This is a genomic window from Streptomyces sp. NPDC055400 (assembly GCF_053644375.1).
In genome coordinates, this window is the sequence record NZ_JBSHLM010000002.1 from 57672 (window position 1) to 508108 (window position 450437).

The 450437-nt window shown below is 70.2% G+C and carries 421 protein-coding genes, 1 tRNA gene and 11 pseudogenes (2 of these 433 cut by a window edge); 227 read left to right on the forward strand and 206 right to left on the reverse strand.

Going from position 1 to position 450437, the window contains the following annotated elements; all coding sequences use genetic code 11:
• Positions 1-434, forward strand: partial view of a LutC/YkgG family protein gene (locus ACWIGU_RS04580; RefSeq protein ID WP_454397387.1) — the 3' portion only. It extends 229 nt beyond the left edge of the window; the window shows 434 of its 663 coding nt (coding positions 230-663); its start codon lies beyond the left edge, outside the window; it ends in the stop codon at positions 432-434.
• Positions 435-515: 81 nt separating this feature from the next.
• Here ACWIGU_RS04580 and ACWIGU_RS04585 read toward each other — a convergent pair whose 3' ends face one another.
• The 5 genes from ACWIGU_RS04585 to ACWIGU_RS04605 form a co-directional block, all read right to left on the reverse strand.
• Positions 516-1472, reverse strand: a complete 957-nt coding sequence (locus tag ACWIGU_RS04585; RefSeq protein WP_454397389.1) for an endo-beta-N-acetylglucosaminidase H — start codon at positions 1470-1472, stop codon at positions 516-518.
• A gap of 169 nt (positions 1473-1641) precedes the next feature.
• Complete coding sequence (locus tag ACWIGU_RS04590; protein ID WP_454397391.1) at positions 1642-2352, reverse strand: TetR/AcrR family transcriptional regulator; 711 nt, start codon at positions 2350-2352, stop codon at positions 1642-1644.
• A gap of 41 nt (positions 2353-2393) precedes the next feature.
• The gene (locus tag ACWIGU_RS04595) at positions 2394-3641 is read right to left on the reverse strand and encodes an alkyl sulfatase dimerization domain-containing protein (protein ID WP_454397393.1); all 1248 of its coding nucleotides are present in this window, start codon (positions 3639-3641) and stop codon (positions 2394-2396) included.
• Positions 3638-5035, reverse strand: a complete 1398-nt coding sequence (locus ACWIGU_RS04600; protein WP_454397395.1) for an MFS transporter — start codon at positions 5033-5035, stop codon at positions 3638-3640. Before ACWIGU_RS04600 ends, ACWIGU_RS04595 begins: the two co-directional genes overlap by 4 nt.
• 439 nt (positions 5036-5474) lie before the next feature.
• Complete coding sequence (locus ACWIGU_RS04605; RefSeq protein WP_454397396.1) at positions 5475-5672, reverse strand: hypothetical protein; 198 nt, start codon at positions 5670-5672, stop codon at positions 5475-5477.
• A gap of 299 nt (positions 5673-5971) precedes the next feature.
• Here ACWIGU_RS04605 and ACWIGU_RS04610 point away from each other — a divergent pair.
• A pseudogene (locus ACWIGU_RS04610) lies at positions 5972-6642 on the forward strand (Pr6Pr family membrane protein).
• Between the two features lie 153 nt (positions 6643-6795).
• Here the strand turns inward: ACWIGU_RS04610 and ACWIGU_RS04615 are convergent.
• Positions 6796-7053 carry a hypothetical protein gene (locus ACWIGU_RS04615; protein WP_454397398.1) on the reverse strand — a complete coding sequence of 86 codons (258 nt, stop codon included), beginning with the start codon at positions 7051-7053 and terminating at the stop codon, positions 6796-6798.
• A gap of 174 nt (positions 7054-7227) precedes the next feature.
• On the opposite strand from ACWIGU_RS04615, the gene ACWIGU_RS04620 reads away from it, so the two are divergent.
• The 5 genes from ACWIGU_RS04620 to ACWIGU_RS04640 all read left to right on the forward strand — a co-directional run bounded on the left by ACWIGU_RS04620 (position 7228) and on the right by ACWIGU_RS04640 (position 14084).
• Complete coding sequence (locus tag ACWIGU_RS04620; protein WP_454397400.1) at positions 7228-8595, forward strand: hypothetical protein; 1368 nt, start codon at positions 7228-7230, stop codon at positions 8593-8595.
• A 245-nt stretch (positions 8596-8840) separates the two neighbouring features.
• On the forward strand, positions 8841-9956 hold the full coding sequence (locus tag ACWIGU_RS04625; protein WP_454397402.1) for a substrate-binding domain-containing protein: 1116 nt from the start codon (positions 8841-8843) through the stop codon (positions 9954-9956).
• A 119-nt stretch (positions 9957-10075) separates the two neighbouring features.
• On the forward strand, positions 10076-12505 hold the full coding sequence (locus tag ACWIGU_RS04630) for a polysaccharide lyase 8 family protein (protein ID WP_454397404.1): 2430 nt from the start codon (positions 10076-10078) through the stop codon (positions 12503-12505).
• An 84-nt stretch (positions 12506-12589) separates the two neighbouring features.
• On the forward strand, positions 12590-13330 hold the full coding sequence (locus ACWIGU_RS04635; RefSeq protein WP_454397406.1) for a heparin lyase I family protein: 741 nt from the start codon (positions 12590-12592) through the stop codon (positions 13328-13330).
• Between the two features lie 244 nt (positions 13331-13574).
• Positions 13575-14084: a hypothetical protein gene (locus ACWIGU_RS04640; RefSeq protein ID WP_454397408.1), complete on the forward strand. Its 510-nt coding sequence runs from the start codon at positions 13575-13577 to the stop codon at positions 14082-14084.
• Between the two features lie 225 nt (positions 14085-14309).
• On the opposite strand, the pseudogene ACWIGU_RS04645 reads toward ACWIGU_RS04640, so the two are convergent.
• From ACWIGU_RS04645 to ACWIGU_RS04670, 6 genes and pseudogenes are all read right to left on the reverse strand, one after another.
• Positions 14310-14444 (reverse strand): annotated as a pseudogene (locus ACWIGU_RS04645) (response regulator transcription factor); the annotation flags it as partial.
• 415 nt (positions 14445-14859) lie between these two features.
• A complete protein-coding gene (locus ACWIGU_RS04650) occupies positions 14860-17463 on the reverse strand; it encodes a PEP/pyruvate-binding domain-containing protein (protein WP_454397409.1) in 2604 nt (867 codons plus the stop codon).
• Positions 17464-17700: 237 nt separating this feature from the next.
• The gene (locus ACWIGU_RS04655) at positions 17701-18042 is read right to left on the reverse strand and encodes a hypothetical protein (RefSeq protein WP_454397411.1); all 342 of its coding nucleotides are present in this window, start codon (positions 18040-18042) and stop codon (positions 17701-17703) included.
• Positions 18043-18087: 45 nt separating this feature from the next.
• Positions 18088-18564, reverse strand: a complete 477-nt coding sequence (locus ACWIGU_RS04660) for a hypothetical protein (RefSeq protein WP_454397413.1) — start codon at positions 18562-18564, stop codon at positions 18088-18090.
• A gap of 237 nt (positions 18565-18801) precedes the next feature.
• Complete coding sequence (locus tag ACWIGU_RS04665; protein ID WP_454397415.1) at positions 18802-21597, reverse strand: TIR domain-containing protein; 2796 nt, start codon at positions 21595-21597, stop codon at positions 18802-18804.
• Between the two features lie 24 nt (positions 21598-21621).
• Positions 21622-22269, reverse strand: coding sequence for a hypothetical protein (locus tag ACWIGU_RS04670; RefSeq protein WP_454397416.1), 648 nt, complete (start codon positions 22267-22269; stop codon positions 21622-21624).
• A gap of 771 nt (positions 22270-23040) precedes the next feature.
• On the opposite strand from ACWIGU_RS04670, the gene ACWIGU_RS04675 reads away from it, so the two are divergent.
• The 3 genes from ACWIGU_RS04675 to ACWIGU_RS04685 all read left to right on the forward strand — a co-directional run bounded on the left by ACWIGU_RS04675 (position 23041) and on the right by ACWIGU_RS04685 (position 25110).
• Positions 23041-23646 (forward strand): hypothetical protein, encoded by a 606-nt coding sequence (locus ACWIGU_RS04675; protein WP_454397418.1) that lies wholly within the window; start codon positions 23041-23043, stop codon positions 23644-23646.
• A gap of 137 nt (positions 23647-23783) precedes the next feature.
• A complete protein-coding gene (locus tag ACWIGU_RS04680; protein ID WP_454397420.1) occupies positions 23784-24134 on the forward strand; it encodes a hypothetical protein in 351 nt (116 codons plus the stop codon).
• Between the two features lie 319 nt (positions 24135-24453).
• Positions 24454-25110, forward strand: a complete 657-nt coding sequence (locus tag ACWIGU_RS04685; protein ID WP_454397422.1) for a YceI family protein — start codon at positions 24454-24456, stop codon at positions 25108-25110.
• Positions 25111-25283: 173 nt separating this feature from the next.
• On the opposite strand, the gene ACWIGU_RS04690 is transcribed toward ACWIGU_RS04685, so the two are convergent.
• Positions 25284-27083 (reverse strand): SpoIIE family protein phosphatase, encoded by a 1800-nt coding sequence (locus tag ACWIGU_RS04690; RefSeq protein WP_454397424.1) that lies wholly within the window; start codon positions 27081-27083, stop codon positions 25284-25286.
• A 484-nt stretch (positions 27084-27567) separates the two neighbouring features.
• On the opposite strand from ACWIGU_RS04690, the gene ACWIGU_RS04695 reads away from it, so the two are divergent.
• Entirely contained in the window at positions 27568-28344 is a 777-nt protein-coding gene (locus ACWIGU_RS04695) for an SDR family oxidoreductase (protein WP_454397426.1), read from the forward strand.
• Positions 28345-28413: 69 nt separating this feature from the next.
• Here ACWIGU_RS04695 and ACWIGU_RS04700 read toward each other — a convergent pair whose 3' ends face one another.
• The 4 genes from ACWIGU_RS04700 to ACWIGU_RS04715 form a co-directional block, all read right to left on the reverse strand.
• Positions 28414-29310, reverse strand: coding sequence for a LysR family transcriptional regulator (locus ACWIGU_RS04700; RefSeq protein WP_454397428.1), 897 nt, complete (start codon positions 29308-29310; stop codon positions 28414-28416).
• A gap of 271 nt (positions 29311-29581) precedes the next feature.
• A complete protein-coding gene (locus ACWIGU_RS04705) occupies positions 29582-31216 on the reverse strand; it encodes a thiamine pyrophosphate-binding protein (RefSeq protein WP_454397429.1) in 1635 nt (544 codons plus the stop codon).
• Entirely contained in the window at positions 31213-31998 is a 786-nt protein-coding gene (locus tag ACWIGU_RS04710) for a cyclase family protein (protein WP_454397431.1), read from the reverse strand. The genes ACWIGU_RS04705 and ACWIGU_RS04710 overlap by 4 nt, the downstream gene beginning before the upstream one ends.
• Before the next feature lie 204 nt (positions 31999-32202).
• Entirely contained in the window at positions 32203-32892 is a 690-nt protein-coding gene (locus ACWIGU_RS04715; RefSeq protein WP_454397433.1) for a FadR/GntR family transcriptional regulator, read from the reverse strand.
• A gap of 201 nt (positions 32893-33093) precedes the next feature.
• Here ACWIGU_RS04715 and ACWIGU_RS04720 point away from each other — a divergent pair, with 201 nt between their 5' ends.
• From ACWIGU_RS04720 to ACWIGU_RS04750, 7 genes and pseudogenes are all read left to right on the forward strand, one after another.
• The gene (locus ACWIGU_RS04720) at positions 33094-34260 is read left to right on the forward strand and encodes an aminotransferase class V-fold PLP-dependent enzyme (RefSeq protein WP_454397435.1); all 1167 of its coding nucleotides are present in this window, start codon (positions 33094-33096) and stop codon (positions 34258-34260) included.
• 50 nt (positions 34261-34310) lie between these two features.
• Positions 34311-35810, forward strand: a complete 1500-nt coding sequence (locus tag ACWIGU_RS04725) for an APC family permease (RefSeq protein WP_454397437.1) — start codon at positions 34311-34313, stop codon at positions 35808-35810.
• A gap of 97 nt (positions 35811-35907) precedes the next feature.
• A complete protein-coding gene (locus tag ACWIGU_RS04730) occupies positions 35908-36420 on the forward strand; it encodes a DinB family protein (RefSeq protein ID WP_454397438.1) in 513 nt (170 codons plus the stop codon).
• Between the two features lie 286 nt (positions 36421-36706).
• A pseudogene (locus ACWIGU_RS04735) lies at positions 36707-36814 on the forward strand (IMP dehydrogenase); the annotation flags it as partial.
• Between the two features lie 9 nt (positions 36815-36823).
• Positions 36824-36985, forward strand: a pseudogene (locus tag ACWIGU_RS04740) (IMP dehydrogenase); the annotation flags it as partial.
• 67 nt (positions 36986-37052) lie between these two features.
• A complete protein-coding gene (locus ACWIGU_RS04745; protein WP_454397440.1) occupies positions 37053-37718 on the forward strand; it encodes an SDR family NAD(P)-dependent oxidoreductase in 666 nt (221 codons plus the stop codon).
• Between the two features lie 192 nt (positions 37719-37910).
• Positions 37911-38378 (forward strand): SRPBCC family protein, encoded by a 468-nt coding sequence (locus ACWIGU_RS04750; protein WP_454397442.1) that lies wholly within the window; start codon positions 37911-37913, stop codon positions 38376-38378.
• 134 nt (positions 38379-38512) lie between these two features.
• On the opposite strand, the gene ACWIGU_RS04755 is transcribed toward ACWIGU_RS04750, so the two are convergent.
• Positions 38513-38794: a hypothetical protein gene (locus tag ACWIGU_RS04755; protein WP_454397443.1), complete on the reverse strand. Its 282-nt coding sequence runs from the start codon at positions 38792-38794 to the stop codon at positions 38513-38515.
• 310 nt (positions 38795-39104) lie between these two features.
• On the opposite strand from ACWIGU_RS04755, the gene ACWIGU_RS04760 reads away from it, so the two are divergent.
• From ACWIGU_RS04760 to ACWIGU_RS04770, 3 genes are all read left to right on the forward strand, one after another.
• Positions 39105-39791 carry a class I SAM-dependent methyltransferase gene (locus tag ACWIGU_RS04760; protein WP_454397445.1) on the forward strand — a complete coding sequence of 229 codons (687 nt, stop codon included), beginning with the start codon at positions 39105-39107 and terminating at the stop codon, positions 39789-39791.
• The gene (locus tag ACWIGU_RS04765) at positions 39788-39979 is read left to right on the forward strand and encodes a hypothetical protein (RefSeq protein ID WP_454397447.1); all 192 of its coding nucleotides are present in this window, start codon (positions 39788-39790) and stop codon (positions 39977-39979) included. Before ACWIGU_RS04760 ends, ACWIGU_RS04765 begins: the two co-directional genes overlap by 4 nt.
• Positions 39980-40187: 208 nt before the next feature.
• Positions 40188-43199 carry a family 16 glycoside hydrolase gene (locus tag ACWIGU_RS04770; protein WP_454398579.1) on the forward strand — a complete coding sequence of 1004 codons (3012 nt, stop codon included), beginning with the start codon at positions 40188-40190 and terminating at the stop codon, positions 43197-43199.
• A 105-nt stretch (positions 43200-43304) separates the two neighbouring features.
• Here the strand turns inward: ACWIGU_RS04770 and ACWIGU_RS04775 are convergent, their stop codons facing one another.
• The 6 genes from ACWIGU_RS04775 to ACWIGU_RS04800 are packed head-to-tail and all read right to left on the reverse strand — an operon-like array spanning position 43305 to position 49779.
• On the reverse strand, positions 43305-44132 hold the full coding sequence (locus ACWIGU_RS04775; protein WP_454397449.1) for an ABC transporter ATP-binding protein: 828 nt from the start codon (positions 44130-44132) through the stop codon (positions 43305-43307).
• Positions 44129-45118, reverse strand: coding sequence for an ABC transporter ATP-binding protein (locus ACWIGU_RS04780; protein WP_454397451.1), 990 nt, complete (start codon positions 45116-45118; stop codon positions 44129-44131). Before ACWIGU_RS04780 ends, ACWIGU_RS04775 begins: the two co-directional genes overlap by 4 nt.
• A gap of 2 nt (positions 45119-45120) precedes the next feature.
• On the reverse strand, positions 45121-45972 hold the full coding sequence (locus ACWIGU_RS04785) for an ABC transporter permease (RefSeq protein WP_454397453.1): 852 nt from the start codon (positions 45970-45972) through the stop codon (positions 45121-45123).
• Complete coding sequence (locus ACWIGU_RS04790) at positions 45969-46916, reverse strand: ABC transporter permease (protein ID WP_454397455.1); 948 nt, start codon at positions 46914-46916, stop codon at positions 45969-45971. The genes ACWIGU_RS04785 and ACWIGU_RS04790 overlap by 4 nt, the downstream gene beginning before the upstream one ends.
• Before the next feature lie 6 nt (positions 46917-46922).
• Positions 46923-48581 (reverse strand): ABC transporter substrate-binding protein, encoded by a 1659-nt coding sequence (locus ACWIGU_RS04795; protein WP_454397457.1) that lies wholly within the window; start codon positions 48579-48581, stop codon positions 46923-46925.
• Positions 48582-48594: 13 nt separating this feature from the next.
• A complete protein-coding gene (locus tag ACWIGU_RS04800; protein WP_454397459.1) occupies positions 48595-49779 on the reverse strand; it encodes a C45 family autoproteolytic acyltransferase/hydolase in 1185 nt (394 codons plus the stop codon).
• A 137-nt stretch (positions 49780-49916) separates the two neighbouring features.
• Between ACWIGU_RS04800 and ACWIGU_RS04805 the strand changes: the two genes are divergently transcribed.
• Entirely contained in the window at positions 49917-50807 is an 891-nt protein-coding gene (locus tag ACWIGU_RS04805) for a MurR/RpiR family transcriptional regulator (protein ID WP_454397461.1), read from the forward strand.
• A 207-nt stretch (positions 50808-51014) separates the two neighbouring features.
• On the opposite strand, the gene ACWIGU_RS04810 is transcribed toward ACWIGU_RS04805, so the two are convergent.
• Positions 51015-51353, reverse strand: coding sequence for a cupin domain-containing protein (locus ACWIGU_RS04810; protein WP_454397463.1), 339 nt, complete (start codon positions 51351-51353; stop codon positions 51015-51017).
• 139 nt (positions 51354-51492) lie between these two features.
• Here ACWIGU_RS04810 and ACWIGU_RS04815 point away from each other — a divergent pair, with 139 nt between their 5' ends.
• Positions 51493-51882, forward strand: coding sequence for a nuclear transport factor 2 family protein (locus tag ACWIGU_RS04815; protein ID WP_454397465.1), 390 nt, complete (start codon positions 51493-51495; stop codon positions 51880-51882).
• 24 nt (positions 51883-51906) lie between these two features.
• Here ACWIGU_RS04815 and ACWIGU_RS04820 read toward each other — a convergent pair whose 3' ends face one another.
• Entirely contained in the window at positions 51907-52287 is a 381-nt protein-coding gene (locus tag ACWIGU_RS04820; protein ID WP_454397467.1) for a hypothetical protein, read from the reverse strand.
• A 102-nt stretch (positions 52288-52389) separates the two neighbouring features.
• On the opposite strand from ACWIGU_RS04820, the gene sigJ reads away from it, so the two are divergent.
• The gene (sigJ, locus tag ACWIGU_RS04825) at positions 52390-53307 is read left to right on the forward strand and encodes an RNA polymerase sigma factor SigJ (protein ID WP_454397468.1); all 918 of its coding nucleotides are present in this window, start codon (positions 52390-52392) and stop codon (positions 53305-53307) included.
• 444 nt (positions 53308-53751) lie between these two features.
• Here the strand turns inward: sigJ and ACWIGU_RS04830 are convergent, their stop codons facing one another.
• The 19 genes from ACWIGU_RS04830 to ACWIGU_RS04920 all read right to left on the reverse strand — a co-directional run bounded on the left by ACWIGU_RS04830 (position 53752) and on the right by ACWIGU_RS04920 (position 72072).
• Positions 53752-53925 (reverse strand): hypothetical protein, encoded by a 174-nt coding sequence (locus ACWIGU_RS04830; protein ID WP_454397470.1) that lies wholly within the window; start codon positions 53923-53925, stop codon positions 53752-53754.
• A 286-nt stretch (positions 53926-54211) separates the two neighbouring features.
• Positions 54212-54646, reverse strand: a complete 435-nt coding sequence (locus ACWIGU_RS04835; RefSeq protein ID WP_454397472.1) for a VOC family protein — start codon at positions 54644-54646, stop codon at positions 54212-54214.
• A 170-nt stretch (positions 54647-54816) separates the two neighbouring features.
• A complete protein-coding gene (gene hypE / locus ACWIGU_RS04840; protein ID WP_454397474.1) occupies positions 54817-55806 on the reverse strand; it encodes a hydrogenase expression/formation protein HypE in 990 nt (329 codons plus the stop codon).
• Between the two features lie 76 nt (positions 55807-55882).
• Entirely contained in the window at positions 55883-57007 is a 1125-nt protein-coding gene (hypD, locus tag ACWIGU_RS04845; protein WP_454397476.1) for a hydrogenase formation protein HypD, read from the reverse strand.
• A complete protein-coding gene (locus ACWIGU_RS04850; RefSeq protein ID WP_356280668.1) occupies positions 57004-57324 on the reverse strand; it encodes a HypC/HybG/HupF family hydrogenase formation chaperone in 321 nt (106 codons plus the stop codon). The genes hypD and ACWIGU_RS04850 overlap by 4 nt, the downstream gene beginning before the upstream one ends.
• A gap of 51 nt (positions 57325-57375) precedes the next feature.
• A complete protein-coding gene (hypF, locus tag ACWIGU_RS04855) occupies positions 57376-59733 on the reverse strand; it encodes a carbamoyltransferase HypF (RefSeq protein WP_454397477.1) in 2358 nt (785 codons plus the stop codon).
• Positions 59730-60479 carry a hydrogenase nickel incorporation protein HypB gene (hypB, locus tag ACWIGU_RS04860; protein WP_454397479.1) on the reverse strand — a complete coding sequence of 250 codons (750 nt, stop codon included), beginning with the start codon at positions 60477-60479 and terminating at the stop codon, positions 59730-59732. Before hypB ends, hypF begins: the two co-directional genes overlap by 4 nt.
• Before the next feature lie 3 nt (positions 60480-60482).
• Positions 60483-60881 carry a hydrogenase maturation nickel metallochaperone HypA/HybF gene (locus ACWIGU_RS04865; protein ID WP_454397481.1) on the reverse strand — a complete coding sequence of 133 codons (399 nt, stop codon included), beginning with the start codon at positions 60879-60881 and terminating at the stop codon, positions 60483-60485.
• Positions 60882-61015: 134 nt separating this feature from the next.
• On the reverse strand, positions 61016-61120 hold the full coding sequence (locus ACWIGU_RS04870) for a DUF6893 family small protein (protein WP_454397483.1): 105 nt from the start codon (positions 61118-61120) through the stop codon (positions 61016-61018).
• A 10-nt stretch (positions 61121-61130) separates the two neighbouring features.
• A complete protein-coding gene (locus tag ACWIGU_RS04875; protein WP_454397485.1) occupies positions 61131-61673 on the reverse strand; it encodes a hydrogenase maturation protease in 543 nt (180 codons plus the stop codon).
• Positions 61670-63115: a hypothetical protein gene (locus ACWIGU_RS04880; protein WP_454397487.1), complete on the reverse strand. Its 1446-nt coding sequence runs from the start codon at positions 63113-63115 to the stop codon at positions 61670-61672. Before ACWIGU_RS04880 ends, ACWIGU_RS04875 begins: the two co-directional genes overlap by 4 nt.
• Positions 63112-63777: a DUF6084 family protein gene (locus tag ACWIGU_RS04885; RefSeq protein ID WP_454397489.1), complete on the reverse strand. Its 666-nt coding sequence runs from the start codon at positions 63775-63777 to the stop codon at positions 63112-63114. Before ACWIGU_RS04885 ends, ACWIGU_RS04880 begins: the two co-directional genes overlap by 4 nt.
• Positions 63774-64427 carry a DUF5947 family protein gene (locus ACWIGU_RS04890; protein ID WP_454397491.1) on the reverse strand — a complete coding sequence of 218 codons (654 nt, stop codon included), beginning with the start codon at positions 64425-64427 and terminating at the stop codon, positions 63774-63776. Before ACWIGU_RS04890 ends, ACWIGU_RS04885 begins: the two co-directional genes overlap by 4 nt.
• Positions 64424-65020, reverse strand: coding sequence for a hypothetical protein (locus ACWIGU_RS04895; RefSeq protein WP_454397493.1), 597 nt, complete (start codon positions 65018-65020; stop codon positions 64424-64426). The genes ACWIGU_RS04890 and ACWIGU_RS04895 overlap by 4 nt, the downstream gene beginning before the upstream one ends.
• A complete protein-coding gene (locus ACWIGU_RS04900; protein ID WP_454398581.1) occupies positions 65017-66795 on the reverse strand; it encodes a nickel-dependent hydrogenase large subunit in 1779 nt (592 codons plus the stop codon). Before ACWIGU_RS04900 ends, ACWIGU_RS04895 begins: the two co-directional genes overlap by 4 nt.
• Positions 66796-66884: 89 nt before the next feature.
• Entirely contained in the window at positions 66885-67973 is a 1089-nt protein-coding gene (locus ACWIGU_RS04905; RefSeq protein ID WP_454397494.1) for an NADH-quinone oxidoreductase subunit B family protein, read from the reverse strand.
• A gap of 128 nt (positions 67974-68101) precedes the next feature.
• On the reverse strand, positions 68102-69811 hold the full coding sequence (locus ACWIGU_RS04910; protein ID WP_454397496.1) for a hydrogenase maturation protein: 1710 nt from the start codon (positions 69809-69811) through the stop codon (positions 68102-68104).
• A 265-nt stretch (positions 69812-70076) separates the two neighbouring features.
• On the reverse strand, positions 70077-71267 hold the full coding sequence (locus tag ACWIGU_RS04915) for a winged helix DNA-binding domain-containing protein (RefSeq protein ID WP_454397498.1): 1191 nt from the start codon (positions 71265-71267) through the stop codon (positions 70077-70079).
• A gap of 283 nt (positions 71268-71550) precedes the next feature.
• The gene (locus ACWIGU_RS04920) at positions 71551-72072 is read right to left on the reverse strand and encodes an N-acetyltransferase family protein (RefSeq protein WP_454397500.1); all 522 of its coding nucleotides are present in this window, start codon (positions 72070-72072) and stop codon (positions 71551-71553) included.
• Between ACWIGU_RS04920 and ACWIGU_RS04925 the strand changes: the two genes are divergently transcribed.
• Positions 72071-72688: a helix-turn-helix domain-containing protein gene (locus tag ACWIGU_RS04925; RefSeq protein ID WP_454397502.1), complete on the forward strand. Its 618-nt coding sequence runs from the start codon at positions 72071-72073 to the stop codon at positions 72686-72688. The genes ACWIGU_RS04920 and ACWIGU_RS04925 overlap by 2 nt on opposite strands.
• A 154-nt stretch (positions 72689-72842) precedes the next feature.
• On the opposite strand, the gene ACWIGU_RS04930 is transcribed toward ACWIGU_RS04925, so the two are convergent.
• From ACWIGU_RS04930 to ACWIGU_RS04940, 3 genes are all read right to left on the reverse strand, one after another.
• Positions 72843-74183 carry an MFS transporter gene (locus tag ACWIGU_RS04930; protein ID WP_454397504.1) on the reverse strand — a complete coding sequence of 447 codons (1341 nt, stop codon included), beginning with the start codon at positions 74181-74183 and terminating at the stop codon, positions 72843-72845.
• 40 nt (positions 74184-74223) lie between these two features.
• Complete coding sequence (locus ACWIGU_RS04935; protein WP_454397506.1) at positions 74224-75729, reverse strand: NAD-dependent succinate-semialdehyde dehydrogenase; 1506 nt, start codon at positions 75727-75729, stop codon at positions 74224-74226.
• Between the two features lie 260 nt (positions 75730-75989).
• Complete coding sequence (locus ACWIGU_RS04940; RefSeq protein WP_454397508.1) at positions 75990-76763, reverse strand: IclR family transcriptional regulator; 774 nt, start codon at positions 76761-76763, stop codon at positions 75990-75992.
• A gap of 327 nt (positions 76764-77090) precedes the next feature.
• Between ACWIGU_RS04940 and fae the strand changes: the two genes are divergently transcribed.
• Both fae and ACWIGU_RS04950 read left to right on the forward strand, forming a co-directional pair.
• Positions 77091-77639 (forward strand): formaldehyde-activating enzyme, encoded by a 549-nt coding sequence (gene fae / locus ACWIGU_RS04945; RefSeq protein ID WP_454397510.1) that lies wholly within the window; start codon positions 77091-77093, stop codon positions 77637-77639.
• Positions 77640-77722: 83 nt separating this feature from the next.
• Positions 77723-78658, forward strand: coding sequence for an NAD(P)-dependent oxidoreductase (locus ACWIGU_RS04950; RefSeq protein ID WP_454397511.1), 936 nt, complete (start codon positions 77723-77725; stop codon positions 78656-78658).
• 184 nt (positions 78659-78842) lie between these two features.
• On the opposite strand, the gene ACWIGU_RS04955 is transcribed toward ACWIGU_RS04950, so the two are convergent.
• The 3 genes and pseudogenes from ACWIGU_RS04955 to ACWIGU_RS04965 all read right to left on the reverse strand — a co-directional run bounded on the left by ACWIGU_RS04955 (position 78843) and on the right by ACWIGU_RS04965 (position 82329).
• Complete coding sequence (locus ACWIGU_RS04955; RefSeq protein ID WP_454397513.1) at positions 78843-79283, reverse strand: universal stress protein; 441 nt, start codon at positions 79281-79283, stop codon at positions 78843-78845.
• A 213-nt stretch (positions 79284-79496) separates the two neighbouring features.
• A pseudogene (locus ACWIGU_RS04960) lies at positions 79497-81039 on the reverse strand (carotenoid oxygenase family protein).
• Positions 81040-81174: 135 nt separating this feature from the next.
• Positions 81175-82329 carry a hypothetical protein gene (locus tag ACWIGU_RS04965; RefSeq protein ID WP_454397514.1) on the reverse strand — a complete coding sequence of 385 codons (1155 nt, stop codon included), beginning with the start codon at positions 82327-82329 and terminating at the stop codon, positions 81175-81177.
• Between the two features lie 84 nt (positions 82330-82413).
• Between ACWIGU_RS04965 and ACWIGU_RS04970 the strand changes: the two genes are divergently transcribed.
• A complete protein-coding gene (locus ACWIGU_RS04970; protein WP_454397516.1) occupies positions 82414-82920 on the forward strand; it encodes a thiolase family protein in 507 nt (168 codons plus the stop codon).
• Positions 82896-83225, forward strand: a complete 330-nt coding sequence (locus tag ACWIGU_RS04975) for a hypothetical protein (protein ID WP_454397518.1) — start codon at positions 82896-82898, stop codon at positions 83223-83225. Before ACWIGU_RS04970 ends, ACWIGU_RS04975 begins: the two co-directional genes overlap by 25 nt.
• A gap of 96 nt (positions 83226-83321) precedes the next feature.
• Here the strand turns inward: ACWIGU_RS04975 and ACWIGU_RS04980 are convergent, their stop codons facing one another.
• The 5 genes from ACWIGU_RS04980 to ACWIGU_RS05000 all read right to left on the reverse strand — a co-directional run bounded on the left by ACWIGU_RS04980 (position 83322) and on the right by ACWIGU_RS05000 (position 88267).
• Complete coding sequence (locus tag ACWIGU_RS04980; RefSeq protein WP_454397520.1) at positions 83322-83639, reverse strand: putative quinol monooxygenase; 318 nt, start codon at positions 83637-83639, stop codon at positions 83322-83324.
• Between the two features lie 51 nt (positions 83640-83690).
• Positions 83691-84788 carry a phosphotransferase family protein gene (locus tag ACWIGU_RS04985; protein WP_454397522.1) on the reverse strand — a complete coding sequence of 366 codons (1098 nt, stop codon included), beginning with the start codon at positions 84786-84788 and terminating at the stop codon, positions 83691-83693.
• Positions 84789-84881: 93 nt separating this feature from the next.
• Positions 84882-85694 (reverse strand): SDR family oxidoreductase, encoded by an 813-nt coding sequence (locus ACWIGU_RS04990; RefSeq protein WP_454397524.1) that lies wholly within the window; start codon positions 85692-85694, stop codon positions 84882-84884.
• A gap of 193 nt (positions 85695-85887) precedes the next feature.
• Positions 85888-87429 carry a long-chain-fatty-acid--CoA ligase gene (locus tag ACWIGU_RS04995; protein ID WP_454397526.1) on the reverse strand — a complete coding sequence of 514 codons (1542 nt, stop codon included), beginning with the start codon at positions 87427-87429 and terminating at the stop codon, positions 85888-85890.
• Positions 87430-87448: 19 nt separating this feature from the next.
• Entirely contained in the window at positions 87449-88267 is an 819-nt protein-coding gene (locus tag ACWIGU_RS05000; protein ID WP_454397528.1) for an enoyl-CoA hydratase-related protein, read from the reverse strand.
• A gap of 149 nt (positions 88268-88416) precedes the next feature.
• Here ACWIGU_RS05000 and ACWIGU_RS05005 point away from each other — a divergent pair, with 149 nt between their 5' ends.
• Positions 88417-89355 carry an alpha/beta fold hydrolase gene (locus ACWIGU_RS05005; RefSeq protein WP_454397529.1) on the forward strand — a complete coding sequence of 313 codons (939 nt, stop codon included), beginning with the start codon at positions 88417-88419 and terminating at the stop codon, positions 89353-89355.
• Between the two features lie 55 nt (positions 89356-89410).
• Positions 89411-90067, forward strand: coding sequence for a TetR/AcrR family transcriptional regulator (locus ACWIGU_RS05010; RefSeq protein ID WP_454397531.1), 657 nt, complete (start codon positions 89411-89413; stop codon positions 90065-90067).
• A 64-nt stretch (positions 90068-90131) separates the two neighbouring features.
• On the opposite strand, the gene ACWIGU_RS05015 is transcribed toward ACWIGU_RS05010, so the two are convergent.
• Positions 90132-90968: an alpha/beta fold hydrolase gene (locus ACWIGU_RS05015; RefSeq protein ID WP_454397533.1), complete on the reverse strand. Its 837-nt coding sequence runs from the start codon at positions 90966-90968 to the stop codon at positions 90132-90134.
• Positions 90969-91033: 65 nt separating this feature from the next.
• Here ACWIGU_RS05015 and ACWIGU_RS05020 point away from each other — a divergent pair, with 65 nt between their 5' ends.
• Positions 91034-91648, forward strand: a complete 615-nt coding sequence (locus tag ACWIGU_RS05020; RefSeq protein ID WP_454397535.1) for a CGNR zinc finger domain-containing protein — start codon at positions 91034-91036, stop codon at positions 91646-91648.
• A gap of 72 nt (positions 91649-91720) precedes the next feature.
• Here the strand turns inward: ACWIGU_RS05020 and ACWIGU_RS05025 are convergent, their stop codons facing one another.
• Positions 91721-92920, reverse strand: coding sequence for a cysteine desulfurase-like protein (locus tag ACWIGU_RS05025; RefSeq protein WP_454397537.1), 1200 nt, complete (start codon positions 92918-92920; stop codon positions 91721-91723).
• Between the two features lie 87 nt (positions 92921-93007).
• Between ACWIGU_RS05025 and ACWIGU_RS05030 the strand changes: the two are divergent.
• The 7 genes and pseudogenes from ACWIGU_RS05030 to ACWIGU_RS05060 all read left to right on the forward strand — a co-directional run.
• A pseudogene (locus tag ACWIGU_RS05030) lies at positions 93008-93448 on the forward strand (MarR family winged helix-turn-helix transcriptional regulator); the annotation flags it as partial.
• 116 nt (positions 93449-93564) lie between these two features.
• Positions 93565-94410 (forward strand): ABC transporter ATP-binding protein, encoded by an 846-nt coding sequence (locus tag ACWIGU_RS05035; RefSeq protein ID WP_454397539.1) that lies wholly within the window; start codon positions 93565-93567, stop codon positions 94408-94410.
• Positions 94370-95221 (forward strand): ABC transporter permease, encoded by an 852-nt coding sequence (locus ACWIGU_RS05040; RefSeq protein WP_454397541.1) that lies wholly within the window; start codon positions 94370-94372, stop codon positions 95219-95221. The genes ACWIGU_RS05035 and ACWIGU_RS05040 overlap by 41 nt, the downstream gene beginning before the upstream one ends.
• A gap of 73 nt (positions 95222-95294) precedes the next feature.
• Complete coding sequence (locus ACWIGU_RS05045; protein WP_454397543.1) at positions 95295-95516, forward strand: hypothetical protein; 222 nt, start codon at positions 95295-95297, stop codon at positions 95514-95516.
• 161 nt (positions 95517-95677) lie between these two features.
• On the forward strand, positions 95678-96595 hold the full coding sequence (locus ACWIGU_RS05050; protein WP_454397545.1) for an LLM class F420-dependent oxidoreductase: 918 nt from the start codon (positions 95678-95680) through the stop codon (positions 96593-96595).
• Positions 96592-96924: an NIPSNAP family protein gene (locus ACWIGU_RS05055; protein WP_454397547.1), complete on the forward strand. Its 333-nt coding sequence runs from the start codon at positions 96592-96594 to the stop codon at positions 96922-96924. Before ACWIGU_RS05050 ends, ACWIGU_RS05055 begins: the two co-directional genes overlap by 4 nt.
• The gene (locus ACWIGU_RS05060) at positions 96921-97520 is read left to right on the forward strand and encodes a Dabb family protein (RefSeq protein WP_454397549.1); all 600 of its coding nucleotides are present in this window, start codon (positions 96921-96923) and stop codon (positions 97518-97520) included. Before ACWIGU_RS05055 ends, ACWIGU_RS05060 begins: the two co-directional genes overlap by 4 nt.
• A gap of 25 nt (positions 97521-97545) precedes the next feature.
• On the opposite strand, the gene ACWIGU_RS05065 is transcribed toward ACWIGU_RS05060, so the two are convergent.
• On the reverse strand, positions 97546-97809 hold the full coding sequence (locus tag ACWIGU_RS05065) for a hypothetical protein (protein WP_454397551.1): 264 nt from the start codon (positions 97807-97809) through the stop codon (positions 97546-97548).
• Between the two features lie 388 nt (positions 97810-98197).
• On the opposite strand from ACWIGU_RS05065, the gene ACWIGU_RS05070 reads away from it, so the two are divergent.
• From ACWIGU_RS05070 to yicI, 6 genes are all read left to right on the forward strand, one after another.
• Positions 98198-99244, forward strand: a complete 1047-nt coding sequence (locus tag ACWIGU_RS05070) for a LacI family DNA-binding transcriptional regulator (RefSeq protein WP_454397553.1) — start codon at positions 98198-98200, stop codon at positions 99242-99244.
• 146 nt (positions 99245-99390) lie between these two features.
• Positions 99391-100629 carry an ABC transporter substrate-binding protein gene (locus ACWIGU_RS05075; RefSeq protein ID WP_454397555.1) on the forward strand — a complete coding sequence of 413 codons (1239 nt, stop codon included), beginning with the start codon at positions 99391-99393 and terminating at the stop codon, positions 100627-100629.
• A 10-nt stretch (positions 100630-100639) separates the two neighbouring features.
• Complete coding sequence (locus ACWIGU_RS05080; RefSeq protein ID WP_454397557.1) at positions 100640-101605, forward strand: carbohydrate ABC transporter permease; 966 nt, start codon at positions 100640-100642, stop codon at positions 101603-101605.
• 6 nt (positions 101606-101611) lie between these two features.
• Entirely contained in the window at positions 101612-102439 is an 828-nt protein-coding gene (locus ACWIGU_RS05085) for a carbohydrate ABC transporter permease (RefSeq protein ID WP_454397559.1), read from the forward strand.
• A 32-nt stretch (positions 102440-102471) separates the two neighbouring features.
• Positions 102472-103956 (forward strand): family 1 glycosylhydrolase, encoded by a 1485-nt coding sequence (locus ACWIGU_RS05090; RefSeq protein WP_454397561.1) that lies wholly within the window; start codon positions 102472-102474, stop codon positions 103954-103956.
• The gene (gene yicI, locus ACWIGU_RS05095) at positions 103953-106289 is read left to right on the forward strand and encodes an alpha-xylosidase (RefSeq protein ID WP_454397563.1); all 2337 of its coding nucleotides are present in this window, start codon (positions 103953-103955) and stop codon (positions 106287-106289) included. The genes ACWIGU_RS05090 and yicI overlap by 4 nt, the downstream gene beginning before the upstream one ends.
• Positions 106290-106348: 59 nt before the next feature.
• Here yicI and ACWIGU_RS05100 read toward each other — a convergent pair whose 3' ends face one another.
• Positions 106349-107545, reverse strand: a complete 1197-nt coding sequence (locus ACWIGU_RS05100) for a Rieske 2Fe-2S domain-containing protein (protein WP_454397565.1) — start codon at positions 107543-107545, stop codon at positions 106349-106351.
• 466 nt (positions 107546-108011) lie between these two features.
• Between ACWIGU_RS05100 and ACWIGU_RS05105 the strand changes: the two genes are divergently transcribed.
• The 6 genes from ACWIGU_RS05105 to ACWIGU_RS05130 all read left to right on the forward strand — a co-directional run bounded on the left by ACWIGU_RS05105 (position 108012) and on the right by ACWIGU_RS05130 (position 112705).
• Positions 108012-108821 (forward strand): ferritin-like domain-containing protein, encoded by an 810-nt coding sequence (locus ACWIGU_RS05105; protein ID WP_454397567.1) that lies wholly within the window; start codon positions 108012-108014, stop codon positions 108819-108821.
• Entirely contained in the window at positions 108818-109396 is a 579-nt protein-coding gene (locus tag ACWIGU_RS05110; RefSeq protein WP_454397569.1) for a hypothetical protein, read from the forward strand. The genes ACWIGU_RS05105 and ACWIGU_RS05110 overlap by 4 nt, the downstream gene beginning before the upstream one ends.
• 118 nt (positions 109397-109514) lie before the next feature.
• Positions 109515-110765 carry a sensor histidine kinase gene (locus ACWIGU_RS05115; protein ID WP_454397571.1) on the forward strand — a complete coding sequence of 417 codons (1251 nt, stop codon included), beginning with the start codon at positions 109515-109517 and terminating at the stop codon, positions 110763-110765.
• A complete protein-coding gene (locus ACWIGU_RS05120) occupies positions 110762-111451 on the forward strand; it encodes a response regulator (protein ID WP_454397573.1) in 690 nt (229 codons plus the stop codon). Before ACWIGU_RS05115 ends, ACWIGU_RS05120 begins: the two co-directional genes overlap by 4 nt.
• 250 nt (positions 111452-111701) lie before the next feature.
• Entirely contained in the window at positions 111702-111995 is a 294-nt protein-coding gene (locus ACWIGU_RS05125; protein WP_454397575.1) for a zf-HC2 domain-containing protein, read from the forward strand.
• 260 nt (positions 111996-112255) lie between these two features.
• Positions 112256-112705 carry a spore-associated protein gene (locus ACWIGU_RS05130; RefSeq protein WP_454397577.1) on the forward strand — a complete coding sequence of 150 codons (450 nt, stop codon included), beginning with the start codon at positions 112256-112258 and terminating at the stop codon, positions 112703-112705.
• 133 nt (positions 112706-112838) lie between these two features.
• On the opposite strand, the gene ACWIGU_RS05135 is transcribed toward ACWIGU_RS05130, so the two are convergent.
• Together ACWIGU_RS05135 and ACWIGU_RS05140 are read right to left on the reverse strand one after the other, a co-directional pair.
• Positions 112839-113729, reverse strand: a complete 891-nt coding sequence (locus ACWIGU_RS05135; protein WP_454397579.1) for an MBL fold metallo-hydrolase — start codon at positions 113727-113729, stop codon at positions 112839-112841.
• Between the two features lie 133 nt (positions 113730-113862).
• On the reverse strand, positions 113863-115341 hold the full coding sequence (locus ACWIGU_RS05140) for an FGGY-family carbohydrate kinase (RefSeq protein ID WP_454397581.1): 1479 nt from the start codon (positions 115339-115341) through the stop codon (positions 113863-113865).
• 23 nt (positions 115342-115364) lie between these two features.
• Between ACWIGU_RS05140 and ACWIGU_RS05145 the strand changes: the two genes are divergently transcribed.
• Complete coding sequence (locus ACWIGU_RS05145; protein ID WP_454397583.1) at positions 115365-115787, forward strand: carboxymuconolactone decarboxylase family protein; 423 nt, start codon at positions 115365-115367, stop codon at positions 115785-115787.
• 65 nt (positions 115788-115852) lie between these two features.
• Here the strand turns inward: ACWIGU_RS05145 and ACWIGU_RS05150 are convergent, their stop codons facing one another.
• Positions 115853-116572: an SDR family oxidoreductase gene (locus ACWIGU_RS05150; protein ID WP_454397585.1), complete on the reverse strand. Its 720-nt coding sequence runs from the start codon at positions 116570-116572 to the stop codon at positions 115853-115855.
• Positions 116573-116626: 54 nt separating this feature from the next.
• Between ACWIGU_RS05150 and ACWIGU_RS05155 the strand changes: the two genes are divergently transcribed.
• Both ACWIGU_RS05155 and ACWIGU_RS05160 read left to right on the forward strand, forming a co-directional pair.
• Positions 116627-117259 carry a TetR/AcrR family transcriptional regulator gene (locus tag ACWIGU_RS05155; RefSeq protein ID WP_454397587.1) on the forward strand — a complete coding sequence of 211 codons (633 nt, stop codon included), beginning with the start codon at positions 116627-116629 and terminating at the stop codon, positions 117257-117259.
• Entirely contained in the window at positions 117256-118089 is an 834-nt protein-coding gene (locus ACWIGU_RS05160; protein WP_454397589.1) for an SDR family NAD(P)-dependent oxidoreductase, read from the forward strand. The genes ACWIGU_RS05155 and ACWIGU_RS05160 overlap by 4 nt, the downstream gene beginning before the upstream one ends.
• A 410-nt stretch (positions 118090-118499) precedes the next feature.
• On the opposite strand, the gene ACWIGU_RS05165 is transcribed toward ACWIGU_RS05160, so the two are convergent.
• Together ACWIGU_RS05165 and ACWIGU_RS05170 are read right to left on the reverse strand one after the other, a co-directional pair.
• The gene (locus tag ACWIGU_RS05165) at positions 118500-119144 is read right to left on the reverse strand and encodes a cyclase family protein (RefSeq protein ID WP_454397591.1); all 645 of its coding nucleotides are present in this window, start codon (positions 119142-119144) and stop codon (positions 118500-118502) included.
• Positions 119145-119149: 5 nt separating this feature from the next.
• Positions 119150-120691 carry a purine-cytosine permease family protein gene (locus ACWIGU_RS05170; protein ID WP_454397593.1) on the reverse strand — a complete coding sequence of 514 codons (1542 nt, stop codon included), beginning with the start codon at positions 120689-120691 and terminating at the stop codon, positions 119150-119152.
• Between the two features lie 207 nt (positions 120692-120898).
• Between ACWIGU_RS05170 and ACWIGU_RS05175 the strand changes: the two genes are divergently transcribed.
• The 7 genes from ACWIGU_RS05175 to ACWIGU_RS05205 all read left to right on the forward strand — a co-directional run bounded on the left by ACWIGU_RS05175 (position 120899) and on the right by ACWIGU_RS05205 (position 128774).
• Entirely contained in the window at positions 120899-121474 is a 576-nt protein-coding gene (locus ACWIGU_RS05175; protein WP_454397595.1) for a PucR family transcriptional regulator ligand-binding domain-containing protein, read from the forward strand.
• A complete protein-coding gene (locus ACWIGU_RS05180) occupies positions 121402-122565 on the forward strand; it encodes a substrate-binding domain-containing protein (protein ID WP_454397597.1) in 1164 nt (387 codons plus the stop codon). Before ACWIGU_RS05175 ends, ACWIGU_RS05180 begins: the two co-directional genes overlap by 73 nt.
• Before the next feature lie 106 nt (positions 122566-122671).
• Positions 122672-124015: an ABC transporter substrate-binding protein gene (locus ACWIGU_RS05185; protein WP_454397599.1), complete on the forward strand. Its 1344-nt coding sequence runs from the start codon at positions 122672-122674 to the stop codon at positions 124013-124015.
• Between the two features lie 31 nt (positions 124016-124046).
• Entirely contained in the window at positions 124047-125030 is a 984-nt protein-coding gene (locus tag ACWIGU_RS05190) for a carbohydrate ABC transporter permease (RefSeq protein WP_454397601.1), read from the forward strand.
• Positions 125027-125899: a carbohydrate ABC transporter permease gene (locus ACWIGU_RS05195; RefSeq protein WP_454397603.1), complete on the forward strand. Its 873-nt coding sequence runs from the start codon at positions 125027-125029 to the stop codon at positions 125897-125899. Before ACWIGU_RS05190 ends, ACWIGU_RS05195 begins: the two co-directional genes overlap by 4 nt.
• A gap of 23 nt (positions 125900-125922) precedes the next feature.
• Positions 125923-126903: a hydroxyacid dehydrogenase gene (locus ACWIGU_RS05200; RefSeq protein WP_454398583.1), complete on the forward strand. Its 981-nt coding sequence runs from the start codon at positions 125923-125925 to the stop codon at positions 126901-126903.
• Entirely contained in the window at positions 126900-128774 is a 1875-nt protein-coding gene (locus ACWIGU_RS05205; RefSeq protein WP_454397605.1) for a DUF2264 domain-containing protein, read from the forward strand. The genes ACWIGU_RS05200 and ACWIGU_RS05205 overlap by 4 nt, the downstream gene beginning before the upstream one ends.
• A gap of 79 nt (positions 128775-128853) precedes the next feature.
• On the opposite strand, the gene ACWIGU_RS05210 is transcribed toward ACWIGU_RS05205, so the two are convergent.
• On the reverse strand, positions 128854-129900 hold the full coding sequence (locus ACWIGU_RS05210; RefSeq protein ID WP_454397607.1) for a LacI family DNA-binding transcriptional regulator: 1047 nt from the start codon (positions 129898-129900) through the stop codon (positions 128854-128856).
• A 180-nt stretch (positions 129901-130080) separates the two neighbouring features.
• On the opposite strand from ACWIGU_RS05210, the gene ACWIGU_RS05215 reads away from it, so the two are divergent.
• The 10 genes from ACWIGU_RS05215 to ACWIGU_RS05260 all read left to right on the forward strand — a co-directional run bounded on the left by ACWIGU_RS05215 (position 130081) and on the right by ACWIGU_RS05260 (position 140597).
• Positions 130081-131229, forward strand: a complete 1149-nt coding sequence (locus tag ACWIGU_RS05215; RefSeq protein WP_454397609.1) for a Gfo/Idh/MocA family protein — start codon at positions 130081-130083, stop codon at positions 131227-131229.
• Positions 131226-132149, forward strand: a complete 924-nt coding sequence (locus tag ACWIGU_RS05220; RefSeq protein WP_454397611.1) for a DUF6807 domain-containing protein — start codon at positions 131226-131228, stop codon at positions 132147-132149. The genes ACWIGU_RS05215 and ACWIGU_RS05220 overlap by 4 nt, the downstream gene beginning before the upstream one ends.
• Complete coding sequence (locus ACWIGU_RS05225) at positions 132143-132871, forward strand: cupin domain-containing protein (protein ID WP_454397613.1); 729 nt, start codon at positions 132143-132145, stop codon at positions 132869-132871. The genes ACWIGU_RS05220 and ACWIGU_RS05225 overlap by 7 nt, the downstream gene beginning before the upstream one ends.
• A 301-nt stretch (positions 132872-133172) precedes the next feature.
• The gene (locus ACWIGU_RS05230; protein ID WP_454397615.1) at positions 133173-134507 is read left to right on the forward strand and encodes an ABC transporter substrate-binding protein; all 1335 of its coding nucleotides are present in this window, start codon (positions 133173-133175) and stop codon (positions 134505-134507) included.
• Positions 134504-135472 carry a carbohydrate ABC transporter permease gene (locus ACWIGU_RS05235; RefSeq protein WP_454397617.1) on the forward strand — a complete coding sequence of 323 codons (969 nt, stop codon included), beginning with the start codon at positions 134504-134506 and terminating at the stop codon, positions 135470-135472. The genes ACWIGU_RS05230 and ACWIGU_RS05235 overlap by 4 nt, the downstream gene beginning before the upstream one ends.
• A complete protein-coding gene (locus tag ACWIGU_RS05240; RefSeq protein ID WP_454397619.1) occupies positions 135469-136305 on the forward strand; it encodes a carbohydrate ABC transporter permease in 837 nt (278 codons plus the stop codon). Before ACWIGU_RS05235 ends, ACWIGU_RS05240 begins: the two co-directional genes overlap by 4 nt.
• A gap of 6 nt (positions 136306-136311) precedes the next feature.
• On the forward strand, positions 136312-136941 hold the full coding sequence (locus tag ACWIGU_RS05245; protein ID WP_454397621.1) for a hypothetical protein: 630 nt from the start codon (positions 136312-136314) through the stop codon (positions 136939-136941).
• 54 nt (positions 136942-136995) lie between these two features.
• Positions 136996-138810: a glycoside hydrolase family 2 protein gene (locus tag ACWIGU_RS05250; RefSeq protein ID WP_454397623.1), complete on the forward strand. Its 1815-nt coding sequence runs from the start codon at positions 136996-136998 to the stop codon at positions 138808-138810.
• A 34-nt stretch (positions 138811-138844) separates the two neighbouring features.
• A complete protein-coding gene (locus ACWIGU_RS05255) occupies positions 138845-139180 on the forward strand; it encodes an MFS transporter (RefSeq protein ID WP_454397625.1) in 336 nt (111 codons plus the stop codon).
• A gap of 163 nt (positions 139181-139343) precedes the next feature.
• The gene (locus ACWIGU_RS05260; protein WP_454397627.1) at positions 139344-140597 is read left to right on the forward strand and encodes an amidohydrolase; all 1254 of its coding nucleotides are present in this window, start codon (positions 139344-139346) and stop codon (positions 140595-140597) included.
• Between the two features lie 20 nt (positions 140598-140617).
• Here ACWIGU_RS05260 and ACWIGU_RS05265 read toward each other — a convergent pair whose 3' ends face one another.
• From ACWIGU_RS05265 to ACWIGU_RS05280, 4 genes are all read right to left on the reverse strand, one after another.
• Positions 140618-141193, reverse strand: a complete 576-nt coding sequence (locus ACWIGU_RS05265) for a TetR/AcrR family transcriptional regulator (protein ID WP_454397629.1) — start codon at positions 141191-141193, stop codon at positions 140618-140620.
• Positions 141190-142620, reverse strand: a complete 1431-nt coding sequence (locus ACWIGU_RS05270) for an MFS transporter (RefSeq protein ID WP_454397631.1) — start codon at positions 142618-142620, stop codon at positions 141190-141192. The genes ACWIGU_RS05265 and ACWIGU_RS05270 overlap by 4 nt, the downstream gene beginning before the upstream one ends.
• Positions 142621-142804: 184 nt before the next feature.
• Positions 142805-143794: an alpha/beta hydrolase gene (locus ACWIGU_RS05275; RefSeq protein WP_454397633.1), complete on the reverse strand. Its 990-nt coding sequence runs from the start codon at positions 143792-143794 to the stop codon at positions 142805-142807.
• 20 nt (positions 143795-143814) lie between these two features.
• Positions 143815-145431, reverse strand: a complete 1617-nt coding sequence (locus ACWIGU_RS05280; protein ID WP_454397635.1) for a phosphodiester glycosidase family protein — start codon at positions 145429-145431, stop codon at positions 143815-143817.
• Positions 145432-145809: 378 nt separating this feature from the next.
• Here ACWIGU_RS05280 and ACWIGU_RS05285 point away from each other — a divergent pair, with 378 nt between their 5' ends.
• The 12 genes from ACWIGU_RS05285 to ACWIGU_RS05340 all read left to right on the forward strand — a co-directional run bounded on the left by ACWIGU_RS05285 (position 145810) and on the right by ACWIGU_RS05340 (position 161664).
• Positions 145810-146640, forward strand: coding sequence for an ABC transporter substrate-binding protein (locus ACWIGU_RS05285; protein WP_454397637.1), 831 nt, complete (start codon positions 145810-145812; stop codon positions 146638-146640).
• Positions 146641-146723: 83 nt separating this feature from the next.
• Positions 146724-147488 (forward strand): amino acid ABC transporter permease, encoded by a 765-nt coding sequence (locus tag ACWIGU_RS05290; protein WP_454398585.1) that lies wholly within the window; start codon positions 146724-146726, stop codon positions 147486-147488.
• A gap of 54 nt (positions 147489-147542) precedes the next feature.
• Positions 147543-148340 (forward strand): amino acid ABC transporter ATP-binding protein, encoded by a 798-nt coding sequence (locus tag ACWIGU_RS05295; RefSeq protein WP_454397639.1) that lies wholly within the window; start codon positions 147543-147545, stop codon positions 148338-148340.
• A 128-nt stretch (positions 148341-148468) separates the two neighbouring features.
• On the forward strand, positions 148469-149332 hold the full coding sequence (locus ACWIGU_RS05300; RefSeq protein WP_454397641.1) for an LLM class flavin-dependent oxidoreductase: 864 nt from the start codon (positions 148469-148471) through the stop codon (positions 149330-149332).
• 344 nt (positions 149333-149676) lie between these two features.
• Positions 149677-152823 carry a discoidin domain-containing protein gene (locus ACWIGU_RS05305; RefSeq protein ID WP_454398587.1) on the forward strand — a complete coding sequence of 1049 codons (3147 nt, stop codon included), beginning with the start codon at positions 149677-149679 and terminating at the stop codon, positions 152821-152823.
• Between the two features lie 263 nt (positions 152824-153086).
• Positions 153087-154196 carry a LacI family DNA-binding transcriptional regulator gene (locus ACWIGU_RS05310; RefSeq protein ID WP_454397643.1) on the forward strand — a complete coding sequence of 370 codons (1110 nt, stop codon included), beginning with the start codon at positions 153087-153089 and terminating at the stop codon, positions 154194-154196.
• A 47-nt stretch (positions 154197-154243) separates the two neighbouring features.
• The gene (locus ACWIGU_RS05315; RefSeq protein ID WP_454397645.1) at positions 154244-155842 is read left to right on the forward strand and encodes an FAD-dependent oxidoreductase; all 1599 of its coding nucleotides are present in this window, start codon (positions 154244-154246) and stop codon (positions 155840-155842) included.
• An 89-nt stretch (positions 155843-155931) separates the two neighbouring features.
• Positions 155932-158073 carry a hydantoinase/oxoprolinase family protein gene (locus tag ACWIGU_RS05320; RefSeq protein WP_454397647.1) on the forward strand — a complete coding sequence of 714 codons (2142 nt, stop codon included), beginning with the start codon at positions 155932-155934 and terminating at the stop codon, positions 158071-158073.
• The gene (locus ACWIGU_RS05325; RefSeq protein ID WP_454397649.1) at positions 158070-158627 is read left to right on the forward strand and encodes a hypothetical protein; all 558 of its coding nucleotides are present in this window, start codon (positions 158070-158072) and stop codon (positions 158625-158627) included. Before ACWIGU_RS05320 ends, ACWIGU_RS05325 begins: the two co-directional genes overlap by 4 nt.
• A gap of 3 nt (positions 158628-158630) precedes the next feature.
• Positions 158631-159923, forward strand: a complete 1293-nt coding sequence (locus ACWIGU_RS05330) for a transporter (protein ID WP_454397651.1) — start codon at positions 158631-158633, stop codon at positions 159921-159923.
• Positions 159924-159959: 36 nt separating this feature from the next.
• Positions 159960-160964 (forward strand): hypothetical protein, encoded by a 1005-nt coding sequence (locus ACWIGU_RS05335; RefSeq protein ID WP_454397653.1) that lies wholly within the window; start codon positions 159960-159962, stop codon positions 160962-160964.
• A gap of 118 nt (positions 160965-161082) precedes the next feature.
• Positions 161083-161664: a TMEM165/GDT1 family protein gene (locus ACWIGU_RS05340; protein ID WP_454397655.1), complete on the forward strand. Its 582-nt coding sequence runs from the start codon at positions 161083-161085 to the stop codon at positions 161662-161664.
• Positions 161665-161939: 275 nt separating this feature from the next.
• On the opposite strand, the gene ACWIGU_RS05345 is transcribed toward ACWIGU_RS05340, so the two are convergent.
• The 3 genes from ACWIGU_RS05345 to ACWIGU_RS05355 all read right to left on the reverse strand — a co-directional run bounded on the left by ACWIGU_RS05345 (position 161940) and on the right by ACWIGU_RS05355 (position 165866).
• Positions 161940-162632, reverse strand: a complete 693-nt coding sequence (locus ACWIGU_RS05345; protein ID WP_454397657.1) for a DUF899 family protein — start codon at positions 162630-162632, stop codon at positions 161940-161942.
• Between the two features lie 85 nt (positions 162633-162717).
• Complete coding sequence (locus ACWIGU_RS05350) at positions 162718-163869, reverse strand: hypothetical protein (RefSeq protein ID WP_454397659.1); 1152 nt, start codon at positions 163867-163869, stop codon at positions 162718-162720.
• A gap of 116 nt (positions 163870-163985) precedes the next feature.
• The gene (locus ACWIGU_RS05355) at positions 163986-165866 is read right to left on the reverse strand and encodes a SpoIIE family protein phosphatase (protein ID WP_454397661.1); all 1881 of its coding nucleotides are present in this window, start codon (positions 165864-165866) and stop codon (positions 163986-163988) included.
• 120 nt (positions 165867-165986) lie between these two features.
• On the opposite strand from ACWIGU_RS05355, the gene ACWIGU_RS05360 reads away from it, so the two are divergent.
• Together ACWIGU_RS05360 and ACWIGU_RS05365 are read left to right on the forward strand one after the other, a co-directional pair.
• Positions 165987-170216, forward strand: a complete 4230-nt coding sequence (locus ACWIGU_RS05360) for a HAMP domain-containing protein (protein WP_454397663.1) — start codon at positions 165987-165989, stop codon at positions 170214-170216.
• On the forward strand, positions 170213-170851 hold the full coding sequence (locus tag ACWIGU_RS05365; protein ID WP_454397665.1) for a response regulator: 639 nt from the start codon (positions 170213-170215) through the stop codon (positions 170849-170851). The genes ACWIGU_RS05360 and ACWIGU_RS05365 overlap by 4 nt, the downstream gene beginning before the upstream one ends.
• A gap of 35 nt (positions 170852-170886) precedes the next feature.
• On the opposite strand, the gene ACWIGU_RS05370 is transcribed toward ACWIGU_RS05365, so the two are convergent.
• The 3 genes from ACWIGU_RS05370 to ACWIGU_RS05380 form a co-directional block, all read right to left on the reverse strand.
• Complete coding sequence (locus tag ACWIGU_RS05370) at positions 170887-171225, reverse strand: hypothetical protein (protein ID WP_454397667.1); 339 nt, start codon at positions 171223-171225, stop codon at positions 170887-170889.
• A 97-nt stretch (positions 171226-171322) separates the two neighbouring features.
• Positions 171323-171961: a dihydrofolate reductase family protein gene (locus tag ACWIGU_RS05375; protein WP_454397669.1), complete on the reverse strand. Its 639-nt coding sequence runs from the start codon at positions 171959-171961 to the stop codon at positions 171323-171325.
• Between the two features lie 171 nt (positions 171962-172132).
• Complete coding sequence (locus ACWIGU_RS05380; protein ID WP_454397671.1) at positions 172133-172732, reverse strand: phosphoribosylanthranilate isomerase; 600 nt, start codon at positions 172730-172732, stop codon at positions 172133-172135.
• Positions 172733-172936: 204 nt separating this feature from the next.
• Between ACWIGU_RS05380 and ACWIGU_RS05385 the strand changes: the two genes are divergently transcribed.
• Positions 172937-173377, forward strand: coding sequence for a GNAT family N-acetyltransferase (locus tag ACWIGU_RS05385; protein WP_454397672.1), 441 nt, complete (start codon positions 172937-172939; stop codon positions 173375-173377).
• A 173-nt stretch (positions 173378-173550) separates the two neighbouring features.
• The gene (locus tag ACWIGU_RS05390) at positions 173551-174615 is read left to right on the forward strand and encodes a PP2C family protein-serine/threonine phosphatase (protein WP_454397674.1); all 1065 of its coding nucleotides are present in this window, start codon (positions 173551-173553) and stop codon (positions 174613-174615) included.
• 21 nt (positions 174616-174636) lie between these two features.
• Here the strand turns inward: ACWIGU_RS05390 and ACWIGU_RS05395 are convergent, their stop codons facing one another.
• Together ACWIGU_RS05395 and ACWIGU_RS05400 are read right to left on the reverse strand one after the other, a co-directional pair.
• The gene (locus ACWIGU_RS05395; RefSeq protein ID WP_454397676.1) at positions 174637-175119 is read right to left on the reverse strand and encodes a MarR family winged helix-turn-helix transcriptional regulator; all 483 of its coding nucleotides are present in this window, start codon (positions 175117-175119) and stop codon (positions 174637-174639) included.
• Positions 175119-176807 carry an MFS transporter gene (locus ACWIGU_RS05400; RefSeq protein ID WP_454397678.1) on the reverse strand — a complete coding sequence of 563 codons (1689 nt, stop codon included), beginning with the start codon at positions 176805-176807 and terminating at the stop codon, positions 175119-175121. Before ACWIGU_RS05400 ends, ACWIGU_RS05395 begins: the two co-directional genes overlap by 1 nt.
• A gap of 366 nt (positions 176808-177173) precedes the next feature.
• Here ACWIGU_RS05400 and ACWIGU_RS05405 point away from each other — a divergent pair, with 366 nt between their 5' ends.
• Positions 177174-177632 (forward strand): nuclear transport factor 2 family protein, encoded by a 459-nt coding sequence (locus ACWIGU_RS05405; RefSeq protein WP_454397680.1) that lies wholly within the window; start codon positions 177174-177176, stop codon positions 177630-177632.
• A 93-nt stretch (positions 177633-177725) separates the two neighbouring features.
• Here the strand turns inward: ACWIGU_RS05405 and ACWIGU_RS05410 are convergent, their stop codons facing one another.
• Positions 177726-179336 (reverse strand): APC family permease, encoded by a 1611-nt coding sequence (locus ACWIGU_RS05410; protein WP_454397682.1) that lies wholly within the window; start codon positions 179334-179336, stop codon positions 177726-177728.
• 86 nt (positions 179337-179422) lie between these two features.
• Positions 179423-179683: a DUF5302 domain-containing protein gene (locus tag ACWIGU_RS05415; RefSeq protein WP_454397683.1), complete on the reverse strand. Its 261-nt coding sequence runs from the start codon at positions 179681-179683 to the stop codon at positions 179423-179425.
• 416 nt (positions 179684-180099) lie between these two features.
• Here ACWIGU_RS05415 and ACWIGU_RS05420 point away from each other — a divergent pair, with 416 nt between their 5' ends.
• The 3 genes from ACWIGU_RS05420 to ACWIGU_RS05430 are packed head-to-tail and all read left to right on the forward strand — an operon-like array spanning position 180100 to position 185160.
• Complete coding sequence (locus ACWIGU_RS05420) at positions 180100-181041, forward strand: ABC transporter ATP-binding protein (protein ID WP_454397684.1); 942 nt, start codon at positions 180100-180102, stop codon at positions 181039-181041.
• Positions 181038-182399, forward strand: a complete 1362-nt coding sequence (locus tag ACWIGU_RS05425) for an ABC transporter permease (RefSeq protein ID WP_454397686.1) — start codon at positions 181038-181040, stop codon at positions 182397-182399. Before ACWIGU_RS05420 ends, ACWIGU_RS05425 begins: the two co-directional genes overlap by 4 nt.
• A gap of 4 nt (positions 182400-182403) precedes the next feature.
• Positions 182404-185160, forward strand: a complete 2757-nt coding sequence (locus ACWIGU_RS05430; protein WP_454397688.1) for an alkaline phosphatase family protein — start codon at positions 182404-182406, stop codon at positions 185158-185160.
• 102 nt (positions 185161-185262) lie between these two features.
• Here ACWIGU_RS05430 and ACWIGU_RS05435 read toward each other — a convergent pair whose 3' ends face one another.
• Entirely contained in the window at positions 185263-186702 is a 1440-nt protein-coding gene (locus tag ACWIGU_RS05435; RefSeq protein WP_454397690.1) for a purine-cytosine permease family protein, read from the reverse strand.
• A 227-nt stretch (positions 186703-186929) separates the two neighbouring features.
• Here ACWIGU_RS05435 and ACWIGU_RS05440 point away from each other — a divergent pair.
• A pseudogene (locus tag ACWIGU_RS05440) lies at positions 186930-187336 on the forward strand (VOC family protein).
• Between the two features lie 12 nt (positions 187337-187348).
• Here the strand turns inward: ACWIGU_RS05440 and ACWIGU_RS05445 are convergent.
• Both ACWIGU_RS05445 and ACWIGU_RS05450 read right to left on the reverse strand, forming a co-directional pair.
• The gene (locus ACWIGU_RS05445; RefSeq protein WP_454397692.1) at positions 187349-188794 is read right to left on the reverse strand and encodes a GntP family permease; all 1446 of its coding nucleotides are present in this window, start codon (positions 188792-188794) and stop codon (positions 187349-187351) included.
• A 182-nt stretch (positions 188795-188976) separates the two neighbouring features.
• Positions 188977-189966: a Bug family tripartite tricarboxylate transporter substrate binding protein gene (locus tag ACWIGU_RS05450; protein ID WP_454397694.1), complete on the reverse strand. Its 990-nt coding sequence runs from the start codon at positions 189964-189966 to the stop codon at positions 188977-188979.
• A gap of 136 nt (positions 189967-190102) precedes the next feature.
• Here ACWIGU_RS05450 and ACWIGU_RS05455 point away from each other — a divergent pair, with 136 nt between their 5' ends.
• Positions 190103-191710 carry an ATP-binding protein gene (locus ACWIGU_RS05455; protein WP_454398589.1) on the forward strand — a complete coding sequence of 536 codons (1608 nt, stop codon included), beginning with the start codon at positions 190103-190105 and terminating at the stop codon, positions 191708-191710.
• On the forward strand, positions 191707-192417 hold the full coding sequence (locus tag ACWIGU_RS05460; protein ID WP_454397696.1) for a response regulator: 711 nt from the start codon (positions 191707-191709) through the stop codon (positions 192415-192417). Before ACWIGU_RS05455 ends, ACWIGU_RS05460 begins: the two co-directional genes overlap by 4 nt.
• 132 nt (positions 192418-192549) lie before the next feature.
• Here the strand turns inward: ACWIGU_RS05460 and ACWIGU_RS05465 are convergent, their stop codons facing one another.
• Entirely contained in the window at positions 192550-193143 is a 594-nt protein-coding gene (locus ACWIGU_RS05465; protein ID WP_454397698.1) for a lamin tail domain-containing protein, read from the reverse strand.
• Positions 193144-193562: 419 nt separating this feature from the next.
• On the opposite strand from ACWIGU_RS05465, the gene ACWIGU_RS05470 reads away from it, so the two are divergent.
• Positions 193563-194357 carry an SDR family NAD(P)-dependent oxidoreductase gene (locus ACWIGU_RS05470; protein ID WP_454397700.1) on the forward strand — a complete coding sequence of 265 codons (795 nt, stop codon included), beginning with the start codon at positions 193563-193565 and terminating at the stop codon, positions 194355-194357.
• 210 nt (positions 194358-194567) lie between these two features.
• Complete coding sequence (locus ACWIGU_RS05475; RefSeq protein WP_454397702.1) at positions 194568-195524, forward strand: DUF5996 family protein; 957 nt, start codon at positions 194568-194570, stop codon at positions 195522-195524.
• Positions 195525-195615: 91 nt separating this feature from the next.
• On the opposite strand, the gene ACWIGU_RS05480 is transcribed toward ACWIGU_RS05475, so the two are convergent.
• The gene (locus ACWIGU_RS05480) at positions 195616-196158 is read right to left on the reverse strand and encodes a DUF1707 SHOCT-like domain-containing protein (RefSeq protein WP_454397704.1); all 543 of its coding nucleotides are present in this window, start codon (positions 196156-196158) and stop codon (positions 195616-195618) included.
• Between the two features lie 152 nt (positions 196159-196310).
• Between ACWIGU_RS05480 and ACWIGU_RS05485 the strand changes: the two genes are divergently transcribed.
• On the forward strand, positions 196311-196727 hold the full coding sequence (locus tag ACWIGU_RS05485) for a VOC family protein (protein WP_454397706.1): 417 nt from the start codon (positions 196311-196313) through the stop codon (positions 196725-196727).
• A 42-nt stretch (positions 196728-196769) separates the two neighbouring features.
• Here ACWIGU_RS05485 and ACWIGU_RS05490 read toward each other — a convergent pair whose 3' ends face one another.
• Both ACWIGU_RS05490 and ACWIGU_RS05495 read right to left on the reverse strand, forming a co-directional pair.
• Complete coding sequence (locus ACWIGU_RS05490) at positions 196770-197411, reverse strand: class I SAM-dependent methyltransferase (protein ID WP_454397708.1); 642 nt, start codon at positions 197409-197411, stop codon at positions 196770-196772.
• 151 nt (positions 197412-197562) lie between these two features.
• On the reverse strand, positions 197563-197952 hold the full coding sequence (locus ACWIGU_RS05495) for a hypothetical protein (RefSeq protein WP_454397710.1): 390 nt from the start codon (positions 197950-197952) through the stop codon (positions 197563-197565).
• A 202-nt stretch (positions 197953-198154) separates the two neighbouring features.
• Between ACWIGU_RS05495 and ACWIGU_RS05500 the strand changes: the two genes are divergently transcribed.
• Positions 198155-198280 (forward strand): hypothetical protein, encoded by a 126-nt coding sequence (locus tag ACWIGU_RS05500; protein WP_454397712.1) that lies wholly within the window; start codon positions 198155-198157, stop codon positions 198278-198280.
• A gap of 27 nt (positions 198281-198307) precedes the next feature.
• Here ACWIGU_RS05500 and ACWIGU_RS05505 read toward each other — a convergent pair whose 3' ends face one another.
• The gene (locus ACWIGU_RS05505) at positions 198308-198718 is read right to left on the reverse strand and encodes a hypothetical protein (RefSeq protein WP_454397714.1); all 411 of its coding nucleotides are present in this window, start codon (positions 198716-198718) and stop codon (positions 198308-198310) included.
• A 189-nt stretch (positions 198719-198907) separates the two neighbouring features.
• Between ACWIGU_RS05505 and ACWIGU_RS05510 the strand changes: the two genes are divergently transcribed.
• From ACWIGU_RS05510 to ACWIGU_RS05525, 4 genes are all read left to right on the forward strand, one after another.
• The gene (locus ACWIGU_RS05510) at positions 198908-199942 is read left to right on the forward strand and encodes an alpha/beta hydrolase (RefSeq protein ID WP_454397716.1); all 1035 of its coding nucleotides are present in this window, start codon (positions 198908-198910) and stop codon (positions 199940-199942) included.
• Positions 199943-200188: 246 nt separating this feature from the next.
• On the forward strand, positions 200189-201115 hold the full coding sequence (locus tag ACWIGU_RS05515) for an alpha/beta fold hydrolase (RefSeq protein WP_454398591.1): 927 nt from the start codon (positions 200189-200191) through the stop codon (positions 201113-201115).
• A 154-nt stretch (positions 201116-201269) separates the two neighbouring features.
• Positions 201270-202556: a glycosyltransferase gene (locus ACWIGU_RS05520; protein WP_454397718.1), complete on the forward strand. Its 1287-nt coding sequence runs from the start codon at positions 201270-201272 to the stop codon at positions 202554-202556.
• A 95-nt stretch (positions 202557-202651) separates the two neighbouring features.
• A complete protein-coding gene (locus tag ACWIGU_RS05525; RefSeq protein WP_454397720.1) occupies positions 202652-203986 on the forward strand; it encodes a wax ester/triacylglycerol synthase domain-containing protein in 1335 nt (444 codons plus the stop codon).
• A gap of 117 nt (positions 203987-204103) precedes the next feature.
• Here the strand turns inward: ACWIGU_RS05525 and ACWIGU_RS05530 are convergent, their stop codons facing one another.
• The gene (locus ACWIGU_RS05530) at positions 204104-205027 is read right to left on the reverse strand and encodes an SDR family oxidoreductase (protein ID WP_454398593.1); all 924 of its coding nucleotides are present in this window, start codon (positions 205025-205027) and stop codon (positions 204104-204106) included.
• A 104-nt stretch (positions 205028-205131) separates the two neighbouring features.
• On the opposite strand from ACWIGU_RS05530, the gene ACWIGU_RS05535 reads away from it, so the two are divergent.
• On the forward strand, positions 205132-205698 hold the full coding sequence (locus ACWIGU_RS05535; RefSeq protein WP_454397722.1) for a TetR family transcriptional regulator: 567 nt from the start codon (positions 205132-205134) through the stop codon (positions 205696-205698).
• A gap of 16 nt (positions 205699-205714) precedes the next feature.
• On the opposite strand, the gene ACWIGU_RS05540 is transcribed toward ACWIGU_RS05535, so the two are convergent.
• Entirely contained in the window at positions 205715-206971 is a 1257-nt protein-coding gene (locus ACWIGU_RS05540) for an FUSC family protein (RefSeq protein WP_454397724.1), read from the reverse strand.
• Between the two features lie 231 nt (positions 206972-207202).
• Here ACWIGU_RS05540 and ACWIGU_RS05545 point away from each other — a divergent pair, with 231 nt between their 5' ends.
• Positions 207203-207475: an HPr family phosphocarrier protein gene (locus ACWIGU_RS05545; protein WP_326708646.1), complete on the forward strand. Its 273-nt coding sequence runs from the start codon at positions 207203-207205 to the stop codon at positions 207473-207475.
• Positions 207476-207606: 131 nt separating this feature from the next.
• Here the strand turns inward: ACWIGU_RS05545 and ACWIGU_RS05550 are convergent, their stop codons facing one another.
• Complete coding sequence (locus tag ACWIGU_RS05550) at positions 207607-207822, reverse strand: hypothetical protein (protein WP_454397727.1); 216 nt, start codon at positions 207820-207822, stop codon at positions 207607-207609.
• A 51-nt stretch (positions 207823-207873) separates the two neighbouring features.
• Between ACWIGU_RS05550 and ACWIGU_RS05555 the strand changes: the two genes are divergently transcribed.
• Positions 207874-208164, forward strand: a complete 291-nt coding sequence (locus ACWIGU_RS05555; RefSeq protein ID WP_454397729.1) for a hypothetical protein — start codon at positions 207874-207876, stop codon at positions 208162-208164.
• 66 nt (positions 208165-208230) lie between these two features.
• Here the strand turns inward: ACWIGU_RS05555 and ACWIGU_RS05560 are convergent, their stop codons facing one another.
• The 3 genes from ACWIGU_RS05560 to ACWIGU_RS05570 all read right to left on the reverse strand — a co-directional run bounded on the left by ACWIGU_RS05560 (position 208231) and on the right by ACWIGU_RS05570 (position 210847).
• Positions 208231-208971, reverse strand: coding sequence for a carbonic anhydrase (locus ACWIGU_RS05560; protein WP_454397731.1), 741 nt, complete (start codon positions 208969-208971; stop codon positions 208231-208233).
• Positions 208972-209175: 204 nt separating this feature from the next.
• The gene (locus tag ACWIGU_RS05565; RefSeq protein WP_454397733.1) at positions 209176-209928 is read right to left on the reverse strand and encodes a class I SAM-dependent methyltransferase; all 753 of its coding nucleotides are present in this window, start codon (positions 209926-209928) and stop codon (positions 209176-209178) included.
• Positions 209929-210241: 313 nt separating this feature from the next.
• Positions 210242-210847, reverse strand: coding sequence for a TetR/AcrR family transcriptional regulator (locus tag ACWIGU_RS05570; RefSeq protein WP_454397735.1), 606 nt, complete (start codon positions 210845-210847; stop codon positions 210242-210244).
• A 170-nt stretch (positions 210848-211017) separates the two neighbouring features.
• Here ACWIGU_RS05570 and ACWIGU_RS05575 point away from each other — a divergent pair, with 170 nt between their 5' ends.
• The 4 genes from ACWIGU_RS05575 to ACWIGU_RS05590 all read left to right on the forward strand — a co-directional run bounded on the left by ACWIGU_RS05575 (position 211018) and on the right by ACWIGU_RS05590 (position 213632).
• Positions 211018-211416 carry an HGxxPAAW family protein gene (locus tag ACWIGU_RS05575; RefSeq protein WP_454398595.1) on the forward strand — a complete coding sequence of 133 codons (399 nt, stop codon included), beginning with the start codon at positions 211018-211020 and terminating at the stop codon, positions 211414-211416.
• A gap of 112 nt (positions 211417-211528) precedes the next feature.
• Entirely contained in the window at positions 211529-212317 is a 789-nt protein-coding gene (locus ACWIGU_RS05580; RefSeq protein ID WP_454398597.1) for an ArsR/SmtB family transcription factor, read from the forward strand.
• A gap of 61 nt (positions 212318-212378) precedes the next feature.
• On the forward strand, positions 212379-212879 hold the full coding sequence (locus ACWIGU_RS05585; RefSeq protein WP_454397737.1) for a hypothetical protein: 501 nt from the start codon (positions 212379-212381) through the stop codon (positions 212877-212879).
• A 180-nt stretch (positions 212880-213059) separates the two neighbouring features.
• Entirely contained in the window at positions 213060-213632 is a 573-nt protein-coding gene (locus ACWIGU_RS05590) for a dihydrofolate reductase family protein (protein WP_454397739.1), read from the forward strand.
• A 140-nt stretch (positions 213633-213772) separates the two neighbouring features.
• Here ACWIGU_RS05590 and ACWIGU_RS05595 read toward each other — a convergent pair whose 3' ends face one another.
• Together ACWIGU_RS05595 and ACWIGU_RS05600 are read right to left on the reverse strand one after the other, a co-directional pair.
• Entirely contained in the window at positions 213773-214498 is a 726-nt protein-coding gene (locus ACWIGU_RS05595; protein ID WP_454397741.1) for an aspartate/glutamate racemase family protein, read from the reverse strand.
• A 76-nt stretch (positions 214499-214574) separates the two neighbouring features.
• Positions 214575-216065 (reverse strand): NCS1 family nucleobase:cation symporter-1, encoded by a 1491-nt coding sequence (locus tag ACWIGU_RS05600; RefSeq protein ID WP_454397743.1) that lies wholly within the window; start codon positions 216063-216065, stop codon positions 214575-214577.
• Positions 216066-216379: 314 nt separating this feature from the next.
• Here ACWIGU_RS05600 and ACWIGU_RS05605 point away from each other — a divergent pair, with 314 nt between their 5' ends.
• Complete coding sequence (locus ACWIGU_RS05605; protein WP_454397745.1) at positions 216380-217888, forward strand: MFS transporter; 1509 nt, start codon at positions 216380-216382, stop codon at positions 217886-217888.
• Between the two features lie 100 nt (positions 217889-217988).
• Here the strand turns inward: ACWIGU_RS05605 and arcC are convergent, their stop codons facing one another.
• Positions 217989-218918, reverse strand: coding sequence for a carbamate kinase (gene arcC, locus ACWIGU_RS05610; protein WP_356273539.1), 930 nt, complete (start codon positions 218916-218918; stop codon positions 217989-217991).
• A gap of 113 nt (positions 218919-219031) precedes the next feature.
• Between arcC and ACWIGU_RS05615 the strand changes: the two genes are divergently transcribed.
• From ACWIGU_RS05615 to ACWIGU_RS05630, 4 genes are read left to right on the forward strand one after another with little or no spacing between them, the layout of a single operon-like run.
• Positions 219032-219970 carry an oxamate carbamoyltransferase subunit AllH family protein gene (locus ACWIGU_RS05615; protein ID WP_454397747.1) on the forward strand — a complete coding sequence of 313 codons (939 nt, stop codon included), beginning with the start codon at positions 219032-219034 and terminating at the stop codon, positions 219968-219970.
• Positions 219967-221517 (forward strand): acyl-CoA synthetase FdrA, encoded by a 1551-nt coding sequence (gene fdrA, locus ACWIGU_RS05620; protein ID WP_454397749.1) that lies wholly within the window; start codon positions 219967-219969, stop codon positions 221515-221517. Before ACWIGU_RS05615 ends, fdrA begins: the two co-directional genes overlap by 4 nt.
• Positions 221514-222947 carry an oxamate carbamoyltransferase subunit AllG family protein gene (locus ACWIGU_RS05625; protein ID WP_454397750.1) on the forward strand — a complete coding sequence of 478 codons (1434 nt, stop codon included), beginning with the start codon at positions 221514-221516 and terminating at the stop codon, positions 222945-222947. The genes fdrA and ACWIGU_RS05625 overlap by 4 nt, the downstream gene beginning before the upstream one ends.
• Positions 222948-222977: 30 nt before the next feature.
• On the forward strand, positions 222978-224294 hold the full coding sequence (locus ACWIGU_RS05630; protein ID WP_454397752.1) for a cytosine permease: 1317 nt from the start codon (positions 222978-222980) through the stop codon (positions 224292-224294).
• Positions 224295-224344: 50 nt separating this feature from the next.
• On the opposite strand, the gene ACWIGU_RS05635 is transcribed toward ACWIGU_RS05630, so the two are convergent.
• Both ACWIGU_RS05635 and ACWIGU_RS05640 read right to left on the reverse strand, forming a co-directional pair.
• A complete protein-coding gene (locus tag ACWIGU_RS05635) occupies positions 224345-224998 on the reverse strand; it encodes a GntR family transcriptional regulator (RefSeq protein ID WP_454397754.1) in 654 nt (217 codons plus the stop codon).
• A gap of 72 nt (positions 224999-225070) precedes the next feature.
• Positions 225071-225763 carry a FadR/GntR family transcriptional regulator gene (locus ACWIGU_RS05640; RefSeq protein WP_454397755.1) on the reverse strand — a complete coding sequence of 231 codons (693 nt, stop codon included), beginning with the start codon at positions 225761-225763 and terminating at the stop codon, positions 225071-225073.
• Between the two features lie 78 nt (positions 225764-225841).
• Here ACWIGU_RS05640 and ACWIGU_RS05645 point away from each other — a divergent pair, with 78 nt between their 5' ends.
• From ACWIGU_RS05645 to ACWIGU_RS05675, 7 genes are all read left to right on the forward strand, one after another.
• Positions 225842-227068 carry an amidohydrolase family protein gene (locus tag ACWIGU_RS05645; RefSeq protein ID WP_454397757.1) on the forward strand — a complete coding sequence of 409 codons (1227 nt, stop codon included), beginning with the start codon at positions 225842-225844 and terminating at the stop codon, positions 227066-227068.
• The gene (locus tag ACWIGU_RS05650) at positions 227065-228681 is read left to right on the forward strand and encodes an ABC transporter substrate-binding protein (RefSeq protein ID WP_454397759.1); all 1617 of its coding nucleotides are present in this window, start codon (positions 227065-227067) and stop codon (positions 228679-228681) included. The genes ACWIGU_RS05645 and ACWIGU_RS05650 overlap by 4 nt, the downstream gene beginning before the upstream one ends.
• On the forward strand, positions 228678-229610 hold the full coding sequence (locus ACWIGU_RS05655; protein WP_454397761.1) for an ABC transporter permease: 933 nt from the start codon (positions 228678-228680) through the stop codon (positions 229608-229610). The genes ACWIGU_RS05650 and ACWIGU_RS05655 overlap by 4 nt, the downstream gene beginning before the upstream one ends.
• Entirely contained in the window at positions 229607-230476 is an 870-nt protein-coding gene (locus ACWIGU_RS05660; RefSeq protein WP_454397763.1) for an ABC transporter permease, read from the forward strand. The genes ACWIGU_RS05655 and ACWIGU_RS05660 overlap by 4 nt, the downstream gene beginning before the upstream one ends.
• Positions 230473-231516 carry an ABC transporter ATP-binding protein gene (locus ACWIGU_RS05665; protein WP_454397765.1) on the forward strand — a complete coding sequence of 348 codons (1044 nt, stop codon included), beginning with the start codon at positions 230473-230475 and terminating at the stop codon, positions 231514-231516. Before ACWIGU_RS05660 ends, ACWIGU_RS05665 begins: the two co-directional genes overlap by 4 nt.
• The gene (locus tag ACWIGU_RS05670) at positions 231513-232304 is read left to right on the forward strand and encodes an ATP-binding cassette domain-containing protein (RefSeq protein WP_454397767.1); all 792 of its coding nucleotides are present in this window, start codon (positions 231513-231515) and stop codon (positions 232302-232304) included. The genes ACWIGU_RS05665 and ACWIGU_RS05670 overlap by 4 nt, the downstream gene beginning before the upstream one ends.
• Before the next feature lie 322 nt (positions 232305-232626).
• Positions 232627-232749 carry a hypothetical protein gene (locus ACWIGU_RS05675; protein WP_454397769.1) on the forward strand — a complete coding sequence of 41 codons (123 nt, stop codon included), beginning with the start codon at positions 232627-232629 and terminating at the stop codon, positions 232747-232749.
• 15 nt (positions 232750-232764) lie between these two features.
• Here ACWIGU_RS05675 and ACWIGU_RS05680 read toward each other — a convergent pair whose 3' ends face one another.
• Positions 232765-233355 carry a TetR/AcrR family transcriptional regulator gene (locus tag ACWIGU_RS05680; RefSeq protein WP_454397770.1) on the reverse strand — a complete coding sequence of 197 codons (591 nt, stop codon included), beginning with the start codon at positions 233353-233355 and terminating at the stop codon, positions 232765-232767.
• A gap of 48 nt (positions 233356-233403) precedes the next feature.
• Between ACWIGU_RS05680 and ACWIGU_RS05685 the strand changes: the two genes are divergently transcribed.
• The 5 genes from ACWIGU_RS05685 (at position 233404) to ACWIGU_RS05705 (ending at position 238222) form a co-directional block, all read left to right on the forward strand.
• Positions 233404-233949 (forward strand): GNAT family N-acetyltransferase, encoded by a 546-nt coding sequence (locus ACWIGU_RS05685; RefSeq protein WP_454397772.1) that lies wholly within the window; start codon positions 233404-233406, stop codon positions 233947-233949.
• A 288-nt stretch (positions 233950-234237) separates the two neighbouring features.
• On the forward strand, positions 234238-235683 hold the full coding sequence (locus ACWIGU_RS05690) for a family 2B encapsulin nanocompartment shell protein (RefSeq protein ID WP_454397774.1): 1446 nt from the start codon (positions 234238-234240) through the stop codon (positions 235681-235683).
• Between the two features lie 25 nt (positions 235684-235708).
• The gene (locus ACWIGU_RS05695; RefSeq protein WP_454397776.1) at positions 235709-236758 is read left to right on the forward strand and encodes a family 2 encapsulin nanocompartment cargo protein terpene cyclase; all 1050 of its coding nucleotides are present in this window, start codon (positions 235709-235711) and stop codon (positions 236756-236758) included.
• 83 nt (positions 236759-236841) lie between these two features.
• Positions 236842-237717, forward strand: a complete 876-nt coding sequence (locus ACWIGU_RS05700) for a geranyl diphosphate 2-C-methyltransferase (RefSeq protein ID WP_454397778.1) — start codon at positions 236842-236844, stop codon at positions 237715-237717.
• 124 nt (positions 237718-237841) lie between these two features.
• On the forward strand, positions 237842-238222 hold the full coding sequence (locus tag ACWIGU_RS05705) for an NUDIX hydrolase (RefSeq protein ID WP_454397780.1): 381 nt from the start codon (positions 237842-237844) through the stop codon (positions 238220-238222).
• Between the two features lie 28 nt (positions 238223-238250).
• On the opposite strand, the gene ACWIGU_RS05710 is transcribed toward ACWIGU_RS05705, so the two are convergent.
• Positions 238251-238430: a hypothetical protein gene (locus tag ACWIGU_RS05710; RefSeq protein ID WP_100593497.1), complete on the reverse strand. Its 180-nt coding sequence runs from the start codon at positions 238428-238430 to the stop codon at positions 238251-238253.
• Positions 238431-238643: 213 nt separating this feature from the next.
• Here ACWIGU_RS05710 and ACWIGU_RS05715 point away from each other — a divergent pair, with 213 nt between their 5' ends.
• On the forward strand, positions 238644-239828 hold the full coding sequence (locus tag ACWIGU_RS05715; RefSeq protein WP_454397782.1) for a baeRF3 domain-containing protein: 1185 nt from the start codon (positions 238644-238646) through the stop codon (positions 239826-239828).
• Positions 239829-239921: 93 nt separating this feature from the next.
• On the opposite strand, the gene ACWIGU_RS05720 is transcribed toward ACWIGU_RS05715, so the two are convergent.
• Positions 239922-240140, reverse strand: coding sequence for a DUF1918 domain-containing protein (locus ACWIGU_RS05720; protein WP_453775577.1), 219 nt, complete (start codon positions 240138-240140; stop codon positions 239922-239924).
• Between the two features lie 200 nt (positions 240141-240340).
• Between ACWIGU_RS05720 and ACWIGU_RS05725 the strand changes: the two genes are divergently transcribed.
• From ACWIGU_RS05725 to ACWIGU_RS05735, 3 genes are all read left to right on the forward strand, one after another.
• Positions 240341-241879, forward strand: a complete 1539-nt coding sequence (locus ACWIGU_RS05725) for a cytochrome ubiquinol oxidase subunit I (RefSeq protein ID WP_454397784.1) — start codon at positions 240341-240343, stop codon at positions 241877-241879.
• 12 nt (positions 241880-241891) lie between these two features.
• Positions 241892-242893: a cytochrome d ubiquinol oxidase subunit II gene (gene cydB / locus ACWIGU_RS05730; RefSeq protein WP_454397786.1), complete on the forward strand. Its 1002-nt coding sequence runs from the start codon at positions 241892-241894 to the stop codon at positions 242891-242893.
• A gap of 493 nt (positions 242894-243386) precedes the next feature.
• The gene (locus ACWIGU_RS05735) at positions 243387-245699 is read left to right on the forward strand and encodes an FdhF/YdeP family oxidoreductase (RefSeq protein ID WP_454397788.1); all 2313 of its coding nucleotides are present in this window, start codon (positions 243387-243389) and stop codon (positions 245697-245699) included.
• 98 nt (positions 245700-245797) lie between these two features.
• Here the strand turns inward: ACWIGU_RS05735 and ACWIGU_RS05740 are convergent, their stop codons facing one another.
• A complete protein-coding gene (locus ACWIGU_RS05740) occupies positions 245798-247225 on the reverse strand; it encodes a phytoene desaturase family protein (RefSeq protein WP_454397790.1) in 1428 nt (475 codons plus the stop codon).
• Entirely contained in the window at positions 247222-247392 is a 171-nt protein-coding gene (locus tag ACWIGU_RS05745) for a hypothetical protein (protein ID WP_454398599.1), read from the reverse strand. The genes ACWIGU_RS05740 and ACWIGU_RS05745 overlap by 4 nt, the downstream gene beginning before the upstream one ends.
• On the opposite strand from ACWIGU_RS05745, the gene ACWIGU_RS05750 reads away from it, so the two are divergent.
• On the forward strand, positions 247363-247548 hold the full coding sequence (locus tag ACWIGU_RS05750; RefSeq protein WP_454398648.1) for a hypothetical protein: 186 nt from the start codon (positions 247363-247365) through the stop codon (positions 247546-247548). The two genes, ACWIGU_RS05745 and ACWIGU_RS05750, sit on opposite strands and share 30 nt — an antisense overlap.
• Positions 247549-247598: 50 nt before the next feature.
• Here ACWIGU_RS05750 and ACWIGU_RS05755 read toward each other — a convergent pair whose 3' ends face one another.
• The 3 genes from ACWIGU_RS05755 to ACWIGU_RS05765 all read right to left on the reverse strand — a co-directional run bounded on the left by ACWIGU_RS05755 (position 247599) and on the right by ACWIGU_RS05765 (position 249869).
• Positions 247599-248240 (reverse strand): DUF4232 domain-containing protein, encoded by a 642-nt coding sequence (locus ACWIGU_RS05755; protein WP_454397792.1) that lies wholly within the window; start codon positions 248238-248240, stop codon positions 247599-247601.
• Positions 248241-248512: 272 nt separating this feature from the next.
• Positions 248513-248860, reverse strand: a complete 348-nt coding sequence (locus ACWIGU_RS05760; protein WP_454397794.1) for a GNAT family N-acetyltransferase — start codon at positions 248858-248860, stop codon at positions 248513-248515.
• A 19-nt stretch (positions 248861-248879) separates the two neighbouring features.
• Positions 248880-249869 carry a pirin family protein gene (locus tag ACWIGU_RS05765; RefSeq protein ID WP_454397796.1) on the reverse strand — a complete coding sequence of 330 codons (990 nt, stop codon included), beginning with the start codon at positions 249867-249869 and terminating at the stop codon, positions 248880-248882.
• 122 nt (positions 249870-249991) lie between these two features.
• Here ACWIGU_RS05765 and ACWIGU_RS05770 point away from each other — a divergent pair, with 122 nt between their 5' ends.
• From ACWIGU_RS05770 to ACWIGU_RS05780, 3 genes are all read left to right on the forward strand, one after another.
• Positions 249992-250474 (forward strand): carboxymuconolactone decarboxylase family protein, encoded by a 483-nt coding sequence (locus ACWIGU_RS05770; RefSeq protein WP_454397798.1) that lies wholly within the window; start codon positions 249992-249994, stop codon positions 250472-250474.
• 89 nt (positions 250475-250563) lie between these two features.
• Positions 250564-251097 (forward strand): chloramphenicol phosphotransferase CPT, encoded by a 534-nt coding sequence (gene cpt, locus ACWIGU_RS05775; protein WP_454397800.1) that lies wholly within the window; start codon positions 250564-250566, stop codon positions 251095-251097.
• Between the two features lie 57 nt (positions 251098-251154).
• Entirely contained in the window at positions 251155-251934 is a 780-nt protein-coding gene (locus tag ACWIGU_RS05780; protein WP_454397802.1) for an SDR family NAD(P)-dependent oxidoreductase, read from the forward strand.
• 106 nt (positions 251935-252040) lie between these two features.
• Here ACWIGU_RS05780 and ACWIGU_RS05785 read toward each other — a convergent pair whose 3' ends face one another.
• Positions 252041-252634, reverse strand: coding sequence for a DinB family protein (locus ACWIGU_RS05785; RefSeq protein ID WP_454397804.1), 594 nt, complete (start codon positions 252632-252634; stop codon positions 252041-252043).
• Positions 252635-252793: 159 nt separating this feature from the next.
• Here ACWIGU_RS05785 and ACWIGU_RS05790 point away from each other — a divergent pair, with 159 nt between their 5' ends.
• Entirely contained in the window at positions 252794-254278 is a 1485-nt protein-coding gene (locus ACWIGU_RS05790) for a hypothetical protein (RefSeq protein ID WP_454398601.1), read from the forward strand.
• A 63-nt stretch (positions 254279-254341) separates the two neighbouring features.
• On the opposite strand, the gene ACWIGU_RS05795 is transcribed toward ACWIGU_RS05790, so the two are convergent.
• Entirely contained in the window at positions 254342-255130 is a 789-nt protein-coding gene (locus tag ACWIGU_RS05795; RefSeq protein WP_454397806.1) for an oxidoreductase, read from the reverse strand.
• A gap of 324 nt (positions 255131-255454) precedes the next feature.
• A complete protein-coding gene (locus ACWIGU_RS05800) occupies positions 255455-256180 on the reverse strand; it encodes a class I SAM-dependent methyltransferase (RefSeq protein ID WP_454397808.1) in 726 nt (241 codons plus the stop codon).
• Positions 256181-256321: 141 nt separating this feature from the next.
• On the opposite strand from ACWIGU_RS05800, the gene ACWIGU_RS05805 reads away from it, so the two are divergent.
• Positions 256322-256747, forward strand: coding sequence for a hypothetical protein (locus ACWIGU_RS05805; RefSeq protein ID WP_454397810.1), 426 nt, complete (start codon positions 256322-256324; stop codon positions 256745-256747).
• Between the two features lie 134 nt (positions 256748-256881).
• Here the strand turns inward: ACWIGU_RS05805 and ACWIGU_RS05810 are convergent, their stop codons facing one another.
• Positions 256882-257247 (reverse strand): hypothetical protein, encoded by a 366-nt coding sequence (locus ACWIGU_RS05810; protein ID WP_454397812.1) that lies wholly within the window; start codon positions 257245-257247, stop codon positions 256882-256884.
• Here ACWIGU_RS05810 and ACWIGU_RS05815 point away from each other — a divergent pair.
• From ACWIGU_RS05815 to ACWIGU_RS05830, 4 genes are all read left to right on the forward strand, one after another.
• A complete protein-coding gene (locus tag ACWIGU_RS05815; RefSeq protein ID WP_454397814.1) occupies positions 257194-257493 on the forward strand; it encodes an acetate--CoA ligase family protein in 300 nt (99 codons plus the stop codon). The genes ACWIGU_RS05810 and ACWIGU_RS05815 overlap by 54 nt on opposite strands.
• A 138-nt stretch (positions 257494-257631) precedes the next feature.
• A complete protein-coding gene (locus ACWIGU_RS05820; RefSeq protein WP_454397816.1) occupies positions 257632-259644 on the forward strand; it encodes a phosphocholine-specific phospholipase C in 2013 nt (670 codons plus the stop codon).
• A 310-nt stretch (positions 259645-259954) separates the two neighbouring features.
• Positions 259955-261991: an amino acid permease gene (locus ACWIGU_RS05825; protein ID WP_454398603.1), complete on the forward strand. Its 2037-nt coding sequence runs from the start codon at positions 259955-259957 to the stop codon at positions 261989-261991.
• A gap of 111 nt (positions 261992-262102) precedes the next feature.
• Complete coding sequence (locus tag ACWIGU_RS05830) at positions 262103-262579, forward strand: F0F1 ATP synthase subunit B family protein (protein WP_454397818.1); 477 nt, start codon at positions 262103-262105, stop codon at positions 262577-262579.
• Between the two features lie 82 nt (positions 262580-262661).
• Here the strand turns inward: ACWIGU_RS05830 and ACWIGU_RS05835 are convergent.
• Positions 262662-262735 (reverse strand) — tRNA-Met (locus ACWIGU_RS05835).
• A gap of 83 nt (positions 262736-262818) precedes the next feature.
• Complete coding sequence (locus ACWIGU_RS05840) at positions 262819-264183, reverse strand: FAD-dependent oxidoreductase (protein ID WP_454397820.1); 1365 nt, start codon at positions 264181-264183, stop codon at positions 262819-262821.
• 125 nt (positions 264184-264308) lie between these two features.
• Between ACWIGU_RS05840 and ACWIGU_RS05845 the strand changes: the two genes are divergently transcribed.
• Positions 264309-264539 (forward strand): alpha/beta fold hydrolase, encoded by a 231-nt coding sequence (locus tag ACWIGU_RS05845; RefSeq protein ID WP_454397822.1) that lies wholly within the window; start codon positions 264309-264311, stop codon positions 264537-264539.
• 46 nt (positions 264540-264585) lie between these two features.
• Here the strand turns inward: ACWIGU_RS05845 and ACWIGU_RS05850 are convergent, their stop codons facing one another.
• A complete protein-coding gene (locus tag ACWIGU_RS05850; protein WP_454397824.1) occupies positions 264586-264975 on the reverse strand; it encodes a hypothetical protein in 390 nt (129 codons plus the stop codon).
• 141 nt (positions 264976-265116) lie between these two features.
• The gene (locus ACWIGU_RS05855) at positions 265117-265572 is read right to left on the reverse strand and encodes a MarR family winged helix-turn-helix transcriptional regulator (protein ID WP_454397826.1); all 456 of its coding nucleotides are present in this window, start codon (positions 265570-265572) and stop codon (positions 265117-265119) included.
• 205 nt (positions 265573-265777) lie between these two features.
• Here ACWIGU_RS05855 and ACWIGU_RS05860 point away from each other — a divergent pair, with 205 nt between their 5' ends.
• From ACWIGU_RS05860 to ACWIGU_RS05885, 6 genes are all read left to right on the forward strand, one after another.
• Entirely contained in the window at positions 265778-267226 is a 1449-nt protein-coding gene (locus ACWIGU_RS05860; RefSeq protein WP_454397828.1) for an MFS transporter, read from the forward strand.
• Between the two features lie 156 nt (positions 267227-267382).
• Complete coding sequence (locus ACWIGU_RS05865) at positions 267383-268153, forward strand: SDR family NAD(P)-dependent oxidoreductase (RefSeq protein WP_454397830.1); 771 nt, start codon at positions 267383-267385, stop codon at positions 268151-268153.
• 197 nt (positions 268154-268350) lie between these two features.
• Complete coding sequence (locus tag ACWIGU_RS05870) at positions 268351-268911, forward strand: pyridoxamine 5'-phosphate oxidase family protein (RefSeq protein WP_454397832.1); 561 nt, start codon at positions 268351-268353, stop codon at positions 268909-268911.
• A 101-nt stretch (positions 268912-269012) separates the two neighbouring features.
• Positions 269013-269906, forward strand: coding sequence for an RNA polymerase sigma factor SigF (locus ACWIGU_RS05875; RefSeq protein ID WP_454397834.1), 894 nt, complete (start codon positions 269013-269015; stop codon positions 269904-269906).
• Positions 269907-270176: 270 nt separating this feature from the next.
• Positions 270177-270797, forward strand: a complete 621-nt coding sequence (locus tag ACWIGU_RS05880) for an alpha/beta fold hydrolase (protein ID WP_454398605.1) — start codon at positions 270177-270179, stop codon at positions 270795-270797.
• A gap of 145 nt (positions 270798-270942) precedes the next feature.
• On the forward strand, positions 270943-271302 hold the full coding sequence (locus ACWIGU_RS05885) for a hypothetical protein (RefSeq protein ID WP_454397836.1): 360 nt from the start codon (positions 270943-270945) through the stop codon (positions 271300-271302).
• Between the two features lie 47 nt (positions 271303-271349).
• Here ACWIGU_RS05885 and ACWIGU_RS05890 read toward each other — a convergent pair.
• Positions 271350-271581 (reverse strand): annotated as a pseudogene (locus ACWIGU_RS05890) (substrate-binding domain-containing protein); the annotation flags it as partial.
• 237 nt (positions 271582-271818) lie between these two features.
• On the opposite strand from ACWIGU_RS05890, the gene ACWIGU_RS05895 reads away from it, so the two are divergent.
• Positions 271819-273627, forward strand: a complete 1809-nt coding sequence (locus tag ACWIGU_RS05895) for a coagulation factor 5/8 type domain-containing protein (protein ID WP_454397838.1) — start codon at positions 271819-271821, stop codon at positions 273625-273627.
• 49 nt (positions 273628-273676) lie between these two features.
• On the opposite strand, the gene ACWIGU_RS05900 is transcribed toward ACWIGU_RS05895, so the two are convergent.
• The 5 genes from ACWIGU_RS05900 to ACWIGU_RS05920 form a co-directional block, all read right to left on the reverse strand.
• Positions 273677-275284, reverse strand: a complete 1608-nt coding sequence (locus tag ACWIGU_RS05900) for a molybdopterin-dependent oxidoreductase (RefSeq protein WP_454398606.1) — start codon at positions 275282-275284, stop codon at positions 273677-273679.
• A gap of 129 nt (positions 275285-275413) precedes the next feature.
• Positions 275414-276787, reverse strand: coding sequence for a GH1 family beta-glucosidase (locus ACWIGU_RS05905; protein ID WP_454397840.1), 1374 nt, complete (start codon positions 276785-276787; stop codon positions 275414-275416).
• Between the two features lie 47 nt (positions 276788-276834).
• Positions 276835-277674, reverse strand: a complete 840-nt coding sequence (locus ACWIGU_RS05910) for a carbohydrate ABC transporter permease (RefSeq protein ID WP_405485349.1) — start codon at positions 277672-277674, stop codon at positions 276835-276837.
• A 34-nt stretch (positions 277675-277708) separates the two neighbouring features.
• Entirely contained in the window at positions 277709-278704 is a 996-nt protein-coding gene (locus ACWIGU_RS05915) for a carbohydrate ABC transporter permease (RefSeq protein WP_454397842.1), read from the reverse strand.
• Positions 278705-278715: 11 nt separating this feature from the next.
• A complete protein-coding gene (locus tag ACWIGU_RS05920; protein ID WP_454397844.1) occupies positions 278716-280029 on the reverse strand; it encodes an ABC transporter substrate-binding protein in 1314 nt (437 codons plus the stop codon).
• A gap of 189 nt (positions 280030-280218) precedes the next feature.
• Between ACWIGU_RS05920 and ACWIGU_RS05925 the strand changes: the two genes are divergently transcribed.
• Both ACWIGU_RS05925 and ACWIGU_RS05930 read left to right on the forward strand, forming a co-directional pair.
• A complete protein-coding gene (locus tag ACWIGU_RS05925; protein ID WP_454397846.1) occupies positions 280219-281502 on the forward strand; it encodes an ROK family transcriptional regulator in 1284 nt (427 codons plus the stop codon).
• Positions 281503-281760: 258 nt separating this feature from the next.
• Positions 281761-282462 (forward strand): alpha/beta hydrolase, encoded by a 702-nt coding sequence (locus ACWIGU_RS05930; RefSeq protein WP_454397848.1) that lies wholly within the window; start codon positions 281761-281763, stop codon positions 282460-282462.
• Positions 282463-282516: 54 nt separating this feature from the next.
• Here ACWIGU_RS05930 and lysA read toward each other — a convergent pair whose 3' ends face one another.
• Positions 282517-283800 carry a diaminopimelate decarboxylase gene (gene lysA / locus ACWIGU_RS05935; protein WP_454397850.1) on the reverse strand — a complete coding sequence of 428 codons (1284 nt, stop codon included), beginning with the start codon at positions 283798-283800 and terminating at the stop codon, positions 282517-282519.
• Positions 283801-283893: 93 nt separating this feature from the next.
• Between lysA and ACWIGU_RS05940 the strand changes: the two genes are divergently transcribed.
• Complete coding sequence (locus tag ACWIGU_RS05940) at positions 283894-285477, forward strand: PucR family transcriptional regulator (RefSeq protein WP_454397852.1); 1584 nt, start codon at positions 283894-283896, stop codon at positions 285475-285477.
• Here ACWIGU_RS05940 and ACWIGU_RS05945 read toward each other — a convergent pair.
• Positions 285458-286933: an APC family permease gene (locus tag ACWIGU_RS05945; protein ID WP_454397854.1), complete on the reverse strand. Its 1476-nt coding sequence runs from the start codon at positions 286931-286933 to the stop codon at positions 285458-285460. The genes ACWIGU_RS05940 and ACWIGU_RS05945 overlap by 20 nt on opposite strands.
• A gap of 344 nt (positions 286934-287277) precedes the next feature.
• Between ACWIGU_RS05945 and ACWIGU_RS05950 the strand changes: the two genes are divergently transcribed.
• A complete protein-coding gene (locus ACWIGU_RS05950) occupies positions 287278-287568 on the forward strand; it encodes a hypothetical protein (RefSeq protein WP_454397856.1) in 291 nt (96 codons plus the stop codon).
• Positions 287569-287602: 34 nt separating this feature from the next.
• Here the strand turns inward: ACWIGU_RS05950 and ACWIGU_RS05955 are convergent, their stop codons facing one another.
• The 3 genes from ACWIGU_RS05955 to ACWIGU_RS05965 all read right to left on the reverse strand — a co-directional run bounded on the left by ACWIGU_RS05955 (position 287603) and on the right by ACWIGU_RS05965 (position 289479).
• Positions 287603-288079 carry an N-acetyltransferase family protein gene (locus tag ACWIGU_RS05955; RefSeq protein WP_454397858.1) on the reverse strand — a complete coding sequence of 159 codons (477 nt, stop codon included), beginning with the start codon at positions 288077-288079 and terminating at the stop codon, positions 287603-287605.
• Between the two features lie 130 nt (positions 288080-288209).
• Complete coding sequence (locus ACWIGU_RS05960; protein WP_454397860.1) at positions 288210-288392, reverse strand: hypothetical protein; 183 nt, start codon at positions 288390-288392, stop codon at positions 288210-288212.
• A gap of 130 nt (positions 288393-288522) precedes the next feature.
• Positions 288523-289479 (reverse strand): class I SAM-dependent methyltransferase, encoded by a 957-nt coding sequence (locus ACWIGU_RS05965; protein WP_454397862.1) that lies wholly within the window; start codon positions 289477-289479, stop codon positions 288523-288525.
• 77 nt (positions 289480-289556) lie between these two features.
• Here ACWIGU_RS05965 and ACWIGU_RS05970 point away from each other — a divergent pair, with 77 nt between their 5' ends.
• Together ACWIGU_RS05970 and ACWIGU_RS05975 are read left to right on the forward strand one after the other, a co-directional pair.
• Positions 289557-290177, forward strand: coding sequence for a helix-turn-helix domain-containing protein (locus ACWIGU_RS05970; protein ID WP_454397864.1), 621 nt, complete (start codon positions 289557-289559; stop codon positions 290175-290177).
• Positions 290178-290854: 677 nt separating this feature from the next.
• Positions 290855-292054 (forward strand): acyl-CoA dehydrogenase family protein, encoded by a 1200-nt coding sequence (locus ACWIGU_RS05975; protein WP_454397866.1) that lies wholly within the window; start codon positions 290855-290857, stop codon positions 292052-292054.
• A 4-nt stretch (positions 292055-292058) separates the two neighbouring features.
• Here the strand turns inward: ACWIGU_RS05975 and ACWIGU_RS05980 are convergent, their stop codons facing one another.
• From ACWIGU_RS05980 to ACWIGU_RS06015, 8 genes are all read right to left on the reverse strand, one after another.
• Entirely contained in the window at positions 292059-292634 is a 576-nt protein-coding gene (locus ACWIGU_RS05980; RefSeq protein ID WP_356275305.1) for a GAF domain-containing protein, read from the reverse strand.
• Positions 292624-293298, reverse strand: coding sequence for a GTP-binding protein (locus ACWIGU_RS05985; protein ID WP_454397868.1), 675 nt, complete (start codon positions 293296-293298; stop codon positions 292624-292626). The genes ACWIGU_RS05980 and ACWIGU_RS05985 overlap by 11 nt, the downstream gene beginning before the upstream one ends.
• Complete coding sequence (locus ACWIGU_RS05990) at positions 293276-293653, reverse strand: DUF742 domain-containing protein (protein ID WP_454397870.1); 378 nt, start codon at positions 293651-293653, stop codon at positions 293276-293278. Before ACWIGU_RS05990 ends, ACWIGU_RS05985 begins: the two co-directional genes overlap by 23 nt.
• A gap of 2 nt (positions 293654-293655) precedes the next feature.
• Positions 293656-294081 (reverse strand): roadblock/LC7 domain-containing protein, encoded by a 426-nt coding sequence (locus ACWIGU_RS05995; protein ID WP_383884237.1) that lies wholly within the window; start codon positions 294079-294081, stop codon positions 293656-293658.
• Complete coding sequence (locus ACWIGU_RS06000) at positions 294078-295757, reverse strand: sensor histidine kinase (RefSeq protein WP_454397873.1); 1680 nt, start codon at positions 295755-295757, stop codon at positions 294078-294080. Before ACWIGU_RS06000 ends, ACWIGU_RS05995 begins: the two co-directional genes overlap by 4 nt.
• A 404-nt stretch (positions 295758-296161) precedes the next feature.
• Positions 296162-297640: a hypothetical protein gene (locus ACWIGU_RS06005; RefSeq protein ID WP_454397875.1), complete on the reverse strand. Its 1479-nt coding sequence runs from the start codon at positions 297638-297640 to the stop codon at positions 296162-296164.
• A 352-nt stretch (positions 297641-297992) separates the two neighbouring features.
• Positions 297993-299186 (reverse strand): GDSL-type esterase/lipase family protein, encoded by a 1194-nt coding sequence (locus tag ACWIGU_RS06010; RefSeq protein WP_454397876.1) that lies wholly within the window; start codon positions 299184-299186, stop codon positions 297993-297995.
• 72 nt (positions 299187-299258) lie between these two features.
• Positions 299259-299828, reverse strand: coding sequence for a TetR/AcrR family transcriptional regulator (locus ACWIGU_RS06015; RefSeq protein ID WP_454397878.1), 570 nt, complete (start codon positions 299826-299828; stop codon positions 299259-299261).
• A 487-nt stretch (positions 299829-300315) separates the two neighbouring features.
• Between ACWIGU_RS06015 and ACWIGU_RS06020 the strand changes: the two genes are divergently transcribed.
• Positions 300316-300588: a hypothetical protein gene (locus tag ACWIGU_RS06020; RefSeq protein WP_454397880.1), complete on the forward strand. Its 273-nt coding sequence runs from the start codon at positions 300316-300318 to the stop codon at positions 300586-300588.
• Positions 300589-300593: 5 nt separating this feature from the next.
• Here ACWIGU_RS06020 and ACWIGU_RS06025 read toward each other — a convergent pair whose 3' ends face one another.
• Together ACWIGU_RS06025 and ACWIGU_RS06030 are read right to left on the reverse strand one after the other, a co-directional pair.
• A complete protein-coding gene (locus ACWIGU_RS06025; RefSeq protein ID WP_454397882.1) occupies positions 300594-301025 on the reverse strand; it encodes a VOC family protein in 432 nt (143 codons plus the stop codon).
• Between the two features lie 120 nt (positions 301026-301145).
• Complete coding sequence (locus ACWIGU_RS06030) at positions 301146-302375, reverse strand: MFS transporter (RefSeq protein ID WP_454397884.1); 1230 nt, start codon at positions 302373-302375, stop codon at positions 301146-301148.
• A gap of 113 nt (positions 302376-302488) precedes the next feature.
• Here ACWIGU_RS06030 and ACWIGU_RS06035 point away from each other — a divergent pair, with 113 nt between their 5' ends.
• Together ACWIGU_RS06035 and ACWIGU_RS06040 are read left to right on the forward strand one after the other, a co-directional pair.
• Positions 302489-302821: a DUF6233 domain-containing protein gene (locus ACWIGU_RS06035; protein ID WP_454397886.1), complete on the forward strand. Its 333-nt coding sequence runs from the start codon at positions 302489-302491 to the stop codon at positions 302819-302821.
• 544 nt (positions 302822-303365) lie between these two features.
• Positions 303366-303578 (forward strand): hypothetical protein, encoded by a 213-nt coding sequence (locus tag ACWIGU_RS06040; RefSeq protein WP_454397888.1) that lies wholly within the window; start codon positions 303366-303368, stop codon positions 303576-303578.
• 428 nt (positions 303579-304006) lie between these two features.
• Here the strand turns inward: ACWIGU_RS06040 and ACWIGU_RS06045 are convergent, their stop codons facing one another.
• Entirely contained in the window at positions 304007-304471 is a 465-nt protein-coding gene (locus tag ACWIGU_RS06045) for a hypothetical protein (RefSeq protein WP_454397890.1), read from the reverse strand.
• Between the two features lie 315 nt (positions 304472-304786).
• On the opposite strand from ACWIGU_RS06045, the gene ACWIGU_RS06050 reads away from it, so the two are divergent.
• The 8 genes from ACWIGU_RS06050 to ACWIGU_RS06085 all read left to right on the forward strand — a co-directional run bounded on the left by ACWIGU_RS06050 (position 304787) and on the right by ACWIGU_RS06085 (position 317630).
• Complete coding sequence (locus ACWIGU_RS06050) at positions 304787-307390, forward strand: PA14 domain-containing protein (RefSeq protein WP_454397892.1); 2604 nt, start codon at positions 304787-304789, stop codon at positions 307388-307390.
• Between the two features lie 141 nt (positions 307391-307531).
• Positions 307532-309931, forward strand: a complete 2400-nt coding sequence (locus ACWIGU_RS06055; protein WP_454397894.1) for a beta-L-arabinofuranosidase domain-containing protein — start codon at positions 307532-307534, stop codon at positions 309929-309931.
• A gap of 346 nt (positions 309932-310277) precedes the next feature.
• The gene (locus tag ACWIGU_RS06060; RefSeq protein ID WP_454397896.1) at positions 310278-311288 is read left to right on the forward strand and encodes a LacI family DNA-binding transcriptional regulator; all 1011 of its coding nucleotides are present in this window, start codon (positions 310278-310280) and stop codon (positions 311286-311288) included.
• 274 nt (positions 311289-311562) lie between these two features.
• Positions 311563-312678 carry an aldose epimerase family protein gene (locus tag ACWIGU_RS06065; protein WP_454397898.1) on the forward strand — a complete coding sequence of 372 codons (1116 nt, stop codon included), beginning with the start codon at positions 311563-311565 and terminating at the stop codon, positions 312676-312678.
• A gap of 191 nt (positions 312679-312869) precedes the next feature.
• The gene (locus ACWIGU_RS06070) at positions 312870-313967 is read left to right on the forward strand and encodes an ABC transporter substrate-binding protein (protein ID WP_454397900.1); all 1098 of its coding nucleotides are present in this window, start codon (positions 312870-312872) and stop codon (positions 313965-313967) included.
• A 111-nt stretch (positions 313968-314078) separates the two neighbouring features.
• Complete coding sequence (locus tag ACWIGU_RS06075; RefSeq protein ID WP_454397902.1) at positions 314079-315638, forward strand: sugar ABC transporter ATP-binding protein; 1560 nt, start codon at positions 314079-314081, stop codon at positions 315636-315638.
• A complete protein-coding gene (locus ACWIGU_RS06080) occupies positions 315631-316593 on the forward strand; it encodes an ABC transporter permease (RefSeq protein WP_454397904.1) in 963 nt (320 codons plus the stop codon). The genes ACWIGU_RS06075 and ACWIGU_RS06080 overlap by 8 nt, the downstream gene beginning before the upstream one ends.
• The gene (locus ACWIGU_RS06085; RefSeq protein ID WP_454397906.1) at positions 316590-317630 is read left to right on the forward strand and encodes an ABC transporter permease; all 1041 of its coding nucleotides are present in this window, start codon (positions 316590-316592) and stop codon (positions 317628-317630) included. Before ACWIGU_RS06080 ends, ACWIGU_RS06085 begins: the two co-directional genes overlap by 4 nt.
• Positions 317631-317652: 22 nt before the next feature.
• On the opposite strand, the gene ACWIGU_RS06090 is transcribed toward ACWIGU_RS06085, so the two are convergent.
• Positions 317653-319740, reverse strand: coding sequence for a SpoIIE family protein phosphatase (locus ACWIGU_RS06090; protein WP_454397908.1), 2088 nt, complete (start codon positions 319738-319740; stop codon positions 317653-317655).
• A 244-nt stretch (positions 319741-319984) separates the two neighbouring features.
• Positions 319985-320401: an NUDIX domain-containing protein gene (locus tag ACWIGU_RS06095; RefSeq protein ID WP_454397910.1), complete on the reverse strand. Its 417-nt coding sequence runs from the start codon at positions 320399-320401 to the stop codon at positions 319985-319987.
• Between the two features lie 541 nt (positions 320402-320942).
• On the opposite strand from ACWIGU_RS06095, the gene ACWIGU_RS06100 reads away from it, so the two are divergent.
• Positions 320943-321539 carry an ankyrin repeat domain-containing protein gene (locus tag ACWIGU_RS06100; RefSeq protein WP_454397912.1) on the forward strand — a complete coding sequence of 199 codons (597 nt, stop codon included), beginning with the start codon at positions 320943-320945 and terminating at the stop codon, positions 321537-321539.
• A gap of 167 nt (positions 321540-321706) precedes the next feature.
• A pseudogene (locus tag ACWIGU_RS06105) lies at positions 321707-322243 on the forward strand (YncE family protein); the annotation flags it as partial.
• 34 nt (positions 322244-322277) lie between these two features.
• Here ACWIGU_RS06105 and ACWIGU_RS06110 read toward each other — a convergent pair.
• The 3 genes from ACWIGU_RS06110 to ACWIGU_RS06120 all read right to left on the reverse strand — a co-directional run bounded on the left by ACWIGU_RS06110 (position 322278) and on the right by ACWIGU_RS06120 (position 325963).
• Positions 322278-323510 (reverse strand): cytochrome P450, encoded by a 1233-nt coding sequence (locus ACWIGU_RS06110; protein ID WP_454397914.1) that lies wholly within the window; start codon positions 323508-323510, stop codon positions 322278-322280.
• Positions 323511-323630: 120 nt separating this feature from the next.
• Positions 323631-324509: a hypothetical protein gene (locus ACWIGU_RS06115; RefSeq protein WP_454397916.1), complete on the reverse strand. Its 879-nt coding sequence runs from the start codon at positions 324507-324509 to the stop codon at positions 323631-323633.
• Between the two features lie 464 nt (positions 324510-324973).
• Positions 324974-325963, reverse strand: coding sequence for a helix-turn-helix domain-containing protein (locus ACWIGU_RS06120; RefSeq protein WP_454397918.1), 990 nt, complete (start codon positions 325961-325963; stop codon positions 324974-324976).
• 58 nt (positions 325964-326021) lie between these two features.
• Here ACWIGU_RS06120 and ACWIGU_RS06125 point away from each other — a divergent pair, with 58 nt between their 5' ends.
• Positions 326022-327290: an MFS transporter gene (locus ACWIGU_RS06125; RefSeq protein ID WP_454397920.1), complete on the forward strand. Its 1269-nt coding sequence runs from the start codon at positions 326022-326024 to the stop codon at positions 327288-327290.
• A gap of 17 nt (positions 327291-327307) precedes the next feature.
• On the opposite strand, the gene ACWIGU_RS06130 is transcribed toward ACWIGU_RS06125, so the two are convergent.
• Positions 327308-328513, reverse strand: coding sequence for a PP2C family protein-serine/threonine phosphatase (locus ACWIGU_RS06130; RefSeq protein WP_454397922.1), 1206 nt, complete (start codon positions 328511-328513; stop codon positions 327308-327310).
• A 445-nt stretch (positions 328514-328958) separates the two neighbouring features.
• Between ACWIGU_RS06130 and ACWIGU_RS06135 the strand changes: the two genes are divergently transcribed.
• The gene (locus ACWIGU_RS06135; RefSeq protein ID WP_454398608.1) at positions 328959-330296 is read left to right on the forward strand and encodes an MFS transporter; all 1338 of its coding nucleotides are present in this window, start codon (positions 328959-328961) and stop codon (positions 330294-330296) included.
• A 31-nt stretch (positions 330297-330327) separates the two neighbouring features.
• Positions 330328-330816 (forward strand): MaoC family dehydratase, encoded by a 489-nt coding sequence (locus ACWIGU_RS06140; RefSeq protein ID WP_454397924.1) that lies wholly within the window; start codon positions 330328-330330, stop codon positions 330814-330816.
• A 57-nt stretch (positions 330817-330873) separates the two neighbouring features.
• Here the strand turns inward: ACWIGU_RS06140 and ACWIGU_RS06145 are convergent, their stop codons facing one another.
• Positions 330874-331707 carry a VOC family protein gene (locus tag ACWIGU_RS06145; RefSeq protein WP_454397926.1) on the reverse strand — a complete coding sequence of 278 codons (834 nt, stop codon included), beginning with the start codon at positions 331705-331707 and terminating at the stop codon, positions 330874-330876.
• A gap of 281 nt (positions 331708-331988) precedes the next feature.
• Here ACWIGU_RS06145 and ACWIGU_RS06150 point away from each other — a divergent pair, with 281 nt between their 5' ends.
• From ACWIGU_RS06150 to ACWIGU_RS06160, 3 genes are all read left to right on the forward strand, one after another.
• Positions 331989-332831: a SigB/SigF/SigG family RNA polymerase sigma factor gene (locus tag ACWIGU_RS06150; protein ID WP_454397928.1), complete on the forward strand. Its 843-nt coding sequence runs from the start codon at positions 331989-331991 to the stop codon at positions 332829-332831.
• Between the two features lie 358 nt (positions 332832-333189).
• A complete protein-coding gene (locus tag ACWIGU_RS06155; RefSeq protein ID WP_454398610.1) occupies positions 333190-334731 on the forward strand; it encodes an FAD-dependent oxidoreductase in 1542 nt (513 codons plus the stop codon).
• Positions 334732-334815: 84 nt separating this feature from the next.
• Positions 334816-335166: a hypothetical protein gene (locus tag ACWIGU_RS06160; protein WP_454397930.1), complete on the forward strand. Its 351-nt coding sequence runs from the start codon at positions 334816-334818 to the stop codon at positions 335164-335166.
• A gap of 282 nt (positions 335167-335448) precedes the next feature.
• Here the strand turns inward: ACWIGU_RS06160 and ACWIGU_RS06165 are convergent, their stop codons facing one another.
• On the reverse strand, positions 335449-336096 hold the full coding sequence (locus ACWIGU_RS06165; protein ID WP_454397932.1) for a TetR family transcriptional regulator C-terminal domain-containing protein: 648 nt from the start codon (positions 336094-336096) through the stop codon (positions 335449-335451).
• A 97-nt stretch (positions 336097-336193) separates the two neighbouring features.
• Here ACWIGU_RS06165 and ACWIGU_RS06170 point away from each other — a divergent pair, with 97 nt between their 5' ends.
• Positions 336194-337642, forward strand: a complete 1449-nt coding sequence (locus ACWIGU_RS06170; protein ID WP_454397934.1) for a purine-cytosine permease family protein — start codon at positions 336194-336196, stop codon at positions 337640-337642.
• 47 nt (positions 337643-337689) lie between these two features.
• Here the strand turns inward: ACWIGU_RS06170 and ACWIGU_RS06175 are convergent, their stop codons facing one another.
• From ACWIGU_RS06175 to cynR, 3 genes are all read right to left on the reverse strand, one after another.
• Positions 337690-339345, reverse strand: coding sequence for an FAD-dependent oxidoreductase (locus ACWIGU_RS06175; protein ID WP_454397936.1), 1656 nt, complete (start codon positions 339343-339345; stop codon positions 337690-337692).
• Positions 339346-339364: 19 nt separating this feature from the next.
• On the reverse strand, positions 339365-340279 hold the full coding sequence (locus tag ACWIGU_RS06180) for an AurF N-oxygenase family protein (protein WP_454397938.1): 915 nt from the start codon (positions 340277-340279) through the stop codon (positions 339365-339367).
• 424 nt (positions 340280-340703) lie between these two features.
• Positions 340704-341612, reverse strand: a complete 909-nt coding sequence (gene cynR, locus ACWIGU_RS06185; protein WP_454397940.1) for a transcriptional regulator CynR — start codon at positions 341610-341612, stop codon at positions 340704-340706.
• A 135-nt stretch (positions 341613-341747) separates the two neighbouring features.
• On the opposite strand from cynR, the gene ACWIGU_RS06190 reads away from it, so the two are divergent.
• The 3 genes from ACWIGU_RS06190 to ACWIGU_RS06200 all read left to right on the forward strand — a co-directional run bounded on the left by ACWIGU_RS06190 (position 341748) and on the right by ACWIGU_RS06200 (position 343492).
• Positions 341748-342347, forward strand: coding sequence for a carbonic anhydrase (locus tag ACWIGU_RS06190; protein WP_454397942.1), 600 nt, complete (start codon positions 341748-341750; stop codon positions 342345-342347).
• 124 nt (positions 342348-342471) lie between these two features.
• The gene (gene cynS / locus ACWIGU_RS06195; RefSeq protein ID WP_454397944.1) at positions 342472-342942 is read left to right on the forward strand and encodes a cyanase; all 471 of its coding nucleotides are present in this window, start codon (positions 342472-342474) and stop codon (positions 342940-342942) included.
• A 52-nt stretch (positions 342943-342994) separates the two neighbouring features.
• Positions 342995-343492, forward strand: a complete 498-nt coding sequence (locus tag ACWIGU_RS06200; protein WP_454397946.1) for a nucleoside deaminase — start codon at positions 342995-342997, stop codon at positions 343490-343492.
• 18 nt (positions 343493-343510) lie between these two features.
• Here the strand turns inward: ACWIGU_RS06200 and ACWIGU_RS06205 are convergent, their stop codons facing one another.
• The gene (locus ACWIGU_RS06205; protein WP_454397948.1) at positions 343511-345679 is read right to left on the reverse strand and encodes a hypothetical protein; all 2169 of its coding nucleotides are present in this window, start codon (positions 345677-345679) and stop codon (positions 343511-343513) included.
• A 342-nt stretch (positions 345680-346021) separates the two neighbouring features.
• On the opposite strand from ACWIGU_RS06205, the gene ACWIGU_RS06210 reads away from it, so the two are divergent.
• Positions 346022-346372, forward strand: coding sequence for a VOC family protein (locus ACWIGU_RS06210; RefSeq protein ID WP_454397950.1), 351 nt, complete (start codon positions 346022-346024; stop codon positions 346370-346372).
• A 154-nt stretch (positions 346373-346526) separates the two neighbouring features.
• Positions 346527-348917: an ATP-binding cassette domain-containing protein gene (locus tag ACWIGU_RS06215; RefSeq protein ID WP_454397952.1), complete on the forward strand. Its 2391-nt coding sequence runs from the start codon at positions 346527-346529 to the stop codon at positions 348915-348917.
• Positions 348918-349114: 197 nt separating this feature from the next.
• On the opposite strand, the gene ACWIGU_RS06220 is transcribed toward ACWIGU_RS06215, so the two are convergent.
• Positions 349115-349930 (reverse strand): alpha/beta fold hydrolase, encoded by an 816-nt coding sequence (locus tag ACWIGU_RS06220; RefSeq protein WP_454397954.1) that lies wholly within the window; start codon positions 349928-349930, stop codon positions 349115-349117.
• A gap of 170 nt (positions 349931-350100) precedes the next feature.
• On the opposite strand from ACWIGU_RS06220, the gene ACWIGU_RS06225 reads away from it, so the two are divergent.
• Positions 350101-350292: a CsbD family protein gene (locus tag ACWIGU_RS06225; RefSeq protein ID WP_356275167.1), complete on the forward strand. Its 192-nt coding sequence runs from the start codon at positions 350101-350103 to the stop codon at positions 350290-350292.
• A 53-nt stretch (positions 350293-350345) separates the two neighbouring features.
• Here ACWIGU_RS06225 and ACWIGU_RS06230 read toward each other — a convergent pair whose 3' ends face one another.
• Together ACWIGU_RS06230 and ACWIGU_RS06235 are read right to left on the reverse strand one after the other, a co-directional pair.
• Entirely contained in the window at positions 350346-350990 is a 645-nt protein-coding gene (locus tag ACWIGU_RS06230; protein ID WP_454398612.1) for a formylglycine-generating enzyme family protein, read from the reverse strand.
• A gap of 68 nt (positions 350991-351058) precedes the next feature.
• On the reverse strand, positions 351059-352024 hold the full coding sequence (locus tag ACWIGU_RS06235; protein ID WP_454397957.1) for an aldo/keto reductase: 966 nt from the start codon (positions 352022-352024) through the stop codon (positions 351059-351061).
• 207 nt (positions 352025-352231) lie between these two features.
• Here ACWIGU_RS06235 and ACWIGU_RS06240 point away from each other — a divergent pair, with 207 nt between their 5' ends.
• The 3 genes from ACWIGU_RS06240 to ACWIGU_RS06250 all read left to right on the forward strand — a co-directional run bounded on the left by ACWIGU_RS06240 (position 352232) and on the right by ACWIGU_RS06250 (position 354844).
• Complete coding sequence (locus tag ACWIGU_RS06240; protein ID WP_326777580.1) at positions 352232-352432, forward strand: hypothetical protein; 201 nt, start codon at positions 352232-352234, stop codon at positions 352430-352432.
• 283 nt (positions 352433-352715) lie between these two features.
• The gene (locus ACWIGU_RS06245; protein WP_454397959.1) at positions 352716-353606 is read left to right on the forward strand and encodes a glycoside hydrolase family 19 protein; all 891 of its coding nucleotides are present in this window, start codon (positions 352716-352718) and stop codon (positions 353604-353606) included.
• A 464-nt stretch (positions 353607-354070) separates the two neighbouring features.
• Positions 354071-354844 (forward strand): hypothetical protein, encoded by a 774-nt coding sequence (locus ACWIGU_RS06250; RefSeq protein WP_454397961.1) that lies wholly within the window; start codon positions 354071-354073, stop codon positions 354842-354844.
• Positions 354845-354905: 61 nt separating this feature from the next.
• Here ACWIGU_RS06250 and ACWIGU_RS06255 read toward each other — a convergent pair whose 3' ends face one another.
• A complete protein-coding gene (locus ACWIGU_RS06255) occupies positions 354906-355832 on the reverse strand; it encodes an aminoglycoside phosphotransferase family protein (RefSeq protein ID WP_454397963.1) in 927 nt (308 codons plus the stop codon).
• 86 nt (positions 355833-355918) lie between these two features.
• Positions 355919-356740 (reverse strand): LysR family substrate-binding domain-containing protein, encoded by an 822-nt coding sequence (locus ACWIGU_RS06260; RefSeq protein WP_454397965.1) that lies wholly within the window; start codon positions 356738-356740, stop codon positions 355919-355921.
• Between the two features lie 58 nt (positions 356741-356798).
• Here ACWIGU_RS06260 and ACWIGU_RS06265 point away from each other — a divergent pair, with 58 nt between their 5' ends.
• Entirely contained in the window at positions 356799-357203 is a 405-nt protein-coding gene (locus tag ACWIGU_RS06265; RefSeq protein ID WP_454397967.1) for a DUF5997 family protein, read from the forward strand.
• A gap of 182 nt (positions 357204-357385) precedes the next feature.
• On the opposite strand, the gene glsA is transcribed toward ACWIGU_RS06265, so the two are convergent.
• The 5 genes from glsA to ACWIGU_RS06290 all read right to left on the reverse strand — a co-directional run bounded on the left by glsA (position 357386) and on the right by ACWIGU_RS06290 (position 363389).
• Entirely contained in the window at positions 357386-359170 is a 1785-nt protein-coding gene (glsA, locus tag ACWIGU_RS06270) for a glutaminase A (protein WP_454397969.1), read from the reverse strand.
• A gap of 70 nt (positions 359171-359240) precedes the next feature.
• The gene (locus ACWIGU_RS06275; RefSeq protein ID WP_454397971.1) at positions 359241-360056 is read right to left on the reverse strand and encodes an ABC transporter permease; all 816 of its coding nucleotides are present in this window, start codon (positions 360054-360056) and stop codon (positions 359241-359243) included.
• Positions 360057-360152: 96 nt separating this feature from the next.
• Complete coding sequence (locus ACWIGU_RS06280) at positions 360153-361037, reverse strand: ABC transporter permease (RefSeq protein ID WP_454397973.1); 885 nt, start codon at positions 361035-361037, stop codon at positions 360153-360155.
• Positions 361038-361049: 12 nt separating this feature from the next.
• Positions 361050-362252: an ABC transporter substrate-binding protein gene (locus tag ACWIGU_RS06285; RefSeq protein WP_454397975.1), complete on the reverse strand. Its 1203-nt coding sequence runs from the start codon at positions 362250-362252 to the stop codon at positions 361050-361052.
• A gap of 102 nt (positions 362253-362354) precedes the next feature.
• Positions 362355-363389, reverse strand: coding sequence for an ABC transporter ATP-binding protein (locus ACWIGU_RS06290; protein ID WP_454397977.1), 1035 nt, complete (start codon positions 363387-363389; stop codon positions 362355-362357).
• 113 nt (positions 363390-363502) lie between these two features.
• Between ACWIGU_RS06290 and ACWIGU_RS06295 the strand changes: the two genes are divergently transcribed.
• Both ACWIGU_RS06295 and ACWIGU_RS06300 read left to right on the forward strand, forming a co-directional pair.
• Complete coding sequence (locus ACWIGU_RS06295; RefSeq protein WP_454397979.1) at positions 363503-364321, forward strand: FadR/GntR family transcriptional regulator; 819 nt, start codon at positions 363503-363505, stop codon at positions 364319-364321.
• A complete protein-coding gene (locus ACWIGU_RS06300; protein ID WP_454397981.1) occupies positions 364275-365075 on the forward strand; it encodes a cache domain-containing protein in 801 nt (266 codons plus the stop codon). Before ACWIGU_RS06295 ends, ACWIGU_RS06300 begins: the two co-directional genes overlap by 47 nt.
• A gap of 17 nt (positions 365076-365092) precedes the next feature.
• On the opposite strand, the gene ACWIGU_RS06305 is transcribed toward ACWIGU_RS06300, so the two are convergent.
• From ACWIGU_RS06305 to ACWIGU_RS06335, 7 genes are all read right to left on the reverse strand, one after another.
• Positions 365093-365659 (reverse strand): GNAT family N-acetyltransferase, encoded by a 567-nt coding sequence (locus ACWIGU_RS06305; RefSeq protein ID WP_454397983.1) that lies wholly within the window; start codon positions 365657-365659, stop codon positions 365093-365095.
• 88 nt (positions 365660-365747) lie between these two features.
• The gene (locus ACWIGU_RS06310; protein ID WP_454397985.1) at positions 365748-366587 is read right to left on the reverse strand and encodes an alpha/beta fold hydrolase; all 840 of its coding nucleotides are present in this window, start codon (positions 366585-366587) and stop codon (positions 365748-365750) included.
• Between the two features lie 71 nt (positions 366588-366658).
• Positions 366659-367597, reverse strand: coding sequence for an alpha/beta fold hydrolase (locus ACWIGU_RS06315; RefSeq protein ID WP_454397987.1), 939 nt, complete (start codon positions 367595-367597; stop codon positions 366659-366661).
• On the reverse strand, positions 367533-368468 hold the full coding sequence (locus ACWIGU_RS06320; protein WP_454397989.1) for an alpha/beta hydrolase: 936 nt from the start codon (positions 368466-368468) through the stop codon (positions 367533-367535). Before ACWIGU_RS06320 ends, ACWIGU_RS06315 begins: the two co-directional genes overlap by 65 nt.
• A 164-nt stretch (positions 368469-368632) precedes the next feature.
• Entirely contained in the window at positions 368633-369277 is a 645-nt protein-coding gene (locus tag ACWIGU_RS06325; RefSeq protein WP_454397991.1) for a TetR/AcrR family transcriptional regulator, read from the reverse strand.
• An 87-nt stretch (positions 369278-369364) separates the two neighbouring features.
• Complete coding sequence (locus ACWIGU_RS06330; RefSeq protein ID WP_454397993.1) at positions 369365-370012, reverse strand: DUF1707 SHOCT-like domain-containing protein; 648 nt, start codon at positions 370010-370012, stop codon at positions 369365-369367.
• Positions 370013-370084: 72 nt separating this feature from the next.
• Positions 370085-370495: a RidA family protein gene (locus ACWIGU_RS06335; protein WP_100594553.1), complete on the reverse strand. Its 411-nt coding sequence runs from the start codon at positions 370493-370495 to the stop codon at positions 370085-370087.
• A 174-nt stretch (positions 370496-370669) separates the two neighbouring features.
• Between ACWIGU_RS06335 and ACWIGU_RS06340 the strand changes: the two genes are divergently transcribed.
• The 3 genes from ACWIGU_RS06340 to ACWIGU_RS06350 all read left to right on the forward strand — a co-directional run bounded on the left by ACWIGU_RS06340 (position 370670) and on the right by ACWIGU_RS06350 (position 374162).
• The gene (locus ACWIGU_RS06340) at positions 370670-373168 is read left to right on the forward strand and encodes a SpoIIE family protein phosphatase (RefSeq protein ID WP_454397995.1); all 2499 of its coding nucleotides are present in this window, start codon (positions 370670-370672) and stop codon (positions 373166-373168) included.
• 123 nt (positions 373169-373291) lie between these two features.
• Complete coding sequence (locus ACWIGU_RS06345) at positions 373292-373747, forward strand: GNAT family N-acetyltransferase (protein ID WP_454397997.1); 456 nt, start codon at positions 373292-373294, stop codon at positions 373745-373747.
• Positions 373748-373769: 22 nt separating this feature from the next.
• Positions 373770-374162, forward strand: a complete 393-nt coding sequence (locus ACWIGU_RS06350) for a TOBE domain-containing protein (protein ID WP_454397999.1) — start codon at positions 373770-373772, stop codon at positions 374160-374162.
• Positions 374163-374347: 185 nt separating this feature from the next.
• Here the strand turns inward: ACWIGU_RS06350 and ACWIGU_RS06355 are convergent, their stop codons facing one another.
• Positions 374348-374818 carry a molybdopterin-dependent oxidoreductase gene (locus ACWIGU_RS06355; RefSeq protein WP_454398001.1) on the reverse strand — a complete coding sequence of 157 codons (471 nt, stop codon included), beginning with the start codon at positions 374816-374818 and terminating at the stop codon, positions 374348-374350.
• Between the two features lie 148 nt (positions 374819-374966).
• On the opposite strand from ACWIGU_RS06355, the gene ACWIGU_RS06360 reads away from it, so the two are divergent.
• The 5 genes from ACWIGU_RS06360 (at position 374967) to ACWIGU_RS06380 (ending at position 378881) form a co-directional block, all read left to right on the forward strand.
• Positions 374967-375353, forward strand: coding sequence for a TOBE domain-containing protein (locus ACWIGU_RS06360; protein WP_454398003.1), 387 nt, complete (start codon positions 374967-374969; stop codon positions 375351-375353).
• 71 nt (positions 375354-375424) lie between these two features.
• Positions 375425-376264, forward strand: coding sequence for a molybdate ABC transporter substrate-binding protein (gene modA, locus ACWIGU_RS06365; protein ID WP_454398005.1), 840 nt, complete (start codon positions 375425-375427; stop codon positions 376262-376264).
• The gene (gene modB, locus ACWIGU_RS06370) at positions 376261-377142 is read left to right on the forward strand and encodes a molybdate ABC transporter permease subunit (RefSeq protein ID WP_454398007.1); all 882 of its coding nucleotides are present in this window, start codon (positions 376261-376263) and stop codon (positions 377140-377142) included. The genes modA and modB overlap by 4 nt, the downstream gene beginning before the upstream one ends.
• A gap of 61 nt (positions 377143-377203) precedes the next feature.
• Positions 377204-378280 (forward strand): ABC transporter ATP-binding protein, encoded by a 1077-nt coding sequence (locus ACWIGU_RS06375; RefSeq protein ID WP_454398009.1) that lies wholly within the window; start codon positions 377204-377206, stop codon positions 378278-378280.
• A gap of 181 nt (positions 378281-378461) precedes the next feature.
• A complete protein-coding gene (locus tag ACWIGU_RS06380; RefSeq protein WP_356275073.1) occupies positions 378462-378881 on the forward strand; it encodes a TOBE domain-containing protein in 420 nt (139 codons plus the stop codon).
• Between the two features lie 72 nt (positions 378882-378953).
• Here ACWIGU_RS06380 and lpdA read toward each other — a convergent pair whose 3' ends face one another.
• Positions 378954-380363, reverse strand: a complete 1410-nt coding sequence (lpdA, locus tag ACWIGU_RS06385) for a dihydrolipoyl dehydrogenase (RefSeq protein ID WP_454398011.1) — start codon at positions 380361-380363, stop codon at positions 378954-378956.
• A gap of 193 nt (positions 380364-380556) precedes the next feature.
• Between lpdA and ACWIGU_RS06390 the strand changes: the two are divergent.
• Positions 380557-380703 (forward strand): annotated as a pseudogene (locus ACWIGU_RS06390) (DUF4291 family protein); the annotation flags it as partial.
• 191 nt (positions 380704-380894) lie between these two features.
• On the opposite strand, the gene ACWIGU_RS06395 reads toward ACWIGU_RS06390, so the two are convergent.
• Together ACWIGU_RS06395 and ACWIGU_RS06400 are read right to left on the reverse strand one after the other, a co-directional pair.
• A complete protein-coding gene (locus tag ACWIGU_RS06395) occupies positions 380895-381362 on the reverse strand; it encodes a hypothetical protein (RefSeq protein ID WP_454398013.1) in 468 nt (155 codons plus the stop codon).
• The gene (locus ACWIGU_RS06400) at positions 381363-383081 is read right to left on the reverse strand and encodes a sialidase family protein (protein WP_454398015.1); all 1719 of its coding nucleotides are present in this window, start codon (positions 383079-383081) and stop codon (positions 381363-381365) included. It abuts the gene before it with no gap.
• Positions 383082-383355: 274 nt separating this feature from the next.
• On the opposite strand from ACWIGU_RS06400, the pseudogene ACWIGU_RS06405 reads away from it, so the two are divergent.
• The 4 genes and pseudogenes from ACWIGU_RS06405 to ACWIGU_RS06420 all read left to right on the forward strand — a co-directional run.
• A pseudogene (locus ACWIGU_RS06405) lies at positions 383356-383835 on the forward strand (DUF4291 domain-containing protein); the annotation flags it as partial.
• 43 nt (positions 383836-383878) lie between these two features.
• Entirely contained in the window at positions 383879-384715 is an 837-nt protein-coding gene (locus ACWIGU_RS06410; protein WP_454398017.1) for a peptidoglycan-binding protein, read from the forward strand.
• A gap of 51 nt (positions 384716-384766) precedes the next feature.
• Positions 384767-385414 carry a CatB-related O-acetyltransferase gene (locus ACWIGU_RS06415; protein ID WP_454398019.1) on the forward strand — a complete coding sequence of 216 codons (648 nt, stop codon included), beginning with the start codon at positions 384767-384769 and terminating at the stop codon, positions 385412-385414.
• A gap of 235 nt (positions 385415-385649) precedes the next feature.
• On the forward strand, positions 385650-386525 hold the full coding sequence (locus ACWIGU_RS06420; protein WP_454398021.1) for a glycoside hydrolase family 16 protein: 876 nt from the start codon (positions 385650-385652) through the stop codon (positions 386523-386525).
• A 68-nt stretch (positions 386526-386593) separates the two neighbouring features.
• On the opposite strand, the gene ACWIGU_RS06425 is transcribed toward ACWIGU_RS06420, so the two are convergent.
• Positions 386594-387424 carry an SDR family NAD(P)-dependent oxidoreductase gene (locus ACWIGU_RS06425; RefSeq protein WP_454398023.1) on the reverse strand — a complete coding sequence of 277 codons (831 nt, stop codon included), beginning with the start codon at positions 387422-387424 and terminating at the stop codon, positions 386594-386596.
• A gap of 143 nt (positions 387425-387567) precedes the next feature.
• On the reverse strand, positions 387568-388230 hold the full coding sequence (locus ACWIGU_RS06430) for a peptide deformylase (protein ID WP_454398025.1): 663 nt from the start codon (positions 388228-388230) through the stop codon (positions 387568-387570).
• Positions 388231-388347: 117 nt separating this feature from the next.
• Between ACWIGU_RS06430 and ACWIGU_RS06435 the strand changes: the two genes are divergently transcribed.
• Positions 388348-389010 carry an ArsR/SmtB family transcription factor gene (locus tag ACWIGU_RS06435; protein ID WP_454398027.1) on the forward strand — a complete coding sequence of 221 codons (663 nt, stop codon included), beginning with the start codon at positions 388348-388350 and terminating at the stop codon, positions 389008-389010.
• Between the two features lie 63 nt (positions 389011-389073).
• Here ACWIGU_RS06435 and ACWIGU_RS06440 read toward each other — a convergent pair whose 3' ends face one another.
• A complete protein-coding gene (locus ACWIGU_RS06440) occupies positions 389074-389349 on the reverse strand; it encodes a hypothetical protein (RefSeq protein WP_454398029.1) in 276 nt (91 codons plus the stop codon).
• Positions 389350-389700: 351 nt separating this feature from the next.
• Here ACWIGU_RS06440 and ACWIGU_RS06445 point away from each other — a divergent pair, with 351 nt between their 5' ends.
• Positions 389701-390468, forward strand: a complete 768-nt coding sequence (locus ACWIGU_RS06445) for an MBL fold metallo-hydrolase (protein ID WP_454398031.1) — start codon at positions 389701-389703, stop codon at positions 390466-390468.
• A 10-nt stretch (positions 390469-390478) separates the two neighbouring features.
• Here the strand turns inward: ACWIGU_RS06445 and ACWIGU_RS06450 are convergent, their stop codons facing one another.
• Positions 390479-390859: a hypothetical protein gene (locus tag ACWIGU_RS06450; protein ID WP_454398033.1), complete on the reverse strand. Its 381-nt coding sequence runs from the start codon at positions 390857-390859 to the stop codon at positions 390479-390481.
• Positions 390860-391552: 693 nt separating this feature from the next.
• Positions 391553-392827 (reverse strand): D-arabinono-1,4-lactone oxidase, encoded by a 1275-nt coding sequence (locus tag ACWIGU_RS06455; RefSeq protein ID WP_454398035.1) that lies wholly within the window; start codon positions 392825-392827, stop codon positions 391553-391555.
• A gap of 171 nt (positions 392828-392998) precedes the next feature.
• Here ACWIGU_RS06455 and ACWIGU_RS06460 point away from each other — a divergent pair, with 171 nt between their 5' ends.
• The 5 genes from ACWIGU_RS06460 (at position 392999) to ACWIGU_RS06480 (ending at position 399773) form a co-directional block, all read left to right on the forward strand.
• The gene (locus ACWIGU_RS06460; protein ID WP_454398614.1) at positions 392999-394045 is read left to right on the forward strand and encodes a LacI family DNA-binding transcriptional regulator; all 1047 of its coding nucleotides are present in this window, start codon (positions 392999-393001) and stop codon (positions 394043-394045) included.
• A 280-nt stretch (positions 394046-394325) separates the two neighbouring features.
• Positions 394326-395636, forward strand: a complete 1311-nt coding sequence (locus ACWIGU_RS06465) for an ABC transporter substrate-binding protein (RefSeq protein ID WP_454398037.1) — start codon at positions 394326-394328, stop codon at positions 395634-395636.
• A 14-nt stretch (positions 395637-395650) separates the two neighbouring features.
• Complete coding sequence (locus tag ACWIGU_RS06470) at positions 395651-396586, forward strand: carbohydrate ABC transporter permease (protein WP_454398039.1); 936 nt, start codon at positions 395651-395653, stop codon at positions 396584-396586.
• The gene (locus ACWIGU_RS06475) at positions 396583-397404 is read left to right on the forward strand and encodes a carbohydrate ABC transporter permease (protein WP_454398041.1); all 822 of its coding nucleotides are present in this window, start codon (positions 396583-396585) and stop codon (positions 397402-397404) included. Before ACWIGU_RS06470 ends, ACWIGU_RS06475 begins: the two co-directional genes overlap by 4 nt.
• The gene (locus ACWIGU_RS06480; RefSeq protein ID WP_454398043.1) at positions 397401-399773 is read left to right on the forward strand and encodes a beta-xylosidase/alpha-l-arabinosidase; all 2373 of its coding nucleotides are present in this window, start codon (positions 397401-397403) and stop codon (positions 399771-399773) included. The genes ACWIGU_RS06475 and ACWIGU_RS06480 overlap by 4 nt, the downstream gene beginning before the upstream one ends.
• Before the next feature lie 67 nt (positions 399774-399840).
• Here ACWIGU_RS06480 and ACWIGU_RS06485 read toward each other — a convergent pair whose 3' ends face one another.
• Positions 399841-401805 carry a M13 family metallopeptidase gene (locus tag ACWIGU_RS06485; protein WP_454398045.1) on the reverse strand — a complete coding sequence of 655 codons (1965 nt, stop codon included), beginning with the start codon at positions 401803-401805 and terminating at the stop codon, positions 399841-399843.
• A gap of 181 nt (positions 401806-401986) precedes the next feature.
• On the opposite strand from ACWIGU_RS06485, the gene ACWIGU_RS06490 reads away from it, so the two are divergent.
• Together ACWIGU_RS06490 and ACWIGU_RS06495 are read left to right on the forward strand one after the other, a co-directional pair.
• Positions 401987-403162, forward strand: a complete 1176-nt coding sequence (locus ACWIGU_RS06490) for an FAD-dependent oxidoreductase (protein ID WP_454398047.1) — start codon at positions 401987-401989, stop codon at positions 403160-403162.
• A gap of 41 nt (positions 403163-403203) precedes the next feature.
• Positions 403204-403908 carry a TetR/AcrR family transcriptional regulator gene (locus ACWIGU_RS06495; RefSeq protein WP_454398049.1) on the forward strand — a complete coding sequence of 235 codons (705 nt, stop codon included), beginning with the start codon at positions 403204-403206 and terminating at the stop codon, positions 403906-403908.
• Between the two features lie 24 nt (positions 403909-403932).
• On the opposite strand, the gene ACWIGU_RS06500 is transcribed toward ACWIGU_RS06495, so the two are convergent.
• Entirely contained in the window at positions 403933-404442 is a 510-nt protein-coding gene (locus ACWIGU_RS06500) for a YceI family protein (RefSeq protein ID WP_454398051.1), read from the reverse strand.
• A 362-nt stretch (positions 404443-404804) separates the two neighbouring features.
• On the opposite strand from ACWIGU_RS06500, the gene ACWIGU_RS06505 reads away from it, so the two are divergent.
• The gene (locus ACWIGU_RS06505) at positions 404805-405434 is read left to right on the forward strand and encodes a hypothetical protein (RefSeq protein ID WP_454398053.1); all 630 of its coding nucleotides are present in this window, start codon (positions 404805-404807) and stop codon (positions 405432-405434) included.
• Positions 405435-405518: 84 nt separating this feature from the next.
• Positions 405519-406118 (forward strand): uridine kinase family protein, encoded by a 600-nt coding sequence (locus ACWIGU_RS06510; RefSeq protein ID WP_454398054.1) that lies wholly within the window; start codon positions 405519-405521, stop codon positions 406116-406118.
• A gap of 21 nt (positions 406119-406139) precedes the next feature.
• Here ACWIGU_RS06510 and ACWIGU_RS06515 read toward each other — a convergent pair whose 3' ends face one another.
• Positions 406140-406709, reverse strand: a complete 570-nt coding sequence (locus ACWIGU_RS06515) for a PadR family transcriptional regulator (RefSeq protein WP_454398056.1) — start codon at positions 406707-406709, stop codon at positions 406140-406142.
• Positions 406710-406780: 71 nt separating this feature from the next.
• Here ACWIGU_RS06515 and ACWIGU_RS06520 point away from each other — a divergent pair, with 71 nt between their 5' ends.
• On the forward strand, positions 406781-407173 hold the full coding sequence (locus ACWIGU_RS06520) for a nuclear transport factor 2 family protein (protein ID WP_356275002.1): 393 nt from the start codon (positions 406781-406783) through the stop codon (positions 407171-407173).
• Between the two features lie 29 nt (positions 407174-407202).
• On the opposite strand, the gene ACWIGU_RS06525 is transcribed toward ACWIGU_RS06520, so the two are convergent.
• Positions 407203-408162: a LysR family transcriptional regulator gene (locus ACWIGU_RS06525; protein ID WP_454398058.1), complete on the reverse strand. Its 960-nt coding sequence runs from the start codon at positions 408160-408162 to the stop codon at positions 407203-407205.
• A 149-nt stretch (positions 408163-408311) separates the two neighbouring features.
• On the opposite strand from ACWIGU_RS06525, the gene ACWIGU_RS06530 reads away from it, so the two are divergent.
• The 5 genes from ACWIGU_RS06530 (at position 408312) to ACWIGU_RS06550 (ending at position 414054) form a co-directional block, all read left to right on the forward strand.
• Entirely contained in the window at positions 408312-409007 is a 696-nt protein-coding gene (locus ACWIGU_RS06530; protein ID WP_454398060.1) for a type 1 glutamine amidotransferase domain-containing protein, read from the forward strand.
• Positions 409008-409009: 2 nt separating this feature from the next.
• Positions 409010-409627 (forward strand): TetR/AcrR family transcriptional regulator, encoded by a 618-nt coding sequence (locus ACWIGU_RS06535; protein ID WP_454398062.1) that lies wholly within the window; start codon positions 409010-409012, stop codon positions 409625-409627.
• Positions 409628-409725: 98 nt separating this feature from the next.
• Positions 409726-411039, forward strand: coding sequence for an aldehyde dehydrogenase family protein (locus tag ACWIGU_RS06540; protein ID WP_454398064.1), 1314 nt, complete (start codon positions 409726-409728; stop codon positions 411037-411039).
• Positions 411040-411229: 190 nt separating this feature from the next.
• Positions 411230-413566 (forward strand): molybdopterin cofactor-binding domain-containing protein, encoded by a 2337-nt coding sequence (locus tag ACWIGU_RS06545; protein WP_454398066.1) that lies wholly within the window; start codon positions 411230-411232, stop codon positions 413564-413566.
• Positions 413567-413577: 11 nt separating this feature from the next.
• Positions 413578-414054, forward strand: a complete 477-nt coding sequence (locus ACWIGU_RS06550; protein ID WP_100594586.1) for a (2Fe-2S)-binding protein — start codon at positions 413578-413580, stop codon at positions 414052-414054.
• Between the two features lie 33 nt (positions 414055-414087).
• Here the strand turns inward: ACWIGU_RS06550 and ACWIGU_RS06555 are convergent, their stop codons facing one another.
• Positions 414088-414876, reverse strand: coding sequence for a hypothetical protein (locus ACWIGU_RS06555; protein ID WP_454398067.1), 789 nt, complete (start codon positions 414874-414876; stop codon positions 414088-414090).
• Between the two features lie 372 nt (positions 414877-415248).
• Between ACWIGU_RS06555 and ACWIGU_RS06560 the strand changes: the two genes are divergently transcribed.
• Complete coding sequence (locus ACWIGU_RS06560) at positions 415249-416400, forward strand: serine hydrolase domain-containing protein (RefSeq protein ID WP_454398069.1); 1152 nt, start codon at positions 415249-415251, stop codon at positions 416398-416400.
• A 123-nt stretch (positions 416401-416523) separates the two neighbouring features.
• Here ACWIGU_RS06560 and hemC read toward each other — a convergent pair whose 3' ends face one another.
• Both hemC and ACWIGU_RS06570 read right to left on the reverse strand, forming a co-directional pair.
• On the reverse strand, positions 416524-417459 hold the full coding sequence (gene hemC / locus ACWIGU_RS06565; protein WP_454398071.1) for a hydroxymethylbilane synthase: 936 nt from the start codon (positions 417457-417459) through the stop codon (positions 416524-416526).
• A 43-nt stretch (positions 417460-417502) separates the two neighbouring features.
• A complete protein-coding gene (locus tag ACWIGU_RS06570; RefSeq protein WP_454398073.1) occupies positions 417503-418255 on the reverse strand; it encodes a hypothetical protein in 753 nt (250 codons plus the stop codon).
• A 187-nt stretch (positions 418256-418442) separates the two neighbouring features.
• Here ACWIGU_RS06570 and ACWIGU_RS06575 point away from each other — a divergent pair, with 187 nt between their 5' ends.
• Positions 418443-418976 (forward strand): N-acetyltransferase family protein, encoded by a 534-nt coding sequence (locus ACWIGU_RS06575; protein ID WP_454398075.1) that lies wholly within the window; start codon positions 418443-418445, stop codon positions 418974-418976.
• Between the two features lie 4 nt (positions 418977-418980).
• On the opposite strand, the gene ACWIGU_RS06580 is transcribed toward ACWIGU_RS06575, so the two are convergent.
• A complete protein-coding gene (locus tag ACWIGU_RS06580; RefSeq protein ID WP_454398077.1) occupies positions 418981-419574 on the reverse strand; it encodes a helix-turn-helix domain-containing protein in 594 nt (197 codons plus the stop codon).
• A gap of 147 nt (positions 419575-419721) precedes the next feature.
• Between ACWIGU_RS06580 and ACWIGU_RS06585 the strand changes: the two genes are divergently transcribed.
• Complete coding sequence (locus ACWIGU_RS06585; RefSeq protein WP_454398616.1) at positions 419722-420771, forward strand: NAD(P)/FAD-dependent oxidoreductase; 1050 nt, start codon at positions 419722-419724, stop codon at positions 420769-420771.
• Between the two features lie 76 nt (positions 420772-420847).
• Here the strand turns inward: ACWIGU_RS06585 and ACWIGU_RS06590 are convergent, their stop codons facing one another.
• From ACWIGU_RS06590 to ACWIGU_RS06615, 6 genes are all read right to left on the reverse strand, one after another.
• The gene (locus ACWIGU_RS06590; RefSeq protein WP_454398079.1) at positions 420848-421807 is read right to left on the reverse strand and encodes a nucleoside hydrolase; all 960 of its coding nucleotides are present in this window, start codon (positions 421805-421807) and stop codon (positions 420848-420850) included.
• Positions 421808-422068: 261 nt separating this feature from the next.
• On the reverse strand, positions 422069-422713 hold the full coding sequence (locus tag ACWIGU_RS06595) for a GOLPH3/VPS74 family protein (protein ID WP_454398081.1): 645 nt from the start codon (positions 422711-422713) through the stop codon (positions 422069-422071).
• Positions 422714-422845: 132 nt separating this feature from the next.
• Positions 422846-423535 (reverse strand): alpha/beta fold hydrolase, encoded by a 690-nt coding sequence (locus tag ACWIGU_RS06600; RefSeq protein ID WP_454398083.1) that lies wholly within the window; start codon positions 423533-423535, stop codon positions 422846-422848.
• An 89-nt stretch (positions 423536-423624) separates the two neighbouring features.
• Positions 423625-424527, reverse strand: coding sequence for a polysaccharide deacetylase family protein (locus ACWIGU_RS06605; RefSeq protein WP_454398085.1), 903 nt, complete (start codon positions 424525-424527; stop codon positions 423625-423627).
• Positions 424528-424542: 15 nt separating this feature from the next.
• A complete protein-coding gene (locus ACWIGU_RS06610) occupies positions 424543-425697 on the reverse strand; it encodes a maleate cis-trans isomerase family protein (RefSeq protein ID WP_454398087.1) in 1155 nt (384 codons plus the stop codon).
• Positions 425694-426989 carry an MFS transporter gene (locus ACWIGU_RS06615; protein WP_454398089.1) on the reverse strand — a complete coding sequence of 432 codons (1296 nt, stop codon included), beginning with the start codon at positions 426987-426989 and terminating at the stop codon, positions 425694-425696. Before ACWIGU_RS06615 ends, ACWIGU_RS06610 begins: the two co-directional genes overlap by 4 nt.
• Before the next feature lie 181 nt (positions 426990-427170).
• On the opposite strand from ACWIGU_RS06615, the gene ACWIGU_RS06620 reads away from it, so the two are divergent.
• Complete coding sequence (locus tag ACWIGU_RS06620; protein WP_454398091.1) at positions 427171-427851, forward strand: GntR family transcriptional regulator; 681 nt, start codon at positions 427171-427173, stop codon at positions 427849-427851.
• A gap of 134 nt (positions 427852-427985) precedes the next feature.
• On the opposite strand, the gene ACWIGU_RS06625 is transcribed toward ACWIGU_RS06620, so the two are convergent.
• The 3 genes from ACWIGU_RS06625 to ACWIGU_RS06635 all read right to left on the reverse strand — a co-directional run bounded on the left by ACWIGU_RS06625 (position 427986) and on the right by ACWIGU_RS06635 (position 430866).
• Positions 427986-428498 (reverse strand): hypothetical protein, encoded by a 513-nt coding sequence (locus ACWIGU_RS06625; protein ID WP_454398093.1) that lies wholly within the window; start codon positions 428496-428498, stop codon positions 427986-427988.
• Between the two features lie 76 nt (positions 428499-428574).
• Positions 428575-429363: an SAM-dependent methyltransferase gene (locus ACWIGU_RS06630; protein ID WP_454398095.1), complete on the reverse strand. Its 789-nt coding sequence runs from the start codon at positions 429361-429363 to the stop codon at positions 428575-428577.
• Positions 429364-429429: 66 nt separating this feature from the next.
• Positions 429430-430866, reverse strand: coding sequence for a hydrolase (locus ACWIGU_RS06635; protein ID WP_454398097.1), 1437 nt, complete (start codon positions 430864-430866; stop codon positions 429430-429432).
• A 287-nt stretch (positions 430867-431153) separates the two neighbouring features.
• Between ACWIGU_RS06635 and ACWIGU_RS06640 the strand changes: the two genes are divergently transcribed.
• Together ACWIGU_RS06640 and ACWIGU_RS06645 are read left to right on the forward strand one after the other, a co-directional pair.
• Positions 431154-432041, forward strand: coding sequence for a TIGR03619 family F420-dependent LLM class oxidoreductase (locus ACWIGU_RS06640; protein WP_454398099.1), 888 nt, complete (start codon positions 431154-431156; stop codon positions 432039-432041).
• 97 nt (positions 432042-432138) lie between these two features.
• Positions 432139-432447 carry a zinc-ribbon domain-containing protein gene (locus tag ACWIGU_RS06645; protein WP_454398101.1) on the forward strand — a complete coding sequence of 103 codons (309 nt, stop codon included), beginning with the start codon at positions 432139-432141 and terminating at the stop codon, positions 432445-432447.
• Between the two features lie 4 nt (positions 432448-432451).
• Here ACWIGU_RS06645 and ACWIGU_RS06650 read toward each other — a convergent pair whose 3' ends face one another.
• From ACWIGU_RS06650 to ACWIGU_RS06675, 6 genes are all read right to left on the reverse strand, one after another.
• Positions 432452-433018, reverse strand: a complete 567-nt coding sequence (locus tag ACWIGU_RS06650) for a 2'-5' RNA ligase family protein (protein WP_454398103.1) — start codon at positions 433016-433018, stop codon at positions 432452-432454.
• Between the two features lie 44 nt (positions 433019-433062).
• Positions 433063-433734, reverse strand: coding sequence for an LAETG motif-containing sortase-dependent surface protein (locus ACWIGU_RS06655; RefSeq protein ID WP_454398618.1), 672 nt, complete (start codon positions 433732-433734; stop codon positions 433063-433065).
• 68 nt (positions 433735-433802) lie between these two features.
• Positions 433803-435008 carry a Gfo/Idh/MocA family protein gene (locus ACWIGU_RS06660; RefSeq protein ID WP_454398105.1) on the reverse strand — a complete coding sequence of 402 codons (1206 nt, stop codon included), beginning with the start codon at positions 435006-435008 and terminating at the stop codon, positions 433803-433805.
• A 104-nt stretch (positions 435009-435112) separates the two neighbouring features.
• Positions 435113-436456 carry an ABC transporter substrate-binding protein gene (locus ACWIGU_RS06665; RefSeq protein WP_454398107.1) on the reverse strand — a complete coding sequence of 448 codons (1344 nt, stop codon included), beginning with the start codon at positions 436454-436456 and terminating at the stop codon, positions 435113-435115.
• A gap of 15 nt (positions 436457-436471) precedes the next feature.
• Positions 436472-437389 (reverse strand): carbohydrate ABC transporter permease, encoded by a 918-nt coding sequence (locus ACWIGU_RS06670; protein WP_454398109.1) that lies wholly within the window; start codon positions 437387-437389, stop codon positions 436472-436474.
• Between the two features lie 28 nt (positions 437390-437417).
• Positions 437418-438389, reverse strand: coding sequence for a carbohydrate ABC transporter permease (locus ACWIGU_RS06675; protein WP_454398111.1), 972 nt, complete (start codon positions 438387-438389; stop codon positions 437418-437420).
• Positions 438390-438601: 212 nt separating this feature from the next.
• Here ACWIGU_RS06675 and ACWIGU_RS06680 point away from each other — a divergent pair, with 212 nt between their 5' ends.
• From ACWIGU_RS06680 to pspAB, 3 genes are all read left to right on the forward strand, one after another.
• Positions 438602-439768 carry an ROK family protein gene (locus ACWIGU_RS06680; RefSeq protein WP_454398113.1) on the forward strand — a complete coding sequence of 389 codons (1167 nt, stop codon included), beginning with the start codon at positions 438602-438604 and terminating at the stop codon, positions 439766-439768.
• Between the two features lie 230 nt (positions 439769-439998).
• Entirely contained in the window at positions 439999-440925 is a 927-nt protein-coding gene (htpX, locus tag ACWIGU_RS06685; RefSeq protein WP_454398115.1) for a zinc metalloprotease HtpX, read from the forward strand.
• Positions 440926-440943: 18 nt separating this feature from the next.
• On the forward strand, positions 440944-441534 hold the full coding sequence (gene pspAB / locus ACWIGU_RS06690) for a PspA-associated protein PspAB (RefSeq protein ID WP_454398117.1): 591 nt from the start codon (positions 440944-440946) through the stop codon (positions 441532-441534).
• Positions 441535-441562: 28 nt separating this feature from the next.
• Here pspAB and ACWIGU_RS06695 read toward each other — a convergent pair whose 3' ends face one another.
• The 5 genes from ACWIGU_RS06695 to ACWIGU_RS06715 form a co-directional block, all read right to left on the reverse strand.
• A complete protein-coding gene (locus tag ACWIGU_RS06695; protein ID WP_454398119.1) occupies positions 441563-441757 on the reverse strand; it encodes an HAD hydrolase-like protein in 195 nt (64 codons plus the stop codon).
• A gap of 213 nt (positions 441758-441970) precedes the next feature.
• On the reverse strand, positions 441971-442768 hold the full coding sequence (locus ACWIGU_RS06700) for a family 1 encapsulin nanocompartment shell protein (protein WP_453776150.1): 798 nt from the start codon (positions 442766-442768) through the stop codon (positions 441971-441973).
• Entirely contained in the window at positions 442765-443805 is a 1041-nt protein-coding gene (locus ACWIGU_RS06705) for a Dyp-type peroxidase (RefSeq protein WP_454398122.1), read from the reverse strand. The genes ACWIGU_RS06700 and ACWIGU_RS06705 overlap by 4 nt, the downstream gene beginning before the upstream one ends.
• Before the next feature lie 76 nt (positions 443806-443881).
• Positions 443882-444409 (reverse strand): DUF5709 domain-containing protein, encoded by a 528-nt coding sequence (locus ACWIGU_RS06710; protein WP_454398124.1) that lies wholly within the window; start codon positions 444407-444409, stop codon positions 443882-443884.
• A gap of 400 nt (positions 444410-444809) precedes the next feature.
• The gene (locus ACWIGU_RS06715; protein ID WP_454398126.1) at positions 444810-445949 is read right to left on the reverse strand and encodes a hypothetical protein; all 1140 of its coding nucleotides are present in this window, start codon (positions 445947-445949) and stop codon (positions 444810-444812) included.
• Positions 445950-446194: 245 nt separating this feature from the next.
• Between ACWIGU_RS06715 and ACWIGU_RS06720 the strand changes: the two genes are divergently transcribed.
• Positions 446195-446413, forward strand: a complete 219-nt coding sequence (locus tag ACWIGU_RS06720) for a hypothetical protein (protein ID WP_116500627.1) — start codon at positions 446195-446197, stop codon at positions 446411-446413.
• A gap of 37 nt (positions 446414-446450) precedes the next feature.
• On the opposite strand, the gene ACWIGU_RS06725 is transcribed toward ACWIGU_RS06720, so the two are convergent.
• Entirely contained in the window at positions 446451-447386 is a 936-nt protein-coding gene (locus ACWIGU_RS06725; RefSeq protein WP_453776154.1) for an SDR family oxidoreductase, read from the reverse strand.
• Between the two features lie 220 nt (positions 447387-447606).
• On the opposite strand from ACWIGU_RS06725, the gene ACWIGU_RS06730 reads away from it, so the two are divergent.
• On the forward strand, positions 447607-448071 hold the full coding sequence (locus ACWIGU_RS06730; protein ID WP_454398129.1) for a pyridoxamine 5'-phosphate oxidase family protein: 465 nt from the start codon (positions 447607-447609) through the stop codon (positions 448069-448071).
• Positions 448072-448228: 157 nt separating this feature from the next.
• Here the strand turns inward: ACWIGU_RS06730 and ACWIGU_RS06735 are convergent, their stop codons facing one another.
• Both ACWIGU_RS06735 and ACWIGU_RS06740 read right to left on the reverse strand, forming a co-directional pair.
• Complete coding sequence (locus ACWIGU_RS06735) at positions 448229-449836, reverse strand: MDR family MFS transporter (protein WP_454398131.1); 1608 nt, start codon at positions 449834-449836, stop codon at positions 448229-448231.
• 173 nt (positions 449837-450009) lie between these two features.
• A protein-coding gene (locus ACWIGU_RS06740) for a TetR/AcrR family transcriptional regulator (protein ID WP_454398133.1) crosses the window boundary here: on the reverse strand, positions 450010-450437 show its 3' portion. Its footprint extends 250 nt past the window's final position; 428 of the gene's 678 nt are visible here — the last part of the coding sequence; its start codon lies beyond the right edge, outside the window — the gene reads right to left on this strand; its stop codon occupies positions 450010-450012.

Sequence of the window (450437 nt, forward strand, 5' to 3'; positions counted from 1 at the left end):
TCGCCGAGCAAGGGGTTCGCACTCTCGCGGTGCCACCGGGCCTGTCGGCCAGATGGCTGTCCGGCACCAAGGTCGAGCAACTGCTGGACAAGGGCACGCCGGGCGGCACCGGCCTCACGCCGTACGACCTCGACGCCATCGACGCCGTGGTCACCAGTTGCGCCCTGGCCATCGCGGAGACCGGCACGATCGTCCTGGACGGCGGCCCGGGGCAGGGCCGTCGTGCGCTCACCCTCGTCCCCGATCTGCACATCTGCGTCGTGCGCGCCAGGGATCAGGTCGTCGCCTCGGTCCCGCAGTCGCTCCCCCGCCTGGACCCCGGCCGCCCGCTCACGTGGATCTCTGGCCCCTCTGCCACCAGCGACATCGAGCTCGACCGTGTCGAAGGAGTGCACGGGCCGCGCGCCCTACATGTAGTGCTGCTCACCACCTGAGCCGCACGGCCTGCATGTCGCGCTACCGAAAAAGCTGCGGGCCGCGAACTGGTCGACCCGGCCGCGCGCGGTGATCGACTCTTACGGCGTGTAAACGGCGTCACTGCCGTACAGCTGCCCGGTGAATGCGGAAACGTCGGCGCTGCGATCAGCGCCGTCGAGGTTGTACGTCAGATAGACGCCGTACCCCTCGCTGACGGTGCGGCGAGCGAGGTCGGCGACCGTGCTCTGCGGGGTCCCGCCGATCTCGACAGCCGCCGGCGACAGCTTCGTCTTGGGCAGCGCGATGCCGGGGACCTGCCAGGTGCCGTAGTACGGGTTCCAGGCGTAGTCGAACTTGGACGAGACGTCGACGCCGCCATAGGAGAGGCGCGACGCGGCCGGGCCGATGTTGTAGAGACTGATGATCTTGTCCGGCATGTTCGCGCGCAGCGCCGTCACCAGGTACACGAACGAGCTGTCGTTGGGCTGGCCGGTGCCGTTGTTGCCGTACTCGGCGTACTCGTCGTCGAAGTCGACGCCGTCGAGGCCGTACTCAGCCACGGTGTCCGACAGTTGTTTCGCGAACGCCGAAGCCGCTTGCTGGGAGGGGAAGTTGGCGAAGCCAGCGCCATGGTGGTTGCCGAGTACCGAGAGGACCACCTTGATGCCCTTCTGCTGCAACGGCCGTATCTCCGTGGCGGCGTTGTCGAGGACGCGCTGCACGTTCTCGTTGAAGTACAAGGTCCCCGTCTTCGTGCCCGTGTCGTAGTTGATGTTCGCCGCGAAGATCACGGCGACGTCGAAGACGTTGCCGCCGCCGTTGGCGAGGGTGTACTTGCCGACGTTGAGCATGCTGTTGTTGTTCACCTCGACGTACGCCACCGAGGTCGGTCCCTCTTTCGCGGGAGCGGGTGCGGGAGCGGGTGCCGCTGCCGCCCCGGTCGTTGCGGTCATGGCGGTCGAACCGAAAGCGAGGGCCGCGACGGCCGAGAGCGCGAGCGCGGCCGTGCGCACCCTGCTCCGTACCAGAGTGAACCTCGTTGATCGGTCTCCCATCGCATGGGGCGGCGCCCGGCCTGTCCGAAAGCGCCGAGTGAGCCTTCCGAGTTTTCCGCTCCCATGACCGAATCCCGAGAATCATGCGCGCACTCTTCACGACTCCCACGCACCCTGCGCAACCGCCTGCCCGGCCTGCGCCGAGCCTGATGCCCCGTGCACCGGCGCGTCATGGTGTCAGGTTCGGCGGCTCGGACTGGTCGGTCGCACCAGAGGATTGACGGTCGTTACCGTGGTGCCTGACAGACGGCACAGGGCCGTCCGCCTCCGCCTCCTTGTTCGGCCCGGGGCCGTCGACACCGGCGCACAGCTGCTCCAGCAGGGTGCCGAACCGCTGGTCCAGGTCGCGTACGCCGATGCCGAACTCCTTGGCCATCTGCTTGCGCGTGAGGACGTAGCCGTAGTTCACCGACTTCAGGAACGTGTGCAGGGCGACCGGGTCCGCGTCGGCGGCGACGTATCCCTGGTCGATGTCCGACTGGAGGCGCTCCTGTGTGGTCTCCCGCAGCGGCATGAGTTTGAGCTGCGGGTCGCGGTCCAGGAGAAGGAGGAAGACGAGGCGGAACGCCGAGGCGTGATGCAGGCAGCCGCGCCAGGAGCGGAGCATCCGCTCGCTGAAGCGGGAGGGCTTCTCCTCGATGAGGAGCTGCTCCCTGCGTGTCTCAGCGGTGCGGCGCAGGGCGGCGCGCAGCAGGTCGTGGCGCGATCCGAAGTAGTGGTAGACGAGTCCGCGGTTCACACCGGCGACGTCGGCGACCTCACGGAGGTTGAGGCCGTTGAGTACGCCGTCCCGGTCCAGGAGCTGCAGGGCGGCGCGCTCCAGCATCTGCCCGGTGGCCTCGCTGTCCATCGCCGCCTTGCTCTGCCTAGCCTGCTTCATCGTGTGACCGCACCTGCTTCCGCCTCCTGCCGTGCCCGTCCTCAGCGGGCAGTCGCCTCACGGTACGCGATGGGTTCGGCGTCCCCGCGCGGGTCCTCCAGAGCGCCGGCCACAGACAGGTACAGGCTGCGGGACACATAGCTGGTGGCTTCTGTTGCGCGCAGACGGCACAGCGAGGCCTTCAGGGCGCGGGCCTCCACCACTTCCGGTTCGATGCCGGGGGCCGATGCCAGTAGGTCCACCACGTGCAGGGCGTCCTGCACCCGGCCCGCGTCACGGAGTGTCCGCGCCCTCTGCAGGACCGCTTCCTTGTCCGTGATCGCGCCGGCCCGCAGCGCCTCGGCCTCGTCCGGCCGCGACGGATGCAGTCCGGTGGGGTTGCCGTCCCACCAGCCGGTCTCCGACCGCACGATGTCGCGGACCACGAAGTCGGGGTGTCCGTACCCGGCGGCCATCCACGGCACGTCGAAGAGGTGGGCGGGGAGCTCGAGGTCGTGCACGATCTCGTCGGCGGTCATGCCCGCGTTGAGCCGCTCGACGGTGGCCCGGCGCAGCCAGCGCAGGGCGGCCGACGTCGCGGTGAGCGTCTCCACGTCGGGGCCGGTGCGGACGGCGCCGAACTCGGGTACGACGACGCGCGGTTCGAGGGCGGCGAGCCGGTCGAGGGTGTCGGCCCAGCGCACCGGGTCGCGCAGGGTGCGCAGCGGGGTTCCCACGTTCGGGATGCCGGAGATCACGGCCGCGGAGCCGTACAGGATGCGCTTCTCGGGCAGCCAGACAGCCGTCACGTCGTCCGTCTCGGACGGCGCGTGCAGCAGGCGTACGCCGTTGACGAGGGTGAGGGATCCGTCGTAGGTCTGGTCGGGCATCGTGAGGCGGGGCCGGGCGGGGAAGGTGGCCGGATCGCGCCGGAACTGCAGGGAGTTGAGCCGGTTCTGCAGGCCCGCGGTCTCCAGGTAGCGGCGGTAGCGGCGTACGACGTTGTCGTGGGCGACGATCGTCGGCCGGGGGTCGCCGCGCCGCGCGGCGTCCGCGAGCCAGCCGGACAGTCCGGTGTTGTAGCCCTGGTGGCCGTGGCTGTAGACGATCCAGCGCACAGGTGCGTCGGTGTGGGCGCGCAACGTTGCCAGGATCTCGGGCACGAGGTCCGGCTCGGGGCCGGTGTCGACGACGAGCAGCCCCTCGTCGGTCTCGACGGCGAAGCCGTTGCCCTGGTGGACGAGCAGATACACGCCGTCGGCGATCCGTTCCGTCCGGGGCTTGCTGCGCAGCGGGTTGGGCTCGGTCACGAGGTCTCCTTTTGTGAGGCGGTGGCCGGGGCGGGGGGCACGAGGCCGAAGCGTCGCGCTTCTCGACCCGGGTCGACGAGCAGCGCGCCCAGCACGGCCGCGACGAACAGCAGGGCGGCGGCGAGCGTCAGCGCGTCGCCGAATCCCGCACGCACACTCGCGCCGGCGTCGACGAGATCGCCGGTCACACTCGGGGCGAGGACACCCGTGAGCGATGCCAGGGCCGTGCCGACGGCGAGGACGACCGGGCGGCGCGAGACCGGGCAGATCTCGGCGGTGTTGAGGAAGCCGAGGGGGAATACGACGTTCGGCAGGCCGAACCCGACGATGAGGCACCACAGCGCGTTCGTGCCGTCCGTGGCATGGGCGGCACCGAGCAGCGCGAGGCCCGAGACGGCGCAGGCCGCCGCCGCGACCAGGCCGCGGCAGACCCGGCTCGAGGCTCCGCGCCGCCGCCACCGGCCCGACAGCCAGGGAAGCGTCACCAAAGCGAACGCGCTGAGCAGGGCGGGCAGAGTGACGAGCCGTCCGGTCGCGGCGGCATCGTGGTGCCACACACCTTCCAGGTAGCGGGGCAGCCAGGCCACGCTGAGGGCAAGTGTCCAGTACGCCGCGGCGCCCATGGCGATGTTGCCGATCCAGGTGCCGTTGAGGAAGAGCCGACTGTACGAGAGCTCGGGCTCACCGCAGCCGGCCATGGCGGTCATCGCCGCATCGTGGGCGTCTCGGCTCGGCGCAGTCGCGCGCAGTTCCTGGTCGGACAGGTCGGGACGGTAGTGGTACAGCGGCCCCTCCCGGCCGATGGCCAGCCAGCCCGCAAGCCACACAAGGCCCGCCACGGCGACGGCGACGAATGCCGACCGCCAGCCGTGATGCTGAATCAGCCAGCCCAGAGGCGGCGAGACGACCACGATGCCGAGAGCGCCCCCCAGTTGCGTGAGCGCGACCGGGACGGGCCGGTCACGGGGCACGAACCACTTCTGCACCGCGTGCACCACCAGGGGCGCGGTCGGCCCCTCGGCAGCACCGAGCACGACCCGACTCGCGTACAGCGCGGGAAGGCTGGCGAAGACGAGCACCGGCGTGACGGACAGCGACCAGAAGACGGCGAGCACGCCGAGGATCACCGTCGTGCGCCAGCGCGTCGCGAGCAGTCCCGTCACCACGGCGGAAACGCTGAACAGCAGATAGAAGGCGCTGGCGACTCTCCCGTACTGGGCGGCCGTCAGGCCGAGGTCGCGGGAGAGCGGTCCCGCGGCCAGACCGAGCACCGTCTTGTCCGCGAAGTTGATCATCATGAGGACCACCACCATGGCGGTGACGGCCCAGGCTCTGCGACGGTGCGGGGGCACGGACACCACGCCCGTCGCCGTCTCGGCGGTGACACTGGTCATCCGCTCACTCCTCGGTCTCGACGGACGACTTGAGGTTCGGATTTAGCATTTCGCTAAACTGGCTTCCATGGTTGGCGAAACGCCGGAGCTCGTCAATGCTTCGGTCACGGTTCGCTCCGCGCACCACGACGGACCGGCCCCCCGATCGGGTGGCCGTCGCCCCCGTCGGGGGTGCGCACCACCGGGCAGTGGGACATGCGGAACGAGAGGTCCGCGCCCAACCTGGGCGCCCCGCGTACAGCGGTCCGCCGTACGACCAGGGCGGCCTCCCTCCCCGACAGGCCATCCCCCCAGGAGCTGCCATGTCCCGCATGCGTTCCCTCGCCGCGGTCACCGCGCTACTCACCGGCACTACCCTCGGCGCCATCGTGACACCGACCGCGGCAGCGGCCCCCGAGAGCCTCGACACCCTCAACTGCACGGGGACCTCGCGCACCGTCTACGATCCGCCCATCTCCTCGACACCCGCCGACACGACCCGCACGATCGACCGGAAGTACGGACCGTGCCTGGGCACCGGTGCCGCGGCAGGCGTCATCAGCGGCACGCACCACTCCAGCAACGTCACGAACCGCTCATGTCTGCAGCTCCTGTCGACCGCCACGGTCAGCTGGGAGATCACCTGGAACAACGGCAAGAAGAGCACCATGCAGGCGAACCGGGTGTCCAAACCTGGCCGGCGCGGTCTTCACCAACACCTTCACCGGCACCGTCACCAAGGGACTGCTTGCCGGGCATTCCTTCGTGGAGACCATGACGTCACCCTCGACCCAGATCATGAGGTGCACCCTGGGCCTGGGCACGGTCTCGGAGCTGAACAGCGTCCATACGCTCACGATCCTCTGAGCACAGCCGCCGCCCCAGGACGCCTGAGTCGGCCGTCCTGGGGCGGCGGCGGTGTGCGGTGCGAGGTGTCCGACTTGCTACCGTTCGGCGATGTCACCCCGCTCGCAGTCGCCGTGGCTCCAGCCGTCCAGGCTCTGGCACGGTCCTCTGTTCCTCGTGGTCCTCGCCGCCCTCGCCATCCAGCTCACACTGATCTTCACCGGCGGCGCCGACGCCAACTCCGCAACCGTGGACACCCAGGCGAGCACCCTGACGCGGCTGGTGCGGCTCTTCAGCTACTTCACCGTCCAGAGCAACCTGTTCGTGCTCGTGTGCTCGCTGTCTCTGGTGATCCGCCCCGACCGCGACGGGCCGCTGTGGCGCGTGCTCCGTCTTGACACGCTGCTCGGCATCGGTATCACCGGCATCGTCTTCCTCACGGTCCTGGCGTCCCAAGTGCATCTGAGCGGCGCGGCCCTGTGGGCCACGATCGGATTCCACTACATCGCACCGCCCGCAACGCTGGTCGGCTGGCTGCTCTTCGGGCCTCGCCACGCATCGACAAGGCCACCTTTCGCCGCGCCTTCGTCTGGCCCGTGCTGTGGATCGCGTACACCCTGGCGCACGGAGCGATCACCCACTGGTACCCGTATCCCTTCCTGGACGTCGACCACGTGGGATACGCCAAAGCCGTACGGAACATCGCCGCGGTCCTGGCCGTGGCCCTTGCGGCGGCGTGGGTGCTGACGCGCCTGGATCGCGTGCTCCCGCAAAGGCGCTGAGCCGGCACAGCGCAGGACCGCGTTCTGCACCCCGGCCGGGGGCGCAGAACGCGGTCACCGAAATCGAGCTCCTGCCGTACCCGGGCGCGGGCGCGATCCGCCGCGTCGGCCACCTGCCGGCCCCAGGTGCGTTCGCGGCGCTGCGACGGTCACTTACATGACGAGCACGGTGTCCCCGCCCTCGCGCAGCCGTCGGACCACCGAGAAACCGTCCTCCTCGGGCAGATCGACCGCGGTGAGGACCAGGTCGGGCTGCTCACGGCGCGCGAGATCGGCGAGCTGGGGGCCTGTGGTGGCGATCAGAGGCGCGGCCCGCAGCACGGCGACGCTCAGCTCGCGCGCACGCTCGGGTGACACGGCCTCACTGCAGCCGATCAGGATGCGGGCTGCGTGACCTTCGGTACTGGTCATGCGAGCACCTCAGGCGGGCATGACCTGCGCAGCCGCGAGCACTTCGGCGGGTCGCGCGCGTGTCGAGGTTATTGACGAAACGCTAAACCCTTTCTAGATTCACGCCACGGTCGACGACGCAGATCCTCGCCCGCCCCCGGCCGGACCTCTCAACGTGGATGAGAACGGAACACCATGCCCACACCTTCGACACGCCCCGGCGTCCGTCGCGTCACGCTCGCCGCGGCGACGGTGCTCGCCGCCGCCCTCGCCCCGCTGCATGCTTCGGCGGACACGGAGGCGCACACCCGCCCCGGTTCCCAGGCCGACTCCTCCTGCTTCTGGACCGGCCCGTTCACCGCGGACAGCGACAAGCTCAACTTCGCGTACCTGGACACCAACGCCCTGTACTGGTCCAGCAACTACACACTCCCCCAGGGCGCGAAGCTAACCCTCAACGGCGCCTACGCACACGCCCGTTACCAGTCGCTCAACTCCTACGACGCGACGACCGCGGCGCCTCTCACTGCGCTCAACGACCAGCAGATCCAGCCCGACCCAGGATCACGCAACCCGTATCTCGCGGGGGCGAAGCGCACCTACCCCAAGCGATCCTGGACGGTCCAGGTGTCGCCCGACACACCCCCCAAGGACCCGACCGAGCAGGTCCCCAACACCCTGTACGCCGGACAGCCGAGCAGCACCGCGCAGGCCGTCATGTACCGCGTCTACGTTCCGGACCACGGCCGCGACGCGACCGGCGGCGTGGGACTGCCCACCCCCACCGTGACCATGGCCGACGGCACACGCCTCACCGGACAGGCCCTGTGCGACGCCCTGAAGCCCGACCCGGACGCGCTCGGTCCCCGCGTCACGCCGCTCAACGACTACCTGAAGGTGCGCGACCAGCCCGGCAAGCCCGTCGGCTTCCCCGCCGAGGACCCGGTCGAGTGGCACGCCTCGTACACACCTGCGTGGATCCGGCAGTGCGAGTACGAGGACAAGTGCACCCCGGCACCCGCCCGCTCGGTCGGCCAGTACTCCAACCTCGACAACGCCTATGTCTCCACCCGGATCAACCGCGAGCTCGGCCCCGTCGTCGTCCTGCACGGCAAGGTGCCCACCACTCCCCGCACCGGTGGCCGCGAACCCCGCATGGGGTCGGGCCAGTTGCGCTACTGGTCCCTCTGCGCGTACGAGGCCTGGAGCACGCGCGTCGACGGACCGCAGAGCTGCCTCTACGACGAGCAGCTGCACCCCGACGCGCACGGCAACTACACCGTTGTCGTCAGCCGCCCCGGCGACCGTCCGAAGAACGCCACGGCCGCATGCGGTGTCGACTGGATCGCCTGGCCGAAGAACGGCGACGGCGCCGGCGACCTGGACGACGCCATGCTCCTGCTGCGCAACATGCTCCCGGCCAAGGGCTTCACCCAGGCCCCCCAGAACACCCGCACCGGCGACGACGAGGCCCAGGTGATGGGCCCGTACCTGCCCACGGGCCACAACACGACGACCACCGCCTTCGACCAACAGGACTGCTCGACCCGCCACGCGCATTGAACAGTCGTGGTGAGGTAGTTGGCGTGGCTGGGTGATCCCCCAGCGCCCGCCCACGAGCGGGCGTGGTTCAGGGCGTCCAGGTGGAGCGCGCCACCGTACGAACGACCTTTACGCCAGGGGCCGCGCCTGCTCTGCGGATCCTCCCACCTCCGCATGCAACGCTCACCTATTCGGTCATTAACCGGTCACACAATCCACGTTCTCCGGTCTATGCTCCTCGCACCTGCCGTGAGCGAGGGGGAGAGATGCGGGAGAGCGTCGAGGAGCGGCACAAGCGGCTGCTGCGGATCGTGCGGGAGCGCGAGAGCGTCCGGGTGGCCGAACTCGCCGCGGAGCTGGGCACATCGGTGGAAACGGTGCGGCGGGATGTGACAGCGCTGGCCGACATCGGCCGCGTCCGCAGGCTCCACGGCTCCGTGGCCTGGCCGACCGCGCCGCTCAACGCGCGCGATTCGCGGCTCGCCCGGAAGGCTCCCGCCCCGTCCCCCAGCGGGCTCCTGCTGGGAATGGTGGTCCCTACGGCCAACTACTTCTACCAGTCGGTCATCCGCGGCGCCCGCGAGGCCGTCACCGCCGCCGGCGCGCGCCTGCTGGTCGGCATCACGGACTACCACCGGGACCGGGATGCCACACAGATCAGGAACATGCTCGAGTCCGGCGTGAACGGCATGCTCCTCACCCCCAGTTGGAGCATCCACGGCCCCACCGAGACGGACGCCCTCCAACTGGCGGAGCTGCCGGTGCCGACCGTACTCGTGGAACGCCGGATCCCGCTGGGACTGCCCGGGGCGAACCTCGACAGGGCGGCCTCGGACCACGCGGGCGGCGCCTCGATGGCCGTACGGCACCTGGCCGGCCTCGGGCACCGGCGCATCGCTCTGCTCTCCAGGAACACGCACACCTGGCCCCACATCCGCCGCGGCTACCAGGCAGCGATCGACACGCTCGGCCTCCCCGACGACGACATCTCCTCGACGACCGACCTCCACGGGCACTACGGCGAGTTCGACAACCACGCCGAGCGGCTGACCGCCCTGATCACCTCGGGGGCGATACGGGCCGCCCTCGTCCACGACGACACCGACGCGGCCAACCTGCTCCAGTGGCTACTGGCCCAAGGGGTCCGCGTGCCCGAGGACTTCGCGCTCGTCTGCTACAACGACGAGATCGCGGCTCTCACCGACACACCCATGACCTCGGTCTCCCCCGCGAACCACGCGCTCGGCGAGACCGCGGTGAAGCTGTTGCTGCGCCGCATCGAGGATCCCGGCGTGGAGCACTCCGCCGTCGAATGGCTCCCGCGGCTCCGGGTGAGGAAATCCTGCGGCGCTCCGGAGTCCGCCCAAGTGCCCAGCCACTGACCGATTATTGGCCGTTTCGCCTTCCAGTCTTGACGCCGGTCAGAGCCGGAACCCAAGCTGCGCAACGACATGCCGCACTCGAGTCGGCGAGATTCCCGTCTTGCACAGATTGGTTCCCCATGGCTTCTTCCGTGCGTCGCCGCGCCTTCCTCCACGCTGCCGGGGGCACCGCTCTGGCCCTCGGGCTCTCGGGTACGGCCGCGGCCGCCCCCTCGTTCACCGCCTCCGCCGCCGAACCCGCCGCCGGCAGCGAGGAGTTCGCCGCGCTGCGGGCCAAGTGGCGAGATCTCGTGCTCGGGACCGGTTTCAGTCCCACGGCCGAACCGTTCAAGACCCTGCTCGCCAATCTCGGTACGACCGCGCAGAAGCACCTCTCCACCATGGCCCCGGCGAGCGGCTCGCTGTGGCCCGACGCGGTGTGGGCGGACCCGGACCCGAACACCGACGCAGCGTCGTACGCCTTCTCGGCAAAGATGAACGACAGTTACAGCAGGCTGGGCGCCATGGCCCAGGCGTGGGCGCAGCCCGGCACCGGGCTGACGGGGGACGTCGGGGTGCTGGACGCGGTCCTGACAGGCCTCGACCACGTCAACTCCGAGGTCTTCAACACGGCCACCCAGCAGTACGGCAACTGGTGGAACTTCCAGATAGGCGCGCCTCAGGCCCTCATGGACACCTGCGTCCTGGTCCATGACCATCTCACCACCGAGCAGATCACGAAGTTCTGCGCCGCCGTCGACCACTTCGTCCCGGACTCGGTCTTCGACAAATACTCCGGCACCAGCACCGGTGCCAACCGCGTCGACCTGTGCCGCAGCGTCATCCTGCGCGGCATCGTGGGCGAGGACAGGGCGAAGGTCGAACTCGCCGCCGGGTCCCTCGCCCCGGTCTTCCCTTACGTCACCACCGGGGACGGCTTCTACGCCGACGGATCGTTCATCCAGCACCGTAACGTCCCCTACATCGGCGGCTACGGCGCCGTGCTCCACGATGGCGTCGGCCGCCTGCTGGCCCTGCTGCGCGGCTCCGCCTGGGAGCTGAACGACCCCAACACCCAGCTCTTCCTCGACACCGTCGACAAGGCCATCGCCCCGTTCATCCACAACGGCCTGATCATGGACAACGTGTCCTCCCGCGGCATCAGCCGCTTCGGAACCTCCGAGCACACCCGCGCCATCGGCCTCCTCGGCACCCTCGTGCTGATAGGCCAGGGGGCCGCTCCGGAGGAGAACGCCCGGTGGCGAGCCATGGTCAAGGGCTGGATGCAGCGGGACTACTACGCCCCGCCGCTGAAGAGCCCCGGTCTGAGCCTGAACCGGGCGGCGCAGCTCCAGGACGTGCTGGACGACACCACGGTCAAGCCCGCTCCCGAGCCCGTCGAGCACCGGCTCTTCCACAACATGGACCGCGTCACGCACCGCCGCCGCGACTGGGCCGCCTCGGTCTCCATGGCCTCCAGGCGGATCGCCCACTACGAGTTCGGCAACGGCGAGCACGCCCGCGGCTACCACACCGGTGCCGGCTGGCTTTCCTGGTGGGGCTCCGACTTCGGCCTGGAGCAGTACTCCGACGCCTTCTGGCCCACCGTCGACCCGTACCGCCTCCCCGGCATCACCGCCTCCCGCAAGCCGCTCGCCGACGGCCAAGGCGGCAACTGGGGCCAGCCGTGTCCGGACGTCGACTGGGTCGGCGGCACCACCGACGGCGAGTTCGGCGCCACCGGCCAGCACCTCAAGGGCCTCGAGTCCACCATGAACGCGAAGAAGTCCTGGTTCTGGCTGGACGACTCCGTCGTCTGCCTCGGCGCGGGCATCACCTCCACCGACGGGTACGCGGTGGAGACCACGGTCGACAACCGCGCCCTCGGCGCCGCCGGTGCCCCCGCGCTGACGGTCGACGGCAGGTCCCAGCCGGGGCAACAGGGCTGGAGCCGCACCTTCGAGGACGCCGAGTGGGCACACGTCGCGGGCCACGCCGGGTACGTCTTCCCGCTCGGGGCCCGGCTGAGCGCGGTCCGCGAGGAGCGCACCGGCGCCTGGAAGGACATCAACACCGGCGGCCCCGCCGACCCGATCACCCGCCGCTACCTCACCCTCTACACCGACCACGGCAGCGACCCCACGGATGCCACGTACGCCTACGTTCTCCTGCCCGGCGCCAGTGCAAGGACCACGGCCCAACGCGCCGGAGACCGGGGCTGGTTGAGGATCCTGGCCAACACCGGCGACCAGCAGGGCGTACACGTCGCCGGACTCGGCCTGACCGCGGTCAACTTCTGGGCCGCGGGCACGGTGGACAAGGTCACCGCGAGCGCCCCCGCCTCCGTCCTGATCCGCGAGCACCGCGACGGCACCGCCACGGTGGTCGTCTCCGACCCGGCCCGCCGGGCCGTGTCCCTCCAGGTCACCTGGCACAAGCGGGTGTCGAAGGTGCTCTCCAGGCCGGCCGCGGTCACCGCCGCCACCACGGGCGCCTCTCTCAAGCTCACCTTCGGTGACCTCACCGGCGCCTTCGGCGCGCCCCAGAAGATCAAGGTCAAGCTCGGCTGACCTCCCCACGCCCGGGCCCGCCGACGGGGGCGGGCCCGGGCACGACTCTCCCCTCACCAATCTCCCCCCACCAAGGAGAAGACTGTGCAACGACGCAACGTCCGTTCCGCCCTTGGCGCCGCGCGCGCCAAGACCGGCAAGCTCCTGCTCGCCCCGGCGGCGATCGGCGCCGCGATGACACTCCTGACGGCGTCGCCCGCCAACGCGGCCGTCCTCTGGACAGCCAACCCCGCCTCCGGCGCCGCCGCCTTCGACTACACCGCCTGCGACGGCGGACAGATCTCGACGACGAACTGGAACGACGGCCACGGCGACATCTTCAGCCTCAACAAGCCGGCGGGGATCGACCGCTGTGAGGCGGCGGGCGCCGCGGGCCGCACGTGGAGCAACAACTCCACCTACTGGTGGGGCTGGTACTTCGACACGAACTCGGACAACGCCCAGACCGTGTTCCAGTGGAAGTCCTGGGGCACCGGTGACCAGCAGCAGCAGAACTACCCGGTCCTCATGAAGGTCGAGGGCGGCCAGCTGAAGGTCTGGTACGTCGCGCCGGGCGAGACGTGGCAGTCGGTCGGTACCAAAGCGTGGACGGCCGGCAGCTGGCACAAGCTCGAGCTGGGCATCACCACCCGCTCGGACAGCACAGGCTCGTTCGAGGTGTGGATGGACGGCACCAAGGTCGCCGGCAAGAGCGGCGTCCGCACCTGGGACGACATGGGCAACAACCCCCGGTGGGGCACGTACGGCACCGGCATCAACGGCGTCAACTCCCACGTCTGGATCGACGACCTGAAGCTGGGCCAGTCCCGCGCGGACGTCGACTAGACGAGCACCCTTGCCAGGGGCTCCCGTCAGGCGCCCCTGGCACGTCCGGTCACCTGGCGGACACGACGTCGAGTGCGCAAAGGGGCGTGCCCGCGGCTCGTGCAGCAGCCAGCGGCTCCGCCGCCTCTCTCCGTGACGGCGGAGCCGGCCTCCGTCCCCTGCAGCCGGTTCACCGCCGGCAACCGCCAACCGTCGAGCATGGCATTCACCTGACAGGCGTCCCGAAGAGGCTTACGGTGAACTCATGGACGGGACACAGTGGTTGACCGCGTGTCACCCCGATCCCGCACTGGTGTATGAGCAGTGGGAGAAGCCGCCACACCTGGCCTCGATACCGGCCGGCGTCCGGTTCGATGTGCTACGGCTGTTCCAGCCGCTCGCCCTCACCGTTCTGTGGGAACTCGGTGATCTGGCCCAGCAGGTCCCGGTCCTCGAGGAACACCTCCAGCGCCGCCCGGCCTTCTACTTCCTCGCCGAGCCCGGCACCGCCAAGAACTGGCAGCCCGACCGCCACAGCGTGCTGCTCACCACCGGCGACGACCTGGTCCTCCCCTCCCCCGGCGCAGACGGGATCGCGGGCGTTCAGCGCCACGCCTTCCTGTGGCGTACCCCGCCGGACGGCAGCGGCCGCCTCGCCGACCTCGAGACCCTGGCCACCGCGTACGCCCATGCCCGCGATCCCGAGCGCCAAGCAGCCCGCATCCGGGCCGCCCGTTCCGTGTTCTGGGGCGCACAGCACACCCGCCGCGGCTGACCTCCCCGTTAACCATGCAGGCGCCTGCCGCACTCCGCCCGTAACGGTGCCTCGCGGAATGGCCCGTTGGCGGTCGTTGACGATCTTTCGGTCTGGACGGTGCGATCCCTTCACGACGTCGACGGGCACCAGGATGTGGCCACAGCGAGCGAAGGTCTCGCGACGACGAGTGGGGGGACTGAGTGCCGGCGGGCCGCCGCGTCGTGGTACGCCTGGCTGGTCGGCCAGCCAGCCAGGGCTGACCATTCCACACTCGTACGCCAGGACCACGACTTGTGACCTGTCCCGCGCTCCGAGCTTTGCCATGATGCGGCTGACGTGGGTCTTCGCCGTCAACGGTGACACCACCAGGCGCGCTGCTGACGCTCAAGCAAGCGGCCAAGGAGACGGCCAAGGGCAAGACCGAAGGCGGCCGCTGGCGGGCCATGGCCCGGGCCGTGCAGCGCCGCCCGATTCCGACCCTGCTGGTCGGCGTCATCGCCCTGCTGGCCCTGTCCGCACCGGCACTGAGCATGCGCCTGGGCTTCGCCGACTCCGGCAACGACCCAGAGGCGACCACATCCCGGCAGGCATACGACCTGCTCGCCGAGGGCTTCGGCCCCGGTTTCAACGGCCCGCTGATCGTCCTGGTCAAGGGCGACAAGGACGCCGGCTCACCGGTGCGCAGGGTGGACGGGGCGGCGAACGGCAAGCTGTCATGCTCACTGAGCTGCGGGAACGTGAACCCGTCAGCCGCTGAACCATTGGGCCCTTCGCAACCCCCATCCGCGCTCCCCTACCGCCCCCGCTCCTCCGCAGTCTCCCCGTGCGCCCTCACCACGCCCATGCTCCCGTCCACCGTGATGACGTCGCCGGTCCGGATCCGCACCACCGCGTCCCGTACGCCGACCACCGCCGGGATGCCGTATTCGCGGGCCACGACCGCACCATGGGAGTTGGCGCCGCCCATCTCCATCACGAGCCCTCCCGCCGTCAGGAACAGCGGGGTCCAGCCCGGATCGGTGGACGGGGCAACCAGGATCTCGCCCGGCTCCAAGTGCGCTCCGACCGGATCGGTCACCACGCGCGCGTGGCCGGTGATCTCGCCCGCCGACGCCGCGGTGCCGACCAGGTCACCGGGCGCGTGGGGCGTGGCCTGCGCGTGCTGTGTCACCTCGGGTTCCGTGCCGTCGGAGAGGAGGACGCGCGGGATGCGCCTGCGGCGCATCTCCCGCTCGTACTCCGCTTTCCGCTCGGCGACCCTCTGGCGCAGGTCGGCATGCGCCCCGCGCATCTCCTCGAAGTCCAGGAAGAAGACGTCCTGTGCGGCGCCGATGCGTCCCTGTGCGTGCAGTTCGGCTCCCCGCTCGGCGATGCGCTCGCGGAGGGCGCCGAAGAGCGTGATCGCCAGATACTTCGGGTACTCGCGCAGGCCGGCCAGCATCCGGGTGCGGTGCAACGCGAACCGGACCAGGCGGCCGCGCCCCTTCGCACGCCGCGCGAGCCGGTCGATCATCGCCTCCGCCTCGGCCGCTCCGCGCGCGAACACCGCGTCCGGCTGGGCCTGTTCGTCGTCCAGGCGCAGGTAGTTGCGGACGACGCCGATGACATAGGTGGGGTCGTCGGACCAGCGCGGCAGACCGAGGTCGATCTCGGCGACGGCGCGGTGACCCCACTGGTCCAAAAAGGCGAGGATGCCGTGCTGTGCGGCCTCGGGCAACTCACCGTCGCGATAGCGGGCCACCAGCTCCTCGACGTCGTCGTCCTGGAACACCCGTACCACGTCTGGGTCCTCACGGATCTTACGCGCCAGGTGCCACAGGTCGAGGTCCATCTCTGTGGTGACGTTGTTCGGCAGGCCGCGCAGAAGCGTCTGCAGCTCGCCGGGTTCCGCACGGACGAGCTTGCTGGTGAGCGCCAGCATCGCGAAGCCCACCAGGGCGGTCGGGGCGACCGTGGGCAGCACAGGGACCACGCAGTCGCGCAGGGCTTCCTCGATGGACTTCTTCTCGGCCGTCTGGAGGAGTTTCACCTCCGTGCTCCGTGCGCGCCGCACCGCCGCCTCGGGGTCGGCGAGGGCACGCAGCGCCGTGGAGACTGCGTGGAACCTGCGGGCGAGGCGCGCCACTCGCTTGACCGCGGGCCATGGTGACGTATGCGTCAGGGACAGGCGCGGATCGTCGTACAGGCCGCGCAGGACCTCTGCCGACCGTGCCTCCATGACGTCGAGTACGCGCGGGAAGAAGGCCCTTCCCGTCCTGCTGCGCAGGACGTTGGTGACGTCGATGAAGACGCGGCCCGCGGACTCGGCGTAGCCGTCCGGCCTCGGGTCACCGATGACGATCCGGCCGACGGCCCCGGCGATCTCCCGGAGCGCGGCGCGCCCGGCCGGGGTGATCGGCCGCTCCAGGCCCTGCGCGAGGCTGAAGCAGAAGTACACGTGGAAGCCGTCGTGGTCGTCGGCGCGTTCGGGCACCGGGAACAGCGTGGTGATGGGCCGTGACTGGGTGAGGTGCAGCTCGCCCCACGCGTCGATCGCCCACTCGGTGTCCTGCGGACTTCCGTACAGTGCCTGCACCTTGGCGCCGAGTTCGGCGAGTTCGAGGATCTGGCGGTCCGTGAGGCAGGGCGCGTGATTCTCACCGATGTCGACCTTCTCCGTGCCACCACCCGCCAGCGGACAGATGAGGAAGCGCTTGTCGCCCAAACGCCGTTCGACGATCTCGCCGCCGACCGCTCCGTCTGCGCCGCCCGCCCCGCCCGCTGCGTCTACGACGAAGTGGTCAGGGTTGACCGCCCCGGAGACGACGGCCTCCCCGAGGCCGGGGCTGGCGTCGATGACCACTTGATCGCGCTTGCCGGTGACGGGGTTCGCGGTGAACATCACGCCGGACACCGCCGATGCCACCATCCGCTGCACGACGACGGCCAGGTGGACCGAGCCGTGGTCGATGCCGTTGGTCTCGCGGTAGCTCACCGCGCGGTCGGTCCACAGCGATGCCCAGCAGTGGCGCACCGCGTCGACGACGGCGTCCGCGCCGACGACGTTCAGATATGTGTCCTGCTGCCCGGCGAAGCTCGCGAACGGCAGGTCTTCGGCCGTGGCACTGGAACGCACCGCGACGGGCACGTCGTCGCCGAATTCCGCATACGCGGCGAGAATCGCCTCTCTCAACTCCCCCGGCACCACCGTCTCGAGGATCCGCTGCCTCGCCTTGTCGGGCCGCAGGCCCGCGAGACCGTCCGTGGCCGAGATCATCCGGTACGCGTCAGTGGTGACACAGAAGCCCTGCGGCACGGGCAGCCCGGCCCTGGTCAGTTCGCCGAGGTTCGCGGCCTTGCCGCCCACGGTGTCCAGCATCGTGGCGTCAATGGAACCGAAGTCGAGGACGAGCGGCATGGCGTTCCCTCCTGCCTGTGGTGAACGTCCAGTGACGCTGGACCGTACCCTTATTCAGCATGCGATGAATAAAGGGTGTACGTCAATCCGCCGGGCCTCACCTTCACCGACAGCCACAGACCCGACCTCAGATACCAGCAGCGTGTGGCCCACCGCCCGCGAGGGCAGCGGACCACCCCCTCCCTCATCTCGCCCAAGCACCCTGGTAGCGAAACCGGACATTTGCGGGAGAGGGCGTCAGGCAAGCCGGTGCCCCATCTTCGCCGATCGCCGGTTGTGCGCCTTCGTGTCCCACCACTCCTCCAGATGGGCATGCACGAGGTGTACGAGCTGCCGCAGTCGGTCGGGGGGAGGCGCGGGCGAGGTGAGCACATCCGTCCAGGACTTGTCGTCCCAGGGCAGTGCGACTTCCCAACCCTCATCAGGGCGGCCTCGGGGGCCCACAGTGAGCAGGTACGTGAACGTCGCGCTGCGGTCCTGATGGTGCTCGACCGACAACTTGACGACGTAGAAACGGAGTCCGTCAGCGGTGACGTACGAGCGGCTCAGGGCCTGCTCGGCAGGTGTCTGTTCCTCCATGGAGCCAATTTCCCATTCCCTTGCCTCGGCGTGACGGTGGAAAAGTCACGAGGTGATACGGGGGTCACCCGGTGTCAGCCGGTTTCCCTCACGGGTCCAGATGGTGGTGGCGTTGCCACTGGGGCAGCAGTGAGCGTCGGTGGAGCGCCACCACTTCTCGTGCGCGACGATCCGGCCAGGCGCGAAATCGAGCTGCGTGAGAGCCGTGGGGTATGGGCCCGGCGGATTCTGCTGTGGGGTGACCGAACCGAGGACGGCGAGGCTGTCTCCCGTGTGGGTGAACACCAGGTAGGCGGCGGTGAATTGCTCATTCCCACCACGGTCGTCCCCGCAGCCGACGTAGACGGCAGCCTCGTCCCGGTTGTCGGTGTCGATGTCGCCGTAGATGACGTTCTTCCCGAGAACGAGGCGTGCCGGCCCCCACTTCTTCGAATTGGCTCTGGCTTCGCCGTTGGCGTCGAACCGCACGAGTCCCGGCACGGCGCAGAACTCACCCGGGATGGGCGTGTTCGTCCAGTCCACATCGTGCAGGTCCGCCGGCGCCGGTCCGAGCGCCTCAAGGCGAGGTGCCGAGGAACCCGTGCGAGTCGGGAGCGGGGATGCAGGGTCCGAGACAGCCGGATCATCAGTCGCGGGTTTGACGGGATCGGACGGATGTGGCCCGGTGCATGCGCCGGACATCATCAGGAGAGCCAGCAGTGTGGCGAGCGGGGCGATGCGATTCAGGACGGTTGCCACGATGCCTCCTTTGTCGTGCGCTCAGGCGCAGGGCGGGTCGTAGGAGCGGTCTGGGAGGTACTGCGTCCACTGGTCGCGGGTGATGCGGCGGGACTCTGCGCACAGCCGCTGGAGGATGGTTGTCCGGTCTACGGTCCATAGCCGCATGCCCCGGTCACCGCTGACCGCCAGAAGGCGCCCGTCCGGGCTGAACGCCACGGTTGCGGCGGGGTAGAGGCCGCCGCCGCTGAGCGCGGTGACCGCGCGTGGGTGGGCCAGGTCGGTGACGTCCCACAGCTCGATACGACCGTCCAGCCCGGCGCTGGCCGCGAGTGCGCCGTCGGGGTGGAAGGCGAGTCCCCGGACCTCTCCGGTGTGCTGAGCGGAGGTGCCCCTCTGCACCGGGCTCCCCGGACGAGCGACATTCCACGTGGTGATCGACCCTGCGTCGTCACCGACGAGCAGGCTGCGGCCGACCGGGCTGAAGGCCAGAGCGGTGGCCTTTCCTCCGGCCGGGGTGAGGTCCCCCGCGGGCGTGGGCCGAGCGTGCGGGGCGACGTGCCAGAGCCGTACGCTGCCCTGTTCGGTGGCCGCCGCGAGCAGCTCGCCATCCGGGCTGAAGGCGAGTGCCTGGGGCATGACACCGTCGCTGAGTGTGTCGAGCAGTTCGGGCTGTTTCCTGCTGCTCACGTCCCACAGCTGTACCGACCCGCCAGGCCGGTCCCGTGCGGCCAACAAGGGGAGTACGGGGTTGAGGCTGACGCTTCCGGCAATGCCCGGTCGGGACGCATCGGGGGTCAGGCGACGTGGACCGGCCGGGTCCGTCATGTCCCATGCGGCCAACGGCAATCCGGAGAACAGGGTCCGCCCGTCAGAACCGAAGGCGGCCTGGCCGCCTTTGAATGTGTCCAGGGTGGCCACGAGACGCGGTGTTCTCCGGCCGTCCGTCCGCCACACGGTGGCCGGCTCGCCGCCGGCGGCCAGCAGATGACTGTCCGGGCTGAAGGACGGCGGATACGTCCCTGCGACCGGCAGGGTTGTGAAGGCAGAGGTCCGCTCGCTCCCGGAGAGGGACCACAGCCGAACCGTGCCGTCGAGTTGGCTGGAGTCGCTTTCCGAGGCGGGCCCGTCTGTGCTGACGGATGCGAGGGTATGTCCGTCCGGGCTGAAGGAGAGGCCGTACACCCACTCCGTGTGGCCGGTCAGGCGGGCACCGGAGCGGGGGCGAAGAGGGTCGGACACGTCCCACAGAGTGACCGAGCCGTCACTGTCCCCGGTGGCCAGGGTGGTTCCGTCAGGGGAGAGCGCCACGGTGTTGAGGCCCATGAGGGCCTTTGCGTAGAGATCAGGTCGCGCGGCCGGATGAGCGGGATCCGAGACGTCCCACAGGCGCACCCAGTCTTCGCCGCCTCCGGCAGCAAGGGTCTTGCCGTCCGAGCTGAACGTCACGCGGAGCACCGAGTTCAGGACGCCGCTGTGCGGTGCAGCGACGCCGGCAGCCCGGGTCAGCCGAGCGGAACCGGACAGGTTCCACAGCTGTAGGCGGCCTCCTGCATCGTCTGTGACGATCAGATTGCCCTGGGGACTCGCCCCGATCGTGGCGGCCGGCAGCGGTCCGAGAGATCTCGGGTGTGCGGGGTCCTTGACGTCGACGACGGCGCCGCCCTTCTCTGCGATGACGATCAGCTTCCCGCCGGAGGTGAAGACGAGGGCTTCCGTGCGGCCGACCGCGGCGGACAACACGCCCATAAACTTTGGCCGACTGCTGGACGTCACATCAAAAAGCCGCACGTCACCGGTCGCTCCCCCGACCGCCAACACCCTTCCGTCCGCATTGAAGGCGACCGTGGCCGAGCCGCTGTCCGGAACGTCCACAGAGGCCACGAGGGTCTTGGTGGCGGGATCGAACAGCCGGACACCGTCGTCGGCCACGGCAAGCACCCCCCGCCTGCTGAACGCGGCTGCACGCATGGTGCCGCGCGCGTGGATGACGCGGGGGATCTCATAGCTCTGGACGAGCGCCCCCATCGCCTCGGCGGTCGGCGAGAGCCGGTAGGCCTGCGCCAGCAGTTGGCGTGCCAGGTCGGGCTGGGCGTCCTGGATCGATGAGGCTGACGCCACGAGTTGCCGGGACTGGGCGACCATCGTCTGGGCGCGGGCGCTGTTGCGCTGGTTGTATGCGGTGACGCCGCCGGCCACGGCGACGAGGAGCAAGGTGGTCAGCACGGCGACCGTGGCCTGCACCCAGCGGACCGTCCGGCGCCGCTGCCGCACGTGGTCGCCGATCAGTTCGTCCTTGGACTTGCCGGTGAGGGGGGCGGCGAACTCCGCCACGCATTCGATCAGCCGCGGGTCGGCGGAACTGACCTGCTCCGGGCCGCGTAACCACCGTAAGTCCACCCAACGAGGCTCCTGGTCGAACGCCTCGGCCATCTCCTCCCGCGGGAGCGCATCGGTCTGCGACCAGTCGAACGACGCTCCCTCGCCGTCCCAGACGAGCGTGCCGTCCGTCCAGGCGATGAGCAGGGTGTCCGGCGACCGGTGGGTGAGCCACCAGCGGATCTCGTCCCGGACCCAGCGGGATGCGGCAGCCGACGGGCTCGCCATCAGCACCAGCCACCGGGACCGGGTCAGCGCGCGTTCAATTTCCGTCCACAGATGGGGACTTGCCGCCAGATTCGTCTCGTCTCGGAACAGCCTGAGATTTCTCGGCCGGTACCACGGCCGGTCGAAGGCCTGTAACTGGCTGTGGAAGGCCTTCGCGACGTCTTTGTCCCAGGCATGGCTGTAGGAAATGAACGCGTCGTGCTCGATGTCGCCGCTGTTCCTACGGTCCACTGGCCCGCCCCGTAGTTCGGATGTTCACCGCGCGCTCTGGGCATCGCCCGTCTCCGGCCTGCCGCTCCCCCCGGTCCGGCCCTCGGGGATGCGGGGGGCGGGGACCGGCCCGATCAATGACTCGGCCTCACGTACACCGGCGAGGCGGGCGAAGCCGACCGCGTAGTCGTAGATGTCGCGCTGCACCCGCTGCAGATCCGCCCGGCAAGCGGCATTGTCCGGCCAGTCGGATTCCGCACTGTCGGGGTGAGCCTGTTCGAACTCCCGTAGCCGTGGGTGCCATTGGGAGAGGAACGGCCTCAGCTCGCGGTTGAGCAGGGTGATCGCCAGGGACTCGACCGTCCGGCCACCGGGGACCGCCGCGGACGGGCGCGTGGCCTTCAGCGTCTCGCGTGTCGTGGCGAACAGTCCGTACATCGAGGTGAGCGCCTCGCGGATGACTCCCTCATCGCCGGCCAGGGGCTGGGTGGAGACCCGGGTCACCGTTTCGACGAACATCTTCCAGGCGACCTGGCGGGCGTCGTTGTTGACCGCGAAGGTGAGCTCGCTCAGCTGCGGGATACTGACCCTCACCTCCGTGAGGCGGGCGGTGCGCTGGTACCACTGTAGTACGAGGACGGTCACCACGCCCGCGACACCACCCGTGATGACGAACAGAATACGGCTGGTCACTTGGGTCAGGCTGAAGACTGTCAACCCGGTGAGCGCGCCGATGACGGCAGCTCCGATCAGCCGGATCGCCACACCGGACCCGATCCGCCGCGCACGGCTCGGTCGGCCACCGCGCCACGCCAACTGGTCTCTCATCCGCTCCCCACCGATCCTTCGCGCCGCATGGGCGCCGGCCACGCCCTTGGAAGCGTCGCGCCGACATCCATGAAGCCTTCCCAGCTCGCCTGCTGCCTGATCACTCTGCACTAGATCAACTCATTGCGCACGGCGCTTGGACGTTGTCGATCGGCGACCACTCCGAGAAGCCGCCTTGGACAGGAACTCCCGCATGTCATACGGCAGTTCAGGGCTCACGATCGGCGGGCCGTCGTGACGTCCGTACTGTGAACCGGCGTCCTGCACGAGGTGGGGTCTCCAGTGCTACTCGCCGGGATCGAAGGGGGCACCCGGTCGCCCCCTTCAGCGCCGTACGCCTGGGCCAACCCTGAGACACGCAAGTGGTCGCGGTGACAGGGACCGGGGCGCGGTGCGGCGCCCACGCCGTGGAAGTCGTGAGCGGTCTGGCTCACCGAGAGCCCACATGGACCATATGAGGCTCGCGAACGGGTGCGGATGACGGCGCCGTCCGCCTTCACGCGGAAATGCAGCAGGGCCTGGTCTATGCCTGAAGGCCCATGGGCCGACGTAGGCACGGCGTCCCGCCCTCCCGATCGGGGTAACCGCACGGACAGCGGCCGACCGCCGATGCCCTGACGGAAAAGGAGCACGCCCATGCGCCTCTACGCCCAGACCACGGCACGCCGGAGCCGCCAGGTCCTCGCAGACCTGATCGCGGTCGCCCTGATCTGCGCCGCGGTGAAGCTGGCCTTGGCCGTGCACGACGCGATCAGTCGACTGGCCGATCCGGGCCGCAAAGCGGAAAGCGCCGGCAAAAGCCTCTCCGACGGACTCATCGACGCGGGCGACGCCGCCTCGAAGGTGCCGTTCGTGGGAGGGCAGTTGAAGAAGCCGCTCACCTCCGCCGCCGAGGCCGGCACCGGGCTGGCCGACGCAGGTCGTTCGCTTCAGGACACGGTGGGCCACGTGGCGACGCTGTCCACGGTGGCCCTGATCGTCATCCCGGTGGTGTTCGTGCTGCTGCTGTGGCTGCCCCCGCGCGTGCGCTGGATCCGCCGCAGCGCCGTCACCCGGCGGATCGCCGACAATCCGGGCGGCGCCGACATCCTCGCGCTGCGCGTCCTCGCCGGCTCGAAGCGCGAACTCTCAGCGCTGCCCACGCCACCCGGCGGCCTGGCAGACGCTTGGCGGCGCGGCGACGAACAGGTCATCGCCGACCTGGCGGCGATCGGCCTGCGGCAAGCGGGCCTACGCGCCTGACGGGTGAGCAGCTGGCGGGCCGGGTCACCAAGGCCTGAACGCCGGTCAGGAACGGCAAGAGTGCACAAGCAGCTGACACGAGCGGTACCTGCGGCCACACTGTTGATCAGTTCAGCGTCATCACCCGAGGAGACCGGATGACCGCGAAGGACGACGTACCAAGCCGCCCGTTCCTGATACCCAAGGCGCGGCTCGCGATCGGCTCGGTCACGGCTGTACTCGTAGTCTTCGCGGCCGGCTACGGCGTCGGCACGGCCACAGCGAGCAGCGGTCCCAGCAAGGGCACCCAGCGCGAGAGCCGGGCCGACGTCTACCGGGACGGATATTTGGCGGGGCAGAAAATTTCGGGCGCCGGCGAGGAGATCACGGCCGATGTCGCCCGGGAAGACTGCGGTGAACTCTTTTACCAAGCCCCGTACCTGGACGAATGGCAGAGTGGTTGCCTCGCGGGAGCACAGCACCTGGCACCGTATCCGCCCTCGAAGTGAACTGCGCAAGCGCCCCGTCGGAGGAGGGCTGGTCCCTGCACGTTGGGGACAGCCTCTTGTTCACGAGTTCGGGCTGCGCGGGGCGGTCGCCGAGTTCGCCGCGAACGCCGACCTGGCCACTCCACCGAACCGTGCGGCGACTCAACGTGAAGACGTACCGCCGGACAGTGCATTCACACTCATGACGATCCTGGGTCGATCCTGTGCATCTTTGCAGGCCGCGACAGAGATATCGGACGAGGCCACCCATCTCCCCGACCGCCCCCTCCCCACACCGTGATAACACGGAGTAATCAAAAACGAGGAGGGCAACGACCGCATGGGTATCTTCAGCCGTCGCCAGAGCGCGACCACCGAGCCGACACCCGCCGTCGGCCCCCGCACACCCTTCCCCGACGACACCACCGGCCCCGCGCTCGACCCCGCCCTTCGCGCACTGACCGGGCAATGGACCATCGACCGCCCCCACAGCCGCATCGGCTTCTCCGTACGCCACGCCATGGTCACCACCGTCCGCGGCGCCTTCACCGACTACGACAGCACCCTGTACTTCGACGGAACCCGCCCCTCCCAGTCCCGCGCCGACATCACCATCCGCGTCGCCAGCGTCGACACCGGCGTCGAACAACGCGACGCCCACCTCATCGGCACCGACTTCTTCGACGCCCGCCGCCACCCGGAGATGACCTTCCGCAGCACCTCCACCACCCACGAAGGCGCAGAAACCTTCCGCATGACGGGCGACCTCACCATCCGCGCCGTCACCCGGCCCGTCGAACTCCAACTCGACTACCTCGGCTCCGTCCTCGACCCCTTCGGCTACGAACGAGCCGGCTTCGACGCCACCACCACCATCGACCGCACCCAATGGGGCCTCGTCTACAACCAACGCCTCGAAGCAGGCGGCACCATGGTCAGCGAAAAAGTCCGGCTCCAGTTCGACATCTCCGCCATCCGCTCCACACCCATCACATAGCCGCACCACCCCGCACGAAGGCTTTGGCGCTCGGCTGCGGCGCGTGATTCCAAGCGGCGTATGTACAAGTCACCCCACCAAGGCGCCATTCGGGTGAAGAGGGCGCGGCTCCGGGCTGCATCGGCTGACGGGCGCGGCGGAGAGAACAGCGCAGACGCTCGGTCGGCCACGGGTCAGGGTTCTTCCGGGCCCTCCTCGTCGAGTTCGAACCAGACCGTCTTCCCCTCCGGTTCGGGGCGGATGTTCCACTGGTGGGCCAGCAGGTCGAGGAGGACGAGGCCGCGTCCGGAGGAGGAGAGTTCGCCGGGGGCGCGCCGGTGCGGGACCTCGTCGCTGCGGTCGGTGACCTCCACGCGCAGTCGTCGCCGCCCTTGGGCGGCGCCGCTGATTTCGGCCCGAAGGACAGCGGCGTGATCCGTGTGGATCAGCACGTTCCCGAGGAGTTCGGAAATGAGCAGGAGGACCGTGTCGACCTGCTCCGGCCGCACCCAGTCGTGGAGCAGGCCCTGGAATTCGATCCGTGCGTCGGCGAGTCCCTGGGCCTGATCCTGTTCGAGGGTGAAGCGCAGGTGCCGCCCGGCCCGGTTCGCATGCACATCCGACGGGTCTCGGCGCAGGAGGAGCAGCGCGATGTCGTCCTCCGTGAAGGAGGCGCCGGGTTGATCGCCCGCCTGTGAGGGGGACGGGGCCACGACCGCGTTCAGAAGCCGGTCCGCCAGGCCGTCCAGGTCTTCAGGACCGCCCGGAGTCAGCGCACTGCGCACACGGAGCCAACCGGAGTACATGTCGTGTCCGCCGGACTCGATCAGACCGTCGGTGCAGAGCATGAGGATCTCGTTCTCGCGCAGGGAGACGACGCTGACCGGGTAGTCGTCCTCCCCCAGGTCGAGCCCGAGGGGCAGGCCACCCCGCACGTGTTTGAGCAGACAGGTTCCGTCCGGCAGACGCAGCACGGGATGCGGGTGCCCGGCCCGGGCGATGCGCAGGATACCGGTGGCGGGATCGGCCTCCAGGTAGATACAGGTGGCGAAGCGGCCTTCGCCCAGTGACGTCAGGAAGCGGGACGCGCGCACGAGGACGGCGTCGGGGCCGTGGCCTTCGGCGGCGTAGGCGTGGATGGCGGTGCGCAGTTGCGACATCAGTCCGGCGGCCTGCACATCGTGGCCCTGGACATCGCCGATCACCACACCGAGGCGCCCGCTGGGCAGGAGGATGCTGTCGAACCAGTCACCGCCGACCATGAGACCCCCGCCGGTGGGCACGTACCGGCCGGCGACGGTGAGGCCGTCGACACCGGGGTTGATCCGGCTCATGCTGCTGCGCAGGCCCTGGGAGAGTACGCGGTCCGCCTGGCCGTCGTACGACTGCTCGATGCTCTGGCCGAGCAGGCGGGCCATGGTCAACAGGAACGTGCCCAGACCGCCGGTCATCGGTACCGGGGCGTCGAAGGCCGCCATCCATACGCTGGTGAGCTGGCTGTACGTCGTCAGGGGCAGGAAGGCCCAGGCCTCGTGCCCGTTCTGCCCTGCTAGTTGCCAGGCGGACGGGAAGCGGTCGCGGTACTCCTGCGGGGAGGCCAGGAAGACGGGGCGCCCGGTCCGGGCCACCTGCGCGGCCGGATGAATCGTGCCGAGAGGCAGTCGAAGCGCGTCGACCTCTCCGTCTCGGAAGCCGACCTGGCCCACGCACCTCAGGACTTCGCGGTCGGACCGGAACACCGCCTGGCCGCTCAACGGCAGGGTGGCGTCGGCCAGCTGGGAGATCAGGGTGAGAGCCTCTCCGAGCGACGCGGCCCGCGCCAGGGCGTGCCCCGTCACGAGCAGTTCGGCTCCGCGGTGGCGCGTCCGCTCGGACGCCTCGCCGGATCCGGCGGCGGTCGGTCCCGCCAAACGGTTGAGAGTCGCGAGCTGGCGCACCTCGGCGTCGTACTCCTCGGAATCGCCGCGCTCGCGCCCGCCACCCACCTGCGGCACTCCCGTCTACTCGGCGCACTCTGCCTTTCCCGCCCCTCCCATGTTCCGTCGATCCGCCCTACCTCGCCTGCTCACTCACGCCCCAGCGGCCTCGACCTCCCGATCCGGATCGAACGCGTTGACGGATGCGGACCGGCGGGACGCAGATCGACATGCGCCGCTTTGATGGCGTTGCTGGGGTTCAGTCGCAGCTGAGGCGAGTCGGCCCTCGAATGCGATCCAGGATGCCGGGAGGGCGAGGCGCTGGGGACATCGCCCTTGGCCGCTGCCCACCGGCGGCCTCACCGCGTTGGCCGTCCGGGGTGCCATAGGGATTCCCTATGGCACCTGCTGACATTCCGTCTTTGCCTCTCACCATTTTCCGTACGTACCGTGAAACAGCTCGACGAGATACTCACCGCGATTTCTCCGAGGAATCGCGCTGTGCGCATGTCGCTCCTTTTTCGTCGAGCGGACTCACACGCGAATTGAGAGGACCGGTGGCATGACCACGATCGAGAACGGATCGGGAACGCGGGAACTCGCGGGAAAGCGGGCCCTGGTCACGGGTGGTTCTCGCGGAATCGGAGCGGCTGTCGTGCGCCAACTCCTGGACGCGGGTGCCGAGGTGCTCACGACTGCCAGGTCGGCGACAAGCACCGTGCCGGAAGGGGCCACCTTCGTGAAGGCCGATGTGCGGACACTGGCTGGAGCACAGGCGCTCGCTGCGGCCGCACAGGAGGTGCTCGGCGGGGTCGACGTCCTGATCCACAACGCGGGTGGGGCGCGACCGTACACGGGCGCTTCGGCCATTCCCGACGAGGAGTGGCAGGAGGCACTGGACCTGAACTACCTGGCGTCGGTGCGGCTGGACTCGCTGCTGGCACCGGGGATGCGGGAGCGGCGTTCGGGGGTGATCGTGCACGTCTCCTCGGCCGCGGTCCTCACCCCGATGGGGCCGTTCCTGCACTACACGGCGGCGAAGGCGGCGCTGGAGAACTACAGCCGGGGACTGGCCTCGGAGCTGGCCCCGCTCGGAATCCGGGTCAACACCGTGACTCCCGGCCGAGTCGCCACCCCCGGCGGTGAAGAGACGCGGGAGCAGTGGGCGCAGCTGAACGCGGGGCCGGCCCAGATCAATGCCGACGACACCACCCCGCTGGGGCGCGACGGTCAGCCCGACGACATCGCCCACGCAGTGCTGTTCCTCGTTTCCGACCGGGCGAGCTGGCTGACCGGAAGCAATCTCGTCGTGGACGGCGGCGAATTCCCCAGGGGCTGACGCCGACGGAATTCCGGAACGCCGATTTCGACAAGAAGAGTTCAGCGGCGCCGGCTTTCTTCCCGGCCGTCAGGTCACCGGCGAGAAGGAAGCGGGCTCGGACCAGGTCTCCTTACGCAGGAGTTCGAGCAGGGTCGGCTCCGCCGGGCCCGCGCCCTGCCGGACCACGGCGATGACAGGCTGGGACACGCCCGGGAACACCGGGCGCACGAGGTGCTCGTAACCGTGGGGCACCGCGGAGGCAGGGACGAGCGTCACCCCGAGGCCGTGGGCGGCCCAGCGCACGGCCGTCGCCGTCTGGGACACACGGGCGGCCGTGGTCGGGGTCAGGTCGTTGTCCCGCAGCACGTTCATCAGCACACCGTCGAGCGCGCTGTCGCGGTCGAACCTCACCCACGGCTCCCCCTCCAGTTCGCGCAGCCCGACCCGGTCCGCGGCGAGCTGCCGGTGGCCGGCGCCCAGCACCACCACGAACTCCTCGTCGCCCAGGTGGTGGGCGTCGGCAGGGCTCCGCTCGCACGCCGCCATCAGGGCGAGGTTCAGCACGCCCCGGCGGCACAGCCGCTCAAGTTCGGCGGAGCTCGGCTCCTCGAAGACGGTGACCTCAAGGCGTGGGAAGCGTCGACGCAGCGCGCCCAGTGCACCCGGCAACTGCCGTGCGCCAAAGCCCATTTGCACCGCTACCACCAGCTCGCCGACCAGCTCGTCGGCGCCGGCCCGTGCTGTAGCCCTTGCCCGCCGCGCCGCGCTCACCGCGGCCTCCGCCTCCCGCAGGAACGCGCGGCCGACCACGGTGGGCACCAGTCCGGTCGGCGTGCGGGCGAACAGTTCCACGCCGAGTTCCCGCTCCAGGCCGCGGATCTGCTGGGACACCGACGGTTGAGCGACGTGCAGCCGCTCCGCGGCCGCCGTCACCGAGCCCTCCTCGGCAATGGCCAGGGCGTACTCGAACTGACGAAGGCTCATCGGCTCCCGTTCCCTCACTGCGGCGGACCGAGGGCCCACCCTTTGTCATCGTCGTAACAGTAGGCGTGGCATGTGCGCCACGCGGGTTGGAGGTTTTGTCGGCGGGTGGAGCGACGTCCAGCGGAATGCCCCTCACCTGCACCTGGCGGCCTTGAGGCGGCCAGTAGAACGTGAGTGCCGCAGGCGGCCGGGAAGCCGGTTGACGGCCCTGGGGACGGCCGGCGTGTACGGCGAACTGCCGGCCCGTCTCGTCCATGTCCGTCGCCGTGTCTCAGTGGCCGAGGAAGGCCTCCTCCAGCCACCAGGCCCCGTGCTCGGCGGTGACCTTGGCATCGATGAGCAGGGGTGTGGCGCGGGGCCCGGCGACCCAGTCCCGGACGGGTTCGAGGTCGGCGCGGGTGCGGACGGTGACCGCTTCGAAGCCGTAGCCCCGGGCGATGGCGGCGATGTCGGTGGGCGGGAACTCGACCGTGCCCAGGGGGAATTGGCCGGGGGCGAAGTGATGGACCTCTGCGCCATACGCGTCGTCGTTGTAGACGACGACCACCATCGGCAGTCCCAGGCGGCGGACGGTGTCCAGTTCGACGGCGCTCATCAGCGCGCCGCCGTCGCCCAGGGCGGCGACGGGCAGCCGGTCGGGCCGGGCCAGCGCCGCGCCGATCGCCGTCGAAAGGCCCAGGCCGATGGACTGGAAGGCCTGGGTGAAGCACAGGCTGTTGTGGTCGGGCACCGACAGGAACATGGAGGGGTAGCCCATGAAGTTCCCGGAGTCCACGCCGATTACGCGCTCGGCGGGCAGCAGGTCGTCCAGTGTGATGCTCAGGGTGCGGGGGTCGATGCGCTCATGGCTGCTCTCGTCCTCGTAGGGCACGTCGCGCCAGCGCACGTGTGCGGCAATGGACTCTCTGATGGCGGGGGTGCGGTAGCCGGTTCGACGTCCTCCGCTCGCTTCGAGGGCGCGCCGTGCCGTGCGTTCGACGTCGCCGATGATGCCGAGGTGGACACTGCGGTGCCGGCCGAGGGCGGACGGGTCGTCGTCGACCTGAACGACGGTGGCCTCCGGGCCGATCAGCCGGCCCTGCCGCATCGTCCACATGTTCAGTGCGCAGCCCCAGCCCACGATCGCATCCGCGCCCTTGACCAGTTCCGCGGTCAGGGGCGAGGAGAATCCGCCGGACACGTCGAGCGACCACGGGTTGTCGTGGAACAGCCCGCGGGCGACGGCAGAGGTGGCCAGGAGCGCGCCGTGCTGCTCGGCGAGCGCGGCCAGGGCGTCGCGGCCGTTCGGCGTCCGCGCTCCCCGTCCGGCGACGAAGACCGGGCGCTGCGCGCGTTCGAGGGTCTGCACCAGTTGGGCGACGGCGTCCGACTCCGGCTCGACCGGGGTCCGTTCGGGAGGCGGCGTGATCGATGTGCCCTCGGGGGCGTCCAGGGCCTGGATCTCCAGCGGCAGATTGAGCAGTACGGTACGACGCTCGTGCAGGGCCCGCCGCACGGCGGCGCACGCCTGCTCGACCGCGTCCTCGGCCGAGGTCACCCGGGCGGTGACGGCACCCACCGAGTGGGCCAGCGCGTCCTGGTCGACGTAGAAGTTCGAGGTGGTCTCGGTGGTCTCGGCCGCCAGAACGAGCAGCGGGGTGCGGCTCTTGGCCGCCTCGCCGATGCCGGTGAGGGCGTTGGTCAGCCCGCACCCCTGGTGCACCGACAGCGCCGCCACCTTGCCGCTCATACGGGCATAGGCGTCGGCCATGGTGGCCGCCCCGCCTTCATGGCGGGCCGCGACGTACCGGGAGCCGGCCGCGACCAGGGCGTTGGTCAGGTGGAAGTTCCCCGAACCGACCACACCGAAGACGTGGTCGACGCCGGCCGCGGCCAGGGCCCGGCCGACCGCTTCCGCGACCTTCACGCGCGCTCCACCAGTGCGAGCACGCGGGCGGGCGCGCCGGAACCGGTGACGATGGGCAGCGGTCCGGCCAGGACAACGGCGCCGGTCGGCGGCAGCGCGGAGAGGTTCTGCAGCTGGGTCAGGCCGTACTTGCCGCTGCCCATCAGGAAGGAGTGGCACGGGAAGGCCGGATCGAAGCCCGGTGCCTGGCCGGCGTCGGTGCCCACCGTCTCGACCCCGAGACCGATCACGGGCGCCTTTTCGGCGACCCAGCGGGCGCACTCCGCCGAAAGGCCTGGGGTGTGCGGGCCGTTCTCGTCAGCGTTGAGGAACTCCTGCTGGGCATGCGAGCGGTCGTCCCATCCTGTGCGCAGCAGCAGCCAGCCCCCGTCGGGCAGCGGCCCGTGCTGAGCTTCCCACGCCTTGATGTGCTCGACCTCGACGAGGAAGTCCGGGTTCGCGGCCGCCTCGACGGAGAAGTCCAACACGGCTGCCGGGGCGATCAGTTGCTGCGCGGGCACGGATGCCACGTCGGCGAGGGCCTGCCCGGTGATCCAGTGGTTGGGCGCGTCGAAGTGCGTGCCGGTGTGCTCGCCGCTGCGGAAGTTGTTCCAGTACCAGGCGGGTCCCCGGTCGTCGTAGCGGCTGATCTCCTCGAGTTCGAAGACCGCGGTCTGGCCGAACTGGGCGGGCAGTTGGAGCACCGGTGTGGACGACGACAACGGCGCCGTGAGGTCGACGACTTCGATCGCGCCACTGCTCAGGGCGGACGTCAGCGCGGCGAGGACGGAGGGTTGGGACATCGTGGCCTCCTGCGGATGGGGGCTGATCCGCGACGATCATAGTGCTGGCGCAGGCATTGCAGAGGGCGACACCAGAGGTACGACAGGTCTCAAGTGCAGCCATCTGTCCTTGGCGCCAGTTTCGTCCGGGCCCGCGCCGGGGCCCGGGGTCGTCAGCCCCTGCCTGGAGGAAATGCGTGCGACGCTTCGGTGTCCAGCGACGCGTCAGTGCGACTCCGGTGACGGTCTCAGGCGTCGCAGCCATGCCTCGGTCTGTGACAGATGGGCGGAGGCCGCGGCCGCCGCGGCCGTGGGGTCACCGGCCGCCAGGGCGGTGGTGAGCGCCTCGTGGCCGAGGTCGCTGGCGAGTCGCACGGTCGCCGCTTCCCGGGTGCCGTAGACGCTGTAATGGGCCCCGCGGGCACGCAGCAGGCCGGCGAGCGCAGCGAGCGTCTCATTCCCCGCCGCCGCGCAGACGGTGGCGTGGAACTCATGGTCCAGCGACTGGAGTTGCTCCTGGTCCTGCGTGCGGGACATGCGCTCCTGCAGGTCGCGCAGATGCGCCACGACCGTCTCGTCCGCGCGCGCCGCGGCGAGTGCGGCGGCGTGCGACTCGATGGCCCGGCGTACGTCGAAGAGTTCGAGGAGGCCGTCCAACGGGAGGACGTCGACGGTCGCACTGAAACCGGCCAGCATGTGCGCCGGGTTCAGGGCGGAGACGAACGTGCCCGCGCCGTGCCGGGACTCCAGCATGCCGAGGGCCGCAAGCGACCGGACCGCCTCGCGCAGTGAACCGCGGGAGACGCCGAAGCGGGCGCACAGATCTGGTTCGGGCGGGAGCCTGCTGCCCGGCCCGAGCTCGCCGCTCGCGATCATCGCGCGCAGGCCCGCAGCCGCGGTCTCGGTGGCCGCCATCCTCGTACCCCCTCCAGTTGCCGCGGGACTCCCCCGCCATCGTGTCCGCAACGATGCCACGACACGACCATCCCTCGAGTCATCTAATGACTCAGCTCGTGACTGGTCGTGAAGATTCTCTTCACACCTCTGTTCAGCGCGTGGGTTACCGCCTACGGTCCTCCGGGAGACGAAAGTCATCGGATGACTCAGAGAGTTGATATGCCTTCGCACCGCCTGGACCACTGGGTACTCGACCCGGAGGTACGCCACCTCAACCACGGTTCGTTCGGTGCTGTACCACGTACCGTCATCGAGGAACTGCACGCCCTGCGCGCGGAGATGGAGACCAATCCGGACCGCTGGTTCCGCGAGCTCCCCGAGCGGGTGGCGCAGGCCCGCACCGACATCGCCGGATATCTGCGCACCGCTGCGCAGACCCTCGCCCTCGTCCCGAACGCAAGCGCCGGCGTCAGCACCGTCCTCGCCTCGATCGAACTCCCGCGCGGCAGCGAGGTAGTGATCACCGACCACGCCTACGGCGCCGTCGCCATGGGCGTGGAGCGCGCCGCCGCACGTGCGGGGGCGAGCGTACGGACCCTGCACGTACCGCTCGACGCGACACCTGAACAGATCACCGCCCGGTTCGCCGACGCCCTCACCGACCCGCAGACCCTGACGTCACTCGTCGTCGTCGACCAGATCACCTCGGCGACGGCCCGTCTCTTCCCCGTCGCCGACATCACCCGGCTCGCCCACGCAGCCGGCGCGCTCGTCCTCGTCGACGGAGCTCACGCACCGGGCATGCTCGCAGACCCTCTCGCGCAGGCCGGCGACGCCGACTTCTGGGTCGGCAACCTGCACAAGTGGCCCTGCACACCGCGCGGTACCGCCGCCCTGGTGGCGCGCGGAGACAGAGCACAGGTGCTGTATCCGCTGACCGACTCATGGGGTGCGCCGGACCCGTTCCCCCTGCGTTTCGACCGGCAGGGCACGGTGGACCTCGCACCCTGGCTCGCGGCGCCGCGTTCCCTGGAGTTCGTGGAGAAGCAGTTCGGCTGGGAGGCCGCGCGCGGCCACATCACCGACCTGGCGGGCGAGGCGCAGCGCATGCTCGCCGACGCGCTCGGCGCGGACACCGGCGCGGTCGGCGGCAGCGAGGCACCGGCGATGCGCCTCGTGCCGCTGCCCGACGGCTCGGCCACCGACCAGACGGCCGCTCACGCCCTGCAACGCCACCTCGCCGTCACCATCGGCTGCGAGACGGCCGTGACCACCTGGCACGGACGCGGCTACCTCAGGCTGTCCACGCACCTCTACAACGACCGGGCCGACTATGCGCACTTGGCCGACCACCTTCCCGCAGCACTGACCGAGGCGGCCGCGTAGCGGGCACGGTCGACGGCCTGGCATCCACCGCTCCCAGAAAGGCAGTAAGCGTGCGCACCAAATCCATCGAGGCGACCCTGCGGGACGCCGAACGCCCCACGACCCGGCTCGCCCGCTCGCTCGGGCCGCTCCAGCTCACGATGATGGGCATCGGCGTCACCATCGGTGGCGGCATATTCGTCCTCACCGGCACGGCCGCCGCGCATTACGCGGGCCCCGCCATCGCCCTCTCCTTCGCGCTCGGTGCGCTCGCCTCGGGCCTGGTGGCCTTGTGCTACATGGAGTTCGCGTCGACGGTGCCGGTCGCGGGCAGCGCGTACACCTTCGCGTACGTCTCGCTCGGTGAACTGGCCGCGTGGCTCATCGGCTGGGACCTGATCCTCGACATGACGATGGGCGCCGGGGCCGTGGCCAGCGGCTGGTCGCAGTACGTGGCCGACTTCCTCGCCACGTTCGGTCTGGACCTGCCCTCCACCATCGCGGGGCCGGACTCCGTGGTGAACGTACCCGCCGTGCTGGTCATCCTCGTCCTGACGGCTGTCCTGGCCGCGGGCGTCCGCACGACCGCACGCATCAACACAATCATGACGCTGGTGAAGCTCGCCGCCATCGTCGTCTTCCTGTGCGTCGGCGTCTTGCACATCGACCCTGCCAACTGGACCCCGTTCATCCCCGATTCGCGTCCGCCGGGCGGCGACGGCGACGTGTGGCAGCAGCCGCTCCTGGGCTGGGCGGGCATCAGCACGAACGCCACCTTCGGTCTCGCGGGCATCCTCACCGGCGGCGCCATCGTCTTCGGCGCCTTCTCCGGCTTCGACATCATGGCCAGTAACGCCGAGGAGGCCAAGCGCCCCCAACGCACCCTGCCCATCGCCCTGATGGCGACCGTGGTCGTCTGCGCCGTTCTCTACGTCGGCGTGTCGCTCGTCATCACCGGAATGCGTCCGTACACACAACTGGACACCGCGGCGCCGGTGACCGGCGCGCTGGCCGCTGTCGGCTCGGACTGGGCGGTACGTATCGTCGGCCTCGGCGCGATCTGCGGGCTCACCACCGTCGTCATGATCATGCTGCTCGGACAGAGCCGCGTCTTCCTCGCCATGAGCCGCGACCGCCTGCTGCCCGAGTGGTTCTCCCACGTGCACCCGACCACACGCAGCCCACGCCGAATCACCTGGACGCTGGGACTCGCGGTGGCGTTCATGACGGCCGTCCTGCCGATCCAGGATCTCGCCGAACTGGGCAACATCGGCATGTTGACATCATTCGTCGTCGTCTGCGCCGGAGTGATGTACCTGCGCCGCACCCGTCCCGACCTGCCCCGTGGTTTCCGTACGCCGTGGGTGCCGTTCGTGCCTGTCGTGGCGCTGCTCCTGTGCCTGCTCCTGGTGGGAAGCCTGCCTCTGATCACCTGGGTCCGCTTCTTCATCTGGATGGCGGCCGGTCTGGTGATCTACGCGTTGTGGGGGCGCCGCAACAGCCGCGTCGCCACGGGCGAGCTGGCCGGCGAGGCGCTCGACGCGGACCCGGTACCGTCGGGTCGCCGGTGAGAGGTCGGCCGAGGACCCGCCCCACCGGAAGTCCGCCGGCCGCAGGACCAAGGCCCCCCTCCTGTCTGCCGTTTCGATTGCCGGTGATAATCGACCGGTGAACGCCATCGAACGCCCTATGCCGCCCCTGAACGCCGACGAGCGCATCACGCTGGAAAGCTGGCTCGACTTTCACCGCACCACACTCGCGATGAAGTGTGAGGGCCTGGACGATGAGCAGGCTGCTGTCGCGTCTGTGCCACCGTCCGGTTTCACATTGGCCGGCCTCGTCCAGCACATGGCGGAGGTGGAACGGAACTGGTTCCGCCGAGTGTTCGCCGGGGAAGCGGCCCCGCCCATCTACGATCCGCAGGCCGACCCGTCCGCCCCCGACGGTGGCTTCACACTGGCTGAGGGCGCAACCCTGGGTGACGCACTCGCCACCTGGCACACGGAGATCGCCCGGGCCCGCGAACTCTGCGCCGACCGTGCCCTGACCGACACGGGTTCCTTCATGGAGCAGGACGTCAGCCTCCGCTGGATCTACGTCCACATGATCGAGGAGTACGCCCGGCACAACGGCCACGCCGACCTGGTGCGGGAGCGCATCGACGGCACCACCGGCGTTTAGCGCGCGGCCGGGTGAGCGCGCCGGAGCCGTCGGCGGCTCGCCCCGGGCAGCAGACGGGAGCGCTCTGCGTCGTCGAGCCGGAGCGCGGCCCACGGTTTCGAGGACGGCCGGGGAGACGTCGGCGAGACTGCCGCGTTCTGGTTCGGCGTAGTACTCAACGATGACAAGGAGGACCGGCCCCGGGAACACAGGCGACGCGTCTGTGCTCCCGGGCACGTAACGGCACTCGTCGGTGATCGGCCGGCATCTCCCCCTGTCGGCCGCTCCGACACGTAAGGAACGCCTCATGCGCGGAGCAGTGTTCCACTCCCCCGGCGATGTACGTTTCGAGACCGTCGACGACCCGAAGATCCTCTGGCCGACCGATGCCGTCATCCGCACGGCCGTCGCTTGTGCGCGGCGGCCCCGCCCCGTACGCCACTGCCTGCCCCACCTCATCGACCAGGTCCTGACCGGCCGCATCGACCCGGGCGAGGTCTTCGACCCCACCCTGCCCCTGGCCCAGGTCTCTGAGGGCTACCAGGCCATGGACGAGCGCCGCGCCATCAACGCCCTCCTCACGCCCTGCCCCCGCACACACCCTGGCCGGACGCCTACGGCCCGGCCCCGAAACGCCCCGCGAAGGACTCACCGTGACCACATTCGCTCTCGTCGGAGCCGGCCCCGGTCTGGGACTGGCCACCGCCCGCCGCTTCGGAATCGCAAGCCACAGCGTCGCGCTCATCTCCCGCAACGTCGAGCACCTGGACGCTCTGACGGCCGAACTGAGCCGTGACGGCGTACCCGCACGCGGTTTCGCCGCCGACGTCCTCGACCCCGCCTCCCTCACGACGGCCCTCGAGGCCGCTTCCGAAACTCTCGGGCCGATCGAGATCCTGCAGTACAGCCCGGTGCCCCGCGCCGACTTCATGAAGCCGGTCCTCGACACCCGTGCATCGGATCTCGACGCCCCGCTGGCCTTTTCCGTGAAGGGACCGGTCACCTGTGTCGACGCGGTCCTGCCCGGCATGCGGGCCCTGGGCCGCGGCACCCTGCTGTTCGTCAACGGCGGCAGCGCCGTGCGCCCGCACCCCGAGCGTGCCGGCACCTCGATCGCGTTCGCGGCCGAGAGCGCCTACGCGCGCATGCTGCACGACGCGCTCGCACCGGAGAACATCCACGCGGCCCAGCTGATCATCCCCGGCGCGATCCGCCCCGAAGCAGAACACACCAGCCCCGACGTCCTGGCCGAGCGCCTGTACGCCCTCCACACCGAGCGGACCGGGTTCCGGCATTACGCCGAACCCCTGCCCGAGTGACCCGCCTGCACGCCCACGAACTCGGCGCTCCGTCTCCTGGCCCGCGCCGTCCCGGCAGCCGTTCTGCTCAACGTCGCTGCCCGCACCGGCTCTCCGGCGGCCTCCCCGTCCCCGGCATCCACCACTGGGCGCCAGGACTTTGCTTCGAGGAGGACGGGCTTGACCGAACCTCTTCGGTTCTAGACTCGCGCCATGGGCAGAACTGACCGCGTCAGCCGCGTCATCGCGGCACCACCGGGCACCGTCTACGCCGCCCTCCTCGACCGGGAGTCCCTGGAGGCCTGGCTGCCGCCTGTCGGCATGCGCGGGCGGGTGGAGCGGTGGGACCCCAGACCTGGTGGCGGGTTCCGGATGGTGCTCACCTACCTCGACCCCGCCGACAGCCCCGGCAAGACCTCGGATGCGACGGATGTCGTCGACGTCGGGTTCACCGACCTGGTGCCGTCGGAACGCGTGGTGCAGCAGGCGGTGTTCGAGTCGGACGACCCGTCGTACGCGGGCATCATGACGATGACCTGGCACTTCGCTGCCACCAGTGACGGGACCGCGGTGACCGTCACGGCCACGGATGTGCCACCCGGCATCGACCAGGCAGCCCACGAGAGCGGCATCGCCTCATCGCTGGCCAACCTGGCGTCGTACGTCGAACCAGCTCGCTGACACGGGCAGGCGCGGCCCCAGCCTGCACGGCACCGTGGAAGGAGAGTCGAATGGGGGCCGTCCAGAGCCTCGACGATGCGACGGGCCCGGCGCGGGCACGTGACCGGCGAACGCAGATCAGTGGACGGGCGGGATCAGGAACGTGTCGGCGACGGCTTCTGAAGCCCCTCGTACCCGGCAAGGCAGAGTCTGAGGCGGCAGTGGTCTTCGGCTTCGACGAACACCTGCCGGCCCCAGTAGGAGGTCAGACGATGCGCGACATCGACCAGCCGACGGCGGTCTTCAGGCGTGTACGCCGGGAAATGTGCCCAGCCTTGGTCGGCGATCTTGTTGCCGAGTTCGCTGAACAACACAGACCGGAACCGCTGCTCTTCCTCATCGGTCAGCGGAGTGACACAGCCCTCCGCGCCCTCCACAGGCCGCAATCGGACGTTGTAAAGGTCTCGTATCAACGTGCGGCTCTCACTGTGCGGCTCGCAATCTGGCTCAAATCTTCACGAGAGCCTACCGACTCGCGTTTGACGACAACTCCCGGGAGTCCTTCGGCTCGACCTGGCCGTCCCCGGACGCCAAACACCTCCGTGCACCCGGACATCAGGACGGCTCCGACCGATTCGACGGCAGTCCCCGACGGCGGGAGCGAGGAGGCTGATCTCGCACACGACGGTGCGCGCCTACCGTGCGAAGCAGGCCAGGGCACGGCGTCTCCTTCGCATACTGAGAGACATGGCCATCTACGACACCCTCGGCGCGACGTACGGGCGGACCCGGCGGCCCGATCCGCGGATCGCCACACAGATCCACGCCGCGCTCGGGAACGCCGCGGACGTGATCAACGTAGGAGCGGGCACCGGATCCTACGAGCCACCGCAGACGGTTCTCGCCGTGGAGCCCAGCCACGTCATGCTCGCCCAGCGTCCGCCCCAGTCCGCGCCCGCTGTGGGGGCGGTAGCCGAGCGTCTTCCGCTGCGCGACAACGCAGCCGACGCCGTCATGGCTGTGCTGACTGTCCATCACTGGACTGACCTTCCTGCCGGCATCGCTGAACTCCGCCGGGTCGCACGCCGCCGCATCGTCATCCTGACCTGGGACCAGGAGGTCTTCCGTAGGCAGTTCTGGCTCGTGCGCGACTACCTCCCACAGGCCGCCGCCTTCGACGACACCCGCGCCGTCCCGACCGACCTGCTGGTCACTCTGCTCGGCGGGGCGCATCAGAAGCCCGTCCACGTCCCGCACGACTGCACGGACGGGTTCGGCGCAGCGTACTGGCGCCGCCCCCACGCCTACCTCGACCCACAAGTGCGCGCAGGAATCTCCCTGTTCACCCAGACCGGAGAGGACGTCCTCGCGCCTGGCCTAAGGGTCTGTTCCTCGAGGGCAATTGGTACCTGGCCGGCGAGGACGCATGCGTGAAGATCAAGCGCCACCGCCTCCCCCTGTCCAGCGGCGCCCGCAAGGGTTCGAACCAGTCCCTTTGGCTTGAGGAGATCCACCGGGTGCCGGGCACCGACGAATGGCTGGGTGCCGGGCACGTCCAGGTCAACCAGTCCGGCGACCCCTTCGGGGCCCCCGTCGTCGTACGCCTCAAGCGCGGCGGCTGACTTCGCCGACCACCCGGTGCCAACCGGTATTTGGGGCTTCTTTCACTGAGGAAGCACTCCATCACTCACGTTCAGTTTTTCTTTTCTGTGGACAAAGTGTGGACGCTCCGCGACCCCGTCCCTACGCTGAGCGTCGCTCGGCCACAGAAGTCTGCGTTACCCACAGCGGAACCACGCAGGAGGAAGAGTGACGCCACGCCCCGTGCACATGTCCCGCTCCAGACGTCGCGGCGCCCGAAGAGCCACCGGGCTGCTGCTCACCGCTCTCCTCGGTGCCGGCCTGGCCGCCCCGACGCCGGGCGCGGCCGATGACGGTCCGCGGCCGTTCGCGGATCTGCCCCCGCAGGAGCCGGGGGTGACCCTGCGCGTCTTCGACGTCCGGTCGCCGCTGAGCAAGCTCTGCGACCTCAAGCCCGCGCAGACCCCGAACGTCGACAAGCTGATCCCCACCGCCGACTGGACCTCCACCGACGGGTTCGGGTTCGAGAACAACTTCGTGTCGCAGATCATCGGCAATCTGCATGTGCCGGAGGCCGGCTCGTACGGCTTCCGGCTGATCAGCGACGACGGTTCGCGGCTCTTCCTCGGCGAACAGCAGGTCATCGATCACGACGGGCTGCACGGAGCCGAGCCCAAGGACGGCGAGATCTCGCTGAACGCCGGTTACCAGTCGCTGCGCATCGACCACTTCGACGCGGGTGGCGGCCAGCAGGTCACTCTGCAGTGGAAGCCGCCGGGAGCAGACGAGTTCACCACGGTGCCGAACTCCGTGCTGAGCACGGACGCCGGTGTCGTACGAGTGACGGCGCCCGGTCGCAAGGAGTGCGAGGGGACGTACGACACCCCCGGAGACGGGCTGCCGCTGACCGAGGTCAACCCGGGCTACAAACTGACCGATCTGCGGCCCAAGGGCTTCGAGCCGCAGGTCTCCGCGATGGACTGGCTGCCCGACGACCGCCTTGCGATCACCACCTGGGGCGGCAGCACCGAGACGAAGGGCGAGGTGTACCTCCTCGACCACGTCACCGGGGACACCGGGCCCGACAAGGTCACGTACAAGAAGATCGCCGACGGGCTCAAGGAGCCGATGGGGATCAAGTACGTGGACGGGAAGCTGTACGTCTCCGAGAAGCATCAGCTGACCGAGCTGAACGACACCGACGGCGACGACGTGGTCGACGAGAAGCGGAAGATCGCCGAGTGGCCGTACGGCGGGAACTTCCACGAGTTCGCCTTCGGGCTGCTCTACGACAAGGGTGACTTCTATCTGAATCTTTCGGTCGCGATCAACTACGGCGGAGCGAGCACGGATCCGCAGCCCGCACCGAACCGCGGGACGACCATCAAGGTCAACAAGGCGACGGGCAAGGTCAGTTATCTCGCCGGCGGCCTGCGTACCCCGAACGGGATCGGGCGTGGCCCGGGCGACGATCTGTTCGTCGCGGACAACCAGGGCGGCTGGCTGCCCGCGTCCAAGCTGGTGCACATCAAGCAGGACCGGTTCTTCAACCACTACATGAACCCGGACGGTCCGTTCGACGACCAGCCCGTCACCAAGCCGGCGCTCTGGCTGCCGCAGAACGAGATCGCCAACTCGCCCAGTACGCCGATGCAGTTGAAGAAGGGGCCGTTCGCCGGGCAGATGGTCTTCGGTGACGTCACCTACGGAGGACTCCAGCGGGCCGACCTGGAGAAGGTCGCCGGCGAGTACCAGGGTGCGGTGTTCCGGCACACGCAGGGCCTCGAGTCCGGCATCACCCGGATCAGCACCGGGCCCGACGGCGCGATCTACACCGGCGGGCTCGGCGCCGACGGCAACTGGGGCCAGGAGGGCAAGCTCCGCTTCGGACTGCAGAAGCTGACGCCGACCGGGAAGACCGCCTTCGACATCAAGACGATGCGCGCCACCCGTGACGGCTTCGAACTCACCTACACCAAGCCCCTGTCCGAGGAGACCGCGACCAAGCTGACCGAGGGCGCGTACTCCGTCGAGCAGTGGCGCTATGTGCCGACACCCGCGTACGGCGGACCGAAGGTCGACGAGGAGTCGCTACCGGTCGCGTCGGCGAGGCTCTCCGACGACCGTCGCACGGTCCGGCTCACCATCCCGGGCCTGAAGCCGGACCGCGTGGTGCATGTGCGCTCGCCCCGCCCGTTCTCGTCGTCCCAGGGCGAGCAGCTGTGGTCGACCGAGGCTTGGTACACGCTCAACGCCAAGCCTGGCCCCAAGGAACCGGTCACCACCTACGACGCCGAGGCCGCGAAGCTCTCCGGCAGTGCCGGCATCGACACCGAGCACGCCGGCTACACCGGCGGGGGCTTCGTCGACGGCTTCGGCGAGCAGGGGGCGAAGGCGAGCTTCGACGTCGTCGTCGACAAGAAGGGCACGTACGACGTGGGCCTGCGGTACGCGAACGGCCCGCACCCCGCACCGGGCACCAAGACGATCGGTGTCACTGTCAACGGCGGCGATCCGAAGCAGACGAGCCTGCCGTCCACGGGCGAGTGGAACCGCTGGTCCACCAAGACCGAGCGGCTCGAACTGCGCAAGGGCCGCAACACGATCACGTACGCGGTCGGGGCCGGTGACACCGGTCATGTGAATCTCGACGCGCTCGACGTGCGGCGGCCCGGCGCCCGGATCGACCTCTTCTCCGGCGGGAGCATCTCCACCGCCTGGCAGCACTCCGACGGCCGCAGCGCCGAATGGCCGCACACCGCCGAGAAGTCCATGGAGGTCTGCTGCGGCGACCTGCGCACGAAGCAGCACTTCCAGGACTTCAAGCTGCATGTCGAGTTCCGGGTGCCGAAGCTGCCGGACGACGTGACCGGACAGAACCGGGGCAACAGCGGGGTCTATCTCCAGGAGCGTTACGAGGTGCAGATCCTCGACTCGTTCGGCGTGGAGAAGCTCGCGGACAACGAGGCAGGGGCGATCTACCAGAAGAAGGCCGCCGACCTCAACGCGTCCACCGCGCCGGAGACTTGGCAGACGTACGACATCACGTTCCGCGCGGCCCGCTTCGGCGCGGACGGCAAGAAGACGTCCGACGCCCGGATCACGGTGGTGTGGAACGGCAAGAAGGTCCACGACAACGTGGCGGTCGACGGCCCGACGGGCGCGGGCGCCCCTGAGTCCGCGGCGGCCGGCGCCATCCGGCTCCAGGACCACGGGAACAAGGTGCGGTTCCGGGATGTGTGGGTGGAGCCGCTGTCCTGACGCGGTTGTTTCCCCATGGCACCCTGCCGGCGGGCCGGTTCACCAGGCCGCCGGCAGGGTGCCACCCACCGGTCCGCCCCGGACGGGCTCAGCCGATCACGACGTTCACACCGTGGCCGCTCGCGCCCTGACCGCGTCCGCCGGGTCCCAGCCCGCGCGTGGCACCGAGGCGAGCAGCAGCCGCGTGTACGGGTCCTGCGGGCCGGCCAGGACATCGGCCGTCGGGCCCTGTTCGACCACGGTGCCCCCGCGCATGACCACGACCTCGTCCGTGATGTGCTGGACGACTGCCAGGTCGTGGCTGACGAAGACGAGAGCGACCGCGGTGTCGCGGCGGATCTCTTCGAGCAGGTGCAGGATCTGTGCCTGGATCGACACGTCGAGCGCGGCCACCGCCTCGTCGAGGACCAGCACCTTGGGGTCGACCGCCAGCGCCCGCGCGATGGCGAGCCGCTGGCGCTGACCGCCGGACAGGCCGTGCGGCCGGGCCCCCGACTCGCGTGCGCCGAGGCCTACTTGTTCCAGGAGTCCGTCGGCGAGAGACTCCTCCCGGCCGTGCAGGCGCAGGGCCGTGGTCAGGCACTGGCGGGACGTGAGCCGCGGGTCCAGGGACACGTACGGGTTCTGGAAGACCATCTGGATCTCGCGGGCCCGCGCGAGGCGCGCCCGGCTGCCGCGCGGGGTGCGTGGTGTGCGGGTCCGCCCGGCGACGGAGACGGTGCCGGCGTCGGGCCGTACGAGGCCCACGAGCATGCGCGCGACGGTCGTCTTGCCGGATCCGGACTCGCCGACGATGCCGAGCGAGCCGCCCGCCGGGACGGTGAAGGTGACGCTGTCGGCTGCGGTGAGACGCCCTCCGCCGGGCAGGCCGTACGTCTTGTGCAGTCCTTCCACAGCCAACAGCAGTGCGTCCTGCGGTACTTCGGCGGTCATCGGACGCTCCTCTTCAGCGGGGCCGGGGCCGGGCCGGCGAGTTCGGGCAGTCGGCGGCAGGTCGCGCTGCCCCCGCCGGACAGGGGCGACGGCTCGGGCGTCCAGGTCGAGCACGCCGGTTCCGCGTCGGCACAGCGGTCGGCGAACTCGCAGCCGCCGAACGTGTCCGCGAGGGACGGCGGGCGCCCGGGGATCGGGCGCAGCTCGCGCCGCCCCTCCCCCAGCGTCGGCGAGCAGGCCAGCAGTCCCTTCGTGTAGGGGTGCTGTGGCCGGTCGAAGAGCTGGGTGGCCGGCTGTTGCTCGACAACACGGCCCGCGTACATGACGTACACGCGGTCGCAGTACGCGGCGGCCAGGTGGAGGTCGTGCGTGATGAACAACAGGCCCAGGCTCCGGTCGGCGCGCAGGGTGCGCAGGAGCGAGAGGATTTCCGCCTGGGTGGTGACGTCCAGGGCGCTGGTCGCCTCGTCGGCGAGCAGGAGCCGGGGTTCGGCGGCGAGGGCGCCCGCGATGACGACGCGCTGGAGCATGCCTCCGGACAGTTCGTGCGGGCGCTGGCGGGCCCGGCGTTCGGGGTCGGGGAGGCCGACGGTGTCGAGGAGTTCGACGGCTCGGGTGCGGGCCGTCTTCTTGTCGAGGCCGGTTCCCGTCAGCCGTTCGACGAGGAAGTCGCTCACGCGGCGGACCGGGTTGAGGGCGGAGCGCGGGTCCTGGTGGACCATGGCGACCGTGCGGGACCGGTGACGGCGCAGGTCGTCGCCGGTCAGGGCGAGGACATCCGTACCGTCGACGCGCACGGATCCGGATATGGCTGTTCCGTCGGGCAGCGTGCGCAGGGCCGCCTTGGCGGTGGTCGACTTGCCTGACCCGGACTCGCCGACCAGGCCGACCACTTCGCCGCTCGCCACCTGGAGGGAGACGCCGCTGAGGACGGGCCGGGCGGTGCCGGGCAGTTGGAGAGTGAGGGTGTCGATGTCGAGAAGCATGGCTACTTCCTGCTGCCGAGTCGGTCGGCGGCCCAGACCCCGACGACGTTGAAGGACACGACGACGAGGGCGATGGCGAAGCCCGGGACGAGTGCGGGCAGGAGCGCGCCCTGGACGACGGCTGCCTGCCCTTCCTGGACCATCAGTCCCCAGTCGGAGCTGGGTGGCTGGGCGCCGAAGCCCAGGTAGGAGAGCGTGGCCAGGGACATCAGGGCCTCGCCGAAGAGGACCACGAGATAGCCGACGACGGACCGGCCGAGGTTGGGGACGAGGAAGCGGGCGCAGATCCGTGCGCCGCCCATGCCCAGGACCCGGTAGGCGTCGATGTACGGCTTGCGGCGCTCGGCGAGCGCCACGGAGCGGGTGTACTTGGCGACGGTCGGGGTGTACGCGAGGCCGAGCGCCAGCACGGACGTCGTCATGCCGGAGCCGAAGACAGCAATGATCAGGACGGTGAACAGGAGCCCGGGGAACGCGTACATGACGTCGGTGAGGCGGGAGACGAGGGTGTCCACCCAGCCGCCCCGCCAGGCGGCGAGCGTCCCGAGGGTGACGCCGAGGAGGGCCGCGACGGCCAGCAGCAGGATCGGGGCGATGAGGCTGGTGCGCGCTCCGTACAGCACTCGGGAGAGCAGGTCCTGCCCGGAGGAGTCGGTGCCGAGAAGATGGTCGCCGCTCGTGCCGACGAGGGACGCCGAGAGGTCGATGGAGTCGGGTGCGTACGGGGCGAGCAGGGGTGCGAGGACTGCGGCTACTGCGACGACGGTCATCACGCCGCCCGCGACGACGACGCCGAAGGGGCGCCGTTCCTTTGCGGGTTGCAGGCCGATGGGTGCGAGCGTCTGGGTGCTCATGCGGCGGCCTCCTTCACTCGCGGGTCGAGCAGCGGGTGGACCAGGTCGACGAGGGTGGTGACCACGATGTAGCCGGTGACCATGAGGAGGAGTACGGCCTGTGCGACCGGGAAGTCGTGGGTGTTGATCGCGCCGACGAGCAGTGATCCGACGCCGCTGATCCCGAACGCCGTCTCGACGACGACGGTGCCGGCGAGCATGCCCGCCATGACGAGGCCGCACATGGTGACGATCGGGCCGAGTGCGTTGCGCAGGATGTGCCGGCGCACGATCTCGCTCTCGGGGATGCCGGAGGCGCGGGCGGCCTCCACGTGGTCGGCGGCGCCCGCGTCGGCCATGGACTGCCGGGTGACGCGGCTGATCAGGGCGAGCGCGCCCAGCGCGAGCGAGAGGGCGGGCAGGGTCAGATGGTGCAGGCCGCCGGCGATGCCCTCGCCGCTGCCCGACACCGGGAACCAGCCCAGTTGGACGCCGAACAGCGCGACCAGCGCGATGGCCGAGACGAACGAGGGCACCGACGCGGCGAGTGTCGTGCCGCCGACGACCGCCGAGTCGATCCAGGTGCCGCGGCGCACGGCGGCGAGGATGCCCGCGCCGACGCCGAGGACGACGAAGAGCACGGTCGCGTTGGCGACGAGGGCCAGTGTCGTCGGGAAGCGGGCGCTCACCAGGTCGGAGACCTGGTCGCCGTACTTGAAGGAGCGGCCGAGATCGAAGTGGAGACAGTCGCCGAGCCAGCGCCCGTACTGCACGACGAGCGGCTCGTCGAGGTGGTACTGCGCGCGCACCAGGTCGAGCTTTTCGGGGGTGAGTTTGTCGCGGCCTCCGGCCAGGAAGACGGCGGGATCGCCGGGTGCCGCGTACACGGCGGCGAAGATGACGAAGGAGGCGGCCACGAGGGTGGCGAGCAGTCCGGCCAGGCGCCGGGAGATCCGGGCAAGCATCGGTGGTCAGCCCTTCTTCGCGCCGAGTTCGGCGGCCCACGGGTAGTAGAGGTACGCCATGGAGGCGGGCGGTCCGGTGAGCTTCGCGTTGAGGACGAGGACGGAGGGGACCTGGGCGACGGAGATCCACACGGCGGCGTCGGTGAACTTCTTCTGGACATCGACGGCGAGCTTGGCCCGCTCGGCGTCGTCGAGGGTGCCGAGCGCCTTCTTCACCTCGGTGTCGTACGCAGCGTCCTTGAAGCCGACCCAGTTGTTCGAGGAGCCGGACAGGGCGTTGTCGTAGAAGCCCATCGGGTCGGCCTTGGAGATGTACCAGTCGCCGACCAGGACGTCGATGTCGGCGCGGGCCTGAGGGTCGCTGTAGAACTGCTCGAACTGCGAGGTCGCGACCGTCTTGATCTGCCCCTTGAGGCCGATCCGCTGGAGGGCCGCGCGCACGGCGTTGGCGACGACAGTGCGGCCCTGGCCGGCGTCCGTACCGATCACGATCGGGGTGGCGGCATCGGTCCCGGACTCCTTCACCAGTTGCCTGGCGGTGGCGAGATCGTCGGCCGAGGGGCTGGCGGGGGCGTAGTCGACGGCCTTCTGGGCGGCTTCGAATACGGGCTTCTCGTAACCCCACGCGCCGGAGCCGACCGGGGTGCCCCAGGGCTGGACCATGCCGCCGTAGCCGGACGCGGCGATGCCCTTGCGGTCGAGCGCGAGGGACAGCGCCCGGCGGACCTTGGCGTCCTTCAGTCCGCCGCGCTCGGTGGGGATGAGGACGAGCGACGCGGTGGAGGGGCCGTAGTGCTGCTCGATGCCCTTCTTCCCCTGGAGGGCAGCGGCGGTGTTGGGCGATTCGGCGTACGCGCCGTCGGCCGCGCCGGTCGTCAGGGCGTTGACGAGGGCGCTGTCGGCGGCCCAGCGGAAGGTGACCTGCTTCGTCAGCGGCTTCTTGCCCCAGTAGGAGTCGTAACGGCGGATGGTGAGGGAGTCGCCGGACTTCCAACTGCTCAGCGTGTAGGGCCCGGTGCAGGCGTCTGGCTGTCCGGGTGTGCCGAAGTCCTTGCCGGCCTTCTCGACCTGCTCCTTGTTCCACACGATGCCCGCGTCGCCCGCGAGTGCCTTGAAGAACATGGCGTCGGGCGCCTTGAAGGTGATGGTGATCTGCCGGGCGCCGGACTTCTTCATCGCTGCGATGTTGCCGAACTCGTCGCCCTGTTCCATGTCGGGGTCGGCGTGCCGCTTCAGGCTCCACAGCACGTCGTCGGCGGTCATCGGGGTGCCGTCGTGGAAGGTGACGCCGGAGCGCAGAGTGAGGACGAGCGTCCTGTCGTCCGGTGTCTCGGCCTTCTCGGCGAGAAGGGGCTTCGTCGACATGTCCGGCTGCAGTTGGTAGAGCCGTTCGCAGACGTTGGTGAGGACGACGCGGCCCGCGCTGGTGCCCTGGGTGTCCAGGTCGAGTGAGTCCGGCTCGTCCTCCAGTAGCCAGTCGGCGTTGGCCAGTTCACCCTTGGCGGCGGTGGTCGTGGGGGTGAGGGTGAGCTTGGCGGCGTCGGCGGTCGCGGAGCCGCCCGCGGTGTTCCGGGTGGCTCCGCTACAGCCCGCGGCCGCGGCCATCGTCGCGACGACGAGGCCTGCGGCCACGGCCGCCCTTCTTCTGGAACTGGTGTGGGTCATCGCTGTCTTCCTGTCAGTTCTGGCCGTACGGGCCGTCGTAGAGGTTCCAGGGGAGGTGCTGGTACTCGCGGTCGCAGGGCGTTCCGGCGGTCACGTGGTAGTCGCCGGTGGTCAGGTCGGCCAGGGAGGAGACGAGCGTCATCCAGTGCTTGACGGCCGGCTGCCGGGGGTCCGGGTGGGTGCACAGGGACTCGGGGAGGCCGAGGTGGTCCGACATGGCGTGGCGGATGATCTTGCGGGATTCGTCGGGCCCCGCAGAGCCGCGCAACGCCCTGAGCCCCTGCTCGGCGCGCGGCACGCGGACCAGGGAATCGGACGACATGGGCCGGTAGCCGGCGGCGGCCAACTGGGCGGGTACGCCTGCCTGGTAGTGGTTGCCGTGCACCAGAAGGCCATCGGTCGGATACATCCAGCCGTGTCCCGCCGGCGTGGTCTCCAGGTCGATGGCGAAGCCCTCGCGGCAGGTCAGGAGGGCGTTGCTGGCGATGTGGGCGCGGGTGCGGCAGAGCACGTCGAGGGCGTCGGTGATGTTGCTCTGGTCCAGGACGCTGCGGCGCACGACGGTCTGGGGCAGGCCGATCGCGTCGTCGAAACGGCCGCCGAGCCCGTTTGCATTGAAGGCGATCCCGGCGGAGTTGGCGCCCTGGCGGCCGATCTGGCCGGCCTCGACCTGCATGATCAGGGTCGGCTTGGGGGGCTGGACGATCCGGATCATGACGACGGTGTCCGCGACCCCGGCGCGCCAGTCCCAGTTCTGCCCGGCGTAGACGTGCCCGTCGCCGCTGGCCTCTCCGTAGGCGGCGAAGGAGGTGCAGCCCTCGGCGGGCTCCTCCTCGGGTGTCCTGCCGTCGGCCTCCATCTGCGCGAAGGACTTGTCGTAGATGACCTCGCCCCGCGCGTTCAGGGCGAGGACGTCGAGCAGGCCGACTCCCGCGCCGTCCGCGACGCCCCGCATCTCGTCGACGAGGTGGGGCGCGTAGTCGCGTACGGGTTCCAGCCAGCGGGCGGCGCGGGCGGTGACGCGGTCCCAGGTCAGTCCGGCGGACTGGCCGAAGGCCTCCTCGTAGTAGCCGAGGGCGGCGTGCAGTTGGGGCCGCACGGCCTCGCCGTACTGCCGGCCCCGGTCGAGCGGGCTGCCGGAGATCTCGATGACCGGAAGGACCCGGGTGGGGGCGGTTTCCGCGGGACGGGGTGTCATTGTTCTCCTCGCGACGGAGCGCTCCCGAACGACGGCGGAGGACCGAAGGATCCTGTAACGTCTATTTCAGAAAGAGCTCCACTTGGAACGTTCTGCCCAGGACAGTAACGTCGATCACACGGAAGTCAATGGCTGTAATGGAAATTCCAGAGGACGGGACCGGCGTGACGCGGCTCCGGGCAGCAATTCGCGACCACTGGGACGAATTGTCCACATCCGAGCGGGCCGTGGCCCAGCACCTAGCCAGCGCGCAAGTCGAGCAGCTGCTCTTCGCCAGCGCGCAGGAGCTGGGCACGGCGAGCTCCACCAGTAACGCCACCGTCGTACGGGCACTCCAACGCCTCGGCTACGCGGGCCTGCCCGCCCTCAAGCGCGAACTGGCCAGCGACTTCACCTCTGCCGTCGCCCCCGAAGTCCGCCTCAAGCAGCGCATCGCGCACGTGGGCCGGGACTTCGCCTCCATCTGGACCGACGTCTTCGACGAGGCCCGCGAGCGCATCGACCAGACCCAGCGCCTCACCGAACCGGACGCCCTCAAGCGCGCCGTGACCGCACTCGCCGAAGCGCACGAAGTGTTCTGCTACGGAATCGCCGCCTCGGAACCGGGCGCCCGCCACCTGGCCCTCGCACTCGGCCGCATCGGCCGCCGGGCCCGATTCGTCTCCGAGACCGGGTTCGCCCTTGCCGACCAGCTCCTCGCCCTCGGGCAGGGCGACGCGGTGGTCATCTTCCAGCCCGGCCGCCAACTCGTCGAACTGACCGTGCTGATGGAGCGGGCCCGCGCGGTCGGCGCCAAGGTCGTCCTCGTGACGGACGAACTGGGCGAAGCCTACGAGGACCTCGTCGAGGCGGTCCTGACCGCGCCGCACACCCCGACCGGCATCACGGCGGAGTCACTGACCGGCCTCCTCGTCGCCGACGCACTCCTGCTCGCACTCGCCACACTGGACGAGTCACGGGCGGTGGACTCCTCTCACCAGCTCACGGCACTACGGGAACAACTGCTGCGACCGAAACGGCGGGGCTGACTGAGGGGGAACGGCCCGGGACCTCCCGGGTGTTCGAGGCCTGCGTTGATCCGGACACCGCCGAGCAGGCCGGACGCGGCGCTCCCCCGCCGCATCTGGCTCGCTGTCGAACATGGTCTTCCGATCTGGCGGCCGTCAGTCCCCCGTCGTGTACGCCGCAACGCAGGGTGGGCCGTTCGACCGCAGCATCCTCATCCCGGTCGCGGATCAGGCGCGGTAACGGATTTCGAGCATGGTGCAGCCGGCCGGAGTGCGGTAGGGGCCGTGGCGCATGCCGGGCCGGCGACTCGCATAGTGGCCTGGCCCGAACGTCTGCCCGAGAGTGAGGTCGACCAGGTCGCCTTCCAGCAGGTACACCTCCTCGACATAGTCGTGGGTGATCACCCCGGCGGCACTGGTGTCCAGGCCCGGCAGCCAGCGCACGAGCCGGGTCAGCACAGCGGGGTCATCCGGATCCCGCGACAGCACCTTCTCCTCAGTGCCCGGCTGCGCGGCTTCCCGCCACGGCACAGCGTCTCCCGCAAAGAACTCGAGTTCCTGTTTCATGACACCTCTCCCTGATCCCGGACGGCCGCCCGCCACGGGGATGCGATCGCTCCGGTTGAAGTTTCGACGGTGTTTGTGACGCCTCGCCACCCGGTGACCACCGCCGGATGACATGGAAGGAATTCCGACGATGCCAAAGATGCCCAGCCCGGCCCTTCAGACCGCGCTCGCCTATCACCGGGCCTGGACCGGAGGCGACTTCGAGCAGGCCATGACGTACATCGCCGAAGACATCGTCTGCCAGGCGCCGACCGGACGCTCGGAAGTCGCGGAAGCCTTCCGGAACTTCATGGGCCCCTTCGTTCAGATCCTCACCGGCTCGGATCTGATCGCATCCTTCGGTGATGAGACGACCGCCCTGCTGATGTACGACACCATCACCAATCCGGTCGCCAGCGCACCGGCCGCCGAGTGCCTGACGGTCCGGGCCGGCACGATCACCCACTTGCGGATCATCTTCGACCGGACGCCGTTCGACGCCGCGAGGAAGGCAGCAACGGCAGCGCGAGTGCGGCGGCCGGCTGGTTGATCCCGGCGGGCCTCGCACCGGACCTCAGCGGCGGGCCAGCGCCAGCACACTCAGACCGAACATCAAGACGCCCAAGGGGAGATGGACCGACGGGACATGTGCGATGCCGAGCACGACCTGGACCGAGGCGAGTACGAGGAAACCTGACGCATGCCAGACAGGCCGGAGCGAGCCGCCGACCCGCTTCCACGCCAGCACTGCGGCGAGCACGTACAGCATCGACGCCCCGTACATCACACGGGCTCCGACGCTGTGCAGCGTCTCTCCGTAGGACGAGGTCAGCAGCAGGCCGGCGGAGACCGCCTGAAGAAAAATGGTCAGGGTCTGCAGGGCGATCGCGATCTGCAGGAACGAGGAGCTGCGCTGTGCTTTCGCGGTCGCTGTCGCCGTTACCTGAGTGGTCATGTCACAGTCCCCTTGTCCGCCGGTGGGCAGTAGATCGATAAGGTCTCACCAGCCCGACGACGCGGGGCTGCGAAAGGTAAGGCGAGGGGGGCGGCCACAAGCATGGGGACTTTCGGGACCAGCACCGATGAGGTAGCCGGCGAGCGGCGCCAACTGATCAATGTCGCTTACCGGTTGCTCGGCTCGGTGACCGAGGCCGAGGACGTCGTACAGGATGCCTACACACGCTGGTACGGGCTGACACCGAGCCGACAGGAGGAGATCCTGTCCCCCGGTGCCTGGCTGACGACGGTGACCGGCCGCATCTGCCTGGACCTGCTCGGCTCGGCGCGGGCCCGCCGGGAGCGCTATGTCGGCGCGTGGCTGCCCGAGCCGCTGCCCGACCGCACCGAGTGGGACCCCGCGGGTGGCGCCGAACCCGCCGGCTCTCAAGACCCCGCCGACCAGATCGTCCTGGACGAGTCGGTGGCGATGGCCTTCCTCGTGGTCCTGGAGTCGATGACGCCCGCGGAGCGGGTGGCGTTCGTCCTGCACGACGTCTTCCGGTACCCGTTCGCCGAGATCGCCGACGTTCTCGGCCGGACCCCCGCGGCCTGCAAGCAGTTGGCCGCCTCTGCCCGACGACGGGTGAGCGTCGCGCGCGTTCCGGTGACGGCGGCCGGCCAGGCCGACGTGGTGAGGCACGTCAAAGAGGCGTGGGAGACCAAGGACATCGCAGCCCTCGTCGGCCTCCTCAACCCCGCCGCCGTGATGACCGCCGACGGCGGCGGCATGGTCGGCACCGTCCTGCGCCCCGTCGAGGGCGGTGCGCGTATCGCCCAGTACATGGTCGCCATTGCCGACAAGGCTCCGGGTCTTGAACTCCTGGAGCGGTCGGTCAACGGCGTGCCGGGCCTGGTGGCCCACCGTGCCGGCGTCGTCATGACCGTAGCCTCGTTCGACGTCACCGACGGGCGCGTCACCCGGATCTGGGCGGTCCGCAACCCGGAGAAGCTACGGCCGTGGGCGCGGGAGGGCTGACCCGCCCTCGCTCGGCAGCGCGTGCAGTCTCAGCCGGCAGATGAATGCGCATCCGAGGCTGAGGAATGCATCGGCGACGTCGTTGCACGTCCCAACGGATCCACAGGCGGCAAAACCATTCAGACGGCCGAACGTGCGCTCCACCCACCGCAGTTGAGCCCGTGCCGAGCCGTGGGCCTATGTTCCGCTATTACGAACGGGCCCGTAATAGCGAACGGAGTACTTCATGGTCAGATAGCGAACGGCGACCATCGCGTTGACAGCTCTCGTGACCGTGCTCGCCGGCACCGGCGCGGCGCAGCCGGACCGCGATTCGGCGGCGACCCCCGAGTGGTTCAACCGCGGCACGATCCCGCTGTAGTCCACGACCGCGGCCGGCGGCGAGACCGCCCGCAAGCCTGACGGCACCGTGCGGACATACCTCGCGGTCAGCGGCAAGCCCGCCTACCTCGCCGAGATCGACACCGTTACCGGCAAGGTGCGGCGCATGATCCCGCTGTACGTACCCGACTCCTCGTCGACCGAACAACCGCCGGACACGGGAGCCCAGGGCGCACGGGGCGTATCCGTCGACAAGCGCGGCACGGTCTTCGTCAGCTCGTACGGCTTCTCGGTCACGTCTACCGCCTGCCCTGCCGCGCGCAGGCGATCGAGGACCTGGGGCGGCTGTCCCCGCGGACCAGTTGCGGGTCACCGGACAAGTATCCCAGGCCGTCTCCGAGCGCCGGGGCTTGCCGATCGAACCGTCGCCACGCCTCCTGAGGCGCCGTCATGCGACGACCTGGCACCCGGCGACTGGGGTGTGGCCGTGCACCACATGTTCAACCCGTCCCGCGGCGACTTCGACGACTTCGACCGCCGCGAACAGGAGGACGCCTCTCCACCTTGCCGTCTCGGACGATGCTCAGTCGAGGCAGAACTCGTTGCCCTCGATGTCCTGCATCAAGAGGCACGACTCGTTGTACTCATCGGCAATCAGCAGTCGCCCACGTACCGCGCCGAGCGGGACCAGACGTGCGCACTCGGCCTCGAGTGCGGCGAGGCGCTCCTCACCCACGAGCCCGGTGCCGACCCGCACGTCAAGGTGCACCCGATTCTTGACAACTTTGCCTTCGGGTACGCGCTGGAAGTACATGCGCGGGCCCACACCTGAGGGGTCCATGCAGACAAACCCTGAGCCCTGACGCTCGGGCGGCAGCGAGCGATTATATTCGTCCCAGGTAGCAAACCCCTCCGGCGCCGGCGGTACGACGTACCCCAGCACCTCGCACCAAAAACGAGCGACGCGCTCAGGATCCGCGCAGTCGAAGGTGACTTGGAACTTCTTGATCGATGACATCGGCGCACCATAGCAGGGGGATCTGTTCCTCATCTCCCGGTAGACACACGCACGTTGACGGGGGAATGGTCTGGGATGGTCCTTGAGAGCCGTTGCCGTCCGGCGCCCGGACCAGGAAACGACGCACGCGACGGGCCGTCGCACCCCCTCTGTCCGAACTGCTCCGATCCTCAGCAGATCCGAGGGAGTTGTTCGCCGATCGGCAGGTCGACGACGCGTGTGCCGCCCAGGCCCGTGCGGGCGACCACCATGCCCGGATGCTCCGCGACGGCCTCGCCGATCACTCGCGCGTTCGCACCCAGTGGATGTGCGCGCATCGCATCAAGGACGGCGTCCGCGTGTTCGCGCGGAACGAATGCCACGAGTTTGCCCTCATTGGCGACGTAGAGGGGGTCGAGACCCAGGATCGCGCACGCGTTGGCCACGGCCGGCGGGACAGGCACGTCACCTTCCCGGATGACGACGCCGGCGCCGGAGGCGACCGCGATCTCGTTGAGCGCGGCGGCCAGTCCGCCCCGGGTGGGGTCGCGCAGCACGTGGAGGTCCGGTGTCACGGCAAGCATGCAGTCCACCAGGCCGCCCAGCGCCGCGCAGTCACTCTCGATCTCGACACCGAATTCCAGACCCTCACGGACGCTCATGATCGCCACTCCGTGAACGCCGATGTCACCGCTGACGATGACCACGTCGCCGGGGACGACACGCTGGGGGCGGATGTCCACGCCTGACGGGATGAGTCCGATCCCGGCGGTGTTGATGAAGACACCGTCTCCGTGACCGCTTTCGACGACCTTCGTGTCACCGGTCACCACCTCGACTCCCGCGCGCCGTGCGGCCGTGCCGAGGGTCTCGGCGACCCGAGCCACGACGGACATCTCGACACCCTCTTCCAGGATGAAGCCGCAGGACAGGTAGGCGGCCCGAGCGCCGCTCATGGCGAGGTCGTTGACGGTGCCGTTGACCGCGAGGTCGCCGATGCTGCCGCCCGGGAAGAACAGGGGCCGCACCACGTAGGAATCGGTGGAGAACGCCATCCGGACGCCGCCGAGGGAGACGGCGGCGGAGTCGCCGAGCTGCGACAGCGTCTCGCCGCCGAAGGCGGGCGCGAAGATGTGCTGCACCAGTTCGGCGGACAGGGCACCTCCCCCGCCGTGCCCCATCACCACCCTCGGGTGATCGCGCAACGCTACGGGGCAGGTCCATGCGGTCGGGTCCACGGCTGTGCGTCGGGTGGTCTCAGGCAACGGGGCTCGCCTCCAGCGGTGCGGTGGTGATGTCGAGGCGTCGGTACAGGTAGTAGGCGGCACACGCACCCTCACTCGAGACCATCGTGGCTCCGAGTGGATTGCGCGGCGTGCAGGTGGTGCCGAACGCGGCGCACTCGTTCGGCTTCAGCAGGCCCTGCAGGACCTCGCCACTGCGGCACTCCGCGGGTTCGCGGGTGTCGATGTCATCGACCGAGAACCGGTGCTCGGCGTCGAAGTCCCGGTATCGGGAGGAGAGCCGCCAGCCGCTGTCCGGGATGACACCGATGCCGCGCCAGGCCCGGTCGGTGCCCTCGAAGACGTCCGCCAGCATGGCCTGGGCCGCGGGATTTCCCTCGGGCCGGACCGCGCGCGGATAGGCGTTGTCGACCGTGTGTTCGCCCCGCTCCAGTTGCAGCACGGTCCGGCGCACGCCTTCCAGAATGTCCAGCGGTTCGAAGCCGGTGACCACGATCGGAACGCGATAGCGGTCCGCGAGTTCGGGGTACTCGCCGATGCCCATCACGCTGCAGACATGTCCGGCGGCGAGGAATCCCTGGACCCGGCAGTTCGGAGACTCCATGATCGCCTCGATCGCCGGCGGGACACGCACGTGGGACACCAGGAGACTGAAGTTCCTGATGCCCAGCTTGCGTGCCTGATGGACCGTCATGGCATTGGGCGGGGCGGTCGTTTCGAAGCCGATGCCGAAGAACACCACTTCCCGGTCGGGGTTCTGCCGGGCGATGTGCAGAGCGTCCAGCGGCGAGTACACGACGCGCACGTCGCCGCCCTCACCGCGCACCTGGAAGAGGTCACGGCCGGTGCCCGGCACCCGGAGCATGTCACCGAAGGAGCAGAAGATCACTCCCGGCCGGGAGGCGATCTCGAGGGCTTTGTCGATGACCTCGAGCGGGGTGACACACACGGGACACCCCGGACCGTGGATCAACTCCACCTGGTCCGGAAGGAGTTGATCGATCCCGTGCCGGATGATCGTGTGCGTCTGTCCGCCGCACACCTCCATGAGGGCCCATGGCCTGGTCACCACGGAGTGGATGTCGTCGAGCAGACGCCGCGCCAGGTCCGGGTCCTGGAACTCGTCGAGGTACTTCACTGCTGGGCCTCCTGCGGAACGTCCTTGTCGTCGGCCCACCGAGGTCCGCTTGCTTCGGCCGCAAGCTCCCACGGGTCGCCGAACTCCTCCTGGAGCATGCCGAGACTCTCGAAGAGCTCCAGCGTCTGCCTGGCCGATTCCTCGTCCAGTTTCTGGAGCGCGAATCCCACATGGACGATGGCGTATTCGCCCACCTGGAGGTCCGGCAGGTACTCCAGGCACACCTCCTTGACCACGCCGCCGAAGTCGACGGTGGCCATGCGGGTGCCGTCTCGATCCTCGATTTCCGTCACTCTCCCGGGTACCGCCAGGCACATGGGGGGCTCTCCTCACTGTGGTGGGGTCCGATCCGGCTTGCCGACTGCGCGTCATCCGGCGGTTGCACGCCCCGCGATCATCAACTGACCGAGGGCCAGCCCTCCGTCGTTCGGCGGGACTTCGCCGGCGCGCAGCACTGTGAATCCGTCCTCCCCGAGCCCCCGGGCGCAGGCCGAGGAGAGCAGGAGGTTGGCGAACACGCCGCCGGTCAGGACGACGGTGGTCGTGCCATGCTGTTCGCGCGCCACCGCACACATCCGCCGCACGAGATCTGCGACTGCGCCGTGGAAGCGGGCCGCGATGACCTCCGGCTCCGTGCCTGCGCGAACGTCCTCGACCACGGCTCGCACCACAGGTCCGGGATCTGCAGTCATCGGCTCCGACGTTTTTGGACTCAGCGCGAATCGGTAGCCGGCGTCATCTCCGTCCACGGCCGCCCGCAGTGCGGCCGCCTCCAGCTCGATGGCGGCCTGTGCCTCGTATCCCACCAGGTGGCACACGCCTGCCAGGGAAGAGACGGCGTCGAAGAGCCGGCCCATGCTCGATGTCGGCACACAGTTCAGACTCCGTCCCAGCTGCCGTGCCAGTACCAGCCGTTCGTCATGCGGGCAGGCGATCACACTGGGCAGGTCGTCCGTCCATGCGATGCCCGCTTCCCGCAGATGCGCGAGTGCCATCCGGTACGGGCGGCTCACGGCGGCGTCGCCGCCCGGCAGGGGGACGTACGCCAGATGCCCAAGACGCCGGGACGTGTCGTATTCCGCGAGCAGGATCTCGCCGCCCCACACCGCCCCGTCGTCGCCGTATCCCGTGCCGTCGAATGCGATGCCGATGACAGGCCCGGTGCCGTCGAGGCCGTGCTCGGCCATGACCGCGGCGACATGAGCGTGATGGTGCTGCACGCGTACGACCCGGCGGGTGTTCGCGTGCCGTTCGGCCCACTGCCCGGATCGGTAGCCGGGGTGCCGGTCCGCCGCCAGCAGTCCGGGCTCCACTCCTGTGATCGTCTCCAACTGCCGTTCTGCGCGCGCGAAGGCGTGCTGGGTCTGGAGGTCGTCCATGTCTCCGATGTGCGCGGACAGCCAGGCCCTCCTGCCTTCGCCGAGGCAGAAGGTGTTCTTGAGGTCTCCCCCCACGGCGAGCGAGGGCCTGACGGGCACCGGCAGGGTGACCGGGAGCGGTGCATAGCCACGAGCGCGGCGTACCGTCATCCGTTCCCCGTCGCACACGCGCACCACGGAGTCGTCGCAGGGCACGTGGATGGGGCGGTCGTGGGTGAGCCAGGCGTCGGCCAGGGGCGCCAGCCGCTCCAATGCCTCGGCGTCGTCGGTGACGATGGGCTCACCGGCCACGTTGCCGCTGGTCATCACCAGCACTCGCGGACCGTCCGGGTCCCCGGGCAGGCCGAGCAGCAGGTGGTGCACGGGCGTGTACGGAAGCATGACCCCCAGATCGGGACTGCCCGGCGCCACCGCGTCCGAGAGTCGAGACTCCCCTGACGGAACATCAATGCGCTGTCTCAGCAGGACAATCGGCCGGACAGCACCGGTGAGAAGGGTCCGCTCGGCGGGGCTGATGTGCACCAGGTGCCCGATGTCGTCGAGGCTCTTCACCATCACCGCGAACGGCTTGTCGCCCCGTCCCTTGCGGCTGCGGAGCGCGGACACGGCCTGGGAGTTCTCGGCGTCGCAAGCGAGGTGGTAGCCGCCGATGCCCTTGATGGCGAGGATCGCGCCGGCGGCCAGGAGGGCGCGTGCCTCGTGGATCGGGTCGACGTCGGTATCGGGTCGGGGCGACGCGTACACAAGGCTCAGGCGCGGGCCGCAGGAACGGCAGGAGACGGGCTGGGCGTGGAATCGGCGGTCTGCCGGGTCCGTGTACTCGCGTGTGCAGTCGGCACACATCGGGAAGCCGGCCATGGTGGTGTGCGGACGGTCGTAAGGGAGTCCGGTGACGATCGTGAAGCGCGGCCCGCAGTGGGTGCACGTGATGAACGGGTGACGGTGCCGACGGTCGCCGGGGTCGGCCATTTCGGCGAGGCACGCGGCACAGGTGGCCGTGTCCGGGGAGACGAGTGTGCGTGATGGCCCTCGCGACCGCGAGGCGACGATGGCGAATCCGCTGCCGCCCGTGAGGGGGACCTGCTCGTGTTCCACGGACTCCACCAGGGCCAGTGGCGGGGCCTGTTGAGCGATCCGGTCGCAGAACCGGGCAACGGCGGAGTGATCGCCCTCGACCTCGGCGACGACACCGTCCTCGGTGTTCGTCACATGCCCTGCCAGCTCCAGCGACGTGGCCAGGGTGTACAGGAACGGACGGAACCCCACACCCTGTACGACACCTCGTACGGTGACGCGACGGCGCTGAACCGCCTGGGCGGCGGCCGGGCCGGGCTGAAGTGTGCTCACGGCAGGGGCCGCGTCATGACGACTTCGTCCACGTGATCGTGGTGATGGTGCTCGTGCGGCTGTGCGGCCATGACCGGTTCGTGGACGGCCCCGCCGTCCGCAACCGCGAGGGCACGGTCGAGCAACTCCCCCACGCCGCTGCCCCGTCGGGCCGAGGTCAGGACCACCTCCACTCCGGGATTGACCTGCTCGACGTGCGCGCGGAAGGCCTCCTCGTCGAACTCGACGGCCTCGGCGATGTCGGCCTTGGTGACCACGACCAGCTGCGCGAGGCCGAAGGCAGTGGGGTACTTCAGAGGCTTGTCCTCGCCTTCGGTGACTGACGCGAGGACGACCCGAAGCCCCTCTCCGAGGTCGTAGGAGGCCGGACAGACCAGGTTCCCGACGTTCTCCACGAACAGCAGGCGAGTGGCTTCCGGCAGCCAGCCTTCCAGGTGCCGCCCGAGCATCGAGGCTTCGAGGTGGCACAGCCCGTCGGTGAGCACCTGCTTGACCGGCACGCCGGACCGGGCCAGTCGTCTGGCGTCGTTCTCGGTGGCGAGGTCGGCGGTCAGCGCGGCGGACGCGATTCCGCGCTCACGCGCGCGCAGGAGTTCGCGTTCCAGCAGGGCCGTCTTCCCGCTTCCGGGGCTCGACAGCAGATTGACCATCGTGGTGCCGCGGCCCGCGAGTTCGGCGCGCAGAGCGTGGGCGGTCGCGTCGTTCTTGGCGAGCACCGCCTGGTGCAGGTCCACGGTTCGGCACATGACTCAGCGCTCCTCGGAGATCGGTTCGCGGGTTCGTTGGCGGGCGGTCGGCTCTTCCTCCCAGCGCACGCTGACAATCTGCAGCTCTCGGCCCGCCAGCAGTTCGGGCGTCGGCTCACCGCAGCGCGGACAGCACAGTCGCGGCGGCATGCCCACCGCCCATTCGTCGGCACAAGGTGAGCAGCGTGCCCGGCCGGGCACGGACTCGGTGACCAGCTCAGCTCCCTCGAGGAGGGTTTCGGCGCAGGCGAGTTCGAAGCAGAAGGACAGCGCGTCCGGGACAACGCCGGCGAGCTCGCCGACCTGCAGTCGCACCGAACTGACCGCGGTGACCGTGCCGTTCAGTTCCGCCGCCTCTTGCACCTGGCCGACGACAGCCATGGCGATGGACATCTCGTGCATCGGTCTCCGTCCTGGCAGGGGCCGATCGTGGGGCGGCCAGTGCGCTCGGCTCCATTACAGTGGGCCCGCTGCCGAGCGCCCCCGGGGCTCGCCGACTCCCCTGCACGGGTGCACCGTTCGGCGCAAGCAGGCCGTTACATGTTTCTCATGCGCAGGTAGCGCTGGACGTCGGGCGCGAACTGCCGTGCCAGCGCGGCGAGCGCGAGGACGGCGATGACCCCGATCACGGACTTCTTCATGAACATCTCCTCACTTACGGGCCTCATGGACAGCGGCCCCGACCACAGGCTCCTCGCCCTCACCCACGATCGTCTGGATCAGACGCACGGCTTCCGGAACCGCGGCGGCCACCGGAGCACTCAGACCGATGCCTTCCTCCAGCCAGGCGGGCTCGCAGCCGACCACAACGATGCGGCCGGGAGGTGTCCCGCCGGTCCCGGAGCAGAGGGTCTCCAGCAGGGCCAGGACCGCGTCCGGTGACATGTGGTGGCCGTCGAGCACGGGTCCTTGCGGCGCGATGTCACCAGGCGAGTCGACTTCGATGCGGTAGAGCGTTCCAGGGTCACCGCCGCGGGCGGTGGCGTCGACGAGCACGAAGGTGTCGTATCCGTCGAGCAGTTGGTACGCGAGGTGCACGCCCCGTACACCGACGTCCATGACCTCAACGTGCCCGGGAAGAGGGTGTGTTGCGAGTACGCGCACGGTCTCGACGCCGAATCCGTCGTCGCCGAGAAAGATGTTCCCCACGCCGGCGACGAGCGTTCGTGCGCCGGTCTTGTAGTCCCCGGTCACTCGTCCTCCAGTAGGGCGATTTCGTCGGGCTGGAAGTACAGAAAGCGGCCCTGCTCCCGGCGGATGTCGGCGCCGGGGTCGCCTTCGACGGTCACCGCCAGATGCACGCCCCCGTCGACGTCGTGCAACACGGCCTCGACCAGCGCGGCGCGTCCGTGCAGGAACAGGTCCTGGGCGTCGGTGCGGCGCCGTCCCGGGCGCAGGATCACCCGGCTTCCGGCACTCACCGGCCGGCCGTCGACCGAGATCTCGTCGCGGGCCGGGTCCAGGCCGGCGTCGCCCTCCGGATTCCACCAGGGGGTCTCGGGCATGACGACATGCGGCTGACCCGGCTCGGCGAGAAGGTCCGCTTCGATCTCGTCGCCGGGCTCTTTCGAGGCGGAGCCTGTCACTTCCCGCAGTGAGCGAACCGCGCCGTGCAGGCGTTCCAGCACCTCGGGCGGCATGGATTCGGCCAGGTCGATCACGGCGGCGGCCTTCGCGTCCGTACCGCGGGCCTCACGCTTCTCCTGATCCGTGAGGGCCGCGGTCCGCAGGGCCAGGATCTCGTCGATCTCGGTGGCGTCGTACAGCGCTCCGGGACTTTCGGGGGCTACGGCCGGATGGTCCTCCAGGATGATCGGCGAGGAGAGCATCAGGTCCGCTTGGCCCGGCTCGCCGGCGAGGACCGGCCAGGTGTGCAGGTTGCGGCACGAGGCGACAGCGTCTTTGGCCCATTCCGGAGGATCGGTCATGGAGAGAAACGAGCCTGCGCCGAGACACAGCAACAGGTGCGCGGCGACGAGCGAGTGCGGGAGCGCGGCGTCACGGCCGGCTCCCTCGTCGTCCGGGGACCAGGTGCTGGTGTTCTCCACCACGGCGGTCAGCCGGGAGACCCGGTAGGGGCCGTCGACTTCGCACGTGGACAGACGTACGACTCCGCTGACCTCTTCGCACCGGCGGACCAGTCGTCCCATCAGCCGGCCCTCGGCGTCATGTACGAGTTCGGTCTCCTCGCGCGCGGGGCGGCTGAAGGGGACGGTGATTCCGTCTCCGGCGAGCTCGGCCACGGTGACGGTCACTTCGACGCGTTCCTCCGCGCCCTCGTCCCATGGAACCAGCACCCGGTCCGGGAGCGACAGTTCGGACGTGTCCTCGAACGAGCCGTCCTGGCAGGCCCGTTGCACCGTGCGGCGCTGCGCATGCAAGAAGCGCACCTCGGCCGACAGGGTGGCGCCCGTCCTGGGCTCCATCAGACACTCGGTGTGCTGGAAGTCGTGCTCGTCGCAGTCCGCACCCCAGGCGGGCGGGACCAGCACTCCGAACTGCCAGCGCAGCCGGTTCTTGGCCGCCGACGCCCGATACGGATAGAGCACGTAGCCCTCGAACAGCACCGCGTCGGCCACCGCGCGGGCGGCGGCGAACCGTGACTCCGTCTCCTGGCTGAACACGGCTGTCGTCACGGCGCCGGCCTCTCGGTGGTCTGGGACAGAGCGTCCGCGTCAGAGGATTCAAGGAGGGTGCGCACCGTCGCTTCCCAGGAGGACAGTGCCCGCCGCGAACGGAACGCCAGCAGGTCGTCCATGGTGTCGCGGGGCAGCCTTACCCAGCCGGTGCCCGGGAAGTGCTGGTCGATCATCTCCTGCCACACCTTGACCGGCATGAGGTACGCGGCCTCGCGGTCCCAGGGCACGGGCTCGACGTGGAACCCTCCGGCCCCGGTGAACGCGGTCCCGGAAAAGAGCATGAGGAGCGGCACGTCGCCACTCGACAGAGCGTGGAAGTAGCGGGTGGAGGCGACGTCCATGTCGTACGTGCAGGGCACGACCAGGTCGACTTCCGTCTGCCCGGTGAAACCGGGGACCATGAGGGAGATCTGTGCGAACTGCAGCGGCTGGAGGGTGCTGCCCCAGCGGGCCCGGCGGCCGAAGAGGTCATGCAGTCCTTCGGCCTCGTCGGCGTCGTAGCCGCGCCTGGCCGGTTCGATGCGCAGCTGGCAGCGCAGGGCGAGCGCGTGCACGCGCGCCTGCTCGGACGCGTCGATGCGCAGCCGGAAGACCAGGGTGGGGCCGGCCGCGTACTGGTCCGCGCGCACGCCGACGCAGGAGAACGAGAACTCCGTCATCGACGGTGCGCCTCCTCCGGTGTCCCGGCCCGCTGCGCGATGTGATCGAAGAACGCGGTCAGATCGGCACGGGCCTGTGCCCCGCCGTCGAAGCCCTGCCACAACATGCGCATCCGTCCCACGAGTTCGTAGCAGATGTCGACCGGCACGAGATAGCACTCGGTCCTCTCCTCCACCCGTCGCAGGAGCAACGCCTCCACGTCGGGTTCGAGCAATGCAGCCAGACGGCTCTTGCCGAGTGCGGTCTGCCAGGTGGACGGGTCGAGTTCGCTCTCGGTGGCGCCCGCCGGGCTGGGGTAGAGCGCGACCAGTCTGTCGAGCGAGGCATTGCGGAAGAAGAACGCGACACTGACCGGGATCTGCAGGAGCTCCCAGGCGCCGGGGTCGAGTTGGTGGTCCGGGTCTGCCAGGTAGCGGTCGGGGACGGTGCGGAACCTGCCGCCGCCCGCGCCGCTCTGCTCGAAGAGCGTGGCGCACGGCGTGCAGGCGCAGGCCAGGGCGCGGTTCTCGGTGTCGACCATGTGCCGGTGGTTGCCCTCGTCGATCGGCGCTCCGCACAGTTCGCACGTCTCGGGCCGAGACGTGCGCGGCGTCACGAACCGCCGCAGCCCGGATGCAGGCGGACGAGTCCGCTTGTGCGGCGTGCTCATGGTGTCTTCGGCGAGGCGGGCGCGCTGCCGGCAGCAGTTGAGGGCCGCCGCGAGATCTGCAGCAGAGTGGGTTCCTGCGAGGATTGCGCCCCCTGAATCTCGACCGTCGTCACTTCCGGCGCGAAACAGGCGAGGGCGTCCTCCACCGCCTGACGGCCGGCCGCCGCGGTGCTCGCGCAGCCGCAGCCCGAGCTCTCCGCGGAGCGCAGGTGCAACGTGCCGGTGGCGTCGTCGAAGCTCACCAGCTCGACGGGATAGCCGCGCACGCGGCCCAGGGCACGGGAGATGCGCGTGGCGGTGTCCTCGGGGTGCAGGTCGTGCAGGACGAGCAGGCTGGTGACCAGTTCGTCGTCGAGCAGTGCGGCGAGCGGTTCGCCCCTGGACTCGGGCGCGTCGAGCAGCGTGACCACGCGGGCCAGGCCGGTGCCGTAGAAGTCCATCAGTGCGCGCACCAGTTCCTCGGCCGCACGGGCGGCTTCGGAGTCGCCGTCGGAGGCCAGGTGGTCGATGATTTCCTCGACCCGCCGGCCGGCCTCCTCCGCGTTCACCGCCGTCTTGCCCGACGGCCGGGCCGTGGTGGTGGACCCGCTCATCCGGCCAGCCCGCTCAGTCCGGTGGGCACGTGCATCTTCTGCACGGTCTTGCCGCCTCCTACGTACATGTGGACGCCGCAGGGCAGACAGGGGTCGAAGCTGCGCACGGTCCGCATGATGTCGATGCCCTTGAAGTTCTCCGGGGTGTTCTCCTCGAAGATCGGCGTGTTCTGCACGGCGTCCTCGTACGGGCCGGGCGTCCCGTAGGTGTCCCGCACGCTGGCGTTCCACGGAGTCGGCGGATAGGGATGGTAGTTGGCGATCTTGCCGTCGCGGATCACCATGTGGTGGGACAGGACTCCGCGTACCGCCTCGGTGAAGCCGACGCCCAGGCCCTCGTCCGGCACCTCGAATTTCTCCCAGGTCTGGGTGCGTCCGGCGCGGACTTCCGCCAGGCCCTTCTCGGCGCAGTGCAGGGCGATGGCGGCGGCGTAGGCCTGGAAGTAGGTGCGGGCCCTGTTCCGCTCCAGCGCGTTGCTCCACTTCGGGATCTTCCACTCGAAGCGGGTCTCGGGCTTGGTCATCGTGCGGGGCAGGGTGATGACGACGCTGTTGCCCGTGGCCTTGACGTAGCCGATGTCGACGAGTCCGGACAGTGCGGTCGACCACAGGCGGGCGATGGGGCCCCCGCCGGTGTCGAGCGCCAGGTGGTTCTTGCCGTCGAACCAGCGAGGGGACATCACCCAGCTGTAGTTGCCCTCGAAGTCGCGCTTCTGGGGGGCGGGGATCGTGTGCTGGTTCCAGGGGTGGCGCGGGTCGACCGGATTGCCGAGCGGGTCGTGGGTGACGAACTGTTCCTGGCCCTGCCAGTCCTCGTAGTACGAGCTGCCGAGCAGGATCCGGATGCCGAGGTTGATCTCGGTGAGGTCGTTCGTGACGAGTTTGCCGTCCACAATGATGCCCGGGGTGACGAACATCTTCCGTCCCCAGTTGCTCATGTTGGCGTACGTGAAGTCGCAGTACTCGGGGTCGTTGAGCGCGCCCCAGCAGCCGAGCAGCACGCGGCGGCGTCCGACTTCCTCGTACCCGGGCAGGGCCTCGTAGAAGAAGTCGAACAGGTCGTCGTGCAGGGGGACGACGCGCTTCATGAACTCCACGTACCGCATGAGGCGGCTCATGTAGTCGGTGAAGAGCTGGACCGACGCGATCGTGCCCACGCCGCCCGGGTAGAGCGTGGAGGGGTGCACATGGCGGCCCTCCATCAGGCAGAACATCTCCCGCGTGTAGCGGCTGACCTGGAGGGCCTCGCGGTAGAACTCGCCCTCGAGCGGGTTGAGCGAGCGCATGATGTCGGCGATCGTGCGGTAGCCGTGCTCTGCGGCGTGCGGTGCCTCGGTGCGCTCGGCGAGTTCCAGCACGCCGGGGTTGGTCTCGCGGACCATCTTCTCGCAGTAGTCGACCCCGACCAGGTTCTCCTGGAAGATGTTGTGGTCGAACATGTACTCAGCGGACTCGCCGAGGTTGATGATCCACTCGGCCAGGTGCGGCGGTTTCACTCCGTACGCCATGTTCTGCGCGTACACGGAGCAGGTGGCGTGGTTGTCGCCGCAGATGCCGCAGATTCGGCTGGTGATGAAGTGCGCGTCGCGGGGGTCCTTTCCCCGCATGAAGACGCTGTAGCCGCGGAAGACCGACGACGTGCTGTAGCACTCCGCCACCCGCTTCTGCTTGAAGTCGATCTTGGTGTGGATGCCGAGGCTTCCCACGATCCGGGTGATCGGATCCCAGGACATCTCCACGAGGCCGTTGCTGTCGGTCTTCGTCTTTGGTGCCATCTTCTGTGCAGCGCCCTTCATCAAGTCTTCGTACGGGAGGTCGAATCACCTGGGACGGCCACCCCGAGGGCGCCGTGCGGGACACTCCTTCACCACGGCGGCCGGTATCCGGTCGTCAACTCCTTGCCGCGGTGGCGCCACCTGGGCTCCTTGTCCACGGTCCTGGCCGTGATGGAGCGGAGCTTTCGGATCGCCGACCCGTACGCGCCGCTCGTCCCGCTGGACAGCTTGCTGCCGGGCGGCTCGTCCATGAACGGCATGAACTTGTCGGGGAAGCCGGGCATGGTGCAGGCGATGCAGATGCCACCGACATTCGGACAGCCGCCGATGCCGTTCATCCAGCCGCGCTTGGGCACGTTGCACTTGACGACGGGACCCCAGCAGCCCAGTTTGACCAGGCACTTGGGCGAGTCGTAGGTGGCGGCGAACTGGCCCTGCTCGTAGTAGCCGGCCCGGTCGCAGCCCTCGTGGACGGTGGCCCCGAACAGCCAGGTCGGACGCAGCTTGTCGTCCAGCGGAATCATCGGGGCCGACCCTGCCGCCTGGTAGAGCAGATAGGTCAGAGTCTCGGAGAAGTTGTCCGGCTGGATGGGGCATCCCGGTACGCACACGATCGGGATGCCTGCCTGGGACTTCCAGTCCCAGCCGAGATAGTCGGGCACTCCCATGGCACCGGTCGGGTTTCCCGCCATCGCGTGGATGCCGCCGTAGGTGGCACAGGTCCCGATGGCCACGACGGCCAGCGCTTTGGGCGCGAGCCGGTCGATCCACTCGCTCGTCGTGATCGGCTGCCCCGTCTCCGGATCGTCACCGAACCCGCACCAGTAACCCTCCGGCTTGATGGCCTCGTTGGGGATCGATCCCTCGACGACCAGCACGAAGGGGTCGATCTCGCCGCGCTCCCCCTTGAAGAACCACTCGATGAAGGTGTCCGCGCCGCCTACTGGCCCGCATTCGAAGTCGATCAGCGGCCAGTGGACGGCGATCTTCGGCAGGCCGGGCAGCACGCCGAGCACGATCTCCTCGATGCTCGGCTGCATGGCCGCTGTCAGGGCCACGGAGTCGCCGTCGCAGCTCAGTCCCGCGTTGATCCAGAGGATGTGAATCGTCGGGGATTCTTCCTCCGTCGGCAGACCGGGCACGTCGGAGTCGGCCACGGTCGGCGTTGCTGCATCCATAGGGATGACTCCTAAGGGGGAGGAGTACAACAAAAGGGCATATATCGCCCCTCGTATTCCTTGATAGCAGGCACCCGGTCAGTGCGCGACGTGGCCGTGCGCGTGCGCGCGCAGACCACCCGGACAGGTCACCGACCCGCCGCACCGGCGCGGATCAGGTGGGACGGCGCCTCGGTGGAGGGCTGCTTACGAACGAATGCACGCCGCAACGCGTGGTAGGGGGCATGGGGATCCGAGAAGGTGCGGAGCATGCTGGAGAGCTCCGCTTCCCGGTAGCGGGACAGCGGCTTGACCGATTCGTCCCGCTCCCGTGTCTGCTTCTTCGCCGCGATGCGCTCCTGCATCCCGGAGGAATGGGCGAGCCGGACGGCCAAACGGGTCACCTCGCCGGAAAAGTCCTGGGGGCAGCACTCGACGAGGCGGTCCACCAGACCCGGCCGCAGCCCCGCCGACGCGCTCACCGGCAGCGCCTCCCGCATCAGTCGGTCGGCCACGTCAGCGCCTACGCGGCGCGGCAGCGTGTAGGTCCAGTACTCGGACCCGTACAGCCCCATCAGACGGTAGTGCGGGTTGAGCACCACGCCCGCACGGCACCACACTTCGTCCGCGGCGAGGGCCAGCATGGCCCCGCCCGCGGCCGCGTTGCCGCCCAGGGCGCTGACAACCAGCCGGTCAGTGGTGGTCAGGACGGCCTCGACCAGGTCGTTCATCGCGTTGATGTTGGCCCAGGACTCGGCGCCCGGATCATCGGACGCCTCAATCACGTTCAGGTGGATCCCGTTGGAGAAGAAGTCCCGGGTGCCACCGAGGACGAGCACGGCAGTGGGTCGCGAGCAGGCGGCCCAGTAGGCGTCGAGCAGGCGCCGGCAGTGCGACGTGCTCATGGCGCCGCCCGGGAAGGAGAAGGACAGGAACCCGACCGCCCCCTCCTCGCGATAGCTGATGTCGGACCACGTACGCCGGCCATGGTCCGCGTCGGGCGCGAAGACGCTCTCCGGAAGCTCGGGGAGCCGTTCGGCGAGGGCCTGAACGGCCGGCAGCTTGAACGGCCTGGGCTCCCCCGGCCTGCGGCGGGGCCTCAGTTCGGGAATCCATACGGCGCCGTCCACGGTCGCCCGGCAGATCGCCCCGGCCCTGGTGGCGAGCAACTCCCCTGGGCGCCCCTTCAGTTCGTCCTCCGGGTGGCCCCCGTGCAAATGCCACTCGCTGCCCAGGAGTTCGTCCAGCACGCCCGGGGACGAGTCGGCAGCGCGCAGCTTGCGCACCACGGTCTCGGTGCTGTCCCGCGCCCAGCGGATGCGCCGCAGGCTCTGGGGGTAGGAGGGGCGGGTCCCTGCCGCCGCCCTGTTCCTCACCTGAGCCTGGGGCAGGGGCGAGTAAGTGCCCGAGGCGAATCGGTCGACGGCCAGGAGCACCGCGTCCGTCGCGGCGTCCGACACCTCGTTCCGGTACAGGTCGCTCTTGCCGACCGGAGACACCAGGAAGCCGGCCCATGCCCACACGTCGCCGGCGTCCATCTCGCCATTGGCCTGGAGCACGGTGACCCCCCAGCGGTCCACGCCCGCGCTGATCGCCCAGTCGAGCGAGGAGGGGCCCCGGTCACCGACGGGGCCGGGGTGAACGATGAGGCAGGTGTGCTCCCGCCACACATCCTCGGGGATGGCCCTCTTCAGCATGGGCGCGATGACCAGCTCCGGCTTACAGGCGCCGAGTGCGGCGCGCAGCGCATCGTCTGTGGATGCGAGATGCACGTCCAGACTGTGGCCTCGGTCCCGCAATTCGGCGTGGACGCGCTGAGTGAGACTGTTGAACGCGCTCGCCACCAGCAGAATGTGCACGGCAACCTCCCGTAGCCCCGCGGCTGCAAGACCGGAGCGGGGGTCCGGTCGCCCGACAGCCTCGGACACGGGGCAGGAGGCACACCGGAGGCGGGCCGCACCGTCACTCCAAAGCGCCGAGATTGACGACCACTCGGCGCACGTGCGAGTCGTCGACAGCGACGTCAGGACAGGTCCCTCGCCAGACGACATCGCACGCCGGCAGCGCCGGACCATCGGACGGCAAACCCATCAGAGTCTGTAGCGGTCGGAGTGCCTGCCGGGGTCAGCGTGCTGGGTTGCCGAACTCGACCTCAACCGTGGACGCGCCGCGCAGCTGGGCAACGCATTCGGCCTCATCGCCCAGTTGTCCGCGGAGCCTGGCGCTCGATGGCTGAAACGTCTCGACCGACAGTGCGAGCTTGCGACCGCTCTTGCGGGGCCGCCAGATTCCGGCGATTCTTCCGTCGGCCAGTACCGCGCCGGGCGCGCCGACGGTCTTCCATACGTCCCGCTGGTGTTTCTGGTCGACGATGGTGTCCCGGTCACGTAGTTGGGTGTACGGGTCGCTCGGTGGCAGCAGCCGCACCCCGCGCGCCTCCGTCCGCGGCGACCGCAGGGTGTCCAGGTCCTCGGCGAGAATCCACGCCCGGCCGCCGTTGAATTCGACCGGGGTGAGTTCGTCCTCCAGTGTGGTCCACCACAGGTCTGCGTCGCCGGCCTGGACACCGAGCCAGGCGGCGAAATCCTTGCGGGTGGACGGGCCGTAGCACTGCAGGTAGCGACGCAGCAGTGCGGCGCGGGCTTGCTCGGGGCCGACCTGCCGCAGCGGTTCGCCCAGCCATTCCCGTACCAGGACGAACGGCGCCTTGTTCCCGCTGCGGGGTGCGAAGCAGACGATGCCGCGAAGCGTCAGCATCCGGATGCTGAAGTGCACGACCGCCTCGCCGAGCGGGAGATTCCGACCGTAAGGGCCTTCCGCCTGCCAGATCTTGCGCCGGGCGGCCGGCAGTCTTCCCACGATGCGTTCTGCCAGCTCTCGACCGAGTTCGTTGATCGCCAACTGCCGCCCGGACAGCACGGGCCCGATCTCGTCGGCGGTGAGATCGACAGCCTCGTCCACACCCATCCCGAGCGTGCGCAACCCACCCTCGACGCCGCTGATCAAATGCAGTCGCGCCGTCTCGGTGGCCGGCAGGACGCCGGTGGTGAAAACCGGTGCGTCGACGGTCGGGAAGAAGAACGGGGACCCCCGCATGCACCAGGTCTGCAGCAGGCTCTTCTCCTCGCCCACGAGGTGGTCGACGCGGCCCTGCGTCACGTCCTCGACGCGGGCATGCAGGGCGAGCAGCGCCGAACCCGGCGGAGTGTTCTGGATTCCGCACGCCCCTGCCACCTCGTGCAGGCCATCGGCCGGTTGCCGCATCGCGAGGTGGTGCGCGTGCAGCCGAAACGCGATGACGGCGCCGGCTTGCACCTTGGCGGCGGTGCCGCCGGCGCACTTACGAGATGTCAGGACCCGCCTCCCGCAATTCCAGTGGTACGCGATCGCCGTCGCCCACGACCCCTCACATCAACGGCCGCCACACCAACGTCCCGATTCAACGGCTCAACAGGAGCCGATCTTAGGCAGGCTCGGTGTTGTCCGAGGCGCGGCAGAGATCACGGAGTGTCGCACGAGGCGCTGCCGGCACATGTGCGGAACGTCGTAGTGACGGCCGCGCGGCCCGGCGCGCATGTCTCCGGGCCTCGTCGGCACGTCACGACAGGGGAAGCCGCATGAGCGTCAGGTCCAGCCACCGGCCGAACTTCGTTCCGACCTCGCGCACCGTGCCGGCATGCTGGAAACCGAAGCCTTCATGCAGCCGGATGGAGGCCGTGTTGCCGGCTTCGATCCCCGCGATCATCACGTGGTGGCCGGCCTTGCGCGCGCCGGAGATGAGAACGGTCAGCAGCCCGGAGCCGATGCCGAGTCCCTGGAGTCCCTCGCGGACGTAGACGGAATTCTCCACCGTGTGACAGAAGCCGTCGAAGTCCTTCCAGGGGCCGTAGACCGCGAACCCGGCGACCTCGCCCTCGACCTCGGCGACGAATGCCGAGCCACGGTTCAGGTGCGTGGTGAGCCAGGCCGCCGCTTCGGCGGAGGTCTGGGTGCGGGTCGTCCAGAGAGCCGTGGAGTGCTCGATCGCGTGATTGCGGATGCCTCGCACAGCCTCGGCGTCGCCGGGGTGTGCCGTGCGGACGCTGACCGCAACCCCCGACTTCTCGTATATTAGATTCATGTCCAACATGGTAGACCCACTGGTGGCGCAGATCGCGGCTCGCATTCGCGTCGAGCGAGAGCGGCGCCGGTGGACGCTGGCGCAGCTCGCCGACGCGTCCGGGGTGTCCCGCGCCATGATCCACCGGATCGAGCGCGGTGAAAGCAGCCCCACCGCCGCGATCCTGGGCAAACTGTCCGCCGCCTTCCAGCTCAGCGTCTCCTCCTTGTTCGCCCTCGCGGAGGGCGCGGCCGAAGCGCCGGCCGACGACGCGGTTCCCGACGGCGAGAGCGGTTCCGCGGGGGTGCGCCGCCAGGGCGAGGCAGTGGAGTGGACCGATCCCGCCACCGGGTACCGCCGCCGCCAGATCACCGGCCTGAAATTCCCCACTGAGGTCGCCGAGATCCGCCTGCCCGCCGGTGCCCGCGTGCCGTATCCCGCCGCCGCCTTCGCGTTCCTGCGACAGGTGGTCTGGGTGCTCGACGGGCATCTGACCTTCCACGAGGGCGATGCGGTGCATGAACTCGACGCGGGGGACACGATCGAACTGGGCGAACCCTCCCCGCGCGTCTTCGCCAACACCAGCACGGCCGAATGCCGCTACGCCGTCATTCTGGCCCGGGGGACGAGGCCGTGAGCCCAGCCCCGAGCTGACTTGCGCGTTGCGTCACGTCCACCGGCTCATTCGGAGCCACACGAGCCAGGCCCCCGGCCTCGGCCCCGGCCCATGCCCCGGGGAGGTCGGAGCACAGAGGCAGAGCGAGAGCCGGGGGCCGGGCCAGGGTCCCGTGTCAGCGCCCCGCGCGCGCCGTGTGGGCGAGGTCCATGTCCGTCGTCTCCGGGGCCAGGAAGTGGGAGACCAGACCGCCGAGCGCGAGCACCGCCGCGCCGACCAGCAGGACGAATCGCGGGCCCACGTGTTCCAGTCCCATCGGCAGCAGGAACGTACCGATCGCGGCGCCCACCCGGCTGATGGCCGCCGCGAATCCGACGCCCGTGGTGCGCAGCGCGGTGGGGAAGACCTCCAGCGGATACACCGCCGTCAGCGCGCTGGACGCCGCGTTGAGGAAGATGAAGAACAGGAAGCCGCCCACCACCACAGGTGTGACGTCCGGCCACATGGCCACGAGGGCGAGGCAGACCGCGGTGATCCAGAACGGGGGGATCAGGAGCTTGCGGCGGCCGATGCGTTCGACCACGAGGCAGCCGAGCGTCACACCGGCGACGGCGGTGAACGCGTAGACGAGGAGTGCGGCGACCGCGTTGTCGCCCATGTTCAGGGCCTCGAACACCTCGCTCCAGAAGGCGCCGATCGCGAAGTACGGCAGGACGAGCGCCGCCCAGAACGTGCCGGCGAAGACGGTCGCCCGCAGGTGCTTGCGGCTGAACAGGGCCCGGAATCCCGCCTGTTCACCGGTCTCGGCGAGTTCGGCGTCCGCGTCGAGCTCGATGCCGTACCGCTCGATGAGCGTCTGGGCCTCCTCGGTGCGCCCCTTGCTGAGGAGCCAGCGCGCCGACTCCGGCACGCCCCCGCGCAGTGCCAGACAGGCGACGGCGATGACCGCGCCGCTGGACAGGGACCAGCGCCAGCCGCCGTCCATCTCGGCGAACAGGGCGCCGACCACGGTGGCCAGGGCGTATCCCACGTACCAGCTGATCTCCAGGCTGCCGAGCAGCCGGCCGCGGCCCTTGCTGGGCGCGTACTCGGACAGCAGGGGTGCGCCCACCGCGTACTCGCCGCCGATCGCCAGGCCCATCACCAAGCGGATCAGGAAGAGTTGGGTGCCGTCCGCCACGAAGAACTGGGCCACCGAGCTGATCAGGAAGATCAGCATGTCGACCATGAAGACGGGGCGGCGGCCGAACCGGTCGGCGAGCCAGCCGAAGACCGGTCCGCCGAAGAAGATGCCGATCAGCGGTGAGGCTCCGACCAGGCCCTGGGCGACGGTGCCCAGGTGCAGGTCCGCGGTGAGCGCGGCCATCGCCATGCCGATGCCGCCGATGACGTAGCCGTCCAGGCCCTGGCCCAACTGGGTCGCGGTCTTCAGGCGGAAGTGCAGCCGGGCCCGGTCGCGGGGGCTGCCCGCCGCGGGCGAGCCGTGAGGGCGTTGGGAGACAGGCGTCATTGCCATGGGGACTCCGTAGGTAGTGAGGGCAGGGGCGAGCCGGGATTCAGGGGGTGGGCCAGTCCAGGGCGACGTACTTGGTCTCCAGGAACGCCTCGATTCCTTCGCGGCCTCCCTCGCGGCCGATGCCGGACTGCTTGACGCCGCCGAAGGGGGCGGCCGTGTCGGAGATCAGGCCGCGGTTGAGGCCGACCATGCCGGCCTCCAGGCGCTCGGCGATCCGCAGGCCGCGGGCCAGGTCACGGGTGTAGACGTACGAGGCGAGGCCGTACGCGGTGTCGTTGGCGGCGGCGAGCATCTCCTCCTCGTCGGCGAAGGTGACGAGGAGGGCGACCGGGCCGAAGACCTCGGTGTGCAGGATGTCGGCGTCGGCGGGGACGTCGGTGAGGACGGTGGCCGGGTGGTACCAGCCGCCGTCGGCGGGGACCTCGCCCTGCGCGGCGATCCGGGCGCCGCGGTTCACGGCGTCGGCGACGAGGCCGGAGATCCGTTCCACCGCCGCCGGGTTGATCACCGGGCCGAGGGTGACACCCTCGGCGAGGCCGGGCCCGGCCTTGACCTCACGCATCGCGGCGCCGAACTTCTCGGTGAACTCCGCTGCCACGTCGCAGTGCACGTAGAACCGGTTGGCGGCGATGCACACCTCTCCCCCGCCACGCATCTTGGCGTCCATCGCACCGCGTACGGCGGCGTCGATGTCGGCGTCGGCGAGGACCACGAACGGGGCGTTGCCGCCGAGTTCCATCGTCACGTTGACGACGTGGTCGGCGCACTGGCGCAGCAGGACGCGGCCGGTCGCGGTGGAGCCGGTGAAGGAGAACTTGCGAACGCGGTCGTCGTCCAGCCAGGCGGAGACGGTCTCGGGGGCGCGGTCGGTCGGAGTGACGTTGAGCAGGCCGGCCGGCAGGCCGGCCTCGGCCAGCAGCGCGGCGACGGCCAGCGCGGTCAGGGGCGTCTCGGGCGCCGGCTTGAGCACCACGGGGCAGCCGGCCGCGAGCGCCGGGGCGATCTTGCGGGTGGCCATCGCCGCGGGGAAGTTCCACGGCGTCACGAACGCGGTGACGCCGACGGGTGCCTTGAGGATCGCGTGCCGGAAGCCGCCCGCCGGCGCCTCGCCGAAGCCGGAACCGATGCGCACGGCCTCCTCGGCGAACCAGCGGAAGAACTCGGCGGCGTAGCCCACCTCGGCCTTGGCGTCGCGGTACGCCTTGCCGTTCTCCAAGGTGATGAGCCGGGCGAGGGCGTCGCTGTGCTCGTGCATCAGGCGGAAGGCGCCGGTGAGGATCTCGGAGCGGCGGCGGGCCGGGGTGCGCCGCCACTCCTCGGCCGCGGCCGACGCGGCATCGACGGCGTCCGCCGCGTCCTTCGCCGAGGCGGCGCCGACCTCACGGACGACCTCGCCGGTGGCCGGGTCGTACACCGGGTACGTACGGCCGTCGGACGCGGCGCGCCACTGCCCGCCGATCCACAAGTCTCCTTCTCCATAAGGCGACTTGACGATGCCCTCGATAGCGGTGGCGAGATCGGTTTCGACGGCGAGGTCGATGTCCATGGACTGCTCCTTGTACCGGGTCACGGGTGCTCAGGGCGCACGGAACCGGCAGGTGGAAGAAAGTGTTGCCAAGCAGACCGGCCAAGAAGGGCGTGCCGAAGGGCAGGCCCGGTGCGGGGCGGGGACGTCTCTGGGGTCTCTGTCCGTCGCGCTGGGGCCGGGATGCGAGGAATTTACGGGCCGTTAACCGCCGGGAACAAGACGTCTGTGGCGATCGAGACGTGAGTTGCGCTCAGCGCAACCGCTCCCCGTACCTCCGCCTACTGCCGCGGCTCCCAGCCGAGCTGGGCCGACACCTTCGCCGCGGCGGCCGCGGCGGCCCGTCCCGCGTGGTCGAGGCGCGCCGCGAAACGCTCGGCGGGCGCGGTGACGTTCAGGGCGGCCACGACCCGGCCGCGGAAGTCGCGCACCGGGGCGGAGACGCCGACGAGCCCGGCCTCGAACTCCTCGACCTCCCGGGCGAATCCCTCCGCCTCGGCCCGCCGGATGCGGGACCAGAGGTCGGGCACCGACACCTCTTCGGTGGTCCCGAACCGCACGTACAGCTCGTCGGGGCTGGCGCCCTCCAGAAGCACCGGCCCCGCGGAGGTGATCCAGGCGGAGCAGCCGCGGCCCTCCCATTCGCGCAGCCGGTAGGAGTGCCCGGACACCGAGAGCAGGGTGCGCACCTCCCTGTCGTGCAGCACGCACAGGTGGGTGGTCTCCTCCAGGTCCGCGGCCAGCCGGTGCATGACCGGCCCCGCCACGCGTACGACCCTGCTCTCCGAGGTCCGCGCGACCAGCGAGAACAGTCGCCAGCCGAGCCGGTACTCGAGGCTGTCGGGGTCCCGCTCGACGATGCCCTCGTCGGCGAGCGCCTTCAGCGCCCGGGACACCTGGCTCTTGTCGCGCCCCACCAGCTGGGCTATGCGTACGACGCCGAGGCCGCCCGTGCGGTGGGCCTCGGGCGAGCCGAGGGCTTCGAGGAGGTCGACGTCGCGGCGCAGGCCGTGGCCTTGGCTGCGGACGGACCGGGGGACGTTCGCTTCGTTCACGCTCGCATCGTAAAGGCGTCGCCCCGCCGGCGAAGTGCCAGGTCAGAGTGTGGTCACGCGCGGGGCCGGCGCCGGTGGGAGCGTGGGGGTTGCGCGCATCGCAACCCCGGTTTCGATTTCCGGTGCGGGCTTGCACGCCGGTCGCGCGGCGGCCTAGTTTCGCCGAGCAGCCGGCCGAAGGCGGGTACGTACCGCCGGTGCGGCTGCGTCTCGTGCCGCGAGTCGGCACACCCTTCAACTCGTCCGGCGAGCCCGCCTGTTGGGCCTTCCGCGCCCCTGGCCCGATCGCACCCTGTCCCGCCCTGATCCTCGTACGGGAGCACCACCATGTCCTTTGCCACCACCGCCCTCATCGGTGAAGCCTTCGTCGGCGACGGCGCCAACGCCGCGCACACCAACATCGTCCTCGGCCGCAAGGGCGGTCCGGTGGAGACCGCGTGGGCCACCGCCCTGGCCACGCCGAGCGCGGGGCACGTGCCGTTCATGACGGTCGTGCGCCCTTCGGTGCCGGTGAAGCCGCTGACACTGTTCGTCAACAAGGCGGCTGCCGACGGGGAGCTGCACGAGCGCGCCACCTGGGGCTCGGCCCAGGCGGGCCTCGCGCAGGGGGTCGCCGACGCCGTACTCGACGGGACCGTCCCCGCCGACGAGGCGGACGACTTGCTGATCATCGCCGCGATCTGGGTCAATCCGCGCGTCGACGACCTCGACGAGTCCTTCCGTAACCAGCGCGTCGCCGCCCACCAGGCGCTGCGCGCCGCCGTCGAGGGCCGGCCGGCAGCCGGGGACGTGATCGACGCGGTCAAGTCCGGTGTCACCAACCCGTTCTACACGCCGTCGCCGCAGCAGCTCGCGGACTCGGCACCCAAGGCCTGACCATCCGCTCAACTCCCCATCCCCGCACCAGACTTACGGCATTCCCCTTACACCCTCGTACGCCGCTGCAGTAAGGAAAGATCATGAGGATCGGATTCATCGGTCTCGGCAACATGGGCGGCCACATGGCCCGTCACCTCATCCAGGCCGGGCACCAGGTGACGGTGCACGACACCCGCCCCGAGGCCGCCGCCGAGCACGTGGCACTCGGTGCCGCGTGGGCGGAGACCGCCGCTCTGTGCGCGAGCGACGCCGAGGTCCTGGTGACGATGCTGCCCAACCCGCGCATCGTCGAGGACGTGCTGCTGCGCGGCGCGGTCGCCGAGGCGCTGCCCGCCGGGTCCCTCTGGATCGACATGTCGACGTCCACGCCGGCCGCCGCCGACCGGGTCGCCGCCGAGGTGCTCGACAAGCGCGGTGTGCGCCGGCTCGACGCACCGGTGAGCGGTATGGCGCACGGCGCCAAGGCCGGGATGCTGCAGATCTTCGTCGGTGGCTCCGACGCCGACTTCGCGGCGGCGCTGCCCGTGCTCGAGGTGATGGGTGACCCCGGCCGCATCCTCCACGTGGGGCCGCTGGGCGCCGGTTACACGGTCAAACTCATGATCAACCTGCTCTGGTTCACCCACCTCACGGCCTCCGCCGAGGTCCTGGCGATGGGCGTGAAGGCCGGCGTCGGCCTGGACACCCTGCGCAACGCGCTCCTGGCCAGCCCGGCCGCCTCGAACTTCCTCGAGAACGACATCATGTCCATCCTGACCGACGGGGACTACGACGACTCCTTCGCCATGGCACTCGCCTGCAAGGACCTCGGGCTCGCCGTGGACCTGGGCCGCGACATCGGTGTCTCCACCGAACTGTCGGCCCTGGTCGAGCAGATCTACCGCCGCTCCAAGGCCCAGCACGGCGACCTGGCGGGCGAGATGAGCCCGGTCCGTCTCTACGAGTCCCTGGCGGGCCAGGAATTCCGGCTCCCGGCGACGCAGGCACCGGAGGCGGGCACGCCGGCGGCCGTGTGACCGGAGAGGGCCGGGTGGCATGAGGTAGCGCTTGGGCCCGGTGCCAATGTGGCACGGGGCCCAGGTGGTGTGCTCCCCCGCACCTCCGTACCCGCCTCCGTATGGCTCCGTGCACGCGCGGGTGCGAACGGGCGCGGCTTCCGAGTCCTCACCGCCCGCCCCGCTGTCCACTGGGAACAGGAGGTCACTCGACAGGCACGTCCGGCCGGATGATCGTCACCGCGCACGGAGCGTGCTGCGCCACCCGCTGGCTGACCGAACCGAGCAGCGCCCGTCGGAAGCCGCCGTGGCCGCGGCCGCCCACGACCAGCATCTCGGCGCCCTCGGCGGCATCCACCAGAACGTCGGCCGCATTGCCGCGCACCAGGCGTTCGTGCACCAGGGAGCCGCCGTTCTCGCCGAGGACGGCGCGGACCTCCTGGACCAGACCCTGCTCGGCCTGCTCCAAGTCGAAGTCGGCGTCCACCGCCGGGGCCGACCACGACGCCATACCAGGTACCTCCCACGCCGACACGGCCTCTACCGTCCCGCCCACCAGGTCCGCGTACCGGACCGCCCAGCGCAGCGCGGCCTGCGACGAGGGCGAACCGTCGATGCCCACCACGATCCTCGGCAGCCTGTCCATCGCGTTCACCCTTCCGACGCCTTTACCTCCACAGTGTCCGAAACCCGTACACGCCGCCACGCGAGGCGGCCGGCAGTCGGCGACGGGCCGTAGTCGGCCTGTGCGAGCAGGGCACCTCCGGGGCCCACAGCGTGGAGCGGCCACGCCCCGTCCACCCGCCGGCCGGACCGACAGGGCCGGCCACCACGACGTACAAGGTCGAAGCTCGCGGCCTCACGCGTCCGGGACCCAGCTCCCGTGGAAGCCGAGCGGTATCCGTCCCGGCAGGTGGATGCGGGCCAGAGGGCGGGCGGTGAAGTCCTGGGCGGAGAGGATGACCAGGTCACTCGCTCCGCGGTCGGGATTGTGCACGTAGGACAGGAGGTAGCCGTCGTCCTCGTCCCGTGCTCCGCGGCGGGGTACGAACACCGGCTCTCCGGCCGCCGCGCCGTGCGGGAAGCGGTGTACCTGCCGGCTGTCTCGCAGCATGTCGTGCTTGACCAGGCAGTTGGTGAACTTGTCGTCCGGGGGCACCCCGTCGACCGTTTCGTAGGCGCGCCACATCTCCGCGGCGCTCGCCGTGTACGCGAAGCGGTGCCGCCGCGACACCAGGGACTCGTTGACGCGCGGGAACTCCTGCGGCAGGTCGTCGAGCCGGGTGCTGGTCACGCGTCCGGCCCGCAGGTCGATCGTCCAGCGGTCGAGCGCGGGTGTGCCGGTCGCTGAGGGCCCGCCGTTGCCCCGGCCCGCGGCGTAGAACGGCGCGGGCATCGTGGTGAGTTCCACGACGATGGTGTCGCCCTGGTCGTACGCGTTGAGCGTGTGCGAGTAGTACACCGGATCGATCGCGAACCAGCGGGTGGCGCCGCCGGTCCGCGGCATCACGCCCACCCGCATCGGGTGCTTCGGGTTCCACACGTAGGGCACGAGTGCGCCCGCCTCGGCGGCTGCCATAGGGCACGAGTGCGCCCGCCTCGGCGGCTGCCATGTCGAAGGTGATCGGCACGTCGACGATCACCACGTACTTCCCGGTCAGGGCGAAGTCGTGCATCATCGGCGCGTCCGCGACCGGGATCCTGGTGGTCCGTGCCACCCGGCCGGTCCCGTCGATCACGAGGTGCCGCACGTGGTCCCAGGCCGGGTAGTACGTCACCGCGTGCAGTTCGTCCGCCGCCGCGTCGTACTTGGTGTGCGCGGTGAACGCGCCCTCCAGCGTGGAGCGGAAGTCGTAGGGCCGCACCGTGTTGAGTTCGCCGTCCAGTTCGTACGGCAGCGGGCCGCTCTCCTGGAGGGCCAGGATGCGCCCCTTGTACGGGATGACGTGGGTGTTGCAGGCGAAGTCGTCCGGCGGCACCTCGCCCGGGTACGGCTCGCCCAGTTTCCGTGCCACCTGCGACGAACGCACCCAGCGGTTGCGGTACCACTCGGCGCGCCCACCGCGCAGCCGCACCCCGTGCACCATGCCGTCGCCGAGCATCCAGTGGTGCGCCCGGGGGTCCTCAACGCCCAATGCGTTAGGGCCTGTTCGCAGATAGCGACCGTCCAGGTCACGCGGAACCCGGCCCGTCACCTCGAGGCCGAACGCGGTGAGTTCCTCGGTGACCGGCGCGAACGCGCCCTCCAGGAACGGAGTTGACCCACCTCCCCCGGCCCCCGCGGCACGAGTCGCGGCCTGCGCCTCGGTGGCTTGGTGACCGGGACCGTAACCCCCGACGACGCTTCCGGCTGCCGCGATGGCCGCTCCCTGGAGGATCCTTCGGCGTGTGTGACCGCTCATCGCTCTTCCCCGTCCTTGGCCGGTGCCCCGGCGGGTCCTCGCCGGTGCTGGGAAAAGCCTGCCGCGCGGCCGACGGCGAGTCAGTCGGTCTGAGGCCCGGGTGGGGGTGGTGCCGGCAACACCCCATCCGGGTCGCTAACCGGGAACGTCAGCCGTGTCTCGGCCGGCGGGAACGTCAGCCGCGTCAGAACCCCCGGCCAGCCGCAGTGCCGCGACGGCCGCCAGGCCCGCCGCGATGCCAAAGGTGAGTGCGGCCGGGACGCCGATGCCGAGCGCCGAGAACCGGTGCACAGGCCCGTACACGCCGGCCGTGTCGTCGATCGCCATGTGCAGCACTTGGCTCGCCAGCAGCCCCAGTACGGTTGCGCAGACCGCGCCCACCGCCATCGCCGGCACCGTGGCGCGCGTGAGCAGGCCGGGCAGCAGTCGCAGCGCCCACCACACCACGGCCAGCATGAGCACGTCGACGGCGCGGTACAGCAGCCAGTCCCCGAGCCCAGTGCCTCCAGGGCCCGTCCAGCCGCCGAGCAGCAGCCACTGGCGCAGCAGGTCGCCGGGCTCGGACAGCATTCCCGCGCCGCCGAACGAGGTCTGGATCCAGGCCGCCACCGATTGGTACGAGAGGACCACCAGCGACAACGCGACCACCACTGTCCCCACGCTCGCGGCCAGGCGGGCAGCGCGCGGCGGCACGCTGCGCCGGGGCAGCGGCTCCTCACCCTTGGCGGTGACACGCGCCACGATCACCGTGACCACGGCGGTCAGCAGTCCTGCGAACACCGCGACCGGGCCGCTCGACGCGACCGCACTCGCCAGTGCCGGCAGGACCCGGTAACTGCCGTGCCCCCTCGACGCGATCAGCCACGGCGCCGAGACGGTCACGGCCAGCGTTCCGGCCACCGGGGCCCAGGCCCACAGCGCGAGCAGGGTGGCCGGCGTGCGGCCCTGCGTCGGCGGGAGCCTGCGGACCAGAAGCATGGCGCCGGCCAGGAAGAACACGAAGACCGCCACGAATCTGATCTGCATCGCGGTGCTGTACAGATCGGCGTACTGGGTGCTTCCGCCCATCGCTGTGCTTCCGCCCACAGGCCCGCCTGACATCAGCTCCGCCGGGACGTCGTACGACCACGGTGCGAGCCATCGCACGAGTTCGCTCACGGACTGTGGGTCGAACACGCTCGTGGTGCCGCGCAGTTGCAGTGCCTGCGTGCTCGCCCCCGCCCACCACAGCAACAGCGTGATCAGCAACCCTCCGACCAGTGCCGGTGTCACCGCGCGCCGGTATGTCATGTGTCGTCCCCCGCCTTGGCTCTGCAGCCGTGTGTGCTGCGATGGGCGGAAGAATAAGGGGTGGCGATCTCGCAGGGGCGCGACGTGGGAACTTCCCGTCCCCATCACGCGTTACGGCGGACGACCTGCGCCGCGGCCGCCGACCCCTCCACATGCCGACCGGCGCGTCAGGACGCGTTCGCGCTGCTGTCCCAGACGCGGTCGGCCGCCGCGCAGGAGGCGGGCCGGTTCGACGCGGAGATCGTGCCACTGGACACGACCAAGCTCGTACAGGACAAGGCGACCGGCGAGGTGCGCCGGGAGCAGTTCACGCTCACCGCCGACGAGGGCAATCGGCCCGGTACGACCCTTGACGGTCTCGGCACGTTGAAGGCGGTACTGCCGGACGGCACCGCGGGAGCCGTCTCGACGGTGACGGCCGGCAATTCGTCCCAGCTCTCGGACGGGGCGTCGGCGTCGGCCCTGATGGAGGCCGCGGAGGCCGAGCGGCGCGGGCTCGAGCCGCTCGGGGCGTACCGTGGCATGGCCGTGGCCGGGTGCGGGCCCGACGAGATGGGCATCGGTCGGTGTTCGCGATCCCCGAGCTCCTGAAGGAACACGGGCTCTCGGCCGACGACATCGGCCTGTGGGAGCTCAACGAGGCGTTCGCTTCCCAGGCGGTGCACTGCCGGGACGCGCTCGGCATCGATCCCGACCGGTGCAATGTCGACAGTGGCGCGATCGCGGTCGGCCATCCGTACGCCATGACCGGGGCTCGCCTCGTCGGCCATGCGCTCGTGGAAGGACGGAGGCGCGGTGTCCGCCATGTGGTGATCACCATGTGCATCGGCGGCGGGATGGGGCCGCCGGGCTCTTCGAGGTGCTGTGACGGGTCCGAGGGGTCCGAGGGATTCTGAGAGGTTCTGAACGGCTCGGTGCCCGTGCCGCCCGCCACGGGCACCGGAGCCATCAGCGCGTACGGACTACTGCGCGGCCGACGTGGTCGCGCGTGTCTACAGCGCGCCCTTCTCGGCGTCTCCCGCCGGAAGGCCGTCGAAGACGGCGACATCCGCCGGTCCCTCCAGCGCGTCCTTCAGCGCGCGTCCGATCCCGGCGAGCGCGGCGCCCTTGCCGTGGGTGTGGAGCGCTTCCTTGGACTCCCATTTCTCGACCATGACGAAGTGGCCGGTGGTGCCGGTCTTGCGGTGCAGGGCCCAGCGGGCGCACCCCGGCTCCGCGTGCACATCGGCCGCGGCTTCCCGCAGCGTCTTCTCTACGAGTTCCTCCTGGCCGGGCTTGGCGATCATGGTGGCGATGACGACGTACGACATGGGGTGCTTCTCCTTCAGTGGGGCGATGGGCCGGCGAGGCAGGGCGCGGTGTCAGAGGCCGTAGTGGGTGGCCAGTGCCCAGGCCTGGTCGACCATCTGGTCGATGTATGCGGTGCTGGGCGGGCCGCCCTCCGCGGCGTTGCGTGGCTCGTCGAGAGCGCGTCGCAGGACTCCCTCGCCGATGACCGCCACCTTCCACACGGCGAGTACGTGCCAGAAGGCGAGCTCCGGCCCGATGTCACGGCCGCTCGACCGGGCGTAGCTGTCGACGAGTTCGTCGCGCCGGGCGAAGCCGTCCAGCGCCGTGACACCGAGGGCGGGGCGGTCGGGCGGGACTTCGCCGGGCTCGGGCCAGTAGGCGAGCAGGGTGCCCAGGTCGGCCATCGGGTCGCCGAGCGTCGACAGCTCCCAGTCGAGCGCCGCGTGCACGGCGCCGGTGTCCGGCGAGCAGATCACGTTGCGGACGTGCAGGTCGCCGTGGACCAGGGCGAGACTCTGTCGCTCGGGTACGCGGCGGCGCAGCAACTCGGTGAGGCGGTGGAGGGCGGGCTGGTCGCGGGTGCGGCTCTGTTCCCACTGCCGGGACCACCGTTTCAACTGCCGTTCGGCGTACGGCCGGTGGCTGGCGAGGTCGTGCAGGCCCGTCGTCTCCAGGTTCACTGCGTGGATGGCCGCGAGGGTGCGTGTCAGTGACGGCCCTACGCCTGCCCGTACCCGGGTGGGCAGAGCCTTGGCCACGTCCAGGCCGTCGAGCACGATCCCGTCGACGTGCTCCATCACCAGGTGGTGCACGCCGTCGTCGTCGCACAGGCCGACCACGGCGGGTACGGGGACCTGGGTGCCGGCGAGGGCCGCCATGACGCGGTGTTCGCGCCCGATGTCGTGGGCGGTGGGCAGCAGGGGGCCGTGCGGGGGACGGCGCACCACCCAGCAGTGGCCGTCGGCGTCGTCGACGCGGTAGGTGAGGTTGCTCTGGCCGAGGCCGATGCGCCGGGCGGTGAGCGGCCCGGTGACCTGCTCGCCCCGCTCCCCCAGCCATCGGGCGAGCGCGCCGAGGCCGGTGCCTGTCGGCGCCCCGGCGGCGACGACTTCCGCCTCGCGCTCGTCCCCCCGGTCGGACAGCTCGGCCACGCATCCTCCAACGGTCATGTCTCTTACGGTTTCACCGAGAGCTGCCCGGCGCGAGGTCCGCCGGCATCAGGCCTGGGCTGGCAGTGCGCGGCAGCGATGTGCTGCTTCAGGTCACTTCACAGACGTCTGATAGCGCCGCATGCCGCGCAGCCACCGGTCGTAGTCGCTGCCCTTGTGGCGGTAGAAGTCGAGTACCTGCGGGTGCGGAAGGACGAGGAACCGTTCGTCCCCGACCGCCTCCATCACACGGTCGGCGACGTCGAGCGGACGCAGCAGCTCCCCCGAGTCCAACACGGCGCGGGCGGCGGCGCGTTCGACCGGATCGTCCGACCGGGTGCCGGCCATGAGGAGTTCGGTCTCGACACCCTGCGGGCACAGGCAGCTCACCCGCACCCCGCTGTCCCCGTACGTCACCGAGAGCCATTCGGCGAAGGCCACCGCGCCGTGCTTGCTGACGGAGTACGTCGCGGAGCCGATCTGTGTGAGCAGCCCGGCAGCCGACGCCGTACTGAAGAAGTAGCCGGCGCCGCGCTCCGTCCAGCGTGGCACCAGCAGCTTGGCAGCACGCACGTGGGCCATCACGTTGACGTCGAGCGCGCGGCTCCACTCCTCCTCGCTCGCGTCGAGCCCCGCGCCACCGCCGACACCGGCGTTGGCGAAGTACAGGTCGACCGGTCCGAACCGCTCCTCGGCCGCGTCGACGATCCGCTCCAGGTCGGCCGTCGACGCGGCATTGCCCGCCACTCCCTGGACCCGCTCGCCGTGCGAACCGGCCAGCTGCTTGACCGTCGCGTCGAGGCGGCCGGCGTCGAGGTCCGTCAGCAGGACGCCTTGAGCGTCGTGTTCGAGGAGGCGCTGCGCGATGGCGGCGCCGATGCCGCCCGCTGCTCCCGTGACGATCGCGATTTTCCCGTTGATCTGCACGAACTCTCCCGTTCAGTTGCTCGACCGTCTCTCCTGCGGCCCCTGCACCGTAATTGAATCCGGTGTCACCTTCAATGCCGCGCCGTGATAGGGCTCGAGCGTCTGCCAGGTCCGGCGGGCGTAGGCAGGTGGGTGTGTCGTCGTCATGCGTGTGTCCCGTCCTGGTTCGAGGAGTTCCAGGAAGCGCAGTTGCTCAGTCCCGCAGTATCGTCCCCGGCGCGTCGGCCGTGCTGGTGTCCGCCTTCAGCAGGGCGGGATCGATCGCGCGCTTGAGGATCTTCCCGGTCGCTCCTTTCGGCAACTCGTCCACGACGGCGAGGAGATGGGGCACCTTGTAGGCGGAGAGACGTTCCCTGGCCCAGGCGCGCAGTTCGGCCACACCGAGGCGGGCGCCGGGCCGTACCGCGATGACGGCCGCGACCTCTTCGCCGTAGAACTCGTCGGGGACTCCTATGACGGCCGCTTCGACGATGTCGGGGTGTTCGTACAGGACCTCCTCGACCTCGCGCGGGTAGACGTTGTAGCCACCGCGGATGACAAGGTCCTTCTTGCGGTCGACGATGCGCAGGTCTCCGTCGTCGTCCGTGGCGCCGAGATCGCCGGTGCGCAGCCACCCGTCGCGCAGGGCCTCGGCGGTGGCATCGGGTCGGTTCCAGTAGCCCTTCATCACCACGGGGCCCTTGATGTGGACCTCGCCGACCTGGCCGGGCGGCAGTTCGTGACCGTCGTCGTCCCGTACGGAGAGGGCGCAGCCCGGCAGGGCCTGTCCCACGTGTCCCGGCTTCGCCGGCCGGCCCGCGAGATGACAGGTCGCTGCACCGGTGGTCTCCGTCAGGCCGTACCCCTCGACGAGGTTGCAGCCGAACCGCTTCTCGAAGGCGCGCATCACCTCCACCGGCAGTGAGGCGCCGCCGGAGGACGCGAGGCGCAGACCGGCGAAGTCGGCACCGGTTTCGTCGGCGGCGCGCAGGATCGCGTTCCACATGGTGGGTACGCCCGCGATGAAGGTGGGGTGGTCGCGGCGGATCATGGCCAGCACGGTCGACGGGTGGAAGCGTTCGAGGAGGGTGAGGCTGCCGCCGGCGCGCATCGTGGTCCCCATCACGCACGCCTGCCCGAAGACGTGGAACAGGGGCAGGCCGGTCACGGCGCGGTCCTCGGCGGTGATGGCGTGCACGTCGCAGAAGACCGCCGCGCAGGCGTTGAGATTGCCGTGGGTGAGCTGGGCGCCCTTGGGCCGTCCGGTGGTGCCGGAGGTGTAGAGGAGAGCGGCTGTGTCGTCGTCCCCGCTCGGGTGCACGTCAAGGATCGAGGAGGACCCCGTCGGACCCGTTTCGGTGAGACCGGGCTGCAACTCCCAGTAGGGGATGGACAGTTCGTCCGCGGCCTGCTCGGGTGCCGGAGTGATCGCATGCCAGCCCAGGACGAGCGACACCTCCGCATCGCCCGCTATGAACGCCAACTCCCTGTGCGGGGCCATGGTGTTGGCGGTGACGGCGATCGCGCCGGCGGCGAGGATCCCGTAGTAGGCGAAGGCGAACTCGGGCACGGAAGGCGCGACGAGCAGGACTCGGTCGCCGGGCCGTACGCCGTGCTCCGCCAGGCGGCCCGCGACGGCGGCGGCGCGCTCACGGAGGCGGCCGTAGGTCCACTCCTCGCCACCCTCCCCGCGAAGGGCGATGCGGTCGGGTGTCGACGAGGCGTGAATCCAGACTGGTGCGGCGGCGTTGGTCATGCGGGGCGACCTTCCGTGCTCACTTGGGGTCGAGGGGGCGGAACGCGGGCGCGCGGCCCTCCAGATAGCTGGCGACGCCCTCGGCGGCGTCGGGTCGGCGGAAGGCTTCCGGCATGAGCGTGTCCGCCGCGTCGGCGGCCGTGACGAAGTCGGTGTCGAGAGCCTGGAGCACCTGGCGCTTCATGACGGCCATCGACGCGGGCGAGGACCAGGTGGCCAGTTCGGTGGCGTACTCGACTGCGACGTCGAGGAGCTGGTCCGCGTCGACGACCCTGTTGACCAGCCCCATCTCGTACGCCTCCCTACCGCGCACCACCCGCCCGGACAGCAGCAGGTCCATGGCCCGGCTCTGGCCGATGAGGCGCGGCAGCAGCCAGGCGATGCCGTACTCGGCGATCAGGCCGCGGCGCGCGAACGCCGTCGTGAACTTGGCGTCGGGTGTACTGAAGCGGATGTCGCAGTAAAGGGCTTCGACGAGGCCGAGCCCGGCGGCGGCCCCGTTGACGGCCGCGACGAGGGGCTTGCGCAGCGTCAGCGGGAACCACCGCGGGCGCTCCCTCCTCGGCATCGCGCCCTCCAGCAACTGCACTGTCGCACCGGCCTGTTGGAGGTCGTCCATGTCGGCTCCCGCGCAGAAGCCGCGGCCCGCTCCGGTCAGGACGATCGCCCGCACCTCAGGATCCGCCTCGGCTTGATCAAGGAGGCCGAAGTAGCGTTCTTCCAGCTCGTCGGTCCAGGCGTTGAGACAGTCCGGTCGGTTGAGCGTCAGCACGAGCACGGAACCTCGTCGTTCGGCCAGAACCGTCGTCGACTGGGCTGCTTGGATGCTTCCGGTCACCGTCGTCCCTCCTCTTCAGCGGTCCGAGCCTGTGGGGCCCGCCTCATGTATATTTGAACCCAACGTCAAGTTCAACACCTACAACACGCCCCTTACCGGCGTGGGTTCCTTGCGCCGGCCGGCATGCGAACGACAGGAGTTCCGGGCACATGACGACACATATGCCGATCACCGACTGGGAGCGCGTCGCGGCGCGGGATGTCACGACCAACGGCATCACCCTCCGCGTCTTCGAACACGGCGAGGGGCGGCCGGACAGGCCTCCCGTGGTCCTGTGCCACGGCTTTCCCGAGCTGGCCTTCTCCTGGCGGCATCAGGTTTTCGCGCTCGCCGGGGCGGGGTACCGCGTCCTGGTTCCCGACATGCGCGGGTACGGCGGCAGCACACGCCCCGACGATGTCGACGCCTACGACATCCTGACGCTCTGCGCCGACCTGGCCGGGCTCCTCGACGACGTCGGCGCGGACGACGCCGTCTTCGTCGGGCACGACTGGGGTGCCTCCGTGGTGTGGAACATGGCGTTGCTCCATCCCGAGCGGGTACGCGCGGTGGCCGGGATGAGCGTGCCGGTGACGCCGCGCGCCCCGGCCCCACCGCTGCCCATCCTGCGCTCACGCAACGGCGACGACTTCTACATCGTGTGGTTCCAGGAGCCGGGTGTCGCCGACCGGGCGCTGAGCCAGAACGTGCGCAGGACCCTCGTCACGAGGGAGATCTACTCCGCCCAGTGGGCCGCCAAGGCCGACGAGCAGTTGCCGCCTCCGCGATGGATGGGCGACGAGGAACTCACCTACTACGTCAAGACGTTCGAGGAGACCGGTTTCACCGGTGGCCTCAACTACTACCGCAACCTCGACCGCAACTGGGCGCTGACCGAGCACCTGGACGGCCGCCTCATCAACCAGCCGTCACTCTTCATCACAGGGTCGAAGGACCCGGTGGGGAAGTTCATGCCCGCGCACCTCGACCGGATGCTCACCGACCTCCGTGGACACGTCGTCCTCGACGGCGCCGGGCACTGGATCCAACAGGAGCGAGCGGAGGATGTGAACGCCGCGCTCCTGGAGTTCCTCTCCACCCTCGGCTGATAATATCCGCCGCTACCGGTGATGTACGTGATCGATCAAGAGTGGATGGACCCCAGTGGCTGCCCAGGCCCCGGCCGCAGACGACGGCCAGAAACAACCGATCACGCCACGCAGCCCGCGCGGTGTCCGGACACGTAACGCACTGATCACCGCCGCCCGGGAGGTCTTCGAACGCGACGGGTATCTGGACGCCCGGATCACGGACATCTCCAAGGCGGCGCATGTCGCCTCCGGGTCCTTCTACACGTACTTCAACAGCAAGGAAGAGATCTTCCAGGCGCTCGTCGAGCAGGTGCAGGAGGAGATGCTCCACCCGCACCTGCGCGAGCGCACCGGGATCACCGACACCCGGCAGCTCATCGACGCGTCGAACCGTGAGTACTTGCGCGCGTACAAGAAGAACGCCCGCCTGATGGCACTGTTCGAGCAAGTGGCCCAGGTCGACGAGAAGTTCATGGCGCTGCGCATCGAGCGCGGCAACGCGTTCGCGCGCCGCAACGCCAAGCTGATCCAGACACTGCAGGAGAGCGGTGAAGCCGACACGAGCCTGGATCCGCTGGTCACGGCACACGCCCTGTCCGTGATGGTGAGCCGCATGGCCTACATGGTGTTCGTGCTGGGCCAGCGCATCCCCTTCGAGCGGCTCGTCACGACGCTCAACAAGATCTGGGAGAACGGCCTCCAGCTGACGGCCTCCGAGCCGGAGCGCTGACCGCTCAGGGCCGGGCCGCGGCGGACCGGCCCGGCACCGGCGAACGGCTCTTCGACGGTGACCGTCAGGCCAGAAAACGCATCAGCGCCCGGGCGGTGTCGTAGGGGTTGTCCTCCGCGGCGAAGTGTCCCGCCCCGGGCACGGTGACCTGGGTGGCGCCGGGAATTGCCGCGGCGAGGCGCGTGCCGGTGGCGGGATCGATCCACCGGTCCTGGTCGCCCCAGAGCACCAGGGTCGGGGCGGTGATCTCGCCCAGGCGTTCCATCACTTCGAGGGTGTCCTCGAAGCTGACGGCCGTGACCTGGTCCATCCAGCGCTGCTGCCCATCGGAGCCGGCCCAGGGCGCGAGGTAGGCGTTCGCCGTTTCCGGGGACATCGGACGGTGGGTGGCGGTGCGGAAGCGGGCGAAGATGAGCTCGCCGAAGACGTCGGCGGGCATGGTGCGGTAGGCGTCCGCGTGGCGCTGCTGGTGTTCGGTGAAGGGGGTGTTCCAGGGGCCGAGCACGGCGGCATCGACGAGGGCGAGGCGACGGACCGGCACCTGCTCGATCAGGTGCGCCCTCGCCACGACGGCTCCGCCGATGTCGTGCCCGACCAGGCTGGGCGAGACCAGGCCCCAGTGCTCGGCGAGTTCGGCCAGCGTCCGGGCCTGGCGGGCGATCGAGGGCTCGACGCCGGGCGCAGTGCGGGAGTCGCCGTATCCCAGCAAATCCCATACGTGGACGGTATGTTCGCGGGCCAGCAGCAGCACGACATCGCGCCACAGGTAGGACCATGCCGGTGACCCGTGGACCAGCATCACAGGGGGCCCTTGGCCGAACACGCCGGTGGCGACCTCGCCGCCTGACACACGGACCCGCTGATCCAACTTCCAGGCCGGGGACGTCGTACGCACAGTCATGACGATCACTCCCAAGCTAAGGGGTAAACTTGAGTTTCTCCGGTTACCCTAGCACGGAGTAAGGTGTGAAACTTCTTTTTTCTCATTACGCGACCGGGGCGGGACTGGCGACGGACCTGGTCAACACCTCGCCGGCCGTACGCGGCGCGGGAGAAGTCCTGACCGACGCGTCCGCCCTGATGGAGTTCGTCTCCGGGCACGACCTGCATCCGGATGCCCTGGCGCAGGGCATCCGAGCGACGGAGACCGACGTCGAGGACATGCGCACCCTCCGGCGCGAGGTGCGCACCATCCTTGAGGCCACGACCGAGGAGGCCATCGTCGAGGCCGCGACAGCACTGGTCGCCCGGGCCGGCGTCGGCCCGTCGCTGTTCCGGGACCCCGAGGGCGCATGGCAGTGGTACGTCGCGACCTCGCCGGAAGCTTCCCTCGTCGACGAACTCGCCGTACTCATGGGGACCGGACTGCTGGGCGTCGTACGGGCCTTGAGCCGTGAGCGGTTTCGCCATTGCGCCGCGGCCGGATGCAACGGAATGTTCGTGGACACCAGCAAGGCGGGCCGACGCCGCTACTGCACGCCCGAGGTATGCGGCAACCGTCGCAACGTGGCGAACTACCGCGCCCGTCGGCTGGCCGGTGGGGACGGGCAGCCCTCTCGGACCGCGGGGCCCAAGGGCTGACAGGGCAGGCCCTCAGACCCGGCTGATGACCGGTCGATCGAGGCCCTGCCGGTCACACACAGGAACAGCGGGTCAGAGGAAGGACGCGAGCCCGTCGAGGAACCTGTCCACGTCTTCGGCGGAGTTGTACGGCGCCAGTCCCACGCGAAGGGCGGGGTTCTCCAGCTTCAGGGCGGTGAAGGTCTCGTAGGCGTAGAACGACCCGGCGGGGGCCACGACGTCGCGTGCGGCGAGATGGACCTGGGCCTCGCGGGCGTCGCGGCCTTCGATCGTCATCAGGAGGGTCGGGGTGCGGTCGGCCGCCTTCGAGTGCAGGGTGACGGCGTCGCCCAGGGCGCGTAGCCCCTCTTCGAGCCTCGTACGCAGCACCTGCTCGTGCTCGTGCAGGGAGCCCAGCGCATGGGCGAGCCGCTCCCTGCGTGCGGCCCCCGTGCCCGGGTCGATCGCGGCGAGGAAGTCCACGGCCGCGGTGGCTCCCGCCAGGGTTTCGTACGGCAGGGTGCCGAACTCGAAGCGCTCCGGCACGGTGTCGGGGGAAGGCGCGAGCTTGTCGGGGTGGACGGTGTCGAGGAGTCCGGGCGCCGCCGCGAGCACGCCGCAGTGCGGTCCGAGGAATTTGTACGGGGAGCAGACGAAGAGGTCCGCGCCCAGCGCGGGCACGTCGACCAGGTGGTGGGCGGCGTAGTGCACCCCGTCCACGTAGACCAGGGCGCCGACCTCGTGCGCCCGGTCGGCGATGCGGCGCAGGGGCGGCTTGGTGCCCAGCACGTTCGAGGCCGCCGTGACCGCGACCAGGCGCGTCCGGGGCGACAGCGCCCGCTCGAACGAATCGAGGTCGAGCTCCATGCTCTCGCTGTCGATTTCGATCCAGCGGACCCTCACTCCGGCACGCTCGGCCGCTTGTACCCAGGGGCGGACGTTGGAGTCGTGGTCCAGGCGGCTGAGGACGATCTCGTCACCCGCGCTCCAGCCCTTGGCCAGGTGACGGGAGAAGCCATACGTCAGCTGGGTCGCGCTGCGCCCGTGGACGACACCGTCGGCGGGCACATGGAGCAGGTCCGCGTAGGCGGCGCGGAAGTCCGTGACGGCGCGCTCGGCGTTGAGCTCGGAAGGGCTCACAACCCCCCGGTTGGACAGAGGGCCCGTCAGCGTCGCGACCATCGCGTCGGCGACCGGGCGCGGGGTCTGCGTCCCGCCCGGACCGTCGAAGAAGGCAAACCCGTGGTCCAGGGAGGGGAAGTGGGCCCGGAGAGCGTTCACGTCGATGGCCATGGCCTCAGCTTTCTGGAGAAGGGAAAGGCTCCGTGCGCCCACCGTAGGGGTCTGGGAATAGCTCGTACACAGAGCTAAACTTATTTCATGGCCACGGACGAGCTGGCAGATGCCTTCGCCGACGCGCTCGCCGCCGTGCAACGCCTCACCCGTCGCAGGCTCCGGCACGGCCCGACCGCGCCCCCGTTGCGCGGCGCCCAGGTAGAGCTGCTGCGCCTGGTGGTCGACCGGCCGGGAATCGGGGTGTCGGCCGCCGCCCGGGAGCTGCGTCTCGCCGGGAACTCCGTGTCCACACTCGTCAACCAGCTGGTCAAGGCCGCTTTTCTGCGCCGCGAGACCGATCCTTCGGACCGCAGGTCGGCGCTGCTGTACGCGACCCCGGCCGCCACGGCCCGGTTGCGCGACTGGCAGGTCAGGCGGGGCGCGTTGATGCGGGAGCAACTGGCGGCGCTCGACCCGGCGGACCGGGCCGCGCTCGCCACCGCGCTGCCGGCCCTGCGCAAGCTCGCCGACAACCTGCACGAGGACCGCACGCCCGCGGTCCGCACACCCACCGTCCGCACAGAAGCCATCCGCACGGAATCGATCCGCACAGAAGGTGAAACACCCCACGCAGTGCAGGGAGAGCCGGGAGGTGCACAGGCATGAGCGAGGACCCCGCGGTCCGCTGCCGCGGACTGGAGTACGCGTTCGGTGAGACCCGGGCCGTGGACGGCCTCGATCTCACGGTCGGGCCGGGCGAGGTCTTCGGACTGCTCGGACCCAACGGCGCCGGCAAGACGACCGCGATCCGCTGCATCACCACGCTTCTGCCGGTGCCGCGCGGCCGCGTATCCGTGTTCGGGCACGACGCGGCGACCGAGCGGATGGCGGTCCGCCGGGTCCTCGGGTACGTGCCGCAGCAACTGTCCGCCGATTCCGGCCTGACGGGGCGGGAGAACGTGACGCTGTTCGCCCGCGTCTTCGACGTCTCCCGGCGCGAACGGGCCCGCCGGGTGGCCCAGGCACTCGCCGCGGTGGACCTCACGGACGCCGCGGACCGGCTCGCCAAGACCTACTCGGGCGGCATGGTGCGCCGGCTGGAACTCGCCCAGGCACTGGTGAGCGCCCCGCGCCTGCTGATCCTCGACGAACCCACCATCGGGCTCGACCCCATCGCCCGGACCAGCGTGTGGGACCGCATCAACGCGGTCCGCGCCGCCACCGGCATGACCGTCCTGGTCACCACCCACTACATGGACGAGGCCGACCAGTACTGCGGCCGGGTCGCGCTGATGCACCGAGGGCGCGTGCACGCTCTCGGTACCCCCGACGGACTCCGCCGCGACCTGCACGAGCGGCGCGGGACCGCCGGATCCCAGGAGCCCTTGCCGACCTTGGAGGACGTCTTCCGTGACGTCGCCGGCCGCGGGCTCGACAGCGACGGTGGCGAAGGTGGTGACTTCCGCGATGTCCGCAGCACCCGCCGCACCGCGTCAAGGCTCGGCTGAACCGGCCGAGTTCGATCTGCTCCTCACCCCGCCCACGGCCCGTACCGGATGGCGCGTTGCGCCCGCCCGGGTGGTCGCCCTGTGCGCCGTGGAACTGCAGAAGCTCCGGCACGACCGTTCGGAGTTGTACACCCGAGCCGTCCAACCCGCCCTCTGGCTGCTGGTGTTCGGCGAGACCTTCACCCGGATCAAGGCGATCCCGACCCACGGCATCCCCTACATCGACTATCTCGCGCCCGGCATCATCGCCCAGTCCGCGATGTTCATCGCCATTTTCTACGGCATCATGATCATCTGGGAGCGGGACGCCGGCATCCTGACCAAGCTCCTGGTCACGCCCACCCCGCGCGCGGCGCTCATCACGGGCAAGGCCTTCGCCGCCGGAGTCAAGGCACTGATCCAGGCCGTCGTCGTGATCGTCATCGCAGCGCTCCTCGGCGTCGCCCTGACCTGGAACCCACTGCGCCTGCTCGGCGTTGCCGTCGCGGTGGTGCTGGGCTCGGCGTTCTTCTCCTGTCTGTCGATGACCATCGCCGGCATCGTCCTCACCCGGGACCGGCTGATGGGCATCGGCCAGGCCATCACCATGCCGCTCTTCTTCGCGTCCAACGCCCTCTACCCGGTCTCGCTCATGCCGGGCTGGCTGCAGGCGATCAGCCGGATCAATCCGCTCAGCTACCAAGTCGACGCGCTGCGCGGCCTGTTGCTGGGCACACCGGCGCATCTGCCTCTGGACTACGCGGTACTCGCGGTGGCCGCCGCACTCGGCATCGTCGCCGCGTCCTCGCTGCTGCCCCGACTGGCCAGGTAACCCCCACGCGGCGCCGCTCCACCCGCCCCGCATCCGGCGGGCGAAATCGATGCTCCCGCCGTAACGTCGAATTATGTCCGTAAATATCGTAGTGCTTGGCAAAGAGGGGCAGACCTCGGAGAACCAAGGCGAGGTGCTGCACTTCGTCGATGGCAAGGAAGGCAAGTTCTCGTACTCGATCGACGCCGGTGCGCTGCTCGTATGGAAGGCAGACCCCCGCGCCGAGACGAGGGTAGAGGTGGCCTACGCCCCCCACGCGTGGATCAAGGCCAGCGGGGCCCGCAAGGACAGTTGACCGGCGGGCGACACCGGATCTGCACTGCCCTGAGCCCCGACAGCGCCAGAGCGGGCGCGGGCGCCCGCTCCGTGTTCACTCTCTTCCGCGCTCCTGCTATTCCTGATAGGAACACTTCTAACAGGCATAGTGGTGACGCGCTGAAGTGAGGGAACCCTGGCATGCTCCGACTTGGAATGATGGCGCCGTTCACCCACGGTCTGATCACCTCGGGTGGATTCCTCCGCGACCTCGCGGGCACGCTCGAGGAGTGCGGCGTCGAGTCGCTGTGGACGGTCGAGCACGTCGCCGTCGCCGAACGATACGAACCGCTCTATCCGTACTCCGACGACGGCCGGATACCTGGCAGTTCGGGCGCCGTGCCCATGCCCGACCCGCTGGAGACCATCGCCTTCCTCGCCGGAGCTTCGACCTCCCTGCGGTTCGGTACGGCGATGATCGTCGCCCCGCTGCACAGCCCGGTGGTCCTGGCCAAGCGCGCCGCGACGATCGACCGGCACTCCGACGGGCGGCTGATGCTGGGACTCGGCATCGGCTGGCAGAAGGAGGAGTACGCCGCCGTCGGCGTGCCCTACAAGGACCGGGGGCGGCGGCTCGAGGAGTGTGTGGGCGCCATGCGTGCACTGTGGGGCAGTGGCCCCGCCTCGTACCTGGGGCGGCACGTCTCCTTCGACGGTCTGCACTCGCTGCCGCGCCCTGCGAGCGGCGCCGTGCCCGTGGTGCTGGGCGGGAACAGCGATCCCGCCGTCCGCCGCGCGGGCCGTATCGGCGACGGATGGTTCCCCTACACGATCACTCCCGAGGAGTTCGCCCGCCAGGCCGATCTGCTGCGCGAGGCCGCGCATGGGGCGGGCAGGGCCAAGGACGCCGTGGAGATCACGGTGTGGCCGGGCTCCTGTGACCGTGAGCGCGCCGGGGATCCCTCATGGGTACAGGGCTTCGTCGACGCGGGCGCGACGCGCCTCGTCATCGCCCCGCACATCCGGGGCGCCGACGGCCTCTCGGGCCCACTGGGTCTCGGCGCGTTGCGTGAACAGATCGACCGGTACCGGACCGAGGTACTGGAGAAGCTGTCGTGAGCGGGGTCCAGGTGCTCGACGCCGTCGTCCTCGCCGGCGATGACGTCGAGGAGTGGCTGCGACGCTGGCGAGCCGAGTATCTGCCCGGTGCCGTGCGCCGGGGCATGGCCGAGGAGCGTGTCTGGCGCGCCTGGACCGGCCCGGACACCGTGATGGTCCGGATCCTGTGGTCGCTGCCGGACAGCGGCGCGTTCTTCGCCGCGCGTGCCGCGGCCGGCGCCGATCCTCGGGTCGCGGCGTTCTGGGCGCACACGGACGAGATCGCGCTCGACCGCGACCGTCAGGTGCTGGAACCGGTCGCACGTGTTCACGAGGAGGTGGCGACGTGACCCGCTGGGTGGCACTGCTCCCGGACGGCAACACCGAGGCGTACAGCAGGACGGCCATGGCAGGGCCCGGCGTCCTGGGCGGCTCCGCGGCGGCCGATCTGCCGGGCGGTTTCGGCGGCACCGGCGCCACATGGGACGTGACGGCGGACCGGACTCCCGCCGCCATCGCCGCGGAGGCCGGTCTGCCGGAGCCTGTCGACACGGTCGCTCTCGCGCAGGTACGCGCGCGGTACGTTCCCCTGCGCGGCCCGCGCGTGAAACGCACACTGCTCCTCGCGGTCCGCCCCGGCACATCCAGCACTCTCGTCGAGCGGCTGGAAGCGGACCTCATGGCGATGCCCGACCACATCTCCGCCATCCGCTCATGGTCCCTGAGCAGAGTGGACCGGACGCTCTCGGCCTCCCACTGGACCCATGTCTGGGAGCAGGAGTACGCGGACGTCCAGGGGTTGACCGGCGAGTATCTGGGCCACCCCTTCCACTGGACCTGTGTGGACCGGTGGTTCGACGGCGAGATTCCGACCGCTGGAATCGTGGAGCCGCGCCTGGTCCACGTCTTCCGCTGGAGCCGTGAGCCGGTCCTGGCCTCCCCCTGAGGCCAGGACCTTGACGGCGGAGGGCTCAGTCGGCGACGTAGGCGATGAGCTTCGCCATGTTGCCGGTGTAGGCGGAGGTCGTGATGCCCTCGGCACTGCCGTGCGGCTGGTACGGCTCCGCGGGCGGTGTGGCCGGGTCGTACGGCGAGGTGTCTGCGCGGCGGACCGAGGCGCGGCCGACGCGATGCCGGGCTGCAGCCCGACCAGCGCTCCTACGGCGGGCGCCGCGGCGAGTCGGGCGAAGGCGCGTCTGGGCATGGGCGTTCTCAACGGTGTCGCCTCCAGGCATGACGGATGCCCGTCGCGGGGACGCGCCAGTGGCACGGCGGCGACCCACAACTCGGGTGTCAGGGAAGGGAAATGCCGTCGGGGCATAGGCCTATCACCCGCCGTTCAGGGCCCTCAAGATTTCGTACCAGTGAAAGGTGTTCACGTACTCGATCAACCTGCCCACCAAACCGAACAATTGACATGTTTCGCACTCCAAGGCCTCGCGTTCATTCACGTATATAAATTCAAACGATCTGTCGCAGGGGTATTGCCCTCGCGGCCCAGAGCCTCCTAAAGTCACGCACGCCGTCAGTCGAATCGATTCGACGCCACGGCGGACAGCGCCGCGGGAGCGGCCAGATCCAGAACGGCCAGGACCACCAGGACCGGACCGCAAAGGAGCGGGAATGGCCACGATCAAAGACGTCGCCGAACGGGCGGGCGTCGCGCCCAGCACGGTCAGCTATGTCCTCAGCGGCTCCCGCAAGATTTCCGAGGACACCCGGCGCGCGGTACAGGCCGCCATCGCCGAGCTCGGCTACCACCCCCGGGCCAGCGCCCGCACGCTGCGCAGTGCCCGTAGCGACGTTCTCGCCCTGGCCGTCCCCCGCGTGCCCGGCGAATACCGGGCGGTGGACGGCCGGTTCGCCATCGACATCAGCGACGCCGCCCGCAGCCACGGCTACGACCTACTGCTGATGACCGACCTGGACGGGGTCGGCGGGCTGCGCCGGGTGGCCGGCAGCGGACTGGCGGACGCGGCAGTCCTGATGGCGGTGGAGGAGCAGGACCCCCGCGTCGGCGCCATGCGCGAACTGGGCTTCCCCACCGCGCTACTGGGCCGCGGCGACGACGACTCGGCGCTGCCATGGGTCGACCTCGACTGGGAGGCCGCCGTCGCCCTCGCCCTGCGCGAGACCGCCGCGGCCGGCCACCGGCACATCGTCCTCCTCGCCTCGGCCGACCACGAGATCGCGGCCCGCCGCGGCTACGCCGTCCACGGACTCGACGGCGCCCGGCGTGCCGCGAAGGAGACGGGCGCGGACATCCGGGTCCACCCCTCGAACAGCGACCCCGACGTGCTGCGGCGCCGAGTGCGTGACGTGCTGGGCGCGCGGCCCGCCCCGACCGCCTTGGTCGTCCAGCACCTGCACCGCCTCCCCCACGTCCTTGCCGAAGTGGCCGCGGCAGGCCTACGGGTCCCCGAGGACCTCGCCGTCGTGCCCGTCGGCACCCTCCCCGACGACCTGGGCGGACGGCTCCTGCCGCGTATCGAACTGCCCGTCGCGGAGATGTCCCTGGCAGTCGTCGAACTCGCGGTCAAGGCGATTGCCGCCGCGCCCCCCGGCAGTGACACCCAGACCCGTCCAGCCCCTGGCCTCCCCCCTCACCGCCTGATCGCGCCGCAGATGGCACCCGCGGTGACCATCGCGCCGCCGAAACGGCATCCCTGAGCGTTGTCCCGGCGATGCGGCGTCCGCGAGCCGCGCACCACGGACAAAGAACCGCTCACGAGACCCCCAACTGGCGTGCACCATCCCCGAACCGCACGCCAAGACCCTCACCTCCCCGAGCCGCAGCCCCGATTGGAGACCCGCTCGTGCACTCCCGCGCAGAGCGCAGACTGTCACCCCCCATCGCCGCAAGCCTCGCGCTGGCCACGGCCGCGTCGCTGGGCCTCACCGGATGCGCCGCCACGCCGGCCGCCGACACCGTCACCGTGCTCAACTCGGCCACGGACACCGCCGAGCACACCGCCAACCAGAAATTCTTCGACCGCTGCGCGGGGCCCCTCGGGCTGAAGGTCGAGCAGATCAGCGTGCCCGCGGACCAGGTCGCGTCCAAGGCGCTCCGGATGGCCTCGTCCAAGTCGCTCACCGACATCCTGGAGCTCGACGGATCCGAGCTGCCGCAGTTCGCCGGGACCGAGGGACTGCGCCCGCTGAAGGAAGCCGGCGTCGACACCTCCGGGTTCTCCGGCAGCGCCACCTCCCTCGGCTCGTACGACGGCACCCAGTACGGCATCGCGCGCTCAGTCAACTCCCTGGCCCTGATCTACAACACCAGGCTCCTCAAGAAGGCCGGGGTCGAGCCGCCCACCACCTGGGCCGAGCTGAAGACCGCTGCGAAGAAGCTGACTCACGGCACCACCTATGGAATGGCGTTCAGCGCGAGCCCCAACGCCGACGGGGTGTACCAGTTCCTGCCGTTCTTCTGGTCCGGCGGCGGTGACGAGGCGAAGCTCGACAACGGCAAGGGCGAAGCCGCACTCCGGCTGTGGAAGGACCTGGTCTCGGACGGATCCGCCTCGAAGTCCGTCGTCAACTGGAACCAGCAGGATGTCAACGACCAGTTCGTGGCCGGCCGCGCCGCCATGATGATCAACGGGCCGTGGCAGGTGCCGGTGCTCGACGCCCAGAAAAAGGTGGACTGGGCGGTCGCCCGCATCCCGGTGCCCGAGGCCGGACAGGACGCGATCCCGCCGATCGGCGGCACCGTGATGGCCGTGCCGAAGAACGAGGACAGAACCCGCGAGAAGAACGCGGGGAAGATCCTCAACTGCCTCAACTCCCAGAAGAACCAGCTCCAGTGGGGCGAGTCCGTCAACAACGTACCCACCCGGGCCGCCGCCGCACGGGCCTATGCCGAGCAGAACCCCAAGCTCGCCGCCTTCGCCGACCTGGTCACCACCGCCCGCTCCCGGACCGCCGAGGTCGGCACCCGCTGGCCGGTGGTCGGGGACGCGCTCGCGGGCGCCTTCCAGTCGGTACTGACCGGCAGGACGAGCCCCGAACAGGCCCTGCACCGCGCCCAGCAACAGGCCTCCACGGGGAAGTGAGGAACCAAACATGAGCACCTTCGCCTCCACCGCCCAGGCCACCAAGACCTCCGGCTCCTCGGCCGCCCCCGCGAGGGCCGGCTCCGGCACCCGCCGCCGCGGGCTGCTCCGGTGGCTCTTCGTCGCCCCCGCGCTCGCCTACATGGCCCTCTTCTTCGGCTACCCTCTCGTCCGCAACATCGTGATGAGCTTCCAGCACTACACGCCCAAGACGTACTTCACCGGCGAGGCCCCGTTCAACGGCCTGGACAACTGGCGGGCTGTCTTCGCCAACGAGCTGTTCGCCGGCTCCCTGTGGCACACGGCGCTCTTCACGGCCGGCTCCCTGCTCGGTCAGTTCACCGTCGGACTGGCCCTCGCCGTCTTCTTCTCCCGCCGCTTCCGGCTCTCCGGCTTCGTCCGGGCGATCCTGCTGCTGCCCTGGCTGGTGCCCATGGTCGTGTCCGCCGTCGTCTGGCGGCGCATCCTCGACCAGGACCACGGCATGCTCAACAGCGCCCTGCACGCCGTCGGTCTGACCGAGGGCGGCGTGCCGTGGCTCAACAGCCCCGGGGTAGCGCTGCTGTCGGCGATCCTGGTCAACATCTGGATCGGCATCCCGTTCAACATGGTGATCCTCTACGGCGGCCTCCAGGAGATCCCGCGCGAGCTCTACGAGGCTTCGTCACTGGACGGGGCGAGCCCCTGGCGGACCTTCCGCAGCGTCACCCTGCCGATGCTGCGCCCGGTCGTCACCGTCGTCCTCGTTCTGGGCTTCATGTCCACGGTGAAGATTCTCGACCTGATCCTCGCGCTGACCTCGGGCGGGCCCGCGGACTCCACACAGACCCTGGGCACGGTCACGTACCAACTGTCGTTCCTCCAGCTCGACTTCGGCCAGGGCGCCGTCGTGGGCAACGTCCTCATCCTCATCAGCGCGGTCTTCGCCGTGCTGTACCTGCGGGCCAACCGCGCCGACTTCGGCAAGGGGAAGTGACCGACCGTGAACCCGAACTCGAACCGTCGCCGCCTGCGGGCCGCCTGGAACACCACCGCCGCGCTGCTGATCCTCGCCGTCCTGCTCTTCCCGGTCTACTGGATGCTCAACACCGCACTCCAGCCCCAGTCGAGCGTCGCCGCGACCGAGTGGTTCCCGGCCTCGCCCAGCCTGGAGAACTTCGACACGGCGTTCTCCAGTCAGGGCGGCTCGCTGCTGACCAGCTTCGTCGTCGCCCTCGGCGCGGTCGCCGTATGCCTCGCGCTCGCCGCGCCCGCCGCCTATGGGCTCGCCCAGTTCGGACTGCGCGGCGGCCAGGGCATCGTGTTCACCACGCTGATCACGCAGATGGTGCCGGGCATCGTCATCGCCAACGCCCTCTACAGCGCGTACGCGGAACTGGGCCTGGTCAACTCCTACCTGGGGCTGATCCTCGCCGACGCGTCGCTCGGTCTGCCGTTCGCGATCGTGCTGCTGCGGGCCTTCATGGTGTCCATACCGAACGAGGTCGTCGAGGCGGCGATGGTCGACGGCGCCAACCGCTTCACCGCGTTCGTCCGCATCGTGCTGCCGATGAGCCGCAACGCCCTGATCACGGCCGGGCTCTTCACCTTCCTGTTCGCCTGGTCGGACTTCATGTTCGCGCTGACCCTCAACACCACTGACGACGTCAAGCCGATCACGCTGGGCATCTACCAGTTCGTCGGCGCGCATGTCAGCGACTGGGGCGCGGTCATGGCCACCGCGGTGCTGTCCGCGGTACCCGCGGCGATCCTGCTGGTCGTGGCCCAGAAGTACATCTCCGCCGGGATCACCGGCGGGTCCATCAAGTAATGCCATCACGTAGCGATAAGGGCTTCAGCCGTATGAGCACCCGCGCATTCCCGGAATTCCCCGACGGCTTCTTCTTCGGCGCCGCCACGGCGAGCTACCAGATCGAGGGGGCGTACGACGAGGGCGGCAGAGGGCCGTCCATCTGGGACACCTTCTGCCGCGAGCCCGGACGGGTGGCCGGCGGCGCCACCGGCGACATCGCCTGCGACCACTACCACCGCTACCGCGAGGATGTGGCACTGCTGCGCGGCCTCGGCGTCGACAGCTACCGCTTCTCCGTCGCCTGGCCGCGCATCCAGCCCGACGGCACAGGGCCGGCCAACGCGGCCGGACTGGACTTCTACGACCGGCTGGTCGACGAGTTGCTGGCCTCCGGGATCTCCCCCGCCGCCACCCTCTACCACTGGGACCTCCCTCAGGCGCTGGAAGACCGTGGCGGCTGGCGGGTACGGGAAACCGCGGAGCGCTTCGCGGACTACGCCGGCCTTGTCGTGGAGCGGCTCGGCGACCGGGTGGGCCGCTGGATCACCCTCAACGAGCCGTTCTGCAGCGCCTTCGTCGGCTACGCCGCGGGCGCCCACGCCCCCGGCGCACGGGAGGGCCGCGGCGCCCTGGCCGCCGCCCACCATCTCCTCCTCGGCCACGGCCTCGCCGTCCGCGCCCTGCGCGAGGCCGGCGCCCAGGAGGTCGGGATCACGCTCAACCCGGACCGGCTGCTCGCCGCCACCCCCGGTTCGCCGGCCGACCTCGCCGCCGTGCGCCGGGCCGAGACCCTGCACAACGAGGTGTGGCTTGACCCGCTGTTCGCCGGGCGCTATCCGCAGCATGAAGCCGAGACCTGGGGCGAGCCGGCCAACGGCTCGAGCCGCCCGGACAGTTCAGACGGTCTCGACAGTTCAGACGGTCTCGACGATTCGTTCCGGCTCGACACTTCGTACCGTCTCGACGGCGACCTCGAACTCATCGCCGCACCACTCGACTTCGCCGGCATCAACTACTACCGGCCGATCACCATCGCCGACGCCCCGCACCGCGACCCGGACCCGGCGACCCGTACGGCCGTCGACATCCGGGTCACCGAGACCTGGCGCGACGACGTACGGCACACCACCATGGGCTGGCCGGTCGTCCCGCACACCTTCACGGACCTGCTGGTCGACCTGACCAAGCGCTACCCCGAGCTGCCCCCGCTGGTCATCACCGAGAACGGGTCGGCCGAGGCCGACACGGTCACGGACGACCGCCGGGTCCACGACACCGACCGGATCGAGTACCTCCGTAGCCACCTGGAAGCCCTCTCCGCCGCCCTTCGCGCCGGCGTCGACGTGCGCGGCTACTACGTGTGGTCGCTGCTCGACAACTTCGAGTGGGCCCGCGGCTACGGCCAGCGGTTCGGCATCGTCCGGGTCGACTACGACACCCAGGAGCGCATCCCCAAGGACAGCTACCACTGGTTCCGGGACCTGATCGCCACCCACCGCGCGCGAACCGCCACCGCTGACAAGGACCACCGATGAAGTTCACCGACGGCTACTGGCTGATGCGCGAGGGCGTCCGGGCGTCGTACGCCGCCGAGATCGCCGAGGCGCGCGTCGACGACGGCCGGCTCACCCTGTACGCCCCGGTGCGGCGGGTGGAGGAACGCGGCCACACCCTCAACAGCCCGCTCCTGACCGTCGAATGCTGGTCGCCCGCCGAGGGCGTGATCGGCGTCCGCTCCACCCACCACGCGGGCGCCGCCGCACATGGCCCCGACTTCGCCCTGCGCACCGACCCCGGCCACACCGCGAAGATCACCCGGGACGGGTCCCTGCTGGAGCTGACCAGCGGCGAGCTGTCCCTGCGGGTGGACACCGCCGCACCCTGGCGCCTGGACTTCACCGCCGAGGGCCGTGTCCTCACCTCCGCCGGGTCCCGCGGCACGGGCTTCGCCCTCACCGACGACGGCGGCCACCACTCACTGGCCCAACTGTCCCTGGGTGTCGGTGAATTGGTCTACGGGCTCGGCGAGCGCTTCACTCCGTTCACCAGGAACGGCCAGAGTGTGGACATCTGGCAGGCCGACGGCGGTACGGCCAGCGAGCAGGCGTACAAGAACATCCCCTTCCACCTCACCAACCGGGGCTACGGCGTCTTCGTCAACCACCCCGGCCACGTCTCGTACGAGATCGGGTCCGAGGCGGTGGGGCAGGTGCAGTTCAGCGTCGAGGACCAGTCGCTGGAGTACTACGTCATCCACGGCCCGACGCCCAAGGACATCCTGGACCGCTACACCGCCCTCACCGGCCGCCCGGCGCTGCCGCCCGCCTGGTCGTTCGGGCTGTGGCTGTCCACCTCCTTCACCACCTCCTACGACGAGGAGACGGTCAACCGGTTCGTCCGCGGCATGTCGGAGCGCGGCATCCCGCTCGGCGTCTTCCACTTCGACTGCTTCTGGATGCGCGAGTACCAGTGGTGCGACTTCACCTGGGACCCCGGCGTCTTCCCGGACCCGGAGGGCATGCTGCGCCGCCTCAAGGACGACCAGGGGCTGCGCATCTCGCTGTGGATCAACCCGTACATCGGCCAGAAGTCCCCGCTCTTCACCGAAGCCATGCGCCAGGGCTACCTGGTGCGCAGGGCCAACGGCGACGTGTGGCAGTGGGACTTGTGGCAGGCGGGCATGGCGCTGGTCGACTTCACCAACCCTGAGGCGCGGGAGTGGTACGCGGGCAAGTTGCGCGGTCTTGTCGCGCAGGGCGTGGACTGCTTCAAGACCGACTTCGGCGAGCGCATTCCGACGGACGTGGTGTGGCACGACGGTTCCGACCCGGAGCGCATGCACAACTACTACACCCAGCTCTACAACGAAACCGTCTTCGAAGTGCTGAGCGAGGCGCGCGGCACCGACGAGGCTGTGCTCTTCGCGCGGTCGGCGACCGCGGGCGGGCAGCAGTTCCCGGTCCACTGGGGCGGCGACTGCGAGTCCCACTTCGGGGCGATGGCCGAATCGCTGCGCGGCGGCCTCTCGCTCGGCCTGTCCGGCTTCGGCTTCTGGAGCCACGACATCGGCGGCTTCGAGGGCACACCGACGCCCGAAGTCTTCAAGCGGTGGGTGCAGTTCGGCCTGCTGTCCTCGCACAGCAGGCTGCACGGCAGCAGGTCGTACCGCGTGCCGTGGGACTTCGACGAGGAGTCCGTGACGGTCACCCGCGACTTCACGCGGCTCAAGCACCGCCTCATGCCGTATCTCTTCCGCGCGGCCCAGCAGGCGCGGGAGCGGGGCACGCCGATGATGCGCGCCATGCTGCTCGAATTCCCCGAGGACCCGGCGTGCCACACCCTCGACCGGCAGTACATGCTCGGCGACGACCTGCTCGTCGCGCCGGTGTTCTCGGCGGACGGTACGGTCGAGTACTACGTGCCTGACGGGACGTGGACCCATCTGCTGTCGGGCGAGCGGGTCCGGGGGCCGGGCTGGCGACGCGAGCGGTACGGGTTCGACAGCCTGCCGTTGCTGGCCCGCCCCGGCTCGGTGATCCCGTTCGGGGAGAGTGACGACAGCGCGGTGTACGACTGGGCGCACGGGGTGACGCTGCGTGTCCACGGCCCGTCGGACGGCACGATGACGGTCACTCGGATCCCTGCCGCGGACGGTTCCACGGCGGCCACCTTCCGCACGCGGCGGGAGGGCGACGTCATCACGGTCGAGGCCGAGGGCGGGGGCGCCCAAGTGCCGTGGCGGGTCCTGCTCGTCGGCGTCGAAGCCGCCGGCGAGCGCTCCGAGCAGACCGCCCTCGGCACGCTGCTCACGGCCGCGCCCGGCGTCACGACGGTCTCGGCGCTTCTCATGGAGGAGGACTCGGCGTAGCGACCTGGAGGGGAGCGGCTGGAGGGAGGGTCACTCCCCTCCGGCCGCTCCCGTGCCGGTCAGTTCGTGTGCCCGGGATCCTTCTCGTGGTCGTCGGCACCTCGCGGAGCGCCCTGCTGCCCGCCCTCGCCGACGGACTCGGCGTCGAGCGGTACGCCGTTCGTCCGCAGCATGTGTCTCACGTCCAGGATCAGTGGGAACACTTCGTGGTTCTGGTCCTCACCCTGTTCGTCCCAGGCTCGCTGCTCGGCCTCGACCGCCATCCGGTCCTGGGCGAACACCCGTTCAGTGAAGCGGCGGATGAGCGGCCATGCCAGGTGGAGCACGCCGGGGACCGGCGGCTTCGCGATCATCAGCAGGCCGTAGGCGTGGTTGATGCGCTGTTCGGCGTCCTCCGGCACGTAGGCCGCCCAGAGGGAGAACGACGGGAGTTCGGCGCCGTCGGGGACAGCTTGCAGGGTCTGGTACGGGTACTGGGTGCGGATGGTGATCTCGTCGGGTGTCTGCTGTCCACCGAGCCCCTCGGCGGACAGCAGTCCGGCGCCGCGGTCCTTCTTGCCCCCGGCGGGGACGAAGAGGTAGCGGGCCTCGACGAACTGCGGGCCGGTCTCGTACCCCAGCAGCTCGGGCTGAATTCTGCCCAGCACGCTGCGGTGCAGGAACTGGTGGTTCATGTCGAGCAAGTTCTCGTGCATGAACGAGTAGTGGCAGCGCACGGTGCGCGAGAAGGTCATGGTCCGGTGCGTGGCCGCGCCGAACTCCGGCAGCGCCGGGAACGGCGCCGACTCGGCCTTCTCGGGGTCGCCGGGGAAGACGAATACCAGGCCGAACGCCTCGCGGACCGGGTACGACCGCACTCCGCGCGGCGGCCGCTCGCACCCCTTGGGCAGATACGGGATCTGCGAGATGCGGCCGTTCCCGCGGTAGGACCAGGCGTGGTAGCAGCAGCGCAGCGCGTCCCCCTCGACGACTCCGAGACTCAGCGGCACCTGGCGGTGCGCACACCGGTCCTCCAGGGCGTAGACACTGCCGCTCCGGCCGCGGTAGAGCGCGATCCGTTGTCCGGCGAAGACGGCGGCGAAGGTGCGCTCCTTGCGCACAGCCCGCGACCGGGCCACGGGATACCAGTAATCCGGGTCGATCCCGATGCGCCGCAGGTCGGCGACGGCTTCTCCGCGTTCGTCCACCGGACGTCGGGGGAAACGTGCCGGTCCGTCGGCGCTGTTCCCGTCCGTTCGGGGAAGGGCCTCGGTCATGTACTGCTCCCTTGCGCTGGAGCCGGCAGGACAGGTCAGGGAAGCACCAGGCTCCCGGGGGTGGACGCGCGTCGCGCGGCCGGCCTGTCCCAGGCCGATCCTTTGGGTTCCGGTGGCTGCCGGTCAGCGGGCACGCCGCCGACGGCATCGGTTCGGTCCGACCCACCGGAGGCCGAGGGCGCTCCGCCTGCCGCAGCAGGACTCCATTTCTCCACGGTGGTAGCGGGCGGCCCGAACGGCAACTGCGACCGCGTGCATCGCCGGTCCGTCCGTGCGCGGCCGGCCCGAGCACGAGGAGGTGCGTCCACTGCTGGACCGGACGCACCCGCAGGCGAGGAGTCGGCCCCTCGTTACTCCATTTGCCTGTCCGGCTCCCCTGGGCGCGGTACTGAGCTTCGCCGTTCCCCGTCCACGCGTTGACGCCGTGCGATCGTGCAGCGTCAGCGCGACGCGACCAAAGGAACGCATGAACGAGACCGTCACAATTCCTGCCAGAACGGCCGAGGCCGGGGATGACCACGGCTGCCCCCGGGTGATCGCGACGGCGCACGACCGGGCAGAGCTGGACTTGGCCCTGAGATCAGCTCTCGCCCTCGAACACGCCACCATTCCCCCATACCTTTGCGCGATGTTCTCACTCAAGGACGGAAAGAACCGAGAGGTCGAACACATCATCCGCAGCGTCGTCATGCAGGAGATGCTGCACCTGGCACTGATCGGAAACATCATGAACTCGATCGGTACCACCCCCAGGTTCGACGACCCGGACCTGGTTCCCGTCTACCCGGGGCGGCTGCCCGGCGGGGTGATGCCCGACCTGGAGGTCTCGCTCGGCGCCTGCTCGATCGAACAGGTACGCAAGGTCTTCATGGGCATCGAGCTGCCCGAGGACCCGCTCGCCCCGGCCGGCCAAAGAGCTCTCAAGACCATCTCTGATTACAACCCTCAGCTGGACGACTACGGGAACATCCAGAACCTCGACGAAGAGGCCCTCGACGCCCCTCGAAAGTTCTTCGCCCTGGCCGACTACGACGCCACCACCGTCGGCGGGTTCTACCAGCACATCGCACGGATGCTGACCGATCTCGACGAGAGTGACGAGAATCTGTTCAGCGGCGATCCACGCAGACAGGTCAGCTGGCCGCACGCCCCCGGACGGCTGTACCGGGTGACCAATCTGCAGACAGCGCTCTGGGCCATCCTCGAGATCATCGACCAGGGCGAGGGCCACGCCCAGGACCCGACCGTGGGCCCGCTACCGGGAAGGGCGTCATGACCAGCACCGAACAGGACGGGGCCGCCGGGCCCGACCGACGTACCGCTCTGCAACTGGCGGCCACTGCCGCTGTGTCGGGGGTGCTCGCCACCGGCGCAGGGGCGCCTGCCTCGGCCGCCACCGAACCATCGGCCGTCACCGAACCGCCGGCGGCCGGCGGACCGCTGCCGGCCGTCCAGGCCGAGCCGGCCGCGGATGAGCTGGCGCACTACTACCGGTTCTGGGAGATCGTGCAAGGGCGGCAGCTGGTCAAGACGCACGGCTACTGGGCGTTCGACGGGCCGCGGATCCCGTTCGATCCGAGCGGTGTGTATCGCCTGGTCGAGAATCCCGACACCAAGCGGCTGGAGAAGGGCTCGGCAGCGCGCAAGGCGTCCGAACGGTGCGACCGCGCCTACACCGAGATGCTCAGGACGCTCAACCGCGTGTTCGACGGCCACCCGGAAGAGCTCCGCCGGGCCGAGCAGCAGATGGAAGCCCTCGGTCAGCAGGCCCGTGCGCTGATGCGGATGCCGAGCGCCCCCGGAGCGAAGACCTTCCTGGCCCCCGCCTTCCAACTGGCCGAGGACCGCTGAGGACGAAGAGTCCGCGGTTCTGACCACGAGGCGTCCGTGGATCCACTGCGGATGCGTCCGCGGTGACGGCGCCTGCGCTCGCGGTGCCCGGTCCGGTCACCAGCCCTACGTTGGTGACATGGCAGTGATGACCGCTAAACGTCCGGGAGCGCAGGCTCGGATCCGCGTCAAGGACGTCTTGTTGGCGGCCTTGGTCTTTCTGCTGTCGATGGTGGCGGTCTCCATCATTCATGAGGAGCACCGGATCTCCATCCGGTGGCAGGCCGTGGTGCTCGTCGGAACCAGCTGCGTCGCTCTGGTGTGGCGGCGCCGCCACCCCTTCGGCGTACTCGTCGTGGCCGTCGGCTGCGCGGTGGTGCTTCAGTCGCTCGGGTTCCGGGAGGGTCCGCTGGGGACGAGCTCGGTCATCCTGTCCGTGTACACCGTCGCGGCGTGCACCGACCGGCGCACCACCTGGACGACAGCGTGCGTGTCGGCGTCCGTGCTGGTGGGAGCGGCCATTGTGACCGAACGGACGTGGCTTTCCCCGGACAACGCGGCGATGCTGGCATGGACGGCTCTGCCGGCGGCGGTCGGGGACGGAGTGCGATCGCGCAGGGCCTATGTGGCAGCCGTGGAAGAGCGGGCGGAGCACGCGGAACGCACCCGCGAGCAGGAGGCCCGTCAGCGGGTGGCGGCCGAACGGATGCGGATCGCACGTGAGCTGCACGACGTCGTGGCCCACCACATCGCCCTGATCAACGCCCAGGCGGGCGTCGCCGTCCATCTTGTGGAGCAGCGGCCCGAACACGTACTCACGGCCCTGGAGGGGATCCGCGACGTGAGTCAGTCCGCGCTCGACGAACTGCGGGTGACCGTGAGCCTGCTGCGGCAGCCGGACGAGACAGCCGCGCCCCGTGATCCGACGCCGGGCATGGGTCACGTGCCCGACCTTCTGGCGTCGTTCGAACGTGCTGGGCTTGCTGTCAAACAGACGCTGAGCGGCGACCCCAAACCCCTGCCACCGGCGGCCGACCTGGCGGCGTACCGCATCATTCAGGAGGCCCTGACCAACGTGCGCAAGCACTCGGGTGTGGACCAGGCCCGACTGGACTTGTTCTACCTGCCGAACCTGCTGACGATCACCGTGCAGGACGACGGACCCTCGAAGCCCGCCCGTTCCGACTCGGGAAAGGGCCACGGGCTGATCGGGATGCGCGAGCGGGCCGGCACAGTCGGAGGCAGGGTGCACGCGGGACCGCGCGCCGAAGGCGGTTTCACCGTGACTGCCGAGCTGCCTCTGCTGTCCGGCACGGCCGAAGGCGAACCGGCGTCGGCGGATACCGACGAGAGGGCTTCGGGGGACACCGCTGAGGAGGGACGAGCGTGACGATCCGTGTCCTTCTCGCCGATGACCAGGCTCTGCTGCGGGGCACCTTCAAGATGCTGTTCGATTCCGCGGACGACATGGAAACCGTGGGGGAAGCCGAGAACGGCAGGGAGGCCGTGGACCTCTGCGAAGAGCTCCGTCCGGACGTGGTCCTGATGGATATCCGCATGCCGGAGATGGACGGCCTCGACGCCACGCGTCTGATCAGTGAGTCCGAGGACCTCGCCGGGGTGAAAGTCCTGATCCTCACCACCTTCGAGGACGACGAGCACGTCGCCGAGGCGCTGCGTGCGGGGGCGAGCGGCTTTCTCGGCAAGGGTGTGCGGCCTGAGGTCCTGCTCGAGGCCGTCCGCACGGTGGCCGCCGGTGAGGCTCTGCTCTCGCCCGTGGCGACCCGCGCGCTGATTTCCCGCTTTCTGGCGCAGCCCGAGCTGTATCCGGCCGTCGTCCAGGAACGTCTGCAGTACCTGACGCCGCGGGAGCGCGATGTGATGTGCCTGGTGGCGCTGGGTCTATCGAACGAAGATATTGCCGAACGTTTGTTCGTAAGCCCGCTGACCGCGAAGACGCACGTCAACCGCGCCATGACCAAGCTGGCGGCGCGTGACCGGGCCCAGCTCGTGGTCATGGCCTACCAGTGCGGCCTGGTCAGCCCCGCGGTCGAGCCGACCGCCCCACAGGCCTGAGGCCCGCCCGGAGCAGGCGGGACGGCGTCCGCCGTACGCCCGGGCCTCGGATACCACGGATGCAGTAGGCGCGATTCGCTTCAGGGGGACGACGCGTGACCGCCCCGCGTCGGCCACATTGAACGTATGAACGGAAGCAGGTCCTCGAGCCCCAGTGCCCCGCGGCACGACCGGCCCTCGGCGCCTGCCCGCCTCATGTGCCGCAGCTGCGCGATCCCGCGCTTGTGCGGTGGCCAGGAGAGGACTCGACATGTTCAGTAACTCCCAGGAATGCCACACCACCCGTGAACGGCTGGCCGGCTACACGCTCGACGCACTCGCCGAGGAAGAGGCCCGCGCCGTCACCGCCCACTTGGCGACCTGTTCCGCGTGCCGGGACGAGCACTACTGCCTGGCGGCGGTGGCTGCTCACCTGATTCCTCTCCGAGAGGCACTGGCCGACGAGTCGCGCCGCAGCCTGCCCCGTCGGCGCCGCCCGGAGCGGACCGCGTCGCTGACTCTCGCCCACTGGGCGAACTGCAAGGTGCTGGCAGCGACCGGCTGAATCGCGGTGTACGGGGGGGAGGGTGTCGCCCGTCCCCCGACAGACGCCCTCCCCCGTACCACTGCCGTCTCCGCATCCAGAAGTCGTGACGACGCCAAGTGACGACGCCAACAGGCCGTCACGGCAAGGGCGTTGGGCATCCGTCAGCAGGCCCGAAGACCCGGATCCGACTTCTCTCGCGGAGAGGCACAACCATCCCGATGTGTCGCGAGTCACATGATGTAAGAGCAACAAACTCGCAAAGATCACAAGGGGGAAATATGCGATTCAGCCGGCCTGTCCTGACTGGTGCAGCTCTGGCAGCCCTGGCGATCGGGGGCACGACCGCGCTGGCGGGTCCCGCCAGCGCCGCGCCCAACACCACACCGCAGAAGGTCTGCGGAAGCAGCTACAAGACCGTCAACTCGGCGCCGATCGGCTCACTGGGCACGGTCTACCTCACGTACAACGCGTCGAACGGCAAGAACTGCGTCGCGACCATCCGCAACAACCCCGGCACCCGGCTGGACATGTCCGCGTGGATCTACGTCCCCGACACCGACCAGGGTGACCAGGACTACGGGCAGTACACCTCGTACGCGGGACCGACCTACGTCTACGGCAAGGCCCACTGCGTCGACTGGGGCGGCAACATCAGCAACGTGTACGTCCAGGTGACCGGGTCCAACTGTGCCGCGCTCAGGGAACAGCGGGTCACCACGACGCGCTGATCGCTCACCGCGCGACAACGCACAGCTGACCGACGCACCACCGACCGGCCAACGGGAAGCACCACGCACCGTTGGCCGGTCTCCGCGCGAAGTGCCCACAGGATCAGGCCTGTTGCAGCGGACGCCCACGCGCCTATGTCGCCCGGAACCGTCCCCGCTCCACCTCGGCGACCAGCCCTCCGCCCACCATCACGTCCAGGTGCTGCACCGCCGTCCTCCGCTCGACCGGCCTCACATGCGGCCCTTCGACGTGGGGCCGGTAGACGAGCCTGTGCTCGACGATCTCCTCGACGGTCCGCGGTTCTCCGAGGAACGTGAGCAGCGCCGCCTCGCGCTTGGCCACCACGCCGGCAAAGGCGTCGAGCCTGCGCCGGAATTCCCCGGCACCCTCGATCACGCCCTTCTGGTGGGACGTGCCGTACCAGCGGGCGTCGATCTCCCGGCACCGGCGCATCGACGCCTCGAAGTCCACGAGACTGCTGCCGAGGTCCCCGTAGAACGGACCGAACGACGTCAGGTCGATGTCCCCCACGAACAGGAAGCCGTCCGGCTCGATCAGGAAGCCGCTGTGCCCCGCGGTGTGCCCGGGCAGATGCACGACGGTCACGGTGCGGCCGCCGAGGTCGAACACGGTGCCGTCCTCGAACCCCTTCGCGTCCGGTCGCCCCCGCACATGGAACTCGTCCCGCATCATCTTGTCGACGGCGTCGACCTCTCCGGGCGGAAGGCCGATTCCGGCGACGAGAGCTTCGCGGGATCGCAGCGCGCCGAGGTCACCTTCGTGGGTGTGGACCGGTACCTCGTAACTGCCGAGACCGGCGATGTGGTCCTCGTGCGCATGGCTCACGAGGACCAGGTCCGCGGGCGGCGCGCCTTCGACGAGCGACAACGACGGGTCGACGACCAGCGATTCGGCCGTGCCGCGCACCAACAGCGTGTTGCCGTACGGGTAGGCACCTTGCTGGGCGCCTACGAGCACGCTGACGTCGCCGTATTCTGCCGCCGTGTATTCCGTGGTACGCATTTTCAGGACTCTCTCACTTTCCGGTCCGATCTCCGGCCGAACGCCCACATCGCATGCGGCACCGGAGCGTTGAGGACGAGCGCGGGGGAACCGCGGCCGGGAGCGCCATACGTTGGTGAGGTCGTCGTGGTGTTCAGCGGGACTGGAAGTCGGCCAGTGCGTGGACGACGTGGGACGACGCCGGGTAGAGCTCGCGGTACAGCGCGTACAGCTCGTCGTAGCGGGACGTCATCTCCGGGCGGGGGGTGACGATTTCCTGGACCGGGTTCCACGCCTCGATGCGGGCGTCGGCCACGAGTTGGGCGGCGAGGAGCGCCCCTCCGTAGGAGGCGCCGATCGAGGTCGTGCGCACCTCTTGGGCCCTGCCGGTGACGTCGGAGACGATCTGGGTCCACAGGCGTCCCTGGGTTCCGCCGCCGACAGCGACGACGCGGCGGATGTCACCTCCGGCCGCTTCGATGGCCTCGATGTTGTGCCGCACTCCGTACGCCGTGCCTTCCAGGGCTGCCCGGTACAGGTCTCCGCGGGTGTGGGACAGCGTGAGGCCCGCGATGACGCCGCGCGCCCGTGGGTCGGTGATCGGGGTGCGCTCCCCGGCGAAGTACGGAAGCATCAGCAGGCCGCCCGCCCCTGGGCCCGACTCCTCGGCCAGGCACAGCAGTTGCCGGTAGTCGTCGCTGCCGAACAGCTCGCGCAGCCAACTCGTGACGGCGCCGGACGTTGCCATTCCGCCGGCGAGGTTGCGGGTGTCGGGGAGGGCGCCGACGGTGCTCCACAGCGAGGGGTCGCGCAGCAGCCCCGGCACGGTGTGGACGAGGAACATCGTCGTGCCGTACATGAGCATGAGGTCACCGATCCCGTGCGCGCCGACGCTCAGCGCCTCGGCCCAGGCGTCGATGGTTCCGGTGGTGACCGGGATACCGGTCGGCAGGCCGGTCAGGCGCGCGGCCTCGGCGGTCACCGTGCCCGCCGCCTCGCCGGACCAGCGCAGTTCGGGGAGTTCGATGCCGGGGGCGATCCGGTCGCTCCACGGGGCGTACCAGTCGCGGGTCAGGGTGTCGTAGAGCGGGGTGCTCTGGCTGGCCGAGTGGTGGTCGAGGACGTAGGCGCCGGTGAGTTTGCGTACGAGCCAGGAGCTGGGCATGTAGAGCCTGCGGGCGCGGCCGTAGGGCTCCGGTTCCCGTTCGGCGATCCACGCCACCTTGGCCCCCGCCGCCTGGGTCGTGAGCCGCGAGCCACAGCGGTGGGCGATCTCTTCGGCGCCCAGCTCGCTTTCGAGCCGCTCGATCTGGAGGGCGGAGCGGGTGTCCACGCCGTAGAGGATCGCGGGGCGTACAGGTGTGTCGTTCTCGTCGGCGAGCAGCACGCAGGGTCCCATGCCGCTGACCCCGACCGCGACGGTCTCCGCGTCGTGAACGGTGGTCAACTCCCGGGCCAGGGAGACGAATTCGCCCCACCAGAGGTCCGCGTCCATCTCTACGTGCCCGGGGGCCGGGCGGTCGACGGCGTGTTCACGGACGGCCGAGTGCAGCACGGTGCCGTCGAGGCCGACGAGCACGCCCTTGCTGCTGGACGTTCCGATGTCCACACCGATGACTGCTGACTGAGGCATACGAACACCGTATTTCCCGGTTCGTGCCGGAGCGTTGCACGGGGTCATTTCAGGCCGGAAGTCTTGATGGACTCGACCATCTGGCGCTGGAAGACGAGGAAGAGGGCGAGCATGGGTATCACCGCGACCACGGCGGCGGCAGGACTTGGTGGTCGGCGCTCGAAATCCTTCGGGGGTTGATCATTCGGTCGTGCGGCTGGTACGGGTCGCCGCGCCACCGGCAGCCGATCCCCCGGCTCGCCGCGCTCGGCGGCTGTGAGATCGAACTCGAAGTACGCATCAACGCCACGCTCAAACGGCGGCCTGCCATGTGCGAGATCTTCGAAGTGCTGCTGCACTCGGCCGCCTACTGCGCTACGCCACCGTCCATCAACGCCAGCATCGTCGCCAAGAAGGTCTTCGCCGAGCGTGAACTGCTCCCGGAGCCACCCGGTGTTGGGCTTTGAGTGTCGGTGTCCTGCCCTGCGGCGGTGAGGCGGCAGGGCAGGACACCGAAGGCGAGGTGAGCGGGTCAGCCGAGCGAGACCAGACGCGCGCCCCCGTCTGTCTCGATGACGGTGCCGGTGAGGTTGGCATTGCTGACGGTCAGGGCCACCACCTCGGCAATCTCCTGCGCCGAGGCGATGTGGCGGACCGGCAGAGTGGCGGCCGTTTGTGCGAAGTACTCGCGCTTGGCGTCTTCCGGCAGGCCGTTCCACCAGGGAGTGTCGACGAGCCCGGGAGAGACGGCGTTCACCCGTATCGGAGCGAGTTCCGCGGCCAGCGGCCTGACCAGGGCCTCGACGGCGCCGTTGAGGGCGGCGATGCCAGCGGTTCCTGGCATGCCGGTCCGCGCGGTGACGGCGCTGAGCAGGGTGATCGACCCGTCCGGTGTGAGGTGCGGCAGGACCGCCTGGATCGTGGTGATGTGCGGCCAGAACTTGGCCTCGAACGCGCGTCGCAGCATCGTCAGATCGAGATCGGCTACCGGCCCCGGCCCTTCGCTTCCGCCGGCCGCCAGGACCAGCCAGTCGATGCTGCCGGTCGCCTCGGCAAGTGCGCTCATCTCGTCAGGGCTTCCGGCGTCGGCCCGGTGCCCGACCAGTTCGGCGTCGGTGACGGCAAGGGCGTCGAGGCGATCCTTGCTGCGGCCGGCGATGTGCACCGTGGCACCACGTGTCTGGAGCAGGCGGGCCGTTGCGAGCCCGATGCCGGACGTTCCCCCGACCACAAGGGCAGTGCGCTGGGACATGACGTCTCCCTATTTCGAACCGCTGCGTCTCGCATTAAGCTAGCCTCCATGGTCATGGACAAGCAACCCCCCTCGGAGTCACGCCCGGGACGCAAGCGCAGCGAGGAGAGCCGGATGGCGATCCTGGTCGCGGCATTCGAACTGGTCGGCGAGGTCGGCTACGCGGGCCTGACGATCGAAGGAATCGCCAACCGAGCCGGATGCGGCAAACAGACGATCTACCGCTGGTGGCCCTCCAAGGCCCACGTCCTCCTCGAAGCACTCGCAGTGAAAGCCGATCTGTACGTCACGAATGCCGACCACGGCTCCTACACCGACGACGTACGGGCCTTCCTGATGGACACGTTCCGGCTCAGCCGCCAGCAGCGTGTCGTCGACATTCTGCGCGTCCTGATGGCGGAGGCCCAGATCAACGAGGAGTTCGGCGAACTCTTCCGCAGTGCCTTTCTGCAACGTCGGCGCGACGCGCTCCAGGTGGTCCTCGATCGGGCCCGGACACGGGGCGACCTGCCGCCCCGTCCTGCTGCGTCCACCGTCCTGGACATCGTGTTCGGCACCTTGTGGTACCGCCTCCTGGCCACGCGCCAGCCCATGGGCGACGACCTCGTCGAGGACCTCGCGGCCACCCTCACGCAGGCTGCGCAACCCCCGACCAGCACAGCGATCGACCTGGGAGACCAGCAATGACCCTTCCCCGCACCATCCTCATCACCGGTGCCACCGACGGCCTCGGCCTGGCCCTGGCCGAACGCCTGGCAGCCGACGGCACCGACCTGATCCTGCACGGCCGCAACCCGGCCAAACTCAACCGCCTCGCAGAGCAGTTCGCGGCCCGCGGCTCATCCAGACCCCGGACCATGACCGCGGACCTCGCCGACCTCGACCAGGTCCGCCGCATGGCCGCTGAGATTCGCGCATCGGTGGACCGACTCGACGTCCTGGTGAACAACGCCGGCATCGGCGGCGGGCAACCGGACGGCCGCACCCGCCGCACCAGCGCCGACGGCCACGAGCTGCGATTCGCCGTCAACTACCTCGCCGGCTTCCTGCTCACCCTCGAACTTCTGCCGCTGCTGCGCGCGTCAGCGCCGACCCGCATCGTCAACGTCGCCTCCATCGGCCAGCACCCGCTCGACTTCGAGAATCTGATGCTGGAGCACGACTACGACGGCATCCGAGCCTACGGCCAGAGCAAACTCGCCCAGATCATGTCCGGTTTCGAGCTCGCCGCACGCCTGCCCGCCGACGAGGTCACGGTCAACAGCCTGCACCCCGCCACCTATATGCCGACCAAGATCGTCCTCGCCGAGATCGGACACAGCATCGACACGCTGGAAGAAGGAGTGACCGCCACCCGCCAGCTCGTCACCGATCCGGCGCTCGCCGGTATCACCGGACGCTTCTTCGACCGCACCCGCGACGCACGCGCTCATTCCCAGGCATACGACAGCGCAGCCCGACTGCGCCTGTGGCAGGCGAGTCTGCAACTCACCGAAGCCGAGAGTCCTCTGTCATGAGTGCCGCTGGCGCGGAGGCCGTGGGCAGGGCCGTCATCCCGCCCGAGCCTCGCAGGGCCAAGGGCCGCAGGCTACGGCCCCCCGTGATCCACTTCTCGTGATCGGCCTGTCCGTATGCCCGTTGCCGCTGCCCGTCCAATCGTCCTGACCGCCTCAGAGCGGCACCGACTCAAGACGGCGGCTACGGTCACAAGACCGAGTACCAGGCCCGGCAACGTGCCACCGTCGTGCTGCATGCGGCCCGCGGGCGGTCCAACGCGCGCATCGCCCGCGAGACCGGGCTGCACACGTGAACGCGCCGAAGTAGGCGTCGAGGCGGCCTTCGCCGCACGCGGACACCAGGGCGCCGGCGGCCTTCAAGACGCCGCCGGTCATCGGTCGTACTCCTTCTGGCAGGGGTGCGGGGCGGTTCAGCCGATGCGGGCGACGGCGCGTACGGGTGCGCCGTCGGCGGCGGGCAGTTTCAGCGGCAGCAGCGAGACCTCGATGGGCTCGCCCGCCGTCTGTGCGTCGAGCAGCGGGCCGAGTCGGGTCAGGTTCTCGGCGATCACGGCGTGGGCCCCGCACAGGATCCGGTGGGCGGGGAACTCGTCGGCGGGGGTGGGATCCACACTCAAGGCGTCGATGCCGACCGTACGCACTCCCGCGGCGACCAGGAGTTCGGCCGCCTCCCGGGTCAGGTACGGGTGGGTGAGGTAGTCGTCGGTGCCCCAGTGCGCCGACCAGCCCGTTGCCACCAGGACGATCGCCCCGGCCCGGATCCGGCCCTCGAAGAGGTCCGGCCCGAGCGGCGAACGCGGCTGCGCATCGCGGGCGTCGACGACGACGGCCTCTCCCACGAAGCGGTCCAGTGGGAGCTGGTCGAGGGTGGGCAGCGAGTCGTCGATGTGGAACGGCGCGTCGACATGCGTACCGGACTGGGACCCCATGTCCAGGTGCAGGACGTTCACGCCGTCCGCCGCGACGCTCAGGGCCGGGGTGAGCGTGACGCGCGGGTCGCCGGGGTAGACCGGCATGCCGGTCGCGAGCTCGACGGACAGGTCTACGAGGCGCATGGCCGTCACGCCCCTTCCGCGGCGGCAGCCACGGGCGCGGGAACATCGTCGGTGATCGGCCGGACGGGCGTGTCCGAGGCGCGGACCAGGCGCGGCCCCTGGGGCCCGTAGACCTCGCGCGGCTCGGGGAAGAGCCACAGCAGGGCCAGGTAGAGGAGGGCGGCGAGGCCCAGGCCCACCAGGAGCGAGAGGTCCACTCCGCCGGCCAGGTCACCGAGGGGGCCGACGAACTGGCCGGGCAGGTTCACGAACATCAGGGCGAGGATCGCGGAGGTCAGCCACGCGCCCATGCCGCGCCAGTTCCAGCCGTGGGTGAACCAGTAACGGCCGCCCTTTTGGCGCCGGTTGAAGACCTGGAGCGAGTCGGGGTCGTACCAGCCGCGGCGGGTCAGCCAGCCGAGCATCATGATCACCATCCAGGGGGCGGTGCAGGTGATGATCAGCGTCGCGAACGTCGAGATGGACTGCGCCAGGTTGGCCGCGAAGCGTCCGACGAAGATGAACCCGATCGACAGCACTCCGACGAACAGCGTCGCCTGCACGCGGCTGAACCGGGTGAACACGCTGGAGAAGTCGAGCCCGGTGCCGTAGAGCGAGGTGGTGCCGGTGGACATGCCGCCGATCAGCGCGAGCAGACACACGGGCAGGAAGTACCAGCCGGGGGCGATCGCGAGGAGCCCTCCGACGTAGTTCGACGCGCTCGGGTCCATGTACGTGGCCGCCTTCTCCGCGATGATCGAAGCGGTGGCGAGTCCGAAGAAGAAGGGCAGGATCGTGGCGATCTGCGAGGCGAACGCGGCCGTGACGACCCGGCGGTTCGAGGCCTGCGCCGGGATGTAGCGGGCCCAGTCGCCGAGGAAGGCGCCGAAGGACACCGGGTTGGACAGCACGATCAGGGCGGAGCCGATGAAGGCGGGCCAGAACCCGGCGGACGAGGCGGACGAGAACGACCCCTGGTAGCCCGGGTCGAAGTCCCCGGCGAAGGCGAAGAAGCCGAGGACGAACAGCGTGGACGCCGCCACCACCGCGATCTTGTTCACGAACAGCATGAACCGGAAGCCGTACACGCACACCGTCAGCACGAGCAGAGCGAACACCCCGTACGCCAGCGCGAACACGCCGTCGTTCTGCGGCACGCCCATCAGCCGGTGCGCGCCGCCGACCAGGGCGTCGCCGGAGGACCACACGGAGATCGAGAAGAACGCGACGGCGGTGAGCAGCGAGAGGAACGAGCCGACGATCCGGCCGTGCACACCCAGGTGGGCCGAGGACGATACGGCGTTGTTGGTGCCGTTGCGCGGGCCGAACACCGCGAGCGGCGCCAGGATCAGCGCACCGGCCACGAGGCCGAGCACGGTCGCCGCGAGACCCTGCCAGAACGAGAGGCCGAACAGGATGGGGAAGGCGCCCAGCACGCAGGTGGCGAAGGTGTTGGCGCCACCGAACGCGACCCGGAACAGGTCCAGGGGCTTGGCGGAGCGGTCCGCGTCAGGGATGCGTTCGACGCCGTACTGCTCCACCTCCGTCAGAGCCGGGGAATCACTCATTCGTCCTCCTTGGGAGCGAGCGGGTTGATCAGGCCGTCCGCGGACGCGGCGGGCAGTTTCCTGCACGGCAGCGAGACATGTGCAGGTGGTCGGGTGAGTGTGCACGGCAAGGGATTGCCACGGCAATCGGTGCGGGCACGAAGAGACAGCCTCACTCTGTGGCTGAGCACAAAGAACGCCGCACCGACGGGGTGGCCCGCCAGCGGGGTGACCGTCGCGGATCTGTTGTCCTACCCCGCATTGCAGTTGCGCCCGGTCGCGGGCACGGCGGGCCTGAACCGCTCGGTGTCGTGGGCGTATGTCAGCGAACTGGACGACCCCACGCCCTGGCTCCTGGGCGCCGAAATGATCACGACGACGGGTCTCGCGATGCCGCCCTCGGCCGCCGGGCAGCGGGCCTACCTGGAACGGCTCGACGACGCCGGGGGCCCTGGCCGTCTCCGCCCAGCTGCCCATGCCTGCGCTGCGCCAGGCGTTCCACGCCGCGGCCGAGGAACGCGGGATGCCGGTTCTGGACTGACGGTCCCGGCCTGGTGCGCACGACCGTGCGGCCCGGCTCCGGCCGGCGGATCCGCGCACAGGGCAGCCCCGCACCGCACCGAGGTCCCTGCCGTCGAAGGGCTGACCTTCCCGCACCCGCTGGTTATGCTGCCGCCGAAGCGTTCACGGAAGCGCTCAAACGAACAGCGGGTGTCGAGGGGGCCATCAGCATGCGTGAACCGGTCGATCTCAGGCGGCAGCGGATTCTCGCCGTGGTGCAGTCGCGCGGGGCGACACGGGTGAGCGATCTCGCCGCGGAGCTCGCCGTGTCGGTGGTGACGCTGCGCCGCGATGTCGAGGAACTCGCCAGGGAGGGCAAGCTGCGCCGTGGTCACGGCGTCGCCCGCCCGGTGCTGCCCGAGACGGAACGCGCCGCTGCCCCCGTCGAACCGATGGCCGACGGCGGTCCGGTCGCGGTCGTCGTTCCCGAACGCCACTCGTATCTCTACGAGGCGCTGCACGGCGCCCGGACCGCGTTCGAAGAGGCGGGGATACGGATCGCGCTGCACATCGCGCCGGCTGTCGCGGGAGCCGAACAGCCCATCGTGGAACAGGCGTTGGCGGCCGGCGCGCGTGGCCTGCTCATCGCCCCGCGCTGGCGCAGCAGGGCCACGGAGGAGGCCGACTACACGTGGCTCGCCTCCCTGCCGGTGCCCGCGGTCGTGATGGAGCGCAGGCCCCGGCGCGGCAGCGCGCTGCATGCCGTGGACACGGTCTGTACCGATCACTGGTACGGCATCCATCTCGCCGTCGAACACCTCACCGGCCTCGGCCACCGGCGTATCGTGCTCGCCGCGAGGGACGACAGCCCCACCGCCCGCGCCCTGCGCGCGGCGTTCGTCGAGATCGCCGCGGACCATCCCGACGTCGACAAGTGGGCAGTGGCGCTCAGCTCGCCCGGGGCGGCTCCCGACCCCGCGGCGGAGGCGGCGGAGAAGCCCATTGAACTCCCCCGACTGCTGGCCGAGTTGGGTGCGACGGCAGCCGTGCTGCACGGTGATGTGGACGCGCTCATGCTGGTGCAGTCGCTGCGCGACGGCGGGGTGCGGGTCCCGGAGGACTGTTCCGTGATCGCGTACGACGACGTGGTCGCGGGTCTCGGCAGCACGCCGCTCTCGGCCGTCTCGCCGCCGAAGGCCGAGGTGGGCCGGGCGGCGGCGGAGTTGCTGCTGCGCCGGCTCGGCGGGCAGACGTCGGCCTCGGGGGCGGGACCGGCGCGACGCCTGGAGCTGCTCCCCACTCTGCAGGTGCGCGGTTCGACTCAGGCCCCGCACACCGCGGAATCGCACGCGTCCGAAGCCACAGGAACCCGCGGCACAACTGCCGCCCCATAATGAGCGTTTGACCGTTTCATTTTCTTCTGATCGCTCTATTGACCAAATCCGGTCAGCCGATCAGGATTCCCGTGACTCGAACACGCAGGAGCCGCGGGAGGCGCCCATGCCTGGTCGACAGAGCCGTCGATCGGTGCTCGCCGCGATCACCGCGCTGCCCCTGACGGGCGCCCTGAGCGCCTGCAGCGGGAACGACAGCGCGTCATCCGGGAGCAGCAGCAAGTCCGGTACCAAAGGCACGACCACCATCACGTTCTGGTCCGCGCTCCGCGGCAGCCAGGAAGTGGTGGATGCGTTCAACAAGACTCACGACACCATCCAGGTCGCTTTCGAGCAGATACCGTCCGGCACCTCCGGCGGGTATCTCAAGCTCAGCAACGCGGCTCGCGCGGGCAACGCGCCCGACGTCGCCACCATCGAGTACCCGCAGGTCCCGGGCTACGCGATCGACGGTGTGGCCCGGGACATCACGGACGCGATCAGCGACAAGCTCAAAGCCAAACTGCTGCCGCAGGCGCTCGGACTGACGACGTTCCAGGGGCGTACGTACAGCGTGCCCCTGGACGTCGAGCCGATGGTGCTGCACTACCGCAAGGACCTTTTCGACAAGTACGGCTTCGACGTCCCCACCACCTGGGACGAGTACACCGATCTGGCCCGCGCCGTGCGCCGTACCGGCGGCAAGCGCAAGGTGACCTTCTTCTCCACGGACATGGGCCAGTTCTCGGGCTGGTGCTGGGGGGCCGGTGCGCACTGGTTCGACACCTCGAAAGGCGCCTGGAACGTGTCGCTCGCCGACGCGCCCACACGCCGCGTGTCCCACTACTGGCAGCGGCTCATCGACGAGGACCTCGTCTATGTCAATCCCCCCAACAGCCGCGAGGCCGACGCCCAGGTCGGCAACAGCCTCGTCCTGACCCGGCACAGCGGCGCCTGGGAGGCGGGTGCGCAGATGAACGCGCGCCCCCAGCAGAAGGGACTGTGGCGGATCGCCCCGCAGCCCCAGTGGGACCCGGCGAAGCCGGCGCTCGGTACCAACGGCGGCTCGACCTTCGCCATCACGAAGGACAGCAAGCACCCGGAAGCCGCCATGGAGTTCATCGAGTGGCAGGTCTCGCACCCCGACGCCCTCAAGGCCCGGCTCTCCAGCGGCGCGAGCAGCCAGTACCCGGCCGCGACCGAACTGATCAAGGTGGGACGCGCCGCCTTCGACCGCTCGTACTACGGCGGGCAGGACATCTACACGCTGTTCGAGAACGAGGCCCGGAAGATCAGCGACGGCTGGGTCTGGGGGCCCCGGATGACCGCGACCGGGCAGGTCATGTCGGACGCCTTCGCCCGGGCGGCGGCAGGCTCCGGCACGATCGAGTCCTCCATGCGCGCCGCGCAGGACGGAACGATGCCCGATCTCAAGGCGCTCGGCCTCAAGACCACCCAGCACTCCACGTGAGCCCCCGCATCCCGAAAGGCAGGTGAGTCCCATGACCGCGACAACCCATGTCCCCGCTACGGCGGCGGCTCCCCCGCGGGAGGCGGACGGCGCCCGGCGCAAGGCGCAGCGTGCGGCGGGGCGCCGCCGGGGCGGCGCCGCGGGCGTCCTGATGGCCCCGTTCTTCATCCTCCTCACGCTCGTCTTCCTGATCCCGGTCGCGACGGCGGTGTGGCTGAGCTTCTTCAGCGACGACCAGCCGGGCCTCGGCTTCGGCCCGGAGCGCACGGTCTTCGTCGGCCTGCGCTCGTACGCCGCCGTGCTCACGGACCCGTCGTTCCTGTCCGGCCTCGGCACGGTCGCGCTGTACTGCGTGATCTACATCCCGGTGATGACGATCGGCTCCCTGGCGCTGGCGCTGCTGCTCGACTCGGGTCTCGTACGGCTGCGTTCCTGGGCCCAGCTGGGCCTGTTCCTGCCGCACGCGGTGCCCGGCATCATCGCCGCGCTCATCTGGCTGTACCTCTACACACCCGGTATCAGCCCGATCATCCAGGTGCTCGGCAAGGCCGACATCACCGTCGACTTCCTGGGCCTGCACACCGCGATTCCGTCGATCGTGAACATCGCGGTGTGGAGCAACCTCGGTTACAACATGGTCGTCTTCTACGCGGCCCTGCAAGCGGTCCCCCGGGAGGTCCTGGAGGCGTCCGTGGTCGACGGGGCGGGTCCGGTGCGCACCGCGCTCCAGGTGAAGGCACCGCTGGTGCGCTCGTCGATCGTCATGGTCGCGATGTTCACACTGATCTGGGCGCTGCAGCTGTTCACGGAACCGATGCTGCTGCGCGCGGGCTCGCAGGTCGTCGATGCCCGGTTCTCCCCGAGCATGTACATCTACGACGCGGCGTTCAGCCGTAACAACTACTCGCTCGCGGCCGCCGCGTCGGTGATCCTCCTCGTCATCACGATCGCCGTCTCCTACGGCGTCACCCGCTGGACCAACCGCGTCAACTCGGCCGAGGAGAACGCCCGATGACCACTGCCGAGCTGAGCAGGTCCACCCTGCTGCGCCCCCGTCTGCTGGGCCGTACGACCGTCAACGTCGTCGTCGCGATCTCCGTCCTCTACACGATGCTGCCGGCGCTGTGGCTGGTGCTCGCCGCCGGCAAGTCCGGCGACGCGCTGTTCAGCAGCAACATCCTCTCCTTCAAGGACTTCTCGTTCGTCCAGAACGTCAAGGACCTGTTCGCGATGGACGGCGGCCTCTACAGCCGCTGGTACGGCAACAGCCTGCTGTACGCGGTGCTCGGCGCCACGCTGGGCGCGATGATCAGCGTCGCCTGTGGCTACGCCTTCGACAAGTACCACTTCCGGCACAAGGAGAAGCTGTTCGGCCTGGTGCTCGCGGCGGTCATGGTGCCGCAGACGGTGCTCGCGCTGCCGCTGTACCTGCTGGCGTCCGCGACCGGCGTGGTGAACACCTTCTGGTCGGTCTTCGTCCCGGTCCTGTTCAACCCCTTCGGTGTGTACCTGGGCCGCATCTTCGCCCAGGGCTACGTGCCGAACGAAGTCCTGGAGGCGGCCCGTGTCGACGGCGCCGGTGAGCTGACGACGTACGTCCGTGTCTCCCTGCGGATGCTCGGTCCCGGCCTGATCACGGTCTTCCTCTTCCAGCTCACCGCGATCTGGAACAACTTCTTCCTGCCGATGGTGATGCTGTCCAACCAGAAGCTCTATCCCGTCAGCCTGGGCCTGTTCCAGTGGAACAGCCAGGCGACCGTCTCTCCCGAGTACTACCCGGTGGTGATCATGGGTTCGCTCCTCGCGGTCCTTCCTCTCGTCCTCGCGTTCATCTTCCTCCAGCGGTTCTGGCGGTCCGGCCTGACGGCGGGGGCCGTCAAGTGAGCAAGCCCCGCGTGGCGCTGGCCATGTCCCCCCAGGCCGCGGCGGCCGTCTTCACGCCGCGGTCCGTGGCCGCGCTCGCGGAGGTGTGCGACCTGGCGCCGCTGCCCGTACTGGACGACCTGACGACCGTACGGGCCAAGGAGGTCCTCGCCGATGTCGAGGTGCTGGTCACCGGCTGGGGCTGCATGCCGCTCGACGCGGACGTACTGGCATCGGCGCCGCGCCTCAAGGCCGTGGTCCACGCGGCCGGTTCGGTGCGCGGGCATGTCACCGACGCCTGCTGGGAACAGGGCGTCGAGGTGTCCTCGGCCGCCGCGGCCAACGCGCTGCCGGTCGCGGAATACACCCTCGCGATGATCCTTCTGCACGGCAAGAACGTCCTCGAACGGGCCCGCGACTTCCGGCGTGCCCGTGCGCGCGACAACTGGCTGCTGACCACGCAAGAGGTGGGCAACTACCGCCGGACGGTGGGTCTGCTGTCCGCGTCCCTGATCGGCCGCCGGGTGATCGAGCTGCTGCGGCCCTTCGACTTCGATGTGCTGCTGCACGACCCGTACGTCACCGGGGCGGAGGCCGCCGAACTGGGCGTGGAGTGGGTGGAACTGTCTGAACTCTTTGCGCGCAGCGACCTGTTGAGCGTCCATACGCCGCTGCTGCCGGCCACGCGCGGCCTCGTCAGCCGGGAGCTGCTCGGCTCCATGCGGGCGGGGGCCACCCTCATCAACACCTCGCGCGGCGCCGTCGTCGACCAGGACGCACTCACCGATGCCGTGAGCACGGGCCGCATCCGGGCGGTGCTCGACGTGACGGACCCCGAAGTCCTGCCCGCCGCTCACCCCCTGTGGTCCTGTCCGAACGCACTGATCACGCCCCACCTCGCAGGTTCCCAGGGCAACGAGTGGGAACGCCTCGCCGACACGGCCGTCGGCGAGGTGGCCCGGTGGGCCGCGGGCGACGGCTTCGCCCATCCCGTACGACGCGAAAGGCTGGCGTTCCTCGCATGACCATTCCGTTCGAACTGCCTGAAGACGACCGCGAGTTGAGCCCCTGCACGGGCTACACGCGTGCCCACTGGGAGGCCGTCGCCGACGGGCTGCTCGGCGCCGCGTGGCGCTGGGCCACACCCGAGGGCGCCCTGCTCGACCTTCCGGGACGCCCCTCCGCGTCCGGGGTCCGCTCGGACGGCCTCGAAGGCTTCGCCCGTACGTTCCTGGCGGCCGGTTTCCGGGTCGCGGGCGCCGGCGGAAAGGACCCGCACGGCTGGCTGGAGCGGTACGCGCAGGGCCTCACGGCGGGCACCCGGACGCCCGGCCGGGACGACACCGAGTCATGGCCGCTGATCCTCGAACACCATGTGCAGGGCCAGCCGATGGTCGAGTCGGCGTCCGTGGCGCTCGGCCTGTCCCTGACCCGGCCGTGGCTGTGGGACCGGCTCGACGTCGATGTGCAGGACCGGGTGGAGACCTGGCTGCGCGGCGCGATCGATCACACGCCCGCACCCAACAACTGGTATCTGTTCCCGTTCACGGTGGCGTCGTTCCTGGAGTCGGTCGGCCGCGGCGACGAGGCCACAACGCGCGCCATGGAGCGGGCACTTGGGCTGATGGAGACGTGGTACCGGGGCGACGGCTGGTACGCGGACGGCGACGGGCAGGCCTTCGACCACTACAACGGGTGGGCGCTACACCTGTACCCGATGCTGCACGCGCACCTGTCCGGCGACACCGCGCTGGCGGCCCGGTTCGGGCCCCGTCTGCGTGAGCACCTCGAAGGGTTCTCGCTGCTCTTCGGCGCCGACGGGGCGCCGATCCACTTCGGGCGTTCGCTGACCTACCGGTTCGCGGCCTCGGCGGCCGTCGGCATCGGCGCCGTCACCGGCCACACTCCGCTGACACCGGGGACGTCGCGCCGCCTCGTCAGCGGGAGCCTGCGCTACTTCCTCGACCGGGGCGGGGTGACGGACGACGGGCTGCTGAGCCTGGGCTGGCACGGCCCGCATGACGCGACGCTGCAGACGTACTCGGGGCCGGCATCACCGTACTGGGCGTCGAAGGGGTTCGTGGCGCTGCTCGCGCCGGAGGACGATCCGCTGTGGACGGCGACCGAGGAGCCCGCGCCGAGCGAGGGCCCGGACCGGGTGCTCGCACTGCCCGCGCCGGGACTGCTCGTCCAGTCGACGCGAGCCGACGGGATCGTACGGCTCCACAACCACGGCAGCGACCACGTCCGCCCGCACGAGTCGGAGTCGGCCGCCCAGGACGACCCGCTGTACGGCCGTCACGCGTACTCGACGCACACGGGCCCGACGTCCCGGACGAATGTCGCCGACAACCATCTGTCGGTCGTGGTCGGCGGCGCGGCCAGCAGTCGGCGCCGGATCCGTCCGCTGGGCGCGGGCCAGGGTGACGGGTGGGGCTGGGCCGCGTCCTCGCACCTGCCGGTGTTCGCTTCGGGCCCGCCGATGGTGCCGGGGCTGCGCGTGGAGAGCGTGACCGTGGCCCGGGGCCGGTACGAGCTGCGGGTGCACCGGGTCGTGGGGGCGCCGCACGGGGCGGGGGTCACGCTCACGGGGTGGGCCTCGGACGCCTTGGGTTCGCAGCTGCACGGCCTGTACGGGTGGGGCGAACGGGACGACGTGCGGGCGCCGCAGGGGACGGCGTACGAGCGGTGGGTGCGGGTGCCGCGACTGGCCGGCGAGGCCGAGGGAACGGCGGTTTTCGTGGCGCTGGCGTCGTTGAGCGCCGACGAGCCCAGCGCTCCGCTCACCGACGTGGTGTCCGAAGTGCGGTTCAGCGAGGGAGAGTTGCACGTGCTGTGGGCCGACGGTCCGCAGACCGCCGTGTCCTTCGAGCCGGTGCGCGTCACCCATGGGTGAGGCCCGCTCCTGAACCGCCGGTCCGCGTCCTTGATGCCTGCGGCACGCATGTGCGGGCCGCAGGCCGGGCGCCGGTCCGTCAGGCGGCGGGCAGCGGCTGCCGCTCACCGCTCGTGGATTCCCGCACCTCCAGCCAGTAGGGGGCCACGTGCACCTCGAACGGCGGGGCGTCGTCCGCGCGAATGCGGGTCGCCAGGCACTTCACGGCCAGGGAGGCGATCGCGGCCTTGTCAGGAACCACCGAGGTGAGAGAGGGCGTGCTGTACAGCGCCTCCGCGGAGCCGTCGATACTCGCCAAGGCGATGTCCCGGGGGATGCGCAAGCCCGCTTCGAACGCGGCCCGCTGGGCTCCTACGGCCAGCAGGTCGCTGAAGCAGAACACCGCGTCGGGCCGCACATCCGCCGGCAGCGCCATCAGGGTGCGCATCGCCAGGAGCCCGTCACGGCGGCCGAACTCCTTCACCGGCGGCGCAAGCCTGGGGTCGTAGGTCAACCGCGCTTCGTGCAGCGCCAGTTGGAAGCCTTCCAGGCGCTGGCGGCTGGTCGCGGACTCCGGTCGGTCGACACCGATGGCGGCGATCCGGGTACGGCCGAGTCCGGCCAGGTGCGCGGTGGCCTCGCGCGCCGCGGCGACGTTGTCGATCAGGACGTGGTCTGCGACGACGCGACCGCGTTCGTAGCTGCGCTCGCCGAGCAGCACCAGGGGGAACTCGTCTGCCACGGAGGCGAGTTCGGCGGGTGAGACGTGCAGCGGCGAAAGGATCACGCCGTCCAGCAATGACGCGCCGACACCGGTGGCCAGACGCAGCTCCTCGCCGGCGTCCCCCAGGGTCTCCTCGATCAGGACGGTGAAGCCCAGCGCCGCCGCCTCCGTCCTCACGTGGTGTGCGAGCTCCGCGAAGTAGGGCGTCGCGAGATCCGGGACCGCCAGCGCGATCAGGCCGCTGCGCCCGGTCCTGAGTCTTCGGGCCGACGGATTGGGCCGGTAGCCGAGCTCCGTCACTGCGCGCATCACCCGTGTCCGCGTCGCCTCGGACACCTTCGGGGCATCACGTACAACGTTAGACACGGTCTTGATCGACACCCCCGCGCGCTCCGCCACGTCTTTGAGTGTCACTGCTGCCATTCGATCGCCCCCGCCCTCGAAGTTCCCCCAGATTATGCACCCATGAGCACGACTCACCAGGGTTTCCGCCGCCGGCAAACTCTTTCCGACGAGGGGGTTGACCCTGCGGACACGTGACGGTTACAACGTTGGAACCACCTCACGGCAAGCGCTTGCCGTCCGTCTCTCGAGAGGGTTCCCATGTCTCCAGATCGTCCCCTCCGTCCGCTCCGCGCGGCCGTCGTCGGAGCGGGTGGTATCGCGCGGTCCAGCCATCTGCCGGCCCTGCAGAAGCTGGCCGCGGAAGGGGAGACGGACGTCGTGGCCGTGGTGGACGTGGACGACACCGCGGTACGTGCCTTCGCCGACGCGTTCCGCATTCCCTACGCGTCCACGGATCTCGACGCGATGCTCGCCGAAGTGCGCCCGGATCTCGTGGTGTTGTGCACCCCGCCCGCCGTGCACCGTGAACAGTCCGTCGCGGCGCTACGAGCCGGTGCCTGGGTCTGGTGCGAGAAGCCGCCGTGCCCGTCTCTGGCCGACTACGACGCCGTCGAGGCGGCCGAGAAGGGCGGTGACGGGGACCCGTACGCGTCGATCGTCTTCCAGCACCGCTTCGGCTCCGGCGCCCGGCACGTACGCCGACTGCTGCGCGAGGGCGCGTTCGGCCGGCCGCTGGTGGCGCACTGCCAGACCACCTGGTACCGGGACACCGCCTACTACGCCGTGCCGTGGCGCGGCCGTTGGGCGACCGAGGGCGGCGGCCCGGCGATGGGTCACGGCATCCATCAGACGGATCTCCTGCTCGATCTGATGGGGCCGTGGACCGAGGTGCGCGGCATGGCGGCGCGGCTCGTGCACGACGTAGAGACCGAGGACGTGTCCACCGCCCAGATCCGGTTCGCCGACGGTGCCGTCGGCACGGTCGTCAACAGCGTGCTGAGCCCCGACGAGGTCAGCCGCATCCGCATCGACTGCGAGCTCGCGACGATCGAGCTGACGCACCTGTACGGCTACCGCAACGCCGACTGGCGCATCACGCCCGCTCCCGGCGTCCCCGAGGAGACCGTCGCCGGCTGGCACGACTTCGGCGAGGACGAGCCCAGCTCGCACCTCGCCCAGCTGCGGGCGCTCGTGGCCGACATCAAGGCCGGGCGACGCCACGCCACCAGCGGCGCGGGCGGACGCCAGACGCTCGAGTTCATCACCGCTCTGTACAAGTCCGCGTTCACCGACGTGCCCGTCCGCGCCGGTGACATAACCCCTGGCGACCCCTACTACACCGCCCTGCACGGCAACGCCCAGGGATGGGCGCCGGCCGCCCCCCACCAGGAGGAGGACCCCGCATGACGCTCGCACTGACCCACGCCCACGGCGACCGCATCACCGTCGCCCACGCGGCCACCGGCACCGAGCTGTTCGCCTACGTGTACCGGCCCGAAGCCGCATGGGAGGCCCCCAAGCCGTACCTGCACCCGATCCGCACCCTCTCCGGCGCGGTCGTCACCGACTACCGCCCCAACGACCACCGCTGGCACAAGGGACTGCAGCTGACGGCCTCTCACCTGTCGGGCCAGAACCTGTGGGGCGGCAACACCTACGTGCACGGCGACGGATACCTCGCCCAGCCCGAGAAGGTCGGCTCGATGGCCCACGTCGCCTTCGAGGAGGTCTCCGCCACGGACGGCCGCGCCGTCATCGCCGAGCGTCTGACCTGGCACCCGCACACCGAGGAACTGTGGGCCGACGAGGAACGCCGCATCGAGGTGCGCGACGTGGACGCGGATTCCGGCAGCTGGTCGCTCACGTGGGCCTCGGCCGTCACCAACCGGCGCGACGAACCGCTGCGCTTCGGCAGTCCCACCACCCACGGCCGTCCCGCGGCCGGGTACACCGGGCTGTTCTGGCGCGGGCCTCGTGCCTTCCGCGACGGGCGGGTCTTCACCGCCGAAGCGGACGGCGGAGACCTGATGGGCAGTCAAGCACCCTGGCTGGCGTACGTCGGTGAACACGACGAGCGCGATGGTCACGCCACCCTTGTCTTCGAGCACGCCGCCGCCAACGACCACGCGGGCGACAAGGGAACGCACCCCGCTCACTGGTTCGTGCGCAGCGACCCGTTCGCCGCGGTCGCGCCGTCCTGGGCCTTCCACGAGGAGCTCGTCCTCGCGCCCGGCGACACCCTCACCCGTAGCTATCGCGTGACGATCGCCGACGGCGCCTGGGACCGCAAGCAGGTCGACGCGCACCTGCGGGGGCACGCGTGGTGAGCGCGACGTACGACGGCTTCCCGGGGGCGGTGGGTGTGTCCCACCTGACGGTCTACGACTGGCCCACGGTCGACGGGCTGCCCGGCGGCGGCACCCCGCATCTGCACCTCACGTGCAGCGAGGGATACGTGGTGACGGCCGGGCGCGGCACCGTGCAGACCCTGACGACGTCCGGCTACCAGGAGACACCCCTGGAGCCGGGCACCGTGGCCTGGTTCACGCCGGGCACGATCCATCGGCTCACCAATGCCGGCGGCCTGCAGATCACCGTCGTGATGCAGAACAGCGGCCTGCCCGAAGCGGGCGACGCGGTGCTCACCCTCCCCCAGGACCTCCTCACCGACGCCGAGACCTACGCGACCGCGATCCGTATCCCAACCGACGTCCCGGAAGCCCAGCAGGTGGAGGTCGCCCGCGCCCGCCGCGATCTGGCGACCCGCCGGTTCCTGGAACTGCGCGAAGCCACCGAGGGCGGCGATCCGCAACCGCTGGCGGCGTTCCAGCGGGCCGCCGCCGAGTTGATCCGCCCGCGCCTCGACGCCTGGGAGCAGCGCTGGCAGGACGGCGCACATGCCGCCGCGGCGGCGACCGGGGCCCAACTCGGCGCTCTGCGTGCGAAGGACGCCGGGCACCTGGCCCGGGCCGGCGTCACCGCGACCGGGCCCACCGCCCGGGGACGCTTCGGCATGTGCGGCCGACTGGACGTCTACCTCGGCATCTGAGACCCGGCCTCGCGGCTGGTCGCCACCCCGTCCAGCGCACACCTGCCGCGAGGCTGGTCACCACTCCGACCATCTGCCTCCGGCCGCGGGGCTGGTCTTCACCCCGCCGGCCGGACAGCCAGCCACCGGGCTGGTCACCACTCCGTCCGCCGGACGCCCAGCCACGGGGCTGCTCACCACCCCGACCATCTGCCTCCGGCCGCGAGGCTGGTCACCACCCCGTCCGCCGGACACCCAGCCACGGGGCTGCTCACACCCCGCCCCTCCCCCTCCATCCACGCACCGTTCCCTGGGAGGCCCCATGCCCGAGCCCCGAAGCGGCCGGCGCCCACTCCCCCGCCGGGCCGTCCTGGCCGCGGCCGCCGTCGGCCTCAGTACCGCGCTGAACTCCACGCTCACCGCCTGCGCCACCGCGAGCGGCAGTACATCCGGCGGCGTCACCCTCACGTTCTCCTGGTGGGGCAACGACGACCGTGCCGCGCGCACCGAGCAGGCCGTGCGGCTCTTCGAGAAGGAACACCCCGGCGTCACCGTCCGCACATCGAGCGGGGACTTCGGCGCGTACCTGCAGAAACTGGCCACGCAGGCGGCGGGCGGCGGCATGCCCGACGTGGCCCAGCTCGACTACCGGCAGGTGTCCCAGTACGCGGGCGGGGACGCGCTCATGTCACTGGACGACGTCATCAAGAACGGGACGATCCGCACGTCCGACATGAGCAGGGACTTCCTGCGCACCGGCACGTACAAGGGCGGGCAGTATGCCCTTCCCATGGGCCGCGGCATCACCGGCTACGCCTATGACTCCGCCGTCTACGAGAAGGCCGGCATCCCCACGCCCAGGCCCAGTTGGACCTGGCAGGACTGGGAAAGGGCCAACAAGAAGATCGCGGCCCTGGGACTGAAGTCTCCCGACGGCCGCCCCTTCGCGGGTGCCAATGACGGCGGGACCAACGAGGACGTGTTCGAGACCTGGCTGCGCAGCCGCGGCGGACAGCTCTACGCGAGCCAGACCGAGCTCGGGTTCACCGAGGACGACCTCACCGCGTTCTGGACGTTCTGCGACCGGCTGCGCAAGGACGGCGCCATCGCTCAGGCCAGGGACACCGCGCAGGCCAACAGCACAGAGACGAGCCCGATGGGCCGCCACCTCGCCGCCGCCGACTTCACCTGGGACGCGCCGTTCCCCAGTTACCCGGCCCTGCTGGGCGACTCCGTTCACTTCGCACCGGTCCCCACGACCGACGGCCACCAGGGCTCGTACTTCAAGCCGAGCATGCTCATCGGCATCAGCGCGGACAGCGAACACCCCAAGGAGGCAGCGCAGTTGGTCGACTTCCTCCTCAATGACCAACGGGTCGGCGACATCCTCGCCTTCTCCCGGTCCACTCCGCCCAACCGGCGGATCGCCGCCCGCGTCGCCAAGACGCTCAAGGGCCCCGAGCGGGAGATCTACGAGTACGCGCAGACCATGGAGAAGTACGGCCTGGACGCCCCGCCGACCGCCCCGCCACGGGGCGATGTCGCGATCCAGACCGCATTCATCCGCGAATACCAGCGCGTGATGTACGGCCTGGCCACACCACGCCAGGCGGCACGCGAACTCATCGACGAGGCCAACCGGGAGCTGAGGTCATGAGCACTGTGTCGACCAGGGCGCCCTCGCGCCCCGCCCCGGACACGGACCGCCAGGCGCCGGCCCGGCGGCGGCGCCAGGTACGCGAACGGCAGTGGCCCGCCTACGTTTTCCTCTCCCCGTGGATGATCGGCGCGCTGGTCCTGACCCTCGTGCCGATGGCCGTCTCCCTGTACCTGTCCTTCACGGACTACAACCTGTTCGATCCGCCGCGCTGGGTGGGCCTGCGCAACTACACCGAGATGCTCACCGAAGACCCCCGCTACTGGCGGTCGGTCGGCACCACGATGCTGTACGTCGTCGTGGCCGTCCCGCTGAAGCTCGGCCTCGCCCTCGGTGTCGCGATCCTCCTCAAGAACCTCAACCGCGGCCGTGCCTTCTACCGTTCCGCCTTCTACGCCCCTTCCCTGCTCGGGGCGAGCATGTCCATAGCCCTGGTGTGGAAGGCGCTGTTCAACGACGGCGGCACGGTCTCCGGACTTCTCGACTCGGTCGGCATCGACGTGGGCGGCTGGGTGGGCAACCCCCACCTCGCGGTGTACGTGGTGGTCCTGCTGACGGTATGGCAGTTCGGGGCACCCATGGTGATCTTCCTGGCGGGTCTGCAGCAGATCTCTCCCGATCTCTACGAGGCCGCCTCGCTCGACGGCGCCGGCCGCTGGCGGCAGTTCGTCTCGATCACCGTGCCGATGCTGTCCCCGGTCATCTTCTTCAACCTGGTGCTGGAGATCATCAACTCCTTCCAGGTCTTCACACCGGCCTTCGTCATCAGCGGCGGCAAGGGCGCCCCCGCCGACTCGACCATGTTCTACACGCTCTATCTGTACGAACGCGGCTTCACCGCCTCGCACATGGGCTACGCGGCGGCGATGGCCTGGATGCTGCTGATCGCCATCGCCGCGATCACCCTGATCCTGTTCCGGACGTCCCGGTCCTGGGTCTTCTACGCGGACGAGGAGGGACGATGAACATCGCCATGAAGCGGTGGCTGCCGCACACGGCCGCGGCCGTCTGCCTGCTCGTACTGCTGTATCCGCTGGCCTGGCTCCTCGCCACGTCGCTCAAGCCGGCCGACGAGGTGGTGACGAGCCTCGACCTGTGGCCCAGCCACTTCGAGTGGTCGAACTACACGACCGCGCTGGACGGCGTCTCGGGCATCACCGTCACACGACTGCTCGGCAACACCCTGCTGATCGCGGGCGGCGCCGTCGTGGGCAACGTCCTGTCCTGCTCGTTGGCCGCCTATGCCTTCGCCCGGCTGCGCTTCCGTATGAGCAAGGTGATGTTCGCGTTCATGGTGGCGACGCTGATGCTGCCGCACCACGTCGTCCTGATCCCGCAGTACATCATCTTCAACCGGCTCGGCATGGTGGACACCTACTGGCCGCTCGTCCTGCCCAAGTTCCTTGCCACCGAGGCGTTCTTCGTCTTCCTGATCGTCCAGTTCATGCGCGGGCTCCCGCGCGAGCTGGAGGAGTCCGCCCGCATCGACGGCTGCGGCGCCTTCCGCACGTACTGGTCGATCACGCTCCCCCTGACCCGGCCCGCGCTGATCACCACCGCCATCTTCACGTTCATCTGGACGTGGAACGACTTCTTCACGCAGATGATCTATCTGTTCGCGCCGGAGAAGTTCACCATCACCCTCGCCCTGCGCAGCTTCGTCGACCAGTCCAGCACGTCCGCGTACGGGCCCATGTTCGCCATGTCGGTGATCTCTGTCCTGCCGATCGTGCTGTTCTTCTTCGTCTTCCAGCGCTATCTGGTGCAGGGCATGGCCACCTCCGGGCTGAAGGGCTGAGCCACCATGACCCACGCGTCCACCGCGCCCACCGCGCCCACCGCGCCCAGCCGGGACAGCCGCGATCGCCGGGAGCCCGGCGAGGTCTTCGGGCCGGGCTTCTCCCTCTTCGCCGACGTGCTCCTGGTCGGCCTGCTCACCACCGCCGCCTGCCTCCCGGTCGTCACGGCACCCGCAGCGTTCGCCGCCGCGTCGACCGCCCTGCGGCAGACCGCTGTCCATGGCCTCCCTGTCAGGGCCGGTACGTACGTCGCTCACCTGCGCGCACACATGTCCGCGCGGGTGCTGGCCGCCGGGTGTGTTCCGCCGCTGCTCGCCCTCGTCCTCCTGATCGACGCCGCGCTGTTGCGCAGTTCGCTGCCCGGAGCGGCCGTCATGTCACCCGCGCTGGCGCTGCTCACTCTGGGCGTCATGATCGTGGGGCTGCGCGCGACGGCGCTTCAGGCTCCGCACCGGCTGTCCGCACGCGAGGGGTTCCTCCGCAGCGTCGCCGACCCGCGCGGCTCGCTCCTCCTCGCCGGTGCCGTGCTCCTGAGCCTGCTCCTCGCATGGTCGATTCCCCTCCTGGCTCCCCTCCTGTCCGGTCCGCTGGCGTTCGCCGCCACAGTCGTGGAGCTCCGCTGCACCGCGGACTGATCCGCGGCGACGCCCCTCCTCCACGCTCCCGTACGACACCACCGGAGTTCCCGCATGCCGTACTCCCATCTGGACGCCGCCGGCCACCCGAGGCCGCAGCTCGTCCGCGACCCCGACTGGCGTGACCTGAGCGGTCCGTGGCAGTTCGCCTACGACGACGCGAACCGCGGCCGCGCCGGCCGCTGGATGGACCCGGAAACCACCGGACCCTTCACCGCCACCATCACCGTGCCCTACCCGCCCGAGTCCGAGGCCTCGGGCATCGGCGACACCGCCTTCCACCCCGTGCTCTGGTACCGGCGCACGTTCGAGGTCACCCGGCCGGCAGCGGGCCGGCGCCTGCTGTTGCACTTCGGCGCAGTCGACCACCGGGCCGAGGTGTGGGTGAACGGACAACTGGTAGAACGTCACGAAGGCGGCCACACGGGCTTCTCCTGCGACCTCACCGATGCCGTCCACCGGGACGGTGAGCAGACCGTCGTCGTCCGGGCCGAGGACCAGCCGCTCGACGCCACGCAGCCTCGCGGCAAGCAGGACTGGCGGCGGGACCCGCACGTCATCTGGTACCACCGCACCTCAGGGATCTGGCAGCCGGTATGGCTGGAGGACGTGCCGGACGAGCACATCACGGTCCTGCACTGGACCCCCGATGTCGCCCACGCCCGCGTCCGCTGCCGGATCCGGCTGAGCGAGTGGCCGCGACGCCCGTTGTCCGTCACGGTGCGCCTCTCCCAAGGCGACCGGGTGCTCGCCGAACAGCGCACGCTGGCCGACGGCCAGGAGACGGAGTTCGACGTCGCGGTGCCGGCCCTTCGGCACGCTCAGGACCTCGGCGACCTGCTCTGGAGCCCCGAGCAGCCCCATCTCGTGGACGCGATCGTGACGCTGAACGACGCGGCCCACGACACGCCCGTCGACCGCGTCACGTCCTACCTCGGTCTGCGCGACATCGGCTGGGACGACGGTGTCTTCCTCCTCAACCACAAGCCGTACTTCCTGCGTTTCGCGCTCCAGCAGGGCTACTGGCCCGGATCCCATCTGGCGGCCCCGGCAGACGCGTTGCGCCGAGACGCCGAACTGGCCAAGTCGATCGGCCTCAACGGGCTGCGCATCCACCAGAAGATCGAGGATCCCCGCTTCCTCTACTGGGCCGACCGGCTGGGCCTCATACTCTGGGAGGAGATGCCGTCGGCGTACGCGTTCGGCACGCGGACCGTCGAGCGGGTGGTCGGCGAATGGACCGAGGCGATCTCGCGCGACCTCAGCCACCCGTCGATCGTCGCGTGGGTTCCGATCAACGAGTCCTGGTCCGTCCCGAACCCGGCGCTCGTCCCCGCCCAGCGGCACTTCATGGACAGTCTCTACCACCTGACCAAGGCGCTCGACCCGTCACGCCCGTCGGTCTCCAACGACGGCTGGGAGATCTCCGCCGCCGACATCTGGGGTGTGCACGACTACACGCAGCATGCGCAGGTACTGCGCGAGCGTTACGGACACTCCTCGTTGCGGCAGGGCGAGATCGTCGAGCAGTGGCCCGGTGCCAAACGGCTCGTCCTGGACGGCGTGCGCCACCAGGGACAGCCCGTCGTACTGAGTGAGTTCGGCGGGGCCACCTTCGAACCGGCCGAAGGTGCAAAGTGGTTCGGCTACGACACCGTGAGCACGAAGGAGGACTTCGCCGAGCGTCTGGCCGTGTTGGTGGAGGCCGCGGTGGACTCCGGCCTCGCCGGCTTCTGCTTCACCCAGTTCACCGACACCGAGCAGGAGATCAACGGCCTGTTCACCGCGGACCGCCAGCCGAAGCTCCCCGAGGCGGAGTTGCACAAAATCCTGACCCGGACCCGAGGCCGGTCGGGGGCCGGCACATAGATTTGCCGCCTACTGTCCCGTCGTCACGCTCGGGGTGGAGGAGCCGACCGCGGCGAGGCTGACGGCAGTACTCGCTGCGACGCGCTCCGGCCGGGGAAGCACCCCTGCGCTGTTTCCCACCCACATCCGAGCGGTCGCGGTCGGCGCGGCGGTCGCGCTGACCCGTTGTGGCGCGGCTGTCGGCACCTTCCTCGTGCCCGTGTCGCTCACCGAGCTCGGGGCGGGCCCGACGATGTACATCGGGGCGGGGATCACGTTCGCCGGGTTCCTGGCCTGTGTCGCCTGGGCCGAGGAGACCCGCAACCGCTCGCTCGAGGAGACCGGCGGCAACGAGGTGTCGGCCCGCCGGAGCCGTCCGTTCCACCGGTGACGGGCGGCGCATACCCCTCCCACACGCCGGAGTCCCGGTCCGTCCAGGGCCTGTCTTCACCTTCCCGTCGTCCGCCCGGAGGGCGGGCCCCGGAGGGGCGACGCGCATCACAGGTGTGCGGAGTTACGGTACGCACATCGGTACTCAGAAAGGTCAGGTAGCCATGTCGAAGACGGTGACCGCGCAACTGCCGGAGATCCGCGATGAACTCGCCGCCTTCTACAAGGATCTGCACCAGCACCCGGAACTCTCGCTCCAGGAGACGCGAACCGCCGGTCTGCTGGCGCAGCGCTTGCGCGACGCGGGATTCGACGAGGTGGCCGAAGGAATCGGCGTCACCGGCGTGGTCGGGCTGCTGCGCAACGGTGAGGGGCCGGTGGTCATGCTCCGCGCGGACTTCGACGCGCTGCCGGTGGAGGAGAAGACCGGGCTGCCCTACGCCAGCCAGGCGCGCGGTGTGGACAACGAGGGCCGTGACGTACCGGTGATGCACGCCTGCGGTCATGACATGCACGCCGCCTGCCTGACCGGCGCCGCGGTGCTGCTCGCGCAGTCGCGTGATCAGTGGCGCGGCACCTTGCTGGTCGTGTTCCAGCCGGCAGAGGAACTCGCGGTCGGCGCGCGCGGGATGGTCGACGACGGACTGTTCGAGCGGTTCCCCAAGCCCGAGATCGTGCTGGGCCAGCACGTCGGGCCGCTGCCCGCAGGGGTCATCGGCTACGGCACGGGGCCGGTGATGGCTGCCGCGGATTCCCTGAACATCACCCTCCACGGTCGCGGCGGCCACGGATCGCGGCCCGAGGCGTCCATCGACCCGGTGCTCATGGCGGCGAACGTGGTCACGCGGCTGCAGGGCATCGTCGCGCGGGAGGTGCCTCCGGCGGAGACGGCCGTGGTGACGGTGGGCCGCCTGCAGGCGGGCACGAAGGACAACATCATTCCTGACACGGCCGAGTTGGGGGTCAACGTCCGTACGTTCACCCCGGTGATCCGTGACAAGGTCCGCAACGCGATCGAGCGCATCGTCACGGCGGAGTCGCAGGCGAGCGGCGCGGAGCAGCCGCCGGAATTCGACTGGGCCGGCGCCGCTCCGGCGCTCGTGAGCGAGCCGGAGGCGACGCGGACCACGGTCGCCGCGTTCGCGGAGCACTTCGGGCAGCAGCGGATCATGCCCATGCCGCAGGTGAACGCGAGCGAGGACGTGGGTGTGTTCGGTGAGGTGCTCGGCGTGCCCACCGTGTTCTGGTTCTGGGGCGGCCTGGACACCGAAACGGTCCTCACCGCGCTCGCGCAGGACCGGCTGGACGAACTGCCGGCCAACCACTCCCCCCACTTCGCCCCGCTCGTCGAGCCCACCTTGAGCACGGGCGTGGAAGCACTCGTCGTAGCCGCCCTGGAATGGCTCGCGGACGCGTGAACCAGTGGTCCTGCCGGCGTTCACCGATCGCCGGCAGGTCCCCCGCCGCCGAACGTCTCCAGCAGTACGTCGACGACCTCGTCCACGTCCGCCTCGGCGAGGTCCTCGAACGCCCCGGAATGGCGGGCGAGCAACACCCCGGCGACCGCCGCCACCAGCACGTCGGCCCGCAGCCCGGGCCGGTCCCTGCCCTCCCGGGCGAAGCGTGCCCGCAGCGGATCCACGAGCCGGGCGCGCAGGGCCGCGCGGGTGGCGTCCTGCGCGGCCCCGTCACTCAACGGCTGGACAGCGACCCTCAGCAGTGGGACCGGACCGCGCCGCTCCGCCCGCTCGGCGACCTCGCGCAGGCGCGGCTCCGTGAGCAGGTCGTCCGGCGCGGTGTCGCCGTGTTCGGCACGCAGCACCTCCACGTACAGCAGGGGCTTGCTGCCGAAGTAGCGCGCGATCAGGGCCGGGTCCACACCGGCCCGGTCGCCGATCTCGCGGATGGTCGTGCGGTCGTAGCCGCGCTCGGAGAAGAGTTCGGTCGCCGCCCGCAGCAGCGCCTCGCGGGTGCGGGCGGAGTTCCGGCGCGGGCCCGCGGCCTCCGCGCTCACGGGCGGCTCGGCTCGGGGCGCGCCTGCTCACCCTTGGCGGCCGGCGTGGTCTGCCCCGCCGCGACCACGGAGGGGCGCAACCGTGTGCCCGTCCTGGTGAGTACCACGGCGAGAATGCCGGTGATCACGAAGGCGGCGCAGCCGGCGAGGCCCGCGTTGCGGTATCCGCCGTTGACCGGCAGCGCCGCGCCGGGGTCGGTGGCGGCCTGGAGGATGACCGCGCTCAGCGCGCTGCCGGTCGAGTACCCGATGTACTTCATGACCTGATTGAAACTCATCGCGCTGCCCGTCTCCTGCGCGGGCACCCCGCCGACGATCAGGCCGGGCGTGACCGCGAAGGTGACGCCCACGCCGAGTCCGGCGAGCGCCATCATCGTGCCGATGCCCCACAGGCTGGAGCGGGCGAGCAGGAAGCAGACCAGGCCGGCGAGGGAGAGCAGGCAGCCGAGCGGCAGCATGCGGGCGGGCGTCGCCGCTGCGCCGAGCATCCGCACGAGGCGGCCGGTGACGAGGCTGGCCGCGGAGAACGGCACGAGGAGCAGGCCGGTGACGACGATGGACGAGCCGAAGCCGTATCCCGCGGACTCGGGCGTCTGGACGTACCGGGTGACCAGGGCGATCAGCAGGTAGGTGCCGACACCCCCGACCATCGTGGTCAGGTTGGCGACGAGCACGCCGCGATCCTTGATGAGCCGTACGCGCACCAGCGGATGCGTGGAATGCATCGAGTGCAGCACCCACCCGGCGAGCAGGACGACGGCCGCGACGGCGAGCGCGAGCAGCGGCGCGGATCCCCAGCCCCACCGCTCTCCCTCGGCCAGCGTCACCAGGAGGGCCGCCATGCCGCCGGCGAGCAGCAGCGCGCCGGGAAAGTCCATCGGGGTGGTGGGGCGGCTCGGCGCCGCGGGCACGACAATCACGGTGGCGATGAACGCGGCGGCGGCCGTGGCGACCGCGAACCAGAATCCTGCGTACATGCCGAGGTACTGGGCGAACAGGCCGGTGATCGGATAGCCGAGGCCGATGCCCGCGGCGGTGGTCAGGGAGAGGGTCGCCACCGCGGACCGTGCCCGCTCCGCAGGCAGTGCGTCACGGGCGGTGGCGATGGCGAGCGGGACGAGGCCCATGCCGACGCCCTGCAGCGCCCGGCCCACGAGAAGGCAGGTCAGCCCGAGAGGCAGGGCCGCCAGGAGGCTGCCCGCCAGGACCGTGGCGAGACCCGTGAGGATCACGTTCTTGCGGTGCGGGCCGTCGCCGAGGCGCCCCATGACCGGCGTGGCAACGGCTCCGACCAGCATCGTCAGCGTCAGCGCCCACTGTGCGGTGGAGACGGCGACGTGGTCCTCGGCCGCGATGGTCGGGATGAGCGGTGCGCCGAGGCTGCTGACCACGGCGACGAGCATGCCGAGCGAGACGAGGACGGGCACGAGGGCCCGCGGATGCCGGAGTGCCGGTGTCGGAGCCGTTGCGGCAGAGGTGTGCGCGGACGCCGGTATGGAGGGCTGCAAGGGAGGATTCCCGTTCTTGTCATCAGGCGATGTCATTGAATGATGACACGGCCTGGAACCCCGCTCCGGCCGCCCCCCGCCCCGGCGCCCGCCGTCCGTCACATCAGCTCGGGACCCGCAGTGCCCCCAAGAGCATCGGCAGCGAGGCGTGCAGCTCTCGCTCCCAGTACGGCCAGCTGTGGGTCCCCGGCCCGTAGAAATTGGTCGTCACATGGCGGGCGCCCGCCTTTTCGAGCGCGCCCGCCAGGGCGTGGTTCTGCCGGCCGAAGTCGGCTTCGAGGGCGTTCGAGGCACCCGGCGGGTCCAGCGGGCCGGCGGTGCCGTCGCCGCACGACAGGTACACGGGGATCGGCTTGAGTCGCCCGGCCAGGTAGTACGGGTCATGCGCGGCCCACACATCCCGCTGCGCCACGGGGTCGCCCCAGACGCGGCGCGGGTCGTCGCCCTGGCCCGCGAAGAAGCCCATGATGCGGTTCACCGACTCGTCGTTCAGCAACGGGTGCACGGATCCGGAGTACGCCGCTGCCGCCTTGAACATGCCCGGGTGACGGGCCGCGTACATCAGCGCGCCCTGCCCGCCCATGGACAGTCCGGCCACCACGCGACGCGGTCCCGCTCCCCAGTCGTGTTCAAGAAGCCGGCGCAACTCCTTGGTGTGGAACGTCTCCCAGGCGGGGTCGCCGCCCTGCCCGTAGTTCCACCAGTCGCTGTACCAGCCGTTCCAGCCGGCCTCCGGCATGACCACGAGGACGTCGCGCAGGCTGTCGACGCGTGCGACGTCGGTCCGGCTCGTCCACGATGTGTAGTCGCCGCAGCAGCCGTGCAGCAGCCACAGGGTCGGCCAGTGCCGGCGGCGGTCGTCCAGGTTCCAGCCGTCGGGCGTGAGCAGGCGGACCTTGACGGTCCGGCCGCCGAGAGCGGGGGAGCGTACGGACAGATCCACCTGGCGGTCGGCGACCTGGGTGACGGCGACGACCTCGGCGCCACGGGCGTGAGCGGCGGCTACGGACGGTGCGTTCGGCGTCAGGGCGAGCAGCAGTACGGCCAGGAGGAGCAGGAGGCATCTGGCGCGGCGGATCGAGGCGGCGGTCATGGCGGCTCCTGTCGGTGGGATCAGTCTCGGCCGGGGAGGACCAACAGGGCGTCTCCGACCGGGCGTTCACCGGTCGCGTCGGACGGGGCGTTGATCACGTGACCGTCGGCGACCATGGTGGTGGACCCGCCGCCGTCGAGGTTGATCGCGTCGCGCAGGCCCAGCGCCTTCGCGACCGCGGCGCTCTCCGGGATGCTGAGTCCGAGCGCGCCCGTGCTGCGTCCGTCGGCCGTGACGAGGACGGTCCGTCCGGCGGCGTCGACTCCGGCCAGCGTGCGCGGATTGCGCTTGTGCACCCAGCCGTAGTAGAAGCTCGGGTTACCGGGCTGGACCATGCCGTCTGCGGCCACGGTGATGTGTGGACGGCCGTCCCGGACGAGTTCGGGGCCGCCATTGAGGATGCTCGTGCTGGTGGACGGGGAGACGGTGCTCCCGTCGGCGTCTTTGAGCACGGCCTGGATCCGCAACTGGCGCCCGGTCTGAGCCAGTTCGGCCAGTTGGGACACGTAGCGTCCGGTCGCCTGTACGGAGCTGCCGCCTTCCGGCAGCGATCCACCGCGCGGCGTTCGCACCTCGAGAACCCGTCCGTGGCGGTCGAGTACGGCCTCAAGGCCTTCGCCGCCCGGAGTCTTCCCGCTGAACTCGCCCGTAAAGGCCACCAGTTCGTCGTCGTCCTTGCAGGTCGTGTCGTGCAGCGGCAGCGAGGTGGGCGTGTCGTCGGCGGTGCCGCCGCAGTTCCTGATCAGGCCGGGGACGCGGTTGATCCCGTCCAGCGGAATCGAGGCGTCCCTGCCGGCCAGCTTGCCCTGCCAGGTGAGCCGGGCGATGCCGGTCCGCCTCCCGGAGTCCCGGATCACGAGGGAGGGGCGTGTGCCCACGGGTTCGCTCAACAGCCGGCCGTCGTACACACCGACGCCGGCCGGATCGCCGGGGGCACCGGCGTTCGGGTCGAGCACGAAGAACCCGGCGTTGACCCCTGCGGTGGCCCCGGCCGCGGCCACGAGCTGACTGGTCTTCTCACGGTTCTCGAGATCCGGCCCGTACGACGCTCTCAGCGCGCCACGGAAGAGTTGCGGGTCGATGGTGAGGACGTCGATCCGCCACGGGCCCCGGTCCGTGGGCCCCGCGTCCCAGCCGCGATACACGGCAGCCCCCGTGTATCCGGCTGTCCTCAGCCGGGTGCGCTCGGCCGTGGCCGCGGACTGCGACCCGAACTCCCCGACCCGGACGCGCCATCCGAGCGTGCCGCCCGCGAAGTCCGCCGTCGCTGGTGTGGTGACCTCCTCGGCCCGCGCCTCGAAGCCGTCTTCGCGCAGGTGGGCGACCAGTTCGTCGGCGCTCGCGCGGTCGTTGAGCGCTGTTGGTGGCGCATCGGGATCCGGCGAGCCCGCACCGCCGGGGATGGAGACCTCGACCGTCCACCCGAGTGCCGGGGCGTCGGCGCCGCGCACGATACGGGTGAGGGTGACTCCGGGCTGAAGCTGCTGCGTCGTCCGCGTCTCGGGCAGGTCGGCGGGGCCGAGCGGCAATGCGCCGGCCGACCCTGGGGCGGGCGCCGACGAGGCCGGTACCGACAGGCCTCCCACGACGGCGAGAACGGACAACACCGCGCCCACGCCGAACACTCTGCTGTTCACGTGCCCCCCACCGGACGAAGAACGGCTCTCCCGTAACGGTGCTTGTGGTCGAGACCACTCGTCAAGGCATGTGCACATCATCCCTGCATACGACGGAGCCGAAGACCGTGGACCCAGGCCGATGAGGCGTCCCGCGTGCGGCCCTCACCACTCAAGATCGAAAATGTGAAGGCTTCCGGAGTGGCTGGTGACAGCTCTGGACTTTCGTGTTCGCGCTGATGCAGGGTGTGCCCACCGCAGTCGGAGTTCCACTTGGACCTGTCCCCCAGTGGCCCGTGGTCACGGCTGCGAGGGCACCCGTCGGGTGCCCGTCCCATTCCAGGTCAACTTCTCCCTGCCCAACGGAAGTTGCGATTCTCCATGCCCAAGGGAAGTCCAGTGAGCCCTCACGGAAGACTCGTCCGCCGCTCCACCCCGCTCGTGCTCGCCGCCGCGCTCGTCCTGTCGGCCACCGCCTGCAGCAAGGAACAGGCCACCACGACGGCCGGCGGCGTGAAGCTGGTCAAATCCGGCCAGTTGACGACGTGTACGCATCTCCCGTACGCGCCGTTCCAGTCGGAGAAGGGGAAGAAGATCGTCGGCTTCGACGTCGACCTGATCGATCTGGTCGCCGACGACCTCGGTCTGAAGCAGGAGATCGTGGACAAGTCGTTCGAGACGATCAAGACGGGCGCGGACCTCAACGCGGGGGTCTGCGACGTGGCCGCCGCGGGCATGACGATCACCCCCGAGCGCAAGCAGCACCTCGACTTCTCGATCCCCTACTTCGACGCCAACCAGGCACTGTTGGCCCGTAAGGGCGTCAAGGCGAAGTCGCTGGACGCCATCAAGAGCGGCAAGATCAAGCTGGGATCGCAGTCGGCCACCACCGGCGAGGACACCGCGCACGCCGGCGGCATCGACTCCAAGTCGTTCGAGAGCTCGGACGCCGAGCTGAACGGACTGCGCACCGGTCAGGTGGACGTCGTGATTCAGGACTACCCGGTGGTCCAGAACTGGCTCAAGGACCCCGCCAACGCAGCGAAGTTCAGCGTCACGGGCACCGTTCAGACGGGTGAGAAGTACGGCTTCGCCGTACGCAAGGGGGGCAACGCCAAGCTCCTCGCCGCCATCGACAAGGCCATCAAAAAGGCCAAGCAGGACGGCACGTACAAGAAGCTGTACGAGAAGTGGATCGGCCCGATGCCTGCGGAGGCCGCGTCCCAGTGACCTCCTCTCACGCACCCGTCGCGGGGAAGGCCCCGGCCCAGCCGGCCGAGCGCCCGCGCCTCTCCCCGCGTCGGCGGCGCAGCATGTTCCGCGGCGCGCAGTACGTCGTCCTGGCCGGCGCGGTGATCGCCGTCGCCCTACTGGCCGACTGGCACCAGTTGCAGCAGCAGTTCCTCGAAGTGTCCGTGGCCAAGCGGATGTTCCCGGATCTGCTGACGGTGGCGCTGGCCAACACCGTGGCGTACACCCTGTCCGGATTCGGTGTGGGCCTCGTACTCGGACTGGTCATCGCCCTCATGCGGCTCTCCTCGGTCGCCCCCTACCGCTGGCTCGCCTCGCTGTACATCGAGGTGTTCCGCGGACTGCCCGCCCTGCTGATCTTCATCTTCATCGGGGTCGGCGTCCCCCTGGCGTTCCCCGGTCTTGCCATCCCCGGTGGCGCGTACGGTCAGGTCGCCGTGGCCCTGGGCCTCGTAGCCGCCGCGTACATGGCGGAGACCATCAGGGCCGGCATCCAGGCCGTGCCCCGCGGCCAGATGGAGGCCGCGCGAACGCTGGGCATGTCCCACGCGAGGGCCATGTGGTCGATCGTCATCCCCCAGGCCTTCCGCGTCATCGTGCCGCCGCTCACCAACGAACTGGTCCTTCTCTTCAAGGACTCGTCACTCGTGCTGTTCCTGGGCGTCTCCCTGCAAACCCGTGAACTCACCAAGTTCGGCCGGGACCTGGCCAGTGAGACCGCCAACACCACACCCATCTTCGTGGCCGGTCTCTGCTACCTCCTGATCACCGTCCCGCTGGGCTACGTGGTGCGCCGCCTGGAGGCGGGCCATGCGAAGGCGCGGTGAGCGATGAGCGCCAGCGAGCCCTCCGGCACCATGAGAGAACACAAGGGGACGGGCATGACGAATGCCACCACCACCGGCACGTCCGCGCCCACGCCGACCCGGGCGATCGAGATCCGAGCGCTCCACAAGTCCTTCGGTGACCTCCAGGTCCTGCGCGGCATCGACTTCACCGTCGACACGGGCGAGGTGGTGTGCGTCATCGGCCCTTCCGGGTCGGGCAAGTCGACGTTGCTGCGCTGCACCAACCTGCTCGAACAGCCCACTCAGGGCCACGTCCTCATCGCCGGAACCGACATCACCGACCCGGATGTGGACATCGACCGGCTGCGTCGCCGCATCGGCATGGTCTTCCAGCAGTTCAATCTCTTCGCGCACTTGAGCGTCCTGGACAACCTGACGATCGCGCAACGCCGGGTGCTGGGCCGGGACAAGGCCGAAGCGGCACAGGTGGCGCGGCAGAATCTGGCCCGCGTCGGACTCGCGGACAAGGAAGACAGCTACCCCTCACAACTGTCGGGCGGGCAGCAGCAACGGGTGGCCATCGCCCGCGCCCTGTCGATGGGCCCCGAGCTGATGCTGTTCGACGAGCCCACGAGCGCGCTCGACCCGGAACTCGTCGGGGACGTCCTCGCCGTCATGCGCGGCCTCGCGGACGACGGGATGACGATGATGGTCGTGACCCACGAAATGGGCTTCGCCCGCGAAGTGGCCGACCGTGTCGTCTTCATGGACGACGGCGTCATCGTCGAACAGGGAAGCCCCGACGAGGTCCTGGGCAACCCCAGCCACCCACGCACCCGGGAGTTCCTCGCCCGAGTCCTGCGCCCGGCGGACACCCTCACGGAGTCCTGACGGGATACGGTGCGACCGACCGCAGACGGATGGCCCGGGCCAGTAGTCGTTCAGCTTGCCTGCTGCATTTCGGTGGACTGCCGTGAATCCCTCTGGACCCCGTTCCGATTGCACCGCATCCTGCTGGGATGCGCTTCTCCGTCAACATCCCCAACTTCGGTGACTTCGCCGACCCCCGTAACGTCGCGACCGTAGCGGCCGCCGCCGAACAGGCGGGCTGGGACGGGCTCTTCGTGTGGGATCACGTGCTGCACCGATATCACCAAGGGCGTCCCTTCGGGGACCCGTGGATGCTCCTGACCGCCGCCGCGCTGGCGACCTCGCGGATCCGACTGGGCACCCTGCTCACGCCGGTCCCTCGTTACCGGCCGCAGCAACTCGCCCGCCAGGTCGCCACGTTGGACCAGCTCAGCGGCGGCAGGGTGATCTTCGCCGCGGGTCTGGGCGGTCCGGTCGAGGACGAGTACCGCAGCTTCGGCGATGCCGCCGAACCACGCGTCCTCGCCGAGCGACTGGACGAGGGTCTGGAGCTGCTGGGCCGCTTGTGGTCAGGCGAGCCGGTGAACCACCACGGCCGGCACTACGAGGTCCGGGACGTGACGATGCTCCCCGCCACCGTGCAGCGGCCCGCTCCCCCGGTCTGGATAGGCGGATTCTGGCCACGGCGTGCGCCCATGCGGCGGGCAGCGCGCTGGGACGGCGCGGTGCCGCTGTTCGAGACGGCCCGGCATGGGCATGTGCCGGATGCGGCGGAGGTACGGGAACTCGTCGGTTACGTGCGCAATCAGCGTCCGGACGGCGACGAGCGCCCCTTCGAGTTCGTGCTCGGCGGCGCCACGCCCCCGGACGCGGCGAAGGCCAAGGACGTGATCGGACCGCTGCACGACGCGGGCGCCACCTGGTGGGACGAACGGCAGATCCAGACCGGCCCCGACCTGGATCGTCTGACCCCCGTTCTACGCCGAATCGAGGCGGGGCCGCCAGTGCTCTGAGACGTCCTCGCAGTTGGTCAGCTGTCGTGCCGTTGCCCCAGCAGGCCGGCCTGTTCCCTCTTCAGCCGGTCGAAGCTCCGCGTGCGTACGCGGCTATCTCCTCGCTGGGGAACGGCACGACTGTAAGGTGCTGTTCGTAGGTGTCCTGTGCCCATCGTGCGGCCGTGATCTCGTAGCCCGACACATGTGCGCAGAACTGCTTCCGCCCGCCGCATACCGCGTGCCCCCTCGATCACCGGCGGCTTCCCACCCATTGACGCTCCGCGCGACAGATCGAAGAATGGGCGCCTCTCATCTGACAACGTTGTCGTGCGAAAGAGGTCCCGCCCGTGCCGCACCACCCCATGCAGGTCGACCGCCGGAGATTCCTGCAACTCCTGGGCTTGTCGAGCGCCCTGGCCGCACTGCCCGCCGTCACCGTCGCGAACTCCGCTCAGGCTCTGGACAGTTCCACCGGTGCCGCCGGCTCCTCCGGTTCCGCCTCTCCCCCGGACGAGACAGCAGCCACGTACCACCGCGTTCTGCTCCAGCACACCCGCTGGTCCGAGACCCAGTGGGACGAGACGCGCGGCTACTACACGGACAAGGACTTCGGTTTCGCCGTCGTGCTCGGCCATGCGGTGCTGCTCACGCACGGCACGTACGACAACGAACTGGCCGGTGTCGACCGGGACACCCTCAAGGCACGTACCCTCGCCACGATCCGGCACTTCGCGGCGTCGAACCGGCTCACGGGCGGGACCCAGTGGGGCCGCAAGCTGTTCTTCGACACCACGTTCCAGTCGTACTTCATCCTTGCCGCGCGTCTCGTCTGGGACGATCTCGACAGCGCGACGCGTACGAACGTCGACACCATTACTCGTGAACAGGCCGCGTACACGACGAAGTTGGGCACAGGTGACGACCCGGACTCCGGCGACTGGACACCGAACGGCCTCAAGGGCGGCTACGTGGGGGACACGAAGCTGGAGGAGATGGGGCTGTACGCGCAGACGCTCGCACCCGCCCTCGCCTGGGCACCGGAGGACGCGCGCCGCCCGGACTGGGAGTCGGGTTACGGCACCTGGTCGCGCAACGAGGCGGGGCTCCCCCCGGCCGACCTCGCCAATCCGGCGCTCGTCGACGGCGTCGCGGTCTCCCGCAACACGGCCCGGAATCTGTACGACACATTCATCGTCGAGAACCACGGATCCTTCGGCCCGCATTACCAGGAGGAGTTGTGGCGTACCTCGGGACGCAACGCGGCGCACTTCCTGGCCGCCGGGCAGCCGCTGCCGCAGGTGCTGACCGCGCAGCCCAACGCGCAGCCGCTGTGGCGCACGTTGCTGGGGATGATGAGTGACGCCGGTGAGCCGTTGATGCCGATGGTGAACGACCGCGAGCATCTGTACGGCAGGGACGTGATCCCGCTCGCGTTCCTGGCGCAGGTGACGGGCGACCGGGCGGCGGCACGGGCCGAACAGGCGCTGGCCGAACGGCTCGAGGCGTACCAGAAGTACCCGCCGGAGTACCGGCTGGCCAAGTTCTCGGGTGAGCCGAAGTACGAGCCGGAGGCCCGGGCCGAGCTGGCCATCAGCTATCTCCTGCACCTGTGGGCGACCGCGAAGGGCGAACGAGTCCGGCCGCTGTCCGCGGACGAGCTCTTCGCGCAGGCGTCAGGGGTCACGGACTTCGGCTCGGGTCCTGGTCTCGTCTCGCACCAGTCGCGGGCAGCGTGGGCGGGCTCCGTCAGCAAGCCCGGCTTCGTGAAGTTCGCCTGGCAACCGGCCCACGACGACTGGCTGTTCAAGCTCAGCGGCGGTACGCCGATGTTCCTGCCGGCGACCACGGGCAAGGTCGCGCAGCGAACGGTCCGGACGTACACCTCCCGGCGCGACGGATTCGACGGCAGCGCCACGGTGCTGCGTCTGGACAGTGGATACGCGGGCTTCACGACACTGCCGACGGGCGCCGTCGTCTACGCGAGCTCCGGAACGGCCGCCGGGGAAGGGCACCTCGAGGTGCACAACCTGACCATGCCCGGGATGGCCGGCCTCGACGGGGCACGTACGTACCGTTTCGAGGAGGGTGAGGCCGAGGTGCGCGCGCAGGACGCGGGCACCTCCCCGGCCGCGGCGCGCGTCGACGAGGTGAGCTTCGCCCGCGCCACCGTGCGGCACATACGCATGCTCGGGGTACGCCCCGATCCGACGTACGGCTACTCCCTGTACGCGTTCGAGGTGCGCGACGGTGCGGACGGCACCGACCTCGCACGGGGCGCGAAGGCCACCTCGTCCTCGAACGATCCGGGCAAGGGTCCGGAGCTGGCCGTCGACGGTGATCCCGCGACGCGCTGGGCGGTCGCCAAGGCCGAACGCCCGCGTGCCGACAGCTGGTTGGCGGTGGACCTGGGCGCCGGGCGCGAGGCCGACCGCGTCACGCTGCGCTGGGAGGCGGCGGCCGGGCGTGCGTATCGCGTGCAGGGGTCGGCGGACGGCCAGCGTTGGGAGGACCTGGTGGCCTGGCCGGTCCCCGATGTGAGCAGCCGGGGTGGCTGGCTCGACATCGACGGGCGTGCCGGGCTTGTCGTGCGCGGACCGGATGCGGACCATACGATCGCGGTGTACGGCGACACGATCCTGGCGGCCGACGGGCCGGCGGCGCCGGTCGTGGTCGAGGGATATGCCGGTGCGTCGGCCGAAACGCTGCGCGCGCTGGCGCGGAACGCCTCGCCCACGGCTGGGAGCAAGGCGATCCAGGCGGCATTCACGCAGGAGCACCTGAGCCTGTTCAACCTCTCGGGCGACGCGGTCAGCACGACGGTCGACGTGCCGCAGTCCGGTGCACGTCGTCTGGTGTTCCAGGGAGAGCAGACACTGACCGACGGCGGGACGACCTATCAGGCCGAACTCGGGGCATCTGACGCCCTGTTGCTCGCCCCCCGGTTCACGCTGGCTCCTGTGGCGGGTGCGGGACGACTGCCCGCTGGACTGCGCGTACGGGTGATGGACGGCGCCACCGTGCGGCTCTCCGGGGCGAGTTGCCGCGTTCACGTGGAGGGGCAGCACCGCAGCGAGGTCGTCGTCGTGCGGCGTGGGCGCGAGACGACGCTCCGCCTTCGCGACGCGACCGCCTTCCCCCTCGACGACCTCGCGCTCGACCGCACCGTGTTCCCCACAAGTCCGCTGCCTGCCGGCATGTCGGACCCGTCCGTGGCGGTGGACGGCAACCCGGCGACCTCCTGGCGGCCCGGTCCCGACGGGCGCATGGTCGTCGACCTGGGCGAGCGGCTGCCGTTGCGTTCGGCCGAGGTCGCCTGGACGGACGCCGGAGCGCCGGCTCTCAGCGTTGAGGTCAGCGACGACGGTGTCACCTACCGAGGTGCGGGCCGCGCCGACGGGCGCGGCCGTGTCCGTGCACTCGACCTCGACACGTCGGCTCGCTATGTCGCCGTGAAGGTCGAGGGGCGGCTGCCCGGGGACGCCCGCCTCACCCGGCTCACCCTGCGCTGAGACGCACACAGAACGCCTCCCGAGGGACCTGGCCTGCCGCGCGGCAGGCCAGGTCCCTCGCCGTTTCGCGCGAGGGCGAACTCAGCGTCTGCGGCCTCAACTCCCCCCCATAGCAAGGCCACACCCCACCGGAAAGTTTCGTCCGGCCCCTTGACCTGCCCCCTGAGGCGCCCCCACAGTACGGGCTAATACGCATTACCTAATACGCATTATCAGCACACGGTCACGCGATACCGAAGTGTCGACAGCAAGGAGCACCAGGCGTGGAGCAACCCAGGAAGCGCGCGAAGCCCGGCCGGGCCCCGTCCCCCACCGGCCGCACGTCGCGCCCGCGCCAGGCCGAGGTGGCCCGCCTCGCCGATGTCTCCCAGGCGACCGTCTCCCTGGTCCTGAACGCCCGCCGCGACGGCAAGGGCGCGACGATCTCCGAGGAGACGCGGCAGCGGGTCCTCGACGCCGCGCGCAGCCTCGGCTACGTCCCGGACCCGGCGGCACGCCGGCTGGCCGCCGCCCGCAACAACCTGCTCGGCGTCTTCAGCTTCACGGCCACCTTCCCGACCGATGTGCAGCACTCGTACTACCCGTTCCTGGTGGGCGTGGAGCAGGAAGCAGCCGCGCGCGGCTACGACCTCGTGCTGTTCACCGGGTCGAGCACTGGGGGCGCGGGCGCCGCGGGGCCGGACGCGCTCAGCCGGGTGCGGCTCGCCGACGGCTGCCTGTTCCTCGGCCGGCACGCGCCGCGCGCCGAGCTGAAGCGGCTGGTCGCCGACGGGTTCCCGGTGGTGCATCTGGGGCGACGGGAGGAGCTCGAAGGGCTCGCCTGGGTCGGCGCCGACTACGTCAGCGCGAGCCGCGAAGTCGTCGCCCGACTCGGCGAGTTGGGACACCGGCGCATCGTGCTCGTGCGCGAGGACGACGACGCCCCCGCGTCGGGCGACCGCCAGGAAGGGTTCCTCGACGGTCTCGCGCGGGCAGGTCTGCCGGGCGGTCCTGACGCGGTGCTGCGCTGCGCCGACCCGGTGGCGGAGCTGACGGCGGACCGGGTCCGGGCGCTGGTCACGGAGGGTGTCACCGCGTTCGTGGCGGAGGAGACCGACACCGGCGCCGCGTGGCGGGCTGTGAGCGGGGCGGTGCGGGCGGCCGGGCTCTCGTGTCCGAGGGACGTCTCGCTGGCGCTGCTCGGGAGCCCACCGCCGGACCTCGCCCGGGAGCCGGTGCCGATGGGCTTCGACGTGCCCCGGCACGCGCTGGGCGCCGCCGCGGTGCGGTTGCTCGCCTCGATGGTCGCCGGGGAGGAAGCAGACGAGCCGCTGGTGGCGTGCGAGGTCCGCGACGGGGTGACGGCGGGACCACGCGTCGGCCAACTCCCTTGACGGGGCAGCCAGTTCAGAACACGCGAAGAACAACCACAAGGAGCACTGTGATACCCGAACCGGACATCCTGATCGTCGGCGGCGGCCTCGGCGGTGTCGCCGCCGCGCTCGCCGCCTGCCGGGCGGGCCGGCGCGTCGTGATGACCGAGGAGACGGACTGGATCGGCGGGCAGCTCACCGCCCAGGCCGTGCCGCCGGACGAGCATCCGTGGGTGGAGCAGTTCGGTACGACGGCGTCGTACCGGGCGCTGCGCGAGGGCATCCGGGCGTACTACCGGCAGTGGTATCCGCTGCGCGGCGAGGCGCTCGGGCTCGCGGACCTCAACCCGGGCGCCGGGCGCGTGAGCAAGTTGTGCCACGAACCGCGGATCGCGCTCGCCGTCCTGGACGCGATGCTCGCCCCGCACCGGGCGTCGGGCCTGCTGACCGTCCTGACCGAGCACCGCGCCGTCTCCGCGGAGGCAGACAACGATGTCATCCGCTCCGTCACACTGCGGGATCTGCGCGGCGACACCCTCACGACCGTCCCCGCGCGCTACGTCATCGACGCCACCGAGACCGGCGAACTCCTCGCGCTCGCAGGTGTTGAGCACGCCAACGGCGCCGAAGCGCAAGGAGAGTCCGGAGAGCCGCACGCACCCGCCAAGGCCCAGCCCGACAACCAGCAGGGCATCACGGTCTGCTTCGCGCTCTCGCACCACGAGGGCGAGGACCACACCATCGACCGTCCCGAGGACTACGCGTTCTGGCGCGCCTACCGGCCCGACTTCTGGCCGGGGCCCCTGCTCGGCTTCGAGGCACCCGACCCGCGCACCCTGGAGCCGGTCCCCCGCACCTTCGTGCCGAACCCGGACCTCGACCCGCTCGCGGTCAGCGCCGACCAGAGCGCCGACGCCGGGGACAAGGAGCTGTGGGGGTTCCGGCGGATCCTGGCGCGCAAGCTGCACCGGCCGGGCGCCTTCGACTCGGACATCACGCTCGTCAACTGGCCGTTGAACGACTACTGGTTGAAGCCGTACATCGGCCAGGAGGCCGAAGCGCTGTGCGAGGCACGGCAGTTGTCGCTGTCAGTTCTGTACTGGTTGCAGACGGAAGCCCCACGCGCCGACGGCGGCACCGGGTTCCCGGGACTGCGCATCCGTCCGGACGTCACCGGCACCGCCGACGGGCTAGCCAAGTCGGCGTACGTGCGCGAGTCGCGGCGCATCAAGGCGGTGACGACCGTCGTCGAGCAGGACGTCGCCATCGACGTGGTCGGCCCGTACGGCAGGACCCGCTACCGCGACTCGGTGGGGGTCGGCGGCTACCGGCTCGATCTGCACCCCTCCACCGGCGGCGACTCGTACATCGACATCGGCTCGGTGCCGTTCGAGATCCCGCTGGGCGCGCTGGTGCCGCGCCGGGTGCGCAATCTGCTGCCGGCCGGCAAGAACATCGGCACCACCCACATCACCAACGGCTGCTACCGGCTGCACCCCGTCGAGTGGAACGTCGGCGAGGTGGCGGGCGCGCTCGCCGCGCACTGCCTCGGCCAGGACATCGAGCCGCAGCAGGTGCAGGCCGAGGACAAGCGGTTCGAGGAGTTCGCGCGGCTGCTCGACCGGTCGGGCGTGCAGCGGCACTGGCCCGACGTCCGTGGGTACTGACAACCCCTCCCCCGCTCCCCCACGCCTTCAGCAACGTACGCACGTCAAAGCACGTCAACGCACGTCAACGCACAAGGAGGTGCCCTGACATGACCGGCTTGACCCCTGACCGTCGCATCCGCGTCGGCATCGACGTGGGCGGCACGTTCACGGACGCCGTGGCGGTCGACGCCGCGACGCTCGCGCTGGTGGGCCAGGTGAAGGTGCCCACCAGCCACCACCACGAGGACGGTGTCGCGCACGGCATCGTCCAGGCGCTGGAACAGCTCCTGGAGAAGGTCGAGCGGACGGCGGCGGACGTCACGTTCCTGGCGCACGGCACGACGCAGGCCACGAACGCCCTGCTGGAGGGCGACGTTGCGAAGGTGGGCCTCATCGGAGCAGGCGGCGGGGCGGGCGCGGTGTTCACCCGTCGGCTCGCCTCGTTCGGCAGGCTCGAACTCGCCCCGGGCAAGCGGCTTCCGCTGACGTACGCGCATGTGGCCGACCCGTTCGACGCCGATGCGGCGCGTGCCGCCGTGGAGCAAGTGCGCGACGAGGGGGCCGAAGTCCTGGTCGCCACCGAGCCGTTCGGGGTGGACCGGCCCGAGGGCGAGCAGGCCGTCCTCGACGCCGCGCGTCCCTCCGGACTGCCACTCGCGGCGGCGCACGAGATCACCTCGCTGTACGGGCTGCACAAGCGGACACGTACGGCCGTGGTGAACGCGGCGATCCTGCCCCGGATGCTGGCCACGGCAGATCTCGTGGACGCGTCCATCACCAAGGCCGGGGTGACGGCGCCGCTGATGGTGATGCGCTGTGACGGCGGGGTGATGTCGCTGGGCGAGATGCGCCGGCGCCCGCTCCTGACGATCCTGTCGGGCCCCGCGGCGGGCGTCGCGGGCGCGCTCATGCAGGAGCGGATCAGCGAGGGCGTGTTCCTGGAGACGGGCGGTACGTCGACGGACGTCAGCGTGGTGCGGCGCGGCAAGGTGGCGGTACGGCACGCGACGATCCTCGGCAGGACCTCGTACCTCAAGGCCCTCGACGTACGGACCGTCGGTGTCGGCGGCGGTTCGATGGTGCGGATCGCCGGGAACCGGGTGGTCGGTGTCGGGCCGCGCAGCGCGCACATCGCGGGGCTGCCGTACGCGTGCTTCGCCTCGCTCGACGACCTGCGCGACGCGCGGATCACCACGGTGCGGCCGATGGACGGCGACCCGGACGACCATCTGGTCCTCGATGCGGCGGGCGGCCGGTTCGCTGTGACGATGACGTGCGCGGCGAACGCGCTCGGCCGGGTCCCGGAGGGCGACTTCGCGCGCTGCGAGCAGGAGGTGGCACGGGCCGCGCTGCAGCCCCTCGCCACGGCCCTGGGCACCGATGTGGCGGGCGCCGCGCGCGCCGTCCTCGACGCCGGTACCACGCAGGTCAAGGCGGTGGTGGACGCGATGATCCGGGACTACCGGCTCGACCGGGACACGGCCGTACTGGTCGGCGGGGGCGGCGGGGCGGCGGCAGTGACCCCGCACCTCGCCGCCGACGCGGGTCTCGAGGGCCGTATCGCCCGGCACAGCGAGGTGATCAGCCCGATCGGCGTGGCCCTCGCGCTCGTTCGCGAGCAGGTCGAGCGGATCGTGCCCGGCGCAACGCAGGAGCAGATCCTCGCGGTGCGCGCCGAGGCCGAACGGGCGGTCGTCGCGCAGGGCGCCGCGGCCGAAGGGGTCGAGGTGGAGGTGACGGTCGACCCGCAGACCAGCACCGTACGGGCCGTCGCCACCGGCGCGACCGAGCTGCGCACCCAGGACCGGGCGCACCGCGCGGACGACACCGAGCGGCTGCGCGCGGCTGCCGCGAGCCTCAAGACGCAGCAGGCGCGGGTGAAGGTGCTGGCCGGCACGGCTGCGTACACCGTCTACGGCACCGAGGTGCGGCGCAGGTTCCGGGCCGACCGGCAGCCGGTTCGCGTGGTGGACGCGGACGGGGTGGTGAGGCTCGGCGTACCGCACGCGCGGGTGTCGACGACGACGGTGGGCGCGGCCGGTGAGGCGCTGGCGTCGCTCGTGCGCGACGCCACCTCGTACGGCGACGGCGGTGTGCGGGCTCCGGCCGTGCGGCTGCTGGTGGGCGGCCGGATCGCGGATCTGTCCGGCGTGCTCGAACCGGATGCCCTGCTGGCCCTGGCCCGCAGCGAGTTGCGCTCGCGGGGCGCCGACGAACCGGTCGTCGCGGTCGTGGAGTCCCGCGCATGACCGGCGATCACGACGAGGACCTGGACCTCGCGGTGCGGCTGCTCGCCGGGACGCCCACGCACGAGGGACGTGATCCGCTGACGCTTCGGCAATGGGCTTTGACTGCCGAGGAGTTCGGCGGTCGGATGGCTCCCGATCCCGCACCGGTGCGAGTCGTCGAGCAGGACGGCGGGCTCGCGGCCGGCCTGCTGGCCCGGTACCGGTCGAGGCCGCCGGTGGTCGAGATCTACGTCGACACGGTCGACCGCGCCGAGCGGCTGATCGCCGAGCGCGACTGGCGGCACTGGTTCCCCGAGGGGTCGGTGCGGGCAGCCGCCCTCGCCCACGAGCAGGCGCACGCCTGGCTCCACCACGCGCATGTCCGGGCCGAGTTCAGGCGGGCGCTCGGCCACACGGCGCTGAGGCTCGGGCGGCGCCGTCTTTACGCACATGTCGGGGGCGCCGACGAACTGGCCGCGCACGCCTATGCCCGCGCCGCCTGCGGCCTGGGCCGCAGTCCACTGCTGCTGACGGAGGCGCTGGCCGCCGCCGTGTCCTGCGAAAGCGAGAAGTGACCGATGGGTGTCGTCATTCTGCTCGTCATGGCGGCCGGCGTGGCCGCCATGCTCAGCCGCAAGCTGCCCACCGCGTTCGCGCTGGTCCTGCTCGCCGTGGTGATCGCGTTCCTCGCGGGCGCGCCCCTGACGGGCAAGAACAGCGTGTTCGACACGGTGCTCCAGGAGGGCGCGCCCGCGCTCGCCGCCACGATGATCGCGATCCTGCTCGGATCGTGGCTCGGCAAGCTCCTGGAGGAGACCGGTATCGCGGCCACTCTGGTCCGTAAGATCGTCGAATTCGGCGGAGACCGGCCGGTGTTGGTGGCGCTCGGTGTTCTCGCGGTGTCCGCGCTGGTCGGCACCGTGACCGGCTCCGCGCCCGCGGCGATGCTCGCCGGGCTGATCGGCATCCCCGCGATGATCGCGGTGGGCATCCCGAAGGTGACCGCCGCGGGCACGATCCTGATGGGCATCGCGGCCGGGATGCCGTTCGAACTGCCGGTGTGGCAGTTCTTCTCCACGGCGCTCGAGCTGCCGGTGGACACGGTGCGCGGCTTCATGCTGAAGCTGTTCCCGTTCGCACTGGTGGCGGCCACCGCCTACGTCCTCGTGGAGTCGCGGCGCCGGGGTGTGGAGCACGCGTGGTCGCTCAAGTCGGTCCAGAAAACACCGAGTTCGCGCGGCAACGGCCGGCGTCAGCGGCTCGGTGACGCCCCGTGGTACGCGCTGCTCACTCCGGTGGTGCCGCTGGTGCTGGCCCTGGGCTTCGAGCTGGCGATCATCCCGTCGCTCCTTGCGGGTGTGCTGTACGCGCTGGTGACGACGACGCGGCCGCGTGAGATGAACCGCCGCCTGCTGCGCACCCTGTACGGCGGCTTCGAGGTGGCGGCTCCGCCGATCACGCTGTTCGTGGCGATCGGCATTCTGCTCGCCGCGGTGAAGCTGCCCGGCGCGGTCGACGCGCTGGAGCCGCTCGTCAAGGCGGTCAGCCCGCACAACGCGGTGCTGTTCGTCCTGGTCTTCACCCTCCTGGTACCGCTGTGCCTGTACCGCGGACCGCTGAACGTGTTCGGCCTGGGCGCCGGCATCGCGGGCGTCCTCATCGCCACCGGCATCTACCCGGCCGTCGCCGTCCTCGGCATGGCCACCTCGTACAACCAGGTCTTCGGCGTCGCCGACCCGACCAGCACCCAGACGGTGTGGAGCGCGCAGTACGCGGGTGTGTCGCCGCAGCAGGTGATGGTCCGGACGCTGCCGTACGTGTGGGCGGTGGCGCTCGGCGGCCTGTGCGTCACCGCCGCCACCTACCTGTGAAACCCCTCTGAAAGAAACCGACTTCAGGAGCCGATCATGCAAGAGCCGCAGTGTGGCCTGGACCGTCGCATGTTCCTGCGCACCACAGCCGTCACCGGCGCCGCGTTCGCCCTCGGCGGCCTTTCGTCGCCGTCCGCGTCGGCCGCGCCCGGCGGGTTCCCGGACTACACCTACGTCCGCACCCTGCTGTCGCCGTCCCAGCTCAAGTACAACCCGACGGGCGAGATCATCTTCCCGACCGTGCGCGGTGTGTACGACAAGCTGGCTTCACCTCTGGGCCGTTACTACCTGTACTACGCGCCGCACGACGCGCCGGGCGGCATCTGCCTGGCGTACGGCGACTCGCTGGAGGGCCCGTTCACGGAGTACCCGGCGAACCCCATCGTGTCGAACAAGTGGGACCCGCACTACTCGGTCAGCCACGTGTCGTCCCCGCACGTGCTGTGGAACGCGGACGCCAGGGAGTTCTGGCTGTACTTCCACGGCGAGAACACCACGACGCGCCTGGCCCGGTCCAAGGACGGTGTGCACTTCACGTACGACAAGGTCGTCCTGTCGACGTCGATGATGCCCACCGGCACGACCGAGACGTCGTACGCCCGTGTCTTCCGCCACGACCTGCCGGCGCGCGGCGCGCACTACGTGATGCTCTTCATGCTGAACAACACGACCAACCACCGTGACATCTGCTGGGGTTGGTCGGCCGACGGCAGGAGCTGGACCTTCGACCGGACGCCGCTCGTACGGCACTCGGACGTCGGCGCGGTGAACGTGGGCGGCCCCCACCTGCTGACCCGGAACGGCTCCGCGTACGTCGTCTGCAACAAGGACAAGGAGAGCGGCGGCGACCTCATGATCACGGAGGTCGGCGCGGACTTCTCGCTCCGCAAGCACCTCGGCGTCTTCTACGACTCCCGTTCCACGGCCCCCGAGAACGGCCGGGCGGCAGCTCCGTCGTTCGGAACGGAGCACGGGGTGCCGTACATGGTGTACGAGGCGGGCGAGCGGCTGGCCGGGGCCATCGCGGTCGCCCGCGGCTGACCGAACGGATCCCGCGCGGGGCACGAACTGGCGGGTGGTCCGCACGGCACTTACCTGCCGTGCGGACCACGCCGACAGCCCAACCCTGTGCGGAGCACCCCCGATTAGCCTGGATCACATGAGCTTCGACCCCCTGGCGTTTTTCACGGCCTTCGGGCTGATCTTCCTCGCGGAACTCCCCGACAAGACCATGTTCGCCTCGCTGGCCATGGGCACCCGGATGCGGCCGCTGTACGTGTGGTTCGGCACCTCCACCGCCTTCATCGTGCATGTGGCGATCGCTGTCGGCGCGGGCAGCCTCCTCAGCCTGCTTCCGGCCACGGCCGTGAAGCTGGTCTCCGCCGCTCTGTTCGCGTTCGGCGCCGTCGTCCTGCTGCGTGGCGGGGACGATGACGACGAGGAGGGCGCCGCCAAGACCGTCACCGGTTTCTGGCCCGTGTACACCACCGCCTTCATGGCCGTGTTCATCAGCGAATGGGGCGACCTCACCCAGATCACCACCGCCAACCTGGCCGCCACCAACCCCTGGCTGCCCACCGCCCTCGGCTCGGCCCTCGCGCTGATGTCGGTCTCCGCCCTCGCCCTGCTGGTCGGCCGCTTCATCGCCAAGCGCGTCCCCCTCAAGACCGTGCAGCGCATCGGTGCCGCGTGCATGGCCGGACTCGCCGTCTGGACCCTGATCGAGGCCTTCAGCATCTGACGCCGCGACGTGAGCGCCTGACGGGCCTCAGGTCGGTCGCTCAGCGCCCTCCATGAACAACGATCTCGTTCGGGCGGCATCCCCGTACTCCACACCGAAAAGGCCCGCACCACGCTCGGCCCGGAACCGCGCGACACGGCGACCACCATCGTCGACACCGCCAAGAGCCTCATTCGACTCGGACTTCTGTGAAGGCGAAACGCCCCGCCCCGGCCAGGAGGACTGCCGTACAGGCACCAGCTGAGCGCACACGCGGACACCTCGGACGAGTGAGGTCAGCTGTTCTCGCCGTAAGCCGCCGCGATCTCCTCCGACCCGGCCCACCGGCTGTAGGTCGGCTGCTGCGGCCAGCCCTCCGGCGAGTCCTGCCACACCTCCTGGCGGCCGTACGGCAGCAGGTCGACCAGGCCGAACAGATGGCTCAACTGCTCGGTGCCGCGTCCGTCCGTGTGCCAGGTCCGGTACACCTTGTCGCCGTCGCGCAGGAACACGTTGACCGCGAATCCGGCGTTCGGCGGGGCGCCGACGTCGCTGCCGAACGAGCTGTTCGCCGTCGAGTACCAGGTCATCTCGTTGCCGACCTTGCGCTTGTAGGCGAGTGCCTCGTCGATCGGCCCCTGCGTGACGATCACGAACCGCGCGTCGAACTTCTCCAGGCCGAGGAGCCGGGTGAACTGGGTGGTGAAGCCGGTGCAGCCGCTGCACTGCCACTCCGCGTCCTCGAACCACATGTGGTTGTAGACGATCAGCTGCGGGTGGTCCCCGAAGATCTCCGCGAGGCGGACAGGACCGTCCTCGCCCTCCAGGACGTAGTCGGGCATCTCGACCATCGGCAGCCGGCGGCGCTGGGCGGCGATGGCGTCGAGCTCCCGGGTGGCGGCCTTCTCCCGGACGCGCAGCGCCGCCAGCTCCTTCTGCCAGGTGGCCGCGTCGACGATGGGCGGGAGGGCGTTCTCGGTGGTGGACATGGTGCCTCCGGACGGATCTGGTGCCTGTCTGGGAGTACTGACTCCCCGGGCGGCCGGAAGTCATCGGTCGTCCACCGGCAGCCTCCTACTTGTTCGGCCCCCGGAAGCGGCCGAACGCCTTCGTGAAGGCGGTCAGCGGCGAGCCGTCCGGTCTGGCCGTACCCGGGTCGGACGGACGGGGCACACGGGCGCCGCCGGTCGCCTCCGCCAGCGCGGCCTGCGCCGCCTCGGCCGCCTCCCGGTACAGGTCACACGACTTCGTCATGGCCTCGAGCGCCTCCGCGTACCTGGCGACCATGCCCTGGGCGTGGATCAGCTCCTCGTCCGGAGTGAGCAGGTGCCAGCCCTGGCGCAGCCGCGTCAGGGCCCGCTCGGCGTCGGCGGGCAACGGCCTCGGCAGGGCGGCGAACTCCTTGATCCTGTCGAGGAGTTCGGTCGGTTCGGAACCGTCCAGGAAAACGCTGCGCACCGTGAACCGCTCCGCCTCGTAACCCGGGAGGGGCGGCACCGTGGGCAGGACGACGGCGCCGCCGCGCGGCATCCGCAGGCTCAGCTCCCGCTTCATCGCGACGTCGGCGATCTGGGCCTGGTCCGGCGTGCCCCGGTGCTCGACCACCCGGTGCCGCAGGCTCGGCGGCAGGAATGCCGAGACAGGTTTCTGCCCCATGGCGTCCGGTGTCATCGCCTCGTGCACCACGACGTGGATGAACCAGCTGTTACGGGTGCAGTCCCGCAGCCGGCGGCGCAGTTCGTCGTCGTCCTTGGGCAGGTAGTTCGCGGCCCGCAGGCGCACGCCGGGCACCGTGTCGTGGTCCCAGTCGACCCGGTCGCTGTCGGGCCAGAACATGGTGGCGGGCGAGGGCCATTGCGCGTCCCATGCCCGCTCCGCCTCGGCGGCGAGGACCCAGGTGACGCCCCCGCTTTCCTTGCGGCGGGCCTCGGGGTCGTACGTCGTCAGCTGTGCGCGCACGGTGACGTCGTCGGCGACGCGCCAGCGGGCCTCGAAGAGGCGGCGGGCCATCGGACCGGGGGCGGCGGACTCGTCCCGCGGGTGCAAGGCGGTGGAGCGGGCCGCCTCGACGGGGTCGAGGTCCAGGAAGTCGTCGAGCACCCCGGCCGCCTTGAGGGCGATCAGGTTGCGCCGGACGTCCTGCTCGGGCTCGGGCCCGAGGTGGCGCCCGCGTCCCAGCCAGGCGGTGTCGGGGGCGGTGGTCGAGGAGCTGCTGTTCTTGGCCATGGAATCGTTCTGTGGGTGATCGGGGGCTCGACCAGTATGGTCCCTACACCTGTCGATGGAAGGGAAGCCCGTCCCCGACTTGCATCAATCGCGGCGGGGCGGCCCGAACCCCGACGTCAGGCGCGGGTCGGTGACTCCGGAACGTGGCGCGTGCGCGCGTCGGTCATCGGCACCTGGAGCACCAGTACGGACAGGTCGTCCTCGATCGGGCCCGTCCCGAAGTCGTGTGCCGCTCGCCGCACATGCTCCGCGAGCGCTTTGGCGCCGAGGCCCATGCCCTGGCGGAGCACATCCGCGAGGCCGTCGTTGTCGTCCAACTGCCAGTTGCCGCGGCGGCGTTCGGTGACGCCGTCGGTCACACAGAGCAGCGTTTCACCGGGCGCGAGGTCGAAGGTGCTGGCCCGGAATTCGGCGCCCTCGTCGATGCCGAGCAGCATCCTGGGTTCGCAGGCCGGTTCCACCCGGCCGTCGGTGAACAGACGGAGGGGCGGGGGGTGGCCGGCGCTGGCGACCCGGCAGCGGGCACCCGCCACGCCCGGGGCGACGGCCAGCTCTCCGTACAACAGGCTCAGGAAGCGGGTGGCCGCCTCCTCTCCGTCGGCCGTGAGCGCTTCGGCGCTCTCCTCCGCCATGGCGGTGTTCAGCCGGTCGAGCACCGATTCGACGCCATGGCCTTCGCGCGCCAGGAGCCGCACCAGGTGCCGGGCGAGACCGGTGACGGACATGGCCTCCGGGTCCTTCCCCTGCACGTCCCCGAGCAGGAAGCACCAGCGGCCCTCGCCCTTCGGGAAGATGTCGTAGAAGTCGCCGCCGACGGTCTGGCCCTCGCCGTGCGGCTCGTAGACGATCGCGCTGTCGATTCCCGCGATCCTGGCCAGGGCCGTCGGCAGTTGCCTGCGCTGGAGAGCAAGGCTGATGGACGTCTGTCTCGCGTACTGACGGGCGGTGTACACGGCCTGCGCCACGCGGCGGGCCACGTCGTCCACCATCCGCACCACCGCGTCGGTCATCTGCAGCTGCCCGGTCCGGCCGAGCAGCAGTACCCCCACGTCGGTGTCACGGACGGTGAGCGGGAAGGCGAACGCCGACCCGCCCGCATGGCCGGACCCGCCGCTCTCCGGCCAGGGCCAAGGCGTGCCCCCGGCGCGGATGCCGTTGGACGGCGGGATCCGCTCCAGTTCCTCACGCAGCGCGACGATGCGCTGCTCGTCGACATGCCAGACCCGGGACAGTTTCAGCCCACTCCCCTGGGTTCGCAGCCAGATGCCGCACCAGTCCGCCAGGCGGGGTACGAGCAGCTGGGCCGCGAGCGCCGCGACCATGCCCTGGTCCAGCTGCCCGGCCAGGAGCTCGCTGGTCTCGGCGAGGAACGACGGGCCGCCGCGGTCGACCCACTCGGCGGCGTACCCATGGCTGTGCGCCAGGTGTTCCGGCGGCCCGGCGTCGCCGGGGGGCGCGGTCCCGGGCGCAGCGGTCTCACCGGTACGGGCCGGCGTGGCGTCCGCCCCCGCGAATCCCGGCTCCGCCGACGAGGACTCCAGCCGGAACCACACCCGCTTCTCCGACCGGCGGTACGTCACGCCCCAGGCCTGGGAGAGCGCGCTCACCAGCTGGAGGCCGTAGCCGGACTCGCCGTGGCGGGCGTCCGCCGCGCCGCGTACACCTCTGGAGGGGTGGCGGTCCGCGACCTCCACGACGACGGCCACTGCGGCATCCGGGTGCCGCTCCAGGCGGCAGACCACGTCGATGTCCGTGCCGGCGTACACGACGGCATTGGTGACCAGCTCACTGACCAGCAGAACGGCGTCTTCGACCAGCCCCTGCGGGACCGTCCCGGGAGCGGGAATCGGATCCTGGCCGGGAGGCGTCGCGGTGGACGACAGCCGGCCCGTGAGCACCTCACGCAGGAATCTTCGCGCCCGTGCTGACGCGAGCTGATTCGCCGGCAACTCCTTGCTGCACACGAAATCCGCCGAGTGTGCGGGCAACGGGATCACGACGCCCCCTGAGTGCGCCAACAGCGGCTGGGAGAAGTATCGTCTCGGCCCTTATACTATGACAAATGTGCTTAAACAGGCCGCTGGTGTGTTGGGTGAACTCCGGGCGGAGGGTGGTTCATGACCATGGACACGTCTCGGCCCGACGCGGCCCACGCGGCCACGACGGACCCCGGACAATGGGTCCGCACGAGTGACCTGCGCCCGCTTCTCGCCGCGATGAAGGCCCTGCGTGACGGTGATTTCACGGCGGGTCCGGCCGCTTGGCCGGAAGAGGGCGAGGTCGCCCCGCACGACCCGGTCGTCGCTGAGATGAGCGCGGTCCTCAGCCAGATCATCGCGCGGAACGGCCACCTCGCCACAGAGCTCCAGCGCGTCCGGCACGAGATCATCCGGCGGGGCCGCCTGGACGAGCGCATCTCGGCGAGTCCGGGCTCAGGCACCTGGACGACGAACGTCGAGGCCGCCAACACGGCGATCGAAGCGCTGGTGGGCCCCGTCGCCAAGGCCACGCGGGTCCTCGACGCCGTCGCGGACGGCGATCTGACCCAGCACGTCGATCTGCACGACGGAAGCCGCCAGCTCCGCGGCGACCTGCGGCGCCTGGGCATCGGCGTGAACCGCATGGTGGACCAGCTCTCGCTGTTCACCGGAGAGGTGACCCGGGTCGCGCGTGAGGTCGGCACCGAGGGGCGCCTGGGGGGCCACGCGAAGGCGCAGGGCCTGTCCGGCGACTGGCTCCACGTGACCGAGGCGGTCAACACGATGGCGTCGCGGCTGACGGCGCAGGTGCGGGACATCGCGGTCGTGACGACCGCCGTGGCCCGCGGCGACCTGACCCAGCAGGTGACCGTCGAGGCCACCGGCGAGCTGCTGGAGCTGAAGCTCACCGTCAACACGATGGTGGACCAGCTGCGGGCCTTCGCCGACGAGGTCACCAGGGTCGCCCGCGAGGTCGGCACCGAAGGCCAGCTCGGCGGCCGCGCCCAGGTCAGGGGCGCATCGGGGGTCTGGAAGGACCTCACCGACAGCGTGAACTTCATGGCGTCGAACCTGACCTCCCAGGTGCGCAACATCGCTCAGGTCACCACCGCCGTCGCCAACGGTGACCTGAGCCAGAAGATCACCGTGGACGCGCGGGGCGAGATCCTGCAGCTGAAGTCGACGATCAACACGATGGTCGACCAGCTCTCCGCCTTCGCCGACGAGGTCACGCGTGTGGCCCGCGAGGTCGGCACCGAAGGCCAGCTCGGCGGCCGCGCCCAGGTCAGGGGCGTATCCGGGGTCTGGAAGGACCTCACGGAGAGCGTCAATTTCATGGCCGACAACCTGACCTCCCAGGTCCGCAACATCGCCCAGGTCGCCACCGCCGTCGCCGAGGGCGACCTCGGCAAGACGATCACCGTGGAGGCCAAGGGAGAGATCCTTGAGCTGAAGTCGACGATCAACACGATGGTCGACCAGCTCTCCGCCTTCGCCGACGAGGTCACCAGGGTCGCCCGCGAGGTCGGCACGGAGGGCAACCTGGGCGGCCAGGCCCAGGTCAGGGGCGCATCCGGGGTCTGGAAGGACCTCACCGACAACGTGAACTTCATGGCGCTCAACCTGACCTCCCAGGTCCGCAACATCGCCCAGGTCACCACCGCCGTCGCCAACGGTGACCTGTCGAAGAAGATCGACGTCGACGCACGCGGCGAGATCCTGGAGCTGAAGGACACCGTCAACACGATGGTTCAGCAGCTCAGGGCGTTCGCGGACGAGGTCACGCGTGTGGCCCGCGAGGTCGGCACCGAGGGACGGCTCGGCGGCCGCGCCCAGGTCCACGGCGCCTCCGGGGTCTGGGAGAACCTCACGGACAACGTCAATTTCATGGCCGACAACCTGACCTCCCAGGTCCGCAACATCGCGCAGGTCGCCACCGCCGTCGCCCGCGGTGACCTGTCGAAGAAGATCGACGTCGACGCACGCGGCGAGATCCTGGAACTCAAGACCACGATCAACACGATGGTCGACACGCTGTCCGCATTCGCCTCCGAGGTCACGCGTGTGGCCCGTGAGGTGGGCTCCGAGGGGCAGTTGGGCGGCCAGGCCCGCGTGGAAGGCGTCTACGGGACGTGGAAGCGGCTGACCACCAGCGTGAACGAGCTGGCCCTGAACCTCACCACCCAGGTGCGCGCGATCGCCGAAGTCGCCAGTGCCGTCACGCAGGGCGACATGTCCGGCTCCATCTCGGTCGAGGCCCAGGGCGAGGTCGCCACCCTGAAGGACAACATCAACCTCATGGTGGCGAACCTCCGCGAGACGACCCGCGCCAAGGACTGGCTGGAGTCCAACCTGACCCGTATCGCCGGACTCATGCAGGGCCACCGCGACCTGGTCGAGGTCGCGGACCTGATCCTGCGCGAGCTGACCCCTCTGGTGAACGCCCAGTACGGTGCGTTCTTCCTGGCCGAGGCGGGTGCGGAACCGGGCGAGGACCTCGAGCTCCTGGCCGGTTACGGCACCGGCCAGGAGGAAGGCCACAAGCCACGCCCCCGGCTCAGCCTCGGGGCGCCCGGCTGGGGACTCATCTCCCAGGCCGCCGAGGAGAAACGGCGGATCCTCGTCGACGCGGTCCCCGCGGACTACATCACCATCAGCTCCGGCCTCGGCGCCGCGCCGCCGGCCAGCGTCGTCATCCTGCCGATCCTCTTCGAGGACCGGGTGCTCGGGGTCATCGAGCTCGCCTCGTTCAGCCGCTTCAGCGAGGTCCACCTCGCCTTCGTCGACCAGTTCGTGAACACCATCGGTGTCTCCATCAACACCATCATCGCCAACTCCCGTACCGAGTCCCTCCTCTCGGAGTCCCAGCGCCTCACCGCCGAACTGCGCCAGCGCTCCGACGAGTTGCAGACCACGAACGCCGAACTGGAGGAGAAGGCGGCGCTGCTTGCCACGTCCTCCCAGTACAAGTCCGAATTCCTGGCAAACATGTCGCACGAGTTGCGCACGCCCCTCAACTCGCTCCTCGTGCTGTCCCGCCTTCTCGCCGACAATCCCTCCGGCCATCTCACCTCGGAGGAGGTGGAGTTCGCCGTCACCATCCACCAGGCGGGCTCCGACCTCCTGCAGCTGATCAACGACATCCTCGACCTGTCGAAGATCGAAGCGGGCCGGATGGATGTGCACCCCAAGACGCTGCCACTGGCCAAGCTGCTCGACTACGTACGGGCGACGTTCCAGCCGCTCTTCGGGGACCGGGGTCTGTCGTTCGGCATCACGGTCGGCGAGGGCGTTCCCCTCGAACTCTTCTCCGACGAGCAGCGCCTCCAGCAGATCCTCCGCAACCTCCTGTCGAACGCGGTGAAGTTCACCTCGTCCGGCGGGGTGGAACTGGTCGTGGAGCGCGCGAGTCCCGCGGACTTCGAGGAGGAGACACTGCGCGACGCGGACGACGTCATCGCCCTCGCCGTCAAGGACACCGGAATCGGCATCCAGCCGGAGATGCTCCACGGGATCTTCGAGGCGTTCCAGCAGTCCGACGGCACCACCAACCGCAAGTACGGCGGCACCGGTCTCGGCCTCTCCATCAGCCGGGACATGGCGGCGCTGCTCGGCGGCAGGATCACGGCCGAGAGCGAGCCGGGCGTCGGCTCCACCTTCACTCTCTACGTCCCTGCGCACTACACATCCCCCGCGGTGGAGCCGCTCCCCACGGGCGGCACCCCGCAGGCCATCGCCGGACCCGGCTCTCCGACCGGCCCGCCCGCGGCCCGTTCCGGACCCGCGGACATCGACGAGTTGACCGGCCCGGTACCGGTGCCCGGCACAGGAACCCGTACCGCCGGCGACCTCCCCGATCTCATGGACGAACACACGACTTGGCCGGAGACGACCCGGCTCAAGGACTGGCTGACCGGCAGCTCCGCCGGGGTGCTGGCCAACCGCCGCATCCTGATCGTCGACGACGACATCCGGAACGTCTTCGCGCTCACCCATGTACTGGGCCGCGTCGGAATCACCGTCAAATACGCCGAGAACGGCCGCGAGGGCCTCGAAGTCCTCGACCGGACACCGGATGTGTCCCTGGTCCTGATGGACATCATGATGCCCGAGATGGACGGTTACGAGATGATCGCAGCGATGCGTCGCACACCCCGCTTCGCGAACCTGCCGGTCATCGCGCTCACCGCCAAGGCCATGCCCGGCGATCGCGAGAAGGCCATCGAGAGCGGTGCGAACGACTACATCCCCAAGCCGGTGGACGTCGACCGGCTGCTGTCGGTGATCTGCCGTCTGCTCGACCCGCAGACAGCCTCGCAACCGCCTCCGGACACGCCCGGCGACGACACCCCGGGGCGGGCGCCATGACGGCGCCGCAGGGAGCGGCGGCGGACGCCTCCAGCATCCTCATCGTCGACGACATGGAGGAGAACCTGGTCGCCCTCGAAGCCGTGCTCGGCTCGCTCGCCCGGGTGGTCCGCGCGCACTCGGGCGAGGCGGCGCTCAAGGCGATGCTGCGGCAGGAATTCGCGGTCGCGCTCATCGACGTACTGATGCCGGGCATGAACGGCTTCGAGACCGCCGCCAACATCAAGGGCCTCGACCAGACCAAGGACATCCCGATCATCCTGCTGACCGGGGCGGCGGTCGACCCGAACTACGCGTACCGCGGCTACACGGTCGGCGCGGCGGACTTCCTCGTCAAACCGTTCGACCCCTGGCTGTTGCGTACCAAGGTCAACGTCTTCCTCGAGCTGCATCGCAAGAAGCGCCAACTCGCCGACCAAGCGGAGCAGTTGACGCGTCTTCTGACGGTCGACGTGCCCATGAATCCCCCCGAGGAACAGCACCGCCTTGCCGATGTGGAACGCCAACTGGCCCAGGTACAACGCCTGCTGCGTGAGAGGGAGGGTACGGACATGCCGGATGCCGCGGGACTCGCCGACCGGATCGCCGTACTGGAAAAGGCTGTCGGACGGATGCTGGAAGGCCGGGAGCAGTAGCGAGCCGGAGCGGACACCGGCAGCCGGGCAACCCGTCAACGCCTGGGGCGCGCGGGGTCAGCGCGGTGTTGGCGGCGTCGAGGATGTTGCCGAAGGTGCGGGTGATGACCGGCCGACGCCTGGTCGACGTCGCGCCACCGCAGATGGCTCTCCTGGAGCACGTCCTCGGCGTCGGTGGCGCTGCCCAGCACGAGGAAGGCTCCCAGCACGTTCCCGGCCGGGTTGGTGAAGTCCTCCGTCGCGGTGAAGGCCGGCTCGACGGCGCCGTTGTCGCCGTCCGCGTCGAGGACCTCCAGCCCCAGCGTGGCCGCCACCCGTGGCAGCGGTGCGCGCCCCTCCACGCCGTCCCAGAACGGCCCGGATCGTCCCGTCATCGCAACGCTCCCAGGTCGGGAGTTCCGTCGGGATTTCCCTCCGGATTTCCGTCGGGATTTCTCCTGCCGGTCCTGTTCTCGGCCTCTCCCTCCGGCCTCACTCCTGGTCGTCCAGCAGGAAGGATCCGTACTGGGTCTTGCCGGCCCGTTCGTAGACGCAGTACTGGACACCCGCGCCGGTGGCGCCGGATTCGGTGAGCGTCCAGGCGACAGGGGCGGCGCCTTCGGCGAAGAGCCGCTTGCCCGTCCCGAGGATCACGGGGATGATGAGCAGCCGGTACTCGTCGACGAGGTCGTGCTCCTGCAGGGTGCGGATGAGGTCGCTGCTGCCCTGCGTCATGATCACGCCGTCGACCTGGTCCTTGAGCTGTCCGACGGACTCGGCGGCCTCGCCCTTGAGGAGGTGGGAGTTGTTCCACTCCAGGCCGCCGTCCAGGGTGCGCGAGGCGACGTACTTGGGCATCGCGTTCAGCTTCACGGCGATCGGGTCGTTCTCGTCGGTCACGCGGGGCCAGTGGGCGGCGAAGAGATCGTATGTCTTCCGGCCGAGGAGGAGATGGTCGGCGGTCTGCTCGAAGACCCCCGTCATGAGGACCATGAAGTCGTCGTCGACGTACGGGACTTGCCAGCCGCCGTGCTCGAAGCCGGCGTCGACGTCCTCGCCCGGGCCACCCGGAGCCTGCATGACGCCGTCCATGGTGATGAACGCGGTGACGATCAGCTTGCCGCTGCTCATGATGGTCCCTTTCCGTACGGATTGTGCCTCCACTCGTGTGGACTGCCGCACCGACGAGAACTCATCGCCTCCACGCGACCGGCCGACCCCGAACCGGCGCGAGGCGTACATCGAGGTCCAGCGGATTCAGCGAGCGTGGCCACCGGGCCGACAGTGCGGTACGCGAACGCGTTACCCGTTGCGCGCGGCCGCCACGAAACGGCGGATCAGGTCGGCGCTCTTGACGCCCTTCTCGGACTCGACGCCGCTGGACACATCGACACCATCCGGGGCGGCCGACCGTACGGCCGCGCCCACGTTGTCAGGGTCCAGCCCTCCCGCCAGCAGCCAGAAACCCTGGGGCGGGCGTTCGGCGAGCAGGTCGGTGTCGAAGCGGGCACCGCTGCCCGGCACCGGGGCGTCGAGGAGCAGCCGGTCAGCGGGATCCATCTGCGGACGCGCGAGATAGCCGTCCCAGGCCAGGGCCCGGATCGTCCGGAACCCTTCGGCGCGGAGGCGTTCGAACGCCGCGTCCTCCTCGTCGCCGTGCAGCTGGACGGTGGTGAGGCGCGCGGCGGAGGCCGTCGCCAGGACCTCCTCGATGGGCTGTCGCCGGAACACGCCCACGGTCTCGACCGCGGCGGGCACGCCTCGCGCCAGCTCGCGGGCGGCTTCGGCCCCGATCAGTCGCGGGCTGCCGGGCGCGAAGACGAATCCGACGGCGTCCGCGCCTGCCGTGACCGCCGCGTCGAGTGTGTCCGCCGTGCGCAGACCGCAGATCTTTACGTACACCGATCCCTGCTCTCTTCCTTCTCTGCCTTCGCCGGGCCGGCCCCGGCGCGATGAGCTGCCGAGGCCTCGTTCGCGGCGGCCGGTGCCACCGTAGACGATCCCGTCACCGCGCCTGCGGGGTGCGTGCCCGGCAGGATCGCGAAGATCAGCCCCCGCGCCGGGGCCGAAAGCCCCAGGTGCGTCGCGTGTGCCACACTCCGCGGCATGACACATGATCAGACCGGTGAGACGTTGAGCGTCGGGCAGCGCGACTCGGAGCTCAACGAGCGCTTGTCCCAGGGCCTGGACGAGGTCAACTTCCCTGCCACCGGAACCACGGCCGCAGATCAGAGTTCGCTGTCGGTGAAGGTCGTCGACGACGCAGGTGAGCTGCTCGGAGGCCTTTCCGGCTGGACGTGGGGTGGGCTGTTCGGCATCGAGATGCTCTGGATCCGTGAGAAGAGCCGTAAGGACGGGTGGGGATCAAAGATCCTCCTGGCTGCGGAGGCGGAGGCGCGCCGGCGCGGCTGCGACCGCGCCTGCGTATCGTCCTTCACCTTCCAGGCACCGGGGTTCTACCAGCGCCACGGATATGTCGAGACGGGCCGAACCCTGGGGATCCCGGGCGGCGCCGAAGACGTCCACATGTTCAAGAAGCTGGGATAGGCCTCGACGTACTGGACCGGCTGTCCCCGAGAGTCGTCACCCTGTGCGATCTCCACATGTGAGGAGCCTCTCGACACCCACGCCACCCTCCGAGGGTGCACAGTGGATGGGTGGGCCTACGGCGGTGCCTGGGAGGTCTGTGGCAGCGGTGGCAACCGAGTCACGCGCTGGTGATGATTCCGCTCGCGCTCATCGTGGTGATCACGGTCGTCGACATCCTGGTGCCGGCCGACGTCCATCTGGGGCCGCTGCTGGTCGTGGCCCCCGCACTCACCGCCTCCTTCGCCGGACCCCGCCTGACCGCATTCGTCGCGGCCCTGGCGATCGGGGCCCAGGCGTACATCGGCATCCATTTCGGCGTCCTGTACACGCGCAACGTGATGGTGCAGGTCTTCTCCCTCGCCGTGCTCTCCGCCCTGATCGTGTTCATCTGCCGCGTGCGTGAGCACCGCAGACGGGAGCTGGCCAAAGTGCGGTCCGTGGCCGAGGCCGCGCAGAAGGCCCTGCTGCGGCCGCTCCCCCACCGCATCGGCCCGTTGCGGATCGCCTCGCTGTACCTGGCGGCGGAGGACGAGGCCGAGATCGGCGGCGACCTCTACACGGCGACAGGCACCGACGACGGCGTACGGATGATCATCGGTGATGTACGGGGACACGGGCTGTCCGCGGTCGGCGAGTCGGCGCAGCTGCTCGGTGCGTTCCGCGTGGTCGCCGACGAGCACGCCACGCTGCCCGCGCTCGCCGGTGCCCTGGACCGGAGCGTGTCCCGTTACCTCACCGACTTCGTCGAGGCGGAGGACGGGATCGACGAGCACTTCATCACCGCCCTGCTCCTGGAAATCCCCCATGACGGGCACATGACCCGCATGACCTGCTGCGGACACCCCCCGCCGTTACTGCTGCACGAGCACCGCGTCCGTACTCTCACCAGCGCCCACCCGGCCCCGCCCCTCGGCGTGGCCGCGCTGCCGGCCGCACAGTTTCCCGTCGAAGAGTTCGCCTTCGACGCCGGTGACACCCTGATCCTTTACACCGACGGGGTCACCGAAGCCCGCGATGGAAACGGGGTCTTCTACCCGTTGGCGCGGCGAGTCGAGCAGTGGGCCGAGAACCGCCCGCAAGCACTCCTGGATCACCTCCGCCGGGACCTCCTCGCCCACTGCCACGGACATCTCGGCGACGATGCCGCCGTCATCGCCATCCAGCGCACACCGGCCCCTCGGCAGGACCGGCCCTGACGGGGCCGCCTGCGAGAGGCCCTAGCGGCGTCTGGTCCTCGGCGGTTCGCCGGGCCGCTGTGCGGTGAGAGCTTCCAGCGCGGGCAGGGCATCGTGCAGCGAGCGCTGCTGGTCGGGGGTGAGCTGGTCGATCCGCTCGGCGAGGCGGGTGGCTGCCTGGCGGCGCGTGGAGTCCAGGAGCGCCCGGCCTGTGTCGTTGAGGGCGATCAGGGTGGCCCGCTGGTCCTTCGGGTCCGCCTCGCGCTCGATCCATCCGAAGCCGTCGAGGAGGTCCACCATCCGGGAGACGGTGGACAGGGCGATGCCCATGCGCGTGGCGAGGTCGCTGATGCGCAGCGGCCCGTGAGCGGCGAGCGCCGCGAGTGCGGCCAGCCGACTGGGGGTGAGCTGGCTCTGCATGCCTTGGGCGCGCAGTTCGGGGAGGAGTTGCTGGATCGCGGCACGAAGCCGCTCGGCGAGCTCCGCCGACTGCTCGTAGTCGAAGGGGGCGGCGGGGGAGGTCATCACGGCCCCTCGGACCGGGGCGCCGGCGGGGGCGCCTCAGGGAGCGCAGTCGTGTGGGGAGGAGGGGCGGGCGCCGGGAGCGTAACGGGCTCGGGCAGGGTCCGGTCGTCGTGGATATAGCGGCCGCCACGCAACAGAGAAGCGATGGCGGCGACGACGCACGCGGCGATCGCGAAGCCGAAGGCCACGGACAGGCCGTCGGCGAACGGCTGGGAGATCAGCTCCGGGAAGAAGCCGCGTCCGGTGAGGTAGTGGGCGTGGCCCGGAGGAAGTTGAGCGAGTACGTGCGGGCCGAGCAGGGTCTGGACCGGGTTGTAACCGAGGAGCGAGGCGAACAGCACGCCGACCGGCGGGAGGGCGGCGACCTTGGCGGCGTCGGCGGCGGGTACGCCCTGGGCGGTCAGGCCGTGGTTGAGGGCGGCGGGCAGGGCGCTGGACAGGCCCGCGATCATCAGGGAGAAGAAGATGCCGATGGAGAGCACCGTGGCCGAGTTCTGGAACGTGGTACTGATCCCGGCGCCCACACCCCGCTGGTCGGGCGGCAGGCTGTTCATGATGGCCGCCCGGTTGGGTGCCGCGAACAGGCCCATGCCGAGCCCGTTCAACAGCAGGACGAGGGCGAACATCGGATAGCTGAAGTCGACGGGCAGCGCCTGAAGGGCCAGGAAGGTGGCGGCGGCCAGCAGCATTCCCCCGGTTGCGAAGGCTCTGGCCCCGAACCGGTCGGAAGCCCAGCCGGAGAAGGGCCCCGCGACGAGGAACCCGACCGTCAGCGGAAGCATGTAGATGCCGGCCCACAGCGGGGTCTGCTCGAAGCCGTAGCCGTGGCGGGGCAGCCAGATGCCCTGCAGCCAGATGATCAGGATGAACATCAGGCCGCCGCGCCCGAGCGCCGCCAGCAGACTGGCCACGTTCCCCGCGGTGAAAGCGCGGATCCTGAACAACGACAGGTGGAACATCGGCTCGGGGACCTTGGTCTCCACCACGCAGAAGACGACGAGTACCGCCACGCCGCCGGCGATCGCGGCGATCACCCACGGGTTGGCCCAGCCCATGATGTCGCCGCCGTAGGGCTGGATGCCATAGGTGATGCCGGCCAGTACGGCGATCAGGCCCACGGCGAAGGTGAGGTTGCCCCACCAGTCGAGCCGGGCCCCGGCCCGTACCCCCGTGTCGTGCAGCTTCAGGTACGCCCACACGGTGCCGAAGAGGCCGAACGGTACGGACACCAGGAACACCAGATGCCAGTTGACGGGGCCGAGCAGGCCGCCGAGTACGAGGCCGATGAACGATCCGGTGATGCCCGCCACCTGGTTCAGCCCGAGTGCGAGGCCGCGCTGACGGGCGGGGAAGGCGTCGGTGAGGATGGCGTTGGAGTTCGCCATCAGCATCGCCCCGCCGACGCCTTGCAGGACTCGCATCCCGATCAGCCACAGGGCGCCCGCCGTGCCGTGCATCCAGGTCACCGACAACAGCACCGAGAACACGGTGAACACCGCGAACCCCATGTTGTACATCCGGACCCTGCCGTACATGTCACCGAGGCGGCCGAAGCTGACCACCAGCACGGCGGTGACCACCATGTAGCTCATGATCAGCCACAGCAGCAGGCTCGTGTTGCCCGGCTGCAGCGGATCCACGCCGATCCCCCGGAAGATGTCCGGCAACGCGATGAGCATGATCGACATATTGATCGTAGCGATCAGCACGCCCAGGGTGGTGTTGGAGAGCGCGATCCACTTGTAACGCGGTCCTGGCTCACGGAAACGACCTGGTCCCCGACGTGCGGCGGCCGACTCGGCGGTTGTCCTTGCCACAGGGCATCACTCCCGCCCGGGGAGTTGGTTGCTTGACATCAACCAATCTACTCCTGGCACCCGGATGCGGCCATGCCGCCTGACCTGGGCCAACGGGCCGCCCGACAGGGCTGCGCCATCGGCGTGGCCTCCGCTCATTACCCCCGGGGTAATCGACCGCTCTCCGCTCCCCTGGAAGCATCAAGCACATCGCAAGGAACCCCGCCGGGAACCGGCCGCAGCCGCGAGGAGAGCGTCATGTCCGTCAAGTCCACTGCTACGACCGCGAGTTCAGCCGCCGACGCGACTTCCGTCGCCGAGGACACCCGGGCGGTCGTGCAGGAGTTCCTCGCCGCGCGCATCGCCGGTGACACCGCGCGGCTCGCCACGATCTTCGCCGACGAGGTCGACTGGCTGCTCGCCGAGAACCCCGTCGCCCCTTGGATCCGTCCGCGGACCACGGCCGTCGAATGCGCCGCCCAGTTCACGGAGTTGATGGAGCACACCGTGCCCGAGGACGCCCGCGCGTCCGTCGGCACTTTCCTCGTGGACGGCGCCGACGCAGTCCTGATGGGACACGTCTCAGGGACCGTACGCGCGACGGGAAAATCCTTCGAGGGCCCGTTCGCGCTGCACCTCACCGTCGAGGACGACCGGATCACCCGGCACCACCTCTACGAGAACAGCCTGTCGATCGCCGAGGCCTGCGCCCTGTGACGTGCCGGGCGGATCCTGCCCTTGAGCGATCTCTGGGGTGAGCAGGTGCGGTACTTCGTCCGGGCCGGCCTCCCTGGCCGGGCCCTCACACCCCTAGAACACCCGCTCACCCGACGGATCCGTACGGAGATGGGCTGCGCCCGAGCGCACCGCCCATACGAAGACCGCGAGCGCCAGGACGCCGACCACGACGGAGTCGTACGGGGCCGGCAGATGTCCGGAGCCTCCGAACGTGCCGAGCCACGACAGCAGCGTCAGCGCCGCCAGATGGAAGACGATCCAGGCCCCCTGACGCAGTTCCTCGCGTACGGGGCGTCCCGCCGTCCGGCGCTGTTGCAGCAGGTACAGCGGGACTCCGGCCAGGACCAGGGGCAGGGCGAGCCGCAGGTGTTCCCAGCCGGACCAGTAGACGAACTCGGTGGACACGGCGAAGCTGACCGGCGCGATCCAGCGCACGCCCGGCACCTGACCGTCCGCGAGGGGCACACCGCGCTCGCGGTCGTGAGCCCGGAAGGACGCCACGGCGACCGCCGAGGCCGCGTAGATCAGGAGGTACATGTCCCCCATCACGCTCACGATGTCCTGCCAGCCGCCGAACGGCAGCATGAACAGGATGATGACGACGAGGTTCAGGACCAGGGCGCGGCGCGCGATGCCGGACCGGGGGTCGATACGCATGAAGAACCGGGGCACCAGGCCGTTCTTCGCGAGGGCGTACGTGTGGCGGGCGTCGATGGCGACGCCCACGTAGGCCGAACCGCCCGGGGAGACGACCGCGTCGGCGTAGAGCAGGGTCGCCAGCCAGTGCAGGTTGAGCACCAGGGCGAGCTGGCCGAACGGGGAATCGAAGTTGACGCCCTGCCAGCCGTGCGCGAGGAGTGAGTCGGGCACCGTGTACAGGAACGCGAGTTGGAGTCCGAGGTAGACCAGCACCGCGAGGGCGATGCCGGTGAGTACGGCTGCGGGGATGTTGCGGCGCGGGTTGCGGGCTTCGCCGGAGAAGTCCAGAGGGGCCTGGAAGCCGTTCACGGAGTACACGATGCCGCCGCCGGCGAGTGCGGTCAGGCACGCGGCGTAGCCGTACGGGGCGAAGCCGCCGTGGTCGGTGAGGCGGCCCGAGTGGGTGCCGGACAGGAAGAGCGCGACGATCGTGACCACGGGGACGACGACCTTGAACACCGACACGAGGTTGTTCAGGCGGGCGAACATCCGTACCGCGAACCAGTTCAGCGCGGTGAGCAGCACACTGAGCGCGGAGGCGACGCCCAGGCCCGACGCGGTGAGCTTGCCGCCTTCGTAGAGCCCGGGCACGTAGTGGGCGGCGTATTGCATGATCGCGCTGATCTCGGCGGCGGTACCGCCCACGGAGAGCAGGACGGACCAGCCGACGACCGTGCCGACCAGTCGGCCGCTCGCGTACAGCGGCCACCGGACGGTGCCGCCGCCCTCCGGTCTGGTGGCGCCGAGTTCGACCATGACCAGGGCCACCAGTGCGCAGAGCGCGCCGGCCGCGATCCAGGACAGCAATGCGGCGGGGCCGGCGGTCTGGGCGGCGTACAGGGCGGCGAACAGCCAGCCCGAGCCGAGGATGTTGGAGAAGCCGATCGCGGTCAGGCCCCAGAAACCGAGATCCTTGCGGAGCCGGTTCTCCTCGGCGCGGGCGTCCGCATCGCCCACAGTCCCCGCCGGCTGATACTGCGCCACGTGGCCAACCTCCCAGACGATCACAGACCCAGGGGGCTCAGCGTGCCATGTGGCGCTGCCTCACCGTCGAAGGAGCTCTGGCGTGCTCAGCCGCCGCTCTTGCGCCGGAACGACTTCTGGCTCGAGGCCGGACCGTGCGCGCCGCGGATCTTCGACGCGGTCTTCGCGGCGCCGCCGGCGGCGTCCGCCTGCATGCCGCGCTTACGGTCGAGCGCCTCGCGGAACTTGCGCTTCAGGTCGTACTGGCCGTCCTCGTCGGGCGCCAGCCCTTCCGTCTGGGGCGCCGGCTTTTCCGTCTCGGCCTCGGCCGGCTCCGAACCTTCCTGCGATGCAGACTCTGCAGCCATGGTGACCTCCTGGGTTCGGGCAATGGGAAGGACAGCTTGTCATGCTCGTCAGTACTTGTGTGCCCGCGCCCGATAGCGGCGGTCGTCGCCAGTGGACGGTCATGCCGGTGCGACGAGTGCGTCGATGACTCCCTGTGGGCCCACGCGACCGCCGGCATGGCCTGCAGCCGCGCATGCTCAGGCCGTTCATCGGTCACGACTGTGCCTCCATCCGGGCGAGTCGAGTGGCGCAGGCTAGGGATGATCTCGCGTCAACTCCCCCTGAACAACGAGCTGTTCGAGATATCGACCGTTACCGGCCAGGCATCGGCACGATGGGTTCCGGTCGTTTCCCGTTCCCCGAACGTCCAGCATCCGTCCCCGCCTGCGTCGTATGCCGTCCCTAAGGTCCTCGGAGGTTTCCAGGGAAGGCACTCATGGACGAAAGTGTCGCAGTACGGGCTCGCGGGATCACCAAGTGTTTCGGCGACGTCATCGCGCTCGACCACATCGATCTGGATGTGGCGCAGGGACAGATCCACGGCCTGGTCGGACCCAACGGCGCCGGGAAGACGACGCTGCTCGGGCTCCTGCTGGGCCTGGCCGTCGCCGACGACGGCCAACTGGACATCCTGGGTACGCCCATCGGGCGGGCCCTGGCCGCTCCCGAGGGCGTCGCCGGCTTCGTGGACGGTCCCGGTCTCTACCCCTCCCTCACCGCCCGGCAGAACCTGGCCGCGCTGGCCGGCCTGCGCGGCGTCGACGCACGGACGTCGGGGATCGGCGACGTACTCGAACAGGTCGGGCTCACCGATGTCGCCGACGACCGTGCCCGCGGCTTCTCCCTCGGCATGCGTCAGCGGCTCGGGCTCGCCGCCGCTCTGCTCACCAAGCCCCGGCTGCTCGTGCTCGACGAGCCGTCCAACGGACTCGACCCGGCAGGGAAGAAACACGTACACGGTGTCCTGGCCCGGCTCGCGACGGAGGGCACCAGCGTCGTGCTGTCGAGCCACCGCATGGACGACCTCGAGGCGCTGTGCTCGGAGGTCACCATCCTCGCCACCGGACGGATCGTCTTCTCCGGCCCGCTGAGCAAGCTGGCCGCCGAGAACAGCGAGCTCGACTACCGGCTGCTGACCTCCGACCCGCAGGCCGCGCGCCGCCTTGCGGCCGACACCTCTGGGATCCGCGTCGTCGACAACGCCGTGGGACGTCACGACACCGAGGCACTCGTCGTGCGCGCGCTGGTGCCCGCCCTCGACGAACTGGTGGTGCGGCTCGTGCACGCGGACATCGCGCTGCGCGAGCTCGCGCCCGTGGTGTCGCCGCTCGAAGCGGCGTTCCTCGCCCTCACCGAGCAGCAGGAGAACAGCAGATGACCGCAACCGTCGCCGCCGGCCCCGCCGCCACCGCTGCCGCCGCCCGCGCCTCGGTGGCGCGCGGCTACCGCTTCGAGCTCGTCAAGCTCGTCTCTCAATGGCGGATCCGGCTGCTGGTCCTCGCCTGCTGGATCGCGCCGGCGCTCTTCGTCGCGGCGGTGAGCCAGCAGAGCTCGCTCCCCGTCGACACGCTCTTCGGTCGCTGGATGCACGCCACGGGATGGGCCGGATCGCTGGTGGTGCTCGGTTTCTCGGGTACCTGGGCGCTCCCGCTGCTGACTTCGGTGGTCGCCGGTGACGTGTTCGCCTCCGAAGACCGGCTGGGCACGTGGCGCCATCTGCTCGTGGCGGTCCGCTCGCCCCGGCGGATCTTCGCGGCGAAGGCACTGGCCAGCCTCACCGTCATCGTGCTGCTCGTCGCCGGGTTGGCCTGCTCCAGCGCGGCCGGTGGGGTCGTGGCGGTCGGCAACCAACCGCTGGTCGGTCTCGACGGCCACCTCTTGTCGCCGGGGGACGCGGCCGTCCAGGTCCTGCTCGCCTGGGTCTGCGTACTCGCCCCGACCCTGGCCTTCGCCGCGATCGGACTGCTCGGTTCCGTGGCGCTCGGGCGCTCCCCGATGGGGCTCCTGCTGCCCCTGCTCGTCGCGCTCACGATGCAGCTCGCCCAGATGCTGCCGCTCCCCGTCGCCGTGCGCCTGGCCCTGCCCAGCTACGCCTTCATCGCCTGGAACGGTCTGTTCACCGGCCCGGCACAGCTCGGCCCGCTCCTCATTGGCATCGTTGTCAGCCTGGTGTGGGCGGTGACCGCGACAGCGCTGGCCCATGTCCTTTTCCTGAGGCGGGACTTCACCAACCTGACCCACGACGGCTCGGGGCGCCGCGCCATCACGGTCGGAGCCCTGCCGCTCGTCGGGCTCCTCGTCCTGACGGCCGTCGTCGTCGCCCCCGCGACCTCGGCCACGGGCTCCGGGATCGAGCAGGACAAGGTGCAGCGCTCGGTCGCCACGGCGTTCGCCCATCTCTACCGCCTGCAGACCGAACAGCTCAATCGCCCCGACGTCACCGAAGCGCAGCTCAAGGCGAGCGCGGCGTGCACCAAGGGCAGCACCAGGGTCGCGGCCGAAGGGCCGGGCAACGACTGGCGCTGCGTCGTCTCCTGGCATCTCCCCGACGTCGAGGCCACCGGGTCGGCCATCTACCAACTCGACGTCACCGCCGACGGGCGGTTCATGGCCGACGGCGATGGACCGAAGGAAGTGAACGGCTACTTCCTGCTGCGCACCCCGACCGGGGACGGACCGAACCCGCTCTGGCAGTTCGACGGCAACGTCGAGCTGCTCACCACCTCGAAGGGATGACTCCATGCAGGTCACACGCCGTCGCAGGCGTGCCACGAAGGCCCGTTCCGGTCTTCTCGGCAGACACATCGGCCGCCGGATACCCCTGGCCACGGCCGGCGTCACGGCTCTTGCCCTCGTCGCCGCGGGCACCGCCTTCGCCCAGACGCACCAGTTCGGCACCGACCAGGTCGGCCAGACCACGCGTCAGGGCCAGGTCATCTCCAGTGACCAGTACATCGCTCCGTACGGCGACCGTCTCGTCGTCAACAACGGCAAGATCATGTCGTCCTCGGTCAGCCCGGACGGCACTCACCTAGCGGCCTCGATCACCGACGGCGGTATGGCCCTTTCCATCGTCGACCTCAAGAGCTGGAAGGTGCAGCAGCTCGTCGGCAACTCCGCCTCGGCCGACCTGCGGATCAGCGGCAACGACGTGGGCCAGGAAGGCCCCACGTACTCGCCCGACGGTTCGCAGCTGTGGCTGGGCCAGCTCGACGGCTACACCAAGTTCACCGTCAACGCGGACGGCAGCGTCGCCAACCCGACGTCCGTCAAGATCCCGGCGGACGGGCCCAAGCACGCGCTGGTGGGCGAGCCCGTGTTCTCGTCCGACGGCTCCACCGTGTACTCGGCGGTCAACGGCCAGAACCGCGTCGTCGCCATCGACGCGGCAACCGGCGCCGTCCGGCGGAGCTGGTCCGTGGGCAACGCCCCGCGTGACATGGCCGAGGTCGGCGGCAAGCTCTACGTCAGCAACGAGGGCGGGCGTCCGGCGAAGCCCGGCGACACCACGATCAACTCCTACAACACCCAGGTGCCCGCCGACCCGGTGACCGCCTCCACCACCACCGGCACGGTCAGCGTCATCGACCTGGCGAACCCGGATGCCGCCGTATCGAGCATCAACGTCGGTCTGCACCCGACCGCGCTGTACGCCAAGAAGAACGCGCTGTTCGTCACCAACACCGCCACCAACGACGTGTCGGTCATCGACACGACCAAGAACAAGGTCGTGCAGACCGTCGCCACCCAGCCGTGGCCGGAGTCATCGGTCGGCTACGAGCCCGACGCGGTGACGCTCACCGACGACGGCCATCTGCTGGTGACCCTGGGCCGCGCCAACGCGGTCGCCGTCTACCGGTACACGACCCCGCAGGAGCCGGTCAGTTACGTCGGTCTGCTCCCGACGGACTACTTCCCCGCCGAGATCGCCACCGTCGGCAAGCAGGTCGTCGTCTCCAACACCCGTGGAATCGACGCCCGCCGCCCCACCACCAGCGGCGGGCACGGCACCCACGACACGACGTCGAGCGTGCAGCGGTTCACCCTGCCGGACGACCGCGTCATCAAGTCCGAGACGGCCAAGGTCTTCCGGCAGAACGGCTGGACCCGCGGCTCGGTCACGCTGGCCCACGGCAAGGACAACAAGAAGCCGGTACCCGTCCCGGAACGGCTCGGTGACCCCTCGACGATCAAGCACGTCTTCCTGATCGTCAAGGAGAACCGGACCTACGACCAGGTCCTCGGCGACGTCCCGGAGGGCAACGGCGACCCGTCGCTGGCCCAGTTCGGCGAGAACGTGACGCCGAACCAGCACGCCCTGGCCAAGCAGTTCGGGCTGTACGACAACACGTACGACATCGGTACGAACTCCGCCGAGGGCCACAACTGGCTGATGCAGGCCGACGACCCGGAGTACACCGAGTCCTCGGCCGGTGAGTACGCGCGCAGCTACGACACCGAGGACGACGCGCTCGGCCACCAGCGAACCGGCTTCATCTGGACCGGTGCCCAGGCTGCCGGGAAGTCCGTACGGGACTTCGGCGAGTTCCAGCAGTTCCTCACCAAGCCGGCGAACGCGAGCTGGCAGAACCTGTACTGCGACTCCAAGAACATGGGCGCGACCGGTCAGGACACCGCCTACCCCCTGATGTCCTCCTCGCCCATCCCGTCCCTCAACTCCGTGTCCGTGCACGGGTTCCCGAAGTTCGACACCAGCGTCCCGGACATCTACCGGTCCGAGATCTGGAAGCGTGACTTCGAGAAGAACGGGCCGGCCGCCCTGAACATGTTCTGGCTGTCCAGCGACCACACCGGCGGTCCGGCGAACGCCGCCGCCCAGGTCGCGGACAACGACCTGGCGGTCGGCAGGATGGTCGACGAGATCTCGCACAGCAAGTACTGGAAGGACTCGGCGATCTTCGTGGTCGAGGACGACTCCCAGGCCGGCCTCGACCACGTCGACGGCCACCGCGCCCCCATCCAGATCATCAGCCCCTGGGCCAGGCACGGTGTGGTCGACAGCCACTACTACTCGCAGATCACGATGATCCGCACCATCGAGCAGATCCTCGGGGTCCACCCGATGAACCAGAAGGACAGCGCGGCCAGCCCGATGCGTGGGGCTTTCAGCCATCAGGCGGACCTCACGCCCTTCAAGACGCTGCCCAACCGGACCTCGCTCACCGACGGTCTGAAGACCCCGCCCTCCTGCGGCCTGGACACCCCTGCGCCGCAGAACCCCCATGCCGCGGCGGCGCCGTCGGCGAAGGTGCCGGCGGACAAGCAGAAGCTCGCGGCGCAGTGGGACGCCTGGAAGTCGCAGCAGCGGCTGACCGGGCGCGACGCCAAGCCCGACTTCGCGAACCCCGCGCAGATGAACCACTTCACGTGGTACCAGACACACGAGTGGTCAAAGCCGTACCCCGGCGAGAACAAGATCTTCGCCCCGAAGGACGTGCCGGGCGCCTACATCCCGTCACCGGAATCCGACGGCTGATGTAGCCAGAGCGCGGATCCCAGGTCGCAGATCCCGGAAGGGGCCCCTGCCCGGCATCGTTGTTGCCGGGCAGGGGCCCCTTCTGCCGATTCGGGTCCCGTTTCAGCCCGAGCGCCGCTGACGAAGCGTCAATCCCGCGTAGACCAAGGCGCCCAGGGACATCCCGACGGCTGCGGACAGGTCGGCGCCGCCGAGGGCGGCCGCGACCGGGCCGGTGTAGATGGCCGTGTTGGCGCACAGGAGCGCCGCCCCGACGCCGATGGCCATCGCGGCGGCTCCGGCGGGATTCACTCCGTGCCAGTACCAGAAGCGGCTGTTGGAGGTCTGGTCCTGCAACGCGACTCCGTCGTAGCGGTTGCGGCGCAGGAAGATGTCCACGGCGTAGATCGCGAACCCGGGGCCGAGGAACGCGACGGAGAGTTCCAGACCGCTGTTCACGGTGTCGAGGAAGTCGGACACGAACAGGGAATAGAAGGTGAGGCCGAGCGCGATGGAGGCGTCGAAGACGACAGTGAAGGCGCGGCTCCAGGGGATCCCACCGGACTGAAGGGCCAGGCCGCCGCTGTATGCGGTGAGAACGTTGTTCGTCATCGAGCCGAAGATGACGACCAGCAGGAAGACCGGATAGAACCAGCCGGGCACGACCGCCTTCAGTGACGTCTGCGCGTCGGTCATGTCCACCGCCGTCCCGGCCAGGACGCCGAGTCCGCTGAGCAGGACGGCCGGCACGAATCCGCCGACGGCCGTCCACCAGCACACCGCCTTGCGGGAGGTGTCGGCGGGCAGATAGCGGGCGTAGTCCGCACCGCTGCTCCATGACAGGGGGCCGCCCGCCATGATCGTGAATCCCGAGGCGAGGACCACCCACCGCTCGTGGCCGTGGACCACGGTGGCAGCAGGTGTCCGGTAGCCCCATTCGGTGTGGCGCAGCACGTAGTACGCCAGGACCAGGACGCAGGCGGTCAGCGCCCAGGTGAACCAGATGCTGCACCGCACGATGGTGGCGTGCCCGTACACGCTGATGGAGAACGTCACGACAGCGGTGACCAGCACGATCGCCACCTTGACCGGGGTGTTCGCGTGGATGCCCAAGTGCTCGACCAGCGCGAATCCGGCGAGGGATCCCAGGGCCAGGCCGATCGCCTCGTAGGCGACCGCGATGGTCCACCCGAGCGTCACGTTGAGGAATCTGTTGCCCCGGACGCCGAACATCGCCCGCGTCACCACCCAGCTCGGCGTTCCGGAGCTGGGGCCGCTGATCGCGAGGTACCCCACGCCCGCCCAGAGGAGGTTGCCGGCCACGATCACCGCGAAGGACTGCCAGATGTCGAGACCGAGCAGCACCATCGCGCCGCCCAGCACGATGTACAGGTAGCTCATGTTGCAGGCCGCCCACACGGTGAACAGGGAACGTGGCCGCCCATGGCGATCGGCGTCGGGGATGTGGTCGACACCGTGGGTCTCCACATGACCGGTGCGGTCGGTGACCGGCTCGCCCCGCTCGGGCCCCTCGCTGGTGCCGCCGGTTGCCCTCAACGCCATCCTGACCTCCGGAATCCCACCCTTGGGACGCGCACCAGTTGCTTGTTGGGGTGGGAATCAATAAGCATCCCAGGTCAGGACGTCAACCTCACGGACCGGACGACGCCGCCGGCCCGCCGGAAACCCCCTGGGGCCTGCGCCGGACGGGCGAGTGATCGCTTGTTCGCTGGGCTCCGCGTACGACCTGTCAGTGGGCAGGAAGTCCTCACCGGTCAGGAGTTGACACGATGCCGGCCAATGCCGCGGCTCATGTGCGCATCGCCCGTCCGTCGCGTGACCTCGAAGCGGCGGAACTCTTCTGGATCTCGGGACTCGGCCTCGACGTCCTTTACCGGCACGCGTCGGACGGCACGCCTGACGACCACTCGCTTCTCATGGCCGGCCGGATGCGGCCTGGCACCTGGAGCTCGTCAACGATCCCGCCGCACCCGTGGAGCCGCGGCCGACCGCCGAGGATCTCCTGGTGATCTACCTCGGCGAACCGGTCCCGGACTCCCTCGTGGAACGTCTCGAACAGCACGGCGGCAAGCGGGTCCCGGCGCACAACCCGTACTGGGACACGTGGGGTGTGACGATCCGGGACCCGGACGGTTACCTGCTGGTGCTGTCCACCCGCAACTGGTCCAACTCCTAGCGCACGCCCCCGTCAGGCGAGGACGGACAGGAGCAGGGCCATCCCGAGACCCATCACACTGACCAGTGTCTGCACGACGGTCTGTGTCTTGGTGGCCTGGGTGAGGTCCATGCCGAAGGACTCCTTGACCAGCCAGAACCCGGCGTGGTTGACGTAGTTGAGGCCCAGGGAGCCGGCGCCGATCGCGACCACCAGGAGCGAGGCCTCGAGCCCGCCACCCGTGCCGATCAGCGGGGCGACGATGCCGGTGGCCGAGACGATGCCGACGGTGGCCGAACCGGTGGTCAGGGACAGGAGCAGGGCGATCAGCCAGCCCAGCACGATCACGTTGAGATGGGCTCCCTCGGCCGCGGAGGCGATGGCGTCACCGATGCCGGAGTCCTGAAGCACCTGCTTGAACGCGCCGCCGCCACCGATGATGAGCAGGATCGCGGCGATGGACTTGAGGCTGTCCGTCAGGGAGGAGCGGGTCGCCTCGCTGGAGCGGCCACCGCGTACGAGGGTCACACCGAGCGCGAACAGGAAACCGGCGAGCATCGCCACCAGCGGTTCACCGACGAACGTGAGCGCCGCACGCACGGTGCTGGACTCGTCGAGCACGGTTTCGGCGAGGGTGCGCAGCAGCATCAGGGCGACGGGTATGAGAACCGAGGTGACGGCCAGTCCCGTGGACACACCGGCGCGCTGCGGAGTGTCGGTGTCCGTCCCCTCGGCCGGGCCGGTTGAAGAAGCGTTGGTGGTGGTGTCGACTGCGTTGTTCCGGTCTGCTCCCGTGAACTGGGCCACGAGCACGGGGTCGGGCCGCACGTCGGCCAGGCGGGGCGCGATCCAGCGGGCGTACACAGGGCCGGCCAGGATGACGGTCGGGATCGAGCAGATGATGCCGACTCCGAGGGTCAGGCCGAGGTCCGCGTGCAGGCCGGTCATGGCGGTCAGCGGTCCGGGGTGGGGCGGCACCATGCCGTGCAGGGTGGAGAGCGCGGCGATGGCGGGCACGCCGAGCAGCACGTACGGCGAACCCTTCGTCGCGCCGTCGCCCTCCAGGCGGCGGGCGACGCTGAAGATCAGCGGCAGCAGCACGATGAGGCCGACCTCGAAGAACATCGGAATGCCGATGACGAACGCCGCGGCCGCGACGAGCCAGGGGAGCCTGCGGTTGCTGGAGCGGTCGACGATGGCGTGGGCGATGGCGTCGGTGGCGCCGGAGTCGGACAGCAGGCGGCCGAGCATGGCTCCGAGGGCGAGTGTGAGGCCGACGTCACCGAGGGTGCCGCCCGCTCCCTCCTCGATGGACCCGGTCAGTTTCGCCACGGGTTCGCCGGCGGCGAGCCCGGTGCCGATGGTCACCACGATGAGGGCGATGAACGGGTGGATGCGGAGCCGGGAGTTGATCAAGTAGATCAGCAGCCCGATCGCCACGGCGAGGACGAGCAACAGGTACCAGGTGTGTGAATTCATACGGGAGGGGTGCCTTTCGGGATCCGGCCGGGGTCGGGCCGGGGGAAAACGGGCATGGCTCGGCCAGCCCGCGGGCACGGGGCCGGACCGTCCCAGTCATGGGTGGGTGGGGTTACGTCGGGCAGCTGCCCGTGGTGAAAGCCTTCGGTATCGAAGCGAGCCGTCGGTGGACGACGGTCCGGTCACTCCCGCCCGAGGGAGGCGGTGAGATCGGCGACGAGCTTGTCCTGTTGAGTGAGGTAGGCCGCGAACGTGTCGCCGGTGGCGAACGCGTCCGTCCAGCCGTGCCGGTCGAGCTCGGCCTGCCACCGCGCGGACCGGTGCAGGTCGGTCAACGCGTCGACCCAGCGCTTCCTGTCCGCGTCACTGATGCCGGGCGGGGCGACGATGCCCCGCCAGTTGCTGAAGACCAGGTCGATGCCCGACGACTTGAGCGTCGGGACCCCGGCCAGGGGCTCGACCGGATGCTCGCCGGTGACGGCGAGGACGCGCAGCTGGCCGCTGTCGACCTGGTCGAGGAACTCGCCCAGGCCGCTGGTGGCGAAGTCGACCTCGCCGTCGAGCAGTGCCGGCAGCAAGTCGCCGCCACCGCCGCCGTAGCCGACGTAGTCGACCTTCTTGGGGTCGATGCCGACTGTCTTCGCCAGCTCCATGGGCAGCAGGTAATCCGGTCCACCGGGGGACGATCCGCCACCGACGGCGAGGCGATCAGGAGCCTTTCGCCACGCGGTCACGAGGTCGCCGACCGTTCTGTACGGCGAGCCCTTGCGGACGACGACCGCGCCTGCCTCCTCGATGAGACGGGCGATCGGTGTGGTCCGGGCGACCGTCACCTTGGCCTTCGCCTCATGCGACGCACCCACGACGCCGAGGCCCATCTGGAGCGCGAGCTCTCCGTTGCCTCGTTCGTCGACGATGCGCTGCAGGCCGACCGTGCCGCCCGCGCCGGGAAGGTTGAACACCTGCACATCCGGCGCGATGTGCGTCTCGTCCATGACCCGGGCCGCGGTCCGTGCCGTGGTGTCGTAGCCGCCACCAGGTGTGTTGGGCACCATGATCCGCAGATCGCGGTCCGACGGTGCCTGGCCGCCCGGAAGCACCCCGCATGCGCTGACGGTGAGAAGTGTCAGTGCGGTGACGGTACCGAGAAAGGCACGTGCGGGACCTCTCATGGCACCTCGCTTTCGATTTCAACTGCCGGGCGTCATGATTGTCCGACATGGCACGCGAGCCGCCCACGTTGTGTCAGTAGCAAAGATTGAGTTAATTGTGGTCACGACGTTCCGCCGCCATACCCTCGCGGGCCAGATGCTGGTGCTCCAGCTCGCCATCGTCGTGGTGGTGCTGCTGGCGGTCGCGGGTGTCTCGCTCGCCCAGTCCGAGGCCACCTTCCAGCGGGTGGAGGGCCGCAAGGTCGACGCGCTGGCCGAGCAACTGGGCGCCAACCCCCTGGTCCGCAGCCAGCTCGTGCGGCCCGTCCCCGGGGAGGCACTGGCCCCGCTGGTGCACTCCACGCTGGCGCAGTCCGGCGTCACGTCGGTGACCGTGGCCGACGCACAGGGCCGCATCGTCTCGTCCACCAACCCCACGGTGGTGGGTGAACGGCTGAACCTGGGAGCGGGGGTTGCCCGGGGCCGCAGCTGGTCCGGCGATCTGACGCTGGACGGAAGCCGGGAGCTGGTGGCGCAGGTGCCGGTTCTGAGCGCTACGAGGCAGACGCTCGGGCGGCAGCTCGGCACGGTGATGATCGGAGAGGCCTCCCCCACCGTGTGGCAGCGGCTCAGCGGCGCCTCGTCGTACCTGGCCGCCTACCTGGGCATCGCGAGCGGGCTCGGTGTGATGGGTTCCTGGCTCCTTGCCCGACGGGTCAAACGCCAGACGTACGGTCTGGAGCCGCGCGAGATCGCCGGCCTCGCCGAGCACCGCGAGGCGATGCTGTACGGGATCGCCGAGGGCGTCGTCGCCTTGGACCCGCAGCTCCGTCTCACGCTGGTCAACGACGTGGGCCGACGCCTCCTCGACCTGCCCGAGGACTGCGTGGGGCAGAGCCTTGACGACCTGGGTCTCGAGGGGCGGCTGCGGGACGTACTCGCAGGGGCCCGGCACGGCGCGGCCGACCGGCACGACCAGGTGGTGATCCGCCGTGGGCGCCTGCTGGTGATGAACCGGATGACCGTCATGAAGGACGGCCGCCTGCTCGGTTCGGTGACGACCCTGCGCGATCGCACCGAACTGGCCGAGCTGGAACGGGAGATCGGCTCCTTCCGCAGCTCCTCCGAGCTGCTGCGCGCGCAGGCCCACGAGTTCGCGAACCAGCTCCACACCATCTCCGGTCTGATCCAGATCGGGGAGCAGGACGAAGTGGTCCGCTACATCCGCGCCCTCAACCAGCGCCGCCAATCGCTCGATGTGACACTCGCCCGGCGCGTGCGCGACACCGCGATCGCCGCGTTGCTGATGGCCAAGTCCTCCCTCGCCGCCGAACGCAAGGTCAGCCTGCGGATCTCCGCCGGGACCGCACTCGGCCGGCTGGCACCGGAGGACGCGGCCGACCTGGCCACCGTGATCGGCAACCTCGTCGACAACGCGGTGGACGCCGCCGCTTCCGATGACGACACCGGCGACGCGTGGGTCGAGGTGGAGCTGCGGCAGGACGCGTCCAGCGTGGAGGTCGTGGTCCGTGACTCCGGCCCCGGCCTGCCGCCCGAAGCCGCTCGGGAGGTCTTCGCGCACGGCTTCACCACCAAAGCCGCCCAGGAGGGCGAGCGCGGGATCGGCCTGGCCCTCACCAAGCTCGTCTGCGAGCGCCACAGCGGCGAGATATCGGTGGCCAACACCGCCGACGGCGCCATGTTCACCGCCCACATGCCCCTCGGTCACCCCGCCGATGTGGCGCCCGAAGGAGTCCACGGATGACCGCCCCGCACGACACGGCCGAAGGACACGACTCGATCGGCGTGCTCGTCGTGGACGACGACTTCATGGTGGCCCGGGTGCACCGCACCTTCGTCGAGCGCGTCGAGCCGTTCCGCGTCATCGGAACGGCTCACACCGGGCAACAGGCGATCGACGCCGTCGGGGGACTGCGCCCCGACCTCGTCCTGCTCGACCTGTACCTGCCGGACGTCTTCGGCCTCGATCTCATCCCCCGGCTGCGCTCCGCGGGCCACGACTGCGACATCATGGTCATCAGTGCGGCCCAGGAAGCGGAGACGGTGCGCCGCGCGGTCCGCCGCGGCGTGGTCGACTACCTGCTCAAGCCCTTCGACTTCGAGGACCTGCTCCCCAGGCTCGAGCGGTACGCCGCCCGGCGCCGCCGGCTGCTCTCCGCGGTCGTACGGGGCCAGGCCGACGTGGACCGCGTGCTGGGCGGAACGGCCCTGGCCACTGCCGGCGGTGGCCTGCCCAAGGGCATGAGCGTCGAGACCGCCGCGGTGGTCGAACGCGCCCTGCGCGAGGCCGACGGCGCTCTGTCCGCCACCGAATGCGCCGCGCTGACCGGTATCTCCCGCGTCAGCGCCCGCCGTTACCTCGAGTACTTCCACGGCACCGGCAGCGCCGGCGTGTCCCTGCGCTACGGCGTCGCCGGCCGACCGGAGCGCCGCTACGACTGGCACGGGTGACATCGGGGCGGTCACCGTGCTGTCGGCGGCAGCCAGGAGAGGCGTCCCGCAGACCGTGCTGCGGAACGCCCCTCCTGAGGCGGGCCATCGCTGCCCGCGGGCTGGGAGTCCCGCGGGCAGTTTCAGGTCAGGTCAGCGGTGGCCGCCGCCGTGCCCGCGTCCGTCGCCGCGGCCGTCGCGGTAGTCGCGGTAGTCGCGGTCGCCGCCGTGCCCGCGTCCGTCGCCGTGGTGGCCGCGGTCGTCGCGGTAGTCGCGGTAGTCGCGGTCGCCGCCCCAGGAAAGGGTGTCGACCCTCCAGTTGCGGTCATCGCGCAGGGTGGCGGTGTCGGAGCGGTTGTCCCACACGTACCTGCGACGGTCCTGGTAGACGTCACGGTCGCTGTCGCGTCCGACACCGGTGTGGACGCGGACCGTCGAGCGGCCCGCCAGGCGGTAGTGATGGAAGGTGTAGGTGCGGCCGTCCCTGGCCGACAGCGTCCACCCGTCGAGGTTCACCGCGTGGCGGGACGTGTTGGTGACATCGATCCACTCCTTGTTGAGGGAGCGGTTGGTGCCGTTGTCCCAGCCCGGGGAGTCGTACTGCGCGCCGGAGATCTCGACGCGGTCGCGGTGCAGGCGGCCACCGGCGTCGGCCGATGCCGACGCGGCGAACGTTCCGACCAGCGCGCCGGCCGCGAGAGCGGCGGCAGCCGTACGGCGGGCGGTAACTGACATGAAAGCGGACATGAATGCCCCTTCACTTTGTACTGCAGACCCGAGTACCGGCGTGGTCCGCCGCAGGTCTGCTATGTGCGGGTCCCGGCCCGGTGGCCGAGAACGCACAACTTGCCAACACATCGTCCCGAATGTGTGCATGGCGTGAAGGTAGTTACAAGTCGTCCATATTTCTGTTGCTCTCACGTGCATCATCCATTTATGCACTGAAGGCACCAAGTTGACGCCTCGGCCGTTACCCCGCACGGCTACGGCCCGGCTCCTGGTCGCGCCTCGCGGCGTCCCGTCACCCAGAAGCGCGTAACAGCCGTACCGCTCCCCACCCGTTCGGCCCCAATTCCGGGTGCCCGGACATCACCGGGGGTCTGCGAGCGGGAAGAGTCTCGTGACGACCTGCCGATCACCCACCTCTTCCAGTAGGGGAACAAGACGTGCACCTGGATCTTTCGGGCCGGACCGCTCTGGTGACGGGCTCCACGCAAGGCATCGGAGCCGCGATCGCGGCCGGACTGGCGCGGGCCGGCGCGCGGGTCGGCGTCAACGGGCGCGTCCAGGGCAGGGTGGAGGCGGCCGTCGAGCAGCTCAGAGTCGGCGTGCCGGACGCCGACTTCGTTCCGGTCACCGCCGACGTCGGTTCCGAGGATGGTGCTCAACGCGCCTGGGAAGCGCTGCCTGACGTGGACATCCTCATCAACAATCTCGGCATCTTCGACGCGAAGAACCCCTTGGACATCACCGACGACGAATGGCGCCGCTACTTCGACGTGAACGTCCTGGCCGCCGTCCGGCTCACGCGGCTGTACCTGCCGCGGATGACCGAACGCGGCCGGGGGCGCGTCCAGTACATCGCGAGCGACTCCGCGGTGGTGATCCCCGCCGAGATGATCCACTACGGCATGTCGAAGACCGCCCTGCTCGCGGTCAGCCGCGGCTTCGCCAAGCATGCGGCCGGGACCGGCGTCACCGTGAACTGCGTCATCGCCGGCCCTACTCACACCAGCGGTGTCGAAGACTTCGTGTACCAACTCGTCGACCGCGACCTGCCGTGGGACGAGGCACAGCGCGTCTTCATGCGCGAGTACCGCCCGCAGTCGCTGTTGCAGCGTCTGATCGAACCCGAGGAGATCGCCAACATGGTGGTCTACCTGAGCTCCGACCTGGCGTCCGCGACCACGGGCGGCGCGCTGCGGGTAGACGGCGGATACATCGACGCCATCCTCCCGTAAGGAGGCGGCCTACGATCGTGTGGGTCGGGCCGGAGACTCATGGGGTAGGGCCCCCTCGCCGCCGAGCGGGCAGCGCCGTGGCCTGCGTGCGAAAATGGGTGCCGGGTCGTACGAAGGCATCCCGGACGGCGTTGGGGCGCCCTAAGGGGGAAGTCGCCCGGTGCCGTCGCTCCCCCTTTCCGATCCCGTCGACGGGCCGGGAGGCTCCCCATGAGCGAACGACGTACTGCGTGGCCGGAGCTGGTCTACGAGGATGTGGCGCCGATGGTCGGCTACGTCAACCGGCTGGTACAGGTCGGAGGCAAGTACACCCTGGACGAACCCTTCGAGGCCGGCTGGGGAAACATCGTTCTCGATGTCACTTCCCGTGGGCTGCGGACGCCGACCCATCGGCGGCAGGGAGTGACCTTCGAGGTGCACTACCGGCTCCTCGACAGTGACGTGGTCATCGAGTCCGACCGGGGCTCGGTGACGGTACCCGTGTCCACCGGGTCCCTCGCCGCCTTCTACACGTCGTTCTGCGATGCCGCTGCCGAGCTCGGTGTGCGCCCGCCGGGCACGTCGTTGATCTGCGAGATCCCGGGCGCCGCGCGAAAGTTCGAGGACGATCAGGTCGAACGTGCCTGGGACGGGGACACGGCCCGGCTGATGTGGACGGCGTTCGACCTTGCGGCCGGCGGGCTCGAAACGTGGCAGGCGCCCTTCCAGGGGCATCGCCCGCGGGTCGGCGTGATGTGGGGCGGTTTCGATCTGTCCGCCACGCGTTACCGGGCGCATCGAGCCACTCCGGAGGCTGACCGTCCGGCGTTCATGCAGAACGCGGCGCGCGACGAGTACGTGTCGGTCGGGTTCACCTTCGGGGACGCCGAGTCGCCCAACGCCGGTATGTACGCGTACATCTGGCCCCGGCCGGACGGTCTCGAAGGCCGGTCCTGGGGTGTCGACGGCGCGGCCTGGAATCCCGATGCGGGTCTGGCCCTGCTGCCCTGGACCACGCTCAGGGAGACGGCCGATCCGCACCAGGCCATCGTGGCCTTCGGCGACGCCGTCTACGACGCGGCCGTGGAAACGGCGGGCTGGCCGGCCGACCTGATCGGACCCCGCTGCAACGGCTGGCGCATGAGCACGACACCACCAGCGGCCGACATCGGCGGCCGAGACCACTGAACCAGCGGTCACCAGACAGCTTCGGCGCCAGTCGGTTCTGGCGCCGGACGGGCCGGTCATAGTGCGGGCCGGCCGTAACGCCGGATGACTCTCAGCGCCGCGCGTGGCGGATCTTCAACCGGCCGAACCCCATGGTCCCGGAGATCCGAATCCTCGGCCCGCCCTGGCCGGAGCTCCGCGGCGCCTTGTAGCGCAGGTCCTTCCACCCGGTGTGCAGACCCTCGACGTCGACGATCGCGTCGCGAGGAACCGTGATCCTGGCCCTGCCGGTGCCGACTTGAAGCTCGATGTCGACCGCCGGATGCTCGAAGACCGCCCGGGACAGGTCCAGGCGCACACTTCCGAACGCGGACTCGACCTTGAGATTCCGAGGGACCCGCCATGCTCCGCGCCGCTGGATCCGTCCGCCCAGGGCGCCAATCGTGGACGAGGTGCCCGCATCCTCCTCCGGGAGCGAGGCAAAAGCCGGCCCGAGGTCGCTGTGCGACTTGGCGGTGAGCACCAGTTGCAGCCGCTCGTCCATCTCCTCATGCGAGAGGTGCCCCTCGGCGTACGCCTCCTGCACACGTCGCACGGCTGCGTTGCGGTCGTCTTCGCTGATCGGGCGTGCCGGGTTTTCCCGCGGGAGATTCACCGTTTCACTCTAGTGTCGGGAATTCCGCCGCCGCCGACGAATCCACTCGTCCAGGGCCCGCCCCCGGGAAGTCGGTCTGTGCCTATCCCTGCTGAGCAGCCGGAACGCGACTAGTGTGCACCCCTGACAAAACGTCACGAAAGGAATCCCTCATGGCCTCTCGACTCAACCCGTACATCAGCTTTGCCGGTGACGCCAAGCAAGCCATGGAGTTCTACAAGAGCGTTTTCGGCGGCGACCTGTCGGTGAACACGTACGGCGCATTCGGATCCGAGACGCCCCCCGGGTACGCCGACAAGGTCATGCACGCTTTGCTCGAGGCTCCGAACGGCTTCACGCTCATGGGCGCGGACAACCCTCCGGGCATGGAGCTCAAGCAGGGCAACAACTTCTCCGTGAGCCTGAGCGGCGACGACGCCGACCAGCTCCGCGGCTACTGGGAGAAGCTGTCCGCCGGCGGCAACGTCGCGGTCCCGCTGGAGAAGCAGATGTGGGGCGACGTGTTCGGCATGTGCAACGACAAGTTCGGCATCAGCTGGATGGTGAACATCAGCGAGGCCGGCGCCTGACCAGCCTCGGATGCCGGGCCGATTCGGGGCGAGCGGTGTGCGTCAGCTGCCCCTGCGCATCAGCAGGCGCCCCTGGCGGAACCGTTCGCCCTCGCGTGGCTCGCGCAGCATCCGGCCCACCTCGGCGAACCCGGCCTCGGCGGCCGTCTTCGCCAGGTCGTCGACCGGCCACCGGTAAGCCGTCACCACCTTGTGGTCGAACTCCGTTACCGGATCGTCCCCGGACTCGAAGAAGGCGAGCAAGAGGTGGCCGCCGGGCGTGAGGACACGGCGGAACTCGTCGAAGTACGAGGGCACGTCCTGCGGTGGGGTGTGGATGACCGAGTACCAGGACACGATGCCGTTCAGCGAGCCGTCGGCCAGGCTCAGGGCGTCCATGGAGCCGACCTCGAACCGCAGGTCCGGGTAGGCCTCGCGGGCCAGATCGATCATCGCCGGCGACAGGTCGATGCCGAAGACATCGAGGCCGAGGTTCCGCAGGTGCGCGGTCACTCGGCCCGGGCCGCAGCCCAGCTCGGCCACGGGCCCGCCGTCGTTCGTCTGCGCGAGTTCGGCGAACGCGGCGAGCACCGCGCGGTCCAGCGGCTGTGTGTCCAGCTCGTTGCGGACCAGTTCGGCGTAGAGGACGGCCACGGCGTCGTAGGCGTCCGCTGTCGCACGGTGGTGGGAGGGAGTCTCAGTCACAAGCGACGAGACTAGAGCCCCGCACTGACAAGCGCCCCGTCGGTGGGCCTCGCCTCCCCCCTCTCAAGGGCCCCACGTGTGGGTCAACTCCCGTGTTCCGTTGACAGTTTGACGCAGTCGGCCCCTGAGGTCGCCGCCGCACACACGTCGGTCACCGGTCCCCGCTCGGCCCCTTTCGGTGCGCACGCCGCGTCAGGGGGCGATCGATCGCATCGACCAGCCAGTCCAGCTCTGCCTGATCCCCGAGTACGGGATTCGAGAGCTTTCCGACGCCGTCGACGGTGATCTCGACGACGTCGCCGCCCCGGAGGGTGAAGATCAGGCCGTCGAGCGGCGGGAGCAGCAGGACGTCGTCCACCGGAATGCCTGGCCGGCTGGAGGCCGCGGTGGCCTCCGTCAGCGTGCGCAGTTCCGCTGCCGGTAGTCGCAGCAGGTCGGCGATGCGCGGCGCGCCTTCGAAGGCGCGGATGGTTCCGGTGCCGTCGCTGACTCCCGTGTGTACGGTTCCGGTGCCGTCAGCGAAGCGCACGATGCGCGTCATGTTCGTTCCCCTCTGCGGGAGTTGGGTTGGCCTGACTCTGACCCACCCAGTGGAAGCCGGTGGCCACGACGGCCCCGGCGGCGGCGATCACCGCGATGGCATAGAGGCCGCCCGCCCCCGAACCGGTACCCGACTCGACGGCACCCATCTATCTGGCGGGCCTGATCAAGTCCGATGTACTCGCCTGGACCACGAGCAGCACATGGACATCTACCGCGGGCTGCGCGACCACGACAGCCTCGCCGCCTTCACCGCGGCCAGCCGGCACGTCAACAACGTGGACGCCTGGGTGAGTGACCGCCTGGACGCGGTGCGGGAGCGCTCCTGAGGGAGGTGAACGCCGGCGCTGGCCTTGTCACGCGCGTCCCAGGACGACGAGCGCGACCAGCAGCACCGTGACGGCGGCGCTCATGCCGTGGGCGACCACCGCGGTGAGCGGGAAGTTCCGTTCGGCGGTGGCATGGCCCTGCGAATGCCTCCCCCGGCTGGGCAGCCAGCGGAAGAGCATCATGAAGCCGAAGGCGGCGACGATCAGAACGACAGCGCAAGCGGCCCAGGCGGAGCCGCGCGCGTTGCCGAGGAGATACGCGGTCCAGGCGGCAAGTCCGGCGACCGCGAGGGCGATGTGGCCGAGGACGAGCCACAGCGGCAGCCGCGTCACGCCCGGCGTGCGCTGTTGCAGCCCGCCGTTGCGGATCCACACCGTGGCCAGATATCCGCCCAGGCTCGCGGTGACCAGCCAGACACACAGCACGGCGACACGCATACGCTCCCCCTAGGCATCCGTTGTCCTTTGACCCAGCACAGCGCACCGCCGGGACGGCCGTTCAGACGTCCATTCATCAATTCACTCGTAGGGATGAATAACGGCCCCATCTCCCCCGTCGAATCAATGTGGTTGGCTGCGGTGTATGGGTCTCAGGCGATCGTTTCGCAGTCCGACAAGGGGTGGGTCATGAGTGACCGCCGCGTGCCCTCGGAATCGGAGTCCGGTCGGGCCCCGGCACCGATGGCGGTACCCCCGTTCGACGCCGAACTGAGCCTCGCACTCGCCGACTTGGACAGGGAGCCGAGGGAGCCGCTCACACCGGAGAATCTTGCGGCCCGGCAGAAGCGGGATGCCACGGCCCGGCCCAGGCCGACCGTCGAGGATCTTCGCGCGGACGGCCGTTTCGAGGTGACGGAGTTACGCGTACCGGGACCGCCCGGCGGGCCGGAGGTCACGCTCGTGAGCGCCCGGCCGTCCGGGCTCGTCGGACCGCTGCCGCTGCTCTACTACATGCACGGCGGGGCGATGGTCATGGGCAACGCATGGTCCGTGCTGCCCCGGATTCTTCGCGAGTGGGCGCTTCCGCTGGACATGGCCGTGATCTCGGTCGATTACCGGTTGGCGCCGCGGGCGCGGTACCCGGGGCCGCTGGAGGACTGCTGTGCCGGGCTTGCCTGGGCGGCCGGGCACGCGGCCGAACTGGGCGTCGATCCTGACCGCGTCATCATCGGAGGCAAGAGCGCCGGCGGCGGGCTCGCCGCGGCCCTCGCCCTGCTGGCCCGCGATCGCGGCGGTCCGCAGCCGCTGGGGCAGCTGCTGCTGTGCCCCATGCTCGACGACCGCGGCAGCACCTTCTCCAGTCAGCAGATGTCGGGCCCCGGGCTTTGGGACCTCACCTCGAACGCCACCGCGTGGCAGGCACTGCTCGGTGACCTCTACGGTGCCGAGGACCTGCCCCCGTACGCGGCCCCCTCCCGTGCCACGGACCTGTCACAGCTCCCCCCGGCGTATCTCGACGTCGGGTCGGCAGAGATGTTCCGGGACGAGGGTGTGGCGTACGCGAACGCGATCTGGCAGGCCGGCGGCCAGGCTGAACTGCACGTATGGCCCGGCGCCTACCACGGCTTCGACAGCCTGGCGCCAACGGCGGCCCTGAGCCGGGACGCACGCGACGCCCGCACCCGCTGGCTTCAGCGCCTGCTCGCCGACAGCCGTACTTGAGCCTGCGCTTGCGGCTGCGCACCGGCGTCGGGGGAACAAGTCTGCGAGCGTAGAGAGTTGGTATGCCACGGCTCGACCACTATCCAGCGAATGGAACGGAATGTTCCGTTCGAAACGATATCTTGATGGCATGTCACTGCACGGTTTTGTCGGGACCTGGGCCGGATCCACTACGCGGCGAAGGTGCCGAGGCGGGCCGCCGCGGGACCTGGTGCACGGAACGGGGGTTGAGGCCCCGTGTCTCTGATGTCGCCGGCGCTCGCCGACCCGAACACCCGCACCCGCTCCGCCCTCGTGTCCCGCCACGAGTGGGAGGGATACCGCTGCGAGTCGCGGCTGGTCCGGGCGGCCGCGCCGCGTATCGCACCCCTGGTGCTGGTCGGCGGCGCGTTCCAGACCAAGGAGAGTTGGGGCCGTCTGGAACGTGAACTGCTCGCGCACGTGGACGTGTTCACCGTCGACCTGCCGGGATGGGGTGCCGGGAACGTCCTGCCCGACCGTCATGGTGCGGACTTCCTCGCGGACGCCCTGGGTCACATGCTCGACGAGTCGGGGCTGACCTCCGTCAATCTCGTGGGCGGTTCCTACGGCACGGCGATTGTCTACCGCCTCGCGCAGCGGCGGCCGGAACTGGTCGAGAGAATGGTGCTGGTGGGCACCATGACGTCGATTCCCGGGCACGCCCAGGTAGCCATGCGCCGGACTCTGGACCTGCTCGTGGAGCGGCGTATGGAGGAGTTCGCCGAGGAGACGGTCGCGTTCATGGTCAACGCCGACCGGATCGACTCCGTCACCGCAGGCTCCCGGGTCCGCCGCTTCCTGATGCGCCGGATGCTCAATCTGAGCGAGGAGGACGTCGCGAAGCACCTCGCCAACACCATGCGTCTGCTCCGGCACGAGATGCTCGACACGAGCCGGCCTCCGGCCATGCCGGTGCTGGTCGCCACCGGTGAGCACGACACGTTCACCACTCCTGACCTGTGCCGACGCCTCGCCGCCACGTGCTCAGACAGCTGGTTCACGCAGGTCGCGGACGCCGACCACATGCTTCCGCTGGAGCGACCGGTCGAACTCGCCGATCTGATCACACACTTCCTGGCGGGCGAGGCCTTGGAACAGCTCGCATACTGCCGCGAAGTCGAGCGGACTTCCCCGTCCTGCCCAGCACAGTGAGAACGCCCGGCGGCGTCCCGGGCAGTACTTGATCACGTGACTCCCGGTCCGCGTGCTCGTTGGTGGCGTAGGAAAAACGCGAGTCGCGGCAGCTCAATGAGCTGGCAATGAACCCCGGGTTGCGCGACTCCGGTCGAAAGGGGACCCGCACTCGATGCGCATCCAAGTCATCACGGTGGGTTCGACCGGTTCGGTCGCCCCGTACACCGGCCTCGCACATCGGCTGTTGGCCGACGGGCACACCGTCGAGATCGTCACACACGCCAAGTTCGCCCCGATGGTCGCTTGTTGCGGACTGCGCATCGAGCCGCTCGAAGCCGACCCTTTCGAGGCGCTGATCGGCGCCCACAGGCGCATCGACGGCGGCGCCAAAGGTGCGGCGCATCCGTCAAGCGTTCCCCGCTCGCTCCGGTTCCAGGCGCTCAGGTCGCTGCGGTCGCTCGTCCGGTCGACCGAACAGGCCATGCTCTCGCTGGTGGACGCGATCCTCGCCGCAGTGGATCCGAAGGCCGACCTCATCCTGCTGTCGACCATCGCGGCCCCGATCGGCGCGGCCATCGCGCGCTACCACGGCATTCCCACCATGGGTGTCTTCCTTCAACCCGACGTACCCACAGCCGAGTTCGCCCCGTGCACCATGGCTTGGCACAGCCCAGGCCGCACCAACCGTCTGCGGGGCCACGCCGCGAACGCCCTCTTCGACACCCTGTACCGCACGGCCAACCGCGCCGTCCACGCCCGCCTGGGTGTCGACCACCGCAGCGCCCTTCGCCTGCGCAGCGTCCGCGAGCGCAACCAGTGGCCGATCTGGCACGGCTACAGCCCTTGGGTCGTTCCACGCCCGGCGGACTGGCGGCAAGGGCTGCACGTGGCCGGCTACTGGTGGCCGCACGAGTGCCCGAACTGGCAACCACCCACCCTGGTGAAGGACTTCCTGGCCGCAGGACCACCACCGGTACTCATCGGTTTCGGAAGCATGATGCCCGGTGACCCCGGGGAGCTCGGCCAGATCGCGGCGCAGGCTCTTCGGCGCGCGGGGCTGCGTGGGGTCGTCCAGTCGGGCTGGGCCGGCCTCTCGGTGGTCGACGACGACGTCATCACCGTCGGCGAGATCCCGCACAGCTGGCTGATGCCGCAGACGGCCGCAGTGGTCCACCACGCGGGCGCGGGCACCACCGCGGCCGGTCTTCGAGCCGGAGTTCCGGCAGTGCCTGTCCCGGTCATGACGGACCAGCCCTGGTGGGCCGCCCGACTCGTCCAGCTCGGGGTGAGCGCGCGAGCACTCCCCTGCACCGAACTGACCGCAGCACGGCTGGCCGACGCGCTCACCCGCGCGACCCAGGACGGTGCGCTGTCGCGGAACGCCGCGGCAGCCGCCGTACGACTGGCGCAGGAGGACGGAGCGGGGGCCGTCGCCCGCGCGGTCGCCGCGCTCGGCTGATCCGGGCCATCCGTGCGGGCGCCGGCCCGGCGCTCGCCGACCGGACGCGCACCGAACAGAGCAGGCCACCGCCACCATCAGCGTGAGGATTCCCCATGACGCGACAAGCCCCGCCACCACACCTCGCCACGCCGTTGGCATCACCCGAACACGACACCTCGCACCCCGGCACCCCAATGCCACCGCTGGACGCCTGGATGCACCGCCAGCAGAGCGGCGGCGGCTCCAACATGACGGCGGCGCTGCTCGCCTGGTTCGAGGGCCCGCCGCCCACACTGTCAGCCCTTCGCCGCCTGGCCGGTGACCGCCTTGCGCGCTACGAGCGGCTACGGCAGATGCCGAGCGCACCCGGGACCGATCCCACTTGCGACAGCTGGCCGCTGTGGTCGACCGGCGAGCCCTTCGAGGCCGAACACCACGTCACCGAGAGCCCCGACGTCATCACGACCGGGCTCGAAGCGCACATCGCAGCCCTGTTCACCTCACCTCTCGACCCACGCCGCCCGCCATGGCAGCTGCATCTCATCCCCACCACCGGCGGCTTCGTCCTCCTGTTCCGCGCGCATCACGCACTGCTCGACGGCACGTCGATCGCCACGTTGCTCCGCGCCCTGTTCGACGAAACCGGCGCCCTGCGCCCTGGACGAGTCGGCGCCCCGGCGACAGTTGACACACCCTCCCGAGCTCGTCAACTCGCCTGGACTTTGGGCGACTTGCTCCCCAAGGCATACCCACTGCCCTTTCACGGCCCGGTGGACCCTCACCGCGTCCTGTCCTTCCGCCAGGTGCCACGCAAGGAACTCGACGCCGCCCGCGACTCATTGCGCGCCGCCGGGTCGGCCGAACGCGCCTCCACCAACGCGGTCTTCCTCTCCGCCACGGCGGGAGCGCTGCGAACGATGGGCCTCACCGGCCGGCCGCTGCCGACGTCGCCCGGCATCTGCGCCCTGGTCCCCGTCGACGTACGCACCGATGAGGAATCACAACTCCTCGGCAACCATTACGCCACCGTCCGGGTGCCCCTCCCCCGGCAACGGGACGCGCGGCTGAGACTCGCCGCCGTCGACTCCTTCATCCGGCGAAGTGCCATCGGCGCCAGGGCACGTGCCCAGGCCGCCGTGGTCTCTTCACGACCACGCAAGATCACCCCTCTGAGCAACGCAGCGGGCCGTTACGTCGACTCACCCCGCTACTTCTCCCTCCTCTGCAGCAGCGTGTCCACACACGCCGGAGAACTGGCCCTCGGCCCGGCGCGGCTCACCGCGATGGCAGGCATCCCACCGCTCGGCCCGGGCCACCCCCTCGCCGTCACCGCCATCCATCACGGCAGCACGTCGGTGGTCACCGCCATCACCGACCACAACCATCGCCACCTGGCCCCAGCACTCGCTGAACGAATCCACGACGAAATCCGCGCCCTGGCCAACTGAACGACTCCACGAAGCGGGTCTGCCGGCTTCGGTGAAGGGCGGTGCTCCTGCCCGTGCCTCGTGCCGCGAATTGGCGGTCGGCGTGCGCGTGGGTCGGCGCCGTCCCCGCGGCTCGCGTCAGGAAGTGGTCGCCGGCGCCTGGAAGTAGTGCCCCTTGTCGAGGTCTTCGAGGAGGCCGGGGTGGGTCGGCTCCCAGGCGAGCAGTTCGCGGGTCAGCGTGTTCGACGCCGGGGCGTCGATCCCGACGAAGGCGCTGAGCCAGGTGAAGTGCCCGGCGGCGTTCTCGGGAGCCACGGAGGTCACCGGCACGTCGAGGTGACGGCCGATCACTTCGGCGACGTCGCGGATTGCGACGCCCTCCTCCGCCACGCCGTGCAGCACCGACCCGGCGGGGGCCTTCTCGACCGCGAGGCGGAACAGGTGGGCGGCGTCGAGCCGGTGGACGGCCGGCCAGCGGTTGGCGCCGTCGCCGAGGTAGCCGGAGACGCCCTTGGCGCGGGCCGTGGCCACCAGCGCCGCCATGAAGCCGTTGTCCCCGTCGCCGTGGCAGGTGGGAGAGAGCCGCACCACGGACGAGCGCACGCCTTGCGAGGCGAGTGCCAGCACCGCATCTGCCGTGGCCACGCGGATCGAGATCGGCGAGCCGTCGTTCGTGGCCTTGTCGTGTTCGGTCGACACCCGCCCGGGCGCGAGGCCGGCCACGCCGGAGGCGATGACGAAGGGCCGGTCGCTGCCCACGAGCGCGGCGCCGATGGTGTCCACGGCGCGGCGATCCGCCTCCGCGGCCCCCTGGAAGTCGCCGGTGAAGGCGATGTCGTGCTTGAAGGCGAGGTGGATCACCCCGTCCGACGCGGCGGCCGCGTCACGGAGTACGTCGAGGTCGTCGACCGTGCCGCGGACGACCTCCGCCCCTGTGGCGGTGAGCGCGGCCGCGGAGGCGTCGGAGCGGGCCAGCCCGACGACCTCGTGTCCCGCGTCGATGAGCTCGGGAACGACGGCGGAGCCGATCCAGCCGGACGCGCCGGTCATGAAGATGCGCATGAGAAACCCCAAGGAGTCGATGACGGGTGGCACCACGGTGATGTCAGTGCCTGTCATCAACGCTACACCTGATGACATTCACTGTCATCACGTAAGATCTGCCCATGGGTAGATGGGAGCCGAACGCGCGTGGGCGTCTGGCGAACGCGGCGCTGGAGCTCTACAGCGAGCGCGGGTTCGAGCAGACGACCGTGGCGGAGATCGCCAAACGGGCCGGGCTCACGGAGCGCACCTTCTTCCGGCACTACGCGGACAAGCGCGAGGTCCTCTTCGCCGGCTCCAGCGAGCTGGAGGAGGCGCTCGTGAAAGCGGTCGCCGGCGTGCCGGAGTCCGCGGCACCGATCGAAGCGGTGGCCGTGGGCCTCGACACGGTCGCCGAGTTCTTCGCCGACCGCCGCGACTTCGCGCGGCGGCGGCAGGCCGTGATCACGGCGACCGCGGAACTCCAGGAGCGCGAGCTCATCAAGCTCGCCTCGATGTCAGCCGCGCTCGCCGACACCCTTCGCCGACGTGGCGTGGCGGAACCGGCCGCGAGCCTGACCGCCGAGGCCGGGGTCGCCGTCTTCAAGGTGGGCTTCGAGCGCTGGATCGGCGCGGCAGAGGAACGTGAGATGTCGCGGTTCATGCGGGAATCGCTGGACGAGCTCAGGACGGCACTGACGGGCAACTAGCCCCCCTTTCTCTCTGTCACGCGCCTTTCCCGCGTACACGCAGATTGTGCTTGCGCGCCCATCTCAGTACGTCGGCGAGTAGCGGGAAGCGTTCGTGCAGTTGCTGGGCGTTGCGGTCGAGTTCCTCCATGAGGCGCTGTGAGCGGTGCTCCGTGTCGAGTTCGGCGAGGATGCGGTCGATCTCGGTGAGCAGGGCCCCCTGCAGCTGCCACTGGCGCGGGTCCTCCTGGACGGCGTCCAGGAGGAGTCGCGCGACGTGTTCGCGCTGGGCACTGGCGGCGCCGAGATGGCTCACCAGGCGGTCCTCGGCCGTTTCCGACTCCGAGCTGGTTCCGGTCGAGACGAGGACGGCGAAGCTGACCAGGGCGTCCGCGACGTGCCCGAGCAGCTCGCGCATCGCCAGCGACACCTCGGGGTCGAGCAGCCACTCCTCTTCACGCTGTTTGGCCAGGTCCGTCAGGGTCCGGGCGATGACGCGCAGCACGACGGTGCAGATTTCGAGTGTGTCGAGGCCGGTCCGCAGGACCACGCGGTGCAGTCGCCCCTCCCGTACCCGCGGATTGAGCCGGAGACTGTCCTCGGCCTGGCGCAGGGAGGCGTCCACGTCGGCGATGTCCTGATCGAGGCGGCGTGCCTCGTGGAGCCGTTCCGCAGCGAGTGGCCAGGGGGTCTCGGCGTCGAGCTGGTCGCTGAGTTCGAGGAGCAGGCGGCGCATGCGGCGGGCGAGGTCCTCCAGGGCGTCGCCCGCCGTGTCCACCCAGAGGGGCGGGGCGAAGAACAGGTTGAAGGCGAGCCCGGTCAGGGCTCCGATCAGGGTTTCCAGTACGCGGTCCCATGCGCTCGACGCCACTTGAGTGACGCCGAGTACGAGCATGGCGCTGATCGCCACCTCGGGCACGAACTCGTCCGCGCGGACGAAGGGACCGATGGTGAGGGACGCGAGGATGATCAGCCCCAGGCTCCACCAGCTCAGCCCCACCAAGGCGCTGAACCCGATGGCGATGAACACTCCGACGACCACGGCGTTGATGCGGCGGAGGCTCATCTTCACGGTCGCGTACAGGGTCACTTGCACGACGAGGAGAGCGGTCAGGGGCGCGGTCAGCGGGACCGGTTCGCGGCTGAGGCGCAGGGCGATGACGTAGGCGATCGTCGCGGCGACGGTGGCCCGTAGCGTCTGCACGGCGACCGGATGCCTCAGCCGTTTCACGAGCCGTCTGCCACTGGGGACACGGCTCAGCAGCTTCACCAGCCGCTCGGGTACCAGACGCATCTTCAATCCCTTCCCCGATCCATGCGGCACCTCCCGGCCGCGTAGACCGCCCGGGTCACGCCGGAGGAGATCGAGGGCGCTCAGCGCTCGCGCTTCATGCCCAGATCTGTTTACTTCGCCGCGACATCCCCGTAGCATCCCCGAAAACGCAGAGTCTCGGACATCAAACAGACGTAAATCCACATCCGTGGAGAGCCTCTCACCCTTCGCCTCCAGAAAGAGGGTCAACTCATGCCGCAGCGCACTGTCGTCATCGGTTCACGCACCGGGCTGCACGCCCGCCCGGCTTCCGTCTTCGTCCAGGCCGCCTCGAAGCAGCCGGTCAAGGTGACGGTGGCCCGTGAGGGGCAGAGCCCGGTCGACGCACGGAGCCTGCTCTCCGTGCTCGCGCTCGCGGTGAAGCACGGCGATTCCGTGGTGCTCGCAGCCGAGGGCGACGGCGCGGACGCCGCCATAGACGAACTGGCCGCGCTCGTGGCGACCGACCTCGACGCCAGGGAGTAACAGTCAGGTCGTCGCCGTCTCCGTGCGGGACGGAGACGGCGACGACTCGACGGCATCTACGCGATCCTCACCCCGACAAGCTCAGACGCGCGGGGCAGGTTGTCGATGGCAGCCGTCGGCCGGTCGGTCGGCTATCGACCGGCGGTGATGCCGGTGAGGATGAGGTCGATGCCGGCGAGGAACTCTTCTCGGTCGTCGTGATCGCGCAGCCGGCCCGCGACGCTTCGGGTGAACGCGTACTCGTCGGCATCGAGGTTCGCCCATACCGCCGAGACGGCACCCAGGAACTCGGCCCGGTCCGTGTCCGGCCGGGCCGAGCGGGCGTTGGCAGCGTTCTGTTCGGCCACTCCGAGGATGTAGCTCCACAGCGTTGGATGCGACGGTGAACTGGCCGGTGGGTGCACTCCGAGCGCTTGCACCTGGCGCCCGATGTGCTCGAAGACCTGCAGCATCGGCGACCGGGCGGGCGCCCGGACGAATTGGGCGCCGATCCACGGGTGGTCGTCGACGACGCCGAGCTCGGGAAGTCGATCGCCGCGCACCCCGACGACATCGAAGGGGCACTCGCCTCCTACGAAGCGGCGATGTTCCCGCGCAGCGAGTCGGAAGCCGTGGATGCGCAACTGCTCATAGCGCTCTGCCTCGACGACCGGGCACCGCACAGCCTCATCGACTTCCTCACGGGCTGAAGTGGTCTGCGGCGCAGGTCTGTTCAGGCGGATCGGTTCAGGACGGACTGTTCAGGGCGGATCTGTTCAGGAGGGGGCGCCGGCGAGGACTTCCACCTTGCCGGTGTCGAGTGAGTAGTAGGCGCCCACGACGGCGAGGTCCCCCTTCTTCACGAGAGGGGCGAGGTCGTTGTTGGTGCGCAGATCGGCCGCGGTCAACCTGACCTGCGCGCGGGCCATGGTCTCGACCGGGTCGCCGCCGCCCTCGCGGACTGCCAGCTTGTACGCCGGTTGCAGAGCCTTGACGATCGCCTGCAGGTTGCCCGGCAGCGGCTTGGCGTCGCGCAGGGACTCGTACGCCGCCTTGACGGCTCCGCAGCGCTGATGGCCGAGGACCACGATGAGCGGGGTGCCGCTCGTCATGGGCCCGTACTCGACGGAGCCGGTGACGACGGGCCCGACCGCCTCGCCGCCCGTGCGCATGACGTAGAGGTCGCCGAGCCCGGTGTCGAAGAGGAGCTCGGGCGGTACGCGGGAGTCGATGCAGGAGAGGACCGATCCGTACGGCTCCTGCTGCTGGGCCACGAGCTCGCGCCGGTCCGGATCCCGGTCGGGGTGCTTGAGGTCTCCGCTCACCCAGCGCATGTTGCCCTCCATCAGTCTCGCGAATGCCGCCGCGGGCGTGGAGGGCCTCGGCATCGACGTGGTGCTGCTGTTGGTCGGTGCCGAGACGGCTTTGGTCGGTGTGCACCCCGCGAGCGCGACCGTGGCACTCGCGAGTGCGCCGGCGAGCAGAAGTCTGCGGTCCGGAGATGCTGCTGTGTCCATCGGTCGTTCCCCTCGGTGCCGCGTGCCGCTCACACACGCCCATGCGTTCTGACAGGGGCGATTGTGCTGCCAGGTGCGGGTGACCTGACGACAGGCACGAGCGGGCACGCGGCACTTTGCCACCGGGCGGGCTACAGGGCGGGTATGCGAGCTGCGCCGGCTGCAGAGAGGCTCAGGCGGCTGCCTCGGGGATCCGGTCGGGCGTCAGGCGCGGCATCGCAGCATCTCCAGCGGGGGGTTGGCGAGGAAGTCCGCCCAGAAGTCCTCGCCGAACGCGCGCACGCCGGCGTCGGACACTTTCAGCGGGACCCAGGTCACCTCGTCGAATCCGGCTGCCCGCAGGCACTCTTCGTAGACCTGGCGGCGCGGGCACGTGGTGACGAACGAGATCGTCCCGACCGGCGGGTCGAGCAGCGCCGAGATCTGGACGCGCGGGCCGGTCTCGGCTTCCTCGCCGGTCAGCTCGGAGCGGAAGCCGTACTTGTCGAGTGACGGCCCGTCGAAGCGGTAGTCGGGTGTCTGGTTGAGCAGGAAGAAATCGGCGCCGGGCGCCAGGTTGCGGCGCACGTTGCGGCACATCTGCTCGAAGGCGGCGATGTCCTCAGCGTAGTTGAGCAGCTGGACGGCCGTGGCGATGTCGAAGCGCCGCCCGAGGGGCCGCAGTTGGGACACGTCGCCCACCTCGTAGCGCACGCCCAGCGGATCGCGCTGCTCCAGTCTCTCGGCCACGGCGACCATTTCACCGGAGACGTCGATTCCGAGCACCTCCGTGGCGCCGCGCCGCTTGAACTCCCTGCTGTAGAAGCCGGTACCGGAGGCCAGGTCGAGGACCGACTTGCCGCGCACATCCCCGACCATGCTCAGGAAGCTGGGCACCTCCCCGTACTGCGCCAGCGGCAGGGCCTTGAACCCCTCGAACGCCTCACCGATCTCGTCGTACTGCTGCTGCACGCTCACCGTGATGTGCTCCCCTGCGCTCGGTCATCCCTTTGGCCCGGCCTCCGTCCCCCGGAGACGCCGCGGCCACTGGCGGGGAGTCTTCCCGCACCCCGGCAGACGGTCGTACTGGCAGAAGCCACAAGATCCGGGCATCGACGCGGTGTCCCGGTACAAGCGGGCGCAGGACACGGCGACGTGCTTGGCACAAGCGGGCGCAATGCAAAGCGATGCGCTGGGCACGAGCGGGCTTCGGCCGCCTACGGGCAAACGGGCTCGCATGGCCCGGCGGCTCAGCCGTCGGCGGCGAGACGTTCGCAGAGTCCGAGGACCGTCAGTCGCCGCTCGGCCACGCGGCCAGCGCCAGCTCGGCCACCTGGGACAGCTCGTCCACATCGGCCCCGTCCCGTGCGCGCTGCGAAAGCCCCTGCACGATCGTGGCGAAGTAGGACGCCAGGGCCGGCGCATCGGTCCCGGCCTGCAGCTCGCCGTCTCCCTCAGCCCGGCGCAGCCGCTCCTCGATGGCAGCGACGCCCGCGTTGCGCACGTCGCGCAGGAACTTGGCGATCTCCTCGTCATGCACGGTGACGTTGGTGGCCGCGCTGATGGCCAGGCAGCCCGGCGGGTGCGACGGATCCGCGTAGGTCGCCGCCGCCTCACGCAGGATCCGGGACACGGCCCCGCGGGCCGTCGGCTCCTCGGCCAGCGCGCGCGCCGGGAAGGACCCCACCGGCGACCGCCCGTACACCTCGACGGCCTCCCTGAAGAGCGCCTTCTTGTCACCGAACGCCGCGTAGAGACTGCCCGGGCGGATGCCCATCGCCACCGTCAGCTCACCCAGAGACGTCGCCTCGAAGCCGCGCTCCCAGAACAGCCGGATGGCCGCCCACAGTGCCGCTTCCCGGTCGAACGTGCGCGGACGCCCTCGTGCCTTGCTCATGCTCACCATTCTAGAGCGTTCACTCAAAAACTCATGCTACGGTCCTTTCTTGATCGGTCACTCAACAAATAACGACTCCATCAGGAACTCGATCAGGGAGGCCTCAGCCCATGAACAGGCATCTCGGCAGGCAGCTGGACGGACACCTGAACGGGCCACTGAACGGACAGCTGGAGAGGCATCCCAGCGGGCAGCTCGGCGGACGGTCCACCGCGCACCGCCACGACGAGGGGCACACCGTCGCCGGGTGGGCCGGCTTCGCGGTTGCCACGGCCGGGGCGATCGTCACCGGGCTCGGCATCTGCGGCTGGCGCCCGGGGATCTGGCTGGGGATCTGCGTCCTGGCCGCGGCGGCGCCGGTCACCTGGGGTCTGCACATCGCGGGCTGGGGCAAGCCGCCGGGTCCGCGACCTTCGGACCTCAGAGGCCGGGACCGCGCCGCGCGCGACGGGCACGCGAACTGCCTCGGGTGCCGACTGGCGGGACGACGCGGCGTTCCGATACGCCCGGATTCCGCCCCCGAACCCACCGCCGCACCCACACAAGCGCCGTCCCCCGCCGACCTCTGACACGGGAGACGACCAGGGCACACCGGGCGCACACGAACCCGCCCCTCACCACCACTGGCATTATGCAGGTGAATACCTGCATAATCGGAGTGTGAGTTTCGAAGCGACTGCGATGGACCAGGTCTTCAAGGCGCTTGCCGACCCCACCCGGCGGCGGCTGCTCGACCGTCTGCGCGAGCACAACGGCCAGACGTTGCGCGAACTGTGCGACCGTCTGGACATGGCGCGCCAGTCGGCCACCCAGCATCTCGACATCCTCGAGCGGGCCGGCCTCGTGACCGTCGTCCGGCGCGGACGCGAACGGCTTCACTACCTCAATCCGGCCCCGATCCACGAGATCGAGGAACGCTGGATCTCCGAGTTCGACAAGCCCCGGCTGCAAGCGATCAGTGCCATCAAGAACCAGGCAGAGGAGTACGCCATGACCAGCGGATCAGCATCCGTACCGTCCTACGTCTACGTCACCTACATCCGGGCCGGTGCGGAACAGGTGTGGCAGGCGCTGACGGACGCAGACCTGACAGCGCGCTACTGGGGACACGCCAACGTCTCCGACTGGGAACCGGGCTCGGCCTGGGAGCACCGGCGCGTCGACGGATCGGGGGCCGTCGACGTCGTCGGTCAGGTCCTCAAGGCCGAGCCTCCGACGCGCCTGGTCATCACGTTCGAGGACACCCCGGACGCCCGGGCGCCGCGTGCCCCGTCCGTCGTCACCTTCCTCGTCGAGCCGCACGAAGACATCGTCCGGCTCACCGTGACGCACGAGAACCTTCCCGACGCGGAGATGCTGAACGGCATTTCACAGGGATGGCCGGCCGTCCTGGCGAACCTCAAGTCGCTGCTCGAGACCGGCGAGGTGCTGCCGCAGGCACCGTGGGACATGGCCGGCACGCACGCCTGAGGCGACCGGCACGACGCCCCTCCCCCACTCACCCCGCGCAGGACTGAAGAAAGAAGACGTGATGGACACCATCCCTCTTCGGGACGCCTACCGCACGCTCCTGGACGCGGCCGCCACAGTGGCCGGCTCCGGGGACACGATGCCCGCCCCGCCCGCCGGCGAGTGGAACGCCGACCAGATCCTGGCGCACGTCGCCCTCGTCAACGCCACCACCATCGCGACCGTCGCCGCCGCGTCCGCGGGAGCACCCACCACGTACGACAACCGCACGGCGCACGACACCTGGACCATCGAGCGCGTCATCGGTCTCGCCGGCGGCAACGCTGGACTCCGTGAGCGCGTCCGCCTCCAGGCGGACGCGCTCTGTGCCCTCGGCGGGCCGATGCTGAGCGAGACCGAACTCGACACGCTGGTGCCCACCTTGCTGCTGTCCCACGACAAGGTCCAGGTCAATCAGCCTCTCCCGCTCAGGGACCTCATCACCGGTCTGGCGGAGGTGGAACTGCCCGGCCACACGCGGCAACTCCTGTCCCTGGTACCGCCATCGGCGACTGGTAATTGAGCGGTGCCGGTTGCCACCTTCCACCAGGTGGCTCCGGCGTCGGACACCAACACCTGAGTGGCCCGGCGCGCACCGATGATTTTGTGCGGGCGCCGCAGTCATTCAGTCAGTGACAGTGGAGATCCGCGGGCGAGCAGCCGTAACGCCCGGCCAGTACAAAGAACACCAGGAGACCTTGAGATGCGCACTCTGATCAGCACCGCCTTCGTCTCGCTCGACGGCGTCGTCGAGGCCCCGGGTGGAGAGCCCGGCTACCGGAACTCCGGGTGGACCTTCAAGGAGGTCGAGTTCCTTCCGGAGGCGTTCGAGATCAAGGGCCGCGAGCAGGAGGAGGCCGCCGCCGTGATGATGGGCCGTGTCAGCTACGAGGCGTTCAGTCCCGTCTGGCCCGGCATGGAGGAGTTCGCCCAGTACAAGGTCATGCCGAAGTACGTCGTCTCCACCACCCTCACGGAGGGCGATCTCGTCGCGGACTGGGGCGAGATCACGGTCCTGCGCTCCCTCGACGAGGTCGCCGCGCTCAAGGAGACCGAGGGCGGGCCGATCATCATCCACGGCAGCGCCGCCCTCAACCGGAGCCTTTCCGACGCCGGCCTCATCGACCGCTACCACCTGCTCGTCTTCCCGCTGCTGCTCGGCGCGGGCAAGCGGCTGTTCAGCGACACGGACAAGGACACCCAGAAGCTCAAGCTGGTCGAGTCCGAGGCGTACGCCAACGGCTTGCAGAAGCAGGTGTTTGACGTCGTCCGCTGACAGCACCCGATGACGGCTCGAGCGGGCTGAGCCGCGTCGACCTCCTCGGGGGTCGGCGGGTGGATCCGGCCCCGGTCGAGGATGACGACCTGGTCGGCGGCCGCTGGGCCCGGCGGCTCGTGCGTGACCCGGTCTCTTGTTCAGGCGGCCCGCGGCGGCCAGTTCTTGACGGCCTTCGCACGCGGCGCCGCGTACGTACGCACCTTCGAGGTGGAGAGGCCGAGGCGGACGAGGGACTCGGCGATGGTGACGGCCGCCGCGACACCGTCCACGACGGGGACGCCCGTGCGCTCGACGACTCGCTCCGTGAGGCCGGCCATGCCGCCGCAACCGAGGCAGATCACCTCGGCCTTGTCACGCTCGACGGCCTGGGCCGCCTGTTCCACGATGGCCTCGACGGCGGCTTCCGCGTCGCTCTCCAGGTCCAGTACGGCCATTCCGCTGGCCCGCACCGACGCGCAGCGGTCGGCGAGTCCCGCGAGCTTGAGGCGGTCCTCGATGAGCGGCACGGTCCGGTCGAGCGTGGTGACCACGGAATAGCGGTGGCCGAGGAACTGCGCGGTGCTCGCGGCGGCTTCCGTGATGTCGACGACCGGGACGTCGAGGAGTTCCTGGAGCCCCTCGCGACCGTGCTCGCCGTACCCGGCCTGGATGACGGCGTCGAAGGGGTGCGGGTACGAGCGGACCGCCTCCATCACGGCGACGGCCGCGAGGTAGCTCTCGTAGTTGCCCTCCACGGACTCGGCCCCGAACGGCGGGGTGAGGGGCACGATCTCCGTGCCCGGTGAGGCGACGGCGGCGGCCTGTGCGCCGATGCTCTCGGTCATCGAGGCGGTGGTGTTGACATTGACGACGAGGATGCGCATTTCTTGGCTTTCTCTGCTGAGGCCGGCCTGGGCCGAAGGTGGTACGAGGGTGCTGCGGGGGCGTGGCGCGGAGGCGTCAGGCGGCGTCGACCGCGATGGCCTCGCCGTCGACGTCCCGGCTCGCCTTCTTGCGGTCGGCGAGGACCAGGTAGACGACGGCGGAGAGGAGCGCGCCGATGAACCAGGAGAACCCCGAAACCGACTTGAAGGCGGGGACGAGCGCGATGACGACGGCGACGGCCGCGGCGGGCACGAAGGCGGCGATGGCCTTCAGGTGGAACCCGCGCTGGTAGAAGTAGTCGCCCTGCCGGTCGTCGGTGTAGAGGTCGGGGACGTTCACGCGGGTCCTGCGGACCAGCCAGTAGTCCGCCATGACGACGCCGAAGATGGGGCCGAGCAGTGCTCCGAGGCCGCCCAGGAAGTAGTTCACGACGGTCGGGTTGTCGTAGAGGTTCCACGGCAGGATGACCAGTCCGATGACGGCGCTCACCACGCCGCTGCGGCGGAAGTTGAGCGTGCGCGGGAAGAGGTTGACGAGGGCGTAGATGGGCGCCACGAAATTCGCCATGAGGTTCACCGCGATTGTCAGCGTGATGAACGCGAGTGAGGCCGCCGCCATCAGGAACGTGTTGGGGATCGCGCGCACGATGTCCTCGGGCCCGGTGATGACCTCGCCGTTCAGCTTGAACTGGGCCCCGCTGAGCACGACCACGATGCCGGCGAAGAACAGCATGTTCACCGGGATGCCGACGAGGTTGCCGCGCACGATCGCCCGGCGGCTCTTCGCGGAGCGGGTGAAGTCGCAGAAGTTGAGCACGAAGGTGCCGTAGATGACGACCCAGAGTGCGGCGCTCTCGAAGATCTGGCGCCACATGTCGAGGCCGCTCGGCGCGTGCCCCGTCGACAGGGCGATGGAGCCGTCGGCGCGGATGAACATCCAGATCGCCAGCGCGGACATGGTGATCAGGATCGTCGGAGCCGCGAACGCCATGTACTTGCGGATGAGTTCCATGCCGTAGCTGACGATGACGACCTGAATGACCCACAGGGTCAGGAACGTTGCCCAGCCCAGGGTCGACAGCCCGAGGATCGAGTTCTCGTCGAGCGAGCGCAGGCCGGGGAAGAGCACCTTGACGAGTGCGCCCAGCACGGACGCCGCCAGGTACGTCTGGATGCCGAACCACGCGATGGCCACGACGCCACGGACGATGGCCGGGATCTGCGCTCCCTTGACGCCGAAGGAGATACGGCTCATGACGGGGAACGGGACACCCGTCTTGCTGCCCATGTATCCCGAGAGGGTCAGGAGCAGGAAGAGCAGCGCTGACGCGATCGCGAAGGCGGCCAGGATGTTCCAGACGCTCATCCCCAGGGCGAACAGGCCTATCGCGAAAGCGTAGTTGCCGAGGCTGTGCACGTCGTTGCCCCAGAGGGTGAAGACGTTGTAGGCGCCCCAGCGACGGCCTTCCTTCTTCGTGGGGGCGAGGTCGGGGCTGTACAGCCCGGGGCTCGTCCGGGGTTTCCCGTCGACCGCAGCGGTGGGTGGCGTTTCGTGCACGGCGGCCATGACACACTCCCGGCGTTTCCGTATTGCGGAATAATTTTTCCTTGTTTCGGAACGGGAGATTACGGGGGGTGGTAGGGGTGGTCAATAGGTCGCTGCCCAGAATTTATGCGCAGCCGCGCGACGCCCCACCGTGACATCTCTCACGGCGTGAAGATTGCGTGAGCAAATTGTTTCCGGGCAACACAGACCCTTCGAAGCGCCCCTCGCCACCCCGCACGCCCCCGAGCAGGCTTTTCGCATACCAGCGCATGGGTCGTACCGGGGTCATGGGTCTGACCTTTACGTTCACCCGTGTTTTGGTATACAAAATCTGCATGCCCACCCCACCGCCCTCACCAAGTACCGAGAATGAACAGCTCCCCGATCCCCGGCGCTGGTGGGCCCTGTGCGTCCTCGGTCTGGCCCAGCTGATGATCCTGCTGGACAGCACCATCGTGAACGTGGCCCTGCCGTCCATGCAGACGGAGTTGGGCATGGCGGACGGTGACCGCCCGTGGGTCGTGACCTCTTACACGGTCGCCTTCGGCGGGCTGCTCCTGCTCGCGGGCCGCATCGCCGACCACGCGGGGCGCAAGCGCGTCTTCGCCTCGGGTCTGCTCGGTTTCGCGGTCGCCTCGGCGGCGGCGGGAGCCGCTCCCACGGTGCAGGCCCTGTTCGCCGCCCGCGCCGCACAGGGCGCCTTCGCCGCACTTCTGGCGGCCTCGGCCCTCGCCCTGGTGGCCACGACCTTCACCGACCTGCGCGAGCGCCGGAAGGCCATCGCCGTCTTCGGTGCTCTCGGTGGGGCCGGCGCCTCCCTCGGCGTCGTCCTGGGCGGGCTGCTCACCCAGTGGTTCGGGTGGCGCTGGTGCCTGCTGGTCAACGTACCCATCGCCCTCGCCGCCCTGCTCGGCACGCCGTGGACACCGCGCGATCGCGCCGAGCGTCTCACCGGCCGCATCGACATCGCGGGTGCGGTGCTCGGGTGTGGTGGCCTGACGACGGTGGTGTACGGGTGCAGCCAGGCGGAGGCTCAGGGCTGGACGTCTCCCGGCGTACTCGGCGTGTTGCTCGCCGGGGCCGTGCTGCTGACGGCGTTCGCCTGGTGGCAGACCCGGGCCGCGGCCCCGCTGCTGCCTCCGCGTCTGATGCGCGACCGCCGCCGGGTCGCCTCACTCCTTGCCGGCGGCGCGCTGATGGCGGGCCAGCTGTCCGTCGCGCTGTATCTCACGTACTACCTGCAGACGGTGCTCGACTGGTCCGCGCTGGCCGGCGGCCTGGGCTTCCTGCCCATCAGCCTCGTCACCACCGCGACCGCCACCCAGCTCGGCACCCGGCTGCTGCCCAGGCTCGGACCGCGCGTGATGATGACGGCCGGCCTGTGCATCGCGGCGTGCGGGCTGTTCCAGCTCACGCTCCTGGACACGGATTCCACGTACGCCGCGAACGTCCTCCCCGCGCTGATCACCTTCAGCATCGGCCAGGGTGGCAGCTTCCTGGCCATCATGACCGGCGCCACCTCCGACGTGCCCGCGCAGGACTCCGGCATCGCCTCGGCGACGGTCAACTCGGCGCAGCAGATGGGCGGTTCCATCGGATCCGCCGTGTTCAACACCGTGGCCGCGAGCGCGGCAGCGGCCTTCTACGGGAGCCGGCGAGCCGCCGCCCTGCACGGCTTCACCTCGGCCATCTGGATCCCCTTCGCCCTGCTCCTCCTGGCAGCGGTCGCGACGGCCACGCTGGCCGGTCACCAATCTACCCGCGTATATGCGCACGCAAATACGCTCCGCCGCAATCCTGAAGGGGTCGTAAAAAGGCAGGGAAGCGGAAGTCGCAGCGCTTGACGCCGAGAAATAGAAGGAAATCCCGACGGCAGTGATCCGACTCCCCCGGCGGGCAGCCGGACCACTGCCGTCCGTGAATTCCTGAACAGGCTTCCTCGGCTCAGGCGAAGACGATCCCCTCCGCGACGTCGGCCCGGATCTCCGTGCCCACCCGGCGCTCCAGCAGGTCGTCGATCCGTTCGAGCGGTCCGATGAGGGCGCGTCCGCCGGCCTTCGCGACCCGCACCGCGGCGTCGACCTTCGGCTTCATGGACCCCTCGGCGAAGGACAGTTCGGCGATCGCTTCCGGGGATGCCGTCAGGATGTCCCGCTGCTCGGGTGTCCCCCAGTTCTCACTGACGTAGTCGCCGTCCGTGAGCATGACCAGCATGTCCGCCTTGAGCTCGGCCGCGAGTGCCGCGCTGGCGAGGTCCTTGTCCACCACGGCCTGCATGCCGGTCTGGCGGCCGTTGCCGTCGATCTTCACGGGCACGCCTCCGCCACCGACACAGACGACGAGGCGGCCGTTCTCCAGGAGCATCCGCACGAGCGGTGCCTGGACGATGCGCCGCGGGGCGGGGGACGGCACCACGCGCCGGAACGCGGCACCGTCGCGCGCGATCGTCCACCGGTACTCGGCCGCCGCCTCGGCGGCGTCCTGCGCGGAGTACTGGGGGCCGATCAGCTTCGTCGGGCGCTCGAACGCCGGGTCCGCCTCGTCGACCTCGGTGGTCGTGACGACCGCCGCCACCTCGCGCTCCCCGGCGAGAGCGTTGGAGAGCTCCTGCTGGATGACGTAACCGATCATGCCCTGCGTCTCGGCGCCGAGGATGTCCAGCGGGTACGCCGCCACGTCCTGGTAGGCGAGGTTCTGCAGAGCGAGCAGACCCACCTGGGGTCCGTTCCCGTGAGTGATGACGAGCTCGTGCTGACGTGCGAGGCCGGCGAGCGCCTCGCACGTGGACCGCACGTTCGCGCGCAGATGGTCGGCCGTCATCGGCTCCCCCCGACGGGCCAGCGCGTTGCCTCCGAGAGCCACGACGATGCGCATGGATTCCCTCCACAGACTTGTTCGCTTCCCCATTGTCAAATGGTATACCAGTGAGTGAATGTTGAGGGGAACCCATCACGCCCTTTGGGCACGGTGAGGGCGAGGAGGGTGCAGTGATTTCTCTGCGTACAGCCACCGAGCTGCACGCCATGTCCGGCGACGCCGCTCTGATCGCGCACCTGCGCACACTGCGCGGCCAGGGCGTCGTCGAAGGCGTCTTCCACCGTACGGTCAATGTGCTGATGCCTGGTGACAGGCTCATCGCTCTCGCCGCCCGAGGCGGTGGTGACGCTCCACGGACCCTCGTCACCGATACGGACAGCTGGTCGGACCGGGGCATCGCGGCGCGTCAGACCGTGGAGTTCGCGCCGGGGGTCATCACCATCCGTGCGGCGCGCGGACGCCTGCGGGTGCGTACGGAGGGTGCAGATGAATGGCATCCCATTCTGCCGTCGCTCGCGGCACTCGGCCCGGGCGAACTCGCGACCGCCGCCTCGGCGCTCGACCGGCTGATACGCGCACACGGCTCACGCGGCGGCATGCTCGGTCCGGCTCCCGCCGCGTCGTCGATGGAGGTGGCCGTCACCCGGGCACTCGGCGACGGGCGCGATGTCCTCGTACGCGCGATCAGGTCCGGGGACGACGCCGGTATGCGCGTCGGCGTCCTCGCGCTCCTCGGACTCGGCCCGGGACTGACGCCCGCGGGCGACGACTTCCTGACCGCGTTGGCCCTGCTGTCCTCGCTCCCCGGCAGCGGGCTCGGCCCCTTCGGGCGGGCGCTTCGGGGCGCCCTGCTCGACCGCCCCGGCCGCACCACGCGGTTGAGCCTCGCCACGCTCGACGAGGCCCTGACGGGACGGGCCGGCGCCTCACTGCTCGACGTCCTGCACGCGCTGGCCCGCCCCGGCCGGTGGGGCGACGTACACGTAACGCAATCCATCCGCACCCCGGTCCGGCATGCGCTGGCCATCGGCCACACGTCCGGCACCGACATCTTGTCCGGTCTCGTGACCGGGCTCCGCCTGGAGAAAGAACTGCGAGGTTCGCTGTGAGCATCACAGCAGTCGTCAAGAAGAACACCTACTTCGACTCGGTCTCCCTGATGTCCGTCTCGACCCGGGCGAATCAACTGCCGGGCGTGGAGCAGGCGTTCGTCGCCATGGGCACCGAGATGAACAAGGGCGTGCTGAGCAACCTCGGCCTCCTCACGGCGGATCTCAGTGCCGCGGGCACCGGGGATCTCGTGATCGTCGTGGAGTCGGGCGAGGGAGCCGATCAGGCAGCGCTGCTGGCGGAGGTCGAGGAGCTCCTCGTACAGAAGGCGCCCAGCGCGAGCGGTGGAGCGGACACGGTCACGTACCGGACGGTCGACAGCGCCGCGCGCGCCGTCCCCGGGGCGAACCTCGCGATCGTCGCGGTCAACGGCGCGTACGCGGGCCGCGAAGCCCGCAAGGCGCTGGAGAACGGCCTGCACGTGATGGTCTTCAGCGACAACGTCCCGATCGAGGAAGAGGTCCGCCTCAAGCAACTGGCGCACAGCAAGGGCCTGTTCATGATGGGGCCCGACTGCGGCACCGCGATCATCAACAACATCGCGCTGTGTTTCGGGAACGCCGTGCGGCCCGGCACCGTCGGTGTCGTCGCGGCTTCCGGCACCGGCGCGCAGGAGGTCAGTGTCCGTGTCCACGCGCTGGGCGCGGGCATCTCGCAGCTCATCGGCACGGGCGGCCGCGATCTGAGCGAACAGGTCGGCGGCATCATGATGACCGACGGGATCCGGGCCCTTGCCTCCGATCCCGGGACCAGCGTGATCGTGCTCGTGTCCAAGCCGCCCGCCCCGGCCGTACAGGACAAGGTGCTGGCCGAGATCGCGGGCGCGGGCAAGCCCGTCGTCGTCTACTTCGTCGGCGGATCCGAGGAGGCCGTGACCGCGGCCGGCGGACACTTCGCCGCGAGCACCCAGGACGCGGCGCTCCAGGCCGTCCGCCTCGGGTTCGACTCTCATGCCGCCGTCGAGGAACTGGCCGCCGAGCAGGTGGACGAGGTGTGCGCCCGGCTCTCACCTGAACAGCGTTACGTGCGCGGCCTGTTCTGCGGCGGGACCCTGTGCGACGAGTCGATGTACGCGCTGCTCGAAGTCAGCGACGACGTTTGGAGCAACATCCAGAAGGACCCCGAGCGGCGTCTCACGGCCGGCAGTCCCAGCGTCGGGCACACCTTCCTCGACTTCGGCGACGACGACTTCACCAACGGCCGCCCGCACCCGATGATCGACCCGTCGCTGCGCCTGGCGCGCCTCGTCCAGGAGGCCGCGGACCCCCAAGTCGCCGTCATCCTCATGGACTTCGTCCTCGGATTCGGCGCCCACGAGGACCCGGTCGGGGTCACGCTCCCCGCCATCGCGCAGGCCAGGAAGATCGCCTCCGACGCGGGCCGCCACCTGGAGATCGTGGGCTACGTCCTGGGCACCGACCTCGACACCCCGGCCCTCGCCGGGCAGGTCGCGGCCCTGGAGGCCGCCGGAGTCACCGTCACCCGCAGCAGCACCGAGACGGGCCGCTTCGCCCGTGAGACCGCCCGGAAGGCACACCGCGCATGAGCACTCAGGCCACCAGCCTCTTCAACAGCGACCTCAGCGTCATCAACGTCGGACTGGCCATGTTCGACCGGGACATCACCGCCCAGGGCGCGCAGGTCTCGACCCTCGACTGGACTCCGCCGGGCGGCGGCAGCCCCGAGGTCCTCGCGGCTCTCGAGGCGCTGGAGGACCCACGCGTCGCCGAGCGGACCGAGGCGGCCAATACCGAAGCCGTCGAACGCATCATCGGCGCCCGCCCGATGCTGGTCGGCTTCGGCCGGGCCATCGACGTGGTGCCCGGGATGACCCCGACGACGATCCTGCACGCCGGCCCCCCGATCACCTGGGACCGGATGGCGGGGGCCATGAAGGGGGCCGTCACCGGCGCCCTCGTGTTCGAGGGCCTGGCGCGCGACCTCGACGAGGCCGGACGGCTCGCGGCCTCCGGCGAGATCACCTTCTCGCCCTGCCACGAGCACGACTGCGTCGGTTCGATGGCCGGTGTCACGTCCGCGTCGATGTACATGCACATCGTCCACAACGAGACCCATGGCAACACCGCCTTCACCAACCTCTCCGAGCAGATGGCGAAGATCCTTCGCATGGGGGCGAACGACGAGAGCGTCATCGAGCGCCTCGTCTGGATGCGGGACGTCCTCGGCCCCATGCTCAAGGAGGCCATGGAGATCGGCGGCCCCGTCGACCTGCGCCTCCTGCTCTCCCAGGCGCTCCACATGGGCGACGAGTGCCACAACCGCAACATCGCGGGCACCCTGCTGCTCACGCAGGCCCTCACCCCGTCCCTGTTGCAGACGAGTTTCAGCACCGAGCAGAAGAAGGAAGTCTTCGACTTCGTCGCCAGTTCGGACTACTTCTCCGGGCCCACGTGGCTCGCCATGGCCAAGGCAGCCATGGACGCCGCTCACGGCATCGAGGGCTCGACGATCGTGACGACGATGGCCCGTAACGGCGTCGAGTTCGGCCTCCGCGTCAGCGGCCTGCCCGGGAACCAGTGGCTCACGGGCCCGGCCCAGCCGGTCGTCGGGCCGATGTTCGCCGGGTTCAGGCCCGAGGACGCCGGTCTGGACATCGGTGACAGCGCGATCAGTGAGACGTACGGCTTCGGCGGTTTCGCCATGGCGACCGCACCCGCCATCGTCGCGCTCGTCGGCGGAACCGTGCAGGAGGCCGTCGCCTTCACCCGGGACATGGGCGAGATCACGACAACAAAGAACCCGAACGTCACCGTCCCCGCCCTGGGTTTCCAGGGCATCCCCACCGGCATCGACGTCCGCAAGGTCCTGGCCACGGGGATCCTGCCGGTCATCAACACGGCGATCGCCCACAAGGAAGCGGGCATCGGGATGATCGGCGCCGGCATCACACACCCGCCCGCCGCTGTCTTCGAGCAGGCCGCCACAGCCCTGGCCCTTGCCAGCACGGTCGCCTGACGGCGCGCCGGACCACTCACGGAGGCCAGGATGAACAGACGCGATCCCGCCGCGGCGGACACGGCCCACGCGGGCCTCGAGCTGGACCCCGAGTACGAGCACACTCCCGTTCCGACGGAGAGCCGCAAGTCCCTTCTCACCGTGTCGGCCGTGTGGTTCGGATTCCCGATGATCCTGACCAACGCCGTCCCCGGCGGTATCGTCGTCGCGCTCATGGGCTTCTGGCGCGGTCTGGCCGCGATCGTCGCCGCGAACCTCGTGATGCTGGTCTACGTCGGTCTGCTCAGCCACCGGGCGGGCAGCACGGGCGAGAGCTTCTCCCTCCAGGCGACCAAGACGTTCGGGAGGGTCGGCTACGTCGTCGCTTCCGGTTTCCTCGCGACGGTCGTCGTCGGGTGGTTCGCCTTCAACACCGGCGCGACGGGTGCCACCCTCCACCAGGCGTTCGGCTGGCACGAACGACTCGTCGCCGCCGTCGCCGGGGTCGCCTTCGTCGCGATCACGTTCCTCGGCATCCGCGCCCTGTCCTGGCTGGGCGCGGTCGCCGCCCCGCTGTTCATCCTCGTCGGCCTGATAGCCCTGGTGATCGTCTCCAGGGACCACGATCTCGCGACCGTGCTCGACTACCAGGGCGTCGGCGGGAACAGCGCCCTCCCCTTCGGCGCCGCCGTCTCCCTCATCATGGCGACGTTCGCGGACTCCGGAACGATGACGGCCGACTTCACCCGCTGGTCCAGGAACGGCAGGCAGGCCGTGATCGCGACGGCCACCGCGTTCCCCGTGGCGAGTCTCGTCGCCCAGATCACCGGAGGCATCGTCGTCGCGGCCGGCGCCGTGGCCTCGGCCGGCACGGTCGGCGGCAACTTCCTCCCGATCCTCACCGGCGGCCACGGGGTCGCCCTCGACGTACTGGCCGCGGTGTTCGTCCTCGTCAACCTCGGCTCCGTCTGCAGCCACTGCCTCTACAACGGCGCGCTCAGCTGGTCGCATCTGACCCGTACGAGGATGCGCGTGACGACGCTCGTCCTGGGGGCCGTCGGCACGGTCGCCGCCCTCGCCGGTGTCTGGGACCACTTCCTCGACTGGCTGGTCGTCCTCAGCGTGTTCGTCCCACCCCTCGGCGGCGTGCTGATCGCCGACCAGGTGTTCCTGCGCCGCCGGCTCGACGGGCGGTCCGAGGCGGCGGTGCGTCCCACTGCGTTCGCCGCGTGGGCCGCCGGAGCCGCGGCCGGAGGGCTCGTGCACTGGTACGCGCCGCAGTTCTCCGACGCGGTCACCGGCCTGCTCGTCGCCCTGATCGCCTATGTCGCACTGGAGGGGATGCCCGTACGAAGCCGGGGTGCGTGATGGCGGACGCGGGTGTGTGTCTCGCGGGTGAGTGGCTCGCAGGTGTGTGTCTACTGCTCCGGGGTGCGCCTGCGATGCGCGGCGGCTTCGCTGCGGCCCGTCGCCAGGTGCTTGATGGCCAGTTCCTCGACGCGCGGCACGTCCCGGGCCTCGATCGCCTCGTACAGCTCCTCGTGCTCCTTGGCGACGCCGACGATGTCGTCGTGCTGGCCGAGCAGCCATCGCATGCGGCTGCTCAGGGTGCGGCCGAGCTCGTTGAGGAGTTCGTTGTCCGCCAGCGCCGTCACCGTCTCGTGGAAGTCGGCCGCGGCCCGCCGCGCCGGTACGGCGTCCCCCTTGGCCGCCGCCCTCAGCTCGGCGTCCAGGTCGGCCCTGAGCCGCGCGAGTCCCGCGCGGGTGCGCCGCTGGGCGGCGAGACGGAACGCCAGCATCTCCAGGGCGGCCTTGACCTCGTCCAGATCCTCGACATCGGAGGCGGTGAACTCACGCACCACGGCCCAGCTCCGCGGGCGCGGCGTGACAAGACCCTCGTTCACCAGGTCCTTGAGGGCGTCACGGACGGGCAGGCGGCTCACCCCCAGCTCGGCCGCCAGTTCCCGCTCCACGAGCTTGCTGCCCGGTGCCCGCACACCGTCGAGAATCTGATCGCGCAGCGTGCGCGTGACCCGCTCCGACTCGGGTTCAAAAGTGTCATCCCCTGCCATGATCCCTATTCTCGCACCGCGTCGCAGGTCATTCGGCCTGACCCCACTTTCGGCAGCGGACGGAGGACCCGGTCACGCCCGGCCGGCCGGGTCGTCGGAGCCGTGCTCCTGCCGGTCGAGGATGGCCACCGCGATGGCCGCCGCGGCGCCTGCGTCCCGGTCCTCGACGGCCCGGTGCAGGTCGTCGTGCGACGTGTCGTCGCCGCTGAGGGTGTGCTTCATGCACTGGTCGGCCTTGACGCTGTCGCGCAGGGCGTCGCTCATGCCGCGGTAGAGGTTCTGCAGCACGGGGTTGTGGGAGGCCTCGGCGATGCGGAGGTGGAAGTCGACGTCGGCGTCCGCGAAGGCGTCCACGTCGGCGTTCCGGCTCGCGTCGGCCCGGTCGTCCAGGGCCTTCCGCATCTGCCGGAGGTCGTCCGCCGTGCGCCTCGTCGCGGCGAGCCGGGCGGCGACGATGTCGAGCCCGCGGCGTACGTCGATGATGTCCTGGGCGGCGGCGCGCTCGAGCTGGCGCCGCAGCGCGACCTCGGCCTCGTCGGTGGCCGTCACAAAGGTCCCGTTGCCTTGACGGGTCATCAGCAGGCCCGAGTGCACCAGGACGCGCACGGCCTCGCGCACCGACAGGCGGCTGACGCCCAGCGTCTCGGCGAGCCGGCTCTCGGACGGGATCTTGTCGCCGAGCTGCCAGGTGCCCGTCGCGATCTCCTGTCGCAGCGCGGCGATCACGGTGTCGACGAGCGACGGAGCCCGTTCCACGTTTTTCATCCCAACCCCTTCTCTAGTCATCTGATGACCTGGTAACTCTAACGGTCGGTTCGTCTCCAACGAAGGAGTAATGCCGTCATGACGCACATCTTGTTCACAGCGATACGTCTGGACGGCGGGCAGCCCCGCGACGTTCTGGTCGCCGACGGGCGCATCGCCGCCATCGCCCCTCCCGCTCTGCCTGAAGAGTACGAAGTCGTCGACGGCGGCGGCGCCTTGGCCCTTCCCTCGCCGGTCGACGCGCACATCCATCCCGACAAGACCGCCTGGGGCCAGACCTGGCTCAGCCGTACTCCCGCGTCGAGCCTGCGGGACCTGATCGACGGCGATGTTGCCGCGCGAGCCGCCATGCCGACGCCGGTCGAGGACCGCGCCGGTGCGCTCATGGACCGTGCCGTCACCCGCGGTACCCGCGCCATGCGTGCGCATGTCGACGTCGCGCCTGTCCACGGGCTGTCCAATGTGCACGGCGTCCGTGCCGCCGCGGCCGCGCGCGCCGGCCTGCTCGACGTACAGGTGGTGGCGTTCCCCCAGCTCGGCCTGCTCACCGAGCCGGGGACGGCCGAGCTTCTCGAGAAGGCCCTGTCCGAGGGCGCCGACGTGCTCGGCGGACTGGATCCGGTGGGCGTGGACGGGGACATGCACGGGCAGTTGGACGTCCTGTTCGGCCTGTCCGAGAGGGCGGCCGTCCCGCTGGACATCCACCTGCACGACGGCGGTCCGTCCGGTATCGAGCAGGTCACCGAGATCGCCCGCCGTACGGTGGCGCACGGCATGCAGGGACGCGTCACGGTCAGCCACGCCTTCTGCCTCGCCGATCTCGAAGGCGACGGACTCGCGCGGACGGGCGAGATCCTCGCCGGGGCGGGCGTGTCCCTGACGACCTGTGCCCTGGGAGCCGACCCCGTAGTCCCCTTCGGTCCCCTGGGCGAGCGTGGGGTGCTCGTCGCGGCGGGGTCCGACGGCGTACGCGACCCCTGGACCCCGTTCGGCGACGGCGACATGATCGCTCGGGCCCACCTTCTCGCGTACCGCACCGATGCCCGTACGGACACCGAACTCGCCGCGTGCTACGCGGTCGTGGCTCACGGCGGTGCCGCGCTCCTGGGCCTCGAGCGGACGGAGCTGCGCGTCGGTGACCCGGCCGACTTCGTACTGCTTCCCGGTGACTCGGTGGCACAGATCGTCGTGGACCGGCCCGTGCCGAGCCTGGTCGTGCGGGGCGGACGCGTGATCGCGCGCGAGGGACAGCTGGTCGATGGCCGGCAACAACGAGACCGCCTCGTCGAAGGAGCAGCCCGATGATGCGCCGCACCCTCCCCGTGATCGGGCTCGTCCTCACCCTCGCCGCCTGCACCTCCGGAGCTCAACAATCGCAGCAGGACGCCGCCCCGGCGAAGCTCGACCTCAAGACCACCACCCCCGCCGCCACCAAGGGCCTGGGCAAGGTGACGTGGAACCTCCCCTACGAGCCCCAGACCCTGGACCCGATCCGTTCCTTCAACTACGCGGAGAACACCGCCCTCGCCAACATGTGCGAGAGCCTGCTGCGGCTGACCCCGGACTTCAAGATCAAGCCGGGCCTCGCCGTCAAGGCCACCAACCCGACGCCCACCACCTGGGTGTACACGATCCGCAAGGGCGTGACGTTCTGGAACGGCGATCCGCTGACCGCCGACGACGTCGCGGCGAGCCTGCGACGGCACCTCGACTCGAAGCTCGGCACCTGGTGGGGCGACTACTTCAACACCGTCAAGTCGGTCCGCGCCACCGGATCCATGCAGGTCACGGTCACCCTCAAGCAGCCCGACGCCCTGTTCAACCAGGCGATGGCCACCGGCGCCGGCGCCGTCGTGCAGAAGAACTTCCTCGACAAGGCCGGCAAGTCGCTCGGCTCGCCGTCCACCGGCGTGATGTGCACCGGACCGTTCCGGTTCCATGACTGGAAGTCGGGCGACTCGATGACGCTCAGGCGCTACGACCACTACTGGGACAAGCCGCTCAAGGCCAAGTCCGATTCCCTGGTCCTGCGGTTCATCGCCGACGAGACGACCGCCGTCAACGCCCTGCGCTCCGGCGAGGTCGACGGCCAGTACTTCTATCTGCCGCCCGCGGGTCTCGGCCAGCTCCAGAAATCGACCAGCGGCTCGGTGACCCTCGGCCGCTCCCTCACGTTCTGGGCGCTGCTCGGCTCGGCGAAGTCCGGTCCCTACGCCGACCCGAGGGTGCGCCAGGCACTGTCGCTCGCGCTGGACCGCGCGGCGATGTCCAAGGTCGTCTTCCAGGGAACGGCTTCCCCGCAACGCGCGCTGACGGGCAGCGACTACTGGGGCTACGAGCGCAAGACGTATCAGAAGGCCTACGAGGCCCTGCCGCCCGAGACCACCGATCTCGCGAAGGCCAAGGAGCTTCTCGTCCAGGCGGGCTCGCCCACGAAGCCCATCGTGATCGGCGTCCAGGGCAGTTCGGCCGTGCACGAGCAGACCGCCAACCTGCTGAAGGCCACCGGCGAAGCGCTCGGCCTCAGCATCGAGATCCGGGTCGTCCCGGTCGAGCAGTACGGCAACCTCTACAGCGACCCCAAGGCGCGCACGGGCATCGACGCCTTCCTCAGCACCTGGTACGGCAATGTGCCGGATCCGCTGGACATCTACACCGTGTTCCGCAAGGGCGGGCGGACGAACTTCAACGATTACACGGCAGTTGACGGCGCCATCGCCAAGGCACGGGCCGAGGGGGACCCGGCGGCCCGGGTGTCGCTCGTCACGGGGATCCAGGAGAAGGTGACCCGCGACGTCGTGTGGATGCCCCTCAACAACCTTCCGGTGATCCTCTACATGAACAAGCGGGTGACGGGCGCCGTGCCGTCCTTCCCCTACCTGTACTACCCGTGGGCCGCAGGGCTGGGGGCCAGATGATCACCTATCTGGCACGGAAGTTGATCGCGCTGGCGGTCGTCCTGGTCGTCGCCTCGTTCCTCGTGTACGGACTGCTCTACCTCGTACCGGGCGGGCCGATGGCGTTCCTGCTCGGCAACCGGAGCGGCACGCCCGAGCAGGTCGCCGCCATCCGGGCCCAGTACCGGCTCGACGACCCCTTCCTGGTCCGCTACGCGGCGTGGCTCGGTGACGCCGTGCGCGGTGACTTCGGCAGCTCCCTGGTGTACCGGCAGCATGTCTCGGGCCTGATGGGAGCCCGCGCGGCGACCACCGCGTTCCTGGTCGGCTACTCCACCGTCCTGATCGTCGTGGCCGGTGTGGCGGGCGGCGTGCTGGCCGGACTGCGCCGGGGCCGCGTGGACGCCGTCATCAGCGCGGTCTCCTCGGCGTTCCTCGCCACGCCGACCTTCGTGATCGGCGTGCTCCTCGTGATCGTGTTCGCCCTGGGACTGGGCTGGTTCCCGGTGTTCGGGCCGGGGCAAGGCCTGCTCGGGCGGCTGTATCACCTGACGCTCCCGGCGATCACCCTCAGCCTCGGCAGCGCAGCCTTCCTCGCCCGCATCACCCGCGCCTCGGTCCGCGAGGAGCTGGGGCGCGAGCATGTGGAGACCGCCCGCAGCCGGGGAATCGCCGAGGCACTGGTCATCCGCCGGCATGTGCTGCGCAACGCGTCGATCCCGGTGATCACCGTCACCGGCCTGACCGTGGCCGGCCTCATCGCCGGCTCGGTCGTGGTGGAGAACGTGTTCGCCCTCGACGGCCTCGGCTCCCTCTTCGTACGGGCGATCCTGCAGCGCGACTTCGCGGTCGTGCAGGCCGTCGTGCTCGTTCTCGTCGCCGCTTTCGTCCTCATCAACCTCGTGGTGGACCTGTGCTACAAAGCCCTCGACCCGCGGATGTCCCGATGACCGCCGTGGCCACCCGCGTCCGCGGGACACTCGGCAGGTTCAGCCCGTCCCGTGCGGTGCGTGCGCTCGGCGTGCCCGGCGTCGCCGCGGCGGCGCTGCTCGCCGTGGTGCTGACGGTCACGCTGCTCGCGCCCGTCCTTGCTCCCTACGACCCCGACCAGCCGGACCTGTTCAACTCGCTGGCCGGGTCCTCGGCCGCGCACCCCCTGGGCGGCGACGCCCTCGGCCGGGACGTGCTGTCACGGCTGATGTGGGGCGCCCGGACGACGCTGAGCGGTCCCGTCCTCATCATCTGCCTGTCCACCGTCGTCGGCACCGCGCTGGCGATCACCGCGGCATGGGCGGGCGGCAAGGTGGACGCGGTCGTCTCGCGCCTGCTGGACGTGCTGTTCGCGGTCCCGGGCATCGTCTTCGCCCTGATCACCGTGGCCGTACTCGGCCCCGGCGTCACCGGCGTCGTCCTGGGACTCGCCGTCGCCTACACCCCGTACGTGGCGCGGGTGGTGCGCGGTGCGGCGCTGCGGGAACGCAACATGCCCTATGTAGCGGCGGCCTGGGTCCAGGGCCGGTCCGCGTTCGCCATCTGCGTACGGCACCTGCTGCCCAATCTGCGCCCGATCATCGTCGCCCAGTCGGTGTCCGCCCTGGGCTTCGCGGTCATCGACCTCGCGGCGATCTCCTTCCTGGGGCTCGGCGTGCAGCCGCCGACCGCCGACTGGGGGCTGATGGTCAAGAGCGGACTGGACAGCGCCACGCGCGGACAGCCGCTGGAGGCGCTGGGTGCGGGCCTGTTGATCGTGCTCGTGGTCGCCGCGGTGATCGTGCTCGGCGACCGCCTAGGCAAGGAGGAGGGTGACCACCGATGAATCTCCTGAAGCGTGAGAGGGATCAGCCGGAGAAGGGTCAGGCGGAGATGGGTCAGGCCGGGGGCAGTCTGCTCGATCTGCGTGGGCTCAGGCTCGCGGTTCCGGCCGGCCGGGAGTGGCGTCCTCTCGTCGAGGAGGTCGACCTGTCGATCGGCCGGGGCGAAGCCGTGGGACTGGTCGGCGAGTCCGGCTCGGGCAAGTCCATGACGGCGCGGACGATCCTCGGGCTGACGCCGCCGGGGGCGCGCGTCACCGGTGACATCGTCTTCGACGGGATCCGGGTCACCGGCATGGACCGACGGGCGCTGCGCGGTCTGCGGGCCCGGCGCATCGCGATGGTCTTCCAGGATCCGCGGGCCCACATCAATCCGGTGCGCACCATCGGCGACTTCCTCACCGAAGCCATGATCGCCAACCTGGACGTGCCCGCCCCCGCCTCGAAGGCGCGGGCGGTGCGGCTCCTGTCGGACGTCGGCATCGCGGACGGCGAGCGGCGGATGCGCCAGTACCCGCACGAGCTGTCCGGCGGGCTGCTGCAACGCGTCATGATCGCGTCGGTCCTTGCCGTCGAGCCCGATCTGATCCTTGCCGACGAGCCCACCACGGCCCTGGATGTCACCACGCAGTCCGAGGTCATGGCCATCCTCGACGAGCTGCGCCGGGAGCGCGGCATGGCCATGCTGCTGATCACCCATGACCTGGAGCTGGCGGCGGCCACCTGCGACCGGCTCGCCGTCATGTACGCCGGCCGGATCGTGGAGACCCAGGCCGCCGGCGCGCTGACGGCCACGCCCCGTCACCCGTACACCTCCGGTCTGATGCTCTCGCGGCCGAGCATCGATCAGGTCGTCCACCGGCTGCCCGTCATCCCCGGGCGGCCGCTCGCCGCCTTCGAGGCGGACGACGGGTGCGCGTTCGCTCCCCGGTGCGCGCATGCGCGACCGTTCTGCGCGGACGGGCGGCCGGCCGTGGTGGAGCTGGAGGGGGCGCGCGTGGCGTGCACGCGGGCCGGCGAACTCACCTTGCAGGGAGAGTCATGAGCGACTTCGTGATCGAGGCGGCGGGTCTGCGCAAGGAGTTCGGGCAGGCGGTCGCCGTCGACGCCGTGTCCTTCACGCTCGCGCGCGGGCAGTCGCTGGCTGTGGTCGGCGAGTCCGGTTCCGGGAAGACGACGGTCGCGCGGATGCTGGTCGGCCTGGAGACCCCGACCGGCGGGTCGATCAGCGTGTGCGGCCGGCCGCGCCGGGGCGGGCGTGTGTCGTCGGCGGAACGCCGCAGGCGCGCCCGCGAGATCCAGATCGTTTTCCAGGACCCCTACGCGTCGCTCGACAGGCTCCAGCGGATCGGCGATGTCGTGGAGGCCGCCCTCGCCCTGCACTTCCCGCTGACTCCCGCCGAACGGCGCAGGCGGGCAATGGAGTTGCTCGAAGCGGTCGGACTGGCCGAGCGGCACGCGTCCATGCTCCCCCGCCAGCTCTCCGGCGGGCAGCGGCAGCGCGTCGCCATCGCCCGCGCCATCGCCGTCGAGCCGGAGGTCCTCGTACTGGACGAGGCGGTGGCGGCGCTCGATGTGTCCATCCAGGCGCAGATCCTCAATCTGCTCGCCGACATCCGCGAACGCAGCGGCATCAGTTACGTGTTCATCTCGCACGACCTCGCCGTGGTCCACCAGATCAGCGACATCGCCGTCGTGATGTCCGGCGGCCGGATCGTCGAGCGCGGAGACACCCGCGACCTGCTGCGCGATCCCCAGGAGGAGTACACCCAGGCACTGCGCGCGGCGGTCCCGCGCCCCGGCTGGAAGCCGAGTCGCAGGCAACGCGCCTGAGGCTCGTGAGGGAGTGGCGGCGGGCGCCGCCACTCCCCCTGCCCCGTTCAGGAACCGGCCGTCGCCCCCACCGGAGCGCGCCGCGCCGGCCTCTCCTGTCCTCGGCCCCATGCCGCCCACGTCCGACGCGGGGATCGAGGCCTCCCGCGCGAGGCCACGGCCGTGCTCGCGTACAGCAGCTCAAGACGCTCAGCCTGCTGCACGGACTCGCGGCAGCGCATCGCCGGGTGCCCGAGGACTTCAGTCTGGCCGCGGCCGACGACCTGAGCAGCCTCAGGTCCACGACACCTCCCGTGACCGCGCTCTCCGTCCGGTGGAGGAGGTGGGCGCACTCGCCGGCACGCGCCTCATCGACCTGCTCGACGGCCACCACGTCACGGTCACCTCCCGGCTGCCGTCCCGGCCGGTTCTGCGCGCGGCGTCGGCTCCGCCCGCGAACCGGTAGCCCGCGACAGCCCCGCTACCGAGTACGGGTCAAGGCATCCAGGTAGTCGTCGAGGAGCTCGGCCTGGCGACGGGGCGGGAACGCCTCGGGGTCGAACAGCGCCTGCACCACCAGGCCGAGCACGAAGGCCTGGGCGCCGGCCGCGATGCGCGCCGGATCCCCGCCGCGCAGTTCGCCCGCCTCCTGAGCGGCCGCGACGAGGTCGCGCAGCTTGTCGCGGCCTCGCCCGTACTTGCCGGCGTAGTCGGCACTCAGCGCGGGGTCGGCGAGCGCGGTGTCCCAGGAGGACACCCAGATCCGGTTGCTGTCGGTTGCCTCGCCCGTCAGCGGGAGGATGCTCATCAGGGCGGCCTTCAGCGCGGCCAGGCCCTCCCCCGCCGCAGGCCGGGGGCGCGAGACGGTCCGCTGCTCGAGCAGGTCGAGGGCGTACGCGACCAGGTCGCGCTTGGCCGGGAAGTAGTGGGTCAGCAGGCCGGTGGACGCGTCGAGTTCGGCGGCGACGGCGCGCATGGTCAGGCCTCCGAATCCATGCGCGACCAGCACCCGCCAGACCGCCTCGGAAACGTCACGGCGACGGGCCTCATGGTCGCCCTTGGTACGTGGCATGCTGCTACGGTACATACCCAAAACGCTTGTTGTGTGAATGGGGTCCTCATGTTCTCCCTCCCCCTGCGGGACGACGTCCGTCTCGCCCCGCTCGAGATATGGCATGCCGAGGAGTTCGCCGCCCACCTGGACCGGGCGCGCGAGCACATCCGGCCGTGGGTCGGTGCGGGGTTCGTCACCGTCGACGTCGACGGGGCGCGCGCCACACTGCGCCGGTACGCGGAGCGCCAGGCCGCGGACGGCGGCCGCCTCTACGGCATCTGGCTCGACGGCACCCTCGTCGGCGGCGTGATGTTCGTGGACTTCGACGCCGCTTCCGGTTCCTGCGAGATCGGCTGCTGGCTGGAGCCGGACGCCGAGGGCCACGGCCTGATCACACCGGCCTGCGGCACCTTGCTGGACTGGGCGTTCACCACACGGGGCCTGCACCGCGCCGAGTGGCACTGCCGGGCCGACAACGAACGCAGCGCCGCGGTGGCCAAGCGGCTCGGCATGACACTCGAAGGCGAACAGCGCGAGTCCTGGCCGTACGACGGCACCCGTCACGGCACGCAGCTCTGGGCGATCCTCGCTCCGGAGTGGCGCGCCCAGTAACCACGACACCGCGCGCCCGGGAACGGCGAACCCAGTCGCCACCCCACCGCGGCACCCCACCGTCCGTACGCGTCCCGCGCACACGTTCCCGTGGTGCGGGACGGCGCGCGATCACGTTCCGCTTGACCGTCTGCCTCATTCGGCAGGTTTGCACCTCCAGCACGCGAAATCGCCCCCTTCGCGCCGTACCTGGCCACCCCTCCCGGCTGCTTGCCTTGTGGGTGCAACGAGGAGCTTTCGTACCACCGATCGCTTCGCTCACCCTCGTTACACCTCCTGGGAGGGAATGTGTCCGTACCGGACAGCGCCACCGGTCCCGCGAGCGACGAAGAAACCGCACCTGAAGTCCCGACCGACCAGCAGCTGACCAGCCTCGGCACCCATGCGGCACGCCGGCTGGCCACGACCACCAAGTCCGCACCGCAGATGCAGGCCATCACCTCACGGTGGCTGCTGAAATCCCTGCCCTGGGTGGACGTCAAAGGCGGTACGTACCGGGTCAACCGGCGTCTCCAGCTCAGCATCGGCCGCGGCAGGGTGCAGTTCGACCAGAACGGCGGGAACGACATCAAAGTCATCCCCGAGACGCTCACCGAACTCCCCGTCCTGCGCGGGTACGACGACATCGACGTACTGAAGGAAATCGCCACCCGGTTCCGGACCCGGGAGGTGCGGGCCGGGCAGGTCCTCTTCGAGGCCGGGCAGCCGGTGACCGAGGCATACCTGGTGGCCCACGGGCGGTTCACCCGCTTCACGGAAGGCAAGTACGGCGAGGAAGAGGTCATCGCCGTCGTCACGGACGGCGACCAGATGGGCGACGAGGCCATCGGCCAGCCCGACCCGCTGTGGCTCAGCTCGGTCCGGGCCGAGACCGCGGGCACGGTTCTCGTCCTGCCCTGGGACGTCGTCGAGGAGCTCACGGAGCGGACACCGTCCCTCGCAGCCCACCTGCGGGAGTACGCCGAACGGCAGCGGCTGCCGAGGAACCGCAAGGGCGAGGCAGACGTCCCCGTGCAGTCCGGGCACACGGGTGAGCCGACGCTGTCCGGCGGCTTCGTCGACTACGAACTGACGCCGCGCGAATACGAGTTGTCCCTCACCCAGACCGTCCTGCGCGTCCACACCCGCATCGCCGACCTCTACAACGACCCGATGGACCAGACCGAGGAGCAACTCCGCCTCACCATCGAGGAGATCCGCGAGCGCCAGGAGTGGGAACTCGTCAACAACCGCGAGTTCGGGCTGCTGCACAACGTCGACTACGGCCAGCGCATCAGCACCTTCTCCGGCCCGCCCACCCCCGACGATCTCGACGAACTCCTCTCCATGCGCCGCAAGACGAAGCTCTTCCTCGCCCACCCGAAGGCGATCGCCGCGTTCTTCCGGCAGTGCAACCGGCGCGGTCTGGTGCCCGGCACCGCGAACGTCGACGGTCACGAGGTGCCCGCCTGGCGCGGCGTCCCGATCTTCCCCTGCGGCAAGATCCCGGTCACGCCGCAGCACACGACCAGCATCCTCGCGCTGCGCATCGGGGAGTCCGACCAGGGAGTCGTCGGCCTGTACCAGACCGGCATCCCCGAGGAGTACCAGCCCGGCCTGAACGTCAGGTTCATGGGCATCAACACCACCGCGATCATCAACTACCTCGTCACCGCCTACTACTCGCTGGCGATTCTCGTCCCCGACGCGGCGGGGATCCTCGAGAACGTGCAGATCGGACGGACCGCCGAATGACGCACGACGACGGACGGGGTACGCGATGAGCGCACCGCCCGACACCACCGCCCCGTTCTCGCCGCCGGGGCCGCCCAACCTGGCGCACGCCCTGCAGACACGACGCGGCGGCGCGGTCCCCGGGCTGCGTCACCAGCCGGCGGTGCCCGCCGACCCCGTGAAGGTCGAGGAGGTCGACCGCAGGCTGGAGATCTGGGCCCGCGGTCTCGATCTGTTCCCCGAGGCGTGGTTCGAGGACTTCGCGAGCTTCCAGGTCGGGCGGGCCGTGGTGCTCCAGCACCCCGGGGCGGCCGACCTGGACCGCCTCACCGCCGCGGGCAAGCTGCTGCTCGCCGAGAACATGGTCGACGACTGCTACTGCGAGGACAGGGGCGGATCACCGCGCGGCCTCGGCGGCCGGCTGATCATGGCGCAGTCCGCGATCGATCCGTACCACGGGACACCCGAGGCGGAGGCGCAGTGGCGCCACGGCGTGCAGGCCGACGGCCCGCTGCGCTCGTACCACGTGGCCTTCCAGGACTACGCCGCCTTCGCCACACCCAGCCAGGCATCCCGCTTCGTCCACGACATCGCGCGGCTGCACCTCGGGTACCTCGCCGAGGCCGCCTGGGCGGAGACCCGGCACATGCCGCGCGTGTGGGAGTACCTGGTCATGCGGCAGTTCAACAACTTCCGCCCCTGTCTGTCCCTCGTCGACGCGGTAGACGGCTACGAACTGCCCGAGGCCGTCTACGCCCGGCCCGAGATCCAGCGGGTCACGGCGCTGGCGTGCAACGCGACGACGCTCGTCAACGACCTGTACTCCTTCACCAAGGAACTGGCCAACGACCCCACCCACCTCAACCTGCCGCAGGTCGTCGCGGCCAACGAACGGTGCGGCCTCAAGGCCGCCTACCTCAAGTCCGTCGACATCCACAACGAGATCCAGACGGCCTTCGAAGAGGAGGCCGCGCTCCTGGCCGCCATGTCACCCCTCGTCGAGCGGTACGTCCAGGGCCTCGGCACCTGGGTGGCCGGCAATCACGAGTGGCACGCCACGAACAGCCACCGCTACCACCTGCCCAACTACTGGTAGCCGCCCGCGCTCCGGTCCAGCCACTCGGACCCGAAAGTCCGTTTCACCCGATCCACCGTCAGATGCACTGCGAGGAGTACCTGTTGACCACCGCTCCCCACTTCACCCCGGCCGCTGCGCTGCCGACCCAGTCCACGTACCAGTCCCGTGTCGCCGAATACTGGAACGCCGAGGAAAACCCGGTCAACCTCGAACTCGGCAAGATCGACGACCTGTACCACCACCACTACGGGATCGGACCCGCGGACAACTCGGTGCTCGACGAGCCCGACCCCATGCGGCGCAACGACCGGATCACCGCCGAGCTGCACCGGCTCGAACACGCCCAGGCCAACTGCCTCGCCGACCACCTCGGGCCGCTCACCGCCAGCGACCGGGCCTTCGACGCCGGCTGCGGACGCGGCGGCGGCAGTGTCGTGGCGCATCTGCGGTACGGCTGCGAGACCGACGGCGTCACCATCTCGGCCAAACAGGCGGACTTCGCCAACGCCCAGGCCGCCAAGCGCGGCATCGACGGCCAGGTCCGCTACCACCACCGCAACATGCTCGACACCGGTCTGCCGACCGGCGCGTTCGGCGCGTCGTGGAACAACGAGTCGACCATGTACGTCGAGCTGGAGCTGCTCTTCGCCGAACATGCCCGGCTGCTGCGCCGCGGCGGCCGGTACGTGGTCATCACCGGCTGCTACAACGACAGTTACGGCAGGGCGTCGCGCGAGGTGTCCCTGATCAACGCCCACTACATCTGCGACATCCACCCGCGGTCGGAGTACTTCCGCGCCATGGCCCGCAACCGTCTGGTCCCCGTGCACGTCGAGGACCTCACCGAGGCCGCGCTGCCGTACTGGGAACTGCGCAAGCAGGCCGACCATCTGGTCACCGGCATCGAGGACACGTTCCTCACCGCGTACAAGAACGGCAGTTTCCAGTACCTGATGATCGTCGCCGACCGCGTCTGACTCCGGCCCCGCCCTGATCCCCGATCCGGCGACGTCAGCGTGAACCGACCTTCGTGGGGTAGGTAAGCAAGGCCCGCACACCGGGCGGACGGATCACGCGGAACAGGGAGAGGGCGGTCGGACCATGGCGCTGGAGCAGGCGACCCACCACGGCATGGTGCAGGCGGTCGTCATCCACAACGGACGCCTGCTCCTGGTGGATCAGCCGGACGGCAGTGAGCTGCCGTCCGGCATTCCCGAGCCCGCCGAGTCGGCGGAGGCCACCGCCGCGCGCCTTGTGTACGAGCTCACCGGCTATCTCGTCGACGGTTCATCGACACTGGAACCGCTGGCGGCTCAGGAAGATCCCGGGCCGGCCGTCCTGTGCCAGCTGCTGACCGAGGACCCGTCGGACGGGGCACGGCTCGCGCCGGAGGAGATCCACTGGGTTCCGGTCGCGGCGGCCGTCGACGCCACGCCCCCGGGAGCCGTGCGCGACTACTTGGAGGGCCACACGCCCGGGTGAGGCCCTCCAACTGGACCGCCGGACCTCGTCACGGGGCCCAGCGGCCGTTGGCCTTGCGATGATCGTGGGGCTGCTGGGACTTACCGGGCAGCTGGTCCTTCGCCTGTTTGACGGCAGCCTGCGGGATCTGCGAGTGGAAGTACAGCAGCTTGCCCTGCCCTCGTGCACCTATGCCGTGGTGCCCTTTCGCCGGTGAGTTCTTGCTCATGACTCGGCACCTCGCCATCTCACATCGGCTTCGCGCGCCCGGAAGTCCCCGGTCGCGCATTCCGTAGATTTCACGGTACGCCGCTCCCGACGATGACGGCGGGTCGAGACGGTGACGCCGGGCCGAAGCGAACCACCCGGCAGGGCAGGGACCCCTTACCCGTCGGTCGGCCGTCCCCGCCCTGCGTGTCCCGGTGATCAATGCGACGCTGAAATGGTGCATACCTCCGAGCTGACTCCTGAAATCCGTGCCGCCCTGAGCAAGGAGCGGCCGTATCCCGCGATCACGTTGGTCACGCCGACCGATCCGGATTTCCCCTTCAGCGACAAGGACCGAATCCTCATCCGCGACCTGGTCACCGAGGCCAAGCGGCGGCTGGTGGACGACCCGGACGTGGAGCGGGAGACGAAGTTGGAGCTGCGGGACCAACTGCTGGATCCCGCGGAGATCGAACGCGCGACCGATCCTTTCCACCCGGACGACGCCATGGTTGTCTATATGGCCGTGAACGAGCCGGTCCAGGTATGGCGGATGACATCGCTCGCACCGGTGGAACCCCGCGTGGAATTCTCCACGGCATTCCTGACGCGGTACCTGGTGGCCGCCGAGCAGCGCTCCCGCCCGTACCTGGTTCTTGTCCTCGACCAGGAGATGTGCCGCCTGTACCACGGGTCCGTACGACGGCTGCAGGAAGTGGAGAAGAACGGGTGGCCGGACAAGCCGCAGATCCCGTCCCCCGAGGACGCAATTCCCGGGTCCATCCCCCACTCCACGCCGTACGAGGGGCATGAGGAGCGGGTCGAGCAGTATCTGCGGAGCGTGGACAAACGGCTGGGGCAGTCCTTCGAGGAGCACGACGGTCTGCCGCTGTTCGTCATCGGCGGCGACAAGATCCTCTCGACGTTCAGGAGCATCACCCGCTACGGGAATCTGATCGCCGGGACATTGCCGCTCACGGGCATGGACAAGGAATCGGCCCCGGATCTGGAGAAGCGGCTTCAGCCGGTCCTCGCCGACTTCTACGCCAAGCAGGTCGCCGAAGCCGTCTCCGAGCTGAGCGAAGCGCGTGGACAGGGCAAGTACGTCGGCGGCGCGCCGGAGGTGTGGACCTCGGTCGCCGACAAGCGCGTGCGCCGCCTGGTGGTGGAAGAGGGGCTGATGCTGGCGGGCCGCATCACCGAGGACGACCGCGTCCTGGAGCTCGTGGACGTACCGAAGCCGGTGACGTTGCCGGACCCGAAGAAGGACATGGAACCGTCGGCGCACGCACTTGGCGTGGCCACCGACATCGTCGAGCGACTCGTGGACAACGCGATCGCGGCCGACGCCGGGGTTTTGTTCGTGCCCGACGGGACGCTCCGGGAGGCCGGCGGCGTTGCGGCGCTGCTGCGCTACTGATCCCCACGTCCGGGAGCACGAGCGCGCGAGAGCACGAGAGACGGGGAGCCCTCAGTGAGGGCTCCCCGTCTCTCGTGTCTGTTTCCGCGCAATCTAGAGATACGGCGAACCGGATACATCGACCACGTGCGTGTGGCGCTTGCAGTGTGCCTTTTCTACGTCCGGCCCCGGCGCGACCACAGCGGTATGGCCGTCCGAAAAGGCCACTTGGTAAAGATCACGATTCGTGCCGGAGATGATCTCCTCGACCCTTACGGTCCTGTCACCCCCGAGGCCGTGCAGGGTCAGATAATCGCCCTTCTTGGCTTCCATGTGATCAGCCTCTAATGCTGACAGCTTCCGACGCCTCTGATGGGGGCACCGTTTCCACTCAATCCCGATGGTTGCCGATCCGCAAGCGGAGCGGAAATTGGCCGCCTTCACCCGGCCCCAGCTCCACCCGGCCCGATGCCGCTTTGTGCTAAAGATTGCTTTTGCCCGAATGCGGGGAACTCCGGCCGAGAGAAGGTGCAGTGGTACTAGCAGTCGCTCAAGAGACCATGGCGCGATGGCAGTTCGGCATCACCATCGTGTACCACTTCCTCTTCGTCCCGCTGACGATCAGTCTGGCCTCCATCGTGGCGGGCTTCGAGACGGCCTGGGTACGGACGGGCAAAGCGAAGTATTTCCACGCCACGAAGTTCTGGGGCAGGCTCTTTCTCATCAACATCGCGATGGGTGTCGTCACCGGCATCGTCCAGGAGTTCCAGTTCGGGATGAACTGGTCCGACTACTCACGCTTCGTCGGCGATGTTTTCGGTGCCCCGCTGGCGATGGAGGCGCTGATCGCGTTCTTCTTCGAGTCCACGTTCATCGGCCTGTGGATCTTCGGCTGGGACAGGCTTCCCAAGAAGCTGCATTGCGCGTGCATCTGGCTGGTCGCCATCGGCACCCTGCTCTCCGCGTACTTCATTCTGGCGGCCAACTCCTTTATGCAGCACCCGGTCGGCTACCGGATCGACAAGGAGTCCGGGCGGGCCCAACTCACCGACATCGGCCGGGTGTTGTTCCAGAACACCACGCAGGTGCAGATGTTCCACACCGTTACCGCCGCGTTCCTCACCGGTTCCGCGCTGGTGATCGGCATCTCCTCGTACCACCTGCTGCGCGCCAAACGCGGCAAGGAGACGAACCGCCGGAACATCGCGCCGATGCGGACCTCACTGCGGGTCGGCCTGATCATCGCGGTGGTGGCAGGGCTGGGCACCGCGCTCAGCGGCGACCGGCTGGGCAAGGTCATGTTCGATCAGCAGCCGATGAAGATGGCTGCCGCCGAGGCGCTCTGGGACACGCAGGGTCCCGCCCCCTTCTCGATCTTCGCGATCGGCAACGTCTCCGAGGGCCACAACACCGTCGCGCTGGAGATCCCGGGCCTGCTGTCCTTCCTCGCCAAGGACAACTTCCACTCACCCGTCCCGGGTATCAACGACAGGGCCCGTGAGGAGGCGGCCCAATTCGGCGGTGAGCCGGAGGACTACATCCCGAACATCTTCATGACGTACTGGGGCTTCCGCCTGATGATCTTCTTCGGGATGACCAGCTTCGTGGTCGGTCTGATCGGTCTGTGGACCACGCGGCGGAAGTTCTGGCTGACACAGGCGCGCAAGACCGACGACGACGAGCCGCCGATGCTGATGCTCACCGACAGGGGCGAGATGAACACCTTCTTCACCAAGTGGAGCTGGCGGGTCGGCATCCTCACCATGGCGTTCCCGCTGGTCGCCAACAGCTTCGGCTGGATCTTCACCGAGATGGGCCGTCAGCCCTGGGTGGTCTACCAACTGATGCGCACCTCCGAGGCCGACTCCCCCGGCGTGGCCACCGGCACGGTGATCGGCTCGATGACCGCTTTCACCGTGCTCTACGCGGTACTTGCGGTGATCTGGGTGAAGCTCATGGCCAAGTACGCCATGGCCGGCCCGGACTCCGGTGAGCAACCGCCGACCAAGGACCCGACCCTGCGCGGTCCCTCCGCGACGGACGCCGACCAGCCCCTCGCCCACGCGTACTGAGGACGGATCGTCATGCACCTCCACGATCTCTGGTTCATCCTGATCGCCGTCCTGTGGATCGGCTACTTCTTCCTCGAGGGCTTCGATTTCGGCGTCGGCGTCCTCACCAGGCTGCTGGCCCGGAACAGCACCGAGCGCCGGGTCCTGATCAACACCATCGGCCCGGTGTGGGACGGCAACGAGGTCTGGCTGATCACGGCCGCCGGTGCGACCTTCGCGGCCTTCCCCGACTGGTACGCCACGATGTTCAGCGGCTTCTACATTCCGCTGCTGATCACTCTGTTCTGCCTGATCGTGCGGGGCGTGGCCTTCGAATACCGGGCCAAGCAGTCCGGTGCGCGCTGGCAGCACAACTGGGAGGAGGCCACCTTCTGGACGTCGTTGCTGCCCCCGTTCCTCTGGGGCGTGATCTTCGCGAACATGGTCCGCGGCCTGGCGATCGACGCGGACAAGTCGTACGTGGGCGGCCTCGGGGACCTGTTCAACGGTTACGCGATCCTCGGCGGCTTCATGACGCTGGTGCTGTTCGTCTGCCACGGCGCGGTCTTCGCGGCCCTGAAGACGCTCGGGGACATCCGTGACCGGGCCAGGACGCAGGCGATCCAACTCGGCGTGCTGGCGGGCCTGTTGCTGCTGGCGTTCCTGATCTGGACACAGGTTGAGTCGGGCAACGGCCGGAGTCTGGGCGTGATGATCGTGGCGTTCCTGGCACTGATCGGGGCGGTGGTCATGACCCGGCTCGGCCGTGACGGCTGGGCGTTCACGCTGTCGGGGCTGACCGTCGTGGCGGCGTTCGCGATGCTGTTTTCGGCCCTGTATCCGGACGTCATGCCGTCGACGCTCGACCCCGACTGGTCGCTGACGGTCTCCGACGCCTCTTCGTCGTCGTACACGCTGAAGGTGATGACGATCGTCGCGGCGGTGTTCACGCCGATCGTGCTGATCTACCAGAGCTGGACGTACTGGGTCTTCCGCCGACGGATCGGCGTCCAGCACATCCCGGCGGGTCACTGATCGCGCCACCTGACGATCCCCGGCTGCCGGCAACGGGCCGCACAGTCCTGCTCGTGGCCCGTCGCCCGGCCCTCCTCGCCATCGTCGGCAGACGCGTACACCTGGGCGTCCCCATGAGCGCAGGGAAGTGCGCACCGCGGAACCCCGGCGAGCGGGATCTCCGGACGGGCGGAACGGCAGCAGTCTTCCGGCCCGCGACGAGCTGAGGCCCGCGTCGTCGACACGTTCACCGGCACCGCCGAGCTGACCGTCGCCGGGGCCCGGCCGGCCGGGCCGGCCAGGGTCCGCGCCGCCGACCTGCTCCTGACCGGCCTCGCCGCGCTCTCGGCGGGCCTGATGCCCGTGATCCGTGAGCGGGGGCGGACGCCTTGGTTGCCGCGGGCGACGGTGCCCCCGGGGCAGGTGGCGCCCCTTGATCTACCGGCATAGCCTGACTGAAACTACTATTTTGTCGGCTTATGCCCGTAATCGCATGGTCGAAGGGTTGAGTGTCTTGAGCATCGACAGTGAGGCGCCGGAAGAACTGGAACCCAGTGTGGGGCCGCTCCCCAAGGAGGATCCGGAGTATCACCCCTACCACCACCCGGCTGCCGGCTGGGGTGCCGCGAAGAGCGTGACCCAGTTCCTCGTGCGCGAGCGCGAACTGGTGGACGGCCCGCGAGCGATCATGAAGATGAACCACGAGAACACGGGCTTCGACTGTCCGGGTTGCGCGTGGCCGGACGACACCAAGGGCCTGAAGCTCGACATCTGCGAGAACGGCATCAAGCACGTCACGTGGGAGATGACGCGCAAGCGCGTCGAGCGCGACTTCTTCGCCGCCCACACGGTGACCGAGCTGTTCGAGTGGAGCGACTTCAAGCTGGAGGACCAGGGCCGGCTGACCGAGCCGATGGTCTACAACGCTGACACGGACCGTTACGTCCCCATCAGCTGGAAGGACGCGTTCGAGCTGGTCGGCAGCACCCTGCGCGGCCTCGAGAATCCGAACCAGGCGTCGTTCTACACGTCCGGCCGGCTCGGCAACGAGGCCACGTTCCTCTACCAGTTGATGGCCCGTGAGCTGGGCACGAACAACCTGCCCGACTGCTCGAACATGTGCCACGAGGCCAGCGGCCGTGCCATGGAGGCGTCCCTGGGAACGGGCAAGGGAACGGTCGACCTCAAGGACTGGGAGAGCGCGGACGCGCTGTTCATCATGGGGGTCAACGCCGCCTCCAACGCGCCCAGGATGCTCACCGCGCTCGCCGAGGCCTATCACCGCGGCGCGCAGATCGTGCACATCAACCCGCTCGTCGAAGCGGCCGCGACCCGCACCATCGTCCCGCACGACTTCATGGACATGGCGCTGTTCAAGACAACCAGGACCAGCACCCTGAACCTCCAGCCGCGGATCGGCGGCGACATGGCGCTCCTGCGCGGCATGGCCAAGGCGGTCATCGAGGAGTCCAGGCTCGACCCCAAGGCGCTGGACCAGGAGTTCATCGACCGGCACACCACGGGCTTCGACTCGTACCGGCAGCTGTGCGAGAGCACATCGTGGGAGGAGCTGGAGCGGCAGTCCGAGGTCAGCCGCGACGACATCCTCAAAGCGGCGCGCGTGTACTGCGATGCCGACCGCAGCATCGTCAGCTGGTGCCTGGGCGTGACCCAGCACGAGCACGGCGTCGACACCGTCCGCGAGATCATCAACCTCCTTCTGCTGCGCGGCAATCTGGGCCGTGAAGGAGCCGGCCCCTCCCCGGTACGCGGTCACAGCAACGTCCAGGGGAACCGCACCTGCGGCATCGATCACCGGCCCGACGACGAGTTCCTCGACCGCCTGGCCGAGTACTGCAAGATCGACCCGCCGCGTGAGCACGGCCTGGACACCGTCGGCACCATCCAGGCCATGCGCCGGGGTGATGTGAAGGTGTTCGTCGGCATGGGCGGCAACTTCGCCCTCGCCGCACCGGATTCGGCGATCACGTACGAGGCCCTGCGCAACTGCGACCTCACGGTGCAGGTGAGCACCAAGCTCAACCGCAGCCACCTCGTGCACGGCCGCCAGGCGCTGATCCTGCCGTGCCTCGGCCGTACCGAGAAGGACCACCAGCGCAAGGGCGTCCAGAGCACGTCCGTCGAGGACTCGATGAGCATGGTGCACATGTCCGTCGGCATGAAGCGCCCCGCGTCGCCGCACCTGCTGTCCGAGCCCGCGATCGTCGCCGGCATGGCCCGCGCGGCCCTGCCCGCGAGCCCCACCCCGTGGGAGTGGTACATCGAGGACTACGACCGCATCCGTGACACCATGTCGCAAGCCCTGGACGGCTTCGAGGACTTCAACCGCCGCGTGCGCCTGCCCCTGGGCTTCCGCCTGAAACAGCCCGCCCGCGAACTGGTCTTCCTGACCCCGTCCGGCGGCGCGGAGTTCTCCGACGCGCCCCTGCCCGACGTCGTACCGGCACCCGGCACCCTGGCCCTGGGCACCATGCGCTCCCACGACCAGTGGAACACCACGATCTACTCGGACAACGACCGCTACCGCGGCATCAAGAACCTGCGCGAGCTCGTCTTCATGAACGAGGACGACATGCGCGAGCGCGGGATCTCCGAATTCGATCCCGTCGACATCACCAGCACCGCAAGGGACGGCAGCCACCGCTACCTCAACGGCTACCTCGCCATCCCGTACGACATCCCGCGCGGCTGCGCGGCCGGGTACATGCCCGAGATGAACGTGCTGTGCGCGCTCGTCGACTACAGCACGCAGAGCGACCAGCCGATCATGAAGCACGTCAAGGTGACCATCGAAGCGGCCACTTGAGCAGGAAGCCGCGCGACGCAGGGGCCCGGGCCGGGCTGACGACCGGCCGGGCCCCCGTCGCGTTCACTCGTGACATGGCGTCAGCTCGTGACACGGCGTCAATCGGATTGCCGGACTCCGAGGTGCCGCAGAGCGGACCTCGCCGCGCCGGCGCCGCACATGCCGTGTGCGCCGGGGCCGGGCGGCGTGGCGGCCGAGCAGATGAACACGCCGGGCAGGCCGGTGCCGTAAGGGTCGAACGCGGGGCGCGGGCCGAGGAGGAGGCGCGGGACCGTCTTGGCTCCCGTGACGATGTCGCCTCCGACGAAATTGGGGTTGGCCGCGGCGAAGTCGGCGGGCCGGGTGATGTGCCGGCCCACGATGCGTTCGCGTACGCCGGGGGCGAATCGCTCGAACTGGCGGAGGATCGCCTCGGTGGCGTCTCCGCCGTAGTCGTACGGGACATGCGCGTAGGCCCAGACAGGATGTACGTCGCCGACCGAGCGGGTGGGGTCGGCCAGGTACTGCTGGCCGACGAGGACGAAGGGGCGCTCGGGCATCCGTCCGGCCACGACATCCCGCTCCCCACGTGCCACGTCGGCGAACGGGCCGCCGAGGTGGACGGTGCCGGAGCGTCGCGCGTCCTCGTTCGTCCAGGGCACGCCGCCTTCGACGGCCAGGTCGACCTTGAACGCCCCGGGACCGCGGCGGAAGCGCCGGTAGGCGGACCGTACGCGGGCGGGAAGCCGGTCGCCGTAGATGCGGGCGATCTGGCCGGGGTCGAGGTCGAGGAGCGTCACGTCGGCGGGCGGGATCTGCGAGGAGTGGGTGATGTGTACGCCAGTGCGGATCGCGCCGCCGTGCTCGCCCAGTGCTTTCTCCAGGCTGCGGGCGATGGACTGTGAGCCGCCCTCGGCGACGGCCCATCCGGCGGCGTGCCCGGCGGTGAGGATGCCCAGTCCGATCGCCGACGTGAACGGGTGGGTCGGCGGACGGAACGCGTGCGCCGCGACGCCCGCCCACAGCGCCTGCGCCTGGGGGGTTTTGAAGAGACGTGCGAGGACGGTGGCGGGCAGGGTGGTCGGCAGGCCGAAGCGCGCGAGCAGCAGTGGATGCGTCGGGACGCGCAGCAGGGGGCGCATGACGTCCTGGGCGAGCGCGTCCCAGTGGCGCACGGGCGTGTCGAAGAGTGCCCGGTACCGTCCGGCGTCGGCACCGAGCATGCGGGCGGTGTCCTCGACGGAGCGCATCAGTACCCCCGCGCTGCCGTCGTCCAGCGGGTGTACGCAGTCGAAGTCCGCCAACTTCCAGCGCAGTCCGTGCCGTTCGAGGCCGAGTGAGCGAAGCGCAGGCGAGGTGACGGCCATCGGGTGGATGGCCGAGCAGTGGTCGTGCACCAGGCCGGGCAGGATGGCCTCGTGGCTGCGGGTGCCGCCGCCGACCTCGTCCGCGGCTTCGAGGAGCGTGACCTCAAGGCCCGCCTTCGCGAGCAGGGCCGCGGCGGCGAGCCCGTTGGGCCCGCCCCCGACGATGACGGCGGACGTCATGACGCCGTGTCCCTGGGCGGCGGACCCTCGACGGAGCTGCCCGCGCCGGGCACCGGCCGCAGCGGGGACAGGGACCGCACCTCGTAGACCGGACAGCCCGGGCCGTCGGTGGGCCACGGCTGCCGGGTCACCATGTCGTGCACCTTGACGTGTCCGCTTTCCAGCAGGCCGAGGGCGGCGTCGTGGACCTCATACGTCTGAGTCTGCCGGTGGACGGGACGAACTGCCGCCCGACGGCCGGAGACCTCCCGGACGTACACGACTTCGTGGCGGCGACGCTGGGCGAAGTGGCGCAGACCGGGCCACGCGGAGCCACCCCCTAGACGCTACGGACGTTCCTCACCCACCACCGCAGCTACGTGGCGCCCGCCGGTCACTTGCCGGTGCCGACGGGGTCGACCGTGATGGCCGGGCCGGAGCCGTCGGTGGCGGGAACGTTGATGGTGACGGGCAGGGTGTGGGAGTGCGTCTCATTGGGCGGGGTGACGACGAGGCTGGTGAAGGTGACGCCGGAGCCGCCGGAGTCGTTCGACGGGTAGTGGAGCGTGAAGCGGGTCTCCTCGCCCGGCTTGACGCTGACGCTCGGCGGGGCGAGCTTGCTGCGCTCGGCGCTGACGGTGCCGTCCTTGCCCTTCAGGTCGGCTCCGGGGAAACCCTTGAGGGTGCAGGTGACGGAACCGGTGTTCTTGAGGTTCACGATGAGCGTGCCCTCGGCCATGCCGCCGGAGCTGCTGAAGGCGAGGTGGGAGGTCTGGCAGGCACCCGTACCCGTTCCGGAACCGCCGTTGGAGGAACCCCCGGTGCTCGCGTCGGATCCCGCCGTGCCGGCGCCGTTGCCGGTCGATGCGCTGCTGCCGCCGGAGTCCTGAGAACCGGAGCTCTGGGAACCGGAACTCTGGGCGGAAGCGGAGGCGTCGTCCGACCCGGCCGGGGAGTCGTCGCCGCTCTGGCAGGCGGTGAGCGAGAGGCCCGCGGCGACGGCGATGGCGAGGAGGGAGAGCTTCTGGACGCGCATGGGGGTCCCTTTCAGGGTGTCCGCTGTCCGCTCAATCGTCTTGAGCGAGCCGTTCTGATCGTTTAGTTGATCGCTTGCCGATCGGCTTCCTGATCGGCTGTCGATCGCTTGCTGATCACTGAGACCCTGGCTGCGCGGGGGCCGTTCCGTTCGACCGGCCTCTAATACATGGCTGTTACAGACGCCCTGGCGGGCGGGATCCGGAGTAGGAGGTGCGTCCCCGCCCAGAACAGTGGGAATTGGATCCGGCGGAGCGCGGCCGACCCGACGGATCAGGCCAGTTCGGCCTCCAGCCACTGCAGGACCTCGGTGGTGACCGGGTCGGTGATGTCGGCGAACTCCTCGTGCTTCTTGAGGAACTTGGCCACGTAGGGGCAGACGGGCACGATCCTCTTGCCGAGCTTGCGCACGTCGGTGAGCGCCTGCTGGACCAGTTGCCCGGCCAAGCCCTGACCGGCATACGCCTCGTCAACTTCCGTGTGGAAGAAGACGCGTTGCACACCGTGGTCGCGGTAGGCGGTCAGGCCGGCACGTGCGCCGTCGACCAGGATCTCGTAGCGATGCCGCTCATCGTTCCGCTCGACGGAGGGAGCGGAGGGAACGGAGGAAGGCTGGGTCATCGAATTCCTTTGCAAGAGATCAGCGACGCGAGGGGTTCTTGCGCGGCGCGATGGTGGCATGGGGCAGAGATGGGGCGGGGAGGCGGTCTCCGGGGTAGCCCTCGACAGCGCCGAAACGCTCCGAGGCGCTCTCCCATTCCTCTCGCGCCCGGACGATGTCCTCGTGAGTGCGGCCGATGAAGTTCCACCACATCACGATCTCCTCCTCGAACGGCGTTCCGCCGAGAAGGACTGCCCGGGCCGTCTCGCCCGACTCGTTGACGAGGGTCAGCGTGTCGGCGCCGGGGTGGACGTAGCCGAGGTCGGCGGGGCGTAGCAGAGTGTCCGCCACACGGACGTCCCCGTGGTCCACGAGTACGCCGTGTTCGAAATCGGCGTCCACGGCGAGCGTGAGCGACGCACGCGGCGCGAGGGTGATCTCGGCGCCGAGAAGCGGCGTGAAGGTCGGCACCGGGGATACGGATCCGGCCAGGGCGCCCAGGAAGACCCTGATCTCGGCGCCCTCCGTCCGCACCGGCTCGGGCACATGGTGCTGGAAGTCCCGCCCGGTGTGCCGGTGTTCTTCGGGGAGCGCCACCCAGAGCTGGACGCCGTGCAAGGTCGTGGTGCGCGGGGTGGAGACCTCGGTGTGGCTGATGCCGTGTCCGCCCGTCATCAGGTTCAGTTCACCGGGCCGTACGTAGGCGTGGCTGCCGAGGCTGTCGCGGTGCTCGATCTCCCCGCTGAACAGCCAGCTCACCGTCTGCAGTCCGGTGTGGGGATGCGGGGCGACATCCATGCCGCCTGTGCGGCCGACGTCGTCGGGGCCGTAGTGGTCGGCGAAACACCAGGCACCGATCAGGGTCCGGGACCGCTGCGGGAGCGTACGTCGCACGGTCATCGCCCGTGGCCCGCCCAGAGGGACGTCGCGCGGGGCGAGCACGTCGACCCGTTGACCCTCGGCCGACAGCTCGCCCGCCACCCGGGAGCCGCCGTGCACCCCGACCGGACCTGCTTCCGCATGACTCATCGCGGCCACCTCCTCCAGTCATGATAGTTTTACATTCAACAACTTGCCTCGATCTTAGAACACGAAACGGCCCCATGTACACATCGGAGCAAGGGCCCGCGAGCGGCCCGGAGGAGTCCACGTTGAACCAGGCGACGGCGGGATCCACACCCCGGCGGATCTTCATCGACAAGCAGAGCCCCAAGGCCTACCACGCACTCGTGCAGACGTCGGAGGCGGTGCGAGCGGCAGCCGCGGACGCGGGCCTCGGCCGCGGGCTGGTGGAACTGGTCAACCTCCGCGTGTCACAGATCAACGGCTGCGCCTACTGCCTGCGCGTACACACCCGGGCGGCGCAGCGCGCCGGCGAGACGACCGAGCGGCTGGGCGTGCTGCCGGCGTGGCGGGACACGGAACTGTTCAGCGCCACGGAACGAGCGGCCCTGGGACTGGCGGAGGCGACGACCGCGCCGTCCGACGCCGTCGCGCAGGAATCCGCCTACACCGCCGCCCGGGCCGAGCTCACCGAGGATCAGATCTCCGCCGTGATCTGGGTCGCGATAACGATCAACGCATTCAACCGCGTATCGATCCTCAGCAAACACCCTGTACGGGCGGATGGCTGACGCATCGTCAGGCAGTCACCTCCTTGGTCATTCAGTCGGTTGCCGAAATTCGCTTCGGATGCCGTGGCGGGTGCCTCTACCCTGGCCCGGTGACGACTCAGGTGATCGTGTTGAACGGTGGGTCCAGTTCGGGCAAGTCCGGGATCGTCCGGTGCCTACAGGCGGTACTGCCGGATCCATGGCTCGCCTTCGGCATCGACCGGCTGATCGAGGCGATGCCCGCGTCCATGAAGGCATCGGGCGAAGGAATCGAGATCGCTTCGGCCGGCGCAGTGAGCGTCGGAGCGGTGTTCCGGGAGCTGGAAGCAGCATGGATGGAGGGGGTCGCCGCGACGGCCGGTGCAGGCGCCCGGATCGTCATCGATGACGTGTTCCTCGGCGGGACGGAGTCCCAGCAGCGGTGGCAGAAGGCTCTGGGCGGACTCAGCGTGCTGTGGGTCGGGGTCAGGTGCGACAGCGAGGTCGCCGCGGGCCGTGAGATCGTCCGCGGGGACCGCGCCCAGGGGATGGCCGCAGCGCAGGCGGAGACGGTCCACCGGGGCGTCGTCTACGACCTGGAGGTGGACACCACGCACACGGAGTCCCTGGAGTGCGCGCGGACCATCGCCGCCCAGGTCACGTGATTTTCCGCAGGTCGGCCCGGGTGCTGTCACCATGACGGCGCCGTCTAGGGTGCGGTCATGACCTCGCAGAACTACCTCTCCGAACTGTTCTCGCTCGACGGCCGGACCGCTGTGGTCACCGGCGGCAGCTCCGGGATCGGCAAAGCCATCGCCGGTGCGCTCGCCCGCGCGGGGGCGAGCGTGGTGATCGTGGCCCGCAAGGAGGCCGAACTGACCGCCACCGTCGACGAGTTGACGGCGCAGGGGTGTCGAGCGGCCTGGGTGAGCGCGGACCTGAGCACCCGCGACGGGGTGCGCGCGGCGGCGGAGCAGGCGGCCGGGGTGTTCGGCGAGCCCGACATCCTCGTCAACAGCGCCGGGATCAACCTGCGGCCCCCGATGAGCGAGCTCGGCGACGAGGTGTGGGACGCCACGATGGCGGTCAACCTGGAGGCACCCCACCTCCTGGGCCGGCGCTTCGGACCCGGCATGGCCGAGCGGGGCTTCGGGCGGATCATCCACATCACCTCCCAGCAGGCGCACCGGGCGTTCGTCCAGAGCGGCGCGTACGGGGTGTCCAAGGGCGCCCTGGAGGCGCTGGCCCGCTCGCAGGCCGAGGCGTGGTCGCCCCACGGCGTCACCTGCAACACGCTCGTGCCGGGCTTCGTCATGACCCCGCTCAACGCCCGCTTGTCGTGGGACCCGGAAAAGGTGGCCGCGCTGGCCGCCCGCACGATGGTCGGCCGCAACGGCCTGGCCGAGGACTTCGCCGGAGCCGCGGTGTTCCTGGCCGGCCCGGCGTCCGCCTACGTCACCGGCCAGGCAATCTTCGTCGACGGCGGATTCTCGGTTCACTAGGGAGTGTGTCCGGCGAATCAGGCGTCGCGGCCCCGGCCGCGACGCACCGGACACTCCCTAGCGGCCCAGGGTGGCTCAACTGTCGTACATGCCACATCAGTTCAAACTATGCCCCGTGGCCGGCTTCCCGAGCCGCCCGCTCGACCCGGCCTCGATAGTCCTCCCACCAGGCCGGGTCGTCCGAGGCCATGCTGTCGTTGCCCTTGTCCATCCCCGCGGCGCCGTCCATGAGTTCGCGGAGGATGTCGGCGTGGCCGGCGTGGCGATGCGTATCGGCGATGACGCGTACGACGGCATGGTTCAGCGTCACCTCGTCCCTGCCGCCGGGCCACCACGGCACCTTGCCGACGGTGTCCAGCGGCAGCGCGTCGATCGTCGCGTCGGCATGCGCCCACGCGCGCCGGTAGAGCTCCACGATGAACTCGCGTGACTCGTCGGCGGTGGCCCACATGTCCGCGTTGAGCTCTGCGCTCTCTTCGACCCAGGGCAGGGACTCACCGGACGGCCGCCCGAAGGTGTCACCGAGGTAGCCGAGTTCGACACTGGCCACGTGCTTCACGAGGCCGAGCAGGTTGGTTCCGGTCGGCGTCAGCGGGCGACGGATGTCGTACTCGGACAGCCCTTCGAGCTTCCACAGCAGGGCATCGCGGGCGGACTGCAGATAGAAGTGAAGGTCAGCTTTGGGCTCCGAAGCGGTCATGGGGCCAGTCTGCCGCCCGCGCGACCGTCGTTCACCCTCGTCAGCGAACAATATGAACGCTACTGATCGCGTCATAGGATTTCGCCTCGGCCGTCCCTAGCATCTCCCCCGCCGCGCAACGGTGCGCGCCGGGTGACGAGGAGCAGGCCCATGAGCACGATGACCAGACGCATCGCATCGGGTTTCCGCACAAGGACCGTGTCCGGTCGGCACCACCGACGCGCGGCGACGGTCGCAGGCATCGCGGGTCTGGTCGCCTGCGCACTCCCCGTGCCGGCTTCAGGTGCGGCCTCCGCTTCGTCGGCCGCCCCCGCGAGCAGGCCGGCCTCAACCGCCTGCCCCGCGAATCTGGCCGGGAAGGCCACCTGTTACACCGGCCAGGACCCGAACGGCGCCTACTACGCGATCGCCGTCCCCACCACTTGGAACGGCTCGCTCGTGGTGCACGCCCACGGCGGCCCTGACCTCGGCGCGGGCTCCGATCCCGAGCGCAGCGTGAACGACCTGAACCGCTGGGGGGTGATGGTGGACGAGGGCTACGCCTGGGCCGGTTCGTCGTACCGGCGTGGTGGCTACGGGACGCGGATGGCAGCCGCCGACACCGAGAATCTGCGTCGCCTGTTCGTGCGTGAATTCGGCAACCCCAGGCGGACCTACGTGCACGGCCAGTCCTGGGGCGGCAACGTCGCCGCCAAGGTCGTCGAAACCTACGGTGCTGCGAAGCACGGCCCGTACGACGGTGCCCTTCTCACCAGCGGCGTGCTCGGCGGCGGTTCTCGCGGATACGACTACCGGGTCGACCTGCGCGTGGTTTATCAGTACTACTGCCGCAACCATCCCCGGCCCACCGAGCCTCAGTACCCGCTGTGGGAAGGGCTGCGCGCCGGCTCGACCATGACGGCCGCAGGGCTGCGGGCGCGCCTTCAGGAATGCACCGGGTACGCCTCCGAACCCAAGGAGCGGACGGCGACTCAGCAGCGCAACCTCGACGACATCCTCGCGGTCACGAAGATCCCCGAGCGCACCCTCGAGTCACACCTGCGGTTCGCCACGTTCACGTTCCGCGACATCGTGCACAGCCGGCTCGGCGGGCGGAACCCCTTCAGCAATCAGGGCGTACGGTATTCCGGCTCCCACGACGACCGCGCGCTCAACGCCGGGGTCGAGCGGTTCCCGGCCGACCCGACCGCCGTACGCGACCTCTCGTACGACAGCGACCTCACCGGCGAGGTGACCATCCCCGTGCTCACCATGCACGCGATCGACGACCCCACCGCGTTCGTCGAGCACGAGGCGGCCTACCGGGCCAGTCTCCAAGGCGCCCACCGCGAGCGGCACTTGGTGCAGACGTTCACTCGGGAAAGCGAACACAGTGAGCTGAGCAACTCCGAGTACGCCAACTCGATCACCGCACTGGACGCGTGGGTGCGGACCGGGAAGAAACCGACGCCGAACTCGATCGCGGCCTCGTGCACCGCATTCGACGTCACGTACGGCACCGGCTGCTTCTACGACCCGAGCTTCTCCCCCAGCGCCTACGCGTCACGGGTCAACCCGCGTCCGGGCGGCCTGCGCTGGCCGGCCATGACCGCCGCCCAGGAGAAGACCTGGAGCCGGATCGACGGAGTGGGCATCGCACCCTGAGACCACCGACGTGACCGTGATGCCAGACAGGCCCCGAGGGAGACGGCCCCGCTCCCGGTGGTATCACACCGTGGTGATCATGCCTCCGTCGATGACGAAGTCGGAGCCGGTGACGTTGGCGGTTCGGTCGGAGGCCAGCAGCAGGACGAGCTCGGCGACCTCCTCGGGGTGGGTGAAGCGGCCGGTCGCGGCGTCCCGCGCGACGTGTTCGATGACCGCGTCCGCCTCAAGTCCCCCGGCCTGACCGACCGTTGCCGCGACGCCGTCCTTCCCCAGCCACAGATCCGTGGCGACCGGACCCGGGCTGACCGTGTTGACGCGGATGCCGCTCGGCCCCAGCTCCTTGGACAGCGACTTGCTGAAGCTCAGCAGCGCCGCCTTCGACGCGCAGTAGTCGATCACGAGCGGGTCGGGCAGGCGTGCGTTGATGGACGCCACCGTGATGATCGACCCGGCGGTGCGCTGGAGCATCAGCGGCAGCACCTCGCGGGTGGCGCGTACGGAGGCGAGGAAATTGATGTTCAGGGTGGTCGTCCAGTCCTGGTCGGTGACGGACGAGAAGCCACCGGTGCGTGTCCGGACCGCACCGACGTTGTTGACCAGGATGTCGGGCGGCCCGAAGGCGGAGCCCGCCGCCGAGACGAGCGCGGCAGGCCCTTCGGGAGTCGCCAGATCCACCTCGACGGCCTGTACGGATCCTGTCCGGGCGAGGTCGGCCAGTTCGCTGCCCACGTGGCGCGCCCCGGCCGTCACGCGGACCCCTTCGGCCACGAGGGCCTTGGTGATGGCCAGCCCGATGCCCTTGCTCGCACCGGTCACCACCGCGGCTCTGCCCTGCAGCTTCAATTCCATGGGACGCCTTTCTGCGCCGGGCGGCGAGCGAAAACCGCGCAAACGGGACGGCGCTTCACCATACGGATTCCGGCGGCGCACACGGCGCGACGCGCGGCAACGCCATGCGACACGGTCGAATGGGAGACGGCGACCTCCGGCGGGCGAGCTGCCGCCCACCGTGCAGGGCAACCACTCGCCGTTCTTCGCACCGGTGGCGGATCCCGCTCTGCGTAACGGGGTCACGCATCTGCTCGACGCCGCCGCGGAGTGGCTCGACTCGGTGTGAATCTGGCGCCGAGACCGGCTCAGGCGCCCGTGAGCCGTGAGGGCATGCGGTGGCCCCTACGGACGCCGTGCCACAAAGACGAACTCCCTGCCGGGACGGTCAGCGGCGTCACGAACCTCGTCGACCACGAATCCGCGCTCAGCCAACTGACTCTCGATTTCCGGCCGTTCGCGGAACCTCAACGTGGAATCGGACGTCAGCACGTCACCGTCCTCGGAGAATACGTACGTCCCGCGAAAGGTCACCAGGGGCCCGCTCACGTCCGTCACCTCGACCCAGTTCTCGACCACACCGACTCCCGGGATCCGCGTCTTCGCGTACGACTCCTCGCGATTCCACTCCTCCCAGGCGCGCCTGGCCGGGTCCCGGGTCTCGAACACCAGGCGCCCGCCGGGCCGCAGTGCCTCGTACGCCCCTTGCAGCGTCCGCTGCCAGACGGCCGGATCGACGATGGCCTGCGCGACGTTCGCCGTCATGGTCGCCAGATCCGTCCGCAGGGGCGGGAGCGCTGTCGCGTCACCGCAGATCCAGCGCACCCGCTCGCTGCCGGGCTTGCCCCGGGCCACATCGACGGACGCCCGCGCGGGGTCGACCCCCACGACGTCGATCCCCCGATCGGCCAGCAGCAGCGCGAACACTCCCGTCCCACAGCCGATGTCCAGCACGTGACGAGCTCCGAACTCCTCCGCCATACCCACGTAGGCGTCGAGATCGCTGCGGTCAGGATCGAGTGCGTCATATACCGCGGCGAGCCGTGGATGCTCAAAACCCTCATCTGCCATGCGGCCGAAGGTACCTTGCGCGATCCGTGAACCCCCGGTCGCTTCCGGCCAGTTCCCATCGACACAACCGCGGCCCGCCCTCATGCGTCCAACCACGGAACGCCGGCAGGAGCCGGCAGCGGGAGAACGGGGACGCGGGCCATGGGGAAATACACGGTCGACCAGCACATCACGCGGTTCTTCTGGCTTCCGCGCGGCACGGAACGGCATCGACCCATGTCGTACGCACGCCTGACAGGGATCTGGCTGGCATCGATCGCCGTCGGGACGGCGGTCACCGCGGCCGGCTGGTACGAGGAGTACGGCGGCGCCGACATCATGACGGTGATCGTCGTTCTGAACGTCATCGACGACATCGTCACGGGCGTGCGGCACCGTTGGCCGGCCGCACTCGCGGCAGTGGCCCTCCTGTACGGCGGGAGCCGGCTCGCCGAAGCCCTTCTGTCCGACTCCCTCGACCCGGCGTGGGCCACGACCATCGCCGCCGCCGTCGGCGTCACACTCGCCCTCGCGGCAACGGCCGCCATCACCCGGCTCCCGCAACGGCCGTCAGTGACGTCCTCGTGAGTCACAAGCCGCATGGCGCCCCCGGTTCGCCCCGGGTCCTGCTGCGGTCAGCCTCGAGTGGCCTGGACGGGCCGCGGGAGACACCACGGTCCCGCACTCTGGGAGTGCGGGGCCGTGCAGTGCTCAGGAGCCGGTCAGGCGGTGACGGAGTACCACCGCGAGCAGATGGCCTCGCCCTTCACCACGCAGACGCGCATGTTGAAGGTGTGGCCCTCCGGAAGGTTCTGGGTCTTGCAGTGGACGGCCGGAGCGGTGTCGTGATTGGTGTCAGCCGAGAGACCGACGGCGAGTTCGGCGCGGATGTAGTAGCCCTCGCCCGTGCCGTCCCCGGCACACACGGTGTCGCCCTTCCGGGTGTCGGTCGGGTCCTTGTACCACTTGCCGTCGCCGGCGAACTCGCCGTTGATCCGTCGTTCGGCCCGGTCGTCGTGGTCGGCGCCGGCGGAGTGCAGGCCGAGCTCACCCAGGATCTCGCCCTTGAGCTGGCCCCCTGCTCCCACGGCACCGCGCGCGAGATGATCCGCGGGCTCCGGTCGTGGCCACTCCTGTCCGGCTGGCGCGGCAAACGGCCGGTGGATGTCGACGCGCTGGCGGCGGTCGTCGTCGCCGTCTCCGAACTGATCGCCGACCGTGGCGACATCGGCGAGATCGAGCTCAACCCGGTCCGCGTCTCACCGGAAGGAGCCCTCGCGGTCGACGCCCTCGTCATAGCGGCACCGGCGCCCGGTAACCCTTCCACTCCTTGACCTCGTCCGGCCGGCGACCACCGGCCGGAACCCGGTGTTCACAAACTCGACCACGTAGAGGTCTAGACCCAGACCATTAAATGTCGGCACTCTTGCGCCCGTTGTGTCAGGACGTAAGCGTGAGACGAGGGTGAACCGATGACACCGATCAGCCGCAGGGGTTTTGTCGCGCTGGGCGCCGGGATCGCGGCCGGCGCCGCGCTGCCCGCCACCAGGGCGGGCGCAGCCGCCACGGGCACCGTCAAGGACGTCGAGCACGTGGTCATCCTCATGCAGGAGAACCGCAGCTTCGACCACTACTTCGGCCGCCTCAAGGGCGTTCGCGGTTTCGGCGACCGCAGCGGCATCACGCTCTCCGGCGGTCAGCCCGTGTTCAACCAGCCGAACGGGCTGGGCCGCCAGTACCCGTGGAAACTCAGCTCCACCCCGGCCGCGGGCGGCGTGGACGGCGAGACGCTCGCCCAGTGCAACGGCGACCTGCCGCACAGCTGGTCCTCCCAGCACTCCGCGTGGAACAAGGGCCGGCTCGACCACTGGGTCGCCGGTGTCGGCAACGTCCGCAGCCTCGGCTACCTGGACCGCGACGACATACCGTTCCACTACGCGCTGGCCGACAACTACACCATCTGTGACGCCTACTTCAGCTCCACTCTCAGCGCCACCGGACCCAACCGCACCTACCTGTGGAGCGGCAAGGTCGACGGCTCCAGCTACGACGGCGGCGACGAGTCGGGGCTGACCTGGGAGACGTACGCCGAGGCCCTCCAGCGGGCCGGCGTGAGCTGGAAGGTCTACCAGAATGCCAATGACAACTACGGCGACAACGGTCTCGCGTACTTCTCGAAGTTCGCCGCCGCCAAGCCCGGCGACCCGCTGCACGACCGCGGCATGGGCTCCGTCCCCGCGGTGACCGGTTCCACGCCCGACGACATCGCCGCCGCGATCAAGGCGGACGCGCTGGCCGGCAAGCTCCCCCAGGTCTCCTGGGTCGTCGCCAACCAGGCGTTCTCCGAGCACCCGTATGCCCCGCCCGGCGACGGAGCCCACTTCGTGGACCTGGTCTACCGCGCCCTGGCGGCCTCCCCCGAGGTCTTCGACTCGACCGTCCTCTTCCTCAACTACGACGAGAACGACGGCTTCTTCGACCACGTACCGCCGCCGTCGCCGCCCGCCGGTACGGTCGGCGAGTTCCTCGACGGAACCCCCTTCGGTCTCGGCTTCCGCGTGCCGATGGTCGTCATGTCTCCCTGGACCAGGGGCGGCTGGGTCTCGTCGGAGGTCTTCGACCACACGTCCGTGCTGCGGTTCCTGGAGACCTGGACGACCGCCCTCGGCACCCCGGCGACCTGTCCCAACATCAGCGCGTGGCGCCGCAAGGTGACCGGCGACCTGACCGGCGTGTTCGACTTCGCCAGGCCCGTGTACGGCATGCCGTCCGGCCTGCCCGCCACCAAGGTCATCGGGTACGACACCTGCGGCCCGCTGCCCAACCCCGCGCCGCAGACGAACGCCCTGCCCACGCAGGAGGCCGGCACCCGCCCCGCGCGTGCCCTTCCCTACCAGCCGAACGGAAACCTCGACCGCTTCGAGTTCGGCGCCAGCGGCAAGATCCTCGCGTGGTTCTCGATGGCGAACCAGGGCTCCCCGGCACGCAGCGCCGCCCACCTCTCCATCCACCCGAACGCCTACCGCGACACCACGCCGTGGCAGTACACCCTCGACGCGGGCGGCGTGGCCACGGACTTCTTCAACATCGGCGCGGGGTACGGGTCGGGCGCGTACGACATCACGATGGCCGGGCCGAACCGCTTCCTGCGCCGCTTCAAGGGCGACGCCACGAAGGCGGGCAAGGCGATCGAGGTCGCAGCCCGGTACGCCGTCGAGTCCGGCACCGGCAAGATGGCCGTCTGGTTCAAGCTGACCAACTCCGGTACCGCGTCGGCCCAGTTCACCATCACGTCGAACAACTACCGCTCGGACGGCCCGTGGAACTACACGGTCCCCGCCGGTGGCTCGACGGAAGACTTCTTCAACGCCGTGGCGAACCAGAAGGGCTGGTACGACTTCACGATCACTTCCAGCACCGACACGACGTGGTCCCGCCGCTACACGGGCCACATCGAGACCGGCTCGGCGTCCGTCAGCGGCTGATCCCCGGCCGCGCCCGCGGCGACCGGTCGGCCCGGGCTCCGGGCCGACCGGTCAGCGACTGAAACCGATCGTTCTCGACCGTTTCTCGCGAGGCGGTACGGCCGGGAGCAGCCGCACGGCAGGACAGGCCCGTGGTAGGCAACCTCCCCGTGATACCGACCCTGCGCGACCGGGCCGGGCCGTCCTCCTCGCCCACGGGACCGGGCCGGTCACCCCCGGACCGTAGGACCATTTGTGTACCCCGACCCGCCGACACGTCCGCAGGCTCGAACGGCGGCACGGTCCGCCATACGCTCACGCAGTGTTCAACATGCCCGCTCTGGTCAAACGCCTGGTGATCGGCCGTGCCAAGCGCAGCGAGGAACTGGGCGAGACTCTGCTGCCCAAGCGCCTCGCCCTGCCGATCTTCGCCTCCGACCCGCTCTCGTCGGTGGCGTACGCGACCCAGGAGATCCTGCTCGTCCTCACCGTGGGCGGACTCGCCTATCTGCACTTCACCCCTTGGATCGCCGGGGCAGTGGTGGCACTGATGACGGTGGTCGTGCTCTCGTACCGCCAGGTCGTGTACGCGTATCCGAGCGGCGGCGGCTCCTACGAGGTCGCGTCCACCAATCTGGGGCCGTCGGCGGGCCTGGTGGTCGCCGCCTCGCTGCTGGTCGACTACGTGATGACGGTGGCGGTGTCCGTCGCCTCCGGCGTGGACAACATCATCTCGGCGCTCCCGGGGCTGAACGACTACCGCGTCCTGCTGGCCGTCGGCTTCGTCGCCCTTCTCACCGCGATGAACCTGCGCGGCGTCCGCGAGTCCGGCCACGCCTTCGCCGCACCCACGTACCTCTTCATCGGCGGCGTACTGATCATGGTGATCACCGGGCTGATCCGGTACGCCCTGGGGGACGCGCCGGTCGCCGAGACCGCCGCGTACGGCATCACTCCACAGAAGCCCGACGCACATCTCGCGGGCCTGGCCCTGGTGATGCTCGTCCTGCGCGCCTTCTCCTCGGGGTGTACGGCGCTGACCGGCGTGGAGGCGATCTCCAACGGCGTACCGGCCTTCCGCAAACCCAAGTCGAAGAACGCCGCCGTCACGTTGGTGGCCATGGGGGTCATCGCCATCGCCATGTTCGTCGGTGTCACGAGCCTCGCGCTGATCTCCAAGGTGCACGTCACGAACGACGCGTGCCGGCTGACGGGACTCGACGGGGACTGCGGGAGCTACACGCAGCGCACGGTCATCGCGCAGGTGGCGGCGGCCGTGTTCGGCGGGGAGCACAGCGTCGGCTTCTACTTCATCCAGGCTGCCACCGCTCTGGTCCTGATCCTGGCCGCGAACACCGCGTTCAACGGTTTCCCGATGCTGGCCTCGATCCTCGCCAAGGACCGTTTCCTGCCGCACCAGTTGCACAACCGGGGCGACCGGCTGGCCTTCTCCAACGGCATCCTCGCGCTGGCCGTCGTCGCCGCCGCACTGCTCTGGGGCTTCAAGGCCAACGTCACCAGCCTCATCCACCTCTACATCCTCGGTGTCTTCACCTCGTTCACCCTGTCCCAGCTGGGCATGGTGCGGCACTGGAACCAGGAGCTGGCCACCGAGCACGATCCCGCGGTGCGCCGCCGCCACCATTCCACGCGGGTCATCAATGCCCTCGGCGCATGCGTCACCGGCCTCGTCCTGGTGATCGTGCTCGTCACGAAGTTCACCGAGGGCGCCTGGCTGGCCGTTCTCGCCGCTACGGTGCTGTGGCTGATGATGCGCGGCATCCGCCGCCACTACGACGCGACGTCCGCGGAACTGGCCGTCGAGGACCCGCACGCCGAACTCGTCTCCCCCTCAAGGGTGTTGGCGATCGTCCTGGTCTCCAGGCTGCACAAGCCCACGATGCGCGCCCTGGCCTACGCGCGAGCCTCCCACCCCGACCAGTTGGAGGCGTTGACGGTGTCGGTCGACCGCGACGAAGTCGCTGCCTTGCGCGAAAGCTGGGACGAGTACGGCATCGACGTACCGCTGAAGGTCATCGACTCCCCGTACCGCGAGGTGACGCGGCCCGTCGTCGAGTACGTGCGCGCCATCCGCCGGGACAGCCCCCGCGACATCATCGCCGTCTTCATCCCCGAGTACGTGGTCGGCCGCTGGTGGGAGAACCTGCTCCACAATCAGTCCGCGCTCTGGCTCAAAAGCCGCCTTCTGTTCACGCCCGGGGTGATGGTGACGAGCGTTCCCTGGCAGCTCACCTCGTCGGCGCACGCCAACCGCCCGGTCCGCCGCGCGCCCGGCTCCGTGCGCCGGGGCGAACCACAGCGCCCGAGGGCCGGCGCGGGCCGTTCGCGCGGCGCCGGGCACGGCTGACAAGCCGATGACGGCGTCGGTCCCGGTGCCGCGACGCAGACGGACGACATCCCGCCAATTCTGGCGCGAATGAGCGTTGGGCGTGTGCGAATGAGCGTGTAGGCAGAAGTCATGTATCTTCTGCCGACAAAATTTGGACCGCTCAACGCCAAGATCGAAGTCCTGGCAGTCGCCCTTGTCCTTTTCGCAGTCGTCTTCCTCTGGTTCAAGCGCTTCCTGCCCCGCATCAACCAGGCGCTGGCCGAGCGCGCCGACCGTACGGAAGGGGCCCTGGAGCGCGCCGAGGCGATCCGTGCGGAAGCCTCCGCCGAGCACGCCGGCGCCCAGGCTGTGCTCGCCGAGGCCCGTCGCGATGCCGCCAGGGTCACCCAGGCGGCGCGCGAGGAGGGTGCGGCGCTGATCGCCGCCGCCCGCGAGGACGGAATGCGCGAACGCGAGGCGATACTCGCCGACGGACAGGCCCGTATCGAGGCCGAACGCACCGCGGCGGAGGCCGAACTGCGCCTCACCGTCCCCGAACTGGCCGCCGACCTGGCGAGCCGCATCATCGGCGAACGCGTCCCGGCGGCGGCGCCCTCGAACCCCTGACCCCGCTCGCCGCGGCGGCGCCACAGTGGCCGTAAGAACGAACCAGGGCCCGGATCCATTGGATCCGGGCCCTGGTCGGCAGTAGCGGGGACAGGATTTGAACCTGCGACCTCTGGGTTATGAGCCCAGCGAGCTACCGAGCTGCTCCACCCCGCGTCGGTAGACACCACCGTACGCCATGGGAGCAGCTGCTCCTGACCACCACCTGCCAGGACGGCAGGCACCGCTACCGCCAGGGGCTACGCGCCGCTCGCCTTGAGCATGTCCTCACGCTCGACGATCTTCACGCGCTCACGGCCTTCCGGCTCGCCCAGCGCCTTCTCCGCGGCGTCAAGGCGGTACCACCCGTCCCACGTCGTGTAGCGCACGTTCCGCTCGTCGAGGAACGCGTCCACCGCCGCCGGGTCGGGCGAGGAAGGAGTGCTCAGACGGCCGTTCTCGCGGTCGTCCAGGAGGCTGGCGACCGTCTCGTTGGCGTCGCCCTTGGTGTGGCCGATCAGGCCCACGGGACCGCGCCGGATCCAGCCCGTGACGTACGTCGACCGAAGGTGCTCGCCGGACTCCTCGATCACCCGGCCGCCCTTGTCCGGAACGGTGCCCGAGGCCAGGTCCCACGGCAGCTTGGGGAGTTCGTCGGACAGGTAGCCCACGGCGCGGTAGACGGACCTGACGTCCCAGTCCTTGAACTCGCCGGTTCCCTTGACGTTGCCGGTGCCGTCGAGAGCGGTCCGCTCGGTGCGCAGGCCGGTGACTTCGCCGTTCTCGCCGAGGATCTCGGTCGGGGACTCGAAGAAGTGCAGGAACAGCTTGTGCGGCCGGGTGCCGACGTCGCGAATGGCCCAGTTCTCCAGCGTCTTGGCGACCATGTCGGCCTGCTTGTTGCCGCGCCGGGTCGCGATCGAGCCGTCGTCGTAGTCGATGTCCTCGGGGTCGACGATGACCTCGATGTTCGGGGAGTGGTCGAGCTCCCGCAGCTCCATCGGGCTGAACTTCGCCTGCGCCGGACCACGGCGGCCGAAGACGTGGACCTCCAGGGCCTTGTTCGCCTTGAGGCCGTCGTAGACGTTCGGCGGGATCTCGGTCGGCAGCAGCTCGTCCGCCGTCTTGGCCAGGATGCGGGCCACGTCGAGCGCGACGTTGCCGACACCCAGGACCGCGACCTTCTCCGCCTCGAGCGGCCAGGTCCGCGGCACGTCCGGGTGACCGTCGTACCAGGAGACGAAGTCGGCCGCACCGTACGAGCCGTCGAGGCCGATGCCCGGTATGTCGAGCGCGCGGTCGGCCGTCGCGCCCGTGGAGAAGATCACCGCGTCGTAGAACGAGCGCAGGTCGTCCAGGCTGATGTCGCCCGGGTAGTCCACGTTGCCGAACAGGCGGATCTGCGGCTTGTCGAGGACCTGGTGCAGGGCCGTGATGATGCCCTTGATCCGCGGGTGGTCCGGGGCGACGCCGTACCGGATCAGACCGAACGGCGCAGGCATCCGCTCGAAGACGTCGATGGACACACCGGGGTCTTCGGCCACCGCGGATTTCAGCAGCGCGTCAGCGGCGTAGATACCGGCAGGACCGGCTCCCACAACGGCTACCCGCAGAGGGCGAGGCATGATCAGGTTCCCTTCGTGGCATGGGCACTCGACGGGAAGCCTAAACTAAGGCAAACCTTAGTTAGTAGTCGGGTCGGACCTATGGACCCATAAGGTCGCCTTATGGGTCTTCACAGGTGGCCCTTATGGGTCGCCGCAGGCAGCTGCCCACGAACCGCGCCGCCCTGGCGCGCTTCACGTCACCGGTGTTCTTGCTCGCCGGTGAGGTCCACCTCGGGCCGCCCCCGCGGGCCGTGGCCGAGTTCGCCCAGCTGTTCCCGCACGCCGAGCTCGTCGTCCAGCCCGGAGCCGGACACTGCCCCCGGCTGGACGACGCGGACTGGTTCGTTACTGCCACGGCGGGCTTCTTGGGGTAGGTGAAAGGTGCGTGGGGGCACCCTCGGCGCCGCGAGCAGCTGAACGTCAGTTGTCGGAGTAGCTGAAGTCGCCCACCGTCCAGGCGCTCACGTCCTGGATCGCGACGCGGTACATGCCGCCCGTCTCGGGGATGCCGACGGTGCCCTGGAGGATCCGGGCCACATGGAAGTGCAGATGGGTGGGTGCGGGGCCGTCGACCGTCTCGCCCCGCTTACGTTCATCGGGCTTCCCGTCGGTGGTGAAGATCTCCGAGAAGGAGCCGAGGCGGTCCGAGTCCGTCAGGACCTCCGAGACGCGTTGCCTCCACACGGCCTCGGGGGCGAGGCGTCCGGTGATCACAGCGCCGCTGGTGACCACAGTCAGGGACATCTGATTGCTCTGCCCGGACTCCACCATGACGGCGATGTCGACGAGCAGTTCGTCAGGGTTCGACATGAGAGCGGATTCTAACGGCAGACGTCTCCCCGGTCGCCCCCGACGCCCCACTTCCCCAGGGAGCGCGGACTCAGCGGCTCGAGCTCACCTGCTCGGCCTCACGCGCGCCGGCTCATCTTCTCCGGCCCGCCGGCGCACATCTCACGGCCGGGGCCACGGCCGGCCGCCCAGTCGCTCGATGTCCATGTTGAAGCGCCTCAGGTAGGTGGTGAAGGCCGCGATGTCCTCGTCCGCCCAGTCGCTCATGACGCGGTCCAGGCTGCCCACGATGTGATCGCGCTCCTCGTCGAGGACGGCCGCACCCTTGTCCGTGATGCGGAACTTGCGGGCCATGCCGCCGTCGGGATCAGGGATGCGCTCCACCAGCCCGGCGCGCATCACGGCGGCGGTCTGCCGGTTCAGGGTGGAGGCGTCGAGCCCGAAGGCGTCGCTGAGCTCACCGATGGACATGGGCCCCTGCACGCGAATGCGGCTCAGCAGGATGTAGGCGCTGCGCTCAAGGGTGCCGTTCTCGGGGCGCCCGCCTTTGTGGTGCACGAGTCCGTGCCGACTGAGCAGCATCTGCTCGTACTCGAGGTCATACGTGGGCCTGGCCATGCGTCCGCCGCCTCCTGCTGTCGTTCTCCGCGGCGTCGCACCGCGCGTCCGTGCACACCCCCGCGCCCATCGTCGCACAGTCAAGTGTAGTCACCACACAATGTGCGGTCTACATTAGATGTGTACGATGCACATTGCTCCGCCACGGTATCCCGGTCGAAGCCCCGCAGATTCCCGAATCCCGCAACACACAAGGAGTCCCCTGATGGACGCCCCCCAGCCGACGGCCCGCGCCGGCGGCGTGGTCGCCACTCTGGCCTTCGCCGGCACCACCGCCGCGATCATGCAGACCCTGGTCACGCCGCTCATCGCGGAGCTGCCCAAGATCCTTCACACCACCTCGTCGAACGCCGCCTGGGTCATCACCGTGACGCTGCTGGTGGGAGCCGTATGCGTGCCGGTCACCGGTCGTCTCGGCGACCTGGTCGGCAAGCGCCGCATGCTGCTCGCGTGCTCGGTCCCGCTCATGGCGGGTTCCGTGGTGTGTGCGCTGTCGTCGTCCGTAGTGCCGATGATCGTCGGCCGTGGCCTGCAGGGCATGGGGATGGGGATGGTGCCGCTGGGCATCGCCCTCCTGCGGGACGTGGTGGCGAAGGAGAAGCTCAGCTCCTCGATCGCCCTGGTCAGCGCGTCCATGGGCATCGGCGGCGGCCTCGGCCTGCCCATCGCCGCCGCGGTGGCCCAGTACGCCAACTGGCGTGTCCTGTTCTGGGGTTCGGCCGTGCTTGCCGTACTGATCGCCGCGCTCATCTGGTTCCTCATCCCCGACGTCCCGGCGAGCGCCAAGGGCCAGCGCTTCGACGCACCCGGCGCGCTCGGCCTCGGCGTCGGCCTGGTCTGCCTCCTCCTCGCGGTGTCCAAGGGTGCGGAGTGGGGCTGGGGCTCGGCGACGACACTCGTACTCTTCGCCGCGGCCGTCCTCGTACTGCTCGGCTGGGGCTGGTGGGAGACGCGTACCCGGGACCCGCTGATCGACCTGCGCACCACCGCCCGGCCCCGCGTGCTGTTCACGAACGTCGCCTCGGTCTTCGTCGGCTTCGGGATGTACGCGAGCATGCTCGTGATCCCGCAGCTGCTGCAGTTCCCCGAGGCCACCGGGTACGGCCTGGGGCAGTCGATGCTCGCGGCGGGCCTGTGGATGGCGCCCGGCGGCATCATGATGATGATCGTCTCCCCGCTCGGCGGGAAGCTCACCGATGCCCGAGGCCCGAAGTTCACGCTCATCTGCGGTGTCCTGGTGATCGCCGCCGGATACGGTCTGTCGCTCGTGCTGATGGGGTCCGGCCTGGGGCTCATGGTGGTGTGCATGGTCATCAACAGCGGTGTCGGTCTCGCCTACGGTTCCATGCCGGCGCTCATCATGAGCTCGGTGCCGCTGTCGGAGACAGCCGCCGCCAACGGCTTCAACACGCTCATGCGCTCCCTCGGCACCTCGGTCGGCGCCGCGGTGATCGGCGTGATCCTTTCCCAGATGACGACCACCATGGGCGGCTACAGCTTCAGCTCCGAGGCCGGTTTCCGTACGGCGCTGATGGTCGGCGGAGGCGTCGCCCTCGTGGCCGCGCTGATCGCGGCGGTCATCCCGGCCGTACGCGCCACGCCCGTCGAAACCGGCACCGAACCGGCCGCCGCCCCTGCGGAGGTCAAGGCGTAGGCCGGGGCACCCCCTGCGGAAACTGGACTTGCGGGTCCAATTTCATCGGCGCACAGTCGGTCTTGCGGTCCGGATCAACGGACCGCCGGGGCGGGTCGGGGCGGTGTTCCCGACCGGCTCGGTGAGCGGGAATACCGAGACTGAGGAGAGCCGGCCATGAGTGGACGACTGCAGGACAAGACCGCACTCGTCACTGGGTCAACCAGCAACATCGGAAAGGCGATCGCCGAGGCGTTCGCCGCCGAGGGGGCCCACGTCGTCGTATCGGGGCGCAGTCGGGAGCGCGGCCGGCACGTGGTCGAGGACATCCGTGCGGCCGGCGGGCGGGCCGACTTCGTCGAGGCCGACCTCGACGGCAGCGCGGACGCCTCCCGCCGCCTCGCCGAGCAGGCCCGTGCGGTGCTGGGCGGGCGCCTCGACATTCTGGTCAACAACGCGGGCATCTACCCGCCCGGGACCACCACCACGACGGACGAGAAGACCTTCGACCAGGTCTACGCGGTGAACGTGAAGGCGCCGTTCTTCCTGACCGCGACGGTCGCCCCCGACATGGCGCGCGACGGTGGCGGAGTCATCATCAATCTCGGCTCGTGGATCGCGCGGCTGGGTATTCCTGTGGGGTCGGTGTACAGCTCCACCAAGGGAGCCGTGGAGACGCTCACGCGCGCGTGGGCGGCGGAGTTCGGTCCGCAGGGGGTGCGGGTGAACGCGATCTCGCCCGGCGTGATCGTCTCCCGGGCGACCGAGGGCGGCGAACCGCATCCGGGCGAAATCATGATGAAGGGCACGCCGTTCGGCGCGGTCGGAACGCCCGGCGCCATCGCGCACGCCGCGGTCTGGCTGGCCTCGGACGAGTCGGCGTTCGTTCACGGCACGGTCGTGGACGTCGACGGAGGCCGGGTCGGCGCCGCCGTGATCGCCGCATGACCCCGGCCGCGCCTGTTCATGGCGGAACCGTCGCGTCCGGGCAACGTCCATGGCCTAGCGTGGCCCCACAGTTCGAGTGGGCGCCACGCTCGCTCGTTGCCCACCCCCGGCGATTGCGACGTGATCACTGCATGCACCTCCGCCCCAGCACCCCCCGCCCCGCGCCTTCCCAGGGTGAACGCGCCCTGCAGGCCCACATGGGGACGAGCGAGCGCGCCGACGACTTCTACGACCGTCAGGTCCGGCCGAGCCTGACACCGGCCATGAATGAGTTCATCGCCCGGCAGACCATGGTGTTCCTGTCCACGGCGGACGCACGTGGCCACTGCGATACCAGCTTCCGGGCGGGCCCACCAGGGTTCGTCGCCGTTCTCGACGACCTCCACCTGGCCTACCCGGAGTACCGGGGCAACGGAGTCATGGCCAGCGCGGGCAACATCACCGAGAACCCCCATATGGGCCTGCTCTTCATCGACTTCACCCATGACCACATAGGGCTGCATGTGAACGGATCGGCCCAACTGATGGCCGATCGTGAGCTACGGGCCATCTGCCCCACTGCGCCGAGGGATTCGGCCCCGGGGCGACAGGCCGAGATGTGGATATACATCACCGTCCAGGAGGCCTACGTCCACTGCTCCAAGCACATTCCCCACCTGGAACCCGCGCACCAGCCGAACCGAAGAACCCCTGGGCGACCCAAGGACGGCGACTACTTCACCGAGCAGACGACCCACGCCTACCTGGGAAAGAGCTAGGTCAAGTCCCGGTCGGTCCACGCCGCTTCCCGCCGCGGCAGGCATAGCCGGAGCAGACGGGGGCACACGCTCTGCACGGGACCGACACGAAAGGCAGGGACATGACGGCAACTTCGGTGCACCCTCATGAAGAGGCGCGGGCGCAGGCCACGACGGCGCACATCGCCGACGCGACCACCGGCGCGGGTGAGCTTCCGTGGGTCGAAGACGCCGGCAAGGTCGCACCCATGGACGCACGTGATCTCTCCATGGTGTTCTTCGAGCAGCTCCAGGTACTCGAAGAGGGAACTGCGCAATTCCAGTACGCCCGTAACACGCTCATCGAGATGAACCTGTCCCTGGTCCAGTTCGCGGCGTCCCGCTTCCGCCACCGTGGCAGTGGCGAGATGGAGGACATCGTGCAGGTCGGGACCATCGGCCTGATCAAGGCGATCGACCGGTTCGACCTGTCCCGCGAGGTCCAGTTCACCTCCTTCGCAGTCCCCTACATCGTCGGCGAGATCAAGCGTTTCTTCCGCGACACCAGCTGGGCCGTCCATGTGCCGCGCCGCCTCCAGGAGTTGCGCGTCGACCTGGCCAAGGGCAAGGACGAGCTGTCCACGGTCCTGGACCACGAGCCGACGCCCAAGGAGCTCGCCGAGCACCTGGAGCTCAGCGAGGACGAGGTCATCGAGGGCATGGTCGCCTCGAACGGCTACACCGCGGGCTCCATCGACATGCCGAGCGATCCCGCCGAGCTCCAGACCGACGCGTCGAGGACGTTCGCCGACGTACTCGGCGAGCCGGATCCGGCCATCGAGACGGTGGAGGACCTCCACACGCTGGCGCCGCTCCTGGAACAGCTCGACGGCCGCGAGCGCCGCATCCTCGAGATGCGGTTCGGCCAGGAGATGACCCAGTCGGAGATCGGCGCCGAGATCGGCGTGTCCCAGATGCACGTCTCCCGGCTCCTGACCCGCACCCTCACGAAGCTCAGAACAGGCATGTTCGCCTGACAGAGAGGGCCTCCACCATCAAGGTCGACCACGCGAAGGCGGAGGCGAAGGTGTCCCCGCCGATCGGCACGGACGCCGTGCTGCCCGCCGCCGGCAAACGCCCCCTCGCACCCGTCCGTTCGGGCCGCGCTACGAATTCGTCATGATGGCCCCGCAGCGCCGAGCCGCGTGGCCGGAGCACGACGAAGGGGAGACAGCGTGCTCGTTTGGGACGACGATCCGCGATCGGCACTCGTGGCGCCTCCTGCCGTCGAACCGCCGCGGGCCGCGGTGCTCCTCTTGCACGGTGGCCGCTCGGAGGGGACGGAAGCGGTGTCGAGGTTGAGTCTCGCGGGTGCGCGCATGCGCCCGTTCGCCCGGGCCGTCGAGCGGGCCTGCGAGGGCCAGGGGCTTTTGGTGGGGAGTGTCCGCTATCGCTGCCGGGGCTGGAACGGTGAACGCGAGGACCCGCTCCGGGACGCGCTGCGGGCGCTGGACGAACTGGCCGTACGCGCCGGGGATGTGCCGACGGTGCTGGTCGGTCATTCCATGGGCGGACGTGCCGCGCTCCGCGCTGCCGGGCATCGGCTCGTCCAGGACGTGGTGGGACTCGCTCCGTGGTGTCCCGAGGGTGAGCCGGTGACGCAGCTCCGCGGCCGACGCGTAGTGCTGCTCCACGGCGACCGGGACCGCACGACGGACCCCGCGGCCTCCGTCGACTACGCCGACCGGGCCTCGGCCGCGGGCGCGGAGGCCTGCACGCTGCTGATGCCGGGCGGCGATCACGCGATGCTGCGGCGGGCCGGTTCCTGGCACCGGCAGACCGGCCGGATCGTGAGCGGTCTGCTGGGGTTCGCGCCGCTCCCCACCGTCGTCGCCGACCGTCTCGCCCTCAACGGCCGTACGCCGTAAGCGTGCTGGACCGTACGGCCGGAAGAGCACGTTCCGCCGAACGGACGACAGTGAATCCTTTCGGCTTCTGTCGACGGCTTGACGGGCGGGCCCATGGGCGAAGCTGCCATGGACCGTCCCCAAGCACCGAATGATGAGGCTGTCCATGCGCCGTCGCTCCACCGTTGCCGCTTCCCTCGCCGCGTTCGCTCTCGCGCTGACCCTGCCGGCCTCCGCCCAGGCCGCCACCGGCGACTTCTCCTACAAGATCGTCGGGCTCGACGGCCGGACGCAGTCGGTCACCCTCCACGAGCTGCCGAGCCGCCAGTGCGTCACCCTCCCCGAGGTCGCGGACCCGAGCTCCTCCGAGCCCGCGTTCGCCCCGCACAACGACACGGACGAGTGGGCCCTTGTCTTCACCGGGCCCGACTGCGAAGGGGACTCCTGGACGCTGCGCCCGCACGGCCGGCAGGCCACCGACTACCTCAAGCTGCGCTCGGTGTTCCTCACCCCGGCAGGCGACTGACCGGTGGCGCGGGGGAGAGGGCGCGCGTCCCTCTCCCCCGTCAGGTTCTACGCCGACTGCCTGAGCACCAGTTCGGGCTCGAAGGTCAGTGACGTGGGCTCGGTCCGTGTGCCCTCCGATGTGCTCCTGGAGGAGTCGGGCCATCGCCCTCGCCATTTCCTCCACCGGCCGGCGAACGGTGGTCAGTTGCGGCTTGCAGGTGACGGCCACGCTCGAGTCGTCGAAGCCGACGACGGCGACGTCCTCGGGTACTCGTCTCTCCTGTTTCCGCAGGATCTGTCGGAGTACTGCGGCAGTGGCGCGAGACAGTCAACGCCTCTTCTTTCAGAGGGTGTTGGGCCACCAGGAACACCGAGGCGTCGCGGCTTCAGTCCCAACTGGGCCACGCCCGCCACTAATTTCGGCGATTCTGGATTTAAGTCTTGACGCATCGTTCACGCAGATGAAGCATTCGACCGCAAGAGAGCGCTCCCACCCCCCTCATTCGTTCACTTTCTGAACTAGGAGAGTCGCCCTATGCTCACACCCCCCACGGACGGTTCGCCCAGAGCCGGTTCACCCGGCGAAGGTTCCCCCTCGCGCCGCACGGTCCTAGGCGTGATGGCGGCGACCGCGGCCACCGCTCCCGGCCTCCTCGCACTCGGGTCGCCCGCCTCCGCCGCGCCCGCCGCAGACCCCCTGCCCGGCGGCGGTGACCTGGGCCCGAACGTGATCGTCTTCGACCCCTCCACAGCGGGCATCCAGGCCAAGCTGGACGAGATCTTCCGACAGCAGGAGTCCGCGCAGTTCGGCTCCGGTCGTTACGCGTTCCTGTTCAAGCCCGGCACGTACAACGGGCTCAACGCCCAGCTCGGCTTCTACACCTCGATCGCCGGCCTCGGCCTCTCCCCCGACGACACCTCGATCAACGGCGATGTCACGGTCGACGCCGGCTGGTTCAACGGCAACGCCACACAGAACTTCTGGCGCTCCGCCGAGAACCTCGCCCTCACCCCCGTCAACGGCACCAACCGCTGGGCCGTCGCACAGGCCGCGCCGTTCCGCCGCATGCACGTGAGGGGCGGCCTCAACCTCGCCCCCGACGGCTACGGCTGGGCCAGCGGCGGCTACATCGCCGACAGCCGCATCGACGGCACCGTCGGGCCGTACTCGCAGCAGCAGTGGTACACCCGCGACAGTTCCGTCGGAGGTTGGATCAACGCCGTGTGGAACATGGTGTTCTCCGGCGTCGAGGGCGCCCCCGCCCAGAGCTTCCCGGACCCGCCGTACACCACGCTCACCACGACCCCGGTCTCCCGCGAGAAGCCCTTCCTGTACCTCGACGGCGCCGACTACAAGGTCTTCCTGCCCGAGAAGCGCACCGACGCGCGCGGCACCACGTGGGGCAGCGGCACGCCTCGGGGCACCTCGCTCGCGCTCACGCAGTTCTACGTGGCGAAGCCCGGTGTCACCGCCGCCACTCTCAACGCGGCGCTCGACCAGGGTCTCAACCTCCTGCTCACGCCCGGGATCTACCACCTCGACGCGGCGATAGAGGTGAAGCGCGCCAACGCCGTGGTCCTCGGCCTCGGCTACGCCACTCTCATCCCGGACAACGGCGTCACGGCGGTGAAGGCCGCCGACGTCGACGGTGTGCGCCTGGCCGGATTCCTGATCGACGCGGGCGCGGTCAACTCGCAGACGCTGCTGGAAGTCGGGCCTTCCGGAGCGTCCGCCGACCACTCCGCCAACCCCATCACCGTCCAGGACGTCTTCGTACGGATCGGCGGCGCGGGCCCCGGAAAGGCCACCACCAGCATCGTCGTCAACAGCCGGCACACGATCATCGACCACACGTGGGTCTGGCGCGCCGACCACGGTGACGGCGTCGGCTGGGAGACCAACCGCGCCGACTACGGCGTGCGCGTCAACGGCGACGACGTGCTGGCCACCGGCCTGTTCGTCGAGCACTTCAACAAGTACGACGTGTACTGGGCCGGCCAGCGCGGCCGCACGATCTTCTTCCAGAACGAGAAGGCGTACGACGCCCCGAACCAGGCCGCTGTCCAGGACGGCAACGTCAAGGGCTTCGCCGCGTACAAGGTCGCCGACTCCGTGACCACGCACGAGGGGTGGGGACTCGGCAGCTACTGCAACTACACGGCGGACAACACCATCCGCCAGGACCACGGCTTCGCGGCGCCCAACACGTCGGGGGTGAAGTTCCACGACCTGCTCGTCGTGTCCCTGGGTGGCCAGGGCCAGTACGAGCACGTCATCAACGACATCGGCGCCGCCACGTCCGGCACGTCCACGGTGCCCTCGACCGTGGTCTCGTACCCCTGACCCAACCGGTGCGGGGCGACGGACCACGGCCCGTCGCCCCGCACCGCCGTCAGCCGATCTCCACCTGGATCGAGTGGTAGCCACTCGCCCCGTTCGGTACGGGGTCGGCGCGCTGCGCCGTCTGTGTCCGGCCCGTGCCGTCGGTCGCGCGGACCATGAGGCGGTGTCCTCCGGAGGTCGCCTGCCACGGGTAGGACCACTGGCGCCAGGTGTCGCGGGTGTCCTCCGCCGCGAGGGTCGCCCGTTCCCACGGCCCGTCGTCGACGCGGACCTCGACCTTCTCGATCCCGCGATGCTGCGCCCAGGCCACGCCCGCGACCATGACCGTGCCGGCCTTGCGGCTCGCGAAGGGCTTGGGGGTGTCGATGCGGGACTCCGTCTTGATGGGCGCCTGCTGGGCCCAGCTCCGCTTCACCCAGTACGCGTCGTAGTCGGCGAAGGTGGTGAGCTCGATGTCCTCGATCCACTTGCAGGCCGACACGTAGCCGTACAGACCCGGGACGAGCATGCGCACGGGAAAGCCGTGGGCGAACGGCAGAGGCCGGCCGTTCATCCCCAGGGCCAGCATCGAGTCGCGCCCGTCCATGATGTCCTCGACGGGGCTGCCGATCGTCATGCCGTCGACGGAGCGGGCGACCAGCTGGTCCGCGGGGCCGCCCTTCGACGGGGGCCTGACGCCGTGCTCGGCGAGCACGTCGGCGAGGCGTACGCCGATCCAGCGGGCGTTGCCGACCAGGGTGCCGCCGACCTCGTTCGATACGCAGGTGAGGGTGATGGCGCGCTCGATGAGCGGCCTGCGCAGCAGGTCGTCGAAGGTCAGGGTGACGGGGCGGGTGACGCCCTTGCCGTGGATCCGCAGCCGCCATTTCATGGCGTCCACCATGGGCACCACCAGCGCGGTGTCGACCCGGTAGAAGTCCTTGTTCGGTGTGGTGAACGCGCCGATGCCGGGGATCGCCAACTGGGCACCCGCCGGGGTGGGTTTGCCCGGTGACGCCGGAACGGGCAGCTTGACGCCGTTGCGTGAGCCCACGGCGTTCTCGTCCTGCGTGCCGCGCGAGGCCCGGGCCAGCAGTCCGGCGGCGGTGGAGACGACGGCGGCGGTCGTCGCGAGTGTGATGAACCCTCGCCGGTCCCATCCGGGTTCGGTGCTGCCCTCGGGCGGCTCCTCGGTCAGCGTGGTCCGCGCCCGGCCGGTGAGCGCGTACAGGAGCCAGGCGCCCACCAGTGCGCCGACGACGGACGGCACGGCGTCGGCCATGCTCGTCGAGTCGGGGCGTGTGGTGGCCGCGAGCGCGCCGATCACGCCGAAGATCAGGACGCCGGCCGATCCGGCGCGGCGGTGGCGGGTGGCGACGAGGCCCAGGACCACCGCGAGGAGGGCCAGCACGGCGACGATTCCGAGCTGCAGAACGAGCTTGTCGCTCGTGCCGAAATTCCGGATCGCCCAGTCCTTGACGGCGGTCGGCGTGCGGTCGATCGCCGCGCCTCCCACCGCCACCACAGGGCTCGCCTGGGGACGGGTGACGGCCGCCGCCAGTTCGGCGGCGGCCAGGGCCGCGTAACAGGCCAGCAGTCCGCTCAGCGCGCCGAGGAGTGCGCGCCGCCGAACGGCGCGCCGCCCCCAGGAATTCCGGTTCTCGCCCGCTCCAGAAATGGGGAAACCTTCCTCGCGGCCTGTGCGCCGCACCCTCGAGCTTCGTCAGCCCGACCATGCTGTAGGCGATACCGCACGCATTCAAGCGGACATGCGTGAGCGTACGGGCGCAAAAGCCGCGGGAACGCGTCAGGCCGCGTTGCCCCTGAGTCCCCTCCCCTGCCGGTGCCTGCGGACGATGTCCGCGTAGCGGTGGCCGCTGCCCTTGATGGTGCGTCGCTGCGTCTTGTAGTCGACGTGAACGAGGCCGAAGCGCTTGTCGTAGCCGTAGGCCCACTCGAAGTTGTCCAGGAGGGACCAGGCGTAGTACCCGGCGAGCGGTGCTCCCTTGCGGGCGGCGGAGGCGCAGGCCGCGAGGTGGTCTTCCAGGTACTCGACGCGTCCGGGGTCGTCGACGGAGCCGTCGGGCCGCACGACGTCCGGGAAGGCGGAGCCGTTCTCGGTGACGTAGAGCTTGCGGGCGCCGTACTCGTGGGTGAGGCGCAGGAGCAGGGTCTCGATGCCGCTCGCGTCGATCTCCCAGTCCATGCCGGTGCGCGGGACGCCGAGGCGGCGCACCTCGCGGGCGTGCGGGGCGGGGCCTGTGGGGTCGTCGGCGACGACGGCCGGCATGTAGTAGTTCAGCCCGAGCCAGTCGAGCGGGGCGGCGATGGTCTCCAAGTCACCAGGCTGTTCAGGGAGTTCGACCCCGTAGACGTCGCGCATGTCCGCGGGGAAGCCGCGGCCGTGGACGGGGTCGAGCCACCAGCGGTTGGTGTGGCCGTCCATGCGGTGGGCCGCCGCGACGTCCTCGGGCCGGTCGGTGGCGGCCTGGACGGTGGAGAGGTTGTTGACGATGCCGATGCGCGCGTCGGGTGCCGCGCCGCGGATCGCCTGGGTGGCGAGGCCGTGGCCGAGCAGCAGGTGGTAGGAGGCGCGGACGGCGGCCGTGAGGTCGGTGACGCCGGGGGCCATGCGGCCTTCGAGGTGGCCGATCCAGGCCGAACACAGCGGTTCGTTGAGGGTGGCCCACTGGGTGACGCGGTCGCCGAAGCGTTCGGCGACGACGGTGGCGTAGTCGGCAAAGCGCTTCGCCGTGTCGCGCTCGGGCCAGCCGCCCCGGTCCTGGAGGGTCTGCGGGAGGTCCCAGTGGTAGAGGGTGACGGACGGCTCGATGCCGGCTTCGAGGAGGCCGTCGATCAACTGATCGTAGAAGTCGAGGCCCTTGGCGTTGACGGGGCCGTCGCCGCCGGGCACGATCCGCGGCCACGCCAGCGAGAGCCGGTAGGCGTTGGTGCCGAGCTGCTTCATCAGCGCGATGTCCTCGCGCCAGCGGTGGTAGTGGTCGCAGGCCACGTCCCCGTGGTCGTCGTTGTCCACCTTGCCGGGGGTGTGCGAGAAGGTGTCCCAGATCGAGGGTGCGCGGCCGTCCTCGGCGACGGCTCCCTCGATCTGGTAGGCGGAGGTGGCCGTGCCCCAGGCGAAGTCCTGCGGGAGAGCGGCGAAGTCGATGGGCTTGGACACGGACGTCCTTTCGGGCGAGGGGTCGGCGGCACGGTCCGGTGTACTGCTCACTTCACCGCCCCGGCGGTCAGACCGGCGACGAGGTAGCGCTGGAGCAGCAGGAATCCGGCGACCACGGGGATGCTCACGACGAGTGAGGCGGCCATGATCTGGTTCCAGTACACGTCGTTCTGGGTGGAGTAGTTCTGGAGGCCGACGGCGAGGGTGCGGGTGGCGTCGGTCGTCAGGACGGACGCGAAGAGCACCTCTCCCCAGGCGGTCATGAAGGCGTACACGGCGACCGCGACGATGCCGGGGATCGCCGCCGGGACGACGACGCGGAAGAGCGCCTTGAGGGGTCCGCAGCCGTCCACCATCGCGGCCTCGTCCAGGTCCCTGGGGACCGATTCGAAGTACCCGATGAGCATCCAGATCGAGAAGGGCAGGGAGAACGTGAGATAGGTGAGGATCAGTCCGCCGCGTGAGCCGAACAGGGCGATCCCGGTGGACTGGCCGATGTTGACGTAGATGAGGAACAGCGGCAGCAGGAAGAGGATGCCGGGGAACATCTGTGTCGACAGGACCGTCACCGTGAAGACGCGCTTGCCGCGGAACTGGTAGCGGCTGACCGCGTAGGCGGCGAAGACGGCGATCACGACGGAGCAGACCGTCGCCGCGCCGGCCACGATCAGCGAGTTCCAGAAGTACTTCGCCAGCGGGACGGTCTTCCAGATGTCGAAGTAGGGCTGGACGGTGAGCCCGCTGGGCATCCAGCGGAACTTGCCCGACACGTCCTCCAGCGGTTTGAGCGAGCTGGAGATCATGACGTAGACGGGCAGCAGGACGAAGCCCGTGAGCAGGGTCAGGAAGATCCGGCGGGACCAGATGAAGGAGCGCGGGGACGCCATCGGCGAGCGCGGAGCGCCGCGGGGGGCGGTGGGGCTAGCCACGGGAGACCTTCCTCCCTCGTGAGGTGAGCACGAGGTAGATCCCCGTCACCAGGAGCAGGAACAGCAGCAGGAGTACGGACATGGCCGCGCCGGTGCCGAAGTTCCAGGTGGCGAAGGACGACTGGTAGATGTGCACGGAGATGAGGTCGGCCGCCTCGGGCGCCGCCCGCCCGAACAGCACGAACGGTGTGTTGAAGTCGTTGAACGTCCACAGGAACAGGACGAGTACGAGCACCTGGTTGACCGGGCGCAGCGAGGGAAGGGTGATGCGCCGGATCCGCTGCCAGATGCCCGCGCCGTCCATGGCGGCGGCCTCGTAGAGCTCCTTGGGGATGTTCTGGAGCCCGGCCATGACGATCAGGAACGCGAACGGCCAGCCCTTCCAGACCGAGACGGTCAGCAGTGCGAAGAAACTGTTGTCGCCGATGAGCCAGAAGGGATGCCCGTCGGCGAGTCCGAGCTGGTCGTGGAGTACGTGGTTGACCAGGCCGTTGTCCCTTTGGAACATGAACGCCCAGGTGATCACGGCCGCGTAGACGGGCAGCGCGTAGGGCACCAGGAACAGGGTCCGCAGGAAGCCGCGGCCGGTGAACGTCTCCTGCATGAAGACGGCCGCCGCCGTGCCGAGGAGCCAGCACAGGCCGACCGACATGAGCGTGAAGACGCAGGTGATCCAGAACGAGTGGAGCAGGGCCTTTCCGACGGGTTGATTGAAGTCGACGGCCAGGTCGAAGTTGCCGAGGCCGGCCCAGGGAGCGGCGCCCCAGTCCCGCAGGTAGAGCTGGGTCAGTTCCTTGAACGCCATGAAGAACCCGATGGCGATCGGCAGCAGGTGGACGAGGATCTCGAGCAGCAGCGCGGGGAGCAACAGCAGGTACGGAAGTCCCAGGCGGCGGATGCGCCCGGGGCGGCGCGGCCTGCGCGTCGCCCCGGGGGTGTCCTCACGCACCGCCGGATCCCCCTTCGGGGAGTTCACGATGGTGGTCATGGGCACATCACTCACTGACTGGCCATCTGCTGCTGAGCCTTGGTCAGTTCGGCCTTGACGTCAGCCGTGGAGAGCTTCTTGCCGTTCGCCGCCTGGGCGAAGAGGTTCTTGACGGCGGTGCCGACCGAGGTCTCGAACTGGGACTCGTCCGACACCTGGGGCAGCGCGGTGGCGCTGGTCGCGAGGGTCTCGCGCAGGACCTTGAGCTCGGGCCGGTCGAACGCCGGGTCGCTCTGGGCGGCCTTGACCGGCGGGATGGAGCCGTAGGTCTTGCAGAGCAGCTTCTGCTCGGCGTCGCTGGTCATGAACTTCACGAACTTCATGGAGCCGTCGATGTTCTTCGTGTTCTTGAAGACGGCGAGGTTGATGCCCGCCACCATCGAGTTGGTGGCCTTGCCCGCGCCGGGCGTACCCGACTGGACGGGCACCGGGGCGACGCCCCACTCGTCGTCCTGCATGCCCTGCGACTTGAACGTGGTGGCCGCGGCCTGCCACAGGACCATGGCGGTCTTGCCCTTGGAGAAGTCGCTCAGGGACTGGTTCTTCGCGTATTCGGCGTTGCCGGGCGCGATGATCTTGTTCGTGGCCATCATGTCGACGTACTGCTTGACGGCCGCAACCGCCGCGTCGTTGGTGAAGTCGGCCTTGCCGTCCGCGGTGAAGAAGTCGCCGCCGTGCTGCTTGGCGAGGACGAACACCTGGTGGATGTTGTTGGAGAGGTTGGAGCCCTCGGCGCCGAGTCCCCACTTGCCGCCCTTGGATATCTTCGCGCCGTCCGCGGTGAGTTCGTCCCAGGTCTTCGGCGGCTCGGTGATGCCGGCTTCCTTGAACATCGCCTTGTTGTAGTACAGGGCGTACGCCATCGAGTAGAGCGGTACGGCGGCCGGGTCCTTGCCCTGCGCGCCGGTCGAGCCGAGCGCCGACTCCACGAAGCGGTCCCTGCCGCCGACCTTGTCGAAGTTCTTCTGGTCCCACGGGACGAGGGCGCCGGTCGCCTGGAGCGAGGACGACCAGGTGTTGCCGATGTTGAGGACGTCGGGGCCCTCACCCGAGGTGGTCGCCGTGAGGATGCGGGTGAGCAGGTCGGACCAGGGGACGACCTCCAGCTTGACCTTGATGCCGGTCTGCTTCTCGAACTTGTCGAGTTCGGGCTGGAGGATCTTCTTGTCCGCCTCGACGTTCGGCCCCTGGTTGGACGCCCAGTAGGTGAGGGTCTTGGGCGACTCGTTCGATCCCTCGTCGGATGAACCCCCGCCGCAGGCGGTCGCCGCGGCCAGCAGGGAGACGACGACCGCGCTACTGGCGAGTGCTCGAATTCTTCGCATGGCTCCAGGTGTCCCTTCCTCAGGAGCGTCCAAGCCGGGGCGCGGGTCTGCAGGCCGAAGCGCTCGGCGTTCAGTTCCTGAAGTCACCCACGACTTAATTTAGGCTGTGAGTTAAACCGCGCGGAAAGGTCGCGTCAAGGGTTTCGACAGGGGTACCTTGCGTCTGTCGCAGGTCAGGAAGGAGCCCAGATGGATCGGCGGAGCAGACGCACGGTGAGTGACCTGCGCAGGGCCAACCGCGCGGTGATACTGCAACAGTTGTATTTCGACGGCCCGACGAGCCGCCAGGCGCTCGGCCCGCTCACGGGACTGAGTTCAGGATCCGTCAGCAACGTGGTGGCCGAACTCGCCGCCGACGGGCTGGTGGAGGAGGCCGGCAGCCTGGACTCCGACGGCGGCCGGCCGCGCATCCTGCTCCGCGTCAGCCCGCGCAGCGGCAGCCTGATCGGCATCGACGTCGGCGAGACCCGCGTCCGCGTGGAGGTCTTCGACGTGACCCTCACCGAACTCGCCCGCGCCGACATCCCGTTGACGGGCGACGGCTACGACGTCGCCGTTGTCGTGGAACACATCCGGAGCGGCATCGAGCAGGTGCTCTCCGAGGCCGGCGTCCCGGCGGACGGCCTTCTCGGGATCGGGATCGGCGTTCCCGGTGTCGTCGAGCGGGTCCCCGAGTCCGGGGCCGTCGTCCACTGCCAGACGATCGGCTGGGACGCGGTCCCGTTGGAGGCGCTGCTACGGACTTCCTCCCAACTCCCCTCCACAGTCCCGTACTTCATCGACAACGGCGCCAAGACGCTCGGGCAGGCGGAGATGTGGTTCGGCGCCGGGCGCGGTGCGCGCAGCGCCGCGATCGTCCTCTTCGGCACCGGCGTCGGCGCCTGCCTCTTCGCGGACGGCAGGGGGCGGGCGCTGGAGTGGGGCCATCTGACGGTGCAGGCCGGCGGGCGGACGTGCCGGTGCGGCGCGCCGGGCTGCCTGGAGGCGTATGCGGGGGCCGAGTCCGTACTGGAACGGTGGCGCGAGGCCGGCGGACAGCCGCCCCGAGGAGCCGACGAGGAGACCCAGTTGACGGCGCTGCTCGCCGCCGCGTGCCCGACGGACGGGACCGAGCCCGACCCTGTGGCCTACGAGGTGATGGCGAAGACGGCCGAGTACCTGGGCGCCGGACTGTCCGACCTGATCAACCTCTTCCAGCCCGAGCGCATCCTGATCGGCGGCTGGGCCGGGCTCCAGTTCGGCTCCCGCTTCCTCGACGACGTCCGGAAGCACACCACGAAGTACGCCCTGTCCTACCCGGCCGGAAAGGCCACGATCGAACTGGGCAAGCTGGGCCCCGACGCGGTCACCGTCGGTGCGGCGACCCTTCCCCTGGAGGACTTCTTCGCCCGCGGCGGCCGACGGGACATCCCGGCCCAGGAACCGACACCGCCCGCGTGGCGTACGGCACTTGAGGGTCGCGTTCTCGGGTGACCCGAGCCGGCTTCGTCACGCGGTGGCCGACCGGCGCACGAGGTCTTCCATCGACTCGGCCTCCCTCCTGGAGGAGGGAGTTTCTGGTCGTCCCGCTCGTTGCTGTGCCGTGCACCGTGCGGATGGGGCGGTCCGGGCCGAACCAGCGCGGTCCGGGAGGTCGCGTGCATCCATCCCGGCCACCCGGGGAGACTTCACGGCGGTGTGCGGCAAGGATGGGGTCGTGACGCAGCATTCCGGCGGCCCGGAGGAACGGCCTTGAGCGCAACGATCCGCACCGTGACCTATCCCACCGGCAGGGAGCACAAGCCTCTCGACATCCACAACTCGCCCCAGGCCGACGGTTCTTGTGTCCTTCTGTGGCACGGCATCGGGACCGACGAGCGCGACGTGATGGTCCCGCTGGCCCAGGACATCGCGGAACTGGGCCTCACCGTCCTCGTCCCCGACTGGCGTTCGGACACCCCCGACGAGGGCCGCGCGCACCTCATCGATTCGCTGCGGTTCGCCCACGACTTCGCCGGGCCGTCCCGGCAGCTGGTCGTCGCCGGCTGGTCGGCGGGTGCGGGCGCCGCACTGGGGGTGGCCCTGGACCCTGAACAGCTCGACGGCCGGCCACCCGCCGCGGTCGTCGGCATCGCGGGCGGATACCGGCGCCCGGCGCGCACCACGGGAGCCGTGCCCCTCCAGGCCCTCGGGCGCGCCACGGCACGTGTGCCCGTGCGGCTCGTTCACGGCACGGAGGACCCCGCCGTCCCCGTCGAGTCCTCTCGGGACATGCACGAAGCGCTGCGCGCGCACGGCTGGGACTGCGCACTCAGCGAACAGGCCACCGATCACGCCGGGGTGCTCGGCTGCGTGTACGACCCGGCGGCGGGCCGGTGCATCGGCGGTGCCTCCGTCCGCGCCTTCGGCCTGGCGACGGCCCAGGTGGTGGCGGCCGTCGCCCGGTCGGTATAGCCGGGGGATCCGGCGGCCGTCACCGTCAGCCACCGCTCCTCTATGCGGACGCCGTCACTGGTCGCGGCGCAGCAGGTCCTCGTACGTCTCGCGGCGGACCACCGCGCGGGCCTCGCCGTCGCGGCAGAAGACGACCGGGGGGCGGCGGGCGCCGTTGTAGTTGTTGGAGAGCGAGTAGCAGTACGCGCCGGTGACCGGTACCGCGATCACGTCGCCGACGACCGGGGCGCGCAGCGGTACGTCGCGGATGAGGGTGTCGCCCGACTCGCAGTGCCGGCCGACCAGGTCGCAGGGCTCCCCGCCGCCCACGCGGGAGGTGACCGTCGCCTCGAAACGCTGGCCGTACAGCATGGGTTCGAGGTTGTCGCCCATGCCGCCGTCGACGGCGACGAGGGCGCGTGGGCGGTCCCGCTTGACGGTGATCGCGCGGTAGAGGGTGAGCGCCGACTCGGCGACCAGGGACCGTCCGGGCTCGATGATCAGCCGGGCGTTCGCGGGGAGATGGGCGCGGGCCGCTTCGGTCAGGGTCCGTACGTACGCGTCGACCGTCGGCGCCTGGTCGGCGTAGGTGTACCGGACTCCCAGGCCGCCGCCCAGGTCGTACACCGCGTGCTCGCCCAGCTCGCCGAGGGAGGCGATGGCCTCGACGGCGCGGGCGAACGGGGCGGTGTCGAGGAGCTGCGAGCCGACGTGGACGTGCACGCCGTCGAGGCGGAGCCGGTCACTGGCGCGCAGCCGGGCCGCGGCGCGCACCGCGTCGGGCACGGAGAGGCCGAACTTGGAACCGGCGTGGCCGGTGGCCATCGCCTCGTGGGTGTCGGCCTCGACGTCCGGGATCACGCGGATCAGGACGCGCTGCTCGTCCGTGACGATGTTCTCCAGGCGGTCGATGTCGTCGAAGTTGTCGATGACGATCGTGCCGGCTCCGGCGCCGACCGCCATGGCGAGTTCCTCGTCGGTCTTGGCATTGCCGTGGACGACGAGCCGGGCCGGGTCGGCGCCCGCGGCGAGTGCGGCCACGAGTTCTCCGCCTCCGGCGACGTCCACGCCGAGCCCTTCCTCGACCATCACCCGGACGACGGCGGTGCACGGGAAGGACTTCGACGCGAAGACCACTTGTCCGTTCGGCCAATGACGCTTCAGGGCGTCCACGTACTCGCGTGCGCGGGCCCTGAGAGCGCCCTCGTCGACGATGACGGCGGGGGTGCCGAAGCGCTCGGCCAGGTCGTCGAGGCGGCATCCGCCGACGACCATCTCGCCGTCGGGGGCGAGATCTGTCCCCTTCGGGAAGAGTCCGACGATATCCGAGATGGCGGTCGTGGCGGTCGTGACACTCATGGGCGATGACTCCTGTCCCTGGTTGATGGGCCTATCCTGACGGCTTCCCCCGTCGCCTTCACCGGCGTCCCGCCCCAGGAATCGAGACCCCCGTTGTCTGATCGGACAATTCCCGACGGCCGGGCCGCGGGCTCCTTGCGGCTGCTCGTCGGCTCCACCGGCCCGCTCCGCGCGCTCGCCGCGCCCGCCGGCCTCGACGTCCCCGTGCGCGGCACCGTCATCCACGACCCGGGCGACCCGCTGCCCGCGGCCCCCTCGGCGCTGCTGCTGCTCGTCGGCGCGGACGTGGCCGATCCGCGTACGGGTACCGTGCTGCGGCGCGCGGCGGCGGAGGGTTACGCGGGGGTGGTCGTCAAGTGCCGTGGGCAGGAGGCGGATCGGCTGACGGCCGAGGCCGAGCGGTGTTCCGTGGCGGTCCTTGCCGCCGGCGACGCGGCGCCGTGGCGGTACGTGGACGCGGAGATCGGCTGCGCCCTCGCGGCGTACGGAGTGGGTGACCTGTCCCCGTCGGCCCCTGCCGGAACCGAGGAGCTCTTCGCGCTGGCCGACGCGGTGGCCGCGGTCGTGGGCGGCTCGGTCGCCGTGGAGGACCTGGACCAGCATGTCGTCGCCTACTCGAACGTCCCCGGCCAGCGCATCGACAGCCTGCGCGAACGCGGCATCCTGGAGCGGCGTGTCCCTGACGACCCGGGCCAGCGGCAGCAGTACCGCGATGTGCTGGCGGCGCAGGGCGTGGTGCGGTTCCCCCGGGCGCGCGACGAGCTGGCACGTGCGGCGGTCGCAGTGCGAGCGGGGACCCTGCCGCTGGGGACTCTGTGGGCGATCGAGCCGGAGGGCGGCCTGTCGGAGCAGGCCGAGTCGGCGCTGCGGGACGCGGCGCGGCTGGCGGCTCCGCATCTGCTGCGCGCGCTGAACGCGACCGAGGCCGAGCAGCGCGTGCGCCGGGACACCCTTCGGGCGCTCCTCGAGGGGTACGGGCCGCCGGCCGACGAGGCAGCGGGCCGGCTCGGGCTCGGCCAGGGGGAGAAGGTGTGCCTGGCCGCGTTCGCCCCGGACGAGGGCAGCGCCCTCGTCGCCCACCTGGAGTCGTCCCTGGTCCGGTACTGCGCGGCGCACCTGCCGTCGGCGACGGTGACGGCCTCGGCGCGTGCGGTGTACGTGTTGCTGAGCTCGCTCTCGCCCGCCGCCGCGCGGAGGTTCGCGGACGGTGCGCTGGGGACCGTGCGGGCCGCTCTGGGTACTCCGGTGCGGGCCGTGGTGACACGGGCGTACCCGGATCTGCTGCGGGCCGGTGCGCTGCGGCGCGAGGCGGACGACATTCTCCGGGCCACCGGCGGCGGCCGGGCCGACGCGCCCACGGCCACCGCCGAGGACGTACGGCACGTGGTCCTGCTGAACCGGCTCGGCGACGAGCTGCGCCGGGAGCCGTGGCTTCGGCTGCCCGGGGTCGCCGCCCTGCTGGCGCACGACGGGGAGCAGGGCACCGACTACGCGGCGACGGTCACGGCCTGGCTGGACGCGACCGGGGACGTCGCGAGCGCCGCCGCCGGTCTGCGGGTGCATCCCAACACTCTGCGCTACCGGCTGCGGCGGGTACGCGAACTCTTCGGCCTCGACCTCGACGACCGCGAGGTGCGGCTTGCCGCGTGGCTCGAACTCAGGCTTGCGCAGGGGTAGTTGTCACGACAACCTCCTCCGCCGAAGCGCCCCGCCCACGCAGGGCGGAGTGGCGGCGGCCGAACGTCAGGTAGAGCACCGCCGCGAGCACCAGCCACACACCGAAGAGCACCCACGTGACACCCGGCAGGAGCCACGCGAGGTAGAGGCAGGACGCCGCGGACACGATCGGCACCACCGGATACAGGGGCACCTTGTACGGCCGCGGCGCGTCGGGGGCGATGCGGCGCAGGACGATGACGGCCGCCGCCACGGCCACGAACGCGACGAGGGTTCCCATGCTGGTCAGGTCGGCCAGGTACTGCAGGGGTACGAACGCGGCCAGCGCTCCGACGCCGGCGCCCACGATCCATGTGTTGCCGACCGGGGTGTGCCGCTTGCGGTCGACGCGGCGGAAGATCTCGGGGACGAGCCCGTCGCGGGCCATCGAGAAGAGGATGCGCGTCTGCCCGTACAGGGTCACCAGCACCACGCTGAAGATGGACACCACGGCACCGGCCGACAGCAGCACGACGGGCCACCCGGCGCCCGTGACGTCGCGCAGGATCTCGGCGAGGACCGCTTCGCCCGCGTCGGCCTGCGCGCCGAACCGTCCGGCGGGCTGTGCGCCGACCGCCGCGAGGGACACCAGGATGTACAGCACCGTGACCGCGCCGAGCGTCAGGAGCAGTGCGAGCGGGATGGTGCGCCGCGGGTTGCGGACCTCCTCGCTCGCCGTGGCGACGGTGTCGAAACCGACGTAGGAGAAGAAGACGGCGGAGGCGGCGACCCCGATGCCGGACGCGCCGTGCGGTGCGAAGTCGGCGAAGTGACCGGCGCGGAACGCGGTGAACGCCACGGCGACGAACAGCACGAGGACGCTCAGCTTGATGCACACCATGACGGCGTTGAGGCGTGCGGACTCGCGCGTGCCGCGCGCCAGCAGCAGGGAACAGAGCAGCACCACGACGAGCGCCGGGACGTTCACCACTCCCCCGGCGCCGGGCGGCCGGCTGATCGCGTCGGGCAGCGTGAACCCGAAGAGCGCGTCGGTGAGTTCGTTGAGGTACTGCCCCCAGCTCACCGCCACGGTGGAGACCGCGACCCCGTACTCAAGAATCAGACACCATGCGACCAGATACGCCGCTCCCTCACCGAGGGACGCGTAGGTGTACGAGTACGTGCTGCCCGCGACCGGGATCGCGCCGGCCAGTTCGACGTAACACAGCGCGGCGAGTCCCGCGACCACCGCCGCGACGACGAAGGAGAGCACCACGCCCGGTCCCGCCTTGGGGACCGCCGTGCCGAGCACGAAGAAGATGCCGGTGCCGACGACGGAGCTGATCCCCAGCAGGGTCAGCTGCGTCAGCCCCATACTGCGCCGCAGACCGCCCGGCTCCGAGGCCCCGCCCTCCGCCTCACCGATCATGCTCTCCAGCGGCTTGCGGCGGCACAGTTGACGGGCCGTCACGCGCATGAGTCCTCCTGGATGTCCCACGCCCCGCGGTGGATCGCGAGGGGCTGCGGGGGATGCTGCGGCACCCGGACCGCGCACTCAACGTCGGATCCGCACAAGAGCGGCAGGACGCTTTGGCCAATGCGACAGATGCACGAACCATGCGTCGTATCGCCGGAGGTGCGGGTGACGACACAGGTAAAAGCGCAGGTGAAAGCGCCTTCTCCGATAGGCAGTTGATGTCCGACTTTGTGCGGTGATTAGGGCGTTCGGGTGCTGTGTCCGGCAGGACGCAACCAACCGGCGGCCCGGCAGCCTCCTGACCGACACAGACCGACACAGACCGACCGTCGTGAGGAAGTGCCATGAACTCTGCTGCCACCATCCTGCCGACCCCCGACCTGGACGCGGGCGCCGACTTCCTGCTCCCGCTGCCCAACCCGGCGCAGCGCCTGGACCTGGCCCCGTCGGCCCCCACCTGCCTGACCTCCCGTGACCGGCACCGCCTCAGCCTGAACGCCACGCTCACCACCGCCGGGATCCCGCCCCACCCCGACGACATGAAGGCCATCGACGCGCTCAGCGCCCTCGACGACACCGTCGCGCTCGCCGTCCAGAGGTGGCTCATCTCCCGCCCCGCCGCCCTGCTCGGGTGAGGTGAGGCACCGGCCCTCTCCCCGCAGCGGCGCCTTACAGCGGCTGGTCCATCCGCACCTGCATCGGAAGCAACCCGATGGCTTCGTAGAACGGCCGTGCCGCGTCGTTGAACTCCCACACGCTCGCGACCAGCCGCCGGCATCCGGCTCGGCGCCCCACATCACGGACGGCTTCCACCAGCGCCGCGCCGACCCCGCTCCGAGCGCTGTCGGGGTCCACGGCCAGGTGCTCCATGGAGACCACTGTGGCGGGCCGGGTGTTCAGGGATCCCTCCCGCCTCTCGACGCGGCAGAACGTGTAGCCCACCACGTCGCCCCCGTCGGACTCGGCGACCAGGAGGGTCGAGGCCTCGTCCCCCAGCCAGCCCCGGAAGCGCTCCGTCATCCCTGCCTCCGACGGCTCGTCGACGAACAGGTCCGGCCGGTGCCGCGCGTGCAGCCGCTGAACCATGCCGTTCAGACGGACCATGGCGTCGACGTCACCGGGGGAAGCCTCACGGATCCTCGTCATCGCTCCATGGTCGTGGTCACCTCCCACGGCCACCAGCCGGATTCCGGCCCGGTGTGTGCCCACGTGCCTCTGCCGGGTACGCCGCAACGCCCCCGCGCCGGCTGAGCGGGGGCGTTGCGACGTCGACGTATCAACGCCTCAGGCTCGACTCGGCGACGCGGGCGGCGATGGCGTTCACCTCGTTCTGGGGCAGTCCCGCCTCGCACACGATGGTCACCACACGACCGTCGTCCAGCGTGGCCCGCCGCACCCCGACACCCAACGGCACGGACGGTTCCCGCCGCTGCTCCACTTCACGTTCCTGCTCGGGCATGCGCGCTCCAACCCTCGACGAGAGGCCACGGTAAGCACAGCCGGGAACGCGGATCAGGCCAGCCACACAGGCACATCACACAAACGAGCCCACACGTTCCACGCAGACGGAGCACCCCGCCCGCCGGTCGTCACGACGCCTGGCGCACACCCGCGAAGACGGTGGTGGCCGAGAGCACGAACGCGTCGGGACGTCGCAGGATGCTCTCCGGCGCCGAGTCGTCGAGCAGGACGTCGAGCGTCTTGCGGTCGTCGGCTTCCAGGGACTCGCTCATCACGTCGCGCAGCCGGGTCAGTTGGTTGTGCACAAACGTGCGGGCCGTCTCGCCGAGGGGCGCCGGCAGGTCGAGCAGGTACGTGAAGCTGCCGACGTCCGTGAGTCCTGCCTCGGCGAGCATCGAGGGCCAGTCCTCGACCGTGCTGGTGCTGCCCGGCAGCTCGGAGCGCATCCGCTCGAACCAGTACTCCTGCAGGGCGTCGAGCCGCGCCTGGAAACCCGGCTTGCCGATGCCGATGTCGCGGGGGAGGCAGCGCATGGGCAGTCCGCCCTCGGCGACCGCGAGCATGCCGCCGGGCCGCAGCGCGCCGGTGAGCGCGTCCAGGACACCCTGCTGATCACCGATGTGGTGAACAGCCTTGCTGCTCCAGATCAGATCGGCCTCGCCGAGACCGCCGCCCGTCTGCCCGTCGCCGTCTGCCAGGTCGCCCGGCAGCTCCGCGTGCCGGATCGTCACCCTGTCGCCGAGTCCGAGCCGCCCGGCGCGGACCAGAGCCCGGTCGAGCAGTGCGGGCGCACCGTCCACCGCGACGACTTCGGCGTGCGGGAAGGCCTCGGCGAGCGCGCAGGTCATCACGCCCGGTCCGCTGCCGATGTCGAGGATGCGGCGGACCCGCTTGTCCGGGCCGAGCAGTTCCGCGAGCCGGGTCGCCGTCCACCTCAGGGCCGGGAGGTGCACATCGCCGTTGTTCTCCAGCGTGTCGGCCATGGCCTCCCAGTCGATGTCGGTGCTGTCGGAACCGTGGTCATGCCCGTGGCCGTGCGCGTGGTCGTGTCCGTGGCTCTGCGCGGGATTCCTGTGAGTGCTCATGGCCAGGAGAGTGCACCCGTCGCCCCTGAACGGCAATCCGTGTTGCCAATTCCGGGACAGCCGGGTGAAATGCCCGCATGGACGATGTGGATGACGTTGATGATGGGGACGATGTGGCCAAACCAGCGCCCTATCAAGCGGTACTCGACGAGGTCGCCCCGCGGTTGAGACGACTGCGCGACCGGCGTGGTCTCACCCTGGCGGCCCTCTCGGAGGTCACCGGCATCTCCAAGAGCACCCTTTCGCGCCTTGAGTCCGGACACCGCCGCCCCAGCCTTGAGCTGCTGCTGCCGCTGGCCGGTGCGTACGGCGTGCCACTGGACGAGCTGGTCGGCGCTCCCGAGGTGGGCGATCCCCGGGTCCGGCTGACGCCCCGCCCGATGCCGAGCGGCGGCACGTTCGTCCCCCTGACCCGGTCGCCCGGCCCGCTTCAGGCGTACAAGATGGTCATCGCCGACCGGGGCTGCGAGCCGGATCTCCGTATGCACGAGGGCTACGAGTGGCTGTACGTGCTGGACGGCCGGCTGCGGCTCGTGCTCGCCGAGCACGATCTGGTCCTCGGCCCGGGCGAGGCCGCCGAGTTCGACACCCGGGTCCCGCACTGGTTCAGCAGCGCGGACGGCCGGCCCGTCGAACTCCTCAGCCTCTTCGGGAGGCAGGGGGAACGCATGCACGTCCGCGCCAGGCCTCACGGGTGAGCCGGAACATCCAAGGACCCGACCCTCGGAGGTGGAGATTCCGTGCTGCGAACCAGCCGTCGGGACAGCGGTACGCGGACGCACGTCCGCTCCCGTCAGCGCCTTCAGAAAGCGGGGCCCCCGCGTCCGCTCGTAAAGAAACGACCCTCAAACGACCCCGGGCATGTAGTGAAAACCGGCCGCTAGATCGTCACCGTAGAGACAGGTCCTCCTCTGAGGTGCAGCGACGCACGCAGGAGCGGGACTGTCCGACTGTTTCCGGCAGCGGTCACACCCCGTGGCCCGTCGAACGTGCCGGCCCGACCACGGGAGCGAAGTGAGGCGATACGTGATCCAGGTGCGCGCCGTCGACGCGAAGGTCCGCGCCGAGCGCACAGGCACGCCCCCGCCCGCCTCCCACCCGGTGCCTCCTGTCCTGGAGGCCCTCCGGATGAGATGTCGGCGGCGGACGCCCGCGATCCGCCACACATCAGCGAACGCGCAATCCACCTCCTGACAGGAGGGTCCCCGCAGGGCTTCGCCGCTTCGCGCGGCGGTCCGGACCGCGATCGACCGTGCGCGAACAGCACGTCTTCCTGTTCCTCGTTTTCGTATGTCCACCAGATGGCCGGCCCGGCCACGTGCCCGTCGGGGCGGGACCGGGTTCCAAGCGGCCTGCGTGTAAGGAAGGGTTACAGATGGACGGCTACTTCATGACGGAGCGTCACGAAATACTGCGGGCCGAGGTCCGCGCCTTCGCAGAGGCGAAGGTGGCTCCCCGGACAGCGGACATGGAGGCGTCACGGGCCGTCGAGCACGAACTGTCCCGGCTCATCGCCAAGGAGGGCTGGCTCGGTGTCACCATCGACCAGGTCTACGGCGGCATGGGCATGGGCCATCTGGCGAAGACGATCATCATCGAGGAACTGTCGCGCGTCAGCGGCGCGATGGGCGCCATGGTGCAGGCCTCGCAGCTGGGCGTCGCCAAGATCATCCACTTCGGCAGTGAACGGCAGAAGCTGAAATGGCTGCCGGCTGTCGCGGCCGGCGACTGCCTTCCGACGATCGCGGTGACCGAGCCCCAGTCCGGCGGACATGTACTCGGCATGGAGTCGACGGCGCGGCGCGAGGGCGACGAGTACGTCCTCAACGGGCGCAAGGTCTTCGTCGGCAACAGCCATGTCGGCGACCTGCACGGTGTGGTGGTGCGCACAGGCGAGGGCTCCACCGGACTGTCCGCGTTCCTCGTCGAGTCCGACCGCCCCGGATTCTCGCTGGCCCCGCACCGGCCCGCGATGGGCCTGCACGGATTCAGCTTCGGCGAGATCCGTTACGACGAGTGCCGCGTCCCCGCCGAGAACCTTCTCGGTGACGAGGGCCAGGGCCTCGACGTCGCGTACTCCTCCAGCGTGCTCTACGGCCGGCCGAACCTGACCGCCGTGTCGCTCGGCATCCATCAGGCGCTCCTGGAGGAAACGACCCGCTACACCTCCGAGCAGCTGCGCTACGGCAAGCCGCTCAGCGCGCTGCCCACGATCCGTCAGAAGCTGGGCGAGATGCAGTCACGCCTGATGACCGCCCGCCTGGCCGCCTATCACGCCGTACATCTGCTGGACTCGGGCATCGCCTGCGACGCGGAGCTGATGAACGCCAAGTACCTCAACGTGGAGTCCGCCATCGACTCGGCGCGGGCGGCGATGGAGATCCACGCCGCGTGCGGCCTGTTCCCCGACCGGCCCGTCGAGCGGTTCGCTCGGGACGCCTCGCACATCTACGCCCCGGCCGGGACGTCCGACATCCAGCTCTACCGGCTGGCCGAGGTCGCGCTCGGCACGTCGCTGAGCAACTGGTCGAGCCGGCTCGCCGCTCCGCGCGTTCCCGAAGCGGCGGCCGTGTAGGGCGTCAGAGGCGGGGCTGCCCGGCACGCTCGTAGATGCGCTGCATGGCCTGGTCGCGGAACCTCTTGATCAGGTCGAGGGAGCCGCGCGCCGTAGCCAGGGCGCGGGGCTCGGTGCCCACCGCGCAGACGGTGCCGAGCGCGATGCCGGTCTCCTCGTCGATGAGCGGCGCCCCGAGGTATACGCGGATGCCCAGTTCGTCGACCACCGGGTTGCCGGCGAACCGCGGCGCCGCGTACACGTCGGGCAGGACGAGCGGGATGCGACGGCTGATGACCTCGGGGCAGTAGCCGTGGTCGCGGGCCATCACGCGGCCGACCTCGGGCCCGCTCATCGCGTCCTGCGGGCCAAGGGTGTTGGGCAGGCCCTGCGGCGTGTGCAGTCCGGCGAAGAACTGCTGGTCGGTGATGAGGTTGACCATCGCGTACGGGGTGCCCGCCGCCTCGGCGAGTTCCGAGGCGAGAGCGTCGAGGTCGGCGGCCGCCTCGCCCAGGCCGAGCTGGGCGAGGCGTCCGACGCGCGCGTCGAGTTCGGTGTCGGGGGCTGCGATGTGCAGCCCCGTCTCTGCGTCAAAGGGCACGGTGAGGGTTCCCGTCGAAGGAGGAGGGCAACGAAGGTGAAGGGGCGGGAGCGGGCGGCGCGAGTGCGGGCTCGGACGCCGACGCGGAGCGCAGGGACAGCGTGAGCGCGTACTCGACGAGCTTGATCAGGACCTGCTGGGTGGAGAACGGGGCGCGCGCGTCGAACATGATGACGGGGACGTCGGGGTTCAGCTCGATCGCGGACTGCACCTCCTCCGCCGTGTAGCGGTGGGCGGTGTCGAACTCGTTGACGGCCACGACGAAGGGCACGCCGCGGTCCTCGAAGAACTCGACCGCGCTGAAGCAGTCGTCGAGACGGCGGGTGTCGGCGAGGACGACCGCCCCGATGGAGCCGAGGGCAAGGTCGTCCCACATGAACCAGAAGCGGTCCTGACCGGGCGTGCCGAACAGCAGGAGCTGCAACTGCTGGCGCCACAGGGTGATGCGGCCGAAGTCCATGCTCACGGTCGTGGTGGTCTTGTTCTCGACGCCGACCAGGCTGTCGGTGGCCGCGCTCGCCGTGGTGAGGATCTCCTCCGTGGTCAGCGGTTCGATCTCGCTGACCGTGGCGACCATGGTCGTCTTGCCCACGCCGAACCCGCCGGCGATGAGTATCTTCAGCGCGGTCAGGGGGATGTCGTCAGAGGCTTCGAAGGCCTTCAAGTGCCGCCTCCAGGAGGAGTGGGTCGCTTCCGTCCGCCTCTCGCGGGGGAAGCGCGGGAACGAGTACGTGGGAGTCGAGCAGATCGGACAGAAGGATCTTGGTGACCTGTACGGGGACGCCCAGCCGGCCGGCGATCTCGGCGACCGACCGCGCTTCCTGACCGCACAGTTCGAGCACCTGGGCGCTCTCGGGTCCGAGCCGGTCCACGGTCGAGGGGGCGAGGCCGGGGGCAGCCCGCACCCGGGACACGAGTCCCAGGGCGCGGGCCGGGCGGGTCCGGCCACCGGTCAGTGCGTAGAGCCGCAGCTGAGCGGTGTCCTCGGCCAGCCAGGGCTCGTCGGTGAAGTCCGGCACCGTTAGTCGACCAGAGCGCCGGTGGGCCCCGGAGCGGTGCGCGCGGGCGTGCCGAGGTGGCCCCTGACGCTCTTCACGAGCATCGCGATCTCGTAGCCGACCACTCCGACGTCCGCGCTCTTGTCGGTCAGCACACCGAGTACGCCGTTGACGCCGGCGCGGGAGACGAACAGATAGCCGCCCTCGCCCTGCACGATGACCTGCTCGACCCCGCCGAACGCGCGCTGGATGGTGCCGAGTCCGCCGCCGAGCGAGCACATTCCGGTGGTGATGGCGCTCAGCCGGTCCGCGTCGTCGTAGCCGAGGCCGTGGCTGTGGCGCATCACGCCGTCGCTGGAGGCCAGGACCGCGCCCGTCACGGCGGGCACCCTGGCGGCGAGGTCGGCGAGCAGCCAGTCCAGGTCCTGGTCGAATGATGGCTGGGTCATCGGTACTCCTGGGAGTCATAGCGCTGAGTGGGTGCCACCGGGGATGCGGGGGTGGCCCCGTCGTCCTGCTCGGCCCGCTCCAGCCCCGCCGTGAAGCGGGCGAGCAGTCCTGCGTCGATCGACTCGCCGTCGCCGTGGTCGGCGGCCGGCCCCTGCTCGCGCAGTTGCGGGGAGAGGTGTGAGCGGCGTTCCTTGTTCCGCTGCGCCAGGACCGGGCGCCCTGTGGGGTCCTCGGCCGGCTCGGCGGGGGCGGCGGGCGCGGGGGGCACCTGCCGCTGGGGAAGGGGCGGCTGCGTGGTCACGGCCGTGGCCTCCCGGGGTGCTTGGAGCCGTGCGGGGTCCACGGCTGCGGGCAGCGGCTGCGCCCGGCGGCTCGCGACCGGGGCGACCGGGGCGGGCGCGCGGGGCGGCTCCGGCTCGGCGGGGGCCTTCGCCGGCGCGGCCTTCTGCGCCGCCGCCTTCTGCCCGGCGCGGGACTCGCTGAGCACCGAGTGCGAAAGGACCAGGACCGCCTGGACGCCTCCGTAGAGGTTCTCCTGGAGCTGTACGGCGAGCCCGCGCCGCCTGGCTATCTTCGCGACGACGAACAGGCCGGTGCGGCCGTCCTGCAACTGCTGGTCGACGTCGAAGAGTTCGGGCTGGGAGAGGAGGCGGTTCATCTCGTCCCGCACTTCGGGGGGCATGCCGAGGCCGCGGTCCTCGATCTCCACGACCATGCCGGACGCGGCCATCTGGGCGCGGATCATCACCTGCGTGTGCGGCGGCGAGAACTTGGTGGCGTTCTCCGCCAGTTCGGCGATGAGGTGGATGATCTCGACTGCGGAGTGGCCGAGGACCTCGTAACCGGACGGCGGCGGCAGGACGCGGACGCGCGGGTAGTGCTCGATCTCCGCGACGGCCTGGCGCAGCACCGTGGCGAGCGGGACCGGGGAGCTGAAGTGGCGGGGCACGGCGCCGCCGAGGACCGCGAGGCTCTCCACCGCGCGGTGCACGCGGGTGACGAGGTGGTCGATGGTGTAGAGCCGGTCGAGGTGCTCGGGGTCCTCGACGACCCGCTCGGCGTCGTCGAGCTGCTTCAGCGCTCGCGTCACGAGGAGTTGCAGCCGCCGCGCGATGTTGACGAAGGCGTCCACCTGCTGGCGCGTGCCCGCGTGGATCACGGCGGTCTGCGCCGTGTGCTGGAAGTGCCGCAGGTGCTGCTCCAGCGCGCCGAACGCGTGCGTCGCCGCCGTCTCGGGGACGGGCGTGGGTGCGTCGGGGCGGTCGCCGCCGCGCAGTTGCTCCGCGGTCCGCGCGACGCTCTGGTGCCCTTCGGCGGCGAGCGACGTCAGATGCCTGATCCACTCGCCGACCGCCGCGTCGTTCTCGGCGCGCTGCCGGGTGAGCGCGTCGGCGGTGCTGTGCGCGGCCCGCCGGGCCACGGCGAGGACCGCCGCGCAGCACACCCCGGCCGAGACCCCCGCGCCCCACACCAGCGGTCCTGAGGCGCCCGCCGCGGAGACGGCGAACGCTCCGCCCGCGAGGACGCCCACCGTTCCGGCGGGGGCCATGCCGAGCATCGTGGTGCGCCGGCGCAGGCCACGCTCGGTCCTCAGGTCGGCCGGAGCGGCCTTGCCGGCTCTCCGACCGCTGCGGTGGGCGCCGGATGCGGTGGCGTCCGACGAGTAGTGAGACATAGGCGTCCTCAAGACGAGCGGGGGGCAGCGCCGGCGCGCCGACATCCTTGTACGTGTCGGCCGCGCCCGCGGTCGTCCGAACCTCCTTGCGACGGAGGCTCGTTGTGACTCGCGTGCATCTTGTCCAGGGTGGCTGTCGCGTGGCAAAACGACCTCCGCGACGAACATCAACTCTGTCGGTCCGACCCGGGCGGAGCTACGGGAAACCAGGGTCGTTCCGGGGTCGTTTCTCCCTGTCAGGTGTGAGACCGTCGCCCGACCGGCACCCCTACCGCCGGGTAGCCGGGTGAGGCTCCACTCCCCCGGCCGCGGACACACCCCTCAACGACCCTCAAACGACCCTGCCCGCCCCGGCAGCCAGACGGGGCCCGATCACGGGCCCGGTCCCCGGCCCCGCCGGAACCTCACTCGCCGAACTCGCCCGCGAAGCGCAGTACTCGTTCGAGCTCCTCGACGGAGACGAGGCGACTGCGCGGGCGCAGCATCCCCGCGATGCCGTACGCACCCAGCTCGCGGCAGCGCCGGACCAACCAGCCCCAGTCGAGGTCGAGATGGCGGGCGAGCGACCGCAGCCGCTCCTCCGAACTGTCGCCCTTGGTGACGCTCTGGCTGCGGGCGTGGTCGACGACCTGGGCGTAGGCGCTGACGTCGGCCAGGCTGTCGGTGGTGTCGACGTGCCAAATGCCCTCGGCGCCCAGCCAGTTGGCGGAGATGACGCGGCGTCCGGGAACCAGTACGAAGCCGTCGATGCGCTTGTACTCCGGCTCGGCGCACACCCAGATCGTCTGCCCGTCGCGTTCCATCATGGCCACGGCCAGCCACAGCAGGATCCGCTCGTAGCGCCGGCTCGCGCCGGCCTCCGCCTCGGGGATGCAGAACACCCGCTCGGGGGCGGCTGCGCCGTCGGCCAGGCGCTCCTGAAGAGCGTGCCGGAACTGCGTCCAGGACGCGAAGAACAGCCACGCCGCGGCTTCCTCCCCCGTCCGCACCGGGGTCCAGAAGACCGGCGGCGAGCTGCCCTCGTCCAGGCGCCGGATGATGTGCTCGGCACAGAAGTACATGCCGAGCCAGGCGCTGCCGACGTTGGTGAGCTCCGGCACGGCCGACCGCGCGACCGCCGAACGCCGCTGCGCCCACAGGGGTTCCAGGGTCTGCTGCTCGGCGTGCAGCACATGGTCGTTGGCCAGCAGGCTGTCGTCGAGATTCAGCATCGCCCACAGCAGCCCGTACGTGAGGTCGTCGATCTTGTACGGGGTCGAGATCGGCATCGTCTCGGCGGTGACCGCTAATTGACGGCGGGCGTGGGCGGCGTCCAGCGCGTACAGGCCGTCGTCGCCGAGGGTGCCGAGGAGCAGCGCTCGGCGCGTGGCCCGCGTGAAGGCCCTTATGTGGGCATGGTGATGGGCTCCGATGACCACACGGCCGTCCTGCTCGGTGGCCTCGTAGAGCTGGACGGCGACGGACGTGCCGTCGAAGAACCGCTGGCCGTCCAGGTGCCACACGCCCTCCATGCCGGAGGCCCGGCCCATGGGGTCCAGATAGGACGTGTCGAACATGGCGTTCAGGAGCCGCGCCGCGTCCCGCGCGGCATTGGGCGCGATCTGCGGCAGTACGACGCCGCGTTCCACCGCGGGCCGCAGCAGCGTCTCGACGTCGACACCGAGCATGAACTCAAGGACGGCACCGGCGTCACTGCGGGGTATCTGGTCGCCGGAGAGCCAGCGCTTCCAGGTGGCCTGGGAGGCGGTCACCGTCGCCAGGTCGGGCCGGTTCAGTTTCGCGGCTGCGAGCTGGGCGGACCGGGTGAACTCTTCTTCGAACGTAGCGAAGTGGCCGCAGCCCCGCTCGGTCAGCAGGGCCCGCAACAGCGTCCGGGGGCGCATCGATTAACTGTCTCCACGTCTAAGAGTCGCGAGCCCCCCGTGGCTCGCCGGTTGTCCGGCCTGAGTCGGTCAGCCCTTGATCACGGATCCGGGCGAGGACACGTCCGAGCCGACAGGGCCCGGGCCGCGGAGATCAACTTCTTCATGCCGAGCATTATGCATACGGACCGTCAAACCATGGGCAGTGGTCCGGGAATTGGTGTAGCAACCGCCCGCCGACGCGATGGCTGAAAGGTCGCCTGCCCGGTCAGCCGTGCCTGATCCAGTTCCACCTCCGGATCCGTCTGACGGACCAGAGGCTCGGCACGGCGCGCAGGGGGTGACACCACGCGGCCCCCGGCAGGAACGAGCCTCAGGGACGCTCGGTCACCGCGCACGCGAACGGACCGTCCGCGCCGAAGGCCAGGGTGTTGAAGCGGTCGCCCATGCGCCGGTGGGTGGCGGCGTCCGGGTGGAGCTGGTCGGGCAGCGGCAGCTCGGCGAAGTCCTCCTCGCCGTACAGGTCGCGGCCGTCGAGGTAGTACAGGTTCGGGTCGTCCGCGGTCCGCTGCTTCACGACGCGCGCCAGCTCGTCCCGGATGACGTTGAGGGTGAGCTTCCCCGCTGCTCGCTCCGCCGGGTCACCTACGGCCATGAACTGCAGCCTGCCCGCACCGAGGTTGCTGAAGTCCGGGGCGCTGGGGCCCGGAGTGTCCTCGTGGATGGCGCAGTAGACCGGCGACACGACCAGCAGCGGCACGGTCGGGTGTCCCTCACGGATCGTGTCGAGGAAACCGTGCACCGCCGGGGTGAACGCGCGCAGGCGCATCAGGTCGGCATTGACAATGTTGATGCCGATCTTGACGCTGATCAAGTCCGCGGGGGTGTCCCGTAGGGCACGCGCGGTGAACGGGTCGAGCAGGGCACTGCCCCCCAGACCGAGGTTCATCAACTCCACGCCCCCGAGGGAGGCGGCCAGCGCCGGCCACGTCGTGCTGGGGCTTGCGGCGTCCGAGCCGTGGCTGATCGAACTGCCGTGATGCAGCCACACCTTGCGCCCGCTGTCCGGCATGCGCTCGACCGGGGCATCGGCACGCAGGGCGACCAGCTCGGTGATCTCGTTGTACGGCAGCCAGATCTCGACGTCCTTCATGCTGTCGGGCAGCCCGGCGAACCGCACGGTGCCGATGGGCCCGGGCCGGGTCTCCCTGGTGCCTGTGGTCATGTCCACCATCTGTACGTTGCCGCCGGTGACACCGGCCTGCGCGGCCAGGCGGCCGTCGACCAGCAGGTCGTACACGCCGTCCGGACGGGGCGGAGCGCCCTTGTAGGCCATCTTGGTCCGGAGCGCGTCCAGCTCGATGACGGTGGCCCGGGTGCGGAACACCAGCCGCACGCCGGAGGGTTGGGCCTCCGCCATGGCCAGTTGCCCGTCGGAGTACTGCGCGCGGGCCCGCGCGGGCAGCCGGTGCGGGAGCACGCCGTGCTCGGAGCGCTCCACCTCGTACGCGCCACGCACGAGGTCCGCGGTGACGGGAGTGGTGGTCCAGTTGTCGTTCATGTGCATTGCCTCAACCTGTTGATCAATATGCCTGTGGGCTGTTCGGGCGCACCGATACGGGTCGGCACGGGGCCGTGGTCAGGGTGCGGGCCAGTTCCGCAGCGTGGCATCGAGGGAGTCGAGGATCCGCGACCAGCTTTCCTGCGAGTCGGGTGCGCTGTGGCTGAAGCCTCCCTGCATCTCCAGGCTGACGTAGCCGTGGAAGACGCTGCCGAGGAGTCGGACCGCGTGGGTCTGGTCCGGCTCCGTGAGGTCGTAGCCGCGCAGGATCGCCCGCATCATCTGTGCGTGCCGGACGCCGGCGCTGGCAGCCGCCGTCTCCGGGTCGAGCCGCAGCTGGGCCGCCGCGTAGCGTCCGGGGTGTTCCCGTGCGTAGTCGCGGTAGACGTTCGCGAAGGCGGCGAGGGCGTCCTTGCCCGCACGCCCGGCGAGCGCCGCGGCGCCCCGGTCGGCGAGCTCCTCCAGGGCGACCAGCGCGATCCCGGTCTTGAGTTCCTGGGAGTTCTTCAGGTGCGAGTACAGGCTCGCGACCTTGACGTCGAACTGTCTCGCGAGCGCGGAGACGGTCACCTTGTCGAACCCGGCCTCGTCGGCCAGCTCGGCGCCGGCTCGGATCAGGCGTTCCTTGGTCAGCCCTACGCGCACCATAACCTTCACCCCAATCAACGAAATCGATTATGCAGTAGCCTAAGACCTATAGGCAAATCCGCACTCAGCTTAGGTAACACACGCGAGGGGGTGGGCAGCCCGCAGGGCGGATCGCCACAGCGGCGCGTCGCCCGGCCGATCGGGGGCGGGAGTGGTGGCATGGGCCACGTCATTACCGGTCGCGCCCTTGGGCAGGCGGCCGGATGATCGTCTGGGTGGGCACGCTCATCCAGGCAGGACCGCGAAGAACAGCGACACCTGGGAGGTAGCAATGTCCTCGAAGCGACGGCGCAAGAAGAAGGCTCGCCGCAAGCACGCCGCGAACCACGGCAAGCGCCCCCAGTCCTGAGGGAACTCGCCGGACGGGGTCAGGGGCGGCGCCGGACGGCGCCGCCCCTGACCCGTTTCGCTCACACCCCTCCGGCATTCGTGTCACCCGCGCGAGCGCTGACCGGGATCGCCTCGACGGCGACCTAGGATCCGCTGCGTGGCACACACCTTCGACGAGCTCGTCGAGAGACAGCAGGCCGCGAACGCGGCACACCACGAGGTCCTGAGACTCCGGGACGGCTACGGACCACCGGGGCTCGAGCCGTTGAGCGAGTCGCAGACCCAGACCTACGAGACGGCCTGGCGCGCGTGGCGGGACCTGGCCCGCGACGTCCAGCAGGCCGTCACCGAGTACGCCAGGGACGAGGGCCTCGCCAGGCACGACGTGGAGGCGGACGTGAAGGCGAAGGCGGGCGGCGACGCCGGATAGCGCGGTCAGGTCGCGAAGACCTGGGAGTCGTCGGCGAACGCCTTGAACTCCAGGGCGTTGCCCGCCGGATCCAGCAGGAACATCGTCCACTGCTCGCCGGGCTCGCCCGCGAAGCGTACGTAGGGCTCGATGACGAACTTCGTGTCCGCGGCGCGGAGCCGGTCGGCGAGCTCCTGGAACACGGGGATCGTGAGGATCAGCCCGAAGTGCGGTACGGGCACCTCGTGTCCGTCGACGGGGTTGCGGATGGGCTCGGCGCGGGTGGGGGCTAGGTGGGTGACGAACTGATGGCCGTGGAGATTCCAGTCCACCCATGTGTCGGCGCTGCGGCCCTGCTCAAGGCCGAGCACCTCACCGTAGAAGCGCCGGGCGGCGGGCAGGTCGTCCACGGGCATCGCCAGGTGGAACCGCGGGATCGGTGAGTCGAGTTCGGTCATGGGACCGGTCTCCTTTCGGGAGACTGCGCGGTAGACGGTGCGGGAGACTGCGCGGCGACGGAGCGCCGGCAACGCTTGCCGCTCAGAACGCTGTGGGCCTACCCGTCCGCGGCGCCGAGATCACACCGTCGAAGCCGCGACCCGTACGCGTGCTGGATCTTGGCGCGTTTTCGCCGCCCACCGCGTCACCGGCCCCAGCACGTACGACGCCGCCAGGACCAGGCAGCCGAGCAGCAGCCAGCCCGGCGTGCCCATCCCGAGCAGCAGCGCGGTGAGCAGCAGCGGGCCGAGCGTGCGGGCGACCGTGACGCCCGTACCGAAGAAGCCCTGGTACTCGCCGATGCGCCCGGCCGGGGCCAGGTCGAAGCCGAGCTGCCAGGATCCGGCCGACTGGAGCATCTCGGCGGCGACCAGGAGCACCGACCCTCCGAACAGCGCGGCGACCGCGGCCCAGACCGAGCCGGTGGCCGAGGCGGCGAAGACACCGCACGCCAGGAGCATGAGCACGCCTGACCGGCGGATGGCGCGGGTCGCCGTGGGGAGGCCGGAGACCGAGCGGGCCGTGCGGACCTGGAAGAGCATCACGGCGCCGGTGTTGAGGATGAAGAGCCCGGAGACGAGCCACGTGGGGGCGTCGGTGCGCTCGTTGATCCACAGCGGGAGCCCGAGGCTGAGCAGCGGCATCCGCAGGAGAAGAACGGTGTTGAGGAGGGTCACGGCGGCGTAGGGCCGGTCGCGCAGGACTTCGAGTTTCGCTCCGCGGACGGCCGGCGCCGGGGCGACGGCCGGGAGCCGCAGCAGGACGAGTGCGCAGAGGACGAAACTGACGGCGTCGATCGCGAACACCGTCAGATACGCCGGCTTCGTCCCGGCGGACAGTGCGAGGCCGCCGAGCGCCGCGCCCACCGCGAGACCCGCGTTGAGCGTCGACTGCAGGTGGGCGAGGGCACCCGTGCGGTCCTCCTTGGCCACCAGACCGGCGAGCAGCGCCTGGCGCGCGGCCGCGAGTCCCGACTGCGCGCTCGCGTAGAGGCAGGCGGCCACGAGGAAGGGCAGGAAACCGCGTACGACCAGGAAGGAGGCGACCGCGGCACCGGTCGCGAGGGCGAGCAGGACCGCCGTCCCACGCGGGCCCCGGCGGTCCGCGATCCGGCCGAGCGGCACCCCGACGACTGACCCGATCGCCCAGGCGACAGTGAGGCCGAAGCCGATCCTGGCCGGCGCGAGGCCGACGACGTGAGTGAAGTAGAGCGCCGAGGTGACGTAGTACGCGCCGTCGCCCAGCGAGTTGCTCAACTGGGCCAGGGCGAGGGTGCGTTGAGGGCCGGCGGGCGGCAGCAGGTTCGGCATGGCAATGACGGTACGCGCACATCGGCCCATCCATGTGGGGCAATTCTGGGCTCTGTGCTTGGGCCATTCAATGGACGTACTCCCTGGCCGGAAATCGTCGTAGACTCGAACACATGTCCGAACTGCCGCCCGACCTGCCGAGACTCCGCACACTGGAGACGTGGCTCGTGCTGTCTCTGGACAGGGTGCGCCGCAAGATCGCGGAGGCGGAGCGGCAGGAAGCCGAGAAACAGCGCGGCGAACGGGACCAGCCGCTGCCCCCCGACTGGCTGATCGAGATGGGGCTCGGCGGGCGCGCACCGGTGTACGTGCACGTCGGCGGCTGCCACATGGCGGGCAAACGGTCGCGAGGCGTCACGGACGACCAAGCGCGCCGCGCGCTGTGGGAGCAGGTGCCGGCCTGTCCGCACTGCAACCCCGACGGGGTGCTCGGAGTGCTGGACTGAACCCCGTGCGGGAGCCGTCGGAGCGCTGGTTCCGAGGCGGCGTCCGGATGATTCGCCGCCCACGAGGCGAGAATGCACAGCCCGTCGTGGGTGAGCGCTCACCGGCCGATCGGACGTGCACTCTCGGGACTACTCGGCCGGCTGGGAAGACTCGGTCGTATTTCAGACCCGCGAAACGGGCCGCCCCGCTTCGAGGGGCAAGTCCGGTGCGGGCACAGGCCGTTGAGCCCAGCGGACGGCATAGGGGACGCCAGGCGCCGGTGACGGTGAACAGGGCGCCCACGACGTACCAGCCGGGCCGGTCCCAGGTGATGCAGAACGCGATCAGCAGGCCGGGGCCGAGCCCGTCGGCGAGGCCCGCGCCCGGGGGACGTCCTGGGTGAGGTACAGGACTCCGGCGGACAACCCTGGCGAGAGCCCGCGCGCACAAGGCGAGCCCCGCCCGGCCGGGGGGGGTGGGCCGAGCGGGGCTCTGTCTCTATCTTCCAGCAAAAACGCCTGGCCATCGGATGCACGCGCCCGGCATTCGAATGACCCTGTACTTATGGACGTCGTGCCGATAGTCGTGCACCGCCCCTCGCGTACGGGTGGGCGCAGGGTGACGGCGCACGGTCAGATACTCGGCCTCGCGCATTCCGACAGGGAAGTCGTCGAGTTCTTGCGCCGGGCCGGGCTGCCGGACGCGGAGACGCTGCTCGACGATCCGGCCTGGGTGAAGTGGCGCGGCGGTCGGGCCCACCACTACGAAGCGGCGTAGGCGGGCCCGCCGGGAGGCCCTGGCTTTCGCGGCTTCCGGCCTGGTTCAGCAGGTCGAAGAAGACATCGCCACGGACGATCCCGAACGGGTCCCCCAGCAGCTCGCCGAGCCCGGCGGCACCGCTGGGCGTCCAGTTCCAGACGTTGACCGCCCCCGCGACGAACAGCGGTGAGCCGCCGTCCCAGGACTTGAAGGCGGCGGAGTACCGGTGCGCCGTCCAGGACGGGAGTGGGAGCACGGGCGCGGAACACTGTCCACCCATCCGTCGGCCCGTGCACCGAACGACCCCGGCGACCACGCCGGAAGCAGCCCAACACCATTGCAAACGAGCCGATATCGGCAAGCGCCCGGCACGGGAGCACGACCTCCACCCGATTCGGCTCACCCTAGGGCCTGCGGCATCCATTCGATTCGACACCGCCGCACGCTCACCCCCGTGCCGCCGGAACCCTACGCAGGAGTTCCCCGGCCGTGCACCCCTGATCCATGTCCAGAACCAGGCACAGATCGAAACCCCGGTAGTCCCGCTGAACGGCGACCTGGAGGTCGCACCACTGCGAGTCGGGGTCACCGGAGTCCACATTCACCACGAGAGAGTCCCCCTCGGCCACCGAGTCGGACGCGGTGGCGAACCCGGACGAGTCGGCCCGCGTGAAGAACTGCCACCTGGCGGCCTTCACCGTCGTCGGGCACGTGTAGTCGGGCACGGCATGATCGACCCCGCTCGCCGTCACGGTGTGATCGCCCGCCATGTGCACGCGGGCTCCGGCCGAGTTGGCCCAGTCCCCGACCAGATCGGCCTGCTGGATCACGGCCGCCCCACCACCCGCGTCGGCGCACGACGCACAGGCCAGGACCAGACATCCGAGCAGCACCGCCGTCCTCGACTTCACGCCCACCCACCGCCCCGACCTTGTCGACCGCACGCCCCAGCAGGCCACCGCGGGCAGCGTCCGCCCGTTCGAGCCGGGGTCAGCCTGACAGAAGTTTTGAACGTGTTCAACCGAGTCGGCGAAGCCGCACTCTCCTTCTCGTCAGCAAACTTTGCAGCCTGTCGGATCGCCCCCGCGGAGTTACCGGGGGGTCGTCTTGTCATGACCCTGGACAGCGCACCTGAGGGCGTGCTGTCATGCCAACTGCCCGCTCCTTCCAACGTTGTACAGACGCAAGTGACGAGCCGCCCCCTCTTCCTCAGTCAAGGAGGATTCGTGCGCACCAAACGACTCAGAGGCCGACTGGCCATGCTGCTGGCCGCGGGACTGGGCCTCGCGGCACTCACCGGGTCGCCGTCGGCGACGGCGGCCGACGACCCGGTCGAACCTCACGGCCTGAAGGGCGAGTACTACACCCAGTCCGCCCCCGGAGCCTTCGACTTCAACGAGCTCAAGGCCACCGGCTTCGACCCGAAGCTCGACTTCGACACCCTCGAGCCGCGGCTGCGGACCGCCACCGGCCAGGCCGACGACGCCAGTGTGCGCTGGACGGGCAAGGTCGTACCGGAGAAGACCGGCGCGACAACGTTTTCCATCATCGGCGACAACGGCTTCCGGCTCTGGGTCGACGGCAAGCTCGCCATCGACCACTGGGTCGACGACTGGGACAAGGAACAGACCTCCCAGCCCGTCGAGTTGACGGCCGGCAAGGCGTACGACATCAAGGTCGAGTACTTCGAGCACTTCGGCGGCTCGAACCTCCATCTGCGCTGGACCGAGCCCGGCGAGACCAAGGAAGCGATCCCCTCCTCCGCCTTCCGGCTGCCCGACGGCTGGGACTACGACGGGGCGATATCGACGACCGTCCTCAAGGACGGCCGGACTCTCAAGCTGGACTTCGCGCAGTCCCTCGCGGCCCCGCCGACCGGACTCGCGGATCACCTGAAGGCCGTGATCGGCGGCGCCCAGTGGCCGCTGTCCACGATCAAGGCCGACCCGGCCGACCCCCGCACCCTGCTCGTCGGGCTCAAGGAGCCGGTCGTGGGCAGGAAGGGCGGCGGCGCGTCAGGCCAGGCCGATGTCACGTACGACGGCAAGGGCGGGCTGACCAGCACCGGCGACAAGGCCGTCGGCCAGTTCTGGAGCAGTGGCCCGAACGACTCGGAGTACGAGCTGCGCACCAAGTGGGCCGACGAGGTGGGGCCGAAGAACGCCCACCCCGAGTACCCGCGCCCGCAGCTCACCCGGGACGCCTGGCAGAACCTCAACGGCGAGTGGCAGTTCGCCGCGGCGAAGTCCGGCGACAAGCCACCGGTCGGCAAGCAGCTCGGCGAGAAGATCCTCGTGCCCTACCCGGTCGAGTCGCAGCTCTCCGGCATCGAGCGCCATGAGGACCGCATGTGGTACCGCCGCACCTTCACGGTCCCCGCGGGCTGGAAGGTCGGTGACGGCAAGCGCCTCCAGCTGAACTTCGGCGCCGTCGACTGGCAGTCCGAGGTGTACGTCAACGGCACCAAGGTCGCCGACCACAAGGGCGGTTACGACAAGTTCAGCGCCGACATCACGGACGCGCTGAAGCCGGGGCGCACCCAGGAGCTGATCGTCGGCGTCTACGACCCGACGGACGCGCAGGGCGGCGAGAACCCGCCGGTCGGCAAGCAGCGCCTCGACCCGAGCGGCATCTGGTACACCCCCTCCTCCGGCATCTGGCAGACCGTATGGATGGAGCCGGTCGCGGCCGATCACGCCGCCGACCTCAAGATCACCCCGGACGTCACGGCGGGCAAGGCCACCGTCGAGGCCAAGGGCGTGCGGGACGGCGTGCCGGTCACGGCGACGGCGTACGACGGCAAGCGCAGGGTCGCCACGGCGAGCGGGGTCACCGGCGCGCCGCTGACCCTGAAGATCGACAAGGCGCATCTGTGGTCGCCCGACGACCCGTTCCTCTACAACCTCAAGGTGAACGTCGGCAAGGACAGCGTCGGCAGCTACTTCGGGATGCGCTCCATCTCCGTGGAGAAGGTGAACGGCACCCCGCGCACCCTCCTCAACGGCAAGCCCGCCTTCATGATGGCCACGCTCGACCAGGGCTTCTGGCCCGACGGGCTGCACACCGCGCCGACGGACGAGGCGCTGGCCTACGACCTGAAGATGCACAAGCAGATGGGCTTCAACTCGGTCCGCAAGCACATCAAGGTCGAGCCCGACCGCTGGTTCTACTGGGCGGACAAGCTCGGTCTGATGGTGTGGCAGGACATGCCGGCCATGAGCGCGGCGCCGGACACGGCCGCGCGCGCCGAGTACGAGCGCGAGATGAAGACGATGATCGACCAGCACAGCAGTCACCCCTCGGTGGTCATGTGGGTCACCTTCAACGAGGGCTGGGGCCAGTACGACGTGGGCCGCATCGCCGAGCAGGCCAAGGCCTGGGACCCGACGCGGCTGGTCAACAACATGTCGGGCCTCAACCTGGGGGCGGACGGCGGAACCGGCGACATCATGGACGAGCACGGCTACCCGAGCCCGGCCCTGCCGCCGCACCCCGACGGCAAGCGCGCCCTGGTCAGCGGCGAATACGGCGGCCTCGGCCTCGCGGTGCCCGGTCACGCCTGGGCGGTGCAGCAGTCGTACGTGGACGTCGACCCGGCGAAGTACACGGACGACTACCTCGCGCGCCTCGCCGAGGTGCACAAGCTGGCCTGCCAGGGCAGCAACGGCGCCGTGTACACGCAGATCTCGGACGTCGAGGGTGAGCTCAACGGCCTGGTGACGTACGACCGCAAGATCGTCAAGCCGGATGTGAAGCGGGTGAAGGCGGCGCAGGAAGCGCTGATCCGCGACGCCTCGCAGGCGACCGTGGCCGGCTGCTCCGGCAGCTGAGCGCGGTCGGTCCGACATGTGCCCGGTCCCCCTTTCGCGCCTCTCGGGGCGGAAGGGGGACCGGGGCGCGGCTCGCCCTTCTTGCGCGAGCGCGGCCCCTTCGTACCCCCTCCCCCGTACCCCCCGAACAGGAGCACCCGCATGCCTGTCAGCAGACGCGCTCTTCTCGGTGCCGGCGCCCTGGGCCTGGGCGCCGCGGCGCTCGGCGGCCCGTTCGCCCCGTCCGCGGCGGCGGCTTCACGGCCGTCGGCCGGCACGCTTGCCCCGGACGCGTTCCGGAAGCTGCCCTCCGGCAGTGTCACCGCCCGTGGCTGGCTCGCCGGACAGCTGAGGCTCCAGCTCGACGGGCTGTGCGGCCGATACGAGGACCTCTCCCACTTCCTGGACTTCGACAACACCGGCTGGGTGCACCCCGAGCGCGGGGCGTGGGAGGAACTGCCGTACTGGCTGCGCGGCTATGTGCCACTCGCGGTCGCCACCGGTGACGAGCATGCCCTGGCCCGTTCGCGCGAGTGGATCGACGCGATCCTCGCCACGCAGGAGAGCGACGGCTTCTTCGGCCCGCGCGCGCTGCGGACCGCACTCAACGGCGGTCCGGACTTCTGGCCGTTCCTGCCGCTCCTGATGGCGCTGCGGACCTACGAGGAGTACACGCGCGACCAGCGCGTCGTCCCGTTCGTCACGCGCTTCCTGCGCTTCATGAACGCCCAGGGGGACGGAGCATTCAACTCCAGCTGGGTTTCCTTCCGTTGGGGTGACGGGCTCGACATCGCGGTGTGGCTGTACCGCCGTACCGGGGAGAAGTTCCTCCTCGATCTGGCGGGCAAGATGCACACTCTCGGGGCGGACTGGACCGGCGATACGCCCTCGCGCCACAACGTGAACATCGCCCAGGGATTCCGTGAGCCGGCCCAGTACGCGCAGCTCACCGGCTCTGCCGAGCTGACCCGGGCCACCTACCGCGGTTACGACGCCGTGATGGGTGCGTACGGACAATTTCCCGGCGGCGGCATGGCGGGGGACGAGAACTACCGGCCCGGCTTCGGGGACCCCCGTCAGGGCTTCGAGACCTGCGGCATCGTCGAGTTCATGGCCAGCCATGAACTGCTCACGCGCATCACCGGTGACCCGGTGTGGGCGGACCGCTGCGAGGAACTCGCGTTCAACATGCTGCCCGCCGCACTCGACCCGCAGGGCAAGTCCCTGCACTACGTCACCAGCGCCAACAGCGTCGACCTGGACAACACCCCGAAGACACAAGGACAGTTCCAGAACGGCTTCGCCATGCAGTCCCTGCAGCCCGGCGTCGACCAGTACCGCTGCTGCCCGCACAACTACGGCATGGGCTGGCCCTACTTCAACGAGGAGCTGTGGCTCGCGACGCCCGGCGACGGCCTCGCCGCCGCCATGTACGCCCCCTGCACGGTCCGCACGCGGGTCGCCGGCGGCACCGAGGTGACCATCGTCGAGGAGACCGGCTACCCCTTCACCGAGGCGGTCGAGTTCAGGCTCTCCACCCCGAAGCCGGTGCGCTTCCCGCTCCAGCTCCGCATCCCGGGGTGGTGCCGCGGGCCCGAACTCCTCGTCAACGGCAAGCGTCTGGCGGCCGAGGACGGACCGGTCTGGGCCAAGGTGGAGCGCACCTGGCACGACGGTGACGTGGTGACGCTGCGCCTGCCTCAGCGCACTTCCGTACGCCACTGGCCCGGCAACCATGACGCCGTCAGCGTCGGCCACGGACCGCTCACCTACTCCTTGAGGATCGGCGAGCAGTACGAGCGCTACGCGGGCGACGACACGTTCCCGCACTACGCGGTGCACGCGACCTCGGCCTGGAACTACGGCCTGTCCCCCGCCCCCGGCCTCGTGTTCCGGCGCGACGACGGGCCGGTCGGGGAGAACCCGTTCACCCACGAAACGACGCCCGTGCACATCACCGCGCAGGCCCGTCGTATTGAGGAGTGGGTCGCGGACGACGAGCACGTCGTCGCACCCCTGCAGAGCGGACCGGCCCGCAGCGACGCACCCGTCGAGACCGTGACACTCGTCCCGATGGGCGCGGCCCGACTGCGGATCACGGCGTTTCCCCAGGCCTCGCCCGACGGCAGGGCGTGGACGCCGGAGCCCGCGTTCCGGCGGATCGCCAACAAGCACAGCGGGAAGGTCCTGGCTGTCGACGGCATGTCGACCGAGAACAGTGCCCGCGTCGTTCAGTTCGCCAACTCCGGTACGGGTGACCACGCGTGGCAGCTCGTCGACAAGGGCGACGGCTGGCATCTGATCCGTAACGGCCAGAGCGGCAAGGTCCTCGGGGTCGACGGGATGTCGACGGCGAACAGCGCACACGTCGTCCAGTACGAGGACAACGGCACCGCCGACCATCTGTGGGCGCTCGTCGACAGCGGGGACGGGTGGTACCGGATCCGCAACAAGAACAGCGGCAAGGTCCTTGGCGTGGACGGGATGTCTACCGCGGACAGCGCGCAGGTCGTCCAGTTCGACGACAACGGGACGGACGACCATCTGTGGCGGCTGCTCTGAGGTCGTGACCGATCGTGGCGCGCCGGGCGGATCCCGGCGGGCCACGGCGTCGGTGTGCGTATGCCGGCCTGCCACGGCGTCGGTGTGCGTATGCCGGCCTGCCACGGCGTCGGTGTGCGGATCCCGTCCCGCCACGGCGTCGGTGTGCGGGGGTCCGCTTCCTCGACGGTCGAGCAGCTGGTCCGGCAGCCGGTGCCGGTATGTCCGTCCGCCCTTGCCACCTTTCGCCGCGCGGACGTATAACGTTGCAAGCCCGGCTCCAGAGCCTTTGCGCCGGGGCCATGGCTCCGGCGCCGTGCGGGCACGCACCGGTCCCGGCGCCCGGCAGGTCACCGGAAGGAATGTTGTGCGGGTCAGCCTCAAGGACGTCGCCGCGCGTGCGGGCGTGTCGATCAAGACCGTCTCGAATGTGGTGAACAACTACCAGCACGTCACCCCCGCGATGCGCGAGCGGGTGCAGCAGGCCATCGACGAGCTCGGCTACCGGCCCAATCTCACCGCCCGCCACCTGCGTCAGGGCCGGACGGGCATCATCGCCCTCGCCCTGCCCGAGCTCGGCAACCCGTACTTCGCCGAGCTCGCGGCGGCGGTGATCGACGCCGCCGCCCTGCACGACTACATCGTGCTCCTGGACCACACGGGAGGCCGGCGCGAGCAAGAGGTCCTGGTCAGCCAGGGGTTCCGCGCACGCGTCATCGACGGCCTGATCCTGAGCCCCATCGAGCTGGAGGCGGAGGACCTTCGTGAGCGCACGGAGAACGTGCCTCTGGTCCTGCTCGGCGAGCGCCACTACGACCTGCCCTACGACCACATCGCGGTGGACAACGTCGCGGCGGCCCGCACGGCCGTCCGTCATCTGATCGACATGGGGCGCCGCGAGGTGGCGTTCATCGGCGCCCGCCGTGGCCACAGCCAACCCGCCCATCTGCGTGTTCAGGGGTGGCGCGAGGAACTCCTGTCGGCGGGCCTCTCCGTGGACGACGGGCTGATCGCGACGACCGAGGGGTGGGGGCACGCGGACGGTGCGGCGGCGATGACCCGGATCCTGGAGACCGGGCGCCGGCCCGACGCCGTGTTCGCGTACAACGACCCGATCGCCATCGGAGCGATGCGGGTGCTGTCGGAGCGCGGTCTGCGCGTGCCCGAGGACGTCGCCGTGGTGGGCTTCGACGACGTCGTGGAGGGGCACTTCGGGGCGGTCACGCTCACCTCCGTGTCGCCGGACAAGGAGGCCATCGCACGGATGGCGGTCGAGTCGGTCCTGGCCCGGCTCGGCGGCCAGGCGGACGAGCCCCGTCGCGTCTGGGCGGACTACCGGCTCATCGCGCGCGAGAGCACGCTGGGCCGGAACCCGTAGGCCGGGCGGCGGGACCGCGTGATCGTTCCCGCCGGCCAGCCCGTCAAGGACTTCCCGCCGAAATCCCCGACCCGTCGGCCACCGGACAACCGCTCGACCGCCGAACAGCCGGAAGACCCGAGCAGATAGCTGTACCGACCCCTTACAAGCTCGCCTTACAACGTTGTAATGTCCAGACGTCCGCAGCTGCCGGTCTCCGGCTCGGTCCGCGCCCCGTCGGTATCCCCTGCCCGGCGCCGGACAGTGCCCGGCCCTCACCCCCCGCGAGGAGCCCATGTCCTTCGCCACCCCCTTCCCGGCACCCTTCGGCGCCGCCTCCTCGGGCCTCCCGGTCGAGCGCTGGACTCTGCGCAGTGCGAGCGGAGTCGAGGCCGCCGTCCTGACGTACGGCGCCGTACTGCACTCCCTGCGCGTCCCGGGTCCGTCCGGGAGCAGGCCGCCCGCCGAGGTGGTCCTCAGCCTCCCGGACGTGAAGCACTACGTCACCCATGGCGCGTATCTCGGCGCTGTGGTGGGCCGGTACGCCAACCGCATCGCCGCGGGCACGTTCGCCCTGGACGGAACGCGGCACCACATCCCGCGCAACGACAGGGGCAACTCGCTGCACGGCGGGCCCGACGGGTTCGACCGCCGGGTGTGGCGTGCCGAGCCCTGCGAGCGGCCCGACGGCGCCGCGAGTGTGCGCCTGAGCCTGGACAGTCCGCACGGCGACCAGGGCTTTCCCGGTTCGCTCCAGGTGTCCGTCACCTACACCCTCGCGTCCGACGGATCCCTGACGCTCGACTATCACGCCGTCACCGACCGTCCCACGCCGCTCAATCTCACGAACCACGCCTACTTCAACCTCTCCGGGAACCCGGACCGAGGGGTGCTCGACCACCTTCTGACCGTGGACGCCGCCACGTATCTGCCCATCGACGAGACGGGCCTCCCGCTGCCTGGCGCACCCGCGCCGGTGGCCGGTTCTCCGTTCGACTTCACCCGGTCACGGCGGATCGGCGCGCGGATCACCGAGCCCGACGAGCAGTTGAGTCGCGCCGACGGATACGACCACTGCTGGATCCTCGACGACCGTGAACGACCCTCCGAAGATGGCCAGTTGGCTCTACGGCGTGCGGCCCGTCTCGAGGACCCCGGCAGCGGGCGCGTGCTGGAAGTGCACACCAGCGAGCCCGGGATCCAGGTGTACGCGGGGCAGCAACTCGACGGCGGTTTCAGCGACTTCCTGGGTCGCCGGCTGGGCGCCCACTCGGGTCTGTGCCTGGAGACGCAGCACTTCCCCGACTCCCCCAACCGGCCCGCGTATCCGAGCACCGTCCTGCGCCCGGACCAGGTCATGCGCAGCCGGACCGTGCTCAGCTTCCCGCACCTCACCGCGGTCGCCCGTTGACCGCGACCGGACGGCCCGCCGAATCACAGGGCGGTCACGTCCCGCACAAAGGGTTTACACCCTCCTTTCAACGATGTAAAAACTCCTGCGGGCGGACCAGTCGAGGCTCTCGCCTCGTCGAGCCGCACACGCGCCGCCCTCGCTGCTCCCTGCCAACCCTCCGTCGCCGCGTCACCCGGATCGGGGTCACCATGAAGCACTTCGCCCACCGCCGTCACCTCACCGCCCGCCCTGTGATCGTGGCCCTGGCCGCCGCCATGGCCCTCACCGCCTCCGGCTGCGCCAAGTCCGAGGACGACGCCTCGAACAAGTCCGGCTCCTCCGCGTCCGCCGCCGACGCGGGCCAGAAGGTCGTCACGCCGAAGCCCGGCAGCAAGGGCTGCACGATCGACGCGTACGGCGGGAAGAAGCTGGACCTCAAGAACGCCACGGTCGGCTTCTCGCAGTCCGAGAAGGAGGCCAACCCCTTCCGGATCGCCGAGACGGCCTCCATCAAGGCCGAGGCGGACAAGCGCGGTCTGAAGCTGCTCACCGCCAACGCCCAGTCCCAGTTCTCCAAGCAGATCAGCGATGTGCAGGACCTCCTCGCCAAGGGCGCCGACCTGCTGGTGATCGCTCCGCTCAATTCGGACGGCTGGGAGCCGGTGCTGAAGGCCGCCGCGGCCAAGAAGGTGCCGATCGTCACCATCGACCGCAAGATCAACGCCACGGCGTGCAAGGACTACGTCAGCTTCATCGCCTCGGACTTCGTCGACCAGGGCAAGCGCGCCGCCGACCAGATGATCGAGGCGACCGGCGGCAAGGGCGAGGTCGCGATCCTGCTCGGCGCCGCGGGCAACAACGTCACCACCGAGCGCACCAAAGGCTTCAAGGACCGCATCAAGGAGAAGGCCCCCGACCTCAAGGTGGTCTTCCAGCAGACCGGCGACTTCGCCCGTGAGAAGGGCCAGCAGGTCACCGAGCAGCTGATCCAGTCCAAGCCCGGTATCAAGGGGATCTACGCCGAGAACGACGAGATGGGTCTCGGCGCGGTCGCCGCGCTCAAGGGCGCCGGCAAGAAGGCCGGTGACGTCAAGATCGTGACGGTCGACGGGACGCGCAACGCGGTCCAGGGCATCGTCGACGGCTGGATCAGCGGTGTCATCGAGTCCAACCCGCGCTTCGGCCCGCTCGCCTTCCAGACCCTCGACACGTTCACCCAGGGCAAGGAAGTCCCCCAGGACGTCATCATCCAGGACGGGGCCTACGACGCGAAGAACGCCAAGTCCGAGATCGGCAAGGCATTCTGAGGCAGCTTCAGGCGGGCGGGGTGGGCAGGCCCGAGTGCCGGCCCACCCCGCCCCTGATTCAGCCTGATCCAAACGAAGGACCCTATCCCTCACCCCACCCTGGAGGCACAGGTGGCTCCCTCCGCCGAAGTCCTCACTGTCCACGGACTCAGCAAGTCGTTCCCCGGCGTCCAGGCCCTCGACGGTGTGGACCTCGCGCTGCACGCCGGTGAGGTCCACGCTCTGATCGGCGAGAACGGCGCCGGCAAGTCGACGCTCATCAAGGTGCTCACCGGTGTGTACCGGCCCGACGCGGGAGACATCACCTTCCAGGGCCGCCCGGTCTCCTTCGCCACACCGCTGGAGGCCCAGCACGCGGGCATCTCCACGATCTACCAAGAGGTCAACCTCATCCCGCTGCTGAGCGTGGCCCGCAACCTCTTCCTGGGGCGCGAGCCGCGCAACCGGTTCGGGCTGCTCGACTTCGGCCGTATGCACCGCGACGCCGCACTGACGCTGCGTGCGTACGGGGTGCGGGTGGACGTGCGGCAGCCCCTGCGCACGCTGGGCGTCGGCGCCCAGCAGATGGTGGCCCTGGCCCGGGCCGTCGCCACCGACGCACGCGTCGTCATCATGGACGAGCCGACCTCCTCCCTCGAACCACGGGAGGTGGAGACGCTGTTCGAGGTGATCCGCCGACTGCGCGCCGACGGGATCGCCGTCATCTACGTCAGCCACCGGCTCGACGAGCTGTACGCCGTGTGCGACACCGTGACGGTGCTGCGGGACGGCTGCCGCGTGCACACCGGACGGCTCGCGGATCTGGACCGGCTCGCGCTGGTGTCCACGATGCTGGGACGTGACATGGGTGAGGTCCGCAGCGAGGGCGTCACCAAGTTCACCGGCGACCACCATGCCGCGAGTTCCGAACCTGTGCTCAGCGCACGAGATCTGACGGTTCCTCACAAACTGCTCGGCGTCTCGCTCGACATCCGTCCCGGCGAGGTCGTCGGTCTGGGCGGGCTGCTCGGGTCGGGGCGCACGGAGACCGCCAAGGCGATCTCCGGGGCTCTGCCGCCGAAGGCGGGCAGCGTCACCGTGGCCGGTGTCCCGCTGCGCCCGGGATCCACGCCCGCCGCCATCCGCGCCGGAATCAGCCTGCTGCCCGAGGACCGCAAGAGCGAGGGCATCGTCCCCGGGCTGTCCGTCCGCGAGAACATCGCGCTGGCCGCGCTGCCGAGGCTCTCCCGCTTCGGTCTGGTCTCCGAGGCCCAGGTCGACAAGATCGTGGACACCTTCGTCAAGAGGCTCCGTATCAAGGCGTCCTCGCCGCACCAGAAGGTCGGTGAGCTGTCCGGAGGCAATCAGCAGAAGGTGCTCCTGGCCCGCTGGCTGGCGATGAACCCGAAAGTGCTGCTCCTGGACGAGCCCACGCGCGGCATCGACGTGGGCGCCAAGGCCGAGGTGCAGAAGCTGGTCGACGAACTGGCCGATGACGGCCTCGGTGTCCTGCTCATCTCCTCCGACCTGGAGGAACTCATCGAAGGATCCGACCGCGTGGTCGTGCTGAAGGACGGCGCGGTCGTCGGCGAACTGACCGGCGACGACGTCACGGAGGACAAGCTGATGCAGACCATCGCGGCGGGCAGCCCCGCCCCCGGCGCCGCCGGGGAGGTGACCCGCCATGGCTGAGGCCGCGATACGCCCGGCCGCCCTCGACCGCGCGCGCGTCCTGCAGTGGATGCAGACGTACGGCGTGTACGCGGGCGTGGCCGTCCTGCTCGTCGTCAACATCGCCGTGACGCCGCACTTCCTGTCCGTCGAGAACTTCCGGACGCAGGCCGTGCAGGTCGCGCCCGTGATCATCGTCGCGCTCGGCATGGCCCTGGCCATCGGCACCGAGGGCATCGACCTGTCCGTGGGCGGGGTCATGGCGCTCGCGGCCTCGGTCACGGCCCTCTATCTGGGGTACGGGCTGGTGCCGGCCCTGCTCACGGTGGCCGTGTTCGCGGCCGTGGTGGGCCTGGCCAACGGGGCGCTGATCGCGTGGGTCGGTGTGCAGCCGATCGTGGCCACCCTCGCCCTCATGGTCGGCGGCCGAGGCATCGCCCTGGTGCTGCTGCCGCAGCTCAAGGACCTGCACAACCCGGGGCTCGCGTCGCTCGGTTCGGGTGACGTGCTCGGCATCCCCTACCTCATCCTCATCGCCGCCGCGCTCGCTCTGCTGGTCGCCTTCGTCATCCGGCGCACCACCTTCGGGCGGCAGTTGCTCGCCATCGGCGACAACCGGGCGGCCGCGAAGCTCGCGGGGCTCCCGGTGCGCCGCGTCCTGATGCTCGTCTACGTGGCGTGCGCGCTGCTCGCCGCGGTCGCCGGTGTGCTCGCGACCGCGCGGCTGCAGGCCAGCGACCCCACGTCGCTGGGCAACCTGATGGAGCTGTCCGCGATCACCGCGGTGGTGGTCGGCGGCACCCCCCTGAGCGGCGGCAGGGTCAACATCGCCGGAACGGTGGCGGGCGCCGTCCTCATCCAGCTGCTCACCGCCACCCTCATCAAGCACGATCTGCCGCCTTCGTGGACGCAGATCGCCCAGGCCATCGTGATCGTGCTGGCGGTGTACGCGGCGCGCGGACGGGGGAAGCGATGACGGTGACCAGGACGGAAACGGACGAGGCCGTGGCCCGTACCGAGAAGGAGTTGCCCGACGCCGCCGAGCCCGTGGGCAGCAGCCGCTCCGAGCGGCTGAGCGCGCTGGTCCAGCAGCACGGCGCGCTCGCGGTGCTCGTGATCGTGTCGGCGGTGGCGTCGCTGAGCTTCGACTCGTTCGCCACCGGGGACAACGTGTCCAACATGGCGACGAGTTCGGCGTTCCTGGCGGTCGTCGCGCTCGGCATGACCTTCGTCATCATCACCGGCGGCATCGACCTGTCGGTCGGTTCGCTCTTCGCCCTCGGAGGTGTTCTGGCCGCGTGGGGTTCGCAGTACGGCACTTTGGTGGCGCTCCTGCTGCCGATCGTCGTCTGCGGTCTCATCGGTGTGGTCAACGGCCTGCTGATCGCCCGCTCGCGGCTCGCTCCCTTCATCGTCACGCTGGCCGCGATGCTGGGCGCGCGCGGGCTGATGCTGTCCCTGACCAACGAGGGCGCCGACACCTACCTCGTCAAGAAGGGGTCGTTCCTCGCCGGGCTCGGACAGGGATCGACCCTCGGCGTCGGCAACCCCGTGTGGATCACTCTGGTCCTGTTCGCGGCGGGCGCGGTGGTCCTGCGCCGCAGCCGCTTCGGCCAGCATGTGTACGCGGTCGGCGGCAACGAGGACGCGGCCGCCCTCATGGGTGCTCCCGCGGCCCGTACCAAGATCATCGTCTATACGCTGTCCGGCGTCCTCGCGGGCCTGGCCGGCGCGCTCAACGCCGCCTGGCTCGCCTCCGGCGTCACGATTCTGGGCAACGGCATGGAGCTGGAGGCCATTTCCGCGGTCGTCATCGGCGGCACCCTGCTGACCGGCGGTCTGGGGTACGTCAGCGGCTCTCTGGTGGGTGTGCTGCTCCTGAAGGTGATCCAGAACGTCATCAACCAGATCGGCTCCCTCGACTCCTCCTACCAGCAGGTCGTCAGCGGCGCGTTCCTCGCGGTCGTGGTCGTCGCGCAGACGTGGCTCGGCCGCAGGCGGCAGTTGTTGTAGGCGACCGGATCGCGCTGAGGCCTTACGACGTGGACCCCAGCGGGCGGGCCCGGGCGATCAGGAGGGCCACGTCGTCGCGGTCCCCCTCGTCCCGCAGTGCCACGAGGAGGTGGTCGCAGACCTCGTCCAGGGACCCCTGCGGCTCGGAGAGCAGATCGAGCAGTGTGTTGATGCGGGCATCTATGGCGTCGGAACGTGTCTCGATCAACCCATCGGTGTAGAGCACGAGTTGGTCGCCGCTCTCCATCTTCACGGTCGTCTCCTGGAAGGCGACGTCGCCCACGCCGAGGGGTGTCCCCGAGGGCAGGTCGAGGAGTTCGGGGCGCCGGCCGGGCCTGACCAGGATGGGCGGCAGGTGGCCCGCGACGGCGATCCGGCATTCGCCGCGCCGCGGGTCGTACACGTTGTATATGCACGTGGCGAACGCGGGGTCGAGTTCGGCGGCGGTGTGGTCGAGGTGGCGGAGCACCTGGGCCGGCGCGAGGTCCAGGTCCGCCAACGTGCGGGTGGCGGTGCGGAGTTGGCCCATGGTGGCGGCGGCGTTGATGCCGCTGCCCATCACGTCACCGATCACGAGGGCGGTCTTGTCCCCGGCCACCGGGATGGTGTCGAACCAGTCGCCGCCGATCTCGCTGGCCGACTGGGCGGGCTGGTAGCGGTAGGCGATCTCCAGGCCGGGCCTGCGGGGCGGCCTGGGCGGGAGCAGGTGGCGCTGGAGGGTGAGGGCGGTGCGGCGTTCACTCTGGTACGAGCGGGCGTTGTCGATGCAGACCGCCGCGCGGGCGGCCAGTTCGCCGGCCAGGACGACGTCGTCCTCGTCGAACGGCAGCTCGTTCCTCGCACGGCCCAGGTCCAGCGCGCCGAGCACCTCTCCGCGCGCGATGAGCGGCACCGCCAGATAGGAGTGCAGCCCCGCCCGGGACAGGACCTGGGCGGACTTCGGGTCGGGGGCGATGCGCTCCAGGTCCGCTTCGCTCACGTGCTCCACCAGCACCGGGCGCCCTGAGGTCACGCACTGGGTGATGTACCGGTCGGCCGCGTAGCTGGCGATCTGCCCGGGGGTGTCGGCGGCGTGGAGCGCGTTGGTGGAGTAGGCCGCCGTCACCGCCAGGGCCCGGAACAGAGCGGGTCCTCCGGCGGCCGGGGTGCTCTGGCCCCGGCTCTGGAGCACGGAGTCGAGTATGTCGACCGCCGCCAGGTCGGCCAGCTCGGGGACGACCACCGACGCCAGCTCGTGCGCGGTCTGCTCGACGTCCAAAGTGGTGCCCACGGTCCTGGACGCGTCGGCGATGAAAGCCAGGCGCCGGCGGGCCCGGGCGGCTTCTTGCGAGGCCCGGTGCTGTTCGCTCACGTCCACCACGGAGATGGCCAGGCCGAGGACCCGGCCGGCCGGGTCGTCCAGCCGGTAGTAGGACACCGACCAGGCGTGTTCCACGTCGGCGGCGCCGCCGGGGCGGCCGACGGTGAACTCGTTGAGGACCGGCGTGCCCGTGGCCATGACCTGGCGCATCGTGGCCGAGACGGCTTCGGTGTCCAGGAACGGAAGGGCCTCGCCGACGCCGCGGCCGATGTGCTGCTCGGCGGGCAGGGCGTTGATGCGTTCCAGCGCGGGGTTGACCAGCACGTAGCGCAGGTTCGTGTCCAGGACCGCGAGCCCGATGGGTGACTGGGCCACTAGCTGCACGGACAGCGCGAGGTCCCTCTCGACGCGGCGCAGGAGGGCCCGGTCGCTGGCGATGCCGAGGGCGTAGACGTCTCCGAGTTCGTCGTGGAGCCGCATGTTGCGGAACTCCACCAGGCGGGTGCTGCCGTCCTTGTGGCGTACGGGGAAGACGCCGGCCCAGCTCCGGCCGCTCTCCATGACCTCGGCGAACAGGCCGAGCACCAGATCCACGTTTTCCGGGGCGACCAGGAGGGGCGCGGCGTACTGCCCCAGCGCCTCCTCGGCGGTGAAGCCGAACAGCTCCTCGGCCTGCGGGCTCCACAGGCAGATCCGGCCCTGGGCGTCGATCATCACCGCGGCCACGGCCAGGGCGTCCAGCAGGCCGCCGGGCTCGGACACCGTGCCCGCCGTTGTCAGGCCCGTCCGCGACGAACCGATCGCATCCATCCAGTCACCTCCCCAGAATCGCCGGGTCCGAGGGACGGCTGAAAGGGATCAGCCCGGTTCGGGATGTCATCGACTCCATCGAGGACGAGTATTTTGTCAGCCGGGGCCCCGGCGTGTACTGCGGTCCAGATTCTCGGCCATGCTGTCTCCAGACTCCCCACGGCATTTTATGCCCCTTTCCCGGGGAAGGTCATGTTCGCTTCCTCCGCTGCTGGCGGGCCGCGCCCACGCGGGGCCGACGTTTCTAGGGCCTGCCGGTCATCGCCAAGCCGTCGACCGCCGCAGGCGACAGCTCGGACTCCCGCAAGCCGGACAGGGGCATCCAGGTGACGGCACTGGTGGAGTCGTCCCCCTTGGTCACCACGGGAGGGCCGGGCTTGAGGTCGACGCGGTAGAAGAGCCCCACCAGATGCCAGTCGATGCCGAGCCGGTGAGCGGTGTACGCCCTCGCGTCGACCAGCCGGGCGTCCAGGAGCTCCAGGCCGGTCTCCTCGTACAGTTCACGCCCCAGCGTCTCGCGCGGCTGCTCCCCCGGGTCGACCCCGCCACCGGGCAGGTGCCACAGGCCGGGCTCGAACACCGGTGAACTGTCCGCGAGTTGGGTGAGCAGCAACTGCTCGTCCATGACGGCGACCGCATACGCCGAGACTCGCGAACGCATCTGACCTCCCACGTTGCACCCCTGCGGACATCGCCGTCCCGATGACGGCCGATGCAGGGGAACAACCTATCGATCACGGGCGCCGCACGGTCGGGAATCACGGTGAACGCGTGGAGCCCGCACAACGCGTCAACGTGACACGCCGATCAGCTCCGTGCGGGTGTCCCGTGCGGGTATGGCAGAACATGGCACATGTCCGCTCGTTGAGATACCCGAGGACGTCTTCAGGTTCCTGTCGTGGCGACGGCAACCGGTGCACACCCTGAGAGCGAGCCTCCGTCAAGGCCCCCTCCGTGCCCCCACCGGGCAGGGAGGGGGCCTTCATCGTCGTACCGCCCCTTGGGCCGGCCGCGTCGGCGTCAGCCGATCGGTTGACCCCGGTGTCGTCCGTCGGGCTCCCGCACCGCAGACGGCAGGCCGACCGGTGAGCGCGGGACGCCGCCGGAGAATGGACTGAAGGAACGGAAAATCCGAGGCGCCCCCGTTCCGTCCCTACGGATCCTTCCCTACGGATCCTTCGCTACGGACATGGAGCACCGAGATGCACGACCGCGACCGCCGACTCCTGGAGGCCGCCCGGCGCGGTGACGCCGCCGAGGTGCGCGCCGCCCTCGACGCGGGGGCCTCGTTGGAGACCTGCGACGAGGAACTGCGCTCCCCCCTGTTGCTCGCCGCCCTCAACGATCACGTCCAGGCCGCGCGGGTCCTGGTCTCGGCCGGCGCCGACCCGGACGCCCAGGACCGGCGCCACGACAGCCCGTGGCTCGTCACCGGCGTGACCGGCAGCGTCGCGATGATGCGCGTCCTCCTCCCGGCGGGCCCGGATCTCACTCTGCGTAACCGCTACGGGGGTGTTTCGGTGATCCCCGCCAGCGAGCGCGGCCACGTCGCGTACGTACGGGCGGTGCTCCGGGAGACGGACATCGACGTCAACCACGTCAACGATCTCGGATGGACCGCTCTGCTCGAAGCCGTGATCCTCGGTGACGGGGGCCGGGCCCACCAGCAGATCGTGGAGCTGCTGCTCGCGGCGGGCGCCCGCCCGGATCTCGCGGACGCGGAAGGCGTCACGCCCCTGGAACACGCGGAACGCCGTGGCTTCGACGCGCTCGCGGCGCCGCTCAGGGCCGCGTCATGACGGCCCGCGCGCGCGGTGTGCTCGGGGCCATGGCCGTCGTCCTCCTCGCGGCGGGGTGCACCGCGACCGGCACCGCCGACTCCACCGCGTCCTCACCCCCGGCAGCCACCGTCACCCCTTCAGCGCCGGCGCCCGCGCGCACCGCTCAAGGCACGTTGCTGGTGGCGGACTTCGGCAGCGACACGGTCACGTTCGTGGACCCGGAGCGCGGCAGCCTCGACTCGGTGAAGGTGGGCACCGCACCGTACGGCACCGAGGGCGGGCTCGGCTCGTGGCTGAAGCCGCACTACGCCGCCGTGCGCGACGACGGAAAGCTCCTGCTGCCCTTCGAGGGCGAGAAGCTGGCCGTGCTCGACCCGCGCACCGGCAAGGTCGCCGTCGAACCGATGACCGCCGACACACACCAGCACGGCGCCCGGCTCACCCCCGACGGCAGGCTGCTCGCCGTCGGCACAGGACCGATCAGCGCAGGCGACCACGACGCCTCGCTGACCATCCGTACCGCCGAGGGGAAGGAGCGCGTCGTCCCGCTCGACGGCCCGCACGAGGACGTGGCCGCATCGCGCGACGGCCGCACCGCCTACGTCACCGGGGGCTTCACGCGAGACGGATTCTGGGACGGGATCACCGTCGTGGACCTGGAGAGCGGGAAGACCCACCGGCTGCCCGCAGGTCACCGGCCGCTGGGCATCGCCGTTCTGTGACGATGCCCAGCCCCCGCACGGGCCCGGCTCCGGCTCAGATGCGCACCGGCAGCGCGATCGGATAGGTGCCGTCGCCCGCGAACCCGACGCGCTCGACGGCCCCCCGCTCGACGGCCAGCTCGAGGCTGTCCCGGCGCAGGAACAGCTCCTCGAGGATCACCTCGGTCTGCAGGTTGGCGAGCGCGGCGCCGATGCAGCGGTGCGCGCCGTGTCCGTACGCGATGTGCCCGGCGCCGCGTGCCACCTCGCGTGTGAGATCGAGCCGCGTGGCGTCGTCGAAGGTTCCCGGGTCGCGGTTGGCGGCCAGCAGACCGCTCGTCACGCCCTCGCCCTGGCGCACCAGGACGCCGCCGAGTTCCACGTCCTCGGTGGCGTACAGGGTGGCGCCGACCCGTACCGCCGACACATGGCGGAGCAACTCCTGGACGGCGCGCGGCAGCAGGTCGCGCTCGGCCCGCAGCCGGACCGCCTCCTGCGGGTGGTCGAGGAGGGTGAGGACCGCGTCGGTGATGAAGAAGGCGGGCGGCGCGATCCCCGTGTTGATCAGCAGGAAGACGAGCGCGATCATCTCCTGGCGCGTCAGGCGCTGCCCCTCGGCCGCCGTGGCGCTGGAGCGCAGCAGATCGGAGAGCAGGTCCTCCTCGGGCGCCGGGCCTCGGAGGTCGAGCAGCCGGCCGATGTACTCGGCGAGGTGGTCGATGCCGGGCAGGAACCGGTCCGGTTCACCGGACTCGTAGTCCCTGATCCAGCCGCTCACCTTCGGCCGGTCGGCCGCGTCCACGCCGATGATCTCGCAGATGACGTCCGTCATGACCGGGTAGGCGAAGGCGCTCAGGAGGTCGAACTGGTCCCCCTTCGCGACGAGTTCACCGGTCACGTTCTGGACGATGCGCTCGATGCGCGGACGCAGCGCGGCGATCCGGCGCGGCGCGAAGGCCCGCATCACGTGCGTGCGCAGACGGGTGTGCTCGGGCCCGTCGACCATGACGAGGATCTCCAGGTACTGCCGGTACTCCGGCGGCAGCCCCGCGTCGTCGAGCAGTTCCGCGCCGACACCCCCGCCCTGCGTACCGGGAACCTTCGCCGGGTCCCGTACGAAGCGGGTGTCGCCGAGCACCGCCTTCACCACGTCGTAGCGCGTGGCCAGCCACACGGGGGTGGTGGTCCCCGGGAGTGTCACCCGCACCAGCGGGACGTCGTGGCCGTGCGACGCCTCGTCGATCTGAGTGTGGGTCAGTTGCAGTGGTGCGGCGGTCGGATCGGTCATGTCCTCACTCCGTTTCGCGATCACGTATCCCCTGACGTGATCTCGGTCGCCAGCATGCAATGGAACACGGGTACGAGTGGGTGGCGTGACCAGTTCGTGACGCGAGGGCGAACCTCGCGCTCAGCGGTCAACATCGCCTCCGGAGAGCCGCTCAACGGCCCGGGACGTACTCGCCGCTCTCCGCTGGGCGGCCTTCTGTTCGCGTGCGGCGTCCCGGACCCGTACGGATGCCTCGTCCGCCGCTTCGGCAGCGGTGCGCCGCTCCTCCTCGGCCTCGCCGAGCTGAACCGTCAGGAGCGCGACGCGTTCGTCCGCCGCGGACCGCCGGGTGGCGGCCCGCTCGTGCTCCTCCTCGGCACGGCGCACGTCGTCGTCACGACGGCCCGCTTCGGCCGCGGCCTCGGTGGCCGCCTTCATCGCCTCCTTCAGCCGCGCGCGGCGCTTCTCCTCAGCGGGGTCGGGGGCCTTGCCTGCGGGGGCGGGGGCGGGCCTTTCGGCCTTCTTCGGCACCTGCGCCAGAGGCGCCGTGCCGGGGAAGTCGGTGGACACGGCGGGCACCTTCGTGAGCCTGCCGGTGGCCCACTGCTCGGCGAACTCCGCGTCGGCCAGGGCCGCGTGGAGGATCTGTTCGACCTCGTGAAGGACGCTCAGGCTCACCGGCTGGCCCGCCCGTCTGGCGAGTCCGCCCGCCTGTCGCGCGAGGCCCGCGATCAGCACGTGCTGCTGATGGCTGAGAGTCCGGAACTGCTCCGGGTCGAGCGTACGGTGCGCTTCCCGCAGCGCGTCCGCGAGCTCGAGGAGCTGCCCCGCCTCCTCCGTCTCACGCGCCAGGAGGTTCGACACCCAGGCGGCGAGAGTCGGCTTGCGGAAGGCGGCGATCCGGCGCGCGGCGGCCGCGTCCCCGGCCCGTTTCGCCTCGGCGACCTGCGCGTTCCGCGCCGCCATGAACTGTACGGGCGGCAGGCGGTAGAGATCCTCGGCGACATCATCTGCGTCCACACGCCCACTCTGCCGTGCGGGCGGCGCGCGGAGCCGAGACGCGCCGGTCGCCGTGCTTCAGCAGGACGGGGCGCTGCGCTCGGCTCCGACGCGGTCGCGCTGTGGAGCGCCTGGGCCGAGGACCTTCGACGCACCCCGGTCGCGTACGGCCCCTTCATGGCGGAGGAGGCGGCCGGCGGGGCCACGAAGGCACTTCGGGACCTGCTGGGGAGTGCCTGACTCACCCCGCCCCGAGGTCAGCGCGAGGCCGGCACACGGTCGAGGGTCAGTCGGCCCGCCCGCCCCACGTGGGCTTGCCGCCGGGCAGGCCCTGGTCCCCTGCCCGGCCGATCGCGACGAGGTACAGAGCCTTGCAGGACGGCCCACCCGCGGGCATGTCGGATCACGGCCTCGTCGGTGCTTCTCCGATGGCTCGGTCGATTGCTTCATCGACTGCTTCGCCGAGCGGCCCGTCGATCTCGTGGTCAGTCATCCGGAGAGTCTGCACGGCCGGCGAGGCGATCGCCCGCCTCCGTGCGCCGGTACACCACGCGTCGCCCCACTCTCGTACCCGCCACCATGTCCGCCTCGCGCAGAACGGCCAGGTGGCCGCCGACCGTGCCGAGCGACTGCCCCAGTTGCGCCGCGAGTTCACTGCTGGTGGCGGGGCGTTCCAGCTCGTGGAGAAGGGCGGCGCGGCCGGTGCCGATCAGCCGTTCCAGAGCCTGCGGCGCTCGCGGCCGCCCGGTCTGCTCGGCTGTGCCGCGGGCCGGGTACACCAGGGCGTACCGGTCGGGAGGCGCCTCGGCGAGCCAGGTGCCGCTCGTCACGCAGACCGGGACGAACAGCATTCCGCCCTCACCGACGACGCAGTCAGGCCCCGGCTGGTCGCTGAAGCGGATCGCGTCGGCGCCGACCCACGCACTGCGCCGGTTCATGTGCTGGAGCGCCCTGGGCCAGCCGTACGCGGCGAGCAGCCCCGCCCGGTACGTGACGTCCCGTTCCAGCAGGGCGCGGCGGCGCGGCCAGTCCGGCGACACATGCGTCTTCCACAGGTGCCGGAAGAGGTCGGCGGTCCGGGCTCCCCACCCGTGCCCGGTCAGCCACTCCAGGTCGTGGCGCTGCCAGCTGCGGGCCACCGCCGCGTCGAGGTCCGCGCGTACGTCGTCATCGCGGGCCGCGGCGACGGCCTTCAGTTCGTCGGCGAGCGTGGTGCGCATTCCGCCTGACGGCGGGCGGCTCACGTAACCGGGGAGGTACTTGGTCGAGCAGATCAGCTCGACGAGCCCGCGGGCGAACGGGTCCGCGTCGAGCGCGGCGTGGAACGCGTCGTGGTGGCGGTCGTACCAGGGGGTGAGCCACGGGTCGGAGCAGGGCTTCATCAGGACGCTCATCGACCCCAGCGTCTCGGCGCTCGGCGACAGCGCGAACCGGGACTGTGACAGGGCCATCGAGCTCAGCCGCAGCAGCACCATCTTTCGCCTCCTGCCGAAACGTTAGCTTGCGCGCCCGCGGCTCCCCACACTCGGGCCGGTGCGTTCCTCCCTCCTCCAACAGGCCGTGTTCCGCTCGTTCTTCGCCGGACGTCTGGTGTCCCTGCTCGGAAGCTCGATGGCTCCGGTCGCCCTCGCCTTCGCTGTCCTCGACGCCTCGGGCAGCGGCCACGACCTCGGCGTCGTACTCGCCGCCCATATGCTGCCGCTGCTCGCGTTCCTGCTCGTGGGCGGCGCGGTCGCCGACCGGTTCCCGCGCCGGACCGTCCTGGTGGCCGCCCATCTGGGGGCGGCATGCACGCAGGGCGCCGTCGCCGCGCTCCTGCTGACCGGGCGCTACTCGCTGCCGCTGGTGACCACCCTCGAGTTCGCCAACGGCGCGCTCGCCGCCTTCACCACACCGGCGCTGCGCGGCATCGTCCCTCAGCTCGTGGCCAAGTCCCGTCTGCGGCAGGCGAATTCCCTGCTCGGTTCCGCCGGCAACGCCACGAAGATCCTCGGCCCGAGTCTGTCGGGCGTGCTGGTCGTGACGGTCGGGAGCGGGCCCGCCATCGCGTTCGACGCGCTCACCTACCTCGTCGCGGCCGGTTTCCTCGCGCGGCTCTCCCTCACCGGCGCCTCTGAGGCGTCACGGCGAAACACGGTGCTGGGCGACCTCCGCGACGGCTGGAGCGCGTTCCGTGCGATCCGGTGGGTGTGGGTCGGCACGCTGTCGTTCTGCCTGCTGAACCTTGTCCAGACCGGTACGTGGCAGATCCTCGGCCCCCAGCTCACCCGGGAGCTCAGCGGCGAGACGACCTGGGGGTTCGTGCTCAGCGCCCGGGGCCTCGGCATGCTGGTGTCGAGTCTGCTGATGTACCGGCTGATGGTGCGGCACCTGCTGCGGTTCGGGCAGCTGGCGGGGGTGCTGGGCGCGCTGCCCCTGCTCGCGCTGGGTGCGCGGGCGCACGCCCCGTGGCCGGTCGCGGCGGCGTTCGTCGCGGGGCTCGGTTCCTCCGTCACCGCGGTCGCGTGGGACACCTCGCTCCAGGAGCACGTCCCCACGCACGTGCTGTCGCGCGTCGCGTCGTACGACGACCTGCTCTCGTACGTCGCGGTTCCGGTCGGGCAGCTGTGCGTCGGCCCGCTGGCGGAGGCGTTCGGCGCGTTCCGGGTGACCGCTGCGGCCGGGGCGGTCTCCGCCGCGGCCGTCCTGATCCCCCTGGCCTCCAGAGCCGTACGCCGACTGCCCCACGCCCGGCCCGACACCTCCGCACCCGCCGCACCCGCCCCTCAGAAGTTGCCCGAGTCACTCACCGAGCCCCCTTGACCGGGGAAGGGCTCCGTTCAGATCCCGCGCCCGCGAGCCCTCGACGGCGGCGCTCCGTCGGGGTACGCGTCGGCGGTCTGGTCCGTCATGGGCCGGCCGTCGAGAAGCGGGCGGAGCAGGTGCCGCGTGGGTACGCGTTCGATGACGAGGAGCGCGATGTCGTCATCGAGCTGCCCGCCGGTGTGAGCGAGCAGGTCGCGGTGAATGTGGTTGAGCAGGGAGTCCGGGCCGCCGGCGGGAAAGGACGGGAACGAGGCGACCCGCTCGGCGAGCGGGTAGAAGACGCCGGTGGGCGAGCGGGCCTCGATGACTCCGTCGGTGTACAGGACCAGGAAGTCACCGGCCGTGAAGGTGAAGCGGTCGCTGTGGGGCGGGGGGACGGGCAGTTCGCCCATGCCCAGGGGTGGTGCGCACTGCCGTGGCGCAAGCTCGGTGACCTGGCGTTCGCGCACCAGCAAGGGGGGTGGATGGCCGCAGGTGACCATCTCGGCGCGCGGGCCGTCGTCCGGGATGTCGAGCACGAGGGCGGTGACGAAGTGCTCTCCGGCGTCGTGCTCGGTGTCGGCGACCTCCTCCAGGTTCCGGGCGACGCTGTCGTCCATGGCCGCCATCAGATCGGGCAGCTGAGCGTGCCGGTGCGCGCCTTCGCGGAACGCCCCGAGCACGACCGACGCCTCGCCGATGGAGGCGAGGCCCTTGCCGCGTACGTCACCGATGAGTGCGCGGGTGCTGGGGTGGGCGGCGCGGGCGACCGCGAACAGGTCGCCCCCGATCTTGGCCTCGTCCCCCGCGGCGAGGTACAGCCAGGCCACGCGCAGCGGACCGACCTTGCGGGGCGGCGGTCTCAGCAGCACCCGCTGCGCCGCCTCGGACACCGACCGCACCCGGTTCAGCTCCTGCCGGCGCCGTTCCCCCGCACGGCAGAAGATCACAATCAGCACGGAGAGCAGGGTGATGGCGATGATCTGCGAGATGTGGTTGGCCGTGGTCAGGCCGCCGTGCAGTGCTGCGATCAGGGTCTGAGCGCCCACGGCCAAAAGCCCGACCAGGGCGGTCAGCCGGGGGCCTGCGATGGAGGCGGTCAGGGCCGGTGCGATGACGAGCAGCGGGCCGAGGTGGACGTCGGTCGGCGAGTACACGTCCACCACGGTGATCACCACGATCAGACCGAGCGGAACAACCACCAGACCGCGGCCCGATGGCCGCTCCGGTAGGCGATCCATCGACCATCGCCGGAATCTCACATGGGAAATTTTATACCTTCGTGACTCCGGCGCCCTGTCACACGGACGGCGCACCGACGTCCACCACATCCCCTGTGACCTGCGCGAATACGGTGCGCACCCGGTACGCCACTCACCCGGCGCGGGTGCGCCACTCAGGCGTTCCACGCTGCGCGCAGGGACGTGGGCCGCCACTCGGACCGCCGGGTCACCACACAAAAGGGAAGCAAAACTGCTCAGTCAAACTGGACAGCTACACCTGTCAAATCTACGGTGGGGGTATGAGCAAGAACGCCGTGACCCCGCCATGTACCCGCCAGGGGCTGACCCGCCCATGAGCAACCCCGACATACCCGCACCGGCGGCAGAGGGCGCCTCGGCAGAGTCCGCACCCGGGCGGCACGGCGCCCCGGCGGGTCACTTCGACCGCAGGCTGATCCCGCCGATGATCATCGGCTCGGTCCTGAACCCGATCAACTCCACGATCATCGCCGTGGCCCTCGTCCCCATCGGTGCGGCGTTCGGGGCGCCTCCCGCGCAGACCGCGTGGCTCGTCTCGGCGCTCTATCTGGCCACCGCGCTCGGGCAGCCGGTCGTCGGACGGCTCATCGACCTCTTCGGACCGCGACGCCTCTTCCTGATCAGCACGTCCCTGGTCGGCATCGCGGGCATCGCCGGCACGCTGGCCCCCAACCTGGGCTGTCTGATCGCCGCACGCGTACTCCTCGGCTTCGGGACCTGCGCCGGCTATCCGGCCTCGATGTCCCTGCTGCGCAGCGAGGCGGAGCGGACCGGCCGGGACAGTCCCGGCGGCATCCTCACCACGCTCGCGGTGTCCGGCCAGACGATCGCCGTCATCGGCCCCTCCCTCGGCGGGCTCCTCATCGACGTGGGCGGCTGGCGCGCCACGTCCGCCCTCAACATCCCCCTCGCGGCGGCCGCCCTGATCCTCGGCGCCCGACGGCTGCCCGTGCAGGCCCGCCCGCGCCGCACGGGCGGCAGGAGCATCGCGTCCGAACTCGACCTCCCCGGCATGGCTCTGTTCGCCGCGCTGCTGTTCTCGCTCCTGCTGTTCCTGATGAACCTGCACGCCGGCACGTGGTACCTGCTCGCCGTCGCCGCAGCCGCGGCCGCCGCGTTCGCGGTACGTGAACTGCGCGCCCCCGCACCGTTCATCGACCTCAGGGTGCTCGCCGGCAACACCCCGCTGCTCGCCACCTACGGCCGTGCTCTGGTCGCCTACGTGGTCTCGTACGCCTTCCTCTACGGCTTCACGCAGTGGGCGGAGGAAGGCCGTGGGCTCTCGCCGTCACAGGCCGGCCTCGTGCAGCTGCCGATCTTCCTCACCGGTATCGCCGTCTCCACCCTCACCGGCCGCCACGAGTCGATCCGCGGCAAGCTGCTCATCGGGGCGGTCTTCCAACTCGCCGCCTGCACACTGCTGTTGAGACTCGGCGGCACAAGCCCCGTCTGGATGCTGCTCGCCGTCGCCCTGATCTTCGGCGTGCCCCAGGGACTCAACAGCCTCGCCCTGCAGAACTCGGTGTACTACCAGGCCGATCCGGCGCGCGTGGGCACCTCGTCCGGGCTGCTCCGCACGTTCGTCTACCTCGGCTCGATGGTCGCCTCCGCGGCGAGCGCGACCGCGTTCGGGCAGCACGCCGACACCGGCGGCATGCACCATCTGGCCTGGTTCATGCTGGGCGCCGGCGCGCTCTTCCTGCTCCTGACGGTGTTCGACCGCGGACTGCGCCGCGTCGCCGCCCCGGGCTCCCCCACCTGATCCAGGAGCTCGGTCGGCTACCGTGCCTTCGATGACTACTACAGCGATCGGTACGGACTTCAACACCCCCGTCGAAGAACGCTACTTCGAGGACTACGTTCCCGGGTCCAGCTACGTGTACGGGAGCGTCACGGTGACCGAGGAGGAGATCCTCCGGTTCGCCGGCGAGTTCGATCCGCAGGACATCCACACGGATCCCGAGGCCGCGGAGCAGGGCCCCTTCAAGGGGCTGATCGCGAGCGGCTGGCACACCGCCGCACTGATGATGCGCATGTACGCGGACCACTACGTGAGCAAGGTGGCGAGCCTCGCCTCCCCGGGCGTCGACGAGTTGCGCTGGACCCGCCCCGTGCGCCCCGGTGACAGTCTGTCGATCCGTACGACGGTGGTCTCCGCGCGCCCCTCGCGGTCCAAGCCGGACCGCGGGATCGTGCACACCGACATCGACGTGTTCAACCAGCGCGGCGAAACCGTGCTCACGCTGTCCGCGATGAACTTCCTGCGGCGCCGGACGCAGTGACGGCGGGACCGGGTCCGACGCGGACGTCACGGCCCTGCTCCGGACGCGAGCCGCCGGTCACGAGGCGTCGTCGGGCTCCTCCGGCCGCAGTCGGGGTGCGAAGAGCGTGAGCCGGGCGCCCTCGGGGTCGAGCAGGGTCACGCAGTCGCCCGTCGTGTCCGCCTCGCGGCCCGTCACCGTTCCGCCGTGCTCCACAGCGGCCTGTGTACATGTGGCGACATCGCCGACGGTGAAGCGGACCTGCCAGTGCGGCCGCAGCTGCGGGTCGGGGGCCGATCCCGGCGTCCCTCCGACGAGCGTGGCCACCGGCTGTCCCCCACATACGAGGACGACCTCCTCGTCCTCGTACCGCACGTCGCAGCAGCCCGGGGACGCCCACCCGAGGACTTCCCCGTAGAAGATCGCGGCGTCGAACGCGTCACGTGTGACCAGGCGCAGCCACAGGGGTGCGTCCCGGCGCCACGCGCCGAAGTTGCGGACGAGCGCGCCGGCCCAGACCCCGAAGACCGCGCCGGCGCGGTCGGAGACCAGCGCCGCCCGGCCGGTCGCGAAGCCGATCGGACCGACCCCCACCGTGCCGCCGCGCTCCTGTACGCGGCCGACCGTCTCGTCCGCGTCGGCCACCGCGAAATAGGGCGTCCACGCGACGGGAACCTGCAGAGCCGGAGCGACCGCCCCGATCCCCGCCACGGCCCGCCCCTGAGAGAGCGCCACCACGAACCGCTCACCCAGCGAGCCCGCGCGGAACGTCCAGCCCAGGACGGCACCGTAGAACGACTCCGCGGCCGACAGGTCGCGCGCCGCCAGGCTCACCCAGCAGGGAGATCCGAGGATCGCGTGGTACGACGTGGCGTCGTCCGGTCCGGTCCTGGAGATCAGCTTGCTGTTCATGAAAGGCCGCCCCCTCTCGGTGCCCGGGGGACTCGGTCAGAGCTCTGCCGGCGACCGGGTACCCCTGACACCGGGTCCGACACACCAGAACCCGACGGAAACCGTCCGCCGAGCGCCCATGACCCGCCGTGACGCGGCGCCCGCCAAGTCGCACATGGGCACGTGCGGTCGGAGAATCGAAGTGCAGTCGCATGTCGATGCTTCGGACCCGTGGCCCTTCGGGGCCTCGCTTGGACCGTTCCCACGGCCCGCGCCGGCACACCGTTGAGGAGCGAATCCCGATGCTCACTGACATCACTGCGGGCCCCGCCCACCGCCGTCGCACCTCCCGCCACGCCCATGACGACTCCCCCGACACGACGGCCGCCTTCGCGCGCATGGCCGGTCTCGCCGAGGGTCCCGAGCGGGACCTGCTGTGCGAGGAGCTCGTCGAGGCGTGGCTGCCCATGGCGCACCGGATCGCCCGCCGCTACCGCAACAAGGGCGAGAGCACGGAGGACCTGGAGCAGGTCGCGGCCATGGGACTGGTCAAGGCCATCAACCACTACCGGCCCGAGCGCGGCCCCTTCCAGTGCTACGCCGTGCCCACCATCACCGGCGAACTGCGCCGGCACTTCCGCGACCGGATGTGGGACGTGCACGTGCCCCGCCGCGTGCAGGACCTGCGCAACAAGGTCCGCGCGGCCCGCCGCGACCTAACCGAGCGGCCCGGCAGCCCAGAACCCGGCGTCGGCGCCATCGCCGCGTACACAGGACTGACCGAGGCGGAGGTCCTCGACGGGCTCAAGGCGATCGAGAGCTACAGCGCGCTGTCCCTCGACGCGGAGCTCTCCCCGTCCGGCCACGACGGACAGAGCCTCGCCGACGCGCTCGGCGCACCCGACACCGCGTACGACCTCATCACCGACCGCGAAGCCGCCAAGTCAGGGCTGAGCCACCTTCCCGAGCGCGAGCGCGCCATCCTCTACCTGCGCTTCTTCGAGGGCATGACGCAGGCCCGCATCGCCGAGAAGTTCGGCATCTCGCAGATGCACGTCTCCCGCCTCATCCACCTCAGCTGCGCTCGCGTACGCGCGGAGGCGGGCCGGGAGTACGGGACGGCCGACGGCGTGACAGCCGCCTGATATCAGCCGCTTTGTCCGGCCGGCGGGAGGACACTGGGATCAGGGGCTGAGCTCCGCCCCCTGCCCCGGCCCCTTCGGGAGCAAGGGCGGCAGCCGGCGGGGAGCGGCCGCCGCCGGGATGACTTGGGCGACGGCCGTAGGGCGTGAGGACACAGCGTCTCCCCTCCGCGAGTCCTCGCGCCCGCCTCACGGCGCCCTCCCCACTCGACGAGCGCCTCACCAGAATCACGGTCACCATGTTTGAGGGGGCGCGGGGGGTTCACGGGGCACGGCGCGGGAACCCGATCGCGGGTGACGGGAAGGAGGCCTGACCGTGGCGCCGAGACTGGAACTGCCGGGGCTGGGCGAGTCGTACTGGATGCACACCAGCGGCACGACCGCCTACCCGTCTCTCAACGAGGACGTCGAGGTCGATGTCGCGGTCGTCGGCGGCGGAATCGCCGGACTCAGCACCGCCTGGGAGCTGGCGCGCGCGGGCCGGACCGTCGCCGTCCTCGAGGCCGACCGCATCGCCGCCGGAGTCACCGGATACACGACGGCCAAGGTGTCCGCGCTGCACACCCTCGTGTACGACCGCCTGCGCCGCACGCACGGCGAGGAGGCCGCCCGGCTGTACGCCGTGTCGCAGCAGGGCGCGGTGGAGCGCGTGGCCGAGATCTGTGCCGGCGTGGCCATCGACTGCGATCTGGAGCGCGCCCCGGCCTTCACCTACTCGGTCCGCCAGGAGGGCACGGGGGTCCTGCGCGCCGAGGCCGAGGCCGCCCGCGAGGCCGGTCTCCCCGCGCGGTACACCGAGGACACGGGTCTGCCCTTCGCCGTCGCGGGCGCGGTCCGGGTCGACGACCAGGCGCAGTTCCACCCCCGCAAGTACCTGCTGGCGCTGGCCGGGGATCTGATCGCCCAAGGCTGCATGATCTTCGAGCGGTCCCGGGTGACCGAGATGCTCGGCGGCATCCCGTGCACGGTGACCACCGAGGCGCAGCACACGGTGACCGCGCACGCCGTCGTCGTCACCACCCATTACCCGATCTTCGACCGCGCGTTCCTGTTCGCCCGCCTCCAGCCGCGCCGGGAACTCGTCGTCGCCGCGCCGCTCGCCGCCGACCCCGGACCGCTCGGCATGTTCATCACCGAGGACGAGGGCAGGCGTTCGGTGCGCACCGCTCCGTACGGCGCCGACGGGCGGCGGCTGCTCATCGTGACCGGGGAGTGCTTCACGCCGGGTACGGGCGACGCGGCGGCGGCCTTCGCCCGGCTCGACACGTGGATGCGCGAGCACTTCGCCGTGGAGGACACCGCGTACCACTGGGCAGCCCAGGACAACGACTCCGGCGACGGGATTCCCATGATCGGCCCGCTGCATCCCGGGGCCCGGCACGCGTATGTGGCGACGGGCTTCGGCGGATGGGGCATGAGCAGCGGCGTCCTCGCCGGGCAGCTGCTGAGCGGGCTGATCACCGGCGACGAGCCGCCCTGGGCCGAGCTGTACGACCCCCGCCGCCTGTGGAGCACCGTGCGGGAAGCACCCGCTCTGCTGCGGCAACAGGCCGATGTCGCACGGCACTTCGTCCGCGACCGGCTGCACACCGCCCATGTCGACTCCGTCACCGAGATCCCGCCGGGATCGGGCGCGGTGGTGCGCGTCGACGGACACAGGTGCGCCGTCTACCGCGCCGAGGACGGCACGGTCCGCGCGGTCTCGGCGCGCTGTACACATCTGGGCTGCATCGTGGCGTTCAACGCGGCGGAGACGACGTGGGAGTGCCCGTGCCATGGCTCGCGCTTCGCCACGGACGGGTCGGTGCTTCAGGGGCCGGCCATGTGGCCACTGGCACCGGTGGAGCTCCCGGTCACATCGCTTGCGCCGGATGACGGGGAAGGAGGCCCGAGTGGGCGGTGACAGGACCACCCGTTTCCACCGAGAGACACGGAGAACGACGTGAACGGCACATCAGCTTCGACAGCCTTCCCCCCGGAGGCCCCCTTGTCCCGGGACCTGGTGGAGGTCGTGCTCGGCGACTGCTCCGCGCCGGACGCCGACGCGGTCTTCCACCTCCTGGGCGACCACTTCGACTCCGACCGCGGCGAGGCCGTCCCCCACGGCAACGAGGGGCCGCGCCCCGCGGCGTGGACGGGCAACTTCCTCGTGGAGCACGCCCCCGCCGAGGTCTCCGGCGTAGCCCTTGCCGGAACGGTCACGGCCGACCTCCAGGGCTGCCCCGTGGCGGTGCAACGCCTCTGCCGGACCCTGGACGCGGCCTTCGCCGTCGAGAAGGTCGGCACCGTCGCCGGCGATCAGGAGGTCGAGGTCCAGCTCCGCCTCACCAACCCCTGACCAGGCACATCCCCGGTCATTCAGACGGGAGTGAGCCCATCCTGCCCGCACGAAGCTCGCGGTAGCCGCGCAGCCCTTCGACCAGGGCGTGAAGGGCGGAAGGGGCGTAGTGCGACGCGTCCCACCCCGCGTACATCACCGGCAGCCGGGCGGTCCGGCGACCTGCTCGGAGTCACCCCCGAACACATCGGTGAGCTGACGGTCGGGGCGACCACCGTCGGCGGCCGGGCCGCCCATGACGCAGGGGCCGTGAAGGTCTCCTGAGCAGGCCCGGGCGTGCGGTCAGTCGCGCTCGACTCGCGGCTCTTCGCGAAGGTGCGGGCCCGTCATGAGTTCGGCGAGCCTCCCGGCGGGCACGTCGAGTTCGCGTTCCGCGGTGGTGATCGCCATGGCCGTCACCGCCGGCGGGCGGTTGATGCGTTCCGTGTTGGCGTGGGCGCCGAGGCCGTCCAGGACCACGAGGATCTGGATGGCGGTCACCTCGGGGTCCTCGGTACGGAAGACCCCGGCCGCTACGCCGTCGCGGATGAGCTGGGTCAGACGTGCGCGCCACTGGGCCTCCTGGTGCCCCACGCGGTCGCAGAGCCTGTCCCGGTAGCGGCTCAGGTGTCTGGCGTTGAGCCACAGCCGGCTCATGCCGTCGAAGCGGTCCCCCGTGGTCAGGAGGAAGAAACGGGCCAGGTCCTCCAGCGCCTCGCCCTCGGGCCGGCCGGCGGGAATCAGTTCGTCCAGCTCGGCCGTCGCCGCCACGCCGAAGGCCTCGGCGACAAGGTCCTCCGCGACCGGGAAGTAGTGGCTGATCAGGCCGGGGCGCACCGCGAGCTCGTCCGCGACCCGGCGCATCGTGATGCATTCGAGGCCCTCCTCGAGGGCGATCGCCGCCGCGGCGGCCACGATCTCGGCGCGGCGGGCCTCGGGATTCTTCCGCACGCGTTTCGGCCGAGTGCTTGACGGCACCCCCTGCTCACTATTGGATTCCTGACCAATAGACAAGTCGGCTCCCGTGCTCGCCTGTTCGGAGGACTGCATGGCTCCCACGATCCCAGACCCCACGACGCAAGCCGCCACACCCCCCGTCGACCGGGCCGGGCGCGTGGAGGCGCACGGCATCGACTTCATCCCGGACGCCGAGCGGCACGGACGCGCCCGCGAGCTGTTCGCCGTGTGGGCGGCGCCCAGCGTCAGCTATCTCAGCCTCGTGGTAGGCGGCGCCCTCATCCTGATGGGCCTCGGCCTCTGGCAGGCGCTGGGCGTGATCGCGGCGGGCAACCTGTGCTGGGCGCTGGTCGGCCTTGTCGCCGTGAGCGGTCCCGCGGCCGGCACCCCGAGCCAGGTGATCACGCGCGCGATGTTCGGCGTCCGGGGCAACCGGGCGAACATCGCCCTGACCGGCTGGTTCGTGTCCGTCTGCTATCTGGCCCTCAGCTGGGCCGCGGCCTCGCTCTCCGCCTTCAGCCTCGTCGACAAGGCCGGCTTCGAGCTCACGACGGGCGTCAAGGTCGTCGTCATCGTGGTGCTGGCCGCGGCGACGCTCGCCATCAGCGTCTACGGCCACGCCACCATCGTGAAGCTCTACCTGCCGTTCACCCTGGCCCTGACCGCGGTCTTCGTCGTCCTGGCCGGCTACGTGCTCGGCCACGTCGACTGGGGCTACGCACCCCGACACCCGCTCCACGGCACGGAGTTGTGGGCCGTGGTGATAGGCGGCATCACGCTCGTCGCCTCCGCGCCGCTCTCGTACAGCAACAGCGCCGACTTCGCCCGCTACCTGCCCCGCACCACTTCGCCCGGAGCGATCGCCGGCTGGACCACGCTCGGCGCCTACGTGCCCAGCGTCCTGTTCACCTCACTCGGCGCCCTGGCAGGCACCGCGCTCGACATGTCCGACCCGCAGACCGCTCTCGAGGGCATCCTGCCGAGCTGGTTCAAGCCGGCCTTCCTCCTGGCCGTCATCCTCGGCGCGATCTGCAACAACGCCATGACCGCCTACAGTTCCGGCCTCGCCCTGCAGTCGATAGGCGTCCGGATCCGCAGGTCCCGCAGCGTCGCCCTCGACGGGGCCCTCGGTGTGGCGCTGACGCTGTACGCGCTGCTCGTCTCGAACTTCCTCGACACCGTGAGCAACATGCTCGAACTCATGGTGGCGCTGATGGGCCCTAGCATCGCGATCTACGCCACCGACATCCTGTGGCGCCGCAACCGCTACGACGGCAGGGAACTGACCGACGAGTCCCGGGGCAGCGCGTTCTGGTACTCGGGCGGTGTCAACTGGGCCGGCGTGACCGCCCTGGTGGTCGCCACCGCCGTCGCGTCCCAGTGCGTCAACACACCGATGTACACCGGGCCGATCGCCCGGGCGGCGGGCGGCACCGACCTCTCCCTGCCGGTCGGGATCCTGGTCTCCGCGGCCGTATACGTCGCCATGATGCGCTCGCGCCGTCCCGCCGCGGGCGGCCCGACACCCACCTCCGGATAGATCCCGGCCCGGCGCGCCAACTGCCGCGCCGGGCCCACCGGTTCACCTCACCGGAGCACGCGCCGGCGCCTCGCGCTCGCCACCAGCTCGTCGACCGTGGCCAGTTTGACCCGTGGCCGGCCGGCCTCGCGGCCCCGCGCGGCCTCGGCCCGTTCGATCGCCGCGAGGCCCTTCGCGTCGAGGACGCGCCGGTTGCGGCGCCTGGCCAGCCGGTGGAACGTCTTGGGCGCGTGCGGTGGCGTCGGCAGCGCGCCGGAGACGGCGTCGGCCAGCAGCGTGGCGACCGTCTCGGCGGCGCAGGTGCGGTTGGCGCCGATTCCGCCGCTGGGGCCGCGCTTGATCCAGCCCACGACGTACGTTCCGGGCATGCCGCTGACGCGTCCGCCCTCGTGCGGAACGGTGCCGGTGGCCTCGTCGAAGGGCAGGCCGGAGAGGGGGTCTCCGCGGTAGCCGATCGCGCGCAGCACCATCCCGGCCGCGATCACTCGCTCCCCCGACACCCCTTCGGTGCGCACGGCTTCGACCTGTTCCGATCCGAGCATCTCGACGGGCGAGCTGTGGAAGCGCAGGACGACGCGCCGCCCGGGCGGCGGTGCCACGTCCGGTTCGAAGCCGCCGCGGGGAACGCCCTTCAGAACGGCGGCCCTGTCGCTCGGACCGGCTTCGTCGATGGCCGCGGCGATACGGGGATCATGGTCGTCGACGAGCAGTCGCAGGCCCGGCACGTGCTTGAGCGCCAGCAGCTCCGGCGTGGTGTAGGCGGCATCCTCGGGGCCACGGCGCCCGAGCAGGACCACTTCGCGTACGGAGCTTGAGCGCAGCGCCTTCAGCGCGTGGTCGGCGATGTCGGTGCGGGCGAGGGTGTCCGGGTCGGCGAGGAGGACGCGGGCGACGTCGAGGGCGACGTTGCCGTTGCCGACGACCACGACGCGTTCGGCGGAGAGGTCGATCGCTTCGTGCGCCACGTCCGGATGGGCGTTGTACCAGGCGACGAAGGTGCGGGCCGAGATGCTGCCGGTGAGGTCCTCGCCGGGGACGGACAGACGGCGGTCGGCGGCGGCCCCGACGGCGTAGATGACCGCGTCGTGGTGCTCGGCCAGCTCCTGCGCGGTGACGTCCTCACCCACTTCGAGGCCCAGGTGCATCCGTACCCGGTGATGGGTGTGGAACCTGGCGAAGGTTTCGCCCACCTTCTTGGTGGCCGGGTGATCCGGCGCCACGCCGTAGCGCACGAGGCCGCCGGCCACGGGCAGCCGGTCGATGAGCGTCACCTCGGCGTTGGTGTGCAGCAGCAGGTCCTGCACCGCGTACATCCCGGCCGGTCCGGTGCCGACGACGGCGATCCTGAGCGGCGCGAGGTCGGACGGCAGGACGCGCGGGAACGAGGGGCTGCCCCAGACATGGAAGTTGGGGCTGTCCTCGACCGCGTCCGTGCCCGTACCCGTATGCCGGGCTTCGAAGTACGCGGCGTTGATCGCGGCGTACTCCTTGTGCTCCGGGGCGAGACGGTCCACCGGGAAGATCGCGTCGACCGGGCAGGCGTCCGCGCACGCGCCGCAGTCGATGCAGGACACCGGGTCGATGTGCAGCATCTCCGTGCTGCCGAACGCCCGCTCCTCGGGCGTGGGGTGAATACAGTTGACCGGGCACACGGCGACACAGGTCGCGTCGCTGCAGCAGGTCTGGGTGATGGCGTACGTCATGTCGTCAACTCACGTCGGTTCAGATGAGGTTGGCACGCTTGTAGAACGCCAGCGCCGGCCTGGTGAGCAGCCGTGCGGAGGCCAGGAACTCCATGAGGCCCGAGCAGCTCGCGCGCATCATGGACTTGTGGTGCTCGTTGGCCCTGGCCTCGGCCACGGCGCGCTGCACGTCCAGTCCGGCGCTCTCGTAGACCTGGCGGCGGACCATGCTCGTCACGATGAAGTAGGACGCGGTCGCGACCACGAAGGCGTTGATGTGCCGGCGGATCCGGCCCGCACCGGCGAGGCGCTTGCGCGTCTGGTCGCGGGCGAACTTCATGTGCCGCGACTCCTCGACGACATGGATGTTGTTGATCGTGCGGACGAACGGCACGACCCGCTCGTCGCGCATCCAGTCGCGCTGCATGACGTCGAGGACCTCCTCGGCGACAAGGATCGCGGCGTACGCCGCCTCCCCGAAGGCGAGCGTCTTGAACACGCGGCCGAGTTCGATGACGAACCGGTGCGGCCGGTAGGCCGGCGCCCCCAGCTTCTGCGCGCCGCGGGCGAACATGATCGAGTGGCGGCACTCCTCGGCGACCTCGGTGAGGGCCCACTGGAAGTCGGCCTTCGTCGGGTCCTTGGCGTACATGTCCCGCAGCACCATCTGCTGAAGGATCATCTCGAACCAGATGCCGGTGCTGGCCACCGAAGCGGCTTCCTGCCGGGTCAGTTCCTTGCGCTGTTCCTCGGTCAGCTCCGCCCAGTAGGCGGTGCCGTAGAGCGTGCTCCACTCCGGGCTCGCGCCGTGGAAGTCCTTGTCCAGGGGCGTCTCCCAGTCCACTTCGGTCGCCGGGTCGTACGCCAGCACGGCGGCCGATTCCAGCAGTCGCTGCGAGACGCCGCGCTCGTCGGGGAAATCGCGCGATTCCGGCCGGACAGTGCTGCTTGCCATGCTGCGGCTCCTTGGATCAGACGTGTGCGTTGCCTGTCGGTGCGTTGCCTGTCGGTGCGTTGCCTGTCGGTGCGTGTTCCCTGTCGGTGCGCTCCTTGTCGGTGCGCTTCCTGTCGGTGCGCGCCGTGTCCGTCGCCGTCCGTGAGTACACCTGGGGGTAAGCGGGGCTCATCACGGAGGCCACCGTGCGGGCACACGCACGGGGCCACGGACCGTCGCCCCGTCGCGGCCCGTCGGCGGGGCGCCGCCTGCCGGCTCCGCGGGCTGCGCGAAGTCACCAGGTCAGCACAGGTGGACGAGGGCTCTGCAGAGGCCACCCGCCCGCTTGTTAGACGGACCGTATAACAAGGGAGGCGCGTTGGCCTACCCCCCGGTAAGCAGCGGGCGGCAGCCCGCACGCGCCTCCGCCGACGGCTCGGCGCGGTCAGGCCTGACGGTAGCCGCGGTCCTTGGCCAGGTCGCGCGCGAGACGGGCGAACGCGCGCGCGGCCGCGCTCTCGTAGGCACTCTCCCTGCGCAGGAGCACGGCGGTGCGGGTGGGCAGGGGCGGGTCGAGAGGGACGGGCCGAAGATGCGGGTGATCTTCGGCGATGGCGTCGGGGAGCACCGTGGCGAGCAGGCGTGAGCGGCGCACGATCTCGGTCAGCGCCAGGATGCTGTTGGCCTCGACGGCGACCGCCGGATCGACCCGATACGCCGAGAGATAGTCGTCGATGTGACCCCGGGTCGCGAAATCACCGCTGAGCAGGGCCAGTTGGCGGTCAGCGAGTTCGCGTACGGGCAGTGGCCGGCCGCCCCGGACCTCATCGCCGTCGGCGCTCACGACGAGGCTCAGGTGTTCGGTGAACAGCGCTGCGGCGGCGATACCCGCCTGATGCGACCCCTCGAAGGCGATCCCGAGGTCGAGTTCGTCGGCGAGCAGGCTCGCCTCGATGTGATCCTGCGTCATTTCCCGTACATCGACGGTGATTCCGGGATGACGGCTGCGGAGCGTGTCCACGAGCGGGCCGATGAGGTAGACGGTGAACGTGGGCGTCATGGCGAGACGGAGGTGGCCCCGCGAGAGGTCCGCGACGTCGACGACGGCGCGGTCGGCGGCCGCGAGGTCCCGCAGTACACGCTTCGCGTAGAACACGTAGGCCTCGCCGGCGTCTGTGGGACGCACCGTGCGGCCGCTGCGGTCCAGCAGCTGGGCCCCGACGACTCGCTCCATCTGTCTGATCTGCTGGGACAGGGTCGGCTGGGAGATGCGCAGCTCCTCGGCGGCACGGGTGAAGTTGCCGTGCTCGGCCACCGCGATCAGATAGCGGAGATGACGAAGTTCGGGACCCATACCCCGACTATAGGCGGAGACATAGATGTCATCTATCGGAGTCATGGTCAGTGCGTCTTGGACGCTATAGCGGCTGGTCATGCATGGTGGATCTCGTCAGCCCGACGGGCCGGCAGTCATCGAAGGGAGTGACCCATGCACGATCTCTCGGACGGCCTCGCACGCTTCCGCCGCGACGTCTTTCCCGCAAAGGCGGGGCTCTTCGCCCGCCTGGCCACGGCCCATCACCCGACGACGCTCTTCATCGGCTGCTCGGACGCCCGCGTGGTCCCCGAACTGATCACCCAGAGCGAACCCGGCGAGCTGTTCGTCGTCCGCACCGCGGGCAACCTGGTCCCGGCCTACGCGTCGGACCCCGACGGCGTCGCCGCGAGCATCGAGTACGCCGTCGCCGTGCTCCACGTGAGCGACATCGTCGTGTGCGGCCACTCCGCCTGTGGGGCAATGACCGCCCTGGCCGAGGGGCACGACCTGGGCGCGGCGCCGGTCGTCTCCGGGTGGCTGCGGCACGCGGACGCCGCGCGGGCCCGGGCCGCCGCCGTCCCGGCCGCGTCGGGTCCCGCCAGGGTCGCCGCCCTGGTGCGGGCCAACGTGTCCGCACAACTGCAGAACCTGGCCACCCACCCCTCCGTGGCCCGCGCTCTGGCCGACGGAACGCTCACGCTGCACGGCTGGGTGTTCGACATCGCCACCGGAGCCGTCGAACCGGTCGGCGTCACCGCGACCGCGGCCTGACCGCACCGACCAGAACCGACCAGAACCGACCAGAACCGACGAAGACAGAACCCGATTCCCGAACCCGAATCCCGAACCCGGAATCCCGCACCCCGCACCTCCCACCCCCGAAAGAGGAACCCCCATGCCGCACGCCCAGTTCGACCCCACCGCCCGCGAGACCCTCGCCGTCGCCGCCGTCGGCGCCAAGACCCGTAAGGACCTGACCTGGCAGCAGATCGCCGATGCCGCCGGGCTGTCACCGGCCTTCGTCACCGCGGCCGTGCTCGGCCAGCACGCCCTGCCGCAGACGTCCGCCGAGGCCGTCGCGGAACTCCTCGGCCTGGACGAGGACGCTGCCCTGCTGCTGCAGACCATCCCGACGCGCGGCTCGATCCCCGGCGGCATTCCGACCGACCCGACCATCTACCGCTTCTACGAGATGCTCCAGGTCTACGGCACCACCCTCAAGGCGCTCGTCCACGAGCAGTTCGGCGACGGCATCATCAGCGCGATCAACTTCAAGCTCGACGTGAAGAAGGTCGCCGACCCCGAGGGCGGCGAGCGCGCCGTCATCACCCTCGACGGCAAGTACCTGCCCACGAAGCCCTTCTGAGCCTTCGTCAGAACCGATACCTCGGCCTCACGCAGTCTCCCGGAGGACCCCCATGGACTTCGCCCAGCGCACCGTCGACCTCGCCCGCCAGAACGTCGAAGAGGGCGGACGCCCCTTCGCCACCGTCATCGTCAAGGACGGCGAGATCCTCGCCGAGAGCCCCAACAGGGTGGCCCAGACCTCCGACCCCACCGCGCACGCGGAGATCCTCGCCATCCGCGACGCCTGCCGCAAGCTCGGCACCGAGCACCTGGTCGGCGCCACCATCTACGTACTCGCCCACCCCTGCCCGATGTGCCTGGGTTCGCTGTACTACTGCTCCCCCGACGAGGTCGTCTTCCTCACCACTCGCGACGCCTACGAGCCGCACTACGTCGACGACCGCAAGTACTTCGAACTCGACACCTTCTACGGTGAGTTCGGCAAGGACTGCACCGAGCGGCGCCTGCCCATGCGTCACGAGCCGCGGGACAGCGCCGTCGACGTGTACCGGCTGTGGCAGGAGCGCAACGGCGGCAGCCGCCGCGTCCCCGGCGCGCCCACGGCCTGACGCGGTCCCGCCGCCGACTCAGCCCGGGATGCCGCTCCCGACCTGCGCAGGAAGCGCCACCGCCGTACACCCCCGTGGCTCGGGCACCGTCGGCAGGCCGCCGCGGCTCCCCCGGTCGATGTCGGTGATCAGATCCCGCAGCGCGGCGCAGCCGTGCGGTGCCGGCAGCCGGCCGTCCAGGGCGGCGAGCGCGCGGTGTGCGCGCTGGCGGGCCCTGCCGGTGCGGCCGTCGCTGTGGTCGACGAACGCCTGGGCGTAGCGGGCGATGAGGCACGCCCAGGCGTCGCCGCTGATGCCGGGCTGGCTGAGGGCGCGGCGGGCGCTCCGGCGTGCCGCCCGTGGCGACCGCTCCGCCTGCGTCACGGCGAGAGCGGCCAGGCTCACTGCGGGCGGCAGTCCGCCGGGGGCGTGCGGCGGGATCGTGCCCGCCGCCTCCTGGAACTGCTCGGCGGCCCGTTCGAGGTCGCCCCCGTGGAGCGCCAGCATGCCCTGTACGTGCGCGATCCGGCCGATCGTCGCGTCGTCCCCCGCCAGGACGGCGGCGGACCACGCGTGCTGGAGCAGCTCGTCGGCTCCGCAAGGGTCGCCGTCCGCCGTGAGCCAGGCCGCGAGGCACAGGCCGCGCCCGATCAGGAGGGTGTCCGAGCGGCACATCGGGAGCAGCCGCAGCAGATGGCGGCGCCCCTCGTCGGCTTCGCCGTAGACCGACCACCAGAACCACAGGTTCAGTACGGACTCCAGGCCCGCCGCCGCGAGTTCGGGCTGCCGGGGCGCGTACTCCAGCATCGCCCTGAGCCCTTCGGCCTCGTCAAGGACGAGCCGTACGGCCTCTGCCTGGCTGCCGAGGCTCCACAGGTTCTCCGCGAGGGCGGCCACCCGGTGGAAGTGGATCGCGCGGCGCTCGGCGGCGACATCGAACTCCCTCGCCTCACGCAGCCGTTCGCCGCCGAAGTCATGGGCGGCGGGGGCCATCCGGTAGCGCGGTTCGCGGATGCCGCCGGGGTCGCGGACCGGAGTCAGGACGCCGATCGCGGCGAGGCGGGTCAGGCATGCGGGCACCCGGGCCGGGGCCAGGCCGCCGCCGGCGCACACGAACGCAGCCGTCGACTCGTCGAAGTCTCCGGGCAGAATGCCGACGCGGGCCCACACGATCCGCTCATCGCGGTCGCAGAGCACGTAGGCCGCGGCGACGGCGTCCCGCAGCGACCGGTGCCGAGGCGCGGCCATGTCCGGGGCGCTCAGCCAGCACTGGTGTTCCTCGAGCCGGACCGCGACCTCCACCACGCTGCTCCTGGCGGCCTGCTCGGCAGCCAATTCGACCGCGAGCGGAAGCCCGCCCACGTACCGGCAGATGTCCGCCACGGAGTTCAGCTCCCCGTCGCCGGGGTCGAAGGCGGCGCCCGCCCGCGCCAGGAACCGCTCCAGGAACAGCTCCACGGCAGGCGCGGCCCGGTCGTCGTCCGCGGGCTCGGTGCCGAGCGGCGCGAGACGCAGCACGGCCTCGCCGCCCAGCCCGAGGGGCCGGCGCGCGGTCACGAGCACGCGCAGCGACGGTACGAACTCCAGCAGCGTCTGCACCATGCCCACGCACTCGGCATGGACCGGATCGACGTCGTCGAGGAGGAGCAGCACGTCAGCGGCGCGCAGCCGCTCGGCGAGGGCTCCGGCACCGGCACCACCCGCCGCTGACGCGCCGCGCCGCCCGTGGATCCCACCCGCCGCCTCCAAGACGGCCGCCGTCAGCGAGGCGGGCGCCCCCGGCCCCGCGTCACCGGACCCGGCGCCCTGCCCGCCCCCCGGCCAGCGGACGACCATGACGCGCGGCCCTGCCCCCTGCGCGCCGCCGCCGACGTCCGAGGCGAGCCGGCCCTTGCCCAGGCCGAGGACACGCTCCACCGCCCCCCGCGCACCGACATCGGCGACCGCCTCCACGCCAACCGGGCCCTCGCCCCCGCCGAGGACCGGCTCCACCGACCCCCGCGCACCGAGGCCGGCGACCGCCTCCGCCGCGAGTCGGCTCTTGCCCACGCCGACCTCGCCGGCCACCGTCACCAGCCGATGGTTCTCCAGGAGCGTGCGCAGGGCCCGCGACTCCCGCTCCCGGCCCACCAGAGGACCGGGCACCTGGCCGCGGCCCTCCGCCGACGGCGCGCTGTCGCCGCCCTTGCGTGTCCACACGTCCGCCATGCTCCGCACATTCCTGCCCCTCGTCCGTCGGCAGTCACCGCCGTCCGTAGCCCGCGCCCGCCCAGTGCAGAACCGTCACTGCACCCGCACCACGGCAACCCCAACGCCTGAGCGGCCCCATGGTGTCGTCACCGGACGACGGTCCACTCGTCGCGCGGAACGCTCGAACCCGTGCCCGACTCCCCGGAGGGGCGGAGGGCCACCGAAAGTGAGCAGTTTTGGAGAAGCGCCGCTCATGAGCCGCGCCTAGCCTGAACTCCGCGGACAGCGCCCCTCACGGCAGCCCTCGCGCCGTCCTGGAACCAGAGACGGCCGCCACACCCACCACCTTCAGGAGTGATCATGACCAGCTCTTCCACCCGGGGAATCAAGACCGTGCTGCACCCTGTCTCCGACCTGGAGAAGGCCAAGGGCGTGTACGTCGCCCTGCTCGGCGCGGAGCCGACGGCCGACGCGCCCTACTACGTCGGCTTCGACGTCGAGGGCCAGCACATCGGGCTCGTGCCGGGCGGCGGGGGCATGACCTCGCCGGTGACGTACTGGCACGTACCGGACATCGCGGCCAAGCTGGCCGAGGTCACGGCCGCGGGTGGCGTGGTGAAGGAGGCGGCACACGACGTCGGCGGCGGCCGCCTCGTGGCCACGTTCACCGACCCCGACGGGAACGTCCTCGGGCTGCTCCAGGACCGTTGACGGGCGGCCCGGCCTGCCGGGCCCCGGGCAGAATCCCACAAGCCAGAAGCCCAGAAACAGAAGAGGGCCAGGCGGACGGCTCGAAACTGGTTAGATCGAGCGGCGACGCCGGCGGGGTCCGCGAGGGCGGTCCCGAGCAACAGATGGAGACACGATGAGCATGGCCAAGGGAACGCAGGCGCAGTCAGCTGCGCTGCACGCTGCCGACAGCCACGACCTGATCCGCGTACACGGTGCGCGCGTGAACAACCTCAAGGACGTCAGCGTCGAGCTCCCGAAGCGCCGGCTGACGGTGTTCACCGGTGTCTCCGGCTCGGGCAAGAGTTCGCTGGTCTTCGGCACGATCGCCGCCGAGTCGCAGCGGATGATCAACGAGACGTACAGCACGTTCGTGCAGGGCTTCATGCCGACGCTGGCCAGGCCCGAGGTCGACGTACTCGACGGTCTGACGACCGCGATCATCGTCGGCCAGGAGCGGATGGGCGGCGACGCCCGCTCCACGGTCGGCACGGCCACCGACGCCAACGCGATGCTGCGCATTCTCTTCAGCCGGCTCGGGAAGCCGCACATCGGCTCGGCGAAGGCGTTCTCCTTCAACGTCGCGTCGATCAGCGGCGCGGGTGCGGTCACCATCGAGCGTGGCGGCGAGAAGGTGAAGGAGCGGCGCAGCTTCAGCATCGTCGGCGGCATGTGTCCGCGCTGCGAGGGCCGGGGTTCGGTCACCGACTTCGACCTGACCGCGCTGTTCGACGACAGCAAGTCGCTCAGCGAGGGCGCGCTCACCGTCCCCGGCTACAGCGTCGAGGGCTGGTACGGCCGTATCTACCGCGGCTGCGGCTTCTTCGACCCGGACAAGCCGATCCGCAAGTTCACCAAGAAGGAACTGCACGATCTGCTCCACCGGGAGCCGACCAAGATCAAGGTCGACGGCATCAACCTGACGTACGAGGGGCTGATCCCGAAGATCCAGAAGTCGATGCTGTCGAAGGACATCGACTCGCTGCAGCCGCACATCCGCGCCTTCGTCGAGCGGGCGATGACGTTCACGTCCTGCCCGGACTGCGGCGGCACGCGGCTGAGCGAGGCGGCCCGGTCGTCGAAGATCAAGAACATCAGCATCGCCGACGCCTGCTCGATGCAGATCAGCGACCTCGCCGAGTGGGTGCGGGGCCTGAAGGAGCCATCGGTGGCGCCGCTGCTCAAGGCGCTCGGGGACACCCTCGACTCGTTCGTGGAGATCGGGCTCGGCTACCTCGGCCTCGACCGCCCGGCGGGCACCCTCTCCGGCGGTGAGGCGCAGCGCGTCAAGATGATCCGCCACCTCGGGTCGTCCCTGACCGATGTCACGTACGTCTTCGACGAGCCGACGATCGGGCTGCACCCGCACGACATCCAGCGGATGAACGACCTGCTGCTGCGGCTGCGGGACAAGGGCAACACGGTGCTGGTCGTCGAGCACAAGCCGGAGGCGATCGCGATCGCCGACCACGTCGTCGACCTCGGACCGCGCGCGGGCACCGAGGGCGGTGAGGTGGTGTTCGAGGGCACGGTCGAGGGCCTGCGCGCCAGCGACACGCTCACCGGGCAGCACCTGGACGACCGCGCTTCCCTGAAGCCGACCGTACGGACGCCCACGGGGAAGCTGGGGGTGCGCGGCGCGGGCACCAACAATCTCCAGGACGTCGACGTCGACATCCCGCTCGGCGTACTGACCGTCGTCACCGGCGTCGCGGGTTCGGGCAAGAGCTCCCTGATCCACGGCTCGGTGGCCGGGCAGGAGGGGGTGGTCACGGTCGACCAGGCCGCGATCCGCGGCTCGCGGCGCAGCAACCCGGCGACGTACACCGGACTGCTCGACCCGATCCGCAAGGCGTTCGCCAAGGCCAACGGTGTGAAGCCGGCGCTGTTCAGCGCGAACTCCGAGGGCGCCTGCCCCACCTGCAACGGCGCGGGCGTCATCTACACCGACCTGGCGATGATGGCCGGCGTCGCCTCCATCTGCGACGAGTGCGAGGGGAAGCGGTTCCAGGCCTCGGTCCTCGACTACCACTTCGGCGGGCGCGACATCAGCGAGGTGCTGGCGATGTCGGTGGCCGAGGCCGAGCAGTTCTTCGGCGCCGGGGAGGCACGCACGCCGGCCGCGCAGAAGATCCTTCAGCGGATGGCCGACGTCGGGCTCGGCTACCTCACGCTGGGACAGCCGCTCACCACGCTGTCCGGCGGTGAGCGCCAGCGGCTCAAGCTGGCGACGCACATGGCCGAGACGGGCGGGGTCTACGTCCTCGACGAGCCGACGACCGGTCTCCACCTCGCCGACGTCGAGCAGCTACTCGGCCTGCTCGACCGTCTCGTCGACTCCGGGAAGTCCGTCATCGTGATCGAGCACCACCAAGCGGTCATGGCCCACGCCGACTGGATCATCGACCTCGGCCCCGGCGCCGGTCACGACGGCGGACGGATCGTCTTCGAGGGCACCCCCGCCGAACTCGTCGCAGACCGCTCCACCCTGACCGGTGAGCACCTCGCGGCCTACGTGGGCGGCTGACCGGGAGGCGAGCACGAACACCCTCTGGGTCGGACACGAGCAACTCGGCGCCCGGCCCAGAGGATTGCATGAACAGCGCGTCGGCGGATCCGCCCGTCTACGGCAGCGGCAGGACGCGACACCCTCCCCCGTGGGCCCTGTTCCCGCTCAGTCCTTGGGCGAAGGCGCGTGCGAGGCCACGGGGCTCAGCCATTCGCTCATGTCACGGCTCCGGAGTCCGCGATCTGCGAAGCCATCGCCGAGAGTTCCTCGTGGGCGCGTCGCAGCACCCTGCTGAACGTGTCCGGCTCGGTGAGCGGGAGCAGGTGCGGCCCGGGAACGTGGACGAGGCGGACCGGGGTGCCGACGGCTTGCACCCGGTCCAGGAACTTCCGCTCCTGGAACCGGAAGAGCGGGTCGTCGAGTCCGTTCGCCAGCACGAGCGGTGCGTCGACAATCCCCGCCATGGCGAGCGTGTCCCAGCGCGACATCTCCGCTATGGCCTCACCGAACACGCGGCGGGACAGGCCGCCCTCCATGACGCCCCGGAAACTGTCGTCGGGCAGTTTCGCGCGCAGGACACGCCTGTTGAGCCGGAACGCGCGCTCCTCCCCCATCAGCCTCTGCAGCAGGGCGGCCGTCCGGTGCGGAACCGTCACAGGCCCGTCGGTCCTGATCGTGGCGGCATGCGCGAAGAGCCCCGTGGCGCCGTCCGAACCGTGTGCGCCATAGGCAAGGGTGGAGATCGCGCCGAGCGAGGTGCCCGCGACGACGGGCCTGCGGCCGGTCTCCCTGGTCGCCTCGGCGACGGCCGCCTCGATCTGTCCGACCACGCCCTCAAGGGTGAACGGCCGCCCGCTCAGGGCTCCGTGGCCCGGCAGGTCGCAGGCGGTGATGCGGAAGTCGGGTGCGAGGCGCGCGGCTACGGCGCTCCACATGTGGGCCGACAGGCGGATTCCGTGGACGAGTACGAGGGGGTGGCTACGGTCGGAGCCAGTGGTCCACAGACCTGGCTCCTGTGCCTGCCGCAGCATGTCGATCTCCTTCGGGACGGGGGCACCATGCCCTCTTCGACGCCTCCCCGAACTGGGAAGGGACCTGCGAGTAGCTGCGGGTCTCACGGAGCGTAGTCGTCCGCCGCGCGGCTTCGGTTCCGCCGTTCTACGTTGGTCGAGCAAGAGCCGTACAAGACAAAGGAGTCGTAATGGCTGACAAGGGCGGCATGGACAAGATCAAGGGCAAGGCCAAGGAGATGGCCGGCAAGACCACCGGTGATCGCCGCAAGGAGGCCTCGGGCCGCGCCGACCAGGCGAAGGGCGAGGCCAAGAAGACCATGGGCGAAGCCCGCGACCGCGCCCGCGGAGTCCAGGACTCCCTGCACCGCGACGGCTCTTGACCCGAGCCTCGAAGAGCCCCCGCGCGTCCTGCGCGGGGGCTTCTCCCCTGCTGTCACACGGTGCGGGCCAGCCGGAACCCGAGGTCGTCGATCGCGAACGTCGGGTGGCTGCGGCGCCGCACGGAGGCCCCGCAGCCGCGCTCCGACTCGGCCCAGCCACCGCCGTGGAAGATGCGGTACGAGCCGTAGACCTCCTCGTCGTACAGGTCCCAGCACCACTCCCAGACGTTGCCCAGCATGTCGTGCAGCCCCCACGCGTTGGGGGCCTTGCCGCCGACCTCGCGGACGCCGCCGCCGGAGTTGTCCGCGTACCAGGCGATGTCGTCGATCGCCCCGTACCGGTAGCCCTCCGTGCCCGCCTTGCAGGCGTACTGCCACTCGGCCTCCGTCGGCAGCCGGTAGCCGTCGGCGTTCCAGTCGCAGGTCACCTCGCCGCCGCCCGCGTCGCGGGTGTAAGCGGGTGTCAGCCCGCAGCGCGCCGAGACGGCGTTGCAGAGGTCGATCGTGTCGAGCCAGCTGACGTTCGTCACCGGCGAGGCACCGCTCGTGGCGGGAGCGGGGTCGGCCCCGGTGGCGGAGCGGAGGAGATCCGCCGTCACGGGATGGCGGCCGAGCAGGAAGGGGGCGATGTCCGCCGTCCAGCGCGTGCCGCGCCGGTCGTCCCGTAGGTCGACGGTGCCACCGGGAATGCGCACCATCCCGTCGGAGACGGTGTCTGACACGGCGTCGGTCGCGGGGTGCACCTCGTGAAGCCTCTCTGTGGAGATCATCCGTAGAAGTTACGCTGCCAGCGGTGCCCGGCCAGCACGGCGAGTTGGTCTGCCGTCAGCGGCCGTCCGTCGCTCAGGGCAGTGTTGCGCTCGACGTTGCGTACGGTGCGCATGCCGGGGATGACGGTGGAGACCGCGGGCGAACTCAGCACGAAGCGCAGCGCGTTCTCGGCGATCTCGTCGGGCGCGATGCCCAGGTCGGCGACGATGGCGGCGACCTTCCGCTCGACCTGCGCCGGCCGGTCGTCGCGGAAGTAGCGCGCCCGGAAGTCGCCCTCGGGGAACGTCGCACCGGCGGTGATCCGCCCCGTGAGCCCTCCCTCGTCCAGCGCCACGCGGACGATGACCCCGACGCCGTGTTCTTCGCAGGCGGGCAGCAGCGCGTCGGCGGGTGCCTGGTCGAAGATGTTGTAGATGACCTGCACGGTGTCGACGGCGCCGCTGCGCACGAGGGCGAGGGCGTTGTCCGGCTGGTGATCGTTGATCGAGACGCCGAACAGGCGGATCTTCCCCTCCTTCTTCAGCTCCTCGACCGTCTGCAGCCAGTCGCCCCGGCCCACCCACTCGTCGCTCCAGACGTGGAACTGCACCACGTCGAAGTGGTCGAGGCCGCTGACCCGCAGGCTGGTCTCGACGCTCTCGCGTATGTGGGCGCCGGGGAACGCCTCGGCGGGGTCGATGCCGTCGGGCGCGGGCCAGATCCTGTTCATCGGCGGGACCTTGGTCGCCACCAGTACCTCGTCGCCGGTCCGCTCGCGCACGACCCGGCCCACGAGCCGCTCGCTCTCGCCGTAGCCACGGGCGGTGTCGATGAAGTTCACCCCGAGGTCGACGGCGCGGTGCAGGGCGCGTACGGACTCGTCCTCGGTGGCGCCCACCCACCCGGACGCGCCGATGCCCCAGGCGCCGTAGCCGATCTCGGACACGGACATTCCGCTGCGGCCCAGCTCGCGGTAGCGCACTCTCAACCTCCACGTCGTCTTTCTTCTCCCGGGCCCCATCGAAGTCGGAGCGCCCGGAAGCGTTCCGACGATCCATACCCTCTTCAGGGGGTGCTCGTCCCCCGATATGGACACTTTGCCTACGCAGGAATGGTCACCGGTAGACTCGTCGGCTGATTCCTCCGGTGCCGGGGGCGTCGCCAGCCAAGGAAAGAGGGAAGTCTCGACGTGTGGGCCGCACAGCACGAAGCTCCGATCTACAGTCGGCTCATCCAGGAACGAGGCGACATCCCCGCCCAGGTCCGTGCCGTAGCCGAACAGACCCTGCGGGATCTGGAACGGGTGATGCCGGCGCCGCTGCCGCGCGCCATGCCGACGCAGCAGACGCAGGCGCCGGCGCTCAACAGCGGCGGGCAGGGCTCGCTCTAGCCCATGACGGGAGCCGGCGGCACGGGGAAAGTTTCCCGAGCCGCCGGCTTCTGCCTTGTTCCGTTCCCGTTCAGCCTCGTTCCGTTCCCGATCGGCTCTTCGCGGCCAAGTCCTTGAGCGCGACGGTGAGTTCGACGGCGGCCCAGGCCGAAACCCCGCCACCGCTGCGGTCACTTCTGGTCTAGACCTTGACAGGTTCAGACCAGGTTCGCTTGAGTGACCGACACCCCCCCCATGGCGGCGCCGAGATCCCCAACTCGCGCCGCGCCGAAGGAGCGTTGGCATGATCAAACGCGTCACGAGCCTTGTCGCCACCCTGGCCGCGGTCAGTGCGGTGGTCGTCATCGGCCCGGCCACCACGGCATCGGCGGCCGAGTGCGCCGCACCCTGGAACTCCTCGTCCGTCTACACCGGCGGCGGATCGGCCTCGTACAACGGGCACAACTGGAACGCCAAGTGGTGGACCCAGAACGAGACTCCCGGCACCTCCGACGTCTGGGCGGACCAGGGCTCCTGCGGCGGTGGCGAGACGAACCCCGGCGACCCCGATCCCTCCGGCTTCGTCGTCAGCGAGGCCCAGTTCAACCAGATGTTCCCGAGCAGGAATCCGTTCTACACGTACAGCGGACTGACCGCCGCGCTCAGCGCCTACCCCGGCTTCGCGAACACCGGCAGCGACACGGTCAAGCGCCAGGAGGCCGCGGCGTTCCTGGCCAATGTCAGCCATGAGACCGGCGGTCTGGTGTACATCGTCGAGCAGAACACCGCCAACTACCCGCACTACTGCGACACCAGCCAGTCCTACGGCTGCCCTGCGGGCACCGCCGCGTACTACGGCCGCGGCCCGATCCAGCTCAGCTGGAACTTCAACTACAAGGCCGCGGGCGACGCGCTGGGCATCGACCTCCTCCACAACCCGTACCTGGTGGAGCAGGACGCGGCCGTGGCCTGGAAGACGGGCCTTTGGTACTGGAACACGCAGAACGGCCCCGGCACCATGACGCCGCACAACGCCATGGTGAACGGCGCCGGCTTCGGCGAGACGATCCGCTCCATCAACGGCAGCCTGGAGTGCAACGGCGGCAACCCCGGCCAGGTCCAGAGCCGCATCGACCGGTACAAGGCGTTCGTCCAGATCCTGGGCACCACACCGGGCGCCAACCTGAGCTGCTGACGCGCCACCGCGTACGACGTGACCCGCCGCCGGGCGGGCCTGGAATCCGCCAGGTCCGTCCGGCGGAGTCGTCACGGGGCGGCCGGGCGACAGGTGACCGCACCAAGTGACCGGACCGGCAAAGAAGTTGGGCCGGCCGGGTGCGCCGTTGAGCAGCTTGTCGACGTTCAGCCGGGACCACTGGCTCCTGGGTCGCCTTCCTGCCGAGCGCGGTGCTCCCGAGCCAGCTCTCGAACGCCTCGACGTCCGGGAAGGCGATGATCTCCAGCCTGCACGCCCCGCCGATCCCGCCACCCCCGCCCATGGGGCGCGGCGCGCTGCCGCCGCGACGGCCATCAGCCAGAAATGTACAATTTGATTGCGTTCACTAGCAAGTGTTCCGTCTGCGAGGTGACGCCATGCAGTGGTGTGTGTCGAGGCATCGCAAGGCCGCGCTGATCCCCGTGAGCGCTGCCGTCGCGTGCGTGACAGCGCTCACGGGAGTTCCGGCGTTCGCGGACGACGGGGGCGACGCGTCGAAGCTGAGTGCGCAGCAGCTCGCGGACGACGCGGAGAAGGAACTGCTCGACGCGAAATCCCTCCATGTGAACCTGACGAACAACTCCACCGGACCCGCCGACGCCCGGTCCCCCGCGGTCCTCGATCTCGTCCTGGACCAGGACGGCAACTGCGCCGGATCCCTGAAGATGGGCACGGGCGGCGCCAAGGGCGGCACCGTCGAACTCGTCAAACGGGGCGACGAGGTGTGGATGAAGCCCGACACCACGTTCTGGAAGTCCCAGGTCGAGGGCGGCGCCGGGGAGCTCGCGGCCCAGTTCCTCAAAGGGCGCTACGTGCGGGGCAATGCGAACGACGGCCTGCTCAAGAGCCTGGGCGACACATGCGACTTGAACGCGTTCCAGGCCCAGGTGAACGGCGGCCCCTCCAGTGCGCCCCCCGTGAAGCTGACGAAGGGCAAGCAGACCAAGGTGGACGGCACGGACGTCGTGCCGGTGAGCGGCAGGAACGACGGCAGCGACGTCGTCCTGTTCATCACCGCGAAGGACCCGCACCGCCTCGTGCGGGCCACCCAGAAGAACGGCGACCTGAGCACGACACTGACGCTCACGGACTACAACCGGCCGGTGCCGACCGCGACTCCGTCGAAGGAAGACTCGGTCGACGTGTCCAGGCTCCGGAACCTCTCCCCTGAGGCGACGCCGCCATTGGCCGCGGCGCCGGGCCGGGGCGTGTGGTGAGGCGTGTGGTGAACTGCCCGACCTGCTGAGCGAGTTGAGCGCACGCGCCCCGTGCAGACCGTCAGTTGCCGGCTCCGCCGAACCGGGCGTGGTCGGCCAGGACTTCCTCGATCACGCGGTGATGGGACGCGGCGCTTTCCGGGTCGGTGCCGAGTGACTGGGACATGACCAACAGGGACTTCCACAGGGCCCAGCCGCGCGCTCGGGCCCATGTGCCGGCGTCCTGGGCGACCGTGCGGCGGAAGGCCTCGCGGCTGTCTCCGGAGAACGTGCACCAGGCGATCACCAGATCGCAGGCGGGGTCGCCGACGCCCGACGTGCCGAAGTCGATGACGGCCGTGAGTTTGCCGTCGGCGACGAGCAGGTTGCCCGTGGCGATGTCTCCGTGGAACCACACCGGCGTCCCCTGCCACCGCGCCGCGAGCGCGGCCTCCCACACGGCGGCGGCCCGGCATGTGTCGACATGGCCCTCGAGCGCCGCGAGGCAGCGCCGGGTCTCGTCGTCGTAATGGGTGAGCGACGCGCCCCGGTACCAGCTGTGTTTTCCGGCCGGCGGTCCCCCGACGGTGTCGCAGCGTTGCAGCGCGAGGACGAACTCGGCCACCGAGACCGCGAACTGATCCATGTCGTCGATGGGGCCGCGGGCCGCCGTCTCTCCGTCCAGCCAGCCGCGTACGGACCACGGGAAGGGGTATCCCTCGCCGGGCTCGCCCTTGGCCAGGACGGGCGGGACGGCTACGGGCAGTGACGGCGCGAGCCGTGGCAACCACTCGTTCTCCTTGGCGACCGCGGGAACGTAGCCGGCGCCGGTGGGCAGGCGGGCCGTCATCGCGTCACCCAGTCGGTACGTCCTGTTGTCCCAGCCGTCGACCGCCACCGGTGTCACGGGAAGGCCGCTCCACTGGGGGAACTGCGCGGCGATCAGACGTTCCACGAGTGCGGCGGTGATTCCGGCACGGCCGTCGCAAGGACTCGGAGTCGAAGCCATTCAGGGATCATCGCCCCCGGAAGCCGCGCGGGGCAACGGAATAACCGGGCCTGCGGACCCGGCCGCGGCTGCCTCGATGGCTACGGCTACGGCCTGCGGCGCGGCTTCCCGCGCTTGGCGCCGCCCTTGGATCCACCCTTGGGGCCGCCCTTCGCAGTGCCCTTCGGCCCGGGTTTGGTCCCGCTCCTGGCACCGCCCTTGGCGCCGCCGCTCCGGGGGTTCTTCCCACCGGCCGGCTTCTGCCGCGCCGCCCCGCTCTTGTCGGTACGCGCCGTCTTGGGCTGCGGCGGGGTCGCCGTACGACCGCGTGAGCTGTTGACCGTCCGCCCGCGGACGATGCCGATGAACTCCTCCACCAGGTCGGTGGTCTCGTCCTCCGGCCACGACAGCGCGACCTGGGACTCCGGGGCGTCGGTCACCGGACGGTAGGTGAGGTCCTTGCGGTGGTACAGGCGGGCGAGCGACTGCGGGACCACCAGCACACCGATCCCGGCGGCCACCAGCTCGACGGCGTCCTCCGTCGTCTCCGGGCGCTCGAACGCGGGCTCGCCGGGAAGCCGCTCCCAGCCGAGGGTGTCGTCGAGGGGGTGCAGCACGGTCTCGTCGGCCAGATCGTCCAGGGACACCTCGTCGACCGCGGCCACGACGTGGTCCTTGGGGATCACGACCACGGTCGTCTCGGTGTAGAGGGGGATCGCGCTGAGCACCGTCCGGTCCACCGGCAGCCGTACGAGACCGGCGTCCGCCCCGCGATCCCGCAATACGTCGGATGCCTCGCCCGCGGGCGTCGCGATGAGGGCCAGCGGAACGCCGGGCAGCCGCTCGTTCCAGATCCGCACCCACTTGGTGGGCGTCACTCCCGGGACATACGCGAGCCGGAACGAAGGGGATACTTCCGAGCCTGTCACTCCGCCAGGTTACCGGTCGTGGTCGGAGGTATCGCACACAGTCGATACCCTTGACACCATGACGTCGCACCAGACCACCCAGACCATGAAGCCCGCGACCGCGGCGAAGAAGCTGGGTGTGTACCTCGAGGCCACCCCCGCCGAGTTCCAGGAGGGTGTCGTCTCGCGCAGCGAGCTCAACGCGCTGCAGGCCGATCCGCCGGAGTGGCTCCAGGAGCTGCGCCGCAACGGCCCGCACCCCCGGCCCGTCGTCGCGTCCAAGCTCGGCATCTCCATCTCCGGTCTCGCCCGGGGCGGGATCACCGAGGCACTCACCACTGAGCAGATCGAGGCGCTGAAGACCGAGAGCCCCGAGTGGCTCCGGCAGGAGCGTGAAACCCAGGCCGCGGTCCGCAAGGAAGCCGTCCGTATCAAGGAGCGGAACGCGCAGCGCGCCGAGCAGTCCGGCGACCAGCACGCCTGACCGCGCCACCCGGCGGCAAGGGCATGAAGCCGGCGGGTACGCACGCGATCCTGCGCCGCACCGTCGTCGACAGGTCCGGCGCGATGTCCGCCGACACGACGGCCGACAGCTGACCGAACGGCGGGGCGGCTTCGGGCGCTCCGCCGTTCAACTCCCGGATGATTGCCGCGCATTGGCGTGCTTCAGGCGCCCTCGGGCCGGTCCACCGTCTCCGCACCGTCGAGCGGGCTGCGCTCCAGGAAGGCGGCCGCCGCGGGCACGGCCGTGCGCAGGCGCAGCAGTCCCGCCGCCGTCAGGGTGCGGCACACCGAGTCCTCCTCCGCCATGACGCGCTCGCCGAGGCGGGCGTGGAAGTCCGCAGGGGTGAGGGCGGCGCCCGGCCCGGCGGACCAGGTGCGGCCCGCGGGTGTGGGCCGTGAGCTGTGGGCGCACACGGCCAGGCGCCCCGACTCCACGTACCAGAGGACCACGGGCTCCGCGCGGGGTGGCTCGACGGTCTGGCCGGCAGACAGGGACATGGTGCCGAAGCAGTCGGAGACGGCCTGCGCGGCCTGCTCTCCGGCCCTCCCGAAGAGGTCGCTGTCCGTCAGGGGAACGGGCGTGGAGGGGTCGAGGCCGAGGCCGGTCAGGAGTTCGTCCTCGCAGGATTCGATGGCGCGTCCGAGGTCGGCGAATTCGTCCTTGGTGTGTGTGACGGGGCGCGCCGACGGGTCGGCGATCACCATACGGATCCCGCGTTCGCGCAGGTCGTGACCGAGGGCGCGCAGGAGGTCGGCGGCGACGGGTTCGATGCGGCCGACCCGTGCGAGGTCCAGGACGAACCAGCGGGCGGCCTTCGGGAGGTCGCGGGCCGCGCGCAGGGTCTGTTCGGCGGTGGCGAAGTCCAGGTCGCCCTGGAGGACGTGGACCCGGATGCGGTCGGGTCGTTCGTCGAGTGCGGCGCGCTGGTCGCGGGGGCGGTGGCGCAGCGAGCGCAGCGGGCCCGGGTCGAGGGAGCGGGGTGGCAGGGGGCGGCCACTGCTGCCGGTGGCGCGCATGAGGTGCAGCCCGAACTGTTCCGACAGGAGGTGGCAGGCGGCGATGGCGCGGACGCTGTTGCCCTTCTCGTCGAGGGGCGGGCTGAACACCCCGATGCCGAACTGGCCGGGCAGCGCCACGCCGATCCCGCCCGAGACGCCGCTCTTCGCCGGCAGGCCCACGCGCAGCATCCACTGCCCGGAGGCGTCGTACATGCCGCAGGTGGCCATGACGGCGAGGACGTGCTGGGCGTGGCGGGAGGCGACGACCCGTTCCCCGGTGAGCGGGTTGGTTCCGCCGCCGGCCAGGGTCGCGTGCATCACGGCGAGGTCGTCGCAGGTCACGAGCACGGAGCACTGTCGGAAGTAGACCGCGAGCTGCTCTTCCACGTCGCCGGTGAGCGATCCCGCGTTGTGCATCAGGTAGGCGAGGGCGCGGTTGCGGTCGCCGGTGGAGCGCTCGGAGGCGAACACCGCTTCGTCGACGGTCAGGTCCCGGCCCGCGAAGGCGCCCAGTCCGGCCAGGATGCGGCCGAAGCGCTCGTCGGGGTTGGCTCCCGCGACCAGCGAACTGGTCACGATGGCACCGGCGTTGACCATCGGGTTGGGCGGGCGGCCGGTGCCGGGTTCGAGGCGGATCGAGCTGAACCCCTCACCGCTCGGCTCGGCGCCCACGCGCGCCAGGACATCCTCCAGGCCCTGGTCCGCGAGTGCGAGCGCGAAGACGAAGGGCTTGGACACGGACTGGACGGTGAACGGCACCTCGCTGTCGCCGCAGCTGTAGACCTGCCCGTCGAGCGCGCACAGGCTCAGTCCGAACAGGTCGGGGTCGGCCCTGCTCAGCTCCGGGATGTACGAGGCCGGCTCGCCGTCGGTGAGGTCGCGCAGCCGGATGCGGACGCGGTCCAGGAGCGCGGCGAGGGGATCGCCCGGCGGCTTGTTGTGCCTCACACCGCAATCGAACACCACGGCCGGACGATGCGCCTTCCCAGGCGGGCAACGGATGCCCGCGATGCCCGCGTCAGATCCGGCTCCCGGACGCGGTGTCCGAGGACAGACGCTGGGCGAGGTAGATCGGGATGACGGACAGCAGGACGAGGACGGCGGCGACGACGTTGACGACGGGGGCCTGCTGCGGGCGCGCCATGTTCGAGAAGATCCAGACGGGCAGTGTCTGGATGCCGGGTCCGGCGGTGAAGGTCGTCACGACGATCTCGTCGAAGGAGAGGGCGAAGGCGAGCAGGCCGCCCGCGACCAGCGCGGAGCGCACCAGCGGGAACGTGACGTCGACAAACGTGCGGAAGCTGTGCGCCCCGAGGTCCATCGCGGCCTCTTCGTACGACCCCGGCATGCGCCGCAGCCGGGCGATGACGTTGTTGAAGACCACCACGATGCAGAACGTGGCGTGGCCGACGATGACGGTGAACAGGCCGAGGCCGACGCCGAGCGGTTCGAGGACCGTGCGGAAGGCGGTGTTGAGGGCGACGCCGGTGACGATGCCGGGCAGCGCGATCGGCAGGACGACGACGAAGGAGATGGCGTCGCGTCCGAAGAACTTGTAGCGCTGGCACGCGAAGGCGATGAGCGTGCCGAGGACCAGGGCGATGGCGGTCGCGCCGAGCCCCGCCCTGACCGACGTCCACAGCGCGTCGCGGGCGCCGGAGCTGTGCCAGGCGTCGGCCCACCAGTCGAAGGTGAGCCCTGGCGGCGGCCAGCCCGAACTGCGGTCCGGGTTGAGGGAGTTGACGAGGACAAGGAGCAGCGGCACGTAGATCACCGCGAAGCCGAGCGCGGCGGCGATGCGCAGGGTGATGCGCGCGGGGCGGGAGAGATTCATCGGAGGGACCTTCGCTGTGCGTGATCCGGAGGGTCGGCGGGGGCGGGCGGCTGCCCGGGCATCAGGGGCTTCGCAGGCGCCGGAGACTTCTGGGCGTCACAGGCTGCTGAGGGCTCCGGTGCGGCGTACCGCGAGCAAGTAGAGCACGATGATCACTACGGGCACGGTGCCGAGCGCCGCGGCGAGCGGCAGGTCGAGGGTGATGTTGGAGTAGATGAGGTTGCCGATCAGCTGGGTCTTGCCGCCGACGATCTGTACGGCGATGTAGTCGCCGAGGCTGAGCGAGAACGTGAAGACGGAGCCGGCCGCGACGGACGGCAGGATCATCGGCAGAACGACGGAGTGGAAGGTGCGGCCCGTACGGGCGCCGAGGTCGGCGGAGGCGTCGAGGAGGCTGTCCGGGAGCTGTTCGAGTCCGGCGTGGATCGGCAGGATCATGTACGGCAGCCACAGATAGGTCAGGACGAGGACGGTGGCGGTGAGGCCGTAGCCCGGACCCTTGATGCCGAGCGGCCCCAGCACCCAGTCCAGCAGGCCGCCCTGGGCGAGGATGAGCCGCCAGGCGTACGCCTTCACGAGGTAGCTGGCCCACAGCGGGGTGAGGATCGCGACGACTAGGAGCGGCCGCCACCGGGGGTTGGCGATGCGGGCCGTGTAGAACGCGATCGGGAACGCGATGAGCACGCACAGCGCGGTGACCGCGAGGGCGACGCCGACGCTGCGCAGGGCGACCTGCCGGTAGACGTCGGTGGTGAACAGGGCGGTGAAATTGTCCGTGGTCCAGATCTTCACGACGTTCGAGGTGAAGGAGTCCGTGGTCCAGAACGCGGACAGGAACAGGACGGTGAGCGAGCCGAGATAGGCCAGGACGAGCCAGACCAGTGGTGCGGAGAGCAGCAGGGACAGCTGTAGCCGGGGGCGGCGGTACAGCGCCCCGGCGAGCCGCCGGACGGGTCCGGCGGCAGGCGCGGTGTCGGTCATCGGCGGCAGGTCCTAGCCCTTGATCTCGGTCCAGGCCTGGACCCACTTGGCGTACGGGACGCACTTGGTGTCCGTGCGGCCGTCGATGCACTGCGCGATGGGCGTGGTCCAGAAGTGGACGTTCTTCCAGTACGCCTCGTCGGCCGCGTGGTACGTGGCGCAGTGGTTCTTGTCGGCCGTGAGGTCACAGGCCTTCGCGTTGGCCGGCGCCTCGCCGAAGTACTCGGCGACCTGGGCGTTGGCCTCGGGCGAGATGATCCAGTCCATCCACTTGTAGGCGCAGTTGGGGTGCTTGGCCTTGGCGGAGAGCATCCACGTGTCGGACCAGCCGGTGGCACCCTCCTTGGGCAGGACGCCCTTCACGGGGACCTTCTCCGCCCGGGCGGTGTTGAGGATCACCTGCCAGCTGGTGCCGACGACGGAGTCGCCGCTCTTGAAGGCGGAGACCTCCTTGAGGTAGTCGCTCCAGTACTCGCCGACATTGGAGTTCTGCGCCTTGAGCAGGGCGACCGCCGCGTCGAACTGCTTCTGGTCCAGGGCGTACGGGTCCTTGATGCCGAGGGACGGCTTGGACTTCATCAGGTACAGGGCGGCGTCAGCGAGGTAGATCGGCGAGTCGTACGCGGTGACCTTCCCCTTGTGGGCCGAGGCCTTGTCGAAGACCGCGGACCAGGAGTCGGGCGCCGGGGAGACCTTCTTGGTGTTGTACATCAGGAGGTTGGCGCCGCGGCCGTGCGGGATGCCGTAGGCGACACCCTTGACCGAGTTCCACTGCTGGTTCTTCAGTCCGGCGAAGACGTCCTTGTAGTTGGGCACCAGCTTGGTGTTCACGGGGGCCGCGTCACCCGAGGCGATCAGCCGCAGCGACGCGTCGCCGGACGCGGAGACCGCGTCGTACTGGCCGGTCTTCATCAGGTTGACCATCTCGTCGGACGTGCCCGCGGTCTTGGTGTTGACCTGGCAGCCGGTCTGCTTCTCGAAGTCGGTGACCCAGTCGACCTTCGGGTCGTTCGAGCCGTCCTCGGCATAACCGGCCCAGGCGATCAGGTTGACCTGGCCCTCCGACTTGCCGAGGGTCTTCTGCGCGGAGAGCTTCGGCGGGGTGAAGTCGCTGCCGCCGGGCGAGGATCCGGCGGTGTCCGAGGAACCGCAGGCGGAGGCGAGGAGCAGGGCGCCGAGCGCGGCCACCGCTCGGGACGTTCGGGTCAGTCGCACGGGGATCTCCACGGTGAGGGGACGGGCGGGCAGGCGGTAACGGTCGTACGGGGTCTGCGGCGACGCGTGCGTGGCGCGCGTCAGGAACGCGGCGGGCCGGGGTCAACTCGCCTCGGGCACCTGGAAGTTGTGCCGCCGGCGCCACTGGAGTCTGACCCGGGAGCCGCGCAGGGCGGCCACGTCCTCGGACGAGGTCTCGAGGTTCTGCTGGAGGGCGGTGAGGCGGCCCCCGGCATCGAGGTCGACGAGGAACCGGGTCGCGTCGCCCAGATAGACGACCTCCGCGACGGTGCCGGTCGCGCTGGCGTGCTCCGGCTCGGCGGCGGCGGACTCCTTGAGCACGTGGATCTTCTCCGGGCGGATGCTGTACGTCGCCCGGTCCCCCACGACCTGCTCCGCCGCGTCGCCGGACAGGAGATTCGAGGTGCCGACGAAGCCCGCGACGAAGGGAGTGGCCGGACGCTCATATATCTGGGCGGGGGTGCCGACCTGTTCGACGCGGCCCTGGTTGAAGACCGCGATGCGGTCACTCATCGTCAGCGCCTCCTCCTGGTCGTGCGTGACGAAGACGAACGTGATGCCGATCTCCCGTTGGATCGCCTTGAGTTCGACCTGCATCTGCTCGCGGAGCTTCAGGTCGAGGGCGCCCAGCGGCTCGTCGAGGAGCAGCACCTTCGGGCGGCCGACGAGGGCGCGGGCCAGGGCCACGCGCTGACGCTGGCCGCCGGACAGCTGGGAGGGCCGGCGCCCGCCGAAGCCTTCGAGCCGCACGCTCGCCAGAGCCTCCCTGGCCCGCGCGAGGCGCTCGGCCTTGGGCACCTTGCGGACCTTGAGGCTGTAGGCGACGTTCTGCTCCAGGGTCATGTGCGGGAACAGGGCGTAGTCCTGGAACACGGTGTGCACGTCGCGTTCGAAGGGGGCCCGGCGGGTGACGTCGGCGCCCGCGAGCTCGATGGTTCCGGCGGTCGGGGCCTCGAAGCCCGCGATCATCCGGAGCACCGTGGTCTTGCCCGAGCCGGACGGCCCCAGCATCGAGAAGAACTCGCCGTCCGCGATCTCCAGGTCGACCCCGGCCACGGCCTCCGTCCTGCCGAAGGACTTGCGCAGGCTCTGCAGCCGGATGGCCATTCCCTCCATGGGCGGGAACCTTTCTGGTGCTGTCGGGAGTTGGCCGTAAACATATGAAGCCATAGTTCTAATTTCAAGGCCCCGCTAAGGTAAAGGCTGCGCCAAGTGGCAAGGTGGTGACCGTGAACCGAGACAAAACCGGCGTCCGAAGAGCCGTCTTCACACCCGTCGACACGCTCGCCCGCGTGGACGCCGTCGTGCGGCGGCTCGGTGACGCCATCGACCTGGGGCTGCTCGCCGACGGTGAGCAGCTGCCCGGCGAGAGCGACCTCGCCGCCCAGCTCGGTGTCTCCACCGTGACCCTGCGTGAGGCCCTCATGGCGCTGCGGCAGCGCGGCCTGGTCACCACCCGCAGGGGCCGCGGCGGCGGCAGCTTCGTCACCGTCCCCGACGGCCCCGCCGAGGACCGGCTCCTCGCCCGCCTCGCCGACTGGAGCACCGAGGAACTGCGCGATCTCGCCGACCACTGGGCCGCCGTCTCCGGCGCCGCCGCCCGCCTCGCGGCCCGGCGCACGGAGCCCGCCGATCTGCGGCAACTGCAGAGGTCTTTGGGAGAGTTGATGGACGCCAAGGACTCGGGGACCCGCAGCCGCATCTACGGTCGCTTCCATGTCGAGCTGGCCGCCGCCGCCCAGTCCGCCCGTCTGACCAGGGAAGAAGTCGCTCTGCAGACCGAAGTCGGGGCGCTGCTGCGCCTGGTGCTGCACGACGACGATCTCCTCGCGGACGCCGGGGACCGTCACCGCGCCGTGATCTCGGCCGTGCATGATGGGGCGGACGACCGCGCCAGGGCCCTGGCCGAACAGTGCGTGCAGACCTCCATGGCGCGCCTGATCGAACTCCGCCTCGGCCCGGCCGGCAACGCGAGCGGTCCCCGCCCGAAGGAGGCCCCCGATGGGCAGCAACCCCCGTCCCGCACACGCCGGATCGGCGCTGCTTGACGACCTGTCGGCAGCCGACGCGGCCGCCCGCGTCCGCGACGCGCTCGAAGGGGTCTTCGACGCCGTCGGCGCCACCGCCGCGGACATCGAGTCGCTGCTCTCCTCCGTCGCCTCCAAGGGCCGCCGCCCGGCCACGGACGACCTGTCCGCGCTGCGCCCCGGACTGCACACCCGGCTCGACCGCTACGACCTGGTCTCGGGGATCGGCTTCGTCGCGGCGCCCGGTCTCCTCGACGACGTACCCGCGTGGCTGGAGTGGTGGCAGCGGACCGCGGACGGATCCGTGCAGCGGCTGCTGCTCGACCTGGACCCCCAGCGCTCCGCGTACTCGGACTACACCCACTGGGACTGGTTCACGCTGCCCCGCGACACCGGGCAGCGGGCGGTCGCGGGCCCCTACGTCGACTACCTCTGCTCCGACGAGTACAGCCTCACGCTGTCCGCGCCCGTGACGGTCGGGGGCCGCTTCATGGGGGTGGCCGCCGCCGACGTCTACCTGCGGCGCTTCGAGTCCGTCGTCGTGCCGCTGCTCCAGCGCCTTCCGGGGCCCGCCCGTCTGGTGAACGCGCGCGGCCGCGTCGCCGCCTCGACGGACCCCCGCCACCTCGTCGGCTCCCTCACCAAGGGCCCCGACCTCGCGGCGGTACTGGCCGGACCGGCACAGGGCACGGACCACGACGGGCTGCGCCTGCTGCCGTGCGACGGCGTCCCGCTGATCCTGGCGACGGCGATGCCTTCCGCCATGCGGCCGTAGACCCAAGTCCTGTTCCTTCAGGCACCACCCGGCGCACGCACCGCCGCCGCGACTGCGCTGTACGCGCGACCGTCCACCACGTACTCGCCCAGGGGCCGCATACCGAACCCGTCCACGTGCACGCGCCAGGAGGGCCGGTTCGTGGACTCGATGAACGCGACCACCGCGTCGGCCCGCGCCGCGGCCGCCTCGACGGCCATGGTGAACAGGCCACGCGCCACCCCGCGCCCCCGGTAGGCCGCGTCGACGACCACGGGACCGTAGAGCAGCCAGCGCACCTCACTCAGCGGACGGCCCTCCCAGCGCAGCGAGTCCTGCGCGGCGAGCAGGCCCGCGACCGGTGGCGGTGGTGCGGGCAGTTCGTCGGGGCCGGAGAGGGCGAGGAGGCCCGCAATCCGACCGTCGTCGGCGGCGACCAGCAGCGTTCCGGCGGCGGCCATGGCGCGGAGTGCGGCGGCGTCGAAACCCCCTTGCACGAAGCCCTGTTCGTCCCGCTGCTGTTCCGTGAGGGCGTCGCGGTGGTTGGCGGCGAAGAGCGCGGCCATGGCGGGAGCGTCGGCCTCGGTGGCCCAGCGATACATCATGAAACCGATCCTGGCACGGCATGCACGGCATGCACGGCATGCACGGCATGCACGGCATGCACGGCATGCACGGCACGCACGGCGGCGGCTATCCCAGGAACGAGGCCACCGTCTCCGTGAAGCGATCGGGGTCGTCGACCCACGGGAAGTGGCCCGCGTCTTCCTGGACGACCAGGTGGGCGCGCGGGAACAGCTCCGCGACGGCGGCGGCGACCCGGGGCAGCGGGCCGCCGTCCCGCTCGCCCGCCAGGACCAGGACCCGCGCGTCCCACCCGGCCAGGGCGGCGCGGGCCGCGGCGGGGTCGAAGGCTCCGGCGGACGCGTAGAGATCCGCCGCCCGCTCGTTGGTCTGCTCGACCTCGCCGGCGGCGTGCGCCTCGGCGGCCGCGTCCCAGCGCCCGTAGAAGAACGGCACCGCCGCGTCGAAGTCGGCGTCGGTCGCGGTCCCGTCCCAGACCCGTCCGAACGCGTCGCGTGCGGAGGCGAACCAGGGTTCGTCCGCGCGCAGGTCCGCCGCTTCGAGCCGCTGCTCCGTGGTGAAGTCGACACCTAGGGCGCGTGCGCGGGCGGTGACCATGGTGAGGGTGCGGACCCGCTCGGGATACCTGGCAGCGTAGAGCAGCGCGAGGTCTCCGGCCGCCGAGTGCGCGAGCAGATCGACGCTCTCCAGGCCGAGTTGGACGCGGAGCGCCTCGACGTCGTCGGCCTGCCGGTCGCAGCGGTACGTGGACGGGTCCGCCGGGTCGTCGGAGTCGCCGGTGCCGCGCAGGTCCAGCAGGACAAGGCGGCGCCGCTTCGCGAGCCCGCCGAGGTCGCCGAGGTAGGCGGAGGCGCGCATGGGCCCGCCGGGCAGGCAGATCAGGGGCTCGCCGTCCCCCACGACGTGGTAGGCGAGCCGGGTGCCGTCGGGTGCGGTGAAGGCGGGCATGGCGTCATCCTCGGGTCCGCGCGCCGATCATGGCAAGCGGATTGGCCCCGGGCGGGTGGGGTCGGGAGCCGCTAGCGCGGATCCGGATCGGGTACGCGCGTGAACTCCCGTACAGCCGAAGCCAGTTCGGTCGGCCGGTCCAGGGGGATGAGGGTGTAGCTGTCCTCGATCACGACCAGCCGCCCGTGCGGGAGGAGCTCGGCGAGGCGCCGGCCGTGGTCGAGCGGCATCACGCGGTCGTCGCGCGCCCACACGACGAGCGCGGGCCGGTCGCATCCCGGCAGGCGCTCCGCCGCTCTGAGCAGGACGCGCGGGTCGCGGAACACCGCGCGCAGCATCCGTACGGCATCTCGGCGGATCTCCGGCTGCGTGACGACCGGCCTCATCCACCGACCGGTCGCGGCGCCGCCCCGTTTCGTCAGCCACCCGAACGCGACCGGCAGCCTCCGCACCGCGCCGAGCCGCATCTGCTGCATGAACAGCCTGAACATCCGTGGCGTCAGCTTCCCCGCGAGAGCGAGCGTCCGGCCGGTCAGCCCCGGTGGAAGGTTGTCGAATGCCTCGCACGAGACGAGCACCACGCGCCCCACACGCTCGGTCGCGCCCTCGGAGATGACCAGTTGAACGAGCGCCCCGCCGGTGTCGTTGCCGACGAGGGTGACGTCGCCCAGGTCGAGTCGGTCGAGGAACTCGACCACGAGGCGGGCGACGCCGGGCAGCGACAGATCGGCGCGTCGTCGCGCATCGCACGGCGGTGTGCGCCGAGGGGCAGCGTCGGCGCCACGCACCGGTGCTCGCCCGACAGTTCCGCGACCGGCCCGTCCCAGAGCGAGGCGTCCATCATCAGGCCGTGCAGGAAGACGACGGTGGGGCCACTGGCGTCCGCGTCCGTCTGCCCGCCCGTGTCCTCGTACTCGAAGGTCCCTGCGGACAGCTCGATCTCCCTCATGACCGGCTCCGGACCGAAGGATCGGCGGTCGCCGCGACACCATCGGCGACGGGTGCCTCATCGGTCAAGTGGCGCTGCAGAAACGCGAGTTCGGCCTCCACCGCAGGCTCGTGCGCATCCATGAAGGGTGCGTAGTGCCCACCCGGCAGGTGGACCACCTCGGCCTGCGGTGCACGCCGTGCCGCGGCGACGGCCGGCCCCGGCAGGGCGGACCGGTCCTGGTCGCACACGACGACCAGCAGGGGACACCGCGCCTTGGACGCCTGGCGGCCAGGCCGGTAGAAGCTGAGGCTCAGCGCCGTGCGGGCGGCGACCTCCTGCTGCCACTCCGGGTAGCGGTTGCCGGGGTTGAGCGCCCGGTCCCCGTCATTGCCGTCCGGCGTGGTGAGCACCGCCACGGTCCCGGGCGGCCCGGCGAGCGGTATCAGCAAGGGCTCGCGTCCGACGAGACCACCCGCGGCATCGAGCAGGCCCCTGACAGTGAGCCGCAGCATTCCCCACGGCGTCTGATGCGTCATCGCCCTGCGTGACGCCTCGGGTCCGTCGGCCAGCGGTGTCTGCGCGATCGCCGCCGCCAACTGCGGTGTGCGCGCCGCTACTTCGAAGATGTGGCCGCCCGATGCCGAGAAACCCCAGGCCGCGACCCTGGCGGGGTCGACGTCCGGCAGGGCGGCGGCGCACGCGATCGCGGCCCGCCAGTCGGCGAGCTGTTCCCCGATGTTCAGGATCTGGCGCGGCGCTCCCCCGCTTTCGCCGAGGCGCCGGTAGTCGAAGGCCAGGACGCCGAACCCGGCGGCGTGGAAGCGCGCCGCGAACGGGTCGGTGCCCGGCTCCTTGGTCACCCCGCCGCCGGCCGCCATGACCACGCACGCACCGTTCGACCCCGGGTAGTGCCACGCGGCGCATTCCGTGCCACCGCTGGGGAATCGCACGTTCTCCCGCTCCATGGACATCCGCATGACCGGCCTCCGAGTGGACCCGCGTGGATCCGAGTGGATGAGAAGCACCCTCACCAAAAGTGAACCACGTGGTTCACAAGCTGTCCACGGACTCCGCCCACGGGGTCCGGCAGGATCGGGGGCCGCCCGGGCGCCAGTTACGCCTCCGCGGCCTCCTCCCGCTCCAGCGCGCGGGCCAGCGCCTCGAACCCGGCGGCGACGCCTTCGGCGTCACCGCTGGTCCGCGCGTCCACCAGAAAGCCCCGGAGCGTGGCGAGGACCATCTCGGCGACCTCGAGCTTGCGACGGTCGGACCAGTGCCGGGGACACACGGACAGCAGCGTGGGCAGATACTGCTGCGACGCCTCACGGCCCAGCGCCGCATGGCGTTCCGGGTCGTACATCGCCAGCCCGATGGCCTGGTCGAGCACGCGCGCCTCCTCCCCCACGAGGATCGGCCAGACCGTACGCACCCAGTCCGCCAGCGTCCTGCGGTCGTGGCCCTCGGTGGCGGCGGCCAGCGCCTTCGCGATGCGCCGCTCGCGCAGCTGGACGATCGCCTGCGTGAGCAGGTCGTCGGCCCCGTCGAAGTGGTACAGGAGCACCTTGTGCGTGGTGCCGGCCGCTCGCGCCGCGCGCCGGAGCGAGAAGTCCACGAGTCCGTTGGCCGCGAGGTCTTCGGTGACGCGGGCGAGGAGTTCCCGCCGCCGGGCTTCACCGCGCGGCGACCCGGCCGACCGCCGGTAGCCCGCCCGCCCTGGTGAGCCCTCGTCGGCAGGGGTGTTCACATCGGCGGCTTCCATGGCCGGTCCTCCTCGCGCAGCGAACGCTCGGGCCGACCATAGCCTCAGAGGGCGGACCATGATCCGTAGGTCCCGCCGGGGTCCCGGTCAGCGAGGGAGCGCCGCCACCGGTCGCGGGCGCCGCAGCAGCCACTGCCAGAAGCCGCGGCGGGGCGGCCTGGGCGGCCGTATGGTGAGGCTGCCGCTGTGGACCTCACCCGTCATCTGGATGCGCAGCCTGACCGGCGTCACGGGCTCGGGCCGCGCCTGATGGCGCACGCTGCCACTGCGAACGGCAACATCGTCGACGTCGGCGACGACGTCCGGCGGCACCAGAAGCGTCACCGACCCGCTGCGCACCGCGACCTCGATCTCCAGGGTGGGCACCGCTATGACGGCCTGGGTGAAGTCGAGAACGACGGAACCGCTCCTGGACTCGATCTCCAGACGCCTGGGTACCACCCGGCCGCCGTCCCGCTTCGCGCTCGCGCTGTCGACGACGATCCGCGACACGTCTTTCGGGGTTGCGGCCGCGACCCCGGCGGCCCACGCGGGACCGGCGTCGGGCAGGTCGGCGAGCAGGGCCGCCAGCTCACCGTGGGTACGGGCCGTCAGCGCGGCCTCGAGCCGTTCGTCCAGCTCGTCCGCGGTCAGCCGGCCGTCACCGGCGGCGACCGTCAGCCGCTCCACGACCTGGTCGCGCTCCTCGTGCGACGCACGCAGCTCGCGGCGGTCTGGCACCATTTCACCGGGCATGGACGCACTCTAGTGGCGTTGCCGCCACCCGTGGTACCGGCCCGGGCGGCCACCCGCGATCGGCCCGCCCCGTCAGGAGTCCAGTACCGCCGCGACGCCCTCGATCTCCACGAGCTGGTCGTGGTACCCGAGCACCGTGACCCCCATCAACGTACTGGGGACGTCGTGGTCGCCGAACGCGTCGCGCACCACCTCCCACGCCGTCACAAGGTCCTCCTGGCGCGTGGACGCGACGAGGACGCGGGTGCTGATGACATCGCCGAGCGTGGCGCCGGACTCGGTGAGCGCCGTCCGCATGTTCTCGACGGCCTTGGCCGCCTGTCCGGCGTAGTCGCCGACGGCCGCCGTCGAGCCGTCCTCGTTCAGCGGGCAGGCCCCCGCGAGGAAGATCAGCCGCGCTTCCGCGGGCGCCGTGGCCGCGTAGGCGTACTCGGCGACGTCGGACAGCGAGGACGAGCGGATCAGCGAGACGGCGCGGGGCACGCGAATTCCTTTCGAAGCGGGTACGACGGGCGGTCATCCTCGCAAGGAACTTCGGCGGGCGCCCTGGATTTTCCCGGCGCGCAGGCGTGCGGGCGGCGAACAGCTGCCGCCATCGTCACACGAGGTGAAGAATGGACGAGAGGGGGAGCCACCTTCAGGACGGAGCGGGGCGCAGTGGGGACGAGCGAGCACAGCGATGCCACCGAGCAGCGCTTCGACGTGGCGGACGCCGCGCCGGTGCTGCTCGACACGCACGGGGTGGTGTCCGGCTGGTCGGGCGCAGCCGGGCGGCTGCTGGGGTACGCGGCCGCCGAGGTCGTGGGCCGGAAGGTGGCCGAGCTGCTGCTGCCCGCGGACGCGGCCCGGGTTCGCACGCTCAGCGAGCGGTGCAGGAGGGCCGGCGGCTGGTCCGGGATCCTGACGGCGAGGCACCGCGACGGCCACTCGGTCACCCTGATGGCACGCGTCGTCGAAGCGCAGCTCAGCCCTGGACCCGAGCGCTGGATCGCGCTCGTGACGGACCTGACGGGGGCGCCGGGATGGGACATGAGCCGCTCCGTCCTTGAGCAGATGTCCACGCGCTCCCCCTTGGGGATCGCCATCGTGGACACGGATCTGAGGTACGTGTGGTCGAACGAGGCGCTGGCACGGTTCGGCGGCGGCCCGGCGCAGGACCGTATCGGACTCAGGCTGGCGGACATCCAGCCCGGGCTCGACTCCGAGCGGCTCGAGGCGAAGATGCGCGAGGTCCTGGAGACGGGCGAAGCGATCGTGGACTACGAGCACGTGGGCCGCGTGCGGTCCGCCCCGCACCGCCAGATCGCCCACACCATGTCGTTCTCGCGGCTCAACGACGACAACGGGCACGCACTGGGCGTGTACTACACGGCTATGGACATCACCGACCGCTATCTGGCCCGGCAGCGGCTCGCCCTCCTGGACCGGGCCGGGGAGCACATCGGCCGGAGTCTGAACGTCCTGCAGACCGGGCAGGAACTGGCCGATGTGGCGGTGCTCGGCCTCGCGGACTTCGTCGCAGTGGATCTGCTGGAGTCGGTGCTCGAAGGGGCCGAGCCGACGCCGGGGCCGCCGAGCGACTCCGAGGTGGTGACGGTGCGGCGCGCGGGCCACCGGTCTGTACGCGACGGCGTCCCCGAGACCGTCGTCCACATCGGGGAGACGGTCCACTATCACGCGGATTCACCCCCCGTCCGCGTCCTGACCAGCGGCGAGTCCTGGCACGAGGAGCAGGTCGGCCCTCAGGCCGAGGACTGGACGGCGAGCGGCCCCGGCCGCCCGGCGGCCTCTCTCATGGAGTTCGGGCTGCACTCGATGATGATCGTGCCGATCCGCTCGCGCGGCGTCACGATGGGCATCACCAGCTTCTTCCGGCGGGACCGCCCGGACCCGTTCGACGCGGACGATCTGGCGCTCGCGGAGGAGCTCGTCGCCCGGGCCGCGATCTGCGTGGACAACGCCCGCCGCTACACACGCGAACGCGATGCCGCGCTGGTGCTTCAGCGGAGTCTGCTGCCGAGCCACCTGCCCGAGCAGAACGCGGTGGACGTCACCGCCTGCTACCGGCCGGCGGACGAGCTGACGGGCCTCGGCGGCGACTGGTTCGACGTCATCCCGCTGTCCGGCGCCCGGGTCGCCCTCGTCGTGGGCGATGTCCCCGGCCACGGCATCGACGGCGCCGCCGCCATGGGACGGCTGCGTACCGCGGTCCAGACGCTCGCCGATCTGGACCTGCCGCCGGAAGAGGTGCTCGCCCACCTCGACGACCTCGTCAGCAGAGGCGCACGCGAGGAGGACGCCGGCAGCGCGGTCCAGGCCGTGGGCTCCAGCTGTCTGTACGTGGTGTACGACCCGGTCAGCGGCCAGTGTGCCGTGGCCAGCTCCGCCCATCCCCCGCCCGCGCTCGTGACCCCCGACGGCGAGGTCTCCTTCCCCGACCTCCCGATCGGGCCTGCGCTCGGCACGGGCGGTCTGCCCTTCGAGGCGGCCGAGCTCTCCCTCGCGGAAGGCACTGTGCTCGCGCTGCACACCGACGGACTGCTCGCCGTCGACCCCCGGGAACCCGGCCGCGAGCCCGGCCTCGACGCGGGCCGGGAGCGCCTGCGCCATGCCCTGGAGCTGCGCGGCCCGTCCCTGGAGGGCCGCTGCGTGGCCGTCGTCGACGCGCTGGTGCCCGCGCGCCCGATCGACGATGTGGCTTTGCTGATGGCCCGCACCCGCCGTCTCGGCACCGGGCAGGTCGCGTCGTGGGATCTGGAGAGCGACCCGGCGGTCGTCGCCGAGGCGCGCAGGAAGGTCACCCGGCAGCTGTCCGAATGGGGGCTCGACGAACTCGCCTACACCACGGAACTCGTCGTCAGCGAACTCGTCACCAACGCGATCCGGTACGCGTCCGGGCCGATCCGGCTGCGTCTGATCGTCGAACGGGCGCTGATCTGCGAGGTGTCCGACGCGGGCGCCAGCGCTCCGCATCTGCGCCACCCCCGCACCACCGACGAGGGCGGGCGCGGGCTGTTTCTCGTCTCCCAGTTCTCCCAGCGCTGGGGAGCGCGTTACACCCTCGAAGGGAAGATCATCTGGGCCGAACAGTCCCTCACCGACGAACCGGACACCGGGACCGGGACCGACGGACCGCCCCTTGAGACGACGCGCTGATGCGGCGCCGCGCCACCGCATCCCCTCGAGGCCCCTCCAGGCCGGACTGAGGTCGCCCGATCACCGACTGCCGGGCGCTGATGTGCAGTTGACGTGTGGCGGTGCGCAGGATTTCCTGCTGCGATGACTGATCTGCGCATTGAAGAGGTGCAGGGCGACGCCCTGATCGAGGACTGGCGTCACGTCCACAACCTGATCATCCCGGCCGACCCGCTGTCCCTCGACGACGTGCGCGAGCGGGTGGGCCGCAACCATCTGGAAGTCGCCTATCTCGGCGACACCCTCGTGGGCTGCACGACGGTGCGCCCGCCGGCCGACGACACCGGCACGGCCACGGTGATCGCCCGAGTGCTCCCCGACCACCGGCGGCAGGGCTTCGGCGAAGTGCTCTACCGGCACGGCCTGGAGCACGCACGGACACTGGAAGCCGCCGTCATCGAGACGGTGATCCTGGCGTCGAACGTGGCCGGGGTGCGGTTCGCCGAGAAGCACGGGTTCGTGGAAGTGGAGCGCTACGTGCTGCCGGAGGACCCCGCGCTGTGGTTCACGATGCGACTCGCCGAGGACGGGCTCACCTGAGTATTCGTCTATCTTGGCGCGTATGCAGTCCTACACGATCGGCCAGGCCGCGCGGCTCCTCGGCGTGAGCCCGGACACCGCGCGCCGATGGGCCGATGCGGGCAGAGTGGCCACCCACCGTGACGCGGGTGGGCGGCGGCTCATCGACGGCAGGGACCTGGCCGCCCTCTCGGTCGAGGTCGCCAGGACCGCCGGCGAGGACGACATCTCGTACACCTCCGCGCGCAACGCCTTCCCCGGCATCGTCACTGCCGTGAAGCTGGGCGATGTAGCGGCCCAGGTGGAAATCCAGGCGGGCCCTCACCGGCTGGTGTCGCTGCTCACGCGTGAGGCCGTGGAGGAGCTGGGACTTGAGGTCGGCGCGGAGGCCACCGCCCGCGTGAAGTCGACGAACGTGCACATCGACCGCACCTGACGTCTGCGGGAGGCGGCCGCCTCATCGGCCTCGGGAACCGCCGGTCGGCTACGCCTCAACAGTCGCCCGTCGACGGGGAGTAGGTGTGCGCTCCCGCCAACTGTCCGCCGCGCGGGGCCCCGTCGACCGCGTCCCGGCCGGCGCTGTTCGCCCGGGTCCGGTGTGCCGATGACGCTCTCGCCCTCTCACGCCCACGACGTGTAACACCCGTCCACGCGAATCGCGTTGATGCCGCTGATGTGCCGCGCCCCGCAGCGGTCCTGGGGCAGGACGAGCTGGGGGCCGGCCCGGTCGAGGGGCGTGTCGTCGATGGTGACGGCAAGCAGGACGGGCGCCTGCCCGAAGTCCGGGTCGATCTCCGCCCAGGACAGCAGGGCGTGATGGCCGTCGTCTCCGGTCACCGCGATAAGGAACCGCAGCCGGTCCTTGCGCCGGGCGGGGTCGAAGCCGGGTCCCGCGTCGTGCAGGACGTCGTGCAGCAGCGGGCCCGCGAAGCTGTGCTCCTGGATGCCGCTGGTGGCGCACTCGAAGCTGACCCGGGCCGAATGCTGGGGCCAGTCGAGCAGATCGGGCACCGTCAGCCGGGCCGGGCGCGCGACATCGCCGGTCAGGGCGAGCTCTGCCACCGGACCGGCGGCCGTAGGGGATCGACGCACGGACCACCACCTCCCGAATGACCGTACCCGGGCCGAGGGCGAAGCAGTCTCATACAAACGCACATGCCTACCCCCGTCCGCACATGGTCCAGCTCATGCGATGTGACAAGAGACTTTCACCTCGCATCTGCGGCAGTATGATCCGTGCATGCGCACCTACCGGATCGGGGAGGCGGCCGCCTTGATGTGCGTCAGCGCCGACACCCTTCGCCGCTGGGCCGACGGCGGGAAGCTGCATGCCGAGCGTGACGAGCTGGGCCGCCGGAGCATCCCCGGGCCGGACCTGGCGTCCTTCGCCCGACAGCTGTACCGCACCGAGCGGACGAACAACGGATCCTCGGCGCGCAACCGCCTTTCCGGCATCGTCACCGAGGTGATCCTCGGGGACGTTTCGGCGCAGGTGGAAATCCAGGCCGGACCCTTGCGGGTCGTGGCCACGGTCAGCCGGGAGTCGGCCGAGGAGATGGAGCTGGAACCCGGTGTGCCTGCCGTCGCCGTGATCAAATCGACCAACGTGGTCGTCGAAAGTCCTTGAAGTGTCTGCCGGACGCTTCGCGGAGAATCAGCCCGTTTCTTCTCCAGAGAGCCCTAGGGAGTAACCCCGTGATGACCCGTTACGCGCGCCGGACCCGCCGGACCGTGCAGGTGACCGGCGTAGGCGTCGCCGCGCTGCTGGCGCTGAGCGCCTGCTCCTCCGGCTCGGACGCGTCCTCCCAGACTGACTCTTCCTCCTCGGCGTCCGCGGACTCCGCCAAGAAGCTCACGGGCACGGTGACCGTCTTCGCCGCCGCCTCGCTCAAGGAGAGCTTCACGACCCTGGGCAAGGACTTCGAGAAGGCCCACCCAGGTACGAAGGTGACGTTCAGCTTCGGCGGCAGCGACACCCTCGCCGCCAGCATCGCCGGTGGCGCGCCGGCCGACGTGTTCGCCGCCGCCAGCCCCAAGACGATGGCGATCGTGACGGACAAGAAGGACGGGAAGGGCACAGCCACCGCCCCGTCGACGTTCGTGCGCAACCAGCTGGAGATCGCGACCCTGCCGGGCAACCCCGACAAGGTCGCCTCCCTCAAGGACCTCACCAAGTCCGGCCTCAAGGTCGTGCTCTGCGACAAGACGGTGCCGTGCGGCGCCGCCGCGCAGAAGGCGCTGGACGCCGGCAAGCTGAAGCTCACCCCGGCCTCGTACGAGCAGGACGTCAAGAGCGCTCTGACGAAGGTGGAGTTGAAGGAGGCCGACGCCGCCGTCGTCTACAAGACCGACGTGAAGGCCGCGGGCAACAAGGTCGAGGGCGTCGAGTTCCCCGAGTCCGCCAGTGCCATCAACGACTACCCGATCGCCCTCCTGAAGGACGCGCCCAACGCCGAAGCGGCCAAGGAGTTCATCGCGCTCGTGCAGTCCCCCCAGGGCCAGAAGGTCCTGACGGCGGCAGGGTTCCTCAAGCCGTGACCGAGCTCGACAAGTCCGGGGCCGCGGCCGAGGTCCTCACGGGTGGTGACACCCGTGGGGCCGGGCCGCCGCGTCGGCGTGCCCGGCCGGGCGCCCGAGGACGCGGGGTGCCTCTCCCGCTTCTGCTGCCCGCCCTCCTCGGCCTCGCGTTCCTGCTGCTCCCCTTGATCGCCCTGCTCGTACGGGCCCCTTGGCGCAGCCTGCCGGACCAGCTGACGAGTCCGGAGGTCTGGCAGGCGCTCCAGCTGTCGCTGATCTGCGCGACGGCGGCCACGGCGGTGAGCCTGGTCCTCGGGGTGCCACTGGCCTGGCTGCTCGCGCGCACGGAATTCCCCGGGCGCGGCCTCGTCCGGGCTCTGGTGACGCTGCCGCTCGTACTGCCACCGGTGGTGGGCGGCGTGGCGCTGCTGCTGGCGCTCGGGCGCAACGGTGTCGTCGGGCAGTTGCTGGACTCGTGGTTCGGGATCACGCTGCCGTTCACCACGGCGGGGGTCGTCGTCGCGGAGTCGTTCGTGGCGATGCCGTTCCTCGTGATCTCCGTGGAGGGCACGCTGCGGGCCGCCGATCCGCGGTTCGAGGAAGCCGCCACGACGCTGGGCGCCTCCCGCTTCACTGCGTTCCGCAGGGTGACGCTGCCGCTGATCATGCCGGGTATCGCAGCGGGCGCAGTCCTCGCCTGGGCGCGCGCGCTCGGCGAGTTCGGCGCGACCATCACCTTCGCGGGCAACTTCCCCGGCCGTACGCAGACCATGCCACTGGCCGTGTACCTGGCGCTCCAGAACGACCCGGCCGCCGCGATCGCCCTCAGCCTGGTGCTGCTCGCCGTGTCGATCGCGGTCCTCGCGGGGCTGCGGGACCGCTGGATGACGGCGTCATGACCGGCGCCGCTCTCTCCCTCACGGTCCCCGCCGGACCGTCCGACCACCGGATGACCGCCTCATGACGCACATCGACCAGGTCACCGACGGCATCCGCGCCGAAGGCCTGGACGCCCACCTCGTCGTCGACCGCGGCACCTTCCGCCTCGACGTCGCCCTGAGCGTGGCCCCGGGCGACGTGGTCGCGCTCCTCGGACCGAACGGCGCCGGCAAGACCACCGCTCTGCGCGCCCTGGCGGGACTCATGTCTCTGACGGGTGGCCATCTGCACCTGGACGGCGCCGCGTTGGACCGTACGGCGCCCGAGTCCCGGCCGGTCGGCGTGGTCTTCCAGGACTACCTCCTCTTCCCCCATCTGAGCGCCCTGGACAACGTCGCCTTCGGCCCGCGCTGCCATGGCGTGCCCAAGACCGAGGCGCGTGAGCAGGCCGCGCGGTGGCTGGACCGCATGGGCCTCGCCGACCACCACGGCGCCAAGCCGCGTCGGCTGTCCGGCGGCCAGGCCCAGCGCGTGGCCGTGGCCCGCGCCCTGGCCACCCGTCCCCGGCTGCTGCTCCTCGACGAGCCGCTCGCCGCGCTCGACGCCCGCACGCGCCTCGACGTGCGTGCCCAACTCCGGCGCCATCTGGCCGAGTTCGAGGCCGTCGCCGTACTGGTCACTCACGACCCGCTGGACGCGATGGTGCTCGCCGACCGGCTCGTCGTCATAGAGCACGGGCGCGTCGTCCAGGAGGGCGCCCCCGCCGACATCGCCCGTCGGCCTCGCACGGACTACATCGCCCAGCTGGTCGGCCTGAACCACTACAAGGGGCAGGCCGGCGGGCACGTGGTGCGGGTCGACTCCGGTCCGGAGATCGCGACCAGCGAGGAGTTGTCGGGACCCGCCTTCGTGGCGTTCCCGCCGGGTGCCGTGACCCTGTACCGGGACCGGCCCACGGGCACCAGCGCCCGGAATCTGTGGCGCTGTCAGGTCGCCGGCCTCGAGACCCACGGGGACCAGATCCGCGCGGACCTCACGGGTGAACTCGAGCTCGCCGCCGACCTCACGACGGTCGCCGCCGCCGAGCTGAACCTGCACCCCGGCGCGCCGGTCTGGGCCACGGTCAAGGCGGCGCAGACGCACGCGTATCCCGCCTGACCCGGCGTGCAGGTCGCAGGCGCCCGTAACAAACTCGGCGCCTGCGACCTGCCAGGCGCTCACGCCCCCTCGCCTCGCAGATGCGACGGGCCTCACACGCAGCCGCACCCAACCCGACTACGGTGATGCCTATACAGGCCCAAAACCTGGCATTCCGCACCATTTCTGTGAGGCGTTCCGCATGAGCCTGAGCATCCGCAACCAGCTACCCGGCAGCGTTACGGGCATCACCGCCGGTGAGGCCATGGCGACAGTCACGGTCCGCCTCGACGGCGGCCAGGACATCACCGCGGCGATCACCCTGGATGCCGTCAAGGGCCTCGGCCTCGCCGAGGGATCCGCCGTACGTGCCCTGGTCAAGTCCACAGAGGTCTCCCTCGCCACCGGCACGGTCGAGGGCCTGTCCATCCGCAACCAGCTCCCCGGAACGGTCGACGGCGTCGTCGCGGGCGGCGCCATGGCCTCCGTCAAGGTCAGCATCCAGGGCGGCGAACTGACCTCCGCGATCACCAAGGACGCCGTCACCGACCTGGCCCTGGCCCCCGGCTCCTCGGTCGTGGCCCTGATCAAGTCGACCGAGGTCTCGCTCGCGACCGTGTAGCGGCCGGGGGCTCTGGTTACGTGACCGGGGAAACCCGGCCGGCCACCGGAGAGGCTGCCGCCCGGACGCACGTCACATGTTGATCATGTGTCCGGCCAGCCCGTGCACCGCCTCCTTCACGGCCTCGCCCAGCGTCGGGTGGGCGTGCACGTTGCGGGCCACCTCGTGGACGGTCAGGTCCCACTGCTGAGCCAGCGTCAACTCCGGGAGGAGTTCCGTGACTTCGGGGCCGATGAGGTGGGCCCCGAGCAGTTCGCCGTACCGGTTGTCGCTGATGACCTTGACGAAGCCCGTCGGCTCACCGAGGCCGTGGGCCTTCCCGTTCGCGGAGAACGGGAACTTCGCCACCTTCACGTCGAAGCCCTGCTCGCGGGCCTGCGCCTCGGTCCAGCCGAAGCTGGCGATCTGCGGCTGGCAGTAGGTGGCGCGCGGGATCATGGTGAAGTCGACCTCCATGGTCTCCGCGCCGCCGATCGTCTCGGCGGCGATCACCGCCATGGCCTCCGCCGCGTGTGCCAGCATCAGCTTCGCGGTGACGTCGCCGATCGCGAAGAGGTGGGGCACGTTGGTGCGGCCGCGTCCGTCCACGTCGATGGCGCCGCGCTCGGTGAGCCGTACGCCGGTGTTCTCGAGCCCGTATCCGGTGGTCCGCGGCGCGAAGCCGATCGCCTGGAGGACCTTGTCGGCCTCGATCACGCGCTGCTGCCCGTCCTTGGAGACCGTGACGCGTACCTTGGCCGCCGGATCGCTGTCGTCGATGGACTCCACCCGCGTCCCGGTGTGCACCTCGATGCCCAACTTGCGGTACTGCCGGGAGAGTTCCTTGGACACGTCGGCGTCCTCGGTCGGCACCATGCGGTCCAGGAACTCGACGACTGTCACCTTGACGCCGTAGTTGTGCAGGACGTAGGCGAACTCGACGCCGATCGCTCCGGCGCCCGCGATGACGATGGACTCGGGGAGCGTTTCGGTGAGGATCTGCTCCTCGTAGGTGACCACGCGGTCACTGAGGGCGGTGCCCGGCAGAAGGCGGGTGGTGGCGCCGGTCGCGATGATGCAGTTCCCGAAGGTGACGGTCTCGGTGCCGCCGGCCGTGAGGTCGATCCGGAGCGTGCGGTCGTCGGTGAACGTGCCGCGCCCGTCGTACTCGGTGATGTCGTTCTTCTTCATCAGGTAGTGCACGCCCGCGACCCGGCCGTCGGCGACCTTGCGGCTGCGCCGGTAGGCCTCGCCGTAGTCGAAGCTGACCTGCCCGTCGACGCGGATGCCGAAGGCCGAGGCCTGCTGCGTGAAGATGTGCGCGAGTTCGGCGTTGCGCAGGAGCGCCTTGGACGGGATACAGCCCACGTTCAGGCAGACACCTCCCCAGTACTTCTCCTCGACGACCGCCACGCGAAGACCCAGCTGGGTGGCGCGCACGGCCGCGGTGTAGCCACCGGGCCCTGCGCCCAGGACGACGACGTCGTAGTGCGTGGTACTCATGGAGCGTTCCTGCCGTTTCGGTGAGACGCGAGTCTGGCGCTGACGTGCACGACGGTACGTCCGAGACCCGGACCGCGCGAATACGCAACGCCCGCGCCTCCCCGGCCCACGCGCCGTCAGGCGTCGTGACGTTACGCCGTCACGCCAGGAAATCGATGGCCTCTCGACGCCCGCGCCCCGCACCCTGTCCAGCATGGAAGAACCGACCCGTAGGATCCGCGCCCTGCACACCGCGTCGACCGTGACGGTCTATCAGGCGTTCCGCCCTGACCTCGGTCTCGCCACGGCCCGTGAGGGGCGGTTCCCCCCGGCCTGGAAGCGGGACCGGATGACGTGGGTCATCTGATCCAGGGCTGCCGTCTCGCCGTCCTTTGACCGGCCGGCCTTTCAGGCTCGCGGTGCACCTGTTCACCAGCGGTCTTCCAGTCCGAGGGGCCACCCTTCGGCCGGCGTCGCACGCGGTGCCGCTCGCCGCGAAAGGTGGCCACTCGCGGTTCCACCGGCCGGGAAGAGGCCTCGGCCGGGCCGAGTTCAGGAGACCGCCGACGTCAGGTACGTCACGTAAACCCCTCCCTCGCAGCCGGGCATCTTCCGCAGCGTCCAGCGGCCCCGGACGGTCGCGGAGGAGAAGTTCGACTCGGCGTCGTCCTTCTCCACCTCACCGTCCTTCGCGGTGAATCCGGCCTTGGGGAGCTGCTTGTGCAGAAAGGCCAGGGTGGCGTCGAAGCCACTCCGTACGACCGTGGCGACGATCAGCCGGCCGCCGGTGCGGTGCTCCACCGAGATCACGACCGCGCCCTCGGGCACCGGCAGATCCGCCGGGAAGTCCTTGGGAAGCGGCAGTGAGGCGGCGGTGGGGCAGCCGCCGGGCGCGGAAGCGGCCGTGTACGGCGTCGCACGCAAGGGCCCGGCGTTCCGGGGCGTGGGCGAGCATCCAGTGACGGCCGCCAGACCGAGGACGGCGCCGACCAGCACGGGAGCCGATGCGAACGGCTTCACCTAGCGGCCTCCCTTGGAGTTCTTGTGCTTGCCGGCGACCACGGCGTCGTACGCGCCGTACAGCGTGTTGCCCGAGGACTGGCGGGCGATGGAAGCCAGTGCGTCGTAGTTCTGAGCGCCGCCGGTGGCGCAGGTGCCGGTGCAGCCGTCGGCGTAGGCGGCGAGCACGCGGCCCTGGGCGTCGAGGGTGACGTCGATGAAGTCCAGGAGGTTGCGGTCCTGGCCGCAGGTGGTGCCGCCCGTGCAGATGGACCCCTTCTGCACCGGGTCGGTGGGGGTGGCGTCGACGGTGACCCAGGACTGGCCACCGTCGTAAGTGGTGGCAACGTACAGGTGCCAGACGCCCTTGAAGTTGGCTGTGTCCTGGTAATTGCCCCCGGTGGTGGAGCCCAGGAAGGCGAAGGCGGCGCGGTTGTCGTCGCCCGCGGTCACGGCGGGGAAGACGATGTTCTTGATGCCGAGGGACGCGCCCACGTTCTGGTCGTACAGCCACGTCCTGCCCTTGTCGTGGCTGGCGGCGATCCGCGCGGTGCCGTCGCTGTTCTGGTAGCCCATGTACACAGTCCCGCCGGCGCCGATTCCGACGCTCGGGTCGGAGTCACCGGGGGTACTGGACGGGTTCTTGCGGACGGTCCACGTAAGCCCGTTGTCCTCGGAGACGGCCACGGCCTGGTTGCCGCCGCAGCCCTTGTTGGGCACGTACGCCGTGCCGCCCGGGGCGACCTTCACATGCCCGTGCAGGCCGCCGCAGTCCAGCAGCGAGTACATCGGAACGGCCGGCCCGTACGTCAGACCGCCCTCCCGGCTGACCGCGCAGGAGGCGTCGGCGATGTCCTGGGAGCAGTAGTAGACGGCGTTGGGGTACGCCGTGACGGCGCCCGGCGCGCCCGTGGTGAAGGGGCCGCCACCGATGGTCTGGTGGTCCACACCGGAGTTGATGCCCGAGCCGCCTGTCACCGTCCACGTCTCGCCGTCGTCGTCGGTGTAGCAGGTCAGAGCGGTCTTGCCGGCGAGCTGCGACTCGAAGGTGCGGTGGGTCGCCGGGTCGGTGAACAGGATCGGGTCGAGGCTGGTGGTGCTGCCCTGCGGACAGCCGTTGGCCGCGTTGGCGCTCTTGTCCTGCCAGGTGGCGGCGCCGGCGCCGTCGTAGGTGACCTTCAGCGTCGAGGTGTACGCCTGGAACATCGCGGCACTGGTTGCGCGGTCGACGCCGATCGAGGGTTCGCCGGCGTTGTGCGCGTCCTTGATGCTGTCGGGCGCCGAGGAGTTCGCGTACATCGGCGGGGTCGCCGTACTCGGCGGCGGATCGGCCGGATCGGCGACCAGGCTCGCGGTGCCGGTGAAGCTGTCGCCGAGCGGGGCGTACGGCACCACGCGCACGGTGTACGAGGCCGTCACCGCCGGAAGCAGCACGGTCTCCGGGTCGCTGGAAGAGGCGGAGGCGGCAACGTCGCGGCCGTCCGCGTCGAGGACGTACAGGTCGAAGTCGGCTGCGGAGTCAGGCCACTTGACATCGACGCGCAGGCTGTGACCGGCGTCGTAGCCCACGGGCACCGACGCCTTCAGGGTGTAGTCGTCGCAGAGTTGCGCATTCCCGCAGCTCACCGTCCCGGCAGTGCCGGAGACGTTCGGGACGGCGAAGGGACCGGCGCTCCACGTGGTCGTGGGCGCAGTGTCGCTGACCGATCCGGAGGGCGGGGTGGCGGCGTCGGCCGACACACTCGGCAGGGTTCCGGCGATGAGTGCCAGCAACCCGACGGCGAGACGCCCCCGCGACCACGGGTGGCGGTGAAGACGGAATGTCGAGAGGAGAGCCACAGGTACCTCGTAGGTTCGCGAGTCGGACCAAGGGTGGTGGTGCGTAGCGGTACGGGTGGTGCCTTCGTCTGCTCTACGAGGAGGCAGGCGGCGTCCGTCGCGAGAAACCGAAATCTTTTCGAAGCGGGCCGGACAGTGCACACGAGGGTGCACCAGAAAGGACTGCGAACACGGCTTGACGTGGATCAAGCCGTCGTTCCTGTGGATGATGTACCGCTCGGGCTGGGGCACCAAGGAGGGGCAGGAGACCGTCCTCGGTATCGAGATCACCCGTGACGGATTCGAATGGGCCCTGCGGCACGCCTGTTTGTCGCATTACGAGCGCGGCCTGCACCCCGACCGCGACACCTGGAAGCGTCGGCTCAAGCAGGCTCCCGCGCGCGTCCAGTGGGATCCGGAACGCGATTTGCGGCTCCAGCCGCTCCCGTACCGTTCGCTGCAACTCGGTCTCGCGAACGGCGCCGCGGGCCTGTTCGCAGATGAGTGGACGGCGTCCGTCACCGACGTGACCACCCTCGCGCACAAGGTGCGCGCCCTGGTGCGCGAAGGCGATCTCGACGCCGCCCGGCGTCTGCTACCCGAGGAGACGCCGTATCCGGTCGAGGACGATGTGCTGGACCACCTCGTGGTCGCTGCCGGGGAGAGGTCCACCTGATCGTCGTCATATGCTGTGCCCGCCCGGAGGAGGGGCGATTCACGTGAATGCACAGCGTTGCCCCTTGTGCGGGGCCGGAGCCGCTGCCGACCAGCCCCCGGCGTGCGCGTGCCCCAAGGCCGCACCGGAGATTCCGGCGAACCCGGTGTTCGGGCAGGTGGCCCCGCCCGGGCAGTCCGTCGGCCCGGTGGCCCAGGACGATCTGCGGCTCTTCGAGGGGCCGGTCATCGGCGGCTCGCCGGCCCGGACGCCGGAGCGTCCCGGCCCGCCCGGTCGCCGTCTGCGCGCGCCCGTGCGCCGCAGGCCATGGCTGCTCGCCGGTACGGCGGTGGTGGGTGTCGGGACGGCCGCTGTCATCGCCATAGCGAGCGGAGTGTTCAGCTCCGGAGCGGGCCCGAGCGAGGCGGTGTCCTCGGTCGACGATCCGGCCCTGCCCGTACCGACCGGTTCCACGTCGGCACGGACGGAAGGCCCCACCACTGAGAACGGCGGCAACACGAACCCCACCCGCTCCCCGGACCCGTCGTCCACGGTCTCGGGAACCACCTCGTCCGCGGCCTCCACATCCACATCCGCATCCGTCTCGGCAAAGTCCCCCACCGCGACGACTTCCGGGCCCGCACCCACGGTGTCTTCCGCCACCCGCCCCGTGACCGGCGCCCGAGTCCTGTCCACCGGCAGCCACGGCGGTCAGGTCAAAGACCTCCAACGACGGCTGACCCAGCTCCACTTGTACACGGAGCCGGTCGACGGCAGGTACTCGACCGACGTCGCGGACGCGGTCCACCGCTATCAGGTGGCCCGCGGCATCGACGAGGACCCCGGTGTGTACGGTCCCCGGACGCGGGCCGCGCTGGAGTCGGAGACCCGGCGCGGCTGAGAGCATGGCCGTCCGGCATCGTCCCGTACCACGTGAGGAAGTTGACCTGTCATGTCGTTCGTGCCTGCCGATCCGACCGTGCTTCACCCGATGCCGGGGCAGTCGCGGGTCGTGCTGCTCAAGCCGCTTGTCACCTCGCCGCTGATCGAGGTCGGCGAGTTCTCGTACTACGACGATCCCGACGACCCGACCGCCTTCGAGACGCGCAACGTGCTGTACCACTACGGGCCGGAGAAGCTGGTCATCGGGAAGTTCTGCGCGCTGGGCGAGGGCGTGCGGTTCATCATGAACGGCGCCAACCACCGTATGGACGGCCCTTCGACGTTCCCCTTCCCCATCATGGGCGGTTCGTGGGCGGACCACTTCGATCTCATCAGCGGGCTGCCCGGCCGGGGTGACACGGTGGTCGGGAACGACGTGTGGTTCGGCTACCGCACCACGGTGATGTCCGGCGTGCGCATCGGGCACGGGGCGATCATCGCCTCGGGTTCCGTGGTCGCCGCCGACGTGCCCGACTACGGGATCGTCGGCGGCAACCCGGCGAAACTCATCCGCCGCCGCTACTCAGACGAGGACGTCGAGCGCCTGCTCGCCCTCGCGTGGTGGGACTGGCCCGCCGAGCACCTCACCGAGCACGTGCGCACCGTCATGTCCGGCTCCGTCGACGCTCTGGAGGCCGCGGCCCCGAAGCCGCGGTGATCGGGGCGGCGGGCGTCGCCCGCCTACCGGGCGATCCCGCAGGCCACGGCGCCCGCGGGGTCGCTCCTTGCACTTGGTACACGCCAATGCCTTGACGCCACGATGAGCACTCCTTTAAATCAAGAAGTGAAGGAAGTGCCTCAAGTGGCCGTCGTCGGCGTTCACTTCCGGATGCTTCGCTGCTTCGTTGTCATGCACGCGACCCCCCACACGACCCCCCACGTAAAGCGATGTGATGACCGTGCGCTCATCCTGGCGCCGCCGCGCCTCCCTGTACGCCGCCTCCCTGGCCTGCTGCGCCGCGAGCCTGGCGGCGATGCCCAGCGGCGCGTCCGCCGCCCCGGCGCCCATCGACAGTCCCGCGAAAGCCGCCGCGGCCACGTTCACCGATGATTTCAACGGCGCCGCGGGCTCTGCCGTCGACGGCGGCAAGTGGCAGATCGAGACCGGCGACAACGTCAACAACCATGAGCGGCAGTACTACACCGCGGGCAACAGCAACGCCGCGCTGGACGGCCAGGGCAACCTGGTCATCACGGCCCGCAAGGAGAACCCGAACAACTACCAGTGCTGGTACGGGCGTTGCGAGTACACCTCGGCCCGGCTCAACACCTCGGGCAAGTTCACCCAGGCCTACGGTCATGTCGAGGCCCGGATGAAGGTGCCGCGCGGGCAGGGCATGTGGCCCGCGTTCTGGATGCTCGGGGACGACATCGGCAGCGTCGGATGGCCGGCCAGCGGCGAGATCGACGTCATGGAGAACGTCGGCTTCGAACCCGGCACGGTCCACGGCACGCTGCACGGCCCCGGGTACTCGGGCTCGGGCGGCATCGGCGCGGCCTACACGCTGCCCGGCGGGCAGGCCTTCGCGGACGGATTCCACACGTTCGCGGTCGACTGGGCCCCGGACTCCGTCAAGTGGTCGGTCGACGGCAACGTCTACCAGACCCGAACGCCCGCCGACGTCGGCGGCAACCAGTGGGCGTTCAACAAGCCGTTCTTCCTGATCCTCAACCTCGCGGTCGGCGGCTACTGGCCGGGCGACCCCGACGGCAGCACGAGCTTCCCCCAGCAGCTCGTCGTCGACTACGTCCACGTAACCACCCAGTAGGAGGGGATGATGTCCCGGGGGCGGCCGGTGTCCGACGGACCCGCTGCCCCGGGACATCGACGTCCGGTTCACGGTGCCGCTGGGCCGTACCCGGTCAGCTCGTCCGTCAGGGCCATCAGGCGCCGACGGGCCTCCTTGTCGTAGGCCTGTTCGTGGGCGCGGGATTCCGTGAAGCGGTCGAAGTACCGGCCCGTGGTGGAGCCGAGCTCCGGGTCCGTGATCAGCCGCACCGTCGGCCGGACGCCCTCGTCGATCCCCGTCACCGGAGTAAAGCCGTACGCGCGCACGCCTTCCGTGTCCATGAGATGCGCCGGATGCAGGGCGTTGACCGTGACTTCGCTGCCTTCGAGTTGCGCCCCCAGCTCGAACGTGGCCATGATCAGGGCGAGCTTGCTGCGGCAGTACGCCCGCAGCCCCTCGTAGTCCCGCTCCAGCATGACGTCGTCGAAGTCGATGCGCTCCTGCCCTATGGAGGCGACGTTGACGACGCGGGCGGGCGCGGAGGCCTTGAGCAGGGGAAGCAGGCCGCGGATCAGGGCGTACGGGGCCAAGTGGTTGACGGCGAACCGCAGTTCATGTCCTTGCGCGCTCACCTCCCGCCGCAGCGGCTCCGCGCCGCCACCGGCGACCGCGTTGTTGACCAGCACGTCGAGACGGGGTTCGGCGTCGCGGACCCGGTCCGCCATGGCGCGCACCTGGTCGAGGTCCGAAAGGTCGGCGAGGTACGTACGGACGGTGGTGTCCGGTGCGGCCGCTCGCACCTCCGCGGCGACCGCTTCGAGCCGGCCCGCGTCACGGCCGTGCAGGAGAAGGGTGTCGCCGCGCGCGGCGAGGTCGAGCGCGATGCCACGGCCCAGTCCCTGGGTCGCTCCGGTGATCAAGGTGACACGTGGGTTCATGTCGCCCATCCTGACGGGCGCGACGCCGCGAAAGGGAGAGCGCGCCGTGCCTGGTGTTCCCCCCACCACTCATCGAGGCGTATGCCTCTCCTCCCGCCGTTCGACCACCGGGAAGCAGTACACGCGTTCGGATCAGACTGAGCTCACTTGCCCAGCTCGGCCGCGCGGGCCGCGCGCCGGGCGAACACGTCACCCTTCATTGCCTCCATCTCACTCAGCGCCGCCTTCCGTTCGCGCCGGGCGAGCCGGTCCAGGTACGTACGGCCGTAGAGGTGGTCCGTCTCGTGTTGCAGGCAGCGCGCGAAGTATCCGCGGCCCTCGATCACCAGCGGATTGCCGTCCTTGTCACGCCCTCGCACGACTGCGTGGTCCGGCCGGGGCACGAGCTTGCAGGGGCCGGGGACGGACAGACATCCCTCCGATTCCTCGGCCAGGACGCGGCGTGCGGCGGGCAGTTCGTCGAGGACGGGATTGGCGATGTGCCCGACGTGGCGTACGCCCCAGTCGTCTGTGATGTCCCACACGAACAGCTGGAGGTCCACATCGACCTGATTGGCGGCGATGGCCGCGCCGTCCGCGACCGCGTTGGTGGCGAACATGTCGTCGATGAGGCGGGCCAGTTCGGGGGTTCCGAACTGTGTCACCTCGCGGCAGCGGCGGTGCAGGACATCCTCCCCCACGACGGTGATACGGCGCACCGTTCCGCGCGCGACTTCCGACGGGAGCACAGGGAACGAGTCCACGGGGACGCCCTGCACTCGCATCCGGAGATCGCGTGATGTTCCGTCACCGAACTGAACAACCATGGGTGCTGACGCCTCCAGAGCAGGGCGAAGAAGGGCCGGACCGGAGCGCGTCCCGGTCGGGCCCGGCGGAGTTGACCGACTTGACCAACTGCTTTGCAAAGTAGCACTCTTTGCAAAATGAGCGACAAGGAACGGCCCGCACCGCCCACCGGCCACGGCCCCAGCCCCGGCTCCAGCTCCGCCCCCGGCCCGTGGATCCCGCCGCACGGGGCGACGCGCAGGCCCCTGCCCGACCACCCGGTCCGGATCGCGCTCCTCGACCTGCTCGCCGAGGTCGGCACCGTAACGTCCACCGAGGCCGCCGCCCGGCTCGGCCACAGCTCCGGCCTCTGCTCCTTCCATCTGCGCCAGCTCGCGCGCTACGGCCTCATCGAGGAGGCGCCGCCCACGGACGGACGGGCGCGCCCATGGCAGTTGCGCTGGGAGTCCGATCACCTGCCGGACCAGGCCGGCGCAGTGGAGTTCACCGCGCTGACCCACAGCCTGGAGGACGAGAGCTATCGCCACCGACTGGCCCACCTGGAACAGGCCCCGCCCGCGTGGCGTCACGACGAGTCGTTCAGCGCCGTGCTGCACCTCAGTCCCGCCGAGGTAGCCCAACTCGCCTCGTCCATCCGCCAGTTGATGACGGACTTCCAGTCGCGTCACGACGCTGCCGCGACCCGCCCGGCGGACACCGTGGCGGTCGCGGCCGTCGCGCGACTCTTTCCTCTGCTCGACGAGGACGCGGCTCCCGCTCAACGGCAGACCGAACCCCCGACAGCGTCTAGCGGACCTTGAAGCTGTCCACGATCAGATAACTGCCTGTCTTCATCACGCCCTTGATGGTGTGCTCACCCGGTGTCAGGCCGGCCTTGGACTCGCCCGGTGCTTGCGCGCCTCCTTGCGGGCGGCTCGCTGGGCGCGCTCGACCGTGCGGAACGGCCTTGCCGCCGAGCCGTTGGCGCGATCGCTGCCGGCGGGCGCCACGTGGAGGGTGACGGTCTTGACGCCACCCGTGGCCGCCGACGCGCTGGGTGCGGTCGCAGCGCCGAAGCCCAGCGTCACACCCACCGCCCCGGCAACCAGACCGGGAAGCGGGGATCTTCGGCTCTTGCGGAAACCAGGGACAGTACGCACGGGGGCTCCTGAGGCCGGGCAGATCGGGCAGGTTGGGCAGATCAGGCAGGTTGGGCAGGTTGGGCAGGTCGGGATTGACCATCGATCTACGGACCGAACATCCAACGTTTGCAGGGTAGTTGGCTCAATTGAGGAGCTTCTGGCCACGGAAGCTATAAATTCATCGGATGACTGTCAAGGGATCCCGCAGGTATCGGCGCGACTCCTGGTCGAAGGCATCCGGACGGGACAGGAGATCAACTACCCTGCCTGCGACCGCAGTCGCAGACCGGTCACTGCGGTACCCCCCGGCTCCCCACACTCGCCCCGACCCCGCCCAGCAGCGGCATATCTCAAGAGATGCGGTCCGTCATGCGCGAAGACACCCTCGTCCACGCCGCCAAAGGCGTTCATCTGGTCCACGGCAGTAACACGAACTGGGTGATCCTGAGCGAGGGCGACGCCGTCACTCTCATCGACTGCGGCTATCCCGGCGACCGGCAGCAGGTCCTGGACTCACTGGGCGCGGCGGGCCACTCCCCCGAGGCGGTTACGGCGATCCTGCTCACCCACGCGCACAACGATCACCTCGGGTCCGCCGATTACCTCAGCCGCACCTTCGGCACACCGGTGTACGCGCACGAGGCTGAAGTCCCGCACGCCCGGCGCGAGTTCCTGCACCAGGTCTCGCTCGGCCGGGTCCTGCGCAACGGCTGGCGCCCGGGTGTCCTGCCCTGGGCCGTCCACGCCCTGCGCTCCGGCGGGACGACGGACGCCCGCGTCGACCGGGCCCAGCCGTTCCCCACTGAGGGCGCCCTCGACCTGCCGGGCCGCCCCGTCCCCGTCCACACCCCCGGGCACACCGCGGGCCACTGCGCCTACCACCTTCCCGGCGCGGGCATCGTCATCTCCGGCGACGGCCTGGTCACCGGCCACCCGACCTCGCGCACGCGGGGGCCTCAGCTCCTGCTCCCCATGTTCGACAGGGACCGCGACCGCACCCGCGACTCCCTGGACGTGTTCGAGGGGCTCGCGGGCGACATGCTGCTGCCCGGGCACGGCCCGGTACACCACGGTTCGGTGGGCGAGGCCGCGAGCGCGGCACGCGAACGTGCGACTCCGGAGCGGCAGAGGTCGTAAGCGGACTGTCTCAGTCCTGCGAACCGGAGCGGCGCCAGGCTGCGTACACGCCGGCGCCCACGGCACCGGCCACCAGGGCGGTGCCCGCCAGGAGCTGTGTGGCGTCGAGCCTGGAAAGGCTTCCGCCGTCTCCGGCCTCTACGCCCCCCGGCACTGTGGGCGTGGTGGGACGAGTGCCTCCGCCGGAGATGACGAGCTTGGCGGTGCCACGCCGCCCCTTGCAGTCGAACGTCACGTCGTACTGGGCACCCGGCTTCGCATCGCGGGAGACCGTGGCCTTCGCCGAACGGCCCCCATTGAGCGTGACGTCACCGAAGACCGGCGCCGTGACCCGCACCGTCGGCGTCTCGCACCGGGTGGCATTGAGGGTGACGGACCCGCCGGGCGACACGGTCTTCGGGGAGACCGTGAATCCGAAGGGGGTGATGTTGTTGCCGCTGCCATCGGTACGACCTTCACTGCCGAGGTCGTCGCCACCTTGATCGGTACCGCTGTCGGAACGGCCGCCACTGTCGGACTCGCCAGTCGGGGCAGTGTCACCACCGGCGGGCTCGCCAGTCGGGGCAGTGACGCCACCGGCGGGCTCGCCAGTCGGGGCAGTATCACCACCGGCGGACTCCCCAGTCGGGGCAGTGTCACCACCGGCGGACTCCCCAGTCGGGGCAGTGACGCCACCGGCGGGCTCGCCAGTCGGGGCAGTTTCACCACCGGCGGACTCACGAATGGGGCTGGTGACGCCACTGTCGGACTCGCCAGTGGAGGAGGTGGTGTCGCCCCCGTCAGACTTGCCAGTGGGGGCGGTGACGCCACCGTCGGACTTGCCCTTGGAGGCGGTGTCGCCACCGTCGGATTCATAAGTAGGGGTGGTGTCGCCACTGTCGTCCGCCACGGACGCCGGTGCGGTCACGGACACAAGCGCGGCGGCGCCGAACAGCGCTGCGGAAGCGAGACCTATGGAACGCACAGTGGACCCTCCAGACAGAAATACCCCCTGACTGTGGGAACGCTAGGTTCGGCGCCGGAGGGCAGCGACCCGGGCGCCGCCGAACGGACCAGCCCTGCGGTGCTCCGCAGGGGATCACGTTCAGTGACCGGCGAAGAGTTCCGTCACGAAGGCGTTGCTGAACTTCCCTGCCGGGTCCAGCTCTTGTCGCAGCCGCCGGAAGTCGGGTGCTCGTTCGTAGAGCGCGGCGACGGTACGGGGAGCGGCCGTCGTCAGTTTCCCCCAGTGGGGGCGCGCCCCGAGCGGCAGCAGCCGCTCCTCGATGGCGCCGATGACGGGGAGTACGTCGTCGGGCCGTCGCACCCAGGTGAAGTGCAGGGCGAGGGATGCGCGGCCGTGGCTGGGGCTGAGCCACAGGTCGTCCGCGGCGACCGTGCGGATCTCCGAGACGAGGAGTACCGGGGCGATCCGGTCTCCGAGCGCGCGCAGGGCCGCCATCGCGTCGGTCGCGGCCTCGCGCGGCAGGAGCAGTTCGGACTGGAGCTCCTCGCCGTTGCTCGGGGTGAATTCGGGGCGGAAGTGGGGCAGGCGCTCATGCCACGGTCCGGGGACGCCCAGCTGCCCGGTGCAGGACGACGGTGGCATGCCGGGGACCGGGTGGCGTGGGCCGTCCGCGAGCAGGCCGCCCATCCACCGGTCTCCCGGGGTGCCGGTCGGCAGGCGGTCGGTGCGGCGCTTCAGCCACACGGTGGCGGTCTCCGCGCGCCAGTCGGTGAACGCGCTGACGCTGTACGCAGCGCCGAACACGGAGTCGAAGTCCTCGGCGATGCGGTCCAGCGGCACGTCGTCGTACACCCACTGGGCGACGTCGAAGGCGGGTTCCACGGCGAGTGTCATGCCGACGACGACACCGAGAGCGCCCAGGTTGACCACGGCACCGGGGAAGCGGTCCGGGTCGGAGGCGCGGTCCAGCGTCGTGCGCGTGCCGTCGGGGCCGATCAGCTCGATCCCGGTCACCGCGGTGGCCAGACCGCGCAGCGAGTCCCCTGAACCGTGCGTGCCGGTGGCGCACGATCCCGCCACCGAGATGTGCGGCAGCGACGCCAGGTTGGCGAGGGCGAGACCCTGCTCCTGGAGCGCCGAGGCCACCTCCGCGTACCGCATACCCGCCGAGACGCGCACGGTGGCGCGGTCCTCGGACACCCGCACCCGGCGCGCGAGCCCGTCCAGGAGCACGAGGTCGCCGTCCGTGTCCGCGATGCGGTTGAAGGAGTGTCCGCTGCCGAGGACCCGTACCTTCCCGGCGGAGGCGACGGCCCGGCTCAGCTCGGCCTCCGACGTCGGACGGTGGACCCGAGCCGCGCCGAAGGTGACGTTTCCCGCCCAGTTCCGCAGCGGTGTATCGGTCGCGGGCATCCGCATGTCCGTTCTCAAGGGTGTTCGCGTTCAGCTATTTCGACGCCGAAGGCGCATGTTGCGAAAACCTAGAAGGATCTTGCCGGTGCGTCAAGGCTGCTGAGGTGCGTTGATCCCCTTGCCCCGTCTCACCCCAAAGAAGTTACGATCCGTACCGTGAACTCCTCAGCGGTGCAGAAGAAGCAGACGTCGGCGTCCCAGGAGAATTCCGGGTCCGGCACGGCGACGCTTGCTGAGATCGCCCGCGAGGCGGGAGTCTCCGCTCCGACTGTTTCGAAGGTCCTCAACGGCAGGGCCGATGTCGCTCCGGCCACCCGCGAGCGGGTCGAGGAACTGCTCCGCCGCCACGGCTACCAGCGCCGCAGGGCCAACACCACGGCCGTCCCCCTCCTCGAACTGGTCTTCCACGAGCTGGACAGCTCCTGGTCGATGGAGGTGATCCGCGGCGTCGAGAACGTGGCCCGCGAGGAGGGGCTCAGCCTCGTCCTGTCCGAGCACGCCGGGCAGCTGAGCATCGGCCAGTCCTGGGTCGACGGCGTCCTCGCCCGCCGTCCCACCGGCGTGATCCTGGTCCTGTCCGGGCTCGACGCCGCCCAGCGGGCGCAGCTCACCAGCCGTGACATCCCGTTCGTGGTGCTGGACCCGGCGGGCGACCCCGGTGACGACGTGCCCGCGATCGGCGCCACGAACTGGCAGGGCGGGCTCGCCGCCACCCGGCACCTGCTGGAGCTGGGCCATCGCCGGATCGGCGTGATCGCCGGCCCGGCGGGGATGATGTGCAGCCGTGCCCGGATCGACGGCTACCGGGCGGCCCTGGAGACGGCCGGGATCGACGTCGACCCCGCGCTGATCCGCGAAGGGACCTTCCACCATGAGTCCGGCCACGCGGCCGGTCTCGAACTGCTCGGCCTGCCGGACCGGCCGACCGCCGTGTTCGCCGGCAACGACCTCCAGGCGCTCGGCCTCTACGAGGCGGCCCGCGAACTGGGCCTGCGGATCCCGGACGACCTCAGTGTCGTGGGCTTCGACGATCTGCCTCTGGCCCGCTGGGTGGGGCCGCCGCTGACCACCGTCCGCCAGCCCCTGGTCGAGATGGCCGAGGCCGCCGCACGACTGACCCTCGACCTGGCACGGGGCAACAAGCCCACCACGCCGCGCATGGACCTGGCGACCCGTCTCGTCGTGCGGAGCAGCACGGCGGCGCCCGCCGAGCGGTAGCCCTCGCTCCACCTCGCCACCACGCCTGTTGGCCATCGCACCCTGCGGCAAACTTCGAAACTGTCGGCGCACATGGCCCGCGCCTCTTCGGCGGCCCGAACCGGACCGCCGCTCCGTCGTGCCCTTTCGCCACAAGGCCCGACTCGCGCCAGGCAGCGCCCCATCGATAACGCTTCAGAAACCCGTACTCCGAGGGTTGACCGCCCCTTCGGCGCACCTTAGCGTCACACCGTCCAAAACATTTCGCTCTCTTGACCGACACTTTCGAGAGGCTTCAAAGATGAAGACACCCGCACGGATCTCCCGCACCGTCGCCGGAGGTGTGGCGCTCGCCCTCGGTCTGACCCTGTCGGCCTGTGGAGGCGGCTCCTCCGACTCGGCGGGCGGCGGGGACTCCGACAAGATCCACGTGCTGGTGTACGGGGACGCGGCGAACAAGGTCGAGAAACAGCTCGTCGCCACCTTCAACAAGACGTCGAAGGTCAAGGCGGTCCTGGACACCATTCCCGGCGCCGACTACCAGCAGAAGCTGCAGACCATCATCAGCACCCCGCAGGCCCCGGATGTCTTCTTCAACTGGGGCGGCGGCAGCATCAAGCCCTTCGTCGACGCCGACCTCCTGCTGCCGCTCGACGACTTCATCAAGGACGACCCGGCCCTCAAGTCCAGCTTCCTGCCGTCGGTCTTCGACAGCGCGTCGGTGAACGGCAAGCCCTACGGCATCCCGATGCGCGGCACGCAGCCGGTGCTGCTCTTCAACAACAAGAAGGTCCTGGCCGATGCCGGCGTCACGCCGCCCAAGACCTGGGACGACCTGCTCGGCGCGGTGAAGGCGCTCAAGGCCAAGGGGGTCACCCCGATCGCGCTCGGCGGCGGCGACCAGTGGCCGACGCTGATGTGGTTCGAGTACCTCTACGACCGTGTCGCCGGCCCGGAGGTCTTCCAGAAGGCACTCGGCGGCGACAAGAGCGCCTGGGAGAGCGCGGGCAGCAAGAAGGCCCTCGGCATGATCAGGCAGCTCGTCGACGCGGGCGCCTTCGGCACCAACTACGACTCCGTCAAGTTCACCGACCAGGGCTCGCCCACGCTCCTCGCCACCGGCAAGGCCGGCTTCGAGCTCATGGGTTCCTGGGAGTACTCGACCCAGCAGGACTCCCACCCCGCGTTCGCCAAGAAGGACCTCGGCTACACCTCGTTCCCGACGGTCGCGGGCGGCACGGGCGACGCCGGCAACCTCGTCGGTAACACCAACAACTTCTACTCCGTGATGAAGAAGACGAAGCACCCCGAGGCCGTCGCCGAGTTCCTGAAGCTCCAGTACTCCGACGAGTTCGTGAAGGCGCAGCTGGGCATCGGCAATCTGCCGACCACGACCAACACGACGAAGTTCCTCGGCGCCTCCGCCAGCCCGGACTACTCCAAGTACCAGTTCGACCTCGTGAAGAAGGCCCCGTCGTTCCAGCTCTCGTGGGACCAGGCCTACCCGCAGTCCGCTTCGACGCCCATGCACCAGGCGGTCCAGCAGTTCTTCAACGGCGGGCTCGACACCGACGGTTTCATCAAGGCCATGCAGGCCTTGCCGACCGCGTGAGACCTGGTGCCGAGATGACCACCACCGTCACCAAGGCCGCTGCCGTCGCCGAACGGCGGCCCGCGCAGCGGCGCACGGCCGGAGTGGGGCGCCCGGGTTTCGCCTGGGCGCTGCCCGCCACCGCGTTCTTCGTCCTGTTCGCCGTCGTCCCGCTCGTCCTGGTCGCCGTGCTGTCGTTCACGAGCTGGAACGGCCTGGGCGCGCCCCGGTTCGCCGGGCTCGACAACTGGACCAAACTCTTCGACGACCCGGTGATGCTCAACAGCCTCTGGCTGAGCGTGCTGATCACCGTCCTTGGCGTGCTCGTCCAGACACCGCTGAGCATCCTGCTCGGCGTCTGGGCGGCGGGCCGCCAGCGCAACCGCGCGATTCTGTCCGCGATCTACTTCGTCCCGCTGCTGCTGTCCGCCACCGCGGTCTCCGTCCTGTGGCGCACCCTGCTCGACCCCAACTTCGGCGTGCCGTCACAGGCCAAGTGGCTGTTCGGCGACGGCAACCTGCTCGGCATGCAGAGCGGGGCCATCGGGGTGCTGGTCTTCGTGGGGGCCTGGCAGTTCACCCCGTTCCACACCCTGATCTACCAGGGCGCGGCGCGGGCCATCCCTCAAGTCCTTTACCAGGCGGCGCAGATCGACGGTGCGGGCACGGTGCGCCAGTTCTTCCACATCACGCTGCCGCAACTGCGCAACACCATGATCACGTCGATGATCCTGATGGTCGTCGGCGGCCTCACCACGTTCGACACGGTCCTGATCCTCACCCAGGGCGGTCCCGGCACGGACACCACCATCAGCGCCTACTACATGTACCAAAAGGCCTTCAAGAGCTTCGACTTCGGCGCGGGATCGGCCATCGCGCTGCTCCTGGTGGTGGTCGCGACGGTCATCTCCCTCGTCGTCGTACGGGTCTCCGGCTACGACAAGATGCGCAGCTCGGTGGAGGGCCTGTGAGCAAGCAACGCCCCAACTACCTGGCCGGCCTGGGCTCCGTGGTCTGGCTGCTCGTCGTCGGCGCACCGCTCTACGTCCTGGTCTCGGCGTCCGTGCAGTCACGCGCGGACTACGGCGCGAGCGGCCCGCTGAGCCTGCCGCGGCACCTCACGCTGCGGAACTACGTCGACGACTTCTCCACCGGCTTCGGCCGGTACTTCCTCAACACGGTGATCGTGACCGTGTGCGTGGTCGCCATCGTCCTCGTGGTGGTGCCGCCGCTGTCGTACACCATTGTCCGCAGCCGTGGCCGCGTCACGACCGCCGTCTTCCGACTGTTCCTGCTCGGCCTCGCCATCCCCGCGCAGGCGGTGATCGTGCCGATGTTCTACGTCATCAGCAAGGCGGGGCTCTACGACAACCTCATCGGTGTCATCCTGCCGACCGCGGCCTTCTCGCTCCCCATGTGCGCCCTGGTCCTGACCGGCGTGATGCGGGACATCACCCCGGATCTGTACGAGGCGATGGCCATCGACGGCGCCTCCTCGTGGCGGGTGTTCCGTCAGCTCGTGCTACCCCTGTCGCGGGGCGGGCTCTCGACGATCGCGGTCTTCTCCGCCCTCCAGGCATGGAACGGCTTCCTGTTCCCCCTGGTGCTCACCCAGTCCGACTCCACCAAGGTGATCACCTTGGGGCTCTACAACTTCCGCACCCAGTACGGCATCAACGTCCCGGGGCTGCTGGCCGCCGTGGTCCTGTCCATGGTGCCCGTCCTGCTCGTCTACCTGTTCGCCCGGCGCACCCTGGTCCAGGGGCTCATGGGCGTCGGAGGAAAGTGACCCACAACGTGGCCGTAACGACAGACTCCCTCACGCCCGTGTGGCGCGACACGACCCTCGACCACGAGACGCGCGCCGACGCCCTCATCGGCGAGATGACCCTCCAGGAGAAGGTCGCCCAGCTGTTCGGCGTCTGGGTCGGGGCGTCCGACGAGGGCGGCGAAGTCGCCCCGTACCAGCATGAGATGGAAGAGGTGGTCGACCTCGATGCCCTGCTGCCGCACGGGCTCGGGCAGCTCACCAGGCCCTTCGGCACCGCCCCCGTCGACCCCGCTCTCGGCGCGCTGTCCCTGCTGCGCACGCAGCGCCGCATCGCCGCGGGAAACCGCTTCGGCATCCCGGCCGTGGCCCACGAGGAGTGCCTCGCGGGCTTCGCCGCCTGGGGCGCGACGGCCTACCCCGTCCCGCTCTCGTGGGGCGCGACGTTCGATCCGGCGCTGATACGGCGCATGGCCGGGGCCATCGGGCAGGACATGCGCTCGATGGGTGTGCACCAGGGCCTCGCCCCCGTGCTCGACGTCGTCCGCGACGCACGGTGGGGCCGCGTCGAAGAGACCCTGGGCGAGGATCCGTACCTCGTCGGCACGCTCGGCACCGCCTACGTCCAGGGCCTGGAGTCCGCCGGGATCGTCGCCACCCTGAAGCACTTCGTGGGCTACTCCGCCTCCCGCGCGGGACGCAACCTCGCACCCGTCGGCATGGGCCCCAGGGAGCGCGCCGATGTGATGCTGCCGCCGTTCGAGATGGCGCTGCGCGAGGGCGGCGCCCGCTCGGTGATGCACGCCTACACCGACACGGACGGCGTCCCGTCGGCAGCCGACGAGCAGCTGCTCACCGGGCTGTTGCGGGACACCTGGGGCTTCACGGGGACGGTGGTGGCGGACTACTTCGGTGTCGGGTTCCTCAAGACCCTGCACGGTGTCGCCGCGACCTGGGGTGAGGCCGCCGGCGCCGCGCTGAGCGCGGGGGTGGACGTGGAACTGCCCACCGTCAAGGCGTTCGGGCAGCCGCTCCTCGACGCGGTCGCGGACGGTCGGGTGTCCGAGGCCGTCGTGGACCGCGCGCTGCGCCGTGTGCTCGTACAGAAGGCGCAGCTGGGCCTCCTCGACACCGGTTGGGACGCGGTGCCGCAGGCGCTGGCCGGTGCGGACCTCGGGGACCCGCAGGCGCTGCGCGGAACCGTGGTCCTGGACACCGCGGACCGCCGCGCCCTCGCCCGGGAGGTCGCCGAACAGGCCGTCGTCCTGCTCCGCAACGACGGCACTCTCCCCCTGACCCGCCCCTCCCGGATCGCGGTCGTCGGCCCGACCGCCGACGCCGCGACGGCCGTCCTGGGCTGCTACGCGTTCCCGGTGCACGTGGGCGCCCGGCACCCCGAGGTGCCGGTCGGCATCGAACTGCCCACTCTGGTGGAGTCGTTGAGGGCCGAGTTCCCGGACAGCGAGGTGGTCACCGCGCCGGGATGCGGCATCGACGACACCGCCACCGGCGGCTTCGCCGAGGCCGTGGAGCTGGCCAGGGGCGCCGACGTCGTCGTCCTCGCGCTCGGCGACCGGGCCGGCCTCTTCGGCCGGGGCACCAGCGGCGAGGGATGCGACGCCGAGACGCTCGCGCTGCCGGGCGTGCAGGAGCAACTCCTCGACTCGCTCCTGGACACCGGCACACCGGTCGTGCTGACGCTCCTGGCGGGGCGGCCGTACGCGCTCGGCCGTGCGGTGGGGGAGTCGGCCGCCGTCGTCCAGTCGTTCTTCCCCGGCGAGGAGGGCACGCCCGCGATCGCCGGTGTGCTCAGCGGGCGGATCGCCCCGTCGGGACGGCTGCCCGTCAGCATCCCGAACGGCCCGGGGGCCCAGCCGTCCACGTATCTGGCGGCGCGGCTCGGGCAGGTCAACGGGGTGTCGAACATCGACCCGACACCGGCGTTCGGCTTCGGACACGGCCTGACGTACACGTCGTTCGACTGGTCCGATCTCACCGTGGAGCGCGCGACGGTCACAACGGACGGCGAGGCCGAACTCGCCTTCACCGTAAGGAACTCGGGCGACCGTGACGGCACCGAGGTCGCGCAGCTCTATCTGCACGACCCGGTCGCCTCGGTCGTGCAGCCCGTCCAGCGGCTGATCGGGTTCGTGCGCCTGGCACTCGCGCCCGGGCAGGCCGCGCGGGTCCGGGTGACGGTGCCCGCGGACCTCGCGTCGTTCACCGGGCGGGACGGGCGGCGGATCGTCGAACCGGGCGAGCTGGAACTGCGGCTCGGCGCGTCCAGCACCGACCTCCGGCTGACCGCGAAGGTGACGCTCACCGGTCCCGTGCGGGCGGTGGACCACACCCGCAGGCTGCACGCCGATTTCGGCGTCACCACACGATGAAACAGCCGTGGCCCGTGCCTTCCAGGAAGGTCTTCCTGGAAGGCACGGGCCACGCGTCAAGGGCGCGCTACCAAATACGCACGCGGTCCGCCGGGTCGAGCCACAGGCCGTCGCTGTCCGACGTGTTGAACGCGTCGTGGAACTCGTCGAGGTTGCGCACGATGTTCGCGCGGAACTCCGGCGGCGAGTGCGGGTCGATGGTCAGGTACTGCTGCTCCTGCTCCTTGCGCCGCTTGGTGCGCCAGCAGTAGGCCCAGTTGAGGAACAGCCGCTGGGAGCCGGTGGTGGCCTCGTGCTCCGGCGACGGGGTGTCGCCGAGCGAGATGACGTACGCCTTGTGGCCGATGGTCAGGCCGCCGAGGTCGCCGATGTTCTCGCCGACCGTGAGCGCGCCGTTGACGGTCTCGCCGGGCAGGTTGCGCGGCGAGAAGCCGTCGTACTGCTCGATGAGGGCCTTCGACTTGGCCTCGAAGGACGTCTTGTCGGAGGCGGTCCACCAGTCGTTGAGGTTGCCCGCGCCGTCGTACTGGGCGCCCTGGTCGTCGAAGCCGTGGCCGATCTCGTGGCCGATCACGGAGCCGATGCCGCCGTAGTTCTCGGCCGGGTCGGCGTCGGGCGCGAAGAACGGCTTCTGCAGGATGCCCGCGGGGAAGCAGATCTCGTTGGTGCCCGGGTTGTAGTACGCGTTCACCGTCTGCGGCAGCATGAACCACTCGTCGCGGTCGACCGGCGAGCCGATCTTGGCGAGCTCGCGGTCCGTCTCGAACGCCGCGGCCGCCTGTGCGTTGGCGAGCAGGTCGTCCGTGGTGACCTGGAGCTTGGAGTAGTCGCGGAACTTGTCCGGGTAGCCGATCTTGGGGCGGAACGTGGCGAGCTTCTCGTACGCCCGCTCCTTCGTCTCGTCGGTCATCCAGTCGAGCTGGGCGATCGACTGGCGGTAGGCCTCCAGGAGGTTGGCGACGAGCTCGTCCATCATCGCCTTGGACGCCGGCGGGAAGTGCCGGGCCACGTACTCCTTGCCGACGGCTTCGCCCATCGCGCCCTCGACGAGCGCGACGGCGCGCTTCCAGCGGGCGCGCAGCTCCGGGGTGCCGTTGAGCGTGCGCCCGTAGAAGTCGAAGTTGTTCTGCACGAACGCGTCCGAGAGGTACGGCGCCGAGGCGCGCAGCACACGCACCAGCACCCAGTCGCGCCACTGCTCGATCGGGAACTCGGTCAGGACCTGGGAGAGGTGGGCGAAGTACGACGGCTGCCGGACGCAGGTCTCGGCGATGGTCGCGTCAGTGCCACCGATCGCGGAGGCGTAGCCGTGCCAGTCGAACTCCGGTGCCAGGGCCTTGAGTTCGTCGAGCGCGGTGAGGTTGTACGTCTTCTGCACATCACGGGTCTCGGCCCGCTCCCAGTGGCCGGCGGCCAGCCTGGTCTCGATGGCGAGGACCGTCCGCGCGGCGGCCGCGGGGTCGGCGTGGTCGGCGAGCGTCAGAAGATCGGTGAGGTAGGTGACGTACTTGTCGCGGATCTCGGCGAACTTGTCGTCCCGGTAGTACGACTCGTCGGGCAGGCCGAGGCCGCCCTGCACGACGTTGACGAGGTAGCGGTCGGAGTTGCGGTCGTCGGTGTCGACGTACGACCCGAAGAGGCCGGAGCCGCCGACGCGCTCGAAACGGCCGAGGAACGTCGCGAGGCCCCGGAGGTCGGCGATGGCCGCGACCTCGTCGATCAGGGGGCGCGCCGGCGCGAGACCGAGCGCCTCGATGGCCTGCTCGTCCATGAAGGAGGCGTAGAGCGCGGCGATCTTGCGTGCCTCGCCGGCGTCGGCCGAGGTCGACTCGGCCCCGGCCGCGAGTTCCTCGATGATCGCCTTGACCTGCTCCTCGGCGGTGTCGGCGAGCTGAACGAAGGGGCCCCAGCTCGAGCGGTCCTCGGGGATCGGCTCGGTGTCCAGCCAGTGGCCGTTGACGTGGCCGAACAGGTCGTCCTGCGGCCGGATCTCGGGGTTCATACCCGGGCGGGCGTCATCAAGAATGCTCATCGACGCAGCTTATGCGAGGTGCGGCCGGGTCGTTTCGTAATCCCCCGGGCCGGGACTGTCACGAGGTTCTCCGAACATGTTCGTTAAAAACTTGTTCGTGACGAACATGTTCGTTACCTTGAGGGAGAAGCACCCGGAACGGCGGGCGCCACCCACCGCAACCCACCCGAAGGAGCACGCCATGACCACCACCCACCACCCCATCGCGATCGTCGGCGGAGGACTCGGCGGCCTCGTCCTCGCGCGCGTCCTGCACCTCGGCGGCGTCGAAGCGGCCGTCTACGACCTGGAGGCCTCGGCCGCCGCCCGCCCCCAGGGCGGCATGCTCGACATGCACGTGGAGTCCGGCCAGGCCGCGCTGCGCGCAGCGGGTCTCCACGAGGAGTTCGTCGCCGCCGTCCACGCGGGCGGCGAGGCCGTGCGGATCCTGGACCGGCACGGCGCCGTACGCATGGAGGAGTCCGACGAGGGCGGCACCGACGGCCGGCCGGAGGTCAACCGCCACGACCTGCGCGACATGCTGCTCGCCTCACTGCCCGAGGGCACCGTCCGCTGGGGCGCCAAGGTCACCGGCGCCCGCCCCCTGACCGGGGGCCGCCACGAGGTGGCGCTCGCGTCCGGCGAGACGTTCACCACCGACCTGCTCGTCGGCGCCGACGGCGCCTGGTCCAAGGTCCGCCCGCTGCTGAGCGACGCCCGCCCCGCCTACTGCGGCATCTCGTTCGTCGAGGCGTACCTCGACGACGCGGACACCCTTCACCCGGAGAGTGCCGCTGTCGTCGGCGGCGGAGCGCTGTTCGCGCTCGGGGACGAGAAGGGCTTCCTCGCCCACCGGGAGAGCGACGGCCGGCTGCACGTGTACTGCGCGCTGCGTGTGCCCTCCGACTGGTTCACCACCAGCGGCATCGACTTCGACGACACCGAGGCGGCCAAGGCCCGTATCCTCGCGTCCTTCGACGGCTGGGACGAGGCCTTGCGCGGACTGATCGGCAACGCCGACGGCGCGCTCGTCCCGCGGCCCATCCACGCCCTGCCCGTCGGACACCGGTGGGACCGGGTCCCGGGAGTGACCCTGATCGGGGACGCCGCCCACCTGATGTCGCCGTTCGCCGGCGAGGGCGCCAACCTGGCGATGCTCGACGGCGCCGAGCTGGCCGCGGCGATCCTGGCGCACCCGGGTGAGACCGAGAAGGCCCTCGCCGTCTACGAGGAGGCGCTCTTCCCCCGCGGCGAGCACGCCGCAGCCGGTTCCGCCGCCAACCTGGACATCATCTTCAGCCCCGACGCGCCGCAGGGCCTGCTCGACATGTTCGCGTCGTTCCGCGAGGAGGCGGAAGCCGCGGGAACGGGTTCGTGACGAACTTGTTCGTCACGAACCCGGCTCGTTACGGTGGGCACGTGTCCCCCCAGCCCGCAGCACCCCGCAGCCGCCGAGAGCGCCCGGCCAAGCCCGCCCTGACCCGGGACGGCATCGTCGCGACCGCGGTCACGATCATGCGCGACGAAGGCCTCGAGCGCGTCACCATGCGCCGGCTTGCGCAGGAGCTCGACACGGGCCCGGCCTCGCTCTACGTGTACGTGCGCAACACCGCCGAGCTGCACGCGGCCATCCTGGACGAGCTGCTCGGCGAGGTCGACCTCTCCCCCGCCACCGCCGCCGGCGACTGGCAGGACCGTCTGGTGCGGATCCTGTCCTCGTACACCGCCGTGCTGTTCGAGCATCCGAGCCTCGCCCGGTCTGCACTCGTGGCGATGCCCTCGGGCGAGCACTACCTCGACCTGATCGAAGTCCTTCTCACGCTGCTCGCCGAGGGTGGTGTCCCGGACGCGCAGGCCGCGTGGGGCGTGGACGCCCTTCTGCAGTACGCCACTTCGACCGCGGCCGAGCAGTCCACCCGCGACCGGGACGAGGACGCCCAGGGCGACTGGGACGCCCTGACCACCGCGCTGCACAACGTGTCCGCCACGAGCCACCCGCGCCTCGCCGCGCTGGGGGACGAACTGCTGTCCGGGCCCGGACAGGCCCGCCTGGGCTGGGGCCTGCGGGTGCTGCTCAACGGGATGCCGCACACACCCAGGCCGTCCGGCACCGACACTCCGTGACCCCCCACCCGGTGTCGCGGCAGGTCAGCGCGTCGCCCTGATGTCCAGGCGCACGGTCAGGCGGCGGCCGGTCATGCCCTTCGCGGTGGTCACACCGAACGCGTACCGGTCGACGACGGCCGACCCCACGACCGTCAGCCTGCGGCCCTCGACGGCCACACTCTCCACGGTGACGTCGACCGGCCGGCTGACACCGAGGACCGTCAACTGCCCCGTCAGAACAGTCACGTTGGAGCCCACCTCGACGCCTTCGCCGCGGAACGCGATCTCGGGACGGTTGGCCACATCGAGGTAGTCGGCCGACCGTACGTGTTCGTCGCGGCGCGCCACACCCGACTCGAACGTGTCCGCTCCGATCCTCACGTCCACCGTGGACTTCTCGACAGGTCCGGTCACGTCGATCCGTCCGCGCGTGATCCGGAAGCTGCCCCGCACCGGGAACAGCCCGAAGACCGTGCGCATACGGAAGTTCACGCTCGACGCCGCCGGATCGATCTCGTACGTGCCGCTGTCCGGCACAGGGTGTTCTCCCACTCGCGATGCCACCATGACCTCCATCGCCTCTCGTCGCCGTCACTTCGGCGGCTGACCTCAGCATGTCCGGTGGCGGGTGGCACGCGGCAGAGCGAGATGTCGTCGCCCGGCCGGTACAAATGTCACCGCTGACGGCCCGCACGGGTGCCACGTCCACTCGATGGGCCCGACTGGCATCCCACGCAGAGGTGTTCTACACACCGCGTCGGACACCGCCCGAAGCGGCCCGCACGGCCGTACACAGTGCCATCCCACCAACACTGCGCAGGGGCAATGCACCGAAGAAGCGTGCACAAGCGTGTGTGGTGTGAGTACCCTTCGGCACCAACACACAGCCCCACAGAAACAGGAAGCGGGCAGTCATGTCGGACAGCAACACGCTCAAGTCCCAGTACTCCGCCCAGGTGGAGGCCGACATCGAGCGCAACGCCAAGGAACAGGAACGCGTCGCCGCCGAGTTGGCCGCACTCCAGGAGCAGCTCCAGACACTGGACCACGACCGCACCCTGCTGGTCGGGATGCGTGAGGCACTCTCGGGCCAAGGCACGGCGGCGGTGGCCGAGGAGGCACCGGTCGCGCCGAAGGCGGCGCCTCCCGTCGAACTCCCCAAGGCACGCAAGCCGAAGAGTGAGAGCGCGGCACCCAAGCAGCGCGCGAAGAAGACGGCCGGCAAGAAGGACACCCCCAAGAAGGCACCCACCGTCGCGCAGCCCCGCACACCCGGTACCCCCACCCTGCGGGAACTCGTCCTGAACCTCATCACCACGAGCACCGAGCCGCGCTCGGCCGCCGAGGTCACCACGACGCTCGCCGAGACCCACCCGGAGCGCAAGGCCGGCGGCACGGTCGTGCGCAACACCCTCGAATCCCTCGTCGCCCGCGGTCAGGCCGAGCGCACCAAGCAGAACAAGTCCGTGTTCTACACCGCCCTTCCGGCCGCGGCGGCCACCACTGAGGACGCCGCCAAGAAGGACGCTCCGGCGAACGTCTGAGACATGGCGGACGCCGGGTGGGTGCGTGCGGTGCGCGCGGAATTCCCGGCCGGCACCGCACAATCGCCGCTATCGTGCGCCCTCATGGAACCCACCCCTGAGACGTACACGGCACTGGCGACCCGCATCCGGGCACAACCACCGCGGTGCGGACCGGTCAGGCTCGTCGCCGTGGACGGCCCGTCGGGGGCGGGCAAGAGCACGTTCGCCGAGCGCCTCGCCGGGGCACTCGGCAACGCGCGGATCGTGCACACGGACGACTTCGCCTCGTGGGACGACCCATTGGGCTGGTGGCCCCGCCTCGAGGAGCAGGTGCTCCAGCCGTTGGGGAGCGGGGTGGCCGGCCGGTTCCAGCGCTACGACTGGGTGCGGCGCGAACTCGCCGAGTGGCACGACGTTCCCGTCGGCCCTGCCCTCGTCCTCGAAGGTGTGTCGACGGCACGCCGGACCGTCGCCGACCGTCTCACCTGCGCCGTGTGGGTCGAGACGGGTCGGACGGCGCGTCTGCGCAGGGGCCTGGCCCGCGACGGTGAGGCCGCGCTGCCGCTGTGGCGTACGTGGATGGCCGCGGAGGACGAGCACTTCGCCCAGGACGGGACCCGGGAGCGGGCCGACGTGGTGGCCGACGGCGACCCGCGCACCGCGCCCGCCGACCCGGCACACACCTACATGCGCCTGCGGTAGACACCTACGTCGTACGGGAGTTCAGGACCGGTCGGCACGTGACGTGCGACGCGCCAGGATGTCCAGGACGCGCTCGCCCCACCGGAGGTTCTCCTCCTCGAAGGCGCGGCCGCGCATCAACGTCAGGTACGGGCCGATGCGTTCCGCGTCGCGCAGGTACGTGTCCTCGTCGCGCCCGTCGAGGAGCCGCTCCCTGAGGCGGTCGTAGCGGGCCAGCTTGCCGCGCGCCCACCCCATGCGCTCCTCTACGAGCGCGCGTACGGCGTCCGGGTCCGCGCCGTCCGAGGCCTGGATCTTGACCATGAGTTCGTCGCGGATGGCGGTGGGCCTCGGCGGGGCGAGGGCGAAGTCGTCCAGGGCGGCACGTCCGGCCTCGGTGAGCGTGAACATCCGCTTGTTCGGCCTGCGTTCCTGCGGCACGACCCGCGCCTCGACCAGGCCGTCCCCGGCGAGGCGCTCCAGTTCGCGGTAGAGCTGCTGCGGGGTCGCGGACCAGAAGTTGGCCACCGCCACGTCGAACACCTTGGCCAGGTCGTACCCGGACGCCTCGCCCTCCAGGAGAGCCGCGAGGACCGCGTGCTTCAGAGACATCTGGACACGCTAACACCGGCACGATTAATCTCGGTCGCACCTATTCAACAAATTGACTATGGAGCGCGCGCATGCAGGCATTCCGCAAGGCCGTGGAAGCGAACGACCCCGACGCCGTCGAGGCGCTCCTCGCCGAGAACGTCGTGTTCACCAGCCCGGTCGCCTTCCACCCGTACCCGGGCAAGGCGATGACCGCCGCGATCCTCCGTGGCGTCATGCGGGTCTTCGAGGACTTCCGCTACGTGCGGGAGATCAGCAGCGCCGACGGACGCGACCACGCCCTGGTCTTCGTCACCCGCGTCGGCGACCGCGAGGTCAACGGCTGCGACTTCATCCACCTCGACGAGGACGGGCTCATCGACGACTTCACGGTCATGGTGCGCCCGCTGTCCGGCGCCGAGGCCCTCTCCGAGGCCATGGGAGCGCAGTTCGAGCGGATCCGGCAGGAGGCCGCGGGCGCGTAGCCGCGCCGCCGCTGTGAGGCCGGTGAGGGCTACCAGCCCCGGCCGGCCTCCAGGAGCTGGTCGCGGACGAGGGCGATGTGCGGGTTGTCCGGCGTTCCGGGGCGCTGGACGACGTAACCGGTGTTGATGGGCGGGTCCTCCGGGTCGTGGAGGAGGACGAGCTCACCCGCCGCGAGCAGTTCGCGGCACAGATAGCGGGGCAGCACGCTGAACCCGGCGCCGGCCGCCACGGCGGACACGACACCGCGCAGGTCGGGCACGGTGACGGCGGCCTTGCAGGTCAGGCGTCTGCCGAAGACGTGATGCCAGTACCGGCGGACGATCGGCAGTTCCTCCGCGTACGTGATGAGCGGGACGGTGTGCAGCATGCCGGGTCCGTCGGCGGCGATCCGGTCCGGGCCGCCGATACGGTCCGCCCAGGCGGGCGCGGCGACCAGGACGAACTCCTCGTCGGCGAGCGGCACCGACACCAGATTGCGGCCGCGGGGGCGGGCGGTGGCGATGACGAGGTCGTGCCGTCCGGTGCGCAGCTCCTCGAGGAGCGGGTCGGTCAGCCCGGTGGTGACGCGCAGCCGCACCCCCTTCTCGACCAGTGGTGCCAGCGCCGGCAGGACGCAGTGGCACAGCATCTCGGCCGGTCCCGCCAGATGGACGGGCTCGGCCGCGGCGTCGGTGCCGGGTCCGCCCTGTCCGGCGACGGCCGACAGTGCGTCGAGCGGGTCGACCACCCGGGACGCGAGCTCGTCGGCGAAGGGCGCGGGAGCGACGCCGCGCGGCAGCCGCTCGAACAGCTCGCGGTCCAGCTGCCGCTCCAGCGCGCGGATCTGCGTGGTGACGGTCGGCTGTGACAGGCCGAGCAGTCGCGCGGCCGCGGTGAAGGAGCCCGACCGGTACACCGCGAGGAAGGTGCGCAGCAGATTCAGGTCCAGCGGGCCCGTGTGCGCCGTCCGGCCTATTCCCGGAGACCCATTCGAATCCCTATTTCTCATATTGACCACCCTATTGGATTTCTATGGGAGACCCGTCCTACGGTCGGTGCCATCGCCACACACTGACGATCTGGGCACAAAGCGTCAGAGGTTCCGCGATCCGAACCCGTCCTCCGGGCCCGCGGGCCCGCACTCTCGGAGCACTCACCATGTCGAAGATCCTTTTCGTACTCACCGGCGCCACCCACTGGACGCTGGCCGACGGCACGCTGCACCCGACCGGCTTCTGGGCCGAGGAGGCCGTCGCCCCGTACGAAGCCTTCAAGGCCGCGGGCCACGACATCGTCGTGGCCACCCCCGGCGGCGTCGTCCCGACCGTGGACAAGGGCTCCCTCGCGCCCGAGTTCAACGGCGGCCAGGAAGGCGCGGACCAGGTGGCCGCGGCGCTCGCCTCCTTCGGAGAACTCCAGCACCCGGTCAAGCTGGAGGACGTGAACCTCGACGGCTACGCCGCGGTGTTCTACCCCGGCGGCCACGGCCCCATGGAGGACCTCTCCACCGACGCCGACTCGGGCAGGCTCCTCACCCTCGCCCTGGAGACGGGCAAGCCGCTCGGCATCGTCTGCCACGCCCCGGCCGCCATGCTCGCCGCGATCAAGGGCGACGGCTCCAACGCATTCGCCGGGTACAAGGTGACCTCCTTCACCAACGCCGAGGAGACCCAGGCCGGATTCGCCGACAAGGCGAAGTGGCTGCTCCAGGACCGCCTCGTCAACGCGGGCGTGGACTTCCAGGAGGGCGAGCCGTGGGCCCCGAAGACGGTCGTCGACCGCAACCTGGTCACGGGCCAGAACCCGTCCTCCGCCGCCCCGCTCGCGGCCGAGCTGCTCAAGAAGCTGGCCTGACGATGGGCGCCGACCGGCTCGACGAGGTCCTCGACGCCGCCTACGACTGCCTGACCAGGTACGGCGTTCGGCGCACGACGATGGACGACATCGCCTCCACCATGGGCGTGTCCCGGTCCGCGGTCTACCAGTACGTGCGCAACAAGGACGACGCCTTCCGCCGGCTCGCCGAGCGTCAGCACACGCAGGCGCTGGAGCGGGCCCGGCGGGCGGCAGCCGAGGACTCTCCCGTCGCCGGGCGCGTCCGGGGTGTCCTGGCCGCCAAGCTCGACCTGGTCCTGCGCCTCGCCGGGGACTCGCCGCACTCCGCCGAGCTCCTCGACGCGAAGGCACGGCTGTTCGGCGACATCTGCCACACGTTCACCGCGGATCTGCGCCGGCTGCTGACGGACCTGTTCACTCAGGCGGGCACCTCCGCCGCCGTGGAACCCGCCGAGGCCGCCGACATCTGCATCGCCCTGGTGGTCGGCCTGGAGTCGGCGTCCGACGCACGGCAGTTGTTCACCCCGGCCACGGACGCGCTGCTCGCAGGGCTCCTCGGCAGCCCCATATCCGTATGCACCTCGCGGGTGACAACGCCCGGCGGGCCGCCGCCCGGATCCGTGACGCGTCCCGCCTGACCGGCCACACTGTGCCCACCCCAGGCCACCGCCGCGCTCTTCCCCCACCCCTGAGCTCCCGCTCGACACCGCCGAGCACCCCTCGCAGGAGACCCCTCGTGACCGACGTCGAAGACCTCGTCGCCCGCCTCCGCGCCACCTCCGCCCGTGGCCGCACCAAGCCGCTCGCCTGGCGCAAAGAGCAGCTCACCCGGCTGCGCGCCCTGTTCACCGAGCACCGCGGTGACATCGCGGACGCCCTGTACGCCGATCTGCACAAGCCGCGCGCCGAGGCCTTCGCCACCGAAATCGACTTCCCCGTACGGGAGATCGACCACACCCTGAACCATCTCGACGAGTGGCTGCGCCCCCGGCCCGTGGCGTTCGGCGCCCTCGCGGGTCTGCCCGACGGATCGGCGGCAGGAACGCAGTACGACCCGCTCGGCACCGTCCTGATCATCGCGCCCTGGAACTACCCGGTGCAGCTGCTGCTGGTGCCGCTCGTCGGCGCGCTCGCAGCCGGCAACACCGTCGTACTCAAGCCGAGCGAGGTCGCCCCGGCGACCTCCGCGCTCATCGCCCGCCTGGTGCCCGAGTACCTCGACAAGGAGGCCGTCGCCGTCGTCGAGGGCGGCGTCCCCGAGACCACCGAGCTGCTCGCCCGGCGCTGGGACCACATCTTCTACACCGGCAACGGAACGGTGGGCCGCATCGTCATGCGCGCCGCCGCCGAGCACCTCACCCCGGTCACCCTCGAACTGGGCGGAAAGTCACCGGTGTTCGTGGACCGCCACGTCAATCTGAACCGCGTCGCCGAGCGCCTCGCGGGCGCCGAGTTCCGCAACGCCGGGCAGACATGTGTCGCCCCCGACTATGTGCTGACCGACCAGGAGACCGCCCCCGAGCTCGCCGCCGCGCTCGCCAAGGCGGTCGAGGCGATGTTCGGCACCGACCCGCAGTCCTCGGACGCGTACGGTCGCATCGTCAACGAGCGGCACTTCGACCGGGTGTCCGCGCTGCTCGGCTCCGGGACGACGGCCTTCGGCGGGCAGACCGACCGCGACGACACCTACATCGCGCCGACCGTCCTCACCGGCGTGAAGCCCGACGAGCTGGTCATGCGGGAGGAGATCTTCGGCCCCGTCCTGCCCATCGTCGAGGTCGCCGGGCTCGACGAGGCCATCGAGTTCGTCAACGACCGCGACAAGCCGCTCGCCCTCTACGGCTTCACCGAGAGCGAGGACACCCGGCGCCGCCTCGCCGACGAGACGTCCTCCGGCGGCATCGGATTCGGGCTGCCGATGGCCCATCTGCGCATCCCCGAGCTGCCGTTCGGCGGAGTCGGCGAGAGCGGTCTCGGCAACTATCACGGCCCGCACTCCCTAGCGACGTTCAGCCACCGCAAGGCCCGGCTCGACGTGCCGCTGGGCTGAACCGGCCGGGCGGGGCGGGTCACTGGCGGCCCGCCCCTCTCGCAGCCGCGAGCCGCGAGCCTCGGCTGCCCCCGCATACGCGAGTGTGTGGCAGTCATGTGGAACTTCCCCGCACCGTGTACACCGTCCGCCTCCCACGCCCTAGGCTCCCCGGTTGATCAACTCAATCCGTGCGCCGGGAGGCACCCCCATGGCAGAACAGAGCCGTTCGCCACGTGAACCCGCACAGCCCGATGGTCCCGGTGGTCCCGGACGGCGTCGGGTGCTCGCCTATCTGCTCGCCGCGCCGACGCTGGCGGTCGGTGCGCGCATCGGCCTGGACGCCGTAGGCGGCGAGTCCGCGGAAGCCGCGGTGCCTTCCGTGCCGCAGCCCGAGGAGCTCTTCGACCTCGGTGACATGCAGACCCTGGCGGCGGCGCCCACGTCCGGTCTGATCTCCGTCCAGGTGCACTCCGACGGGACGGCGTCGTTCGCGGTTCCGCGCGCCGAGGTGGGCCAGGGCATGACGACGGCGGTCGCCATGATGATCGCCGAGGAGATGGACCTCCCGCTGGCGAAGGTACGGGTGTCCCTGGCCGACGCCCGCCCGGAACTCCTGATGAACCAGCTGACCGGCGGCTCCAACTCGATGCGCAGCATCTACCTCCCGGTGCGCTCCGCCGCGGCCGTCGCCAGGCAGCGGCTCGTCGCCACGGCCGCACAGCAATGGGGTGTACCGGAGTCCGAACTGACCACGCAGGACGGCGTGATCACGCACGGCACCGCGAAGAGCGCCACGTACGGCTCGCTCGCCGGGGCCGCCGCCACCGCGCGCACCGTCACCGCCTCCGCCCACCTCAAGGCCACGTCCGACTTCACGATCCTGGGCACGCCGCAGAACCGTATCGACGCACGCGACATCGTGACCGGCGCCAAGAAGTTCGGCATGGACCTGCGCGTGCCCGACGCCAAGCCGACGATGGTGCGCAGGCCGCCCACGGTCAACGGCACGGTGGTCTCCGTCGCGAACGCCGACGCCGTCAGGAACATGCCGGGCATCACCGACGTCGCCACCGTCGAGCACGGTGTCGCGGTGCGCGGCGAGACCTTCGGCCAGTGCATCGACGCGCTGCGGGCGCTCGACGTGACCTGGGGCCCCGGCACCGTGGACAAGGAGTCGGACGACACCGTCCTCGCCAAGCTCAGGGCCGCGGCGCTGCCCATGGTCGTACCGCCGCTCCTCACCAAGAAGATCGATGCCGAGTTCACCTTCGCGTTCGCCAGCAACAGCCCTCTGGAGCCGGACAACGCGATAGCCGACGTGCGCTCGGACCGCGCCGAAATCTGGGCGAGCCTCAAGGTTCCCATCGTGGCGCAGCGCGACATCGCCGAGCGGCTCGGGCTGCCGCAGACGGCTGTCACGGTGCATGTGGTGGAGGGCGGCGGTTCGTTCGGGCGGCATCTCTTCCATGACGTGGCCGCCGAGGCCGCCGAGATCTCGCAGAAGATGGGCAAGCCGGTCAAGCTGTCGTGGTCACGGACCGACAACTTCCGGCAGGGCAGGACCCATCCGATGTGCGTCTCGCGCGTGCGCGCCACCTACGCACTCGGCAACGTCGTCAGCTACGAGCAGCGCCACACCAGCTCGCAGACCGACTTCGGGCACGGGCTCGGAGAGATGATCACGTCGACGGCGGCGAAGCTGCCCGTGGCCGGCAACCTCACGTTCGCCGAGACCATCTTCCAGCTGACCCAGTCCACGCCGTACAACTTCGGTGTCACCACGCAGCTCCTCAACGAGGTGCCGCTGAAGTTCAACACCGGCAGCATGCGCAACATCTACTCGCCCAACGTGGCCTGCGCGCGCGAGCTCGTCGTCGACCAACTGGCCGCGAAAATGGGCAAGGACCCCGTCGCCTTCCGTCGCGAGTTCCTCAAGGAGAAGCGGCTGCGCGCCGTCCTCGACAAGGCGGCCGAGGCCGGGGAGTGGGGCAGGTCGCTGCCCGCGGGTGTCGCACAGGGGATCGCCCTGCACACGGAGTACCGCGGCGCGGTCGCCTCGCTCGTCGAGATCGACTGCCGGCCCGAGACGGTGAACCGCAAGGTCAGGGACGGTGTCACCGGCCCGCGCGTGACCCGCGCCCTGATGGTCGTCGACGCCGGATTCGCCATCAACCCCCGTGGTCTGGAAGCCCAGATGATGGGCGGGATGAGCGACGCGCTCGCGATGGCCCTCACCTCCAGCCTGCACATCAAGGACGGCATCCCGCTGGAGGGCAGCTGGGACCACTACTTCTACACGCGGCAGTGGAACACCCCGCCCGACCTGCGGGTCATCGTCATGCCGTCCACCGGTGACAAGCCCTCAGGGGCGGGCGAGCTGGGTGTCGCGCCCGCGTTCGCCGCCATCGCCTGCGCCTACGCGCGCGCCACGGGCACCCTGCCGACGAGCTTCCCGGTCAACCACGCCACCCTCTCCTTCGACCCGCTGCCCCTCGAACCGTCCACACCCCAGTCCCCCACCGACGGTCTCGACCGCGCCTTCTGAGGAGCCCCGCCATGCCCAGTCACACCTTCAAGCTCAACGGCGAGCAGATCACGGTCGAGGCCGAGGACGACGTACGGCTGCTGTGGGTCCTGCGCGACCTGCTCGGCGTCACGGGACCCAAGTACGGCTGCGGCCTCGGCGTGTGCCAGGCCTGTACGTCGCACATCAACGGCAAGGCGTTCAACCCGTGTTCGGTGCCGGTGTCGAAGATCGGCCCCGAGGACGAGGTCACCACCATCGAGGGTCTGCCCGCCACGGTGGGCAAGGACCTCCACCCGATGCAGGAGGCCTGGCTCGACCTCGATGTCGCGCAGTGCGGGTACTGCCAGCCGGGCCAGATCATGACGGCGGTCGCCAAGGTCCGGCGCGCGGCGGAGGCCGGCCGCGACATCACCGACGCGGACCTCGACGAGATCCGCAACATCTGCCGCTGCGGCACGTACACGCGTATCCGCGAGGCCATCAGGACGGGCGCGAAGAACATGTGAACGCCCGTCGTGCGCCACCCCGGCGAAAGGTTTTCAGGTCAGCGGCCGGGGAGGTGCGGGCCCTCTGCCGACGTCGCGTACGAGGTCCAGGCCGAGTACCCGGTCCACATACGCGAAGGTCTCGAAGAGCGCTCCGGCCGGGGCGTCCCCGGAGTGCTCCAGGCGGTGCAGCGTGCGCAGCACCCCGGGCAGGTCGAGGTCGTCCTCCAGGCAGTCGCGAATGCTGTCGCGGGCGGGTCCGGGCATGGGCCGGGACGGGCTGTCCGCCCAGGTGGCCACCGCGTGCCGCCACCGCACCAGCGTGTGATGGGCGGCGGACACCGACGCGGGTGCGAGGCGCAAGGGCTCCGTGCGCGGCTCGGTCAGCAGCGCGAGGCGCAGGGCCAACGGGTCGTCGGCCCGGTCCGCGACACCGTCGGCGGCATGCGCGTCGCCGACGGCGAGCCGGATGACGTCCCCGTTCGCCTCGTCCGGCGCGTCCTCATGCGGTCCCACGCGGACGGCGAACGGACCGCCGAGCTCGCCCTCCACACCCCGCTCGTCCCCGTGCGCGGCGGCCGGGTGCATGCCGAGCTCGGCGGCCCGCGACTGAAGCGCCGCGCGCCGCTCGTCGGCCCCGTCCGGGCAGATCAGCCCCGTGTACGCGATGGTTCCGGACAGCTCGAGTACGCGGGTCAGGACGTCGGCGACGAGCATCGCCCGTACGTCGGAGAGCGCCTCGCCGCCCTCGGGGAGGGCCACGGGCACGCCGATGCGCACCACGCTCCGGTGCATCACCGGAGCGACAGAAAGGCCCGAGCAGGCATCGACGAGGCGCAGCATGGCGCGAAGCCTATGCGCAACTCCCTCCGCCCGCCGAGACGTGCGCCCGAATCAGGACCTCGCGCGTCGCGGATCGGGGGTCCACGACCGGCATTCAGCCCCAACCGACCAACATCATCGGGGTGTTGGCGAGGCGGTCACGTGCGGCGGAGGCTGACGCCGGTGACGGCCGGCAGGGGTACGGCCGCGACCTGGATTACGAGGCTGACCGTGCCGGACCGGACCACGAACCGCCAGCCTCATCCCTGTCGCCTCATGGGTCGTCCGGCCCCCTCCCCGCCGCCTTTCGGGTAAGTCGGCGGCGCCCCGGCCGATGAATCCGCGCCGCGTGGGGAGTCTCCCCTTCGACCCCACACTCGAGAAGGTGGATCGATGACCAGCTTGCAGGGCATTCTCGCGCCGCACGTCCGCGACGGCTCGCTGCCGGGGACGGTGGCCCTGGTGGCCCGTGGTGACCGGGTCGAGGTGGAGACCGCCGGTTCGGCCGCCCTCGGAGGCAGCACTCCGATGGCCCGGGACTCGATCTTCCGCATCGCCTCGATCACCAAACCGATGGTCGCCGCGGCCGTGATGATGCTGGTCGACGAGGGGCGGATCGCGCTGAACGACCCGGTCGACCAGTGGCTTCCCGAGATCGCGAAACCGGTCGTGGTCCGCACGCCGGACGCTCCGGTCGACGACGTGGTCCCCGCGGCCCGGCCGATCACGGTGGCCGATCTCCTGACGTTTCGCGCGGGGTGGGGCTTCCCGTCCGACTTCTCGCTGCCTGCGGTCCAGTCGCTCTTCGGGCTCCAGAAGCACGGCCTCTCCCCCCAGCTCGTCGCGCCGCCCGACGAGTGGATGGCGCACCTCGCCCGCATCCCGCTGCTCAACCAGCCGGGTGAGGCGTGGCTGTACAACACGTGCTCCGACATCCAGGGAGTGCTGATCTCCCGGGTGACGGGGAGCGCGCTGCCGGACTTCCTGGCTGAGCGCGTCTTCGAGCCGCTGGGGATGACCGACACCGGATTCGAGGTGCCGGCCGGCAAGCTCGACCGGTTCACCACGTCCTACCGCCCGCGCCCGGAGGGCGGCCTCGAACTGGCGGACGCTCCCGACGGGCAGTGGAGCAGCCTGCCCGCGTTCCCGTCCGGCGCGGGCGGGCTCGTCTCGACCGTCGACGACTGGCACGCCTTCGCCAGGATGCTGCTCGCGCAAGGGGTCGCGGGTGGCCGGCGTCTCCTGTCGGCCGACGCGGTACGGCAGATGACGACCGATCATCTGACGCCTGCTCAGCGCGAGGCCAGCGGCCTGTTCACGGAGGGGCAGGGCTGGGGCTTCGGCGGCTCGGTCGACGTGGCGCCCATCGATGCGTGGAACGTCATGGGCCGCTACGGCTGGGTCGGCGGCACGGGAACGACGGCGCACCTCGTCCCGTCCACGGGCGCGGTCACCATCCTGCTCACGCAGGTGGAAATGACCGGTCCGACCCCGCCCGCGCTGATGCGCGACTTTTGGCGGTACGCGGCCGCCGAGACCGCCTGACCGTCGGGCGCCCGCCTACGAGACGACCTTCGACACGCACGTCCCACACCGCTCGGCGAGCCCTTGGACCGCACCCTCGCGTGGTACGGCGAGTGGCTCGCCGCGCGGTGAGGGGCCGGCCGGTCAGTGCGCGATCGAGTCGATCAGCTCACGCGCTCCCTGCCGCAGCAGGGCCACGGCGACCGAGGTGCCGAGGGTCGCGGGGTCGAGAGGGCCGGCCCATTCGTGAGCGTTGAGCACGGTTTTCCCGTCCGGGGTGAACACGCAGGCCCGCAGCGACAGATCACCGCTGCGCTGCGCCCTCGCGAACCCGGCGATCGGGCTGTTGCAGTGCCCCTGGAGGACGTGGAGGAACATGCGCTCCGCACTCGCCTCGCGGTGGGCGTCGGGGTCACCGAGCCCGGAGATCGTGTCGATCAGGCCGGTGTCGCCCTCACGGCACTGAAGGGCCAGGATCCCTGCGCCGATCGGCGGGCACATGACCTCGGGCGACAGGACCTCTGTGATCACGTCCGTACGCCCGATGCGTTCGAGACCGGCCGCGGCCAGGAGGAGCGCGTCGGCGTCGCCCGCCGCGAGCTTCTCCAGGCGCCGGTTCGCGTTGCCTCGCATCGGCACGCACTCGAGGTGCGGGTACGCGGCCGAGAGCTGGGCGATGCGGCGCACGGACGAGGTGCCGATCCGCGTGCCGGAGGGGAGCTGGTCGAGCGTCAGGCCGTCCGGATGGATGAGGGCGTCCCGGATGTCGTCCCGCTTGAGGAACGCGGCGAACACCGTTCCCGCGGGCAGGGGCCGGTCGGCGGGCACGTCCTTGACGCAGTGCACCGCGAGGTCGGCCTCACCGGCGAGCAGCGCGGCGTCGACCTCCTTGGTGAACGCCCCCTTCCCCTCGACCACGGACAGGTCGCCCATCCACTTGTCGCCGGTCGTCTTGACGGGGACGACCGAGGTGCGGATTCCCGGGTGCAGGGCGGCCAGCTCGGCGCGTACGCGCTCCACCTGGGCCAGTGCCATGGGCGAGTCGCGGGAGACGATGCGGATCAGTTCAGGGGCGGACATGGCCTCCACGATAGAGGGTCACGCCCGCCCGCCCGACGCGCGTTCAGCCGCCGGTGAACTGGTCGCCCGTCACGGTGACCTTCCGGCCGGCCGGCGTGTCGGACGACGTGCTGCTCAGGCAGCTGCCGGACGCGGGATCGGTGACGGTGGGGAGGCTTCCGGTGTACTCGTTCCCGCCCTCCGTCCCGACGGGTCTGCCGTAGGTGACGGTCACCTGCTGCGAGCAGCCCGCCGTCAGATACGGCTCGATGAACCCCTGGTCGGCGGACTTGAACCGGCCGGACGCGACGGGGAGCCTGAAACTGCCGATGTGCGCCACGCCGGCACCGGTCCCGGTGTCGACGACCTCACCGTTCATCAGCTGCGTCGTACCGTCGTCGCTCACCCGCGAGAGCTTGACGGCATACATCGTGCCCTTCGTGTACGGGAACTGGACGGCGCAGCTGACGCCCGCGCCGCCGTCGGCGCCGTACTTGCAGTGGCTGTCCGTGGTGGTGGCATTGGCGTTGAAGGAGCTGAAGACGGCCTGGAGGGTGGGCTTTCCGTTGACGGCCGGCTTCGGCTGGAAGCCCGCGTACGGCCGGGTCCCGCTCTCCAGGGTCGTGTAGTACGCGAAGTAGATGCCGGACGCGTCGGGGGCCGACTCGAACGACATCGGCAGGGTCAGCTCGGTGACGGGCGTCGGTGCGCCCGTCGTCCAGCGGACGGTGGGCGTAGAGGCCCAACTCTCGCCCGCCGCACCCAACGTGAGCAGTGCGGCGGCTCCGGCGGCTGTGGCCAGACGTAGCGGCTTCATCGTCTCTCCTCGTACTCGGTGGTGTGCGGGCTGCGCGACAGCATGTAAGCGTTTGCTATTCACTCGCAAGGGAGCTCGCAATGTTTCTGTCTTTTACTATGGCCGCGGCGATTTGATGGGTAGTAACCGCTCACATCGGGAAGCGGGCCCGTACGCCCCGTACCCGCACATGAAAGGCGAGAAGTCCGTGGACACCAGCCAGGCCCGGCACACCGACGGCGACCTCACGGTCCGTAAGGGAGGGGCCGGGTTCATTGACCGCCTCGCTCCGCTGTGGCTCGCGCTGCACGCCCATCACCAGTCCGTGCAGCCCGGGTTCACCTACTTTCCCGACGCGGACTCCTGGGAGTTGCGCCGCGACTGCTACCGGCGCTGGATCCTCGACGAGGGCTCGTTCGTGCTGCTCGCCGAACGGGACGGGCAGCCCGTCGGGTACGCCTTCGTGCAGATCGGGGAAGGCCCGGACGACACCTGGGTGACCGGCACCCGCATCGCCGAGCTCCAGACGCTGTCCGTCCTGCCGGCCGAGCGCGGCCACGGCATCGGCACCCTGCTGCTCGACCTGGTCGACGCCGAACTGGACCGCATGGGCGTCACCGACCTGCTCATCGGGACGCTGGCCGCGAACGCGGGGGCGCGGCGCCTGTACGAACGCCGGGGCCTGCGACCGGTGTTGGTGCACTACGCCCGGTTCGCCGCCGACGGCGCGAAGCCGGCGTAGGAGCTCATCCCTCGCTGGGCCGTGCCCGCACGTGGAGCCGTTCGCCCTGGGGGCCGAACAGGGAGAGGAACTCGACCGGGTACGTGCCGGCGTTGGCGAAGCCGTGCGGGGTGCGTGTGTCGAATTCGGCGGCCTCACCGGCCGTGAGGATGAGGTCGTGCTCGCCGAGGGCCAGGTGCAGGCGGCCGGTGAGCACGTAGAGCCATTCGTAGCCCTCGTGCGTGTTCTGTTCGGGCCGCACGCCGTCGCCGAGTTCGCGCACCGGCATGATCTGTTTGTAGGCGTGCAGGCCGCCCAGGTGCCGGGTCAGCGGGATGAAGGTGTGGCCGTAGCGGGTGATGGGGCGCGGGTGGATCCGCGGGTCACCGGTGTCCGGGGCGCCGACCAGCTCGTCGAGCGGCACATGGTGGGCCTTGGCCAGCGGCAGCAGCAGTTCCAGCGTGGGCTTGCGCTGCCCGGACTCCAGGCGCGAGAGCGTGCTCAGCGAGATGCCGGTCTGCTCACTCAGCCGGGCCAGGGTCGTCCCGCGCTCGTGCCGCAGGGCCCTCAGCCGGGGCCCCACGCCGGCCAGGACGGGGGTGAACTCGTCGTCGCTCATGCTTCGATTTTGCTCTTACGGCAAAGAATTTTGTCAACCGGGACAGTACCGGCGCAGGCTCGGACACGACGGGACAGCACCGGCGCGGGCCAGGTGACCAACGGAGGCAATCCCATGAGCAATCAGCTGAGCAAGCAGATGGAGCCGATGATGAGCGTTGACCCTTCGCGTGACGAGCGGCGCTACGACGTCGTGGTGATCGGCGGTGGCGCCGCCGGGCTGAGCGGGGCCCTGACCCTGGGGCGGGCGCGCCGCTCGGTCCTCGTGATCGACGCGGGCGAGCCGCGCAACGCCCCGGCCGACGGCGTGCACAACTACCTGGGCCGCGAGGGCACGCCTCCCGGCGAGCTCGTGTCCGCCGGCCGCGACGAGGTGCGCAGGTACGGCGGGGAGATCGTGGCGGGCCGCGTCGTCACGGCCGAACGGGACGGCGACGGGTTCCGGGTCGTGCTCGACGACGGCGGCGCCGTGCGCGCCGCCCGGATCCTGGTCACGACGGGCCTGGTGGACGAGCTGCCGCAGGTGCCGGGCCTTGCCGGACTGTGGGGTTCGGACGTCCTGCACTGCCCGTACTGCCACGGCTGGGAGGTCCGCGACCAGGCGGTCGGCGTCCTCGGTACGGGGCCGGCCGCGGTGCACCAGGCCCTGATGTGGCGGCAATGGAGCGAGAGCGTCACCCTCCTCCTGCACACCGCGCCCGAGCCCACCGACGAGGAGTACGAGCAGCTCGCCGCCCGCGGGATCAGCGTGGTCGACGGCACGGTGGCCGCGCTGGAGAGCGAGAACGGCCGGCTGGCCGGAGCCCGCCTGGAGCGCGGCACGCTCGTGCCGGTCCAGGCCCTGGTGGTCGCGCCCCGGTTCACCGCGCGCGCCGGTTTCCTCGGCTCCTTGGGGCTCGAACTGTCCGAGCAGGAGTTGAACGGCATGGTCATCGGCACGCGCATCCCTGCCGGCCCCACGGGTCAGACGGCGGTTCCCGGGGTGTGGGCGGCGGGCAACGTCACCGAGCTGACCGATCAGGTCATCGGCTCGGCCGCCGCGGGACTGCGCGCGGCCGCGGCCATCAATGCCGATCTGATGGAGGAGGAGACCCGCGCCGCCGTCGAGGCGCGGCGCGCCGACTTCTCCGGGTTCTCGCCGGAGGCCGAACGCCAGGTGTGCGAGCGGGTTCTCGGCAGCCGGCGTCACGGCCTGTGACGCTCAGGCCCCTCCCTGAGCCGTGACGTCTTGCGCCGCCCGTCGGCGCGGTGCGGCCCACGTCCCGTCGTCCTGGTCAGAGTGCGAGCATGCGCTCGGTCAGATGGGCGGCCACGTCGGTGTCCGCGGCGAGGACGACGCGGCAGCGGGCGCCGGGCTGGTCGGGGAAGCCCTGGTGGGCGCCGCGCAGGTCGCAGATGGTCTGGCCGCGGCCGGGTCCGTCGGTGTCGTCCACGGTCACGTGCACGCGGGGTGCGAGGCTCGCCACGACGCCGCCGGTGGCGACGGCGGCGGCCAGCGGGTCGTGCGCGGCGCAGCAGGGGCGGCCGAACGTCTGGACGTAGAAGGCGAAGTAGACGTCGAGCATCTCGCCGAGTGCGCGCGCCATGGGGCGTTCCGACTCAAGGAGCTGCGTGCGGTGCGACTCCTCGAGGGTGTGCGCGAGGGTCACGTCGAGGGGGACGAGGGTGATGTCCCACGGCGCGTTGAGGACGGCGTTGGCCGCTTCGGGGTCGTTGTAGATGTTCGCCTCGGCGACGGGCGTGATGTTCCCGGAGACGAGTCCGGCGCCGCCCATGATGGTGATGTCCTGTACCAGGGAGGGGAGTTCGGGGTCGAGCTTGAGGGCGGCCGCGATGTTCGTGAGGGGGCCGGTGGTCAGGAGCCGCAGGCGTCCCTCGTGGGCGCGGGCCAGGCGGACGATCATCTCGGGGCCGCTCTCGGCCTCGGGGGCGGCCTGGGCGTCGGCCACGTCGATGTCACCGATGCCGTTCACGCCGTGGATGTGGGGGACGCCGCCGGGGAAGGTGCCGGCGAGCGGGTCGTGCTCGCCGACGGCGACGGGTATCCCGGGCCGTCCGGCCAGTTCGAGGAGCGCGAGGGTGTTGCGGGCGGCCTGCGTCGAGTCGACGTTGCCGCTGACCGTGCCGATGCCGACGAGGGAGATCTCGGGCGAGGCCAGGAGGTAGGCCAGGGCCATCGAGTCGTCGATGCCGGTGTCGCAGTCGAAGTAGAGCGGCTGCGGTGCGTTGTTCATGGGTTCTCGACTTCCTTGTGCACGTGCGGGTTCAGGGAGGCCAGGGTGTCAGGCGTGGCCGGCATGGAGTTCGGGGAGGTCGGGGTGTCACTGTCCCTGGCCCCCCGCCCGCCCCGCTGCTCGTCCTCACCCAGGCGGCGCGGCACGGCGGCCCGCCGGCTATCTCCCGAAGTACGCCGTCCGCGCCGGGGAACGGCTCTCGATCAACCAGCCGCCGCAGTCGTAGGCCACTCGCTGGGGAGCGCGTCCGGGTCGGGGGCGTCAGCCACCGCCCATCCCGCCCTGCGCCGCCAGCATCGTCATGCCGAGACCGCCGACCGCCTTGCCCAGGCCGGGGGCCACGGCGTCGAGCCGTGCCGTCAGTTCCTCGATGCGGTCCTTGCGGGCGTGGGCGTCCGACCGGGAGACGACCGACCGGATGCCGCCGGCGGCGGCCAGGGCCACGAGCGCGGCGTCGGCGGGCGCGATCCGCGCGGCGGGCTCGATGCCGTGCAGGAGCCCGGCCGCCGTGGCCTGGAGCGAGGTGACCGCGGAGGCGTCCCGCACCGTCACCTCACGGCGGGAGCGGCCGAAGGACTTCTTGTCCTCGACTGTGAGGACTCCCTCGGCGACGAGCCGGTCCTCGACCGCGTGCAGCGTCTCCTTGCGGTCGTGCTTGATCCAGGACTTCCAGCCGCGCCGGTCACGCGCGACATGGTCGAGCGTCAGGTCGAGGACCGGGTCCCCGGTCGGTCCCGGCGTCGCGACCGACACATCGCCTCCGGAGCCGGCGAGGTTCCCCCGGATCGCCAGCTCGGCCAGGACGGCGGCCCGGATCAGGAACCCGGTCCTCGTACGGTCGTAGAGGCCGTGGGCGGAGGTGTCGTAGGCCATGAGATAGATCCGGCCGTACAGAGTCTGCGTCATGACATCGACGCTACGGCGTTCATGACCGTGAGTGATCCGTCCAGCGGGTGGAGCGGCGCTGGGCCCGACGGATGAGCCGGCCGGGCGCTCATCCTGGAAGACGCGTCACGCCGGCGGGGTCGCCGACGGACGTCAGGCGCTCTCCTTGACGTAGGCCTCGAGGCAGTCGGCGAGTTCCATCGGGTGACTCAGTGCCGCCAGATGGCCGCCCGGCACCTCGTCGGGGGTGATGCCCAGCCGGTCCTCCGCCACCCGGCGCTGGAATTCGGCGGGGAAGAAACGGTCGTCGCGGCCGGTCACCACCCGCGTCTCCACCGCCGGCCACACGTCGAGGGTGAACGGTGTGGCGAAGGCCGCCTCGGACTCGTCCTGGTTGTGCTCCGCCGACGCGTCGATCAGCGTCTGCGGCACGTCGTGCAGGAAGTACGTCTCCAGGTCGGTCTCCGCGTCGGGGTCCCGGCCCTCACGCACGTCGTTCGCGCGGCGGGCCTCTTCCTGGCCGGTGTGGGCCCACCACTCCCCTGGTGTCTCGCCGGGCCGCGGGATCATCCCGTTGACGAGTACGAGGAGCGACACGGGCAGGCGCGGGCACACCAGCGGCGCGGTGAACCCGCCGAGGGACTGCCCCACGACCACCAGGTCGGTCCGGTCGCCGACCGCGTCGACAACCGTGTCCACATACTCCGGAAGACCTGCCCGGGGGTCGTTCCCGGGGAGGTCCACAGAGACGACGTCACGCCCCCGGCGGCTCAGTTCGTCACTGACCCCGTGCCAGTACCAGGCCGAGCCGCCGGCTCCGGGGATCAACACGTACGTGGTCATGGTGCACCCTCCACGATGGGACCGTCCGTCTTCTGTGTGACCGTCGTGCGCACGACGGTCCTCTCTCTGACTCTCGGTCCCCGCGGAACTCACCGCATGTCGGCAGGCCGCTCCTTGGACTCGAACGGAAAGCGGCGGCGGAAGTCGTCGGCAGCGTCCTCCAGGGTGCAGAAGGAGACACCCTCGTGGCCCGAGACGTAGGCGATGAAGCGCTCCAGCATCAGCAGTACCTGGGGGCGGCCCGAGACGTCCGGGTGCAGCGTCACCGGGATGACCGCGTAGTCGAGCTCGCGGTGGACCCAGTCGAACTGGTCCTTCCAGTCCTGTTCTAGCGCGCGCGGGGACACATAGCCGTGGCTGTTGTGGGAGTGCTTGTTGAACATCATGGGAGGGAGGTCGTCCACGTACCAGTTGCCGCAGAACTCGACGAGGTCGACCTCGTGGCCGTGGATGAGGGGCTTCATCCAGTCCTTCGCCTCACCGGAGTAGTCGATCTTCGTCCAGGAGTCGCCGACACGGGCGTAGAAGGGGGTGAAGTCGCGGTAGTTCTGGGAGTGGTCGTAGGAGAAGCCGTACTTGTGGAGCAGCGCGGCGGTCGACTCGGACATCTCCCACCAGGGGGCGACGTAGCCCTTGGGCCTGCGACCGGTGAACTGCTCGATCAGTTCGACGGACTTCGCGAGGACGTCCTCCTCCTGCTGGGGGGACATCGCGATGGGGTTCTCGTGGCTGTAGCCGTGCGCGCCGATCTCGTGGCCAGCCTCGACGATCATGCGGGTCTGCTCGGGGAACGTCTCGATCGAGTGACCGGGGATGAACCACGATGTGCGGATGCCGTGGCGTTCGAACAGCTTGAGCAGGCGCGGGGTGCCGATCTCTCCGGCGAAGACGCCGCGCTGGATGTCGTTCGGGGAGTCCTCGCCGCCGTAACTGCCGAGCCAGCCGGCGACGGCGTCGACGTCGACTCCGAGGGCGATCTTGATGTCCTTCATGGGGCAGCTCCTAGGTCACAGGGCGGTGCGGATGCGGGTGACGGCGTCGTCGAGGGCGGCGGTGTCGGTGGGCGTCCAGTCGCGTTCGGCCAGACTGTGGACGGAGATCCAGCCGGTCATGGCTCCGCCGGTCTCTACGGGGGCGAGCATCTGGGCCTGCACCCCGTAGACGTCGACGAGGGCCTGCGGCGGGTGGGGGTCCACCTGGAAGTGGGGCTGGATCAGGGGCCTGCGGTGCTGTTCGAGCCACACGACGGTGTTCAGGTTGCGCTGATCGAGCGACGCGTCGCGGCGGATCGGGCGCACGCCGGGGCGCAGCGCCTCACCGGCGGTGAGGTCGACGTGCAGGCCGAGCTCGGGCAGGTCGACGCGGAACGTGGTGCGGTCGGCGCCGGTCGCGGCGAGGAGGCCGGTGAGGGCGTCCTGGATCAGGGCTCGCAGGCTGCCCGAGCGCAGCAGGTCGCCGTGGCCGGTGAGGCGGGGGGCGGCGCCCGCGAGGTCGAGGGCCTTCCAGAGGGTGACGGTGACCGAGTCCAGCACCGGTATGCGCAGGGCCGGTTCGAGGCGTTCGGCCTCCGAGGCGCCGTGCACGTTCGTGCAGAGGACGGCCACCGCGTGTGTGTCGCCCTCGGCGGCCCGCTCGATCTGCCGGGCGATGTCGGTGGCGGGGATACGGGCGAAGGCCTCGTTGTCGTCCTCGCCGAACGGCTCCGCGAAGGAGCAGCTGATCCCCTCCTTCGCGTACGTGCCGACGATCCGCTCGCACACGTCCCGGGTGTAGGGCAGCGCGAGTCCGAGCCGGGTGACGCCGTACGCGGCGCAGGCGTCGAGGAGGGCGAGCGTGGAAGTGGTGGCGGGGATGCCGGTCTCGGCGGTGACCGCGGCGGCGAGCGCGCGGTCGCGCTCGATGCCGAGCCAGGAGCCCGACGTGCCGTTCCACGCGATGACATCGACCTTGGCGTCGGCGAGCTGTCGGGCCGCGGCCAGCATCGGACCGGGGTCGAACTGGGCGTCGCTGTCCCCGTCCAGGGCTATCCGGGTGACGGGGACGCGCGCGAAGTGGGCGGTCGCGGCGTCCGTGCCGTGCAGGAGGGCGTAGGTCTCCGGTTCCAGGGCGGTGTTGGACGACGGGGTCAGCATCCCGAGGCGGGGTGGCGTGTGACTGGTCATCGGGTGGCGAGCCTCCTGGAGTAGTCGATGACGAGGGACGAGACGGTGAACAGGACGCCGGCGCCGACGAAGTAGAGCAGGGCCCAGGTGTAGGAGCCGGTGCCGCCGACGATGAATCCGACGGCGATGGGCGTGACGATTCCGGCGATGTTGCCGGAGAGGTTCATGGCGGCGCCGACGACGCCCGCGTTGGCCCGGCCGCCGAGGATCGAGGGCAGGGACCAGTAGAGGCCGGCCCAGCGCAGGAAGAAGAGCACGCCGGAGAGCAGCGCGACCGCGGTGAGGGCGTCGGGCACGAGGACGACGCCGAGGAGCCCGGCGACGACGGCGGCGCCGGCGATGCCCATCAGAGTGCGCATCACGCGGTTGGCTCCGGCGCCGGTGGCCTGCCAGCGGTCCGAGATCCAGCCGCCGGTCAGCTCGCCCACGAAGCCCGCGCCGAAGATGGCGAGGGTGGACCAGCCGATGGTCTTGATGTCGAAGCCCTTGGTCTCCGAGAGGTAGAGCGGGCCCCAGGTGAGGATGCCGTAGAAGACGCCGTTGAAGCCCATCCAGCCCAGGCACATGCCCCAGAACGAGCGGTACTTGAGGTAGGCGCGGAGGCGGGCGCGCCGGTCGGTGCCGGCCGCGGCGTCCTCGGCGGTGTGGGCGCGGTCGATGTAGTCGGCCTCCGCCGCGTTGACGCCGCGGTGGGCGCGCGGGGTGTCGCGCAGGAACCACAGGGCGAAGATGCCGATGGCCGCTGTGAGGACACCGGCGACGACGAAGCTGATGCGCCAGCTGCCGGTCCAGGCGATGAGTCCGGAGATGGCGATGCCGCCGAGCGCGGAGCCGAGCGGTGCGCCGCCGTCCATGAGGACGGCGCCGCGGCCGCGTTCCTTCGCGGGCAGCCAGTTGGCGTTGAGTTTGCCGCCGGCGGGCATGACCGGTGCCTCTACGGCGCCGAGGAGCAGGCGGAACCCGAGGAGGGAGCCGACGCCGGTGGCCGCGCCGGTGAGTCCGGTCGCGACGCCCCATCCGACGCAGGCGCCACCGGCCATGTAGCGGGGCCCGAAGCGGTCGATGAGCCAGCCGCTGGGGATCTGCATGAGCGCGTACGTCCAGAAGAACGCGCTGAGGACGAAGCCGGTGACCTCTTTGGAGAGGTGGAGGTCCTCGGTGATGAGAGGCAGGGCCACGGAGACGGATCCGCGGTCGATGTAGTTGAGGGCCACGACGGCCAGGAGAAGGACGAAGACTTTCCAGCGGGTGCGGGTGGGCCGGGCGGCGGGGGCGGGCCCCTCGTCGGCCACGGTTCTTTCATCTGTGCTGTGTACGGGGTTGACCTGCGACATGGCGGACCCTCGATTCGGCGGACTCCGGGTACGTGCTGACGTGCAACTTCCGCGCTATGGCATACCAAACAATGAAGGGAACCCCAAGGCCCCGTCAAGCGTTTGGTATACCGTAAGAGCAACTTTTCGGGGAGGACACATGGCACAGGGCCAGACCGGGGACGCCACGTCCCAGAGCGGGACGGGGTGGCTGCGCGACCAGGTCTGCGAGGGGATCCGCGACCAGATCATCGGCGGCAGGCTCAAGCCGGGCGACCGCCTCGTCGAGCGGGACGTGGCCGAGGAGTTCGGCGTCTCCCGCATCCCGGTGCGCGAGGCCATCCGCGTCCTGATGAGCGAGGGGTTCCTCCAGGCCCTGTCCCCGCGGCGCATCGTCGTCAAGGAGCTGTCGCGCCAGGACGTGGCCAACCTCTTCGATCTGCGCGAGGCACTCGAGGTCCTGGCGGCGCGCCGGGCCGCCGAGAACGCGGACGAGGCCCAACTCCGCCAGATGCAGCGACTGCTGGAGACCGCCCGCAAGGCCACGCTCGCCGGGCGTCCCGAACGCGTGTCGCGCGCCAACACCGCGTTCCACCACCACATCGTCGAGACGGCGGGCAACGAACTCCTCGCCGCGACCCTCGAACCCCTGGAGGGCCGGCTGCGCTGGCTGTTCCACCAGATCGACGACCCCACGTCGGTATGGGAGGAACACCGCCGCCTGTACGAGACGATCGCCGCGGCAGACCCCGAGGCGGCGGCCGCGTGCGCGCTCCGGCACGTGCGCCACTACAGGGAGGTGGCGCTGCGCCTCCTGTTCGACGCGCCCGACACCTACTGAGCCCCGTCGGCCGCCGGTGGGCTCACGGCGCCACATGCTCGAACACGGCTGCAGCGCACAGGACTTGGACGTCGGTGAGGTGGCGGCCGACGATGTACCGCCCGACGGGCAGACCGTCCCGCGCGGTCTCGCGGTCAGTGCCCCGCGAGCAGCTTCACCCCCACCACGCCGGCCCCGATCACCGCGTCGACCACGGCCGCCAGGCTGGAGGCGAGCAGCCCGCCGCCCATCCGGCGGCCGCCCTCGAAGCCCCAGGCGGCGATCCCGGCGATGCCCGCGCCGGCCGCGATCCACAGGGCGGTGTTGAGGTCGAGGGCGCCTGCCGCGGACAGAGCGTCCATCGCAAGCGGGCCGGCCGCGGACGAAAGGAGGGGGCTGCTGACGTACAGCATGTGCTGGACCTCGGCGCGCCCCGGGAACCGCTGGTGCACGACGCGGTGCGCCTGCACGTCCGCGACCAGCGTGGCCAGCCACAGGCCGACCGCGGTGCCCGTCACATAGGCGGCAGCGGTCCAGTGCTCCGCGTGCGGGCTCTGCGCGAGGCCCACGACCACCGCGAGCATCGTGATCGCTGCGTAGATGCGCTCCTTGAGGCGCTCACGCAGGGTGTTGAGCCACTCCCCTTTTTTCTCCATATGTACAGCCATGCGCGAACAATAAGTGCAGCGCCCGCCGGGAGATCGCTCCCGCCGGACGCTGCACCGGTGTCCGTCTCGATCCGTCCTACGGCTTGCGCGCCACCGCGCCGTAGATGCCGCCGTTCTCCGCGCGCGGGGCGTCCGTGTCCCGGAACCACTCCGTCGCCGTCACGAGGCCGGGCTCCACGAGTTCGAGCCCCTCGAAGAAGCGGGCGACCTCGTCCCGCGAGCGGAACCCGAGCTCGATCCCGCCCTTCGCGTACTCGGCCGTCACCTGCGCGGAAAGCTCCGGGAAGATGTCGGACGACGCATGCGACAGCACGAGGTAACTGCCGGAGGGCAGCGCTTCCACCAGGGTGGAGACGATGTCGTACGGCTCCTGGTCCCCGGGCAGGAAGTGCATGAGCGCGATGAGCGAGAGCACGACCGGCCGGTCGAAGTCGAGCAGCTTGCGGGCGTGGTCGAGGATCTCGCCGGGCGAGCGCACATCACCCTGGACGTAGTCGGTCATGCCCTCGGGGCTGCTGACCAGCAGGGCCTCGGCGTGCCGCAGCACGATGGGGTCGTTGTCCGTGTAGACGACCCGCGACTCGGGGCGGATCCGCTGGACGATCTGATGCAGGTTCGGCGCGGTCGGGATCCCGGTGCCGATGTCGAGGAACTGGCCGAGACCGGTACCCGCCAGCCACGCGACGGCTCGGTGCATGAACTCACGGTTCTGGCGCGCCCCGTCCCTCGCCTCGGGTGGCAGCTGCTCCCCCACCGCCTCGTCGACGGGGTAGTTGTCCTTGCCGCCGAGAAGATAGTCGTAGACACGGGCGGGGTGGGGCTTGCTGGTGTCTATCCGGGGGCCGGGTGATGTCTCTGCCGTCATGACCACGCAGTCTGCCACAGCAACTCGCTTGTCAGTACGGATGGTTGGCGGTTGACCTGCGGTCGGTCAGCTCACACTGACCGACGTGTCGTCGACGACGAACGACGTCTGGAGGGTGGACCCTTCCGTGCCGGTCAGCTTCACGGTCACCGACTGCCCCGCGTACGCGCCCAGGTTGAAGGTCTTGAGCGCGTAGCCCGAGGCCGCGTCGAGGTTGGAGTAGGTGCCGAGCGTCGAAAGGACGGTGCCGCCGCTGTTGAGGACCTGCACCTTGAGCGTGTCGTACGCCGTGGTGGTGGTGGTCTCGGCCGTGTCGATGTGGAGGTAGAGGCTGAGGGTGGCGGCGCAGCCGGCCGGGATGTTCACCGCCTGCGACAAGGTGTCCGTGTGGGCGGAGCCGTAGCCGTCGAGCCATGCCTTGTAGGTGCCGGTGCGCGCGGGTTCGCCGGTGTCGTCGGTGATGACACCGCTGGAGGCGGTCCAGGTGGTGCTGCCCGACTCGAAGCCCGGGTTGCCGAGGAGCTGGGCGGCGGTGCAGGCGCCCCCGCCGCCGCTGCTGCCGGTGGCTCCGGAGAGCCACTCGGTGGCGTTCAGGGCGAGCGGCGCGTTCGTGCCGGCGGGGTCGTTCCAGCCGTCGTAGAGCGTGTTGCCGGACTGGCCCGTGCCGTCGTCGATCGGGGAGCTGTCGCCCCAGAACGCGACGCGGCCGCTGCCGAACGTGCTGGTGGCGAAGAAGGCGCCCGTGTTGCCTGAATATCCGGTGCGGTATACGAGGCCCTTGACCGCGGAGTTGTCGGCCGGGTTGAGCGTGGCCGTGGTGCCGCTGCGGATGATGCTGCCGCCGACCTTGCCGAACGACCCGTTGATGACGGGGTCGGTGGTGGAGGTGATGGCCTTGGGGTTGTCGGTGCTGATGCTCAGCGTGTCGACGGAGAAGCCGAACGGGTCCGTGGAGTCGACGGAGTTGTTGGTCATGAGGTCGTTGATGACCTCGACCGCGTCGTTGCCGTCGTTGTTGCGGTCCGCGCCGGTGTGGTCGGAGATGAGGAAGAGTCCGCCGCCGTTCTGGACGAACTTCATGACGGCGGTCTTCTCCGCCGCGCTGAGCAGCACGTTCGGCTCGGGCAGTACGAACGTGTCGAAGTTCTTGAGGTCCAGGGCCGATGAGGTCCCGTACGTGATGGTGTTGCCGGACGGCAGCGTCTTGAGCGCGTAGTCGCCGGTCTTCTGCAGGCCTACGCCCCATGCGGAGAGCGCACCCGTCCAGTCGTTCTCGGCGGACGGGGTCGCGTCCTGGCCGAGCGGGTCGGGCTGGCTGGTGCCGATGATCCAGTCGGCGTTGCCGGCGGTCTCGGCCTTGGTGTTGTCGAAGAGCACGCGGTGGGGCGTCGCGGCGGAGGCCGGGGTGGCACCGGCCTGACCTGCCGTCACACCGGCGAGGAGCATTCCGAAGACGGCGGCCGCGCAGGCGACGCGGCGGCGGGGACGTCTGGATCCGAGCATCCGTCATACCTCCATGAGGGGTGGGGAGAAGGCGGTGCGGGGGTCGAGTCTGCGCGCGTAGAACGTCGGCCGTGGGTGGGGAGGACCACGCACTATTGAACAGTACATGGCAACGCGGGGCACGGACAGATGGCGCGTCACACCGCGCAGGTGCTCATCCGCCCCGCACGCGACGGCGCCCCCGGACCCGATCCCCGCCTTCGCCCTCTCCCCCGTTCGCCCGATGAGTTCCGCCCCCGCGCGCGGTCATACATGGAACACGCACCCCCCGCAGAGGAGAGGTCCCGATGAACACCCCACGTATCGGCTTCAGCCTGCCGAGCTACGGACCGTACGCAGGCCCCGAGGCCATCGCCGAAGTGGCGCGAGCCGCCGAGCGGTTCGGGTTCGACAGCGTGTCCCTCTCCGAGCGACTGCTGCTCCCCGCCGGACCCGACTGGCGCAACGAGGCGCGGCTGCCCGAGGCGTACGTGTGGGATCCCCTGGAGACGCTGACCTGGGCCGCGGCGCACACGAGCCGGATCAGGCTGGCGACGGGTATCGTCAACGCGCTGTTCCAGCCGCCGCTGATCCTGGCCCGGCGGCTCGCCACCCTCGACCGGCTCTCCGGCGGGCGGCTCGACGTGGGGATCGGGCAGGGCTGGCTGCCGGAGGAGTTCACGGCCACCGGGGTGCCGGCCGGCCGCCGGGGCGCGGGCTTCGAGGAGCACATTGCCGCGATGCGGGCCTGCTGGGGTCCGGACCCGGTGGAGTACGAGGGGACGTTCTACCGGATCCCGCTGTCGACCGTCGGGCCGAAGCCGGTGAACGGCCTGCTCTCCCTGGTGATCGGGGCGGGCGCGCGCTCCGCGGTGGAGCGGGCGGCCCGGCTCGGCGCGGGGTTCGTCACCGTGGTGTTCCCCCAGGACTGGGACACCGCCCGTACCCAGATCGGCTGGTACCGGGAAGCCGGCGGCGCCGGTCCCGTGGTGATCCGGATCCTCGCGGTCTCCCAGGACACACCCGACCCGGTGGCCACACTGGTCGACGGCGCGCGTGAGGAACGCGAGCGGTGCGTGGAGCTGGGCGCGGACGAGATCCAGTGGGGTGACCTCAATCTGGCGGAGGTTCCCATCAGGGACCAGGTGGCCGCGATGGAGGCGATGGCGAAGGCCCTGGACCTCGACGCCTCCTGAGAGCCACTGCGCCCGACCGGCCCCGGCGTGCTCCCTTTACGATGGCGCCATACCGCCGCTCATGTGCCGGCGGGCCGCCGGTCGGGAGGGGCCACCAATGATCATTTTCGGTACGCGGGGATATCTGTACCAGCTCGCGATGCTCACGTTCGTCTGTGGCAATTGCGGGAATCCCGCGGCGCACGCGCTGCGCAAGTACGTCACGAAGTTCACGCTGTTCTTCGTGCCGCTGTTCCCCATCTCGACCAAGTACCGCTCGCAGTGCACGTTCTGCGGGATCGAGCACCACCTCGCCAAGGAGCAGGCGGAGGCGCTGCTCGCGCCGGCCGCCGCGCCCGCCGGTTACCCGGCCCAGGGCCAGCAGCAGCCGGGCCAGCCGCTCGGCCAGAACCCGTACCAGCAGTAGTCGTTCAGGGGCTGGCGGCGAACGGCGCCGTGAGGCGCAGTCGCCAGTCCCGGTCGGTACGGACCACCAGATCGACCCGCCAGGCCGCCACGCGCACCGGAAGCAGCGGACGCACCCGGTCCCGCACGAGTTCCGCCTCCTCGTCCGTGGCCCCCGTCGCCAGCGTGACATGCGGCTCGGGACGCTCCCCGAACCGGCCGCCGTACGGCGCGATGTGCGGCCAGCGTGCGCAGAACGCGTCGGCCACGGCCTGCAGCGCGGGCACGGGTACGGCGACGAATCGAGGCGCCACCACGAAGTCCTTCAGGTCCGTCTCGACCACGGGCAGCGATGCCGCGAGGTCGCGCACCTCGGCGTCGACGTCCGCCGTCAGCTCCGCCGCGGGCAGGAACGGGTAGAGCAGCGAGACATGGGCGGGCAGGCCCTTTCTCACCAGCGCGGGGTTGACCGCCGCCGCCGCTTCGAGCAGCGGGTTCGCCATGGGCAGAGTGATGACCAGAGCGCTCCGGTCCTCCGGGGCGCGCCCCTCGCCGACGGCCGGCATGGCCACCTCACCTCCGTGCTCGGACATGCGTGCGGGGGCGGACCGGGATCGGCCCGCCCCCGCACATGTTCTCAGCCCTGAGCGGCGCTGCGGCGCTTGCGCGTCGCCCACACGAGGCCGCCACCCGCGACGATCACCACGGCGGCCGCCCCGGCGATGAGCGGCGTGGCGCTGGACGAGCCCGTCTCGGCGAGGTCACCCGAGTCGGCGCTCGGCTTGGACGAGGGCACCGCGGCAGCGGAGCTCGTCGCCGTGCCGGGCTTGTCGCTCGGCGTCGGAGTCGCCGTCTCGGCGGGCTTCGACGGCGTCGGAGTCGGCTTCGGCGTGTCCGACGGCTTGGGCGTGCTGCCCTCGCACACCGGGGCCGTCTTCGTCTCGTCACGCGAGTACTGGTCGCCGTCGGCGGCCTTCACGACCAGCCGGACCTGGAGCTCCTTGCTGTGCTCGGGCAGGTCCAGCTTCTTGTGGAAATCGTTCTGGAACGTGGCGGTGGGCAGCAGGTCCTTTCCGTCCACCGTCACAGTCACCGTGTTGTCGGCCTTCGACCCGTAGTTGGTCAGGTCGAGGCTGACCTGGGAGCAGGTCACCTCCCACACGGGGGTGTGCGCCTGCGCGGGGCTCGCGAAGAGACCCACGCCGAACGCACCCGCAGTGGCGGCCGCTATGAGAGCGCCCGACGTCCGCCACGTCTTCTTGTTCTCAACCACAGAATTGTCCTCCGCGATGTTCGCCCCGTTTGACAGTGCGCGCACCCTACTCCTGGCGCACCAGGGGTTCACAGCCGCCTCCCCCTTTCTCACGCGTCCCTGATTCAGAGGGAGTTGGGAGCGTCCCCGAAGTCCGGGATGTCCAGACGTGCACCCCCGCGCAGGGCCGACTCGTGGGCGACGATGCCAGGCAGCGTGTAGCGGGCGGCGACCCACGCGTTCACCGACGGCAGGGTCCTCGTGGCGACGGCGGTGACGAAGTCGTCGACGAGGAAGTGGTGGCTTCCCTCGTGGCCGTTGGGCATGTGGTCGAACTCGCGGGGCAGCCGGGCGCGGTCGTGCACGGGCGCCGAACCGGAGGTGAACGCGTCCCTGAGCGCGGGCGCGATGTGCTGGAGCGAGGGATCGTCGGCCGGGAGGGTCGGCTTGGGCTGCAGGAGCTCCGAGATGTCCCGCACCCCCTTCTTGTCCTGCCAGAAGCTGACCGTGGCCAGCTGCTCCATGCTGGCGTCCGTGCCGAAGAACCGGAACCGCGATTCCCGGATGTGCGACGGATAGCCGACCCTGCGGAACTCGTTCGTACGGAACGAGCCGCCGCCCGCGACCTCGAAGAGCGCCGTCGCGTTCGACAGGTCGTTGCCGAACTGGCTGACCTCCTTGTCGAAGACCCCGTCACCGCGCTCGTCGGGCACACCGATCGCGGAGACGCTCACGGCGTGGGTCTGCCAGGCGCCGAGCACGCCGCCGACGGAGTGCGTCGGGTAGAGCAGGGGCGGATAGCTGGCGGTGGCCTTCCAGTTGTCGCCGCCGCTGTACCGGTAGGCGTCGTAAAAACCGAGGTCCATGTCGTGGACGTAGTCGCCCTCGGCGTAGAAGAGCCGCCCGAAGGCACCGTCGGCGATCTGGTTGCGGGCGTGCACGGTCGCCGGGTTGTACTGGCTGGTCTCGCCCATCATGTACGTCAGCCCCGTATCGCGCACGGCGTCGATGATGGCGGCGATCTCGTCCTCGGTGATCGCCATCGGCACCGCCGAGTACACGTGCTTCCCGGCGCGCAACGCCTGCAGGACGAGCGGGCCATGGGTCCAGCGCTGGGTGAAGACCGCCACGGCGTCGACCGCGTCGGACTCCAGCATGGCGTCGAACGAGGGGAAGGTGCCGGTGAGCCGCTCGGCGGCGACAAGCTGTTCGGCGCGCTCGGGCAGCAGGTCCGTGACGTGGATGTCGCCGACACCGGGGTGGGCGCGGAAAAGCTTGGCGAACTGCCCGGAGAACTGCCCGGCGCCGACGATGCCGATGGAGAACGTCATGAGGATCCCTTCACAGACTGGACTTCACTGAACTTCGCTGAACGTCGAAGAACTTCAAGAAACTTCACTGAACTTCTCTGCACGCTCCTCTCCTTCCCCGAACTTCACTGGGAGAGCAGGAGGTTGATCTGGCTGTTGGTGCGGTCGAGGTCGCCGACGGGCGCGTCGTTGGCGTAGATGTCCTGCATGGTGGGCCGCATCAACGCGTACACGTCCGCCGCGTAGTCGGTGATCGGGAAGGAGAAGGTCGTCTTGTCGGCGACCGGCTTGGTGAACGCCGTGACGTCGATGCCGTCCTTCTTGTACGCGGCCACGGCCGCCGCCGTGCCGTCCTTGGTGGCCGGGAACACGATCCCGTGCTCGCCGACCGTCCGCTGGCAGGCGTGGGAGGCGAGGTAGGCCACCCACTTCTCGGCGCCCGGCTTGTTGCGCGCGTTCTTGGTGACGGAGTCGGCGAGGCCGTTCATCATGGTGGCGCGCTTGCCGCTCGGGCCGACGGGGGTGACGGCGGTGCCGGTCTCGATGCCCTTGAACCCGTAGTACGTCTTGATCATCCACGAGCCGTTGAGCGAGGTCGCCGCCGCGCCCGAACCGAACTGCACATCGGGGCCGTTGGTCTGGGAGAAGTCCTTCTGGGGCGGGAGATAGCCCTTCTTGGCGAGACCGAAGTACCAGTCGATCGCGGCCTTGAACCTCTTGTCGTCATAGTTGTAGTGAGTGCCCCAGGCCGGCTGGTCGGTGTAGCGCCAGCCCATGGACGCGGCGAACGCGCTCCACTGGGTCTGGCCGTCGCCGTCGCCCGCGTCGTTCGTGGCGAGGCCGTACACCTTGACGTGGTTCTTGTCGAAGCCCTTCTCGTCGCCCCGCACGCCGTTCCTGTCGACGGTCAAGTGCGCGATGGCCTTCTCGAAGGTGCCGCCGTCCTCGGGGTTCCAGGTGAGGTTGTTCAGCCGGCCGGCGGTCAGTCCGGCCTCGCGCGCCATCTTCTTGTTGTAGAAGAGGGCGACGGTGTCCCAGTCCTTCGGTGCGCCATAGCGGTGCCCGTCCTGGCCGACCCAGGAGGCGGCGAGCCCGGGCTGGTAGTCCGCGTCCTTGATGCTCCTCGTGTGCGGGAGCTTGTCCAGGGGCGCCAGCACCTCCAGGTCGGCGAACTGGGCGAACTTCTGGATGTGATCGGTGAACACATCGGGCTGGGTGCCCGCGATGAAGCTCGCGGTGAGCTTGGTCCAGTAGTCGTTCCACCCCATCTGCGTGATCCGTACGTCGAGGCCCGGGTTCTCCTTCTCGAAGTCCTTGGCGCAGGCCTCGTACGCGGGCAGCTGGTTGGAGTCCCACAGCCAGTACGTGACGGTGTGCGAGGCGGAACCGGAGGAGGATCCCGCCGCACAGCCGGACACCAGTGAGAGGGCGAGCGCCCCCGCAAGGGCGGTGAAGGCACGCAGTCGCATCAGGGTCCTGCCTCTCTACTTGATCCCGCTGAAGCCGATGGAGTTGAGGATGCGCCGCGCGAAGCAGCCGAAGAGCACGAGCATCGGGAGGGCGGCCACGAGCGTCGCCGCCATCAGGCCCGACCAGTCGGTGCCGGTCTGCGGGGTCTGCGCGCGGAAGATGCTCAGCGCGACGGTGAGCACGCGCGAGCTGTCGCTGTACGACACCATCAGCGGCCAGAAGTAGTCGTTCCAGGCCGTGATGTACGTGAGGACGCCGAGCGTGATGACGGGGGTCGACGCCATCGGGAGCAGCACGCGGAAGAAGATCCGCACCTTGCCGGCGCCGTCGAGCAGCGCGGCCTCCTCGACCTCGCGGGGCAGGTTCATGAAGAACTGCCGCAGGAAGAAGACCGCGAAGGGCGTCATGAACAGGCTGGGCAGGGCGATCCCGAGCAGCGTGTCGACCAGGCCGAGCTGTTTGATCAGGATGAAGTTCGGCAGGAACGTGAAGATGGTCGGCACCATGAGCCCGGCGAGGAAGAGGCCGAACATCCGGTCCCTGCCGCGCCAGCGGAGCCGGGCGAAGGCGTACGCGGCCATGGCGGAGAACAGGATCTGGCAGACGGTGATCAGGGTCGAGACGAACACGGAGTTCAGCAGATAGCGCCAGAAGTCGATCGACCCGCCCGCGCCGCCCTGGGCGAGCGCCTCCTCGGTGCTCTGCTGCCCGAGGACCCGGGCGAAGCCGCCGCCCGTCAGGCCGGTGGGCAGCGGGGACGAAGGGTCGGCGGTGAGCGCGGCGTTGGAGGACAGGGCGGTGCGCAGGATCCAGTAGAACGGCACCAGGGTGATGACGACGATCGCGGTCATCACGGCCCAGGCGAGGGCGCGTCCGGGCGAGACCCTGCGCCGGACGCGGGTGCGGGGCGCTGTGGTGGTCACGGCGGCCATGGCGATGGCTCCTCTCTCTCGCTCGTCGCTAGCCGAGGTCGGTGTGTCCGGCGCGGGTGAGCCGGTACTGGATGACGGTGATCACGCTGAGGACGACCAGCAGGGCCACGGACATGGCGGAGGCGTAGCCGAACTGGAAGCGGCCGAACGCGGAGCCGTAGATGTACAGCTGGAGGACGTTCGTGGCGTTGGCGGGTCCGCCGCCCGTCGTCACGGCGACGGAGTCGAAGACCTGGAACGAGCCGATGACGGTCATGATCAGGACGACCGCGAGCACCGGCCGCAGCAGCGGCAGCGTGACGCGCCAGAACATCCGCCACTCGCTCGCGCCGTCGACCTTCGCCGCCTCGTACACGTCGGAGGGGATGGCCTGGAGCCCGGCGAACAGGAGCAGCGCGGTGTAGCCGACGTGGCGCCATACGTTGATCAGCGCGATGGTCGGGATCGCCCAGGTCTCGTCGGTCAGGAAGGGGATGTGGTCGAAGCCGAACGCGCCGATGACGCGGTTGCCGATGCCGAGCTGGGTGTCGAGCATCCACAGCCAGACGATGCCGGCGACGACGTTCGACACCAGGTAGGGCGTCAGGACGATGCCGCGCAGCAGCGCCGACTTCGTCAGCCGCTGCATCAGGACGGCGATGGCGAGCGCCGCGACCGTCTGGACGCCGATGTTGATGACCACGTACTCGACGGTGACCTTCAACGACCCCCAGAATATGGGGTCGTTGACCATGCGCACATAGTTGTCGAGGCCGACCCACTCGGCGGGCGTGAGCAGGTTGAAGCGGGTGAAGCTCAGATAGATCCCGCGCAGCGTGGGCCAGAGCAGGAAGACCAGGAAGCCGAGCAGCGCCGGGGCGATGAAGACCGCCGCGAGGGCGCCGTCTCCTCCGCTTCCGCCACCGTCCCGTTCCCTGATCCGGTCCTTGGTCCCCTTCCTGGCTGCTTCGGCACCAGGCAGCCGCACTCGGGTGGGTGGGCTGCTTGAGGCGACAGTCATCTGAGACTCCCTCGTCCGCGACTCGTCCTCGCGCCGATTACTTTCGACGCGAAACAATCGTCGCGTCAAGAGGCCTGCACAGACCTTCCCAAGGGCACCTGCCCCCGCAACGGACCTTGACATTGCTTCCGCCTCGGAATAATTCTTTGTCACAGGCTGTGACAGGCTTAGGCCTGCACCGCACTCCCTTCCACAACCAGCGCGAGGAGCCCATGAGCGCACGTACCGCGAGCTGGCTGCCCCTGAGCCCCGGTGAACGCGCTGTGGCGATCGAGGTGCTGACGCACGGCCCGCTGTCCCGCAGCGAGATCGCCAAGCGGCTCAGCCTGTCCCCCGGCAGCCTCACCCGCCTGACGAAGCCGCTCATCGAGTCGGGTCTGCTGGTCGAGGAGGCCACGACGGCGGCGTCCCTGCGCCAGGGACGCCCCTCGCAGCCGCTCGACGTCGTGGCCGGATCACAGAGCTTCGCCGGGTTCAAGATCACGGGTGACGCGGTCTACGGGGTGGTCACCACCCTCAGGAGCGAGGTCGTCGCCCGCCGCTCCGAGTCCCTGGCCACGCACGATCCGCAGGAGATCGCGGACCTCCTGCACCGGATGACCACTGGTTTCCAGGAGAGGTTCCCCCGCCTCGCCGGAATCGGCATCGGTGTGGGCGGCAACGTCAGACACCGGGCGACCGTCGTGGCGAACGCGTTCCTCGGTTGGGAGGAGGTGCCCCTCGCCGAGATGGTCGAGGAGCGCACGGGGCTGCCCGTCGTCGTCGACAGCGACGTGGCGGGGCTGATCGAGGCCGAGGCCTGGTTCGGCGCCGGCCGCGGCCTCGACCGGTTCGCGGTCCTCACCATCGGGGCGGGCATCGGCTACGGCCTCATGCTCGGCGGACGCCTGGTCCGCACCGGCGAGGACGGCCACGGCGTCGGCAAGCACTGGATCATCAACGTCAACGGCCCGCTCACCCCGGAGGGCGAACGGGGCAGCGCCATGGCCCTGTTGACCATCCCCAGCATCTGCTACCAGGTCCGCGCGGCCACCGGCCGGGACGTGACGTACGAGGAGATCCTGGCCGGCGCCGCCTCCGGCGACCCGCTCTGCTCCCGCGTGATCGGCGAGGCGGCCCGGGCCCTGGGCACCCTGGTCGCACAGATCGCCAACTTCGCGATGCCGGAGAAGATCCTGCTGGCGGGCGAGGGGGTGGGCCTCGCCGACGTGGCGGGCGGCACGGTCCACGAAACGATCCTCGCCAACCGCCACCCCATGGCGGACCCCGTCCACCTGGAAACAAAGGTCTCCGACTTCCACGAGTGGGCCCGCGGCGCCGCGGTCCTGGCCATCCAGGTACTGGTACTGGGGACGAACGAGGGTGAGGGGGCGCCCTGACGAGCGCCTCGCACGACGCCGGCGATCAGATCGAGGCATGGCGGCACTCCGGAAGAGCACGAGCCGGACGGACGGAGCCCGGGCTCACGAGGATCTGACGGGCACCGTGCACTACTGGTCGGAAGAGCCCCGGTAAGTGGCATCGTGGAAGGTGAGCGCACCGCCGGTTCCGCTCCCGTGTGAGCGGTCCGTAGGGCGGGGCGCGCCGCGGAGCGAAGGCGGTGACGGCTGTGGCAACCACTCTGAAGGCCGGAGGGAGCCGGTTCAAGGCCGACCGGCAGCTGACCGTGCGCATGCTGGTCACCGTGTTCCTGCTGGGCCTGCTGTACGTGGCCTTCGTCGGCGCACTCCTGGTCCTGCTCAAGTCGACGCTCCTGGTCGTCGTGCTCGCCGCGGGACTCCTCGGGTCGCAGTACTGGTTCTCCGACCGGATCGCCCTGTACGCCATGCACGGCCGGATCGTGACCCGTGACGAGCAGCCCCAGCTGCACGGCGTCATCGACCGGCTGTGCGCGACCGCCGACATGCCGAAACCGCGGGTGGCCATCGCCGGCACCGACCTGCCGAACGCCTTCGCCACCGGCCGCAACGCCGATCACGCCGTGCTGTGTGTGACCAGCGGCCTGCTGCGCCGCCTCGAGCCCGAGGAACTGGAGGGCGTCCTCGCGCATGAGCTGTCCCACGTGGCGCACCGCGACGTCGCCGTGATCACCGTGGCGTCGTTCCTCGGAGTGATCGCCGGCATCGTCGTGCGTTTCGCGTTCTACTCAGAGCTGCTCGGCGGCCGTCGCAGGACCGACCAGAACACGCTGGTCGTCCTCGCGGTGGTGGTGGGCGTCTCGGCCGCCGTCTACGCGATCAGCTTCGTCCTCATCAGGGCGCTGTCCCGGTACCGGGAGCTGGCCGCCGACCGGGCCGCGGCGCTGCTCACGGGCAGGCCGTCGGCGCTGGCGTCCGCGCTGACGAAGCTCGACGGGGACATCGCCCGCATCCCGAACAAGGACCTGCGGACGGCCCGCGCGTTCAACGCGTTCTACTTCATCCCCGCGCTGTCGAAGACCGCCCCGCTCCCCCGCCTCTTCTCCACGCATCCCTCGCTCGAACAGCGCCTCGACCAGCTGGCGGCGATCTCCGCCGACCTCGGCCGCCCGGCCTGAGCCCCCGAAGGGATCCACATGGGTTTCCTGGACATCCTGCTCGGGCGCACCAGGCCCGCCCCACCGGACCTCGACCGGCTCTTCGGCCTGCCGTCGGCCGCGATCACCCTGGAGGCGGCGGCCGGGTTCACGCCGACCGGCCTGGGTTCGGTGTGCTTCACGACGGTGGAGGGGACGGCTTTCGAGACGATCCGCGAGGACGTAGGGGCGCTGCTGAACGCCGATACGGAGCGTGGCGCCGCGACGGAGTTCAGCCGGGACGAATACGGCTACACATGGCTGCTCTCCCGGCGCAACCCCTCGGACCTCCCGGCGCTGGTCGGTGATCTCCACGCGGTGAACGCCACACTCGAAGGCAACGGCTTCGGCCCCCAACTCCTGTGCTCCCTGGCCGGCTTCCACAACGCGGAGGGCCACTCGCTCGCCCTCGTGTACCTCTACAAGCGGGGCACGTTCTACCCCTTCGCCCCGCTCCCGGGCGAGAAGCGCGACAACGCCCTGGAGCTGCGCGTACGCGCGGTGGTCGGCGACGACCTCCGTATAGAGCCGGACCTGGAACGCTGGTTCCCGGTGTGGGGCGCACCCGGCCTGGAAGAGGCCAGGCCCTGACGCCGCACCCAGGAGAAGGGCCCGCTCCCTAGACTCGTTCCGCCTCCACGAGCCGGAGCACGGCGTCGAGCCCGCGTCGAGCCCCGGGGGCCGCCCCGGAGGGCAGGACGTAGGCCCGCAGCCCCGCGGCGACGGCCCCGCCGTCCTTGGCCGGATGGTCGCCCACCATCAGGGCCTCGGCGGGCGAGACGCCCAGTTCGTCGCAGGCCAGCTGGAAGAGCACCGGATCCGGCTTCTCGGTGGCGTGCGGCCCTGATCCTGTCGGCGTACGTGCCGATCTGGAACAGGGTGCCGGAGAAGTCGAAGAGAACGGCACGCACCGGCAGTTCGGATACAGCGGTTCCGGCGCGCAGAGGCCCTTCGGGACCGCAAACGGTGGGTCGACTCATCCGGTCTTCCTGATCGCCCCGGCACACCCCGTCAACGATCCCAGCCATCACGCCCGCAGAGCGACAACGGCCTCGTCCGTGTACATCAGGAACGTCAGCGTCTCCTGGAAGTAGAGCTCGACGCCGGTCGCGTCATGCGAGGTGTAGCCGATGGACAGGTCCTGGCCGATGCGGAGTTCGTAGTCGCCGCCGCGGGTGGACAGGACGAACGCGCCGTTGATCGCGGGTGCCCAGATCAGTTCGCCGTCGAGGAGGCGGGCGATGTGGCCGGACACCGGGAAGCCGTGGTCGGTGGTCTCACTGACCGCCGTGTACGCCTCCGCGCCGAGCAGCAGCGAGTACGGGCCGTCGACGCCGGCGAGGCGCAGGGCACTGAGGGCCCTCGCGATGGTGTCGGGATAGTCGCGAGGCTCGGCCGGCAGACTCAGGACGGGGTTGGACGTGCGCTCGCGGACGCCTTCGATCCGGGCCGCGGCGTAGCCGTCGAAGATGGCCTGGTCCTCGGCGAAGGCCATGGTGCGTGCCGCGTCCTTGACCGGCTGCCAGTCGGAGTCGTTGGAGCCGCGCGCGACGTCGTCCACGGCCTCGCGGCTGACGGTGAAGGGAACGCGCAGTTCGACGAGCGGCTGGGCCTCGCGCAGGCGTGCCACGACTCCCGGGGCGGGCGGCGTGACGGACCGCAGATGCCCGGTGCCGACGGCGGCGAGTTCGAGCCCGTCGGGGCCGGTGACGTCGAGGACGCGGCGTCCCGCGACATGACGCTGGAAGGTCCGGCCGGCCTCTTGCTCGATCTCCGCCCAGGCGGCTTCGCTGATGGGGGCGAGTTCGCGGTGCAGGTTGTTCATGACGCGGGGGCTCCTTTGAGGCCGCCGATGCCCAACGAGCCGTCGGGCGGGGCGACGACGGGCTGCGGTGACGCGGCAGGGACGGGAAGTTCGCGTGCGGCGTCCGGCAGGGCGGGCGGGTCCGGCAGGTTGTCGAGGAAGTCTGCGGTGGGGACGAAGAACAGGTTTCCCGTGACGGCGGTGGAGAAGTCGAGGATCCGGTCGGTGTTGCCGGGCGGGCTGCCGATGAACATGTTCTCGAGCATCTGCTCGGTGACCGCGGGAGTCCGCGCGTAACCGATGAAGTACGTCCCGAACTCGCCGCGCCCCAGCGTCCCGAACGGCATGTTCTGGCGGACGATCTTCCGCTCCTCGCCGTCCTCGGTAATGGTGTTGAGGGCGACATGGGAGTCGGCAGGCTTGGTCTCGTCGGACATCTCGATGTTGTCGGCCTTCGAACGGCCGATGACCTTCTCCTGCTCCTCCGTCGACAGAGCGTTCCAGGCAGCCATGTCATGCAGGTACTTCTGCACCACGACGTAGCTGCCGCCCGCGAACGGGGCGTCCTCATCGCCGATGAACACGGCGGAGCGCGCCGCGTCACCGGTCGGATTCTCGCTGCCGTCGACGAACCCGAGCAGGTCCCGGTCGTCGAAGTAGTTGAAGCCGTGCACCTCGTCCACAACGGTCACGGCGTCGCCGAGCTGACCGACGATGTGACCGGCCAGCTCGAAACAGAGGTCCATGCGCCGCGCCCGCACATGGAAAAGCAGGTCCCCCGCAGTGGCGACGGCCCGATGCCGATCGCCGTTCAGCTCGCGAAAGGGATGCAGCCCGACAGGCCGCGGCCCGCCGAACAACCGGTCCCAGACAACAGACCCGATCCCGACGGTGCACGACAGGAACGAGTCGGGAGAGCGGAACGAGACCGAGCGCAGCAGCCCGTTCACACCACCGAGCAGGTCGCGTACGCGGGATTCGGCGCCAGGTGCCGTGGTCACCACGAGAAAGAGGGCCGCTGTCGAATACGGCGCCATGACGGGCTGCGTTTGCGTCACTGACTCTCCCGCAGGGGTGCACAATGCGGTCGGCTGACTTCCGTCACCCTAAGCCGGGCTCACCTCTCCCGCACGGTCAGTCGGTGACCCGCCGTGGATCACGGCCTCTGCGGACGTCCTCCACGAGGTGCATCGCGGCCTCCTCGCCGGAGGCGGCCGCACCGTCGATCCCGACGTCCTCGGCGAACAGCTCGCTCTCCTCGCCCTTGCGCACGCCTTCGTCGGGTGCCACGAGCTGACCGGAGCGCTCGGACCCCACCTCGTCGTCGAGCGGCTCGCCATCGGTGTCCCAGGTGTCGCCGATACCGTCGTCATCAGGAACCACCAGATCGGGGACCTCCTCGGACAGACGTTCGTCGAGCGTCTCGCCGAGCCGCTGCTCGTTGCAGGTGACACCGGTGTGCTCGACCCCCCAGGGCCGCTCGGGCGGCGAATAGCCGTCGTCGAGCGGATCGGTGACGCCGCCGCCGAGCAGGGTGTCCTCCTGGTCGAGGAGCCCCTCGTCGTCCTGGACCTCGGACCCGTCGGGCTGGTAGACGTCGTCTCCCCGCCCTTGATCGTCGATGTCCACGTCGCCTCCTTCAGCGGTGGCCTCTGTCTCCATTGTGGGCGGCGAGGGGGCGGCACGTCCTGCGGAAGGACGAACGGCCCGGAAACGAAAGTGCCCCGACCGTGACGGGGGATCACGGCCGGGGCGGTCTGCGTGGCCACGGATGGCGGTCGCCTCTCGGCGGGGGCTCCACAAGGCATCAGCCGAACGATCGTCCTTGCAGGCACATGAGATGAGGCCCGGGGACACAGCTCCACCCGCGTCCACGTCTAGTTTAACGAAGAACCACCCGGGGGAATTCCCCACCCCGCAACCGGCCCTATGAACTACGTCACGGACCGTCCCGGCACACAGAGCCAGGCGGAGCCCCGTACGGGACAGGGAGCGGGCGCAGGGAGGGGCAGGCCCACCGAGCGGACCGCCGCGTACGCGACAGCCACCACCCACCCTTCCGTCACGGCGTCACAGCCACGCCCTCAAGCGCCGAGATCCGCCGGCCGATGGCCTCGAGCGCACCGGGCCGCCGCCCAGGAACCGCACGCCGCAACCGCGTAAGAGAGGGCGCAAGCGCACGGGCCTGCGCCGGATCGCCGAGCTGCTCCCACTGATGGTGAGCGCGATCGACGGCAGCCTCGACATCCTCCGAGCCCACCGCCTGCCCGCGCGCAAGCCGGGCCTCGGCCGCAGCCGTCCACAGTTCGCAGCTGCGCCCGGGATCCTGAGCGAGCCGCGCAAGATCGGCACGCACCTCCAGCCAGTGGAGCGCCTCCGGCGACCCCGCACCATGGGTGCGCAGAGCGGTGCTCTCCCACATCGCGGCGAGGGCGGCGGCCTCACCGTGCCGCCCGGACTGCGCGGCGGCGAGGATCGCCGGGTGCGGATCGGCATCAGGGCGAGGCTCGACGACAGGAACCTCCTCCTGCCGAGCGGCCGGCACCGGGGGGCGGGGAGCCGCCGGAACAGGCCCCCGCCCACCATCGACCGCGAGGAACAAGGCACCCTCCGGACCGGCCTCGCCAGCCGCCTGAGCATGAAGATGCGCAAGCGGCGGACGGTGCCCGTTACGCCATATCGAGGCGTAGGTCTTGAGATAACCAGGCACGGCGGTGGAACGACGCGGAGGAGGAGGCGAGACCCGCCCGAACAAGCGAACACCGACCCCCACACCGAACCCCCCGCCCCGCACCTGTTCCCAGGCCTCCCTGTCGGTCACCAGGTCAAGGACGACCGTGGTGGTGCCGGGCCGCCGCAACGCGAGTTCGCCGGTGAGCCAGTGCCAGGGCAGGGAGGTGTACCGCAGGGTCGACGTAGTGGTGCGGGCCAGGGCGAGATGAAGCAGACGCTGGCGGTGATCCAGATGAAGCTGCCCGGTCACGAACAGGGCGAGAGGCCCGGGCGCGGCGACCGCCGTGCGGATGCGGGTGAGAACGGTCTGCGGGTCGACGGGATCGGCGAGTTCGACGACTGTCGCGGCGGAGGTGCCGGTCAGGGCACTGGGCGGTACGGCCGCGAGCGCGGGCAGTACGGACGTCGCGTCGATGAGGCAGCTCTTGTTCGCCGGGGCGGCCGCAAGGAGCACCGCGGTCCCGGTCACTGTCTGTTCCCCGTTGTCCTGCTGAGTGGTCACCACTACAGCACCGTAACCGGTCCTTCTGTGCCGCGCGTGACCGGCCGGAGCAGCTCGACTGGTGCCAATACAGGGCGATTTGGACGTCATCGGGAAGTGGCTGCCGCACGCGCACGCGTTCCGTCATTGTTGGCGGAACGAGAACGCCACGCGTCCGGCGCCGGGACCCCGTCCGGGTGCGGAGCCGATTCACCTCACGGAAGCTGAGGACTATGGACGAACCTGAAGGATTTCCCCCTGTAGTCGTGCACGCCTCCCAGCCCGGCGGGCGCCGGGTGACGATCCGCGGCGAGGACGCCGGGCTGGCCACCGGGCAGGAGGACGTGCTCGAGTTCCTGCGGCGCGCGGGCCTGGAGGACGCGCGGCTGGACGACCCCGAGCTGGTCGAGTGGCGGGGTGGCGGTACGAAGGTGTGGCCTGCACAGATCTAGATCCAGCCGCCGAGCCCTCAGCCCCACAGCGTCAGCGTCAGCGGTAGGAGCTCGCGTCGGCCGGCTTGCCAGGATCCTGGACCTCGACGAGGTAGCGCCACGCGTCGGGGCGGCTCCCGTCGACGTCGGTGAACCCGTACACCTGGGCAAGTGCCCCGCTGGACGTCGACTGCCCGTTCCAGCGGGCCACTTCGGGGTCGGCGGCGAGCGCGGCGACGGCCCGGCCGACGTAGAACGGCGTCTCGGAGATGCCGAAGTGCGGTGTCTGTTCCAGGGCGTCTCGCCAGTTGTCCTCGGTGACGCCGTAGTGCCCGAGCATGATCTCCGAGCGGAGCCAGCCCGGGGTGAGGGCGAGGGCTGTGGCGCCCCGCGGACCCAGCTCCTGCCCCAGGGCGAAGCCCATGCGCAGTACGGAGCTCTTGGCGAGGTCGTAGAAGAAGGAGACGCGGTAGTTGTCGCGGTTGTATTCAGCCGTGCCGTCGGTCACCTCGACCACGAGACCGCCGGGGTTGCGGAGCAGGAGCGGCAGCGCGTAGTGACTGGTGATGGCGTGTGTCTCGACGGCGAGTCGGAGCAGTCGGAGGCCGTCGTCGAGGTCGTGCTCCCAGACCGGGGTGTCCCAGGCGAAGAGGTTCTCGCCGCCCCAGATGTCGTTGACCAGCACGTCGAGCCGCCCCTGTTCGTCGGCGATGCGGTCGACGAGGGCCTTGACCTGGGCGGACTCCAGGTGGTCGGTGGGCACGGCGATACCGCGCCCGCCGGCCGCGGTCACCAGGTCGGCCGTGTCCTCGATGGTCTCCGGCCGGTCGTACTCGGAGCGCCGGGCCCGCGTAGTGCGCCCGGTCACGTACACCGTCGCGCCGGCCGCGCCGAGTTCCACGGCGATGCCCCGTCCCGCGCCGCGGGTCGCACCCGCCACGAGGGCGACCTTCCCGTCCAGCCGGGCGCTTCCGGTCCCGGGTTCCTGCGTCATGAAGCCGCCTCCTCGCTGCTGCCGGACAGGCCGTCGTGGCCCGTCCCCGGTTCGAGCATGACCCGGAATCAGGACACCGAGTGTCGCCATTCCTGCACGGATGACGGCGATGACGACGCCCGGAACGAGAAGCGCGTTCTCGCCCATCGGTCACATTCCAGGGCCGACCCGTGTCATAACAGTGACCAGGGAATCCGCCCGATGCGACAGGGAGACGCCGATGCCACCCGCCCGGACCGTGAAGCAGCGCAAGCAGGACACCCTCGACCGGCTCGAACGCGACGAGGACGTATGGGTGGCCACGGCAGACACGTCGGACGGGGACGGCACGACGCCATATCTCGTACCGCTGTCGTTCCTGTGGGACGGTTCGACGCTGCTGCTCGCCACCCCGGCGGCCAGTCCCACGGGACGCAATCTGCGGTCCACGGGGCAGGCCCGGCTCGGCATCGGCCCGACGCGGGACGTAGTCATGATCGAGGGCACGGTACAGACGCTGACGGCCACGGAGCTCCCGGACGACGTCGGTGACGCGTTCGCGGAGAAGACCGGGTTCGACCCGCGCGGGCTGACCTCGGAGTACCTCTATTTCCGGGTCACGCCGCAGCGGGTCCAGGCCTGGCGGGAGGCCAACGAGCTGGCGGGCAGGGAACTGATGCGGGAGGGCGAGTGGATCGAGGGCTGAACCACCGGCACTGCCCCACGAGTTGAGACCCACCGCCACTCACCGCACCCCCGAGCCCGGACAACACAGGGCGCGCCCGCCGAAGACCTCTCCGCCGGGCGCGCCCGGCGCCACACACGCAGCCGGCCAAGCCGGCTGACCCGACCAGCCGAACGACTCAGCCGGCGGCAGGCTCCAATTCCTTCTCCTCGCCGCCCGGCCGCGCCGTCTCGTTCTCGGCATGCCAGTCCTCGTTGTCGGCGAGCGGCTTCTCCTTCAGCACGAAGGCGAGGACGAGACCGACCGCGAAGACGGGCACCAGGTACAGGAAGATCGGCACGAGTGCCTCCTGGTACGAGGAGACGACCGTGGCGCGCAGGTCGGCCGGCAGGGCCCGTACGAGCGCGGGCGTCAGTGAGTCGCTGTCGCCGACCTTCGAGGCGGCGTCCGCGGGCAGGCGCGTGGCGAGCTGGTCAGTGAGGCGGCTGGCGAAGACCGCGCCGACGACGGCGGTGCCCAGGGTCGCGCCGATCTCGCGGAAGAAGTTGTTCGCGGAGGTGGCGGTGCCGACCTCGGCGCCCGGGAAGTCGTTCTGCACGGCGAGTACGAGGGTCTGCATCATCAGGCCGACACCGGCGCCCGCGAGTCCGACGTACAGGCAGACCAGCCAGACCGGGTCGCTCACGTCGAGGCGGGACATCAGGAACGCGACGAGCATGATGATGACCGTGCCGACGATCGGATAGACCTTGTAGCGGCCGGTCTTGCTCATGATCGCGCCGGACGGCAGCGCCGTGGCCATGATGCCGACGACCATCGGGATGAGCAGCAGCCCGGACTCGGTGGCCGTCTTGCCGTAGACCATCTGCAGATACGTGGGCATGTAGCCGACGATCGCGAACATGCCGAGGCCGATGACGATCATGCCGAGCAGCGTGGCGACGTTGAAGATCGGGCTGCGGAAGAGGTGCAGCGGGATGACGGGCTCGGCGGCCCGCTTCTCGGCGACGAAGAACAGCACCCAGGCGACGACCGCGCCGACGCCGAGCCCGATCACCAGCGGGTCGGACCACGCGTACTGCGTGCCGCCCCAGCTGGCGAACAGCACGGTGCAGGTGACGGCGGCGGCCATCAGGGCGGTGCCGAGGTAGTCGAGGGTGACCTTGACGGCCTTGCGCGGCAGCTTGATCGCGACGGCCGCGACGAAGAAGGCGAGGATGCCGAGCGGCAGGTTGACCCAGAACGCCCAGCGCCACGAGTGCTCGTCGGTGAACCAGCCGCCGAGCAGCGGCCCGACGACCGAGGAGAGACCGAACACGGCGCCCATGGGGGCCATGTACTTGGCGCGTTCCCGGGGCGGAACGAGGTCGGCGATGATCGCCTGCGAGGTGATCATGAGGCCGCCGCCGCCCAGGCCCTGGAGGGCGCGGCCCGCGACGAGCGTGCCCATGTTCTGGGCGAGCCCGCAGACCACGGAGCCGACCAGGAAGAGCGCGATGCCCGCGAGGAAGATGTTCTTGCGGCCCATGAGGTCGCCGAGCTTGCCGTAGACCGGCATGCCGATGGTGGCGGCGAGGATGTACGCGGTGGTGATCCACGCCATGTGCTCGATGCCGTTGAGCTCGCCGACGATGGTCGGCAGGGCGGTGCTGACGATGGTCTGGTCGAGCGCGCCGAGCAGCATCGTCAGCATCAGCGCGCCGAAGATCAGCCCGAAGTTGTGCGGCTTGGCTATGCCGTCCTCAGAGGCGGGATCGGCGCCCGCCGGTGCGGGGGCGTGGGTCATGCTCAGGTCTCCGTACGTGAAGGGATGGGGTGCGCGGCGCGCGAGCGGTCGCCGCCCGGGGAGGCTGGGGAGTCTTCGGGGCTCGGGTGGGGAGTCGTGTGGGGCCTTGCGCGGGGAGCGTGCGCACCGGTGCCGTGGGGGCGGCAGCCGGGTCGCGCTTCGGGAGCCGCGCCTCAGGCCTCCCGTTCGGTGGGGGCGTGTGGGAAGTCCGCCGCGGAGAGGAGGCCGCGCAGGGCGGTGAACGAGTCGCGCACCGAGTCCGCGGGACCGTCGGGGTGCTGCTTGTCGCGGGCCCAGCGCGTGAGGCCGTTGCGTACGGCGGTCATGGCGATCCCCGCGAGAAGAGCGACGGTCTGCCCGTCAGGGGCGTCTTCGGTGCGGCGGGCGATGGCGCCGGCGAGATCCCGTTCGAGCGCGTCGCACTCGGCGAGGAACGCGCCGAGGGCCGAGGGCACCTTCTCGACGATGGCGAAGACGTCCTCGAACGCTCCGGCGCCGGGCGCCATCTCGTCCACGTGCGCGGCGAAGACCTCGCCCAGGTCCCGCAGCACGGCGTCCGGGTCGCGTCCGGGCGCGGAGACGAACTGCTCCGCCTCGGCCT

Coding starts and splice junctions, on each gene's coding strand:
- ACWIGU_RS06175 (WP_454397936.1), bottom strand. CDS start 339,345: ATGACGTACGCCATCACCCAGACCTGCTGCAGCGACGCGACCTGTGTC.
- ACWIGU_RS05640 (WP_454397755.1), bottom strand. CDS start 225,763: ATGAAAAACGTGGAACGGGCTCCGTCGCTCGTCGACACCGTGATCGCC.
- ACWIGU_RS05005 (WP_454397529.1), top strand. CDS start 88,417: ATGACGACACATATGCCGATCACCGACTGGGAGCGCGTCGCGGCGCGG.
- ACWIGU_RS05845 (WP_454397822.1), top strand. CDS start 264,309: ATGGGTCGCCGCAGGCAGCTGCCCACGAACCGCGCCGCCCTGGCGCGC.
- ACWIGU_RS06035 (WP_454397886.1), top strand. CDS start 302,489: ATGTCCGAACTGCCGCCCGACCTGCCGAGACTCCGCACACTGGAGACG.
- ACWIGU_RS06255 (WP_454397963.1), bottom strand. CDS start 355,832: ATGGCTTCGACTCCGAGTCCTTGCGACGGCCGTGCCGGAATCACCGCC.
- ACWIGU_RS06150 (WP_454397928.1), top strand. CDS start 331,989: ATGCTCACTGACATCACTGCGGGCCCCGCCCACCGCCGTCGCACCTCC.
- ACWIGU_RS05205 (WP_454397605.1), top strand. CDS start 126,900: ATGACCATTCCGTTCGAACTGCCTGAAGACGACCGCGAGTTGAGCCCC.
- ACWIGU_RS05165 (WP_454397591.1), bottom strand. CDS start 119,144: ATGCGCCTCGTAGACCTGTCCGTCGAGCTCGCGACCGGCATGCCGGTC.
- ACWIGU_RS04925 (WP_454397502.1), top strand. CDS start 72,071: ATGTCCAACATGGTAGACCCACTGGTGGCGCAGATCGCGGCTCGCATT.
- ACWIGU_RS04625 (WP_454397402.1), top strand. CDS start 8,841: ATGCGGGAGAGCGTCGAGGAGCGGCACAAGCGGCTGCTGCGGATCGTG.
- ACWIGU_RS05110 (WP_454397569.1), top strand. CDS start 108,818: ATGACCAGCACCGAACAGGACGGGGCCGCCGGGCCCGACCGACGTACC.
- hypE (WP_454397474.1), bottom strand. CDS start 55,806: ATGGGGCACGGCGGGGGAGGTGCCCTGTCCGCCGAACTGGTGCAGCAC.
- ACWIGU_RS05415 (WP_454397683.1), bottom strand. CDS start 179,683: ATGGCTGCAGAGTCTGCATCGCAGGAAGGTTCGGAGCCGGCCGAGGCC.
- ACWIGU_RS04585 (WP_454397389.1), bottom strand. CDS start 1,472: ATGGGAGACCGATCAACGAGGTTCACTCTGGTACGGAGCAGGGTGCGC.
- ACWIGU_RS05465 (WP_454397698.1), bottom strand. CDS start 193,143: ATGTCCGCTTTCATGTCAGTTACCGCCCGCCGTACGGCTGCCGCCGCT.
- ACWIGU_RS05245 (WP_454397621.1), top strand. CDS start 136,312: ATGACCCACGCGTCCACCGCGCCCACCGCGCCCACCGCGCCCAGCCGG.
- ACWIGU_RS05720 (WP_453775577.1), bottom strand. CDS start 240,140: ATGGAAGCCAAGAAGGGCGATTATCTGACCCTGCACGGCCTCGGGGGT.
- ACWIGU_RS05180 (WP_454397597.1), top strand. CDS start 121,402: ATGCGTGAACCGGTCGATCTCAGGCGGCAGCGGATTCTCGCCGTGGTG.
- ACWIGU_RS04955 (WP_454397513.1), bottom strand. CDS start 79,283: ATGGACAGGCTGCCGAGGATCGTGGTGGGCATCGACGGTTCGCCCTCG.
- ACWIGU_RS05115 (WP_454397571.1), top strand. CDS start 109,515: ATGGCAGTGATGACCGCTAAACGTCCGGGAGCGCAGGCTCGGATCCGC.
- ACWIGU_RS06640 (WP_454398099.1), top strand. CDS start 431,154: ATGAACACCCCACGTATCGGCTTCAGCCTGCCGAGCTACGGACCGTAC.
- ACWIGU_RS04790 (WP_454397455.1), bottom strand. CDS start 46,916: ATGCTTGCCCGGATCTCCCGGCGCCTGGCCGGACTGCTCGCCACCCTC.
- ACWIGU_RS06670 (WP_454398109.1), bottom strand. CDS start 437,389: ATGGCCGCCGTGACCACCACAGCGCCCCGCACCCGCGTCCGGCGCAGG.
- ACWIGU_RS05495 (WP_454397710.1), bottom strand. CDS start 197,952: ATGACGCGCATCGTGCGCTTCGCTGACGGCACCGGAACCGTACACACG.
- ACWIGU_RS06155 (WP_454398610.1), top strand. CDS start 333,190: ATGCACACCAGCGGCACGACCGCCTACCCGTCTCTCAACGAGGACGTC.
- ACWIGU_RS05795 (WP_454397806.1), bottom strand. CDS start 255,130: ATGGAATTGAAGCTGCAGGGCAGAGCCGCGGTGGTGACCGGTGCGAGC.
- ACWIGU_RS05760 (WP_454397794.1), bottom strand. CDS start 248,860: ATGACCCAGCCTTCCTCCGTTCCCTCCGCTCCCTCCGTCGAGCGGAAC.
- ACWIGU_RS04815 (WP_454397465.1), top strand. CDS start 51,493: ATGCCCAGCCCGGCCCTTCAGACCGCGCTCGCCTATCACCGGGCCTGG.
- ACWIGU_RS04700 (WP_454397428.1), bottom strand. CDS start 29,310: ATGAGCCTTCGTCAGTTCGAGTACGCCCTGGCCATTGCCGAGGAGGGC.
- hypB (WP_454397479.1), bottom strand. CDS start 60,479: ATGTGCCGAACCGTGGACCTGCACCAGGCGGTGCTCGCCAAGAACGAC.
- ACWIGU_RS05595 (WP_454397741.1), bottom strand. CDS start 214,498: ATGCGCATCCTCGTCGTCAATGTCAACACCACCGCCTCGATGACCGAG.
- ACWIGU_RS05040 (WP_454397541.1), top strand. CDS start 94,370: ATGTCCGCAGCACCCGCCGCACCGCGTCAAGGCTCGGCTGAACCGGCC.
- ACWIGU_RS04600 (WP_454397395.1), bottom strand. CDS start 5,035: ATGACCAGTGTCACCGCCGAGACGGCGACGGGCGTGGTGTCCGTGCCC.
- ACWIGU_RS06635 (WP_454398097.1), bottom strand. CDS start 430,866: ATGCTCGGATCCAGACGTCCCCGCCGCCGCGTCGCCTGCGCGGCCGCC.
- ACWIGU_RS06005 (WP_454397875.1), bottom strand. CDS start 297,640: ATGCGCCCCCGGACGCTGTTGCGGGCCCTGCTGACCGAGCGGGGCTGC.
- ACWIGU_RS05520 (WP_454397718.1), top strand. CDS start 201,270: ATGCGCATCCAAGTCATCACGGTGGGTTCGACCGGTTCGGTCGCCCCG.
- ACWIGU_RS05350 (WP_454397659.1), bottom strand. CDS start 163,869: ATGGCCAAGAACAGCAGCTCCTCGACCACCGCCCCCGACACCGCCTGG.
- ACWIGU_RS05360 (WP_454397663.1), top strand. CDS start 165,987: ATGACCATGGACACGTCTCGGCCCGACGCGGCCCACGCGGCCACGACG.
- ACWIGU_RS06650 (WP_454398103.1), bottom strand. CDS start 433,018: ATGTCCGAGCACGGAGGTGAGGTGGCCATGCCGGCCGTCGGCGAGGGG.
- ACWIGU_RS05195 (WP_454397603.1), top strand. CDS start 125,027: ATGACCACTGCCGAGCTGAGCAGGTCCACCCTGCTGCGCCCCCGTCTG.
- ACWIGU_RS06710 (WP_454398124.1), bottom strand. CDS start 444,409: ATGGAGACAGAGGCCACCGCTGAAGGAGGCGACGTGGACATCGACGAT.
- ACWIGU_RS06415 (WP_454398019.1), top strand. CDS start 384,767: ATGTCGTTCGTGCCTGCCGATCCGACCGTGCTTCACCCGATGCCGGGG.
- ACWIGU_RS05230 (WP_454397615.1), top strand. CDS start 133,173: ATGCCCGAGCCCCGAAGCGGCCGGCGCCCACTCCCCCGCCGGGCCGTC.
- ACWIGU_RS05885 (WP_454397836.1), top strand. CDS start 270,943: ATGCGCCGTCGCTCCACCGTTGCCGCTTCCCTCGCCGCGTTCGCTCTC.
- arcC (WP_356273539.1), bottom strand. CDS start 218,918: ATGCGCATCGTCGTGGCTCTCGGAGGCAACGCGCTGGCCCGTCGGGGG.
- ACWIGU_RS06000 (WP_454397873.1), bottom strand. CDS start 295,757: ATGTCTCACTACTCGTCGGACGCCACCGCATCCGGCGCCCACCGCAGC.
- modA (WP_454398005.1), top strand. CDS start 375,425: ATGACCCGTTACGCGCGCCGGACCCGCCGGACCGTGCAGGTGACCGGC.
- ACWIGU_RS06545 (WP_454398066.1), top strand. CDS start 411,230: ATGGCAGAACAGAGCCGTTCGCCACGTGAACCCGCACAGCCCGATGGT.
- ACWIGU_RS05685 (WP_454397772.1), top strand. CDS start 233,404: ATGTTCTCCCTCCCCCTGCGGGACGACGTCCGTCTCGCCCCGCTCGAG.
- ACWIGU_RS06530 (WP_454398060.1), top strand. CDS start 408,312: ATGTCGAAGATCCTTTTCGTACTCACCGGCGCCACCCACTGGACGCTG.
- ACWIGU_RS06470 (WP_454398039.1), top strand. CDS start 395,651: ATGACCACCACCGTCACCAAGGCCGCTGCCGTCGCCGAACGGCGGCCC.
- ACWIGU_RS05510 (WP_454397716.1), top strand. CDS start 198,908: ATGAGTGACCGCCGCGTGCCCTCGGAATCGGAGTCCGGTCGGGCCCCG.
- ACWIGU_RS05435 (WP_454397690.1), bottom strand. CDS start 186,702: ATGGCGTTGAGGGCAACCGGCGGCACCAGCGAGGGGCCCGAGCGGGGC.
- ACWIGU_RS05670 (WP_454397767.1), top strand. CDS start 231,513: ATGAGCGACTTCGTGATCGAGGCGGCGGGTCTGCGCAAGGAGTTCGGG.
- ACWIGU_RS05045 (WP_454397543.1), top strand. CDS start 95,295: ATGTCCGTAAATATCGTAGTGCTTGGCAAAGAGGGGCAGACCTCGGAG.
- ACWIGU_RS06055 (WP_454397894.1), top strand. CDS start 307,532: ATGCCTGTCAGCAGACGCGCTCTTCTCGGTGCCGGCGCCCTGGGCCTG.
- ACWIGU_RS05485 (WP_454397706.1), top strand. CDS start 196,311: ATGGCCTCTCGACTCAACCCGTACATCAGCTTTGCCGGTGACGCCAAG.
- ACWIGU_RS05825 (WP_454398603.1), top strand. CDS start 259,955: ATGCCCGCTCTGGTCAAACGCCTGGTGATCGGCCGTGCCAAGCGCAGC.
- ACWIGU_RS04850 (WP_356280668.1), bottom strand. CDS start 57,324: ATGTGCCTGGCGGTACCCGGGAGAGTGACGGAAATCGAGGATCGAGAC.
- ACWIGU_RS05655 (WP_454397761.1), top strand. CDS start 228,678: ATGATCACCTATCTGGCACGGAAGTTGATCGCGCTGGCGGTCGTCCTG.
- ACWIGU_RS06300 (WP_454397981.1), top strand. CDS start 364,275: ATGGGCAGCAACCCCCGTCCCGCACACGCCGGATCGGCGCTGCTTGAC.
- ACWIGU_RS06660 (WP_454398105.1), bottom strand. CDS start 435,008: ATGACGTTCTCCATCGGCATCGTCGGCGCCGGGCAGTTCTCCGGGCAG.
- ACWIGU_RS04750 (WP_454397442.1), top strand. CDS start 37,911: ATGGGCAGAACTGACCGCGTCAGCCGCGTCATCGCGGCACCACCGGGC.
- lysA (WP_454397850.1), bottom strand. CDS start 283,800: ATGAGTGTCACGACCGCCACGACCGCCATCTCGGATATCGTCGGACTC.
- ACWIGU_RS06145 (WP_454397926.1), bottom strand. CDS start 331,707: ATGAACAGCAAGCTGATCTCCAGGACCGGACCGGACGACGCCACGTCG.
- ACWIGU_RS06230 (WP_454398612.1), bottom strand. CDS start 350,990: ATGGTGCGCATTCCCGGTGGCACCGTCGACCTACGGGACGACCGGCGC.
- ACWIGU_RS06110 (WP_454397914.1), bottom strand. CDS start 323,510: ATGACCGATCCGACCGCCGCACCACTGCAACTGACCCACACTCAGATC.
- ACWIGU_RS05390 (WP_454397674.1), top strand. CDS start 173,551: ATGATTCCGCTCGCGCTCATCGTGGTGATCACGGTCGTCGACATCCTG.
- ACWIGU_RS05865 (WP_454397830.1), top strand. CDS start 267,383: ATGAGTGGACGACTGCAGGACAAGACCGCACTCGTCACTGGGTCAACC.
- ACWIGU_RS05235 (WP_454397617.1), top strand. CDS start 134,504: ATGAGCACTGTGTCGACCAGGGCGCCCTCGCGCCCCGCCCCGGACACG.
- ACWIGU_RS05950 (WP_454397856.1), top strand. CDS start 287,278: ATGAACTCTGCTGCCACCATCCTGCCGACCCCCGACCTGGACGCGGGC.
- ACWIGU_RS05975 (WP_454397866.1), top strand. CDS start 290,855: ATGGACGGCTACTTCATGACGGAGCGTCACGAAATACTGCGGGCCGAG.
- ACWIGU_RS06330 (WP_454397993.1), bottom strand. CDS start 370,012: ATGCCCGGTGAAATGGTGCCAGACCGCCGCGAGCTGCGTGCGTCGCAC.
- ACWIGU_RS05945 (WP_454397854.1), bottom strand. CDS start 286,933: ATGCGCGTGACGGCCCGTCAACTGTGCCGCCGCAAGCCGCTGGAGAGC.
- ACWIGU_RS04835 (WP_454397472.1), bottom strand. CDS start 54,646: ATGTCATCGATCAAGAAGTTCCAAGTCACCTTCGACTGCGCGGATCCT.
- ACWIGU_RS05295 (WP_454397639.1), top strand. CDS start 147,543: ATGACGAATGCCACCACCACCGGCACGTCCGCGCCCACGCCGACCCGG.
- ACWIGU_RS06040 (WP_454397888.1), top strand. CDS start 303,366: ATGGACGTCGTGCCGATAGTCGTGCACCGCCCCTCGCGTACGGGTGGG.
- ACWIGU_RS04995 (WP_454397526.1), bottom strand. CDS start 87,429: ATGACCAACGCCGCCGCACCAGTCTGGATTCACGCCTCGTCGACACCC.
- ACWIGU_RS06520 (WP_356275002.1), top strand. CDS start 406,781: ATGCAGGCATTCCGCAAGGCCGTGGAAGCGAACGACCCCGACGCCGTC.
- ACWIGU_RS04885 (WP_454397489.1), bottom strand. CDS start 63,777: ATGACGGAGTTCTCGTTCTCCTGCGTCGGCGTGCGCGCGGACCAGTAC.
- ACWIGU_RS06345 (WP_454397997.1), top strand. CDS start 373,292: ATGACTGATCTGCGCATTGAAGAGGTGCAGGGCGACGCCCTGATCGAG.
- ACWIGU_RS05850 (WP_454397824.1), bottom strand. CDS start 264,975: ATGTCGAACCCTGACGAACTGCTCGTCGACATCGCCGTCATGGTGGAG.
- ACWIGU_RS04810 (WP_454397463.1), bottom strand. CDS start 51,353: ATGAAACAGGAACTCGAGTTCTTTGCGGGAGACGCTGTGCCGTGGCGG.
- ACWIGU_RS06725 (WP_453776154.1), bottom strand. CDS start 447,386: ATGACGCAGGAACCCGGGACCGGAAGCGCCCGGCTGGACGGGAAGGTC.
- ACWIGU_RS04630 (WP_454397404.1), top strand. CDS start 10,076: ATGGCTTCTTCCGTGCGTCGCCGCGCCTTCCTCCACGCTGCCGGGGGC.
- ACWIGU_RS05475 (WP_454397702.1), top strand. CDS start 194,568: ATGAGCGAACGACGTACTGCGTGGCCGGAGCTGGTCTACGAGGATGTG.
- ACWIGU_RS05445 (WP_454397692.1), bottom strand. CDS start 188,794: ATGAATTCACACACCTGGTACCTGTTGCTCGTCCTCGCCGTGGCGATC.
- ACWIGU_RS05015 (WP_454397533.1), bottom strand. CDS start 90,968: ATGACTGTGCGTACGACGTCCCCGGCCTGGAAGTTGGATCAGCGGGTC.
- ACWIGU_RS04785 (WP_454397453.1), bottom strand. CDS start 45,972: ATGAGCACCCAGACGCTCGCACCCATCGGCCTGCAACCCGCAAAGGAA.
- ACWIGU_RS05500 (WP_454397712.1), top strand. CDS start 198,155: ATGGACATCTACCGCGGGCTGCGCGACCACGACAGCCTCGCCGCCTTC.
- ACWIGU_RS05545 (WP_326708646.1), top strand. CDS start 207,203: ATGCCGCAGCGCACTGTCGTCATCGGTTCACGCACCGGGCTGCACGCC.
- ACWIGU_RS06025 (WP_454397882.1), bottom strand. CDS start 301,025: ATGACCGAACTCGACTCACCGATCCCGCGGTTCCACCTGGCGATGCCC.
- ACWIGU_RS05630 (WP_454397752.1), top strand. CDS start 222,978: ATGAACAGACGCGATCCCGCCGCGGCGGACACGGCCCACGCGGGCCTC.
- ACWIGU_RS04710 (WP_454397431.1), bottom strand. CDS start 31,998: ATGTCCCAACCCTCCGTCCTCGCCGCGCTGACGTCCGCCCTGAGCAGT.
- ACWIGU_RS05860 (WP_454397828.1), top strand. CDS start 265,778: ATGGACGCCCCCCAGCCGACGGCCCGCGCCGGCGGCGTGGTCGCCACT.
- ACWIGU_RS04865 (WP_454397481.1), bottom strand. CDS start 60,881: ATGCACGAGATGTCCATCGCCATGGCTGTCGTCGGCCAGGTGCAAGAG.
- ACWIGU_RS05155 (WP_454397587.1), top strand. CDS start 116,627: ATGGACAAGCAACCCCCCTCGGAGTCACGCCCGGGACGCAAGCGCAGC.
- ACWIGU_RS05580 (WP_454398597.1), top strand. CDS start 211,529: ATGGACCAGGTCTTCAAGGCGCTTGCCGACCCCACCCGGCGGCGGCTG.
- ACWIGU_RS05505 (WP_454397714.1), bottom strand. CDS start 198,718: ATGCGTGTCGCCGTGCTGTGTGTCTGGCTGGTCACCGCGAGCCTGGGC.
- ACWIGU_RS05600 (WP_454397743.1), bottom strand. CDS start 216,065: ATGGCCGCCGTGCACGAAACGCCACCCACCGCTGCGGTCGACGGGAAA.
- ACWIGU_RS05535 (WP_454397722.1), top strand. CDS start 205,132: ATGGGTAGATGGGAGCCGAACGCGCGTGGGCGTCTGGCGAACGCGGCG.
- ACWIGU_RS06645 (WP_454398101.1), top strand. CDS start 432,139: ATGATCATTTTCGGTACGCGGGGATATCTGTACCAGCTCGCGATGCTC.
- ACWIGU_RS05650 (WP_454397759.1), top strand. CDS start 227,065: ATGATGCGCCGCACCCTCCCCGTGATCGGGCTCGTCCTCACCCTCGCC.
- ACWIGU_RS05710 (WP_100593497.1), bottom strand. CDS start 238,430: ATGAGCAAGAACTCACCGGCGAAAGGGCACCACGGCATAGGTGCACGA.
- ACWIGU_RS06550 (WP_100594586.1), top strand. CDS start 413,578: ATGCCCAGTCACACCTTCAAGCTCAACGGCGAGCAGATCACGGTCGAG.
- ACWIGU_RS05320 (WP_454397647.1), top strand. CDS start 155,932: ATGACCGGCTTGACCCCTGACCGTCGCATCCGCGTCGGCATCGACGTG.
- ACWIGU_RS05525 (WP_454397720.1), top strand. CDS start 202,652: ATGACGCGACAAGCCCCGCCACCACACCTCGCCACGCCGTTGGCATCA.
- ACWIGU_RS04900 (WP_454398581.1), bottom strand. CDS start 66,795: ATGGCACCAAAGACGAAGACCGACAGCAACGGCCTCGTGGAGATGTCC.
- lpdA (WP_454398011.1), bottom strand. CDS start 380,363: ATGAGTACCACGCACTACGACGTCGTCGTCCTGGGCGCAGGGCCCGGT.
- ACWIGU_RS04950 (WP_454397511.1), top strand. CDS start 77,723: ATGAGGATCGGATTCATCGGTCTCGGCAACATGGGCGGCCACATGGCC.
- ACWIGU_RS06085 (WP_454397906.1), top strand. CDS start 316,590: ATGACGGTGACCAGGACGGAAACGGACGAGGCCGTGGCCCGTACCGAG.
- ACWIGU_RS06430 (WP_454398025.1), bottom strand. CDS start 388,230: ATGGTTGTTCAGTTCGGTGACGGAACATCACGCGATCTCCGGATGCGA.
- ACWIGU_RS06535 (WP_454398062.1), top strand. CDS start 409,010: ATGGGCGCCGACCGGCTCGACGAGGTCCTCGACGCCGCCTACGACTGC.
- ACWIGU_RS05090 (WP_454397561.1), top strand. CDS start 102,472: ATGAGCACCCGCGCATTCCCGGAATTCCCCGACGGCTTCTTCTTCGGC.
- ACWIGU_RS04655 (WP_454397411.1), bottom strand. CDS start 18,042: ATGGAGGAACAGACACCTGCCGAGCAGGCCCTGAGCCGCTCGTACGTC.
- ACWIGU_RS06570 (WP_454398073.1), bottom strand. CDS start 418,255: ATGAAGCCGCTACGTCTGGCCACAGCCGCCGGAGCCGCCGCACTGCTC.
- ACWIGU_RS06625 (WP_454398093.1), bottom strand. CDS start 428,498: ATGGCTGTACATATGGAGAAAAAAGGGGAGTGGCTCAACACCCTGCGT.
- ACWIGU_RS06735 (WP_454398131.1), bottom strand. CDS start 449,836: ATGACCCACGCCCCCGCACCGGCGGGCGCCGATCCCGCCTCTGAGGAC.
- ACWIGU_RS05275 (WP_454397633.1), bottom strand. CDS start 143,794: ATGACCGCCGCCTCGATCCGCCGCGCCAGATGCCTCCTGCTCCTCCTG.
- ACWIGU_RS06215 (WP_454397952.1), top strand. CDS start 346,527: ATGAGCATGGCCAAGGGAACGCAGGCGCAGTCAGCTGCGCTGCACGCT.
- ACWIGU_RS05305 (WP_454398587.1), top strand. CDS start 149,677: ATGCAGGTCGACCGCCGGAGATTCCTGCAACTCCTGGGCTTGTCGAGC.
- ACWIGU_RS05560 (WP_454397731.1), bottom strand. CDS start 208,971: ATGGACACAGCAGCATCTCCGGACCGCAGACTTCTGCTCGCCGGCGCA.
- ACWIGU_RS06620 (WP_454398091.1), top strand. CDS start 427,171: ATGGCACAGGGCCAGACCGGGGACGCCACGTCCCAGAGCGGGACGGGG.
- ACWIGU_RS05125 (WP_454397575.1), top strand. CDS start 111,702: ATGTTCAGTAACTCCCAGGAATGCCACACCACCCGTGAACGGCTGGCC.
- ACWIGU_RS05065 (WP_454397551.1), bottom strand. CDS start 97,809: ATGCCTGGAGGCGACACCGTTGAGAACGCCCATGCCCAGACGCGCCTT.
- ACWIGU_RS05645 (WP_454397757.1), top strand. CDS start 225,842: ATGACGCACATCTTGTTCACAGCGATACGTCTGGACGGCGGGCAGCCC.
- ACWIGU_RS05605 (WP_454397745.1), top strand. CDS start 216,380: ATGCCCACCCCACCGCCCTCACCAAGTACCGAGAATGAACAGCTCCCC.
- ACWIGU_RS05695 (WP_454397776.1), top strand. CDS start 235,709: ATGAGCGCACCGCCCGACACCACCGCCCCGTTCTCGCCGCCGGGGCCG.
- ACWIGU_RS04890 (WP_454397491.1), bottom strand. CDS start 64,427: ATGAGCACGCCGCACAAGCGGACTCGTCCGCCTGCATCCGGGCTGCGG.
- ACWIGU_RS05530 (WP_454398593.1), bottom strand. CDS start 205,027: ATGCGCATCTTCATGACCGGCGCGTCCGGCTGGATCGGCTCCGCCGTC.
- ACWIGU_RS04870 (WP_454397483.1), bottom strand. CDS start 61,120: ATGAAGAAGTCCGTGATCGGGGTCATCGCCGTCCTCGCGCTCGCCGCG.
- ACWIGU_RS05210 (WP_454397607.1), bottom strand. CDS start 129,900: ATGGCAGCAGTGACACTCAAAGACGTGGCGGAGCGCGCGGGGGTGTCG.
- ACWIGU_RS05200 (WP_454398583.1), top strand. CDS start 125,923: ATGTCCCCCCAGGCCGCGGCGGCCGTCTTCACGCCGCGGTCCGTGGCC.
- ACWIGU_RS05960 (WP_454397860.1), bottom strand. CDS start 288,392: ATGCCCGAGCAGGAACGTGAAGTGGAGCAGCGGCGGGAACCGTCCGTG.
- ACWIGU_RS05340 (WP_454397655.1), top strand. CDS start 161,083: ATGAGCTTCGACCCCCTGGCGTTTTTCACGGCCTTCGGGCTGATCTTC.
- ACWIGU_RS05425 (WP_454397686.1), top strand. CDS start 181,038: ATGACCGCAACCGTCGCCGCCGGCCCCGCCGCCACCGCTGCCGCCGCC.
- ACWIGU_RS06140 (WP_454397924.1), top strand. CDS start 330,328: ATGACTACTACAGCGATCGGTACGGACTTCAACACCCCCGTCGAAGAA.
- ACWIGU_RS05430 (WP_454397688.1), top strand. CDS start 182,404: ATGCAGGTCACACGCCGTCGCAGGCGTGCCACGAAGGCCCGTTCCGGT.
- ACWIGU_RS06090 (WP_454397908.1), bottom strand. CDS start 319,740: ATGGATGCGATCGGTTCGTCGCGGACGGGCCTGACAACGGCGGGCACG.
- ACWIGU_RS06420 (WP_454398021.1), top strand. CDS start 385,650: ATGACCGTGCGCTCATCCTGGCGCCGCCGCGCCTCCCTGTACGCCGCC.
- ACWIGU_RS04795 (WP_454397457.1), bottom strand. CDS start 48,581: ATGACCCACACCAGTTCCAGAAGAAGGGCGGCCGTGGCCGCAGGCCTC.
- ACWIGU_RS06630 (WP_454398095.1), bottom strand. CDS start 429,363: ATGACGGCAGAGACATCACCCGGCCCCCGGATAGACACCAGCAAGCCC.
- ACWIGU_RS04980 (WP_454397520.1), bottom strand. CDS start 83,639: ATGTCGTACGTCGTCATCGCCACCATGATCGCCAAGCCCGGCCAGGAG.
- ACWIGU_RS05450 (WP_454397694.1), bottom strand. CDS start 189,966: ATGAGAGGTCCCGCACGTGCCTTTCTCGGTACCGTCACCGCACTGACA.
- ACWIGU_RS05455 (WP_454398589.1), top strand. CDS start 190,103: ATGCTGGTGCTCCAGCTCGCCATCGTCGTGGTGGTGCTGCTGGCGGTC.
- ACWIGU_RS04675 (WP_454397418.1), top strand. CDS start 23,041: ATGCGCCTCTACGCCCAGACCACGGCACGCCGGAGCCGCCAGGTCCTC.
- ACWIGU_RS06030 (WP_454397884.1), bottom strand. CDS start 302,375: ATGCCGAACCTGCTGCCGCCCGCCGGCCCTCAACGCACCCTCGCCCTG.
- ACWIGU_RS05965 (WP_454397862.1), bottom strand. CDS start 289,479: ATGAGCACTCACAGGAATCCCGCGCAGAGCCACGGACACGACCACGCG.
- ACWIGU_RS05160 (WP_454397589.1), top strand. CDS start 117,256: ATGACCCTTCCCCGCACCATCCTCATCACCGGTGCCACCGACGGCCTC.
- ACWIGU_RS04715 (WP_454397433.1), bottom strand. CDS start 32,892: ATGGCGGCCACCGAGACCGCGGCTGCGGGCCTGCGCGCGATGATCGCG.
- ACWIGU_RS06605 (WP_454398085.1), bottom strand. CDS start 424,527: ATGAAGGACATCAAGATCGCCCTCGGAGTCGACGTCGACGCCGTCGCC.
- ACWIGU_RS05395 (WP_454397676.1), bottom strand. CDS start 175,119: ATGACCTCCCCCGCCGCCCCCTTCGACTACGAGCAGTCGGCGGAGCTC.
- ACWIGU_RS05970 (WP_454397864.1), top strand. CDS start 289,557: ATGGACGATGTGGATGACGTTGATGATGGGGACGATGTGGCCAAACCA.
- ACWIGU_RS04620 (WP_454397400.1), top strand. CDS start 7,228: ATGCCCACACCTTCGACACGCCCCGGCGTCCGTCGCGTCACGCTCGCC.
- ACWIGU_RS04895 (WP_454397493.1), bottom strand. CDS start 65,020: ATGAGCGGGTCCACCACCACGGCCCGGCCGTCGGGCAAGACGGCGGTG.
- ACWIGU_RS05105 (WP_454397567.1), top strand. CDS start 108,012: ATGAACGAGACCGTCACAATTCCTGCCAGAACGGCCGAGGCCGGGGAT.
- ACWIGU_RS05290 (WP_454398585.1), top strand. CDS start 146,724: ATGTTCCGCGGCGCGCAGTACGTCGTCCTGGCCGGCGCGGTGATCGCC.
- ACWIGU_RS05955 (WP_454397858.1), bottom strand. CDS start 288,079: ATGACGAGGATCCGTGAGGCTTCCCCCGGTGACGTCGACGCCATGGTC.
- ACWIGU_RS05715 (WP_454397782.1), top strand. CDS start 238,644: ATGGTGCATACCTCCGAGCTGACTCCTGAAATCCGTGCCGCCCTGAGC.
- ACWIGU_RS04590 (WP_454397391.1), bottom strand. CDS start 2,352: ATGAAGCAGGCTAGGCAGAGCAAGGCGGCGATGGACAGCGAGGCCACC.
- ACWIGU_RS06170 (WP_454397934.1), top strand. CDS start 336,194: ATGGCTCCCACGATCCCAGACCCCACGACGCAAGCCGCCACACCCCCC.
- ACWIGU_RS05740 (WP_454397790.1), bottom strand. CDS start 247,225: ATGACGTCCGCCGTCATCGTCGGGGGCGGGCCCAACGGGCTCGCCGCC.
- ACWIGU_RS05190 (WP_454397601.1), top strand. CDS start 124,047: ATGACCGCGACAACCCATGTCCCCGCTACGGCGGCGGCTCCCCCGCGG.
- ACWIGU_RS05035 (WP_454397539.1), top strand. CDS start 93,565: ATGAGCGAGGACCCCGCGGTCCGCTGCCGCGGACTGGAGTACGCGTTC.
- fae (WP_454397510.1), top strand. CDS start 77,091: ATGTCCTTTGCCACCACCGCCCTCATCGGTGAAGCCTTCGTCGGCGAC.
- ACWIGU_RS05680 (WP_454397770.1), bottom strand. CDS start 233,355: ATGCCACGTACCAAGGGCGACCATGAGGCCCGTCGCCGTGACGTTTCC.
- ACWIGU_RS06585 (WP_454398616.1), top strand. CDS start 419,722: ATGATGAGCGTTGACCCTTCGCGTGACGAGCGGCGCTACGACGTCGTG.
- ACWIGU_RS06015 (WP_454397878.1), bottom strand. CDS start 299,828: ATGGTGCGCGTAGGGCTGACCAAGGAACGCCTGATCCGAGCCGGCGCC.
- ACWIGU_RS06220 (WP_454397954.1), bottom strand. CDS start 349,930: ATGCTGCGGCAGGCACAGGAGCCAGGTCTGTGGACCACTGGCTCCGAC.
- ACWIGU_RS05460 (WP_454397696.1), top strand. CDS start 191,707: ATGACCGCCCCGCACGACACGGCCGAAGGACACGACTCGATCGGCGTG.
- ACWIGU_RS05400 (WP_454397678.1), bottom strand. CDS start 176,807: ATGTCGATCATGCTCATCGCGTTGCCGGACATCTTCCGGGGGATCGGC.
- ACWIGU_RS06135 (WP_454398608.1), top strand. CDS start 328,959: ATGATCATCGGCTCGGTCCTGAACCCGATCAACTCCACGATCATCGCC.
- ACWIGU_RS05185 (WP_454397599.1), top strand. CDS start 122,672: ATGCCTGGTCGACAGAGCCGTCGATCGGTGCTCGCCGCGATCACCGCG.
- ACWIGU_RS06425 (WP_454398023.1), bottom strand. CDS start 387,424: ATGAACCCACGTGTCACCTTGATCACCGGAGCGACCCAGGGACTGGGC.
- ACWIGU_RS04935 (WP_454397506.1), bottom strand. CDS start 75,729: ATGGACATCGACCTCGCCGTCGAAACCGATCTCGCCACCGCTATCGAG.
- ACWIGU_RS06505 (WP_454398053.1), top strand. CDS start 404,805: ATGTCGGACAGCAACACGCTCAAGTCCCAGTACTCCGCCCAGGTGGAG.
- ACWIGU_RS06595 (WP_454398081.1), bottom strand. CDS start 422,713: ATGACGCAGACTCTGTACGGCCGGATCTATCTCATGGCCTACGACACC.
- ACWIGU_RS06065 (WP_454397898.1), top strand. CDS start 311,563: ATGTCCTTCGCCACCCCCTTCCCGGCACCCTTCGGCGCCGCCTCCTCG.
- ACWIGU_RS05130 (WP_454397577.1), top strand. CDS start 112,256: ATGCGATTCAGCCGGCCTGTCCTGACTGGTGCAGCTCTGGCAGCCCTG.
- ACWIGU_RS06225 (WP_356275167.1), top strand. CDS start 350,101: ATGGCTGACAAGGGCGGCATGGACAAGATCAAGGGCAAGGCCAAGGAG.
- ACWIGU_RS04770 (WP_454398579.1), top strand. CDS start 40,188: ATGTCCCGCTCCAGACGTCGCGGCGCCCGAAGAGCCACCGGGCTGCTG.
- ACWIGU_RS05365 (WP_454397665.1), top strand. CDS start 170,213: ATGACGGCGCCGCAGGGAGCGGCGGCGGACGCCTCCAGCATCCTCATC.
- cynR (WP_454397940.1), bottom strand. CDS start 341,612: ATGGGTCCCGAACTTCGTCATCTCCGCTATCTGATCGCGGTGGCCGAG.
- ACWIGU_RS05370 (WP_454397667.1), bottom strand. CDS start 171,225: ATGACGGGACGATCCGGGCCGTTCTGGGACGGCGTGGAGGGGCGCGCA.
- ACWIGU_RS05570 (WP_454397735.1), bottom strand. CDS start 210,847: ATGAGCAAGGCACGAGGGCGTCCGCGCACGTTCGACCGGGAAGCGGCA.
- cynS (WP_454397944.1), top strand. CDS start 342,472: ATGCCGCACGCCCAGTTCGACCCCACCGCCCGCGAGACCCTCGCCGTC.
- ACWIGU_RS06730 (WP_454398129.1), top strand. CDS start 447,607: ATGCCACCCGCCCGGACCGTGAAGCAGCGCAAGCAGGACACCCTCGAC.
- ACWIGU_RS05590 (WP_454397739.1), top strand. CDS start 213,060: ATGCGCACTCTGATCAGCACCGCCTTCGTCTCGCTCGACGGCGTCGTC.
- ACWIGU_RS06070 (WP_454397900.1), top strand. CDS start 312,870: ATGAAGCACTTCGCCCACCGCCGTCACCTCACCGCCCGCCCTGTGATC.
- ACWIGU_RS06245 (WP_454397959.1), top strand. CDS start 352,716: ATGATCAAACGCGTCACGAGCCTTGTCGCCACCCTGGCCGCGGTCAGT.
- ACWIGU_RS05150 (WP_454397585.1), bottom strand. CDS start 116,572: ATGTCCCAGCGCACTGCCCTTGTGGTCGGGGGAACGTCCGGCATCGGG.
- ACWIGU_RS04905 (WP_454397494.1), bottom strand. CDS start 67,973: ATGGATGCAGCAACGCCGACCGTGGCCGACTCCGACGTGCCCGGTCTG.
- ACWIGU_RS05375 (WP_454397669.1), bottom strand. CDS start 171,961: ATGAGCAGCGGCAAGCTGATCGTCACCGCGTTCATCACCATGGACGGC.
- ACWIGU_RS06360 (WP_454398003.1), top strand. CDS start 374,967: ATGCGCACCTACCGGATCGGGGAGGCGGCCGCCTTGATGTGCGTCAGC.
- ACWIGU_RS05260 (WP_454397627.1), top strand. CDS start 139,344: ATGTCGAAGACGGTGACCGCGCAACTGCCGGAGATCCGCGATGAACTC.
- ACWIGU_RS04965 (WP_454397514.1), bottom strand. CDS start 82,329: ATGACATACCGGCGCGCGGTGACACCGGCACTGGTCGGAGGGTTGCTG.
- ACWIGU_RS06560 (WP_454398069.1), top strand. CDS start 415,249: ATGACCAGCTTGCAGGGCATTCTCGCGCCGCACGTCCGCGACGGCTCG.
- ACWIGU_RS06280 (WP_454397973.1), bottom strand. CDS start 361,037: ATGACCGACACCGCGCCTGCCGCCGGACCCGTCCGGCGGCTCGCCGGG.
- ACWIGU_RS06180 (WP_454397938.1), bottom strand. CDS start 340,279: ATGGCAAGCAGCACTGTCCGGCCGGAATCGCGCGATTTCCCCGACGAG.
- ACWIGU_RS04780 (WP_454397451.1), bottom strand. CDS start 45,118: ATGCTTCTCGACATCGACACCCTCACTCTCCAACTGCCCGGCACCGCC.
- ACWIGU_RS06610 (WP_454398087.1), bottom strand. CDS start 425,697: ATGACCAGTCACACGCCACCCCGCCTCGGGATGCTGACCCCGTCGTCC.
- ACWIGU_RS05080 (WP_454397557.1), top strand. CDS start 100,640: ATGAGCACCTTCGCCTCCACCGCCCAGGCCACCAAGACCTCCGGCTCC.
- ACWIGU_RS06435 (WP_454398027.1), top strand. CDS start 388,348: ATGAGCGACAAGGAACGGCCCGCACCGCCCACCGGCCACGGCCCCAGC.
- ACWIGU_RS05330 (WP_454397651.1), top strand. CDS start 158,631: ATGGGTGTCGTCATTCTGCTCGTCATGGCGGCCGGCGTGGCCGCCATG.
- cydB (WP_454397786.1), top strand. CDS start 241,892: ATGCACCTCCACGATCTCTGGTTCATCCTGATCGCCGTCCTGTGGATC.
- ACWIGU_RS05635 (WP_454397754.1), bottom strand. CDS start 224,998: ATGGCAGGGGATGACACTTTTGAACCCGAGTCGGAGCGGGTCACGCGC.
- ACWIGU_RS04930 (WP_454397504.1), bottom strand. CDS start 74,183: ATGGCAATGACGCCTGTCTCCCAACGCCCTCACGGCTCGCCCGCGGCG.
- ACWIGU_RS05870 (WP_454397832.1), top strand. CDS start 268,351: ATGGGGACGAGCGAGCGCGCCGACGACTTCTACGACCGTCAGGTCCGG.
- ACWIGU_RS05995 (WP_383884237.1), bottom strand. CDS start 294,081: ATGACCCAGCCATCATTCGACCAGGACCTGGACTGGCTGCTCGCCGAC.
- ACWIGU_RS05705 (WP_454397780.1), top strand. CDS start 237,842: ATGGCGCTGGAGCAGGCGACCCACCACGGCATGGTGCAGGCGGTCGTC.
- ACWIGU_RS04680 (WP_454397420.1), top strand. CDS start 23,784: ATGACCGCGAAGGACGACGTACCAAGCCGCCCGTTCCTGATACCCAAG.
- ACWIGU_RS06325 (WP_454397991.1), bottom strand. CDS start 369,277: ATGGAAGCCGCCGATGTGAACACCCCTGCCGACGAGGGCTCACCAGGG.
- ACWIGU_RS05755 (WP_454397792.1), bottom strand. CDS start 248,240: ATGCGCGTCCAGAAGCTCTCCCTCCTCGCCATCGCCGTCGCCGCGGGC.
- ACWIGU_RS06290 (WP_454397977.1), bottom strand. CDS start 363,389: ATGGAGGGAATGGCCATCCGGCTGCAGAGCCTGCGCAAGTCCTTCGGC.
- ACWIGU_RS06680 (WP_454398113.1), top strand. CDS start 438,602: ATGAGCGCACGTACCGCGAGCTGGCTGCCCCTGAGCCCCGGTGAACGC.
- ACWIGU_RS06305 (WP_454397983.1), bottom strand. CDS start 365,659: ATGATGTATCGCTGGGCCACCGAGGCCGACGCTCCCGCCATGGCCGCG.
- ACWIGU_RS04640 (WP_454397408.1), top strand. CDS start 13,575: ATGGACGGGACACAGTGGTTGACCGCGTGTCACCCCGATCCCGCACTG.
- ACWIGU_RS04650 (WP_454397409.1), bottom strand. CDS start 17,463: ATGCCGCTCGTCCTCGACTTCGGTTCCATTGACGCCACGATGCTGGAC.
- ACWIGU_RS06445 (WP_454398031.1), top strand. CDS start 389,701: ATGCGCGAAGACACCCTCGTCCACGCCGCCAAAGGCGTTCATCTGGTC.
- ACWIGU_RS05820 (WP_454397816.1), top strand. CDS start 257,632: ATGACACCGATCAGCCGCAGGGGTTTTGTCGCGCTGGGCGCCGGGATC.
- ACWIGU_RS06315 (WP_454397987.1), bottom strand. CDS start 367,597: ATGAGGCACCCGTCGCCGATGGTGTCGCGGCGACCGCCGATCCTTCGG.
- ACWIGU_RS05805 (WP_454397810.1), top strand. CDS start 256,322: ATGGGGAAATACACGGTCGACCAGCACATCACGCGGTTCTTCTGGCTT.
- ACWIGU_RS05070 (WP_454397553.1), top strand. CDS start 98,198: ATGGCCACGATCAAAGACGTCGCCGAACGGGCGGGCGTCGCGCCCAGC.
- ACWIGU_RS04720 (WP_454397435.1), top strand. CDS start 33,094: ATGCCTTCGCACCGCCTGGACCACTGGGTACTCGACCCGGAGGTACGC.
- ACWIGU_RS06455 (WP_454398035.1), bottom strand. CDS start 392,827: ATGCCCGCGACCGATACACCGCTGCGGAACTGGGCGGGAAACGTCACC.
- ACWIGU_RS06190 (WP_454397942.1), top strand. CDS start 341,748: ATGCACGATCTCTCGGACGGCCTCGCACGCTTCCGCCGCGACGTCTTT.
- ACWIGU_RS06580 (WP_454398077.1), bottom strand. CDS start 419,574: ATGAGCGACGACGAGTTCACCCCCGTCCTGGCCGGCGTGGGGCCCCGG.
- ACWIGU_RS06100 (WP_454397912.1), top strand. CDS start 320,943: ATGCACGACCGCGACCGCCGACTCCTGGAGGCCGCCCGGCGCGGTGAC.
- ACWIGU_RS05140 (WP_454397581.1), bottom strand. CDS start 115,341: ATGCCTCAGTCAGCAGTCATCGGTGTGGACATCGGAACGTCCAGCAGC.
- ACWIGU_RS05840 (WP_454397820.1), bottom strand. CDS start 264,183: ATGCCTCGCCCTCTGCGGGTAGCCGTTGTGGGAGCCGGTCCTGCCGGT.
- ACWIGU_RS06200 (WP_454397946.1), top strand. CDS start 342,995: ATGGACTTCGCCCAGCGCACCGTCGACCTCGCCCGCCAGAACGTCGAA.
- ACWIGU_RS05830 (WP_454397818.1), top strand. CDS start 262,103: ATGTATCTTCTGCCGACAAAATTTGGACCGCTCAACGCCAAGATCGAA.
- ACWIGU_RS04820 (WP_454397467.1), bottom strand. CDS start 52,287: ATGACCACTCAGGTAACGGCGACAGCGACCGCGAAAGCACAGCGCAGC.
- ACWIGU_RS06120 (WP_454397918.1), bottom strand. CDS start 325,963: ATGGTGCTGCTGCGGCTGAGCTCGATGGCCCTGTCACAGTCCCGGTTC.
- yicI (WP_454397563.1), top strand. CDS start 103,953: ATGAAGTTCACCGACGGCTACTGGCTGATGCGCGAGGGCGTCCGGGCG.
- ACWIGU_RS05335 (WP_454397653.1), top strand. CDS start 159,960: ATGCAAGAGCCGCAGTGTGGCCTGGACCGTCGCATGTTCCTGCGCACC.
- ACWIGU_RS06600 (WP_454398083.1), bottom strand. CDS start 423,535: ATGACCACGTACGTGTTGATCCCCGGAGCCGGCGGCTCGGCCTGGTAC.
- ACWIGU_RS05215 (WP_454397609.1), top strand. CDS start 130,081: ATGTCTCCAGATCGTCCCCTCCGTCCGCTCCGCGCGGCCGTCGTCGGA.
- ACWIGU_RS05920 (WP_454397844.1), bottom strand. CDS start 280,029: ATGCGAAGAATTCGAGCACTCGCCAGTAGCGCGGTCGTCGTCTCCCTG.
- ACWIGU_RS06265 (WP_454397967.1), top strand. CDS start 356,799: ATGACGTCGCACCAGACCACCCAGACCATGAAGCCCGCGACCGCGGCG.
- ACWIGU_RS06465 (WP_454398037.1), top strand. CDS start 394,326: ATGAAGACACCCGCACGGATCTCCCGCACCGTCGCCGGAGGTGTGGCG.
- ACWIGU_RS05385 (WP_454397672.1), top strand. CDS start 172,937: ATGACACATGATCAGACCGGTGAGACGTTGAGCGTCGGGCAGCGCGAC.
- ACWIGU_RS06095 (WP_454397910.1), bottom strand. CDS start 320,401: ATGCGTTCGCGAGTCTCGGCGTATGCGGTCGCCGTCATGGACGAGCAG.
- ACWIGU_RS06130 (WP_454397922.1), bottom strand. CDS start 328,513: ATGGATCGCCTACCGGAGCGGCCATCGGGCCGCGGTCTGGTGGTTGTT.
- ACWIGU_RS05855 (WP_454397826.1), bottom strand. CDS start 265,572: ATGGCCAGGCCCACGTATGACCTCGAGTACGAGCAGATGCTGCTCAGT.
- ACWIGU_RS06080 (WP_454397904.1), top strand. CDS start 315,631: ATGGCTGAGGCCGCGATACGCCCGGCCGCCCTCGACCGCGCGCGCGTC.
- ACWIGU_RS05625 (WP_454397750.1), top strand. CDS start 221,514: ATGAGCACTCAGGCCACCAGCCTCTTCAACAGCGACCTCAGCGTCATC.
- ACWIGU_RS06310 (WP_454397985.1), bottom strand. CDS start 366,587: ATGCCCGCCTTCACCGCACCCGACGGCACCCGGCTCGCCTACCACGTC.
- ACWIGU_RS05910 (WP_405485349.1), bottom strand. CDS start 277,674: ATGGCGTCCCCGCGCTCCTTCATCTGGTCCCGCCGGATCTTCCTGACC.
- ACWIGU_RS06515 (WP_454398056.1), bottom strand. CDS start 406,709: ATGTCTCTGAAGCACGCGGTCCTCGCGGCTCTCCTGGAGGGCGAGGCG.
- ACWIGU_RS05665 (WP_454397765.1), top strand. CDS start 230,473: ATGAATCTCCTGAAGCGTGAGAGGGATCAGCCGGAGAAGGGTCAGGCG.
- ACWIGU_RS05025 (WP_454397537.1), bottom strand. CDS start 92,920: ATGGCCATCGACGTGAACGCTCTCCGGGCCCACTTCCCCTCCCTGGAC.
- ACWIGU_RS04685 (WP_454397422.1), top strand. CDS start 24,454: ATGGGTATCTTCAGCCGTCGCCAGAGCGCGACCACCGAGCCGACACCC.
- ACWIGU_RS05785 (WP_454397804.1), bottom strand. CDS start 252,634: ATGACCGCTTCGGAGCCCAAAGCTGACCTTCACTTCTATCTGCAGTCC.
- ACWIGU_RS06010 (WP_454397876.1), bottom strand. CDS start 299,186: ATGCACATGAACGACAACTGGACCACCACTCCCGTCACCGCGGACCTC.
- ACWIGU_RS06380 (WP_356275073.1), top strand. CDS start 378,462: ATGAGCCTGAGCATCCGCAACCAGCTACCCGGCAGCGTTACGGGCATC.
- sigJ (WP_454397468.1), top strand. CDS start 52,390: ATGGGGACTTTCGGGACCAGCACCGATGAGGTAGCCGGCGAGCGGCGC.
- hemC (WP_454398071.1), bottom strand. CDS start 417,459: ATGTCCGCCCCTGAACTGATCCGCATCGTCTCCCGCGACTCGCCCATG.
- ACWIGU_RS05800 (WP_454397808.1), bottom strand. CDS start 256,180: ATGGCAGATGAGGGTTTTGAGCATCCACGGCTCGCCGCGGTATATGAC.
- ACWIGU_RS05540 (WP_454397724.1), bottom strand. CDS start 206,971: ATGCGTCTGGTACCCGAGCGGCTGGTGAAGCTGCTGAGCCGTGTCCCC.
- ACWIGU_RS05220 (WP_454397611.1), top strand. CDS start 131,226: ATGACGCTCGCACTGACCCACGCCCACGGCGACCGCATCACCGTCGCC.
- pspAB (WP_454398117.1), top strand. CDS start 440,944: ATGGGTTTCCTGGACATCCTGCTCGGGCGCACCAGGCCCGCCCCACCG.
- ACWIGU_RS05300 (WP_454397641.1), top strand. CDS start 148,469: ATGCGCTTCTCCGTCAACATCCCCAACTTCGGTGACTTCGCCGACCCC.
- ACWIGU_RS06555 (WP_454398067.1), bottom strand. CDS start 414,876: ATGCTGCGCCTCGTCGATGCCTGCTCGGGCCTTTCTGTCGCTCCGGTG.
- ACWIGU_RS05790 (WP_454398601.1), top strand. CDS start 252,794: ATGACCAGACGCATCGCATCGGGTTTCCGCACAAGGACCGTGTCCGGT.
- ACWIGU_RS06205 (WP_454397948.1), bottom strand. CDS start 345,679: ATGGCGGACGTGTGGACACGCAAGGGCGGCGACAGCGCGCCGTCGGCG.
- ACWIGU_RS05915 (WP_454397842.1), bottom strand. CDS start 278,704: ATGACCACCATCGTGAACTCCCCGAAGGGGGATCCGGCGGTGCGTGAG.
- ACWIGU_RS06485 (WP_454398045.1), bottom strand. CDS start 401,805: ATGAGCATTCTTGATGACGCCCGCCCGGGTATGAACCCCGAGATCCGG.
- ACWIGU_RS05240 (WP_454397619.1), top strand. CDS start 135,469: ATGAACATCGCCATGAAGCGGTGGCTGCCGCACACGGCCGCGGCCGTC.
- ACWIGU_RS06490 (WP_454398047.1), top strand. CDS start 401,987: ATGACCACCACCCACCACCCCATCGCGATCGTCGGCGGAGGACTCGGC.
- ACWIGU_RS05405 (WP_454397680.1), top strand. CDS start 177,174: ATGTCCGTCAAGTCCACTGCTACGACCGCGAGTTCAGCCGCCGACGCG.
- ACWIGU_RS06510 (WP_454398054.1), top strand. CDS start 405,519: ATGGAACCCACCCCTGAGACGTACACGGCACTGGCGACCCGCATCCGG.
- ACWIGU_RS05325 (WP_454397649.1), top strand. CDS start 158,070: ATGACCGGCGATCACGACGAGGACCTGGACCTCGCGGTGCGGCTGCTC.
- ACWIGU_RS05780 (WP_454397802.1), top strand. CDS start 251,155: ATGACCTCGCAGAACTACCTCTCCGAACTGTTCTCGCTCGACGGCCGG.
- ACWIGU_RS04805 (WP_454397461.1), top strand. CDS start 49,917: ATGGAAATTCCAGAGGACGGGACCGGCGTGACGCGGCTCCGGGCAGCA.
- ACWIGU_RS05585 (WP_454397737.1), top strand. CDS start 212,379: ATGGACACCATCCCTCTTCGGGACGCCTACCGCACGCTCCTGGACGCG.
- ACWIGU_RS05420 (WP_454397684.1), top strand. CDS start 180,100: ATGGACGAAAGTGTCGCAGTACGGGCTCGCGGGATCACCAAGTGTTTC.
- ACWIGU_RS05050 (WP_454397545.1), top strand. CDS start 95,678: ATGCTCCGACTTGGAATGATGGCGCCGTTCACCCACGGTCTGATCACC.
- ACWIGU_RS05660 (WP_454397763.1), top strand. CDS start 229,607: ATGACCGCCGTGGCCACCCGCGTCCGCGGGACACTCGGCAGGTTCAGC.
- ACWIGU_RS04615 (WP_454397398.1), bottom strand. CDS start 7,053: ATGACCAGTACCGAAGGTCACGCAGCCCGCATCCTGATCGGCTGCAGT.
- ACWIGU_RS04985 (WP_454397522.1), bottom strand. CDS start 84,788: ATGACCGTTGGAGGATGCGTGGCCGAGCTGTCCGACCGGGGGGACGAG.
- ACWIGU_RS04760 (WP_454397445.1), top strand. CDS start 39,105: ATGGCCATCTACGACACCCTCGGCGCGACGTACGGGCGGACCCGGCGG.
- ACWIGU_RS06210 (WP_454397950.1), top strand. CDS start 346,022: ATGACCAGCTCTTCCACCCGGGGAATCAAGACCGTGCTGCACCCTGTC.
- ACWIGU_RS06675 (WP_454398111.1), bottom strand. CDS start 438,389: ATGACTGTCGCCTCAAGCAGCCCACCCACCCGAGTGCGGCTGCCTGGT.
- ACWIGU_RS05895 (WP_454397838.1), top strand. CDS start 271,819: ATGCTCACACCCCCCACGGACGGTTCGCCCAGAGCCGGTTCACCCGGC.
- ACWIGU_RS05925 (WP_454397846.1), top strand. CDS start 280,219: ATGGATCGGCGGAGCAGACGCACGGTGAGTGACCTGCGCAGGGCCAAC.
- ACWIGU_RS06720 (WP_116500627.1), top strand. CDS start 446,195: ATGGACGAACCTGAAGGATTTCCCCCTGTAGTCGTGCACGCCTCCCAG.
- ACWIGU_RS04775 (WP_454397449.1), bottom strand. CDS start 44,132: ATGACCGCCGAAGTACCGCAGGACGCACTGCTGTTGGCTGTGGAAGGA.
- ACWIGU_RS06700 (WP_453776150.1), bottom strand. CDS start 442,768: ATGAACAACCTGCACCGCGAACTCGCCCCCATCAGCGAAGCCGCCTGG.
- ACWIGU_RS06665 (WP_454398107.1), bottom strand. CDS start 436,456: ATGCGACTGCGTGCCTTCACCGCCCTTGCGGGGGCGCTCGCCCTCTCA.
- ACWIGU_RS05100 (WP_454397565.1), bottom strand. CDS start 107,545: ATGACCGAGGCCCTTCCCCGAACGGACGGGAACAGCGCCGACGGACCG.
- ACWIGU_RS05515 (WP_454398591.1), top strand. CDS start 200,189: ATGTCGCCGGCGCTCGCCGACCCGAACACCCGCACCCGCTCCGCCCTC.
- ACWIGU_RS05875 (WP_454397834.1), top strand. CDS start 269,013: ATGACGGCAACTTCGGTGCACCCTCATGAAGAGGCGCGGGCGCAGGCC.
- ACWIGU_RS06590 (WP_454398079.1), bottom strand. CDS start 421,807: ATGAACAACGCACCGCAGCCGCTCTACTTCGACTGCGACACCGGCATC.
- ACWIGU_RS04800 (WP_454397459.1), bottom strand. CDS start 49,779: ATGACACCCCGTCCCGCGGAAACCGCCCCCACCCGGGTCCTTCCGGTC.
- ACWIGU_RS05250 (WP_454397623.1), top strand. CDS start 136,996: ATGCCGTACTCCCATCTGGACGCCGCCGGCCACCCGAGGCCGCAGCTC.
- ACWIGU_RS05170 (WP_454397593.1), bottom strand. CDS start 120,691: ATGAGTGATTCCCCGGCTCTGACGGAGGTGGAGCAGTACGGCGTCGAA.
- ACWIGU_RS04920 (WP_454397500.1), bottom strand. CDS start 72,072: ATGAATCTAATATACGAGAAGTCGGGGGTTGCGGTCAGCGTCCGCACG.
- ACWIGU_RS06375 (WP_454398009.1), top strand. CDS start 377,204: ATGACGCACATCGACCAGGTCACCGACGGCATCCGCGCCGAAGGCCTG.
- ACWIGU_RS06525 (WP_454398058.1), bottom strand. CDS start 408,162: ATGAGAAATAGGGATTCGAATGGGTCTCCGGGAATAGGCCGGACGGCG.
- ACWIGU_RS06350 (WP_454397999.1), top strand. CDS start 373,770: ATGCAGTCCTACACGATCGGCCAGGCCGCGCGGCTCCTCGGCGTGAGC.
- ACWIGU_RS06275 (WP_454397971.1), bottom strand. CDS start 360,056: ATGAATCTCTCCCGCCCCGCGCGCATCACCCTGCGCATCGCCGCCGCG.
- ACWIGU_RS05345 (WP_454397657.1), bottom strand. CDS start 162,632: ATGTCCACCACCGAGAACGCCCTCCCGCCCATCGTCGACGCGGCCACC.
- ACWIGU_RS05135 (WP_454397579.1), bottom strand. CDS start 113,729: ATGCGTACCACGGAATACACGGCGGCAGAATACGGCGACGTCAGCGTG.
- ACWIGU_RS04695 (WP_454397426.1), top strand. CDS start 27,568: ATGACCACGATCGAGAACGGATCGGGAACGCGGGAACTCGCGGGAAAG.
- ACWIGU_RS05765 (WP_454397796.1), bottom strand. CDS start 249,869: ATGAGTCATGCGGAAGCAGGTCCGGTCGGGGTGCACGGCGGCTCCCGG.